A 461373-nucleotide genomic window follows, 5' to 3' on the forward strand; every position below is an offset into this window, starting at 1 on the left:
CATAATAAAGGCCACTTCTCCGGCGGCGAACAATTCCCCGATGGCAATGGAGGCAACCATGGCAATAGAAATCAAGAGAGCGGAAGAAATCCATCTTTGAACCACAAGGCGGGTCACGGCAAGGGATAACAGGGGAAACCCGCAGATCACCACCACAGCCCAGGCCGGATCGAGCGGGAATGTTATGCCCGTGCCAAGAGAGACCAGGCTTGCGGCCAGAAAAACGGCGGCAGTGATGGTCATGGGTATCCCGCTGAAAAGAGTATTTATTTTTTTGATCATGATCTCGCTTCCTTTGACGGCTATTTCAAAAATTTTTCAATGGCATTGTTGAGATCGTCAAGAACCTTCTTATCGTTGTTTTCCACAGCTTCAACCACACAGTGATCAATATGATCCTGCAGGATGACACGGCCAATGTTATTGACCGCAGAGCGGATGGCGGAAAGCTGGATCAGGATTTCACTGCAATCCCTGCCTTCCTCCACCATCTTTTTGACAGATTGCAGGTGTCCTGTGACGCGGGAAATGCGGTTGAGAACCTTTTTGGTCTGACGATGGCTGTGATGATGGGCATGGGCGCTGACGTCCATTGCGTGACCTCCTTTCTGTTTAAGCCTGTAAAACAAATTAACCATATCCCCCCGGGGGGGATATGGTTAATTTTATCATTGCTGAGGTCAACCGGTCAATCATCCCCGGCGGAGAGTGCTTGACCCGGGGCCTGACGAAGGAGCGGCTGTGAACTGTTTTGCACGGAGCTGTCCGTCAAAGGGCCCGTTTGGCTCTCTCCGTCAGGACATACCAGTAAATGGGGCGGTGGGAAGACGCCCGCCTGCCGCTGCATCCGGAGCAGCCCTTCTCAGGGGTTTGGCAGGTGCCGCCGCTCAGCTGAAGCCCTTCCTTGGCCAGATACCCCATCCGGGAAAGCTGATGCAGGGACATCTCCACCATAGCGGGAGAGAGCTGGAGCCGCTGCCCCAGCTGCTCCAATGTCAGCACTTCCCCCTTATGGATGGCGGTCAGGATATCCTGGAGCATGGTGATCCCTCCTTTAGAAAAACAGCTTGGAAATGTGATAAACAACGCCGGAGAGGAGTAAAGCCGCCAGCACATAGTACAGGGCAATTCTCGCCGTCCATTTCGCGCTGTGCGTTTCAGTTACCGTGGTCGCGATAGCCATAAAGCAGGGGATATTGAAATAAAAGGCAAACATGAACGCTAAAGCCTGAGGGGCGGTTGCCCCGAGCAGGATCGCGGCGCCAAAATCTCCGCCTTCGCCGCCGCCGAAAGAGAGCCCGAAGAGGTTCCCGGCTGCTCCGGCGCTGCCAAAGAGGGAGCCGATCACGCCGATCGCCGCTTCCTTGCCCATCGCGGAGGCCACAAAGGACATGAAAAGCTGCCAGTTCAGTCCGAAAATCATGGTAAATGGTTCAATCGCCGTTCCGATGCGGTAAATGATGCTGTTGGCAATAATGCCGTCCGGCGAATAGGACAGGAGCCAAAAGATGATTTGAATGGCGATCACCACTTTAAGGGCCTTCAGTAAAACATCTCTGCCCCGCATCAGGGTAAAGTGGGATAAGGAACGCCAGCTGGGCTTATGATAGGGAGGAAGCTCCATAATCAGCCCGTTTTGCTCCTTCTGTATATTCAGCGAACGGCCGAACAGCTTCGAGGTGACAAACAGGTGGAGGATGGAGGTCAGGAACAGGGCGGTAATGATCAGGTTGGCATGTCTGGGGAAAAACAGACTGCTCATTAATCCCAGAACCCCCCAGGTCGCGGCGCAGGGGACCACCCAGCTGGAAGCAATGGTTAAGGTCCGCTGCTTCCAGGAATCAATGACACGGGCGCCGGTGATACCGCCCATCGTGCAGCCGAAGCTGATCAGCATGGGCATGACCGACTTTCCCTGCATGCCCAGACGCTGCATCACATTGTCAAAGGCATAAGAAATGCGGGCCATGTATCCGACTTCCTCCAGCAGCCCGAAGACAAGAGCGTTACACATGATATAGAGGGCCATCATAATGGCGAAAATAAAGCCGTTGAGCACTGTTTCACAAAAGAACGTCGTAAATCCGGCCGGTATCCCGATCACCCCGAAGACATTTTCCACAAACCCCAGGATGGGGTCGATGCAATACCCGCTGAAAAGCCCCATCAGGACATAGCCGGCTTCTCTTGCGGCAATCAAGCCGCCCAGAATCACAGCCAAGGCGAGGATCTTACCGGCAATCGGGCTGGTGGCTAAATGTTCAAACCAGTTCAGCTTTAAATGATCCGATGGGGTGTAAGCCGATTCCACCACAAGACGGTTGATCCAGCGGAATTTACAATCGGCGGTGGTGAGCAGGCCATCCTGGACGCCGGCCAAGATCTGTTCAATAGAATGCCAGGCGGCGCTGTCCACAGCCTCCCTGACCATCTCCTTGATCCGGGCGTCATTCTCCAGCAGCTTTGCGGCAATCCAGCGGGGGGTCTGGACACCGAACCGGACACCGTCAAGCAGCCCTTCCAAGACTGAAAACGTATCGCCGAAGATCGCCTGATATTCTTTAAATAACGGCTCTGCCCGTAAGAAGCAGTGCTGAAACTCCGCGTTTTTCAGGAGAGCATAAAGGGGCTCCAGTCCCTGTTTTTTGGAAGCGACCACCGGAAAGACCGGAACGCCCAGCAGGGCGGAAAGCTTTGCCGAGTCAATACTTTTCCCTTGTTCCCTGGCCACATCCATCATGTTCAGGAGAACCGCCACCGGGCGGTCTATCCCGGCGTAATCGGCCAGGAGAAACAGGCTGCGCTCCAGCTGGGAAGCGTCGATCATGGCGACGACAATATCCAAATCGTCGCTGGCAATGTACTCCCGCGTAATGACCTCCTCATCCGAGTTTGCGGAAAGGCTGTACGTTCCGGGGAGATCGACCAGCTTGTATTTCTGTCCGTCTTGCAGCAGGGTGCCCTCTTTTTTCTCCACTGTTTTTCCGGGCCAGTTGCCCACATGCTGGCGGGAGCCGGTCAGGGCGTTGAACAACGTGGATTTACCGGTATTGGGCTGGCCGAGAAGCCCGATAGAGAGGGGGCGGTTGGCCGTTGCGACTGCTGTTGACATCAGCCATCCCCCTTTACCAGAAGCCTGTTCGCTTCATTTTTATTAATCGCTAAGACGGTGTCCCGTGAGTACACCAGGATGGGGGCAAACGGCTTGTTGCGAAGCACCTTGATGGTGCATCCGGGCGTAATGCCGACCGAAGTAATCCGGCTGATAAACCGGGTATCGCCGTCAATGCGCTGAACCTGACAAGAGGCGCCTTCCTCAATGGTATGTAATGGCTGCATGATATCTCCTCCTAAGTTTGATTAAACTAACTTTTTTCCGTTAAAATAAAGGCAAGGTTTTGTTTTGCCTGGATTAAAGTGTTTTTTCCGCCAGTTGCCGCATGGTGAAGGACGTCTTGAACCAAAGGTGTTTTTCGGCCTTGCCTGCAACATTGTTCAGAAGGGTCTTGAATAGTTATTTGTCCGGCCGTTGTCCTAAGTTTGATTAGGCTAACTTTTTTCGTGAACATGAGAGCAAGGTCTTGGTCTTGCCTGACTAAAGTGTTTTTTCGTCATGCTTATCGGCATGGTGGAGAACGTCTTGCATGTTTTTTGTCCGGTCATCGTCCTGAGTCTGGTTAAGGGAACTTTTTTGTTAAAATGAGGGCAATGGTTTTTTGCCTGGATTAAGATGTTTTTTCCGCCAGTTGCCGCATGATGAAGGATGTCTTGAACCAAAGGTGTTTTTCGGCCATGCCTGCAACAGGATTCAGAGCATCTTGAATGGTTATTTGTTTGGCCGTCGTTCCAGGTTTGATTAGGCTAACTTTTTTTTGTTAAAATAAGGGCAAGGTCTTGTCTTGCCTGACTAAAAGTGTTTTTCCATCATGCTTATCGGCAGGATGGAGAACGTCTTGGATTGTTATTTGCCGAGCATCGTCCTGAGTTTGCATGAAGAGAACTTCTTTTTGTTAAATAAGGGCAATGGTTTTGCCTGAATGAAAAGTGTTTTCGGCCATGCCTGCAACATAGTTCAGAGCGTCTTGAATGGGTTATTTGTTGGTCGTCGTCCCAGGTTTGATTAGACTAACTTTTTTCGTTAAAATAAGGGCAAGGTCTTGTCTTGCCTGACTAAAGTGTTTTTCCGTCATGCTTATCGGCAGGATGGAGAACGTCTTGGATTGTTATTTGCCGAATCAACGTCCTGGGTTTGCATGAAAAACTTCTTTTTGTTAAATGAGGGCAATGGTTTGTTTTGCTTGAATTAAAAGTGTTTTTCCACCATGCTTCTGGCGTGGTTCAGAAAATCTTGAATTGCTTTGGCCTCGTCGTCGTTTAAAGACTGTAAAAAAGCATACAGTTTAGAGTCGTGCTGGTTATGATATTCCTCGTGTGCTTCATAGGCAGCCTCACCCTTCGAGGTGAGAAACAGCTGGTGTTTAGAGGCGTTTTCAGGATCGGGCTGTTTGCGCACACACTCTTTTTCCTCCAGCTTCAACAGTGTTTTATGCACAACTCCGCGGGTAATCCCAAAATGATGGGCAATCCCGGAACTGCTGATTCCGGGGTGATCTCCAATGACTTTAATCATGTGAATTTCACCGCGGTAAAAATCAATTCCATCAGAGTTTACATGGAGAACACTCATTTTGCCGTTGGCGATTCGCTCAACGAGAGCCATAAAAGTCCGCATGGTTTGTTTTGTGTTAGAATTCATTCTGTGACCACCCTTTGAGTATAATCAGCCGGCCGCCGGAAAGTTTCCGAACTGAGCAGGTGTCCCGCAGCGCGGATCAGTCAAGCTCAAATGAGGAGTGGCGAAGAGGCCATGGTCTCTGTATTCAGGCTTTCTTCCAATGTTAAATCACCGCCTTTTTCATGATTGATGTTTGACCGTAGTAGTGTATGCCTAGCATACACCAGGAGGAATAACTTGTCAATGATGACTTTTTCGCCCAGTGTCAGATTCCCAGAGCAAAAGAGCACAAAGGCGGCGATCCCCCTGTGCCGGGAGAAGCGTTAGCAAAAGCAGCACAACCAGCATTTCGTTCCAATTGCTTTAAAGCGGGCTTGAGTATGGAGGGAAATAGATCTATAATAAGAAATGGCAGTCGTTCGGCTTTGCTGGATGTGAGGTCCGGCTCAGCCGGAGGGAGAACGTGCCTAAAAACGTGGGGATGTAGCTCAGCTGGGAGAGCGCTTGCTTCGCATGTAAGAGGTCGAGGGTTCGAGCCCCTTCATCTCCACCATAGTTTTTTGTCGAAAGAAGTCGACTGTTGTTGCAGTTGGCTTTTTTTATATTTTTGCATATAGAATTGATAATTATCATCACGTGTTGTGCAAAAGTCCTGGTAATCTTTGCCGTTGCGATATATGATATTTACAAGAATTTCCCTTTGAAAGGAGTGATGCAGGTGAATGCTAAAACAAACAGAACTGAACCCACACCGGACTTTGATACCATGAGGGATATTATAAGCAACTATATTCAAACAGAGGAATCAATTGTTAGTCAATTGCATTTTAGACACAAGCATGGGAGTATCATCGGTGGTTTTCGTGAAGAAATATGGAAACAGCTTTTTGAACAAATTGTTCCTAAAAAATTTATTATTGAGCAGTCGGTATTCATTATTGATGCTCAGGGACAGGTCTCGAATGAGGTGGATCTTGCCATATTTGACGAAATCTATACCCCTTATATATTCCGTAATGGCAGATTGAAGTTTATCCCTATTGAAGCGGTTGCCGCCGTCGTTGAATGCAAAAGTACATCCAGAGGTATTGATGATCTGAAAAAATGGTGCGATAGCATCGCCAAACTTCAGACATCCCGTGATGCTGTCGCCAGAATGCATGGTTATATCGCCACCAGCAACTTAGAACAACCTTCCACCCAAACGGGCACAAGGCCTATGCGAATTTCCTGCCATCTGGCGGGTGACAGTGAAAACATAGATGCCTTATTTGATTTTGTATTACAGGCTAAAGAAAATAAGCCGCAAATCGTTATTAAGGTGAATTCTAAAAATAAAACGCTCAAAGATTGGTTTAATGGGCTGAATCATAACGCCCCGGATGTCGAGGAGCGCTATAAAAACGTAGGAAAGGGTTTTCAGGACGAGGATGGCGAAAAAACTAAGAAGAATAATTATTCTTTAGATGATTATCGCGTATTTGCAGCGGAAGGGCGGGAAGTATCCTTGCTATCCTTTAATTTGCAATTTAATCAGCTTTTGATGCTTATCAACAATCCTATGTTGTTTCCGCACAAGGCTTATGCCGCTATGTTTAACAGAGTATATAATTCAGAGGATAGCCCGGCATTGGAGGGTGACAATAAATGAAGAAAAGCATTCTGCATTGCACAGTAATCAGTCCAATGTTCAGCTATGGAAACCAAAAAGTGGAATTGCGGCCCTCTGAACTAAAAGGGCTTATGCGCTATATATACAGGATTGCCAATCATCAAAGCCGCACTGAATTGTTGTATGAAGCGGAAGGGAAACGCTTTGGCGATGCTGAAAAATACGCTTCACCTGTTCGCATGCAAATGAAAATGCTGGATGAAAAACAGGTGCGGCAATCTCTCATGCTGCACAAAGAAGCTCCTGACCGAAATCCGAGAATGTTAAATTTTTCGGCAGGAACTACCTTTGAGATTATCATCAGAACGCTAAGCGGAACAGATATTGAGGGTATAACACATGAATGCTATAAAGACCATGTGATTCTATCCCTCGTTCTGGGAGGTTTGGGGAAGCGCACCCGCCGGGGCAGAGGCTGTGTGACAATTGCAGAACTGAATAAAAATAATCAGCAACTGCTTTTCTGGGTTACTGAACAGCTGAATACGATCAATGAAAAAAATTCTTCCGGTGGCACTCCTCCATATAAAAATGAAAAGGGCGAAATTGTTGTGGCAGCCGATCTTACCAAGCTTCAACGCCCGATTATAGAAAAAATTAAACTGGGAAAAGAGATTAAAGATATCCATGTGTTCTTGCAATCAGTGGACCAAGCTTCCCATAACATCAAACGATATCCGCCTCAATGTGTTCAAAATAGGAAATACGCAACAGGGTTTGCCTTTGGTGGACGTTTTGCTTCTTCTGTTATTGTCAGTGTTACCCAAACCAGCGACGGTATCTTTCCGATCTATACTTACGTGAAGGCTATTTATAACGGCGTAGCATTGGATAGTGCTTACGAAGAACGAAATGAATTCATAGATCTTGTTGAGGAGGGAGCGCATTGAGCACTTCATTGTTTATTTTTACAATTGGACCGGTAAAGTCATTTATTGAACAATCACGTAAGACGAGAGACTTGTATGCAGCAAGCTACTTGCTGTCCTCCTTAATGTCCGGAGCAATTCAAGAATTAAGCAAACAAGAGAATGTTGAGATCATTTTTCCAAGCGTGCCAGAAGACAATAACATCCCCAACCGCCTTGTTGCGATTGCAAGCGGATATGGCAAACCAGATCAGGAACGGTTGGGAGTCTCTCTTGAACGATATGTCAAAAACGAGTTTATAAATATCTGCAATCGTATATTCAACAATGTAGGAATAACGCCAAACCAATGGGCCAGAGAGCAACTCGAACGGTATTTAGAGATTTACTGGGGTTTTGAAGAATATGAGCAATATAAAACCGGTTACCTGCAAATGGTAAGGCGCATCAACAATATAAAAAGGTTGCGCATATTTTCTCAAACCAACGAACCATACGGTCGAAAATGCACGCTCTATCCAGAATCGAATATTGTTTTTGCCAAGAAGGCAAACGGAAGGTTCCCTTCTTATGTGGCTTCAGAACACGTAGTTGATATCACCAATATCCCAAAATGCGAGTACGCGATAAAACCGACAGAGGGATTGTCGGCGGTTGCCTTTGTTAAACGAATGCTCAATACTTTAGGCAACGAGAAAGAAAGCGATGCGGGGGTTTTAACCTTATATCAGTCCAATATTTCATCGGTTGCCTATATGCTTTTAAGAAACAGATTACTGGGCACAGCCTATGAAGCAGACCTAAAACAACTGGAAGATGAAGCATCGGAAACGATCTTTGATCTCCAGAACCACCAAAGTCTCTCCGAAGAGGAGTATAGCAAGGACAGCATTGCCGCGGCCCAAGCGCTATATGAAAAAATAAATAAGGACAAGATCCTGATAAGCCCCTATTACGCGCTTGTAAAGTTTGACGGGGATGGCATGGGAAGCTTGTATCAGTCGTATGCGGACAGGATCACCCACAAAGAGCTAAGCAAAAGTATCAGCCGCTTTGCCACAAGTGTGCGGGCAATTATCACAAAGTACAATGGCATATGTATTTATGCGGGTGGCGAGGATTTTCTGGGGTTTCTTCCGTTGGACGGTCTGTTTGTCGCTCTTTTTGAGCTACATAAAGAGTTCCCCAATCAGGTGAAGGCGCCGCTTGGACATCCCCAACCCCTAACATTTTCAGCCGGTATTGCCATCGCTCATATTATGCAGCCCCTAAGCGAGGTTATGGCTAAAACCAGCGAATTAGAAGCTTTAGCCAAGGGAATTGACGCTGATAAAGATGCCTTTGCTATCACTTTAATGAAACGAAGCGGAGAAAATGTAACCATTAAAAATAAATTTGGAGGGAATTGCCAGAATCTGAAAATCCTATATACTACGCTGCTTGATTTGCAGCAAAATCAGTTTTCCAAAGCATTTATTCAAAATCTTACAGGAACACTCGTCCGTATCCAGAGCATGAAAGATGATAAGAAACACCAAATGGTTCGAGTGCTTATTAAACAAGCTTTAAAACAATCCAACTCGACTTTGGACTGTGACAAACAAACGGCAGACTTTTATACGCTATATCAAAAATTCAACTCCAACATTTCACAATTTATATCCGTTCTACAGACGGTTAGCTTTTTATCCCGGGAGGTGAGTCCATGTTCTATGCCATTGATGCGGTAGACACCTTGTTTTTTCGTTCATCATCACCCTTTGACGCCGGAGTTAACCATGCGCCACACAGCTTCTTGCCCCCTTTACCTTCGGTATATGCAGGCGCATTGCGCTCCGTTGCGTTACCAACAAATGAAGCAGACCCCTTGAAGAACAGGAAAACACTATCGCGCCAAATGAAAATAGGGTTTAACGGGTTAATGGTGAACAATAACTTTTGTTTTCCAAGACCGCTGGACACCATGGTTACCGAAAATAACAATCTGGATCTTTTAAGCTTATCCCCATCGTCTGCCGGCAGCTACCCGTTACCATTTTACCTTTCAAGCAATAGAAACAGTTTGCAGAAGGAAATTGAACCCCAGGGTGGAGGCTGCCTATATGAAACAGATTTGCGGGCATATCTGGCGGGAGCAAGCAAAGACCTGATTTGTCATCCTCTTGCGGATCATTATCATGAGGAAGAACATATCGGAATACAAATTGATAAAAATACGGGTGCTGCACAGGATAAAAAAATGTATCACATTAAAATGACACGACCCGTTGATAAACAAAACAACAAATGCAGTCTTGTCGTTGAAGCGGAGGGCGTTTCTCTTCCGGAACAGGCTGCCCTAAAAATAGGCGGGGAATCTAAAGTGGCCCATCTTCATAGATTAGATAAAAGCATCTCCCTGGCTCCTGTCGCCGAAGAAGCAAAGGTTTTTAAGCTTTATTTGGCAACTCCCGCTATTTTTACAAAGGGTTGGCTGCCTTGGTGGATTGATGAAGGAACAAATATAGGGTCTTTTGCCTATAAAAAAAGACGAATCCGGGTAAAGCTTATCTGTGCGGCTGTCGGCAGATATATTCCTGCCGGCGGTTTTGGGCTTGATCCTGAGAATGGCCAAGCAAAACCACGGGAAATGCGCTACGCGATTCCCGCTGGAAGCGTGTATTTTTTTCAAATTCTTGAAGGAACCTTTGAAGACGCTAACAAGCTTTTCCACCAGAAATGCCTAAGCGATTATCGTGAAAACAAGGGCTTTGTTTACGATAACTGGGATAGAATGCGTTATTGTGACCGTGGATTTGGCTATTGCTTGGTTGGAAGGATCGGAAAAGAACAAGGAGGGGAAGTCATATGTACAAAATAACGAAGGCCATGTTTTTAAGTGTTTTAACACCCTTGCACGCCGGTGGAGGAACTGAACTGAGCATGATTGATCAGCCAATTCAGAGGGAAGTACACACGGGTTTTCCTAAAATAGAGGCCTCAAGCCTGAAAGGCAGTATACGCAGCGCTGCAGAAAATGGTGCCAACCAGGACATATCTGAAGATAGCATAACGCAAATCTTTGGCGCTGACGACAAAGACAATATTGTTGCATCGGCTGTTGCGTTTTCAGATGCGCGCTTATTGTTCTTCCCCGTTCGTTCGGCAAAAGGAGTATTTGCCTTCGTGACCTGTCCCATGGTTTTACAACGTTTTTTTAACGATATGAAGCTTGTAGGAATTGGTGACTGCGGCTGGGACTTGAATCTTGACAAAACTCCTTGGGTTATAGAAGGATCCAGCTTGCTGTTTAAGGATGTGTCGGGATCTGATACTGTTATGCTGGAAGAATTCTTATATAATGTCTTGGTTGAAAAAGGCAAAGAGGTTCCCTTTGCCACTTTTATTGATAAACTATTGCCCTGTTTACCGGAAAACGAACTTACCAACGACATGCTAAAAAGCAATGCCATATTGGTACCCAATGAGGACTTTGCAGATTTTGTGAAGCTTTCTACCGAGGTTATTACCCGGATTAAAATCAATAATAAATCGGGAATCGTAGAGCCTGGAGCTTTGTTTAATGAAGAGTATTTGCCTACAGAAAGCATCCTTTACAGCCTGATATTTGTAGCAGATTCCCGTCGGCCGCAAAATGAAAATACGGCGCTTGAGAAATCAAGGAAAGAAGCAGCCCAAATTGCCGGAGAGCTGGAAAAGTGTATTCCCTCCATCTTCCAGATAGGCGCCAACATGACATTGGGAAAAGGCTTTGTAGCTTGCAAGATCGTTTCCGGAGGTGAAGCGCATGCCTAATGAAATTGAAAACGGCAGGGCGTCTTTTGCCTATGAAAGAGTGTTGGCAGTATCAACGGAGAAATCGGAGAAATATGCCAAGGATTATCGCGCTCTGGTTCGCTCCTTTCCTGTGATGATTCAAACCAATGGATTCGGAGCCTCTGTGGCATTTTTATTTTCTAAGAAAAAAAACAACCAGCATGAAGCTGTCTATAATGACATCTCCAAATGGTTAAAGGAGCAGAAGCTTATTGATAATGAGTTGATGGAGGCTATTACCAAACAAACCAGAAATGGTTATAGAAGGATGACCAACGAAACAATGGCTCTGTTGATTTGGATGAAACGATTTGCAGAGGGGATGATTGAAGGTGAATCAAGCGAAAAACAATCATGTTAAATCTGAACCAACATATAACCTGCCTAATGATACTGCTGAGGCAGTTAAGTTACTAGGCAGAATTGATAACTTGTATTTACTATTAAACCGGTTGTCCTGTCACAAATGCACCAAAACCGGAATCTCTATTGAGCCTCATGGCTATCCTAACTCTCTTTGCAGGATAAATGCGCCCTGTCCGCAGGCCATGGATAAGCGGATGAAACGGCTTGCTGAATCACTGCCGCGAAAAATTGAATTTGAATACAAACCTATTGACAAGCTTATGATTGGGATTGGCCCGCTTTCTCCATACAGCCATATTTCGCTGATGTCCCTTCATCATGTTTATGGTATCCCCTACATCCCAGGCAGTGCATTAAAGGGAATCATTCGCAACTGCTGGATACAGGAAAAGTATGATGGAAAGGAGATTATTGCCTTAGAAGATCATATGTTTCAATACTTTTTTGGTGTTCGAGCTAATGAAAATGAGGTTGCAGCTCAAGGCAAGCTAGTCTTTTTCGATGCTTTTCCTATAGATTCCTACACGATCAGTCTTGATGTACAAACGCCACACTTCAAGACTTATTATGAGAATAAAGGGGAACGGTATCCAACAGATGATCAGAATCCTGTCCCTCTGTACTTTCCTGCAGTTACAAATACTGCCTTTAGGATTACGATAGGAATAGCTGATCCTGAAGTATCTAATCAACAGATCGATATGATAAAACGAATGATTTCCACTGCTTTAAGCGATTACGGGGTTGGCGCTAAAACTGCAATTGGTTATGGTATCGGCGAAGTGAAAGCAATCGGTTCGTGTTAAGAACTATTTTCCCGTTTCGAGCCATTCCAGATATTGCTGCATTCATCGAAACAAGTCGACTACGGTGGGTCTCTTTCGTTCTATTAGGTAAAAATAGACATGAAGGACGTTGTCAAAACGAAGATTTGCAAGGGAAGTGCGTACAGCAAGAGGCGTATCATATTTAGTAAAGACGAACTCAATTTCATCATGCGCAGAAGGTATTCAGGCTCATCTTACCCGGAAGATGCAAAAGATAAGAAAGAATATGCCTTCTACAAAGCAAACGGGGTTGAAGAAGCTGGGGTCAATCGGCTGCTCTATAAATATGTAGGGCGCTAATTTCAATGTATATATTTTTCGGACAATTTATTTTTTACAAACGCTTTAAAATTTATTGTCTAAGCAATAACCGTCTGGCTTAGGTTGCTACATTTCGGATCGAAGTGCCAATAAGTTTTCCCTTTTGAGAAGGCGCAGTGACCCTCTCAAGTCCCCTTATCTCTGTCATAATTTTTGTCGAAAAAAGTCGATTACCGTTAATTGCAGTTAGCCTTTTTACATCTATTTACATTATTTTAGCTAATTATTCGTTGGGAATCTTATCCATTCGCTATATAATATATATGGAAAAGAGGTGTTTGAAATGCTTGTAAGCTCAACAGAGATTCAAAATAACTTCGGGAAGTATCTAGATTTGGCTTCCAATCAGGAAATAGTCGTCACCCGAAACGGGCTTCCGATTGCCCGCCTTGTTGGGGTGAATGATTCTATATCGTTCCTCTCCGACCGTTTAGTCGGCCTTGTACCGTCCGATGTGGACGAAGAAACGGTACGGAATGAAAGGCTGACGCGTCAATGAAACTGCTGCTCGACACAAATATTGTTGTAGACATTATTTCACGGCGCGCCGGATACGAAGATTCGCTGAATATTTTGAGATACTGCGAAGTAAAAAGGCCGAGGGCTTTGTTTCAACAGCCACAGTTCTGGACGTGATGTACATTTTGCGTAAGCACGTCAGTCCGGAAGAGGTGAAAGAAGCGGTTCGGATTTTTTTTGCCATTGTGGATGTGGTGGATGTGAAGAAGAGCGACATAGTCGACGCCTTCGATAGTGGAATGACAGATTACGAAGATGCGGTGCAGGCGCTGTGTGCCAAGCGAAATAGAGCGGATTATATCATTACACGCAACGTCAGTGATTTTAGCAAGTCGTTTGTTCCGGCAATCCTGCCGTGTGATGTTTTAATGCTGCTGAAACAAGACTGACGTATAAGGCATCTTTTTGACCTAACTTCTCACTGCTGGAGCAAATGTTGCTCCGGCCAAAATCCCTGATCGTTGCGATCAGGGATTTTTCATGCCTGTTGGAGGCGTTTCCTTAGAAAATAAAGTCAATTATTAGGTTTCATGCAACTTCTTTTAATGAACTCGCAGGCATGAGGCGACAACATAAAATCCTCAACTTTTCGCTGTGCCTTGTTTCCGATGGCAACAAATGATTCGGTTTTTATAAAATGCTCTATTATGGATACTTCCTCAGCCAAGCATGCTACTTGGGCTTTTGCAATTACACGTTGAAAATTCCTCCACTCTTTATAGTTCAAATCTTTTTGTAATTGCCTTGCGCTTACATATTTGGCATCATCCATGCACATTTTATCACCTCCTCTCTAAATCACGTTGTATTCTTTCTCATATGTTAAAGCGTGCATAACTTTTTGGTCAATGAATTGCATAATTCATTGAAAAATAAAAAAAGCTATGTTATGCTTATATTGCATAAGTACACCCCGTGCGGGTGCGTGGATTTGTCATTCAGCACAAACCCTGGCCGATTGTCGCACCCCGAGTAGGTGCGTGGATTGAAACAATGATTTATGTAATTGTGAATCCCTGAAAAGATAGGCATCTTTTGTATCATTTCAGGGCTTTTCATTTTTATGAGTGGCATCCTACAGATATTGCGCTTCGTTTTTGCAAGGCGGGGGTATGTTTTCATCCACACCAAGTGGCATCTTTTTCTACCTAACTTCTCATAATTTTAGGTCAAAAAAGATACCATACGGTCGAAACCGCATGGTATCAGCATTTTCGGGATAATGCCCCCGATTTTTTATACTTCAAAATCGGAGATTTCAACCCTCGTAAGCAACTGAATAGGAGTTTTCCATAAAATGAACAGGCGTATTTTCCAAAAGAAAGTACGCCTGTTTTTTTATGCCCTTTTTTAGGACTCAACCAAAATATTGGAGGAACCAACATGTTAAAAGTATACATAACCAGAGGTAACCAGGAGCAAGGAGTCTGTCCATGTGCTGAATTCAGGAAGGGGGTTCATGGTGAACCATGAAGGCGAACCTCTCACTCTAAAAAATTTTATCGGCAGAGAAAGAACAATAATTTTTTTAATTTGGCTTAAAATATCGTGTTTTCTATTGCTCCATAGATCGGACGTTTGGACTTATTTGTTTTTTATAAAATTTTCAAATAAATGTGTTGCAAAAAGTTATTTATCTTGTCTTTATATAATGAAAAGCAATATTTTGGAAAATGATACTTGTATTTAAAATGGCTTAAAAGAAAGTGTAATATCTTAGAAATTTAATAACTGAAAGAGGGTAAATTAGCAAAATCAGTTGATAAAAGCTCTTGACAACTTCACATAGCTAAAAATAAGTAAGACCATAGGAAAGGAGTCGGTGTATCTAAAAGAGTTTTAGGTTGTCTTAAAAATTAACAGAAAATGAAACTTGATTTCCAAGTATTTAGATGGCTTTCGCCATTTAAATTAAGACGCTATCAGATCATTCATACAGCTAAGTACCATTGATCTGATAGCGTTGGCCCCTACACAAATTATAGGTTGCTTTATACTACATCTACTGGAGATAGTTTGTGAAGGGAGATTATAAAAAAGGAGGCGTAAAAAATGAATAATCTCTATCGCAATTTGAGTGGATAGAATTTTAGTCGAAACAGTTTGGCAGGTCATAGTTATTTTAGCTTAAGATTTACACTGATCAAGTAACAATCAATGGCAAATGAAAAATATTATAGGAGTGAATTAAATGAAAAAGTTCAGAAAAGCTTTTTTACTGGTCTTAACGTTATGCATGGTATTAAGTTTAATGCCAGCAAGTGTTTTTGCTGAAAGCAATACCCCATATAAGTATAGTATAACTCCAGATTCCAAAGATTGGGCCAAACATAAATCTTATGAATTAGTTCAGCTTACGGATATTCCGGAAAATATTGTAAAAAACATGGATACAGCAGCTCTCGTTTCAGCCGTTATGGATTATCCATTTCTCGGTGATATCTATGCCTTTGACAGCGATGAAATTGGAATACAGGTTATAAGTGAAAGATTCTCAGGTTTAAAAGAACTTCTCGGCAGGAGAGATGCTGGTGATGGTTTATATGAAGAATATATGACCATGAAACAGGAAGTAACAGGCTTGAAAGATGCCAAGAGTGTTAACTTTAAAACCATAATGAAAGATAGAATTATTGGAACATTGCTTTCTCAGCCTGTCATTTTCGAAAAATTGAATAAAGAACAGGTTAATTCAATCATCGAAACATCAAACACCATTTCTAAAAAAATAGATGTCACACCAATTTACGCTAATAAGAAATCTCTTTTTGCTGAGGCTGCAAGAGCAGCTTACCCTACTGCTTATGTATATACCCCTAATTTTAGCGCCGTACAAGTCTTGATAAGAGGGGAACAGCTGACCTCTGCACAGAAAGCTGCTGCTGATAGCTATATGGCTTCCGCATACCCTGGTGCAACAAGACTTAGAAGTGCTACCACTAAATATAATTGCCATTCTTATGCATGGTACAGTACATTCGCTTCAAACCCTTACTGGATGAATAGTCCTGCAGCATATATGTCAGATGGAAGCTATACTAAAGTAGGTTTTACGCCTACCGCAGCAGGGCAGGTAATGTATTATCCAGTAACTGGAGGACATTCAGCCATTGTGTACACATCTAGCTCCAATATTTGGAACGTAGTATTAACCTCAAAATGGGGAGAGTACGGTTTGTATAGACACAATTATGGTACTGATCCGTATGGTAATGGAGCATTAAATATAACTTGCTGGAGACGTTGATAGTCACTTAAATCCGTGAGTTAGAAGCATGGAAATAATAGGCAGCCTAGGCAGTTCTCGATTATGTGAATGATGATGACTGCGAAACTACAAGGTCTGTCACAAATTTTGCATCGCTTTTCGCGACTCGGAGAACAACGTCTTAATTGGCCATCCTGTGGATCTGTGGTCGAGATTCAAGCGTTTTCCACAAATCCACAGGCTTTATCTTTGCTTTTCAAAAAATGTTTTGACCTTGTCATAGGCAGCAGCGGAGTCCAGTGGCGAACGGCCATGCTGATACGCTGGTATTTGGTGGTTGTATTGATTTGATAGTTCGATTTCAGATATAAAGTCACATGGAAGATCTGAACTTTGTTGGTTTTTTCTTGACAAAGAAGGTTGGTTGTGATAAACCTTAATTAAGGTCTATCACAACCAACCTTCGGAGGTGTATTATGGATAATCTGAATTTATTTGACGCCGAATATAAATTTATGTGTATTGTTTGGGAGTGTGAGCCGGTAAACTCGACTGAGCTTACAAGGCTGTGTTTAAACAAGCTCGGTTGGAAGAAATCCACTACATACACAATGATTCGCAAGCTCTCAGAACGTAATGTTGTAAAAAATGAAAAGGCAACGGTTACCGCTTTAATAAAACGTGAACAGGTACAGAAATATGAAAGCGAAACGCTTTTGGAAAAGGCATTTGATAATTCATTACCATTTTTTTTAACTGCTTTTTTGAAGGATAAACAACTTAACAAAGAAGAAGCCGCCGAGTTGCAGAAGATGATAGAGGAAGCGACAAAATGATGGTATTCATATCAGGTTTTTTCGATACGATTTTTGAGATGAGTGCAATAGCCAGTATTGTGGCGTTAATCGTTATGGTTGTTCGTCTCGCCCTGAAAAAGGCACCAAAGGTCTTTTCGCTTATGTTGTGGCTTGTTGTTTTCTTTCGGCTGCTCTGCCCCTTTACTATACAGAGCAGTTACGGACTTTCTAAGCTGCTTCCAAACAGTATCAAGCAAAATGTTGACGCCCGGATACCTGTCACGATGCCGGTATTGCCGGTGGGAACAGAAGAACATGGGAATATCACCCACGTGCTGTCGAACAGTGTTCCTCATACTATTTTGATCACTTCCCAAGATTTGTTTTTTACGCTCTTGGACACCTTGCGTTATATGTGGCTCTTCGGTTTTATCGCAGTGGTTTTATACGGTTTCATTTCATATATGCTTTTGAAACGGAGGATGCGAATAGCAACAAAAGTTGATGGCAATATCTACGAGACAGACCGTATAAAAACGCCGTTTATATTGGGTTTCTTACGTCCAAAAATCTATATCCCGGCAGGACTTGCAGGCAGCGAGCTAGCGTATATCCTCAAACACGAGCAAACGCATATCAAGCGATATGACTATTTGTTGAAGCCAATCGCATTTTTTGCTGTTGCCCTGCACTGGTTCAACCCGGTTGCATGGATTTCTTATATCCTCATGTCACACGATATGGAACTATCTGCCGACGAGAGTGTAATGAAACAGGCAGGGGAGGAGGATATACGCAAAGCGTATTCAACCTCGCTGGTACGCCTGTCGTCCGTACAAAGCGGTTTGTTTCCGCTTGCATTTGGCGAAATAGGTGTGAAATCAAGGGTTAAGAACATTCTAAATTACAAAAAACCGACATTTTGGGTGAGTATCGTATCCCTGATTGCTGTGATAGGAATTGGAGGATTTCTCATGACAAACGATGAAGCAAAAGATATTAATGATAGCCTTGCTTGGGCTAATAATCTTTCTGTTAACGATGTGCAGTCTATTGAAATGGTTATATCGCCATCCGAGAGGGAGAATTATTACAAAGAATTTTCATCCGAGGAATTTGGCCCAATCATAAAAATCATAAACGCAAGTAAGGGACAAAAAGTTAACGCACCCGATGAACTTGGAAGCACCACAACGCTGTACATCATCACAAAAGAGGGAACTGTTCATACCTATCAAAATCTGAGGAACGCTTATCTTGTCATTGATAATGTATATTTAAGTGCAAATAGTTCATGGCTTGCAAGCAGTTTTAAAGATTTGAAAGGAGATGCTTCACTTCCCGATGGTTTTTTTGAGCGTGTTACCGGCATTACCACCACATATAGTTTAATGAAATTAGGTAAAAATGGCGAGGTGTTAAGTTCGCTTACCCCATTGGATGGTACATACAGGCGGCTTGCGGAAGATACCGTATTCAGTTCCATGACAAAGTCTACCATTTATCCTGCACAGAATATAGATTCCTTCGATGCGTACTATATGCTGCGAGTAATCTATAGTAGCAACAATTCAAATACGACGCATGACTATTATCTTTTTACAATGAATGGTGACGCTTATATGCAAAATGGAAAAAACGGGTTTAATACAAAAGTAGACACAGAATTGTATAATCGTATTGACACGCTTCTAAAGTCCTTTAATTAGCCCTTGATGCCAGCAATTTCAGAGGTGGGTGGTAGACGCAATACTCCTGAAACTCCTGTGGCACACAAAGACCGATTCTAATGAGGGAAAGCCCGTGCAGACGCATATCCGCTTCCCGGAACGCAGTCGGCGGCATGAGCAGTTCCCCGCAATCGTAGGGGGATAAAGTTGTAGTCATGGTCAAGTTCATTTGTAAGGTAAAAGTCAATGTCATCAAGGGCGGGCAAAACGCCCTTGACTTGCTTCAAGGCGTGTCGCCCCTATTCCGGCCAGCGCTTTGCGCTGTTCTTCGTTGCGGGTGTTGACAAAAGTCGGAATATCCATCCCTAACTGTGGCCTAAAACTTGAAGAGCTTCCGTCTGTAATGCAAGCATGATAAACGGTGTGGCCGGTATTGACGTGATTGACGATACCTCCCGCCCATTAAAAGTGTTTCATCGTCCTGATGCGTTTCGATAAATAATACTGTTGCCATTTTACAAATCAATCCTCCTTTTCTTTTTCGAAGCTTAGCTTCCTGGTTTGTCAATGTTGCAACTGTTCGGGCTTTATTACGGTGCTTCTTAAGAAAAGAAAGACGAAAAAAAGGGCGTTCTTAAGGTCTGAATGTACTCGCTAAACCAGGATTACTGAACCAGACATAAGAAAGGGCAAGAATTATGGTTGACTTTCCATTAATTCTTGCCCTTTGGTTTTTAGGAATACGAATGAGGCAAAAAAACAAATGCTTAAGGTTTATAAATCGGGCGATTCCTTCTTTAATAACGGTAAATCAGCATTCTGATGCCAAGAATGGGGGAATTAATACGGATACTTTTTGAATCATCTTAAAATAATATTTGCTGTGTTAGGAGGTTTGATTCTTTGTTATACGCATTGTTTGCCTTTATAGCCATCTATTATTTAACCGCACTGCTTCTGGCTATCCACGAAAAAAAGTAACAAGTAAGATCGGGTACAGAGGTATTAGTAAAAAAGCGTTGATATTGCTCCTGGTCGCTTTGGGAAATATTATTGTTCGGTACATTATCGGTTTAGGAAGTTCGGTCAGAACAATGTGATTATGTTGTATCTCTCTTATATTTTATCTCTCTAATGAAGGAATTAGCATCCTTGAAAACGTTGCGAAAATGGGGGTGCCTCTTCCCCAAAAGCTGAGAGACATTCTTGCGCAGGCTTGCAAGATGGATATAAAGTAAAAAAATATTATGGAAAGGTTAGCAGTGCAATTATGTCAAAAAAGTGGAGACTGTCGTTTTATTAAAATAACATAAAGAACAGTTTTGTTTACAACAATTTAAAAAAATTATTGCGAAATTCCATCGAAGTTGCCTTCTACAAATGATACAGTGATTTTTTGTATCAACGACTAAGCGCCTTTGCGAGAGGTAGTACTGGCAGTAATGGAAATAAGAATAAAATATATCTTTCTGTAAAGAGGCTTGAAAAGTATGTTACCATGATTATCAAAGGAGTGATTCAATGATAATGATGATAATTGAGGAATTGGAAAACGATGACGATAAGATTTTTATCGTTAATTTATATCGGGACTATTATGGACTTGTCCGCAAGACCGTTTACAATATCATAAATGATCGGTGATGTATCCTTGGAAGAACTGCATTAATTCGCTTTTTTGTTCTTCGATAATCTGTTTATTTGCTATGAATTGGAATAAAAAAGTGGAGAATAGCTAATCATTTAGGCTATCATAAAACGTTACATATTATAGTGGACTTTCGCGAAGGATTACTCTGAGCATAATTTCATAATTAACAGGGGAGGGGGTACGTAATGCGCAGATACAACAGAAAAATTCAATCAGTTTTTTTATATGCTATTTTAATTTTTTATATAATTTTATTTTTATCAATAGTAGTTTTTAAGTATGTTTCACCATTTGAATTGTTTAATGAAAATAGGACGGTATATAGAAGTATTAACATCTTGCCTTTTCAGTCTATAAAAAACTATTTGATAGGGACAGTTGACGTTTCACATACAGTTGCCTTTAACAATATATTCGGGAATATTGTGTTGTTTATCCCTTTAGGTATTTATTTACTATTGTTCAAGAAAAATAAGAAGGTGTTCGCAAGTTTTGTTTCTGTTTTCGTTATTAGTTTATCTATCGAAATTGTACAGTATATTTTTGGTATTGGAGCAACCGATATAGACGATATACTGCTCAATTGTGTAGGTGGAATCGTCGGAATTTTAAGCTATAAACTTTTAACTGTCTTTATAAAAGAGCACAGTAAAATCCGAACCGTAATTATGATATGTAGTTCGATTATAGGAATCCCATTATTTGTTATAACATCACTTTTGCTAATGAATCGTTGACTATGCCTCATAGAAAAAAGGCGTGGAGCGGGGGGCAATTAGTTATCCCGCTCCACGCCTTTATAGCTCCACCACCGACGTAAGCTGCTTGAGAACGCCAGATACCCGGTCCCACAATTCCGCATAATCTTTTTGCAGAGCCGCCGCAACCTTGGACGGGTACACGCCATAGGTATTTCATGAATGGCAACTCGATTGAGATTATTTGCACATCACCTTTGTAGAGAAACAAGCTCCCATACAGTTGAAATAAATGATTGTTAGCACCTTATAATACACAGTTTTTATCTATTAGGAAGCTTCATGCCGGGAATAAGAGCGTATCGCAAGAATAAAGAATAAGAAAATCTCTATCCCTGCCGCCACCGGGATAATGTATGGTGTCCAGACGCTGATCGGCCCAAGAGGTAAAAAGTTAAATTCGGTCAGTTCAAAGAAAAAGCTGTTTCTAAGCCCAACTCCCCCCGACGGCAAGCACAGCCTGATCCAATTTTCAATATTGGCGCCGCTTCCGGCGAAAGACAGAATTGTAGGCAACAAACAGCTTCCAATGGCAAGCCCCAACACGGTAATCGGATTTTTGAATTTAGTTGAGAGAAACAGCGTAAAGCATACCGTCGCAAGGAAAGTAAGCAGGCCGGAAAAGACAACCAGCGTATTGGCTTCTCCTACGGTAAACGGAACAAAGGAAATTGCGGAAAACGCCACTTGCAGCGTTGTTTTCAGGCTATCCCAACCGAACGCGGCATATGAAATCAAGATAAACGCAGTTACACAGACCGCAAAAATCGCGGTAGTAAGCAGAATGGCAGACAACAGCTTTACAACCGCCAAACGCCGCCGCCCATGCTTTGTGCAACGCAAAATATCATCCGCGCCGCTTTGGTAGTCAGCAGAAAAGATTGGTGCGGCAATGACTGTGCATAGCATAACCAACAGGAAAATGCACATGGTCAGATACTCCGATGTGTCACTGTCCCCAACGCCATACACATAATAGAACGGCGCTTTTACTTTCTCGTTCATGGTAAGAGCCTGTTCGACAGCATCGGGAGAATCTTTATATTCGTATGATATATAGTCCGTAAGGCGCTCCGTGCGTTGCTCATAAAAATTGGCCGCTTCTTCCGGTGAAATCTCATACAGTGGTACAGGGATGCCCGTGGACTTATCCACATACACCTCACGGATGCTATTCAATATCGCATTGATTGGCGCTAATTTTTGATAGTATATGTCTTTTGGTATATCCTCCATCTTTGCTCCGTAGGTTTCGTATACCTCATGGTAGGTTTCAAAAGCGGCGCGTATTCGTTCCGGCGTAAGCTCTCCCTCAATGGGTTTCAGCATTTCCTGATTGGCCTGTATTGCTTCTCTGCCGGACAGCCTTACTTCCGTACCGCTTTCATCAAGGTTCCAATGGCGCGCAAAGGAGATAACCAAAAGGGCCATTACAACCGACAGCAGCAGCGCCCCCGCCGCCAGTATCCATGTAGAGCGGGTTTTTGCCACACGTTTCAATTCTAAAGCAATCATGCGGTTCATACTGCATCCTCCTTTACGGCTTCCTCACCACGGAACAGCCACAGATATAAGTCCTCAAGGCGCGGGGCGGCGTTTTGTGAATCCGGCAAACTCGGACTTTCCGAAACATACCGTACTGATACGCTCCCGCCTTCTTCATTGCGGACGGTAACAACCCGGACGGTACGCTCGTAATGATGAAGCTGTTCCGCTGGAATCGTGCTTTGCCATACCTTGCCGTCCATCGTTTTCACAAGCTCGTCTGTGGTGCCGACCGCAATAATTTGTCCGTCCTTCATAATGGCGTTGCGGTTTGCGATATACTCAACATCAGAAACAATATGAGTAGAAATCAAGACAATACGCTGTTGTGCAAACTCCGATAATATATTTCGGAAGCGTATGCGCTCACCGGGGTCAAGGCCGCTTGTAGGTTCGTCCAGAATCAAAATATCCGGGTCGTTCAAAAGCGCCTGGGCAATCCCTACTCTGCGTTGCATCCCGCCTGACAGTTTGCGGATGTGTTTGTTCCGAACATCCGTAAGGGTTAGCCTGTGAAGCAGCTCGTCTATTTTTTGATTGGTTTCCTTTTGGGGCAGTCCTTTCAGCGAAGCCATATATTGCAGATAGTCCGCTACCGTAAATTCCGGGTAAAATCCAAAGTTCTGCGGCAGATAGCCAAAAACATCCCGATAGGCTTCGCCCAATGCCTTAATTTCAATACCGTCGTACTGGACTTTGCCGGAAGTAGGCGTTAATATACCGGCCACCATGCGCATCAAGGTTGTTTTCCCTGCGCCGTTTGCACCGAGAAGCCCCCATACGCCGGGGGTAAGCGTCAGGCTTACATTGTTTACGGCGGTTTTATCCTTGTACCGTTTGGTAAGTTTTTGAATCGTAAGCTCCATGTGTATTCTCCTTTTCGTGTTTTTATATCCCGTTTGGGGATAGGTCGAGGGAGGCCGCCTTATCTAACAGGCGGTAAATCCCTATTATGAGAAGCACCACGCATAACGCGCATAACGCTCCCCAAACTCCAACGGATGCCTGTTCGTAAACCACCGGGGCAGTTTTATACAACACAAACAGTAGCGCGGTTAAGGAGAAGCAAAAGGCTGTGCAGATAAAACCTTGCTGTCCGCTATGTGCGTAAGCTTGAATAAACAAGCAACCGCAACAGGCAATCAAATAGGGAAGCAACAGGTATAAGGCGATGCTTCCTGTGCCAAGTTCCGCTTTTGTATTTGCAAGAAGAAAAGAAACCGTAAGCAACGGCACATTGCCAATACCGATAATGAAAATCCGGGCCAGCAATAGTTTGGGAATTGAAATCCGTGCCGCCATTTCTGTTTCAAGCATTCTATACCGCGCCGAACGCCCGATAAAAGGGATGCTGGTCATGGCGATAAAGACCGCAAAACATCCGAGCAATACTGGCAAATGGCGTGGAGCGAAATTAGAAACAGCCCCTATATCCGAAAGGCCAAACAGCCAGAATGCACACAGTAACATAAACCCCTGCAATAGCCAAACCGGAGCGCCGACAAACCGCACCTGTCGTAACAGGAAGGCCGGATGCCTGATACGCTCCCGATTCCTGCGGTTTTGGTATGCAATGCGGGCCTCCCGCATTGTTTGTACCAAATGTTCCTCCGATATTTGTATGGCGGGCCGGTCTTTCAGCGCGGCCTGTAATTCTAAACGCAGTTTTTTGTTCAACTATCTTTCCTCCTTACCAAAATCTCTTTCAATTCTTTTAAGTGCGCTCCGCAACCGGGATTGTACTGTGCGCATTGGTACACCGATGATCTCCGCGATTTCCCTGACTTTCAAGTCGTGTACGAAGCGTAACAGAACAACTTCCCGTTGTTCGTCGGGTAAGCCGCGCAGCAGCCACAAAAAATTTGCATCCGATTCAATCTGTTCCAAGTGGCTGTCGTATTCCTGCAAATCATCCGGCAACTGTTCCATAGTCTTTTTTCGGCTATAATCAATGCACACATTGGCGGCGATTTTGTAAAGGTACGCCCTAAATTGGCCGCGATGGACATACGCATCAAGGTGTCGGATGGCTTTCAAAAAAGTATCCTGTGTTGCATCCTCGGCCGTCTGCCTGTTTGGTGTATGCCATAAGCAATAGCGAAGAATGTCTGGATAATAAAAGACAACAAGTTTATCCAGACTGGCGCTATCACCATCTCTAATTTTTTGTAGCAACTCATCTTCATGTATCAAGGTTAATCCTCCGGAAGATTCCCTCAAAATATAGAACGTTCTATAGCATCTAAAATGATTGAGGCCATCAAATTTTTTAATTTGCCCTCATAATATAACGTTTGATGATGCCCAAAATAATCAACTTTTTAAACTTATGCAATATGTAATATATATTTCAAAAACATTATAAAAACTTGTATTTGTCAGCTTGATAGTTGAACAGTTGTTGATAACGGCTTGATAATTGTAATAACTTTTCATGAGGGCCCTAACTTTTCATCGAAGCCCACGAAATAAGTGAATATAAGGGGATCAAAGCCTTGAGGCACAAGTATTTTGTGCATCTCAAGGCTTTTTGCATTCTTAAACAACTTTTCTGTAAGTCTTGTTCCTCTTCTATATTATTTGAGTGATGAAATAGGTTGTATTTATCCTATTTTGCATATAATATAAAAAGTAGGAGGTGCTCTGAATGAACATTAACACAAATAGCCTGGTATCCATTACCGAGGCCAACCAGAATTTCTCCAAGGTGACCCGCCTGGTTGATGAGAATGGTGTAGCAGTTATTTTGAAAAATAATGTGCCGCGTTATATTATTACCGAATTCAGCCAATTCCAGGCCGAGCAGGTAACGGATAACGAAGATGTGAAAAGCGTCGCCAGCCGACTGATTACCAAGCACCGCGCCGCATTCGAGGAACTGGCCAAATGAAACGGTTGAGTGTCCCGCATATTGTGCTGATGCACAGTGCTTTATACGAGGAGAAACAAATTGTGAAAAAGTTATTATTCCTAATTATTATAGCGCTTTTTTCATTATCATTAGGTGCTTGCGCAAACAAGACGGAAAATAATGGACCGCTGTCCAAAGAAGGAATTGCACCTTATGAATTAACCGAGAAGGAAACGTATTTATTGGATTCTTTTGGCTTGAGAAACGAATCTCAAATTATAGAGTTTAGTGCACCTGACGAAGCAATTACTCTAAGTGTAAATGTTTATTGTCTTGGTGACGATGGCAAATGGAACAATACCGATGGAGGGGCAATTTCAATAGGCAAGGAGAGAGAGCCTGTTGAAAATTTAAAGGGCATTTTTACAATGGCGCTAAGAGAAGATTATGTGATTGATTTTATTATCAATAGCAGTGGCAAAGCTTCATACAAAACAAAGAAAATTACATTGGAAACCGAAGCTATAGCATCAGTTAAGGCTTTTTTAGAAGAGTTTCAAGTAATCGAGCTTAATAAAGAAATTCCAGTCGCGCTTATGGTATATGACAGCGGTACGACTATGAGAAGTTATTCCGTGCAAGACTATTTTGAACCGGCGAAGTTTGAGGATATGGATTTAGTTCAAGCCTTGACATTAACTTTTTCCGACAAACAAATTTAGCTTCCTAAAAATGTACGTAAAAATGAAGCAGGAGGACTTGAACCCTCGTGGAAGTGCCCTTTGTTTTTATTATTTTTATGATAGATTAATCGCAGATTATTAATTCTTAGGGGGAGAAATGAAAATACGGGATGAATATACCTGCCCTTTGGAGCTGACACATGACATAACAAAGGGTAAATGGAAGCCTATTATTTTATGGCAGCTTGGAAAAGGAAAAAGTTCATTATCACAGCTTGAGCGTGACATAAAAGGAATTAATCAGAAAATGCTTTTGGAACAGCTAAAGGAATTGCTTGATTACGGAATGATTGCCAAGCAGTCTTTTGAGGGATACCCCTTAAAAGTAGAATATTCCTTAACCGGACGAGGCCAGAAACTGCTTGAAGCTGTTACAATTATGCAGGGCGTAGGAATCGAGCTCATGAAAGAAAACGGTATGGAGGATGTTCTAAAAAAGAATGGCTTTCTCGGTTAATCAATACCCACAAAAAAGTGGGTAATTTATTTATGCGCTTTCACATATTACAATTTACACGAATAGGTAATTTCTTAGGGGGAATGTAATATGTTGAAAAATGCAGCACAAACAATTGGAGATTTGATTGATAAACAGAACGTTTCATTTATAAGTTCTATAGATGTTGAGGGGTTTCCTTATACAAAAGCCATGCTGTCCCCAAGAAAACGTGAAGGGATTAAAACTTTCTACTTTACAACCAATACTTCTTCAATGCGTGTGGCTCAATATCGTGAAAACCCTAAAGCATGTATTTATTTTTGCGACAAACGATTTTTTCGGGGGGCTATGCTGAAAGGCTTTATGGAAGTGCTGGAAGACATCGAAAGTAAAGAAATGATTTGGCAGGAGGGCGATACAATGTATTACCACAAAGGAGCTACCGATCCCGATTATTGTGTTTTGAAATTTACCGCTCAATCAGGCCGATATTATTCGAACTTTCATTCCGAGGACTTTATTATTGAATAGTATGTAGATTAAGCATATATGGAATGAAAGACGATGGCATCTTTTTTTACCTAAATTCTCATTAGTAACCTTAACATTTAATTCGATACTAATTCCTTCAACTGGATTATTGTTAAAAATATAAGCAAAATCAATGGATGTCTGAACTACCTGCTTTCTCTCTTCATCGTTAGCGGAGAAAAGCAGGTTTTTGTGTTTTTCAATCTCTTTTAAAAACAATTCATTAACTTTTTCTGTTTTCTTAATAACTTCAGCTCTTATAAGTTTTTCTCGAGGTTGTCAACTTTTAACTCAGCTTTTTTAAAATCTGCACATGGTGACTCGGATGCTGGTATTACCCCTACCAAGAAATGAGCTTTTCAACTTTTAGCGGTTAGGGAGGGAAAATATGTAATGCCTGTAACATTTAATAAAGAAACTGCGTCTTATATTTTGAAAAGAGGTGAAAGGTGAATCTCATGAATAGCGACGAGCAATTAGAGTTTTGGATACAGCAGTATGCGGAACGCTTAACATATTTGGCATACACATATGTTCGTGATCAGACACTATCACAGGATGTTGTTCAAGAGGCATTCATAAATGCATATCGGTCAATACGGCGTTTAAGGAACCCTAATAATCCTCTTTCTTGGCTTATGAAAATAGTAATTAACGAGTGTCATAACGTATCAAGGAAAAAGGGTTGGCGGCAAGTTACATTTGAAAATTTTCCTCAACAACAAACTCCGAGTGCAGAGGATGAATATTTTCAGAATTCTCGGCATCAAGAAGTACACCTGGCAATTTTATCCCTTCCTGAAACCTATAGAACTCCGATTGTCCTGTTTTATTTCGAGGAACGCTCAGTGCAAGAAATCGCAGATATACTAAACCTTAATTCTGGTGCAGTAAGAACGAGATTAGTTCGTGGTCGAAATAAACTATATGAGGAATTAAAAAAAAAGGGTGAGCAAAATGAATTTGGAGGATCTTATTCGGGAGACAAAGCCACTATACATTTCCGTTAATCAAGAGGAAATGACAAAAAACGTTTTTAAAGCAATTAGAAATCAAACGCAATGTACCAGAAAATATAAAAGTTCGTGGCTCAAAAGATGCGGTGTAGTCGCAAGCATCACAGTTTTGGCGATGGGAGGCACCTTTGCATCCGGCTTTGTCTCCCCCGCTATAGCAAGTATGCTATCTCAAATACCACTTATCAACACGGCATATAACCTGCTAGAGAACCCAGCATTATCACCAAAAGGAGTAAGACAAGCTGTTACACAAGGTTTTGATATCAAAGTGAACCAAGTTAGTTCCAATAATGGAATTACCTTAACAATTAACAATGCGTATTGTGCTCCTAATGAGTTCGCTTTTGACATGGTTGCATCTTTCAGCTCGAACGTTACAGAAAGCCCTATAATTCGCACAAGTGATATGCAGATATCGATTAATGGAACACGTAAACTTTATAACCTTGATGGAGGTACGTTTGAGCCGACAGCGGATGGCAAGTACGCGGGGATAGTACACTTCGATGCCCATAATATGCAACCATATTCTTTGCTGCCGAATCAGTTCAACCTTGAAGTTTCTATTACTAAAATTGGCAATATAACAGGACAATGGAATTTCATAGTTCCATTGTCCTCAAAAGATGTAAAAAACGCAACAAAAGTATTTGAACCGATGATAACTAAGACCTTTAATAGCATCACTTTCACTGTACAAAAAGTAATGGTAGCGCCCAGTGAAATCGAGATTGACTGTGAACTAAAACAACCACTTACAATTATCGATGCAAGCACACCTCATTTGAAGCAACTTGCGGCTTATGATCAAGCGGGCAATAGACTTTCTGGTGGCATTGTAACCATTTCGAAGGCACAGAGAAATGGAAACAGCAATATCATCAAGATTACGGCCAAATATACACCGCCCACTGAACCACTTAGCAATTTAACTGTTAAAGCAGATGGCGGACTAAACGGACTGTCTATCCCTTTCGCAATGCAATATTCTCAATAGTAGATGAAGTGTTTATACAAATGAAAAGAAGATACGGAGGATACAGCAAGAATTTTTATGATTGTTTACTATGCCTAAAATTATTCCGATTGGAGATTTGAAAAAGACAAGTGAAATCTCTCAAATGTGCAAAGAGACAGCAGAGCCGATATATTACCAAGAACGGCTATGGCGATATGGTTATCATGAGTGTAGAGATGTATGAAAAAAAATTATCCATGCTGGATGTGTATAACAAATTGATGTATCTTATGCAAAATAATCACGAGGCTATCATCGGCAAAGAAGTTTTGAGGAAGTTATATTCGGTGCAGGTTGCCGATGCCGCATATCGCTGTATGTATTCACACGTTGAATTTCTTGCACGGGTCAGTGTTTCGGCAGTGGAGAGACTTTATTCGGAATTGGATGAATCCCTTGCATTTCTTGCGGGCAGCCCAAAAAGCTGTCCGATTTACATACCCTAAAATACCAAATGTGGTTTATGTTTATGACATTCAAGACTGCCGTCAAGATACCGACAAGAGTCTTATTTAGTTGCGAAGGGAGGTTTGCTGTTCTCCCGTCATGGAATGACTTTTCTCCTTTTATTGAAGCTTGCAAATTTAGGTATTAAAAATAGTGGGTCAACTCAACAAACAGGAATTTGTATCCTTGTGTTATCCCCAGAACCTAATCTGCAAACTTAGATTTGTTCCATTGGCATTCTGGGGTATAGAACAACTCATTGTTCTGCCTCCTCGTCTTCAGTATCGATGCAAAAAGGATGACCGGAAGGGTCCAGCATGGTTCTGGATGTGCTGAAAAACTGTTGGCTAGCTTCTGTCGCACCACATTCAAGCGCGTGTTTAACACCTTCTTCAAGGTTGTTCATGCATAGATCAAGATGAAGCATTTGCCCTTGTTTACCTGGTTGCCACGGCCAAACAGGAGGTTCATAGCCTTCTACCTCTTGGAAAGCAATCACTGAGCCTGTAGGAGAGGTAATGGCGGACCATCCATTTTCCTGCGGATGGGTCCACTCCCACCCCAAAAGCTTGCTATAAAAATCAGCCATTATTCCTGCGTCAGCACAGTCAATGACAATGTTTATCATGTTGATTTTAGGGCGATTGTCTCTTTCTCTGCTCATGAATAACCTTCCTCTCATAAATCAGGTTAAAACACTTAGGCTAGTTAATTCCTGCTCGTGCGTTATATGAAGAATAGGATATGGCTAACAAACTTAAACCACACTATGAGGTTGTTTCGTTATTATTATGCCATAAATCAACGTAAACGAAACCGGGAGAAACTCGTCGGCATCCTCAGAACCAACCTGTCGGCGACCTTGTCCGAAAAAACGGCAACTCCGGACCAGGCAGATAGAGGACGCAACACTGGTCATATGGGACTGGGCATCGTCACGCTTGATCTGGAGTCCTTCGGCGAACATTGGGGCACCTTCTTTTTAACGCCAAAGGGGCGGCATCGAACAGGGTGGAGAAAACATAAAGCCTGAGCAATCCAAGTACCGGTCAACCGTGTATATCCCTTGCGATTACTGGTACACCGTTTCTGTCGAGCGGGATCACCATGTGAATTTCGACCATGTACCGGAGAAAGTGGCGGCTCTCCTGGATTACTGCTATTCGGATCAACCGGGAATGAAGAATGACCTCCAGCAGAACGGTCCGGATTTGGGTTAACGCCGGACCGTTTATCATGAGTAATCTTCCGTATAGCATCTCTCCTTTAAGATGTAGGTGTTTAGACGGACAAGATAATGGCATCTATATTTGGAATGCCTTTTTTTGATATTATAAAGCACATAGTCTAAAAACTCTATCCGCCGTTATTTCCTATGCTCAATGCTTTACTTTCCGGAGAGATACCGAAAGGAATAAAAAAAGGCTTGACTGTAAACAAACTTCACACCTTATCATTGGCAGTGAAGGGAGGCATTTATATTATGACGATTAAAGAATTGGAAGAAAAATCCGGAATCACAAGGGCCAATATACGTTTTTATGAGAAAGAAGGTCTCTTAAATCCTGATAGAGGCAAAAACAGCTATCGTGAGTATAGTTCGGAAGACTTAAAAGCCCTGAACCGCATCATTATCCTGCGTAAATTAGATATCCCGGTAGCGGAGATCAAAGAGATTTTTGAAGGAGCGGTTTCTCTGGAAGAAGCCGTTAAAAAACAGAGAGACGTATTGAGCAGGAAAATTGAATCCCTGCAGGGAGCTCTCGATATCTGTGAGCAGATAACAAAAGAACACGTTGATATCCAAGGGTTTGATGAGTCTCGCTATCTGGAGATGATTGAGCAAAAAGAAAAACAGGGACGGTTCTTTAAGGATATCGCCAAGGACTACCTATCATTTGAGTTGCTTATTTTCGGGAATATGTGGAAATATGTTTTTTTTCATAATTTTAACGGGGCCAAGGAAAGATATGGCATCAAATTTGCGCTTATCATTGTCCTGATTATGTGTGCGGTACGTGGTATTGCCAAACAGTTTATATGGCATTCAGGCACTTTCCTGGAAGGCTTTTTATATCCGTTTGTCCTTTTTGCCATTGGCTCGGCGATACTGCTGCCGATTTATATTTTAAGTAAAACGCATCCTAAGATAGCTTCTATTTTAGAGAAAACGCTTCTAACGATTTGTATTACTATTCTGGCTGCAGTCTTTGTTCTGTTGATTGTTCTGATTCTGAATTTCTGGTTACACTTTCTGTTTTAAGTGAACACATATCGTTTTATTCTTCTTTTCGAATGCCTACAGTAAATTGGACAATTGTTTTTGGACAGTCCATTTACTGTGGGCATTTTTTATCCCTACAGGCAGCTGGAAAAGTCACATTCTGAAATCAATCAAAATAGAGTACAGATGTTCTTCTGAGCAGTTCCTTGATCAGCTTTCGCATACTCTCTGGTTCCAGACAGACACAATGATCGCAGTATCCGATAAGCAAGCGTGCCGTAGCTTCTTCTACCGGCAGCCGGGTTGTAACGATATAATGCCTGTCGCCATCAGGTACAAGACTTTCATCGCCAAAGAAAGCAATCATATCCTCCCATATCTCATCATCAACGCGGAGCCGAACCACTTCCTTAACGTCATTAGGAAAACCGTGGTGATCGAATTGTTCCATAGGTATATTATGCAGCTCATAAGCTTCTTCAAGCAACTGTACATGCTTCATGCGTATCAGCTTAAAAGTGCGGTATTCCTGATGAATACGGCAATAGCCTTGAAGATACCAGTTCATATCTTTTAGAAGCAGGCGGCATGGTTCTACTTCACGGGTACTTTCAATTCTTTTTCTTGTGATATATTGAAATCGAATAACCCGCTGTGTATCCAGCGCAATTCGTACCGTGTCCAATATCTGCGGAAGGACGCCCTTTCCATACCACGGAGACAAATCTATCTTAATCTGATTTGCCTTCATTTCTATTTGTTTATATTCTTCTTGGGGAATCATTCCGCGCACTTTTGCTAAAGTATTGACCAGCTTATCACCGGGAAAACTGCTCTTTATGTGTCCAAGTCCGATGAGAAGCGTTGTAATATCGGAAGCAGAAAACAGTCGCTTTTCCATCTTGTAGGAATCCATAATGCCCACTCCGCCGCCGGGGCCGGTAGAGGACACGATGGGTATTCCTGCTTTGCCGATGGCTTCAATATCCCGGTAGATTGTGCGTAGGGATACCTCGAACATATCCGCCAGCTCGGAAGCTCCAATAACATCCCGCTCCATGAGCACCATAATAATTGCAACAAGTCTATCTATTTTCATATCAAACCCTCAAGCTATTTTTAGTTTAGTATACCGCAAATTACTGCCATATAGCTGTCAGTTATCTTGAGTATAATGAAAATATCATAAAGCAAAGGAGTATTCATGAATGACAAATATCAATCCTCACCTATTATTTATCAATGCGTGTGTGAACAGAGAAACATCCCGCATAAACCGTTTAGCCGGAGAGTTGATAAATCTGCTTAAAGAAAAAGCGGGATATTCTGTAACAGAGCTGGTTTTAGAGAAAGAGAATATCCAGGCACTCAATTCTGAAACCTGGGAAAACGGTTGGCTCTTTCCCACAATGGCGAATTCACGGACGAGATGTTCAAATACGCGCATCAAATATCAGAAGCAAATTGTATTGTAATCGCCGCTCCATATTGGGATATGACTTTCCCGTCGATGTTAAAGAATGATATCGAAGCAACCAGCGTGGTCGGCATTGCATCGCGGCTGAAGGTCTTGATGCCAGACCAAATGAAGTGGAAACTATTTTGCAAGAAGCCATTGAGGATTTACCAAATAAGATATAGTTTTTGCAGCCACAACCTAAAAAGTTTTTGATTATGCCCCAAAATTACTGACATATAGCTGACAGTAATCGTGGGGTATAATTGTATCAAAACAAAGGAGAGTTCAATGATGACAAATATTTATCCCGATCTGTATCAGTTTACCGATGTGCTGGAGCCGATCAAGCTTTCCATGCACCAATATTTATTAAACACGGAGGAGCCTGTTCTTATCCAAACCGGCGCTGTGCCGCAGGCACAAGCTACCCTGCCCATGCTCAAGGAGCTGCTGGGTGATCGCCCGCTTAAATACATTCTCATTTCACACTTTGAATCGGATGAGTGCGGCGGTCTATCATTGGTTTTGAAGGAATACCCGAACGCCGTTGCTGTTTGTTCAGAGGTCACGGCGCGGCAGCTTTGGGGATTTGGCATCGCACAGAAGGTTGAAATAAAAAAACCGGGCGATACATTGAGCGGAAAGGATTTTGAATTTGAGGTAATCGCTTATCCCTCCGCTGAAATGCATCTGTGGGAAGGCGTTCTGTTCATGGAAAAGAAACGTGGCATCTTTTTCAGTAGCGACCTGATGTTCAGCATGGGCGAAACTCACGGGCAGGTTATGGAAACCACTTGGGAAGATGCGCTGAAGGCCAGCGGAGCAGAGCAAATTCCCGTTCCTTACGTACAAAAAAAGCTGATTGACGATTTAAATACTCTCAGCCCCGCCTTTGTCGCATCCGGCCACGGTGCATGTTTGAAGATAGTATAATAAGGATGAAATCAAGTGAAAGGCGGCATTTTCTGCTGCCTTTCACTGCTTTGGGAGAGAAAGTAAAAAACGCCGTACACTTCGATCCCATAATATGCAACCATATTTTTTGCTGCTGAATCAGTTCAACCTTAAGTTGCCGGGGAAAAATGACATGCTAATCATAAGATTGCAGACAAGAAAACTAAGCCCCAGTTCACCTGTCATATTGTCTCTATCCTTGTGTAACCCTCACATAACAAATAATGAGCGCCATGGTACCATTTGACCCTACCAAAGGGATATCCCGAAAGGCATAACCTCAGCTTCTGCATCGGGATGCTGTTGCGGATATGTAAAACCACTTTCTTCCTCGTATTCTATTTGTGTTTATGGCAAAATAAAAGTGTAACATTCCGGAAGTAAAAAAATATGGCAGAAATATGGGCGTACGCCCATTGCCAATAAAAAACACTGCCAGCCCGCACCTTCTTTCATTCCTATTTGTGCGGACGCGTAGCGGCAGAATGGAGATTTTTATGCAGATCAACCGGTTTTTTGAGCTTATATATATACTTTTGGAAAAGCATACCGTAACCGCTGTGGAGTTTGCCGAGCGTTTTGAGGTGTCGGTGAGAACCATATATCGTGATGTGGAAATGCTTTCTCGGGCAGGTGTGCCTATTTACATGAGGAAGGGCAGAGGTGGCGGCATATCCCTTTTGCCGGGCTTTGTCCTAAATAAAACATTCCTCACCGAGGAAGAAAAAAGCGAAATTCTCTCCTCTATGCGGGCGTTCGACGCAGTAAGTCTGGCCAATAACAAAACGGCGCTTGACAAGCTTAGCAGTATGCTGGGCGGACAAAACACGGACTGGATTGAAGTTGATTTTTCTTCTTGGGGCTATTTTGAAAATGAGGCGAAGTATTTTTCCATGCTGAAAACCGCAATTATCGAAAAATACGTTGTCACCTTCCTTTACGCAAGCGGAAAGGCTGAAAAACTGCCTCGTGAGGTTATGCCGCTGAAAATGGCGTTCAAAGGGGCGGCGTGGTATCTTTACGGTTTTTGCACCATGCGCAAGGATTACCGCTTTTTTAAACTGAGAAGAATCACCGAGCTTTTTGTAACCCAGAAACGATTTGAGATGAAAGCTCCCGTCAAGGTGCTGGAGAATCAAAAATTCGATAGCACGTTTTTCATAAAGACAAAGATGCTGATTTCAAAAGAGATGGCATTTCGGGTTTATGATGAAATGAGTCATTATGAATTAACTGAAACCGGCGATTTTATATGTGAGCTCTATTTGCCAGATATCAGTACGGCTTGTACTTATGCAGCTTCCTTCGGCGAGCACTGTACGATCCTTTCTCCTGACGAGGCCATTTCCAAGTTGAAACGCAGATTGGAAAATTCCTTAAATCATTATTTATAATATGACATTCTGTTGTCATATTGTTTCGTTTATACTGTGGTTATACTCAAAAAATGAAAAGAGGTAATCATAATGAATTATGAAATCGTTACATTGAAAGAGAAAATCGTAGTAGGTACCGGAGCAAGAACAGGGAATAATGACCCCGACTGCGTAAAAATCATCGGTGGCTTATGGCAAAAGTTTATGGGCGATGGCATTTGGGAATCCATAAAGAACAAAGCGAATGCTTATTGTATCGGGCTTTATTCGGATTACGATGAAACTTCCTATGACGTTACCGTCGGCTGTGAGGTTATGGAAAACGGCAACCCCGAGTTGACCGAAAAACGAATTGTCGCCGGACAATATGCTGTGTTCAGTGTTAAAGGCGATGTTGTAAAAGACGTGGCGGACGCATGGGAGAAAATCTGGGCTATGCCTTTAGACAGAAGCTTTTCCGGCGATTTTGAAGAATATCTGAGCAACAATAACGGCGTTGCGGACATTAAAATTTACATTGCGCTAAAATAAGGAGTTAATACAGTTGGACGGCTACAGCGGGAACAATCAAGAAAAAATCCATTTCGTGGAAGGCCGCCTGATTTGACGGAAAATCACGAGGTCCTGCCAAAGAATGCGATAGACTGGGACGGTTATCAGGTTTTCTGGAAAGAGTGGACCCGGAGGAGAAAGGAGGCAGACCAATGAAAATAGGGGATTTGGAAACGGAGTTGGAAAAGCATTTGCTGGAGCCTGCTTTTACAAATTATCCCGGGCATGTGAAAGAAGCAAGAAATCCGGTTCGAGACTGCCTTGATTAGGCAGCTTCATAGCAGGAAAAGATGGAACACAGAGCCCCCCCTCACTTCAGAGGTGGGTACCCGAACAAAAGCTGGATGATGTATATGAGATTGAAGATATCGGCTGGTGCAATGGCAGGTTTGAGGTGATTTTAATTCCGGATAATTTAGAGCATGAAGCGAGATGCGGGAGCTGCTCTCCATGTGCAAGACAGCGTCCTTCTTCTTTTATTTTGCTTGGCACTTGATTTCTCCTGGAGAGAAACCGTAATATTTGCGAAAGGTTTCTATAAAATGGCTCAGATGGACATATCCCGCCTCCACGGCAGCCTCAGACACACTGAGACCCAAATTGCGCAGACAGAACAAGGCTCGCTTCATGCGGCAGGAGATAACAAATTCGTAAACGGTGGTGCCATACAGTTGCTTATATCCTTCGGTCAGTTTGCGCATATTCACACAGTACTTTCGCGATAGCTCTTTTAATGTCGGTGGATCGATATAATTATTTTCAATCTCTGTGTGTATGTTTCTCAGCGAAAGAATATCCTCTTTCCGCATATGAAGCGCGCGAGCTTGGTGATCCGTTTTTTGTTCGGCAATAAAATCAAGCGCGAGAGAAAACAATTCCATTGATTTCGCCTGCAGAAATATCTGTTTTGAGGCTCCGTTCATTTCAACGCTTTTCATCTCGGATAATGCGGGCCAGAATCTTTCCGCCTCATGATCGGGAATATAAGCAAAGACGTCCGCATACTTGTAGGGGAAAAATGCTCTTATATCCAGAAAATTATATAACCAGGACCGTTCCAGATAAATATTGAGCGCATAGTGGTAGCCGGGGACGATACAATATTCCAGTTTTTGATTCAGGGATTTGTCCTCAAATAAAAACATCAACCGGCATCGTATGCTCTTTAATCGTCGCCAATGCTCATCCTCAAAAAAGACCGTCAGCTCGATTCCTTCGTAATGAGGAATAAAGCGGATCACAAAAGGTTCTTTTGCAATGAGCTTTTGAAAAGCTGTCTCAAATCCGGGCGTGAATATCAAGCGCTCTATTTCATAGTTGAGTAAGGACGTTTCACCGGAATATAAAAAGCCTGATTGTGTGATTTTTTTTTGCCCACCGGTTATGGACAGCAAGTATTCGTAGAACTCTGTCGAGTTGTGGATGATGTGATAATCTTTCATGGCCCCTCCAAAAAAGATCATATTGGGATATAAAACAGTAAACTTTCGGATAGAAAAACAGAGCATCCAATCTGTATACTTAGCATAGTTAGATTTTTCTAACTATACCTATTATAATACGGGAGAGGGTTTATATGAAGGCACTGAATAAAAAAGATCTGATCAACATCGGGATATTTAACGCGGTGGCGGTTGCATTATATTTTGCGATCGGCGTAGCGACATCGGGGGTTCCCGTGCTGCATGTTTTCGGGGTCACGCCGATTGCGGCACTCATCAGCGGGGCCATTTATCTGCTTATGGTAATGAAGGTTAAGAAAAAAGGCGTATTTCTGATATCGGGTATCGTACAGGGGATCGTGTTTTCACTTATGTTGGGCCTGTACGCATCTATTGTGATCATCCCTCTGCTCGGATTTATTGCAGATATGATCTGCGGGAACTTCAGCGCGAAGAAACTGTTGGTCACAGCTTATGGGATTTTTATGGTTGGCATTTATTATGGTCAGATTTTTTTCATGCTGTTTTTCACAAAGCTCTACTTATCGTTTTACAGTGGGAATATGCTGGCGCATAAACAGGCTGCAGCCGACAGGATCACGGGACCGATCGTTTTGCTCTTAACCCTTATCATCCTTGCGGCCAGCGCCATTGGCGGAGCCCTCGGCTGCCGGATACTGAAAAAACACTTTGTCAAGGCGGGTATTGTATCGTGATACGGCTCAAAGACATTCGGTTCCGTTTCGAGGGGGAATCCCAATATGTTCTCAACGGCTTGAATTTAGAAATCAAAAAAGGCGAATGCCTTGTTCTTGCAGGGAAAAGCGGAAGCGGGAAAACGACTGTCACGAGGATTATAAACGGCCTGATTCCCGATTTTTATTACGGAGAGCTTTCGGGAGAGGTTTGGATAGACGGGAAAAGGATGCGGGGCCAAGAGCTGTGGAATCAGCCGATTTGCGGCTGCGTGTTTCAAGATCCCCGATCGCAGTTTTTTACGACGAATACGACCAGCGAAGTGGCTTTCGCCATGGAAAATTTCGGTTTTCACAGGAATGTAATCCGCGATAATCTGGAGGCAGCGTTTACTGATTTGAATATGGAATCCTTAAAGGAGAGGAGCCTATTCAGCCTTTCCAGCGGAGAAAAACAGAAGATCACGGTGGCCTCCGCCTATTCCCTTCATCCCCGGATTTTGGTGTTGGACGAGCCCGGCGCCAACCTGGACTGCGCGACCACGCTGGAACTTGCCAGGATCTTGCGGGAAATGAAGCGAAAAGGGATCACGATTATCGTATCGGAACATCGGCTGCATTATCTCAAGGATGTTGCGGACCGGATTGTGGTTCTGGAGCGGGGAACGATATCGGCGGAGATCTCCGCCAATATGTTTTTATCCATTCCAGCAGGATTCTTGAGTTCGTTAGGCCTACGGGATATCGTGCTGAGGCCTGATAAACAGCAGCCGTTGTCAAATCAGGAGCCGGCCTCGGATGAGAGTCTCCATGTGGGAGCTTCGGAATTAAAGCTCGACGGAGTTTATTTTTTCTATCGTAAAAATCAGCATGTTATAGGAGGGCTTTCTTTCCTTGCGCATAGCGGTGAAATCATTGGCATCACCGGAACAAACGGAACGGGCAAAACAACTCTGATCAAGCTGATATCGGGCATGCTGCCGATCAGGGCAGGCCGGCTGCTGTTGAATGGAAAACTTCAGAACCGAAAAGATTGCTCACGAAACAGCCATGTTGTGCTGCAGGATGTCGACTATCAACTCTATACAGAAAGCGTGGAGGACGACATCGGTTTAGGCTGGGATGATAAAAATAAAAGTCAAAAGATTGAGGACATTTTGGAGGCTTTGGGCTTGACTGAACTCCGAGCGCGCCATCCAGGCTCATTGTCGGGCGGGCAAAAACAAAGGACAGTTATCGCTTCGGCTCTCGTAAAAAATAAGAAGATCCTGATACTGGATGAACCCACAAGTGGACTGGATTATGAAAACATGCGCAGAGTCAGCCGGGCCATTCAAAAGAAAGCCGTCGCCGGCGCCATCATACTGGTTGTCTCTCATGACTACGAATTTTTACTGAATATCTGTTCGCGTTTTATTAAGCTGGAAAACGGCTGTATCGTCAGAGATGAAAAAGTCATAAACGGCCAGGAACTTTACCAGTGCATGTATGGAAATGGAAATGCCCTGAAAAAGCAGGTGTCAAAACAACCCGGCCGAGAGCCTCTTCACCCTCTGACAAAGCTCTTTGCCGTTGCCGCAATAGGGATTTCCGCCTTTATATTTCAGTCATGGCTATCCCTTTTACTTCCTCTCATGGTATTTACGTTTATCCTGGCCTCCATGAAGGAATACCGCGTTGGATTCGGCATGTTGGCGGCTTTTACCCTGTTTTCCACTCTTAACATTTCTTTGACCGGTCTTTTCGACGTGCAGGCAACCTGGGGAACTCTTTTTGAGATGATCTACAGAATGATACTGCTGGTGACAGGTGCGGCCGTTTTTTACAAATCCACCGAAATAACCGATCTCATCAAGACGTTGTCCGTTTTACCCGAGGAAGTTGTTCTCCCTTTGGCCGTCACACTGCGTTTTATTCCCACCATACAAATGGAAATGGGGTCTATTCGGGATTGCCTCAACGCAAAAGGTTTGAGGTATGGGATAATCAGCTGGGTTGCTTCACCCTTGCAGCAGTTGGAATACCAGCTTGTTCCTCTTTTGATGCGCTGCTCGACCATAGCGGACGAGCTTTCAGCGTCCTGTATGACAAGAGGAATAAACTCCGGAATAAAGAAAACCTCCTACAAGTCCATGCGGCTGAGGATTTCGGATTTTGTCATGCTTGCCGCAACCGTTCTTCTGCTTACAGCAATGGCATGGATCAATCATTTTGTCACCTGGCCTTTATAAGATTCAATCAATATCCCCTGAATTCATGGCATCAGAATTTTTGAACTGTCTTTTTATAAGGAACTGTTGGAATAGCAGTAAAATTATCTTCCTTATCCCTGGGTTGCTGCTGTTTCAGCAACAAACTTTTGTCATATCGGTTTGGATATTGATGAAGAAAGAAACCGAATTGTCGTTTATAGTGTGCTTGATAGTATCGGTAAAGGAGGAGCTCTGGTTGGCATTCAAAATTTAAACTTAATGTTTGGATTTGATGAAAAAGCAGGATTAGATTTCTATGGAATTCATCCATACTAAACCTTATTACTGAGCTCAATGCAGAACTCAATACAAAACTAAATACAGAGCTAAATACGGCATCTTTTATTGCCTAACTTCTCAAAAAGTGTCTTAAAACCCGCTTTTCATGCGGGTTTGCGTTGAGTAGGTAATTCTTACCACTGCAAATTATATTCCGGTGTCCATAAGAAAAAGCAGGTTGGACTTAGGAGCATATCCATAGGGACATTTTGTGAACCGTGGGTATTGGTTGAGGCAGACAGCAGATTAAGCTGTCTGCCTTTGCCGTTGTTCGGCTACGGTCAATCATACGATCAAGCTGTCTGCGCTAGCGTGAGTTTGTCTGCTTCTTTTATTGAAAAAAGATTGGTGGACCAATACGTCTAAAAGCGTGACAAGCTCGTAAAAGATTTGAAAACTTGGGTGCTGACCGCTGTTTTCAATGGACACGATATACCGAGAGGCAATGTGCATTTAGTTTGCTAACTGGTTCCTTGATATTCCTTTTGCTCTCATGTTGCTTTTATGGCTTGACCGGTTTTGTGCAATATATAGTTTGCATTTAGTAATGTATAGTGTATAATTTAATCATCAAGAAGGAAGGAGTACTTCCGTGAAAAACAAGAAACTCAAAATTGCCAGAATTGAATGTGATATGAGCCAGGAGGATTTGGCTAATATTGTTGGGGTCACACGGCAAACTATTGGTTTGATAGAATCCGGGAATTATAATCCAACATTGAAACTTTGCATTGCGATATGTAAAGCTCTTCATAAAAATCTAAACGACTTATTTTGGGAGGAACCATAATGAAAATCAAAAAAATCAAAGATGAACGTGTCTTACAATTAAACAACAAGATTCAAAGTGAAGCCTATTTTGTAGTGCTATTCCTTGCGGCTGCTTCTGTTTTTATTAAATGCTATGTGATGGATATGTCTTTCTCACAGTATGCCGTTGAACTCGGTATTATTATTTTATCAACAGCTTACATTGCAGTAAGGAGCATGGTGGTCGGATACAATTTTATGAATACGTCTAAAGGTGGAAAGGCATTAATAGTATCGGCTGTTTTAGCTTTAAGCCTTGCGATAAGCATTATAAATGGAATAAGAAATTATTCCCTATACGGTGATAAGTACACTGGAGTATTCGACGGACTTTTTATTGCAGTGTTCGTGATTACTTTTATTTCTGTAGCTGTTTTTATCTCCGTTGTATTTGCTCTTCTATATTGGTTCAATAGGAAAGGACAGCAAAGGATTGAGAAAAAACTAAATGAAGAAGATGAACAGGATTGATTGTTTTAACCAATCACGTTTCCTTCGTTACAGAAAAGAAGGGACTGGAGGGGTGATATGCAAAATGAAAAATGGATTTTAAGTATTATTATAATGGCAATATTGAGCGTTAGCCTGCTTGCAGGGTGTGAAAATAAAACAGCCGCAGTATCAGCCGATTTATCTGTCTTACAAACAGACATCAGCACCTTGACTGTATCTGAAAATGTGCAGGTTGTGGGACTTGGAGAAGCAAGCCACGGCACAAAAGAATATCAACAAATGAAAGCAGAAGTATTCAAGGCATTAGTCGCAAACAATGGCTGTCGAACATTCATTATTGAAGGCGACTTTGGCGGAGCATTAAAGGTAGACGCTTATATTCATGGAGCAGAGGGAACCGCTAAAGATGTTGTTGGAGAAATTGGTTTTAATATTTATCACACACATGAAATGGCTAATTTGGTGGATTGGATGCGTTCCTATAATAAAGACGCTCCCGAGGGAAAAGACTTGCATTTTTATGGAATGGATATACAGCGATACGATAACAACAAGGAATACCTGTTTTCCGTATTAGATGTGGCTGCACCGGCGCTAAGTAAAAAATATAAGTCCCTTTCACAATTAACTGATGAAACAAGGTTGACATTAAGCGCAGATGTTTTGTATAAGTCTAAAACAGATGTTTTAGGATTGTTGAAAGAAATGGATGCTTCTAAAGCAGATATTGCAGCCATTTCTGGGCAAACCGCCTTTGATTTTGCAAGGGAAAGCGCAAATACAATCTATGAATGTAGCGAAATACTGTTAAGCAATAATTCCGATTATAACTCCTTGCGGGATAAATATATGTCTGAAAAAGTAAACTGGTTTTTACAGCACCGCGATGATAGTGTACTTTTTATTAATGGCCATAACGGCCATATTGGGAAAACCTCAACTTCCGGCTACACTTGCTTGGGAGAATTACTGACTAAAGACATAGGAAAAAGCTACTTTGCGATTGGGACAGACGCAGAAGATACAGAATTTAATTCACAAGATAATAATGGGAATTTTAGTGTTATGGAAGTTAAAAATCGAAATGAATTAAATAGTCTACTCTACAATGTTGAGAGAAATTTTTACTATATTGACTTCTCAAAAGTGATTGATGATGAAAATTGGCAAAAACTTTTGGACGGACAACAAAAGATTACGACGTTAAACGTAGGAATTTCCGGTTGGCAAAAACTTTTGAAATCCTTTTATACAACAACCATTGTTCCAAATGATACATTTGATGGAATGATTGTTTTCAAAAAGGTTTCTCCGACAACACTTTGCGGATAAAATAATGATCTCGTCGTACCAGGGGCTGTTGCAATTTTTGTTTGTGAGATAATGCGATGTGACGACAAAGAGGAGCGGTTAAATTAATGAAATCTGTAATATCTTGCTTATACTCCAGGCTAATCAATGAATTTATTTAATACGGCCCCTAAACGGTTAAGTCCTTCAACTATTTTTTCCTCGGACATATTAGAAAAATTGATCCGAAATGTATTTTCTTTTCCTCCATTTGGGAAAAATGAACCGCCGGGAACAAAGGCCACATTCTGTTCCAGGCATTTCTCAAGGACATCACGAGAATTTATATGAGCGGGCAATTCCACCCAAGCGAAAAGGCCCCCCTGTGGCCTTGTAAATGAAACTCCGGTTGGAAACACCTCTTCCATGGTTTGAACTGATAAATCCCGCCTTTTTCTGTAAATCGTGCGAATTTTATTAATATGCGCATCAATATCATAAAGCTCAAGATATTTGGAAATCTCCATTTGTGCAATGGTATTACATTGCAAATCGGTTCCTTGTTTTACGAGCACATATTGACGAATTATCTTTTTATCACCTGCGATCCACCCGATACGGTATCCAGGACAAAATATTTTAGAAAACGTACCTGTACAAAGAATATTTCCGGCTATATCGAAAGATTTTACCGACGGTAAGGTCTTTCCTTCAAATCGAAGCTCTCCATAAGGATTGTCCTCAACGACGGCAACGCCAAAACGTGCTGAAATATCAGCTAACTCTTTGCGGCGTTCAAGGCTCCACGTTCTGCCCGTGGGATTTTGAAAATCAGGTATGATATAAAGCAGTTTGGCATTTTCACATTTTTCAAGTTGGGTTACGAGTTCGGAAATAATCATGCCTTCGTCATCTGTAGGAATTTCTATGAATGAACAGCCGTAAGCTCTAAATGCGGTGATAGCAGCCAAATAAGTGGGACTTTCGCAAAATACCACATCGCCTTCATCAAGGAACACTTTTCCAGATAAATCAAGTGCTTGTTGCGATCCATGCGTAACGAGAATGTTATCACAATCAAAAGATGTTCCTAATCTACTGTTCATACGATGGGCAATCCACTCGCGCAATGGCCTAAACCCTTCCGTCGTTGAATATTGTAAGGCCCTTTGCCCGTCCCTGTCCAAAACCATTTTATTAACCCGCTTGATTTCTTCAACAGGAAACAGCTCAGGCGCAGGTAAGCCCCCTGCAAATGAAATGACTTCCGATTTCTCCGTTATCTTCAGGATTTCTCTTATTTCAGAAGCCTTTATATCAGACATTCTTCTCGCCATTTGAAAATCCATAAATTTGCCTCCACTAGCATCCATATTTATGTTATGTATCATATGGCTAATATGGCTATTGACCATTATATAACTATATTAAGTTAACATAGCATAAAACACATTGAATATCAACAACATGTCGTGAGTGTTCCTATAACACCCCGGGGAGCTCGGAATATTGCTTCTGCATTTTTATGATAGGATTAATCGGATTATTGTTATGGTTGGCCTCTTTCGTTTTATATGGTAAACATGACAATGACGTGGAAATCTTTCCTCTATTTGTGTATGATAGTTCTAACAATCCAAATGAACAGGAGTATAATAATGCCACACGACAAACACTGCGGCTGCGGCCACGACCATGAGCACCTCCGCGGAGACGAGGCCCATGCCGCACCGATTGAGGTAACGGAAAAACAAAAGGAATTTCTCCATCAGCTCGGACATAGCCATTATCTGCCCGTGGCCCGGTTTACTGTAAAAGATAGCCGGGAGGAGGCTTTTGTCTCCACCGCCCTCGCGCCGGTTTTCCTGCGCTCGGCGGACGACGACATGAAAGCGGTCAAAGAGGCGGGCGTCTTCCTGCAAATGCTGGAAGACTTGGGCCTTGTCACCCTGGATTATGACATTCCTCTGGACGGATATGGTTATGAGGAGTACAAGGAAAGCTCGCTCTACGAGTATTTCTGCGCTACGGTGGCGGAAGGGTCCTCCCGGCCCAACTTTTTGGGCAATACCCCGGTGCTGGAGCTGGGCAGCATAGCCCTGACCGGGGCGGGGGAGAAGATTGCCGCCGCTCACTGCGGCCATAAGCACCATCACCACGGGCAGAGAGATTGAAAGGGCGCTTCGTTGTCAAGCCCTTTTCTACTTTATTCCATGGATCTTTCTATATTCCCTTGGCCCCATTCCATAGGCCTTTTTAAATAATCGGGCCAAATGTTTAAGGTTATTGAACCATTTGCAATTCCCGAAGGTGCCGTGAAGGCAAAGAAAGATCACTGTGCTTTCTCCTGCGGAGCGCCGGGACGAGCACCAAAGAAAGCGTTGAGACAGTTTATGGCATATCAGCTGATCTTAATGCGGCTTTATTCAGCTCGGGAAGCTCGATGATTCTGTCGCAGACTTTTTGCGCCAGCGCCATATTATGGGTGACGACAATCATGCCTAAATGGTTTGCCGAGGCGACACGCAGAACAAGCTGCCAGATCTGGGCCTGGGTAATGACATCGAGCATCGTGCTGATCTCGTCGCAGATTAAACATTTCGTCTCCTTGCTGAGCACTCTCGCGATACAAAAACGCTGCAGCTCCCCGCCGGACAATTCCGCCGGCCAGCGTGACATCCAGCCGTCCTCAATGCCCATCAGCGTTAAAAGCTCTGGGTCAGGCTGCCATCCCTCGGTCAATACTTTGGACATTTTCCACCTGGGGTCAACAGAGAGCTCCGGATGCTGAAAGATCACCTGGACAGGGCTGTATCCCCTTTTAGGCAAGGGACTTCCGTCCCACAGCACTGTTCCCGCGCTGGGCTGGAGATAGCCGGCGAGGATTTTCGCGAGCGTGCTCTTTCCGTAACCGGACGGTCCGACCAGTGCCAGCCTTTCTCCGGTCTTTACGGTTAAATCAACATCCTTTAAGATCCATTTTGAACTGCCGGCATAGTTAAAGCAGATTTTTCTCGCTTCAAGCTGCATGAACTCATCTGACCTCCCCTCCTATTCGTTGCCGCTGTTCGGATTGAGGAGCTTTTTCAGGTTGTCTCCTATCACGTCGAACAGGATCACCGCAATGAGCAGCATAAGCCCCGGGAAAAGGGCGAGCCACCATTTGCCGGTAGAGATATGTTTCATGGCCTCAGATAAAATGACGCCGATCGCGGGGGATTCCGCAGGCAGTCCGAAGCCTAAAAAGGTGATGGCCGCCTCGTGCATAATCGCGTGCGGAAATAAGAGCACAAGACCGACCAGATAAACGGGAAGCACATGGGGAACGATATGCTCGCGCGCGACCTGCAGCCTTGATCTGCCGAGCTTGTAGGCGGCCTGGATATACTGACTGGAACGCAGCTGCAAAACCTCGGCGCGCACGAGCCGCGTCAACTCCGGCCAATGGGTCAGGGCGACCCCGATCATAACACCCTTGGCGCCCCGTCCCAGCATAAAGGAGATCAGGATCAGCAGAACAAGATGGGGCAAGCCAATACAGCAGTCCACAAGCCAAGAAACAAATTTGTCAAATTTACCGCCGAGCAGCGCGGAGGCAATGCCGAGGATCAGACCGATCACAGAACTGACCGCAGAGGCGATCAGACCGATGACAAGGCTTGTTGACAAGCCCTTGATAGAGCGGTAAAACATATCACGGCCCATGAAATCGGTTCCGAATAGGTGTTCCGTGCCGGGCGCGATGAATTTGTCGGCATAGCGCACAGCATACAGTTCCGGAGGCATGAACAGTCCCCAGAAAAACACAACGGTGAGGTATGTGCCGGCCAATCCGGCCAGGATCAGCAATTTTGTTTTGGTGTTCAGCGCGGGACGGGAAACTCTCGGCGCAGCCAGGGCAAGGAGCTTATTAAACATATTCGCCGCCCTCCTTTATTCTGGGGTCAACCACGCCATAAAGGAGGTTGGCGATTAAGTTGCCGGAAAAGACGAACAGGGCGCTGAACAGCGCGATACCTAGAAGCAGGGGAACATCGCCGTTTAAGGCGGCGGCTGTTGTGGCAGTGCCTATGCCTGGATAGGAAAACACGGTCTCGGCCAGCGCCATACCGCCGAACAGCTCGCTGAAGGAGGCAAACTGCAAGGTGATCGCAGGCAGGGCGATGTTTTTTATTACATGACGGGTTACAAGCTGGCGCGTATTTTCCCCTCGTGCTTTGGCGAATAGGATAAAGTCGCTGTTCATGATTTCAATGAGCTTTTGACGGGTATAGAGTGTAATCTTGCTGATACTGACAATCGTCAGCGTGAATGCGGGCAGTACGAGGTGATATACCCGGTCGCCCAGCGTTACCTGGGAGGCCAGCTTACCCATAGGGGCGGCCATTCCGATCGGAAACCAGCCGAGTGAAACCGAAAAACAGCTCAAGATCAAAAGTCCCAGCCAAAACGAGGGGGCCGACTGCAGCCCCAGACAGAACACCTTTACCGCTCGATCAAAAACGCTGTCTCGTTTAAGGCCAGCCGCAATGCCGGCGATAAATCCGACAATGCCGGAAAGTGTCCAGGCAATCGTCATCAGTACCACCGAGTAAAAAAACCTGTCCTGGATCACGTCGATCACAGGCCGCTTATAAGTGATGGAAGTCCCGAAATCTCCCTGAAGCAGGTTTTTGAACCAGGTCAGGTATCTCTCGGGCAGAGGGTCGCTGAGGCCCCAGTGCTGTGTGATGGCCTCCTTTGCGGCCTGAGAGAGGGTAGACTCCGTGCCGACGTACGAGACAAGCGGGTCGATGGGAGAGTTGGTGATCAGAATGAACGAGATCATGCTCACGGCAAAAAGCAGCATAAGCATCCGTCCCAATATCCCGGCAATATGTTTTGTTCTTATCATGTTCATATTCCTCTCAAAAAACGCTTACCTTGCGTCTGTTCGGCTGAGGAGCCGGCGGGTTGACCCGCCGGCTCCTCAGATGTTTTACTTCAGTGTCCAGTCTTTCATATTGCAGATGATTGGCGAGCCGTGCCCGTGCGGATGAGCGATTTGCGTGCCGAGCGAAACGTCAAGGGAATCGCTGACAAAATAGCAGTGCTCGATATTCACAAGATAGAGATACGGATAATCGGCGTTTGCGGTCGCCTGCGCCTGTTTCCAGGCCGCGATCGCCCCGGCCTGGCTATTGGCGGACAGCGCTTTGGCCATGGACGCGTCCGCGGTGCTGTTGTGATACCCGACGACATTGTTGTAGCCGTTCAGGAAGCTGGAGGAATGAAACAGTGAATAGATTACCGTCGGATTATATTGCCCCCAGCCCCAAACGATGCCGTTTGTATATTGCAGTGTCCCGACCTCATCCCAGGTGGCGGTTTTCACGTCTATTTTAACGCCGAACTTCGCGGCGTCCTCAGCGACAGCCGAGGCGAGCAGAAAACGGTCATTATCGGAACCGGGCGCGTAGACCGTAAACTGGCAGGGAACACCGTTCTTTTCGCGAACGCCGTTGCCGTCAGTGTCCACCCAGCCGGCACTCTCCAGAACTTTTGCCGCTTCGTCCTTCCGGTTGTCGGTATAGGTCTCCTGATTCGCCCAGACCAGATTGCCGGTAAAGCCGTTAGCCGGCTTGCCGACACCGTTAAAGGCGTCCTGGATAATAGCCTTGCGGTCAATGCCGATGGCCAGAGCCTTGCGGACATTGATGTCTGAGGTAACCGCGTTGCCGACAGTTACGTCAGCGCCCTCGGCGTTTTTGACGACCCGCTTGGAACCCACAGGCAGGCTCACCATTCTGATGTCCATCGTCTCAAAAGGCTGAATATGCATGCCGCTTACGGTTTCGGAAGCATAGTTGGCGCCGACCATGACAATGTCCAGCTGACCGGATTTCGCCGCGGCAAGAGCCGCTTCGGCATCCATGTATACCAGAGTGACCTTTTTGATGGACGGAGGACCCTCATAGTAATGTTCATTAGGTTCGACGATAATCTGCTGGTTGGCGTCGTACTGTACGACCTTCCACGGACCGGTGCCGACCGGCTTCTGATCGAACGCCGCCGAGTCATAGCCGTCACTGGGAACAATGCCCAGAGTGGCAACAGTATCAAGGAACGGTGAATACGGCTCGCTGAGCGTAAACACAACCGTGGAATCGTCCGTTTTTTTCGCCGAGGCAAGCTTGGTCAGGTCGACATTGGCGTTATTGGCTTGATTGGCTTTTACGGTATCAAAGGTGAAAACAACGTCGTCAGCGTTAAATTCGGAGCCGTCGCTGAATTTAACGCCATCTCTCAGCTTGAAGGTATAAACAAGCGCGTCGTCGCTGACTGTCCATTGTGTCGCCATATCGCCCTCATATTCCGAATCGCTGTTGACGCGGAGCAGCGCGCTATTGGTGAAGGCATACCCATAACTCATGCCGCCCTTGATGGGATCGAGGCTTTCATCGAAGATGGTTGTTCCGACCGAGACGACAATTCCGTCTTTGTTTCCCCCGCCTGAAGCCGCCGGTCCCTGTCCGGCGCAGCCCCCGACGAAGACAAAGGCGAAAAGCAGCAGCCAGGTGATCATTCTCTTTTTCATTTTATCCTCCCTTATCCTCCTTTTGGTGTGCTTTTGATGTTTTCCGTTCCGATATTCCGGTTTCAGCATGTCCCGGTCAAAAAGCCCGGTTGTTCCAGTTTTCTGACCGGGAGGGAAAAACAGACAATGAATTCGGAATATCGTCAAAATTTTACCAAAAATTTGATGACCACCGCAATCCTCCTAAGGGGGATCGCGGTATCAGTCTCTCTCGCCCAAAGAGTCAGTCAAGACCTCTTCAATTGCTTGATCATCATTTTTAACATAGAGGATAAGTTCATTGCCTTGCCTTTGTTAAAATATCAGATAAAATAGATCATGAACAATCATCTCATGATTGTAAGTAAAAGTTAGGAATAGATTATGGGTAAACGTGATGATTTTAGCAATAAAGTAAAAAAGATACTTGCCCAAAGATGTGCTTATCAATGCAGCAATCCTTCTTGTGAAAAGGTTACAGTAGGCGCGCATAGTCAAAATGATAAAGCTGTTTCCATTGGGCGGGCATGCCATATTGAAGCTGCCTCAGAAGGAGGACCTCGTTACAATAAAAATATGTCGCCCGAAGAAAGGAAATCAATTTCAAATGCCATCTGGCTTTGTGCTTCGTGTGCTGACAGAATAGATAAGGATGAAATAAGATATCCTGTCAAACTCTTGCATGAATGGAAATCTGATGCGGAAAAAATGATTAATCCTGACAATCACAAGAGAGCAGCAGGAAATAATATTAGGATTGTATCGATCGCCAATACAGCAGGAGGTGTAGGAAAATCATTTGTAAGTGCTGCAATTAGCGTTGCAATTTCTAAGGTTAAGAGTAAAAAAGTTCTAAGTGTAAGTGCATCTCAATCTAATCATTCTATTGAATTTTTGGGTTTAGAAGAAGAAAATAAAAAGGCAGCTCAATATAAACTAAAGGATTGTGCAGTAAAACTTAAAACTTACAATTTGCCTTCTCATCAGAATATAAATGTTGTCTTTTTAAGTGAATTGGAAGAGATTGCTTTACACCAATCAATATCTTTTGGAAGAACAGATTTAAAAAAATTGCTTCATTCTACAGCTAAAGAAAATGAGTATGAATATATAGTTTGCGACTGTGGCAGGGGCTTGGATACTAATATTCAAAGGGAAATTTTGCTTTGCAGTACAGATGTTATAATTCCGGTAGGACAGCATAATCATGCATTTCATGGTATGGGCTTGATATGTGACCTATTAAAAAATAGCGAAGCTTGCGAGAATATTTGGACTTTGTACTCTATGGGATTTCTTACTGCAAATCAGAAGATTAATGTGGGAATGCGCCGAAGATTTCTTGAGAAACAAGAAGTATTCAAAAAATTTAATCTTGAAATAAATGAAATAAAAACAGTCGTCCCTAAAAATAGTTATATAGATAAACTACTATGGGAAAAAGAAGATATTTTTAATTGTAATAAACTAAAAGATATCTTCTTTGCTTATGAAGAAGTTGTGAAAGAATGTTTTTGTAATTAATATTATTCTTGGGGAAGAATTGTTAAGATACCAGTTCGGGCAGATGAAAAGAGAAAAAAGATATGGTTTCGATGCAAGACGGCAGGAAATATCTATTGGATTTTTTCTCCGTAATGAGTAACCGTCCAATTGGTCAGATCAAGAGGTGAAATACATGAAAAAAGTACTATATCTACTATTGTTCATTCTTATTAATTTAACTGCCTGCTCAAGTACAGCTGTATTAGATGAAGACAAAATTATAGATGATCAACAAAAATATCAAGAGCTGCTTAAAGACCAAGCTCCGTTCATTAAAGATATAACATTCAAAACTATGGATGGTAAGACAATTGAAGAAGAAGCAAATTGGTATACCCTTGATCGACAAGTAAAAGTTATGATGACGTTAACTGGCAATTGCACGAGTGTCGAACTGTTTAAAGTACCAACTGGATCAGAGACTTATAAACAACAACAATTGATTGAAGAAATTCTGGTTAACCAGGAGGTTGTTGAATTTGTTTGGACTGTCCCCAATGATATTCATGATCATTTTTTTATAATAGCCTATAATAAAGATGTTGGAAGGAAATCGGGTCTTTATAATATCGTTTCGCAAAATTACTGAGCAAAAAAGAGGATATGAGCAATAGATTACAAATTCCAATTTTGCGATAATTTCAGCATCTGAATTTTTAAATCTCGTTAAGTTAGCCAGTGGAGTATTACCAATTAATTCTCTTAAATCTTTTGCGATTCACATAAATATATTCCTTTTCTCAAAGTATTGACAGCGATATTATGTCAGAATATAATTGTGTTAATCAAAGCATACTAAAACGATAGGGATTATAAAGAATTGAGAATCATTCCATATCGGAATAATTAAAAGATCTATTTTTGCAAAAGATCTAGAATAAAAGCTTTTGATGTTTACATTTTAAAAAAATATGGATACTAATGCTGCTTACTGGCTAAAAAAATTAGAGGCGAGCCTTATTGTACTCAATAAAGCTCGCTTCTTTTTGTCAATTTGACCTTCAATAGTGCTTGGTTGTAAGGAAACAAATATATGTTTATGAGGTGAATGAATATGGGTAAGATTACTGCAAGAGTATCCCGTTATGAAGGAATTGCTGACTGGTACGATGGAGTAATGAATGATCCCGGTAAGCGTGGAGGGCTGAAAAACCGTTCTCACGATCTACTTGAGGAATTGCTTGGAAAGGGTGAGGGGCTGGCACTTGACATAGGATGCGGTACCGGTATCGTAGCCGAACGCGTCAGAAATCTTGGTTATAGTCCTGTTGGGGTTGATCTTTCAGCAGATCAGCTTAAGATTGCATCAGGTAGGCTGCCGGTCGCTCAAGCCGATGTTACAAATCTACCGATAGCATCAAATTCAATCCCTGTAGTTTATACCACTTTTACAACTACTGAGTATGACGATTTGCAGGGTGTAATAAATGAGATTTACCGTGTACTCAAACCTGGTGGCAGATATGTGGAAATCGGAACACATCCGTGCTTTAACGGCGGGTATGCGGAGATACAAGCTGATGGCTCGGTTATACAACATCCCGGATATCGGTCCAGTCACTACCTGCAGCCATCACATTTCAACAGTCCGATTAGGGGGAGGGTAGGTGCTTGGAACCGGCCATTGGAAGATATCCTGAACACGATTTTGAATGCTGGATTCAGACTGGATAGAGTTGCCGAAGGCGGTGAAAAAGATCTGCCGGACATACTTGGAATTGTTGCAGTAAAAGATAAAGGAGAAAATTAGGAATGGGAGAAGGGGAACAAATTACAAAAAGTGTATCATGGCCGAATGCAGAAGTCATTGAAGATCTTAGGAAATTGCGCAGCAGCGTTCCACTTACCCACTGCATCACAAATGTAGTAGTGACAAACTTTACTGCGAATGTAGTTCTTGCAGTTGGGGCCTCACCGGCAATGGTATTGGCAGCTGAGGAGACAGCTGATTTTGCCCGGGTTGCGCAGGGTCTGTTGATCAATGTAGGCACGGTTACAAGAGTGGATGCTGAGGCTATGATTAATGCTGCTTCCGCCGCATATGAAGCCAAAACTCCATGGGTATTGGATCCGGTAGCAGTTGGAGCATTGGAATACAGAACAAATATAATTGAAGAACTTTTGAAATTCAAACCTTCTGTAATACGTGGGAATGCCTCTGAAATTCTTGCTACGTCAGGAGCCAAAGGAAATGCAAAGGGAGCGGATTCTACTGCGTCTTCTATTGAAGCACTACCTGCTGCTAAGAAACTGGCAGAGGAAACAGGTGCGGTTGTAGCGATCAGCGGAGAGATAGATTATATTACAGATGGGAAAATTGTCATCAGTGTTCCTGGCGGACATGAGATAATGACAAAGGTTACCGGAACAGGTTGCTCGCTGGGAGCGGTAATTGCAGCGTTTCTCCCGGTAACTAAGACCCCGCTTAGTGCTGCTACTGCGGCTTCGGTTATATATGCTGCAGCAGGTGAACGGGCAGCTAAGGAAGCTTTAGGTACAGGAAGCTTTACCGTTGCGTTTCTCGATCAGCTTTCAACGATTGGAATCAAATATTAAAGGATAAAAATGTATCGGGAGGTGAGAAATAATGGCAGTTAATGCTTTGCTACTGAACATACTTGTGGACCCAGTGGATAAAGGAGAATTATTGTGGAAAGAGGGACAGGATTATCTGTACAACCCACGTACCCGGCAGGCATACCCAATCCAAAACGGCATACCTGAACTATTGGCAGATAAAGCAAAGAAGTTGGATGTTTAGAAGGATAGAAAATTTTATTTGAAGGATAAAATAATGGGACAAAATAAAGAAAAAGTGAACTTGAAAATTTCTTCTACAATACTTTCACCGTCACCAGCTATACTGGTTTCATGCAAAGGAACTGAGGCGCCTTATGATAAGGACAATATCATTTCCATCGCTATGACGAGCACATTGAGTACAGTTCCTCCGTTGTTATGCATCTCTTTAAAGAGTGTACGATTTTCTTATTCGCAGATAAAACAATCAGGGGAGTACGTGATAAACATGGTTGGCAGAGATCTATGCTTTGCAACGGACTGGTGTGGAGTAAAATCAGGAAGAGATTATGACAAATTTAAGGAATGCAATCTTACGCCTGTACCCATTAAGAACCTTTCAATTGCTCATGCAATTGCGGAAGCACCGATATCAATAGGCTGCAAATTGGTAAATGTAGCTAAGGCAGGAAGCTATGAGGTTTTCATAGGTGAGGTGGTTTCAGTTGAAGCGGATTCTGATATCCTCGATGAAAACGGTAAAGCGGATTTTAAAAAATTTGGCCTGATATCATACAACGATGGAGATTATTATGAACTCGGAGAGCATCTGGGATTCTTAGGATACTCGATAGCTTCCCCAGAAGTGCTCAAAAAGAAGAGCAAAAAATAGTAATCTGATTAACAAATAAATGAAAGAAAACAAATAGTATTTTAACTTAAAGGAGATTAAAAAAAATGATTTATTCAAGAACTTATAAAATTATTGTAATCGCACTTTTGGCATCGCTAGGGTATGTACTGTCTACATTCATAAAATTTCCAATAAATTCATCTTTGCACTTGTCGGCGAGGTCATTGGGACTGGTGTAATCAGTGCAATTATTTCCGTTCCTGTCATGAAAGCTTTTTATGGACTTGCACCTGAAACTCCGTTTTACTTCTATATCCCGTTTTTTACCCCATCATCCGCTATGGGTGGAACTTTAGGTGTTCTGCTTCTGATTGCGCTTAAGAAAGCAAAAGTTCTCAATAAAATAAAAGCGTGGGACAATAAAAAAGAAAAAAGTGACAGCTTGTCAAGCTAAGATAGAATACTTGAAGCAACATCGACACAAGGCTGTAAAGTATATTAGGTTTGTGGGTGGTAGGCATGGATAATATTATTCGGATTGAAAACCTTGTATTTGAGTACATAGGCGAAGAAGAAAATAACTTGAGAGCCATTGACAATGTCAGCATTGATATCAAAAAAGGGGAATTTGTGGCGATACTTGGGCAGAATGGGTCAGGCAAATCGACTATAGCAAGAAACATGAACGCATTGCTTCTGCCCAGCGGCGGTAAGGTATATGTAAAAGGGCTTGACATTACAAACCGGAGTAAGCTGTGGGAGATCAGACAAGCTGCCGGAATGGTGTTTCAAGACCCGACCAGCCAATTGGTGTCCACGTGTGTGGAGGATGATGTTGCTTTTGGCCCTGAAAATCTCGGCATCAAGCCGTCGGAAATCAGGGAAAGAGTCAATGAAGCACTTAAGTTAGTCAATATGGAAAATCATAAAAAAAGGGCTCCGCAGTTATTATCCGGCGGTCAGAAGCAAAAGGTGGCAATAGCAGGTGTTATTGCCATGAAACCGGATTGCATTATTTTTGATGAGTCCACAGCTATGTTGGATCCTCAGGGAAAAAAAGATGTTATGAATATTATAACAAAGCTGAATAAAGAAGAAGGGATCACTGTGGTTTTAATCACTCATTTCATGGATGAAGCTGTCTTGGCAGATAGATTGATTATTATGGATAGAGGGACTGTTCAGCTTGATGGGACGCCTAAGGATATATTTACCCAGGTGGACAAAGTAAAGGAATTTGGACTGGAGATTCCTTTGGCAGCAGAACTGACACAGCGATTGCACAAGAGAGGGGTCAATATACCGGCAGATATTATTAGTATTGATGAGATGGTGAATTTTTTATGTCAATAAAAGTTGAAAATTTATCGCATGTATATGCTGAGGGAACTCCAAATGAGACAGTGGCATTGGATTGTGTAAGTTTTGAAATATCTGATAATGAATTTGTTGGTATTATTGGGCATACCGGATCAAGTAAATCTACACTCATTCAGCATATTAACGGTTTGCTGAAGCCTAAATCCGGGAGAATTGTAATAAACGATATTGATATTTTCGACAAGGGCGTAGTTATTAACGACATAAGGCGAAAAATAGGTTTAGTATTCCAATTTCCGGAGTATCAACTATTTGCGGATACTGTTTATCATGACATAGCCTTTGGCCCTCAAAACCTGGGGCTTTCGGAAGCGGAAACAGAAAATAGAGTGAAGGAAGCCATTTCGCTTGTAGCCCTTGATTATGAAGAGATTAAAGACCGATCACCATTTGAATTAAGCGGGGGACAGAAGAGGAAGGTGGCAATTGCCGGTGTCATAGCAATGAAGCCGGAAATTCTTATCCTTGATGAACCAACAGCAGGTCTTGATCCCAAAGCACATAAAGAAATACTTCAAATGCTTAAACAAGTTCATGTCGCAGAGAAGAATATAACCATTTTGGTTTCGCACAATATGGGGGATGTGGCCGAGTTTGCTGATAAAATCATTGTGATGGATAAAGGAAAGGTTGCATTGACAGGCTCACCAAGCGAAGTTTACCAGGAAGCTGACCTGATTGAGAGTATAGGTCTGGGGCTTCCGCCCGCGATGGTTCTATTAAGGAAATTAAAGAAAAGAGGAAAAAACGTCAATACAAGTGCTATGACAGTAGATGATGTGGAAAAAGAGTTATTCCAATTGTTAAGGAGTAATTAAAATGCAGAATATTACTTTAGGGCAATACTATCCAACGGATTCCTTTATTCATGAGTTGGATCCAAGAACAAAAATTATATCTATCTTGATGTATATTGCAGGGTTGTTTTTTATAAACAGCTTTAGCGGTTATATTACAGCTGTGGCATTTCTCATTCTTATTATATTAGCTTCTAAAATCCCTGTGAAATCTATTATTGATGGGTTTAAGCCACTTGTGCTGGTGATTGTTCTAACTTTAGGCAGCAATATATTCATGACGAATGGAAGCATAGTTCTCTTTCAAATCGGGTTTATCAAAGTAACACAAGAAGGAATAGTGCGTACTCTTTTCGTTGGCATCAGATTACTCCTGCTAATTATAGGGTCAATAATGTTGACTTTGACAACAAAGCCAATAAAACTAACGGACGGATTGGAAAAACTGCTAAGCCCATTGAAAAAAGTAGGCCTTCGCACTCATGAAATAGCCTTGCTATTTAACCTTGCAATAGCCTTTATACCGACCTTTGCTGAAGAAATAGATAAAATATCCAAAGCGCAAATAGCCAGAGGCGCTAATTTCTCCAGTGGAAATTTATATACAAGAGCAAAAAACTTACTTCCATTATTAATTCCTTTGTTTGTAGGTACGTTTAGAAGGGCCAGTGAGCTTGCCATGGCAATGGAGGCCAGATGCTATAGCGGCGGTAATAATCGTACCAAAATGGCTGAGTTGAAATTGGAGTCAAAAGATTTTATTGCTTCCTTGTTGGCTGCTTCTTTCCTTACCTTGGTAATTTTGCAGTCCAGAGGAATACTTTTCTGATTGGAACATAAAGCCGACAGATTGAGAAGATAAGGGTTAAGGACACTCTGAAAGAAGAAGAAGGACATTACCCTTGTGATATGCTGTGTTGCGCATTTATTTAATGGTGCGTATTAGTTTGATTATATGAACTAAAACCCCGCCTTATCGCATAAGGTTGAAGGCATTTTGCAGTAAGGTGTGCAAAAATTGAAGTAATGTTTAAAAATTATGGAAATATATTCAAAATAACCGTGCATTAATTAAAAATTTGCACATAATTAGCCGGAAAACTGGTTTTTGATCTAAGATATTAGCACAATACTTGAAATTTTGCACACCTCACAGTATGATTCTTATGCGGAAAAGTATTTCAGTTATTTTTCGGCTGCTGTCTTTTGGAATATTCCATATATTGAAGCCATGCTTGCAGTTTCGCAATATTTTACATGAAATTCATAAAATTTATGAAATCCATAAAATCCATAAAACCGAAAGACTTCACTCCTTGACGATTTTGGGCTTGTTCACATAAGATTTTGCCGTTGTTGGGGTGAAGTCTTTCTTTTTTTCGAATAGCTTCCGAAAGGAAGTATCGTATTCCTATTAATTTTTTTCATATATTTTGCGAAAAATTGCTTTTTTCTTCGTTAGATAGATTGTAAAAGCTTTTACAAGGCAAAAGAAAAGGGGAAAACGATGAAGACCGATAAGGAAAATTATATAGAGCGGTTAAAAAACAGCAAAGAAGACGCCCTGGAATTCATCATGGACGAATACTTTCCTTTGGTCAAGGGCATTGTCAACCGGATTCTGCTTCCCGTCGGCAGCCGGGAGCTGGCGGAGGAATGCATCAGCGATGTCTTTCTTGCCGTCTGGTATAACGCGAAAAAATTTCAAGGGGAGAGCGAGGAAGACTTTCGCCGGTGGCTCTGCGCAGTCGCCAAATACAGGGCGGTAGACTTTTACCGCCGGGAAAAAAAGTGCATGGAAATTCCCTCCTCCGATCAGGAGAAGACTGGCCTGTTTCTGCCGGAAAAATCGGCGGAGGAACAAGTTCTTTTGAAAGAAAGTGCCAGAGAGGTGGAAAAGATGCTGAATCTTTTTTCTCCCACCGACCGCGATATCTTCATTATGAAATTTTTCTGGGGTATGCCCTCGGAAGAAATATCCCAAAAGTTAGGACTTACCAAGTCCGCTGTGGATAATCGTATTTACAGGAGCAAAAAACAACTGGTGCAAGGCGTCATGAGCTTCGGAGAAGGAGGCAATTAAAAATGAAGGATACAAAGGATATCTACGAGTTCTTTAACGACATGGATATTGATCTGAACGATTTTAAAGAGGCGGAAGTCGATGAACTGGAAAAAGCGAGGGTAAAACAGATGGTCAGGGAGAGAGTGGCCAAAAGCACCGGAGAATCCGGCAGCTCAGGCGGCGGGAAAAAAAGAAAAAAAAGGACATTTGTGGCTGCTGCGGCCGCAATCGCGGTTATGTCCGTGGGGCTCTGCGGCTTCGGGCTGGCCTTTCCCGCTTATGCCAAGGAAGTTCCCATTGTCGGCGATATTTTCCGGTTTCTGGACGGGGGGCGGACGGGCGTTTATGATTTGTATACCGCAAGCGCCCTGAATCTGGACATGGTAAAGGCGGATAACGGCATCGAGGTGACGCTGAATCAGGGTGTCTATGACGGAAGAACCCTATCCCTGACGTATACCATAAAAACGGAAAAAGATTTCGGAGAAATCCCGTATTTAGACAGTGACATCAATGTCGGCTTCTTCACTCAGGGAGTTGGGGGGAGCGAGCAGCTGAAAAAGGTTGGTCCCGGTCTTTATGTGGGGCAGAGCAACTATACATTCTTCAGCGAAAAGGAACAGGAAGACAGGGATTCCATTTCCTTCCGCTGGCGTGTTTCCGGCATAACCGGGAGAGATGAAAATGCCGGGATGGATCAAAATGAGACCACGCCCTGCAAGCTGAGTTACAGTGCAACCCTGAAGGCACTGGATAATGAAGCGGTGGACATTGCGGAAAACCAGGACAGGGCGCAGAATGTAACGATCAGCTTAAAGCGCCTCTCCGTCACCCCAATCAATACAATTCTATATTATACGGAGGAAACTCCCGGCTATGAAGCTTCCGGCAACCTGGTCCTGGATGCCGGGCAGGTGGACTGGGAAATCAAGGACGATTTAGGCAACGTCTATACGTATCAGGAAAATGGTGGACACGGAAAGATCAAGGGAGAAGTGTTTCAGGTGGAAAATGTCCTTACCCTTAACCGGTTGGATCCCAAGGCCAAAATCCTGTTTATCACACCGACTTTGAAACTGGTTCAGCCCCAGGGCGGCGGGGTGGCAATTGATGAAAATGGAAAGGAGACAGCGCTTCCATATGAAAGTCTGCCGGAAGGAACCGCGGCCGGGGAGTGGCCGATGAAGCAGATTGCCGTCGACATCAGCGCTGTAAAATAAGAATATTGTAAAAGAGGAGCGTTATCAATCCAACTGCGGATAATGAGTACAAAAACCAAAGGGGATAGGGATCTTTTATTACCGAACATCTCAAAATTTTAGATAAGAAAGGCGTCATGGGGAAAAACCGCATCGCATGGGCCTTTCACCGTGTAAAAAAGGCCAGGATTTTTATGATATCCTGGTCCTTTTTTATACCACTGGATTTCCGAGCAAGACAAGGAAGGGCAGATCGTCCAGGAAGGAAGATTCCACGGAGGGATTGCTCCATGTGGTTATAGATTGGTCAAGAAAGACCGACTGGAGAAAAACGCGAACTCTATGATCTGGAGATTAATGAAGAAGCGATCGTTGTCAAGAAAATCTTCATTATAACATGAACAACACTCATCTTATTTTCCTGATGGTTAACCAATGCTCAATTGTTAAATTACCCGGCGCATGATATATTCTAAGGGAAGAAAGCCAGTGGGAGGAAACGATTATGCGAGTGGGTAACGTCATTAGAAAATACCGCAAAGATAAAAATCTAACGCAAGAGGAAATGGCAAAACGCCTTGGGGTGACCGCTCCCGCGGTGAACAAATGGGAAAATGGCTATTCCCTGCCGGATATTTCCTTACTATCGCCTATCGCCAGATTGCTGAATATTTCCATAGATACGTTGTTGTCCCATGAAAAAGAGCTTTCCGATGCGGAAGCCAACCGGTTGGTGGAGGAAGCAAATAAAAAACTAAAAACAGAACCTTTGGACGAGGTATTTCAATGGATAAAACAATGTCTCGTCGAGTATCCAAACTGCAACTATTTGATTCTTTGGATGGCCCGGATATTTGACAGTCACCGGCAAATGACGGGACTTCCTGATGGAGAAAAATATGACGCCTACATCTTGGACTGCTATAAGCGCGCGCTGGAAAGTGACGATCAAGGGATGAGGAACGCTGCTGCCGAATCACTGTACTATTTCTACATGAACAGAGAGCAATACGAGCAGGCAGGGCAGTGTCTCACCTGTTTTTCTCAAGAAAATCCAGAGCGTAAGCGAAGACAAGCTATGATTTACAGCAAGACCGGGAGGCAGGAAGATGCATACAAAATGTTTGAAGAGCTGCTCTATGCCGGGTACCAGAATCTGAATATGACCTTGCGCGACATCTACATGCTGGCGATGAAAGAGAATGAACGAAATAAAGCTCATATGCTGGTTGATAAAATACAGAAATTGGCCCGCCTTTTTGAATTTGGCGAGTATCATGAGATTTCCCCGGCACTTGAATTGGCGGTACTGGAAAAAAACGAGGCGGAAACCCTGTACATTATGGAGCGGATGCTTGCCAACCTCGAGAGTATATGTGCTTTTACCAAATCATCTCTTTATTCGCATATGGAGTTTAAAGTGATAGACGCGGAATATCTTATAGAAGTCCGAGAAGACCTGATGAAAGGATTTCGGGATGAAGAAACTTATGCGTATCTGAAGGGAAACCAACAATGGAGAGATTTGGTGGGATGATGAAAGAAATAAGTCGATTGCGAATCTAGCCCGCTTCCTTTGTGTGGTAAAATAATTGTATCCAACATAGAGGAGGGATTGAAATGGATTCTGCTTATCCAGCTGCTTTACTTGAGATGGGAACATCCCTTGCGGCATTGGCCGTTAAAGGGACGGCGTCAGCGGTAAATACAAAAATTAAAACGATTAAAGACGAAAAAAATATTGAGAAAGTACGATCCACCTACGATGAAATTATTAATGAGCTGATTTCTGAGAGAGAAGAAGCTGTCAGGATTGCTCAGGTCTATAAAGTTGAATTGGATAGAATTCAAATTAGTGATGAAGATATCAAGCATCTCCATAATACTGTTGAACGTATTTTGGAAATCTTAAAGATAATGAACTCTACTGCGCCTATTGAGACCTTTGAACAACTGAAAGAGCTTATTAGTGTAGATACTTTGAAAGCGATACAATTGCTAGGGTTTAATTACAAAGCTGCGATCGGTGAGCCGTTGACTGAACTTTGTGCAAGTGCAATTTTAGCTAAAACAAAATCAACCTCTAACCCAAGCAAAAAACGATGAGGAAGTACCTTCCCTCTGAAGCATTAGGCTATGCCAAGGGAGGTTACCAATATGAGAAGCAGCCGGTTAGGTTACGCATGAGGAGATGGTATTGTTACTCAACGGTCAAACGCCCTTGATTCAATTCCGGCATTGACAAGACGATTTCCGCGGTGCTATACTGGGCTCAAATTGAATATCGGATACAGGTCATGGAAGTTGGGTGTGAATCCCACGCAAGGCCGTTGCTGTAATTCGCCAATGCATTTGGCATAAGTCACTGGAAGAGATTCCGGGAAGGCGCCAAGGGCTGCGTTTTTGAAGGGAACGCGGGCGATAAGTCAGAATACTTGCCTGTTTCCTACTGCGCTTTTTCGCGCGGTGCATATAGCCCTGCGGACTACCGGGGTCATAAATGCGAAGAGGACATGTCTGCCCTTTTATGGACAGAGGCATGTCGCGGTTTCGTACATAAACTTACGTCTGCAAGATGAGTGCAGACGTTTTTTTCTTGTCTCGGTTTTGTTTTTGCCGGTGAGAATGTCGGTTGAATTTTCTCATCAGCGATAAAAGCATAAACAACAAAAAGGGAGAATGGAAAAGGGAGAATGGAAAATGAACAAACACGCTAAAAAAATCTCAACTCTGCTGCTTACCCTGTCCCTATGCCTGCTGACGGCAGCGGGTTGCTCAAAGGCGGCCAGTCCGTCCGGGACAAGCTCCGCGGCCAATTCCTCAAAACCGGTTCTGCTGGTTGTCAGCTTCGGCACCAGCTACAATGACAACCGAGATTTGTCTATAGGCGGGATCGAAAAGGCGCTGCAGACGGCGTATCCGGACTATGAAGTCCGGCGTGCCTTCACGAGCCAGATCATTATCGATAAGCTCAAGGAGCGCGACAAAATCGAAATTGACAATGTGAAACAAGCGATGGACCGTCTGGTGGCCGACGGCGTGAAAAAGGTCGTCATCCAGCCTACCCATGTCATGAGCGGTTTTGAGTACGATGACGTCATCGCCGAAGTCAATACCTATCAGGATAAGTTCGACAGCTTCAAGCTTGGTAAATCACTGCTGAGCACCGACGATGATTACAAGGAGCTTGTTTCGGTCCTCACTGCGGAAACAAAAGCCTATGATGTTGATGGAACGGCCGTCGTGTTCATGGGCCACGGCACCGAGCATCAGGCCAATGCCACCTACGGGAAGGTTCAGCAGTTCCTGACTGATGCCGGTCAAGACAACTACTTCGTGGGGACAGTTGAGGCGGAGCCCGCTTTGGAAGACGTGATTGCCCTTGTGAAAGCTTCCGGGGCCAAAAAGGTAGTGCTGGAGCCGCTCATGATCGTAGCGGGCGACCACGCCAACAATGATATGGCCGGCGACGAAGAAGGTTCCTGGAAGACCGAATTCGAGAAGGCGGGCTTTGAGGTCGAATGCGTCATCAAGGGCCTGGGCCAGTTTACGGGTATTCAGAATCTGATCGTCAAACATGCGGGCGAAACGATAGCCCAGTAATGAAAGAAAATATGACTTCCGGCCGGTTTTTCAGCCGGCCGGAAGAGTCGTTTCATACCTTTGGGATCCCACGGCGACAAGACTTGATCTCAGGAGAATGATAAAATGAAGAAAGCCTTGATCTATCTGCTTACAGCCGTACTTGCCTGTATCCTGTCCATAGGCTGCGGCACGAATGCTCCGCCTGACGCAAACGGGACTCCTCCGCCAGCCACAAGCGGGGAACAGACCCCCGCCCAGAGCGAAAAACCGAAGCCTGTCTATGGGAACCAGATCAAGGACGGAGCCTACAAGATCGAAGTTTCGTCCAGCTCCTCGATGTTTCGCATTATCGACGCACAGCTGACAGTGGCGGGCGGAGAAATGTCCGCCGTCCTGACCCTAAGCGGAGACGGCTATGAGAAGCTGTATATGGGCACCGGCGAGGAAGCGCTTAAAGATACCGGCGACAACTGCATCTATTTTCGGGAGAACGCGGAGGGAAAGTATACGTATAAAGTGCCTGTGGCGGCGCTCGATCAGGACATTCCCTGCGCCGCGTGGAGCATCCGAAAGAAAACCTGGTACGACAGGGTTCTGGTGTTCCAGTCGTCGCTTATCCCTAAAGACGCAATGACAGCGGAATAAAGCCAGAATACAGGAGCAGCGCCAGCGGGTTCGCGGCTCCTGTTTCCCCTTGTTGGGGTGAGGATAGATTTATGAAAAAGTACTATTTTTTGATCGTACTGTTGCTGATTGCGGCACTGCCGGTTCAGGCAAGGGCCGCTCAGCTGCCTGCGGATGGGCAGTACATGATAGAGGTGACGCTGGTGGGCGGCACAGGCAGAGCGGCAGTGGAGTCTCCCGCAAAGCTGACGGTCGCAGGCGGAGCGGCGATAGCCGCCGTCGTTTGGAGCAGCCCCTATTATGAGGAGATGCAGGTAGACGGGATCACCTATCATCCTGTCCATGCCGGGGGGAATTCCACGTTCGAAATTCCCGTTGAATTTGACGAGGATATGAAGGTCAAAGCCCAGACCGTCGCGATGAGCGTGCCGCACGAAATCGACTATACCCTCCGTTTCGATGCGGCCACGCTAAAGCCGTCCGGCCGCAACCGGTTCCCCCTTACTCTGCCTGGGGCCGGAGTCGTGGCTGCGATTCTGATCATCGTATTGGCGGGTGTCTTTGGGAATAAAAAACGCCGCAGAGAAAACAGGAATCAATAAAAATGAAACGATATCTCGTTCTGATGCTTAGCGTAATCATGCTGCTCTCTATACTGCCCGGTTGTGCCGGCAGCCCGGTTAACACCGTCGTGAACAACGGCCTTGGCAACGACTGGCGGATTGAGAGCAGCATGCCGCTGAAGTACGCGAAAAATTTCAGTGTGGATTACTATCACGGCGGTTATGCCTTAATCTCCATATCGGACGGCAGCCGCTATCTGGTCGTTCCCCAAGGCGGCGAGGTTCCGGCCGGCATAGATGCCGGGATCACGGTGCTCAGACAACCGATCAAAAAGATCTATCTCGTCGCAACTTCGGCGATGTGCCTGTTTGACGCGCTGGATGCCCTGGACAGCCTCCGGCTGTCCGGAACAGAGGCTAAGGACTGGTCGATCGGCAAGGCAAGAGCGGCCATGGAGGCCGGTGATATTCTCTATGCAGGAAAATACAACGCCCCGGATTACGAGCTGATCATGGCCAGCGGCTGCGGCTTAGCCATTGAGTCCACCATGATAAACCACAATCCGGAAGTGAAAGAAAAATTGGAAGATGTGGGGATACCGGTGCTGGTGGACCAGTCCAGTTACGAAGCACATCCCCTGGCCCGTACCGAGTGGATCAAGCTGTACGCGGCGCTTATGGGCAAAGAAGACAGGGCGGAGAAGCTTTTTGATGAACAGATCGCTTATCTGAACGAGGCCGCGAGCAAAGAAAACACCGGCAAAACGGTGGCGTTTTTCTATATCAGCTCCTCGGGTCGCGCTGTTGCAAGAAAATCGGGAGATTATGTGACAAAAATGATCGAGCTTGCCGGCGGCAATTACATCTTTAAGAATCTGGGTGATCCGGATAAGGCCACGAGCACGGTGACACTGGAGATGGAGAAGTTTTACGCGACGGCCAAAGACGCCGATTATATCATCTACAACAGTACCATCGGCGGCGAGATTTCCTCAATGGATGAGCTGTTAAGCAAAAACAGCCTGCTTCGTGACTTCAAAGCTGTGCAAAACGGCAATGTCTGGTGCACGGACAAGAATCTTTTTCAGGAGACGACCCAGCTCGGACTGATGATTTCCGATATCAGCCGGATGCTTGTCCAGGACGACGGGAGCCTGACGAAGCTGAATTTCATGTACAAGCTTAAAGAAGATGACCATGGTCACACACAGTGAGGAAATTAGATGGGAATGCGAGACGAAGCGGCAAAGAGGCATTTGAGATACTGCGTAACACTGGCGATGCTCCTGATTCTCTTTGTTATCCTGGTTTTATTGAATATCGGCTTGGGCAGTGTGACGATACGGATTGGGGACATCGGCAGAATACTGCTGGGGCAGGGCGGAAACGGAACAGAGCATGACATCATCTGGAAGATTCGTCTGCCCCGTACGCTGGCCGGTATCATCCTCGGCGGCGCTCTGGCGCTGTCCGGTTTTTTGCTGCAAACGTATTTTAACAATCCCATTGCCGGACCCTATGTGCTGGGAATTTCCTCCGGCGCCAAGCTGGTGGTGGCCATTGTGATGGTTACGGCCCTTATCCGGCACTGCGCGGTCAGCTCGGCGGCTTTGATCGCCGCGGCTTTTGTCGGGGCGATGATTGCCATGGGCTTTGTCCTGCTGGTGGCGAGAGCGGTGCAGAGCTCGGCCATGCTGATCGTCAGCGGCGTGATGATTGGTTATATCTGCTCGGCAATCACCGACTTCATCATCACCTTTGCCGACGACGCCAGCATCGTCAACCTGCATAACTGGTCCAACGGCAGCTTCTCAGGCACCGCCTGGGAGGATGTGCGTGCCATGGCAGTAGTGGTGCTGATTGATTCTGTCCTTGTTTTTCTTCTGTCCAAGCCGATCGGCGCCTATCAGCTCGGGGAAAGCTATGCCCAGAATATGGGTGTGAATATTAAATTGTTCCGCGTTATGCTGGTGCTGCTCTCCAGCGTGCTGTGCGCCTGTGTCACCGCTTTTGCCGGTCCGATCTCCTTCGTGGGGATCGCCGTTCCGCATCTGGTCAAAGCGCTTTTGCGGACCGCAAAGCCGCTCCTTGTTATCCCCGCCTGTTTTTTGGGAGGGGCGATTTTCTGCCTGGGCTGTGATTTAATCGCGCGGACCGCTTTTGCGCCTTTGGAGCTCAGCATAAGCTCCGTAACCGCAGTATTCGGGGCGCCTGTCGTCATCGGGATTATGTTAAGGAAGAAAGAGCGTGGCTGATATGGAATATTTTTTCCGCACGAGCCGTCTGGCGGTCGGCTATAACGGCAAGCCTCTGATCAAGGACATCGAGATTCGGCTCCAAAAGGGGCAGATCCTGACCCTGATCGGACCGAACGGCTCAGGCAAATCGACAATTCTGAAGAGCATAACCAAGCACCTGCAAAGCATTTACGGAACGGTTTATATCGATACCCGCTCCATCGAGGAAATGAGCAGTAAAGAGCTGTCCTATCAGGTGTCCGTCGTCCTGACGGAAAGGCTCCGAACCGAGCTCATGACCTGCGAGGACGTCGTCGCGACTGGGCGCTACCCCTACACAGGGATGCTCGGCATACTTTCCCGGCAGGATAAGCTTCAGGTCCGCAAGGCGATGGAACTCGTGAACGCATGGGAACTGAAAGAAAGAGATTTCAGGCAAATCAGCGACGGACAGAGGCAGAGAATCCTGCTCGCGCGGGCCCTTTGCCAGGAGCCGCAGATCATCGTTCTGGACGAGCCAACCTCCTTTTTAGACGTCCGCTATAAGCTGGAGCTGTTAAACATTCTGAGGACGATGGCCGAAGAACGCGGGATCACCGTCATTATGTCGCTCCACGAGCTTGAAATGGCGCAGAAAGTATCGGATTTGGTGGTATGCGTCAAAGGGGAAACCATTACGCACTTCGGAAGCCCGCAGGAAATATTCCAGAAAGAGCTGATCGGCGAGCTGTACGAATTGACCAACGGAAGCTATAATCCCCTCTTCGGGAGCTTTGAGATGGAGCGGCCCAAGGGAGAGGCCGGGGTCTTCGTGATCGCCGGCGGCGGAACAGGCGCCGCCCAGTACCGGACACTGCAAAAAAAGAGGATACCGTTTGTCACCGGTATCCTGCACGAAAATGACATCGACTATCAAATCGCCTCCGATTTGGCGGGGGAAGTGTTTTTTGAAAAGGGTTTCGAGAACATCGGGGAGGCCGTCTATCAAAGTGCGCTTCAGCGGCTCCGGTCTTGTGACACGGTCATCAACTGCTTGAAAAGCTACGGTGAAACCAATGGAAGAAATAAAGACCTGTACGCGGCAGCCCTGTCTCTGGGACTGAACATTGCGGACAACGCGGACGCCCTGTAACCAAACGGGAAGGACAATGCCTTTCTTCCGGCAACGATGCCTTACCTCATCTGCTCCATGCATTAAATTTTCCTGATATTTTTTGTGTTCTTGATCTATTCTGATCTGTTTGCCAGCACCCTATCTCGGTATTTGAATTCGGGTCTGCTTCCCTATACACTCTGCTCATTTCGGTACTAAGCGGTGGCTTTGAACGATGTAAAATTCAAATCCACCGCTTTTCTCTATGGAAAAATATTTTTGTCTAATCGGGCTATTTATAGCTGAATGGGCTTGCCCTGCCAATAGGTATGATTTAGTCTAGGAATAAATAAAGGAGATAGAGCCTGTTTTTTAAAACATGTAGTTAGATTTATCTAACAATGTGTCAGGAGGAGTTATGGTGACAAATAGTCAACCATCAACTTTTTCCCGACAGTGTACAGGGCGAATGCCAAATGTTGCGTCTGCTTGCTGAAAATGGGCATATTGTGATCGCCGTGACCCATGACAGTGAGTTGCTGGAGTGCTGCACCGACAAGATTTTGCGATCGGAGGGGAATGCCTGATGACGAAAGATATGATCAATATGGGAAGCAATGTCGAAGTGATTACCGGAAGCGACAATACGGCCGTGATGCAAGCAAGAAGCGCCAGCGGCATGGGAACCATGACTTTAAACGAAGTCTTGCCCGGGATACAAATCATCAATAGCGACTTTCATATGCGCGAAATTAAATCGGAATTTGTTTCAAAAGCAGAAGTCTTTTGCGTAGACCACTGTCGAGAGGGGAGAATCGAGCAGGAAATCAAGCCGGGGGTTTTCCGGTATGCAGAGGCAGGGGACCTGCGTATTGACAACCGCACACGGCACAACACGGATTTTTATTTTCCCTTGTCCCATTATCATGGAATCAGTGTCGGTTTTGAGCCTGCCGCTGCCGACGCAAGTCTCCGGAAACTGTTTGCAGATTTCCCCGTGTCGATCACGCGGCTGCGTCAAAAATTCTGTTCTGTCAGTGACTGCTTCTTTATCCGGGGTGAAGCAGATATTGAGCATATTTTTTCCGAGCTGTACAATGTGCCACAAAATGTAAAAAGACACTATTTGATCATAAAAATTTTGGAGCTGCTGCTCTATCTGGGGGGTCTGGAGACAGAGAACGGCAGTGCTCAGCGCCCTTATTTCTATAAGTCGCAAACTGAGAAAGTTAAAGCGATCCATGTGCTGCTGTCCGAGGATTTGCGGCTCCGCTATACTCTTGACGAGTTGACACAGCGCTTTAATATGCCGCTGACAAGAATGAAAAACTGCTTTAAAGCGGTTTATGGAAAGTCGATTTATTCCCATCTTCGTTCCTTGCGCATGAACAGGGCGGCAACGCTGCTCCGCACCACAACGATGAGCATTTCGAAGATAGCGGGGGAAGTTGGCTATGACAGTCCGAGCAAATTTTCATCGGCGTTCAAAGATGAGATGCACATTCTTCCCCTCGAATATCGAAACACAAGGGAAGACGACGATTGGGAAAGCAAGATAAAGGGGTGATCTGTTATGGAAGATAAAAAGCTAAAAAGCAATTGGTTCTCCTGCCTTATGGGCTATGCCGAAGGCAGTAAGGGAAAGCTATGGGCCTCGGTGGTTCTATCCGTGGTCAGTATTGTGTCGGGTATTGTCCCGTACTATTGTGTTTATAAAATGATTGAAGAATTTATTGCAGGTACAGCGGGTATGAAACTTCTGTTCGTTTGGTCTTTGGCCGCGCTGGCGGCCTACGCGGTCAAGGTGCTGTTTTTTGGCCTGTCTACGGCCTTTTCGCACAATGCGGCGTACAATATTTTGGAACAGCTGAGGCTGCGTGTGACTGATCGGTTTATGCATGCGCCGCTGGGAGATGTAACACAGCATTCCATTGGCGAAATTAAAAATGTAATTGTAGATAAAATTGAAAATATTGAACCCCCGCTGGCCCACATGGTTCCGGAGGGAGCGGGTCATGTCGTGTTGCCGGTTGTCAGCTTAATCGTTCTTGCCGTCATCGACTGGCGCGTCGCGCTGGCCTCCCTTATCACTCTGCCGCTATCGTTTATCTGCATGGCGCTGACCTTTAAAATCAGCGGCAAAAATTTTGTAAAGTACAACGAATCCAACGCAGCGATGAGCAGCGCCATTGTGGAATATATCGAGGGCATAGAGGTCATCAAAGCGTTCGGCAGAGAGGGCACCTCCTACGAGAAGTTCTCCAAGGCAATTACAGACTACCGCCAGTTTGTGATAAGGTGGCTTTCGTCCACCTGGGTCACCATGAAGCTTGCCTTTGCGCTGTTTCCGTCAACGCTTCTGGGAACGCTCCCGGTGGGACTTCTGCTCTGCTACAGCGGCGCGATTACGCCCGCAGAGACGGCGCTTTGTGTGATGATGTCTATGTCCATGGTGGGATCTCTGGCAAAGCTGGAGGTGTTCAGTGAGGGCATCCGTGAAATGCAGTATACTGTGGAAAATTTGCAGCAATTTCTTACCATGCCGGAGTTAACCGAACCTGTACAGGCGGCGCAGCTAAACGGTCATGACATTCAATTAACCAGTGTTCATTTTTCCTATACAGGGGAACAAAAGGATGAGGTGCTGCACGGGATTGATCTCATCCTGCCGCAGGGCAGCTTTACCGCGCTGGTTGGCCCATCTGGCGGAGGAAAATCCACTGTGGCCAAATTGATCGCCCGATTCTGGGACGTGACGGGCGGAAAGATTGAAATCGGCGGCGTAGATGTGAGAAGCATGACACTAAAACAACTTGCCGATACCGTCAGTTTTGTTGCTCAGGATAATTTTCTGTTCCGCTGCTCGCTGCTGGAAAACATCCGTCTCGGCAATCCAGAGGCGAGCGACAAAGAGGTTTACGCGGCGGCAAAAGCAGCCCAATGCGATGAATTCATCTCAAAGCTTGAAAACGGCTATAATACTCCTGCCGGTGAGGCTGGCAAACGTCTTTCCGGCGGCGAAAAGCAGCGCATCACCATCGCCAGAATGATTCTCAAAAACGCGCCTGTAGTGATTCTGGATGAGGCCACCGCTTTTACAGACCCCGAAAATGAGAATAAAATACAGCGCAGCATCGCGGCACTGGCCAAAGGAAAGACGCTGCTTGTAATTGCCCACAGGCTATCGACTATCAAAAACGCCGACAACATTGTTCTGCTGAAAAACGGACGAATCGAGGCGCAGGGAAAGCAAGCCGAGCTTTTACGGTCTTCTGCGCTCTATGCCGATATGTGGAAAGCGCATATCGGCGCCAAAGCGTGGGCAGTATCCGTTTCCGGTAAGGAGGTGTCCGCTGATGTTTAAGACCATAAGGCGTATCATTGATTGGTGCGGAGAATTTAAAGGCAAGCTGTATACCGGTTTTGTTTTTTCCTTTTTCTCCACATGGTTTGCAGCGTTTCCCATTATGGTGGCGGCCTATACGATCGGCAGGCTGATTGATGCTGCCAGAGCCGTTGAAGAATTTGACAGCAGTCTGATCTGGCAGAGCTTTTTGCTGATCGCGGTCCTTGTCCTTCTGCGCTTTTTGTTCGATTATTTAAGAGCCCGATTTCAGGAAGCCATCAGCTATGAGCTGGTTGCCCGAGACAGGCTCGCCATCGGCAACATTTTAAAGCGCGTTTCTCTGGGCTATTTTCAAAAGGTCAATACGGGAGAAATCTTGAATTCGATCACCACCGGACTTCATACGCTGGAGAATATGGGTATCCGGATGATTGACAATTTTGTGAGCGGTTACTTAAATTTCCTGTGCATCCTGATCTTCATCACGGTATTCAATCCGCTAGTGTCGTTGATTACGGTCGCGGGCGTGAGCGTGTCGCTGCTGTTTTTAGTGCTGATATCCAGGTACAGCAGAAAGAATGCCCCGGTTACCATGGCGGCAAACCGGGATTTGACGAACGCTACGATCGAATATGCGCGGGGTCTGCCGGTCGTCAAATCCTTCGGGCAGGACGGGACTGCGGCGGCTGCCATGAAAAAAGCCTGCGCTGACAGCAAAGGTATCCACCTAAAAATAGAATGGGGATTTATTCCTGCCAACTGCATGCATCTGCTTGCCCTCAAAATTGCTTCCGTAGGACTGGTGCTTGCAAGCTGCTATCTGGGGCTGAAGGGAGAAATGACCCTGCCGGTTGTGCTGGTGTTTTGCTTTTTTTCGTTTGGGATTTTTGCTGGGATTGAACCGATCAGCGATAGCGCGCACATTCTGGGTGTGATTGACGACGCAATGAATCAGCTTGACCGGATGAAATCAGAAGAGTACATAGACGAAAGCGGTAAGGATATTGTGCTTTCCCATCATGACATCTCCTTTGAGGATGTTTCTTTTGGATATGACGCAAGAGAAGTGCTCAGCCATGTGAGTTTCACTATTCCTGAGAGGACAACAGCTGCTATTGTAGGGCCATCGGGAAGCGGAAAGACGACGATCTGTAATTTGATTGCGCGCTTCTATGATGTGAACAGCGGCTCCATAAAAATCGGGGGACATGACGTCAGAGACTTCACTTGTGACAGCCTTCTGTCCAATATCTCAATGGTTTTCCAGAATGTCTATCTGTTCAACGATACGATACGCAACAATATCTGCTTTGGCAATCCATATGCTACGGAGCAGGAAATGATAGAGGCTGCAAAGAAGGCCTGCTGCCATAATTTCATTACGGCCCTGCCGGGGGGCTATGATACGGTAATTGGCGAAGGCGGCGGTACTTTGTCCGGCGGAGAAAAGCAGCGGATTTCAATTGCAAGAGCCATCTTGAAGAACGCGCCCATCATTATTCTGGATGAAGCCACCGCCTCGATCGATCCAGAAAACGAACACCTGATCCAGGCGGCGATTTCTGAGCTGACAAGGGGAAAAACGATCATTACCATTGCCCATCGGTTGGCTACCATTGAGAATGCCAATCAGATCTTAGTGGTGAACAATGGAATGATTGCCGAGAAAGGAACGCATCATGAGCTGCTGAAAAAAGGCAGCGTATATAAGAGGTTTGTGGATATCCGCGAGGCTGCTGAAGGCTGGGTCATGTAGTGCTAAAAGGTCTTAAAAGATACTAAACCGGCTTTTTAACAGACCGCTGGTGCATAGCTTTTTGCCTTTGTTCGAAAGAAGAATGTCCGTTTGTCAACGTTTTTCAGGCTTCGTCATCCGATTTTTTGGTTAAAGCGGTCAAGTCAGGTTCTAATTTAGCTGGACGCCTATAAAGCCGTGAGGCGCGCCTATTTCCGGGCAGTTCTTATGATCGGAATTTTTCTTGAAACCGGTGAGCTAGATAAAGATACCGGGGCGGGGGGGAGCCACTATTCCGGATAGGGAGCCAAGCTGCGGTTATATCCCAAAACAAGCGTCTTGACTTTTAAAAAACTTAAAAGAAACATAAAGTTTAGTCAGATCCTGCGGAGGACTGATTTTTTTATGCAGAAAAGGTAACCCTTCAAACAATGATTCCTGCCAGTTAGGCATAGTTAATAGGAAATATACGGGATATCGTACGATAAAACAGGTGTTTGTCAGGTATCCAAAACAATTTGTTTTTAAAGCGTTCTTTTTTTGACAAAATGTGGATTTTTGTTGTCAAATTTAGTATGATTATGAAAAATAACCTTTTTCTTGCTTAACTGGATCTTTATCTATATTTATATAGAATTTACATAAAAGATAAAGATAATGCCCATTTTTTCACAAATTTTTTAATAAGAATAGGAGGTTGTCTCATGATTGCCGGAACGATCGACATCAATGGTATGGAGTACAAGTGGATGGAGTGCTCCCGGAGCTTGAACCGGGGCATTTTGTTTAATCCGGATTCACACCAGTACATGTTCAGACCCAACCCTCACCAGGAGGATTCCAAATACTACAACAAGCACCAGGAAGACTGGTATGCGGAGGCAGTGGCTGCCCTGGCGGCGCAGATCGCCATTGGGGGCTGGATTGCTGCCCATCATATCGTGGTCAACGGTGTGGATTACACGGCTAACCTGTTTTAAAGTGAGCGGTGCAACGGACAGGAGGAATGAAATGCCCGGAGAGAAAAAGCGTCTTCCCAAACGAACCCCCAAAGAGATGAGGATTTCCGACCGCCGTCCGGCAGAACCGGCCCCTAATCCGCCTCCCCGTCCTGCGGCAGGGGATTGCCCGCGAAAGGAACCGGAACAATGAGGCGTCCGCAAGTGCCGCGCCGCCTGCTGATCGGCCTGGCCGGCTGCCTGGCCTGCGCTTTGCTGCTGGCGGTGCTTGCCGGCAGCGTGACCATCGAACAGGGAAGGAAAACCCGGTCCGGACCGGAGCCTGTCTCCGGACAGAGCCAGAGTCAAAATCAGGACCAAAGCCGGAATCAGGACCAGAGCCAGAATCAAAATCAAAACCAGAATCAAAACCAGAATCAAAACAAAGATCAAAGCCGAAGCCAGGGCCAAAGTCAGGGCCAAAGTCAGGGCCAAAGTCAGGGCCAAGGTCAAGGCGCGGCTGCCCCTGAACCGGAGGAGCGTTCCCGGTATGCGGCCCTGTTCGGCGAACCTGAACCGCAAGAGCGGAAGCCTTACACCATTCTGGTCTGCATGAACGGCAGCAACCTGGAATCGGACTGGCAGATGGCCACCAATGATCTGATCGAGATGTGCGAGAGCGGCTTTGACGGCGAGGCCGTCAACCTGATCGTGCTGACGGGGGGGACCCGCACCTGGAACAATCCGGTGATCTCGGCGGAAAAGACAATGGTTTATACGGTTACCCCGGAGGACATCGTCGAGCTGCGCGATTTGGGAAATGTCAGCATTACGGACGGCGGGCTGCTTACAGCCTTTATCGACTACGGGGTCGCCGCTTTCCCGGCCGAGCGCTATGGCTTTCTGTTCTGGGACCACGGCGGCGGTCCGATGGGGGGATATGGTTACGACGAAAAATTTGACGGCAGAAGCATGTCTCTGGTGGATCTGGAGACGGGCCTGCAAAACTCCGTCATGGCCGGCACACCCTTTGAATTCATTGGATTTGACTGCTGCCTGATGGGCAATCTGGAGATCGCCTGTATGCTGGCGCCCTATGCCCGTTACATGATTGCCTCGGAGGACCTCGAGCCGGGAAACGGCTGGGATTACAGCTTTCTGGCCAGCCTGTCCGAGCGGCCGGAGATGTCGGGCGCGGAGCTGGGCCGCTTGATTGTCGACGGCTATATCGCCTACTATGACGCCGGCGGCAGCCGGCAGCCCCAGACCCTGTCCGTTATCGATCTTTCCCTGGTTGGAGAGCTTTCCGAGCGGACCCAGGATCTGCTGGAAAGGGCTGAAGCATCAATCCTGGCCGGGGATTTTGCCACTTTTGCCGGGGCCCGGCGGAGCGCCCGCACCTTCGGCAAAACGGGGGAGACCAGCAGCTACGACCTGGTGGACCTTAAACACCTGGCGCTCAACCTGCGGGAAACATTTCCCGGACAGGCCGCGGCCCTCGTACGGGCGGTGGAGGAGGCGGTTGTTTATAACCGGGTCGGCCCGGGCATGGAGGATTCCTACGGACTGTCCACCTATATCCCCTATGACCGCAAGGATGTGGCGAGCGGCTACCTGGATCTGTACCGGCAGTTTCATATTATGCCGCGGACAGAGCGGTTTCTCGGCGCTTATACCAGCAGATTGACCGGTGAGCCGGCCGACCGGCCTTTCCGCGGTCTTCTGCCTGAGGCGGCCGGGGGAGACATTTCTATTCGGCTGGCCGCCGACGCCCGGGAGGAAGTGGCAGATATCTACTTTACCGTCTGGCGGCAGCTGGAGGAGGGCAGTGACTACTTTGTCCGGCTGGGAGTGGAGAACGATGTGACCATCGACGGGGACGGCACTGTCACCACCGGTTTTGACGGCTACTGGGCTACCCTGGGCGGCAGGACGGCCTGCCTCTACGAGCTGGCCCGCACCGAGACGACGGTTTGGTATTCCACGCCCGCCCTGCTCAACGGGGAGGAAGTGGACATCTTGCTGCTGTTCGACGAGGACCACCCCGACGGCCTGGTACTGGGCGCAGCCCCCGCGGGTCCGGAGGGCTCCGGGCTTTCCCCCAGGAACCTGCTGCCCATCGGGCCGGGGGACGAGTTGGCGCTGAGATACCAGGTCCAGCTCTTTCCGAAGGAAGGGCAGGAGCCGGCAGCCGGTGCCGTGGCGAGCAAGTGGATCACCGGCGAGAGCTTCCCGGCCGGGGAGGATTTGGCCTTTGCTCTGGAACCGGTGGGCAATGAGCTTTATCTTTATGGCTTCTGGATTGTGGACATTTACAATAACAGTTATTATACCGACTTTATTGAGATCAGGTACTAAGTGACAGCCCTGCGCACGGCAGGGTGGCAGGCAAATAGAAAGGAGCAATGATATGACAAAGAAAAATTCGACCGATGCGGAGATCAGGCGGGAAAATCCCGGAGAAGGAGCGGCTTCCTCTCCGGCGGCTGAGAAACTGTTGGGAAAAGATCCAAGGGCGGAGGTGCCGGTAACGGCGGGCGCTCAGGTGCCGGCCGCGCAGGGAGGCCAGCTTACGGCCCCGGGAGAGGTGAAGAGTCCTTCCTTCGCCATGGCGGCTGATCTGACCCTGCTCAATACCGATCTGACCGCTGTGATTGAGCATAAGGAACTGCCCGATGGCAAGGTGAGCACGTCCATCCTGGTCATCCCCACCGACGAGCCCAAAGGCGGCATGACGCTGATGGAACTGGTGGAGGAGATTAATGGTATTATCCAGAGCTTCACCAAATCAGCCAGTGCCGTCAATACCGATGACATCAAGGAGAGCCTGAAGAGCTTCAAGCTGATTAACCTGGAGGACATCCGGCTGGAGCTGCGGCAGGTTTTCCTCTATTATAAGAAGATTTCGGAGAAGGAAAGCCCAAACCCCAATCCAAATCCGAACCCCAATCCCAATCCCAATCCCAATCCCAATCCCAATCCCAATCCGAACCCGAATCCAAACCCCAGCCCCACCCCCACCCCAGCCGTGACTGAATTGGAATATGCGATCAATTTTGTGATTCAGAATAAGGTCGATCCGGCCGAGGATTTGAAAATCTTCAAATTTAAGTCTCTGTCGGCAGCTATTTGGAATACTTCCCGGCCCAAGATCCTCCAGCGCATGTCTCTGGGCAGCATTGAGGATTTGCTGAAATGAGTGAGAACGGGCAAGGCGACGGTCTGCGGCCCGCCAGCTTTGCCCTCCGGACAGAGATGGAGATTGCCGGGCAGCCTTTTGAGGCCATGCTGGCCAAGGTGAATGGGGGCGTCGTCCTGCGGGCTGTCTGGCGCAACGAGCGGCAGTCCCCCTTCGGGCTGGCCCAGCTGATGGGGCACTTTGCCGCCCGGCTGCCGGCCTTCTTTGCCTGGGAAATCGTGATCGAGAGCTGTGGGCTGACCTTTTATTCCGCGGATCACAGGGCCGACTTCAAGCTGGCGGTCAAAGACTACGGAGATCTTTCCCTGAACACCCGTCTGGAGGGGGAAAACCGGGCTTACGAGCTGGCCTTCCGCTTGCGGGACCTGCGCTTCCGGCTGGCGGATCTCCCTGTCATCGGCAAGCTGGTGGAGCCGGGGGACGGCCTCTCTCTTCGCAGCTTCGGGGTCAGCTATACCCCCGGCCGGAGCCTGACCCTGTTTCTGGACGGAGGGGTGGTCCTCGGCGGCAGCCGGACTGACCTGCCCCTGCGCTACGAGAAGGAGCTGAGCCCGGCCCCGCTCCCTATCCGGGCCGGACAAACCGGCGGAGGGATTGCGGCGGCAACGGAGGAGGGGCTGGACGCGCCCCTGACCGAGGTCAAATGGTTCAATGTCCAAAAGTCCTTTAAAGGGCTGACCATTCTGCGTATCGGCTTTGTCATGGAGGACTCCAAGCTCAAGCTGTGCCTCGACGCTCGTTTCACCCTGTCCGTTCTGGACCTGGAATTGTATGAGATGTACGTCACGCTCTCCCTGGCGGGGGACTGGACGCTCGGTTTCGGCATTAGCGGACTGATGGTCACGGTGGACAAACCTCCCGTCAGCATCGGCGGCGGCCTGTACAAGGCCCCTCATGAAACACTGTACAACGGCAAGCTGGTCCTGAAGTTCGGCAAGTTCGCCCTGACTGCCCTGGGCTCTTACGGCGAGCTGGAGAACGGTACGGCTTCCTTTTTTCTTTACCTGCTGCTGGGTTACCCGCTGGGCGGGCCTCCCTGCTTTTTTGTGACGGGTCTGGCCCTGGGCTTCGGTGTCAACCGCCGGTTCCGGCTGCCCCGGCTGGAGGAGGTTCCCTCCTTCCCGCTGGTGGCGGCGGCCATGAACCGGCCGGGCAACGGGCTGACCCCCGCCACCAAACCCGCCGCGGCCCTGAGCGTGCTCAGCGACTGGATTTCACCCTCCCAGGGGGATTATTTCGTCACAGCCGGGGTGCGGTTTGAATCCTTCGGCATGGCGGAGAGCTTCCTGCTGGCCACGGTGGAATTCGGCAGCCGAGTGCGGGTCTCCCTGCTGGGCCTTTCCACGGTCTCAATGCCCCCTCAGGTGCAGGCCGGCAAGAGTCCCATTGCCTATGCTGAACTGGCCCTACGGGCTACGATTTCCCCTGACGAGGGCATATTCGAAGTTGTAGGCGCACTGACCGGCGAATCCTATATCCTGGACCGGAACTGCCGCCTATCGGGCGGCTTTGCCTTTTGCCTATGGACCAAGGGCGATCATAAAGGTGATTTTCTGATTACACTGGGCGGCTGCCACCACCCATTGTTCGTCAACACTCACTATCCGGTGATGGATAAGGTGGGGGTGAACTGGACCATCGTCAAAGGGCTGACCCTGGTGGCCGATGCCTATTTCGCCCTGACCCCCAACTGCATGATGGCTGGTGCCCGCTTGGAGCTCGCTTACACCGACGGCAGCTTTCGGGCCTGGGTACGGGCTTCGATGGAGCTGCTGTTGCAGTGGAAGCCCTTTTTCTACGATATTGCGGTATCGGTATCCATCGGAGTCTCCTTTATCCTGATTTTTAAGCGGGTCAAGCTGGAGATCGGCGCCGATCTCCATTTGTGGGGCCCTGATTTTTCCGGCAAGGTGACCATTCACCTGCATATATTCGATGTGACCATCCACTTCGGCAAGCCGCGGGAGCTCCCGCAAGCCCTGGACTGGTCCGGCTTTTACCGCGATTTCCTGTCCGCTGAAGACGGAAAAAACCGGGCCCTGCGGGCTTCCCAGGGCGCCCAGCTTTGCAGCGTGTACATTTCGGACGGACTGCTGCGAGAGGTGGAGACCGAGCGGCTGTATGTCATCAATCCCTACCGCCTGCGGCTGACCACTCATTCCAAGATGCCCAGCACCCGCATTCAGCGCCCGGACGGCGGCCTGATCGCCGCCTGCGGCAAGCCGTTGGGCATCGTGCCGATGGGGAAGACGGCGCTGACCGCGGAACAGACCGTCGCCGTCAGCCGGTTAAAAGGCGGCCAATGGGTCGATGTGAGCGGCTGTTTTGGCTTTCAGGAAGAACTGGATAACCTGTCTCCGGCCCTGTGGGGGACCAAGGCGCCCGGGGTTAATGAGCCGCTGATCGACCATGTGCTGGTCGGTGTTCAAATCACCCCTTGTCCGGTGGCGGAAGCTTTCCTTCTGCCGGCCGCAGACAGGTGGTATGCGCTGGAAGAATTGCTCCGCCCCGAAGACTGTTCGGGCAAGGAGACCTCCTGGCGCCAGACGGCAGCGCCGGCCGGGACTGATTACCGAAACCGGAAACCGCTGGCCGCCCTGCGGGACACGCTGGCTTGCAATGAAAGGCGGGAAGCGGTACTGGCGGAGCTGGAGCGGCGGTTCCATCCCTTGGCCTCTCCCTGTTTCAAGGGCCTGGGCAGGATGCCGGAGGCCTATCTCAATGCTGAACCCACGCTCCGGACTACCGGGGCGGGGATGCTTAAATCCGGAAGGAGGAGTTGAAATGCCGGAATCACTACGCTTGGCGCCCAGTTCTCAGCCTGCTCTGACCGAGGGGCGGTATCGTGTCACCGTCACCCAGACGGCCAGCATCGATTGTACCATTGCCCCCGCCTCGCTGGAGTTCTGGGTTTCCACCGAACAGCTGCGCCTTGGCCCGGACGAGGTCTACTCCACCTATCCGCCTGCCATGAGTGCCGGCCTGTTTGGGGACTGTCTGCCCCATATTATCCTGAAGCGTAAAACCCTGCCCTGGGAGCGCAAGCTGGCCGGACTGCCTGAAGACGCTCCCTGGATGGCGCTGCTGGTTTTCTCGGAGGAGGAAGGGGTTGGTTCCCGCAGCCTTTCTTACCGGGAAGCGGCGGCGGGGCGCGATGGCTTGTATATTCCCCGGCTCCAGCGGAACTGGGCCGACGGGGACGAGGCCTGTGTGGCCATCGACATTCCCCGGCAGCTGTTCGCCGAGGTTCTTCCCCTGGCCGGGGAGCTGCCGCTGCTGGCCCATTCCCGTCAGGTCAGTCTGGATAACAAGGTTACCGACGCCACCGTGCAGGAGGGATGGTTCTCCTGTGTCGTGGCCAACCGCTATCCCGACCAGCCGAAGGAGCAGGCCGGCGAGTACAAAAAGCACAGCGCGCACCTGGTCTCCCTGGAGGGGTTTGAGGACTACCTGACAGGCGACCGGAGCACCCACCCGCTCAATGCCTGTGATACTGTCCGGATGTTTTCCCTGGCCAGTTGGTCGTTTTCCGTGCAGAAGGAGCCTTTTGATTTTGCGGCCCTGGCCGGGAAGTTGCGGGCCGCCCCGTTCGGGGCGGAGGCCGGGGAGGGCTGGGAGAAGATTGCCTCACTGGTCGATCTGGGCTACTGCCCGGTGGAGCACCAGTTCCGGGAGGGCAGCGTCTCGGTCTCCTGGTACCGTTCCCCTTTGCTGCCGCAAAAAAGCGCGGAGGAGAAACTTCCCCTTTGCCGCTTTGCCGATCAACTCCTGCGCTACGACCCGGAAACCGGCATGTTCGACATCAGCCTGAGCGCCGCCTGGCAACTGGGCCGGCTACTCTGCCTCCAGAAAAAGGACTTGCCCGGCCAGATTATGCGCTGGCGCCAGCGCAACCGGGAACTGGCCATCCGGCGGAGCAATGGCCAGGCCCTCAGCGGACAACTGCCGGCAAAAGGAGCGGCCGCCGCGTTGCGCGCCTACAGCGAGGAGACGGTACGGCAGCGTTGTAATGAAGAGTGGGCCGGTCTGCTGGCCAGCCTGACCGCGGCCATCGGACTGGACGAATAAAGAGAGCAATACTTCCGGCCCATCTGTGGGCTGGAAAGGAGGAATACAGTGACAAACAGCTGGTACCGCGCGCAAGAGGGCGGCGCGAGCTTTTTCGCCTTTTCCCCGGACCCGGCGCCCGGCCGGGACGGCGGCCCGGCGGACGACGGATTCAGCCAGATGCACCGGGAAATGGCGGCTATGGCCCTTTTATACGATATTCCGTTCTCCTACCTGGTTCCGGCCGAGGGAATGCTGGAACCGGAGGAGGTGCGTTTCTTTCACTTAGACCCCAATTGGATCCGTGCCCTGCTGGACGGCGCGTTCAGCATCGGGCGGAACGTGGGGGTGGATACCGCCAATGACAGCGCCTATCTGGAGGGGGTGTACGACAAGGCGATGGCCGCCGGCCTAAGTGTCCGGCTCCGGCTCCAGGGCAAACCGGACCTCCCGGTCCTCAAGGCCGTGAGGCTGGCCAAGAGCAGCCCCTGCACCGGCTTCCTCCTCCGTTCGGAACTGGTCTCCGGCTGGCGGGGATTGGAGTTTAACGCTTACGGAGACAGGGAGGGTACAGACCCCCTTCCGGCGCTGCGCCTGGAAACCCTGTCTGATGAGGTGCTGATCGGCCTGTATCAGGGAGTGATCGCCCGGCTGGACATTCAACAGCCCCCGGAAGGCTTCCACTTTGGATTTAACAGCACCGACGGCAAGCTGAGCAAACGGCTGCGCAGCCTGAGCACCGGCGCCCTGGATGACGGGCGGGCGGAGATTCCCATCCGCCGGCGGGGCAACCGGGTTGTCGATTTTGCCGACATCGCGGCGGCGATCGGAAAGGAGCTGGGCATGGCGCCCGGGGAGACGGTCACTTCCGCTCACCTGGCGCTCCAGATGATCCAGAATCCCCACAGAATTGTAATACGAATAGGAGAAGGAGATGAACAGAGTTGAAGATTACCGTGAGCGAGCGTACCCTGATTCAGGAGGCCCTGACCAACGGCGGCTCCGTCCAATTGGACTTTTCCCGGGACATCCACTACCGTTTTTTCATGGACAAGGCGGGTGGCGAAGAGGTTTTCCGGCGAAGCTGTCCGGCCATGTATAAGAATATCCAGAACCAGCGGCGGACCCGGCAGGTCCGGCAGGAAGAAGACCTCTCCAGGGCCATCGGCAAAAAACCGGCTGTCACCCCCGGCGCCCGCAAGCTGCAGAGCGGCCAACAAGACACGGTTTTCATCATGCCGCCTCACGCACTGTCCGGAGCCGCCTCCGCGGAAATGGATGTTTTCTCCACCCTGGTGGGCGAGTTCCAGCAGAACAAGACCAAGATTCTTGCCCAATCCTACATAGTGGACAGTGATACCGGGGAGATGACAGGCATCGAAGCGAAGGACTACCTGGAGACCAACCAGTTCGTCAAACCCCTGTCTGTGCGGCTCCGGAAGGCGACGGTCAGCAATCTGGTCAGTGTGGGCGTCGTGACGGTACCCCAGATGATGCGGGGTGAGCCTACCCTGACAACCGAGTACACCGCGTCCCAGAATGCTGTCTGTATCACTGATGCGGACATCATCAAGGATTTTCGGGTAGTGGACCCCAGAAAGAAGCTCCAGACCCATCCCGAGACAATCCGGGTTTCCTACAACCGCAACCAGCAGGTTCCGGATGCCGACTACAGCATCCCCAATATGCCGGACGCCAATCAGACCATCTCTCTCAAGCTGCCGGTGCAGCTGGTAGTGGAGGTCAAGGAGGGCTACCGCATCAAGGGGATTGCCCGCAAGGAAGGCTGGAAGCTCTTTTTCAAAACCCCGCTGGGCGGGATGCTACGCCATATGGCCACGTATAAAGACCTGGAGGAGTATGAGGCGGAGTTTACGGACGACACCGGCAAGAAGATTAAGGTCAAAGGGATCTATGTATCCGAGGACGGGCGGAGGATCGTGATCACCATGCCTCTGGACTGGAGCAACCGCTTTGATTTTTCCACCCTGACCAATAAAGTCAGCGTCGATTTGGACATTTACGGCGACTACTACATCAGCATCGACGGTGGGGATTTGGGCGTGTTCGCCCAGCCGGTGAACTTCGCCAGCTATCAGGACACGAAAGAATCGGCCGCCACCAAAAAGGTGCCCAAGCTCTACTTCCAGTGGGGCTGCCTCGCCGCCGGCACCCTGATTACCCTGGCGGACGGGGGAAGCCGGCCCATCGAGGAGCTGCGCATCGGTGACCGGGTTCTCTGCGCCGGCGGGGGCGGGCGGATGATCCGCAATATTACGGTGGGTATGGAGGAACAGATCCTGAAGCTGACGACCCGCGGCGGCCGGCACCTCCTTTTGACCGGGATGCACACCGTGTTTACCGCCGAGCGGGGCCCGATCCCCGCCGAGCACCTGGAGGCGGGCAGCACCGTTTACACCGCCGAGGGTGAGGACACGGTGGCCGCTGTGGAGCGGCTTCCTTACAATGGCAGGGTCTACAACCTGGAGTTTGAGACGGAAACCTGGCTCCTGGCCGGCGGTATCAAGGTCGGCGATTACGCCCTCCAGCAGACCGTCCGCCTGGAGCGGCCGCTCGAACCGGCGGAGGATCACGCCGAAATCCGGGCGATGGCCGCTGAGCTGAAAGCGCTCTTAGGCACGGTGACACAGGCGAAGGGGAGGGAAGAGAAATGAACGCATGCTTTCACTACTTCGCGGTCAAATACATGGCCGTCCGGGCGGGCTTCAGCCCGGAGGACAGCCAAATCATCGCCGAATACAGCCAGTTCCTGGATGATTGCACCCGGGAGATTGAGGTGCGGGTGGACGAGAGTGCCCTTCCGCAGGATATCATGGAGCGGGAGCTCTTTACCTATACGGACAATCACTGCTGTATCTACATTCCCAAAACGGCGGCTCTCCGCCGGGAAGAGGTAGCAACAGAGGAGGAGTGGCTGGAGGATATTCTGGCCGACAGCACCTGGAAGTATGCCTTGCTCCCGTTTCACTACCTGCCGCCGGTGCCGCTGACAGACGCCGCCATCGAGGCCGCCGATCCCCGCAATGATAATCTTTTGACTGAGGATATCCGGGACCCGGAGGGCCACGCCGTTTTCGGCGGTCTGCTGGCCGGCACGGTCGAAGCCGTTCACGCGGCAGGGAAACCTTCTCCCGGAAAACCCTCTCCTGCCGAGCCTCTGATCCGGGCCGGCGTGCTCTGCCATATTTTGGCCGACAGCTTTTCTCATTACCTGTTCAGCGGCCTCAAGCATGTCACCAATGAGGTAAAGCTCATGGAGATCCGGGACTGCCAAAATCAGGCCGACCTGACCAAGCGCTACGATCCCCGGGTCCTGAGCAGCAGGCCGGCGGTCGGGTGCCTGCAGGCGGGCAGCGCCATGGATGATAACGGGATCATGGGCGGCCTGATCCGGCAGACCCGTTTCGGCTATACCTTCAACAACCGGGAGAAGACCGAGGACGCCGCCGAGCGGATTCTGCGCTTTTTCTTCCGCTGCCGGAATGTCCCGGTGGACCCGGCGAACGAGACCCTGATCAAGAACACGGTGGCCGCTATCCGGGAACTGACGGATTCTTCCCCGGTCGCTTTTACCCCGGAAGGGATAAAAGCTCTGGCCCGGAAGTGGACGGACAGGACCGGCCTTGCCTACGATTATGACCGGGACCGGGTGCGGGAGCGCCTCATGAAGAGTGACGCGGACGGGCGGCTGGAGGAACTCTGTCGTTTCAACATTGTGGTGGATGACGTCCAGCGGGCCGTGCTGGCGGACTATTGAGGAGGGATTTTGATGATCAGCAAAAAGAAACCGGGTTCCGGCGGTCCCAAGAGCACCGGGCCGTCCTGCCGGGCGCAGGGGATTCGCTACGAGGGGGAGACTGCTTACTACAGGCTGCTGGTACAGTACCCGGAGGAGCAGGATTTCCTGCGGCTGGCCTGCACGTTCAGCGATGAGGACGGGCAAATTCTGGCCCACGTGTCCGATTCCTTCGAGAATCTAGCCGCCATTGAGGCGGAGCTGCCCTTTCCCATTCCCGAAAACGGGGAGCCGGTCAATATAAATGTGGAGATTGTCAATTCACAAAAGCAATTTCTGTCCCATTCCGACAGCATCACCTGCAAAAGCTCCCGGGACCTTTGCCTGGTTCGGCTCCAGGCCCGGCCCGGCGCAAGCGGGGAAAACGATGTGTACGTTAACCAGGCCGGTGAAACGGTGCTGGACATTTTACTGGCAGTGGAGGCCGAGGTCAGTCTGCTGCCCGGCTGCAAGCTGCGGGAGATCACCGGCTATGAGCTGCTGCTGACCCATGAGAGGCTTGACTACGCCATTCGCTACTGCACCCCGGCCAAACGGCACAAGGTCACGGCGGCGGACCGCAAGGCCTCCGTTTCCTTTCCCTCAGTCTGGAAGAATCAGATTCCGGTGGGGCTGCTGGGGGGCCGTGAAGGGACATTTACCCTCCAGTTCCGCTTCTCCGCGGTGGTGGAGATTACGGCAGCCGACAAGGGGGAGAGCGGCTACCGCAATCTCCGGTGGGACAGCCGGCAGCCGGCCCTGAGCGAGCCGCTGGCTGCCGTGACTCTGGGTTGGGAAGACGACAGATGACCGGAAAACGAGATAGCCTGTATGTGCCCATTGTAGTCCGGGCCCTGGCGGTCGGGGCCCTGGAGGCGGAACGGCGGTTCTGCGCCCAGACTTTGGACTACGCCAAGCTGGCCGCCAATCCCACCGGCAGCCTGGTGCCCGCCGATATCCTCTCCACCCAGAGGAGCATGGAAAAAGGGGTGCACCTGCACTGGCTGCTGCCCAATACCCTCAGTCACGGCGTCAAGGAAGCGGGAACGGATGAAATGACCTTTCCCCGCATCCCCAACCGCTGGCAGGTATTCCGCTTATGGCTGGGACAAGACGGCGCGGTGCGGCTCCGGCACTTTACGGTGGAATCGGATGCCCTCCAGTCCCGGAGCACAAAAGCTAATGGTAATGCGGGCAGCCCCAGCATTCCCTGGGACGGGCCGGACAAGCAAAAGTACCGCTACCTGGGACGCTCTTATTCGGCTGAGGAGACTCCTCCCGCGGCGGCGGAATATCTGGACAAGTTGACGGCGGTAGAGGCCGGCAATCCTTATCTGACGGCGCTCTACCAGGATTGCCGGAATGTGCTGGGATTCTATGACGACCTGACCGATGAAACCGGCGCGGTGCTTCCGGCGGCCGGGCTGACCTATGTGGTTTGCGGGAGCTACTCCCGGGAGGATCCGCTGACCCGGGTGGAGAGCCGGGACATTCTGACCGCGGAATGGGGCTGGAGCGCGCCGGCGGATTTTGCGCCGGGCAGCGGCATGCTTTGCTATGGCATGGTGGATCGTGTGCCCTGGAAGGGTCCGGACACCTGTTACCCGCACGCGGTGCCGGAAAATATGCCCCGGATCGCCATCGGCAACAATACCGCAGAGGCCCTCTCGGCCCTGCTGGCCACCCTCACCCCCAAAAAGAGCCAGGCCGAACGGATGATGCAGCACTTGCTGACGCGCAACCATGAGCTGATCCACGAACCCAACGGCATTCTCAAGAGTGAAAACGCTCTGATGAAAGGCCGCTTCGGGGAATGGAGCGCTGTGGAAGCCATCCGCCTGAAGCCGGCAAGCCGGGAGGCCGTCCCGCCGCCCGAAGCGGAAGAGCTTGCCGCCCGCATTAATCAGACCCTGGAGCAGATGAACGATGCCTACGGTCAGTTGGCGACCCTGCGCCAGCTGGTGTATGACGAGTGGTACCGCTATACCCAGGCTGCCTATGCCCCCCGGGTCACTCCCCGCACCCTGGATATTATGGACAGGTGCCGGGAACGGATCGATGAGCTGGCCCCGCTGCTGGAGCGGCAAAAGGAACGGTATCAGACCGCGGCGGCGGAAAAAAAGCAGGCCCTGGAACGCTTAAGCGTCCTGGTGGGGAAGGAGTTCACGGTACTGGAGCAAAACGGCCAGCGCTTCTGGGAAGCCAACACGCCGCTGCTGCTTTTCTCCGGTATCGGCATGGACACCGCCCGGGATGAAGATGATGCCCGCTTTGGCGACGGCCTGCTGCTCTGCCGCTGTGCCGGCGACCTGGCGGCGGTTCTTGCGCCCTCCGCCGGGGAAGAGTCCTTGACTCTCACGGCCGGGGAGGGACCCTTGATTCCTGTACGAGGAGAGGATGTGCTTTCCCTGCCCCAATACCTGGAAGAGGGGCTTCGCCCGGTCTTGTGGGAGGCTGTACTGCTCAGCCAAGCCCTGGCCCCGGCAGTGGAGAAGAGGTTGCGGGAGAAAAACCCCCAGGCTGACCCCAATCGGCTGGTCGAGGCTGCCGAACGCGCCCGGCGGGAACTGCAAAGCGGAGCCTGCCGTTGCCATACGGCGCCATGGAACCCGCTGTACATGGCCTGGCAAGCCGTCTTTTATCCTGACCGGGCGGTGGAGCAGGCCGCGCCCAGTCTTCAGAACTGGCGGGTGGAGAACAACGACTTCGTTTATGAAGGAGAAGAGATCGGCAATGAAGACGGCCAGGTGTTCCGCGGCGTTGACCTCCTGACTCCCCATGCCTCCCGCCTGACCCAGGCGGCGGCCGAGGACGCCCTGGGCAGCCGCCCGGTCAAAATCGAGGCTGTGTCTCAACTGCTCTCCGGCCTTCACGACCAGTTCCTGATGATCAGGCCCGGCCTGGTGCTCCCGGTGCGGGACGAGGTCAAGGACCCGGAGCTGGCAGGACGGGTCCGGCGGCTGCTGGAGGAGAACAGCCCTGTGCGGGGGCATATGCTTCCGGCTTTCGACGGCTATTACGCGCCGCTGCGGGCCGGTTGCCTGGTTTTTCCCCTTATCCATATCATCGATTCCTTTGGACAGGTCAAGGTGCTGGATACCCCTAACCTGATCGTTTCGGAATACCTGCGCCGCGGCCTGGCCCCGGTGCAAAAGGAGGTCCTGCTGCCTCCCCGCATTCTCCAGCCTGCCCGCCTCCGTTTAGAATGGGATCAGGAGCCGGACCGGCCCTATCTCTGCGGCTGGCTGCTCCCCAACCTGATCGAGGGCACGCTGGCGGTCTATGACAGCGGGGGAGAGATGCTGGGCAGCCTGGTGCGGATCGATCTGGAGGGAGCCGGTGTAATCTGGCGCCAACCGCCCCGGGAAGGCGGCCGCCGGGACGACCCGCCGGCAGGGATCCATCCGGATTTATCCCGGTTTCTGCTGGAGATTCTTACGGCCTGGCGGGAAAACGGCCTGGACCTGCTGACACCGCTGCTCAATGTGATCGACAATGCCATGTGGACGATCAATCCCTTGGACGCCGGCCAGTTCGGCGGGCTGGGCGCTTTCCTGCACCGGCCTCTGGCCCTGGTGCGCGCGGCCCTGTGCTTCGAACTGGCGGAGGCCCAGCGGGCGCCCAAGTACCCGGAAGAAGCGCCGCGGGAGATTCCCTCCCTGGCCCGGGGCCGCTTCCCGGTACGGATCGGCCAGCGGGAAAACCACAATGACGGTGTGGTCGGCTTTTTTGCGCAGGAGGATTACACCCGGCTTCACCTGTCCGCGGGTTACAATACGGCCCTGCCTCCCTATTTTTCGGCGCAGAACTCCGTGGCCCTGCCTGTGGCCTATCCGGCGGAGTGGTCTCATCTCACTTTGCTGATGGACCCGGTGGGGGAGGCGAGCCTTGTCAGCGGACTGCTGCCGGTCAAGACCAAAAAAGTGGGACGGGAGCTGGTGGACGAAGCCCTGCGCAGGATGCAGTACAGCTTTTTCCTTGCTCCGGCCCTGACAGCGCTGGATGCTCCGGCCTTACCCCATCCGTCCGTCGAGGACGCCGATTGGAGCTTCACCGGATTCTCACCGGCAAGCGGGCTATTGGAGGAGCTGACGAAGCTGGGCCTGACGACCGGTGAGGCGGTCTTTCCTCGGCCCCGGCTTTGGGCCCGGGAGGGCTGGCTGAATCTGAGAAAGGCGGTGCGCAATGAGCAATGAATTTTTGTGTTTTCTGGATAAGGACGACCTTCAGGTCAACGAAGGAGCGGCGGTAGCATTGCACAACGGTGTTGCCGAGCGGGTGATCTTTTATCTCATGCTGTCCGATGATGAGAGCAGGGCTACCCTGCAAAATCCCGACCGTCTGACCGGGCAGCAGGCCATGGAGATCCTGCGGGAGCATGGAGAGAGCAGGCTTGCCGGGACCACCTACCTGATGGTGATCCTTCCCTGCGGCGAGGCCGCTGACTCTTTTATCGACTGCCGCAGTGTCCGGGGCATTCACTTTGAGGCCGACGGCTGGACACCCTCCGAGTGGACGGATTTGGGCACCGGGGACTACGCGGTGCTGCTGACCAACCCGGAGGTGCGGGTAGATGTGGGCTATGCGGACAGCTTTCGTTTTTGCATGGACAACATCGTGTCCCAGGCCCCGCCCGGCATTACCAACTTTTCAGTCAAACTGCTCAACACCGGCGAGGGGGAAGACCTGATCCGGACCTTTGAGCTGTCCAAACGTCCGGCGGCGCTTGCCATTGCCGACTTTTCACCGGACCGCCACGGAGTCGCCCAAAGCGAAAGGGTGACCTTTACCTGGAAGGCCGCCGCCCACCGGGAGGGGATCATCTCCCCCGGCGCTTTCAGGGTCGGGCAGGGGGCCGCCGCCTTCGAGCACGCTGTCGAACGGTCGACCGAGTACCGGCTTCAGGTGCAAAACGCCGCCGCCAGTCTGTCCAGAAGGGCGCCGGTTTATCTGGTCCCCCTGGCGGTCAGCCGCTTTGAATACGACCCTCAAGGGGAGCTGGTGCGCTGGTGCTGCCGCTGTGCCCGCACGGTAGCCTATAACGGCGCCGAGACGGAAGCGCGGGGAGAAGCCGCCTTGGAGCCCGGACAGCAGCAGGTGAAGCTGCTCTGCCGGGGCCACCTGCTGGACATCGAAGAGACGCTCTATCTGCCTGCCGATTACCGGAAGGACGGATACCTGCGCAAGACGGTGCTTCAGTTCCCTTACTATGCCGTGCTGCGGCTGCGCTGGCGGCTGGCGGAAGGGGTTTCCGTGCGCCTGAGCATGGGCCTGTTGGGAGATTTGATCTCCGAGAGGCAGGAGGGCGAATTTGAATACGCCGCCGCCAAAATGCCCCAGCTGACGGCCGAGCTGCAGGGTCCGGGCCAAAAAGCCTGGAGGACGATTTTACAGAAAGAAGGGGTGCTTCATTTATAGGAAAGTACAAATCGGTCCGCTGTTTGTAGAGGCCGGCGGGAACAGCACCGTCTATCTGAGCCGGCGCCTCACCGGCACCGGTAATCCGCCGCTGACTTCCGCTGCCGGTAATCCGTTGCCGGCACCTGCTGCAGGTAAGCAGCCGCCGGTGTCCGCCGCCGGCAAAGCCGGGGAAGGGGCGGCGGTCTGCCTTCACTGTGATGTGGAAGATTGTTCTCTGCGGGCCGCCGCCTTCTCCGCCGAGGAAGTTCTGCGGGAGGCCGGGGAAGGCCCCAGCATCGCCAACCGGATCTTCCTGACTGTCACCAACACCTCTGAAACGATGTTTGCCCAGGAGCTGCGCTTGTTTCTCAACCCCTATGAGGATTGGGGAGAGGCCCTGGCGGTTTCCGTTTCCGGGCTGTGGCAGGCCGAACCGTGCCTTGACCCCGCCGGCGGCCAAACCCAGTGGCGCGTTTGGCCCAGGAACAAGCGTTATGCCTGCGGACCGGGCGAATCCTTCGCGATCCTGATCGACAACATCATCTGCAGGGGAGACCGGGAAAAAATGGTCTGTCTGGGCCTTCGCCTGGAGGAAGAGGGCCGGATGGGCTATATTCCGGTATTTCAGAAGTACCACCGGGTGCTGGCCAAGCGGTTTGTCTGCGACCGGAATACCGCCGGCGTGCTGGACCGGGTCACCTTCGACTGGGAGGTGCTGGGCAACTGCAGTCATACTTATTTCCTGCCCGGGCACGGCGCTCTCGGCGCTTGGCGGGTTCGGGCCAAGGATAAGCTGGAGCAGGATATTTATGAAAGCACGGATTACGCGCTGCTGATGCGGCGGGAAGAGATCACGGCCTATGCCAAGTCCCCGGTCACGGTGCTGGAGCCTGCTATCCTCAGCTTCGAGCCGGAGCAGAAGAGCGTGCGCTACGGGACGACGGTGGATCTGCTTTTTGTGCTGGAAAACACCTACCACGGCTACATTGACGGGGGAATCGGCCGTGTGGAGGCCACCGCCGCCTGGCAGGACGGGCGCTGCGCGATCACAGGCCGCTGCCCTGTCACGCCCCGGCGCAAGGTAAACACCTACCGCCTTTCCATACTGGGGCCGAACGGCATTTACGAAAAGACAGCCACCATTACGATTGAACGTTATCTTACCGAGGTGTCCCTCAGCTTTACCCGGATTTATGAGAATAACAATGAGGATAAGAAGAACCGCTACCGCTACGACCTGGCCTGGGAGATCGCCAACTGCCGGGAGATCCGGCTGACCACCTCCGACGGCGTGGAACGGAGCGACGGCAAGCAGCAGGGGCGGCTATCCTTCTGGACTGAGCAGGACGGCAAGCTGACCCTGCAGGTCGAATTGAAGGGGGATGACGGCCAGGAGAAGTGTTACCAAAAGCAGTGCAACTAGGGTTGGCAGGTGTTGAAACGGCCCCACACAAAAGGTAGGTGATCAAAAAATATATTAGTTCGCTTAATGTTTTAACCAAGACAATACATTCAAAAGAAGAATTTATAGTTTTTATAAATTCTTCTTTTGAATGTAGGATTAAAGCGTCCTTTTGCAACGATTTTTTCCCGCCTAACGAATATATAAACGACAGGAATGAAAGGGGAGGCGCGGAATTGGAACGGGATCAGAAATGGATACAGGAGATTCTGCGCCGGGGTTCTCAACAGGCAGCCGATCAGCTTGTCCGCTCTTACTATGATGAGATTTACATTTTTATTTACCGTCAGGTCGGAAACCGGGAGGATGCCCGGGATCTGACCCAGGACAGCTTTATCGCGGCCCTGCGCTCACTGCCGTCCTACGATGAGAAGAAGGCGGGCTTTCGCACCTGGCTTTATCGCCTTGCGACTTACAAAGTGATCGATGCCAAGCGCAAACGCAAACCGGTTGCTGTTCCCCTGGATGAGGACAAAATCTTTCCTGCCGAAGATTTTGTGACGAAGATCATGGATAAAGCCCTGTTGCAGCAAATCGAAGAATATGTGCGGGCATTGGACCCGACTCTGCAGGAGGTTTTCCGCCTGCGCTTATACGGCGATTACAGTTTTCCGGAGATTGCTTCGGCAACCGCCGAGCCGGAAGCGAAAATTAAGGCCCGGTATTATCGCTTGCTGCACCATCTGAGAAAGGAGTTCAACAACGATGCGCAGATTTGAAGAAATTAATCTTCCCACAGAGGAAGAAAAAAATCACAGCATTCAAACAATCCTGGCCAATGGGATGCCGGAACCGCAGCGCCTTTTTGAGGTCCTTTCCAAGCTCTGGCGTTCTGTCGGATTCCGGGGATTATTTTTTGGGGTGGCAGATTGCGCGTTTCTCGGTATCCTGATCGGGGGATTGCTTTGGGCAGGCCTGTTTTCTTTATGGGTAAACAATAAAAGTTCCCTGTATGTGCTGTTGTTTCTGGCCTCTCCGCTCCTCTATGCCCTGTTGCACATTTTGACCATTTGGAAAGAAATCATGACCGGGACATACGAGCAGAAGATGGCCTGCCGCTATTCTTCCAAACAGATTACTTCCCTGCGAATGCTGGCGTTCGGCGGCAGCTCGGCTGTTTTGTCCGTGCTGGTCAGCACCCTTATCTGGCTGATTCTGACCAAAGATCTTTCCATCCTGCGCCTGATGGGCGTCTCTTTCGCCTCTCTGTTCCTCTTTGCGGCGGTACAGTTACTGACTGAGTGGAAACGGAGTACGGCAAAATCATATTTCCTGACGCCCGTCCTTTGGGTTATCCTGAGCGGCTCACTTCTATTGATTGGCAGGCCGGCGGAACAGATCTTCCTGAATACGCCCACAGCTGTTTTCTGGCTGGTGACGGCCGGGTCCGGCGCAGTTTATGGACGAACACTCAAACACTACTATTTTAGCCGTTGGGAAGGAGCGCTTACACATGTTGTCTGTTGAACACGTGACAAAACGATATGGGAAATTTACAGCTCTGGAAGACATCAGCCTCACCTTTGAAAACGGTGTCTATGGACTGCTGGCGCCCAACGGAGCGGGCAAAACTACGCTGATTAAGATGCTGACCACTCTGCTTTTCCCAACGGAAGGGAAAATCCTGTGGAAAGGCCGGGATATCCTGGAGATGGACGGAGATTATCGCGGATTGCTGGGTTATCTGCCGCAGGAGTTCGGCTACTACAAAAATTATTCGCCTCGAAAATTCCTCCGCTATATGGCGGTCCTGCAAGGCGTCGAGCGTAAAACAGCGGAAGAACGAATCGATGAATTGTTGGAACTGGTATCCCTGTCCGAAGTAAAAGATAAAAAAATGAAACAATTCTCCGGCGGCATGATCCAGCGTGTCGGTATTGCCCAAGCCATGCTGAATGATCCGAAGCTGCTGATTCTGGACGAGCCCACCGCCGGGCTTGACCCCAAAGAGCGGGTACGCTTTCGCAATCTTATCCACAACTTATCTCATGATCGTATCGTGATTCTGTCCACCCACATTGTTTCCGATATCGAGACCATTGCCAGTCAAATCGTCATGATCCGCGACCACAGACTGTATTGCTGTGACACTCCGGCCCATATCTGCGCGCTGCTTCGGGGAAAGATCTTTGAGCTGCCGGAAGGGAGCGTGCCGGCGGAAGATCAGCTTTTACTGAGCGAGCGGCAGAGCGAGAGCGGTACATGTCTGCGGATCGCCGCCGAAACGCCGCCTGCCGGTGCGGTGAAAGCAGACCCCAATCTGGAGGATACATTTCTCTATATCTACCGGGACGACCGGGTATGAGACGGAAATTGATTGTCTGGGAACTGCGCAAGCTCTGCTCCCTGCCCATGCTCCCGGTCTTTCTGATTTTGTGCCTGGCGTTTAATGTTCTGCTGATTACCGGCAGCCGGTACGGCGAGGACTATGTGCGCTATGTGGAAGAGGTAACGGAGCGCATTGGCGGGCAGATGGGCGCGGATTTCGACGCGGCCCTGGCGGACTTACCCCAGTCGGAATACCGGGAGGAACTCATCTCTCAGACCGCCGGGGCAACGGATATTTTCGAGGACTATGATGCCGCGCAAATCAGCAGGCTGTACTTGGATATATATCATCTCAGCGGTATCCCGGCCGCTGCCGTGGAATGGAAATGTCAAAAGCTGCAGGGCAGCATCGACATTTTAGCGGGACAGGACGCCTCACTCAGCCTGAGCGCGGCGGGAATGACCAAACGACCACTGATGGACAGCCTGTTTAAAACGGCCTGCCACGCAGTTATTTTGGAGGGAATGTTGCTCGCTGTTTTAATGGCATTGTATTCCTGCGGCTGTGAAAAACTCAGCCGGACGGCCTTTTCCGTCTACAGCACCCGGACTGGCCGCAAGGTCCAATATGCCAAAGCCGCCGCCAGCGCCCTGGCTGCGCTCCTGACATATCTCTTTCTCGCGTCGGCGACGGTCGCCGTGTTCACCTTGCTGTGGAAGCCGGGAGCGATCTGGAATGCAAGCATATCCAGCCAGTTCAATTACTATGTCGTTGTCGCCTACAAACTGCCGTTCATCACATGGCTACCGTTCTCGGTGTGGGGCTATCTGATCGCAACGCTGGTCCTGGGTGCGGCTGTGGTGCTGATTTTTCACGGTCTTGGTTTTGTCGCAGGGCTGCTGACCGGTGACGCCTACAAGGGATTTCTGGCGTTTTTATCTTTCGCCGTGCTTAATCAGGCGGCGATGATGTTTTCCGAGAACGCCGGGCTCTGGCTGCTTTATCAGTCAGCCCAGTGGCTGCCGTTCAATTTATGGTGGTTCCAGCCCATCTGGTTTACAGAAATGGGCATGGGGGCGGTTTTACCCTGGCAGGAATGCTGGACGGCAGTTTTCTGCGCTCTGGCCATGCTTGTTTTGTGCACTCTGACAGGCAGGCACTTTCAAAAAAAGGATGTGCTTTAAGATGATCAAGGAAGAACTAAAAAAAATCTGGAGTCCGGGGATATTGATCATACTACTCTTTCTGGGCTTTGTGTTCAATTATATGTTTATGGATTTCTACATTACCTACTTTCCCAACGGCTCCTACGCCGAGGGAGCTTTCCAAACCGCGAAGGAATGGATACGAGACTATGGAACCTCACTGGAGCCGGAGGAGGAAGCGGAAATTGTCAAGGTGAGACTCCCGGAATTGAAAGCGGAGGCGGACCGCTTTGTGGCGCAAAATGAACTCTGCCGGCGGTATGGATTGACTGCCTATGCGGACTTTGAAGCGTTTTATCAGGAAAACGTCCTGGAAGTGCAGGGAAACCTGACCAAAGAACAGCAAACACGCTATGCGGATGCCCATATTATCCTGAATTACCTTCAGGGAGAAGAGGCAAACAACATTGAGGGGCGTCTTCGGGCTGTACAGGATCAGACTGAACGTTATGAACAATGGCAATCCAATGGGTTTGCTTCGTTTTCCCGTGCTTATGATGCGACAACGGAACGGGAATACAGCTACGCCCAAACCGCCTTCTTTGATGCAGATGCGGCATGGCGCAATATTCTGCCGCGCGAGGTGCCTATTGCGACCTCCACCTATTTGGCTTTGTTGCTGGTGTGGATGGTACTGTCCGACTGTCTGCTGCTCTCTCCGCTGCTGGTACGGGATCGCATGCGGGGGATGCGGGCGCTCCAATGGAGTTCCAGACGGGGAAGGGGAATTTTAAAGACCCAGTTTGCCGCCGTAATGCTGTCGGCGTTCCTCCTGACAACACTGAACTTTCTCATTTTCGGCGGACTGTTTGCCAGGAATGGGACTAGCGTATTTGCCGCCTGCCGGATGTTCTCCTTTATGGATACCATGCTCCCTTGGGTGAATTGGACCTACGGAACCTGGTGCATGGTCCTGGTTATCTTGTGTTATCTGGCCAGTCTGGGTATTGCGGCGCTGGCATTTTTCTTCTCCCGGTACAGTGCGAATTATGTGGCAATGCTCCTGAAAATCATTCCGTTGTTTGTGGCTGCCGCAATCCTTTGCTACCATTTGGTTCTCTACGCGTTCCATGCGGGAAACCCTATTTTCGGAATTACCGAAATTACCGGGACGGAAGCGCTCTTGACAGGATTGATTTTTCTGCTCGGGCTGGTACTTTGCTTGGCCGCCTGTGCCCGGCAAAAAAGGCAGGATCTTTTGACGGAGTAAGGTTGTTGAAAAGGAATGAAATATCATTTACCAATCTTTTAGCCAAAGCTATCTGATCTGGAAAAAATACGGAACCGTGCAGAGCGCGGTTCTTGTTTTGCATAGAACATACGGGGCCGGGGCTTGTTGAAGATAAAGCCTCAGCCCTTTTGCATCCAGGACAGAAATAAAAAATAAGGAATAAAAAAAGCTCCTTGCTTTAATTTTTTTCAACAATCCATTGTAACGAAATCAGGAATAAGCGGATAGATAAAGTGAAGGAGGTGACAAGGAAGAATGAACCTCGACGAGGCTCACCAAAATTATGCTCAATTGGTCTATAAATTTTTGCTTACTCTGTGTCATGACAGGGATCTTGCGGAAGAGCTGACCCAGGAAACGTTTTATCAAGCCGTAAAATCATCCGCGCGTTTTGATGGTTCATGCAAAGTTTCTACCTGGCTTTGTCAAATTGCAAAGCATTTATGGTATCAGGAGAGAGAAAGAAGTAAACGGCATCACGCATCCGCCCTCGATGAAAATCTTGTTTCCAGTCAGCTATCCATGGAAGAAAAACTTTTTCTCAACACGGAGAAGATGCAAATCTTCAAGGAGGTACATATTCTTGACCCGATTGCCAAAGAGGTGTTTCTGCTAAGAATAACAGGCGCTTTTTCTTTCAGGGAAATCGGGGAGCTGTTCCAAAAAAAAGAAAACTGGGCAAGAGTGACCTTTTACCGGGCAAAGCAGAAAATTAAAGACCGGGGGTCTGCAGCAAAACGAAAAATTGCGGCAGACCTTCTTATTGAGAAAAGGACATTTCCCTTTCCTTGATCTAAATTGTCATGTCAGATCTTTGGATATTAGGTATAATGTATTCAAGTGGGAATTTATTGGCATTAAGATGAAAGGGAGGAGATCAGATATGCTGAAACACAAAAACAGACTGCTTGTTTTGGGGATTATCTTTATTGCTTGCAATTTAAGAACGTCATTAACTTCCGTAGGACCGCTGATCAATGACATCCGGACTGACCTTGGTATTTCCAATAGTTTAGCCGGATTTCTTACCACACTGCCATTACTTATTTTTGCGGGACTTTCACCGCTTTCATCTAAAATAGGGAATAAAATAGGTGAGGAGCGTACCATTTTCTTTGGGTTTATTGTATTAATAATTGGGATCCTGTTACGTTCTTTCGGGGGAATTACGGCCTTGTTTGCCGGTACTGTTCTCATTGGTGCGGGGATTGTGACGGGCAATGTGCTTATACCAAGCATGATCAAGCGCAAATTTCCACAAAAAATAGGTCTGTTAACCAGTATCTTTTCTACTGCCATGTCGCTTATGGCTGGGATTGCATCCGGAGTAAGCGTACCTCTTGCCATGAAATTAGGCTTAGGGTGGAGGAATTCCTTGCTGATCTGGGGCTTGCTTGTGGTAATCGCGATTTTCTTTTGGATTCCTCAATTGAAAAATGGCGAAAAACCTGATCCTGCCATCAAAGCGGCTACAGATGGTTCAGACGCAAAATCCGTATGGAGATCTCCATTGGCCTGGAAAATTGCTTTGTTTATGGGACTGCAATCTCTTCTTTTTTACAGTTTAATTGCCTGGCTTCCCGATATTCTCTCCAGCCGGGGTCTTAGCATGGAAACTGGCGGTTGGTTGCTGTCTGTCTTCCAGATCGTTGCAATCCCGACTTCCTTTATCGCGCCAATTGTGGCCGACCGGCGGGAAGACCAGCGCGGCATCGCGGTAGCATCGGGCTTGGTTTATTTTGCGGGAATGCTTGGCTTTTTGCTCAGTGAAAATATGGCATCGTTAACCGGATCAGTTATCCTGATGGCAATTGGCGGCGGGGCGTGCGTCAGCCTGGCATTTACCTTTATCGGATTGCGCAGCGCCAGCAATAAGCAAGCTGCCGAACTGTCCGGAATGGCACAATCAGTCGGGTATCTATTAGCGGCGGCCGGGCCTCTGTTCATCGGTGTTTTATCTGATTATTCAAAAGAATGGACGTCTTCCATTGTCTTTTTATTGGTTGTAATTTTGCTGCTCCTGTATTTTGGCTTTTGCTCAGGGCAGAATAAGCATATTAATGAAGAAAAAACAGCCTCAAGTTGACCCGCTAAAGTGGATATTTCCTTGAAGGATTTGGAAAAAGGCAAAGTGGTCTGCCTAGCGGGAATACATATAAAATACTTACGCGTTTTCTGAGTATGATGCCTAGAAAGAGCTACTATAAATTTATTTGCAACTTCAGCCGGAAAAACTTTGGAGATAAGGAGAAATAATATCGATCTTTAATTTTATCCCTTGCTATGCTAAGATACATAACAAGGAGTTGTTTTCAATGGATAAACTCGATTTAATCCTGGAAAAATTAGAATCTCTCGAACGCATTGAAGCAGATATTCGGGGCTTAAAAAATAATAACAGATCAATAAATGACAAACTAGATGTCCTGTCAGAAAAAGTGCAACAAACCTGGATAGCCGTAAAGGAAGTTCAGGAGGAATTAACAGATAACAGCTTAAAAATCAAAATGATTGATAACAAAGTAAAGGCTTTATAATTTAAAGTCTTTTTTCTTTTCGGCATAAGCAAAGGATAAAATTAGGGATAGAGGAGTATGAACATATGAATCAGCAGGGGAAGGTATTTGAGATATTAAACGCTTTAGGGATTGAATATCAGGTTATAAATCATCCGGCTGTTTTTACTGTTGAAGATGGAACTGGATTTCTTTTGAAGCTTTAAAAAGCTTTATCGAACATAATGGCAATAGGATTCACTTTGTTACCATTTAATGCTTTAATAGAAATTTTCATGATGGAACTTATAATTGCGCATTTTAAGCATGTCAACATATTTTGGCTTAGCTATATGAAAATGGGAATTTATGGGATAAAATGAATTGCTGTGGCCGAGTAGTTTCGCCAGGGGAAGGTTAGCGAGTTGAAGCCAATTTCGACCCATAGCGGCGGGGATGTTCGCCGTAAAATAAAGGAGGACTTATAGATGAGCAGAAAATTAGTCGCGTATTTTTCAGCAAGCGGTGTCACAGGCAATGTGGCAAAGACTCTGGCAGAGGCGGCAGATGCCGACCTGCATGAAATCAAGCCGGAGGTGCCGTACACAAAAGCCGACTTAGACTGGCAGGATAAAAAATCCCGTAGTACGATTGAGATGAACGACAAATCCTTTCGCCCGCCGATTGCCGATAAAAATGCAAATGTCGCGGCCTATGACGTTGTGTTCGTTGGTTTCCCGATTTGGTGGTATGTCGCACCAACCATAGTCAATACCTTTCTTGAGGGCTATAATTTTGCAGGGAAGACTGTCATACTATTTGCGACATCCGGTAGCAGCGGTTTTGGGAAGACCCTGGAAAACCTGAAAGGCAGCGTTCCCATTTCGACCGTCATCAAGGAAGGCAAAATCCTTAACGGACGGCGGACAAAAGAAGAGTTGACGGTTTGGGTTAATAGCCTTGAGCTGTAAATATCCGGAGGTATATGGTTCCGGAAATATATCCTGCCGCCAAGGGGATACCAGCTTCAGACGGCATCTTTTGTACCGCTTTAATTTAAGGAGATAGTTGCATGGATGTTTTTGGGAAATACCTGTCGGATATCGATAACCCGCAGCATCGCGACCGTATTGGAGAGGTCTTGAATTGGGTGACTGCGAAGTATCCGAATTTATCGCCAAAAATCGGATGGAATCAACCGATGTTTACCGACCACGGCACATTTATTATCGGATTCAGCGCAGCCCGTAAGCATTTTGCCGTCGCCCCTGAAACTGCCGGCATCACTCGTTTTTCTGACGAAATCATAGAGGCGGGATATGATCACACCAAAGGTCTCATACGTATTCCGTGGGATAGCCCGGTCGATTATCCTTTACTCGAAAAGATAATAGAGTTCAATATCCAGGACAAGGCGGACTGCGAAACCTTTTGGCGAAAATAAGGCAATTATAGCGGTCTTTAAGGTATGAGAGAAGGTGGGCTTCATTATATATTTAAGCAGCTTTTCGTTTTCAGAGGAGACAGTAAGAAATCCGAATATTTATCCCTATCATGTGTTTGCCGATAAGGCGGAAAAATTATTGTTCTTCAGACCAATTACAATTTTGTATGGCAATAATGCATCCGGAAAATCCACGGTGCTAAATATTATGGCGGCTAAGTTGCAAATTGAAGGACGAGAGTGCGCTACCGGATATGAAAATTATTTTGCAAAGTTTGTGGGCGAATGCAGTTATACCTTGGGTGAGGATGAAAAAGGCAGGCAGCTTTACAGCATTCCTCAGATAAGCAGGTATATCAAAAGCGAGGATATTTTATATGAAATAAAGAAAATACAACAGGAACAGGTTCTGCGAGAGGGATATATATATGAACACATCAGGCGGGGAATGAGTAAGGAACAAATAGAGCAGTTAAAGAACTCCCGTGAAATGAGAAAACGGATAGAAATTTTAAAATTTGCCCAAACAAAGTATTCAAATGGAGAAACGACTTTGCAATTGCTGGATGATTATATGGAGCCGGACTCACTTTATTTGCTGGATGAGCCGGAGGTATCCTTGTCCCCGGCAAACCAAACCTTGTTAGCAGAGAAGATTAATGAAATGGCAAGGCTTTTGGGGTGCCAATTTGTTATTTCTACGCATTCGCCGTTTATGCTGGGAACATTAGATGCGAAGATCTATAATCTGGATTCAAGGGAATTACAGGTTGTAAAATGGACGGAAGTTGAGAACGTGAGATATTTTTACGACTTTTTTAAGAAGCATAAGAAAGCCTTTGAGTAAGAAGTGAATCAGCGGAATAATAACAAGGAGTGTGGGTGAAATGTGGAAATGTCCGAAATGTGGCCGTGAATTCAAAAACACAGAACAAGATCACTTTTGTGGAAAACCGAACAGCATTGATGAATATATTGCCGCGCAATCGGAAAGTGTACGGCCTCTATTACAAAGTATCCGCGAAACTATCCACGCAGCTGCACCGGAAGCTACGGAGAAGATCTCGTGGCAGATGCCGACATTCTGGCAGGACGAAAATCTCATCCACTTTGCAGCATTCAAAAAACACATTGGGATTTATCCCGGCGGCGAAGCTACGGCTGAGTTTGCGGAGCGGCTCGCAGGCTATAGGACTTCCAAAGGAGCGATCCAACTGCCGCTTGGCAAGCCAATCGATGATGAACTCATCGCCGACATTGTGGCGTGGAGAATAAGGCGGAAAGCGAAAGGGAGTGAAATCACATGACAAACGAGCGTGTATATAAGATGGCGTTTTCGACCGTCTACCCGATGCTTGTTCAAAAGGCGGAGCGCAAAGGGCGCACCAAATCCGAGGTTGATGCCGTGATTTGCTGGCTGACTGGGTATGACGATTCTGGTTTGCAAGCACAAATTGTGAAGAATACAGATTACGAAACGTTCTTCAATGAAGCCCCTCAGATAAATCCGAATGCTGTCAAAATTTCAGGCGTGATTTGCGGACACCGCGTTGAGGAAATCAAAGACCCACTCATGCAGAAAATCAGGTGGCTTGATAAACTGGTGGACGAATTGGCAAAAGGCAAATCGATAGAAAAGGTTCTGGGCAAATGAGGCGGGTCAGCCACTATAGGCAGCGGTTATATTGAAATCATGACAGTGTCATGATAAAGTAGGTTAAGAAAGAGGGAGTGTATTGATGTCGGTAATTCTGTAAGGACTTAGTTAATGGCCTGAAATGAGCAGTTGTTCTGCTCTTGTTTGTGTTGTCAGAAACTGCCTTGCAGATTGAACGAACATCCATTATTGATAATGGTGTGATTTGTAGCGCAGTAGCATACTGTGCTTTTTTGTTTCTTTCTATAAGGTGATAATTAGAAAGGAAGGAATACCATGTATCCATTTACAAACCGGTTTATTTCTAACGATAAAAATGCTGAGTTCCTCAAAGCCGCTATGATGGGGCCAAACGCCATGCGCGTAGCGGAGGAATTAGCGTCACACCTGAACATCAAGAAGAATATGCGAATACTTGACCTCGGCTGCGGGTGCGGTCTTTCCACCCTTTTGTTCGTGAAAAAATATGGTGTGTCCGTTTTCGCCGCCGATCTTTGGATTTCGCCAACTGAAAACTATGAGCGTTTCCAATCTGGCGGGATTGATGATAAGGCCGTTCCGATTTTCCTGGACGCGACCAAAGAGCTGCCTTTCGCAAACGGATATTTTGACTTGTTGTTCACCGTGGACGCTTACCATTATTTCGGTGATACGCCGGAAATGCTCCCGTCGCTCGTTCCTTTTGTAAAAAGGGGCGGCTGTATCGCTGTGGCGATTCCCGGCTTAAAGTACGAATTTGGGAAAAACATTCCCGGTGAAATGCAGCCGTTTTGGAACAGCGAGATGGAAAGAACCTTGCACTCTCTTGATTGGTGGAAAGATTTGTGGAAGAGGACAGCGGGCATTGAAGTGGTGGACAGTCGTGAAATGGCCTGTTGCGGACAGGCTTGGGAAGAATGGCTGACCGGCTACCATCCCGTCGTCGCGGATGATATTAAAATGATGGAGGCTGAGGGCGGAAAGTATTTTAATCTCGTTCAGTTGATTGCTAAAGTCATTTGACTATACTTAATTGAATATAACTGATTCCTGAAAATTTGCGGGAGGATTTATATTTATTTCCAATTATCCAAAACTCCGTCTAGCGCTGACCCTTGGGTATCTACCGGGCTGTGATAAGTAAAGATAGAACGCTTGTTAGACCCGTCTGGATTTATTAAAGGCTAGATATGGCAATGATCCGATAAACCGCCAATTGACAAATAAATTATTTGACATTGGCGGTTTATCTTCCTGTTTGCAAATTATCAATTGTGAAAACAGTCACTTTGACGTATATTATAATTGAAATAATCTAATAATTGATATTACTTTAACGTTAAGGCTCTTTAACGGACCGGTTGGAAGGGATGAACACTGGTGGCTGCAACATTAAAAAACTTATGCAAATATGCCAGGGAAAACTATGGAATGAATCTGATCTGCGGGGAAAGCAATATGAACAATTTGGTCAATTGGGTTCATATGCTGGAAGACCCGGAGACAGCCGGTTTTCTTCATGGCCAGGAGCTTATTTTTTCCACAGGAATCGGACATCGCAATACGGAATGGCTGTTGGAATTTGCTAAAGGACTGGTGGAACATCAGGCCAGCGGCTTGGTTTTGAATATTGGCCCGTATATCGAATCAGTACCTGAAGATCTGATTCGCTTTTGCCGGGAAGTTCGTTTCCCACTATTTACCATACCGTGGAAGACCAGAATTGTTGACATCACAAACGATTTCTGCCGTAAAATTATAAAATCTGAAGAAAATGAAGTTACGGTCGCCAGCGCGTTTCGCAATGCCATCTTTTTTCCGGAGCAGGGAGCCGAATACCGCCCTGTATTAGAACGCAGGGAATTCGATTTGGAGACGGATTTTTGTGTTCTGGCCATCTCAATCCGGGGCATTTCCAATGAAGATTATCCGGAATATGATAAAATAGTGAGACTGAAGTTTACGCGGATATTCGTTAACCATAGCGACAGGTTCAATATTTTCAGGCAGGATAAAAATTTAATCGCTGTCTTGCAAAATTTTGACCCTGATTTTATCGAAAAAGCAGTGGATACGCTGCACGAAGAGCTGAAATACGGCTATCCTGACTGTAAAATTAACATCGGAATCAGCTTTAACGGACAAGGGATTACCTCTCTGGCCAGAAATTACAAAAGAGCGACAGCACTGGCGCGGATCGCTGAAAAACAGGATAAGGTCAAGCTTTCATACCAAAATATCGGATTATATCAGTTGCTGATCGAAGTTGAAGATCCGAAAGCATTGAGAAAATTTTACGAAGATACCCTTGGGAAACTGGAATCCTACGATCTGAAATATAAGACCGATTATGTGGCCACCTTAAAGAACTATCTGGACAATAACGCAAGTGTGCAAGAGGTGGCCAAAGAAACCTTCGTCCATCGCAACACCATTAATTATAAGATCAAAAAAATAAAAGAACTGCTCCAGTCTGAGCTGAATTATCAAGACGGTCTGAAGCTTCTTTTGGCTTATTATGTCAGGGAATTGTTATGATGTGCATAAGCACAACAGATTTTGTGCTGAAATCTGTTGAATCGAAAAGTAAAAATGATAAGATAAAACCATTCTAAGTGAAAAACGAAGGCAAAGGGGCCTGTTCTAAGAACAGGTCCCTTTGTTTGATCTAATGAGGTGAAAGAAAAAGTGGAACTTGAACTCACAACAGCGAAGGAAATCGTGGAGACATCCCAAAAATATAATTTGCATGCCTGGACCGTTCAAGGGTCGTCAAAACCCTTAACCATGATCGGCGGGGAGGGCATTTACTTCTGGGATGGCGAAGGGAAACGCTACTATGATATGTCTTCCCAGCTTGTCAATCTGAATATCGGGTACGGGAACAGCAAGGTCATCAAAGCCATTCAGGAACAGGCGGAAAGACTTGCCTATTCTTCCCCCTCTTTTGCCATTGACGTCAGGTCCCAGTTAGCAAAAATGGTTGTCGAGCTGGCGCCGGACAATATGGGCAAAGTGTTTTTCACCCTGGGCGGTTCGGACGCCAATGAGAACGCGATCAAGATTGCCAAGATGGTCACCGGGAGATATAAAATCTTTTCCCGCTATCTTTCTTATCATGGCTCATCTTACGGAGCGGCGAACCTGACGGGAGAACCGAGACGGTATACTTGCGAACCGGGGATTCCGGGATTTATTAAGTTCTTTGATCCCTATGTCTATCGCTCCCCGGTTCCTTTCGCCGATGAAGAAGCTGCCAGTCACTATTATTTGCAACAGCTCAGAGACCAGGTGATTTATGAAGGCCGGGATGCCGTGGCCGCGATTGTGGTGGAAACCATCACCGGCAGTAACGGAGTGATTATTCCCCCCAAAGGATATCTAAACGGAATTCGCCGGATCTGTGATGAATTCGGAATCATGATGGTATGCGACGAAGTGATGACCGGATGGGGCAGGACCGGAGAATGGTTCGCGATCAATAATTTTGATGTTAAGCCGGACATCATTACCTTTGCCAAAGGGATTACCTGTGGATATGCGCCCATCGGGGGCGTGATTGTGAGCAAAGAAATCGCCTCCTATTTTGATGACCGGTTCTTAAACTGCGGTCTGACCTATTCGGCGCATCCGCTTGGCTGTGCCGCCGGCATAGCGACCATCGAGTACTATCAAGAGACAGGTCTGATTGCCCAGGCCAAAGAACGCGGCGTCCTGTTAGGCCGTATTCTGGAAGACCTGAAAGAAAAGCATGCCTGTGTGGGCGATGTGCGTTATATTGGCTTGTTCTCAGCAATCGAGCTGGTCAAGAATAAAGAAAGCAAAGAGCCCCTAGTGGAGTTTGATCATGATCCGGACAAGGTCATGAGTAAAATCATCGGGACGCTTTGTGCCAGGGGTTTCTTCACCTATTCGCACGAAAATACAATCATGGTGGCGCCGCCGCTTATTATCACGGAGCAAGAGCTGGAAAGCGCCATGGCGATTATGGATGACGTCTTGGGTGAAGTGGATAAATCCTTATAGAAATCGGTTACGTACTCTGCTTGGACGGAAATGGGGAGGAAAAATGATCAGCAACTACTATATGCCGACCAAAGTCCTGATGGGATCTGATTGTGTTGTCAGGAATTCCGGGCTCTTGAGACAGCTCGGCAGGAAAGCGCTGCTTGTCACCGGCAGGCAATCAGCCAAACAAAACGGTTCGGAAAAGGATATGAAAGAAGCTTTGGGTTCAGCAGGAATAGAGTATGCAGTATTTGACCGGGTCATGAGCAATCCCACCATTGCCTGTGTTTATGAAGGGGCGGCTTTGGCCCGGGAGAACAAGGTAGATTTCATTATCGGGATTGGGGGAGGTTCTCCCATGGATGCGGCAAAAGCGATCGCCCTGCTCGCGGCTCAGGATATTGAGGAGCAAGACTTATTTAGCGGAAATTATCCAAACAAAGTTCTTCCGATGGCCTTTGTGCCGACCACTGCCGGCACAGGCTCGGAAGTCACCCCGTATTCCATCCTGACCAATGATCAGGCCCAAACCAAGACCAGTATTGCCTCGGAATTCTTATTTCCCAGGATGGCCTTTTTGGATGCCAGGTATACCCAGTCTCTTTCTGCGGTGACCACAATAAACACTGCGCTGGACGCCTTGTCCCATGCGGTGGAGGGAATGTTATCCGTGAAAGCCTCAAGGATATCCGACGCCCTGGCGATCAACAGCATTCGGATGATCATGGAGTGTATGCCGGCCCTGCGGGAGAGCTTCAAAGCGGGAGATCCCGGCAAAGTTGATTTAAGGCAAAGGGAAATTCTGCTTCAGGCCTCCCTCATCGCCGGTATGGTCATCGCCCAAACAGGAACTACTGTGGTCCATGCCATGGGCTATTCCCTGACCTATTTTCATGATATTGATCATGGCAGAGCCAATGGCTTGCTCTTAGCGGAATACCTCAAATTGGTGGAACAGGAAAACCCGGAATTGGCCGGCAGGATATTGACAGGAATGAATTTTTCCACAGCGGAGGAGTTTAAAGCGTTGACAGATGAGCTTTTGGGGCATAAAGAAGCGCTGACGGAAAAAGAAATCATGGAATACAGCCGGAAAACCCTGAAAACGAAAAATATGGACAATTGCCTGGTAAAACCGGATCAGGAGGAAATCGAACAGATCTATGTCAGCTCCTTTCAATCATAAAATTCTGGTAAAAAATAAAATTTCGCTAAAAAATAAATTCTGGGGAGGCAGCAATGGAAACGATACAAGAAACAATAACCAAATTGGCGGAAGAATTAAAACCGGCGCTTGTGGATTTTTGTCAGAGACTGATTCGGGTTCCGGCGCTCTCCGGAGCGGAAAAAGGGGTTGCGGACCTCTATCTGGCCGAAATGGAGAAATTGGGATATGACCGGTATTTCCGGGACAAGTGGGGAAATGTAATCGGAATCATCGAGGGAACGGAGCCGGGACCGGCCATTATGTATAACGCCCATCTGGATCACGTTGACACAGGGGATTACAGTGAATGGGGCGGCTATGATCCGTACGGGGCGGAAATTGACGTGAATGAAATGGAAAATCAGGACCGGGACGGCTATGAGCAGGCTGAAGTCATTCATGGCAGAGCGGCGGCCGATGTGAAGGGCGGAGGCGCCTGTCAGATTTATTCCGGAAAAATCATGATCGAACTTCGGAAATTGGGCTATCCCATAAAAGGGAGATATATTTTTACCGGTGTTGTTTTGGAGGAACCGGCTGAACAGCTGGGCATGATCAAACTCATCGAGGATACGTTCCCGGAAGAGGGGATTGACTATGACGGGGTTGTTTCCTGTGAAGCAACGTCTCTGAAGCTCTACCTGGGGCACCGGGGAAGAGTGGAGCTGCAAGTAACGGTTTCCGGCACAACTTCTCACGGCAGCGCGCCCTGGCTGGGGGTTAACGCCGTGAACAAAGCCACCAAATTGATTGACAGGGTCGAGGAATCTATCGCCGCCCAGCGCCGGACAGATGAGCATTTGGGAAATTCCAGCATTGCTTTGACCATTATTAACTGTACACCCGGTTCCATGTGTATCGTCCCCGACAGGTGCCACATTACGTATGACCGCCGCTTTGTGCCCGGGGAAACCTTTAAGGGCTGTGTTGAGGAGATTCAGAAGATTATTGACGGTCTGACAGAAGAGGACCCTGAGTTCAGGGCAGCCGTAGAGATCGCCACCGTACCGCGAACCACCTATACCGGGCTGACGGTTGCTGTGCCGAACGTCAAGCAGGCCTGGAAGATCAGTCCCGAGCACCCGTTTGCCAAAGCGGCGGCCGCTGGGCTCAGCTCGATAGGACAGCCGGTAAAATACGGCTATTGGGATTTCGGCACTGACCTCTCCGTCATCTGCGGCCGGGAGAAAAAACCGGCAATCGGTTATTCGCCCATGCAGGAATTTTATTGCCACAGGCCCGTGGATAAAGTCAGAATCGACTATATGGTGAAAGCCCTGGCGGGAAATGTGGCCATTTATCAAGAACTGACAGCCTTAGAACAAAAGGATTTCATTCTTTAACATAGAGTATTTGGAAGAAAGGTGGGAAAGAAAATGAACGGATCAGAGCAGAACCTGATTGAGGCGCTGAAAGAGATTGCGGATGAACTTTATCCCAACATGATATTTTTCGCCCAGAAACTGGTTCAGACCCCAAGTATCAGCGGCACGGAGGGGAAGCTGGCCGACTTGGATATCGCTGAAATGCAAAAGCTCGGCTATGATGAAGTTTTTCGGGACGCCCAGGGAAACATCGTCGGTGTCGTCAACGGGACGGAACCGGGACCGACAATTATGTATAATTCTCACATGGATCATGTGAGCCCCGGAGATCCGGCCAATTGGCTGGGCTATGACCCCTATGGGGGAGAAATTGATGTCTGTGCGGTGGATACCCGGGACAAAAAGCCCGATCAGGCGGAATGTATTCACGGACGGGGAGCCTCGGATGTCAAGTGCGGGGAAGCGGTGCAAATTTATACGGGAGGTCTGCTTTTGAAACTGCGGGAGAAAGGATTCCCCCTGAAAGGCAGGTTCCTGTTTACCGGGGTTGTGCAGGAGGAGCCGGCCGAAATGGTAGGAATGCTGCATTTGCTTGACCAGACATTTCCCGCCAAAGGACTGACGTATGATGCCATGGTTTCCTCAGAAGCCACTTCTTTAAAAATTTACTGCGGACACCGGGGCCGCGTGGAAATGCTGATCACGGTTTACGGCCGGACATCACACGGCAGTGCCCCCTGGCTGGGCGTTAATGCCATTTATAAAGCGCTGCCGCTCATCACCAGAATCAAAGACGAACTTTATCCGTCTCTGCCAAGTGATCCTGAGCTGGGACAGGCTTCCGTTTCCCTTAATATTATTGAATGTTCCCCCGGCGCATTATCGATTGTCCCGGACAGATGTATGCTTTCTCTGGACCGGAGGACCTTGCCCGGTGAAACAGCCGCTTCGGCCATTGCCCAGATTCAGAAGATCATTGATGATTTAGCGGCCCAGGATCCGGAGTTCAGAGCTGATGTTGCGGTTAAAAGTGCCGTCGAAACATCTTATACAGGATTATCTTATGAGGCGGCCAAAGATATGGATCCCTGGAAAATCAGCCCGGATCATGGATTTGTACAGGCTGCGGCGGCGGCACTGGAAGCCCTTGGCCAGAAGGTGGAATACGGGTACTGGGATTTTGGAACGGACGCCAGCAAAACCTGCGGGATCGACAGAAAACCGACAATCGGCTATTCTCCCATGCAGGAACAATATGCCCACACCCCTTATGATAAATGCCGCACGGATTTTATGAAAACCGCGTTGGAAGGCAATGCGGCAATTTATCTGAACGCAACCCTTCAGGGGCCTGAAACCTACAAAAAAGTTGAGTGGAAATAGCGCAGGCCCGGGACAAGGAAAATTTGTCACAGAATTTATCTTCGGAATCAGGTTAGGAGGTTGGAAGATGGACTTGATCATCAAAAACGGCACAATTATTTCTCCTACTGAAACATATAAGGCGGATATCGCTGTTCGAGACGGAAAAATTTTGGCGATCGGCTCAGAATTTCCGGAAGCAGGCGCCAAAATAGTAGATGCCGCGGGCAAGCTTGTGCTGCCCGGAGCAATCGATGTGCATACGCATTTGGCCATGCCGTTTGGCGGAACGGTATCTGCGGACAGTTATTTTTCAGGAACAAGGGCGGCAGCCTGCGGCGGTGTGACAACTGTTTTTGACTATCCGGTACAAAGAAAAGGAAACACAATTTTAGGACTGATCAACGAAAAAAAAGAGATCTGTGCCCAAGAAGCCTGTGTCGACTACGCCTTTCATTGCTGTATTACTGATTTAAATGACGGCGCGATCTTGGAAGAAATGCAGAAAGCGGTTGAGGAAGGGATTACAAGTTTTAAATGTTTCTTTGTGTATAAAAAAGAAGGCATGATGGTCGATGACGGAACCTTTGCCAAACTGCTTTTGCGTGCCAAAGAAATCGGAGCGATGATCAATATTCATGCGGAAAATCCTGATCTGATCGATCTGAAGATCGCGCAATTCAAAAAAGAGGGAAAGACCTCACCCTGGTATCATTATTTAAGCCGCCCGGAATTTGTGGAAGCCGAGGGAGACAAAAGGGCCATTCATTGGGCCAAGAATCTGGAAGCCCCTCTTTATCTTGTGCACATGGCGGATAAAGAAGGCCTGGAAGCCGCTATCACAGCCAAAACGGATGGATACGACATCTATGTGGAAACCTGTCCGCAATATTTGGAATTTACCAGTGAAGTTTATAAACGGGAAGACGGCCGGAATTTTGTCTGTTCCCCGCCCATGAAAGGGCAGGAAAGTCAGGACGCCTTATGGAAGGCGGTGAAGACAGGCGGGATCGACACGATCGCTACGGATCACTGTCCGTTCCAAAGCGCTGAAAAGGATTGGGGCAAAGATGATTTTACGAAAATCCCCAATGGCTGTGCCGGTATTGAGAACATGTATCCTTACATGCTGGCGGCCGCCAATGAAGGGAAGATCAGTTTTAACAGAGCAGTTGAGCTATGTTCCGCCAATCCGGCCCGGATATTCGGCTGTCAGGAAAAGGGCTCGCTAACAGTGGGCAAAGACGCGGATATCGTGATCTATGATCCGGAAAAAGACTTCACGGTTTCAGTGGCAACAATGCACTCTGACTATGATCATACCATTTGGGAAGGCAAACAATTTCACGGTTATCCTGTGATGACGTTTTCTCGCGGCAGGTTGGTCTACGAAGAGGGAAAATTTGTTGGAGAAGCCGGCTGGGGGAATTTTGTCAAAAGAGCGGGCAGAGGGAAGTGAGGTTGATCACCTTTGCGGGAAACAATACGAAATCAATTTTCGGCCAAAAGTGAAGCGGATAGTTGTTTACTCTGCTATACGGCACCATGTACAGCAAACTGTCCGCACGGGCTGGATGCGGCAAAGCTGATTCGTTCCCTGCGTTTTAAACATATTCCTGGAGGAGCTGATTGGCCAAAGTGCGGTGATGTTTGCGGCCCATGCGAGTCCCAAGACTGTACGGAAGCCTGTCTGAGAGGAAAGATGGATCGTCCGGTCAGAATACCTGAGCTCATCGAATATGTCAGGAATTTGGGTCAGAGTAAATTCAGATTACCGGGTAAAATAAATTTGGGAATTGAATTTTGCGGGATACCATGTGAGAATCCGTTTTTCTTATCTTCTTCAGTGGTTGCCAGTAATTATACAATGGTAGCGAAAGCATTTGAGATGGGATGGGCAGGGGCGGTTTTTAAGACAATCGGAACCTTCGTTCCGCAAGAAGTTTCACCAAGATTTTCCAGCATTGGCAAAGAAGGAAACTCTTTCAGCGGTTTCAAAAACATTGAGCAAATATCGGATCACACGTTAGAAGAAAATTTGGAGTTTATGTCCCGACTCAAAAGGGATTTCCCGCATAAAGTGGTTGTCGCCTCCATTTTGGGTCAGGATGAAGAGGAGTGGACATTCCTGGCTCGAAAAGTCACTGAGGCTGGAGTGGACATCATTGAATGCAATTTTTCCTGTCCCCATATGACGGGAGAAGGGTTAGGGTCAGATGTGGGTCAAAGCCCTGAATTGGTCGCTTTGTATACAGCGGCAACCAGAAAAGGAACAGACTTGCCAATCCTGGCCAAAATGACCCCGAACATCGGGAATATGGAGATTCCCGCTATCGCGGCCATGGAGAACGGAGCGACAGGAATCGCGGCGATTAATACCATAAAAAGCATTATGAATATCAATCTCGATGACTTTGTCTCGGAGCCGCGGGTAGACGGCAAATCCTGCGTCGGAGGGTATTCCGGCAAAACAGTCAAACCAATTGCCTTGCGTTTTATTCATGATATGAAAAAACATCCCAAATTGAAAGAATGTCCGATCAGCGGTATGGGCGGGATTGAAACCTGGAGGGATGCGGCTGAATTCATCGCGATGGGCTGTGCCAACGTGCAAATAACAACTTCAGTCATGCAATACGGTTACCGAATAATTGAAGATTTCATTGACGGATTGACAGCATTTTTATCGGAAAAAGGATACCACTCGCTCCAGGAAATAATCGGACTGGCTTTACCGAATGTTGTGCAGGCGGATCAATTAAACCGGAACTCCATCTCCTATCCGAAATTTGATTTCCATAAATGTCTTGGCTGCGGAAGGTGTTATCTATCCTGTTATGACGGCGGTCATCAAGCTTTGGAAATCGCCGAAGAAAACGGAAGACCGAAACTTATGCCCAAAAAATGTGTCGGATGTCAGCTTTGTACCTTTGTATGTCCGGCCGGAGCAATTTCTTCCAGTACAAGAGTGAACGCTTAAGTCTGTTTAAATAAGCCTGTTTGAAAAGTCTGTTAAAAATTCTGTTAAAAGTCTGTTTAAAATAGAACTGCAAGGAAGCAGGGGATAAATTTTCACTCACATTATGGGTAAGAATTTTATCACCCTTTTTTGTTGAGGAGGCCTGTTATGAATGCGCCAGAAATTCAAATTAAAAATGTAAGCATGATCTATCCGGTCAAAAACGGAGAAGAGGTCATTGCCCTCAATGATGTCAGTCTAGACATTCAGGAAGGAGAATTCATTTCTTTGCTTGGACCTTCGGGCTGCGGAAAAACGACATTGTTAAGGATTATTGCCGATTTGCTTCATCCGACAGCCGGCAGTGTATCAATCAGAGGTCAATCGCCCAGAGACATCAGATTGCAGCAAAAATACGGAATCGTCTTTCAAAGCCCGGTTCTTTATGATTGGAGAACGGTCAGGAGAAATATTTGCATGCCGATGGAGATTATGGGGATTCCCAGAAAAGAGCGCACAGCCAGGATCAATCAAATGCTGGACCTCGTCGGACTGCAGGATTTCGGTTATAAATACCCATTTGAACTGAGCGGGGGAATGCAGCAGAGAGTAGGAATATGCAGGGCCTTGGCGCTTAATCCGGAGTTTTTGTTAATGGACGAGCCATTTTCAGCTTTGGATGAGTTTACCCGTGAAAAACTCAATGAAGATTTGCTCGGTATTTGGAGTAAAACCAGAAAGACGGTCATTTTCGTCACCCATAACATTGTGGAATCAGTATTTTTATCGGATCGGGTTGTCGTTCTTTCTCCGCACCCCGGCAGGCTCTCCGCCATAGTCAATATTGATTTGCCGCGTCCCCGGGAAAACTCAATCCGGGAAACCCCTGAATTTTTTAAATATGTGGCCGAGATCAGAAGAAGCTTTGAGGGGGTGTGAAGGTGAACAAAAAGGAAAAAAGACAGGTGGGAATTGTTTGGATCATCGGGATAGCTGTTTTTTGGGAATTGTTATCTTTTCTTCTTGAACACGCTTTTCATGACAGTATGGCTTCCGCGAAGCTGCCCTATCTGCATACAATTGTGTCTACCTGGTTTGAAAATTGGGATATGCTGCTTGTTGCCGGGGCGGTGACATTCTCCCGGGCCGCAATCGGGTTTGCGTTAGGGGCGGCGGTGGGGATTATTCTGGCCGTGATCATGAGCTTGTCCAAGACAGCGGAGAGAATTGCTTTTCCGTACCTGATTATTTCTCAGATGATACCGGTTTTGGGATTGGCTCCGATTATTTTCAATATTGTCAGAGACATGGACCTGTCCAGAATCATGATCGCGGCCTATATCACCTTTTTCCCGGTTTCTGTAAATATGCTCAGCGGACTGAAAAGTGTCGAGCAGGAGAAAAAAGATTTGCTGTTCTCTATTGCCGCCAATAAATTTAAAATTTACGCGAAGCTAATGTTCCCATTCTCCCTGTCCTTTTTGTTTACAGGGTTAAAAATTGCCGCGCCAATGTCCGTTACTGCCTCAATACTGGTAGATATGTTAGGTTCTAAAAGTGGGATCGGCGTGAAGATGCTGTATTCTCTGTACTCCAACTCGACAGATATTTTCTGGGCTTCCGTGATGACAAGCGCTCTTATGGGAATCATCAGTTTTTATCTGGTTGTTCTTGCCGAAAGAATTTTACTGCCGTGGCAAACCATGAAGCCAAGGGAGGAGGGGGTTTAACCATGAAAATTGATTGGAAAAATTTATTATGGCCGGCCGCTTTCGGAATCATCTTTATCCTGGCCTGGCAACTGGGACTATTCCATAAAGTTTTAAATTTAAAGCCTTTTCAATTGCCGATTCCGTCGGAGATTGTTTCTACCCTTTGGAAGAACCTGCCGAAAGCGTTAAGTGACTGCGGAGTAACGATTTCCGGGGCAATTGTCGGGATGGTTTTGGGTTCGTTGATTGGGTTTATGATCGCGGCGATTGCAACATTTTTTCCGAAATGGGGCTATGGCGGAATGATATTAATCACCGCATTCAATGCAGTTCCGATTGTCGCCCTTTCCCCCATCATGAACTTGTGGTTTTCAACCGGGATGGGACAAAAAATCGGTGTTGTGACAGTGGTCTGTATGGCGGCAATGGCCATAAACGCTTATGGCGGCTTAAACAACTTAAAGCCTTTTTCCTTGGATTTGATGCACTCCGTAGCTGCGGACAAATGGACGATATTTAAAAAACTGCGTTTGCCAAATTCTCTTCCGTATCTTTTTACAGCGGCAAAAATCAATATCGCGGCATCGATTATTGCGGCAATCATCAGTGAGTATTTTGCGGCTTCGACTTCGGGATTGGGATTTGGGATTAAAGATAACCTGCGGAAAGCGGAGATGGCCATGGGATGGTCTTATATTGTTGTGGCTTCCCTGGCGGGCGTGATCCTTTACTGTATTATTCTGCTGGTCGAACGTGATGCTATAAAATGGCACGCTTCACAAAAATAAATATTTTATTTAGGAGTTGACGATTTATGGGGAAAAGAAAAGTTTTGACAGGTCTCTTGGTTGTGCTTCTGTTAGCAGTCTTGGTTATCTCAGGATGTAGTTCCAGCCCCCAGGCAAGTTCAGATCAAGGAGCCCAGGCTTCGGGGAAACTTGACAAAATGACCCTTCAGCTTAAATGGCTGCCTCAATCACAATTCATGGGGTACTATGTCGCTCAGGCCAAAGGATATTACAAGGAACAAGGAATTGACTTGCAGATTCTTCCCGGCGGAAGCGATATTATCCCGGAACAGCAGGTATACAATGGGGTGGCTGATGTAGGGGTAACATGGGTTTCCAGCTTAATGAAATATCAGTCTCAGGGATGGGATCTTGTTCATGTCGGACAAATATTCCAGAAAAGCGCTCTGCTGCTGGTATCTAAAACCTCAAAAGGAATTAATTCGCCCGCGGATCTGAAAGGGAAAAAAGTTGGTTCCTGGTTTGGGGGAAATGAATACGAAATTTATGCTTTATTAGAAGCAAACGGACTGAACAAGGAGAAAGATCTCAAGCTGGTACAGCAGGATTACACCATGAACCAGCTGCTGAATGATCAGCTGGATGCCGCTTCAGCAATGACCTATAACGAATACGGACTACTTCTGGAAGCGGGAATGAAAGAGAGCGATCTTCATGTGATTGATATGAACGATGCCAAGGTTGCCATGCTCGAGGATTGCCTTTTTGTAAAATCGGATTGGATAGCAAAGAATGCCGATCTTTATCAACGCTTCCTCAAAGCTTCGATCAAAGGATGGCAGGATGCTTGCGCAGACCCCGCGGTAGCCGGTAAAACAGTTTATGACGCAGACAAGAGCGTTTCTCTGGACCATCAGGTATACATGGCCAAAGAAGTGGCGAAGCTTGTTGAACCACAGGGATTTGATCCGGCTAAAATTGGCTATACAGATATGAATGCCATAAAGCAAACCGGTGATCTGGCACACAAATACGGATTGTTAACGAAGCCTGCGGTAATCTCAGAAGATACCTTTGCCAGTAAATATTGGCAGCAGGCAACAGGAAAATAGATCCAAACATATACTGGACAATCGTAAATTTACTCCGCGGCCTGCCTCTTTTAATGAGGCAGGCCTCTTTTGCTTTGGCCAAAGAGGAAAGGAAGCAAAATGTGCCGGGAATAGATCCCGGTCTTTTTTGATGGAGAATTGTAAAAACTGACCTGGGAAAAATAAGACAAAATATGATGATGAGCTGTTGAAGAAAGCGAGAAAATAGTAATTGATATCGAATGATATCTGAAAAACAAGAATAAAAGAGAGAATTGAAATAATAACGCGAAATAAAAAAATGGACAACAATATCCATGTATTATAATATAAATTTGTAATTCTCTACTACTACTTATATTGGTTCTAATATTTTATAATTAGATTTTGCTTTTCGGTTCGTTATCTACCCAATATGGAATGTAATAATATATGTAGTTGGCGCCATATTAATCTAACCAATTTGGAATTTAACATGAGAAATATAAAGACGGGAGGTGAATGCTATGCGGATTAAAGTGGAATTGGAGACGAAAGAAGAGACATTGCCCCTGAATTATAGGGAGAAGTTTCTGTCTTATTTGAAAAAAATTTTTGAGGACCATAACCGAGACATTTATCAGGCACTTTATAGCTCTGGGGCCAATTATAAACCCCTGTGTTCAGCCATTTATTTCCGGCCAGAAGTAGAAATTGTAAAAACAGGCATAACCTTAAAAAGCAAGCGCTTCGTTGCTACCTTTACCACGCGGGATGTGATGATGGGGGTGCATTTAATCAATGCCTTACTGTCCAGGCGCAACCACTGGGCCCCTTTAGCCGACACCGGAAACCAGCTTAAAATCACAGCAGTGACCAAGGTCCGGGAACATGAGATGACTGACACGGCGGCTTTTCGGATTCTTTCGCCCGTCGTGGTGCGGGATCATGACCAGAAAGAGGGCAGGGATTGGTATTTAACCTTTGAAGATAAGCTGTTTGAAGCGGTCTGGAAGCGCAATTTAAAGTCTGAACTGCGAACTGTTTTGGGACGGGATGCGGGCCACGATGTAGATGGACTGAACATCAAACCGATCCAGCTCAGGAAAACGGTAGTGCTCTGTTATTCAATTTATTTACCCTGTACCATTGGAACATTTGCGTTGGAGGGAGAGCCTTACTTACTGGATTATCTCTACAAATCGGGGCTGGGAAGCAAGCGTTCTTTAGGCTTTGGCTGCCTGGATATCTTGTAGAAAGGAGGGAGGAAGATGGAAGAGGAGATTTTACGCCTCAGACTGGGAGACTGGCAGTGGAACGGGGCAGTGATTGGGTTTATCCGCATTGTCGGCAGGGAAAACGTTCTCTTTGAAAATGAATCTATAAAATTTTCATCCAAACTTCTGGAAAACTTCGAGGAAAAGTATTTTGCTTATTTCATCAAGGCCTATGAGAAAACTTTATCATGGTATAAAATCGTCAGCTTTAAAGAATGGCTGGAAGCCCAGGAGGACGATGAGTTTGGGACATTTGTCCTTAAGGATCTTAACGCTTTGAATGAACAGATCAAAACCGTGAAAAGCCTGATCAAGAGCAACAGCTATAAAGCAGCCTATGAACTGATGGCACTGGGTGAAGATATCCTGGTTTGGGAAAAGGAATTGGTCTCCATCAAAGAACCGAAAAGCGAACAGGCTTTTGCGGCGGACAAGCCTGAATTGATCGCTAAGGTCAGGGAAACCTTCTCTACATTAAGGAAAATCATCTCTTATTGTGAAAGTCCGGAAGGGAAACGGTACATTCGGGCTAAGAACATTATTTACACCGTGATTAAGAATGCCTGGAACGGGGTCAGTTTCCTGAATCCCCAGACAAAAGAAAAAGATGTTTATTTGGATTACAAAGCGCATTTTGTGGATGGAGCCATCGCTTACCTCAAGCAGAATAAAGATAAATTCAAATATCACTGTTTTATTTGCGATGAGCCGATCAAGGATATGAGCCTTGACCTGAGCTTTATGAACGCCACCGGATTTGATGTAGCCAGAAAATCCTCTCATGTGTGGGATTTTCAAAACGATATTGCGGTCTGCCCCTTGTGCAAATTGATTTATTCCTGTTTGCCCGCCGGATTCACCTATGTTTACGACCGGGGGATCTATATCAATATCAATACGAGTGTGGAAGACGCTTATGAAGTTAACTACAAAATCCATCACGAGGTTCTCCGAAAGGAAGGAAATTTACGCTCCATTTATCCGGTTCTGATCGGAGCCCTGCACGAACAGGAGAATGCAGGTGCTAGCTATGAACTGGCCGATATCCAGGTGGTTCGTTATGAACGGGAGGCTTACCGGTTCAATATTTTGTCCCGCAAAATGCTGCAGCTTATTTTTGATTCAAAGGACAGGCTGGACAGTCTCATCAATACATCGTTTGCGGAAAATAAACTAACCGTCCGCATCTATGATGAAGCGATTTCCCGGATTTTTAACAATCAGAACTTATTTACCCTGATTCACCGCATGCTTTATGATCTGCTGTCCGATCCGTCCAAATGCCGCTTTAACGGAGCGCATATCACCCATTTATTAAGAATCAATCAACGGATTTACCAAACGTTAGGAGGGATGAAAATGGGGTGTGAAGATAAGGACAACGCCCTGGTCCGGGAGGCCAGAACAGCTGGAGAACAGTTAAAAAGGTACTATTATGGGAAAAATGCTCAGCATAAACTGCCGGGTATTTGCTATCGCTTACTTAATGCGCTAAAAACGTCCAATCAGGAAATGTTTTTGGATGTAACGTTGAATTGTTATCTTTATGTAGGTTTTCCAGTTCAGAGGGTACATACCGACTCGCTGGGACAGGAAAAGGATTTCAGCACTGTGGGATATGCTTTTGTTGCCGCCTTGATCGATAATAGCAAGAGCGAAGACAAAGGCAGCAGTCCGGTTGGGGAAATGGAGGAGGAGAAAAAATGAAAAGCAAAGGATTGACATTAACTATTATATTTCAAGCGGAGAGCGCCAATTATGGCGAAAGTGTGGGCAATGTGGCCGCTCTGAAAAAGATTTCCCGGGACCGGGGAGATCAGTACACGTATATATCCCGACAAGCGCTGCGCTACAATATTGCCGAACAGCTGGGAGAGGATTTGGCGCCGGTAAAGGCAGAGGGCAGCGGAGAAAAAAAGGTGATTCAATTTAGCGAAGAAGCTACCATTGAGCATTATCCGGAAATCGACTTTTTCGGTTATTTAAAGACAGAGAAGGGGACAGGAGGCAAGAAACGCAGTGCCAAAGTGCGGCTTTCTCATGCGATATCACTGGAACCTTTTCATGGTGACCTCGACTTCCTGACCAATAAAGGTCAGGCGGATAAGATTAAAGAGAATATGAATATCGCCCAGGCGGAAATTCATCGCTCCTATTACCGCTATACCGTCACAGCCGACCTGGATCAGATCGGTGAGGATGAGGTATATGACATCAGCCTGCCAGGTGCGGAAAGGGCGCGGCGGGTTAAAAAACTGCTGGACACGCTGGCCTTTTTGTATAGGGATATCCGCGGCCGCAGGGAAGATCTGAAACCGTTGTTTGCCATTGGCGGAGTTTATGATATCAAAAATCCCGTCTTTCAGAATGTGGTCGATGTGAAAAATAATACTGTCAATATCGCGGAGATTGAAGGGGTTCTTTACGACAATATCAAGGAGGACACCTATTGCGGCGTGGTGGAGAATAGTTTCGTCAATACCGGCGCCCTGAAAGAAACCCTTGGCGCTTCGTCCATGCCCGCGTTTTTCACCAAACTGAAGGAAAAGGTGGATCAGTACTATGAAGGCCGTTAGAGTCCGCCTGCACCAGGATATGGTGAATTACAAGAAGCCCACCAGCTTCCAGCTGAAAGAAACCTATCCTCTGCCTCCTCATTCTACGGTGATCGGGATGGTGCACAGTTTATGCGGCTATACCGAGTATCAGCCCATGCAGGTCAGTGTTCAGGGCAAGTATTTTTCCAGGGTCAATGATCTCTACACCCGCTATGAATTTAAAAATGCCATGAAATATGAAGCGGCCAGGCATCAATTGCAAGCGGGAGAGTACGGGATCAATCAGGGGGTAGCGACCGCGGAGCTGCTGGTGGATGTGGAGCTTTTGCTCCACATCATGCCTGAGGATCAGGAGAAAGTTGAGGAAATCCATCAAGCGCTTAAGAACCCCAAAGAATACCCTTCCTTGGGCCGGCGGGAAGATCTGGCCACATTTGAGGAGGTAAAGGTCGTCGAGTTAAGCCTGACCGAACTGGAGGAGCCAGTTGACGCCCCCGATGATTACTATGCCTATATTCCGCTGAGTCTTCTGGAGGACGAAAGCGTCCAACTGCTCCATCATAACCGGGTCATGGGAGATCGTCAGCCGGGAACCCGCTACAGGCTGACCAAGGATTATGAATTGGTTGATTATGGGACAAAAAAAGCGCCCAAACGATTCAGGCGCTGGAATAAGGTGGACGTTATTTACGGCGTGCCCACTGCGCTGATTGAAGGAAAAGTGACGCTGGATGAGGATGGGCTTGTCGCCTATCTGGTTTAAAGAAAGGTCTGACTTCAAAGTAAACGGGCCTGGCTTTAGGTTATACAGGTCTGATTAATACTGAGCAGGCTGATTAAGGTAAGCAGAGGTGAGCTTTATGGATGAGAAGAAAAGACGAAAAGGGATAGATGAATCAGCCTTGGCCAAATCTCAACCGAAAGAGGATATTCAAACCCATACGGACGGTTTGCTGTGCAACTTGAACATTCTCAAAGAGCTTTATCCCAATCTGTTCGCAGATTGGGATAAATTATATGAATTGCTGCGACTGGCCTGCCTTTATCACGATATGGGCAAATTGTATCCCCGGTTCCAATATTGCATTGCCCGCCGGATTCCTTATGATGGTATCCCCCATGGGCTCTTGAGCTTGGCATTTATCGACTGGAAACGGCTCAGGCAGGAAAAGGGATTGAATAACGATGATTTAAAACTGCTCTATCAAGCGGTGGCTTATCATCATGACCGGAAAATGCCGATGGGCAATAAGGAAATTGAGGCGGAGTTTCCTAAACTCAGAGAGGGGTGGGAACGCTTTGAATATTCGGAATTGCCCTGGAAAGGTGAGATCCAAAAAGTAATCAATCAACGCTATTTTGGAGTCGGTAAGCGGATCGGCAAAAGAGATCAAGATTTGTTCCCTCGCTTTATCAAGTTGGAAGGCTTGTTGATCCGCCTGGATTATGCTGCTAGTGCTCATGTGAAAGTAGAGCATCCCAATGATTTTTTGGCGCAAGATATGGAAGGCTTAATAGAGCGTTGGAGAAAGAACGGTATTGGAACCAAATGGAACGATTTGCAGCTTTATATGAGTCAGAACCGGGATAAAAATGTAATAGCCATCGCCCAGACCGGGATGGGAAAAACCGAGGCAGGTCTGCTGTGGCTGGGCAATGCCAAGGGGTTCTTTACCCTGCCCCTGAAAAGTGCGATTAATGCCATCTACCAGCGGATCATTGACGAAATCGTCATGGAAAAAAAGGACGAACGGGTAGGCCTCCTGCATTCCGACACTTACACCCAGTATTTGCAGCTTAAAGAAGAAAGCGCAAAGGGCAAAGAAACAAAGGAGGAAGAGGAAGATATCCCTGCAGATCTTTATTATGCCAGGACCCGACAATTATCTTTGCCCCTAACTGTTTGTACTCTGGATCAGCTGTTTGATTTTGTTTTCCTCTATTGGGGGTTTGAGCGGAAGCTGGCGACTCTGGCCTATGCCAAAATTATTATTGATGAAGTTCAGATGTATTCCCCTGAACTGATGGCCTATTTGATTTTAGGGCTGCGCTATATCACCGGAATGGGGGGCAGGTTTGCTATTCTCACAGCGACTCTGCCGGCCTTTTTCATCGATCTTCTGCGAGAGGAGAAGATACCTTTTGCGCCTCGCCGCACCTTTACCGATGGCAGAATCCGGCATAGCCTGAAGGTGATTGCGAAAGCGATCAGCGGGGAAGATATCGTGGAGCTGAGCAGGCAATATCCGGGCAAAAAGATCCTGGTGATTTGCAATACGGTGAAGAGTGCAGTCAATCTGTACCGCCAGCTTCGGTGGGATCAGGATTTGCAGGAGGTTAAACTGGTTGATGTCAATGGGAAGGAGGGCGATCCGTCAGAGGATAGAGATGGGGAGCGGGAAGCTTCCGGGGTGAACTTGCTCCACAGCTGCTTTATCAAACGGGACCGGAGAGAAAAGGAACGGCTGATCTTAAAAATGGGTGAAAAAGACAGTAACCAGAGCGGGATCTGGATAGCCACGCAAATTGTCGAGGCTTCTCTGGACATCGATTTTGATCTGCTGTTCACCGAGCTGTCCGACCTGAACGGTCTTTTTCAGCGGATGGGCCGGTGCTACCGCAAGCGGGAACTGAAAGGCACTCCGTACAATTGCTTTGTATTTACGGGAGGAAGCAAGCCGTGCAGCGGGGTGGGAGTCTTTATTGATCAAGAGATCCACCGCCTTTCTCAAGCGGCTTTGGCAGAAACGGATGGGATCTTGAGAGAAGCGCAGAAGGTGGAGATGATTGAAAAATTGTATACGAAGGAAAACCTGCCGGAGTATTATGAGCACATTAAAAAAGATTTAGCTTATGCTGACTGTTGGTCTGTGGGAGAGATTAAGGCCAGTAAGGCCAAAGAGAAGTTCAGGGACATTGATAATGTGGCCGTGATTCCCCGTCAGGTGTACGAAACTTATCGGCAGGAGATTGCACAGGCTCAGTCAATTCTCCAGATGGATTATTCCGGCATGACGGAAGAGCAGATCAGGGAGTTAAAGGAATCGAAAGCTAAGGCACGCAATGCGATCATGGACTTTACGGTGGATATTTCCCGTTCTTGGTATCAAGATATTGAAACGGATCAGATCTTGGAGCTTAATCGGTATGAACGAGTTCCCATTGTGAAAGGCGATTATAACAGTCAAGTGGGGATGATTCGTCCGGCCCTGAAAAAGAATGCCGAATTTACAGATTTTTCATCACGGAGTTTTTAGCCGGAAAATTTGCCGCCTTTGTGAAGCCGTCCGGCGAAAGGAGGGGAAATGGCCTTGCACATTACCGGAACGATGTTTTATTACTATTTTGTCTGCCGACGGAAGCTATGGTGCTTTAGCCAGCACATTACTCTGGAAAATGAGAGCGAGCGGGTTTTATTGGGGAAGATTCTTGATGATATGGCTTATGGCCGGGAGCACAAGCACATTATGATTGATGAAACCGTGAATGTGGATTTTATCAAAGACTGGAAGATCCTGCACGAAATTAAAAAGAGCAAAAGCATTGAAGAAGCGTCCATCTGGCAGGTTAAGTATTACCTTTATTTTCTGAACCAGCGGGGTATCAAGATCGAGAAAGGTATTCTGGATTATCCCAAGATCAAGGAACGGGAGGAAATCAGGCTGGAACCGGGGGATGAGGAGAAAATCAAGAGAATTCTGCAGGATATTGAGGAGATTGTGTCCCAGGAAAAAATGCCCCCGCCGGTCAACGCAAAAATCTGTAAGAGTTGTGCTTATTATGAGTACTGTTATGTGTAGGGAGGATGGATATGGCGGAAAGTTTTTATCTTTTTTCCAACGGGGAATTGCAGCGTAAGGATAATGTTTTGCGCATGGTGGCGCCGGACGGACGCTTCAAGGATATTAAAGTGGAAATGACCAGAGATATTTACCTGTTCGGAGAGGTCAGCCTGAATACCAAATGCCTGAACTATGCGGGACAATTGTCTATCCCGATTCACATCTTTAATTATTACGGGTTTTATACCGGGAGCTTCTATCCTAAGGAAGAAAATGTATCGGGCAAGTTATTGATTGGTCAGGTACAGCATTATACGGACCCGCGGCAGCGGTTGGAAATTGCCAGGGCTTTCATTGAGGCGGCCAGCTATAATATGCTGCGCAATCTGCGCTATTATAATGAGCGCAGCCGGGACTTGGAAGCTTGTATGGCAGAGATCAGGGGGTTAAGAAAAGGAATTGAAACGGCCAAGGATATTCAGGAACTGATGGGAGTGGAAGGAAGCATCAGGAAGGCTTATTATGGCAGCTGGAAAGAAATCATTAACCAGGAGATTGACTTTGAAAAGAGAGTCAAACGCCCGCCGGACAATATGATCAATGCCCTGATTTCTTTTGTAAATTCCCTGGTCTATGTGACCTGTCTGACCGAGATCTATAAAACGCAGCTCCATCCGGCGGTGAGCTATCTCCATAGCGCGGGAGAGCGGCGGTTTTCCCTTTGTCTGGATATTGCCGAAGTCTTCAAACCTCTGATCGCTGACCGCTTGATTTTTTCCATGCTGAATAAGAAAATGCTAACGGAAAAGGATTTTGAGCGGGAGTCCAATTTTTGCTATTTGAAAGAGGCCGGGCGCAAGCGTTTATTGGAGCAATATGATGAAGATCTGAATCGGACGATCCGGCATAAAGGGCTGAATAAGAATGTATCTTACCGCTATCTTATCCGGCTTGAGTGTTATAAGCTGATCAAGCATTTGATGGGGGACAAGCAATATGAAGGTTTTATGATCTGGTGGTGAAAGGCAATGTATATTATACTGGTTTATGATATTGAAATGGATGAAGGCGGAGCCAGGGCTTCCAGACGGATTTTCAAAACCTGCAAGAAGTATTTGACTCATGTACAGAAATCGGTATTTGAAGGAGACATTACTCCCGCTCTGCTGAAAAAGCTTCAGGCGGAGCTAAGCGCTTATATTAGAGAGGACCGGGACTCCGTATTGGTTTTTAAAAGCAGAGAGGAGCGATGGCTGCAAAAAGAATTTTGGGGCAAAGAGGATGATAAAACCTCTAATTTTTTCTAGGGTTTTGGATAATGAGGTTTTCTGTCGACCGGGGATAGTGTAATTTTTCCCGGAGAACGACAAAGCATTGATATGCCTGGAAAATGTGTATGATGACAGCAGACTTATCTGGGAAAATAGGTGTTGATTTTGGGTGCCACCGTATAGATCGACAGAAATTGAAGGTGGAGGCCTTGATATAGGCCGGTTTCAGGAAGGAAGCTTGTAATTTAACCAGAATGGAATGTAAAGAATAGCAAACTTACAGGTATTATTCTCTCGGCCGACCTTGTAATTTAACCAGAATGGAATGTAAAGTCTTTATGTTCACATTACACTGAAGAGTCCGTCTTGCTTGTAATTTAACCAGAATGGAATGTAAAGTCAGCATAAATAACTAAATTATCCACGTTATCCTCCTTGTAATTTAACCAGAATGGAATGTAAAGGCCTCCACATTGTACGCCTCCCCTACCTCCGAGGCCCTTGTAATTTAACCAGAATGGAATGTAAAGGAGCCAGCATTGGGCCGCTTGTAATGCCGCCCGTGGCCCTTGTAATTTAACCAGAATGGAATGTAAAGATCAACATCCTTGATAGAATCAATGACCAAGAAACTCCTTGTAATTTAACCAGAATGGAATGTAAAGTTGATTGTCAATGTCGATACGGTATATATCCATACAGCTTGTAATTTAACCAGAATGGAATGTAAAGTTGATTGTCAATGTCGATACGGTATATATCCATACAGCTTGTAATTTAACCAGAATGGAATGTAAAGTTGATTGTCAATGTCGATACGGTATATATCCATACAGCTTGTAATTTAACCAGAATGGAATGTAAAGTGGTTTCAAAGTACGAGAATAATATTCATACTCCCAACTTGTAATTTAACCAGAATGGAATGTAAAGGATTTTGATTTCATTATAGCATCGTTCCGTATAAAACTTGTAATTTAACCAGAATGGAATGTAAAGGGCCTGTCCCCGGAGATTGAAATTGATGTCGATGACACCTTGTAATTTAACCAGAATGGAATGTAAAGACTACTACTGAAGAAGCCTTAGCCATCTTTCCGGATTCTTGTAATTTAACCAGAATGGAATGTAAAGTAAATTATGGCCGCGCCGTCAACCTTGAAATAGTATGACTTGTAATTTAACCAGAATGGAATGTAAAGTTCGCTGTTATCTATTCGCTTGCCGCGAAAAAGTCTTGTAATTTAACCAGAATGGAATGTAAAGCCTGCTGAAGCTTATAGGCCATGATATATGACCAGCTTGTAATTTAACCAGAATGGAATGTAAATTTTCTAACTCCAACGCCTGCTCATTGCCCTCGGCATCCTTGTAATTTAACCAGAATGGAATGTAAATCGATCACATCAAGCACGGACTGACAGGTCTTATACCCTTGTAATTTAACCAGAATGGAATGTAAATTAAGTTACTTATTGATAGTCAGTCTGAAATGGCAAGCTTGTAATTTAACCAGAATGGAATGTAAATAGGTGATCAGCATCAAGGGTGATCAGGCTGCGGGTACTTGTAATTTAACCAGAATGGAATGTAAACGCAAATGTGAAATACTGTGTCCTTGATATCGACTGGCTTGTAATTTAACCAGAATGGAATGTAAACGGACGATACCGCTTAAACGAGATAACCCAGACCCAGCTTGTAATTTAGCCAGAATGGAATGTAAACTCCTATGGCTTCCTGTAATTGCCCTTCCAATTCTTTCTTGTAATTTAGCCAGAATGGAATGTAAACTTGATCACGTTGTCTTCAGAGATATTTACAAACTGCCTTGTAATTTAGCCAGAATGGAATGTAAACGCTGCTGGGGGATACCTGATAATGACCGATACCCCGTTTTACAGACACCCTAAACACCAAGTACAATAAAAATAAGAGGTGTTTGAAAATGGCCAAAAACTTTGATCAAGCGTATAAGCTGGAAATCTGTAAAAGAGTGGTAGAAAACAGAGAATCAGTGACGGCAGTTGCTCGTGAAGTAGGTATTTATGAAAACACTGTATACGGATGGGTAGCCAGATACCGTCAGAACAGCAGCAAGCCCTTTGTCGGCAGCGGACATGTCAAAGCAGAAGATGAGGAATTAAAGCGACTTGCAAAAGAAAACAAAGAACTTAGAGAAGAAATAGAAATATTAAAAAAGGCGGCAGCTTACTTCGCGAAAAACCAGAAATAGAGAAATATAAGTTTATCAAAGCTGAATCCGCAAAGTATAAAATAGCGAAGCTGTGCAGAATACTTCATGTTTCTAGAAGCACATATTATGTATGGGATAAACCACCTGAAAGCAAAAGAAGCATACGCAGGAAAGAACTGATCGAAGCAGTAAAGCAAAATTTTTATGAAAACAAAATGATTCCAGGTTCATTAAAAATCGCAGAAAATCTAAGTAAACCCGAAGCACCGGTGAACCGGAAACTTGTAGCCAAAATCATGAAAGAAAATGGCTTGAAGTCAAAAGTAGTCAAGAAATATAAGGCGACAACCAATTCCAATCATAAACTTCCAGTTGCAGAAAACATACTGAACAGAGAATTTACTGCGGAAAAACCCAATCAGAAATGGGTAAGCGACATAACCTATGTACCGACAGATGAAGGCTGGTTATATGTTGCAGGAATTCTCGATCTGTTTTAGGTGTCTAATGGTTTGGGACAAGGTCATTTAGCCATAGTGGAATGTAAACATCCGCCAGCGTCAGATCATCAAAAGAGACATTCCGCCTTGTAATTTAGCCATAGTGGAATGTAAACCAAAGTAAGGCATGGCCTGACAGGCTTCTTCATCTCTTGTAATTTAACCAGAATGGAATGTAAACACGATACCGATTATGGCAGTGAAATTGATACGTTGCGCCTTGTAATTTAGCCAGAGTTGGATGTAAAGACTTTCCAGAAGATGATGATCATTCCGGCTAAAAAAGAACCTTGTCCGTCAAAGTAGAACAGTCAGTGGTTTGCAAGGAGCGTGATGCCGGTGGCGTCGCTCTTTCCTTTGCTTGAGCAAACATAAAATCGCTCTCCTTGGAAACCAAAGAGCTAAACTCAGGGAGTTTGTGGGCAAAGTCCTCTTCACTGTCTTTGATTAAACACTAGACCTGGGGAAAGATCAGCTCGATACCAAAACCTTGACCGGATATCGATATTGGCTCAATCTTGACCTCGACGGATAAGGCTTCGGCATATTTTTTGACGAGATACAGGCCCATCCCTGTTGCATTCTGCCGCTCCGGACAGCTGCCGGTAAATCCCTTATCAAAAAGGAAGGGCAGATCTTCAGGTGGAACACCCTTGCCGTTATCCCGGACGGCAAGATGGATTTTACCGTCGTCCGCAGTGTCCGGCCAGCTGACGACACGGACAACACCATTGTCAGGCGCCGAGTACTTGAAGGCATTGCTGAAAAGCTGGGAGAGCATGAAGGCCAGGACCTTCTTGTCGCTTACAACCTGTAAAGGCTTAAGGTTCAGTTGCACGTCAATGTTCTTTTCACCCGATATCGCGCGAAAATTTTCAAGACATTCCTGAACACAGTCGCTTAAACTCATTTTCGCGAATTGATCGTCCGCGTGGTCAGCCTGAAGCCGGGCATAATATAAGATCCGTTCAACATCGCTGTTGACCGTGCAGCGGACGTGCTCCATCCGATGATAAACATACGATGACATTTCTTCCCTGTGGTTGGCCAAAATCAATGTTGCAAGAGACAGAGGGGTCTTGATTTGGTGGGTCCAGGCCTCGATGAATTCCTGATAGCTTTGCAATTCAAGCTGTTTATCTGATAGAGCTTGGGACTGCTCTCTGAGCCGGGCCGACGCCATCCGGATCATGGGGTGCCAGGAAGCATCTAGTATTGCGAATAAACGTTGTTCCGTTTCTTCATCCGGACTGCTCAGAAAAGATTGCAGCACCTCCATCTGGTTTTTTTGTCTGATTCGATCAAGCCAATACCCCGCAAGAACAATAACGGCGGTAAAAAGCAAGATGATGACAATAAGGCCTCCAAAGGTGTCCGGGCCGGCCAGCCAGACCAAAAAGATAAAAAAAAGGTCAGTGAAAAGCAACAGGTTAAGCCATTGTTTTTCGGCTTTCAAGCTCATATCCCGCCGTTTCATGATTTTCTTACCTCCAGACGGTAACCTTGTCCCCGCTCAGTTTGAATCATCTCTCTGAGACCTATGGCAGCCAAGCTCTTTCTCAGGCGGGTGACATTTACTTGAAGAATGTTTTCGTCAACATAGGCCTCGCCGCCCCAAAGCTCAACAAGCAGTCTCTGTTTGGAAACCACGTCCGGGTACTGTTCCAGCAAAACCCGCAGAAATTTTCCTTCCGTATCGGACAAGACCACATGCGCATTTTGCCAAATCACCTTATAGGTATCAAGGTCCAGGACAAGGCCTCCCGCCTGTACCAAGTTTCGCACCTTTCCGTATGTTTGAAGCAATCGCTCCGCCCGAGCGATCAGACGGTCAGAGTGGCATGGCTTTGTCAGAAAATCATCCGCGCCAAGCTCCAGGGCGTATAATTCATCTGACAGGGTATCGCGCGCTGTGAGCACCAGGATCGGAAAAGATGCTCGCGCTTTCAGCCTTTTGCACAATTCAAATCCTGAGCTGCCCGGAAGGTTTAAGTCTAACAGGGCTAAGTCGGGATTGCTGTCCAGAATTTCTTCTTCAGGCGCGTCGAAAGAAGAGATGCTCAATACCGAGTATCCCTTCTTGATGAAGGTATGGACAAGCTCTTCCCGCAAGTAAATGTCATCTTCGATGACCATGATTCTAGGCAAAGGCATCACCCCCCGTCTGTTACCCGCAATGCTTGGATCTCTCGCTTGCTGGTTTGTTCAACAATGCTGATATAAATGAATTCGATCACCACAAACAGGCTGAAGGCGGTCCCCGCAAGCAATACCACCTTGGCAAAGGGTGTTTCCGCCGGTAATTTCAGAAAACTGGTGAACATAGACCAGATTGCAAAGACGGAATTGAGCACTGCGATACCAAGTGCCAAAGCAAAAAACAGTTGGATTTGCTCTTTGGCCGATTTGCACAGATCCTTTATCCCGGCTCCAAACATAAGCAAAGTAAGGTAACGGCGTTGATTTGCCCGCTGCTGCATCAGATACTTTAATCCGATCACTGTGTTGGCAATAACCATGAATAAAATACCGAGATAGATTGTCAGGTAACTGGCAGCCACGGTATAAAAAAGATTTCTGCCGATGCCGCTGATATAGCTTTCGTATTCCAGGCCTGTTCCCGCAAGGTGCTGTTCCATCAATTGAATTGCCTGCATCAAGCCCTTTTCTTCGATGACCTTTGGGCTCAGCACAACATTCCAGCAGAAAACCTCGCTGCGGTCAGAAGCCCAGTTCCGGTAGTTTTCATCGGAAACGATTAAGCCGCTGTAGAGCGTGATTGCGCGGTCCGCGACCACATTATCCTGATAAATGCCGGGCAATAGCTCGTATTTCCGGCCGTCAACTTCAATGTAAGCGCCGGACTTCAGGGCACTGTCGAGGACGCCGATAAATTCGCTGCTATCCGGAATGGAAGTGTACAGCGCCGCTTGATCCTTTTCCAGCCGAAGCGGTTTCTTGCCAATCGCCTGCAAGAGATCATTGTAGCTCGATTCCGAGATGAGATTCGGGGCTGAGCGGTCAGAAAAATTCTTCATGATATTGTTCCTTAGGTCCGTTGCGGGCAGTTTTGCCAGTGCGGCCTGAAGCCCGTCCCAGGAGAACTCGTGGGCATTTGGCTTGCTTTGGAGGACTGCTCCGGTTTGATCGTAGATGTTTGTCTCCATCGAACTCAGAAACATGGGGTAGTACACAGAAATCATCGGCTTGCTTGCTTCCGAATCCAAAACCGCGCGCACTTCCTGTTCGCTTCCTCTAATGGAAAAATCCGCTGTTCTGGTCTCCGCCGACCCGCGGCCGGAAGCAACGCCGATCCCAAAAGACAGGCATGCTAACGCCAACAATAAAAGCAAGGACGAAACGGCCAGCGCCTTGTACTGGTGAAGCACATTCTCCTGAATCTGCCGGCTTGTAAAGGTAAACAAACCAGAGCGCATCGGACTTTTCCGCCGGATATGATGACCGATAAATACACCCAGACCGCGATACAGCAAAAAGGTGCCGCTCCCGCCGAGGATGAAAATCAGGGCCACAATTTGGGGATCGAAGCTTTTCAGCAGCCTGATTCCAGCCACATAGGCCAGAATCAGAAATATCAGACCAAAGACAAAGCAGAGTCCGCCTTTTTTCCCGGATAAAGATACTTGCTTTTGGGCGCAATCTGATCGGAGCAGCTCCAGCGGCTGTTTGCGGCTGAATTCAAGGCTCAGGAACAGCATGGCGATCAGCTGTACGGCAATAAACCCGGCAATTGTCCCCAGGACGGCCGGGATTGAGAAAGAAATTTTATGCCCGATGATCCCCAGCCCGACCAGCTTTGCTGTCGTTAGGCTGATCCCCTCCGTAAGAAGCAAGGCAAGCGGCAAGCCGAGTAAAATGGATACGAGGCTGTTCCAAACGGCTTCGCTCATCAGCATGGCAAAAAGTTTGCTTCGTTTCATCCCAAGCATCAGACAGAGCCCAAATTCTTTTTTGCGATTGTCCATCTGATAGCGGTAGGAAAAGTAAACCAGAAAGAAAACGAAGAAAAGAGAAATCAGATAGATAACCGGAATCAAGAGCATAAGTTTGTGCACAGCGTCGCTTTCCATCGTTTTCAAAAAACGCATGACATCCTGGTCGCCCAAAGACAATAGGGTATAAAACGCGATAATGGCAACGATAAGGGAGCCAAAGAATAATCCGTTGTTTTTTCGATTTTTGGCCGCGTTGCGACGAATCTGCTCAAAGAACATTTGCGCTGCCACCTCCCAGTTGGGCCATGACTGTCACGATACGCCCGTAAAAGCGGTCCGGGGTTTCCGTTTCAATATTTTTCCTGAGCTCGTGGAACAGCCGCCCGTCTTGAATGAAAAGGATGCGTGAGCAATAACTTGCGGCCAGCGCATTGTGCGTGACCAATAAAATTGTTTTCTGTTGGTCCTTATTGATGGCAGAAAGCTTATCCATGAGTATCTTAGAGTTTTTGCTGTCAAGGGCACCTGTCGGCTCATCAGCCAGCACAATGCTCGGCTTGGAGATCAGGGCCCTGGCAGCGGCCACACGCTGCTTCTGCCCGCCGGACATTTGTGCAGGAAACTTATCCAGTACGCCCTTAATGTCCAGGCGGTCTGCCAATTCCTGAAGCTCCGGTTCAGCCTGCCTGCCGGTCACATGATGTAAGGACAGGGGGAGAATAATATTCTCTCTCGCTGTTAAATTATCCAGAAGCTCAAATTCCTGAAACAGGTAGCCAATCTCTCTGCCGCGATAGTCAGCCAGCTGGGTTCCTTTGAAGGAAGAGATATCGCTGCTTTGGAGCAGGATTTTGCCTGAGGTCGGTTTGATCATTGTGGCAATGCAGTTGAGCAGCGTCGTTTTCCCCGAGCCGCTGGCCCCCATAATCCCAAGGAATTCGCCCTCAAGGACGTCAAAGCTGATTCCTTTGAGCGCTTCTGTCACATTGTCACCCTTACCATAGCTTTTCGTGATCTGTTCAACTCGTAATATTCGCTTTGGATTCATTTTCTCCCCCCTGACTTTCTTGATTTTCATTATAGCAAGCGTCACGGCAGATAAACACTTACAGTTGCTGTCAGGTATGGCCCTTCTGGGCCAGAGAGGCCGCGAAGGCAGGCGTAAAGGCTCCGCGTCTGGTATACTTGAATTGCTGAAAAACATCATCCGCCGGAAAAACCGCGGCCGGGAAAACCCTTTGCGGAATATCCAAACAGGCAGGCGGACGCCGGCTGGGCGAAGAAGGGGGGAACGCCATGCATGACAAGGAGGTTAAGGGGATTCTCTCCGCCAAAAACGGCATGAACCTCTACCGGGGCTGTACCCACGGCTGCATTTACTGCGATTCCCGCAGCAGATGTTACCAGATGGATCATGACTTTGAGGATGTGGAAATCAAGCGTAACGCGCCGGAGCTGCTGGAAGCTGCCCTGCGCCGCAAGCGCCGCCGCTGTATGATCACAACCGGTTCCATGTGCGACCCTTATTTGCCGCTTGAAAAAAAGGAGAAGCTGACCCGCTGCTGTCTGGAGCTCATCGACAGCTACGGCTTCGGCTTTTCGGTCATCACCAAATCCCATCTGGTTTTGCGGGATCTGGATCTGCTCAAACGCATCAACAGGAAAACCAAATGCGTGGTGCAAATGACACTGACGACCGTTGACGAAGACCTCTGCCGTGTTCTGGAGCCGAAGGTCTGCACCACGGCAAAGCGGGCCGAAGTGCTGAATATCCTGCGGGACGAAGGTATCCCTACGGTGGTGTGGCTCTCGCCCATCCTGCCCTTTATCAATGATACCGAGGCAAATCTGCGGGGAATTTTGAACCGCTGTTTTGAGGCAAAGGTCAAGGGCGTGATCTGCTTCGGCATGGGCGTGACTCTGCGGGAGGGCGATCGGGAGTATTTTTACAAAAAGCTGGACGAGCATTTTCCCGGCATGAAACAGCGGTATATCGAAACGTTCGGCAACCGCTATTCCTGCGACAGCCCCAACCAGACGAACTTAATGAAAATTTTCCGTGAGCAGTGCCAAAGGCAGGGGGTGCTGCATTCGCCCGATGCTGTGTTCACATACCTGAACGAGTTTGAAGACAAGCAATCTGGTGAACAGATGACGCTGTTCTGAAGAAGAGCGGAGAGGGCAGACGAGCCCTGGCTGGGGCTGTATTCATTGAATAGGCCAAAGAATAACCAGAGGCTCTTTCTTTTGTCAGCGGAAAGTTTAATTCTGCTGGCTTTTTTTTCATATTGACGGTGCAAGGCATTTTAATCTATAATGATTTTGCACAATTTAATTTTCCTAAATTTATAAGGAGGCTTTGTAATGTCTGTTTATGATTACGAATACACATCAATTGAGAATCGCCCGGTGCAAATGTCCGAGTATCAGGGACAAGTAGTGCTCATTGTCAACACAGCCAGCAAATGCGGCTTCACCCCGCAGTACAAGGGGCTTGAAGAGCTTTACCGGCGTTACAGGGATCAGGGCTTTACGGTCATCGGCTTTCCCTGCAACCAGTTTATGGAGCAAGAAAAAGGAAGCAATGAGCAAATCTCCGAGTTTTGTTCGGTGCGCTACGGTGTGACCTTCCCTTTGTCGCAAAAGGTGGATGTACGCGGGGAAACCGCCATACCGCTCTATCAATATTTGACCTCCCAAAAAGGCTTTGAAGGGCTGGGCAAGGGGATCAAGGCCAAGGCGCTGGAGCTTACGCTCAAGGCCAGATACAAGGACGGTTTTGCGGACGAGCAAATCAAATGGAACTTTACCAAATTTCTGATTGACCGGAACGGAAAGGTGGTTTCCCGTTACGAGCCGATTGTCGAACCCAAGGACATTGCCTCCGACATTGAAAAATTACTGTAAAAGGAAGGCATCTCATGGATAACCAAATACTCAAGCTCGAAAATCAGCTTTGCTTTCCGCTTTACGCCGCGGCCAAAGAGGTGGTAAACCGCTATAAGCCTTTTCTGGATGAAATAGAGCTCACCTATACACAGTACATCGCCATGATGGTGCTCTGGGAATACAAAAGCATCGGGGTGAAGGAGCTGGGCCGTCGCCTGTATCTTGATTCAGGCACACTGACCCCGCTGTTGAAAAGGCTTGAAGGCAAAGGCCTGGTCCGGCGCGAACGGTCCAGAGAGGATGAGCGGGCGGTCAAGATCACCATCACTGAAGCGGGGGAAAAGCTTCAGGAAAAAGCAAGCGGCATTCCCCAGCAAATGAGAAAGTGCCTGCCGCTGTCCGAGGAGGAGGCCGGAATGCTCTACACCCTTTTATATCAGCTGCTGGAGGGGAGCCATCGCGAAGGCCAGGCATAAGAGGGCGGCCGCAGATCAGGACTGGCCGGCGGAATCGACGAGGGAGGATGGCGAGGCGTGTCAAGGGGTTTTTTCTGTTCGGCTCTTCCCAGGCATCCAGAATTCCCGGTAGTTTTTTGATGTCCGCCTTCTGATCGATAATCTTCTAAACCTTCATGTCCGTTTTATCAATCCATCCCAATAAACTGCTCAAAATTTCAACTTTTGCGGTATAAATGGAGGTAAAATACACATTTTCAGGCCTCTTCTCTTTGAAAAACGCTATTTTTTCGAAAAATATACCACAAAAGTTGCAAAATTGAGCAATCGTTGAATAAAGCAGAGCGTGCGCCGATATCTGGAAATACCGCAGGTATCCACGCGTTAGGGCATACATTTTTGCCGTTTCTCGAAAGAAGAATGCCTATTGATCAAGGCTTTTCAGGTTTCATCATCCAATCTTTTTCTTAAAGCGGTCAAGTCAGGAGATAATCCTGTATGTAAAAATCAATAATGATCTTCTCACGACTTAAGCTCTTCAAGAGCTTTTTCTACATCATCATGTTGAACAGAAGGGTCGCGGGCAATGCGTTCTGCTTCCAACAAAGCCGTAATTGTTTCTGCGTTGGGTGTGTTAATGGTAATGTCAAAAGGAATACACCCTTTACGAACAGCCTGACGAAGAAAGATATTAAACGCTGTCGTCATATTAAGACCAAGCTGAGAAAACAAGATATCGGCTTGTGTTTTTAAGTCTCTGTCAATACGAAAGCTGACATTGGATGTTTTGTTAAGACCTTCAGGTGGGACAGCAAGTCTATTTAAGGACCTTGCATCAGCCGTGTCACAGCTCATCGTTTCAAACCCTGCCGCTTTGTGGTAAAATTATTCGGAAATCCGCTTTGATAAAGGAGTACATATGGAAAATGTGGTCAGGATACTGGCACGAGAATTCAATAAAAGTGAAGAACATGTTCAAAATGTCATAGACCTCATCGATCAGGGGAATACCATTCCATTTATTGCCCGCTACCGCAAGGAAATGCACGGAACAATGGATGACACCGTGCTGCGCAACCTGACGGACAGACTCAACTATCTGCGAAACCTCGCGGCACGCCGCGAAGAGGTCAAAAAGGCGATTGAAGTCCAGGAAAAACTCACGGGGGAACTTGCGGCCCAAATCGACACCGCGCAGACCCTCGCGGAGGTGGAGGATATCTACCGCCCATATAAGCAGAAGCGTCGTACCCGGGCCACCGCCGCCAGGGAAAAAGGACTTGAGCCGCTTGCGACGAGGCTGTTGGAGCAGAACAAGGATCTGCCCGATATCAGGGAGCTGGCCGCGGAGTATATCGATCCGGAAAAGGGCGTGGAAAGCCTTGACGCCGCGCTCGCGGGCGCGGCGGACATCATCGCGGAGACAGCGGCGGACAGCCCACAGATCAGGGGCCGCCTGCGGGAGCTGATGATGAACAAGGGATATCTCCACGCGGCTGCGGAAAAAGACGAGGACTCGGTATACAGCCTTTACTATACGTTTCGTCAGCCGCTTTCACGGCTGCAGGGGCATCAGATATTGGCGATAAACCGCGGCGAAAAAGAAGGGTACCTGAAAGTCTCGGCGGAGATCGACAGGGAATGGGCCCTGGAGTTTGTGTGGAAGGCACTTGTCAAGCCCGGGTCGAGCGCGTCGGATTTTGTTCGGTGCGCCGCGGAGGACGGATATGACCGTCTGCTCTTTCCGTCCATAAAACGGGAGGTGCGCGGTATCCTGACAGATACTGCAGCAGAGGGCGCGATACATAATTTCGCGCTCAATTTAAAACCACTGTTCATGCAGCCGCCTGTAAAAGGACATGTGACAATGGGACTCGATCCCGGGTACCGTAACGGATGCAAGGTCGCCGTGGTGGACGGGACGGGCAAGGTTCTGGATACTGCCGTAGTGTATCCAACTTATGGGGAGCGCCAGAAAACAGAAGCAATCGAGGCCCTGGAAAGGCTGATCAGGAAACACGGAGTAGAGCATATCGCCATCGGAAACGGCACAGCCTCCCGGGAGACGGAGCAGATGACCTGCGAGCTCATCTCCCGCACGCCGGGCGTAAGCTACATGATCGTCAACGAGGCGGGGGCCTCGGTATATTCCGCGTCCAAGCTTGCCGCTGAGGAATTTCCCCAGTACGATGTCAACCTGCGCTCGGCCGTATCTATTGCCCGCAGGATGCAGGACCCGCTGGCGGAGCTGGTAAAGATTGATCCCAAGGCCATCGGCGTCGGGCAGTATCAGCACGATATGCCGCAGAAAAGACTGGACGACACGCTTACCGGTGTGGTGGAGGACTGCGTCAACGCCGTAGGCGTCGATGTGAACACCGCCTCTCCTTCTCTGCTTCAGCGGGTTTCGGGGCTGAACGGCACGAGTGCGAAAAACATTGTTGTCTACCGCGAGGAAAACGGCACCTTCATTTCGCGCAGACAGCTTTTGAAGGTGCCAAAGCTCGGCCCGAAGGCTTACGAGCAATGCGCGGGCTTTTTGCGCATACCGGAGAGCAAATCCGTGCTGGATAATACGGGAGTCCACCCTGAAAGCTATCCCGCGGCGGAAAAGCTGCTTGCGCTGTGTGGATATAAGCTCAATGATGTGGCGGGCGGACAGATTTCCGAACTTCCGGAGCGGGTGAAAGGCTATGGCGAAGCCAAGGCCGCCGAGGAATGCGCGGTCGGCGTCCCGACACTCAGAGATATCGTCAAAGAGCTGGTGAAGCCCGGACGCGACCCGCGCGACGAGCTTCCCGCGCCGCTGCTGCGTACGGACGTCATCGAGATGAAGGATCTGACGCCCGGCATGATGCTGACCGGCACGGTGCGCAATGTCATTGATTTCGGAGTATTTGTCGATATCGGCGTGCATCAGGACGGTCTTGTTCACATCTCGGAGATGGCGGACAAATTCATCCGCCATCCCTCGGAAATGGTAGCTGTGGGGGATCTGGTAAAAGTCGTCGTACTGGCTGTGGAGACGAAGAAGAAGCGTATATCCCTCTCAATGAAGCAGGCACAACAGTAAACGTTTCAGCAGACCCTCAATGAGAAGAAGAATGATAAAACCAAATACCATTCATCCCGTTAGGCTTGACGCCAAGGATAAAAAATACCGAACGCTCAGATCAGACCTGAGAATTCGGTACTTTTTTATGGAATATAAGATTGAATGTCTGATGTGTTATCTGCTTTTTCGCGTGAGCCTGAAAAGCGCAAGCGAATAAAAGACCAGAGCGGTGGCGGCCAGAACCAGCACGCTTCCCCACCACGGGAAGACATTGCCCCCGTAGGTGAAGACAACGCCCATCTCTTCCCTGAAGGCATTGGCCGCCGAAGAAGGCGCGCCTGCAAAGGATTCCCGCAGGGGCACGTCCATCATCAGCTGCCGGAATAACACGCCCGAGTGGGATACGGGGAAAAGCCGAATGACGGTCTGGATCGGGTCCGGGAATATGCCGATCGGGATATACGTTCCCGTCAAAAATCCGATCAGCGTACCGATGATCGTACTTGCTGTGCCGAAGGCGTTCATACTGCTTAAAAAAGAGACGAGCAGGCAGACCATCGAGCTTGAGGAAAGCACGGAAAGGAGAATGACGCCGATCAGCCTGAGCGCAGCCGGTAAATCGAGCAGCCGCCCGCCGTAGGCCACGATATAGAGTTCAGCAAACACCAAAGCAACCAGAGTCAGAATGACGCCGATGACAAAGGAGCTGGCGATATAACCGGCGGTCAGGGAACGCCGGCTTAAGGGGGAGGCGTTAAAATCCTTGATCACCTTCTTTGCCTTGTCATCGACCATGGTGCCGAACGCGCCGAGGGCAGCCGTGATCGAGGATACCGCGAGGACACCCGCCATGATCCAGCTGTCAATGAGGAAGCGCGCCCCTTTTATCTCACCCAGGTCTGAGATAACGAGATCTCCTAAAAACAGTACATACAGCCCGATGATGATGAGGACTCCGAGCAGTGAAAAAAACACGCTTGTCTTATCCCGGAAAAAAACGTTCAGGTTGCGCACAAGCAGGTGGCTCATTCTCTGATCTCCTTTCCGGTAATGGCGATAAACACATCGTCCATCGTGCCGCTCTGCACCTCGATGTGGGTCAGATATTCCTGGCATCTGGCCAGGATAGCCACTGAATCCACTGTGCTTTTCAGCTTGAGCGTAAACTGGATGCCGGAGGCGGTATAATCGACACCCAGCCCGTCCAGCACAGCTTTCAAGCCGTCCGCGTCCGGAGCGGTCATCCGCAGGGTGTCGGAAGTGTAGCGATGCCGCAGCTCGTCCGGCGTACCTTGGGCGACAAGCAGCCCGTGATCAATAATGACTACATAATCGGCACGTGCGGCCTCCTCCATGTAATGCGTGGTCATCAACACGGTCATCTTGTTCTCGGACTGCAGGGTACGGATAGTCTGCCAGATATTTCCCCTCGTCTGGGGGTCAAGTCCTGTCGTCGGCTCGTCGAGAAACAGGATTTTCGGCGCGTTGACCAGTGCTCTGGCAATATCCGCTCTCCGCCGCTGCCCGCCGGAAAGACTGCCGTACCGGCGATCGATGAAATCCGTCACCCCGGCTGATTGTGCGGCCTGTCCGACCTTTTCCCTTAACACGGCCCGCGGTATTTTGTAAAAGCTGCCGCGCGTCATAAGATTTTCCCGCACCGTGAGCAGGGGGTCTAACAGATGATCCTGAAACACGACGCCGATTGAGGAGCGGATCCTGGAATCAGCGCCGCCAAGCACGTGGCCGTTGATCACCACCCTGCCGCTGTCCGCTTTCAGCAGTGTACATAAAATGTCAATTGTCGTGGATTTGCCGGCGCCGTTCGGACCCAAAAAGGCAAATAACTGGCCCTGCTCCACATCAAAATCAATGCCCCTGACAGCCCTGATCTCCCCGTAAGATTTCGTGAGCCCGGATACCTCGATCATTTTGCTCATTTGAGCATCACCCTTTTGCCTTTATTTTCAAAAAAAAGCCGATACACCTGGTGCAGGATATCAGCCTTGCTTTTCGTTTTGAATGAGATCAGCTTCGGGGAAGGGTTTCCTTCAATATCTGCTCTTGATATACTCTTTTATCTGTTCAATTGGCCCTGGACCAATGCCGGTGCATAGCCAGCTGGTCGACGAATGCTGTGCAGAACGGCTGAAGCGTGGAACCGCCGTTGACCACCACCACTCCCTGAAAAATCTGCGGCGCGGCCTGCGCATCCCTAAGATCAGGCAGGAAAGCCGCCGCGTCCGTGGCTTGAAGCAATTCCGCTCCTTCGTCCGATGCCCCTATTGTTTTGGCATGATGGAGGGCTTCATTGATGAAGCTGCGCGCGTTGTGGTTTTGTTTTAACACATTGACATGATCGCTGCCGCCCGGAACATACACCGCGTCGTAAAGCAGAGCGCCCGATGTGGTCAGGTCCTTGTCCGGTTTAAGCGGGGTGCCGTCTTTACCGGAAATCTCACTCAAGCTGCTGCTCACCGTTTCCCCGACCGCTCCGGCCGCTTTAAGCTCAGCCAGCATATTCCGGACAGATACCGTGCAGAAGCCGCTTTCCAAAAGGATCGCCACCTTTCTGGTTCTGGCCGTTTTTATGGTGTTTTCCTGACTCAGTGCAGGTGAGGATGCCTGTGTGCTCTTCGGCACGGCCTGTGCGGGCGGCTTGGCGCCGATCCCCGCCGCGATTTGGACCGCCAGCTCGGGCGCAACACTGGCAAACATATCCACGACCCGCTGTTTGAGATTGACGTCTTTGACGCTGCCCACTTCAAAGTGAAAGGCGTCCACAATATGCTCCTTTTCAGCCGCGGACATGCTGTTCCAGAACAGCGTGGCCTGACTGAAGTGATCGCGGAAGCTCTCACTGCGGGCGCGGACCGCATGCCCGTCGATCCGCTGGGCGTAATGCGCAAAGCCCCCTTCTTCCTCGGGAACGGGGGACGGGGAATTCTGCGCCAGCGAATTCGGAAAATAGCTGACCGGTCCCGGATGGATGGCCATGCGGTGCATACCGTCGCGCTGATTGTTGTGCACGGGCGCTACCGGCCGGTTGATGGGAATTTCGCGGAAGTTCGGCCCGCCCAAACGGGTGAGCTGGGTGTCTTCATAAGAGAACAAACGCCCCTGTAACAGCGGATCATTGCTGAAGTCAATTCCGGGTACAATATTGGCGGGGCAAAAAGCGACCTGCTCCGTCTCTGCAAAGAAATTATCCACATTTTTGTTCAGCGTCATTTTCCCGATGATTTTCACCGGTATCAATTCTTCCGGCCATAGCTTGGTGGGATCAAGAAGATCAAAATCAAAATCGAATTCCTGATCTTCTTCAATCATCTGTACGCCGAATTCATACTCGGGATAATTGCCCTGCTCAATCGCGTCCCAAATATCCCGGCGGTGGTAATCGGGATCTTTCCCCGAGAGCTTTTGCGCTTCATCCCTCATCAGGGAATGGACGCCAAGCAGCGGCTTCCAATGAAATTTGACAAACCGGGCTTTATCCTGGGCATTGATCAACCGGAACGTATTGACGCCAAAGCCTTCCATCATACGAAAGCTTTTGGGAATAGCCCGGTCAGACATGGCCCACATGACCATGTGCGCCGTTTCCGGCGCATTCACGACAAAGTCCCAGAACGTGTCATGCGCGGTGGTGGCCTGGGGAATTTCGTTGTTCGGCTCCGGCTTCACCGCATGAATCAAATCGGGAAATTTTATGGCGTCCTGGATAAAGAAAATCGGAATATTATTGCCGACGATATCATAGTTTCCGCTCTCTGTATAAAATTTCGTGGCGAAGCCGCGAACATCGCGCACGGTGTCTGCCGACCCGCGTGAGCCGACAACGGTTGAGAAACGCACGAATACCGGGGTTTTTGAGCCCGGAACCTGCAGGAAATCCGCCTTGGTATACTCTGACATCGACTCATACAGCTCGAAATACCCATGAGCGCCGAACCCCCGGGCATGGACGACGCGCTCGGGGATCCGCTCGTGATCAAAGTGCGTGATCTTCTCACGGAAATGGAAATCCTCCAGCAGGGTCGGTCCGCGTTCGCCCGCTTTTAAGGAATCGTCAGTGCTGGTGAGTTTAAGCGCGTTATCCGTGGTGAGGGCCTGACCGTCGTCATCCGAACGGTACGCTTCCATTTGCTTCATTTTTTTCTGGTCGTTCTCCTGAAAAGTGTCTGAAAATGACATGTTATTACTCCCTTAATCAATGATATCCATAGTATTCCAAGCTGCGCTTATCCTATTCAATTCGGGAGGAATTGGATGCTCATGACCCGGCTCTTTCATCATACTTCATGTTTTCGTCAGCTTTTCAGCGCGGTCCCAAGAACAGCAGGGCAATTTGAGCGGTCCTTTTTAGCTGCTGCTCTTTTGATTTTTGTAACACAAGGGAAATCAGTTCTTGAACATTGCTCCTTTAAACAGGTTTTATCAGGATCTGCAAAAAATGACAGCGGCAGCAGCACTCATCAGAGAACCTGAAAGATTAATGGATGAATAAACGGCTGCTCCATGATAAAATATAGAAATATTCAATGAAAGTTTCCGGTTATCCGTGTCAAAGGGAAAGCGCCGTTTAATGGAGTGAAGACATGATCAGTATCACGAAGCTGTTATTCGATACCGAGTATTTCGGGGATTCCCTGCGCTATAGCCGGGACAGCAAGAATGCCAGGCATGGGACGACCGAAGGGTCCGGCCCGGTCGTGGTTTGGAATTCGACCCGGACGTGCAATTTGCACTGCGTGCATTGTTATATGGATTCCGATGCGGAAAACGACGAGAATGAGCTCTCCACGGAAGAAGCGAAAAAGCTGATCTCCGATCTGGCGGAGTTTAAGGTGCCGGTGCTGCTTTTTTCCGGGGGAGAACCCCTGATCCGCCCTGATTTTTTTGAGCTGGCCGCCTATGCCGCCGCCCAGGGGATCAGGCCCACCCTGTCCACCAACGGCACCCTGATTACCGCGGAAGCGGCCCGGAAGATCAAACAGATCGGGGTCGGATATGTAGGGATTTCCCTGGACGGCCTGCGGGAAGTCAACGACAAGTTCCGGGGGAAAGAAGGGGCCTTCGCGGCCGCCATGGAAGGGATTCAAAACTGCGTGGCCGCCGGGCAGCGGGTCGGCCTGCGCTTTACCATCAACCGGAATAATGTTCAGGAGCTGGACCGGATTTTCGATTTCATCGAAGCGGAGAAAATCGACCGGGCCTGTTTTTATCATTTGGTCTATTCCGGGCGGGGCCGGGGAATGGTGACGGACGATATCTCCCCGCAGGAATCCAGACAGGCGATGGATACCATTATCCGCAGGACAAGGGACTTTCAGCAAAGGGGCCTGAACAAGGAAATCCTGACGGTGGACAATCACAGTGACGGTGTCTACCTCTACCTGTCAGCGTTGAAAGAAAATCCGGAGCGGGCCGAGAGGATCAAAACCCTGATCGGACGAAGCGGCGGGAACCGTTCCGGGATCGCGTTCGGTGAGGTTGATCCTTATGGAGAGGTCCACCCGGATCAATTTACCCGCCATATTTCCTTGGGCAATGTGCGGGAGAAAAAGTTCGGGGAGATCTGGACGGATATGAGCCGGCCGCTCCTGGCCGCCCTGAAGGACCGCAAGCCTTTTTTGAAGGGGCGTTGTGCCCGCTGCCGTTTTCTGAGCCTCTGCAACGGAAATTTCAGAGCCCGGGCCGAAGCGGTGACCGGGGATTTTTGGGCCTCCGATCCCGCCTGTTACCTGACGGATGAAGAGGTCCTTCCAAACAGCGGCGCGGGGGAGGAAAATCTGATGGAGAAAGCAGGACTTGAACCATGATCGTATCCTGGAATACAACCAATGCCTGTAATATGTATTGCGACCACTGTTACCGGGACTCCGGCGTCCGGCAGGAAGAGGAATTAAGCACGGCCGAAGCCGAGACAATGCTGGAGCAGATCGCCCGGGCCGGGTTTAAAATTATGATTTTCAGCGGAGGGGAACCCTTGATGCGGCCGGATATCGTCGATTTGGCCGCCTATGCCAGAGAGCTGGGCCTGCGTCCGGTTTTCGGCACCAACGGGACTTTGCTCACGGCGGAGCTTGCCCAAAAGCTCAAAGGGGCCGGTGCTATGGGGATGGGCATTTCCCTCGATTCTTTGGACCGGGCAAAGCATGATCAATTTCGCCGTTATCCGGGAGCCTGGGAAGAGGCTGTCCGGGGGATGCGGAATTGCCGGCAGGCCGGGCTGCCATTTCAAATCCATACCACAGTCATGGACTGGAATTCAGGGGAGCTGGAGGCACTGACCGATTTTGCCGGAAAAGAAGGGGCCGTCGCGCATCATATTTTCTTCCTGGTCCCGGCCGGACGGGCCGTGTCCCTGGAAGAGGAAGCGCTGAAAGCGGAGAATTATGAGGATGTTCTGACCCGGATCATGAAAAAGCAGCAGACCGTGGACATCGAGCTGAAGCCGACCTGTGCCCCCCAGTTTACCCGGATCGCCAAACAGTTGGGGGTGGCGACCCGCTTCAGCCGCGGTTGTCTGGCCGGAACATCGTATTGCATCATCAGTCCCCAGGGACAAGTGCAGCCTTGCGCTTATCTCAATATCCCCTTGGGCGATGTGCGGACAACTCCTTTTGATGAGATCTGGCGCAGCCACCCCGTGTTTGAGGAGCTGCGCACTCTGGCCTATAAAGGCGGCTGCGGGGCCTGTCTTTATCAGAAAATCTGCGGCGGCTGCCGGGCCCGGGCCGCCTATTACCATGAAGGGGACTTTATGGCCGAGGAGCCCTGGTGCCTTTATCAGGGGCGCAGAGGGGGACAGTGATGGATGCGGTTGATCGGGCGATCCTCAATATGATTCAGGAGTCCTTCCCGGCGGATTCCCGCCCCTACCGGACGATCGGAAGCAAAACCGGCCTGAGCGAAGGGGCGGCCTTCCAAAGGATCGAACAGTTAAAACACAGGGAAATGATTCGCCGCCTCGGCGGAATCTTTGATTCCGCGAAGCTGGGCTATGTCAGCACACTTTGCGCGGCCAGGGCGCCGGAGGATAAGATCCCGGCTTTGGCGGAGCTGATGGGCGGCATCACCGAAATTACGCACAGTTACCTGCGCCGGCACCATTACAACTTATGGTTTACGATCATCGCCTGTTCCCGCCAGAGACTGGAGCAAATCTTGAATGAAATCAAAGCGGTCCTGGGCAGTGAGGAAACGTACAGCCTCCCGGCCCAAAGAGTATTTAAAGTCAAGGTTTGTTTAAATTTCCCGGGCGGGGAGCAGACAGGGGAGAGCCGGGCCGCTAGCATCCCCTTTACTGCCGCCGCTCCGGATAGAGAGACGGGAGAGGCTCCGTTTTCCGGCCTGAGTGTCAGCGAAGAGGAGAAAGCCTTGATCAGACTGCTGCAGGGCAATCTGCCCAGTACGCCGACCCCTTTTGCCGAGCTGGCCAAAGCCTTGAACAGCACGGAAGAAGAAGTCCTGGCCCAGGTGGATTCTTTCCGGCGCCGGGGCATCTTGCGGCGGCTGGCGGCGGTGCTCTATCATCAAAAAGCGGGGTTCACCTCCAATATCATGGGAGTCTGGCGCGTACCGGAGGTGCTGGTGCCTGAGACAGGGCGCAGGATGGCTGCTTCCCCGCAGGTCAGTCACTGCTACCAGCGTCCCTGTCTGCCTGAGCTTCCCTATAATCTCTATACCATGATTCACGGTCATTCCGATCAAGAGTGCCGGGAGATGATGGCCGCCCTGGCGGAGGAGACCGGAATCAGAGATTATGCTCTGCTCTTCAGCCAGACCGAGCTCAAGAAGAGCAGCATGCGTTATTTCCTGGAAGAAAGGGAGGGCGGCACCAAGTCAATTATTTATGAGAATGCAATGGAAGATAAAGATGTCAAGGGTAAAGGAACACCCGTTTATCTTAAAACAGTAAGAAATAAAGAAACCAATAAAATTGAAAAATTGGTTGAAATGTCCGGGGATGAGGCATGGGAGAAAATAAACAGTACTGATGATAGGATTATTCAGATGGTACGAACTCCATGGGATAAAAATTAGTATTTCAATATGTGACAATTGACCGTCACGACAAGCCATTCAACCTTTCACACTCGCTTCACGGAACGGGAGGATGAAAAGCTGGAGGCTTTTTTTATTTGCCCCGTTTGGGCCGTTCCGGCCGGAAGGAAGAATAACGAAAACCGTTAAGCAAAAATATGGTATAATCGGATCAATCAAGAGAATATATTTTGGGAACAGCCGCAACCGGAATGAAAAAAATCACAAAATTTTATATCAGCAGGCCAGGCCCAAGCGGTACCTGCTGACGGCTTTCCGTATTCTCCGGACGGTACGCAAAAAATTAAACGGGGTGAACATATTGGTGAGAACGAGAAGCAAACGCATTTTGCTCACGCTGGTCTTAGTGCTGGCAGGGATCATGGCGGGGACGGCAGCCGCCTTCTATTTCGGCTTTTTGGGCTTTGGTTCCGTGGATATGAACAGCCGGGTCAGCTTCCTGCTGATCGGGACGGATAAAAGACCGGGGGATCATTCATACAATGCGGACTCGATCATCGTGGCCAGCTTTGATCCCCGGACCAAGCTCGTTTCCCTGCTCTCGATTCCGAGGGATACCCGGGTGGCCCTGTCCGGCGGGAAAGACTACTGTAAAATCAATGCCCTCCCGTCCTTAAAGGGAATCCCGGAGCTGGAAAAACAGGTGACGGCCCTCACCGGCATTAAGCTGAACGGTTATGTCCTGACCAATTTCCAGGGATTCAAGGAGATCATCGACACCTTGGGCGGGATTACGATCGATGTGGAGAAAAACATGTACTATGAGACCGGGGACGAAGAGGACGGCTATATTAACCTGAAAGCCGGGGTCCAGAAATTAAACGGGACCAAGGCCCTTCAGTATGCCCGCTTCCGTCATGACGATACCGCTGATATCGGGCGGACCGCCAGACAGCAGAAAGTGCTGACGGCGGTAGCGAAAAAAGCGCTGGAACCCGTGAATATCCTCAAAATGCCCGCCCTTATCCCGCAATTCATGAAAGCGGTGGAGACGGACCTGGCGCTCAAAGACCTGACCACACTTGCCGGAGCGGCAAATTCCTTCAGTGATGCCAAGATCGTAAGTCAGACCTTGCCCGGCAATGCCATTATGCTGGACGGATTAAGCTATTGGGAGGTCAACAAGACCAAAGCGAGAGAAGTGGCCCAAAATCTCCTGCTGGGCCAAACAACCAGTGAGATCTGGGACAGCTCAGTGATGGACTCCCTTGACGCAGAGACAAAAGCCCGCCTTGATTCTCCCAAAACCGAAACCGTGATCGAAATGCCGGAGATTTCGGGAGTGACCATACCCAAAGAAGGGGAAGAACCCGTCAAAACCATCCAGACCGAGCAGTATTCCGGGACGGTTGTCTGGTCCCCGGATGACCAGGTCTTTGTGGCGGGACAGAAATATCAGGCGACCATTACCCTGGAGCCCAAAGCGGGCTATACCTTAAAAGGAATTAGGGCCAACTTCTTTACCGTACCGGGGGCGACCGCCGCCAATGCGGCGGGATCAGGGGTCATTACAGCCCAGTTCCCGGCGGTGCGGACCGAGCCAGAGACCGCGCCGGAAGAAGAACCGGAGGAAACGGCACCGGCGGGAACAGCACCGGCAGAAAACACGGCGACAGTGGTCAGCAGGGCGGACATCGCCGGGGTTATCCCGCCCAAAGCCGGGGCGGAGCCGGTGACCATGATCACCCCGACAGAGCAGTATAGCGGATCAGTGATCTGGGCCCCGGCCGACAAGCCCTTTGAGCAGGGCCGGCAATATACAGCGGTCATTATCCTGGTGCCCAAAGCAGGATATACCATGGAAGGCATCGGCCAGAATTTTTTCACGGTAGCGGGCGCCGCGGCGACCAATGACCCCGGCTCAGGGATCATCAAAGCGGCCTTTCCGGCCACAGAGTAAAAATAAGCGAAACAGGGGGCGAGCTTGGCCCCCTGTTTTTCTGTCTCTGATCTCTTCTCCTTTTTATCAAGCTGGATAGCGGTTTAACTGTCCCAAATTCGACACCGGTGTCGAATTTGGGACAAGCTATTCGGAGGAGATCGCCCGGGCGGGATCGGCCGAGTTTTCAAAAAACCAGTAAATTATTGTCGAAACAATTGGAATATAATGAACGAGGTGGTAAAATCAAGAGGACACTCGTTGAAAAACGGCCGATTTTCTGTCTGACCGCCAAGAAACCGGGAGAATAGGGGAAAGAAACACCTTGCGGGCCGATTCGGCCCGGGGATGATTGAGGATAATCATGAGTTTACAACCTTTTCATGTGATGACGGGGCCGGATCAAGTAAGTTGAGAGGAAAAGAAAGTGTCTCAACCTCTGTTTGATGAGAACAAGGACCGTGCGCCTGTCTGCTTCAGGGTCTTCTGTTTCCATTTTTCCTTGGGGAATGTATTGGTGGGAGAACGCTTTTTGCCAAGCCATGTGCCTCTCGATTTTTTCATCTGCAGGCGGATGGCTTGTTTCTGTGTGTTTATCCAGGTGGCGGTTTTAGACGGGTTCCCCGGGGATTAAGATGAGCTTGATGAGAGGTGATCTGCTGTAAATGCACAAGATGCGCAGCTTTATTCGTAATACGTTTTCCGCAGAAAACAGTGAGAAATTCCGGCAGGAAAAATTCAGGCACAATCATTTATGCATATTCGCGCTGTCTGTCTATCTGACATTTGAACAGCTGTATTACGGCTTTTGCATATCGGAACCGGGAAGCCTGAGGCAGAAAATCTTTATCGGCACGGCAGGTCTCATGCTGGCCTATACGGCAATCAGCGCCCTGATTCACGCCAAAAAGACCGGGCAATTAACCCGGGGCCATAAAATATATGAACTGAGCTTTGGCCTGAGCGGTTTTGCCATCGCGATCGCCAGGTCCCTGATCTTACAAAACCATACATTTGCCTTGCCTTCCATCTATATTGCGGTGATTTACGGTTTTGCGGTATTTTTTTATTTGTCGCCGCTGGTCAGCTTCGGAATATACTTCATTACCTGTGCCTCGGTGCTCATCCTGCTGCCGCTGTTTCACCCCGAGATCGTCCTCATCACTTATGTCCAGGACATTGTGACCAATAACTTCATTGCCTGGATCGCCTCAGTCATCAGCTACCGGAGATATGTCAGAGAGTACAGGTGCCAGCAGACCATATCCGATAAGAACGAGGAGCTGCAGGCCAAGACGGCCAATATCCAGAAGACAAACCAGACCCTGCAATACATGTCCAACATCGATGACCTGACCAATATTTACAATCGCAGAAAGCTGAACGAATTTCTGGAGCTGGAATATGAGCGGTGCCGGGCGGCGGGGAAAAACATCTCTTTAATCTTGATTGATGTGGATTTCTTCAAAGCGATCAATGACACTTACGGACATTCCGCGGGCGATAAGGTGCTTGAACAGTTCGGAAAATTGCTCAAACAAAACGTCAGCCTCAACAATATCGTGGGAAGGTGGGGCGGTGAAGAATTTTTAATGATCTGCCCGGAAACCAATCTTGAGGAAGCGGTCTGCCTGGCGGAAAAAATAAGGAGAATGGTCCAAAACGACGACTTTAAACTGGAAAATCAGGTCACATGCAGTCTCGGAGTGGCGACAAATCAGAATATCGATACCATAACCAATTTGATTATCCGGGCGGACAGGGGACTTTACCGGGCGAAAGCCCTGGGAAGAAACAGAGTTGAAGAGGGATAAAGCGATCAAGCAAAAAAAAGAAAGGTGAAGACCGCTGGAATAACAGGCAAAACAAGGCCTGGGAGGGAAAAATCAGACGTGAGGAATGATTAAAAGGAATGGTTAAGATGAAAAAATATTTGATCTGGTTCGTTGCCGCTGCCGTACTCTTGCTTGGTGGCTGCAATGCCCCGGCCGAAACGGCCCCGGAAAACAAAACAAGCGCAACGACTGAAACCAAAACAGTCCCGACAACGGAAAATAAAGTTGTAACCACTGGAATCGGCAGCTTGTCAAGCTATACCAGCGAAAAGGGGCTAATTGTTCAAATGCCTGAAAAATGGCAGAACAAAGAAATAAGAGCGGAAGAAAACCAGAATTGCCTGCGGTTGATTTTTTCCGGAATAAATCATAAAGATGAAATCATGATGACGATCGGAGCATTGACGCAGGCCAAATACCAGGACCTGAAAAACAGGCCGGAGGATGATCCGGAGAAAATCAGAGAAGAAGATGTTCTGGGCGAAAATGAGAAATATGTATTTTATCTTATTCCAAAGTTGGATATTGGCTATACAATGGAAGAAATCAACGAGCATCAGCAGACGATCGTTGAGATATTTTTAGATCACACCGAGCTTAGAACGTTGATTAAGATCATCCCCGCAAAGGAAAACGAGCGGGAACCTTACTGAAAAACCTTGACTTGCTGGATTGGTTTTAAACGATCTTTTTCCAATATCGATAGAGCCCAGCCGTCTGCTCCGTCCTCATAACGGTATGTGAGTAAGACAATATTTCCGTCTTCATTGTAAACCGCATTCCCGGTATGACCATCGGTCAATATGCTGTTAAGCAGCTCCTGATCCACCTCTTTGACTTCTTTGAACTCCTCTAGTTCTTTTTTATTGGCTTTGTGCAATTCGTTTTTTTGCAGATGATAGACATATGCAGAATGATCAATATCACTTTCGTTTCCAAAAGCAAGCTCGTTACGATTCGATTTCACGCTCGTATAGTCGCTGCCCTGCATTTTATTCAGGCCCAAAGACAGGTTATCAATGGTGTGGAGAATAGCCTGCTGATCAAAATCGTAAATCAAGATACCGTTAAAATTTAAGATCACTGCATATTGATCATAGGCATAAACCAATCTTGGACCGGTCGCTCCAATCGGCTGGTTTTTTATTTTTTCAATGACTTGATCATCTTGATTCAAAAAATTTTCCAATTCGGAGTTTTTACCGGCGGTTTGCTCATTTGCACAGCTGACCAGCAGAAAAAGGGCGAATACCAGAACGAGAAGAAAGGCCGTTTTTTTTCGCATAATTCAAGTCTCCTTATACGAACAAAATAGGGGTTATTCCAAAAGCCTGTGATCTCTTGATTCAGTCAGAGCTTTCGGATGCCCTATAATTTAGTATACTGAAAATACCGGCTGAACGCCAGTATTGCGGAGCGGAATTGCCGGGCACAGCGATCCGGTTTTACCCTGGCTCACCTGTGTCCGACAATTCAGGCCGGGGTCAATCAGCTGTGGCATTCATGCTCATGGGCATGACAGGAATCACCGGAATCAAGCAAAGATCCGGCAAGCCAGCGAAGAGCCACTTCCTTAACATTTCCTGAACACCCCCGCACCACCTCAATACCTGAAGCATGCAGCACATTAACGGCGCCTTGCCCCATATTTCCGGCGAGCAAGACTTTGACATCCATTTCTGACAGTGTTTTAGCGATATTTGATTTGCATCCGCAGCCCGCGGGAGAGGCAATGGTCTGCTCATCAAGTATTGCTTTGCGATTGGGGTCAACAGTGAAAATGGTATAGTACTCACAGTGACCAAAATGGTCGTCAATGGAATTTTGACGAGACGGCAGGGCGATTTTCATGTTGAACATTCCTCCATTTTTTTCAGTGCCGGCAATTGAGTTATTGACATATGCCATTTATAACCCTATTATAATCCATAAAGAGCATATGTCAATAACTGAAATGATTCGGCCGCGAGCTGAGCAGGATGACAGGGGCATAATTGAGGAGCGAGAATGATGATCATTAAAACATTGGTGGAAAATACAGCGGTCTCGGATCAATTCGAAGCTGAGCACGGGTTAAGTCTTTATATCGAGACCAATCAGCATAAGATCTTATTTGATTTAGGCGCCAGCAGCGTATTCATCAAAAATGCCCGCAAAATGAAGATTGATCTTGCCGGTGTTGATCTCGCTGTGATCTCTCATGGACATTACGATCACGGCGGCGGACTGCGGGAGTTTTTGCGCATCAATGAGCGGGCTCAAATTTATTTAAAGACAAAAGCGTTTCAACAGCACTGCGGCCGTAAAGCTGACGGGGGAATTGAAGATATCGGTTTGGATGACAGCTTGCTGCCCAATGCGCGTCTGACCCTGGTTGAAAATGATTTGAACATAGGCAGCGAGCTTGAGCTCTTCGGCAATGTCAACGGCCGGAAATTCATGTCCTCACTAAACACGGACATGCTGATGAGGGAGGGCCGGGAGCTTGTCCCGGATAATTTCGCCCATGAGCAAAACCTGCTCATCAAGGAAGAAGGAAAGACCCTGCTCATAGCCGGATGTGCTCATACAGGAATGGTCAACATATTAGAGCACCTTTTTACGCAAAAACAAATCATACCCAGCCATATCATAGGAGGATTTCATTTATACAGCAGGGCGAAAAAGCAAGCGGAGGAAGCGAAGACTGTTGAAGAGATAGGGAAATACCTGCACCAGACCGGTTTAAGATTTTATACCTGTCATTGCACCGGCCGGGATTCTTTTCAAATCCTGAAAACAATCATGGGAGATCATATTCAGTACTTGGCAGCCGGAAGCCAAATCGAAATCTAAAGAAGATCCAAATTGATGAACAGCAGGATTCAGCTCATTTGGTTATTGGCATTTGACAATAACTGAATGAGGGGTATAATTTTTTTAAGAGATAAAAAAGGGAAGGGGGGATTAGCGGCCGGCAATACTTGTCCCGGGCAGGACCCAACAATTTCAGATAGGAGAACTGGAAATGAAAAAGACAGTGACCGATTTCAAAGGATGTTTAAAGCCGGTGCCGGATATTTTGGTATCCTGCAGAAACAAAGAGGGGAAGAATAACGCTTTGGCAGTAGCGTGTGCTTGCAATTGCAGTATGAATCCGCCAATGATTATGGCAGGGATTGTTCCCGGCAGGTATTCCTATGAATTCGTCAAAGAAACCGGAGTATTTGTTGTCAATCTTGTGACGGAGGAGTTAAGAACACAATATGCCTATCTTGGCAGCCACAGCGGCCGGGACGAAGACAAACTGGCAAAACTGGGAATGAAAATCGGGGAAGGGGTAAAAATCAATGCCCCTATTTTATTGGATTGCCCTGTCAGTATCGAATGTACGGTAGTGGATTCCATAAAAACGGGAACTCACGAAATGTTTGTCGGGAAAGTAGAATATATTCATGCCAAAGAAGAATTCATCTTAGAGAATGGGTCTGTTGATTATGCAAAGATCAACTTGCTGAAATTTCGTTAATCGTTGAGATAAAGCGGATGAAACCCCGCGTGACCGGGAAAGCTCAAGCCTTTGGCAAAGAAAAAGGAAAAAGGGGGTTTGCAGCATGAGCAAAGAAACAAAGAGTCTGAGTTGTTCAGAGTGCGGAGTGGTCAATTGCTACAGGATGGAAAAAAAATTCCCGGAGTTCTGTCTGACAACAAATACCGATCATAAGCTGATCCAGGAAACGAAAGAGCTCTATCAAAAAGATGAGTTTGTTTCGAAGTTGGCCCATGCAGCGGCAGAGATCGAAGGGACCTACTTTGGCAAGATTACGCGGGTGGAAGAGATCGTGCTGTTTGCCAAAAGAATTGGAGCAAAGAAGATTGGCATCGCCACTTGTGTAGGCTTAATGAATGAAGCGAAAATATTTGCCAGAATACTGCAGGCAAAAGGGCTGGAGAGCTATTGCGTGATCTGTAAAGTAAGCGCGACCGACAAAACAGAAATTGGGATAGACAAAAATCTCAAAATAAAAAAAGACTGTCATGAATCCTTATGTAATCCGGTCCTGCAGGCAAAGCTGCTGAATCAAGAAAATACGGATTTAAACGTGATCGTGGGGCTATGTGTCGGTCATGATTCCATCTTCATGAAATATTCAGAAGCCCCCGTAACAACCCTGATCACAAAGGACAGGGTATTGGCCCATAATCCTGCCGGAGCATTGTACACCACCGGATTTTACTATACCAGACTGCTGGAGACCGATAAGGACGAATAACCTGCTTTAACTTCAATGATGCCCTGGCAAAACAAATAGGCTTGAAGTAAGAAAGCCACGAAGTCATGGCGGCCCTCAGTAAAACAGTATTTGATTGAGAGTGTGGCGTAGCATAAAAGCTACGCCATTTCTTGTCTAAAGAAAAACACCTGCTAAGCAGGTGGTAGGTATCTACGCATACTATTAAACATTTTTTCATAAAAAATCCTTCTTTCTGCTGATGAATTTTAGATTGTGGCATCCTCATTACTGGAGCTGGTGAATTAGTTTTTGGGTTATTTGTTGAAATGCAGCCAATTCTTCTTTGTTCAAATCCCCAAGTATTTTAGCGGATTCATCAGCATGTGCTTTAATAGCTTTCTTAACGACACTTTTCCCCTTATCAGATATAGTGGCAATAATACTACGTCCATCATCTGGTGCGGGAGTGCTTATAATAAATTCACTTTTTAAAAGCAAGTTTATTCGGTGGGTCATTGTTCCAGAAGCTACACCGGTGCGTTTTAACAATTCCTTTGGTGATAAGCCGCTTTCTCCTGCTTGGTATAAGATTACCAACATATCATAACTCCAAGGCTCTAACTCAAAAGTTGCAAGTAGCTCTTTTCTTTTTTTCAGAATTAAGGTAGACATATGAGAGATGTTGAAAAGCAAATGTATATTTACTACCTCGTCATTGTTTACAATAGTATTCCAAACGGAAGATTGGTTGTTTTTATCCTTGCCCATTTTTTATTCTCCTTTTGCATAACAGGTAATCCATTGATCTATTCGTGGGGTCAACCAGTTTATAAATTTAAAGTTGCTGCCAATGATAATTAGAAGTATTGGAGAGCATAATAGCACTATATTCCATTGGAGCAATTCAAGGCGGATGAAGGAATATATCACCCATGTGTATATAGGTAAGGTTAGTATACTTGTAATCAGCGAAGGGCAGTAACGCCGATAAATGAAAAGCTCCAATATATGGCCCAAAAGATGAAAAGAATAAATACAGTAGAAAACCCAAATAAAAGAATATCCTTTCCAAAGTATAGCAGCAATCGAAAAAACAGAAACCATAATAAATTCCTCAGCAATTAGTGCTGCAATTGTAGAGGAATTTGTATTTTTATAGCTCACAAAATAATGATTTTTCAAATGGTTATCTGTTTCTTTTCGTTTTAACCACGGCTTAATGAAAATAATTTCTTCAAACTCATGAAACATAAATGCGGCGAGTGCAACCATTATCATAAATGTAAAATCCAAGTTATACTCCTTTCCAAAATTAGTTATGTGTCACTACCGCCAAACAAGTAAAATTATAGATTGAATTAAAATCAACCATGAACCAGACTTGGGGGCAAAGACCGTAGCTAAAATTCCTAACAACAAAAAACCAATACAGAATAGCAGTGGTAATTGCAAATTCATAACCCGAATGAGCCAATCCACCAAAACCCCAAGCAACAACAAAGCCAATCCAGAAATCTCAAACCAGAAGAAAAGGTTAACATCATTGGGTATAGAAGCTGCATTATCATCTTTAATACTGGAAGATATGAGTTTAAATAAGAGAGGTCTATAATATAGTAGCCCGATAAAAAAATGCAATATGCTTGTTCCCATAATCGCTATTCCCGTATATGAATAAAGATATTTCATGACATCCCTCCTTGAAACAATCTCGATATCAAGATAAATGTACCGTATATTTCTTCATGCGTCAAGAGCAAGTGTGGAAACAGCTTGATGAAATGTTTATTATGCTATAATAATGGCAAATCCTATTTATAGATTGAGGGGTAAAAACATGCCAAGGCCGGTAAAATGGAGAAAAGTAGAATATATCCCGAATAACACTTATTTTGTTCCTTGCCCGAAGGGAAGCTGCAGAGAGTATTCTGATGTGAATGAGGTGCAAATCAAAATCGAAGAATTGGAAGCAATGCGCTTGAAAGATATAGAAGAGTTGTCTCAGGAGGAATGTGCCGAAAAAATGGAGGTTTCCAGACAGACGTTTCAGAATATCATTGATGAAGCCAGAAAGAAGGTTGTTTTCGCTCTGGTAGAAGGAAAGGCGATTTCCATCGGCGGCGGTCGCTACACAAAAAAAATATGCAGACTGAAATGTCTGAACTGCGGGAAAGAATTTGAGGCGTCTTTTGAGGAGGACCAGCAAAAATGCATAAATTGCGGTTCAGCTGAGCTCAGTTGTTTCAAAAAGGTCAATGGTCATAAGCATTGCCCCAAACAGTCCGGTGAATACCCTGCTTCGGAAAAAAGGCTGGGGAACAGTCAGCTTGAATGACTGAATGGGGCCGCTCTGGTTCACGATCTGAAGAAAACCCACTTTACAATGAGCAGATCAAAGTAAAGCGGGTTTTCCAGATCCGATAAGCAACGATCACCGGCTAATCCTGATAACCGGATAATTGTTGATGTGCGGAGTGAAGCGAATTGATCGCTTGTTGAATTTTGTTTTTGTTGTCTAGCTTTTCGGCAGAATTCAGCGCCTGTTGTAATGTATTTACGCAGCTTTGAACTGAAGCCATACTCTGGTCAACGTATTGTTTGGCTTTTGGCATATGGGCACCTCCTTTCATCAGGAAAGTATTTCTGAAATAGCATCTGCACAAATTTAGATAAATATTCAGAACCAAAACCAAATGCGGTTCAAAACGCAGTATAATATAATCATAAAGGGTATATGTCAACAACTTTCTTGTCTAAGAGGTGAAAAAATATGCCAAGACCGACAAAGGGCAGAAAGGTCTGCTGCCTGCCCGGAAGTAATCTTTTCGGCCCCCTCAAGCCCGGGCTTACCCAACCGGATATTTTAGTCATGTCTGTGGATGAGTATGAAACGATCAGGCTGATTGACCTGCAGGGATTTACGCAGGAACAATGTGCCAATCAAATGCAGATTGCCCGGACAACAGCCCAGCGGATTTATAATAAGGCCCGAGAAAAGCTTGCCCAATCATTGGTGAACGGTAAGCTTCTGAAGATAGAGGGCGGTGATTATAAGCTGTGTAACGGGCAGGAAAACACATGCGCCTGCGGAGGCTGCCGCAGACACCGGTGCAGCAGTGCTTTTGCGGATGACGGCAGCTGCCGGGACAGGGAATGATATCCCGGAAGGTTTGTCCGAAACGGCAAAGGGTCTGCTGCTTGCTGCTCAAAATCAATGGGGTTTAAAAGGAGAGGTGATTCCGTGTTTATTACAGATGAAATGATTGACAGGCTGATCAAAGAAGATGTGCCATACTTTGATCTGACCACGTATGTATTGGATATCGGGAGGAGAAAGGGAAAGATCAGATATACTTCAAGACAAAGCGCTGTAATCAGCGGCACCGAAATCGTGGGAAGGGTGTTTGCCAAATTGGGAATAGACGCGGTAAACCTTCTTCCTTCCGGCACAAGAGTTGAAGCCGGGGATGTTCTGGCAGAGGGAGACGGCAATACGGAAAGCCTGCACATGGCATGGAAGGTAGGCATGAACATCTTAGAGTATTGCTCTGGAATCGCAACGAGGACAAGCAAGCTGGTACAGGCGGTAAAGAAAATCGATCCCAAAATAGAAATTGTGACAACCCGTAAAATATTTCCCGGAACTAAGGAACTTTCCATCAAAGCGGCCTTAGATGGAGGAGCCTTGCCTCATAGACTGGGATTATCTGAAACCATACTGGTTTTCAAGCAGCATGCTGTATTTTTGGGAGGGATAAAGGGATTTTTAAGTCAATTAGAAGAGATCAAGCTTAAAGCCCGTGAAAAGAAAATAACGGTTGAGGTGGAGTGCAGGGAGGATGCAATAGAGTTATGCAAGGCCGGCATAGATGCTCTTCAGTTTGACAAGGTTCCGCCGGAAGAACTGAAGGAGATCATTGCGGATATCAGAAAAATTAATCCGGGCATCACATTGATCGCGACGGGGGGAATCAATGCCGATAATATCGAAAAGTATGCTTCAGCCGGTATTGATACGGTGAATACGTCATGGGTTTATTATGGAAAGCCCGTTGATCTTGGCGCCGAGATTACAGGAACAGACGCAAACGGGCAGTGATTGTGGATTCACTGTTTTTAAAAGCTTAAGGCCGCCTCTTCGCACGGCGTATTCTTTTTGAGGAACGGAATGTCTTTTATCTATTTCAAGCTGGTTGTCCGGAGAAGGAGAAGCGAATGGAATCTTTCTTGATGATCTTGATCATGCTGGCCGCAATCGGGCTTTCCAATATGATTAATCATATTGTGCCATTTATACCTGTACCGCTGATCCAGATTGCTCTTGGCGTTTTGATCGCGGCCGTTCCGGGAGGACTCCATATTCCATTGGAGCCGGAGCTGTTTTTTGTCCTGTTTATTGCCCCGATCCTTTTTAATGACGGGAAAAACGTGTCGAGAAAAACCCTGTGGAATTTACGCAAGCAGATTTTGTTGCTTGCTTTGGGCCTTGTTTTTCTAACGGTACTGGTGATCGGCTTTCTGACCCATTGGCTGATTCCTTCCATCCCCTTGTCGGCAGCCTTTGCCCTGGCCGCCATCTTATCGCCGACTGATATTGTGGCGGTCAGCGCCATGTCAAGCAGGGTCAGGATTCCGAAAAGCATCATGCATCTTCTTGAAGGGGAAGGGCTGATGAATGATGCCTCCGGTCTTGTCGCCTTTAATTTTGCCATTGCCGCCACCGTAACCGGAGCTTTTTCTTTAGGGGACGCAAGTCTGAGCTTTTTGAAAATTGCCGTCGGCGGTTTCGCGGGCGGCGCAGTGCTGGCCTTCCTCATCATCCGGCTGAGGCTTTTTATCCGCCGCCTGGGGATGGAAGACGTGACCTTTCACATGCTCATTCAAATCCTCACCCCGTTTGTCGTCTTTTTACTGATTGAACATATTCATTTATCGGGAATTTTAGCGGTGGTGGCAGCCGGGATTGTGCATGCAATGGAGCGTGACTACGAAGAATCGCCGACGATTAATTTGCAGGTTGTGTCCAGAAGCACTTGGATCGTTCTGCTGTATGTGTTAAATGGTTTGGTCTTTGTCCTGCTGGGGTCGCAAATCCCGGATATTCTCAATGAAATCTTCAATGCCCCCACTTTCAATAATGCGGAAGAGATCGCTTATACCCTGGTCATTTCCCTGGCCCTTTTTGCCCTCCGCTTTATTTGGCTGCATCTTTTGGAGTGGAGCCGCTGGAAGCTGAAAAAGCCGGATGCGGTCAAGCCCGGGCTCAGAAGGACTGCGATCGCCGCAATATCAGGTGTCAGGGGAGCGGTAACCTTAGCGGGAGCGTTTTCCATCCCCTTTGTGCTGGCTGATGGCAGCCTCTTTCCGCAGCGTTCCTTAATGATATTTATTGCCGCGGGCGTGATTTTAGTGACGCTCATAACGGCGAGCATCGTTTTGCCGCTGATCACCAAGTCAGAAAATAATGAGGTGAAAAACAACAGAGAAAAGATGGAGAAGAGGGCGCTGATCCGAACCTATGAAGCGGCCGTCCGCGCCATGCGGGGAGCGCTGGATGAAGACAAGCGGGAAGCGGCCCTGAAGATCATGTCAACCTACAATCATACCCTTCAGCAGCTGAAATCTGAAGAAAATGGAACGAACGCTCTCACTGTCAAAAAAATGGAGGCGGAAATCCGGATGAAGGCGCTGGAAGCGGAGTCTCAATGTATTGCTAAACTGACGGAAGAAAAACGCATCGATAAGGAAACCGCATTGCTGGCCCAGGCGCGTATTCGCCGGAGGGAGGTTGCCGTAACCAATCGGTCCAGATTCAGAATCTTGATGATTTGGACGTTAGTGAAGAGGATCTTATATCAAAGCAGTCAGATCTTGATCTCCCAAAATCATCAATTGCGCAGAAAAGAACGGGAAAAAAGAATAAAGCTGTACCGGCTGAGAAAAGACTTGGGGGAAGCGGCCATTCGAGCGGTAAAAAAGGGCTTGACGCCGGAGAACCGGGAAATTTCTTATCTGATCATCGGGGAATATATTGAACTGATGACCAAGATCAAGTCCGGAAGAAGCGAGAACTATTCCCGGGCCTTGGCCAGGATGGAACGAGAGCTGAAGGAAAAGGCTTTCCAAGCGGAACGGGACGAGATTCAGAAGCTATATGAGAATGGGAAAGTGACCAGAGATGTGACCCAAAAAATCCGCCGGCAAATCAATATCCGGGAAGCCTATTCCCTGGAGGAAGAGAAATTTTGACTGTATTGTCGAAAAAACCGGCTGGCAGTTTATTCTGTCAACCCACTTGCCGTTTCTGCTTGCTCTGCAAGGAGCAAAAAGATATGAGCTCGATGCGGATGATGGGGATGGATCAGCGGATTTTAATCTCGAAATATCTCTGAATATTTCGGAATAGCTCTAAACACCTCGAAATGGCTCGGAACAGAGAGAAAATATTGCACCTTTTTAGGTGATCCTTTATACTATGATTAGGCGATTGTTTTAATGGTTAAGAGGTGATCCGATGTCAAATTCTTCCTTGAAGAATCCGTCATCCCGAACAAATTCATCAGAGATACAAAGAAAAACCGTGGCAAAAGGTTCATGCTGTTCCTTGGCTCCTCATCCGAGCATAAAGGAGAAAGTGGCAATCCCTGTGACCAAGATAGCCAGATACAACAGCAAGGTCCCGGCAACCATAAGGAAGCGGGCAAAGTAAAATGGCGGCAAAGAGGGATGACACTTACCGGCTGAGGCCAACGGAAAAAACATGTGATGTAATGCTGCGTCCTCATTATCGGGTTGATTATGCGCGGGTGATTCATGCACCCGCTTTTCGTCGCCTGCAAAACAAAACCCAGCTTTTCCCCGGAGGCGAAAGTGACTTTTTTCGCAACCGGCTGACGCATTCCCTTGAGGTGGCGCAAATTGCCAAATCTATCGCAATAATGCTGAAGGGAAAACATCTGGACACCGATATCGAGCCGGATGTCTGTGAGATCGCCGGCCTGCTGCATGATATAGGACACCCCCCGTTCGGCCATAACGGTGAGGCGGCATTGGATGAATGTATGAGGGAAAAATCCGGCGGTTTTGAAGGAAACGCCCAGACCTTGAGAATCATCACCCGTCTGGAGAAAAAGGAACCGCCTCTTTCTAGAGCGGGTAAAGATGATAAAGACAGCCGGGTCGGATTAAACCTGACGGCAAGAGTGATTGCTTCAGTTTTAAAATATGACACAGAAATACCACTGCAAAGAAATTCGACAGATTCCGTGGTAAAAGGATATTATCAGTCGGAAGCTGATGTGATAAAAAAAATAAAAAGTAAATTGCTCGGTCTGCCCAACAGCAGAATTGCGGGCGCGCTAAAGGGAACGGCGTTTAAAACGATCGAGTGCGGCATTATGGATCTGGCTGACGACATCGCTTACTCGACATACGATATTGAGGATGCCTTTAAAGCGGGCTTTCTTAACCCCTACGAAATCATGTCGGCCAATGAACGTGTCATGGAAAATATTTCCGCCAAGCTTTTAAGATCCGGTATTCGTCTGACCGCGAAAGAGTGCCGGGAGCTGATTATCGGCTTCTTTGCCGAGGTGTGGAAAAGCAGTGTCGCCGATATTAAAGCGGCCAAGAAGAGCTCTTCCGATGTCGATATCGTCAAAGCGCTGCTGGAAGCCTACAAGTTATCGAAGGTAGTCGCATCGGACGGATATTTCCGGACCGCCTTTACCTCCAACATGATCCAGTTTTTTATTGACGGTCTCGAATTTATTCCCAATAAAAGCTTTCCGATACTGTCACAAATCCGCTTTAAAGACGATGTCGGCAAAATCGTTGAGATCCTTAAGCACACGACATATGAGACACAAATTGAGAGCGCCCGGCTCAAGGTCGCCGAGAATCGCGGGAAAGATATTGTGATGGGCATCTTTAACAAACTGAATACCGACAGCGGGCATCGCCTGCTGCCGGAGGACTTTCAGGATTTTTTTGAGCAGCAAACGACCCTTGAACGAAAGAGCCGTGTTGTCTGTGATTTTGTCGCGGGAATGACGGATAGATATGCCATGGAGTTTTACGGGAGACTTCATTCGGAAAGTCCCCGCTCGATATTTGTACCGTTATAATCAGAGCAAAAAGCCTTGACAGAAAGACCATGTATCCTATAATGATAGATATCGTTACCGTGTATTCACCTTTGGCAGATTTTCAATTTTGACTGACTGGAAAAACTGGAAGTTGATTTGTCGAGCGTAATCGGCAGATTGGCTTTTTCTTTTATTCCAGCAGGTGGGGGAAACCAGCGGGATCTGACGGAAAAAATACAGGGTCAGATCAAGGAAGATGTAAGTAAAAATTATGGATAAAAGAAAAAGAAAGATCACCCTCGCGGTGATGCTGGCAATGTTTCTGGGAGCGGTGGAAGGGACTGTCGTCATTACGGCGGTGCCGACAATTACCAGGGATCTGGAGGGCTTTGATCTGATCAGCTGGGTGTTTTCCATCTACCTGCTGACCTCGGCGATTTCGACGCCGGTTTACGGAAAGCTGTCCGATTTATACGGGAGAAAAAATACGCTTTCCTGGGGAATCCTGATTTTCCTGATCGGGAGCTCACTGTGCGGAATGGCCCAAAGCATGTACCAGCTCATCGGCTTCCGGGCCTTGCAGGGTATGGGGGCCGGAGCCATATTTACGGTGGGCTATACAATCGTCGGGGATGTTTTTCAGTTGTCCGAAAGGGCCAGGATCCAGGGCTGGCTTAGCTCAGTATGGGGGGTTGCCAGTCTGATAGGCCCTTTCCTGGGCGGCTTTATCATTGATTCTCTTTCCTGGCATTGGATTTTCTTGATCAACATCCCCTTTGGCCTATTGGCCATAATGCTTCTTCAGGCCAACCTCGGGGAAAACCTGGAAAGGAAGAAGCATAAGATTGATTACGCGGGGGCCCTGGTCCTGTCCGCGGCGATCATTGCCCTGCTGCTGTCACCGTACATGGTGGGCTTACTGGGGGCCGGTCTTGTTTTGCTGATTGTTTTTTATTTGATTGAAAAGAAAGCGGCGGAGCCTGTTTTCCCGTTTGAAATATTCACCAGAACCAATATCCTGGCCAATAGCATCTGTTTTATGACCGCTGCTGTTTTAATCGGGGTGGAAGTGTACCTTGCCATATACATCCAAAATGTTTTAGGCTTCGGGGCCACCGTATCCGGTCTGACCCTGGCCCCGATGTCGGTAGCCTGGATCTTGTCTTCGTTTCTTTTGTCCAGGGCCATTCCCCAATTCGGGGAACGGGCGGTTACGGGAATAGCTGCTCTGGTCCTGCTCCTCAGCTGTGGGCTTTTACTGACCTTGGGAGAGGGGTCTTTGCTGGTGTGGGTGATGCTTTTTGTGTTTATCATGGGCTTTGGCTTTGGCGGTATTTTCACTACCCTGACCATCGTGGTCCAGGCTTCTGTGGATTTTACGAAAAGGGGCGCGGCCACCGCGGCCAACTCCCTTTTGCGTACCATCGGCCAAACCATCGGCATCAGCATTTTCGGCAGCTTGTTCAACCTGGGTATTGTCCGCTACTTTGTTAGCCGGGGCATCTCAGGCGTGGACCCCGGCAGCCTGTACTCCCGCCAGGGGATAAATACGGCCTTCTCTCCCGAGCAGATACACTCCTCTATAAACGGCGCCCTTCACTGGGTATTTATTGTTCTGCTCACGCTTTCTTTAGCGTGCACACTTCTTTCCCTCACTCTTCCCAGCGGATTAAAGAAAACTGAGGAAGCTTAAGCGCAAACGCTTCTTTATCTTGACACCGTTGTCCTGGTAATCTATTCTAGTGGTATGATAGGCGGGTGTGAGGTGAAGAATCATGTCCAAAATATTTTTATCTTTTACCACGTCCGATGCCGGTGTTGTGTCCTTTTATGAACAGGCGCTCATCGCAGCGGGTCATGAAGTTTTTCGGTTCGATCATGGAGGCTTGCGGGCCGGGGATCCCTCCGACCAGATTATTGCCCGGAGGATCAGAGAGTATGACTATATTTTTGTTTTCTTATCTGAGGCATACATCAGCAAGCCCTATACGATTAAAGAGTTGAATCAGACCGTTTACGAAGAAAATGAACTCGGCAAAATAAAAATGATCATGATCAGGATTGATCTTAAGGACAGTCATTTTCCGCGTATTCTTAACCGCGGACCTTTTGCGATGAAAAATCGTTTCTATTTCAATGCCGCCGAGGGAGAAGCGGATGCAAAGAAACTTGAAGAATTGTTGATGCAAATTGACAAACCGGGTACCCTTCTGGAAAAGTCGCAGTGTTATTGTTTGAGAATTCCTAAGGACGGCTTGAAAATCTTTCATTTCGGGGAAAAATACAACGAATGGGAGCTCAACATCCCCGATTTACTGTTCTTTGAAGGGATAGGCATTTATTTTCTTTTTAATATCGACCAAAAAGGCCTGGAATTTAAAAACTATATCCAATTCACAGAAACTGAATATGATGTGAACAATGTAACGAAAATCTTAAGGGATGAAAATCTTAAAGTTGATGGCTCCAACGTAGAACTGATCCCGCACGGCGGTCATATAAGAAATGTTTTTTTCCTTGATCAGACCTATGCGCAAAGGAAAAACGGGAAATTCACGAACAATGTATGGTAGCCAGGAAAGAGAGGCTCCGGCGACTAAACAGAATACCTGTTTTGATGACTTCAACGACAGGAACGGATGCAAATCTGTTCCTGTTTTTTTATTTGCAAGTTTTACCATTGATCTTTGAGCCCAATTAATCATATGATAGACGCAAACATATGTTCGAACGCGAGGGTGAAGATATGGGAAAACAGAGGATCATGCATATTGATGCCAATTCAGCTTACCTGTCCTGGGAGGCGGTCAGACGGTTGCAATCCGGTGATCCGCTGGATCTCAGAACCGTCCCGGCTGTAGTCGGCGGGGATCAAGAGTCCCGGCACGGCATTGTCCTGGCAAAATCGATTCCGGCCAAGGCCTATAATATCCGGACCGGAGAGACACTCTATTCCGCCAGGTCCAAATGCCCGGAACTGATTGTCGCGCCGCCGGATTATCGCCTTTATCTGCAGTGCAGCAAAGCTCTGGGGGACCTGCTCCGGGAATATTCGCCTGTGGTGGAGCAGTATTCCATAGATGAATACTTCCTGGACTATTCGGAGTCCCAAAAGATTTTCGGAGATCCGCTGCAGGCAGCGGACAGGATGAAAGACCGCATTCGGGAAGAATTCGGCTTTACGGTGAATATCGGCGTATCCGTAAACAAGCTTTTGGCCAAGATGGGTTCCGAGCTTCAAAAACCGGATAAAGTGCATTCGCTCTTCCCGGAAGAGATTCCGGGAAAAATGTGGCCGCTGCCGGTGGAAGAATTGTTTTTCGTAGGCCGGGCGACAGCGAAGAAACTGCGGGACCGCGGGATATCTACCATCGGGGAATTGGCCAAGGCAGACTCCGGCTGGCTGCAGCGCTTGTTGAAATCCCACGGACTGCTCATCTGGAATTATGCCAACGGGAGAGATGGATCCCCGGTGCGAAGGAACCGGCATCCGGTCATCAAGAGTATAGGCAACTCCACAACGACAGCCTTTGATATAGAAGACCGGCAGACAGCGCACCTGGTCTTGTTATCTCTCGCGGAAACGGTTGCCGCCAGGCTTCGGGCTTCCGGATATCTGGCCGGGCTGGCAGCGGTCTCTTTCCGGACGGATGAATTTTTCGGTTATGGACGGCAGCGGAAAATCGATCAGCTCACTGCTGAAACAAATCAAATCCATCAAGCCGCCTGTAGGATCTTCGACGAGCTGTGGCGGGGAGAACCCGTCCGGCAGATCGGGTTGAGCGCCGGCCGGCTTCAGCCAAGTGAGGCTGGGCAGCCGGCTCTGTTTGAAGAGGAAAATCCGCGGAAGGTCGACCGGGTTGTGGACGCTATCCGGGAAAAATTCGGGGCCGGTGCAATCGGCCGGGCATCGTTTTTATACAGCGGTGTTGGATCAATGATCGGCGGAACAGGGGACATTTCCGAATATCCGATGATGTCCGGCCAGCTGTAGAGGAAACCAAAATGAAAGTAATCGCTGAAAATGTGGAAATGGTCGCCTGGTTTGACCATGCCGGCACCCCCCGCCCGGTTCGCTTCCGCCACCGGGGGACCGTGGTAAGAGTAGAAAACATTCAGGAAATCAGGGATGAACGGCTGGCCGGGCAAAGGATAAAGCTCTATCGATGTCAAAGTATTATAAATGAAGAATTAAAAGTCTATGAATTAAAGTATGAGCTGGATAGCTGCAAGTGGTATCTCTGGAAAGGATAAGCTGACGCTAGGGATGATGAGTGTTCGTTCCATAGGAATAACGATTTGCTATAATACAGAAGATATCATTAATGCGGTTATTTCTTTTAGTGTCCGAAGTTTTTGAAAATGTCCGGAAGTATACAGATAATGGGAAGAAACAGCATTGGATGACAAAAAGAACTAACCAAAAGAACAGAGTGCAGGAGGTCATATTTATGAAAGAAATTTTTAATCGCAGGAGTATCCGGAAGTTTAAAGATCAGGCAGTGGAGCCTGAAAAAATTGATAAGCTGCTTCGCGCCGCGATGCAGGCGCCTTCAGCAGCTAATCAGCAGCCTTGGGAGTTCATCGTGGTACAGAATAAGGAAAAACTGGGGCAAATCGCTCAAGTCTCCCCTTATGCAAAACCTGCTGCGGCATCCGCGGTAACGTTTGTGCTGCTTGCCAGGGACAATGAACTGAGAGTGCCGACAGGATGGGAACAGGACATGGGCGCAGCGGCGGAGAACATGCTGCTGGAAGCTGTTCATTTGGGGCTCGGCGGTGTGTGGCTTGGCATTGCCACTTCTGACGAAGCGGCAGAAAATGTGCGGCGCTTGTTTTCGCTTCCCGATCACATCAGGCCGTTTGCCTTGATTTCTATAGGTTATCCCGACGGACAGAAAAATGAGTTCGTCGACCGGTATCAGGCAGAGCGGGTACATGACGAAAACTGGCAATAAAGCCGAAAAGGAGAGCTGTCATGATAAACTCTGACCTGACAAAAGGAGAAACAGCAAAAATGGGCATTGACTTTCCTGTTGAAAACACAGTCAGAAGGCGCCGCAGTGTCAGGACCTATGATGAGCGCGGTCTCTCCAAAAGCGAGAAAGGACAAATCGACGCGTATATTACCGGTTTGTCCAATCCGTTTTCTGTAGATGTCTCTTTTCGCCTCCTGGAAACGTCCACTGCAGTCAACGGAGAAAAACTGGGCACCTATGGAGTGATCAAAGGCGCCAGGGATTTTATCGGCGCATCGGTGGCGGACGGTGAATTGGCTCTGGAAGCGTTGGGCTATTCCTTTGAGCGGCTGGTTCTGTATGCGACATTCCTCGGGCTCGGTACCTGCTGGCTCGGCGGAACCTTTAATCGCAGCGGTTTCGCGGCAGCTATGGGTCTCAGCGAGGGGGAACTTTTCCCCTGCATTTCTCCGGTCGGACATCCCAAAGGTAAAAAGAGAGCGATGGAATCCTTCATCAGATGGATGGGACAGGCAGATCAGAGAAAAGAATGGCACGAACTGTTTTTCAGGCAGGGGTTCTCACAGCCTTTGACACAGGCCGAGGCCGGGGAATTCGCTTACCCGCTTGAAATGGTGCGGTTAGCCCCTTCCGCCGTCAACAAGCAGCCCTGGCGAATTGTACAAGATCACGGCGCCTATCATTTTTATGCGGCAAGAACGCTGAAAAGCGATAAGGTGAAGATTGATCTGCAAAGGGTTGATTTAGGCATTGCAGCATGCCATTTCCATATGGCAGCCTTGGAAAAGGGCTTGCCGGGGAAGTTCCAAAAGCTTGTAAAGCCAGAGATACAAAGTCCGGAGCAGATGCAGTACATTTTTTCCTGGATTGTGCGTTAACGTCTTGATCTGATCTATTTTGAATTAGAGCGATAAGGGTACCTGGAGGCACGCGGATCAAGTCCCGGCAATCCCCAGGAAGGCTCTTGACAAAAAACAAAAAAGACAGTAACATTTGGTTCACGAAAACATATTTGAGAGAGAAAAAATAGAATATGGCTGTATGCTTGCGCTTCGTGCAAATGAGGCAAGCGCCGTCAAGAAAGCTTGATATTGACTGAAAAAATCAGAGATGTCAGCCGGGCAGATTAAAACTGCCGGTTGAGATCTCTTTTTTGTTTTAGGAGAGAGGGGAAAGCGAGATGAGCTATGGTTTTGATACCTTGAAGGTTCAGGCGGGCTACCGCCCTGAACAGCATAATTACGCCGTTTCCGTACCGATTTATCAGACAGCCGCTTTTGCCCTGGGAGACAGCTATCGTGCCGACCGCTTATTCTCCTTTATGGAGAGTGATCCGATCTACACCAGGCTTTCCAATCCGACCGCCGATGTTTTGGAACAGCGCCTTTGCGCCCTGCACGGGGCGGGCGGAGGGATTGCCCTGGCTTCCGGGATGGCGGCGGTTTCTTACACCTTGCTGAACGCGGCGGGCAAAGGCGGCCGGATCTTAACGACCGCCAGGCTCTACGGCGGCACGGTGGATTGCTTTGGACATTTGTTTCCCGATCTGGGAGTGGAGATTGATCTGGTGGAAAACCCCGATGACCCCGGGGAGTTCCAAAGGAAGCTGACGGCGGAGACCAGAGCGATTTTTGTGGAAAGCCTGACCAATCCTTTTGCCGCCATCCCCAACCTGCAAGCACTCGCCGATATCGCTCACGAGCACGGAATTTTGCTGATCGTGGACAACACCCTGGCCACCCCCTATTTATGCAATCCCTTTGAGCACGGGGCGGATGTGGTGGTCTACTCGGCGACAAAGGGGCTCTCCGGGCATGGGAACGTGATTGCGGGAGTGGTGCTGGAAAGCGGTAAATTCGACTATGGCAACGGACATTATCCCCATTTTGCACAACCGCTCTGGTTTTTGCGCGACGGGGACGATCAAGAGCAAAGCATCCTCCGGGTGTTTCCAGACATCCCGTTTACAGGACGCCTGCGGGCCATTCACCTCAACTATCTGGGCGCGGCCCTGAGCCCTTTTGATGCCTACCTGGTCCTGCTCGGACTGGAAACACTTTCCGAACGGGTGCAGAAGCAGGTGGCCAACACCAGGGCTGTTTTGGCCTATCTGGAAAACAACAGGCATGTGGCCTGGGTTCGTTACCCGTATGCCCAGGGGAGCCCTTACCGGGAGCTGGCCGACCGCTATTTCCCCAAAGGGGCGGGCGCTGTTTTATCCTTCGGCTTTAAGGGCACGGAAGAGCAGAAGAGGCAGTTTCTGGCGGCAACCAAGATTTTCGGCTATCAGGCCAATATCGGAGATGCCCGTTCCCTGATCATCAATCCCGCCCAGACCACCCATGTCGAGCTGACCCCGGCCCAACGGGAGCTTGTGGGGTTAAGCCTTGACACCATCCGGCTGTCCCTGGGCCTGGAAAACGCCTCAGACCTGATCGGGGATCTGGAGCAGGCTTTCCAGACGGTGTTCGGAGGATAACCGGAGATGAATAAACGCAAAAATGGATTTGCCGTGCGCTGGGCCGAGGCCGAGGACGCCGGAGTGATTTGGGAATTGATTCACCGGCTGGCGGCTTTGGAAAAAATGGAGGACCAGGTTACGGCAACTGTTGAAGATATCCGTATTTCTCTTTTTGAAAAAAAGCAGGCGGAGGTCATCATCGGCGAGGCAGCAGGGGAACCCGCCGCTTTCGCCTTGTTTTTCCATCATTATTCCACATTTCTGGGCCACGCCAATTTATATTTGGAAGACTTGTTTGTGAGAGAAGAATACCGCGGCCGGGGTCTGGGGCGGGCCCTGCTGAGCCGCCTGGCCGAGATCGCCCTGGAGCGCGGTTGCGGCCGCCTCGACTGGCTTTGTCTGGACTGGAACGCTCCGGCCATTTCCTTTTATCAGAGGCTGGGGGCCCGGGTCCTTGACGACCGGCGGGTTTGGCGGATCAGCGGCGACCGGCTGACCGCCCTGGCCGGATCAAAATCAGTATAAATGAGGAGAAGAAGATGAGCGAAATTAATTTACAAATTCCGGCAGTACCGATCAGGGAGACACGCCTGGGTTCGATTACGGGCTTTCAGGGCAGTGCGGCGGAACTGGTCAAGTCCTCGCGCTGCGGCTTGAGGGACAGAGACCGGTCCTTTTCCCAGTGCCTGGGCTGCTCCACTTCCCAGGCCGCCTGCATGGTGATTCTGGTGCAGGACTCGGCAGTCATCAGTCACGGGCCGGTGGGCTGCTCTTCCTGCTTTCATGAGTTTGCCTTTACCTACCGGGTCAATTCCCCCCTGCGCGGGGTGGACCGGCCCGGACAGCGCAAGATTTTTTCCACCAATCTGCAGGAAACCGATACGGTGTTCGGCGGCAATCAGAAGCTGGCGGACGGCATCCGGGAGGTATACGAGCGCACCCGCCCCCATGTAATCTTTGTGCTGAACACTTGCGCCGCCGGCATCATCGGGGACGATGTGGAGAGCGTGTGCGACGAAGCGGAGGAAGAGCTGGGGATTCCGGTGGTGGCCATCTACTGTGAAGGGTTCCGTTCCAAGGTCTGGACAACGGGATTTGACGCCAGTTATCACGGGATTGCCCGCAAGCTGATCAAACCGGCCCGGGAAAAACGCAGCGATGTCATCAATGTGATCAATTTCTGGGGATCGGATGTCTTCGGGGAGTGGTTCGCCGCTTTCGGCGCAAGACCGAATTATATCACCCCTTATTCTACGGTGGAAAGCCTGGCCCGCTCCTCGGAAGCCGCGGCCACCGTGCAGGCCTGCCCTACTCTTGGCTCCTATCTGGGTGCGGCCCTGGAACAGGAATTCGCCGTCCCGGAAGTGAAGGCGGCCCCCCCTTACGGGATCGCCCAGACCGACCGCTGGTTCAGGGAGCTGGGCAAGGTCCTGCATAAAGAGCGGGAAGCGGAGGAATTGATCAAAGCGAAAAAAGCGGAGTTCCTGCCCCAAATTGAGGCCCTCCGCAGCCGCCTGGCAGGAAAAACCGCTTATGTCACAGGCGGGGCGGCGCACGGGCACGCCCTCCTTTCCGTGCTCGGGGAGCTGGGAGTGCAAGCGAAGGGCGCTTCCATCTTCCATCACGACCCCCTTTATGATAACGGCAGTGAGGAAAGCGATCTTTTGGCGCAGCGCGTCCGGGATTATGGTGATGTGCCCAATTTCAATGTCTGCAACAAGCAGGAGTTCGAGCTGGTCAACACCCTCAGCCGCCTGCGTCCGGATGTCCTGCTGGCGCGGCACGGCGGCATGACCTTATGGGGCGCCAAGCTGGGAATTCCCTCCCTCCTGATCGGCGACGAGCACTACAGCATGGGCTATGAGGGGATCGTGCGTTACGGTGAGCGAATCCTGGAAACCCTGGAGAATGACGAGTTTGTGCAAAACCTCGCCAGGCATGCCATCAATCCCTATACCAAGTGGTGGCTGAGTCAGGACCCGTATACCTTTTTGACAGGCGGTGAGGAGAGATGAGCATCACGGGGATCATCGAACAGGAGCGTTATACCTGCGCCATCGGCGCTCTGCAAAGTGTGGTGGCGATTCCCCGGGCCGTGCCGATTTTGCATTCCGGTCCGGGCTGCGGCAACATGATTCAGGGATTTTTCGAACGCTCGACCGGATATGCCGGCGGCAGCACCTCACCGTGCAGCAATTTCAGCGAGCAGGAGGTTGTCTTTGGCGGCATTGAGCGCCTGCGGGAGATCATCGCCAATACCTACAAGGTCCTGGACACGGATCTGCAGGTAGTGTTGACCGGCTGTACAGCCGGTATTGTGGGCGATGACGTGGAATCTCTGGCAGGGGAGTTCCGGGCTGAGGGCAAACCGATTGTGGCGGTGGAAACCGCCGGTTTTAAATGCAATAACTTCGCAGCGCACAGCCTGGTGGTGAACGCGATCATTGACCAGTATGTCAGCCTTTTTGAACAGAAAAACCCCGGACGCAGCGAACAAAACACAGTCAATTTGTTTGCTTCCCTCCCTTATCAGGACCCTTTCTGGAAGGGGAACCTCGGCGAATACAAGCGGCTGCTGGAGGGGATCGGCTTAAAGGTCCAGGTGCTGTTCGGCCCGCAAGCGGACGGGGTGGCCGAATGGCAGCGGATCCCCCGCGCCAATTTCAATATTCTGGTTTCTCCCTGGTACGGACTGGAGATTGCCGGGCATCTGGAAGAGCGTTACGGCCAGCCCTACACTCATTTTCCCCATATTCCCATCGGGGCCAATGAGAGCGAACGCTTTTTGCGCCAGGTTCTGGCCTTTGCCGGAGAGCAGGGGGCAAACCTTGACCAAGAGGCTGCGGAGAAATTTATCCGCCGGGAACGGGAAGCTTACTATGAGGAGATCGACAATCTGGCGACCTTCCTGCTGGAGTTCCGCTACGGGCTGCCCAACCACGTCCATATCCTGCACGATGCGGGCTATGTGCTCGGGCTCAGCAAATTCCTGCTGCATGAGGTCGGCATCGTGCCCAAAGAGCAGTTCGTGGTGGACAATACACCCGAGGAATACCAGGCCCAAATCGAAGCGGAGCTGAAAAGCACCTCGGCGAAACGGAGCATCCCGCTCTATTTCGAGCCGGATGCCGGCAGGGCCCAGGATCTCATCCGTTCGCTCCGGCACAGCGGGCGGGGCCTGATCATCGGCAGCGGCTGGGACAAGGAGCTGGCCCGGGAAAAGGATTACGATTTTCTTTCCGCGGCGGTGCCCACCCCTTACCGCCTGGTGCTGACCACGAATTACGCCGGCTTCAGCGGCGGGCTGCGGGTGATTGAGGATATCTACGACACCGTGCTGGCCACATACCGGTAAGCTTGCCGCATGCCGGTATGCGGAAGAGGGAGAATTTTCACGTGCCAAGCTTCCGGAGCCGGAGAGACCACGCAACAAAACAAACAGAGAGAGGAGAATGATTATGGCAAAAGAAGAGCCCGTCTCAGCCTACCACTTTGATACCCAAAAGGTGCGGGCAGGATATGACCCCAGTGAACACAATTATGCCGTATCGCCGCCCATTTACCAGACCGCGGCCTATGATTTCCGGGATGTGGAAAACGCCAAAAATCTGTTCAGCTTCAGTGAGCTTGGTTTTCTGTACACCCGTGTCGGTAATCCCACCGTCACCGTTTTAGAGGAGCGCGTACGGATTTTGGACGGGGCATCCGGGGCGGTGGGGCTGGCTTCCGGCATGGCGGCCATCAGCTATACTCTGCTCAACCTGGCCGAGGGCGGCGGCAGGATCCTGACCTCCCCCTACCTGTACGGGGGCAGTGTCGACAGCTTCAAGAAAATCTACCCCAAGTTCGGAATTCATTTCGACAGCGCCCAAAATATCCAAAAACCGGAGGCCCTGGCCGCTGAGATCAGGCCGGACACCAAGGCAATCTTCATCGAAAGCATCGGCAATCCCAATACCGTTTTGCTGGATGTGGACGCCATCGCCAGGGTCGCTCATGAGCACGGGATCCCGCTGGTCGTGGACAACACGGTGGCCACACCCTATCTGTACAACCCCATCGCCCACGGGGCGGACATTGTGATTTACTCCGCCACCAAGGGCCTGAACGGGCACGGCAATCTGATCGGGGGTCTGGTTCTGGAAAGCGGGAAATTCAATTTTTTGACGGACAAATTTCCTCAGTTTGCGGAGAAATACTATACCCTGCGCGATCCGAACGGTGTTCACCGGAGTTATCCGGAGGTGTTTCCCAACGCGCCCTTTACTTTCCGCATCCGCTTGAATTATCTCAACTACTTCGGGGCGGCGCTTTCTCCTTTTGACGCCTATCTGGCGCTGATCGGGCTGGAAACCCTTTCCGAGCGCCTGGACAAACAGGTGCGCAATGCCCTGGCCCTGGCCGAATATTTATCCGCTCATCCGGCAGTGGAATGGGTCCGCTATCCGGGGCTGAAAGACAGCCCTTACCACGCGCTCTGCCAGCGGGATTTTCCCAGAGGGGCGGGCGGACTCCTGTCCTTCGGCTTCAAGGGCACAGACGTACAGCGGGAAAAGTTTCTCGATGCCGTCAGCCTGATCCATTACCATGTCAACATCGGCGACGCGCGCACCTTGATCGTCAATTCGCCCCAGACCACTCACGGTGAACTGGAAAGTCATGAAAAAACGGTGGCGGACATCCCGGAAAACCTGATCCGGATATCGGCGGGGCTGGAAGATCCGGCCGATCTGATCACCGACCTGGAACAGGCTTTTCAAAAGGCATTATCCTGATTTGTTTCAAAAGGTATGAATCCAGTTTTCAAAGGTATGATTCCGGTTTCTAAAGGCATGATTTTGATTTATTTTTGAGGAGGAGAATTCATCATGAAAAAAATCATCAGAAATATCGGCACGGCGGCATTGATTCTTGCCCTGGCCGTCGGCTCAACGGCCTGCGGCACCAAAGACGGTACCGATCCTGCTTCTTCCGGAGCGGGCCAGACCCAGTATAAATACGGCAAAATCGATATCCCCGGCAAAGACGGCGCTCTCTGCGCGGCCCCCATCTATATCGCTTATGAAAAAGGCTTCTTCGCTGAAGAAGGCTTTGATGTCAATCTGATTTCCGCGGACAGCGAAACAAGGAAGGTCGGTCTGAACAACGGGACCATTCCTCTGGTCAACGGCGACTTCCAGTTCTTCCCTTCCATTGAGGAAGGCGTGAAGGTTAAGGTGGTGGACGGCCTGCACAACGGCTGCATCAAGATCGTCGTACCCGAAGGATCGCCCATCAAGACTGTCGCCGACCTCAAAGGCAAGAAAATCGGTGTTGACGAAATCGGCGGCACCCCCTTCCAGGTGGCCAGTGTTTGGCTGGAAAACGCCGGCATCGTGGCCAAGGACAACAAGGACGTGACCTTTGTACCCTATACTGACGGCAACCTGGAAATCGAAGCTGCCGAAAAAGGCGAGATCGACGCTGCGGCCATCTGGGACCCGTTTGGTTCCCTGGCGGTTAAGAATAAGAACTTTTCCGTGATTTTCGATCTTTCTACCGATCCCCTTTTCGCGGGCAAGTACTGCTGCTTCCTCTATGCATCTGAAAAAGTGCTCAATGAAAAGCCCGATGAGGTTGCGGCCCTCCTGCGCGCGGTCAACAAGGCTCAGGAATGGATTCACGATAACCCCGCCGACGCGGTTTCCATCATCTCCGATAAGAAATATTCCAATATCACCGACAAAGCACTGGCCGAAGAGCTGGTGAAGAGCTATGCTTATCCGTCCCATCAGGATCATCAGCAAGGCAATGTACACGTCAAGGAAGATGTCCTCTATTTCGTGAAAGAGCTCCAGAAGATCGGTTACCTGAAAACAGACAATCCTGAGCAATTCGCCAGTCAGGTTTATCAAGAGATCAAAAAGTAAAGGTTCCGGCTTTGAGGAGGAACAAGCATGCCTAAGGTTTCAACAGCATTCTCCGGCGATGTGGGGACCCCGGTTAACCGGGGTCCCCACCCTAAAGAAAAAGTATCGAACCAAAAATACCTGTATTGGTCGCTCCTTACTCTGGCCGGTTTTGCCGCGGCGGCAATCATCAGCCTGACCGTTCCCAATACTCAGGATGTCCGTGATACCGCTTACCGCTTTGCCCTGCTTGGCCTGATTGTGCTCTATACGGGTGTGGCTGTCTATTCGTTTTTCGACCCGGCCAGACGCTTGAAATTGATCAAGCGCGCTCCTTTCCGCTTGGCGATGGGCATTGTTTTGCTGGCCTGGGATTTACTGAGCACCAAGCTCGACATTCTCCCTATGCCGTTTTTTCCCGGACCTTCGAAAGTAGCGGGAGTTGTGCTGGAAGAATACGCGTTCTTGCTCAGCAATACCGGTTATTCCCTGCGCTTGTTTCTCTGCGGGTTTTTGGCCGGTATCGTTTTGGGTGTCGGAACCGGGATTCTGATCGGCTGGTTTTCCAGGGTTCATTATTGGGTCTTCCCAGCCTTGAAAATCACCGGTGTTGTGCCGGCGGTGGCCTGGATGCCGTTTGCCCTGACCATTTTTCCCACCTCTTTTATGGCCGGAGTATTCATCATCGCCATTAGCGCCTGGTTTCCGGTGGCCTATATGACGTCCCAGGGGATTGCCAATACGCATAAGGTTTATTTTGAGGTGGCGAAAACCCTGGGCGCCAAGCAGAGCTACCTGCTGTTTCGCGTGGCGCTGCCTAACGCCGTGCCGCAGATTTTTACGGGGATCTCCACGGCCAACGGTCTGGCCTTTACCACCCTGGTCATCTCGGAAATGATGGGCGCGAAGGGCGGTCTTGGCTATTATATCAACTGGGCGAAAGCCTGGTCGTCTTATTACAAGGTCTATGCCGCGATTATCGTCATGGCGGTCCTCTTCTCTCTGATCATGAAGCTGATTGCCTTGATTCAGAGCCGTCTTTTGATCTGGCAAAGGGGGTTGGTAAAATGAGCCTGGAAAATCTGATCGAAATTGCCGCGGTCAGCCGCACCTATCTGGACGCCAATGAGAACACCGTTGAAGCCCTGAAGGGGATCAGTCTCTCCATCAAAAAAGGAGAATTTTTGTCGATTATCGGTCCCTCCGGCTGCGGGAAAACGACCCTTTTGCGCCTGATCGCAGGGCTTGATGCCCCGGAAAGCGGTAAAATCACTCTGGAGGGGGAGACCATCACCGCTCCCGATCCCCATCGCGGCTATGTGTTTCAGCAGGGCAGCCTGTTTCCCTGGCTGACGGTGGAAAAAAATATTGCCGCAGGGCTGAAAGCCCGGGGGGTTTATCAAAAAGAAAAGGGAGAAGTCGCCAAATATCTGGCCCTGATCGGCCTGGAAGGATTTGAAAAAGCTTATCCCCACCAGATCTCGGGCGGGATGGCCCAGCGGGTGGCCATTGCCCGGTCTCTCATCAACCGGCCTGCCGCTCTGCTGCTTGATGAACCGATGGGCGCGCTGGATTCCTTTACCCGGGCCGATTTGCAGGATAAGCTGCTGGAACTTTGGCAGAGAGATCAGACGACAATGATTCTCGTGACCCACGATGTGGACGAAGCAGTCTATTTAAGCGACCGGATCGTCATCATGACCCCACGGCCCGGCACAATCAGCGAAATCCTGGACATCCGGCTGCCTCGTCCCCGCCACAGAAACGGGGCGGAATTTACGGCCCTGCGCAGCAGTATTCTGGAAAAGCTCCATCTGGCCAGCGCCGGCCTCCAGCCGGAATACGCCATATAAAACGAATACTGCCTGCCGGAAAAAGGCAAACAGAAAACAATCAAACAGAGCAAAAACCGGGAAAAACATTTTTTGCCCGGTTTTTGCTCTGTTTATATTACACTTTTTTGAAAATCATTTGAAAAGCAAAATAGATCAATAATAATCCAACAATCAAGTTTAACATTTGTATTATACTGTTAGAAAGAAAATGTTTGGTCAAGCTTCCTCCTAAAGCGATTAGGGTTAAAAATAGAACTGAGGACAGGAATATCCCTAAACCAAAAAAATAAATAGCCTTCCGTTTCATGTTTTCTTCTATAACTTTAGTTGAAAATACACCTGCGAGAAAAATTATTGTCAGCGGATTTGAAACGGTTAAAAGAATTGCCTGGAAGAACACAACACTTGAATTCAAATGATTTTCCAGACCCAAATTTGGTAAAAAGCTGACATTGAATTGACTGAAAACTATGCTCAATCCAAAAATAAACAAGATAACAGTACTGAATATTTTTAAAGCAATTTTTATTTTTTTTCTTTCTATTAATGAAGAGATACCAAGAATAGCAGCAAGGATGTAGAGGCCATCAATGATCACCACACCTGCTACTGCCGTTTCTGCGATGTAAAATCCTTTTGATGATGCTGTTTGAAAGATAAAGATACAGACAGGACCGATTGCGAATTGGAGCAACAGTCCAAATTTCAAACCTTTAAAAACCATTCTGCACCTCTTAAGCATCCGGTTCTCCTAAAAAATAAAGAGACCCTAAAAAGTTGGGCCTCCAGATAACTGGTTGGCAAAACAAAAATTCGTTAAGTTATGCTGACATGATTTAATTTGTATAGTATTTATGCTAATGAAATAAGGTTAAATTGTCAATTCATTATTGGATAAAAGCTTTACTGTTTTGCTCATGTCAAAAGTGGAGGGGATACATCAAATCGAAATGAATATCCGGGTCTGCTTAACATTAACGGTTATGGTATAATAGAAAATAATGGTTAAAAGGAGGGATGCGTGTGGATCAATACAGCCGGGCTGTCCAATTGTGGCAGTCGTATCAAATAGCTTCGGCTGCCGAGCTGGACAAATATCTTGACAGCTTTCGCATCCTGTTCGCGTTCCATTCCGGAAAGATCGAAAACGAGGAAGTTACTTATCACGATACAAGAGAAATATTTGAAAATGGTAAGGTTGCCAATTACACCGGTAGTCCCCGTACGATATTTGAACAACAAAATCAAAAGCTGTGCTATGAGTTCTTGAAAGAGAAAATCGTGAATCAGGAACCGCTGAGCATCGGGCAGATAAGAGAAATCCATAAGATTCTTACCAGCGGGACCTATGATGAACGAAGGTATATTGAGAACGAAGAACGTCCGGGCGAATTTAAGAAACACGATTACGTAACCGGCGTTCATGAGGTGGGTTCTGCCGCCGAAGATGTGGAGCAGGATCTGACAGAGCTGGTCGCAGAAATGAATTCGTATGATGGCGGGGACACGTTGAAAGCCGCCGCCTATCTTCATGCCCGGTTTGAGTATATTCATCCTTTCGCAGACGGCAATGGCAGAGTGGGCAGGACTCTCGTGAACTATTTCCTCATGACCCATGACCATCCGCCCCTTATTGTCTACGACGAGGATAAGCGGCTATATTATGAGTGTCTGCAAAAGTATGATGAAGCCGAGGAACTACATTCCTTGTATGAATTTCTGAGATATGAAACAGAAAAAACCTGGAAAAAGGCACTGTCACTTACCGAAGGCTTGAAGCAGGAGCGAAAGGGCTTGACGGATTTCACCCAACGTATGTGACAAAAAACAATAAGGGATGTGATAACTTAATTATTTTGAGCTGCCTGCAGATGGAACATTTGTTATTTTTCTCATTTTGGCAGAATAAATCTGATCTGATAATCAATAGTACGGAGATAAGAGAATTAAGACGGCTCAAAGCACAGTAAGCTAACAACTGGTTCGACAGCAGTCAGGATGGTTCCGGTTTAGCCGTCCGGATACGCCTGAATAAAAAGCTGCGAAATAAAATTAACTTGCAAGTTTAAAATCAATTCCAGATAGTTATATTTTGTGTGATAATACAGGAAAAAATTAAAATACAGGAAAATAGAGGGACATGCTTCTTGGGAGAGTTAAAAAATTTATGGCATTTATTATCGTATTGAGCATGGTATGATACTTCGGCCCAAGTAGTTGACAAATGGACAGTAAAACCGGGACACCCGTAATTTTAGTCAGCGGGGGAAATTATGCGGATGCCTTGGTCATCAGCAGTGCAGCAGCAAAGCAATATCCCATACTTTTATTTTCCCCAAATGGCCTAAAAGAAAAGATCAGAACAAAGCTTGCAGCTATTAAACCGGTAAAAGTATATATTATCGGCGGAGAGGGAGCAATCAGACTAAAGGTTAAGGAACAGGCCGCCCAAATCACAGGGCTGGAAGTGTCTATGCGGCGAAGCACAATGCCCCAATAATTTTGGTGAGTGACAAATTGTCCGATCAAGTTGTTAATTATCTGGTTACCATCAAGTTAAATGAAGCAACTATTTTTGGGGGAGGATCGGCTGTTAGTAGAGGGATTGAACAGCAACTTGAACGGTAGACAAGAAATAGGAAACGCTTGAGTTAAAACTAAGCTGTTTTCCTGCCTGCCAATTTGCCCTATTCCAGCAATACCAAGTGCATTGATTTTTGTCAAAGCTCATATTGCTTACCGGAGTAGGATAACGATCATAACCTTGTACCTTTGTACCAACTAAATCGGCCCATCCTGACATTCTTGATCTCTCCTTTAAATCATTTTAACTTGCATATCTCATTATTAAAGAGAAAAAGATATTCAAATTGTGAAGCCTGCTCAAATAAAAATGTAATGTGTTTATAATGGTTTTTGAAAATTGCCGCCGGATGGACAGGCCGAGTTGAACTCTGCCTGTCCATTTATTTTATGAGCCTGCTTGTCCGGGGGTGATGAGGGCGCACCACTTTACATAACAGAGGTCCCGCAACTTAGAATAGATGAATGTAATAAGACGCTGTGGGACTCTTCGGAACGTTATATAAAATCATGCGCAGGGCCGCCGCGTCCTGCGGCGGAAATACTAAAGTAATTTAAGAATTTGAGATATCCAGGAATTGAAAGTAAAGGAGGAGGGATTCCTTTCAACAATCCCGTTCATTGAGGCATGATCATGTCAGAAAAACTGAATCCGGTCGTATTAATACATGAGAAGCTTCTCAAGGAATCATTGAAGACGGAGGGGACATGGAGATAAATGGGACCAATTATGTGCTTCAAATGAAGAAGAAAAACAAAAAAGCCCTGAAATTTGTCATGGACAGCTATGGTAATCTCATCTACGGCATTGTGCGCAATGTACTGAACACAGGCAATGATGAACAACAAAACATTGAAGAATGTATCAATGATGTCTTTTTATCAGTCTGGAGCAATATTGAAAGCTTTGATGAGACCAAGGGCAATTTTAAGAGCTGGATTGCGGCTATCTCAAAATATAAGGCGATTGATTATAAAAAGAAACTCGGCAAGCAATATTTTCTGGAACAGTTTGCTGAAAATGAACTCTATGACGAACTTACGACAGAAAGTATTATTATCGCGAAGGAAAACAGGAGGGAGCTTTTTGCTGCGCTCCATGAAATGAATGATCAGGACAGGGAGATCTTTATACGGCGTTACTTTCTTTCGGAAGGGATAGAAAACATAGCCCAAACATTTTCTGTAGACCGCAATGTCGTGGATCAAAGACTTTCCAGGGGCCGGAAGTTTTTAAAGGAAAAGCTGGCCTCGAAAGGAGAAATTTGTAATGGATAATCAGCGTTTTGGTTTGGAAGAACAAGATATCTATAAGCTCTTTAATGAAGTCCGGTTTGATCAAAGTGAATTTGAGCAAATGGAAACTGAAATACCGGAAATCTTAAAGAAAAAGATCAAGAGAAATCTGAATAAAGAAATCAGACAAAGAAGTTATCTGAAGCTCGCCCAAAAAGGCTCAATCACTGCGGCAGTATTGCTGGCCGGGGTAATTGTGGCCGGGACCGTGTCCCCGGTTTTGGCCGGGAATATTCCGCTGATAAATTCCATATCCCAGATGCTGAATGATAAATTCGGAGGCCGGGGAGAATATGCCGCCTATTCCCAGTTGGTCGATAAAAGCGTGACAGACAGCGGGGTAACGGTGACCATCAATGAAGCTCTGGCAGACGATTCGAAACTGATCATCGGTTATACCATCAAAAGCAGCAGCAAAATTAAAAATTTGGAAGTCGTAGGATTACCGAGGTTTTTGCGGGTTAATGGCAGTACTGTCGGGGGAGGAAGGGGAACAGGTCAGTATCTTGATGATACCACATTTGTCGGCAGTGATCAGATATCCTATCATTCGTCGTCATCCGCCGATCAGGTGAAGGTTGATTTGAATATTGACGAGATCATGGGCATCAAAGGGAAATGGGATTTTGCTTTTACAGTCTCAAAGGCTGAACTGGCAAAAAACAGTACCGTTTTTGCGCCCAATCAGCAGGTGGATTTGCCGGACTGTATCGTGAAGGTAGATAAGGTCGTTTTTTCGCCGATCGAGAGCACAATTCAATTTAGCGGGAATGACAAGAATAGCGAAAAAATCGAGGAAAATGAAGCGATGAATTCACATTATAGTTGGATTGTTTTTGATGATCAGGAAAAAGAGCTTATCGCTAAAGGGGGCAGTTGGGGAGGAAACGCCAACTTGCCCTCGGGCAGGGACTTCAAAGGGGAAGCGCAATTTGAAAAAGTAAAATCTATACCCAAATATCTGACAGTCATCCCGTGTAAAGTGACGCCTACCGGCGGTGGCTATGTAAGTACAGATCAAAATGGTCGGGAGGTCACCGGCACCGTGAAAACAAAAGATCCCGGAGAAAGCATAAAGACGATAAAAGGAAATTACCCGCTTGAGCTTTCTCAGGGAAAGATGGGCAGGCTGATCATCAAGGATCTAAAAACCGAAAACGGCGAAACTGTTGTCCGCTACACTGCTGAAGGCAAAGCTCCTTACTATCAGGGAAGCAGCCTCCAGATAAAAGACTCTGCCGGTGAGTACGTGACGCCAAAAAGCTACGAGATCAGAAGGGATGAGGAACATCCCAATGATTTCACCATGGTATTCCCGGCCCTCGATTTAAACAAAGAGTTTAGCCTGTCTACAACCCGGTTTGAACATATTGAGTTCATGGAGGATCTGAAATTTAAAGTCGAGCTCAATCAGTAACCGGATTGCTATCTAAAAAGCAATCATCAAGGTTGAGGCCAATACAATCAGTGTAAAAGAAGAAAGGAGGGCTCTGTATTGATCGGAAAGATCCCAGTAGTAATCTGGAAGGTGCCGAACGAAGGCGATTAATAACATTTATATACTGATTTTGCTAACTATAAGCTGCCTACTTTGGCAGCTTTAAAAATATCTTTGAGAGTAGGATATTTTTAATTAGTTAATCGTTTTATAAACAGGAGGTGAAATTTAAAGTTGTCCAATAATTCATTAGACCATCGTCAATTTCTTTCACAATATTATTTGTGTTTGTTTTCTTCCAAAAATTTTCTAATTTTTTTGACCTCATCAAAGATTCTAAATACCTTATAGTAGATAATCAGCATGATGATGATTGAAACTAAAATCATTATCTCCATGATTTTCCTCCTGATCCACTTTGGTTATTGACACCAGTAAGCTCTTATTTCACCCGGAATGTCCGGGGCGCGTACTTATAGACCAGAATCAGGGCGCCCACGATATAAATCAAGGTTGAGGCCAGTACAATCAGGGTGAAAGAAGAGGGGGGACTCTGGATTTTCGTACAGAAAAAACAGAGCAGATAAACGCCGTAATTGATGACCCGATAAAAGGGATTCTTCATTCCCAGTTCCGTGGTATAGGGTTGAAACACATAGTAAAGAAATAAATGATGAACGGAAAAGAAAAGCGCAAGAAAGAAAATGGAGAGAACAAAGGAGAGCATGTCCCAAAAAGACCAGGGTAATTTAAAGATGATTAATGCCAGGCTCACAACAGCGGCAGAAATGGCCGCCGCGACAATGAAATTCAAGCCGGCAATCCGGAAAAGACGGGCTCTGAAATTGGACAATACGGCCTTGCGGCTGCGATAAAAGGAATAGTGCAACAGGCTGAGATCACAATTATAAAACATGGCTTTGCAAACCCGTTCCCCAATGGAGGCAAAATACATCATAAAGATGAAGACAGGCAATATTTTGCCCAGATCGGAAAGCGGACGTATAAAGTGAGGGATAAAGAAAGACACGGCAATGATCGTAAAAAATAACACGGCAATCACAGCCAGACGCAATAATATGGGTTTGACCAGGAGCCTTTTGTGCCGTGCAAAAAAAATTGCGTTTAGATAAGCAAAGCCTGTCTTGCTCTCATATTTTTTTGATTGCAAATCTAAAGCGGAGAACTCTTTTTCCCGCACAGCCACATCGGAGAATCTGGCCTGCCTGAGCATCTGTTCCGTAGTCACTGCAAACTTTGACGGGTTTATGGTATTTGCCCCGATTTGCTCATAGTGCCGGAAAGAGAGGATGGAGTACAGGCAAAAAACGATCAGTCCGAGCAGGAAGAAGAGAAACAGCGGATGGAATAAAAGCGGAATAAAGGCAAAGGGCCGGTGCAGGAAAACAGGAACATAGACGGACACCAGGCAGAGGACAGCGACGGTAAGCACATGAGGAGCTTTGGTATTGAGCATAATCCCGGTCCGCTTATAGAATAACAGGAAATAGACTTCCCCGGTGAGGTTGGCTGCCGCCAGGAAGATTGCCGGCAGGAAGCCTTGAGACAATGAGCCGCCCATGATTTTTGTCGAGATAAGCACGAGAGGCAGAAAATAAAGAAAATCAACCAGAGCCCGGCAGAGCACCGTTGACACGATATAGCTCCTGGCATCCATACGCATGAGGCGAAGGAAGATGAACCGGTTCAGGTCCGCGCTGAAAATGGATGAAGTCAAAAATGAACCGGTAAAATTCAGCATAAAGAAGATATGGAGATAGCTGTTAAACCGCAAAACGGGATCCTTTTCCATAAAGATCACCGGAAGGAGCACCAACAGGCCCAGGAAAAGGGCCTTTGCCAGAAATCCGGATAAGACCTTTGATCCGCCCGCAATGACGGCCACAACCTTTTTTAAGGCGACCTTTTCATAGACGATGTCCGGCAAGATCCTGCCGATTAGCGGGAGGCGTTTAAAATAGTAGATAAACCGGTTGGCGTTGATTGAGGCCATAATATTGAAGATGTTTTTCTGAGTCTCTATCATCATGCCGGTCTTTCATCCTTCAGTATATGGATCATTTTTTCCTCGAATTGCGGGTCGCGAGTCAGAGCGTGATCCACCTGCTCAAGCTTTCCGTCATTGACCAGGACGATTTCATCACAGAGGTCCGTGGCAAGCTGCAAAATATGCGTGGAAAAAAGAATGATATGGTTCTGCCGGATTTCCCGCAGCATTTTTTTGATTTCAAGCGCGACCACAACATCCAGAGATGTCAGCGGTTCATCGAGCAGAATCACCGGCGGCTTTACAATGATAAAACAAAGCATTTGCAGCTTGTTCTTCATGCCGTGTGAATACCCTTTGATCAGGCGGTGCCTGTCGTCAGGTCCGATCTGCACCAGTTGGAAATAATCCTCAATAGTCCGGTCCGACTGGATCTGCTCCCTGTTGATGTCTATGTAGAATTTTAAAAACTCATAGCCTGTCAGAAATTCCGGCAGGATCGGGGTAGCTAGGACATATCCGACATCTTTCGGGCTGAGGGTGGATTGCCGGTCATTTTGTCTAAGGACGGCTTGACCCGCATCCGTTTTTATTTCACCGCTTAGACAGTTGAAGAGGGTAGTTTTGCCCGCGCCGTTGCGCCCGAGAAGCCCATAAATTTTCCCCTGTTGAAAAGTGAAATCCACATTTTTCAACACTTGTTTGTTGTCAAAGGACTTTTGGATATCTTTCAGCTCCAGTTGCATAAGGTAACCTCTTTCATTACAACAACGTTTTTCGGTGTTAATTAGTACGGTCGGCACAGCGCAAAGATCACCGGGCGGATCTCCCAGTAATTCTTTAAACTAAGGTTGCCGATCCGGATGATCTGAATAGATTTATGTTTAATTTTACCATAAAGCATTTGAAAGTAAATTGTTATTTCCGTCTTTTCCATTCCTATGGTCATGTTGCTATTGACACCTGTATTCTATTGGGGTAGAATACAGGTGTCGACCTTCTATTGCAATAGAATACAAAGGAGTGCTCAAATGAACAGCAAACTGATCAAACTGTTTGATTCGGAATTGAAAGTTATGGATATTCTGTGGAACGAAGGTGATACGACTGCCAAGAGGATTGCCGAAATCTTGAAGGAGCAGGTCGGATGGAGCAAGACCACGACCTATACGGTGATTAAAAAATGCATAGATAAGGGAGCGCTGGAGCGGCGAGAACCCAATTTCATCTGTCATTCCCTGATCACGAAAGCCGAGGCACAAGACTTGGAAACGACAGAACTGATCAACAAAATGTATGACGGGGCAGCCGACCAGCTTGTTGCTTCTATTTTAGGGCGAAAAAATTTATCGACCGAAGAAATCCTCAAATTAAAACAACTGGTCAATGATCTGAGCAAGTTTTAAACCAGATTGGGAACGGAGATTGGGTTTCAGTTTACAATGACGGGCACGGTCGGGAGACCATAACCTGTATCACGGCTTCAGCCAGGGAAATTGGTTATCTTCTAAATGTCTCAGAGGACCCGGACGGTATTACCATAACGATGAAGTGAATACATATGCTCGCCGTAGTTTTAGGGGACCCTCAACCGGTGTATAGCTTGGAAGAATTACGAAGATCAGCCTTCAATAGGCTGATTTTTCCACTTGTTCATATCGATTCAAAAGACTGTTTCTTCGTCTGAGAAATTATATGAATATTGGTATCAGTTAAAAGGGTGTATTTAACGAATTTTATTAAGGTACATCGAAATTAGATCTCTATCGGAAAGTAATATCAAACAGGAAGAGGATATTCTAAATCTTGAATAGTGTATACACGATATATCTAAATAAAAATTTACTATTTTTTTGCCGATGCCTATTAAGCAACATTTATTTTTCTCGCGTATCCATAAAACGACAAAATTATCTCATTATCTATTGTATAATCAATCCATGTGATGAAATTCACCTAAAAAATAGAAACCCCTAAATCAGTTGCTTCTTGGCGGAAGTGATTTAGGGGCCGACAAGGGGCTGTAGCAAAACAAAAAATTGCTACAGCCCCATTGACCATATGTTAAGTATTTTTCAGAGGATGGTCGCAAGATCATGCTCTTTTTTAGTGAGGATAAGAAGATGTTAATTTATTTAGCTTTAATTGAAACGGAGGAAGAAAAACGCAAGTTTGAACGTCTCTACCTCGAATATAAGCAGACAATGTATTATGCCGCTTATCGTATTTTGAAAAATGTACATAATTCCGAGGATGCAGTTCATCAAGCCTTTTTGCGTGTAATTTCTAATTTAGATAAAATAAATGAGGCTGACTGTCACAAAACACAGGCATTCCTCGTTGTTATTACGGAACATATTGCAATAGACATCTATCGCAAACAGAAACGGGAAAACACACTTTCCTATGATGAATTGGAGATTTATATAGCAGATATGTCCTCTCAGTCCAATGAAGATACCAATGATGTAATCAATGCCATTGCAAAGCTATCGGTTAATTACTCTACTGTTTTGAGACTCAAGTTTTCGCAAGGCTATACCGATACAGAAATTGCACAAATACTTGATATTACTGAAGAAAATGTACGTCAGCGTATATCTCGTGCCAAGAAAAAGCTATCTCAACTATTAGAGAAAGAGGGTGAATCTGAATGAGTAAAATAATAGATGATGAAGCTCTCTATGCAAATATGCCCCACGCAGAACGGCTGATGCTGAACCAGATTCCATCTGAAAACGAACTGGATCATCAGTTTTCTCGCAGATTTAAGAGAAAGATGAAAGTTCTGCTCAAATACGAACGTAGGACACCTACCATGCGTAAATTTATGCGGCAAATGAAAACCGCTGCCGCTATGCTGCTCATTGTTCTAACGCTAAATTTTGGAACAGTGATGAGTGTAGAAGCCTATCGTATCCGCTTCTTTGAGTTTGTGGTAGACATATGGGAAGAATTTACTTCCATAGTAACCCAAAGTGACCACAATGCAGACAAGGATACGCTTATTCCTGTTTCACCGTCTTATGTTCCAGAGGGATATAGCGTTCTTGAAGAAATCCAAGAAAAATATGAAAATATCATAATATATACCAATAAGAATGGAACCGAAATTTATTACTCACAAGAGTTGCTAACCCAAGGAGAAGTTATTCTTGATTCCGAAAATACAGAGATAGAAAAAGTTCTTATAGACTCGCAAGAAATATACTTGATTTCAGATAAGGGGGTTACACAGCTTTACTGGCATGATAATAACAGCTCATACTCCCTGATTGGTAGACTTGCAGAAACAGAACTCATTAAAATGGCAGAGAGCATAATAAAATAATCTTCAAAGGTAAAAAATATTTTTTCATCAAGTGTCACAAATCCCCTCTTTCTTTCGTTAGGAATGTACCAAACAAAGAAAGGGGGGATTTTATGAGAAAGTGTATTGTAACATTGCTTCTTTGCTGTTCAATGATTTGTGTCGGTAATGTGCAGGCTTTTGCAGCAGAGCCAATCAACACTGTGACCAATGTTGGGACTTTTGAGATTTTACCACAAATGGACTACATCGTGCAGGCAAAAGGAAACCTGTACATCAACTCATCAGGAGTTGCAACAGTCACCAGTTCTGTTTATGGCTACCAAGGCACGACTACTCGTGTTGAGATCAGTGCAAAACTTCAACAGTACAATGGTGGCAAATGGGTTACTCTAAAGACTTACACTGCTTCAAGCGACTCGCATAGGACAAGCCTAAGTGAATCTTATAAAATAAGCAAAGGCTATTCTTATCGTATGCAAGCAACCATTAAGGCTTACAGTGGCAGCAAATCCGAAACACAAACCGTGACCAGCAGCGAAGCACAATACTAAATCACAAATCAACAATTACAAACCATCATTTGATTATGAAAGGAGCACAAATCCATGAAAAAGTTACTATCTATTATTCTTTCACTTACTTTAGTTTTTGCTATGTCCGCTACTGCTTTCGCAGCAGGCCCAGCTGACAAATTTAATTCAAGCAACCCTGAACTCCAAGCAGTGTTAGAAAAAATTGATCCTCAATATATTGAGGATTACAATGCCCTTACTTTTGAGCAAAAGGATATCAAGCTCCGTGAACTGTCACAAACCTATACCACCCCCGGCACAGTATTAAGCGAAGCTGACTCTGCCTTTATCCTTCTAAACCGATACGAAAAGGAAAAAATGCCACAACCGATGGCCGGTTCTTCCTCTAAATGGTACGATGTCTATAAAACCCAATATAAAGTTAAAGTAAATCTATACGGAACGATGAGACAGGACATTGCATTTATTGCCGGAAGCAGCAGATTTGGCGGCACTGCAACCTTATCGGTTCAGTCTGGCAGCGTAAAGAGAGTTGACCTTGAAATATTCCATTCTGCATACGGCTTAATCGGCACTTCTGCACCATTTGTAGGAGTCTTGTATAACGGAAGCGTGTCTATGACCAAATCGGGAAATAACGCAACCACCAAGATGGACAAAGAAAAAGACTACGGTTCTATTTTGCCTGTCTACACCACAATGTACTCGTCCGCAACAGTAAACACCAGTACTGGTGATGAATTTACTATTACAAGCGATACTTGGACATCTTTTCACTAAATTCCCAACTGGATTACGTAAGAAATAAGTAAGCAGGGCCGGTCAAGTCTTTGTAACTTGACCGGCCCTGTCTGCCTACTCCTTACGAGAAGATTTCATTATAAACCTTACCAATGCGGCTATTCCTACAAAAAGAGCCGCAAGAAGAAGTATATATAAAATCGTGTTAATTGGCATAATTAAACCTCCATCATATCAAGATATTTGTTCTCGAATAACCTACTAAACCATCGATACCTCCTTTCCATTCCCACTGCCTTAACAACGAATAATCCTCTTCATTTGTGACACTTTAAAAAAATATTTTCAGACGAGTGTCATAAATCCTCTCTTTCTTTCGTTAGGAATTCCTACTTATTTTTACTGTGACATAATCAAAAGGGTTCCCCATACATAGAAAGAATGAGGAACCCCTACAATACATGAGTACAGCACCATATCAACAAGGAGGGACAGCGTACTACTTTTTCGGCTTCCACACAGGTCTTGCCTGTCCTTAATCGGCTCGTAGCCTGCTGCTCATGTCATTGCCCTATTATTGTACAGATTCAATCTTTACCGGAAAAAGAACTTCTCCATCCTTGGCATCCTGCAATCTCTGTATGCACTCTCTGCATACACATTCCCTCCCGATTTGAACGAGCGCTACTGCGGATTGACAAAAGTGGCAACCCATAACTAGTACTATGTAACAATTAAATCTTGTATAAAACTAACTTTGGTATTATGATATCCTTAACTTGGGGAAAGGAGAGGATATTTTATGCCTAAGATAAAGTATGTTATTGAACTCGACTCAAAAGAGCGCAACGTACTTACTAAAATCATAAAAACTGGTACTTCTCCTGCTAAAGTCATTATGCGAGCTAATGTTTTGCTGACATCAGATGTTTCTTCTGGAAATAAGCCCCTAACAGTTGCAGAAACAGCGGAACGGTTCAACACAACACAAACAACAGTTCAAAATGTCAGGACAGCGTATGCTCAATTCGGATTGGAAGGAGCCCTTTATAGAAAAAAACGTGAAGTTCCACCTGTACAACCGAAAGTTGACGGAAATCTTGAAGCCAATATCATATCCATTTGCTGCAGCGAACCACCCAAAGGGTATGAGCGTTGGACGTTGCGGCTGATCGCAGATAAATGTATAGAACTTGGTTATATTGATTCCATTTCCCATATGACCGTTAAGAGGACTCTAAAAAAAACCAACTTAAGCCTCACCTGAAAAAATGCTGGTGTATCCCTCCCAAACACAATGCCGCGTTTGTTGCCGCGATGGAAGATGTCCTTGAAGTATATCGGCGGCCTTATGATAAGAATTATCCTGTTGTGTGCATGGACGAAAAACCATTACAGCTTCTTGCTGATGCACGTCGCAAAATCAAATTGGAACCAGGAAAGCCCGAGCGTGTTGACAATGAATACGTCAGAAAGGGAACTTGCAGTATTTTTCTTTTTACCGAACCACTAAGCGGATGGCGCTATACCGATACAAATGAACAACGAACAAAAGTCGATTGGGCGCAACATATTAAGTGGTTGCTGAATGAACAGTATTCTGATGCTGAGAAAGTGGTTCTGGTAATGGATAATCTTAACACTCATAATATCTCGTCGTTATATGAAGCCTTTCAGCCAGAGGAAGCAATGTTCCTGACAAAGCGATTGGAGATACATCATACACCCAAACACGGGAGTTGGCTCAACATCGCAGAAATAGAATTGTCTGCACTTGGTCGTCAGTGTCTTGGGACCCGGCGTATTGATAATTTACAGGATCTGAACAATGAGCTTAAAGCATGGTATGTTGAACGTAATTGCAAACAAAAAAGCGTTGACTGGCAATTTACATGTGATGATGCTCGGATAAAGCTAAAACGTTTGTATCCCGTGATTAAATAGAACTTTTAGATGTTACATAGTACTAGGTATAATATTTTATGCAAGTTGTTTATATGCTCGAATGAAGAGTAGTAATATATGACTCCCCTTTTGGCAAGGATTCTATAATGAAAATATGAATCCTTGCCGGATAAAAATGAGGAATTGAAGTGGTGGGCATAATAAAGGATGATTCAAAAATACTCATTTCGATAATATTTATTTCAATAAACAGTATGGTTACTGGTATTGTTTTTTCTATACTTGCCAATCCAAGCTTAAGCTTGGTGTTTGGTATTTGGAGTCTTTTGCCATACGTGCTGTTTGCCATAATTTCATGTAAATATGAGATTTTTTTCAGAACACATACATTTGAAAATAAAAAATATAAAGTACTATTTCTTTTTAGCTTGGTTTTTGCAATCATTCAGAATATTGTCCCTTATAACACTCTGATACAATCCTTGCCAATAAAATATTTATTTTCGCTTGGTATCCAGATTTTAATTATGATAATTTGGCTACGTCTATGGAGACTGATATTGAGAAAAACCACGTTTATTCGGGAGCCTAGAATAAAAACCCAGACTTCTATTTTGGACGAGATGCAAAATAATTATAAGGATTTAACTGAAGACGGCAAGCAAAGGAGCAGAGATATAATTATGGCGATGGCGTGGAGCGGCTTTGGGATACTGATTATTGTAAGCCTATACATCATTGTTCCAATTATATTATCCAGCGGTCATTTTGATCAAAAACTGACGCTTGGCATCTCATTAAGCTTATTTCTATTGTTTATTTACGCTAACACACGAAAAAATTTACTTTTCCACATGGCTATGTAAATGGTAAACTAAAGTACAGAGTTTTAAGCCAATAGAACTACAGACTTTCTCGCCACAAAGTACACAGTTTTTCGCCAACAACTACACAGTTTTCAGCCAGCTGATACAATGGAAACAGGCTGAGGATGGAGGCTGTGAGAAATGAAGGGATATTCTGTGTATAGTAAAATACAGCAACTCAAAGAACAAGGATTCCGAAAAGATGCCGTGGCAAAAAGCCTTGGCCTTAACTGGAGAACGGTGGACCGCTATTGGAAGATGACCGTAGATGAGTATGAAACCAACACAGCCAGCGTGAGCAAGGTCAGACTGCTGGACGATTACCAGGACACCATCGTCTGCTGGCTGCGGGATTATCCCACACTGAGTGCGGCTCAGGTTTGTGATTGGTTAAAAGAACACTACAAAGCGACCTTTAGCGAACGCACGGTCTCCCGATATGTGAAAGACCTGCGCAACACGTATGATCTCCGCAAAGCCCCCAATCCACGAGACTATGCAGCCGTTCCGGAATTGCCCATGGGGCAGCAGCTGCAAGTGGATTTTGGCGAGAAGTGGTTGAAAAACGTAGGCAGTGGCCGCACCAAGGTCTATACAGCCGCCTTTGTTCTGGCCCACTCCCGTTTTAAATATGCCGAGCTGCAGAGTCGCCCCTACACCGCTACCGATTTAGTGCGAGCCTGCCACCACTGCTTTCGGTATATGGGGGGAATCCCGCAAGAACTGGTCTTAGACCAGGACAGTATCGTTTGTGTGGCAGAAAATGCTGGCGATATCATCCATACCTATGAGTTTGAAAAACTCCGGCAGGAATGCAAACTGAGCATTTATATGTGCCGTGGCGCCGACCCGGAAAGCAAAGGCAAGATAGAAAGCACCGTAAAATATGTGAAGGGCAATTTCCTGGAAAACCGACTCTACGTGGATGATGATATCCTAAACAGCAGCTGCCTGGATTGGCTGGAACGTACCGCCAATGCCAAAATCCACGGAACAACCAAGCGCGTTCCTGCGGAAGTCTTTGCCGAAGAACGGGAACACCTGCGTCCACTGGTCGAGTGCGCAGAAACTCATGGCGCCACCCTTTGCAGAACGGTCCGCAAGGACAATACCATTCTTTATGACAGCAACCGATATTCCGTTCCGCTTGGCACTTACAACAGGCAGAAAGAGGTTTGCATTGTGCCTAAGGACGGCGTGTTATTCATCCAGACGGTTTTTGGAGAGCCAATCTGCGAGCACCGCCTTTCCAGCGGGCGCGGTCTGCTTATCCAAAGTACAAGCCACCAACGCGATAGGACCAGTTCCCTGGATCAGATGCAAGCTGCACTAGGCGTGCTTCTGCTTGGCAAGGCGGATGATTTCCTCCAGGAGATCCGTACCGAGAAATCCCGGTATGCCAGAGACTAGTTTAAACTGATCCACACACTCTGCGACCAGTATGGTATTGAGGCTGTCCTGGAAGCGGCTGATTTTTGTCATGACAGCAAACTCTACAGTGCCAACTACATAAAAGGCTATCTGGAGCACAGGGTCCCTAAACAGCCCGAACCGCCAGCGCTGCTCCTTCCGGTGAGCAGTGCAAAATACCATGTGACAACGCAAAAGCGCTCCCTTAGCGTCTATGCCAAGGCGGGAGGTGCTAAATGATGCGCCCCATTGACCGGGTAAGTGGACTGCTTTCCGACTTGCGCATGAACCCCATAGATTTTGAAGCACTTTTTGCTGGGAAGAACACCTTGACCCCCGTGGAAAGCGTAGAGCTGTTTTTGCAGGAACAGCAACGGCTTCGGATACAAAAGCAAAATCTGTTGCGCTGCCGCAGAGCCAACTTACCGGCTGAGAAAACCATGGATTCGTTTGACTTTGGATTCCAGCGCAGTGTTTCCAAGGAGCAGATGCTGCGACTGAGCGATATGACTTGGGTTGAGCAAGCGTACAACGTTTGTTTTCTGGGGCCTCCCGGCGTTGGAAAAACACATCTTGCTCTGTCCCTGGCTGTGAAGGGGCCGGACTTGGGCTATGCGGTGGCCTTTGAAACCTTAGACAACCTGATGAAGATTCTCAAGACGGCCGAAATCTCCGGGGCCAGCAAACGGCGGCTCAAATATCTAAGCAAGGCTGCGCTGGTAATTGTTGATGAAGTGGGTTTTATGCCGCTCTCGCCAGCAGAGGCCAATCTGTTCTTTAGCTTTGTATCTTCCATGGCCGAGCGCACTTCGCTGATTATTACATCCAACAAAGGGTTTGACGAGTGGGCCGAGTTCCTTGGCGATGCGACCATTACAACCGCTATCCTAGACCGTCTGATTCACCGCTGCGAGATCCTCAACATGACGGGCAACAGTTACCGCTTAGAGCACCGCAAAAGCATTACCTGAAAAACTCTGCACTTTGTGGCGAAAAACTCTGTATTTTGCTTGACTGCTTACAGGCTACTACTGTTAAGTATGATGTTACAGAAGTCATTTCTGTTTTTGCAGGCTTATGTATTACTTTCTATTATGCTGCATTTATCCGCAACTCTCCGGGAACGATTAATTTTCTTATTCTTATCTTAAGTTGCTTGATGTTATACCCTTTGATATATAAGCACCAAAGAATTGCAAGTCAATACAACAAAATGAGAAACGACAACAAAAAATAACAACAGCGGAAGCCTCAGAACTTTATTGGCTATATCTTACGATTACACATGATCATTCTGATACTCCTTATCTAGAATAGCACTGGAGTGGACACGACGCTCATGATCTGGGTATTTGTATTGCTGGGAACCAATGGCTTGGTTTGGAGACTTTGAGTGGAAAGCCTGGAAGCAGAATTTAATAAATAGCTTATAACGGAGGAAGTTTACTTTGAATGATGCATAAAAATTACAGGTCCATTACAGCAAACATTGAAATTAACCAATGTTCCGACAAAAGAACTTTTACCCGAAGATTATGAGATGCTTTTTAAAACGGTTGAGCTTATGGATAATTATCTCAAATCCAAAGGCACGCAGCCTGTAGGTCCGCTCATTCAATACACACATCCTTAAGATTTGACGAAGCAGGACAGTCGAATATAACCATGAAACTCATGCGGCAAGCCAATCATCATATTCATAAAGTGGAAGAACCGTATTCTTTGGAATCCATCATATGGGTTCCGGATTGCCTTTATGTCAGATTCACCGCAGAAGAAGAAAAGTTAAAGTTCAACATATTCGTTTCGGTCCAAAGGCCCACTTTTTTGTTCGGAAATAACGGTTTGTCAACAAAGATTGACTATTTTCCTGCGGATATTCATTAAGCAACATTTCTTTTGCTCATCTCTCCATAGAACGACAAATTTATCTCATTGCTTAGCGTATAATGAATCTGGGAGAGAATAAGACACGATTAGCATGAAAAAAACACTATATTAAAATATATTTTTAAACCATAAATGGTATTAATCTCTTTTGGAAAAATCGAACTTGAGTGCCCGTTTTATTGGGTAATATAACATTTCATCTACTCCTTAATACAAATTGGAGAGATCTCGCTTGTCATGGCAGAATCACCCTGGTGAACTCAGACAAACCAAGAAGGGATAGGCGGAATATGGATTACTTCTCGCTAGAGAACGGGCTTCAATTTCAGATATTGCTTCCTTGCTCTTTTCTCTTTTTTAAAATTCTAGATTTTCAATATTCTTATTATAAGAATAGGTATAAGAAAAAAATCATTATTGCCGGAATATTTATTTCAGCAGTATCCTTACCGATCCTATTCTTACTGAATTTTGAACCTTATTTTATTTTTATCTGGTGTTTATTATTTTTTGTGGTGCCCTCTGCAATGAGCTTCTTTGTAAGGCTTTCGGGTGAAACAGAAGAATACCATGAGATAGATTCTTTCTCGTATAAAATTTTCGGACTATCGTGTTTTAGCGGCTTGTTTATTATGATATTACCCTATTTGAGTATTTTTGAACGATTGGGTGGTGAACCAAACGATTACAGAATAGCATGGATTTCCAGAACAATTTATTTTGCTTTGGGACTAAGCTTAATTTTGTTAAACAAAGTTATGGAACATCATATCTGGCACAAGTAGTTCAGTTCTCCGGGCTTCTGTGCTTTTTCCCGAGCGCTTTCGATAATTAACCGTGGGAGGTTTCGTGTCATTGCTGTTTCTAATATCCAATATCTTATATGAGACATGTCTTTATTTATGTGTCTATGCCTTTTATATCAATTATAATAAATTGCCTTTATTTTTTCTTGTTTTATTTATGTTTGCCTGTATGATCGTTTCCGGTTTTCCGAATTCCTATTATCGAATGGGATACAAGCTCAACATTAGAAGAATCGATATGGATGCCATATTCAAGCTGGCGCAACTATTCCTGATCTTTGTTGGGATGTCTTACATAGGAACGGAGAAAATTTTCATTACGATTTGTTTATTATTAATAATCATGATGATCAACCTGGTCAACAGAATAGAGATCTATCGCGCAATCAAAAAGGAGCAGATAACATTTTATGCACTGATTAATAAAATGAATAATCAATCAGACAGAGACACCGAAAAGGGTAAGCTGCTGGGGTTAGCCTGGAAACTATTGATTCCATTGATCGGTTTTTCATTCTTTGAAGAAAGCATTCTGATTGTAAAGTTAGCAGCATGGGTGTTAATCGGCATGATCGAAGGAATGATCCTAAACAAACTATATCAGAGACTCATTGTTTTGAATCCGGATATAAAGAAAGAATTCCTCCGGACATTGATCAAGTCGATTGTTTTTTTCTCATTACTAATTATTATCAGCATCTTAAGCCCCCGGAATCTCATTTCCTATGTTTTTATGGCTTTATGCACCACCCAATTTGTAGATTTAATCCACAGACAGTGAAGCCCGATAGTCGGATGAAATGAAAGCTTGGAAGCAGAATTTAATAAATAGAGGATCAAGAGCGATTAATGGCATTGCTTATTGATTCACATTCAAGTGTTTTATGAGTCAGGAAGTCCCGCCAAAGAATGTACGTTAAGGGAATGAGCGCGTCAGATTGAGGGTTTTTTTAGCGTCTGAATATATGGAAAATGATTCCTGGGGAAACGTGAATTTAAAGGAGAGGTGTCACATGCACAAATTGTTCTATCCGTTGCTTTGTTTGACCCTGACGGCGGCTTTGCTGGCGGGCTGTTCCGCGGTACCCGTTCAATCCGGCTCCAATGCCGGCAGTCTAAACTCAAGTTTTGACCGAAATAAAATCAGCACTGACCTCGTTGCGGCAAATACGCGCTTTGCTTTCACAATGTTCAAGCAGCTGAATCAGGAAGACGGAGAGCAAAATATCCTGATATCGCCGCTGAGCATATCGACCGCCCTAGCCATGACCTACCAGGGGGCCGCCGGCTCCACGAAAGAGGCCATGGCCAAAGCCCTGGGCTATACAGGCCTGGAGGACATAACAGTGAATCACTCTTACCAAAACCTGATTCCGTATTTAAATGGATTGGACGACAAGGTCAAATTGAATGTCGGCAATTCCGTTTGGGTGAGAGAAGGGGAAGAGATCAAGCCGGATTTTCTCACGGTGAACAGGGATATTTTCTATGCTCCCACGATTTCGCTTGATTTCAGCAAGGATGAGGCCGCCGCTCAAATCAACCAGTGGATAGCAGAAGCGACCGATCAGAAAATCACCAAAATGGTAGATTCCCCAATAGAATCCGATGTTGTCATGTACCTGATCAATGCCATCTATTTCAAGGGGGATTGGGCCGAGCAATTTGAGCCGGAGAAGACAGTTCAAACCAAATTCGCGGCTGGCGACGGCAAGACAGATGAAGTCAGGATGATGAGCAGGACCGGGAAAGTTGAATATGGGGAGGGAGAAAATTTTCAGGCTGTCCGCCTGCCGTACGGAGGCGGCAAAGCGGCTATGTACTGTATTCTGCCCAAAGAAGGACTGGCGATCAATGATTTTGTCCTGAGTCTGGATGCCGGGCGCTGGCAGGCAATCAAAGACAGTCTGGCAGAGCGGGATGAGCTTCTGGTGCAACTGCCCCGTTTCAAACTGGAATATGGAATTAAAAATTTGAACGAAAGCCTGGCTGCTCTTGGAATGGGGGAAGCTTTTACCGCTCAGGCTGATTTTTCCAGGATGGGCAATCAGATTTATATCAGCAGAGTCCTGCACAAGGCGATCATAGAGGTGAATGAAGAGGGCAGTGAAGTAGCGGCGGCAACTGGGGTAGAAGTGCAGAAGATCTCAGCCCAGACCCTGGCCTTTATTGCCAACCGGCCATTCCTGTTCGTCATTGCCGATGATCAGACAGGAACGGTTCTCTTTATGGGCAAGCTGTCCGAGGTCCGTCAATAACACATTTACAGCCGATGAAATAAAAACGACAACTCATGCCGGAAGGGTTATTATCGAAAGAAAAGGAGGTGCCTAAAAAAAGACACCTCCTTGTGATTGCGAAGCCGGCTTATGACATCCTCGAAAAATGATCCACCGCTTTGGCAAAGTCCAGAATGGTTTTCTCCACATCTCCATGCTCGATGCCTTCTCTGACACAATGCTTGATATGTCCTTCCAAAATGATCTGCCCGACTTTATGCAGAGCGCTTTTGGCCGCGTGGACCTGGATCAGCACATCCTCACAAGGGACATCCTGATCGATCATTTTGTCGATGGCCTTGATCTGTCCCATGATTTTGTTGATTCTTCTATGCAGATTTTCTCCATCCATACATTGGCGCATAGACTCTGTTCACGCTCCTTCTGCAGAATACCCGCAGGGGTATGGAAAGTATACCACCATTTAAAAAGAAGGTCAAGCAAGGTAAGCACTTGACAAGGTATACCTATAGGGGTATCATGAACCCATACCCCTATAGGTATAAGGAGGATGGAGCAAGTGCTTGAATTATGGAAAGAAGAAGAAAAACGAAACATTTTATTTCTGGCGGTCTCGCTGGTTTCTATTGTCGTCAGCTTCTTTAATATCGGGAATTTACCCGTAGACGCCGCCTGGGCGGCTATTTTACTGTGCGGCCTACCGATCATTAAAGGGGCTGTTGTCGGCCTGGTTACCGAGTTTGATATCAAAGCGGATGTCCTGGTATCCATTGCCTTAATTGCCTCGGTGATCATTGGAGAAACCTTTGCCGCCGGGGAAATCGCCTTTATTATGGCAATCGGCGCCTATCTGGAAGAACGCACCGTGGCAAAGGCCCGCGCCGGCATTGAGAAACTGGTGCATCTTACCCCCACGACAGCCAGGGTGATCAGAAACGGGGAGGAAGTCATCGTTCCCGCTGAGCAGGTTAAAGTGGGGGATATCCTGCGCGTACTCCCGGGGGAAACCATTGCCGTGGACGGTGTCATCATTGATGGTCAGACCTCCGTCAATCAGGCGGTGATGACCGGGGAGTCCCTGCCCGTGGATAAGAGTGCCGGAGATGAGGTTTCCAGCGGTACGGTCAATCAGTTCGGCTCTTTTGATTTGAAGGCCACAAAAGTAGGAGAGGACAGCTCCCTGCAACGAATGATCCGGCTGGTACAGTCCGCTGATGCTGGTAAGGCCAAGATCGTCGGGATCGCGGACAGATGGGCCACCTGGATTGTCGCCGCCGCCCTGGCTTCCGCTGCCGCTACCTGGTTTATTACGGGCGAAATCATCCGCGCTGTGACCATATTGGTTGTCTTCTGTCCCTGTGCTTTGGTCCTGGCCACACCGACAGCCATCATGGCCGGTATCGGCAATGCCACCAAGTTTGGCATCCTGATCCGGGAGGGGGACGCGCTGGAAAGACTGGCTAAGGTCAAGCGCCTTGCCTTTGACAAAACAGGTACCCTTACCTATGGAAGACCAGATGTCGAGGCCGTGGAGAGCTTTGATTCCGCTCTGACGGATGAAGCACTGCTGGGCCTGGCAGCTTCTGCCGAGCTTCGTTCCGAGCATCCGCTGGGGAAAGCCATTGTTGCTCATTACAAAACGGTTTCCGGTTTGTCCTTGCAGGAAGCCCGGGATTTTCAGATGATCGCCGGGCGCGGTGTTTCCGCGGTTGTAGGGGGCCGTTCCATCCTGGCCGGTAATACCGAAATGCTGCGTGAAAACTCTGTTTCCCTGCCTCACACCATGATGGATAAAGCAGATGCTTACAGAAATGAAGGCTGTGCGATGATCTTTATCTCTGTGGACGGCCAGGCTGCCGGTTTCATCGCTTTGGCGGATACCTTGCGGCCCGATGCTGTGAATATGCTCAAAAACATTGAAAAAACCGGAGTGAAAAGCGTATTGCTGACCGGCGACAACGGCCAGGCCGCTGCTCATATGGCTAAGAGCGCGGGAATCAATGAACTGCACAGCGATTGTCTGCCCGAGCATAAAATGGCAGTCATTGAACAGTACCAGAGCCGCGGTGATCTGGTCGCCATGGTGGGGGACGGGGTAAATGACGCCCCTGCCCTGAAAAAGGCCCATGTCGGTATTGCGATGGGGGGGATCGGCAGTGATATTGCGGTGGACGCCGCCGACATTGCCCTTGTCGGCGATGAGATCAAGAGTATTCCCCACCTGCTGGCTTTGGCCAGAAGAACAATGAACATCATCAAGCTGAATATGGCCCTTTCCCTGGCCCTCAACTTTGTGGCCATCGTTCTGGCAATGGCGGGCCTGCTCGGTCCTGTTGCCGGGGCCCTGGTCCATAACGCCGGCTCGGTGGCGGTGATTATCAATTCATCCCTCTTATTAAGATGGAAAGAGCATGAAAAATAAATAAACAGGGGTTTAAAACGGGCTTAGGCCAAGATTTAACGAGAAAAAGGAAGATAACAGACATGATATGGTAATCATCCGGAGCTTATCGGCCAGGTCTGATTTGACATTCCCCGAGGCATTATAGTAAATTGACAGACATAATGATATATGGGGGTGGTAAATTAAATGGACGATAATCCTGGGGATAGACGAAGTTGCATGGTATTGTGGTGCAGATTATTAAAAACAAGCAATCGGCTAAAACCGTTCTTTTACAGAAGGCCTTGACAATCCCGGAAAAGGGGATTGTTGTGCCTTCTTTTATCTTTTAGAGATACAGACTTGGAGGATGAAAAATTTGTTTACCGATATTTTGTTTTTAGTGGTGCTCATTGTGCTCAATGCCTTCTTTGCCGCTTCGGAAATCGCTTTGATCTCTTTAAACGATAATAAAATAAAGATCATGGCCGAGGAAGGAGACAAAAAGGCCGGACTGTTAAGAAACCTCTTGAGCGAACCGAGCCGTTTTTTGGCCACGATTCAAATCGGGATAACGTTTGCCGGTTTTCTGGCCAGTGCTTTTGCTTCGGAAACCTTTGCCGATCCTTTGGTCAGGTTTTTGGTGGCGGCAGGCATCCGGATTCCTGAAGCCTGGCTGAAAACAGGGGCAGTGTTTGCAATTACGATTATTTTATCTTACTTTACCCTGGTCCTGGGAGAGCTTGTCCCCAAACGAATTGCCATGCAGAAGGCTGAGGCGATTTCCCGCTTTGTGGCCAATCCGCTGCGCTTCTTGTCCATCATCGCCCTGCCTTTTGTCAGGCTGCTCACAGTCTCCACTAACTTTTTCGTCAGGCTGTGCGGGATTGATCCCCATGCCCAGGACGAGGAAGTGACGGAAGAAGAGATCCGGATGATGGTAGATGTGGGAGAAGAAAAAGGGACGATTCAGGAAACGGAAAAAGTGATGATTAACAACATTTTTGAGTTCAATAACAAGACAGTTGAGGAAGTAATGACCCACCGGACGGAGATCGCGGCCCTTCCGGTCGAGGCAAGTCTGCAGGATGTGGTGGCTTTCCTGAAAGAAGAAAAATATTCGCGGATACCGGTTTATGAAGATACGATTGACAACATCACCGGTGTGATGCATTCCAAATATCTGATTCAATATTTAGCCCGGGAAAAGGACCAGGAAAAATTTAGCCTGGCGGATTTTATCAGACAGCCTTATTTCGTGCCCGCTTCCAAAAGGACTGATGAGCTGTTCCGGGAGCTCCAGCAAAACAAAACGCATTTGGCCGTGATCATCGACGAATATGGCGGAACGGCTGGAATCGTCACTTTAGAAGATTTGATCGAAGAAATCGTCGGCAACATCTTTGATGAAGATGATGAGATAGAAAAGGATATCGAAAAACTGGACGAAACAACCTTCCTTATTAATGGCACAACAGACCTGGATAAGGTAGAGGATTACCTCGGGGTTGAACTGCCGACTGCGGAGTATGAGACATTAAGCGGGTTTGTTATCGGCAAGCTGGGAAGAATACCGGAAAAAGAGGATAATTCGATGGTGGAATTTAACGATCTGTTGTTTAAGGTTGAAAAAGTGGATGAAAAAAGAGTCTCCCAGGTCAAGGTCTGCAAGGTTTAGAAATATTTCAGGCCCTGGCCGAAAGGTGCAAAAACGAGTCCCCTTTAACCATCATGAACGAGACAGTTGTTGGCGGTGTAACTGTGATCGATGTCCACCTTCAAATGATAGACTGTGCCCTGAAAGCTTCTCAGTTCATCAATGGCCTGAACGGACTGCCATAAATACCCGTCTTCAAGAAAACCGGAATCAGAATTGAGGATCAGTTCCAGGCTGGAATTGATCTGATAAAAAGCCTTTTGCAGAAAGCTCGGCTGATTAACCTGGATCAGATCGTAAGCTTTGTTGTAGGCCTTGGCATAAATCAGGCCAAGCTGGTATAAAAGGCTGATATTTTCACTGATAAAGCTTTGCTGATCCTGTTGATTGCTGAAAAAGCCTTTTAAAAAAGTTTTTAACAAAGCGGGGGACAGGTTAAAAATGAAGGCCGGAATGACTTTTTTACTCCCTTTGCCGCAGGCAAAGGCCAGCTGTTTCAGTCTCTGGTTGTCTGTGCTCAGGTGATGACATTCCGCATCTTTGTAGATATGCCAGGCGGTTAAATCAACATTTTGACGGAAGTTTTCAAACTGAGGATGGAGAACATGGAAAAACAGCCTGCTGCCTTTGATTTGGCTCTTGTCACTGATGATCGTGCCATTTCCGGTATACCGCCCCAATAACCAGACTTCTTCCGGAGAAAGGGCCAGCGGGTTTTGGTCGTCCTGATTGACCGGCATGGCCAGAAAATCGCCCGGAGTGAGATCGCGGACCATTTTCCATTGAACCTTTGTTTCTCCTTTCCTTCCGGTCAAATACCGGTGTTGTTTCGTGACATAAGTCTCCGGGCTGCCGGCGGCTTTTAAGCGGCAAAGCCCTGTAATCTGGTGTTCCGATTGGGCAAGCACCTGCTGGAAACAATGCTTGTGTGTCCATACCCGGTTATTGGCCGTGACATCTTCGATTGGGATCAGACCCTGACTCGTATAGATCAGGGTCCCTTTGAAAAAAGAAGAGAATTCCTGCGCTGAACTCATGAAAGCTCATCTCCAATCTGGTTCTCTGGAAAGCTGTACTGTATGGAACGGAACTTTTGCTGTTATAAATTCGGGGCTGTTATAGATTTTTCCTACATCAGTCCATGGATTGCAGACTATGGTTCAAATTCAATGAGGCTTGAACATTGATTTACTTATGAAATATATGTGAAAAAACGACGATTATGTCCAAATAAGACGATTATTTTGCGAGGGCGATTGTTGAGATGAATCGGATTTCTCCCGGTTGGCAGAAATAAATGCCTTGAAGAAAAAACTTTACAAAAATTTAACGAAAAAAGCGATTTAAAATTCTTGTTTTTCGGATATAATTGATAAGGTGTGTGTTTAAACAAAGTTCATCATTAAGGAATTTTTATTCTGGAAAGTTAAGCGGGAGGTTCTCAATGTTTCAAAAGGATTTGAAAAGATTATCAACTGAAATCAAACAAATTTTGCTTCACGAGGTGCACTGTTCCGGGGAGGAAAGCAAGTTCCCCGCCATAAAAAAAGAGGTTCTGACAATCCTGAACGCATTGTTCGGGGAAACTTCGAGGGAATTCAGGGTGGTTCAATTGACATCGTCCCCGGCGACAGTCGGTAAAGTCTTAAAGCATATCGCAAACAGAGATCATCTGACCAGGGATTGTTTAGTCATCAATCACTGAATGAGGAAACGGCAGGCCGGTGCGAACACTGGTCTGCCGTTAAAAATGTACAGGGCCGGATCAATCAAAAGTTGATGACCTTCGGCTCCGCTGTAAAGGAAAAAATCGTCGCGGTGGCGTCTTTTAAATAAAAAACTTGCGTATTGCCGTCATCAGCCTTGTATCTATTCTGAAGAGAGGGGTAGGCGTCCAGCATATGCTGCCTGGCCTCTATTCTGTCGTCTTCAACGGCCACGGCTTCGACCCGGATCCACCTGTCTTCGACCATGCTGCTGATTTCGATTTTCGGATTTGCCTTGATCTGCTTGGATACATTCTTGACCTTGCCGGTCTGAATATAGAGCTTATTTTCAAAAACAGCGACCGTACCGAAAGGACGGACCCTGGGCTGGTCTTGGTCAACCGTTGCCAGGTAATAAGTCCCGGACTTTTTCAGAAACTCGTAAACTTCCTGCATCAATCGTTCCTCCGTTTCAGGCAAAGATGAACCTATTATTCTTTTCCTTCTTATTCAATCACAGGATAAGCATTAATTCAAGTGCAATGCTTTCATGTGATAAAAGAGGCCATTACAGATCAGACAGCAGCTCCAGACTCGCCCCCTCCACGATGGCGCTGTCCGTCGCAGTGTCCGCCATCTGGATACGTACGCGGTCGCCTGTGTTCACCAGCACGACATTTTTGCTCTCGGCCGCCGAGACCGCATAATAAGAGGCATTCCCGTCAAGCAGCAGGTAATAGACACTGGTGCCGTCGATGACCGCTACGCGGATGTCCCGCACGGCGCCTTCTATCCCTTTCGTTACATTCGGCACCTCATCGACCAGCCCGTTCTGGTTGAGCAGACGGATATATTCCAGTTCGCACTCGGCCACTGTCGAGCCGGTCGCTACGATATTGTACATCTGGACGTTAACCATCGCGTACATCTTGACCAGCTGTGCGTTATCCTTGAGGGCCATGAAATAGGTCGGATGTTCGGCGATGTTCAGCAGCAACGGGAAGGTGGCGCTGTATTGCAAGTGCTGGACCACGCCCTGCGCGGAATCCATCGCGGAGAACTCCTCCGCTCCGGCACAGGGGTAATACCGCGCTTCCTTGGTGCGCTGGTTGCAAAGAATGAAGCCGATATTGCTCTCATCGCCTGTGACCGAGGTGATCCCGGTGTAGACATACACATCGTCATCCTGGGCAATATAGTTGTAGCCTTCTGTCGTAACAGTCACGCCCTTCTGCCCGAAGAGGGAGTTAATGAAGCCGCCGGAATACTGGCCGTGATAATCGTACTGCATGATGATCAGCTCGGCTGAGTAGACCTGATCGACCCATTTTGGCACGTCTTCATAATAGGTGCACTCTCCGGTCACCGCGTCCACAATGACGGCGCCATTGACATCGAGCCCGCCGAACGGCAAGATTGTTTTCTCGATCTTAGGGCAAATCCAATAGGGATGCCCATTGTCGTCAATTTCGAAGTGCGGGGTATCAAACATATAGGTCGGGTAGTTAAAGCGCAAATGGCGGTAAAGGTTGCGGGAGAAGTGTTCGGCGTTGGTATATTTGATTCCCTCCTCTATCCGCATCAATTCGACATTCTGGCTCACCATGTCGATAAGGAGGTAGGCGGGGATACCATGAGCGCGGTTGCCGAACCACTTGAAAAGGTCGCCGTAGGCAAGGGTGGCGACCCGGACCGGCTGATTCTTGTAGTTCATTTGGGTGTAGTCGTTGACTACCGTAAACTGGCTGACCAGGTCGGAAAGCTCTCCGAGCTTGCGGTCGCCGAGACGCTGGGCAGAGGTTTTATCCAGCATGGGGATCTGGTTGTAGGAGATTTCCTTAACATCCGCCGCGAAGTCGCCTTCCGCAACCGGCAGGATCTTGGAATAGGTGTCGGCGCGCAGGATAACACTGGAGAAGATATTGCCGACCAGGACCGCCGCCACCAGGCCGACACAGATGAAGGCGGGGATGGTACAATACTTTTTTAACACCCACCAGATCGATCTGACATCGGTTAGCTGTTCTGCCATACCTTTGGCTAAAACCGACACAAAACAGAAGAGGAGGAGGCAGACAACCAGAAAAAAGTAAAAACCAGGGTTTTGCAAGTTGACGGCGGGCAGGGCGACGTAAAAGTAGACTGCCGCGAAGACCAAGGTGACGAGCAGTGCGGTTATATGAGCCGGCAGTCTCTTGCGTGAAGTTTTCGTCACCTTCGAGTTACGTCCAAACATAGGAATACCTCCAATACTTTATGATCAGGGAAACCGCCTTTTACGAATGACATCTCTCTGAGCAGGGAAGGATGGAGCAAAGTCCTTGGGCCGCTTTGCACAGCAAATGAAGCCTACTGGTTTTGTGTTCGACATAACGTCAAGTTATTCCTGCCTTTTCCAAGCAGTATTCTTGATCAAGTGAATCAAATGTCAAGAAACAGATGTTCTTTTGAACATTTGATCATTCCCGGGGTTCGGACCAAAGCCTGTCGGCCACGGGCGCCCACTTTTCAGCAGCCGCCGCTGTTTTGGCGGTCAGCTCTGTAACCGTTTCACTGTCCTCAAACTGGGTGGAATGCGCCCCGGAGCGATCAACCATCTCACGGAGAATCTCCGGATTGTCCAGCATTGGGCAGGGGCGCAGGTGATTGTCGTTGAACGGCTGGTGCCTGCGGTATTCCATGAACAGTGGTGAGCGCAGGGCGTCGATCAGATCAACATCTTTGATATTCACATTGGAATAGTGGATGAAGGCACAGGGCTCCACATCACCGTTGGCGTTGATGTGCAGATACTTCCTGCCGCCGGCGATACAGCCGTCGACATGTTCGCCGTCATTCCAGAAATCAAGGACAAAGCAGGGCTTGGCGGCGCGGAATTTTCTGGTTTGATGATACATATATTCACGCTGCTCCGGGGTCGCGAGGAGCTCCGGTACGGCGTCCTTTCCGATCGGAATATAAGTGAAGTACCAGCCGAATTTGCAGCCTTTTTCGATCATCAGGTCGATGTATTCTTCACTGCCGACAGTTGCGGTGTTTTTGCTGTGGTAGCAGGTGGAGAAACCAAAGAGAATGCCATGCTTTTGCAGGATATCCATGGCCTCCATCACCTTCAGATAGGTGCCCTTCCCGCGGCGCATATCGGTCTCTTCCTCATTGCCCTCCACACTGAGGGCGAAGGCGAAATTCCCTATCCGCTCAACCTCCGAGGCAAATTCTTCGTCGATCAGCGTACCGTTGGTGAAAGAAAGGAACATGCAGTCTTCGTTCTCCTCCGCCAGGCGGAGAATATCCTTTTTGCGGACGGTCGGCTCTCCGCCGGACAGGATATACATATAAATCCCGAGCGGTTTGCCCTGCCGGACAATTTTCTCCATTACGGAATAATCCAGGGAAAGTCCGCGCCCATATTCCGCGGCCCAGCAGCCGGTGCATTTCAGGTTGCAGGCGGCGGTGGGATCAAAGAGGATTGCCCACGGCACGTTGCACTGATATTTCTTCTTATTCTTTTCAATAATGGAATCGCCGACAATGCCGGCATTGACCATAAAGTTAATTAAAAATTTCTTTTGCGTGGTCAAATTTAATTCATGAAAAAAACGCTGCATGAGCCGGTTAATGTTGTTCTCCGGGTCATGAGCAGCCTCCCTGAGTAATTTGGCCGCCGCTTTGAAGTCCTTTTTCACGATGAACCGGTCAGCCAGGTCCAGCAGATCCGGCAGATTTTTCATAGGATCATGCGCTAAATAGTGAAATACCTCCGCCATAATGGCGGCACTGATCAATTGCTTTGTAGATTTCATGATCAATACACCTCAAGTTTTCAAGTATGGCCTTAATTGGTACAACCAATTGGTAATACCAATTAAAAGTATAGACCAACTAGAGCACCCGGTCAATAGGGCTGATAAACAAAAAAAACCGTGACTTCTATCACGGTTTTATCAGCTTCAGCCGTTTGAAACACCATAAGGGCAATAAAGACAGCAACAAGACAAATTACCCGTTTGCCAGGGAATGATGATTGTTCAAGCCGCTATCCAGGATATCGTAGTGAGTGTTCACAGATTCAATACCTAAGCTCAGATTTTTATGGAACAAACTCTCATAAATTTGCCGGCGCGACTCCATCAGCAAATGTTTCTGATCCTCCAACCCCTGGTCGAGGAGATGCTCAAGCACTTCCATCACTTCTTCACAAGTGGCTGATAAGGCCTGCATGAGATTGACCATCAATTCATTTCCCGAAGCCGCGATGATCGCATCGTGGAATTTTTTATCAGAGACAGTCTCGGCGTTTGCCTGGGAATGCTCCATCTCGGTCAGGATTTTCCCGATTGTCGTCAGTTCATCATCCGTGATCCGCTTCATCGCCAGGATCAGAGACTGCAGCTCTATGCTGCGGCGCAGCTGATTGATTTCAAGATAGCTGACCTGCTTCATCAGGACCATCATCGAGAGGGAGGTCGTAAAGCTCTTCTCAAAATTTCCGGTAAGATAATTTCCCGATCCCTGCCGGCTTTCAATAATCCCCATGTTTTCCATGGTTCTCAATGCTTCCCGGATGGAATTCCGGCTTAAACCTAAGATCTCCGACAATTCACGTTCCGTCGGCAGCTTGTTCCCCATCCGCAATTGCTCACAAATAAGCTGCTGGCGAATGTACTGGATAACCTTCAGATAGGATCTTCCGCTATCAAACATTTGCATCACCCATATTCATTGGTATTACCAATTGAACAGTATATACTGGTTGCTTGAAGAGGTCAAGCGATTCTTTTGATCTGATGATTTCTTTAAAAAAATTTTCGGCAGGCCGGTTAGAGGTGTCTAATCAGCCTGTTTTTTCCGGTCAAGGCAAAAGAGCGGGCAGGCGTTTTGGGGATTAGCCCGGCTTAACGAAATCGCCGTTCATCCGTTGAAATAGCCCGGTTGACAGTCTCTGACAGGTATGATATTGTGCAGATGAAGAAAAAAATTACGCGTTTTTAGACGCGCTAAGTTAGAATAGGCTAACATTTTTGAGCGGGGAGAAAACTCTTCATGAAAACATCCGACAGCAAGCAGCTGAAGCCCGTCACTGTGCCAAGAAGGCTTCTGCCTTTGGTGGGGAAGGCCAAAAAGTATATTGCCCTTACCGTGCTATTCCGCTGGCTGGAGCTTGTGGGCAGCGTGGGGGCCGTCACGGCCCTGGCTTTTTTGCTGCAGCACGGATGGGAGCAAACTCTTTTTGCCGGCCTTCTGTTTCCCTGGCTCACGCTTTTTGCCGGGGCGGTTCTTCTGCGTTTTCTTTGCGTCTGGCTGGGTACGGAATTTTCCCAGCGGGCGGCGGTGCAAGTAAAGAAAACACTGCGCTCCCGGATTTACGCCAAGCTCTTAAAAACGGGCCTGTCTTACCGGGAAAAAACCTCGACCGCCGCCCTCCTGCAGATGGCGGTGGATGGGGTGGAGCAGCTGCAGGTTTATCTGGGCGGCTATGTGCCGCAGTTTTGTCACAGCCTGCTGGCACCGGTCACCTTATTTTTCCTGCTGGCGTTTCTCAACCTCAAAGTAGCTCTGCTGCTGCTCCTGGGCGTGCCTTTGATCCCGCTGGCCATGTTCGGCGTGCAAAAAGGGGCCCGGAGACTGATGCGGGCGTACTGGGGGACATATACCGACCTGGGGCAAGGCTTTCTGGAAAGTCTGCAGGGCCTGACGACACTGAAAATCTATGGGGCGGATCAAGCCAGGCACGACCAAATGAATGCCGCCGCCGAGGGTTTTCGCCGGATTACCATGAAAGTGCTGAGGATGCAGCTGGCTTCCGTTACGCTCATGGACCTGATCGCTTATGGCTGGACCGCCCTCGGCATCATTGTCGCTCTGACGGAAGTGGCCAAAGGCAGGATGCCCCTATGGAGCGGCATTTGTGTGATCCTGCTTTCCTCAGAATTTTTCCTGCCGCTGCGCCTGCTTGGTTCCTTTTTTCACAGTTCTATGAACGGGATCGCGGCGGCCGAAAAGATGTTTGCGCTGCTGGATCTGGCCGAACCGGCGGAAAAAGCCGGAGAGCTTGACCGTTTCGACATCCGCCTGGCCGCCTGTGGTTTCAGCTATGTGAAGGGCCGGGAGACCCTGCGGAAGATTTCCCTGGAAATCCCGGCCGGGAGCTTTGCCGCCATTGTCGGGGAATCGGGTTCGGGGAAAAGCACTCTGGCGGGAATCCTGGCCGGAGTACACCGGAACTATACCGGCTCCATACGGATCGGCGGCCGGGAATTTGACGGCATCAGCCCGGAAAGCCTCAGGCGCCGGATCGTCCTGGTAGAGCACAATGCTCATATTTTCAAGGGCACGGTAGCGGATAACCTCCGCATGGGTCGTCCGGAGGCTTCACTCCAGGAAATGGCGGCGGTCCTGAAAAGAGTCCGGCTGTACGATTTTGTCATGGCCCAGGGCGGGCTGGCGATGCCGCTCCGGGAACAGGGAGCAAACCTGTCCGGCGGCCAGCGTCAGCGCCTGGCTTTGGCCAGAGCTTTACTGCACGGGGGCGATATCTATATTTTAGACGAGGCGACATCCAATATGGATGCCGAGAGCGAGGAAAGCGTACTGCGGGTGATCGAGACCATGGCGGGGGAAAAGACGGTCATCCTGATTACCCACCGGATGGCTGCCGCCGCAAGAGCTGAGCGGATCTTCGTCCTCCGGGACGGTGTGCTGACGGGGCAGGGCGGGCACACTACCCTGTACAGGCAGAATGCCTATTACGCTGGGCTTTACGACGGCCAGCAGGGCATCGAGAATTTTGCGGAAGCAAGGGAGGTATTCGTATGAGCCGGAGCAGGATAAACGTCTTAGCCGGGCTGACGGTCCGGATCGGTCCGTTGCTGCCGGTGCTGGTGCTGACGGTTATCCTGGGTGTGCTGGGTTTTTTAAGCGCTATTTTTTTGATTATTTTTGCGGCTATGGCTTTGCTTGAGGTCAGCGGGACGGCAACGGGATACAGCCTGACCATATTGCTGGCCGCCCTGGCCTTCTGTGCCTCAATGCGGGGACTGCTGCGCTACGGCGAGCAGCTGGCCGGTCATTATCTGGCCTTCAGGCTCCTGGCTGTTCTCCGGGACAAGGTGTTTTCCGCGCTCAGGCGGCTGGCGCCGGCCAAGCTGGAAAAAAGGGATACGGGAGATCTGATCGCCGTGATCACCGGAGATATCGAATTACTGGAGGTATTTTACGCCCATACCGTCGGTCCCGTGGCCATTGCTTTTCTCACTTCAGCCCTGATGGTTTGTTTTATCGCTTCGCTGAGTCCTGATCTGGCTTTACTGGCGGCTCTCGCTTACCTTACCGTCGGTGTTTTGCTTCCTGCCGTCAACTCCCGTAAGGGCCGGGACCTGGGGGCCGGCTGCCGCGCAGGTCTGGGCGCGGCCAACGGCTACTTTCTGGAAAATCTTATGGGCCTGGGGGAAATTATCCGCTATGATTGCGGAGCGGCCAGAGAAAAAACCATGGCGGCAATGACTGCCGAACTGGACGCCGGGCAGGCGCGTCTGAAACGCCGGGAAGGTCTGACCGGAGCGGCGACCTCCGCGGCAATCCTGCTTTTTTCGGGAGCTGTGCTGGGGCTGGGACTGCAGCTGATGCTGGCCGGCCGTTTGGAGTTTTCTCAGGTCCTGCTGGCTACGGTGGCGATGATCAGTTCCTTTGGCCCGGTAGTGGCTTTAAGCAGCTTGTCCACCGGTCTTTTGCCGACCATGGCGGCGGGGGAAAGGGTCCTGGACTTATTGGCGGAAGTGCCGGAAACCCCCGAGGTGCAAACGGGCAGGGAAGTGCGCGTTTTTACCGGCGCCCGCTGTGAGGAGGTCAGCTTTGCCTATGCCGGGGAGGAGATTTTAAGCCGGTTCAGTCTTCCTATTGCGGAAAACAGAATTACCGGAATCTGCGGTGCCAGCGGCTCCGGCAAGTCGACCCTCTTAAAGCTGCTGATGCGCTTTTGGGATACCGGCGCGGGCCGGATCACGATATCCGGGGAGGATATCCGGCGGATCAACACGGAGAACCTGCGCCGTCTGGAAGGCTATGTCACCCAGGAGACCTTTTTGTTTGAGGCCACGCTGGAGGACAATATCCGGCTGGCCAAGCCCGGGGCTTCCGCCTCCGAGGTAGAAGAGGCGGCGGAAAAAGCCGGTATTCATGAGTTTATCCGTTCCCTGCCCAGGGGCTATCAGACCCGGGTCGGGGAATTGGGGGAGGGGCTTTCCGGCGGGGAACGCCAGCGAATTGCCCTGGCCCGGGCCTTTCTGCACGGCGCGCCGTTTCTGCTCCTGGATGAACCGACCAGTAATCTGGACAGCTTCAACGAGGCCCTGATCCTGAAATCCTTACGGGAAGCTGCCGGGGACAAAACGGTGGTTCTGGTATCCCACCGGGTGTCCACCCTGCGGATTGCCGACCGCACCTATGCCATGGAGAACGGTCGGCTCTCTTGAACAAAATTGGGCTGGAAGCGGAGGTTTTAAGATTCCCGGCGCCGAATAAATATCAATCTGAAAAAATGAAGAAAGGAGAAAGCGATATGATTGCCTTTCGGAAGTACACCGTGCGCGATATTCTTTTCCTCGCGGTACTGGCCGCGGTACTGCTCCTTGTCGGTATGCTGACCATGCCGCTGGTGATGGCTGTCGACCTTTTCGGCTTGCGCAACCTGGCGTCGGCCCCCCTGTACGGATTTTTCTGCGCGATCGGTCTGCTGCGTGTTCCCAAGCCGGGAGCGCTGACTCTGGTCGCTTTATTTCTCGGCACCGTGCTGCTCATGATGTCGCCCCTGATGACGCTGAACCACATCATCGGCGCTCTGCTGGCCGAAGGGATTACCCTGCTCATCTTTCGCGGCTACCGGACGAAGACAAGCATCCTGACGGTTTGCGGCCTCTTCATCCCGCTGACCCTGCCCCTCTCTCTGGTGTTTAATCTGGCAATCAACGGCAAGAGTTTTGCTGAGATCATTACCTACCCGCTTTACAGCGTGCTTCTTTCCCTGGGTACGGTCGCCCTCAGCTTCCTCGGGGCCTGGCTCGGTCTCAGGCTCGGGCGGGAACTGGAAAAAGCCGGAGTGCTGAAATCCTGAAATGGAACACTGGCAAGTAAAAAGACCTCTTTATCCGTTGAGCTGCCTGGCTGCCTCTCTGGTCATCCTGTTCGGAGGGCTCATCCTCTCCAAAGAGCCCCTGTTTGCGCTTTATCTGACGGCCCTCTGCCTGTTGTACCTGCCGTTCGGTTACGGTGGGGTGCTGGCGCGGGTGCTGCCGCTGGTGGTTTTGCTGGGTGCGCTGACCGGGGGCCTGACCGGGTTGGTCAACACTTCGGTTTTAAGCGGTCTGCTGACTGCGGGACGCATCGTGCTGCTGGGCCTTTCCGCCCTGACCTTGCTCGCGCTCCCGCCCATTCAGCTTACCCGCTGCCTGACCCAGCTGCATGTGCCGCGAATCCTGACGCTCGGCATGCTGGTTACGGTCCGTTTTGTGCCCGTGCTGCTGCTGGAGAGCCGCCGGGTTCTGGAAGCCATGCGTACCCGCGGCGTCTCGGCTGTCGCTTTCCGTCCCGCCGCTTTCTACCGGGCCTTTTTTATCCCGCTGCTGATGCGGATCATCAACATTGCCGACATCCTTTCCCTTTCCCTGGAAACACGGGGATTTGATCTGAACGACAAAAAAGCCACAGTCTGGCGGCCGGTGTGCTTTACGGTGCGCGACGCACTGTTCCCGGTTGCAGTGACGGCCCTGACCCTGGCCGCGTTTATCGTTCACCGCTATTTCGGCGGCTGGCCGGGATCGGCGATCTAGAGAATGACGCCGGCGAAAATGCCGGAGAAAGGAGGAGCTTCTTCCTTATGCCTATAGCTTTGGCAATACGCGATTATTCTTTCCGTTACCGGCATGCGCCGGATTGGATTTTGCAGAAGGTATCCCTGCAGCTTGCTTACGGTGAATTCATGGTTCTCTCCGGACACTCGGGCGGGGGCAAATCCACATTACTGGCCAGTATCAACGGCGCGGTCCCGCATCTTTGCCCGGGTGAACAGCAGGGAGACATTCTGGTCGACGGCCATTCCGTGCGGGACCTTTCCATGAGCCGGATTGCCCGCCTGGTCGGCAGTGTTCTCCAGGATGCCGACGCCCAGATTATTCATGCCACGGTAGAGGATGAGATCGCCTTCGGCTGCGAGAACCTCTGCCTGGAGTCCGAAGAGATCGGGCTGCGGGTCGCCAGGGCCTGCCGGATGATGCAGCTTGAACCGCAATGGCCCACCCGGACGCTTTCCGGCGGGCAGAAGCAGCGGCTGATCATTGCTTCCGTGCTGGCCATGGGCCAGCGCATCATTGCTCTGGATGAGCCGCTGGCCAATCTGGACCGGGAAGGTTCGGGCATTTTGCTCCGCTGCCTGCGCCAGCTGGCCGATGCAGGCTATGCCGTGCTTTTGATCGAGCATCGTCTCGATGTGGTGCTTCCCTACGCAGATACAGTGGCCTGGCTGGAAGACGGCAGGATCACGGCGCCGGCCGCTAAGGCGGAAATTCTGCGTAAGAACACCGCACTGCTGCAAGGGCCTGACAGCCCGCCGCCTGACGGCGAGATCTGCCTGGAGGCCCGCGGCTTGTGCTACGGGGCCGGCGGCCGTCAGATCCTGCGCGGCGTGGATCTGAGCGTGCGCCGGGGCGAACGGGTCGTCATCCTCGGCGAAAATGGCTGCGGCAAAACCACCTTGCTGCGCCTGTTGGCCGGACTGATCCGCCCGACAGCGGGCCAGATCCGGCAGACGGTCGAACCCCGGCGGCGAAACCGGCCCTCGGCCGCCTGGTTCCAAAAGGTTGGCTACATCTGCCAGAACCCCAATTACCAGCTTTTCATGCCGACAGTCGCCGCTGAAATCGCTTATCCGTCCAGAAACGGGGCCGAAGTGGACCGTTTTCTGGAGCTGTACGAGCTGGCCGCTTTGGCCGGCAGCCATCCCCAGTCCCTCTCCGAAGGACAAAAACGGCGGATCAGCATTGCGGCGGTAACCGCCGGCCTGCCCGAGGTTCTTCTGCTGGACGAGCCGACGGTCGGCCAGGATTACGGCGCGCTTTCCCGGCTGGTGCAGACGCTTAACCGGCTCCAACAGGAGAAGGGCAGCACGATGATCACCGTGACCCACGATTTCCGCTGCGCCGCCGCTCTCGCCGACACCGTTATCCGGATGCATGACGGACGGATCGAAAAAACCGGGGGAAGGGAACTTGCCGCCGCCTATTTTGCCTGGCCGGAAAACAGCGGACGGCAGATTGTCGGCTTGGTCTAAATATCTCCTCCCATACCGGGAGGACAGCGTATAAAGGGTGGTGAGGTGAAAATGGATTTTACACCGAAACAGCTGCAATACCTGTTTTACCTGGACCTTTACAAAAACAGCGGCCGGCTGATATCTGATCTGGCCGGGCAGCTGAACGTATCGAAAGCCGCGGTATCCCAGATGCTGAATGTTTATGAAACCAACGGCCTGATCCGGCACAGTCCGGACGGCCTGATTCTGGGAGACAAAGCGGAGCCGGTTATCGCGGAATTAAAAGAGAAATACCGCAGGATCTTCCCCTTTTTTCAAGGGCTGCCGGGGTTGACGGAGGAGACGGCGGGAGAAGGGGCGCTCCGGTATATCTGTTGGATGCCGGAGGAGAGTGTGGAGGGGCTGGTGCAGGCCCTGAAAGCAAAAGAAGAATTCAACCGGATCCGCTGGGATGTGGCGGACAGGACAACGGACAGGCCGTTCCCTTTTGCCGATGGCCGATATCCCGTTTTGTTCGATGTCTACAGGGCGGAAAGCAATGAGATTTCCATGGGCGACAAGGGTTTTGCCAAACCGGCCATCATTACCGTTAAGGCCGGCAGAGGCACGATCACGCTGACCCGCAGGGAGATCCGCTACCAAAGCCGGACAGGAAAACGCTTCCGCGGCAAGCTGACTCGTTTAAGCTGCCTGTACGGCGATAACTTCGTACCGCTCAGACCTAAAAACAACGAATACACCATCCCTCTCCACTATATCCGCAAGCTGAGCCGGACGCCGGACGGTACCCTCTGCGGAACCCTCAGGATCAAGGCTGAGACCGGCAGCTGCGGTGTCAGTATGCCCGTAAGCGAAGCGGATATTTTATTCCGGTTTTCATCCTGAAAAATTTTTTTCATGGAAGGTTTAGTTAAGTTAAGCAATCTTAACCGATTTTTTCTATAAAAAAATTATAATGATAAGGTGGAAACGGGGAAAAACAATACATATTAAGAAAAATTTTTCTGTTTGCCGAAAAATATCCATAATTTGAAAATAATTGGATAAAGTGATATACTTTGTTTATAGTCGGGAGTTAAGATTTCTGAAGAATTCAAAGAAGATTTTTTTAATCTTTGAGTTAGAATAATCTAACAAATTCTTCCGATTCTTGAGTCTGGCTCCGGAGCTGAATAGCACGATTAAAAGGCTATGCCCGTAACAAGTCGGAACCAGGGTGGTGTACAACGGTCTGGTTGGGCAAAGTTGGGGTGGTTCTCTCAGACTGAAACTGAAAAGTGTTTTCTAAAAAGAAAGGAGAAATGTATGATGGAAATTACATTAAGGAAACCCGTTATCAAAAAACTTGCGGTTCTTGCCGCGCTGGTAATCCTTTCCCTGTTGGCATTCAGCCTGAATGCCGTGGCCGTTACGACAGATCAAAATATTGATGTCACGTTTCTTAAAGCAGATGGCTCAGGGACTTCCATGGCGGATGCGGCTGTAAATGGCGATGCTTCTTATAGCATTAATGACCAAACGCTGACGATCCCATTAAAGCCAATTCAGGTAGGACCGATAACAGGATATGTCACAGGGATAACCGTTCAGCTGGCCGGTGGACCAGTAACTGTTTCAACAGCGCAGACTGCGCCCTATACGGCTACTACAGTTTCAATCCCGATACCGTCGGGCGAGGTTCAAGATCAAGCGCAATTTGATGTAACCTTCGATATTTATATGTCTACTGGTAGTCACGGTACAGCAGATGCCATCATGAATTTTGACTTTGTTAATTAGCGTTCGATATTTAACAAACTAACTGGAACGGATGCAAGCAGTCGCTGACCCAAGCGGCGGCTTGCATTCGTTCCGGTTAAATATCTTACGAAGTAGCGACCGTTGAATTAGCGGCCGTATAAGTTGATTGGTCGTAGTAAGCCGTCTCTCCAAATCGGGATGTGAACATGTTCAGACCTCTCTCAGTCGGTTGAATATTTTCCGAAAAATGGCCTGTGCGTTTTTTAGGTCTTCAGCATCCGGATGGGATTCTGCGGCCCGGTAAAGCGCCAGGTTTTCTTCTGTTAAAGCGTGGCGGTGGCCGGAAGGGAGGGTGCGAAAAAATTCAATCATGTCTTCAGAGACCTTACCCTGGCAGAAGAATTCGCCGACCAGTTCGTTGCCCTCAAACAGGCTGCGGGTATACTGAAAGCACTTCGCGGCGTGATCGGATTCCGGAGAAGCGCCCAGGGTATAAAAAAACGCGGTTTTCTTATTCTTCAGCTTTTGGATGTATTCCGCAGCCTTATGCACCGGCTTTCCCTTGTCAATCCAGAAACCGATGATGACCGCATCGAACTCCTGGGGGTCAGGCGCTTCGGCCAAATCACAATAGACGAGATGCTTGCCGGCAACCGCTTTGATGGCCTCGGCTACTTTGCGGGTATTCCCCGTTTTACTGGTGTACGTTAACAAAATTTTCATACTTGTCGTCCTTTCCGCGATTTAAAAATCAAACAAGATCAGAAAAGCTTTTTTGATTATTTGCACGATAGCATAGCCGTTTGAGGCTGTCAATAAGCCTGTTTCAGCGGAAATTTCAGTATTTTGGTTAGCATGGATTAACTGGGAATGTATTTGGGGGCAGGAACACTTACTAATATGAAAGTAATATAGTTATAGTTGACTAACAAGGTTGTGAAAAAAATTTCTGTTTTTTCTCTTGAAAAAAAACCTTTTGTTTAAATAAAAATTTATTTAATTTTTTTTTGAGGACGAGTTAAGCTTCCTTAACCAAATTTTCACAGGCAGCGGAATTGAAAACATGGAGATAAAAGGTATTATAGGATTTTATTACCTGGAAGAAAAAGAAAATGGTGCGATTTGCCAAAAAAAGACCACGGTTTCAGGCCGATTGACAAGGAAAAAACCCTTTGCTATAGTGAAAACATAGCCAAGCATCAAGAGGTTGGAAGCATGTTTGCTAAAGCTATTTAGTATAGCAAAAAAGTTAGATTTTTCTAACAAAATCGCTTTTAAACTTCCGAGTATACTGCTCCGGAGCGGGAAGATGTGCAGGCTTTAGATTCACTCTCAATGTTTATAGAGGAAGGCAAAAATAGGTTTGACCTTCCGAACGACCAGGTTTGGCTTTCAGCTAACCGTGAAAAAGAAAGGAGTAAGAATAATGACTACAACAAGCTCTTTGAGGAAAGTTATCATAATGGTAATGTGTGTCGCTATGATGCTTTGCGTTATGGCGTCCACCGCGTCGGCTGTCACTACCGACCAGGACATTGATGTAAAGTTTTATAAGACTTCAGACCCCACTCAATTCTCAATGGCAAATGGAATAGTTGCTGGTACGGCTTTCTATGACATCGGTACCCAAGAATTAACTATACCGCTTCAGGTGCTCGCGTATGCACCTGGCGCTCCTTATGACCCTACCGTCTACTACGGCTACATTGATGAGATAAAGGTTGATACGGACAACAACCTTCTTAATGGCTATGAAGTGATTGTAGCCCCTGCCTCCACGCCATATCCGAGCGGCGGAACCATTGCAATTCCGCTTGCTTCATCCCTCGTAACAAACGGTGCAACCTTTACGGTAAGCTTCGGAATTGATTTGTACGACGATGCTGACGGTACAGATCCGGCTGCTATATCGCATATCAACAATACCGCGATTATGAAGTTTGACTTTGTATAGGTATCCGCAGAGGTGTCTGTAGGCATTTAATCTTTATACGGTCGAGAGAACAATACTGGGGAAGCCGCAAACCAACGGCTTGTCTCAGTATTGTTCTTTTAATATGAGTAATACCACCCAAAGTTTGTTTTCATTATCTGCCAAATGGCATAGCAGGGAACAAAACTTTTAGAAAAAATTTACTGGCCAAAAATGTTCATAACAAAATTCAAAAATTTTTTTCAAAGGTAAGTTAAGTTCGCTTAACTGCTGTCTTAAAAAGCGATCGGGTAAGCGGTAGGACAAAAAGTTCTGGGAGAGAGAAGAGGAAAAAAACTTTCTTTCTTATCGGACAAACATCCCGCTTTGCCGGAAAAATGCCGGGATTTCTAGAGGATTGACAGCTTAAAAGCCCTTTGTTATATTGGAAATCACAGTTAAGGCATTGAGAGGTTGAAAACGTTTTGGGCGCAAATGCTTTTTTTTACAGCATAAAGTTAGATTGATCTAACAAATTGGAGCGGCTGTTTTCTCCTTCCGCTTTACTGTTCCGGAGCAGAAGCGGCATGATTCTTTATCAAATGCCAGGTTCTCTGAACTACTAAACTGTCCTGCAGTTAGTGCAGGCAAACCTGTTTATGTTTTGCCCCTTGTGGATGTGCTAAAACATAAACGATTTATTAATTTTTTAGGGGGAAAGGAGAGAGTTTTAGGGATGAACAAAAAATTCATCAGCATTCTGCTAAGTGTCCTGATGGTACTGTCACTGTTTCCTGTGCCGATGTTGGCTGGAGACGGGGAAGACGTCGAAATCACTGGTTTTGCACCAATAGAAATAGATGGCGGCACGACCGGTTCGGCAGCTTATGAGAATGTCGAAGCAGTGATTGAGTATCTGAATACGGCTTATGCCAGTGTACAGGCTGACACAGCATCGGATACGGTAGCTGTACCGGTAAGCGGCTGGACGGAAACGGACAGCTACGATCCAAACACGGTCGGCAGCTACACCTTCACGGCGACCCTGGGAGAGATCCCTGTGGGTTATGCCAACACCGGAGGATACACCGCTGCGGCAGAAGTGAAGATTGAGGCCGGAGAAAGCGGTGACATCGAAATCACGGGCTTTGCACCAATAACAGTAGCGGGTGGCACGACCGGTTCGGCAGCCTATGAGAATGCCCAAGCGGTGATTGAGTATCTGAATACGGCTTATGCCAGTGTACAGGCTGACACAGCATCGGATACGGTAGCTGTACCGGTAAGCGGCTGGACGGAAACGGACAGCTATGATCCAAACACCGTTGGTAGCTACACCTTCACGGCAACCCTGGGAGAGATCCCTGCGGGTTATGCCAACACCGGAGGATACACCGCTGCGGCAGAAGTGAAGATTGAGGCCGGAGAAAGCGGTGACATCGAAATCACGGGCTTTGCACCAATAACAGTAGCGGGTGGCACGACCGGTTCGGCAGCTTATGAGAATGCCGAAGCGGTGATTGAGTATCTGAATACGGCTTATGCCAGTGTACAGGCTGACACAGCATCGGATACGGTAGCTGTACCGGTAAGCGGCTGGACGGAAACGGACAGCTACGATCCAAACACTGTCGGTAGCTACACCTTCACGGCAACCCTGGGAGAGATCCCTGCGGGTTATGCCAACACCGGAGGATACACCGCTGCGGCAGAAGTGAAGATTGAGGCCGGAGAAAGCGGTGACATCGAAATCACGGGCTTTGCACCAATAACAGTAGCGGGTGGCACGACCGGTTCGGCAGCTTATGAGAATGCCGAAGCGGTGATTGAGTATCTGAATACGGCTTATGCCAGTGTACAGGCTGACACAGCATCGGATACGGTAGCTGTACCGGTAAGCGGCTGGACGGAAACGGACAGCTACGATCCAAACACTGTCGGTAGCTACACCTTCACGGCAACCCTGGGAGAGATCCCTGCGGGTTATGCCAACACCGGAGGATACACCACTGCGGCAGAAGTGAAGATTGAGGCCGGAGAAAGCGGTGACATCGAAATTACTGGCTTTGCACCAATAACAGTAAATGCCGGCTTGGCGGGTGCGGCGAGCTACCCGGATGCCGCGGCGGTGATCACCCATCTTAACGAGAATTATTGCAGCGTGACCGCCCTCACGACAGGGAATACGGCAGGGGTTTCCGTCCCAGTGACCGGATGGGAGGGGGATGATTCCGCTCCCTATAACCCGGAGGTTGCCGGCAGCTATAGCTTCAGGGCCCAGCTGGGGGATATCCCTGCCGGCTATGCGCTGGGAGAAGGAGTTACCGCAACAGTGGAGGTAACGGTGACGAACGTGACCGCCATCACGGTAAATAGAAGTAACTCAACGGTCAGCCCATCTATTCCGGTAACTTTTACCGCTGTGGTGAGCGGTATCGGAGAGTATAACAGTACAGTAGAATGGAGTATTGTAGAACCGGTGGTCGAAGGCACCACCATTTCCGAAGGGGGTGTGCTCAGTATCGCTTCCGGCGAAACCGCCGGCACGCTGACAGTGAAAGCAACATCTCAGGCTGATCGCAATCAATATGCTACGGCGAGCGTATCGGTCATAACGGTTTCTTCGATTTCCCTATCGCCGGCCAGCTCTACGGTGGCTCCGGGCGGGAAAGTTACGTTGACTCCTTCAATGTCGGGTAATAATATTTCCACCACGCGAAAAGTAACTTGGAGCATTGACGGGAATTCTTCATCAAATACAAAACTCAGTGCATCCGGCAGTCAGATGCTCAGCACAAAGCCGACACTGACCATAGGATCCGATGAGACGGCAACTGCTATTACAGTGACAATTACATCTGACAACGATAAGTCAAAAAGCGCTTCCGCCACGATAACGATCAAGCCTGTTCCTGACGAAACGCTCAATAAGGCCATTGCGGCAATCCTTCATCAAAACGAAGGATATCAAGTGACTCTCAGCGATCTTCAAGGTCTTACTACTCTCGATTTGTCTGATAGAGAAATTACGGACATTTCGGCGTTGGCGAACGCTACAAACCTTGAAAATCTGAACTTAAGCGGAAACCCTATTATCGAATCCACCTATTCGGCGCTTGGCAGTTTGACAAAGGTTAAGGAATTGAATCTCAGTAATTGCATGAACCGCGGGATGAGAGGCCTTATGCCCAGTGGTTTGCTAACTGCTCTAAAAAAAATGAGCGCTCTGGAAATATTGGATATTTCACAGAACAATTTAATGAGGGGAATATCATCTGGTAATACGCTGGGCAGCTTGAAATCACTGGACATATCAGATAACGCCATTTACGCATTAAAATTAGCCGGCAACAGTTGTGTAGCAGGCAAGGAATACATGCCAAACTTGGAGCAGTTAGATATTTCCGGAAATTATCTGGATATATCCGACAGCGAAGTATCCGCCGAAATACAGTCTTTGGCAAATTCGGGCGTAACTGTTACGTATGAGTCCCAGAAGGACCTTTCCGCGCTGTACGCTATTTCACTTATAAACTACGGCGGAAAAGCGGTTTATTTTGATAATACGACAAAAACCGCAGATTTAGGCAGTGTCGTGGCCGGGAAGTCGGATATAAAACTTGTCAGCTTTGCCGGGGCGTCCACGGTCAGCATCGCGGGAGAAAGCTATTCCGCCGACGTGATCGCCACTTCTCCGGAGATCGCCGTTGATTTTGAAGAAGGCAATAACATCTTCCAAATCACAAGCACACACGCCAACGGAGATACCTCAACCTACACCGTGCACTACACCGGCGAAGGCCTGCCGTCAAACGAGGCAGGGATAAAGGATGCAAATCTATATATCGCGCTATGCGGCCTGCTGGGCAAGGAACCGACGGAGACCATCACAATTGCCCAACTGAACGGTCTGTATGTGAACGGGGGCTGGCTTGACCTGAGCGGTTTGGCTATTGCCGACGCTTCCGGCCTTCAATATGTCACAAGAACGAAGACCTTGAGTTTGGACAATAATCAGCTTGCGGATTTGCCGGACTTAAGCGGGCTAACCGCACTGGATAGTTTAAGCTTAAATAACAACCAGTTTACGGAGATTCCCGTTACCCTAAACGAGATCCCGACGCTAACCGTATTGTATCTGAATGACAATAGGCTGACAGCACTCAACGGCCGCCTTGACAAGCTGACGGCACTAAAGACCTTATACCTAGATGGAAACCGGATCACCGATTTTACCGATCTGGTATCCAGCAACAGCGGCTTGGGCTCACTGAGCGCCCTTCACCTCCAGAAAAACGGCCTGGCGGCTTTGCCTGGGGACTTAAGCCGGCTCAGCAGCCTGACCGCCCTTTACATTGGGGGCAATCTTTTTACAGAGATTCCGGCAGGCGTGTTCACCTTGTCCGCTTTGGAAACATTGGATTTTTCCACTTGCAAGGTAACGGAGCTTCCGGCGGGTTTGGCCAGTCTTAACAACCTGAAAGCTATTCATGCCGATTATAACGCCATCAGCGTCATTGATACGGCTCTGAGCGGGATGACTTCATTGTTGAGCATTGACCTTACCGCCAACGGCCTCACCGTTATTCCCGATAATGTGCTCTCCATCAAGTCGCTGACAGGCCTTAGCCTCGACAGCAATTCGCTCAAAACAATCCCGGGGAACCTCGCCAATCTGGAAAACCTTCAAGGAATTTCGCTGGACGGCTGCTTGCTTACCGAGATTCCCGCCGTGCTGTTGGAAATGAGTAAACTTTCTAGCATTTCGCTTTCCAACAACAGCATTGAAAATATGGATGTGGACTGGAGCCGGCTGACAAACCTGAGACAGCTCTATCTGGACTATAACCGGTTGGGAAATGTCGCTTCGGACCTCAGCAAAACGGCCTTGAACAGTCTTTCCCTTGACTATAACTTGATCACCGCTCTCTCTGTAGAGCAGGTAAATAACCTGCCCGATACCCTCCAGGGATCAAGCATGAGTCTCAAGTACAATTTCATCAAATGGAACGAGGCAGTGGAAGAGGCGCTGATAAGTAAAGACCCAAGATATGCCTCCACAATAAATCTGGCTAAGGCCTATGTTATGTATTTCGCGGCTTTGAAAGAAATCGGCTTGGAGGGGCAGGACAACGTGCAGGTTGCCACCAGCCCCACGACCCGGAACAGTTTGACTGTAATGGTTTCAGAGGGAACCGGGAGCATTAAGCTTACGCCGCAGGCTGTTTTTGCGGACACGGTCATTACCTGCAACGGTGCAAATTACCATAGCGGGGAGGAAATATCGTTCTCCGGCCTGACCCCCGGCAAAAATAGCGTAGTCCTTCAAACATCGAACGAATACGACAATTCTGCCGTTGTTTATCATATCACAGTCTTTGTAGCCGGCGGAGACATGGGGGCGGAGTTTCCAACCAGCGGGCACGAATATGAAGTTCAGCTAAAAATTCTTCAAAAGGCCTCGAATTCCGGGTCCATGGCCGCCGCCTACGTTGATAAAACCGGAACCATCGAAGTAACGCAGGACGGGGAGATCTATCTGTATTTCACAACCTATGTTCCGGAATGGTTATCTGACGTAAAGTATAAATCAGCAGAAAGTACAGCCGCTTATATCGATACGGAAATCGTGGAATCCACATCGTCATCGTTGCGGCATAAAATCCCCATATCCAACATCACCGACTTTGTTTATATTACCGGCTACGTGGTTCCAATGGGCTACGCTCCCGAATTCCGCTTGGTGTTTGATCCGGATACCCTTGTCGATCTCACTACCGGTACGGGAGTGGAAATCTATAACCCTGACAAGGATGCCAAAGTCACCATTACAGATGTGGATGGCGTGGTTACCGTTGGGGCCGGCAACTTGTCTGACCTATTGCAGACAGACAACGCGGCCCTGCAGATAGGCAGCGATATCACAGTAAGCTTCCCTGTCGGATATCTGCGCTCCATTCTGGATAGCAACGGTGGATCGGAAATCAAGCTGGAGCAAACCACCGCAAAAACGGACAACATCGTCACCAGTGACGGAGAGTCGATTGTGACTGCCATGGACCTGAGCCTTCTTGTTGGAGAAGGCAAATACACAAACGAGTTTGGCGGAACAGTTAAAGTTACCGTTACTTTAACTAATGAGCAGGTTTCTCAGCTTCAAGACAGCGCTTCCAGAAAGATTTGCTATTACAATGAAAGCACGCAAGAGCTGGAACTGCTTACAAGCAACTTCGATTGGGAAACCAAGACGGCTTCCTTCTATACTACACATTTAAGCACCTTTGTGATAGTCGCCACGTCAACAGCCTCCGACGGTAACGGGGATACCATAGCCGACGGGACCTACACCATAGACGCCGATGCCATGCATGAGACCCAGGAAAACACCTACTCCATGACGAACCAGTTCATCACCGAACCAACGACCTTAACCGTAGAAGATGGCCAACTCACGGCCACCATGGTTTGGCACAGGACAGAACTGATCACGATGAATATGGTAAAGGGCCTGTGGTACAAAGACAGCCAGGGAGAAATGATCCCTGTGCCTGGAGTACCTTCGGAAGACACGGAAACATTGACCGTGACCATACCTATAGAAAGCCTAACCGAGCCTACGCTCTTCCAAGTTTATGCGCCTCAAGGCATGGGTGAAAGCAGGCCCTACTTTAAACTGGTCTTCAATACCGACACTTTGGTCAAAATAGAGGACCAGCTGGACCCTGACCATCTGCCCAACGGGGCCTACACCATAGATGCCGATGCCATGCATGAGACCCAGGAAAACACCTACTCCATGACTAACCAGTTCATCACCGAACCAACGACCTTAACAGTAGAAGACGGCCAACTCACGGCCACCATGGTTTGGCACAGGACAGAACTGATCACGATGAATATGGTAAAGGGCCTGTGGTACAAAGACAGCCAGGGAGAAATGATCCCTGTGTCCGGAGTACCTTCGGAAGATACGGAAACACTGACCGTGACCATACCGATAGAAAGCCTAACCGAGCCTACGCTCTTCCAAGTTTACGCACCGCAGGGCATGGGTGAAAGCAAGCCCTACTTCAAACTGGTCTTCAACCTGGATACCCTGAGCAGGGTGACGGGGGAAGATGATATTGAAATAACGTCATTTGAGGCCATATCCATTGATGCCGGTGCTGCCCCTTCGGTAGCTTATGGGGACGCTGCGGCGGTCATCACCCATCTCAATACCAATTACGCCAGCGTAACCGCAAACGATGGTGCGGTTTCCGTTCCGGTGGCCGAGTGGACAGATACGGACAGCTATAACCCGTCTGTCGCCGGCAGTTATACCTTTACAGCGGTTTTAGGCGCAATTCCCGAAGGCTATGCCAATACGTCAGGGATTGCCGCCACGGCGGAGGTTGTGGTGAAAACCCCGGCCGAAGTGCCGGTAAGCATTCCCGACGCCAACCTGAAGGCCGCCATTAAGGCAGCCCTGGAAAAACCCGGCGATCATATCATCACCATGGGGGAGATGGAAAGCCTGACCTCTTTGGATGCGTCTGACCGGGAAATCAAGGACCTGACTGGCCTGTGGACTGCCGTCAACCTGGAAACGCTGAATCTGAGCGGCAACCCGCTGGGAGCGGACGTGAAAGGGACACCCGCCTACGATAACATCTTCAGCGGTCTGGAAAACCTTGCGAAACTTGAATATCTGGGCATAAGCCACTGCGCACTGGGTGTAGGGGGAAGCGCCAACATCCCCTCCTCACTGCAGAATTCCGTCGTTGACCTGAGAAATCTGGTTACCTATGATCTTTCCAACAACCAGATAGACGGCTACTATATGATAACGCAGTCTCTCCCCAAATTGCGGAATCTTGACCTTTCTGAAAACAACCTTTGCGAACTTACTATTGTTTCCACAGGTTACCTTCCCGTCATTGAACACATTAACTTAAACGGGAACTATATCTATCTTGCCGAAGGGCAGGAGGGCTATGAGAGTCTGGTTGAGATCGGCCTGGATAAAATTGATGCCGGCGATATGAAAAATCTGGCTATGCTGAAGTCTCTTCGCGTGGCTAAGACTGGCGGGACAGTCACCTCTAATTATTGGGAATATACGGCCGGTGAAGAAGCGGAAGAAATTGACGCCGGCCAAATTTTTGGCGGCTCCATTACCTTTGCCTGCATGAGTTATGCTGGAGCTGATTCCGTGAAGGTGACGGTAAACGGAGAGGCCTATACCGCTCAGAATTTCACGTATGGGATCTTTGCCGTCCCCATCACCGTATCCGGCTTACCGGCCGGAGAAAATACTATCTCCATCCATGCGGCACATATGAACGGTACGGATACTTTTGATTACACGCTGAAGTTCACGGTGGCCGCCGTCCCCAGCCTTGAAGGATCGGCCGGTATTCAGGATGCCGTCCTGCAAAAAATAGTCTGCGATAGGCTGGGAAAAGATTACACCACTTATGTCGTTACCAAGGGCGATATGGCCTCATTGACGGGAACCATAAGTTCCACCGCATTTACAAATCTTGAGGGATTGCAGTATGCTACGGGGCTTACATCTTTGACTCTGGGTGGCACATTTGTAAGCTATCCCGATCTGAGTGGCATAACCGGCCTTACAAGTCTGGCCCTGAGAGGCTCCATGGCGGCGACCCCTCCCAGCCTGAGCAGTCTGACCGAACTCAAAACCTTAACTGTTGCGACGACGCCTTTTACAGCGTTTCCCAGTTTGGAAGGGCTGACCAAACTCACAACATTAACCATTCAAAACAATACAAAACTTGCAGGCTCGCTTCCGAACCTCGCGAACTGCCAAGCCCTGACCAAGCTTACCATTACCAGTACCCCCGGTCTTACCGTTCCGCAGGCAATTACCGAGGTGCCTCTGACAAATCTGCAGATGGATTACAATAATCTGACATCGATCCCGGATTATATCGGACAGATAGAAACACTGACAACTCTAAACTTGAGTTCCAACAGCCTGACGGAACTTCCTGATTTAAGCGGCTTAACTTTACTGACAGGGCTAACTTTAACGACAAATCGCTTTACCGATATTCCTTCAACAGTAGCGCAACTGACTTCGCTGAAAAACCTTAATCTGGGCAAAAATCCGATCTCCCTTGTTCAGACCGATCTCAATGGCCTGCAGGCGCTGACAAGTTTAGATCTCTCAGGATGCGGACTGACGGAATTCCCAGGGGATATTCCGAAACTGGCAAATCTGACCACGCTTTACTTGCAAAACAATAAGCTGACTGCTCTGGAAGGTTCTATGACGGGCTTGTCCAAGCTTGCCACTTTGCGCATCGATAACAACAGGTTTGACACTTTACCGATGGAGATCAAAGCACTTGGGGCGCTAAGCACTTTCTACGCCTCCGGAAACTACCTGACAGAGATAGAAGATGAGAATTTCTTTGCCGGTTTTCCGAAGCTGACGACTGTCCAACTGGGGAACTATATCAAATGCACCTACGCCAGTTCCACTTATACTCCGCTTGCTGGTTCCTCAGCGGCGAAAGCGCTTGCCAAGCTGAAGGAAATCCGTCCGACAGCTAACGTAACGTTTTCCATGGATACCGTTACGAGTCGTACAAGCAGCGATAGCGATACCATTTACGCCGGGTTGAAAGCGCTTACAACAAGTGCGGGTACGCCTGAAGGACACTTTGATTACTACGAATGCTCGGAAGCGGAACGGCTGCGCCGGGAGTTGGCGATTTATGTTCCAAAGGACACCTCCAGCATTACCGTTACCGCCACCGGCATTTATGCGGACACTGCAATCAAAGTCGGAAATGAAACGATAACGAGCGGTACGCCCTTCGCCGTGGACGGACTGGTCAACGGTCCCAACATCGTCCGTATTGATACGCATAATCCGGCCGGTGATGATACGGTCAGTTATAACCTGACAATTTATGTTGGTTCTTACACGGAAGATGAGGAATTCCCGCAGGAAGGGAAACAGTATCAGATCCAGGCGGCAACCTATAAGGAAAGGGAACAAACCCTTTCCATGGCTAATCAATATATAGAAAAAACAGTTTCCTTCACTTACCACGACGGGCAATATGAGGTGCTCGTTACAACCAACAGGAACGATTATTTCCAGAATTTCAGATACCGGAATGCAGAGGGAGAGTTGGTTGACGCCGAGATAGTCGCCACGGGCACGCCAACCGCTTTATCTGCCACCTACAGGGCGTATGTGGATTCACTTGAGGATGATTTGTATATCGAATCGTATGTTATCCCCATGGGCTATGCGCCGGTTTTCCGACTGGTGTTTAATATGGATACCATCGTCGATATCACCCAGGGCGAAGACGATCCCGGCCAACCTTTGGACCCTGACCATCTGCCCAACGGGACCTACACCATAGACGCCGACGCCATGCATGAGACCCAGGAAAACACCTACTCCATGACCAACCAGTTCATCACCGAACCAACGACCTTAACCGTTGAAGACGGCCAAATTACGGCTACCATGGTCTGGCACAGGACAGAACTGATCACGATGAATATGGTAAAGGGCCTGTGGTACAAAGACAGCGAGGGAGAAATGATCCCTGTGCCCGGAGTACCTTCGGAAGACACGGAAACATTGACCGTGACCATACCTATAGAAAGCTTAACCGAGCCTACGATCTTCCAGGTTTACGCACCGCAAGGCATGGGTGAAAGCAGGCCCTACTTTAAACTGGTCTTCAACCTGGATACCCTGAGCAAGGCGGGAGACCCTGACCCTGACAAGATACCGGTGAAAGAAATCTCCGCCGATCAGGACACGGTGACCATCGGCCGGAACGATATTCAAGGCTATACCGACCGGACGCAGAATATTGGCCTGAATTTCGGGGATGCTTCCATCACCATTCCGCTGCAATACCTGGATTCCTATTTGGCTGGAGATCCCAGCGGAACAGGCAGCCTGCAGCTGCAAAAATCTGAAGCGGCAGAGAATGAGAAGCAAGGGGTGATCAGCATCCTGACGGGTAACGACACCCTGGTGGGAGCTATTGAGCTGAATCTGAGCCTGATTTCCGGCGCAAACGCACAGCCTGTCACCGATTTGGGCGGCCGGATCAAGGTCACTCTCTCCCTTACGGAGGCGCAGGTTGCCCAACTGGACGCGGCCGACAGCATGAAGCTTTGCTATTACAACCCGGCCACAGGATTACTTGAGAACATGGGAGCCACCTTTGACCTGGAAAAGAAAACCGTAACTTTCTACACCGACCACTTCAGCACGTATGCGATCGTCAGCACAACATCCGGTAGTGGAGGTGATGGAAACGGAGGCGATGGAGGAGGCGGAAGCGGCGGTACCGGCGGTACTGGCTCCGGAATGACCAAAGGGAGCTACACCATTTCGGTTTCGGCCTTAAAAGAAGATGATAACAGCACTTCCATGGCCAACCAGTTCATCAAGGAGCGGGCAGGCTTGAGCGTATCAGGAGACGGCAGCATCGCTGTGACTATGGTCTGGTATGGAACGACCAGCAGCCCCCAAGCCAGTGACGGAATCCACATGACCTCCGTGAAAAAGCTGCAATACAAAAACAGCGGCGGCGAATGGAAGGATGTAAAAACAACACTGGACACAGCAAACGATACGCTCACCATTAAATTTACGGTGGACACAATCAGCCAGCCTGTATATATGAGAGTGAAGGCCAAGGAGATGGGACCGGATTATAAGGTGTTCAGATTGGTATTTAATCAGAGTTCTTTGAAAGAAGGCAGGCTGGTGTCAGAAAGCAATCTTGACTCTTATACCATCAAGGCTGAAGCTTCCGATGGCGGAGAGATCAGTCCCAGCGGCAATGTCAAAGTGAAAAAGGATGCCAGCCAAACGTTCACCATTACTCCCAACAAGGGCTATAAGGTCAAGAATGTACTTGTGGACAGCAAATCGGTGGGCACGGTAAGCACCTATACCTTTAAGAACGTGACGACAGGCCACACCATCAGCGCGACCTTTGAAAAGAGCGACGGCACGAGCTTCACGGACGAGACCGCCACTGTTTTTACCAGTAAGGACGGCGTGCAAGTGAGCATTCCCGGCAGCGCCCTCAGCGGCCTGCCCACTCCGGTGGAAATTACGATTGTCGCAGGAACCGTGAAAACTTCCCCTCAGACCGAGAAAACCGCTCTTGTTTTAGATCCCGCGAAATACCAGCGCCAATTCGGCATTGAGGGAATGGCCGAGGGAAGCATCGAATTCAAGGCCCCGGTGACCATTACTTTCCCCATTTCCCTGACTGATCTTCCGGAAGGGACCACCACCGCGCAGCTGGCAGTTTATTGGTGGAACCCTTCGAAAAACGATTGGATCAAAATAGGCGGGGTGTTCGACCCGCAAAACAATAGCATTTCCGTTCCGGTTTATCATTTTTCCACCTACGCCGTCATGGCCGACACCAGCACCACCCCGGATCGGCTGGCGGGAGGAGATCGCTTTGCCACAGCCGTCGCTATCGCGGAACAAGGCTGGAAAACGGGAGCGGATACTGTTGTACTGGCCAATGCTTACTCCTTCGCGGATGCGCTGGCGGCAGGCCCCCTGGCTTACAAACTGAATGCCCCGGTTCTGCTGAGTGAGGCCAGGACTCTTCCCGCTGTTACCGCGGCGGGAATCCAGAAGCTGGCGCCTAAAAAGATCATCCTCATCGGAGGGACGGGAGTCCTGTCCCAGTCCATTCAAGACTCCCTGAGCGCAACGTATGGTCAAGAGAATGTCGTCCGGTACGGGGGAGCGGACCGCTACGCTACGGCGGCGGCCCTGGCTTCAGCCCTGGGGACGACGGGCCGGGCGGTCATCGCCAACGGTGAAGACGGACATTATCCGGACGCCCTGGCCATTTCCAGCTATGCTTCTTATCTCGGCGTGCCCATTCTCTTCACGGCGACCAACGCTCTGCCTGCTGTGACCGAACAAACCCTGACCGAACAAAAAGTCAGCGCAAGCATTGTGGTCGGCGGAGAGGGTGCCGTACCGGCCGGAATTTACCAGCAGCTGCCGGGAGCGACCCGTTATGGCGGAGCGGACCGTTACGCCACGGCGGCGGCGATTGCGGAAGGGCTCGACCTGAACCTGAACCAGGTATTCATCGCCACCGGCTTGAATTTCTCCGATGCCCTGGTCGCGGGCAACCTGGCGGCACGTTCCTTCTCCCCGCTGCTGCTGGTGGATAAGGATTTACCGCAGACAGTCGAGGGTTTCCTGGCGGACAATAAAGAGGCCATCTCCGAAACGATCGTTGTCGGCGGGGAAAAAGCGGTCAGCCCGGGGCAGGAGAGTGCGATTAAAAATGTGATCAAAAACAATCTGCCCCTTCCGGATGCCGGGACCTCAGAGTCTGATCTGAAAGACGGGAAATATACTGTGGAAGCCACGGCGCTGAAGGAAAAAGCAGACGAGCTGTCCATGACCGACCAGTTCCTGACGGAAAAAGCCACGCTCACCGTCAGCGGCGGAGTGATCTCAGCCAGCATGACCTGGCACGGAACGGAGTTCGTCACCATGGATATGCTCAAGGAGCTGAAATATCAGAAGATGGACGGCAGCCTTGTGGATGTGAACCGGGTTCTCGACGCGGCCAACAACACGCTGACCATCAATTTTGAGATTGCCGACCTGAAAGAACCTACAATCATGCAGGTTTATGTGCCGGCAGGAATGGGCGAGAGCCGTCCGAAATTCAGGCTGGTCCTGGAGCTTGACACCCTGGCGGCAAGCTGACGACCCAGAGCAGAAGACAGTCCAAAGCGGCAGATGGAGAGGATACATCCTCCCCATCTGCCCGCCGCGTCATAAAACGTTATGCGGGGGAGAGATAAATGTTTGCGCAAAGATTGAAGAGCCACCATGAATTGCATAACATCAAGAAAGACTTCACCATCAGCAGGATGGATGTAAACGAATATATCAAAAGTATTCCCGGGGTTTCCCGGGAGGCAGTGATCTATATCCATATCCCTTACTGCCGTAAAATTTGCAGTTTTTGCAATATGATGAGAAGGCTTGGGTCCCCCGGGGATGATTATGCCCGGCTGATCATCCGGGAGATCAGGAGTTATGGAGAGTTGGATTATATCCGGCAGTTGACCTTTCAAGCGGTGTATTTCGGCGGGGGAACCCCCACTACCTTGAGCAGCCGGGCGATTCAGGAGATTCTGGCTGCTCTGAGGGAGAGCTTCCGTTTGGCGGACGACGCGGAAATCACCCTGGAGTCTACCGTTTCCGAACTGACGGAGGAGAAAATCAACGTTTTGCATGAAGGGGGCGTGAACAGGATCAGTGTCGGCATCCAGACCTTTAACGACCGGGGCCGGCAGCTGCTGGGGAGGAATGGGAGCGGGAAAGAAGCCTATCAAAAGCTTCTGCTCCTGAAGTCTCTGGGGTTTGAAAATGTGAATATCGACATCATTTATCACTATCCCCACCAGACAAGAGAAGAACTGGATGAGGATTTAAACAAAGTATTTTCTCTCGGTTTGGCCAGCTTTTCCTTTTACTCTCTGATTATGCATCCGGATTCCGCCCTGCAAATCAGCTCCCCAAGCGAAAACGACACGGACAGGGCCTTATTTGACCGCTTATATGCCAGATCCATAGACCAGGGATTTGCTATTCTAGAACTGACCAAGCTGAGCCGGCATGATCGCTATCGCTATATTACGGCGAGGCATGACGGGGCGGACACCTTGGCCCTGGGAGCGGGGGCGGGGGGAACCTTGGGGGATATGATCTATATGAATCCCATTTCCCTGGAAAACTATCAAAATTATGTGGAGAGCGGGTCCGACAGGAAACGAGTGGGTGTGGTGACAAAGAATCAATATCGAACGGTTGCCAGGCTGATCGGCGCGATGCAGCGGGGCAGGATTCCCCGCCATGAGTATGCGGATCTGTTGGGCGGGCGGGGCCAGAGGCTTACGGAGCGGCTTTTGGCAGAAGGATATGCCACAGAAACGGAGGATGGCTGCCGTCTGACGCCAAAGGGAATTTACTGGGGCAACAATATCTGTGACACCATGTTAAAGAACCTGGAAATATAAAAGAAATCAAAGGGGCGGGGGAAAAATGAACACACGAAAATTATTGTGCAGTATGGTTGCGCTGCTGATCTTGATGTCAGGCAGTATGGCCACCTGTGCTTTCGCTTTGGCGGCAGGGGGCTATGCTGTTGCCAATACCACATACTATATCAATCCCGATACCGGGGTGGCGGATGACGGAGGGGATACCTCCATCGGGGAGGGGATGTGCCGGAATTCGGTGTATGCCGACAGCTTTTACGAGTTAAAGGATGGCCGCCATTATCTGACCATTCGCCTCAAATTGATATCGTTTATCAGTAACATTGCCTTCCAGGTCCAGCAGGTCAAAGGGGACGGTGAGTCCTACCGGAACGTCAGCTATACGGTGACGGGGGAGAATAAAGAGGAGAACACCAGAGATTTCCGGCTGGAGCTGCCGGCAGCCGATGCCTTGATCAGGCCGTCATTTTTCGTGGCTCCCATGAACCGTGATGTGACGTTTTTTATGCGGATTAACCAGGACACGGCCCGAAAGGATGACGGTTCTTTCGCGGCCTTTAACAACAGCAAGGCTGGAGAGTCCCCGGAACCGGCCTCCAACACCGGCGGGAACCCGAAGACTTTGCCGGCAAAACCGGTGGGTGGAGAAACACCGGCTAACGGAGGAACAACGGCAGCCGGAAATGAGGTCCCGGCAGCTGCTCCGGCGGGCGGAAACGAGCAGGCTTCCGTAACCGGTCAGGGGGCTCCGGGCCAGAAAACGGAAGAAGTGACCGGGATTGCGGAATTTCCTGCCGGAAAGGAAACCGGGGCGGAAGACAACGCGGCAGGAGACAATCCGAAGGAAAGCAGTCTGCTGGGGAGCGGCACCGCCGCTGCCGGGACGGCTGTGATCATCCTTTGTCTGGCGGGCGGGGGTTTTTGGGTCCGGAAGAAAAAGCGGCTGTAATTTCCAGCGTGTGGAGAAAGTAGGGACAAAATGAAGACGAAGATGGATATGAAGATCAAGACAAAAATCAATCTAAAGAGAGATCAAATCATAACGGTTATCCTGAGCCTGATTCTGGCGGCGAGCTTAACAGCAGGGTGCGCCGTGTCGGGGGCCTCTAAGGCGAAAGCGGAAGGCGGCGCGCGCATCGTTTCAACCTCAGTATCGGTTTGTGAAATTACGGACCGTCTGGATCTGGATCTGGTCGGGATTCCCACCAGTGCCTACACCTTGCCTGAACGCTACCGGGAGGTCACCAAGGTAGGGATGCCCATGACGCCCGATCTGGAGATTCTCAGTTCCCTGAAGCCCACGGATGTCATCAGCCCCAACTCCCTGCAGTACGATTTAAAGCCCAAATATGAAAGCATTGGGGTGGCGTGCACCTTCATCAATCTCATGAGTCTGGAAGGGATGCTCAAAAGCATTGAGCAGCTGGGCGGAAAATACGACCGGGTGGCGGAGGCCTCGCAAGTCAAGCAGGAATATGAAACGTTTATGGCCGGGTACAACAGCCGGATCGCCGGCAAAACCAAGCCGAGAGTCCTGCTCCTGATGGGCCTTCCGGGCGCTTATATGGTGGCTACGGAAAAATCCTATGTAGGGGATTTGGTGAAACTGGCCGGCGGAGAAAATGTTTTCGCGGGAGACCAGGCCTTTTTGAACCTGAACACGGAAGCCATAGCCCAGACAAATCCGGATATCATTCTGAGGGCCGCTCACGGGCTGCCGGAGGAAGTGAAGGAAAGCTTCGCCAAAGAATTCAGGACAAACGACATCTGGCAGCATTTCCGGGCGGTCCAAAACGGCAAGGTCTATGACCTGGACTATAATCTTTTCGGCATGAGCGCCAGCTTGGATTACCAGGAAGCTCTGCAGGCGCTTCAAACTATGCTTTATGGGAACTGACGGTCATGGATAAGAAAAAAAATATCAGTTTTCTGGTACTGGGCGTACTGCTTCTGGGGCTCTTCTTTCTTTCCGTGAACACGGGAAGCATCCGGCTTTCACCGGCAGAACTGTTCAGAGGGATTTTTCTGGAATACGATGAAAAGGTGACGATTGTTTGGGATCTCCGGTTTCCGCGGATCATCATCGCCATGCTGGCCGGGGCCGCCATGGCGGTTTCGGGAGCGTTGTTTCAGGCCGTGATGAAAAATCCCCTGGCTGATCCCGGCATTATCGGCATCTCCTCCGGGGCCGGCTTCACCGCCCTGATCATCACGATGTTTTTTCCTTCCCTGTTTTTTCTGGGGCCGGTTTTTGCCTTTGCAGGGGGATTAGCCTCTTTTTTCCTGATTTACAGCCTGGCCTGGCGGTCGGATTTGAATCCGCTTCGCCTGATCCTGGTGGGGGTGGCGGTCAATGCGGTCTTCAGCGGACTGATCCAGTCTCTGGAGTACTTAAGCGCCGGCAGCCAGACGACGGCGGCGGCCATCGTCAATGCCAATATCACCATGAAAACCTGGGAGGATGTGACGCTTCTCAGCGCCTATGTCGTGTTCGGCCTGCTGGCGTCCCTTTTCGTCCCCCGGCAGTGCAACCTGCTTTTGCTGGAAGACAAGACAGTGCGCAATCTGGGTGTAAATATCGGGCGGCTCAGACTAGGCGTATCTCTGGTCGCCGTTCTGCTGGCCAGCATAACCACCGCCGTGACCGGTGTGCTCGGTTTTGTGGGGCTGATTGGCCCCCATCTGGCGCGCTTATTCGTCGGTTCGGATCACCGGGCCCTGATCCCCTTTTCTATCCTGATGGGCGGTTTTATCGTCCTGCTGGCCGATACCATCGGGCGCACGCTTCTTTATCCCTATGAGATACCGGCCTCGATTGTCATGATGGTCGTGGGGGGGCCCTTCTTCATCTTCTTGCTGCTAAGGAGTGGAAACTATCATGGAAATTAATCAATTATCCTTTGCTTACGGGAAACAGGCGGTGTTGAACGCCGTTTCCGCCCGCATAGAAAAAGGCCGGGTGACGGCCATCCTGGGTCCCAACGGCTGCGGCAAAACCACCCTGTTTCAATTGATGACCAAAAATCTCCGGCCGGCCGGCGGAAGTATCCGCCTGAACGGAAAAGATATCCGGGACATTCCGGTAAAGGAGTTTGCCAGGCAGGTGGCGATTGTGCATCAGGACAACGTTGCCCCGCCGGATGTACCGGTCAAGGTTCTGGTGGCTTACGGCAGGACGCCTTATACCACTTTTTACAAACAGCGCAGCCGGGAGGATCAGGAGATGATCGAATGGGCCATGGAGATGACTCAGGTGTATGCCTACAGGGATCAGCCCATTTCCTCCCTGTCGGGCGGGCAGCGCCAGCGGGTCTGGCTGGCCATGGCCCTAGCGCAGAAAACAGGCTTCCTGCTCCTGGATGAGCCGACCACCTATCTGGATATCCGCTATCAGATTGAGATGCTGGAGCTGATCCGGAGACTCAACCGGGAACTGGGCATGACCATTGTCATGGTGGTGCATGACATCAACCAGGCGGCGCACTACAGCGACGAGATCATCGGCATGCAGGGCGGGAAGATTATCGCGGCGGGGAATACCGCCAAGGTGATCAACAGCGATACGTTATATGAGATCTTTCAGGTGCGGCTGGATATTCTGGAAACAGAGCAGTCCAAGTTTGTGCTGACAGTGAAAAACGGCGAACGGGAAGGAGTGGAAAAAATATGATAACCTTGGGGCAGGCGCGTTATCTGCTGGCGATGGACCAGATGCCGGGCAGGGAACGTACAGTGACCAAAATCGCGCAGGAACTGGGAGTGAAAAAGCCCAGTGTGACAAACATGCTGAACGGACTCGAGGAAAGGGGGCTGGTGAAAAAAGAACGGGGGCTGATCCTGACGGCGCAGGGCAGGGCGGCAGCGGAAGAAATCCGGACCAAGCAGTCCGTGATCACATCCTATCTGACCGGGGAATTGGGGCTTGCACCGGCGGAAGCCGACAATGACGCCTTGGTGATGATGTTTGAAACGTCGGAGAAATTCGTGGCCGGTTTAATCCGGAAAATAGAAACAGATGCCGCGCGGGCCAGACTGGGTGAATTGGTGGGAAGTGCTTATTTAAGCAATTTTCAGGGAATCATGGCAGACGGGGTTTACGCGATGCCCTTTCAGCTCCTGAAAAAAAACGACAGCCGGCTTTCCATGGGAGACAAGGGATTAAGGCATCCGGCCAAGCTGGTGGTAATCGGCGGGTACGGCCTGATCAGCCTGAGCGCGCTGCCGATAACCCATAAAAGCCTGCCGGGCCACACCCTAAAGGGGAGGCTGGCCAGGCTGTCCTATTGGAACGGGGAAAAGTATGTAGAAGCCTGGGGAGAAGAGGGGAGCTATTCCTTCCCGGTTATGGATATGCACTGGCGCTATGACCAGGAAAAAAGCCTGGATTTTGGGGTGCTGCCGCTCAAGGTGCAAGCCAGCGTCGGTTTGGTCCATATGCCGGAAAGCCTGGCCGACCTGGCCATATACCCCGAAACCGATCAGGCCGGCACCGGGAAAGTCAGAGTGTCCTAGGGTCCTCTATTTTTTATAGGTGCGCATAAATTCCTGCATGGCTTGAATGGACTCGTTGCTGATCACATGTTCGATGGCGCAGGCGTCCATATCGGCTGTATTCACATCCAATTTCAGAATTTCCGTAAAGAACTGCTGAATGGTACGATGCTTGTTGGAAGTAAGCATGGCCAGTTCTTTTCCAGCGGGGGTCAGGAAGATTTCCCCGTATTTTTCATTGGTGATGAGTCCTTTGGTGGAGAGTGTGGACATGGCGCTGTTGGTACTGGCTTTGGTCACGCCCAAACGCTCGGCGATATCGGACACCCTCACGCCGGCTCCTTCGTCTGAAAGTTCGTATACCGCTTCCAGGTAGTTTTCCATGGTAAATGTCAGTTTTCCCAATTCCTTCCCTCCTTGTGGCCAGCACACATTTTTTTGCTTAATAATGATATTATATCCATTCTATAGATAAAAAATAAAGGGAGAAGTGTTGGCGGCAGACAAAGTTCTCCCGCGGCAACACAAATACACCCGGCTTGATCAAACCGGGTGTATTTGTGTTGTCCGTCAGGCTCCGGCCAGTCCCAGCAGCTCATCCAGGCTTTTCTTGCCGAAAGAGAGCTGATCATCGTTTACGACAATGGCCGGCACACTCATGATGGAATATTTGTTTTTAAAACCGGGGAAACGCGCCACATCGATCATTTCCGCCTCAATCAGCGGATTTTTCAGCGCCATCAGCTGGGACAGGGACACGACATCCGGGCAGAGCGTGCAGGAAAGGGACACCCCGATCTTGAGGTTGACCTTCTCTTTCACCGCCAGGATTTTCTTCAGGGTATCTTCGCCGACCGCCTGTCCGGGGCCGGCAGCGTTATACAAGGCAAGGATGAAGGAATTGATTTCGTGTCCGCCGGGTATTCCGTGAAACTGCACGCCGGCGTACGTCCCGTCCGGTCCCAGAACGGCGACGGAGGGGAAGAGGGTGACGTTTACTTCTTTTTCTTTTGCCGGGTTTTCTCCTTTGGTCAGGAACTCGACCCGCACCTTGTCCGTCAGCGCGGAGAACTCAGACAGGAATGTCCGCAGCTCCCCGCTGAAATCACTGCTTTCGTCCAGAAAAGCCAGCAGTCCGATCCGGTTTTCCAATCGTTCCAGGATGGGAATCAACTGCTCCTTGAGGGCGTCGTCGAAAAAAGAGACGCCGGGCTGTGCGGCGGGGAAGTTCTCTGGCTCGGCCAGGCCAAGCCGTTCTTTTTTCTGCGCAATATATTTTTCGGCATGGGTCGCCGCGACCGCGCCGTCTGAGACGGCGGTGACGAGCTGGCGAAGCTCCTTGGGACGAATGTCGCCCGCCGCATATATGCCGTCCACATTGGTACGCATGTTTTCGTCGGTCAGAATATAGCCCCGCTCGTCGAGCCGGAGCTGCTGGGCGTATTCGGCGCTCTGCGGGATGTAGCCGACAAATACGAACACACCGAAAGTCCGTTCGCTCCCGGACACATCGTACCGCCACTTTTCGCCGGTCCGGTTGTCGGCGAACTCAGCGTATCGCAGGACCGTGTCACCGCCGACCTCCAGAAGCTCGGTGTGAAATTTCACTTCGATTTTGGGGTGGGCCAGCACCCGGTCGGAAATGGTTTTGGGGCAGGTGAAGGAGTCGCCGCGGGCGATAATGGTCACTTTCCCGGCATAGCGGGTCAGGAAAATCGCCTCCTCTGCCGCGGCAAAGCCCGCTCCGATCACAAAAACGTCCAAACCGGTGAAGAATTCGCCGTCGCAGGTGGCGCAGTAGCCGATACCGCGCCCTTTGAATTCCTCCTCTCCCGCAAAGCCCAGCTTTCTGGGAACAGATCCGGTCGCGACGATCACGGCCAGTGCTTCATACTCTCCCTCGATGGTCCGGATTTTCTTGATATCCTGTGTAAAATCCACCGCCTCGACCACCGCCTGCAGAAACTTCACTCCGAACTTTTCCGCCTGCCGGCGCATGGTCTGACTGAGCTCCTCCCCGGAAATATGCAGGATGCCCGGATAATTCTCTACTTCGGAGGTGATCTTAATCTGCCCCCCGCTCCGGTCCCGGTCAATGACGAGGGTTTTGAGCCTGGCCCGCCCGGCGTAGATGCCGGCTGCCATTCCCGCGCTGCCGGAACCGATGATCACCAGATCGTACAGTTCTTTCATACGCCTTACAGCTTTCCGACCAGATCCAGGCTGGGCCTGAGCGTTTCCGCCCCGGGCCGCCACTTGGCCGGGCAAACCTGATCACCGTGCTCGGCGACAAACTGTGCCGCCTGCACCTTGCGCAGCAGCTCGGACGCCTCGCGCCCGATATTGTTGGCGTTGACCTCATAAGACACGATTTTGGCTTCGGGGTTGATCACAAAGCTGCCGCGCAGGGCCAGGCCTTCATCCTCGATATAGACCTCAAAGTCCTTCGCCAGCTTCGCAGTGGGATCGGCCAGCATGGGATAGCGGATTTTTTTGATGGTGTCGGAAGTGTCATGCCAGGCCTTGTGTACAAAATGAGTGTCGGTGGACACCGAATAGACCTCAGCGCCAATTTTCTGAAACTGCTCGTACTGATCGGCCAGATCGCCCAGTTCAGTCGGGCATACAAAGGTAAAGTCGGCCGGATAAAAGACGAAAACCGACCATTTGCCCAGAAGATCTGCCTTGGTGACCTCCCGGAAATCTCCCTCTACGAAGGCCTGTACTTTGAAATCGTTGATTTCCTTTCCAATAAGTGACATTCCGTTTCCTCCCTTAATAAAAATAATTTTATTGTGACCGGCAAAAATGCCGGAGACTATTTTTATAATGGTTTTTAATTAATAATGATTATAATCATAGAATATATTTTCAAAAATGTCAATATTTTTTATGTAATTTTATGCAGTCTCTGATTGGATAGATTACTGTGTCTTTCAATGGTTTTTCCTTTTGCTTGCCGGATAAAAAACCTTCAGGGAATAAAGTTAGAGTTTTCTAACTAAATTTTAGCATTTCTTCACATCCTTCGCAATAGGGGACTTTTTCATAAACAGGGCAGACGAAGTTCACCAAAATGTATTTTTTGTAAATAAAGCATAGCATAAATATTTGCGGAGATCAGATCATTTTGCGGTATTCAAGAGGACTCCGGCCCGTAATTTCTTTAAAGGCGGCCGCAAATTTGCTTTGGTTCTCATAGCCGACCCGGAAAGCAATCTCAGAAACGCTGCCGTTTGTCCGTCTCAGCATAACGGCCGCGCATTTTATCCTGTAGTTCTTCATATAGGCCGCGACGGATGTCCCATAGACTCCTTTGAAGCACACTTTTAAAGCGGTCCGGCTGATGCCGTGTTCTTGCGATAGTTCTTCAATCGTGTGGCGCTGTCTAAGATCGCCGGTGATTTGTTTTTGGATACGCTTAATGAGTTCAACCTGCCGCCGGGGGTAGTACTTTTGCGCTTCGTTTTCCTGAACGTTGTCCCTCGCCCCAAAAAGCAGGAGCAGCTCCATGACCTTTAGCTCCAGATAAGCCTTCCGTACGGGTTCGGGTGCCTGGTACAAGTCCAAGAAGACGCGCGCCACCCGCTCTTCGGCCCGCCTGATGCAGATAGGATCAGGAAGCAGCCGGTTTTGGATCTGGTAAATATTAATGGATGTCTCTTGAAGCAAGGGGGGCATCTTCTGCGTAAACAGGTCCGGATCTACATAAAGCGAAATACCCTGGTAATTTTCCATGGGAAAGGCTCTGACACCGGGGTAGGCATTGAGCAGGCCCGCAAAAAAGTCGCCTTGTCCCATGTATACATAAAGCCCGTTCTGAAAGGCGCATTCCAGCCGGCCCTCACGACAGTAGCTGATTTCCATCATCTTCCCGAAGGTTTTCCCCCGGGAATGGGCCTCGATGATACCGGAAAAATCTGTGGTGTTAAATTCGTCGTAGACCAGATCCAATCCGGTGAATACCCGGTAAACGCTCCTGATTCCATAGCCGTCCGGGCACCTCATCTGATAGACCGTATGATAGCCTTCGTCTTCTTGCTTGATGACATTTCCCATTTTGTTCCATGGGAGCTGTTCCCGGGAGATATTATCCGCCATCAAACCGGAGCCTCCTTATCGTCAGTATTTGAGCACCGTCATTATTTTCGCCCGGCCGCACTTGCTTTTCAATACCCTTAGAAGATCAGCAGTCCCACATGATAAGCCAGAAAGGCCATGAGCAGCGCCATACCAAGATAGTAACCAGCGATGCGCAGCGTCCACTTCAGGGAGTGGGTTTCCTGGTAGGTGGCGGCCAGAGCCATCAGGCAGGGGATATTGAAGGTAAAGGCAAAGATAAAGGCCAGGGCTTCGGCTTTTGAAATGCTGGACAGGAGCACGCTGCTGAGATTGGGGGCGACCGCGCCCTGTCCGATCGCAGAGCTGAATACACCGCTGCCGGTGGCGAACAAGGTGCTGAGGACACCGAGCGCCGCTTCTTTGCCCATGGCCGAAGCCAGGAAGGCCATGAACAGCTGCCATTTAAGGCCGAAAAGAGCCGTAACCGGTTCGATAAAGGTTCCGACGGCATAAATAATGCTGCCCGAAACATCCCCGTCCGGCGTATAGGAGAGAAGCCAGAATAAGACTGCAACAAGAATGACAATCTTCAAAGCGCGGACCAGGACATCGCCCATGCGGTTGAGAACAAAGCGGAACAGGTTTTTCCACCTTGGCTTATGATAGGGCGGGAGTTCCATAATGAGGCCGCTCCGGTCCGATTCTTGTAATAGGGATCTGCCGAATATTCTGGAAGTGATCCCCATATGCAGCAGGGCGGTCAGGAACAAGGAGACCACCACCAGCGGAGCCCAGACGCCGAAAAACGTCCCGCTCATCAAACCGACAACGCCCCATGTACCGGCGCAGGGAACTACCCAGGCCAGGGAAATGGCGAGCACCCTTTGCCCCCAGGAATCGATGACCCTGGCTCCGGCCGCTCCGCCGATGGTGCAGCCAAAACTGACCAAAAACGGCATCACGGCTTTCCCATGCAAGCCCAAACGCGACATCGTGTGATCAAAGACATAGGAGATACGGGCCATATAGCCTATTTCCTCCAAAAAACCGAAAACCAGGCTGATCCCAAACACGAAACCTGCCATGGCAATGACAAAGCCGATCGCAGTGATGACCGCATCGCCGAGCAGGGAAATGATGATTGGCGGCACGCCGAGGGTTCCCAAACCGCCGGCAACAGGCGGCACTAGGATTCCAGGCAGCATGGAGCCGAACGCCATAAATGGCGCTGCGGGCAGGAAAGAGAGAACCAAACCCAGCAGGATCATTGCGATAGACAGCGGCTTGCCCCAGGTTTTGCTGGTGGCGATCCGGTCGAAACGACCCAGCTTTTGTTTGTCGCTTGGCGCTGCGGAAACACTTCCCTTAAGCAGGTCGTCGATCCAGCGGAATTTGCAATCGCCGGTAAGCAGGCTGCCGTTTTCCACTCTGTTCACCAGGGAGTCGAGCTTGGCCATGGCAGCAGCATCCAGGGAGGATTGGACAATTTGCCGGGCTGAAGCATCCCGCTCCAGCAGTTTGACAGCCAGCCAGGAGGCGGAATACGCACCGATGCCGCCGGCCGGCAATAAGTCCAGCACTTGCCGGTAGGGATTGCCGATTACGGTGGCATACAGGTTTGAGAGACTGGTTTCAGCTAAGAGAGCAGGGGTCTCCCCGCCATCCACCAGGGTTTGAAAGAAGCCGGCGTAGTTTTTGGTATCAACCGCGCTCAGCGGAACCACCGGGATGCCAAGCTTTCTGGAAATGACCGCGCTGTCGATGGTTTTGCCCTGCTTTGCGGCTACATCCATCATGTTTAAAAGCAGCACTGCCGGGGTCCTGATGCCCGCATAATCGGCCAGCATAAACAAGGTGCGTTCCAGCTGGGAGGCATCAGCCAGGATATACACCCGGTCTGCCTTGCCGCCGGCGATATATTCCCGGGTGACGATTTCTTCGTCGGAATGGGCGGACAGGCTGTAGGTGCCGGGCAGGTCCACCACCGTATATTTCCTGCCGGCATGGTTAAAATGCCCTTCCTTTTGTTCCACGGTTTTGCCTGGCCAGTTGCCGACATGCTGGCGTGATCCGGTAAGGCCGTTAAACAGCGTCGACTTGCCCGAGTTCGGCTGTCCCAGCAGGGCAATGGTCATACTGCTCACGTGGTATCACCTCCAGCATAATTTTTTCGCATTCCCTGCGGTTGACGGCGATCATGGTATCCCTAGCGTAGACGAGCAGAGGACGCCGATTTTGATTCTGAATGACTTCGATCACGCTGCCGATAATCAAACCGATGGAAGTAATACGGCTTAAAAACCGGGCGTCGCCTTGGATGGCAACAATCCTGCCCGTTTCTCCGGCCCTTGTCTCGTTTAACTTCTGCACGATCATCCCTCCTTTCTGAGTTTCGGATAAGTTAGAACTTTCTATAGTTAGAAAGTTCTAACTTATATTTGGATTATACGCTCCCGATCGCTCTTTGTCCGCTCTGAAATGTCGGGTTTGGCTCCAAATGGACGCGACATCTTGGATCACCAATTTTATCTATCCGAAGGAGAGGCAGGAAGATCCGTTTTCTTAAACGCTTCGTATTCGGTGTTTATTTCCGGATTGCGGGCAAAGAACGCCAGCAGGGTCTTTATTCCCGTTACGGTGGAGGTGCTGAGGGAATGCTCGATCAGTTCCGCTTCCTCCAGCGGGCTGGTGTTGCCGATAAGCCGTAAAAACTCCTCTGTAGTGTCATGGCGCGCCAGAAGATAGGCCCCCGCTTCCTGGCCCTTGCCTGTCAGACAGATACTGTCATAGGGGTCGTATTCTAAATAGCCCCGGTTAACAAGCTTAAGAATCATCTTGGATGTCGAAGACGGTTTGACGTGCAGCAGTTCAGAGAGCTTGCCCACCCGGGCATAACCGTCCTCGCTGCATAACCGGTACACCATCTCAAGGTAGTCTTCCAGCGCCGGCGTCAGCCCGTCTTCCCGCCGGTTGGCAAGCTGATAGCCGCGAACGGTCCGAAATCCCAGGTTTGGAGTCTCTTTCATAAAACCAATCCCTTTGCGAAAAATTTTTATCTTTACATTTATATATGTAACACTTTCCCTTATGCGTCATAGATTAGTTAAAGGAAACGCTGTTTCCCGCCCCTAACAAAAAGAGAGGCGAGAAACAACTCATTACATAGGGAGGTAGCTTATGAATTGGAAACCAAAAGGCTTACTTGGAATCATGCTGGCCCTGCTGCTTATACTGGGGGGCTGTGCCCAGCCTGGGTCTAAGACCGGTCCGGCGGAAAACAGGCTGAATGTTGTGGCGACGACAACCATGCTGGCGGACTTATCCGGTGTGATCGGGGGAGAGCATGTCGCGGTCAGCGGCCTGATGGGACCAGGAATCGACCCCCATCTGTATCAGGCCGGTGCGGGTGATGTGACGTTGATGCAGCAGGCCGATGTAGTGGTGTATAACGGGCTGCATCTGGAAGGAAAGATGGGCGAGATATTTGAGTCCCTCTCCGGTCAGGGACACGCGGTCATCTGCCTGGAGGCGGGACTGGACGAAGCAAAGCTTCTCCGGTGGGATGGCGGCGGCTCGGTGTATGACCCGCATATCTGGTTTAATGTGTCCCTTTGGCAAGAGGCAGCCAGGATCGTAGCGGAAGGATTTTCCCAGGCCGATCCCGGTAATACCCCCGCGTACCAAGCCAACCTGGCAAACTATCTCCGGGAGCTTGAGGCACTGGATGCTTATATCCGCGCGCGGGCTGCTGAGCTGCCGGCAGAACAGCGAGTGCTGGTCACGGCGCATGACGCCTTCAATTACTTCGGCAACGCCTATGGCTTTGAAGTCCGGGGGCTTCAAGGCATCAGTACGGACGCCGAGGCCGGTACCGCCGACGTAAGCGCCCTGGCGGATTTTATTGCGGAGCGGAAGATTAAAGCAATCTTTGTGGAATCCTCGGTGCCGCCCAAAACCATCCAGGCCCTCCAGGCCGCGGTCAGGGCCAAGGGCTTTGACGTCGCCATCGGGGGCGAGTTGTATTCCGATTCTCTGGGCGGAGAAAATTCAGGAGCGCAGACCTATATTCTGACAGTCCGGGCCAATATTGACGCCATCGTGGAGGCTTTGCAGTAAACGGAGGGATGGAGAGAGTGGAAAGAGAAAGAGAAGATTATGCGGTGGAATTGCAAGACCTCACGGTTGCCTACGACGCCAAACCGGTTTTATGGGACATTGATCTGAAAATTCCCCAGGGAAAGCTGATGGCGGTGGTCGGGCCCAACGGCGCAGGCAAGACCACCTTGATCAAAGCAATGCTGGGGCTGCTCAGACCAGTTTCCGGAGCTGTTCGCTTTTTGAATGGAAATGACAACGGCGGCGATCTGCGCTCCCTGAAAAACCGCATTGGCTACGTTCCTCAAAGCGGCAGCGTAGACTGGGATTTCCCGGCAACCGTGCAGGACGTCGTACTGATGGGCTGCTATGGAAAGCTCGGCTGGATCAGGCGGCCCCGTAAGGCGGATTTGGCGCTGGCGCGGCAAACCCTGCAAAAGGTCGGCATGGCGGAATACGCCTCCCGTCAGATCAGCCAGCTTTCCGGCGGGCAGCAGCAGCGGGTGTTTTTGGCCCGGGCCCTGGTGCAGGAGGCGGAGGTCTATTTCATGGACGAACCGTTTAAAGGGGTGGATGCCCAGACGGAAAAAGCCATCGTGCTGCTCTTAAAGGAACTGAAAGAGCAGGGCAAAACCGTCGTAGTGGTCCACCACGACCTGCAGACCGTCGCCAACTATTTTGATTGGGTGACACTGATCAACTTGCGGGTGGTCGCCAGCGGACCGGTCGAAGAGGTTTTTCATGAGGAAAACGTGCAAAAAACTTACCGGAGCACCGGTAAGCTGTTAAGGAGCACAGTGTGAAATGAAAGCCTTGATTTTTCTGCTTAACGACTATACCTTTCAGACAGTCGCGCTGGGCTCGGCCCTGTTAGGGCTCATCAGCGGCGTGCTGGGAAGCTTTGCTGTGCTGCGCAGGCAAAGCTTGCTGGGCGACGGAGTTTCCCATTCCGCCTTGCCCGGAGTGGTCCTGGCTTTTATCCTGCTGGGCAGCAAAAACACGGAAATCCTGTTGTTGGGCGCCCTGGCCTCCGGACTCCTGGCCACACTTTTAATCGTCGGCATTGTCCGGTACACGCGGATCAAGTTCGACAGCGCCCTGGCGCTGGTGATGTCCGTATTTTTCGGGCTGGGCCTGGTGCTTCTGAGCTATGTGCAAAAGATCCCCAACGCCAACCAGGCGGGACTCAAGCGTTTTATCTTCGGCCAGGCATCCACGCTGCTGCAGGGTGATATCATCCTGATGGCGGTTTGCGGAACGGTCCTGCTCGCTCTTGTCGTCCTGTTCTGGAAGGAATTCAAGCTCTTTACCTTTGACGGTGACTTTGCCCAAAGCCTCGGCTTTTCGCCGCAAAGGCTGAACCTGCTGCTGTCGTTTATGATCGTCCTGGCCATCATCATCGGGCTGCAAACGGTGGGTGTTATTCTGATGAGCGCCATGCTGATCGCGCCGGCCGTTGCCGCGCGCCAGTGGACCAATAAGCTGTGGAAGATGGTCCTGCTGGCCGCCGTTTTCGGCGCAGTGTCGGGCGTGGCGGGAACCACGGCCAGCTCCCTGGCCCCCAAGCTGCCCACCGGGCCGGCGATTGTGGTGTGTGTCAGCACGATCGTTGTGATCAGCGTTTTATTTGCCCCGGGAAGGGGCGTCCTGCACAGACTGTATCGGCACAGAAAAAACAAACTTTTATTGCGGATGGAAGGAGGCGCGTTCCATGTCCCCACACCTTGAAATACAGCTCATTGCCGTGATCGTGGCAACGGCTTGCGCGCTCCCCGGTGTGTTTCTGGTGCTGCGCGGGATGTCTATGATGTCCGACTCCATTACCCATACCATCCTGCTCGGCATCGTGCTGGCGTTTTTTATGACACATGACCTGTCCTCACCCTTACTGATCATCGGCGCGGCTTTGATGGGCGTCGCCACCGTTTGGCTGACCGAAATGCTGAGCCGCACCCGGCTTTTGGCAGAGGACGCCGCCATTGGCGTCGTGTTCCCGCTGCTGTTTTCCATCGCGATTATTCTGATCACGCGCTACGCAGGCTCTGTACACTTGGATACCGACTCTGTGCTTCTGGGCGAGCTGGCCTTCGCGCCGTTTGACCGGATGATTGTGGGGGGAGTGGATATCGGTGCCAAAGCCCTTTACATGACGGGCGCTCTGCTGCTCATCAACCTGGCGGCGATTAGCCTGTTCTTTAAGGAGCTGAAGGTGGCGACCTTTGATCCGCTGCTGGCGGCCGTTCTGGGCTTTGCCCCGGCCTTGGTGCATTACGGCCTGATGACGCTGGTTTCGCTTACCGCGGTCGGCGCGTTCCAGGCAGTCGGCTCTATCCTGGTGGTGGCGTTCATGATCGGCCCGCCGGTCACGGCATATTTGCTGACCGACGATTTGAAACGGATGCTCATGCTCAGCGGACTGATCGGCGCCGCCAACGGGGTATTCGGTTACCAGGCAGCCGCTTTCCTGGACGTATCCATCGCCGGCTGCATGGCAGTGGTGACCGGAATCGTCTTCCTGCTGGCGTTCGTCTTTGCCCCGCGCCGCGGACTCGCCAGCTCCCTGCTCGGACGCCGCCGCCGGAAAATAGAATTTGCCAAAATGACACTCCTTCTTTACCTCTGCAACCAGGAGGCCGGCGCAGAGGAAATGAGGAAAGAAAGAATTGACGCGATCCTGGCGCAGTTGCATTGGAGCGAAGGGTTTACCAGGAAAATCATGGTGATTTTGCAAAAAGAAGATTGCCTGGATTTTACAGGGGATGCCGTTAAACTGACTGCCGGCGGGTACTCAGCTTGCAAGAAAAGTTACGAAGCGGGATGAGATTGGTTCTCATTTCTCATTGACAACGGTCAGGATTTTCCGTATCATTATCTCGAAAAATGAAATGAAAAAATAATGATGACGATAAGAGCACACCTTCCGAAAGGATGGGCCGCAAAGTCACGGGTCTAAAGCGATTTGCCAGGATTGCCGGACTGCCGAAACATGGATGAGAGTGAAATGAGCATCTATGCTTCAAAAAGATGCTTGTTTTTTTATTTTTGAAAACATTTCTTCAAATCATCTTTATTTTCATTGCGGGAAGGGGAAAATCTTGTGCGACACTTGAGAAAGCTTTTGAGGACCGCTTTATTCACACTTATGTTAATATTGTTCATGGCAGAGCCGGCCTTTACCTATGCCGCCGGCAATGAATGCCGTTTGGCCGGTCAGGACCGCTACGCGACGGCAGCCGCAATAGCCCGGGAGGGTTGGACACAATCCGACTATGCCCTTTTGGTGAGCGGAGAAAATTTTCCCGATGCTTTGGTTGCGGCGCCCTTAGCAAAACAATATGGGGCGCCGATACTCCTGTCCCAGAAGAAATGCCTGCCTGAAGTGACAAAACAAACATTGAACGATTTAAAGATAAAAAATGTCATCCTGATCGGCGGCCAGGGGGTGCTGTCCGCTCAGCTTCAGGATGAGCTGCAGGATATGGAGATCCGTTCAAGCCGGCTGGCCGGTGAAGACAGATATGAAACAGCCATCGTTGTGGCAGACCAACTTACCGATATTTCGGAGGTCGTGATCGCAACGGGGGAAGATTTTGCCGATGCTCTCTCAATTTCCTCTATTGCCGCCGCTAAACATATGCCGGTTATTCTGGTGCCGAAAAATAACATCGGGAGTGCCACCCAGACCTTTATCCGAAAAAACAAGATCAGGAAAACTTATGTTGTCGGCAGCCCGGATTTGATCAGCGACCGGGTAGCGGAGCAGTTTGCCAAACCGGAACGGGTAACCGGAGCCACGAAATACGACCGGAATATCAATATCATCAAAAGATTTCAAGCCGGGATCAGCGAAGATAATGTGTTTTTAGCAACTGGAAATAACTATGCCGACGCTTTGGCGGGAGCCGGTTATGCCGCAAAAATCAATGCTCCCATTGTCTTAGTCAGCGGCAATATGAGCAGATCGACGAAAAGTTATCTGTCATCAAATCTATCCGATAAAAATGTCTACATTCTGGGCGGGGAAGGAGCGGTCAGTGCATCGATCTTTCATACAGCCGGCAGCCGGGGAGACCAAAGCAATTCCAGACGGGAAACGACAACAGATCTCCTGCGGGAGCTTGGGTCTAATGAAGCAAAGTACGCTCTGGTCTTTGGCTCAACAGACAATAAAATGTATCAAAGCGCCGCTGAAGCGCAAGAGAATATGGTTGAGATCAGGGTCGATGTATGGCAGATAAACACCGAAGGGGAGAAATCTCCCGCAAAGTGTACATTGACTGTCAATAAAGCGATAGCGGATATGATCAGCTCGGTATTTGAGGAAATATTTGAAGGCGGGGAGAAATTCCCCATATACAGTGCCGAGGGATATGTTTGGCGCGGTGATGATACTTCGGAGCATAATTGGGGTTTGGCTGTTGATCTCAATCCGAACGAGAATGCTATGATCAACAGCAGCGGGGAGGTTGTAGCCGGCTCCTTTTGGGATCCCCAAAAGAGTCCCTATTCCATCCCGGAGGATGGCGATGTGGTCAAAGCATTTCAAAAATACGGCTTTGCCTGGGGCGGTAACGCCTGGAAGTCGTCAAATGATTATATGCATTTTTCTTATTTGGGGAAATAAAAACGGATTCGGGCGAGAAGGGCGAGATAGGCCTTCTCCATCAGATCAAGGAAAACAGATCAAAGGGTCCCGTACAGCAGATGAAAAGAAAAGATCTGGCTGTCCCGCAATTTATTTGATAAAATTGGACTAAAAACCGGCTTGATTTGATGGGAGCGACTATGGAAACTTCTGCCCTGTTATTAATTGCCTCACTCGGGGCTATTTCTGTTTTGCTGATGCTGTACGCCTACATCTTTACGTTTGACCACAGGCTTTTTCTCGGCCTGTGGTTTATTGGCTGGGCCGTCATTGCCTTGAATTATAGTCTGGATGCTTTTTTCCCTGACTTGCTGAGACAAAACCGCCTGATTTTAGGTCTTAGTCTGAGCTCGTATTTCTGGGCAAATCTTTTGATCTCCTGGGGCACGTTTATCTTCCTGAAAATCAAAGCCGGAATGTCGCTGCTGCTCACTGCGGGAATGGTTTGGCTGTTCTTTTTTATCTTTCTTTTCGCAAACCGGAGCGGGTCTGCTTTGCAGATGATTCAATATACCTGTTTTGCGGTGTATGTCCTATCCTCCTGGGTGGGCATAGCCATGATCAGATCCGCCGGCAGGTACGGAAATCTCGCTCTGTTTTTAGGGCTGTTAAACATCGCCTGGGTGAGCAATACGGTTTTTTCTTCCTGCATTTTAAAAATACCCCAGATGGCCCCCTATATTGTTTCCCAAATCATCTTAATTTTGAACGCCATCGGACTGATTCAGCTTTTTTTAAAAGAACAAAAGGATGAGATTAAGCAGGGGCTGGACCACATCACTTACCTTACTTCCTATGATGAGCTAACAGGATTGCATAATAAGGCTTATTTCGATAAGAAAATACTGGAGATGGGCAAAAACAATGACTGCCTGCCCATTTCTCTGCTTGTTGGCGATATGAACGGGTTGAAATTCGTCAATGATGTGCTTGGTCATCAAGAAGGAGATAACTGGCTGAAAAGGATGGCCCTCATTATCCGGCAATCCTGCCGGAAAAATGATATTACGGCAAGATGGGGCGGTGATGAGTTCGCGATGATCCTGCCGAACACGGATAAAGAGACGGCTTTTCATATCGGACAACGGATCAGGACAGCGTGCAAAAGCAATCAGGAGACCGATATTCTGCTGAGTATATCCCTGGGTGTGGCGACCAAGACCGACAGGGAAACAGATTTACTGGAAGTGTTAAAACAAGCTGAAGAATTCATGTATGAAATGAAACTGATCGAAGGGAAGAAGGCCAAGTGGGCCATTGCGGAAATCCTGGGTAAACTGTTGCAGAAAAAAGATTATGAAACCAAAGGACATCTTGAAAGAATGGAGTCGCTTGCCAAAGAGTTCGCCCAAACTCTGAATTTTTCCAGGGAAAACCTGAATCAGCTTTTGCAGGCCGCAAAGCTACATGACATCGGTAAAATCGCTATTCCCGGGGATATTGTTCTAAAAAAATCCCAACTCAATGAAGCAGAATGGTCCGCGATAAAAAGACATGTCGAAATCGGTTATCGAATTGCTCACGCCTCCGGAGAATTTGCCCATCTGGCCGATATTATTTTATATCACCATGAATGGTGGAACGGCCAGGGTTATCCCCAGGGACTGAAGGAAGAAGAGATTCCTTTTTTGGCCCGGATCATATCCATTTTGGACGCCTTTGATGTCATGACCAACCGGCAGCCTTATAAACCGGCCAAAACGGTAAATGAGGCTTTGGATGAGCTCTGTCTCAAAGCGGGAACCCAGTTTGACCCTGTTTTAGTCCCGATCTTTGTGCAGATGATGACCGCAAAGGGACTTGGTTAAAACGGGCCCTGTGATTTCCGGCTGTTAAGAATTGCTCTGCCGAGCGCTTCCAGTTCGTTTATTCTGGACTCTCCGAGCATGTCGCGTATATATTGATAACCTTTATCCATGTTTGGTTTACGGGTAGTCATATTGTGGGAATCTGATCCTAACAGGCTGGCGCAGTTTTGCGTTAAGTATGTTAAGGCCGTTTTTCGCGTCCGCCTGGAAATCAAGAAATCAGCGTTTAGCTGCATAAGCACTCCATTGCGCAATAATACTGGGAAGGCCTTGACATTTTCTGTTGCGATATACCGCTCCATATGGGCGATAATCGGATTGATTCTCCTGCTTAAGGCAAGATTGCAGACTTCCGTGAGTATACGGCCAGACCATGTTTCAAAGGGCATTTCCAGTAAGAGGTGCCTTGTTCCGGCAATGCAGAGACGTTCAATCTCTCTATTGACGCTGATTCCGGAGAAATAGGCTGTTTCTGCTCCCAGGATGATTTGAGGGAGTCCGGATTCATTGTGGCAGGCCTTTTCCAGCAGCTCATGAGCATAACGTCTCCTGAGCAAAAAGCTGTGAACCGTCTCCTTACACAGATAAAAGTGCGGGGTGGCGATTATGGTGTCGACACCCTGTCCGGCAGATAACCGGAGCATCTGCAGAGATTCCTCTGTATCCCGGCTTCCGTCATCCATGCAGGGTAAGATGTGTGAATGATAATCGATCATATGTCAGCGCTCCTAAAAACCAATGATCGGATCTTTTACTGGCTGGCAGCCCGATCTTCTATCTGTAATATTTAGAATAACGGCTGGAGGTGCTCTTTGTTTTGATGCCATTGAGCAGAAAACCTAAAATGTTCCCGCCGACAAAGGTCAAATGATTGACAGCATTGATTACACTCCCTTTTTCAGATAAGCCTGCTCTGACAACAAAAAGAATTCCGGTCAGCCATTTGGATAAAATGACAGCATCGGTAACCAAATTGATGGGCGGGCTGTCTAAGAAAATATAGTCATATTTTTTTGCCAATTGCTCCAACAATAATCGCATCTGATCGGAAGCCAGCAGTTCTGAGGGGTTGGGGGGGATGTCTCCCGATAAAATCACATCGGCCGTTGAGTTACTCATAGTATGGATGACCTCGTCCGGTGAGCTGAGACTCACCAGCACGTTACTGAGTCCTGGTGATGCCGGCATACTGAGCAGGCTGGATATCCGGGGCCGTCGTAGATCACAATCGATGATGAGTACCCGTGCTTTTGTTTCCGCAAAGGCAAGAGCGAGATTAATACAGGTGATGCTTTTTCCCTCCTCAGCCTCTGCGCTGGTAATCCCGATGATTTTGCATTGGCCGGACGGAAGACAGAAGGTGATGTTTGTCCGCAATGCTTTATATTCTTCTATGGTGGAAAAGGCAGAGTCGGAGTTCAGAATATTCAGCTTGTCGCGGACAATGTCTGGTGTTTTGTTCCGACCTTTATTCAGCAGACGTTTGATTCCTCTCATATCTGCACTCCTTCCTGATGAGACAATTCATAGTTGTAGCTGGCGTAGCCGTGTTTTGAGACATGCTCAAAGTCTGTGATAGAGCCTAATACGGGGAGCTTGAACATCCTTTCTAAATCCGATTCTGTCTCAATACGTCTATCCAGCAGCTCGGTGAGAAGAATCCCGGAGATGGACAAGACAAGTCCAAGCATCAGGCCGATCAGTGTATGGAGGGCCAGGGAAGGCGACGCTTTTTCTGTGGGAGCTTTGGCCATATCCACGACTTTCACGGAACTGCCTTGAACAATTTCCCCAATATAATTCGGGACAATGCCTGCAATTGTATTGGCGATCTGCGCCGCCTCGTCAGGATTGGCCGCTGTTACGGATACGGCAAAAACTTCGGTATCATAGATGGTATTTGTGCTGACCATTTCCCTGATTTTCTTGGTCTGTTCATTGGAAGGCGGCAATCCAAGCGTAGTGATCACTTTTTCCAATACGGTATCGCTTTGAATGATCGTCATATAGGTTTTAATCAGAGACTGAGATGCCTTCATATCGCTGTCTGTGATTTGAACGGCAAGCTCAGTGGAATTGTTCACATATAATTTAATACTTGCCGTATACAAAGGCGTCATAAAATAGTAAGTAATCCCTAATGCTATGGCTCCGGATAAGCCTGTGCCCAAGATAATAATCCAGGCCTTTTTCCACAGAACATTCAATGTTTTCCATAGATCAAACTCTCTATATAGTTGTGTCGGCATAGATAGAATCCTCCTATTGGGGTTTTCTGCTTCAGATGAAGAAATATTGTGTTTTCATAAGCCAGGATGTACAATATGCTCATAAATCCAAAATTTGTAAAAGGAGTCTGGTATGGTTTATATTTTTGCTTTGATCAGCATTGCCGTGGTTGTCGTTTGTTATTGCTGCCTGGCTATCTCAACTCGTCACGACAGGGAGGAGGATCGGGAACAGGCGGAAAGATTATGGGAATGGAAATGTACGCATAAGAAATAATTCAGTACAATCCCGGAACATTTTTGGGATCAAGAGCATGCGTCATGATATCCATTGGGATTTCCGAGCTGCCAGCGCCAGGAATCCAAGCACATATCTGCAAGGCTGCGGGTTGTTTTCCACTTTAATTCCCGTTCAGCCTTACCGGCATCTGCATAGCAGACGGCAATATCTCCGGGACGCCTGCTTACAACCTGGCAAGGAATAGGAACGCCTGAGACCTGTTCAAAGCATCGGACAACTTCCAAAACACTGTATCCCTTTCCGGTTCCCAGATTGTAAATTTCCAGGCCCGGGTTTTGCCGGACGGCTTCCAGGGCTTTTACATGTCCTACAGCCAGATCCGAAACATGGATATAATCACGTATCCCTGTTCCATCTCTGGTATGATAATCATTCCCGTAAATCAGCAGTTTTTCCAGCCTTCTGACAGCTACTTGAGCGATATAGGGCACCAGATTTCCGGGAATACCCACCGGACTTTCCCCGATCAGGCCGCTGATATGGGCGCCGATCGGGTTGAAATAGCGGAGCAGGATGACGTTCCATTCAGGATCTGCTTTTTGGATATCGGCCAGGATCTCCTCCTGCATGGATTTGGTTCGCCCGTAAGGGTTGACAATTTTGCCTTTTGGGCAGTCTTCCGTGATGGGAACAAAGGCCGGCTTTCCATATACTGTTGCCGAAGAAGAAAAAATCATGTTTTTTGTGCGGTACTTTCTCATCACATCGATCAGTGCCAATGTCCCGTTTATATTGTTGTCGTAATATTCCCAGGGAGCTGTGACAGATTGGCCTACTGCTTTGAATCCCGCAAAATGAATGCAGCATTCAAATTTTTCTTTACGAAATATCTCTTCCATGGCTGATCTGTCCCGGATATCCGCCTTGTAGAAGGGGACGCGTTTCCCTGTGATTTTTTCCACACGCCGGAGGGCTTCCGGAAAGGAATTTGAAAAATTATCCACAACCACCACAGAATAGCCTGCGTTTTGGAGCTCGACCACAGTGTGGCTTCCAATATATCCTGCTCCGCCTGTTATTAATATTGACATATTTTCCATCCTCTTTATCTTTTCTGGTCACCTCTGAAGGGGGCTTTGCTCAATACTGCATGATTCGTTTTAGAGCAAACTTGCTTTTGCATTTGATGCGGTAAAAGCGGCCAAAATATTTCCGGCACGCATAGTGAAAGCCGTTCCGGGTATAATTGTTCCAAAACACAAAGCGCAGAGACGGTTCCGGGCAGGGCGATTCCAGCCGGGGCTGCATAATTTCGGCGATGGCGGATTCGTACAATTGCAACGAGGGAGAAACGGCTGCCAACAGACTTGCACCTTTGTCTGTGTTTGTCAGCACGGTAGATATCCCGTTGGGAAGATCAAGCTGTTGTGCGGACAGATCAACATGTCCGCAATCGGCGATTGTGATATCGGAAACGCGGGGGAGGCAGGCATACGGGCAGCTGTAACAAGACGGCCTCATGATGATTCCGGCGTAGAACAATGGATTATATTGATTCCAGGTTTGGTCTAAAGAAACCGACAATCCTTTTTCCAGGTGACAAAGCTCATTTGAAGAAAGATAACCGCTTGTTTTTGGCCGGAACTGATAATTTGTAATGATGGAATGATATCTTTTTTCCAGATCTCTGATAAAATCCGCCCAGATTACCGGACTGGACACGCCGTGACAGACCAGGTCGCAGAAAATTACACTTGAAAGGGAAAGGCTTGTCTTCGTCAATCTGTTTTTTACAGCCGCATTCTGGCAGGGTGTTCCGGTAAAAAGCACGAGCTTTCCCACGGACAGATCATCTCTTATCTGTTCATAGATGCCGGCCATATTGCTTTGTACATACTTGGAACCTTTGAAAAAATCCCGCTGGGCGGCTGTCAATGCCCTTTGATGTTCAACGGTCATCCTCTTGCCAAAGCCTGCGCCGTAGACGGCTCCGCCGAATCTTAAAATGTGATCGGAGAGTGCTGTAAATACCCCGCCCGATGTACTTGTCAGACAAACCTCAGAGCTGATATGTCGGGCAATATACGCTTTGGGTTTTCTTGCCCCTTTCGGGGCGATCGGCTGAATAAACGGGCAAACGTGCGCACAATCCTGACAATTGACGCATTTGGACGAGTCGATGCTGGGATATAAAAAGCCCTCCTCGTCAGCCTTCATTTCAATAGCCGCCCCGGAGCAGACATCCTTGCAGGCCCCGCAGCCACAGCAGTGTGCTTTATTTTGAAGAAATACTGCCATATGTCGTTCCCTCTTTCTTAAAAAAAGATTGGATCCGCTTGAAAAGATATTTTAATTGCCTTGGTTCAAAAACCAGCACGTTCAGGAAAGCGAGAATAAGGGCATGGATGCCGACAAGAAGTGCCCGCATGATCCATTGGATGATGTTATCGGCAGACCAGGGAAACAGCAGGTAAGGAAGTACGGTGATCGCACATACGATGAAGGCGCGTAGTATTCTCCCGCAGGATTCTTGCAAGGGGAGAGCGGTAATGTGTTTTGTGACAAAAAGTAAAAGCGCCCATGTGCGATAAAGATCGGAAAGGATTGAGGCGGCGACAATTCCATGTAAGCCGAAGGGAAAGGCGAGAATGATTCCGCCTCCTGTGATAATCAGAGCGGCGGCAGTGCTTTGTGTTCTGGTTTCTTTGTATTTCCCCGCCGCAATGACCAATACGCTCTGAGGGGCTTTCATACAATAGCAAAAACCGCTGAGGACAAACAAGAAAGCAATTGAAGGGATTTCATATGTCACATCCGTAATATTTCTGGTATACAACCTGATAAATGGCAGGATCATGACCAGCGTTACGGAATAAGCCGCACTCAGCAGAAAATAATAGATCACTTCAAATTCCCTGATCAAAGAGTTCAGTTTGTCTGTCTCTTTTCGGGCGATGACATCACCGAAACCGGCTGACAGCCCGTTGGTGAAGATGCCCATGATACCGTTTATGCCGCCAATCACCAGATAATAGACGGTATAAACGCTGACTGATTTCAGACCGAGAATAACTGTGGTAAGAATGATCGGCATACCTGACTGCACAGCGGCCAAGAGCTGTTGATAAAAAACATCCCACCGTTGTTTGAGCGCCCCGGTGTTCGGCTTTGCGTTAAAATTTAAATATCGATAGTGTTTCCGGCAGTACAACATAAGCAGCAAAGTGCGCACAGAGATCGAGAATAGGGCCAGGAAACGAACCATAACGATATTCAGCCCGCCGGATGCTGTGAGACAGACAATGAGGGCATATAAAGCAAGATGAATTACATTGGAACAGGAAATGACATAAGTGCGCTGATCGGCAGTCAATATCGACCTGTATTTGGCAAGGGTAAAGAATTCAAGGGCTCCGTTTGTCCCTAAAATCAGGGTGAGCAGAAAAATTTCGGTTTGAGTAAGATGTTGAGCATAGACCAACACAGGGTATAAGAAAGCAAGTAAAAGGACGAAGATACAAAAAAAATAGCCTGTTTGGATGTAAAACCTTTTTGCTCCCGCAACAATTCCGCTGATTTCGTCAGTTTGTCCCTGGGCAAGCGGCTTATATAAAGAAAAGACCACAGCCCCGCTCAATCCGGCCTCTAGTAAGCTGAAATAGGAAATGAACTGGGTTAGGGAAGAGATCAGTCCGTTTACTTCGGAACCGTAATGGACCAACAGAACGTGAGGAATAATAAATCCGACGGCTAGTGTTACACTCTGAAGGACGGCCGCTCCAATTGTATTTTTAATGAATTTTTCCGTTCTGCTCATATCCATTCCTTGATCATGTTTCGGAGATAACGGACAGCGCTTTGCCGGTCCTGATTAAGAATAGAGTCCACTTGACGGTAATCAATCTCCGTAAAGCTGTTTTCTCCCAATGCGGAGTTTCTGTTTTCCAGATGAAAGTGTTCCACAATATTTTTCAGCCTGGAATTGGTATCCGAAGAATACTCAAAGAAAAAATTTTTCTTGAGGTTAATGGAAAAAGCAATTCCGTGGAAGGAATTTGTTACGACAGATTGAGCATTGATGAACAGGGAAAGCCATTCTCTCGGCGTCGCATCACAAAAGAACTCAGTGTTGCTTTTGAACCGGTTTAAAAAATTCCCCCCGATGCGAACCAGCCTGCAGCCGGTTTTGGCAGACAATCTCCGGGCAAACCGATAGAGGGCTTCGGAATCCTTCACAGTGTAGTACAGGAGATAACGCTCATCGCCAAAAACTGGGGGTGCCGCTTCACCTGCCCACTCTTCGCCGGTCAGCAACAGCGTAGGATCGGGAACAATAGGGGGAACGATTCCCGTAAGACTTTTCACAAGGGCTTGTCCGGCCTGCTCCCGGACACAGAGGTGGCGGAACCGTTTGAGCAGCTCTCCGATCTTTTCCTGCTCTGTCGCAGAGGGGAAAGATTCCAGGCCAAAGCTGGGGGCGTAGGAAGCTTTTTTCTGATCATCCGTACAAAAGTCCAAAAAATAGCTGTAATCATGATTGGTTATCTCGGTATTCCATACCTGATCGCTGCCGCAGATCAACAGATCATACCGGGCTTGCAGGGGACTGAGGCCGGAAGGATGGGTGAGGCAACGCTTTGGATAAAACCGCATGGTTCTTTCAAAATCGGAAAAGCCTCGGTATCCTTTGTGATGGATGATTTTTCTGACCAGCGGCTGGAGCAGGCTTGTTATCGGCTTTTTCGAGGTGTTTTCGGCATGTCTTTCCCAGCGCATATGATCATTGTGATAATTGATTACCTCAACATCTCCGCCCAGTCTTTCAAGGGAGCGGTACAAGGCGAACAGCTGAAGGGAAGCGCCAAAGCTTGAAGAATGGGGAAATGAAAGAATACCAATGTTCATTTTGAGATCATCTCCTTTCTGTCGGGGGAAAATTGGGGTTGAGGCCTTTGGCTTGTGGCAGCTGCCTATTCAAGATCATCCAGCAAAAGATGAGGTAAAAGGGTAAGTAGTAGTCAAACAGCTCGTTAAGGAAGAAGCTGATCATGATCAGCAGTACAACCGGGAAATAGTTAAAAAATACTCTCTTGCTTGTCCTTTGCCGGATAAAAAGAGCAAAGGACACCGGTATCAAATACAGGATCGCTCCGATCAGGCCAAGATGGTAGACGATTTCAAGATAAAAATTGTGGACTGCCCTGCCGTTTATCATGTTATTGTTGGCACCTACGCCAAAACACAAAGTGAACGGACGCTGCTTCAAAAAATCGATGTACCATAGCCACAGCGCGGAGCGGCCTGTTGTCGCGTCCTCTGTTTGAAAGCGCCTGATCATGATGTTGATCAGCTCAATCCGTTCCTGAAGGATGGCAAGTATAACGGCTGAGAGGACGATAGCAATACCAATGATGACCAATAAACGTCTTTTCTTTGATCCCGCTTTCAACAAAGTAAAGGCAGAGACAAAAACCAGCAGGGAGTAGAACAGCGTAAACGATTTGCTGTAAGTAAGAAAGCCAAATCCTGATAATATGATAAAAAGCAACCAGTATTCAATTCCTAGCTCTTTCTTAAGATAGAGAACAGTGAGGGCGGCAAGACAGATCATAATTCCCGCCGAATAGTAATTTGGATCGGAAACCAAACCGGTGAACCTGGAATAAAGCACTCCGTCGATATACAGAGAATCAGCTTGAGAAAGGTAATAATTGATTTTGGGCAGTGAAGCTTTGAAAAGCCCCATAGTCGAAGAAGTGATCAGGCCAAGGGAGAATAGAAGGGTCATCTTTTTGAGGTAATCCGGGCCGGCGCGTTCTGTAAACAGCAAAAACAGCAGAAGGAAGGCGCAGAGCTTGACTATGGTCAGAAAATCACCTGAAAATTGCACAAGCAGATACGCAAGGAGGATGAGCACAGAAAACAGTGTTGTACATCTGATTGTCTTCCTTTTCAAAGCAAGCACAGCGACAAGAATAAAAAGCAAAATGGTATACAGTGAGGTTGGAAAGCCACCAATTTTATAAATGGCGGCAAATGGCAATAGAAAAGCCATTTGGCTGAACATGTCTCGTTCTGTAAGGAACAAAAGCATACAGACATGGATGACAAATGCCGACAGCGCAAAGACCGGGCTGAACAGGCCGCCAAGCAGGAGAGCAGCTGATGCCAGGCTAAGCCCAAAACATGATAAAAGGCTTAAACCTTGCCGGTCAGCCGAGAGTCCATCATATTCATACGGATATTTCCTCAATACAATACTGCTCATTTGATTAACTCCATATTTGGTAAAAAATAGTAATTGATCAGTCGATGAGCCGATAAAACTCATTTAACGCCGAGGAATTGTCGTACCGGCGCGTGAAAAGCTGCCGCTTTTTGACCGCTGTTAAGCTCTCTCTGTTTTCAAAAACCCCTTTGAGGCCCTTTATAAGTCCTCCTGTGCTGTTCTCGCAGACAAAGCCTGTTCCGCTGCCGGCAACCATTTCCACCGCGGAAACTGTAGCTGTTGTCAATATCGGCAGCCCAAGGAGTTGAGCTTCTCCGAATACCATGGGAGCCGCTTCATGAAAGGACGGGACCAAAAGCAAATCCGCATTTGTCATATAGCGATAGGGATTACTTTGATTTCCGTACATTTGCACATATCCTTCTAAGCCGAGTACCCGGATCTGAGCTTTCAGCTTATTCTCGAAAGAACGCGTACCTCCGCCGACAATATGCCAAAGAAAAGAGTGTCCATCATTTTTTAAGACGGATAAGGCTTCCAAGGCCCGAAAATGTCCTTTTTCTTCACTGAGTCTGGCTACGGTCACGATATTGAGGATATCCTTGCGGTAAGCGAGCGGCTCATTTCCAGCCAGGGTCAGGATTTTTTTCTGATTATGGCAATTCCTGACGACAGTGGTCTTCCCGGCCAGTCCCGGTTCCGCCGAAAGGAAGATATCCTTTACACTTTGGGAAACAACGGCGATACGGTCAAACCTCTTATAAATGTGATGATTATGGCGGTTATTTAACCCGTAGGCGACATAATCACAATGAATAAAAGCTGCCTTTTGTTTTGACAGGACATTATGCAAAACAAATTCGTTGCACCCGCCATAGAGGCTGTTGGGCGGTGCTGACTGAGTGCAGGATATCGCCCAATCGTAGCCTGAATATTTGCGGTTGGAGGCAAAGATCAGCTTATAAGGGAGGGTATCGCCACATACTTTTGTGAGCCCGCCGAGAAGATACCTTGTCAGCCAGAGATGAACTCCTTTTTCCCAAGACTCTTTTTGAGAGATGGCAATAAGATCAGCCAGAGAATTTGCCGCCATGAGATTCACAGATAAAGGCAGGTCCTCGATGTCATTGGCATCCGGATGGAAGAGGAGCAAATCGACGCTGATTTTTTTGTCTTTATCCAGTTCCTGCAACAGATTGCAAAGAGAGGTGGCGATACCGCCCGCCCGCAGAGTTGTCATCACAAACAAAAGTCTTTTTTGCATTCGCCGGCTCCTGATTGATCATCCTCATGATCAGTTAAATAATTTGATGAAGAAATTCATTAAACCGCTGAAATACGACAGCATTGGAAAAGTGTTTCTCGAAAATCTCATAAGAATATCTGTTAAACGGGGGAGAGTCTACGGCAAGCCAGGAACGGATAGCAGAAATAAAAGCGCTGTTGTTTTTGCAGAGCCCCCCGATTTTATTGAAATCACCGGAGATTCCTTCAAACGCTTCCGGTGTTGCAAAAACAGCTTTCCCGTATTTTAACGCTTCCACTGTTTTTGTTTTCATCCCTGAGCCGGAATAGATCGGGCAGATCACTGCCTTGGCGTCGATATAAGCCTGCTCAATATTCTCCAAAAAACCTTTTAATACAACCTTGGGATTAGAGGTGACTTGCCGGTTTTTGGCAAGCGCTTCACAGCAGTCGCCAGCTACCCAAAGTGTAATATTAAGGTAAGGGAGGGCATGCAGGATGAAACTTGTGATTCCTTCCACATTTGCAAAAAAATTTCCGCCGACAAAGAGAAAATAACCTTTTTGGCCGGCTGACTGGATTTTCCGGATATCGGCACTGGGATAACTGGTCGGCAGACAGCAGTCAGCTTTCCGACCGTACAATTGCTGAAGATCGCGGCTGTCTCTTTCATTTAAGGTAATGATGCAATCCGCATATTTCGTACAAATTCTTTCATTATGTTTGATATACAGATACATAAAATAGTCTCTCATCAGCAGGGAGCTCAGATATTTTTGGCGGTAAAATACAGTCTCAACATTATGGTAAAAAACAACCGTTTTTATTTTTTTGCCGCACACGGACTTAACATAATCTCCGTAAATAGACCCGTTAAAAAATGCGGCATCGTAATTTAAATGCAGTAACTGGTTCAGCTGAGCGGCGGCTTGGGGTGTATGCCCGTAACTTTGCCTGAAGGCCATGTTCATCATCCGCTTGACTGTATTGGGTTTTTTTAAGAATAGGTAATCAATGTTTTCCTGCCGCATAGAATGCTGAACCATACTCAGAACCCGCCGCGCACCATATTCGCCGCCGTCAGCGGGCTGATTGCCGCCGCTGGCGCCTCTACCGACAAATAACAGCTTTTTTTTGCCCTTTGCCATGAATAAACCTCCCATCCTGTTGGCTGCCGATTATGTATCTGAGGATATTTGCCCGGCTCATCTGTCAGCCCGCTACACTTTGGATGATCCTAACCCATTTTTCCGAGAGGACCTTCCAGGAATATTTGTTTTCTACCAACTGTTGTCCGTTTTGGCCGATTTTTTCTCTTAGAGCCGGATCATGGTACAGCGTCAGGATTTTTTCCAGATAATCTTCCGGCCGCTCTGCCAGCAGAAAGTCCCGTCCGGCTATTCCCTCCAAACCTTCGGCGGCAATTGAGGAGATGACTGTCGGGGTTCCCACAAGCATGCTTTCCAAAACCTTATTCTGCATACCGGCCCCGCTGCGAATGGGGGCGACCATGGCGATGCACCGGCTGATCAGTTCAAAGGGATTTTCCACAAACCCGGTGATGATGATCCCTTCAGTCTTCGCCAGCTCACAGACTTTTTTGGTCGGTTCGATCCCGATAATGTAAAAAATCAGTTCAGGAATTCTCAATTTGAGCCTGGGGAATACTTTTCGGCAGAACCATAAAACCGCGTCTTCATTAGGCTGATAAGACATTTTCCCTAAAAAACAAATTTTATTCTGGTCTTTCAGGTAATTGCTTTTGCGAACGGCAATATCATCCCGTACGGCAACAGGGACGATCGTTATCTTGTCAGGACCTGCTCCCAATTGTTCCAAATAAGCCTTGTCTACCGGAGAAATAATAATATTTCGGTCAAAATGATTGACAATATCTCGTTCATAAGCTTTCAGCCGTTTGTGCTCCGTACGGTAAATGATTCTTTTTATCCCGTTGGAATGGTGAATCGTGTTTTGATAGGTATAAGAGATTGCATCATGCATATCCAGGATTTTCTTGATTCCCTGGAGCGGTTTGGCATATTCGGCTGCCCTTACATGATTTGCAATGACCACGTCGTAATCCTGACTCAAGACTGACAGCCTGGCTGAAAAAAGCCTGTTTTGATATAAACCAACCTGAAATGGACGCCTGTGGTTAAACAAGCATTTTAACAGGTTGCAAATGACCTCGGTTTTGCGCAGGGGGATCGTTTCAACATAATCGAAAACGTCTTTAAGCTCCTGGTCATAGCTCTTTTCCTGAGAGGTAAGCTGAAGCAGGCCGACGGAATGTCCGGCGCTTTTCAGATGCTTGGCGGTATTGAATATGCGAATTCGGAATCCGGCGGTCAGGGGATAAGGAATCCTTGTTGATAATATGAGAATATTGATTTTCGATCACCTCGCACCATGATGGTTGAATACAATAACGACAGTTTTTAAAATTAATTGAATATCCAGGACTAAGGACTGGTTTTTCATATACTCGACATCCAGCAGAATCTTTTCTTCCGGCAGCAAGTCATAGCCGCCGTTGACCTGAGCCAGGCCTGTAAGTCCAGGCTTGACCATCAGTCTTTGATGGAAGCCATGAATGTAAGTTTCAAATTGATCATAAAAAATTTTGCGCTCGGGACGAGGCCCGACCAGACTCATATGGCCGGTCAGGATGTTAAGCAACTGAGGCAGCTCGTCCAGCCTGGTTTTGCGGATCAGCCGTCCGACCCGCGTCAGCCTGTCGTCTTCTTTGGAAGCCCAGCGCGGTCCGTCCGCTTCGGCATCAATCCGCATGGAGCGGAATTTAAAAAGCCGGAATGGTTTTCCGTTTAATCCCAGGCGCTCCTGAGTAAACAGGGCCGGGCCTTCTGAATCAAGCTTAATCCATACCCCAATGAGCAGCATGGGAAAAAATAAGATCAGGAGTCCGTTCAGGCTGACCGCCAGATCAAGCAAGCGTTTTAGAGAGCGGTAGACAAATCCGTTTTTTAGAGAGCAAAGCTGCTCGATCATAATAATGTCATCATTACTTAGATTTGTTTTTCCCGGCTCATGGGCGGTGTGAATGGCCGCCGCATTGTCAATCATTTTTTTTAAAGCAGTTGCTTCAATCATCCTTGAAGACACCTTCCTTTAACTCCTTGCCGGTTAATACTTACTACACCCAAAAAAACAGTCCTCAAGCATCAGGCACCAGCAATGATAAATGGGAAGGTGCAGCTCCTGAATCCGATATGTCACCGTCTCCGGCACCCGCACCGTGACATCAGCTATTTGAGACAGCATGCTGGGGCGGTCACCGGTCAGCCCGATGATTTTCATGTTTTTTGCTTTTGCCGCTACGGCTGCGTACAAAAGGTTTTGAGAATTCCCGGACGTAGAAATCGCCAGAAAAACATCCGGTTTTTGCCCGTAAACGTGTACCTGCTGGGCATAACAGAGCAGACCGTCAACATCATTGGCATATGCGGTGTTCAGAGCCGGATGGTTTTGGAGAGCGATAGCGGGAAGTCCGTCTTGAAGCTTGACGGCCAATTCGTTTCCCCTGGTCGCATCGATGGCGATCATGGAGTCAATCAGTCTCTTGCTCAGCTTGCGTGGAAGTTCGAAGCTTTTCATCAGCTCGCCCACGATGTGTTCGGCATCGGCCGCACTGCCGCCGTTTCCTGCGATGAGCAGCTTGCCCCCGTTTTTATAGCAGGCTTCCATAAAAAAATAGGCCCGGAGGATATCTTCGCCGATAGGCGAGAGTGCGGGATATCGTTTAAGTAATTCAATATGTCGCCGCAGTTGAGATCCTATACTGCTCATAGACATCAAGACCCATCCTTTCTCATCTGTCCAAAATGGTACAAATACAGTCATAAAGGGTCGGAAAGCTTTTGGCGTTTAGAGGTGGCTCCTCCCCGATGAAGCATACCTGGCAGCCCGCGCTGAGTCCCGCCTGTATATCACTTTCGCTATCCCCGATCATCCAGGAGCGGGACAGATCGATATTGAATTTTTGGGCCGCTTTTCGCAGCATTCCCGGCTTTGGTTTCCGACAATCACAATGGATTTTCAGCTCCGGACGTTCTCCGGCAAAGCCTTTGCGGGGGTGATGAGGGCAGTAATAAAGCGCGTCGATATAGGCGCCCTGGCGGCCAAGCAGGGTTTCCATCTTATGATGAATCTCCTGTAATCCTTCCGGAGAAAGTTCACCCCTGGCAATGACCGGCTGGTTAGTCACGACAATGGCCAGGTAGCCGCTGTCATTAATCTTTCTGATGGCATCAGCCACATTGTCCATCAAGGCAAAATCTTCAATACTGGTCAGAAAACCGACATGCTTATTGATGATCCCATCCCTGTCTAAAAAGACTGCCCGCTGTCTGTTCGAGAGATTTTTTTCTCCGACGATTCCTGTCCTGACGGCGGAGCTTACGGAGCTGAGACGTTCCGGGGTTCCCATGTCTTTAACATATTCCGGGGAATCATAGGCGTACAGCCTGCCGGTTGCGATCAGGGGCTGCAAAATATCCCGGTCCAGGTCCCTCTTCTGCAGAGTGGCAAAGGCAGACAAAATCTCAGGGGAAAGGATATGTAAGCCCGCATTCACGCGGTTGGGGCAATACATGCGGACATCCTCGCTGTGGAGCCATCTTTTTACGCGGCTTTCCTGATCCGTCACAATAATGCCGCTGTCATAAGGATGGCTGTTCGGGTGTGTAAACAGCGTTGCCAATCCTTTCTTATCCCTGTGAAACTGATAAAAGCGGTTGATATCAATATCAAAGATGATATCCCCGTTCAGCAGCAGGAAATCCTCTTTGCATTTATCCCGGAGCCAGTACAGAGCGCCTGCCGTACCCAAAGGCTCTTCCTCCGCCACATAGGAAAGATGAACGCCGAAAGGCTTTCCGGTTGCCGGAGAGCGTTTATCCCCATTGCCGAAGTAAGTCTGAATCGTATGGGACAAATAACCGACGGTCACTGTAATATCCGTAAACCCTTGTTTGTGCAGGCACTCAATCTGATGTTCCAGGACCGGTTTACCCAAAACCGGTATCATGGGTTTGGGTATCCTTGAATGGACGGCGGAAATTCGTGTGCCTCTGCCACCGGCTGTGATGACAACCTTCATATCTGATCCCATCCTATCCTACGAGTAATTCAACAGGCTCATAGTTTTCCGGCATATAATGAATGATCCGTGTTCCTTGATTTTCAAAGCGAAAGGGAACATAGAGCAAGCTCTTTAACGCTTCCTGAACAGCTTTTTTCCTGCCAGGTTCCACATAAAACAAGAAGAAGCCTCCGCCTCCCGCACCGAGCAGTTTTCCGCCTACTGCCCCGGCTTTTATTGCGGCATTGTAAAGCTCGTCAATGGAATCTGTCGAAATCTTACTGGTGAGATTTCTTTTGATTTTCCAGGTATGATCCAAGAGCTCTCCGAAGTCTTTTAAATCTCCGTATTGAGAGGTGAGAATCTTTTCGGCCTCCTTTACAAGGGACAGGATTTCCAGCAGCTGTCTTTTTTTGTCGGTGATCGCCTGTTTTGTTGACACTTGAATATCGCAGGAGAATCTTGAAAAACCGGTAAAGAACAGCAACAAATTGTCATTTAACTGCCGTTTCCTTTCAGGGAGCATAATGAGGGGATTTACCGTGTAGCCATCGGCACTGAAATCGATTCGGTTAAACCCTCCAAAGGCGGCGGCAATCTGGTCCTGCTCGCCCCCGGCCTCCTTGCACAGCACCCGTTCCAGGTAGATCGCATCACTGGCCAATTTCCCCTTATCAGCATATTGGCCCTTTAAGGCAAAAAATGCGTTCAGCAGACCGACGGCAAAAGAGCTGCTTGTACCAAGGCCGGAGCGTGCCGGGAGATCGGCCTCATAAGTCAGCCTCAGCTCATGCAGATCTAAATATTTCATTGCTTCGCGTATGGCCGGATGACGGATCTCATCTGTTGAGGTCACACGCTCGGTAATGGAATAAGACAATTCTGTGGAATAGGCAAAGAATCTTGGCAAATGGCGAACCGTAACATAGCAGTATTTATCAAAGGTGGTTGAGATGACCGAACCTTTGTGCTCCCGATAAAATTCGGGGAAATCTGTTCCGCCTCCAAAAAAGGACATTCTTAGCGGGGTCTGTGTAATAATCATCGCTTCATCTCCTATAAATTACTTGAACAAAGAAAAAAATGAATGTACTATAATTAGGATTATTTTTCGGCCGGAAACGACCCTGCGGAGATATTTTGATGTATCTTCGGAAAATCCGATCGGGCTTGGCATCGCTGTTATAGGCTTATTGCGGGAACAAGCTGGAGCACAGCAGGATAAAAGCGCCCTTCTTGCCGGTAATAAAGATCAAAAATCTGAGCAAGCTCCCTAAATATGTACTCTTGAATAAATGTCTGCGCTACGTTCTCCTGGCAATATTCTGTCAATCTTCTTGAACCGCCGGCTGTTGTGGAAAATAAATCCTGATAGCCCTGTTCCGTTTTTTCTTGAATAATAAACATTCCGATCCAATGAAAGAGAGGGGAGACGCGGTAAATAAAACGAAATCCTGCCGATGGCGGATAAACTCCATAAAGAACCCTTGTAACGCAATCCGTGGAAAATTCCGTGCACCAGGGGAAGACACGGTTTTCCAGAAGCTCGCTCAGCACAGACAAAAGCTCCTGCTTCTTTGCCGGTTTCATAACAGGATCTGCCTTCCCGAAAGAAACTTCATCATAAAATGCTTGCTTTTCTGACAAGGGATCGCTCAGAGGAATCTCAAGGTGGTGCATAAAATCCCTTCCTTTTGGAACAATTCTTTTAGAGGATGTTCTGAGGACCTATATTGTCGCTGTTTTATTTAAACCGCGACAGGACAGGGGCAAACATCGTTGTTCAGGCCCATGCCAGGGTAGTGTCTATTTTTTATGACAGCTGATAATCCACGCTACATCGCGCTTATCCACTGCTTTTCATAAAAAGAATTCATTTTATCTATGGCAATAATCTTTTGTTCCATCAGGGAATGGGCATAGGTATTCAGCGTGACAGTCACACTGGAATGTCCCAATAACTCGCTGAGCGTTTTAATGTCCACACTCATTTCCAGAGCCCTGGTTGCAAAAGTATGTCGTATGGCATGGAATTTCCGGGGCGTAATCTTCGCTTTATCCAACAGCCTTTTATAGACCCTCTGATAAGTTCTTGGGTCTGTAGGGCCTTTTTTATTGGAAAAAATATAGGAATCCTCTTTCGATTGAGAGCTTTCTAAAGATCGCATCTTTTGAATCAAAAAATTGGGTATGGGGATTTTACGCATAGAACTGCGGCTTTTCGGAGTAGTAATTGAAAGTTGAGTTTTTCCGTGTTGGGTATTCTTTTTTTTGATTCGGGACACGGTTCCATTAATGAGAAGAGTTTTGGCATCCAGATCAACATCCTTCCAGCTTAAAGCGCATAGTTCACCCAGCCGGATCCCGGTGTAAAAACACAATAAAATGCCCACAGACCTGATATCATTGTCCCTCATGATTTCAGCTTCAATCAAACGTTGTTCTTTCATGGAAAAAACTGCTACCGGCACGCTTTTGGACTTGGGCAGATGAAAAGCCTCCATGATGGATCTGTAATTTTCAGCATTCTTGAAAATTTTTTTCAGGGCAGTTTTAAAAATCGACAGCACTTTTCTTTTATAGGTCTCCGACAAATGCTGATTGCGGCTGATATAGCTGATAAAATATTTGATATGCCCTTCAGAAATCGCTCCTCCTCCAATCTCCAGCGAATCAAAAAACGGAATGACATAGGTTGCCATGCAATAATAATAGCTGTCGTATGTTGTGGGCTTAACACGTTCGCGAACATCATCATTGAGCCATTTTTTCAATAGACAGGATAAAGGATGACGACTATTCGGGGACGTTTCAGGGAGACTCAGAAAAGCTTTCATTAGCTTCTCCTTTTTATTTTGCACTTCATCGTAACTTTGTCCGTATAAATACCGATGTTTGCCGTCCGGCTTCAATACACGGCAGACCCAGCGGCCATCCTTACGTTCATAAATGTTTTCTCCGAATTTACTCACTTTATTTTGCACCTCAGCTATTTAATTTAGGATAGTTCGTGGGCCAGAATACAAGATCCGACAAAAATTATCATAAATAATAGTTTAACTTGCAATCTATACCATTTTTTCTTATAATATAAAAAAAGCTGTCGCGGTTTAAATAAAACCGCGACAGCTTTCGACATCGAGAAGAGAAATAAAACAACAACCGGAATGAACAGGTTGTTGTTTTATTTCTCTTCTTTTATTTCCGTCAATACTCTGCGGGAGAGATCAACGGATGCTGCTGTCAGAATTCGTTTGAAATGAAGTGAAGCAGGGCTTGGCCCTATTCGACGACACGCATAGCCCTCATGGCATTGAGAATGGCAATGATCGCCACACCCACATCCCCGAATACGGCTTCCCACATGGTGGCAATTCCTAAAGCGCCCAGGACAAGGATGACGGCCTTTACTCCCAAGGCAAAAAGAATATTCTGCCACACTATGCCGCGGGTTTTGTGCGCAATCCGGATTGCGGAAACAAGCTTTGAGGGTTCATCCGTCATCAGCACGACATCGGCTGCCTCAATGGCCGCATCGGAGCCGAGCCCTCCCATCGCGATGCCGATATCTGAACGGGCAAGCACGGGGGCATCGTTGACGCCGTCGCCGACGAAGACCAGTTTCCCCTTGGCTGGTTTCTCCTTTTCCAGGTTTTCCAGCTGTTCAACCTTTTGATGGGGCAGAAGGTCGGCGTAAACCGCGTCAAGTCCGATTTCACCGGCGATTTTCTCGCCGACGGTTTTGCTGTCCCCTGTCAGCATGACAAGGCTTCTCACTCCGATGGAGCGCAAATCCTTGATTGCCTGCTTACTGTCCGGTTTAATTTCGTCAGAGATGACAATGGTTCCGGCAAAGACTCCGTCAACGGCAAGATAGACAACGGTGCCCGAGGTGTCCTCCTTTTGACAGGGAATATTCTCGGCATCCAGAAGTTTGCTGTTTCCGGCCAGTACCGTCTTTCCGTCCACCTTGACCCGGATACCGAGCCCGGATAGTTCCTCATGCTCCGAGAGCTTCCGGGTGTCAATTTCCTGACCGTAAGCCTTTTGAATGGAAAGGGCAATGGGGTGGTTGGAATAACCTTCGGCGTGGGCGGCATAGAAGAGCAGATCATCCTGTGACCAGCCGCCTGCGGCTGTAATTTGGGCAACGTTAAACACGCCTTTTGTCAAAGTGCCTGTTTTATCAAAGACAACCGTATCCACATTATTCAGGGCCTCCAGATAATTGCTTCCCTTAATCAAAATGCCGTTTTTCGAGGCGCCGCCGATGCCGCCGAAAAAGCTGAGAGGAATCGAAATGACCAAGGCGCAGGGACAAGATACAACTAAAAAGACCAGGGCGCGGTTAATCCAATCCGCGAATGTTGCTTCGGCAATAAGCAAAGGCGGAATTACGGCCAGGGCGAGAGCGGCAAAGACCACAAAGGGGGTATAGTATCTGGCGAATTTTGTGATAAAGTTCTCCGTAGGAGCCTTCTTGCTGCTGGCATTTTGCACCAGATCCAAAATTTTAGAAATGGTGGATTCGCCAAATTCCTTGGATACCTCAATCGTCAGCAAGCCATTTTTGTTGATTGAGCCGGACAGAACCTCGCTTCCGGGTTCCACATCTCTGGGGAGGGATTCCCCGGTCAGGGCCGAAAGATCCAAAGCCGATCTGCCGTCCAGGACTCTGCCGTCAAGAGGAACCTTTTCTCCGGGCTTGACAATAATGACATCTCCGATCCCGACTTCTTCCGGTGTGACCTTACGCAATTCATTACCGATTTGCAGATTGGCAAAATCCGGGCGGATGTCCATAAGGGAAGAAATCGACTTGCGGGAGCGGTTGACGGCAAGCTGCTGAAAAGCCTCGCCAATCTGATAAAAGAGCATGACGGCAACACCTTCGGGATATTCGCCGATGGCAAAGGCGCCTATCGTAGCCACGCTCATCAGGAAGTTTTCATCAAAAACCTGACCCTTGGAAATGTTTTTCAATGCCCTGTATATGACTTCGCCGCCGATCAGGAGATAACTGAGAAAAAATAAAATGAATTCTGCCGGCGTCCCGAAATCGAACAGCATACCGGCGGCAAAGATTGCCGCACCGGTGCCCAGCCCAATACGGTAGGCCCATTTCTTCCAGAAGCGGGATGCTTCCTGGTCATTTTTTTTATTCGTATAGGAAATTTGGATGTCCGGTTCGATCTCCAGGGCGATTTGAGAGGCCTGCCGGATGATACCGGGTAAATCCTTTTGATTCAAAGCTTCGATGGTGAGCTTTTGAGAAACAAAATCAAGGACTGCCGTTTTTACTCCGTCTATCAGGTTAACCTGCTTCTCAATCTTCTGTGCACAGTCGGCACAGCACAGACCAAACAGATAGATTACCTTTTTGCCCGGCTGTAAAGTCTCCTTTTCATTCATCATGATATCAGGATCGTGCAGTTTTACGATGGAGTCCGCTTGGGCCACAAGGCTGTTGACCTTTTCCCCGTCCGCAATTTCCATCGTGAAGGTTTTGGAGACAAAATCGACGGTAGCGGAGGAGACTCCTTCCAGATTGCCGACTTCTTGCTCAATCTTTGCGGCGCAATTTCCGCAGCAAAGCCCTTCTAAAATAAATTCTTTTCTGATTATTGCTGTATCCATGTGGAAATACCGCCTTTCTGTTTCTCTTTTTAAAGGATTGGCTGCCGGAAGTCAGTTGAACGGTTGTCTTGTTATTCAACTGATGGAATAAAAAAAATCCTTTGTTAACACAATGTTCTAAAGGACTGCCGGTCAGTCTTCTAAAACATGAATCAGACCCTGATCAAAAATATTTTTCACATGCTCATCGGCCAAAGAGTAGTAAACAACTTTCCCGTCCTTACGATTTTTCACAAGCTTGGACTGTCTCAGCACTCTGAGCTGGTGGGAGATGGACGACTTGGTCATCCCCAGAAGTACAGCGATGTCGCAGACACACATTTCAGCGCGAAACAAAGCACAAAGAATCTTCACCCGTGTGGAATCGCCGAATACTTTAAACAAATCTGCCAGGTCGATCAGATTGTTTTCGTCAGGCATATGCTCCCGAACCTCACTGACGACAGCCTGATGAATGGTATTGCAGTCACAGCGATCCATACGGTCCATATCTGTAGTATATGCACACATGATTTCCTCCGCTCTCGATGGTTGAGTAATTGTTCAACTATTATTATAGGCAATATTTTATCATTGTCAAGATCAGCTGCCTTAGCCAATTGCTTAGTCAGAAAACAATTGGCTAAGGCAGAAAAATACAAAAGGAATGAAGAATCAATGCCTTGTCCCACATTTCGATTTATGTAGCACTTGTGGCCAATCTATTGATTTTTTTTCATACGGAAGATACGATGAACCCATAAAGTTAGACATATCTAACTAAAAGGGGGATGTTTATGGAGAAAATTCAAAAAGCTATTAGGAGGGAAGGTCTTTCAGCGCTGCTTATGGCGCTGATCATAGCGTTTGGCCTGAGCTTGATGAGCCCGGTCAGCGTTTCAGCCACCGACTTTGGCGACAAGAAGGTTGAGGAGCCGGAGCGGATACTGACAATTGTTTTTGATCCGCAAGGCGGAGAATTTGAGGAGGGCGGAGCTGTGACCGCCAGGGAAGTTACGCTTCCTGCCTCGTATCTCGATGAAGAATCCGACCGTTATTACGCTTCAGCCGAAGATCTTCCGGCCCTGAACGATCGTTCCGGTTACACCTTTACAGGCTGGTACCTTGATGGGGACAAGCTGGAGGAAGGCGACCGCATTTTTGATGAGGTCACATTTGAAGCGCAGTGGAACGAGCTCAGCACGGAAGAAGCTTTCGCAGGGAACAGTCCTGCGAATAAATTTGGCGATGACAAAGATTTTACCCAGCCGGGAGAGGAAGTCATCCTTCTTTTTGATCCGAAAGGCGGTGTGTTTGAAGACGGCACGATAGAGAGCAAGGAAATTACGGCTGAAGCCAGTGATCAAGATGGCGACTATTATTACTACACAGTCCGGGCTGAGGATTTTCCAAATCTGCAAAACCGTCCCGGTTGCATTTTCGAAGGCTGGTACATGGCTGAGCAGAAGTTGGAGGTCGGTGACCGCGTTTATTTAGCGCTTCTTCAATTTGATGCCAAATGGAAAGGGAAGAACGAGGCGTCTGTCGATGAAGACGTGAAAGAGTTTTTTAGCGGGACACTTCCGGATATCAGGTTTGGCGGGGCAGAGGGTGAAGCACCCGGATTATCCGTGAAGGCCTTGGCTGCCGGCGATAAAAAAAGCGCGGAGACCCTGACCGCGGACGCCGCCGCCTTAAAGATTACGACAGCGGACATCAGTTCGGCAGTCCAGTTGGATATTGCACTGGAAATGGGAACAGTCGGCACGCATGGGGTGACCATTACCATGCCGGTTCCGGAGGCGCTGGCCGGTGCCGAAGAGATTGCCGCGATCCATTATGGAAAAACGAAAGAGGCCATGATCTGCGAGTTGTCAGGAGATACCCTGAGCTTCACTTTGGAATCCTTCAGCCCGGTGGTCCTGCTGGCCGGTGAAGCGCCGAAGGTTGCAACCGTTTATATTAAAAATGTCAAAGGCGGAGCGATTTTGGCCTTTGATGCCTCCAGAGGTCAGAAAATACTGCCGGTTGGCGAAAATGTCCGGATAGACATTGGCGCCACGCTGTATACGTACCCTTATCCGATGGAAGACGGACAGGGGACAATCCGGTACCTTTCCACGAAAGCGGAAACAATGGCAGGCCGACTCATTTTTGAGGATACGGGGATGTCACAGCAAATTACAATTATGCAGGATACAATCATCTCGGCAGCCTTTGAGCGGGTTGCCGCAAGCGATGCTTCGGTAGCCGTCAATCCGGCAAAGGCCTATTTTCCTGCAGCCAAAGGAGGGGCAAGCACTTCAATCAGTACGACGCTGACCGCCTCCCGGAACGGGAGCATCCTCAGCGGTGCTGCTTTTAGAAAATCCGCGGATCAAGGCGGGTCAAGCTTTGACTTCAGTGTGACGGAAAGCGGGGAGCTGAGCAGTGAAGGGAATATTGCTTTGGGAGGCTATACCGTCTATGTCGATGTCACTTACGGCGGGCAAGCTTATGAAGGGCTTCCGGTGGCGATAACCTCCGGCTCCCGGGTAAATGTTGAATTGTACATTGCGGATAACGTGAGGAGCGGCGATCTCCTCAATATGCTGGCCAAATCTTACTATGCAAAGGAAAGCACGCTCGCAGACGTTCTGAAGAACGGCTACGGAGTTTTCCCGATCTATAATTACGACAACTTTGCCGGCATATATACAGCCGCCGGGAAAAAGGTCTCCGATGACGATGACGTAGTATCCTTGGATAAAAACTATTATTTTCTTAGACACACAAATGATGAAGGAAAGATGTACAGTCTGAAGGTTGAGGCGCTTGCCGGCGGCAGTTCAGGCGGCAGCGGCTCAGGAGGGGGTTCAGTCATAACTGACGGCAGCGGAGGAGTACCGGACTCCTCTATCACGGAAAAAGCGGATAAAATGGAAGTCAGCGTGACCGGCGGCTCCGGCAAAATGTCTTCTTCTCAACTCCGGAACCTGATCAGCAAAAATAAGGATAAGCCGGTTGTCATTTCCGGAACAAACTATACCATCACCTTTGCCCAAGGCACCATGCAGATCTCTGCCGGCCAGACCGGCATCGACTTCGGAGTCAGAATCAGTCCCGAGACAGATAACAGCAGTCTGCAAGGCCTGGCCGGGGACAGTCTGGCCCTGGTCCTGAATTTCAACCACAGCGGGGCCTTGCCGGGTGAAGCCTCCATTACCATCAAAGCAGGCAGCAAGTATGCGGGCCAGACCCTTCATTATTATTACTGCAATCAAAGCACCGGCCAGCTGGAGTACCGGCAGAGCGCTGTTGTGGACACCAATGGCTTTGTCACCGTCACGCAGAATCGCTGCTCCGACTATGTCTTTCTGACGGAAAAACAGACCGGCAGTCCGGGCAGAACTTATGGGGAGAACCGTTATGATACGGCTTTGGAAATCGCCAGGACCTATTTTACCAAGGGAGCGGATACCGTCGTTCTCGTCCGGGGAGACATTTCTGCCGACGCCCTGCCGGCGGTGCCCTTGGCCAAAAAACACAATGCCCCTCTGTTGCTTACTCCTCCCGCCAGCCTGCCGGATAACGTCTTAGCTCAGATTAAAGCTTTGGGCGCCGAAAAGGTAATCATTGTCGGCGGTCCCGGGGCCATAAAGCCCGCGGTGGCAGAAAGGCTTGAAAGTGAGGGAGTTACCGTTGAGCGGATTTACGGAGCCAACCAGTACGAAACCGCCTATGAGATTGCCAAAGTGGTCGGCAATGCCACCGGTCAAGCCGCTCTGGTCAATGGAAGCCGTAAACAAACCGCCTTCGCTGATGCGTTATCTATTGCCGCTTGGGCCGGATATCAAGGTGTGCCGATCCTTTATGCGGGTGAAAATTCCGGGACACTGCCTGAAGCCACCAACCGGGCTTTCAAGGAACTGGGCATCAGTCAAACCCTCCTGATCGGCGGGCCGGGCGTCCTGCCCCAAGCGTTGGAGGCCCTGGTCCCGAAGGCGCAGCGCTATGCCGGAACCGACCGTTACGACACCAATGCCCGGGTCTTGAAAGAGCTTCAGCCCAATGCCAAAACCCTCTATGTTGTCAGCGGAGCTGATTTCGCCGATGCCCTGGCCGGTGCGGCCGTAGCCGCCCAAAATAACGGCTGGCTGCTCCTGACCGGTACCCAGGGGGGAACGAACGGCCTGACGGCAACACAGCAAAGCCTGCTGCAGGCGGCCAAAGGAACTGTGCAGGAAATGCAGGTTTTCGGCGGTGCGGCGGCGGTGCCTCAGGCTACACTGGAAGCGGTTAAGGCTTCGCTTGGACTGTAAACGTTCCGAAATACCTCCGGGTGAATGAAGGAATAATGAACCGGAGCCGGTCAGCCATAAACGACCGGCTCCACAATGATAATGGGCGGGACCATCAATAACCGGCAACTGTTCCTGAATATTTCCCTGATGCCGGTTCCAGTGAATGATAGATCTCCGTAATATATTCGAGGATGATCTGTCCCATTTCTTCAGGCGTCTCGCGGGGTTCTTCAGATATCCACCGGTTCAGCACGTGCCAAAGACCGCCGAAGCCGTAGAAAAAATGGTAGCGGGTTTTATGGTCTAAGTTAACGCCGGTCATATAGGGTTTTACTTTGAGGGATACATGTTCATAAATAAGTTGATCCATTCTGTCCGCAAAAAAATAGATCATATTGTTTTGTTTCAAAAGCTTGAGAAAATCGATGTGGTCATGCCATAGCTGAAAATAGGAGACAGTGACAGCCTGAAAAGACAGTTCACTCTTATTAAGAATTTTTTTGGCAAAATCCTCAATCACCACTCGGCAATGCAAAGACAGGACTTCTTCTTTTGATTTGAAATAACGGTAAAAGGTTCTTCGGTCTAAATCTGCTTTTTTCGAAAGCTCTTTGACTTGAATCTCGTTAAAGGGTTTTTTCTGCATCAGGGCAAGCAGGGCATTAATAAACCATTGCTGAGCCTGATTGGGTTTGAAATCTTCTGCTTTGTCCATAAAAAAGACTCCTTTATGTCCCATGTTTTAAAATATGCAGCATTTTATTCGGAGTATTGATTTCTTTCTGCTGTCAAGTGTATCGTAAATAAAGGAAAGTCACAAGTGAGACATTGAAGTTTTAGTATCGACGTTTCTGAAGGCTGACCGATAGATTAAACTGTCGGTCTCTTTTTATTGATCGGACTAATTTCATTAAAAAACCTGCTATACTATGCTTAGAATGTACCTATCCGGGACCAAAGCGCTGAACATTCGAGGAGGGATACTCATGAAAAGGGTATGGTATGATGATTATCCGATCGGAGTAATTGGAATAGCCGAAGATAGCGGCTCCATCTCTCATCTGTTTTTCGGGAGAGATAAAGGTCCGGCTGGCTTTGAGGTTGGGGCAACACCGCTCATTGAAAAAGCGGTGCTGCAGCTCAGAGAGTATTTTGACGGCAAACGGACGGAATTTGACCTGCCGTTATGTTTGCAGGGTACGGAGTTTCAACAATCCGTATGGAAAGCTTTGCAAACCATAGCTGCCGCTGAAACCCGCAGCTATAAAGAGATTGCCGTCCAGATCGGAAACCCGAAAGCAGTACGCGCCGTTGGGATGGCGAATAACCGCAATCCCATATCTATCATTGTTCCCTGTCACCGTGTCGTGGGGGCTGACGGCAGTCTGACCGGCTATGGAGGCGGCCTTCCCGTGAAAAAATATTTACTGGATTTGGAGAAGCGTTATTATGCCTGATCCCCAATATTTTCAATACGGAGAGAAGGAAATTGCCTACCTGAGATCCCGTGACCCTTTGCTTGGGGTCGCGATAGATGAAATTGGGCAGATTGAGCGGGTGGTTATCCCTGATCTGTTTATGGCTTTGGTCAACACCATTGTCGGCCAGCAAATATCAACAAAGGCTCAAGCCACAATCTGGGCCAGGATGCGGGAACAATTCGTTCCGCTGACCCCGGAAATCATAGGGACGGCAACGGCAGAAGAATTGCGGACTTGCGGAATATCTCTCCGCAAGGCGTCTTATATCAAGGAAATCGCCGGTTCGGTCTTAAACGGCAGTTTGGATTTGGCGCATTTGCAAACCCTGCCGGATGATGAAGTTTGTTTGTACCTTAGTCAGATCAAAGGAATCGGTGTTTGGACCGCCGAAATGCTGATGACTTTTTCCATGCAGCGTCCGGATGTGATGAGTGCGGGTGATCTGGCAATTCTCCGGGGCTTGCGGATGCTGTATCATCACCGGAAAATTACGCCCAAACTTTTTGCCAGGTACAAACGCCGATATTCGCCTTATGCCACGGTAGCAAGCTTATATCTTTGGGCAATAGCCGGCGGTGCCTGTCCGGGACTGATCGACCACGCTCCAAAATCAGATGTGCGCAAAAAGGCAGACGCCAAAAAACAGCAAACCGAAAAAAGTTAATTCCTCATCTTTATAAATGTCAAAAGCATACCGGATCCGCTGGGAAAACGATCAGTCTGCAGGTCCGGTTTTGCTCAACGATTGAACAACGTTGCCAGCTATAGATAGGTTATATAATCGTCTATATGTTCATGTGTAAAGAAGGAAAAACATCCTGGGCTGGAAGCAGGAATAATTAGGGGTTGATAGAAATAAAACACGTGCCTAACATCCTGACAGGATCCCGAATCATTTTTTCTCTCGGTCTGCTGTTTGTGAACCCATTATCCGCTGAATTTTTTATCCTCTATCTTTTATGTGGGACAACCGATGTTTTGGATGGTTATCTGGCCAGAAGAACCGGCATTGCTAGTTCGTTCGGCGCAACATTTGACAGTATTGCCGATTTCATTTTTTTCGGTATAGTACTCATTGTTTTTATTCCGCTAATTCAATGTCCATGGTGGGTTTTATTATGGATAGGCCTTATCGTGTCGGTGCGTTTCACCACCTTAGGAGTGGGTTATGCAAAATATCAAGAGATCTCTTTTCTGCACACATACGCAAACAAGGCAACGGGGGCGGCGCTGTTTTTCTTTCCTTTTATTGATCAGCTATTTGGCCTGAAGGTGACGGCGCTATTGGTATGCGGGGCAGCAACCTTTTCAGCGCTTGAAGAACTGGTTATCACTTTGACCTCAAAAGAACTGAAAAAAGACACACGGAGCTTTTTCGTCAAATGATGTGTTGGACTTTCGGCCAACAAATTCAGTTTTTTCATAATCTGCTTTTTTTCTTGTGTTGTCAGCGTTTTGAAGTGCTTTTGGAAACGTTGCGTAAAAGTGAATTGATAGACCATCAGTTTTCCTCTAGTTTTGCAAATAGTGCCTCCACATTATCAAAGACAGGCTGTTTGCCGGAGGCTATTTTTGCTTTTGCTATTTCGATTTCTTTCCGAAGCTCGTCGAGATATTTTTTTGGATATACAACTACCGGCATAAGATAAATCACGCCGTCTTTTTCGTAAATTTCCAATTTGTCGCCTTCGGAAAGTCCCAGCCGTTCAACAAGTTCTTTCGGTATCGTAATCTGTGATTTGGCCCGCAGCTCAGACAACATCATGATCATCTCCAATTTATCGTGAGAAATTCTTACTTTCTTACCACAAGTATATGCTGTTTTATTAAAAAGATCAACAGAACAAATAGCTGGGTTAACGGGATAAGGTATAGTCATGCTATGAAATGATGAGAATCAGTCTGGAATCTAATACATCGTGTCCGGATCAGCAGATAATGATATTGACTTTCATTATCGGCCATGGTATCATCAAATCACAGTATTCCTGCAGGGTTGACGTGTTCCGGACGTCATTTATCCGGAAGCATCGAGCCAAGGAATTTGGATTTTTAGAATCATGATTAATATTACGGAAAATAATAAGAAAAATTATTTCAATGATCTATTGAATTTTGGAGATGGTTATGATGTCATTAGCGAAAGGGAACTTAAATACGACTTATACTGTAAATTCTGTAAAAACCGATCAGGAAGATATCCGTAAATTTTTATTTACGCTGGGGTGTTATCCCGGCGAAAAAGTAACGATTATTTCTAAGCTGGCCTCTAACTATATTATTAACATAAAAGATGCAAGGTATAGTATAGACGAGGATTTAGCAAAAGTCATTATGATATAAGCCATCAGTCAAGTGTAGGCTGCTGTATTTTGAAGCAAAAGGATGGCTTTGGGCAAAAGTGCAAAATTTGGACAAGTATTTTTTGCCCGAAAAGTTAGATCGATCTAATTTCAAGTTAGATATTATTTTCTTAAAAAGAAGGAGGAAACCATGAGAATCGCTTTAGCAGGAAATCCCAATAGCGGAAAAACAACATTGTTTAACGCTATTACAGGGAAAATCGAGCATGTGGGAAACTGGCCCGGAGTTACCGTAGAGAAAAAGGAAGGTGATATCAAGCAAAACCTCAACCCAAGAAATGAAAATTTGGTTGTTGTGGATTTGCCGGGGGCTTACTCCATGTCGCCATTCACCAGTGAAGAGGCGATAACCAAGGATTTTGTTCAAAATGAAAAGCCGGACGTGATCATCAATATTGTGGATGCAACCAATTTGAGCAGAAGCTTGTTCTTTACCACGCAATTATTGGAGTTGGGGATACCGGTTGTTGTTGCCCTCAACAAAAGTGATCTGACGGAAAGAAAGGGTACGATCATCAATATCCCGGCATTGAGTGACGCCTTGAAATGCCCGGTTATTCAAACCATAGCGACAAAATCTGATCATAATGGTTTGCCCGAGCTGATCAGTGCGGTCATCGCCGTTGGCAAATCCGATAAGAAGCAAATTGCCCCTCATATCGGGAATGCGGCAAAAGCTTCCAGCAAAGAAGAATTCGAAAAAGCGGATAAAAAACGCTATGCTTTTGTTAACGAAATTGTTGCGGAAGTCGAGAGAAGAAAGGTAAGCTCGGACAAGCAAACCCTGCAGGATAAGGTTGACAGGATCGTTGCCAATAAATGGCTGGGGATTCCGATTTTTGCGATCATTATCTACCTGGTCTTTTCGATCTCCCAGTCCTGGGTTGGACCATGGTTTGCGGATACCTTTGTCGGGTGGATCGACTTGTTGTATGAGGGAGTAGCTTCACTTCTGGGTGAAAACGTAAACCCGGTTCTTGGCACCTTGCTGCTTGACGGGATTATCGGCGGTGTCGGTGCGGTCATCGGGTTCTTACCGCTGATTATGGTTCTGTTTTTCTGTCTGGCCCTGTTGGAAGACTGTGGTTATATGGCCAGGGTCGCTGTAATTATGGACAGGTTCTTTAGAAAGGTCGGATTATCCGGCAGATCCATTATCCCGATGATTGTCAGTACAGGTTGCGGCATACCCGGCGTAATGGCGACAAGAACGATCAAGAACGAAAGACAAAGACGTACTACTGCCATGTTGACGACATTTATGCCTTGCGGAGCTAAGCTCCCCATCATTGCACTTTTTGCCGGCGTTTTTTTCGGCGACAACAGTTGGGTTGGAACTTCAATGTATTTTCTCGGAATTATAGTGATTATTCTCGGTGCGCTGATTATCAGACAAATTACCGGCGATTTTTCCAGATCCTATTTTATCATGGAGCTTCCTGAATACAGGTTCCCAAGTTTGAAGAGAGCGGCCTTATCCATGTTAATGAGAGCCAAAGCGTTTATCATTAAAGCAGGTACCATTATCCTGGTGTGTAACGCGGCAGTCCAAATCTTGCAAACATTCAACTGGCAGTTTGAGGTTGTGGCAGAGGATGCGGCGGGGACAAGTATCCTGGCAGGCATTGCAACACCTCTGGCCCTAGTGTTTATCCCTCTCGGCTTTGGTTTGTGGCAGTTTGCGGCAGCGGCTGTAACGGGCTTTATCGCCAAAGAAAATGTAGTCGGAACCTTAGCCGTATGCTTTGGAATCACGAACTTTATCGACACAGAGGAATTGACCTTGGTCGGGAGCAGTGCCGATGTCAGTTCAGTATTCGGAATCACTGCCGTAGCCGCGCTCTCCTATCTGGTGTTTAATCTTTTTACACCACCGTGCTTTGCGGCGATCGGGGCCATGAACTCCGAACTGGAATCGAAAAAGTGGCTCGGGGGGGCTGTTGCTTTCCAACTAAGTATGGGCTATGTCCTGGCTTTCTTCGTCTATCAGATAGGGACCTTGGCAACGACCGGCGCGTTGGGGCAAGGGTTTGTCGGTGGACTGATTGCTGTGGCAGTAATCATAGGAACCGTTGTTTACCTGATGAGGAAAGGCAGTAGGAACGCCCAAATATCTGTTGAAAGGCAGGCGGTACAATTATGAACACAGGAGATTTTGGTGTGATTGCCGTAATCGCTGTAATCCTCGTGCTTGCCGTCACTAAAATTGTCAGGGATAAGAAGAAAGGGATAAAATGCCCTGGGTGCGGTGAATGCGAATGCTCCTCTCACAAGTCAGATAAATAATCATTCACATTAATTATGAAGACCTTCTTCAATCTATTTAAAGTATTGAAGAAGGTTTTTTTTGTGCAAAATATTGGGACTGGCAGCATCATGGTGTTACAGACAATCGTGTTAAGCAATTCAGATGGTGGAGGATAAAAAAATATCTTCCAAATGTATCCAAATAACCCTGATCGTGCATATAGTGTACTATTAGGAGGTGATTTATAACATGACTTGTGGATGTGTTAAACCAATTGTTTGCCCCCCGCAGTATGTAGTCCGTGATCACTATGCCCAGCAGGTAGTCCCGGTTATCCATCCGGTAGTAACAGTGAACCGCCAAAATATTGTCAATGTTCCCCAACATTTTATTCAGCCTTACACGACCAATGTTGCTGGAACGGAATCATTTTATCCCGGCTATTCCGGTTATGCCGGTGGTGGAGCGAGTCTTTTTGGACGCAGGTTCTTATAGTATTCCAATTAAGAAAAGCACTGATCAAGACAAACCTCCTGTAACGATAAACAACAGGAGGTTTGGTCTAATATTCAGGCAATATCTTCGGCAAACTGGCTGTAATACAAAGTGGCGTAATCACCTTTTTTTTCCAGAAGCTGTTCGTGCCTGCCGCTTTCTACAATATGCCCCTTACTCATGACCAGAATCAAATCCGCATTTTTAATCGTAGAAAGCCGGTGGGCAATCACAAAGCTGGTCCGTCCGGCGGTCAGCCTTGCAAAGGCGTGTTGAATCCGCACTTCCGTATACGTATCGATATTGCTGGTGGCTTCGTCCAGAATCAGCATCGGAGGATTGGCCAGCATGACACGGGCAATTGTCAGCAGCTGTTTTTGTCCCTGGGAAAGACTGTCGCCATCCGCAGTAATCAAGGTGTCGTAACCTTTTTCAAGCTTGCGGATAAACCCGTCGGCATCCGCGTCCTTGGCCGCTTGGATGATTTCCTCAAGGGAGGCATCCGGTTTAGCGTAAGCAATATTGTCCCGGATGCTGCCGTTAAACAGCCATGTTTCCTGCAGGACCATACCGAACTGGCCGCGCAGGTTTTCTCGGGTTAAGGTTCGGATGTCAACACCGTCAATCAGGATGGCTCCTTTGTCTACGTCGTAAAAGCGCATCAAAAGATTGACGATGGTTGTTTTACCCGCCCCTGTCTGTCCCACAAGCGCTACCCTGCTGCCTGGGGGGATATCCAGATCAAAGTGCTCGATCAGGCTTTGCTGAGGCTCATAGGAAAAAGAAACGTTCTGAAACCGTACATAACCGCTGCATTTTTTCAGTTCAACGGCATTTTCCTGTTCAGGTGTTTCCGGAGCAAGATCAAGGATATGAAATATGCGTTGCGCGGAAGCCGTCGCGGCTTGTATTTGGGTGAGCACATTGGTCATATCATTAAAAGGTTTGGCAAAGATCGTAGCATAGATCAGAAAACTGGAAATGTCGCCCACTGTAATATGCCCGTAAATGGCACTTACAGCCCCAATCACGCCGATCACGGCGTAAGCGATGTTGTTGACAATGCGGGTGGACGGGTTGGAGAGCGAGGAAATAAATTGGGCTTTGACTCCCGTTTCATAAAGGCGGCGGTTGATTTGTTCAAACTGCTCCAGAGCGCGGGACTCATAAGAAAAAGCTTTGACAATTTTGTGTCCTTCGATCATTTCTTCTGCATAGCCGTTAAGCTGACCCAGGTGTTTGGCCTGCTCCCTAAAAAGCTGCTGAGATTTTGTGGTGATAAAGTGGGCAGCAAAAAAGGAAGCCGGTGCGGAGAGGACAACCACCAGGGTCATACCGGGGTTCAGATACAGCATGAACAAAACCGCGCCGACAATGGTGGCAATTCCCTGGAGTAAAGCCATACCCCCCTGCAGCAGACCATCAGAGACGATGTCCACATCATTGATAAACCGGCTGGCGGTATCTCCGTGCGGGTTTTGGTCATAAAATCCGAGCGGTAAAACGACGAGCTTGTCAAACAAAGCTTTGCGAAGCCGGTTCACGGTGTAATAGGCAATGCGGTTGCTCAAAAAGCTCAGCAGCCAGAGGAAGAAATTGCTGCTCAGATAGATAAGCGCCAGCAAAATAAGGGCACGGGTTACATTGGCGAAATTCACCATATGAGCCGCAGCCATATTGTCAATGGCCTGTCCGATGACAAGAGGGGCCAAAAGGACGCAGACAGCACTGATCACAGCGCTGAGGATGGAGAACGCCAGCAGATAGCGGCATTTTCCGATATCTCGAAGAAGTCTGGCCAGGAGATATTTCATTGTTGAGCCTCCTCTCCGGAAAGCTGGGAAAGGCAAATTTCCCGGTAGGTTTCACAGCTTTCGAATAATGCTTCATGGGTGCCGGTCCCCGCCAGTTTTCCGTCTTCAAAAACAAGGATACGATCTGCGCTTCGAACAACACCGACGCGCTGGGAGACCAAGAGGACTGTTTGAACACGGCTGTTGGCCCGGATTGCTTGACGCAGACGTGCATCGGTCAGGAAATCCAGTGCGCTGGAAGCATCATCAAGGATCAAGATTTCCGGGTTGGAGACAAGGGCGCGGGCGATCGTCAGACGCTGGCGCTGCCCCCCGGACAGATTACTGCCCCCTCGCCGGACAGGGGAATCATAACCCAGCGGCAGATTACTGATGAATTCCTCGGACTGAGCTGTGACGGCAGCGGCTCTGACCTCATCCATACCGGCGTCTGCATTTCCCCAACGGATATTTTCCGCTATCGTCCCGGAAAAAAGCAGGGCTTGCTGGTGTACGATACCGATTTTTCGGCGCAGTTCTGGCAGGGGATACTGGGTTACGGGTATGCCGTTCACCAGAATGCTGCCTGAAGTCACGTCATAAAAACGGGGGATCAGATTGACGAAGGTTGATTTTCCGGAACCGGTTCCGCCGATGATGCCGATGGTTTCGCCCTGATGAATGGCCATGCTGATATGCTCAAGTGCGTGGTCACCAGTTTGATGATAACCGAAAGAGACATCCCGGAACTCAAGGACAGGAGCGTTTGCCTCCGGCAGCGCTTCCGGGAATGCAGGGCTCAGACCCGGCGGCGTGTCCAAAATTTCATTGATTCTGGCGGCGGAAGCCATGGACTTTGTCAGCAGGATGACCAGATTGGACAACACCAGGAGCGCAATCAAAATTTGATTGACATAGTTGATTAAAGCAATAATCTGTCCCTGGGACAGCCGGCCGCTATCAATATGCAGACCGCCGGTCCAAAGAATCAGTAAAATCATGAGATTGACGACCAGCGAAGTCAGCGGGTTGAAAAAAGAGGATAACCAGCCGATGGCAAAGCCGTTGTTCATCAAGTCGTTATTAGCTTTGCCGAAACGGGCGGTTTCTTCTTCCGTTTTGGAAAAAGCCCGGATAACGCGTACTCCCGCAAGGTTCTCACGTAAAATTGCTCCAAGCCGGTCCAGCTTTTTCTGATAGCTGCGATAAAGCGGAGCGCTGTTTTTCGTCAGATAAAAGATAATCAGGGCTAAAACCGGAGTTGCGGCCAGCAGGATCAAAGCCAGCTTAACGTCCAGAAAAAAAGACATCAGGATTGAACCGAGACAAATAAACGGGGCCCGGGAGACAAGACGAATCATCATGGCAACCCACTGCTGGAGTTGATTGATGTCATTGGTCACTCGGTTGGTCAGAGTAGGTGCGCCGAATTGCTCAATTTGGGTATAAGAAAAAGACAGAATACGCTGAAATACCGTGTTGCGCAAAACTGTTCCGAAGCCCTGGGAGGCCTGAGCCGCAAAGCGCTGGCAAATGAGCGCGCTTCCATAGCCGCAGAAGGCCATGAGCACCATCAGCCCGCCCATGCTCAACACATAACCAAAGTCGCCCTGGGATATGCCTCTATTGATAATCAGAGCCATAATCGTCGGCAGAAGCAGTTCAAAGATGACCTCAAGGAATTTGAATATCGGCCCCAGAATACATTCTTTTTTATATTCCTTCAGGTAGGCAGCCAACCTGAACAAGTTTGATCACCTCTTGTTTTTTTGCTTTATTATAGAGACCTTTTTGCCATATTGAAAATACTTTTTTTAGCTATAATCCATATAAAAAATGTATGTCGTATTTGGACTACCCGGCTGAAGAAGGTATAATCAATTTAGGTCAAATATGCTTAGTGATAAAGGATAGGGTAAGAAATGAAATGATACGAAACACGTTTAGGATCAGGGGAGAGAGCAGGTGAAAGAATGGATTTAAAGCAGTTAAAATATTTTCTGGCCATTGCGGAGGAACAGCAGATTACGGCAGCAGCCAAAAAGCTGCATATTGCCCAGCCGCCGCTCAGTTATCAGCTTAACTTGCTGGAGCAGGAGCTCGGAGTGAAACTGGTCAAACGCGGACCGCGGAATGTGGAATTGACCGATGCGGGAAAGCTGCTGCGCAAACGGGCGGAGCAAATACTGGACCTGGCGTCTTCTGCCAAACATGAGGTTGAGAACTATGGAAAAGGTCTCTGCGGTGTATTGGCGGTGGGAACAATTTCATCCTCCGGAGGGGTCGTTCCTAATCAGTACATGCTGGAATTTACCAAGTATTATCCTGAGGTTCGATTTGAAATTTACGAGGGGAATACCTTTACCGTGATTGAAATGCTGGAAAAGGGGATCGTTGATTTGGGAATTGTGCGTACTCCCTTTCAGCAAAAGATGTTCGATTGCCGTTACGCACCGCTTGAGCCAATGGTGGCGGTGATGACGGAGAGCCGCCTTTGTGGACAAAGTGAGCACAATATTGAGCTTGAGGAATTGGCGAATCAGCCCCTGATTATCTACCGGCGGTTTGACGCCCTGATTCAGGCAGTATTTGCCGAGTTAGGCCTGGAGCCTTTTATCTGCTGTAAAAATGATGATGCGAGAACCACCCTTTTATGGGCGCAGGCCAATTTCGGGATTGGCATTGTACCCAAATCCGCTTTGCTCACCATAGGTCCCAGTCAATTAATCTGTAAAGAGATTTTGCATGATAAAATGAAAACACGTATTGCGGCAATCTGGATGAAAAACAGGTACCTTTCCCCGCTGGCCCAGAGATTCGTTGAATTGTTCGGGGGATAAGTGATAAAAAAAGATTCGCCTAATGTCCAAAAAAATCGACATTGTTTTTTATTGCAAGAAGAGGGAAATAGTGCTAGCATATAATATATAGATTAATCATTGTCGGGAAAACGTCTTAAGGTTTGTTTATACAGTTTTAAAAAAGCATAAAAGAAAACAATCATCGCAAATGCCTGTATAATCGCTTAAATATACTGATTATACGAAACGCAGAACCCTAAGATAGCTTCTGGGAGAGTAATTCCCAGAGGCTATCTTTCTACAAATTATTGGCTATCCACAATTAATGAGTTCATTAATCCGGTCATTATAGTCATATCAATTGATAATCATAATCATAATCAATCATTGAATCATACAGCACAGCTGTGGATTAGGATAAGATTCGTTCTGAAACAGATACCGGGAAAAAAAGTAAAGGAGAGCTGATTATGGAAGGGAATGAAAAAAAAGAAGAAAAGTTCAAAATGAGTATGGACAAAGCGTTTTACGACAATATCATCCAAAATATTTTTGCTGATCCCTGTGAAGTGAAATATTGGGACGGGGAAGTCAGGCGGTATGGTAAAGGGGAGACCAAATTCAGGATTGATTTTCATGAGGCCATTGCCAAATCAGATTTTCTCAGTGATCCTTCTTTAGCCTTTGGTGAAGGATATATGCAGAAAAAGATTGACGTTGACGGGGCCCTGCAAGGAGTAATTGAATCTATTTTCAATAATCAGGACAGTTTTCTCAATGAAAAAAAGCCCTATCTCAAATTGGCCAGGATGATCTCCAACAATATCCGTAAAAGTAAAGAGGATGTTCAATATCACTATGATATCGGCAATGACTTTTATCAATTATGGCTGGATGAAACCATGACCTATTCCTGCGCTTATTTTCAATCTCCTCACGACAGTCTGGCCCAGGCTCAAAAGAACAAAGTTGATCATATCCTGCGCAAACTCAATTTACAGGCTGGCCAGACTTTGCTTGATATAGGCTGTGGCTGGGGGGAACTCATCCTTACCGCCGCCAGGACTTACGGGGTCAAGGCGATGGGGGTGACCCTCAGTAAAGAACAATATGCCCGGGTGCTGGAGAGAATTGAAGAAGAAAAAATGGGTGATCTGGTAGAGGTCCGGCTGATAGACTTCAGGGAATTAAAAGGCAGAACTTTTGACCGGATAGTCAGTATAGGGATGATCGAGCATGTGGGAAAAGTCAATCTCAGCGGCTATTTTACCGCGGTAAAAGCATTTTTGAATGAAGGGGGAGTATCCCTCTTGCACTGTATTACAGGTTATGATGGAGCAGGGACAAACAATTGGATCAATAAATATATTTTCCCGGGTGGGTATATCCCGGCAGTAGATGAACTCGTCGCGTTATTGGTTGCGAATAAATTCTATCTGGTCGATATGGAGAGCCTGCGGGAGCATTATACCAAGACCTTGGAACACTGGTCCCGGAATTTTGAACAGGCCTTGCCGGTCATCAGAGAAACAAAGGATGAAACCTTTATCCGGATGTGGCGTCTTTATTTGAACTCTTGTGCCGCTTCTTTTCATTGCGGTAATATTGATCTTCATCAATTTCTGTTTACCAAAGGGGTGAAGAATGATTTGCCTTTAACCCGGAGATATATGTACGAATAAATTAAAAAATGATTGACACGAATAGAGATCTATATTACGATAATGCCAATAGGAATACTGTAGTATATTGCTTGGTGATTAATCACAGAGAGTAGAATTTTTAGCAGTAAATATTTTCGGTGTTATTTAAAACGAACTGAAGTAACTATCCTTGTATAGTTATTCGTTATCTAACCAGACAACTGGAGGTTAAGGAAGCTCTTTAGAGGGGTTGCTTAACCTTTTTTTATTCCCTTAACAGGCGGGTGGCAGAAAGCAAGATGAAGGGAGCGTGATCAAAATAGCACGGGTTGCCGAAAAGCACAGATCTCAAATCAGTGAAGTAAAGATCGTCAATAAACTGCAATATATATCTCTTCCGCTTCTTATCCTAGTGGTTTGGAAAGTGTTGTCTGATCTGCAGGTGATCAATCCGGTGGCGCTGCCTTCCCCGGAAAAGGTTGCCGAATCCTTTTATACAATGATTCTCAACGGGCAGCTGGCCAAACATGTGGGGATCAGCATCCTGCGGGTCCTCGAAGGATATTCGCTTGCCGTTGTACTGGGTATTGTGCTCGGAGTGGCAATCGGGCTTTCAAGATCGTTAAACCGGATAACAGACTTTACAATCCAGCTTTTAAGGCCGATTCCGCCAATTGCCTGGATCCCTTTGGCGATTATTTGGTTTGGAGTGGAAGAAGAGTCAAAAATATTTCTGATTTTTTTAGGCGGATTCTTCCCGATTCTTTTAAACGTCACAGACGGCATCCGGCAGACAGAACAAAAACTGGTGGAAGTGTCCAAAGTATTGGAAGCTTCATTGTGGAGATTCATTTTCAGGCTTGTCATTCCGGGAGCATTACCCTCGATCATGACAGGACTGAGGATCGGAATAGGTTCCGCCTGGCTGTGTGTTGTAGCGGCTGAACTGATCGCGGCGGACAGGGGAATCGGTTACATGATCATGGATGCCAGGCAGCTTTTACAGACCGATCTGGTTATTGTCGGAATGATCACCATAGGCTTGATCGGCAAAATCATGGACACGCTGCTGAAACAGCTGGAATTTGTGTTGATCAGATGGAAAGTAAACTATCAGGGTGATTAAAGGGGGAGGTAAAATGTCCGTCCTTCCGGAAAAAAGTGAATATTTGACCATTGAGGATTTAAATAAAAGTTTTATGGTCAATCAGAATACAGTACCGGTATTGGAAAAGATCAATCTACAAATAAAGCAGGGTGAATTTGTAAGTATTGTGGGAAGCAGCGGTTGCGGCAAAAGCACTCTGTTAAGGGTCTTGGCCGGTCTGGAAACAGAATATGAGGGAAGTGTCGTCCTGAAAAACGAGAAGATTTTACAACCGGGACTTGAGCGGGGAATTGTTTTCCAGGAACACCGGCTGTTCCCCTGGCTGACGGTGAAGAATAATATCGCTTATGCCCTGAAAAACATTTCCAAGGAAGAGAAAGAACAGATTATAGAAGAACATATAAAAATGACGGGACTGAAGGGTTTTGAAGATGCCTACCCCGGGCAGCTGTCGGGGGGAATGGCCCAGCGGACAAGTTTGGCGAGAGCACTGGTCAACAGACCGGAGGTGTTGCTTCTGGACGAACCCTTTGGGGCCTTAGACGCCTTCACCAAAATACAGATGCAGCATGAAATCATGCGGATACGTGAAAAAGAGAAAGCGACCATGATTCTGGTGACGCACGATATTGATGAAGCGATTTTCCTGGGGGACAGGGTGGTCGTGATGTCTTCAAGACCCGGTACCGTTAGAAAAATATTCCCCGTGGGGCTGGGCCGCAACAGGGACCGGAGCAATCCCGACTTTATCAATATCCGCCGGGCGATCTATCAAGAATTCTTTGAACAGAAAGAGCAGCTATTGGATTATGTGATATAAAGGTATGTTTTAAATAAAGGTGATTTGCATGAAACATCCCGGTCAGATGGTTTCCGCGGAGCAGTTAATTGAACGGCAGATAGCAAGACTGATTAAAGAGAATATTGGTAAAGGACCGGTGTCCACAGAGGTTAAAATTACCGAAGATCTTGTTGTCTGCTGTTTTGAAGGGTACCTGACCAAAGCCGAAGAATTGATCATCGGCTCGGGTTATTCCGAGAAGATCATTGAATATCGAAGCAGATATGTCACCCAGTGCATCTCGGAGATAGAAACGATTTTAAAGGAGATCTTAAACAGAAAAATCAAAAGCTTTTTTCCCAGCTGGATACCGGAAAAAAATCTGGCTTGCTGGACAATCTTTTTGGATTAGATGCTTGATGAAAGCAAGATCCTTGTTTGGTTAAACCGTTATTCGTCTTGACAAAGAACAGGTAACTGCCATGGTAGTTACCTGTTTTTATATCATCCCGAAATGAGGAAAAGGAGGATTTTTATGAGTGGGGGAACGGAATTGGTTCAAGGAAAGGAATTAAGCTATCAGGAGGTGGTTGAAAAATATCCTGAGATACCCAGGCTGATCATTTTAAAGATTGATGTCCAGCGCCGGGGAGTTCATTATACGGAGAAGGCTTTAAACAATATTGATGAATCGCTGCACCAGCTTAGGAGTCCTTATATTTTCGGCGCACGGGACTCCAAGCTTACTCCGGTACCGGAATCTCTTTTGCTGAGAGACGGGACGTCCATCATCGTAGACCCGACTCCCGCCGAGCAAAATCCTTATATTGTAGATTTTGTGGAGGGTAGATTTGTTTTGGTGGACAAGGAAGAAGTGCTTGAAGAAGTTGATTTATGGCAGAAACCAAAGTTTTATGACAAAAAGACCAGCTCGGGGATTGCCATGAGCCATATTATCAGTGCCAGACCCCAGCGCCTGAACATCTTCCAGTCAGGATTCTGCCATTTTTGGGCCAATGATAAAGGGTGCCGCTATTGCGATATCGTCAGCCATTTCAAACAGCAAAGGAGCGAACTGGGGATTCCGTCCAAACTGACGCCGCAGGATGTATCCGAAGCAATCAAGGAGGCGTTAAAAGAAGAAGGACGGTTTACAGGAATCTGTCTGACATCGGGGTCCGACACCAGAGGGGAGGAGGCTTTCGATCAAGAGGTGGATTTCTATCTGGAAATCCTGCAGGCGATCGGAGAAAACTTTGCGACCAAGAAGTTTCCCAGTCAGCTGATCGCCACCGCTTTCAATGAAAAACAGCTGGCCAGGCTGTATGAAGAGACGGGGCTGATGAGTTATACCTCCGATCTGGAAGTATTAAATGAACAGTTATTCAACTGGATCTGCCCGGGCAAGGCCGAATGGATCGGCTACCAGGAATGGAAAAACCGTTTGATCAGAGCGGTTGACATTTTTGGCCGCGGTTTTGTCAGCACTGGGATTGTCGGAGGGGTGGAAACGGCAAAACCCTATGGATTTACAGATGAAAACGAAGCTTTGAAATCCACGCTGGAGGAAGCGGAATACCTGGCCAGTAAAGGCGTAAATACAGTATATATCGTATGGGTTCCCAAACCCGGCTCTTCTTTTAAAGGTCAGAAGAATCCTTCTTTGGATTATTTTGTCGGCCTGGCCAAAGGACTGCATGAATTGAGGATAAAATACAGCCTGCCGATTGATTATGATGATTACCGGCGCTGCGGCAACCATCCCGATACCGATCTGTCAAGGTTATTGTGATCAGCCAAATTAGTAAAAGTCGTTGTGATGAAACGAAATGACTAAAGTATTTGCTAATTGTAGAAATGAAAGGAAGTAAAGGAGGTGATACTGATGTCAATCCAACTGGAAGACAGTGTGGCCGGTTTACTGAACGACAAGGATACGCTGAAGGTACTGGCGACCACCGATCAAAACGGGGTGCCCCATGCAGTGGTAAAACAGAGTCTCCGCTTGGGAGAAGACGGCAATATCGTCTATCTGGAACTGCTGGAATCATCTCAAACCTATAAAAACCTGATCGGAAGTATCTGGTTCAACCGGAAAGTGGCGGTGATCTTAAAGGGAAAAGACGGGCGAAGCTATCAAATTAAAGGAAGCCCGGTCAAGGCAATCGTGGCGGGAAAGATTTTTGAGGAAAATTATAGCGCGGTCCGGGAGCGCTTAGGGGATGTGGATCTGGCCGCGGTTTGGATCATTCAGCCCGAAGAAGTAATCAATGAAACATTTTCCGTACGTCAGGGATACGAAGAAGCCAACCGTCCCTTTTTCAAACATTTGGACAGGCTGGCCAAAAAAGATTCTGAAAAGCAGGAAAGGACATGATCAAATGAAAAAGAGAACAGGAATCATTTCAGCACTGTTGCTTACAATCGGAGTATTGATGACAGGCTGCGGGAACCAAACTTCGGAGACAGCGGGTGAAGCCGCTAAAACGGCCGGTGTTTCCGTAAAGGAAATCAGGATTGCCACTCAGCCCATCCCCCAATATGCCCCGATCTTTGTCGCCAAGAAAAAGGGATGGCTGGAAGAAGAACTGAAAAAAGCCGGGGTTACGGCCAAATGGAGTTCTTTTGAATCCGGGCCGCCGATGAATGAATCATTTGCTTCCGGCGGTCAGGATATCGGGCTGCTCGGTGATACGGCGGCAATCATACCGAGGGCTGCCGGTCAGGACACCCGCATTATCGGGATCGCCTCTTCCAGCCCCCAGGCATTGGCCATACTTGTGCGGAAAGATTCCCCGATAACCTCCCCCAAGGATCTGAAAGGGAAGAAGGTTTCCGTCGTCAAGGGTTCCTATGCCCATCATCTTTTGAGCCTGGTCCTCAAAAATAATGGACTGACCACCGATGACATCAAATTCATTAATATGACCCAGGGAGATACCGCGACCGCTTTGACCACGGGTGATATTGACGCGGGAACGGTATGGGAGCCTGTCATTACAAAATTATTGGATAACGGGACAGCGAGGGTTTTGGCAGACGGTACGGGGATAAAGAACGGTCTCCTGGTCAGCGTTGCGACGAACAAATTCGCTGCGCAAAACCCGGAGCTGATCAAAATATATCTCAAGGCTTATCAGCGCGGCGCCGAATATATTCAGGCAAACCTGAAAGAAGCCTCGCAATTGATCGCGGAGGATGTCAAATTATCGCCGGAGCAGCTGGAAAAAGTGCTGGCTAAATTTGACTTCAATCCGGCCATAAAACCTGAGGATATCGCGGAACTAAAAAAGAGCGAAGAGTTCATGAAAAGCGCGGCCTTGATTAACAATGATGTGGATATTGATACTTTTGTTGATACGACCTATTCCAAAGCGGCAGGGATTCAGTAAACAGAGGCAGCCTGGGAAGGGCAGAAAGGGGTGTACAAATGCGGGTTCTATTGATTAATCCTGCTTTCTTCGATCAGTCGGAGTTTAAAAACAGGTACAGTGATTATCTGAATTGGGTGAAGGGCGGAAATTTGTATATTGCCCCCTTTGAACCGCCGCTGGGGTTGGCCTATCTTACCTCATACCTGAAGAAGCAGGGAAAACAGGTTGAACTGATTGATATGCAAGGCTTGATGATGGACAGCAATGAGCTGGTGAAGAGGATGGAACAAGGGAACCCCGGCCTCATCGGGATTACCGCCATGACCACAACCTTTCCGGTGGCTTTGAGGGTGGCGAAATTAGCCAAACAGGTGTGTCCCGAAGCGAAAATCCTTTTGGGAGGCGTTCATCCAACCCTTGACCCGCAAGGGGTACTGGAGCAGGAGTGTGTGGATTTTGTAATCCGCGGGGAAGGCGAACTGGCCTTAAACGGTCTGGTCGAGGCCCTGCAAGGGCGGGGATCCTTTGAAGAAATCGACGGATTATGTTACCGTGAGGGGCAGCAGACCGTGATCAAGGATAAAACAATGATTGAGGATGGCAACATGATCCCGATGCCGGATTATGACGCCTTTCCGGTCGAACAATATATCAGGCACAACCAGCTCCTGAGGGGAATCCGCGGGATTTCCATGTTGATTTCACGGGGCTGCCCTTTTCCTTGTACCTTTTGCGCGGTTCACCAGACCATGGGCAAAAAGTGGAGAATCAAGGCTCCGGAACTGTTGGTTGAGGAAATCATCGCAACCAGAGACAGATATCAACTGGAGGGGATCTGGTTTAAAGACAGTATTTTTAATATGAACCCGGTTTGGACCAGGGAATTCTGCAAGCTGCTGATCGAAAAGAAAGCGGGGATTTCCTGGCAGGCCAATACCCGGATCGATTTAATCAAGGAAGATGAGCTGAAGCTGATGCGGGAGGCCGGTTTAACGCAAATAGATTTTGGGATCGAAAGCGGTTCCCGACGCAGTCTGGCAAGACTGAAGAAAAATATAACCATAGAGCAGATCAAGGAGAACATTAATCTTGCCCGCCAATATGTCAAGGTCTTCGGCTTCTTTATGATCGGAATACCCGGTGAGGAAGAAAGCGATGTCCTGGAAACCTTCGAACTGGCCAAGGACCTGGAGCTGGACAGAAGCACCTGGAGCATCTACAGTCCCTTGCCGGGTTCAACCTTATATGACGAATTAATTGCCGAGGGGAAAATTGAGCCCTATAAGCTGGATTTTGAACAAATTCATTTTACAAAAGCTTACGAAGGGATCAGCAATATTCAGCCCGAAAGATTGCAGGAATTATACAAGGAGATCAATGATTATTTCTATCAAAAAAATCAAACGACAGAGATTGATTAATAGATAACTTAGGAGAAGGGGATTTGATGATGCTTAAAAAATTATTTACCTCAGAATCAGTGACCGAAGGACATCCGGATAAAATCTGCGATCAGATTTCCGACGCCGTTCTGGATGCGGTACTGGCGAAAGACCCGAACGGCAGGGTAGCCTGCGAGGTTTCGGTGACGACCGGATTGGTACTGGTCGCCGGAGAAATCACCACAAATACCTATGTCGATATTTCCAGAATTGCCAGAGAGACCATACGTAAAATCGGCTATGACAGGGCCAAATATGGGTTTGATGCCGATACTTGCGCAATCATTACTTCCTTAGACGAGCAGTCTCCCGATATTGCCCGGGGCGTTGATCAGGCCCTGGAGTCCCGAACAGGTGAGCTGCAGGAGGAGGAAATAGAAGCAACCGGGGCGGGGGATCAGGGAATGATGTTTGGCTTTGCCTGCGATGAGACCCCGGAATTATTGCCCCTGCCGATTTCCCTGGCCCATAAATTGGTCCGAAAGCTTGCTGAAGTCAGAAAAGACGGGACGCTAAAATATCTCAGGCCTGACGGGAAATCTCAGGTTACGGTAGAATATGATGGCGATAAGCCGGTAAGGATCGATACCATTGTGATCTCTACCCAGCATAGTCCTGAGGTGGATCATGACACCATCGAAAAAGATATCATTGCCCAGGTGATCAAACCTGTTATTCCGATAGAGCTGATTGACACCAAAACGAAATTTCTGATTAATCCGACAGGCCGTTTCGTTGTCGGCGGCCCGCATGGGGATGCGGGAGTAACGGGACGTAAAATTATTGTGGATACCTATGGCGGGTATTCCCGGCATGGCGGCGGCGCGTTTTCCGGGAAAGATCCGACAAAGGTTGACCGCTCAGGCGCCTATGCGGCGAGATATGTGGCGAAAAATATTGTCGCAGCCGGTCTGGCCCGTAAAGTGGAAGTGCAGCTTGCTTATGCAATCGGAGTGGCCAGGCCTGTTTCCATACTGGTCGATACCTTTGGCACCGCAACGGTTCCGGAAGAAAAAATTCAGGAGCTGGTAAACAAAAATTTTGATTTGCGGCCTGCCGGGATCATAAAAAGCCTGAATTTGAGAAGGCCGATTTATGGACAAACCGCGGCTTACGGGCATTTCGGAAGAACAGACCTCGATCTTCCCTGGGAAAAAACCGATAAGGCGGAATCATTAAAAAATCAAAGCGCCGGTTTTCAGCAGGAATAACAGGGCGATAGTCAAAAATTTTTTACAGCAAAACGGATAAAGTCTCTTCTCATGATGATTCTCACCAAAGTATTTATCTTGATTGCCGGAACTCTTTAATCTTTATTATTGTCTTAAAGTTTAGCTGCATTATCGATATCTGTCTGAAATGATTCGGTTTCAACCAGGATGGTGTAGAGAAAGAGACAGCGGACAAAAGATAATGGGGTTCCGGTAGTCAAAATAGTTCATCACCTCGCAAAACATATTATGATTCGGAAATAATACATAAAACAGAAAGAACAGATCAGGAGAGCTTGTTTGGGGCAAGCTTCAGTTTTAACCGGTGGACCTTTTTCGGTAAACGGGCGAAGCAGTGCGACACGGAGTTAACGTTGACGTTAACGTTTATGAGTGGTATGATGTTATTTATCGTATTTTGATGGGAGGATACCCGTGGACAGGTTGAAAATAGACCAGGTGGCCTTACAAAGCGGGCTGACAAAACGAACAATCAGGTATTACGAAGAGATAGGGCTATTACCCCCGCCTCAACGCAGCGGGGGAGGGATCAGGTATTATACTGAGGAACATATTACATTGCTGAAAAAAATAAAGTATGCCAAAGATGCCCTGGGATTTTCCCTGCAAGAGCTGCAGCATTTCATCTCATTCAGCAATATCATCGAATCTCAAAAAGCAGGCTATAAACAGTTATCTGAACGGACCGAACAAAAGGAAAAACTAATCGAGATTATTAATACGCTAAATGAAGAGATAAACCTGATTGAACAAAGAATCCTGAAAATTGAACATTTTCGCCATGATTTGATAGAGATGAAAGAACGGGCCCAAGCCCATGTTGAACGAATAGAGCGGGAGGAGAAGCAGGAAGGAAAATAAGGGTGGAATTGATTTCAAATTTCCGGGGTAAGTAACGAAGAGATAAAATGATTAAAGAGGAAGAAAAGGAACGTGTCATGCAAAATTCAAGATATAAATGGATCGCCTTATCCAATACATCATTAGGTGTTTTTATGGCTACTCTGAATGGAAATATTGTTTTAATTTCCCTGCCCGCTATTTTCAGGGGGATTGAAATCAATCCAATGGCTCCCGGGAGTACGGTGTACTTACTCTGGCTTCTGATGGGTTACACAGTGGTGACGGCAACCCTTTTGGTTTCTTTTGGCCGGATCTCCGATATTTTTGGACGCGCTCGGCTGTATAACTTGGGTTTTGCTATCTTTACCGCGGCTTCCATATTGCTGGTTTTTACCCCCGGAAAAGGAAATACGGGGGCGGCCGAATTGGTGGTCTTGCGGCTGCTGCAAGGTGTCGGCGCCGGATTTTTGTTTTCCAACAGTACGGCGATTCTTACAGACGCTTTTCCGCCCCACCAGAGAGGAACCGCCATGGGACTGAATCAAATCCTGGGGATCGGGGGTTCTCTGGTGGGATTAGTTGCTGGAGGCCTTTTAGCTGATATTCATTGGCGGCTGGTCTTTTTGATTACTGTTCCGGTGGGTTTGGCCGGTACGGTTTGGGCTTATCTTAAACTGCGGGATACAGGGACAGTATCGCAACGACAGAAAATAGACTGGCTGGGCAATGGAACATTTGCTGTTGGCCTGACGATTCTTCTGTTGGCTCTGACCTACGGGATCATGCCCTACGGTCAGGAAAAAATGGGCTGGGGCAATCCGCTGGTGATTTCCGGTATCATGATCGGAATCATCCTGATCATTGCCTTTATCTATATTGAACTGCATACTGAAACCCCTATGTTCCGTTTGGAATTGTTTAAGATCAGAGCTTTCGCGGCAGGGAACCTGAGTCTGTTTCTGTCCTCCATTGCACGCGGCGGGCTGCAATTTATGCTGATCATCTGGTTACAGGGGATTTGGCTGCCGCTCCATGGTTACAGCTTTGAACAGACACCTTTATGGGCGGGAATTTATATGCTTCCGATGATGCTGGGCTTCTTTATCATTGGTCCGATAAGCGGTTTTTTGTCTGACCGTTATGGTGCCCGCGGCTTCGCTACAACAGGTATGCTGATATCGGCATTAGCCTTTATCCTTTTGACTCTTTTGCCTGCAAATTTCAACTATCTCCCCTTTGTCATCATCCTGCTCCTTGCCGGTGTGGGGATGGGAATGTTCGCCGCCCCCAATACAACTGCTATTATGAATACTGTTCCCCCGGAACACCGGGGAGCTTCCTCCGGAATGCGGGCTACTCTGCAAAACACAGGATCTGCTTTAAGTATGACATTATATTTTAGTATTTTGATCATCGGTTTGGCTCACCATCTGCCTGCTGCGATGTACCAGGGACTGATCAACGCGGGGGTGCCCGCCGCAGCCGCTGCGCAAGTGGCCAACCTGCCGCCGACCGGAGCTTTATTTGCTGCTTTCTTAGGATATAATCCTATGGCTCAGCTTCTTCCGGCTGCGGTTCTGAACCAATTGCCCCAGGCCAGTCAGCAGCTGGTTCTGGGCAAGCTGTTTTTTCCGGAATTGATTGCGCCTGCGGTGATGTCCAGTTTGCACATTGCCTTTTACATTTCAACGGCATTATCCCTTATCGCAGCAGTCGCATCATTTTTACGGGGCAAGAAAGGATTAGCGGTTGAGTAGGAATCAAGAATAAAAAAGAAAAATCGTAATATGATAAAGTGACAATAGTTGATTGGAGTAAAGCAATGAAAATGCGAATACTTATTCTTCCTAGAAGACCTTTATTGATTTTTCTATCGTTTATTCTTTTATCTCTGTTTGCCGGGTCCGCCCTGTTGATCAATCGCAGTCAGGATTTGACTGCGGGCAACCTGAGTAATGATTCTGATGAGGCTGTTAACGCCGGTAAAGGGAAACCGAAGATTGCTGTCATCATTGACGACTTTGGCGAAGCCAGGGACGGGGTCAATGAGATCATGAAGATCAAAAAACATTTGACATTTGCTGTGATGCCTTTTTTGACTTACACCACAAGTGATGCGACTGAAGCGCATAAACGGGGATATGAAGTGATCGTACATATGCCGATGCAATCTCAGACAGTCGATAATATAAACTGGCTTGGCCGAAGGCCGATTATGCTGAAAACAAGCAATGACGAGATTAAAAAGATTGCCAAAGAATCCATTGATTCGGTACCTCATGCTGTAGGGGTAAACATCCATATGGGATCACTGGCCAGTCAAAATGAAAGAGTGATATCCAACGTCATGGAAGTCGTTAAAGCGAGAAATCTTTACTTTGTAGACAGCAGAACCACACCAAATACTGTTTGTAAGGCTGTAGCCAAACGTTTTGGGGTCAAATTCTTACAAAGAAATATTTTCTTGGAACATTCCTCAAAAACGAAGGGTTATATAGAAGGTCAGTTGGTTGAGGCAGGAGAACTAGCCTTGAAAGAAGGCTATGCGGTTGTTATCGGACACGTTGGGGCAGAAGGAGGAGCAATTACGGCTCAAGTGCTGGAAGAGATGATACCAAAATTGGAAAGCAAGGGGATTGAATTTGTTTACGCTTCCGAGCTTTTAAAATAACACCGGCAATTTAAAAATAGAAAACAAGATGAGGATAAAGTCAATCATCAGAAGACAATTAAAGGGTACTGAAAAAGGTATCCTTTTTTCACGTTCAATAGAGTAAGAATAAATAAAGCCTGGCATTCCGGACAAGATATGAGGAAAGAAGCCTTGGAGTCTTAAAGGAGATCAAAATGAACAAAGCTATTCTGGAACAATTTAACCAGTATTTGAACAAGCGGGAGGATGATGAGTACTTGTTCATGAAGATTGCTTTTCAGGCCGCACCAACTCTGGTCAATATCAAGCCTTCTTCATTAATTGCCTTGAGCAATCATTCTCGAGACATATTGAATATTTGGGAAGAGCAAAAAGACAGGATTTGCAGCAGGCTGAATGTCTATTATTTTGAGCTGCTCAAATCTGAAAACCATATCAGTATTCTTTTCTATCAGAGAAATAAAATCGTACAGACGCTGGAGAAAACGGAAAATAAGGATTTTTTGAAAAACATGGGATATTGTATAGGGAATTTAGAAGATATTCTGCAACGGTTAAAAAAGAGGTTTCAGGAAAAGTTCCCGCACGAAATCGGAATATTTTTGGGGTACCCATTAGAAGATGTAAAAGGTTTTATTGAATATCAAGGGACAAGTTTTCTGTTATGCGGGTACTGGAAAGTTTATCATAATCCGGAACAAGCGCTTAAAGTGTTCCGCAAATATGATCTGGCCAGAATGAGGTATCTCTTGGAATTGATGACGCAATAGATCAGTATTTTGTCAAATGACTGCCAAAGAAAAAATGAACAGTTAAGCCTCAAATAAAATATATTATTGAACAGAGATTATTTTAATGAGGTAAACCAATGACAACAGTTAGTTTATGTATGATCGTGAAGAATGAAGAGGATACTCTGGCCAGATGTCTGAATTCTGTAAAAGAGATTGTAGATGAGATCATTATTGTCGATACCGGTTCAACGGATCAAACAAAAGAAATTGCCAAAGAATTCAGTGAAAAAATTTACGATTTCCAGTGGATCGAGGATTTTTCAGCCGCCAGAAATTATTCCTTTTCCAAAGCAACAATGGACTATATTTTTTGGCTTGATGCCGATGATGTAATTTTACCTGAGGACGGAAAAAAGCTGAAAGAACTCAAAGACAGCCTTGACCCCGCAGTGGATATTGTGATGATGAAATATAACACGGGTTTTGATGCTCAGGGAAACGTAACATTCAGCTATTACCGGGAAAGATTATCCAAGAGATCAGGCAATTACAAATGGTACGAACCGGTGCACGAATATCTGCTCTACGGAGGAAAGATCATCAGTGTTGAGATCTGTGTAACACATCAAAAAATACATCCCGCTCAACCGGGCAGAAATATTGCAATCTATGAAAAAATAATTGCGGAAGGCCGGGAATTAACGCCCCGGGGGCTTTACTATTTTTCCCGGGAATTAAAAGACCATGGCAGATTTCAGGATGCCATAAAATATTTTACCGATTTCCTGAATTCTGAAAAGGGTTGGGTTGAAGATAATATTTGTGCTTGCGGGGAACTTGCCAAATGTTACAAAGCGATAGGGGACAATAATAATGAGCTTCCGGCATTACTCAAAAGCTTTGAATATGCCGCACCCAGGGCTGAAACTTGCTGCCAGATCGGTTATTTTTTTAAAAATAAAAAGAATTATGAGGTAGCCGTCTTTTGGTTTGAACTGGCTACAAATCTAAAGAAACCTAAAAACAGCTGGGGATTTGTCCGGGAAGATTACTGGGGGTATATCCCTTGGATAGAATTGTGCTACTGTCATTACCAGCTGGGCCATACTGAAGAGGCAAGGGGTTATAATGACAAAGCCGCGGAATATAAGCCTGATGACCCCAGTGTTTTATATAACCAGAATTTCTTTAACAGCTTAAAAGAATCCTAGCAGAGATAAACAGCATACAACTCCAATTGCATGCTGTTTATCATTTTATCCTTGTGCTTAAATCAACAGTTAAAAAGGCGGTACGTGTTTAACAACATCGGGTAAATGGAAATGGCCGAGGAAACGGTGGTTTTTCACGTTCTAACTCTTCAATCTCATCTAAAATACGAAATAACAACCAAATAATAACTGCTAATTCTATCGTGATAATCGGAAAGAATATTGAAACGATTAAACACATGTTCAGACCCCCTCTGGCATTCTTTGTCTTTTCCGGTTCTGTATTAAATTATGTGACTTGTCCGGATTTTGTGAATAAGCTGTCTGAATTTTTCTTGGAAGGCAAAAGGCGTCCTTTCTATAAAAAAAGCGCGTAATTATATTCCAGCCAGGGAAGGATGTCGTCGATTCCGTCAAGAAGAGCGTCTGCCCAAAGGTGGACTTCGCTGCTTTCTCCTTTATGAGGGTGGCCGACAATAATCGTACGTTTGCCTAAGCCTATTCCCAGGGCCCAATCGGCGGTAGCATCTATTCCACATGGCAGCAAAAGGATAATTAGATCCGCTTGGGCAATGGCCTCACGGTTTTCATCCACAGCCGCCTTCCACTCAGGACGGTTCAGATATTCACGATAATTATGCCGCTCGGGATTAAATTTTTCAGGAAACATTTCAGGCGGAGCTTCATAACTTTTCCGGCAGTCCGGGTCAGTAAAGTCAAAAACCTCATGCTCATGTGCCCGCAGAGTTTGAGCCAGCTCCCGTACAATGACACGTTTTTTCCAGGAGGCACTGATATAAATGTTCATTAATCCACCCCTAGTTTGATCTGCTGATATAGTGTTCAAAATTTTCACTTGCCCAGACCATATTATATTTATGCTCGACAATGGAGACGGGATCACTAATTGAAGCACAATAGGCAGTCCTGTTTCCTTCCGAAAGTTCCTTGAACGTTTCAAGGTATTTCCATTTGAATTTACTGGCAAAGGAATCGTTGACATTAGATTTTTTGCTAAGCATATAGCATGTCTGATCGCTTTTATTTAAGGTGCAGATTTCTTGTCCCTGACACTGGGCACAGCCGATCGACTGGGTCATATCAATCTCTACTGTCGTGACAAACCCGGCCTTAAAAGAAGTGTAGTGGGTTACCCTGGGGGAAAGCTCGGCATCCCCATACCCGTTTTCTTCACTCCAATAGCCTATTTCTGTAAACAGTTCCGGTCTGAGGACTTGCAGGCTTCCGGGAATGAAGTCCATTATTCCGTCGATCTGGGCATCTCTCAGCTCCAGATAGGCGGCATTCCCACTTATCTTAGGGATGATGGGCGGCATGTGTCTCGGATAAGGGTTGTCTCTTGTTACCCCTAAAAGACCAACATCAGGAAAAGCCTCAAAGACCTCCATAAAGCGTGATATCCAGTTTTTTGTTTTAATATAAACATCACTGTCTATCGCAATAAAGTACTGATCAGGTCTTCTTTTGGCTAAATTAAAGTTGGCGGCATAAATTGGTCCGAGATTTAACTTGAACTGGGTTTTAGACTTGATTCTTTTATCCTGCAGGCTATTGATATAATCCCAGGTGTTGTCTTTGGAATTGCAATCGATAATATGCATCTCAAAGTCTTCGTCGGAATCAAGAATATTGTTTAAATTTTTTATGGTCAAGCCAAGACGGTTGAAGGTGATATAACTAATAAACGGAGGAGGATATGAAGCAGATCCGGTTTTTTGTTCATCCGGTATGAGGCCGCTTAATCCATATATTTTTAGAATTTCTTTAACGGCAGAGTCTATTTCTTTCATCTTTTTATCTCAATCCTTTTGCTTTATGATCAAATCTTATTTTGGTTTTACTTTTCGAATAATTGTGCAGATTTTCTTGACATCAGATTCACACATTCTCCCATGGAGAGGTAAAGCCAAAATGGAATTGGCCGTTTTGTTGGCGATAGGGAGTTTTGTTTCAGAGGCAGACGGCAGATCTTTATAACATTGAAAGTTACTGCAAAGTGGATAGAAATATTTGCGTGAAATAACATTGTATTGCAAAAGCTTTTCATGAAGCTCATCACGGGTAAGTCCGAATTGATGTTGATCAATTTTAACAGCGAAATACGGGTAGTTGTGGCGAATTCCTTCGATATCCTGATAAACCTGAAGCCCTGAAAGATCATGAAGCAGTTGACGGTACAAATCAGTTAAATATTTTCTTTGTTCAATTTCGGCCTGCACTTTTTTTAGCAAAAGCAAGCCTACTGAAGCCTGAATCTCGTTTAATTTGCCGTTGGTGCCCGGTTCTTTCACGGTAGAATCATTGTTTATCCCAAAATTTCTCAGACTGTCTAGCCTTTCTTTTAAATAAGGATTATTGCAGGCTAAAGCGCCTCCTTCAATCGTGTGATAAATCTTGGTGGCATGGAAGCTGAACATCGAAATATCTCCATAAGATGCGATCGGTTTATCCTTTATTTTTACGCCGAAGGCATGAGCGGCATCGTACAAAACCTTGAGACCGTATTTATCGGCAATCTGTTGGATTTTTTCCACATTGCACGGGGTACCGAATACATGCACGGGCAAGATCCCGGTGGTTTTCTCCGTAATCAGGGATTCAATCAAATCCGGGTCAAGATTTAAAGAGTCTTCCTGGATATCGCAAAAAACAGGCTTGAGATTGCTCCAGGTTAAGGCATGAACTGTGGCGGCAAACGTAAATGGAGTAGTGATGACTTCTCCGGATAAACGTAAAGCCCGGCAGGCAACCTGTAAAGCAATTGTGCCGTTGCAGAAGACCGAAAGACAGTCGGTACCGAGAAAGTCGGCAAGCTGATTTTCCAATTCCATGACCATTTTTCCATTATTGCTGAGTTGATTGCTCTCAAAAACTGATTTCATGATCCGGGACAATTCATCCCATTCAGGCATTAATGGTTGGGTAATATAGAAAGGGTTTGGAAAACCTTCAATGTGATCCATTTTATACACCTCATATAAAAAAACGATAAGAATGGCTAATATCGATTGGAGTTTAGGCGCAAATGGCGCCGCGGAAAAAATGATCTTGCTGAATGTTTAAGTTAGTCCAATCTTCACGATTTATTATATGGAAATAGTTGTCCATCGTGACAAACCTTTAGGCCATTTTTTGCCAATTATTTATTTTCTTATTCACAAGATACAAACCTGCAAAATACTATGTAAAAAGGACAACTCAGGAGTTCTTAATTTTAATCATAGGAGACTTTTAGAGGATGAAAGCATTAATTTTAAGCGGAGGTACAGGCACCAGACTGAGGCCGTTAACCTACTCCAATGCCAAACAGCTCTTGCCTCTGGCCAATAAACCCATCATCTTTCATATCATTGAAAAGATCAAAAAATCAGGAATAAACGATATTGGGATCGTTGTAGGAGACACTCAGGAAAAAGTAAAAAATACAGTTGGAAACGGTGAGAGATGGGATGTAAAGATCACTTATATTTATCAGGCTCATTCTCTGGGGCTTGCCCATGCTGTTCAGACCGCGGCAGAATTCATTGGGGACAGTGATTTTATGATGATCCTGGGTGACAATATGTTTAATATGGATTTGGGCAAGTTAATAGAAAATTTTTATTCTAATCAGGCAAGCAGCACGATTTTACTTCATAAAGTCAATAATCCTGGGGAATTTGGGGTTGCCGTTGTAGATGATAAAGGCTGTATTATTGGGCTTGCGGAAAAACCAAAGGAGTTCATCAGTGATTTAATCATAACGGGGATCTATCTCTTTGGTCCCAGCATTTTTCCGGCCATTGAAAAAATCACACCTTCGGGCAGGGGAGAGCTGGAAATAACTGATGCGATTCAAAAACAATTGGAGATGGGTGGCCGGGTGACTTACGAGCTCATCCAAGGATGGTGGAAAGATACGGGAAAATTGGAGGATATCCTGGAGGCCAACAGGCTGGTGCTTGATGAGATCGAAAACAAATATTGTTTTATTTCCGACTGTGCTTCGTCAATTTCCGGGAAAGTAAAAGCAAGCGACAATGTAGTGGTAAAAGACAGCATTATTCATGGTCCTGTTCATATCGACGAAGATGTATTGATCATTAATAGCTGTATAGGACCATATACCTCTATCGGCAAAGGTTCAATCATAAAAGAATGTGAAATAGACAATAGTATTGTTCTGGAAAATACCCATTTGGAAAGTGTGAGTAAAAGAATAACAAGCAGTCTAATCGGAAAAAACGTTTCGATAAAAAGAAAAACGAACAGACCTTTTTCGAACTCCTTCTTTGTAGGAGATGACAGTGAAATCAGTCTATAGATTTTTATAAAATTCAGTATTTGATTAAGGAGAGACAAAAGTGAACGTGATTTTAGTGACAGGAGGAGCCGGTTTTATCGGAAGCAATTATATCAGGCTTTTTTTGCAGACGAATAAAGACGATAAAGTGATCAACTATGATAAGCTGACTTATGCCGGTAATATTGAGAATATTCAAGATTTGGACAGCAATCCGAGGTACTGTTTTGTTAAAGGAGATATCTGTGATGAAAAGCACTTCACCAAAATCATCAAAGAATATGATCCGGATTATGTCATAAATTTTGCTGCCGAATCGCATGTGGATCGGAGTATTGATGATCCTTCAATATTTGGGGATACGAATATCATGGGGACATTAAATATCCTTCAATGTCTCAAGAATTTTTGGAAAAAAAGTAATGATCAAAATAAAAAGTTTTTGCAGATTTCTACAGATGAAGTATATGGAAGTTTGGAAAATGACGATGATTCTTTTACGGAAAGCTCTCTCTTGATGCCCAATAGTCCATATTCGGCCTCGAAAGCGGGAGCCGATTTAATGGTCAGAGCATTTGTAAAAACTTATGGATTTCCTGCAATGATTACACGGTGCAGCAATAATTACGGTCCATTTCAAAATGCTGAAAAGTTTATCCCTTCATGTATCATTAAAGCATTAAAAGATGAAGCCATTACGATATACGGAGATGGAACAAATATCAGGGAATGGATTCACGTCAATGATCATTGTGCGGCAATCACTAAAGTATTGTTAAAAGGAAAGCTTGGAGAAGTCTATAATATCGGGAGCGGAGATGAGGTTTCAAATATCGAAATGGCCAGGCTGATTTTAAAACATCTGGGGAAGGAAACAGGCAGAATAGAGAAAATTACGGACAGACCTGGTCATGACAGGCGGTACGCTTTAGACAGCAAGAAAATAGCCGGGGAACTCGACTGGAAATGCAGCTACCAATTGGAAAAAGGAATAAAAGAGACGATAAGCTGGTATCAAAATAACCGGGCTTGGTGGGATAAATAACTGCCGGAATTTAAAAAGTGTTCAAAAATTGCGTAAACCTCCGAATCGAAAGAGAAATATAGATTCCGGAGGTTTCTTTTACGGCTGCAAAATCTCCTGTCCTAGCGATCGCTGTGACAGGAGATTTCATTTGATAGGATTTAAGTGTAGGGTAGCGTTGTGTTTGATTGAGATACTTTGTTACCAATACTTATATCTGTGATCGATAGGATTGATAGGATCGATAGGGAAGACAGGATCGATATTGAGATCACTATCGATATCAATATCAAGATCAATATCGGTATCCTTGTTAGACTCTGTTTTGGCAGAATATATTTTGCATACTGCGTAAACAGCGCCAATAGATAATATTCCCCCAATAATGGCCAATGATTTTTTAATGATTTTAAGTTTTTTGGACATGATTAATTTCACCTCTTTTTATGAAAGATTACTCCTTACTGCGCCGACTGTTTTTTGCAAACAGCAGAAAGTCAGAAAGTCAAGGTATTTTTCGATTTAACCAGTCAGGACACTCAAGGCTTGTGAATAAGAAAGGATCTTAAATACCAATTATTGCTAGTAATACAGGATATGTACAAGGATATAAAAGGTGACAAGTTCCTTTGTGAGCAATACGGGAGATTGTAACACTGGACAACTTTATCCATATTATGCTAATAGATGGGCCAAACGAAAAGGCAATTGCTCAATAGACAGATCTGGAAAAATATAAATCAATTTGAAAGGATAATCACATTATGCCGGTACCAATGGTAAGCTATATTACTTGGAACAGAATGGGTTTGAATATTAGAAATCTCAATGCTTTATTGAGAACTGCGGATGATTTTGAACTCTGCATTATAGACAATAACTCAAAGGATGATACATGGGATTATGTTATGAGCTTAACTGATCCCCGGATAAAATTAAGAGAAAAGCTTGCTGAAAACGCAGGACCAATTTACGCAGTGAATTATGTCCTGGCAAAAAGGCATCCTGAACAATATTTTATTGCTTTAGACAGTGATATCTATATCAAGACACCTGATTGGATAACCAGATTTTTGAAAGTCTTTGACACGTTTCCGGAGGCAGGCCTTCTGGGGTTGCCTCGTGCTAATCCGTATCCTTATTATTTGCCGGAAATCATCAGGAAGGAAAAAGACGGTGTCTGTTTTTCTCAACTGAAAAATGGAAAGGTTGGAGTGATGCTGGATTTTGTACCGGGACATTGCCAATGTTTAAGACCAGAATTGATTAAAGAAATAGGCTACTGGTGCGAGGAATGCGCTTTTGGAGATGCTGAATTATCTATAAGAGTAAACCAATACAGCTCATTTAAAGCCGGATTTGCGCACAATATTGAGATAGATCAGACGCAGTATCTTCCTTGTATGCAATGTGAAGGCCAGCATCTATGTAAGCTTGATCAAGTCAATGACACATGTTTTCAGCTAAGGAATGAAAAATATAAAAATGAATCCTTTGCCGCACTTTTTTGGTGGAAATATCTTGAATATTTTAATGAACTTGCCCAGGGAAAAAGAACTTCTTATTGCGCTTCGGTTCATGACCCGGAATCGATGATCGATCATCTTTATCATAAAGCGTGGGCCCAGGAAAATTTTGATTTTTATTTAAATCATGCTAATTAAAACAGTGGGGTTTTGCATATTTATATTAAAGATTGAGAGAAAGGGAATGGACCATTTTATGAAAGATTTAATTATCTACGGATCAGGAGGATTAGCCAAGGAGATTGTTCAGTTAATCAAGGATATCAACTCCGTTCATGAGGAGTGGAGAATCCTTGGCTATATTGACGATACCAGACCTGGTTATGAAAAACTGATTTGTGGATATCGAATACTCGGTTCGTCGGAGATATTAAAAGACTTTACTTCAAAGACCAATATTGTGATCGCAATTGGTGATCCCAGGACGAAAAAGAGTATATATGAAAAAATTAAGGAATATCAGCTTAGTTTTCCCACGCTGGTGCATCCAAAAGCTAAAGTAGCCGATGGTGCAGCATTGGGTGAAGGGGCCATCTTAGGATTAGATACGGTAGTGTCGGTCGATGTCAATATCGGTAAATTTGTTTTGCTGAACATGCGCGCGGTGATCGGACACGATGTAAAGATTGGGGATTTTTCATCCTGCCTGGTCAATTGTGTAGTCGCGGGGAATGTCATTATTGAGCAAAGTGTGTTGATTGGGTCAAATGCGGTGATTATGGAAAAAATAAATATTGGAGAAGAAGTCAAAATCGGTATGGGAACGGTTATTTATTTTGATGTTCCGGATAAACACGTCGTGATGAATAAGCCGTTAAAGCCGATATATCTTGGATGATGATCTTCCGCATGTCTGAGAGCGGAACAGAAATAAAATCTTTAATAAAAAAATAACCACGAATTGCCTGAGTCAAATTGTGGTTATTTCTGTAGGGGCTGGTATTGAGCTGTATTTTCAAGAGAGTTTTTTCATCAGGGTGGTGTAAATGTCACCGAGGTTTTTGAATGAAGTGGCTTCATCCATAGTAAATTCAACTTCATAGATATCTTCCAATTCGCTGATGACCACCCAATGCATCAGGGAGTCCCAGCCAGGTGTCACATCTGCCGTAGAGTTTTCATTAAGAGTCTTGGGGTCAACCTTTAGTGTATGGGCAACAATGGTTATAAATTTATTGTCCACCTTACTTTCCTCCGCTTTCTATCTGTATTTCCACATAATCGAAACTTTTTAAGGTGAATGGCTCCGACATCAAATAAACCGTTTTAGAACCTTCTTGACTGAGCTTCTGAAAGCCGGCCGAAGGGTAAAAGTGTTTATTGGCTTCATTTTTGGGAGTTTCAATATAATAGGCAAAGACCTTTTTTATCCCTTTTGACTGAAGAATAGCGAGGATTGAAGATAAAAAACAGTACTCAATATTTCGGCTGAGAACGCGGCAGCTGAGCAAGAACGTATCAATCTGGGCAATATCTCCGGATAGCTTGATGAGGCAAACCCCGACAATTCCATTGTCCCCAAATTTGTCCGTAACCGAGGCACAGAACACCATGTGGTCCGCAGAGACCGACATGCTCTTGACGTGATCCTGAGGATACCGGTGTGTTGTCATATTAAATTGATTTGTTTTGCCGATCAGTTGAGCAATTCTGGGAAGGTTAAACTGGTTTGCTGTTTCTAGGATAAGCTTAGACTGTAAGCTTGCTAAAAAATCTTCTTTGGAATGAAACAGGTGCTCTTCTTCATCCCGTCTTTTATTGGCGAGATACATTTCATTTCTTTTCCGATCGTCCTCGGTGAGATTTAAAACTTCAAAGTCGGCGAGCTTTCTCAAAGTATCGACATATTTACTGGTATCCTTGGGGACATTGACGACTTTTACTTGAGGAAGCAATTTTGTGATCAGTTCCCGTTCTACAGGATTATCATCAAAAAACACCAGACTGTCTAAACCAATATTTAACTCTCTGGCAATTTCAAGCATATTTTCACTCTTATCTTTCCAGTTGATCTTCATGACTGCAAAGAAATTTTTCTTTAAAAGCATATGGGGATGATCCTCAATGATTTCCATGGCATCTTTTAAATTATTCTTGCTGTTAATCGCCAGAATGACCCCTTTTTCATACAGGTTGATCAGCTCCTGCTGAAAATCATAGAAGCTTCTGCCCGCGCCGGAGATATCAAGAGTTATTCCGGAGAGCCCATCTTCCCCGGCAATTCCACCCCAGAGAGTATTGTCGAGGTCCAGAACCAGACATTTCCTGTTTTTATTCTTTATTGGCAAAACATATCTTAAATACTCCCTGGCAAGAACCCTGGCAAAGGGAATTGAAACCGGACTCATGGTCAAATAATACATTCTTTCATCTTTTGCGCGATCATAGCCATACTGGCTGCAAAGACCATGGTAGTCAAAAATATATAGTCTTTCCCGGTCCCGGGCCCATTCTTCAAGCTTGGAATTCAATATGGAGATCATATCCTTTAAGCCTGGTTTGGCTTTATTGTCCAAGATGCCTAAAGGGCTATAATAAGGGACCGGGAAATTGTTGAAAATAATGGTTGCCTTGCTGTTGGTTAAGACAGTCTCAAGCGTCGTCTTCAGCGATTCGAATGTTTCTTGAATAACAGAAGTCTTCAGCTCTTCACTGCTTTTCAAAACAGGAGAACGGTACCATTCTTCGAAAAGAAGTCTTCCCTCTAAGCAGAAGAAAATAATCTCCGGATTAAAGCGATATAAATTGCTGTTTGGATCGGATATTTCAGCATTGTACTGGTTATAAGGCATGTTCAGTATTTCCGAAGCCAGTTGGTTATTGGAGTACTCCTCTTTCATAGCAATTGCGATATATTCAGTAGTGCAGTTACTGAGTAAAGCAATATGAAGTGTTTGTCGCATTAGAATGTTTCCCCTCCATTAACAGGAATATTGATTCCATTTAAAAAATCAGCTTGATCAGATATTAAGAATTCCAGAATATCTGCGGCATCGTCTGTTGAGGCCATTCGGCCCATCGGATGGTTAGCACTGTAAACTTCAAGGTACTTTCGAGGCAGGTATTTAGACAGGTCCGTGGCCATTAGTCCGGGAGAAATCATATTCACGGTAATCCCGTATGGAATGAGTTCCACGGCCAGGGCTTTGGAAAGCCCCATGAGAGCATATTTGGCAGTGATATAATGAGCGATTTTTTTCGGCGGAAGATTAAAGACATAGGAGGATAATATATTGATGATCTTACCTGAATGACGATCTCTCATTAACGGGGAAGTTTCCCTGGAAAAAAAATAAGCGCCCATGACATGGATATCCAGCAGGCTTTTAAAATGATCGGAATCGGAGTTTAAAAAGTCGGTCGGAGTAAAAGCCGGACAAGCATTATTGATTAAAACGTCTATTTTGCCGAATGTAGAAGATATTTTCCTGACGGTATCTTGCACTTCATCACCATTTTGCTGGTTGCATTGAAGAGAGAAGGCACCGGTTTCCCGGGCCAGCTGCAGAGCAGCGTCCTGAGAATTGAGATAGGTAAAGCAAATCATATGCTCCTTATTCAGCGCCAGTCTTTCTACAACTTTTTTGCCAAGACCCCGGCTGCCTCCGGTAATTAAAAATACTTTCTTTTCCATTCCTTTGCCTTCTTTTCGTTATTTCAAATTCACTTTGATGATTCCCCGTATAACCGTCTGGTCCCTTTGATTTTTTATCCTGTATTTGACTGTAAGGATACAGAGGTTCAGAGCGCCGCCATATTGCTTGTCGGTGATTTTCCCGCTCACTTTTACGGTATCTCCGACCCTTACCGGTAATAGATAGTCGGCAGTCTGGCTGATGATGATTGATCCGTTACCCGGAAGATACATCCCGATCAAAGTGGATAAGAAAGAAAGGGAAAGCATACCATGGGCGATGGGACTTTCTAAATTGATTTTCTCACAGTACTCCTTGTCAATATGGACAGGATTGAAATCTCCTGTAAGCCGGGCAAAATCATTAACCATTGTTTGGGTAATTGTTTTTTTCAGTTCATAGCTTTGACCGACAGAGATATCCTTTTCTCGTATAATCTTATACACGATAAATGACCCCTTTTTTAAATGCCTGTAATCAGCAAAAAAATAAAATACTTATGCCATATTGTATTAAAGTAAGGGTAAAGTTGTAACAAAAATCCTGCTATTTTTTGGCAAGCGATTTTTGTATAAAAAAAACAGATCTGTTTTTCCTTGAAGTACCGGCCGGGAAAAACAAATCTGTTTTGATCCGTATCCTCTAGTCAGGGCGAAGAATGAAATAATCTTTTAATTTCCTTGGTCCGCCCAATATTTCTCTGCCGATAAACATTGTCCCATCCTCTCTGGTTTTGACTTTCCATTTGACCAGTGTAATAAAACCATCGGCAATTTCAATTCCGGTTATTGAGCTGGGATGAACGCAGCTTCCATCATTAAAATATGGGGGTTCACCGACTTCGGGAAACATCGGCCGGTGAGTATGGCCGGCAATCAGCATGTGCTTCTCTCGCTTGACCCACTCAGTAATGCTTTTTTCGATAGACTCTTTCTTTTTATAGTTTTTAGCTGTGCTTGTCGGGTCATTAAAACCAAATAATTCAATATCTCTCCATAAATACCTGACGAGAAACCTTCTTAATTTCCACAGTTTATAATCCAGGAAGCTTGCTTGATGGCCATGAATCAAAAGAATTTTTTGACCTGTGATTTCATGCCGTAAAATTAAGCCCTCATAAACGTTGATATTTTCGAACAAAGGAACCTGTTTTTTTTCTTGTTCATCATAATAGTGGTATAGCTTATTTCGTACGAATCGTTCTCTGCTTTTGACCATATCATGGTTGCCGAAGATGAAATAAAGTCTTTCTTTCTTGAAAAATTTCGCAAGAAGTAAAAAGACATCTTTGTGCACGAGCAAGATATCGGAGAATTTCTTATTCTCCCAAAGTTCGTCGCCATCCCCAATCTCAATATAACTATAGTTTTCTTTGTAGTAATGGGTCAAAGCAGCAAAATATAGATTTTGGTTTTTGGAAAAACCATCAGCCCAGCTTCCATCCCCCCTATGCACATCACTCATGATAATGATCCTGGAGGAATCGTTAAAAGGAATTTCTTTTGCTGATTCAAAGACTTTGGAAATGCGTTCTAAGGTACCCATACAGACCCCTCGCCATTACTAAAATTTTTATTCACTTGCAAGATTCCTCAAAAAAAGGTGGCAGAAAAATTCCCCCACCTTAAATACATGCATTTTCCTTGCCTTTCATCTCATGAAGATTTGTCCTGAATGATCAGGATCATCTGCTAGATCAGAAAGAACGTTTCAAAACATTGTTCTTTAAAAGAATCTATGCGGTTGTGGCTGTGGTGTACCTAACGGAGGTTTTTCGTGATGTTCGATTTCCTCAAGATTATGCAGGATGTGGATGAGCAGCCAAATAATAATTGCTAGTTCAATGGCGATAATAGGAAGGAATAATGAGACAACGATAAGCATTTTTTATCCCCCTTTCTACGGAATATTGTCCTTTTTTTAGTATAAATTATGTTTCTTGTCCTGAATTGGTGAATAAGCTGGTTCGTCTAAAATCAGTGATCAGATCATTGTGAGTAGGAGATAGAGATGAACAACAGAGAAAAAGAATTATTGGAAAAATATAGATAAAATTGTAACTAAGGACAACTATTTCCATATAATAAACAGTAAGTTGGACGAACTAGACTATTTGAGGGGATGATGATGATGATACCGCCATTATTAAGTTATGTGACATTTAACCGCCTGGGCCTGACCATAAGCAGCTTATCCAGTATTCTCAATACTTCTGATGATTTTGAAATGCATATCATAGATAATAATTCTACTGACGACACCTGGGACTATATTCTAAGTTTGAATGACAGTCGAATCAAATCAAAAACGAAAAATCCTATAAATGTTGGACAAATTCATGCAATGAACATTAACCTTGCCAGGAGAAAAGAAGATCAATATTTTATAACGATTGACAATGATATTATGATCAACACAAAAGACTGGATAAGCCGGTTTATGCAGGTGTTTGATGCCTTTCCCGATCTTGGTATGCTCGGAGTTCAAACCATTCCTGACAATTCTCCAGATGTCACGCCGGTGTCCCAAAACGGCCAAACCTACCTGGCGTTAAATAAAGTCCCTGAACAACAGCCGAGAAAGTCATTTATTCCCGGCAGCTGTCTGTGTTTAAAACCGGAATTGATTGAGAAAGTCGGTTATTGGAGTGAGGAAAACTGCTTTGGCGATATAGAATTATCCTTCCGAGTGAACAATTTTACTTCTTTTAAGGCAGGTTTTATCACCGATGTTGAACTCAGCATTTTACAAAATGTTGATTGTGCGGGATGTCAGTATAAAGATAGCTGCAAACTGAACAAGGCAGGGGGAAAAACATGCTTTTCCGAGTATAAAAATCTGAATGATATTTTCAGAGATAAGTTCTGGTGGAAATTTAAAGAAACTGTTACAGATATGCAAAGTGGAGCACGCCCGATCTATTGTGCTTCTTTACTCGGTTATAAGATTAATTCTGACCAGATATTTAACTTTAACTGGGCGACAGAGAACATCCAATTTTATATCAACAATGCCAATTAGTTTCTCAGGACCGGATATCAACAATCAGAAATCACCTTATTTGGGTTTGTTCAACCATTGGATTGTTTTTTCTACAGAAATATTTCTAGGCAACAATGTATTAATTTACGAAGTCATTCATCTGAGCAATTAACTAAGATGAGGTAAATCGCATGAAAGATCTAATTATCTTTGGCGCAGGTAACTTTGGCAGAGAAGTCGTCCAGCTTGTCAAGGACATTAATACAGATAAGTCTCAATGGAACCTTCTCGGCTATATTGATGAGACAGTCGAAAAGCAAGGGGCCATGATTAATCATTGTATGGTCCTCGGCAATCTGGACTGGCTAAAAAAAAATATCAGACCAGATCTTTGGATGGTATGTGCAGTAGCGAATTGTAAGAACAAGTATAGTATTCTCAACAAGCTTTCCGGCATGAAAGTAAAATTTGCCAACCTCATCCATCCAAATGTCAAGTTAAGTCATTTCGTTCACTTGGGTATCGGTAATATTATCTGTTGGAATACTTTTTTATCAATTGATACACAGATCGGCAACCATATCATTCTTAGCCCTGGTTGTGCAATTGGGCATGATAGTGTAATTGAAGACTATTCCACATTATACTGGAATGTAAATCTTTCAGGAAATGTAAGGATTGGAGAAGGCTGCGAGATCGGTACAAAAGCCGTGGTTCTTCCGAAGAAAGCAGTAGGCAAATGGAGTGTAGTTGGCGCAGGATCAGTTGTGACTAAAAATGTTCCGGAGAACAGTATTGTTGTTGGCGTCCCGGCAAGACCGATTATTTTTAACGAACAGGATTATTGAATAAATGTTGAACGAAAAAGAAAAGGATTGGTGTGTTGAATATGAAGACACTAAACGATACGATTAAAGAAATTTTAGACATTTATGGATTGGGTCACTTAATGACTGAGATCCCGGCACCGGAACCAGCACCGATTCCGGTGCCTCAACCTCAACCTGAGCCGGTATTGGAACAGGCGCAGGCAGCGGTGCCTGTTCCACAGCCCCAACCGGAACCGGCCTTAGAACAGGTACCAGCGCCAGATCCGCAGCCGACGCCCGCAGCAAATCCTTCTCCTCCTCCGTTTATCAGTTATGTCACATTTAATCGTCTTGGTTTGACCATAAAAAATTTAAATAATATTCTTGATTCCAACGAAGACTTTGAGATGCATATTATTGATTGCAACTCTAAAGACAATACCTGGGATTATATCAATAGTCTGCAAGATGAAAGAATTCAATCAAAAACGCGGTTTGATTTAAACCGTGGACCAATTTATGTTTTAAATTACAACTTGGCAAAGAGAAAACCTAATCAGTATTTTATTACGATAGACAGTGATGTGTATATTAAAACAAAAAACTGGATATCACGTTTTATAGAGGTCTTTGAGGCTTTTCCGAACGTAGGTCTTTTGGGATTGACGAGGGATAATCCTTATCCGAGACACATGCCCCCCATTATCCCCAGAGTAAATGGAAATGCGGCTTATTTGGAGCTCAGAGATGCCCAGATCGGCGGAATAATGGACTTTGTTCCCGGAAGCTTGCAAGTCCTCAGACCGGAACTGATCACGGAAATAGGCTATTGGAGTGAAGAGAACGGGTATGGAGATGCCGAGCTTTCCCCTAGGATAACCCATTACACTTCTTTCAAAGCCGGGTTTATCACAACAGTGGAAATTGATATGACCCAGTCAATCGGTTGTGATGAATGTCAGGGACAAGAGATTTGTGCACTCAATAAAAGTATAAAAACCTGTTATATGTTAAGTAAACAAGCCAATATGAATGATTCTTTCGTCGGTAATTTTAAATGGAAATACCTTGAAACGTTCAAGGAAATGGCGGAGGGGGGCAGGAGTGCGTATTGCGCTTCAATTAATGACCCTGCCTCAATTGTCGGGCATAAATATAATCATGAATGGGCAAACGAAAACTTTGGATATTATATCAGCAGGTCAAATTAGGGGCATTGATAAAAGCTTTGTGCCTAATGAAAATGAGGATCATAACCAGATTCATTCTGGCAATGATCTTTTTTATTACCAGGCTTGTAACCGTTAATAAGGTTGTACCATATCTTAATACAAGGATACTTTTAAATTCAAATAAAAATAATGGTTAAGAAAGAGGAAATTGCGATGTCTATTAAGGTAAAAGAGTACCGAGTTAGAGATATTATCTCTAAACATCAGGTAACACCGGGCAGCAATGAACAATCAAAAGTTTTGCCTCAGGTTATGAACAATGATGAATTGACTAAAGCAGTAGAAATTGCCGGTTATTCTTATGATACGACTCAAGATATATTCTATTCTGCAATGGATGCCTGGCAAAGGAAATTTGGATACTGCCATCTATATGATGAAGCGGCAGCAGTAATGGGAATGATTGTAGATTGTGAACCGGTCTATTTCCAGTATGGAGGGAAAAAATGGCTCATTGAATTTTGGAAAGGCCAGTATGACTTAGTAACCGGTTGTGAAGTCGGGGTTTATATAGAAGCATTTAATCTAAAAATTCCCGGTGTTTTTAACGGGACCTTTTATGATTGCGCAGGCGACGACGATCTGTTGCAAATCTCATATTGTTGTAAAAAGAAAGGCCGTATTCTTTTTACAAGGGAAGGAAAACACTGGTGGCTGACAGGTTTTAAATTAGGGGAGTTTTCAGAGCCTTCCGAATTGATGATGGATATCAGCATCACGCTGAAGGATAAAATAATGTGTAAAGCCTTCGTGGCAGGGTTGAAAAAGACCGGATATTCAGATAAAGAATTTTTTGTAAACGGAAATACGGTAAGATTAATATTCCATCGTCCACGTACCCCTCAGCCGATAACCAGAACACGATCAACAGATCGACTGATACAAACTAAAAATGAATATTTATGTAATCTCTATCAGGAGATAACAGGAGCTTACGACGATATGCAGGATAAAATGAAAGCAATAGAAGAAAAAGCGCCTGAAATTTACGATCTGATCATGAATATGGGGAAAGGAGAAAAGTTTTATACTCAGCATAGAACGATTGTTCATTTAAATAAAGCAAAACAGTTGTATGAAAGCCACGAAACTGTTTTAGGCGTGATGATTGTGATCGGAGTATTTGGGACAGGATTGTTTATTTCAGCTCAATTGTTATCCAAAATCAGTGAAGACAGCAAAAAAATAAGAGAGGGCCATCCTTGTCCTGAGTTGAAAGACACACATGAACGAAAGAAAATAAAAGGGAGAGTCAGAGCAAGCTGTTATGAAAGCAGGGAATAACCCTGCTTTCATTTGTTGTCTAAAGAAAACTGCCTACAGTTTACTTTGTCGACAGTCTGTTGTGACTGTGGCCACAGTCACATTGCTTGCCGTTTAGCGCACTATTGAAAGTGACGGAAGGGTTGTCATTCCTCCGTTTCTCTGGCTCCTTTGGCTTCGTTTATCCCTTTTGCGGTAGCTGCCACAATGATTAGATCTGTATCATATAACTTGTCAAGCTTCCTATCGAGCTGGCGACGGAGCGTCGTTTTTCTGTATCTTTATTTTGGAAAAAGAATTGGTCTACCGATATATCAAAAAGGGTGACAAGTTCATAAAAAACTTGAAAGCTAGGATGCTGTCCTTTGTTTTCAAGTGACATAATGTAACGGGGCGCAAGGTCTACTAGGTGCGCCAGCCGTTCACGGGTCCATCCTCTATTTTCACGTGCTTTTTTAATGGCTTGTCCGAAAGGCTTAAAATCGTATTTATCTTTATTGTGCATTATGATCACCCTATATCATTTTATAAGCCACCTCACAAAAGCTAAACAATATGTATAGGAATCATTTGAGCGCCTTCATCAGTCAAATTTGGAAGTATAATATTCCAAACAACAGACAAAAGATCTTTAGGCCTTGAAACAAAATCGTTCTGACGAAATGTTTCTTGTGTCCAAAAAACAATAATTGACAAAACGGCAAATGCTAAATCATCATAAACACCTTCATAAGGTTCCGCTTTCATCCAGCCTTTGCTTATAAAATTTTGGAAAAGATCTCTAATCAAATTATAGAACTCTTTCTTAACTTCTAATTGTATTTTTTCAATCTCAGGATACTTTCTTGGAAGATCAATTATATTGTTGAAATAAAAGAAGTATTTCCGTTGGTGCTCTACATTGGCCTTTAAAAGGTTATTAATTTTATCAAATGATATATCCTCTAATGAAAATTGCCTGCTTTGATGATCTTTACATTGCTGCTGTATAATTGCATAGATAATGTCATCTTTTTTTTTAAAATGATACGTTAGATTTCCTGGGCTTATATTTAAAGAGCTGGAAATATCTCTCATTTTTACAGATTCGTAACCATAGGTATTAAAAAGTTCAAGTGCCTTATTGAGAATTCTCTCTTTTAAATTACCACTCATTGATCTTACCTTCCTCATAACGATTCTTTAAATTTCATGAGCATATTGACATCATAATAACCCGGCTATATAATTAGTACATATGTACTAATTATATAGCCGGATTCCTATTATGTAAAGGATTTATATAAAAAATGTTAGAACAGGAGTATGAATATGTACGGAGATATTGTTGAAATCGCTCAAAACACTTTGCTCATTGAAGGGAAAAGGCCTTCTACGATTATGAAGGAACCGGACATCGCAAATTCGGTCGTTTATAAAGCGGATGATGTTTTATACCTTTTAGATACTGGAGCTACACCTTTTTTCAGAGAGAGAATACTTAAGGCAATAGACAGCCTTAAGCCTTTCCAAAAGATAATCCTTTTCAATAGTCATTCCCACCCCGATCATGTTGGAAATAATTCTATTATCAACGAAATCAAAGTTGATAAAAAGGAACATTATATCTCACAGGCGGGCATTATCGGGCTTGATACAGAAAAGGACTTTTATAGAAAATTTAAAAATATTGAAAAGTATTATGATTATTTGGATGGACCAACAAATTTTCCAGCTACATTGTTGAGGTTTTCTAAAATAATAAGAATACTGGGGGAAGATATTCCTCTGGATATCCTTTTGAAAAACACCCTTTTAAAATTTATGCCACTTGAACCCTCCAAAGATACTGCATTGCCCCTTGAGAAAATAAATCCTATTAAATTATTAATAGGAAACACAGACTGGACTGGATGGAACTTTGAAGATCATGTATATGTGATGGAAGCGCGAGGCCATTCCCCGGATGAAGTTGTTTTTTATTTACCTAAAGTAAAAGTTTTGTTCTTGGCAGATGAAACTTTTGAATTCTTTAATTGCTGGCCCGATTCAAGCTCCCTAAAAGTGAAAGATGTCATTCATAAAAGCATTAAGTTGTTCCAAAACAAAGAAGCTGAAATATTGATATCCGGCCATACGCATGTCATGTTAAAAGGAAACGATGCAGTTAAATTTCTCAATTCATTGCTTAAAGACTATGAAGAATTCACGAAACAGGTATTACAAATAATAAAAAACTTCCCAAAGGGTATCACTGTAAATAAAATTTATAAAGAATTAAAGAATACGGATACTAACTCAGCGATAAAGAAATACTTAAGCATTGAATTTCCTAAAATGCCACCTTTTTTAAAAACAGTCATTACATCTGTTTTACTTGAAGAAGGTTTTAGAGTTAAAGGCAGGATGAGAAAGAAAAAATTCATTCCATAAAGAGGTTTTTGAATTTATTGGCTATGAATAATTGTCTCAGATAAAATCACTATCTCTATTGGAGGACGATATTTTGGTTTTACAACATTACTGGATTTACTTTTGGGACGTAAAAGACCGTAGTTTAGGCGGTTATAATCATTCGCATAGAAAATAACCCATACTAAATGGCGGTTTTGAAATAAGTGTATTCAAGCCGCCGTTTTTCTTTTCAAAAACTGGATAACGGATGGCATATTAAATTCATCTTTTTTAAGGACACGGCGGCAGAAAGAGGCTACCACCGTGTTTAGTTGCATTCGATTCGAGGCCATTCTGCTTTTCAAAAAAAGCCTTTATGTTTTATGGGACTGCTCCGGTTATGAGCGTCATATATTAGGAAAACCAACAAACTGTTGAAATGGTGGGCTATACCACCTGCAAATGTGAGTTGACTTCAATGTACTCGATATGCGGATAGTGGTTCTTCAGTTATCAGCCTTAATGGGAGCGAACAAGCGAATTATGTTTATCTTTCTGCGATTGGTTCGAGACTTTCAATAGACAAAAGTGGATACGCAACTTGTTCGGGCTACTTAGTTTTGATTTTAAAATTATAAGTCTTCCCTAACTATTACGCTCCAGCGTTCAAATGGCAGTGGCTGGTCTGACGTCAAATCTTGGTCACAGTCTTTTGCGAACAAGAGTTCGCATAGTATGCAAAAAGGATATTATGTATCTTTCGGATACAGTTATCGCGTGTTGACCTCAACAAAATTAGGTCAGCTTTACGTTATGGGCGAGTATTCCACCGACAGCCACCATTTTCAACGTGATGGGATACGATGTTGCGGTAAAGGACGATATGATCAGCACAGCTTTAGCCGCCTTACCCGCAATAAAACGCGATATTATCCTGCTTGAGACGCCGTTCAGGCGAGGACTGGAGGCAGCGGAAGATCACTGCCTCTTATCGGCGACCGAATTAAACTTAAAACGGATGATCAAGTGCTTGGGATGACCTCCCGGGCGCTGTGTTTTATGGGAGAGAAACCACATTTGTACAGACATGGCCTTTTTTATTTCACCATCCGATAATCTTTTGGGGGTTTGTCAACAGTTCCAATTTAGCCCGAAGTGAGGGGGGTGCGCCCTTTGTTGCGTAATGTCGCTATCGCTCCATTTCCTTAAGCGGGTGGTTGTGATTAAACAACAGTGGAAAGAGGTCCGCTATTTTTTTATATATAAAGGTACAAACTGTCTGAAATTGAATACAATACAGCAAATGATTGTGATATTTTGTAAAAAAAACAAAAAGAAGGGAGCGATACCATGGCTACGGAGACTTTATTATCTACAGGCACGACCTTTGTGTCCAGTGCCTTAGCAGATGTAAATCTGTCTGCAAGCGCTATTATTATAGTGGGTACTGATCCGATATTTGCTGATTCGATTAGTTTCCTGAAATTTGCAATACCATTATTACCTGTAGAATCAGTTGAAAGTGCTGAATTAAGGTTGTTTGTTTTTTCCAAAACCGGAGTTGTACCCAGCCCGGTTGTGGTCAACAGGGTTACTTCAGATTTCGATACTGCCAGTGTCACGTACAATACAAAACCGCCGTATGTTGCAACAGCTTCAATGGTGAATGTTTCTCCAAGTGATATTTTTCAATATGTTGAGATTGACGTAACAGAACTGGTAAATCAATGGCTGAATGGAACTTTTGAAAATGATGGCATTGCCTTAATAAATAATGACGGAATAACTGACGTTGAATTTGGCGGAAAAGAGATCGGAACTGCATATGAACCCCAGTTAGTTCTCACTTATTCAATAGGAGCAACGGGAGTAACCGGTCCCACAGGGGCTACCGGAGTAACCGGACCTACAGGAGGAACCGGTGAAACCGGACCCACAGGAGGAACCGGTGAAACCGGGCCGACAGGAGCAACCGGTGAAACAGGCCCTACAGGAGTAACTGGTGAAACCGGGTCCACAGGAGCAACTGGTGAAACTGGACCTACAGGAGTGACAGGCGAAACTGGACCCACAGGAGCAACTGGCGAAACCGGACCCACAGGAGTGACTGGCGAAACCGGACCAACAGGAGTGACCGGTGAAACCGGAGCTACGGGAGTAACGGGCGAAGCTGGCCCCACAGGAGAAACTGGCGAAACCGGACCTACAGGAGTGACAGGCGAAACCGGACCCACAGGGGCAACTGGAGAAACAGGCCCAACAGGAGTGACTGGCGAAACCGGACCTACAGGAGTGACTGGTGAAACCGGACCTACAGGAGTGACTGGTGAAACTGGATCTACGGGAGCGACTGGTGAAACCGGACCTACAGGAGTGACTGGTGAAACTGGACCCACAGGAGCGACTGGCGAAACCGGACCCACAGGAGTAACTGGTGAAACTGGACCTACGGGAGTAACGGGCGAAACTGGACCTACGGGAGTAACTGGTGAAACTGGACCTACGGGAGTAACTGGTGAAACTGGACCTACAGGAGCGACTGGTGAAACTGGACCAACAGGAGTAACTGGTGAAACCGGACCTACGGGAGTAACTGGTGAAACCGGACCTACAGGAGTTACTGGTGAAACTGGACCTACGGGAGCAACTGGCGAAACCGGACCCACAGGAGTAACTGGTGAAACTGGACCTACGGGAGTAACGGGCGAAGCCGGACCCACAGGAGTGACCGGTGAAACTGGACCTACGGGAGCAACTGGCGAAACCGGACCCACAGGAGTAACTGGCGAAACAGGCCCTACGGGAGTAACTGGTGAAGCTGGCCCCACAGGAGTAACTGGCGAAACCGGACCTACAGGAGTGACTGGCGAAACCGGACCCACAGGAGTAACTGGTGAAACTGGACCTACAGGAGCGACTGGTGAAACTGGACCCACAGGAGCGACTGGTGAAACCGGCCCTACGGGAGTAACAGGCGAAGCTGGACCTACGGGAGTGACTGGTGAAACTGGACCTACGGGAGCGACTGGTGAAACTGGGTCCACAGGAGCAACTGGTGAAACTGGACCTACAGGAGTGACTGGTGAAACCGGGTCCACAGGGGCAACTGGTGAAACCGGACCAACAGGAGTGACAGGTGAAACAGGCCCAACAGGAGTAACTGGTGAAACCGGCCCGACAGGAGCGACCGGAGAAACCGGTCCAACTGGAGAAACTGGCGAAACAGGAGCAACAGGAGCAGGATTGCAGAGTTTTGGCAATGTATACGAGCTGGCAACTGTAACTGATTCTACAGTTATAGGAGGGGCAGATGTTCCTTTCAGCAATAATGGACCATTGAGTGGAGTAACTCACACTGCGGGATCTACAACAATCACTGTTCCAAATACAGGCAACTATGCAATTGAATACACCGTCAGCTTAACAGCCGGTATAGGTTCGGCAATCGCAATCGCTGTTAATGGCACTGTCAATCCGTCAACAAATATATCAGCGTTGGTAGGTGTTGGAGAGTTGTCCGGTGTAACAATTCTATCTTTGACAGCAGGTGATTCGCTAACCCTAAGAAACAATTCCGGGACTGCCTTCACCATGAATGAAGACCCGGAAGTAGGTGCTCAAATGAATATTTTTCAATTAGACTAACTTTCAAAAATCTAAGAGTTGTAGCACGACGGCGATCGTTGTGCTACAACTCTTATCAAAGGAAACCATCTGATAAGACAGAAAGTGGTTGACAATCATATGGAAATATTTTATATTGATAACGTCGTTAGCTAACTATGTTATCATCTTTGTATAGGAGGATATTTCATGCCCAAAGATTTTGACAAGACGCATGTGTGCATTTTGGAAAGCGCCAAGAAAGAGTTTTTGGGAAAAGGGTTCGCGAACGCTAATTTGCGGGAGATATCGAAAAATGCAGGGGTCACAACCGGCGGGCTTTATCGTCACTTTGCCGATAAAGAAGCCTTGTTTGCCGCCCTTGTGGACCCGGTTCTTGAGGAGTTTTACAGGCAGGCCGATATGTTTAAGGACAGGGACTACGATCTCATGGAACAGGGACGTCTGGATACGATGTGGGAAAGCGGTGCTGATCTGGACCTGCTTCTTGAAATGATTTATCAGTATTTTGATGGATTCAAGCTGCTGATTTGCTGCTCGGAGGGCACCGCGTACGCCGGCTTTATCCACGATTTTGTTATGATGGAGCAGAGGGAAACTCTGGCCTTTTTGGAAGCGGCTCGCCTCCGGGGTGTTCCCGTAAGAGATATTCTTCCGGAGGAGCTTCATCTTCTGCTCAGTGCCTACGCTTCAGCGATCTTCGAGGTGGTTGTTCACGATTTCACCCACGAGGCCGCGCAGCATTACCTGAAAACGCTGCAAGCTTTCTTCTATCCCGGTTGGAGGGCCGTTTTGGGACTTTGATCCGCGGCTTTTCTTTTCACATAAAAGTTAGGACTTTCTAACTATGATGGAGGTGTATCGATGAAAGAGAAAAAAGAAAACCCAATTAAAGTCCTGTTCGGATTTGCGGGAGAGGCCAGGGGAAAAATGCCGCTTTCCGTGATTCTGGCCATCATCGGAGAACTGTTCGGCATGGCTCCCTTCTTTGCTGTGGCGCTTTTAGCCAACCAGGTCTATACCGGTGAGGCCACCATACAGGGAGCGGCACTGATTGCGGGAGCAGCCGCCCTGTGCATGATATTACGCACTTATCTGACATTGAAATCCTCCCTGCGCAGCCACGGTATATCCTTTACCATCCTGAAAAATATCCGCTGCGCCATTGCGGACAAAATGCGCCGGGTTCCCATGGGGGTCATGCTGGAAACACCCTCCGGAACCTTTAAAACGTTGATGGTGGACAATGTGGGCCGTCTGGAGGATATCATCGCTCATATTGTTCCGGAGCTTCCGTCAGCCGTGGCCGCGCCATTTGCCAGCATCCTGCTTGTCTTTGCGCTGGATTGGAGGATGGGACTGGCTTCCCTGATCACCATCCCCCTCAGCCTGATTTTTATGGTAGGCATGATGCAAGGTTATTCCAAAAAGATGGCCACTTATCTTCAGTCCGGAAACGAAATGAATGCCGCCCTGGTCGAGTATATAGGAGGCATTCAGGTCATCAAGGCGTTTGGACAGACCGGTAGGAGCTTCGGCCGCTTTTCCGACTCGGTTCACTTTTTCCATGATTCTACCTTGGCGTGGTGGCGGCAGAGCTGGTTCTGGATGGCAGGCTTCAAAGCGGTTTTGCCATCCACTCTGCTTGGTACGCTGCCCATCGGCGGGTGGCTGTACATGAATGGCACGCTGAGTCTGCCCCTTCTTCTGGCTTGCATTATTATTCCGGTCGGATTCATGCCCCAGCTGATGAAGCTGGGCTTTGGTCTGGAGCAGTTTGCTTATATGGCGGCGAATCTGAACCCCATCCGGTCATTTCTGGCAAACCCCGAACAGCATCGCCCAAATATGATGGTTACGCTGGGGAAACGTGACTTTACCTTTGATCATGTTGGTTTTTCTTATGATGGCAAAAAAACGGTGCTGCACGATGTTTCCTTTATGGCGAGACCAGGGGAAGTGACTGCTATCGTAGGGCCCTCGGGTTCCGGAAAATCCACGATTGCCAAGCTGATGGCAGGCTTTTGGGACGCGACATCCGGCAGCGTCCAATACGGCGGCCATGAGATAAAGGATATTCCTTTTCAACAGTTGATGAGTGAAATCAGCTACGTTGCTCAGGATAATTTCCTGTTTGACAAATCTATTCGGGAAAATATTCGCATGGGCAATCCCATGGCTTCCGACGCAGAGGTGGAAGCAGCGGCGAGCGCGGCCAACTGCCACGATTTTATCATTGCTTTGGAAAATGGCTATGACACGTTGGCGGGCGACGCGGGCGACCTGCTTTCCGGGGGAGAACGGCAGCGTATTACCATCGCCCGCGCCATGCTTAAGCCCGCATCCGTGGTCATTCTGGATGAGGCGACAGCCTACGCAGATCCGGAGAACGAGGCGGAAATCCAACAGGCGATCAACCGGCTGGTGACGGGAAAGACGCTAATCGTCGTAGCGCACCGGTTGTCCACAATTCGCAACGCAAATCAAATTCTGGTGATCGACAAGGGACAACTGATCGCCAGCGGAACCCATGACAGGCTGCGGGAAGCCTGCCCGCTCTATGAAACCATGTGGCAGCAGTATATAGGAGCGGCCGATATTGCGGAAAAGGAGGAATTGTAACATGCTGAGGATGATTGGACGGATTTTAGAAATTGCGGGAGACAGCAAGCCGCGCATTATTCTGGGTATTGTGTTCAATTTTTTCAAAACTGTTTCCATGGCCATGATGCTGCTGGCCGTTTTTCTGGTGTTCGAGCATCTGGAGGCGCTGACACCTGACGTTATCTATCAGGCTTTGTGGATTATCATTGTCAGCGTATGCGGGCGCTTCCTGTTCCAGTGGCTGATGGATATTTCCATGAGCGCCAAGGGTTTTGATATGTTCCGGGATTACCGGCTGGCCGTCGGTGAAAAGCTTAAAGGCGCACCGATGGGCTACTTTTCCGAACAACGTCTGGGAACCATTCAATCCATCCTGACCTCAACCGTTGTGGAACTGGAGCAGTATTCCATGATGGCGATTATGGACATTACCGGCGGCGTATCCATGGCTGTTGTCATCATTGTCATGATGGCATTCTACAGCCTGCCGATTGCCCTGCTGAGTCTGGCCGGGCTTATCATCGGCTTGTTTGTGCTTCATGTCATCCAAAAACGTGCTGCGATTCACACCGTAAAAGTGCAGGCGGCGCAGGAAAATCTGGTCACCGAATCGCTGGAGTATATTCGCGGGATTGCGGTTCTCCGGGCGTTTTTGCAGGACAGGGGCGGTGAAGGTGCCGTTTACCGGGCTTTTGAAGATCGGAGGCAGGCCGCCTATGATCAGGAGCATGCCGCCGCGGGTGTGATGAAGCTGTATAGTTTGGTTTTTAAACTCACGAGCTGTGCTCTGCTGTTCTTGGCGACCGCGCTGTATCTGACCGGTGCGTTCCCGCTTTCCTACTGCCTCATGTTTCTGGTGTCCGCTTTTCTGGTCTATGCGGAGCTGGAGGTCATGGGTGATGGGGCCTACCTTGCGCGTAAGGTCAACAATGAGCTTGACCGGCTGGAAACCGTCACCGATATTCCCTCGCTGGACCGTACAGCACGCGAGCTCAGAGCGGTTTCCTCTGACATTGAGATGAAAGAGGTGTCCTTTGCCTATGACAGCAGGACGGTTATCGACCACGTTTCCCTGAAAGTCCCGCAAGGCACTTCCTGCGCCATTGTTGGTCCCTCCGGCAGCGGTAAAACCACTTTGTGCAACCTGATCGCCCGGTTTTGGGATGTTCAGGAGGGAGAGGTGCTGGTGGGCGGGCAAAACGTAAAGGACTGCACTGCCGACAGCCTGCTTTCCCAGATCAGTATGGTGTTCCAGAATGTGTACCTGTTCCACGATACTGTAGAAAACAACATCAGGTTCGGAAATCCGGACGCTTCCCATGAGCAGGTTGTGGAAGCGGCGAAACGCGCCTGCTGTCACGAATTCATCACGGCACTGCCAGAAGGTTATGATACCATCGTCGGTGAGGGCGGCTCCACATTGTCCGGAGGAGAACGCCAGCGGATATCCATCGCCCGCGCGATCCTGAAAAACGCTCCCATTGTAATTTTGGATGAGGCGACCTCCAGCGTTGACCCCGAAAACGAGCACGTCCTGCTTACGGCTATCTATGAGCTGACAAGGGGCAAAACGCTGATTGCCATTGCGCACCGCCTGTCCACCGTACGCAAGGCCGATCAGATCCTGGTGGTGGACAAAGGGAAGATCGTTCAGAAAGGAACACATGCCCAGCTGGTTCAGGAGGACGGCATTTACCGGAAATTCCTCAGATTGCGTTCCGAGTCTATTGGCTGGCAGCTATGAGGCAAGCGCAAAAGGAAGTTTTAAGGGAAGCAGAAGAGAGCAGACCGGCAGTGAAACCTGCCGGTCTGCTTTATGGAACCAAGTGAGCAGAATAGATGGCGCTAATTTGGCATAATCAATACAGAAATTTTTTAGGTTTGACGAGCGAGAAAAGCTGTGCAGGAAAGAATGTGATATAATAAATATATTTGAGTAGGATAACTGTCCAATGGCGGCTTAACTGAAGAATCAATTAGAGTGTCCGCTCTACATGTGGAGGAGCAAAAATGGAAAAGCTTACTTTTACAATGGAAAATTACCTTGAGGCAATTTATGAGTTATCTCTGGATGGAGCCGGTGCCCGAGTATCTGATATCGCAGAACGATTGGGCGTAACTAAGGCCAGTACCAACAGTGCGATGTCTACTCTTTCGGAGAAAGGTCTCATTAGCAATGAAAAATATAAAGAGGTATTTCTGACGCCTGAAGGGCTCAAGCTTGCGAAGCTTACGGCGAACAAACACCATGTAATTCAACAGTTTTTGTTACACGTATTAAATCTTGATCCTGTCGTTGCCGATGAGGATGCCTGTGCGATAGAGCATGTAATTAGTAATGATACTGTTTCCGCTATGGAAGAGTATATGAGAGACATCCATAACAATAAGTAAGCATTTTATCTGACTCCAAAAAGGATGAGCTTATTTTATTTTTCTAACTTAATTCTAAGATTCTTATAGTATAATTTCCTCATCCTTATTTCCCCCTTTTGCCCGGAGCATCAGTCAGTGCTTCGGGTTTTTGTTGTAATGAATCGGATTAAGAGGGTGCTCAGTTCATTTAAAGACATGAACATAGCAAAATTGTGCGGAGGAGCATAAAAATATTTTTGGAATAAAGAAAGACTGTTATAATAAGAAGAAATCTAACTGAAGGAGGGAATATGATGAACCGTTTACTGAAAGTCATCACCGATTCAGTTCAAGGACTGATCAAGGCTGTTAGGCGTTTCCCCCTGGCTGTTATCTGTCTGATCAGCGCTACTGTCATTACCTGCTATATGATTTCACTACATACTGATCCAAGCCTTTTTATCCAGAAGCTCTTTTTTACTTTGGGATTTGGTACTTTTCTGAGTGTGGCCGTTCAGTTTTGCTGTGAGCGTTTTTCTGGGCTGAAGAAAATACGGCTTTTTGTTTATTTGATTGGGGCACTGTTCATCTTTGGCTATTATCTGATCATTGCTCCTTCACCGGGGATTTATTATGCAGTAACGGCCCGAACGATTGTTGCCGTATTTGCCATGTTTTGCATCTATATCTGGGTCCCGTCATATCGGGGCAAGGCAGGTTTGAACAGTATTGCTGAATTTAACAGCATCGCCCTGACTCATTTTAAAGCGGCTGTTACCTCAATCTTATTTTCGGCAGTTTTATCTGCGGGTACCGTCAGCATCATTGCGGCGGTTGATTCACTGCTGTTTAAGGTCAATGAAGATTCTTATGCTTATACGATGGCTGTCATCTGGATCTCCTTTGCCACCATCTACTATCTTTCACGGCTGCCCCGTTTTCATTCCGAAGAGGAAGAGGATAAGGCCTTTACTCTGCAGGCAGCCACATATCCCAAAGTCCTGAAAATCCTGATTTCTTATATTGTTATTCCTTTAATTGCGGCTTATAGTTTGGTGCTGATTGCCTATTTTGTCAAAATGCTTGTCACTTCCGTATGGCCGTCGGGCCAGCTGGGGCCGATGATCCTCGCCTACTCCGTTGTCGGTTTAATGGTCGTTGTTTTAGCCAGCCATTTAGAAGATAAGTTTGCAAGCGCCTACCGCAGAATATTCCCTAAAGTATTGATTTTGATGGTCATTATGCAGTTGATCTCAGCCTATATCCGCTTAGATGCCTACGGGGTGACCGAGGGGCGCTATTACCTGATTCTTTTCGGAATTTACTCATTAATTTGCGGGATAATACTCAGCTTCAGAGCGGTTACTAAAAATTATATGATCGCTTTACTGGGAGCGGGTTTGGCGATTATTTCGGTCATTCCGCCCGGGGATGCATTCACTGTTTCCCGTAATTCGCAAATGAACCGTTTGGAACAGATGCTGATCGCTGATGAAGTACTGGTTAACGGCAAAATCGTGCCGAAAGCCGATGCTTCTCTGAAGCTGCGCCAGGAAACCACCAATATCCTTAATTATTTGGAAAGGCGCAACTACCTGCAGTATTTGACCTGGCTGCCTGAGGAGATGAAAACCTCCGGTTCCCGGCCTTCCGGCAATCTTACTCAAGAGAAAATGAAGGCTGTTTTTGGTTTTGAACCTGCTTATGAAGGTGCCGGCGCAACTTCCGACCATTTTTATGCCGCCTTGAATATGCAGAAACCGTTAAGCGTAAGTGGTTATGACGTGATGGTAGCCCTTAGCAACTACCGCGGGATGTCAATGGGGAAAAATGGTGAAGAATTCGAACGAACAGTAAAGATCAGGAACAAAGACTATATCATTTTAGCTGAACGGTTGACTCCGCAGGAGGTTCGGGTTTCGGTCCAAGATCCGGTCGGAATGGAAGTGATCGGGACCAATGTCTATGAGTTTGCCACTTCCTTGTCCGGGGCCAGAAACGAGCCTAAAGAAATGCTTGAGCCGGAAGTGATGAGTATTCACGCGGAGAATAATCGTTATAAGCTTAAAGTCATTTTCCAGAATATCAACATCACTTTTGGTACCGAGTCCGATGCGGGTGCAGATTATGATTTAATCGTCCTTTTCGGGGTAAGTGGTGAACAGGATTAACAATACGTGATAATATTTTTTCACAGGAATCAGAAGGATCAACAAGACACCCAAGCCGGTCAGATAGCTTGGGTGTTTTGTTTCATAAAATCCAAATAAATTGTACAAAATAACATCGGGTTTGATAAAAGTATTTTCCACATTTTATAGATCAGGGGGATCGTTGATGAACAGAGAAGAAAAAGAAAAAAATTTCGAAAAACCGCCTCAATCCTATTGGCTGGCATCTACCGGTCGTACTGATTATTCTGTTCTAAATGAGGATATACAAGTTGATATTGCCATTATCGGCGGCGGCATGACCGGGATTTCCTGTGCTTATATGCTGAATCAGGAGGGCGCGAAAACAGCAATCGTTGAGGCTGACCGTATTCTGCAAGGGACAACGGGGCACACGACTGCCAAGATCACATCACAGCACGGTCTCATCTATAATAAAATCAAAACTCAGATGAGTGAGGAATTTGCTCAACAATATGCGGACGCCAATCAGTCTGCGATTAGGATAATAGAAAAAATCGTTCAGGATAAGCACATTGAGTGCGATTTTGTTCCTGAACCGGCATATATCTATACCCTGCGGGACGAGTATGTCAGTCAGATCAATGAAGAGTCAATGGTGGCATCCTCTTTGGGTATTGAAGCCGTTTACTTAGAAGAAATCCCCCTGTTTCCCATAAAGGCTGCGCTGCGTTTTGAACACCAGGCCAGGTTTCATCCACGGAAGTTTTTGCTGACTCTGGCCGAAGAATATGTCAATACTGGCGGTAAGATATTTGAACAAAGCAGGGTTATTGATATAGAAGAGGAAGGACCCTATCGGATCATCACAGATTCAGGAAATAAAATTACGGCTGACAAACTGATTATTGCGTCCCATTACCCCTGCTATCATAAGCCGGGATTTTATTTCGCTAGAATTTCTCAGGAGAGATCCTATGTGGTCGCGGTTAAGGCAAAGGAAAAATATCCGGGAGGCATGTATATAGCGGCAGAGGATTTTGGACACTCCCTGCGCAGCCAAATGTCTGAGCATGGTGAATTGATCCTGGTTGGCGGCGAGGGACACAAGACAGGGCAGGGTGAAAATACAACCCAAAACTACCAAGCACTGATCGACTTTTCTAACCGGATGTATACAGTGGAAGATATTCCATACCGGTGGTCGGCTCAAGACTGTATGACTTTGGACAGTGTCCCTTACGTGGGGCCCCTGACAGAGAAAACTCCTGAGATGTATGTCGCAACCGGTTATGGGAAATGGGGAATGACAAACAGCATAGCTTCTTCCATGATTTTAAGAGATCTGATCATTAAGGGGAGAAGTGCCTGGCAGGATGTCTACAGTCCCTCACGGCATCAGCTGCTTGCTTCAGCCAAGAATTTTGTTGTTGAAAACTTTAATGTCGCCTGCCAATTGGTAAAAGGAAAAACAGAAATAAAAGGAGAAACAGAGATGTCGCTCCAAAACGCCGAAATCAAACCGGGCGAAGGGAAAATTGTCCAGGCGGAGGGACAAAGAGCGGGTGCATACAGAGATGAACAAGGTATACTGCATGTTGTGGACACGACATGTACGCATATGGGCTGTGAATTAAACTGGAATTCCGCGGAAAGATCATGGGATTGTCCCTGCCATGGTTCACGGTTTTCTGATGAAGGAGAGGTTATTGAAGGACCGGCGCTTCACCCTTTAACTCAAGGTGAAAAGATCAATCTGGTAAAAAGGCTTCTGCAGGATCATTTTTAAAGTAAAAAATTCGTCGGACTTTTTACTATTGAGAAATCCAATGTTAAATTTTCAATGATGAAGGGATTCGTATTGACAAAACAAGGCTGCTGCGAATAAAATGAAACAAACTATTTTTTTCACTGCATATATTCCAGGTTAAACTGAGCAGGCGATGGACTTTAAAAGTTCGTGGGGCCGGGCCGGAAACGGCAGCAGATGATAAATATCTGTGGGACAGTAAAATGTTCAACAGATGTTTTTTTTGGCCCTATTCCAAGGAAACCATCTGAAAGTAACAAAATAAGCAAGGGGAGGGGTTACTCATGGTTTGGGACAGAAAGGTCAGAATTGCGCTGTTGTCGGTTGCTTCCAACACAATATTAATTATATTAAAAGTGACCGCAGGAATGTTAAGCGGTTCCGTAAGTATCATTTCAGAGGCCATCCATTCAGGAATGGACCTGGTGGCCTCATGTATTGCCTTTTTTTCTGTCAGACATTCGGCAAAACCGGCGGATAAGGAACATCCATATGGTCATGGCAAAATAGAAAATATCTCCGGTATTGCCGAGGGGCTCCTGATTTTTGTCGCCGCCGGTATGATTATTCTGGAAGCCATCAAGAAAATCCATACCCCTATGGAAATCGAACAGGCCTATGTGGGCATTGCTGTAATGGTTGGCGCGGGAATCGTCAATCTTTTGGTATCTGGGAAGCTGTGCAGGGTTGCCCGGGAAGAAGACTCGATGGCTCTGGAAGCCGACGCCCTTCATTTGAGAACAGATGTTTACACATCTTTGGGGGTAGCGGTCGGTTTGGTTCTGATGAAGGTTACCGGGCTGTTCATACTCGATCCGATTGTGGCAATCCTGGTGGCCCTGTTCATTCTAAAAAAAGCGTGGAGTCTTTGTAAAAGTGCCTGTGACTACTTACTGGATACCAAACTGACTGATCCGGAGGAAGCTGAGATAGACAAGATTTTAGGTAAGTATCATGATAAATTCAGAGATTATCATAAGCTTAAGACCAGAAAATCAGGGAACATGAAGCATATTGATTTTCATATTACAGTTGACCCTCACGTGACTGTGGCAGAAATCCATGAAGTGATTGGCTGTCTGAAAAAGGATATGGCTGAGGAATTCAAGTATACTCGGGTAAATGTCCATGTGGACCCTTACAGGGAAGAGCAATCAGAATGACCTCCGTCCATTTTATGTGCTTTTCGATCCAACAGAAGCCTGATAGAATAAACATAGATCAAGGTATCTGTGGCGATCTTCGGACAAAAGGCCAATGCTTTTTCAAGGAGGTAAAATGAGAAACAAACTGTTATTACTTACGCTGGTTTTATGTTTGGCTTTTTTCATAACCGGTTGTATGCAGGAAAAGAGTGAGGGACCGCTGCAAAGTGAAGACACGGTCGTGCCTGGAGCTTCTGCTGAGACGGACGCGCTGATCTATACAAATGCCCAATATGGTTTTACCTTTGCCCTCCCCAAAACCTGGACAGGTTATTCCATCCTAATGAACAAGTGGGAAGGTGTGGCTGTGGCGGGCACGCAAAGCGGCAAGATCGTGGAAACCGGTCCGATCATCAATATCAGACATCCTCAATGGACTGCGCAAAACCCCAGACAGGACATACCGGTCATGGTATTCACTCCGGCGCAATGGAACTCTTTGCAGAAAGTCGAATTCAGTGTGGGTGCGGCCCCCATTCCCCCAAGCGAGCTGGGGCGGAATTCTCAATTTGTGTTTGCCCTTCCCGCCCGTTACAATTATGCCTTCCCTGAAGGCTTTGAAGAAGTGGAGGACATTCTGCAGCATCACCCGTTAAAGCCGATTTGAGAGAATTTGTTTTCACCGATTTTCCCATTCGATTAAGTTTGGATTTTCTTCAAGTATGGATTCATACTGGTGGCGATTCCCGTAAAGGCCTTCGGGATCCAAAACTTTGTATCGTTCGTATTTTAGTTTTCTGTCGGCGGCGGTTGCCCAGCCGTAATGCTTGACCCGCAATTCCGACACGGCATTTGGCAGAATAAAGATATTGACAGGAAACCTCCCGCAATGGAGCGGCGTTTCTTTCCAATTGTAGATGAAGTCAGGCTGGTATCTCAGCAGAAACGGCCGGTAATAGTTATGGGCATTCCAGAATTGATCTTCCCGGTAATGATTTTGATCCCACATATCGTAAAGTCTGAAAGAATATAAATCGATGTCTTCCTGATTGATGAGCCTTCTCACTTCCGCATAAAAACGGTCCTCAAACATTTCGTCGGCGTCAATGTTTAAAATCCAATCAGGGTTTGTCTGGATTGTTTCATGCCATTGTCTTTTTCTTAATTCCACTTCCTGTTTAAACAGCGATTGGGGATTATGAATGAGGTGAAGCGGGATATTGGGCAGCATTTTACGGCAGAGTTCAACAGTATCGTCAGTACTGGCATCATCAATGATGACTGCTTCATCAATTATCCCGTCGAGTTTGGCGAGGATTTCTTTAAGGTACCTTTGCCCTTCATTTTTTACGATCATCGAAAGTGTCAGCTTATTTTCCTGGCCCTTATATTGCCGAATAAGGGGCGGTTGACAACGGTTTACATAGTCAGAGACGCCATCCAAATCCTTTTCCCGATAAATATGGTAAGCCGGATAATGGGTATCAACAAAAAGGTCCAATCCCAGGACAACTGCCCGGATACAAAAGAATCTGTCCTCTCCCCATATGGTCAGGTTTTTTATGGGCTTGAAATTTACCCCTTTTCGTAAAGCTTCTTTATTGATCAGTGTGCAGGCCCCCAGACCTCCCACTTCATAAACTCCCGGCATCTTTAATTGATTGAGGAAACGGTTTGTTCTCAGAACTGTCTCCTCTGAGGAAAGGCTCTCTCCATAATTCAAAGGAGCCAGGCCATATTTATCATAGAGCCAGACATTGGGATAGTAACCTTCTCCAATACGCCACTGGGTCCAGAATATTTCTGAGATGATCATTTTTCCTCTGCTTTTTAAATGTTCAATGAGGTAGGGATGAATGACCAGGTCGGAATCGATGAAAAACAGATAGTCGTATTTTTCTGCTAAAGCATAGTCAATGATTCTGTTTTTAAATTCCGCTACTTTCAGAAGGAGATGATTGGTCCAGTTGTGAGTATGGTCATTACAGCAATACTGGGATTCTTTTTCTCCTTCAAAGATGATGACGTTGTCCCGCTCATCCCGGAACTGTTGAAGAAGCTCACTTGAATGCTGATCAATATTGTCATCGACAAATACAAAATCTATCGTGACAGTATCCTGAACAAGCCTTTTCAGGGAATCAAGGAAGGCCATCAATATTTGAGGCTTCTGGTAGATAGGGCTGCCTAAAAGTACTCTTTGTTTATTCAAATTCATCTCACCTTGAGTATCAAAATACAGTGTATCTATTGGATTATATGAAAAGAAGGTGAAAAGAGCCCCTGCTTTTTTGAAATATTTTAGTGAGAGACGGCTGATGGTTGTATCTGCCAACAGATAGTGTTAAATTAGAAATTACAAATCTTCGTAATTGAAGAGTAAAGGCTAATGCTGGGAAAAGGGATGAAATGAAAATGAAGCACTCAGAGCTAAAGCAGCAGCTTTATTTTATTGTTCTGCAGGCGATCATAGCTATTTCCGCTCTGTCGATTCTGGGAAATTTTATTATCGCGTTACCCTTGAATATTAATCTGAAGTGGGTTTTTCTGTTTTTTGCCGCATTGATCAATCTTCTTTTGGAGAAACAGAAGGGCTCTTCAGTTCTTTTGAGATTTTTGCTTTGCTTTTTTGTTATCAGTATCTTTATTCCCCTCGGTTTTATTGATTCCGGAGGAAATAGAAGTGAGAGTACGGCGTATATCTTTTTTGCCCTGATCGTGGTTACTTATTTATTTGACCGCTATTATCGGTATATCTTGATTGGAACGATCATCACAGTATTTATAGGAATACGGACCTACGGGCATTTTTACCCCGAAAAAATCCCTGTCTATGATGTGAACAGCAGTTTGATCGACTGCTTAATTCAGGTGCCGACTATTTTGATTCTTTGTTTTTTAGTGATCAAGCGTTTTGTCGATGCCTATGATCTTGTCAATCAGAAGCTTTACAGGTATGCCCATTATGATGAGCTGACCGGGCTTTTAAACAGGAGAAATTTTAATGATATTCTGCAAAAAAAATTTGATTCCGGCCACGACAATGGTTATTTAATCATGATGGACATCGATAATTTTAAAATCATCAATGACAAAAAAGGCCACATTGTCGGGGATGATGTACTGAAATATTTGAGTGATCTCTTGAACAAGCATTTTTTCAATGGGAAGAACATGATCAGCCGTTGGGGCGGGGATGAATTTGTCATTATCTATTTTGGCCATATGGAGGAGCTGGAACGTATTCTGGAAGAGGTAAAGAGGATGTTCAAAAGCTATGTTGATCAGATTGAGCCATTATCTATCGTGGATATTAGTGTAGGTGTTGCGGCCCTGGAGGGCTGCAAAACATCTGCGGACATTTTTGCGAAGTCCGATCAGATCATGTATGAACAGAAAACCGCCAAAAAGAAAGCCCATTCAAATGCCTTCATCAAGGTCCCGGAGAAAGAAGAGGGTTTTCAATTTCAAGAAATTTAGTGACAGATGTGGATAGGGACACTGGCGACAACGATGTCCTTTTTGAATAACAGGGCGGTCTTAACGATAAAACCTGTTTGATTGTGCAAAAAATACTGCCACCATTTTTTTGTGACAAACTCCGGAATCAGAACGGTAATGAGTTTGTCTTTCCCGATTTTAGCTTCTTCGGCTTCGATGTACTCGAGAAGGGGAGACAAAATAGCCCTGTAAGGGGAGGGCAAAACAATCAGGGGAATATCCGGTTCATATTCCTGCCATTTCACTTTAAGCTTTTCAACCTTATCTTCATCTATAGCAACGTGGACAGCGAAGATATCAGGAGATAAGGTTTTGGCGTAATTTACCGTATGGGCGACAATTTTGGTCAAGCTGGCGACAGGGATAATGATCCGCTGGCTGGTCGGATTGCCCAGTGGTTCACCGTGATAAGCCAGTTCCTTGGCAATTTCCCGGTAATGACGGTTAATCTTTACAAAAAAAAGAACAAAAATCGGAATAAGAATAAGAACAAGCCAGGCCCCGCTGGTGAATTTTGTAGCGGCAATAACGACTAAAACCGTTCCTGTGACCACCATTCCTATGCCATTGATAAGGGCATAAGAAATCCAGCCGAAAGGCTTTTCTTTCACCCAACGGAACACCATGCCGGCTTGGGAAAGAGTAAAGGAGAGAAAGACTCCTACTGCATAGAGCGGAATTAATGCATGTACTTTTCCCTTAAAGAGAATAATCAATACAGATGCGAGGGCAGCCAGGACAATTATTCCGTTGGAGTAAACCAGACGATCCCCGCGGGCAGCCATCCTTCTGGGTAAGAACCCATCCTGTCCCAAGATTGAGGTTAAGAGCGGAAACCCGGCAAAGCTTGTATTGGCGGCCAGAAATAAAATAACGGCAGTGCTGACCTGAACAAGATAGTAGAGGAGGTTCCGGTCAAAAACGATTGCCGCAATTTTCGAAACAATCGTTTCTTCAGGGCTGGGGACAATATGGTATAGGTTGGCCAGCACGGTAATCCCGCCAAATAAAAAAACAATCAGACAGGCCATAACAATTAAAGTGGCAGAAGCATTTTTGGACTCCGGACTCCGGAAAGCCGGGACCCCGTTGCTGATGGCTTCCACTCCGGTCAAGGCCGTACACCCTGCGGAAAAGGCTCTTAATAAGAAAAACAGGGTAATCCCGCCTGAAAAAACAGGAGAAAGACCGGGCTCCGCCGGCAAGGGGGCCCCATAGAAGTAATATTTAACCAAACCGGTTCCAAGCAGAAGAAAGATGCCGGCAATGAAAAGATAGACGGGGAGGGTAAGAATAGTTGCCGATTCGGTAACTCCTCTCAGGTTTAACAAGGTTAGGGCCCAAATAAACAGCAAAGCAATGAAAACTTGATGTCCATGAACAGCAGGGAAGGCTGAGGTGACAGCGGCGACTCCGGCTGCCGTGCTGACCGCGACCGTAAGGACATAATCAATGATCAGAGCAGACCCGGCAACAAGTCCGGGAATTGTCCCCAGATTTTCCTTGGCCACAATATAGGCCCCTCCTCCGGAAGGGTAAGAAGAAATCGTCTGTCGATAAGAGAGGACAAGGATAACCAAAAGAGCGATAATGGCTCCGGAAATCGGAAGGGAATAAGACAAAGCAGATGTGCCGGCAAGAACCAGCACCAGCAGGATTTCTTCTGTGGCATAAGCAACCGAAGATAAGGCATCGGAAGAGAAAACGGCCAAAGCTTGCTTTTTAGTTAAACGCTCGTGTTTTAACTGGGCGGTAAGCATTGGCTCACCGACGAAAAGACGTTTGAAATAGCGCAGCACGATAGAACACCTCTGATTTATAAATGGATTTTTATCAATAGATTCAAACAAAAAAAACCCCGAAGGGGTTGAAAAAAGGCCATAAAAAATCTAAGGAATGTTCACTTTTTTTCCTCCTTCAACGCTTACGAGGTTAGCTGACGGATTCGGGTCGAATGGATTAACCCTACACACATGGTGATTCACCCCGGCTTAAATTAAGCAATTGGTTCCCCCGCTCAAAGATTCAGCGTTTCATATGATTTCATCTTTAATTATACCAATATTAGACCGATCATCTAAAAAAGTATAGGATCAAATTTTGGCAGATTATCGTTTAATTACTGGAAAGAAACTAATCTCTATCAGCTAATGATTCCGCAATCATTAAGGCTGATTATTTCTCATCATTGCTCGTTCTTACATCTAAATGGTATTTTTTCAGGAGTATTGACTCTGGATGGAAGAGAACATAGGTGTTTGAGAGAACAATAACTTTTACAAAATATTAACGAAATTTTTATATTTGTAAAGTATAATAAATCTAAAGAAGATACCTCAAAAAGAGCTCTGAAAATTTCCCCGTGGAGGAAAACAAATGCAAAGCATTTTGCGTATGATTGGAATAGGCGATATTAATATGTTTATCTATTTAAACCACAAAATTAACTGCAAATTCCTGGATAAGATTATGCCGCTCGTGACTTTGATGGGGGGAGCTTACTTTACCATATTTGTTGTAGCTTTGCTTGGGATTTTCGGTGATGAAGAATTAAAGGCGGTTACATTCAAAGGAGCAACTTCTTTATTTGTGAGTTTTTTCATTGGGTTTATGATCAAAAAAATGCTTGGCAGGCCAAGGCCGTATAAGGTAATTGCATGTACAAATATCGGTGACAAAGTCTGGAAAGATCACTCCTTTCCTTCCGGACATACCACCGCTGCCTTTTCACTTGCCGTAAGCTACTCTCTATATTATTCGGAGCTGGAATTTCCGTTGATCTTATGTGCGGCGCTTGTAGGGATTTCGCGAATTTATCTCGGGCAGCACTATCCTACGGATATTTTGGCCGGAGCTTTGTTAGGTACGACGACTTCCCTGCTGATTTTCCTGTGATGATCTTAAATTGTTGATCAAATCAAATCAAGGCTGTTTAAAAAGCGGGATAGTATGATACGATGATTAAGGAATCCGAATAGTAAACAGTGAACACAGGAATTAAACATAAGGGAGAGAACTATGCTAAGTTTTTCAGCGCTTGTTTCATTTATTGGAGCATCTATTCTGCTGACAATTGCACCCGGCCCTGATAATCTGTTTGTAGTTGCCCAAAGTGTATCCCATGGACGTAAAGCAGGAATCGCAACAGCACTGGGTTTGTGTTCGGGGATCACTGTCCATACTATGGCTGCGGCATTGGGCATCTCAGCGATTTTATACCAATCTGATCTGGCTTTCCGGCTGATGAAATATATCGGGGCTTTGTATCTGATATACTTGGCATGCCAGGCAATTAAAGAAAGAAATGTTATGGCGATTGAAGATAAGGTGGAAAAACAGACAGGTTTTTCGCTCTATCGCAGAGGCATTTTCATGAATGTCCTAAACCCTAAGGTTGCTTTGTTTTTTCTGGCGTTCCTTCCTCAGTTTGTTCAACCGCAGAATGGCAATATTCCCGGGCAATTTGTTTTATTAGGCCTGATATTTATGCTGCAGGCGGTAATCATCATGACAGGTATTGCCGTATGTTCGGGGAGCTTTGGCCGAAAGTTCTTGAATCAACCCCGGGTCGCCGGCTGCATCAACCTGCTGAAGGCAAGTATTTTTGCGGTGATCGGCATTCGCCTGGCCTTGGCAGAAAGATAGGATTAAATATCGGGGGAAATTCAAATAATTAAGAAGAAAGATACTGGCGAAAGTTCAGGAGGCCCTAAAATGAAGGAGGCAGTGCTGTACCAAAAGATAGATGAGAATAAGGTGAAATGTGCAGTATGCAATCAGCGCTGTATGATTGCCGATGGTCAAAGGGGAATTTGCGGGGTCCGGGAAAACAATAAAGGAATACTTTGGGCCTTGAATGATGGTAAAACCATAGCGGTAAATATCGACCCTATTGAGAAAAAACCTCTTTTTCATTTTCTGCCCGGCACCAAGACCTATTCGTTCGCCGCAGCAGGCTGCAATTTTCGCTGTTCCTGGTGCCAGAACTGGGAGATCGCCCAAAGTCCCAAACCGCATAAATTGGTTCAGGGACTGGATATTTTGCCGGAGGAACATGTTAAGCGGGCTCTTGCCCATCATTGTCTTTCTGTTTCCTATACTTATTCTGAACCGACTATTTATGTGGAATATGCTCTGGAAACCATGAAACTGGCCAGAGATAATGGTTTAAAAAATATTTGGGTAACAAATGGATATCTGTCTATGGAAACCATGCAGTTGGTTACACCTTTTCTCGATGCGGCCAATGTTGATTTTAAAGGACCGGACGACAGTGTTTATGAAAAATACTGTGGCGGTAAAGCAGGATATGTTATGGAAAGCCTGAAATATCTTTATCTTGCAGGTGTCCATATTGAAATAACAACTTTGCTGGTTCCGGGTGTAAATGATCAGGCCGGCCAAATCGAAAATATCGCCCGGTTTATTGCGGCAGAGCTGAGTCCTGAAGTGCCCTGGCATATCAGCAGGTTTTTTCCGGCCTGGAAAATGACCGATACCCCTGTTACTCCATTGGAAACAATGAACATGGCAAAAGAAACAGGCCGGAAAAACGGGCTGAAAAATGTTTATTTGGGTAATGTTTAAATGAGCGGGAGCTGTTTCTTAGAATCTTGCAACAAAGAGAAGGGGAAAGAGGATGAACCTGAAAGACTATTGTTTTTTCGGAAATAAACCTTTTGTCATTGAGCAATTTGATCCGGCCCAGACCGGGAAGTTCCAGCTTAAGAATGAAGTAGAAGAATTACACCATACGAACTTGCTTAAGATGCAGGAATTGCAGGACAGGCTTTATGCAGAAAATAAGGAAGCACTGTTGATTATTTTTCAGGGTATGGATGCGTCAGGTAAGGACAGTGCTGTTAAGCATGTCATGGGCGGGGTGAACCCCCAGGGAATAAATGTTCATAATTTTAAAAAGCCTTCGTCCGAAGAGCTTGACCATGACTATATGTGGAGGTCTATGCGGGTGATTCCCGAGAGAGGGAAAATAGGAGTATTCAACCGTTCCTATTATGAGGATGTATTAGTTGGCAAAGTGCACAAATTATATCAGGAGTCTTATCTGCCTGACAGGTGTAAGACAGATAAAATATTTGAGCAGCGTTATCAGCAGATCAAAAATTATGAAAGATACCTGTACGAAAACGGGATAAGAGTCATAAAGTTTTTTCTTCATATTTCCAAGGAAGAGCAGAAGAAACGTTTCCTGGAACGAATAGAGGATGATCAGAAAAACTGGAAATTCTCCGATTCTGATATGATTGAGCGTGATTACTGGGAAGAATACCAAAGGGCCTATCATGATGCGATCAATGCCACGGCAACAAGGATTGCTCCATGGTATGTCGTGCCTTCCGATAAAAAGTGGTTTGGACACTTCATCATTTCAGAAACGATCATTGATACGCTCGAAAAGATCAATCCTCAATATCCGGCAGTCACCAGGGAAAGGAAAGAAAGGCTTCTGGAATTCCGAAGCAAGCTTTTGCGGGAAGAAGAACAGAGCAGTTTTTGAAAATTCCCTTTTTCATTTATGATTTTCCTCTTTCAAATGATATAATAAAGAAGATCTTAGGCTTATCGAAGATGAAGCAAAAGGGAAAAACAGGAGGGTTAATGATGAAGAAGTGGTTAATTGCGGCAGGTATTGTTGTAGTTTTGGTTATGCTGCTTGTTTCCGGGTATAATAATCTTGTAAAAATGTCGGAAAGTGTTGACGGCAGTTGGGCTCAGGTTGAAAATCAGCTGCAGCGCCGGCTTGATCTGATTCCTAATTTGGTCGAAACAGTCAAGGGATATGCCGCTCAGGAGCAGGAAGTCTTTGGTCAGGTTTCCGATGCCCGGGCCAAACTGGCGGGAACGGTACAGGGAAATGCTACGGCAAGTGAGACAGCACAGGCTGATCAGGCCTTAACAAGCGCGGTCGGAAGATTATTGGCAATAGCTGAGAACTATCCTCAGTTAAAATCGGACGCCAACTTCCGTGCCCTTCAGGATGAGCTTGCCGGGACAGAAAACCGTATTGCTACAGTCAGGATGGATTATAATAATGCGGTTCAGGCTTATAATGCAAAAATAAAAACTTTCCCTACCCTGATTTATGCCAACATTTTTGGTTTTGACGAAAGAGATTATTTTAAAGCTGATGAAGGTGCAGCCAATGTTCCGAACGTTGATTTTTCGAAATAGGTAGAGAATGAAGGGAATGGGACTACATGAAGAGAATATCCCTTCTTGCCTTGTCTGTACTGTTTTCTATTCTGATTGTTTCGTCTTCAGGGCTGGCGGCAATATCCATTCCCCAGCCCGGCAGTCAGTTTTATGTTTTGGATCAGGCCAATGTTCTTGATCAGAGCACGGAACAAACGATTATCCAGACATCTGCCGCCTTGCAGCAGAAAACGAAAGCGCAGGTCGTCGTGCTCACCGTCAGCAGTCTGAATGGGGCTTCTCTGGAAGATTATGCATTGGCGGTCTTAAGGGGATGGGGCATCGGGGACCAGAAGCTGAATAACGGTCTGTTGATTCTTGTGTCTCCACAGGATAAATTGTCAAGGATAGAAGTGGGTTATGGACTGGAAGGGGCTTTGCCTGATGCGAAGACCGGACAAATCCAGGACAATTATATGATTCCCTATTTTAAAAACAATGACTATAACCAGGGAATCTTAAATGGGTACAGCGCAGTCCTGCAGGAGGTCGCCAAGGAATATCAGGTTGCGATCGATATTCAGGACCCGCAGGCTCTGCCTGTTTCTACTACAGATGAAAATGCCGGTCAAATGCCTCTTTGGGCGATCATTCTGATCCTTATTCTGCTTATTCCGCTTTTCTACCTGGATCACCGTTATCTGAACGGGTTTATCTTTGGAATGATCCTGGGAATGCTGTTCCGAAGAGGCGGCGGAGGCGGCTTCGGCGGAGGTGGTGGATTTGGCGGAGGCGGCGGGTCCGGGGGCGGCGGAGGCAGCTCCAGAGGCTGGTAGGCAGGGCCAAGAAGGAAATACACGAGTAAAGAAGAACTATATTAGTAAAATGATATGGTTCTTTTTTCATTGAACTATGGTGATAAGGGGGCTTTGATGATGACTCATGAAGAGAGAATGCAAAGGATTAACGAGTTATACAGGAAATCTCAGGCTGAAGGCCTGACAGAAGAGGAAAAGCTGGAACAGCAGCAGCTTCGCCAGGAATATTTGGGCGTATTCCGGGAAAATTTCCGGAAACAATTGGAATCGATAGAAATTGTTGATGTTGACGGTGAAGGCAGGATTATCCACACAGGGCATTCGGACTGTGGATGTTCTGCTTGCACAAGTAAACGGCTGGTCAGGAAAAAAGACGGCAATAACCGGAGCTGACCTTTCCTTATACTGTATACTTGCTTAATCTTGTTAAATCGGAATCTTATCTATAGTATAATATTCCTGACGCTGATGTTGGCTGCTGGAGGAGAAGCTTTTATTGATACATATCTTTAAGGAGGAAAAAATGGCAAAGATTCAAATGAATGTTCCGCTCGTAGAGATGGATGGAGATGAGATGACCAGAATCATCTGGAAGTCTATTAAAGAAATCCTGCTGGTGCCCTATATTGACCTGAAAACAGAGTATTTTGACCTGGGGCTGCCCAAAAGGGATGAAACCGATGATCAAATTACAGTTGATGCGGCCCTGGCCACGAAAAAATATGGCGTGGCAGTCAAATGCGCAACCATAACTCCCAATGGGCAGAGAATGAAGGAGTATGACCTTAAGCAGATGTGGAAAAGTCCCAATGGAACAATCAGGGCTATTTTAGACGGCACTGTATTTCGTTCTCCCATCATTGTCAACGGAATCCACCCTTTAGTATCCAATTGGAAAAGACCAATTACGATCGCCAGGCATGCCTACGGGGATATTTACAGAAATGTCGAGTACCGGGTGGAAGAAGCGGGAAAAGCAGAACTTGTGTTCACCAATCAAAAAGGGGAAGAATCCCGCCAAACCATCTTTGAGTTTAAGGACAAAGGTGTTCTGATGGGAATGCATAATTTAGACCAGTCGATTGCCAGCTTTGCCCGCGCTTGTTTTAATTATGCTTTGGACATCAAACAGGATCTTTGGTTTTCCACCAAAGACACCATTTCGAAACAATATGATCACACATTTAAGGATATTTTCCAGGAGATTTTCGAGAAGGAGTACCAGGATAAATTTAAAGCGGCCAATATTGAATATTTCTATACCCTGATTGATGATGCCGTTGCCCGCATAATGCGGTCGGAAGGCGGTTATTTATGGGCTTGCAAGAACTACGACGGAGATGTCATGTCCGATATGGTGGCGACAGCTTTTGGCAGCCTGGCTATGATGACTTCCGTTTTGGTTTCTCCGGAAGGCAATTACGAATTTGAAGCAGCCCACGGTACGGTTACACAGCATTATTACAGGCACTTAAAAGGGGAAGAAACATCCACCAATTCGATGGCTACGATTTTTGCCTGGACAGGGGCTTTAAGAAAACGCGGAGAACTGGACGGGCTGGCAGACCTGGTTTTATTTGCCGATAAGCTGGAAAGTGCTTCTCTGAAGACGATTGAAGCCGGCCTGATGACAAAAGACCTTTCTTTGATTTCTGAGCTTCCGAACAAAAAAACGGTCAATACTGAACAATTTTTAATTGAAGTCAGAAAGACCTTTGACAGCATAAAATAAGAAGGATATTTCTTCATAGAGTTTTAAACACAAGGCTTGTCTGCTATGATGCGAATGCTTTTTAGCAGACAGGAGCCAGAGCGTAACCGGCCGGGAGGCCGGTTATTGTTTATTTTTGAAATGTAGTTTTTGCATTTTTTATTGGAAAAAGAAGGGAAGGGGTTTTGGAAGTCGAATAATATACCAGAGAAGAGAAATGAAGAGAATTCTGTAAAGAGAAAAGAGGGGATTGAAAGAATGAAAAAAGCAGAACTGAGACCAGTTTGTCTGGTGCTCACCTTGGTGATGTCATTATTGCTGTTTCCAAATACTGTTGTGGCGGCTGTTCCGTCAGCACCAGAGAAGCTTAAAGCGACTACGGTCAGTTCCAGTCAGATAAAACTAGAATGGGATCCTGTCGATGACGCAACCGGCTACTATGTTTATATGGCGACATCATTAGACGGTTCTTATAAAAAACAAGCCACAGTAACGACAACATCCTATAAAAATAAAACAAAAGAATTGGCTCCATCCACTGCCTATTACTTTAAAATTAAGGCATACAACAGCAGCGGATCAAGCGAGTATTCCAGGGAAACGTCAGCGAAAACGGCAGCGCCGACGGAAGAACCGGGGACGCCGGGTGATTTTTCAGCAGCGGCTACCGGTCCCGCTGAAATCGAGCTCACCTGGGATGCCGCCAGGGATGCGACAGAATATTACATTTACCGGTCGACATCTTCAGATAGCTCCTATACTCAAATCGCAAAAGTGAAAGAAACGTATTATACAAATTCCGGTCTGATCGCAGACAGGACCTATTATTACAAAATCAGGGCATATAATAAAATTGGTCTGGGCAACTTCTCCAGGATGGACAGTGCGACGACCTTTGAGGAAGCGAGTACGCTTGACGCCCCTTCAGAGCTCACGGCAACCGCGCAAGGTTCGGGTAAAATATACCTGACCTGGGATTCGGTTTTAGATGCCGCGTCATATTATGTTTACAGATCCACTTCATACAATGGCACCTATACCAAAATAGGTACGGCCACGACAGAGTCTTATTCGGATACCGGTCTTATGGATAAGACGACCTATTATTATAAAGTGAGAGCTCATCACAGTGAAGAGACAAGTGAGGAGTCTTCCGTGGCCTATGTGACGACGGGGACAGCCGGTTCCATATCAGGAAGCACAGTGCGTTTAGCCGGTCAAAACAGATATGGGACTTCGGCGGCGGTCGCTAAATCCGGATGGTCGTCCTCTTATTATGCAGTGGTCGTCAGTGGGGAAGATTTCCCCGATGCTTTGTGCAGCGCTCCTCTCGCCCAAACCTACAATGCTCCTGTTTTATTGACCTCAAAGTACAAATTGGACGACCAAACCAAAAATCAATTGTCCGGGCTTCAGGTTAAACAGGTATTTATTGTCGGGGGAACCGGAGTGATCGCTTCCAACGTGGAACTGGCAATTAAAGGGATGGGGATTGCCGTTGTCAGGATCGCCGGGAATGACCGTTATGAGACATCTGTTCTGGTGGCCAGGGCTCTTCTCAGTCAGACGGATAAGGCGGTGATTACCAACGGGGACAATTTTTCTGACGCTTTGTCGATTTCTTCGATCGCGGCCATCAAAGGGTATCCTATCCTCCTCACGGCCAGAGATTATACTCCGCCTGCTCTAAAACAATACTTAAAGGACAATATTAGCAGTACCTATGTTATCGGGGGTTCCGCGGCGGTAAGCAATACCGTTTACAATTCGCTTCCTGCACCGGCCCGGATCAGCGGAACCGACAGGTATGAAACCAACTTGAATATCCTGAAAACCTTTGACAGTGATTTTGATTTTGCAACCTGCTACCTTTCTACCGGTGTCAATTATCCGGATGCCTTGTCAGGTTCGGCTTTGGCGGCCAAAAATAAAGCTCCGATTATCCTGACAAAAAATTCCCTGAACCAGTCCGCCAAAAGTTATTTAGAAGGGAAAAACATTGAAAAAATCGTAGGCTTGGGCGGGAGCGGAGTGATTTCGGACAATTTTCTCAAAAGCCTGGCCAGTATGGTATCAAGCTCTCCTGAAACTCCCGCTGCCCCTGACCGTGTTGTCCCCTCTGTCCCCGCCAATTTCACCGTAAAGGCTTCCAGTTCCAGTGAAATAGACTTGGACTGGGATTCAGTCAGTCATGCTGTGGCCTACGATGTTTACAGAGCAAAGTCATCAAGCGGGAATTATTCCAAGATTGGGACAGTAACCTCTTCCAGTTACACGGACCACGGTTTAAAAGAGGATACCACTTATTATTACAAGGTTCAGGCCCGCAACAGTTACGGGACAAGCGCATATTCCGCCAAAGACCACGCAACAACCAAAATCGTGCTCGATGCTCCTGATGATCTGGAAGCAACCGCTGTGGACTCAGATGAGATAGAGCTGACCTGGGATGAAGTAAGCGGAGCCACAGCATATTATGTTTATCGGTCCGTAGCGGGGGGAGCTTATACCAAGATCGCGACGGTAAGAACTGAATATTATTCCAATACCGGCCTTTCCTCGGGGAAAACCTATTCCTATCGGGTGAGAGCTTACAGGGGCGGCGAGCTAAGCTCCTATTCTTCAACTGTTTCCGCCACCACAGACTGAGACTGGGGTGGGGGACAAAAGGACTGATCTTCCTAAAAAGACAGCGGGGTAAGGCGTAATGTGCCTAACCCCGCTGCTTTTGCTTCTTTCTGTGATTGGTCGGATGGCTTTGAGGTTTTTTATTCTCTGCAGCCTTTCTTCTTGGTCTGATCAGGCATTTTGGCCCAAAACCGATCAGGTCGGATCTGCCGGCTTGAAACAAGGCTGAATAAACCAAATGATAATTTTTGGGATCCCGATATTGCAAAAGGGCCCTTTGCATCGCTTTTTCAGTCTTTTTTTTAGGGATATAGACTGTTTCTTCCGTCAGAGGATCAATTCCGGTATAGTACATGGTGGTGGACAGGGTTCCGGGTGTGGGGTAAAAATCCTGGACTTGTTCGGGCTGATAATGAATATCTCTTAAGTATTCCGCCAGTTCTATGGCTGTCGCTAAGGTGCTTCCGGGATGGCTGGACATAAAGTAAGGAACGAGAAACTGATTTTTCCCTAAGGTTTCATTCAAGTGCATATACGTTTTCCTGAACTGGTCAAATGTTTTTCCCGCGGGCTTTCTCATGTACTTTAATACTTCCGCGGAAACGTGCTCCGGCGCTACCTTAAGCTGGCCGCTGATATGATGCTTCACCAGCTCTTTAAGAAATTTGCCGTTCTTCTCCGCCATAATGTAATCATACCTTAAGCCTGAACGGACAAAGACTTTTTTGACTTTGGACAGATTTCTTAATTGCTGTAAAAGGTTTAAATAGTCGGAGTGGTCAACATCAAGGTTTTTACAGAGGGAAGGAGATAAACAATTTTTGCTTTGACAAACCCCTTCTGAAAGCTGTTTTCGACAGGCGGGCTGCCGGAAATTGGCCGTGGGTCCTCCGACATCATGGATATACCCTTTGAAATCTTCCAGGCTTGTCATCTTCACCGCTTCATTGATAATAGATTGGGAACTCCTGCTCTGAACGATTCTGCCCTGATGAAAAGCGATTGAACAAAAGGCGCAATTGCCGAAACACCCTCTTGAGCTGACAATACTGAATCTGACCTCTTCCAGGGCCGGGACTCCCCCTTGTTTTTCGTAGATGGGATGACTGTTTCTGGTGTAAGGCAGGGAATAGACCTGATCCAATTCTGACCGGTTAAGAGGGATCTGAGGCCTGTTTTGAACGAGGTATTTGTTGGCGTGCCGCTGAACAAGGACTTTGCCTTTAAGCGGATCCTGCTCCCGGTACTGAAGCTTAAACGCTTCCGCATAGGCTTCTTTTTCATCCGAGACTTTTTTAAAAGACGGGATTTCCCGATATTGACCAAGGGAAGCCAGGTCTTTTTCTTCAACAATAAAGCAGGTCCCTGAAACATGGCGGATATATTGAACCTCATAGCCGTCATTTAAGCAGCGGGCGATTTCAACGATTTGTTTTTCCCCCATCCCATAGACCAGTAAGTCAGCGCCGCTGTCAATCAGGATAGACCTGCGGACGGTATCATTCCAATAATCATAATGGGCAAATCTTCTTAAACTTGCTTCTACTCCGCCGATGATCACAGGGATATTTTTGTAGGCTTCCCGAATTCTGTTGCAATAGACGATTGTCGCCCGGTCAGGTCGTAATCCCGTTTTTCCGCCCGGGGAATAATAATCTTTTTCTCTCGGTTTCTTATTGACTGTATAATGATTGACCAGAGAATCCATATTCCCGGCGGTGACCAAAAAACCCAGTCTCGGCTGACCCAGCCGCCTGAAGTCATGGGCGCTTTTCCAGTCCGGCTGGGCGATGATGCCCACTTTGAAGCCTTCATTTTCCAATACCCTGGAAATTACTGCCGTGCAGAAACTATGGTGATCAACATAGGCATCGCCACTGACTAAAATAAAATCAGGCTGATTCCAGCCTCTGGCGGTCATCTCTTCGATACTGACAGGTAAAAATGGATTGTCGATCATCGTCACTTTCTCAAACCTGACCTTCTTTACGAATAAATTAAGGAATAAATCAAGCGACTATCTTAAGATAATCGCTTTCAAGCCCCAAAATACCCAAAATATTTTGCTTACATTATACCGACTGGAGAGGATAAAGTAAAGCTGAGATTCCAGATTTTTTCAATTAAAAGCAATCAAGATAGAATGTAAATCAGCACAAAAAATGTGTATAATGGTGTATATATATTTTTAAGATTGAGTTCATCGCAGTCCCAACTTGTTAAAAATTACTCAAATTTAAATATTTGTTAATCATGGAGGATTTTTTGTTTTTTCAGAGAATAAGATAAAACATTATTTAGCTATTTTTGCTGAAAAAGTAAGTTATAACTATGATTTGGTAATGTTTTGTAATGAAAAAATAGATGAAATTTCTATGAACTAAATAATAAAGGGTGAAAACATGGACAAAAGAAACAGGTTTGCCTATGCCAATATCGTACAGCTCCCCATTGATATCTTTTTTTTAATTTTGACTTACAGTCTATCCTACATGATCGCTTTGAATTTTAGCTCGCTTCGAAGTCTCTATGATTATTTGTGGATTTTAATTATATTTGTTCCGTTATGGATTGCGGCAATGAATTTTCGGGGCATGTATAACAATACGACTTTTTTCTATCTTGACCGGATATTCCGCAATGTTTTTTGGGCTACTTTTTTTGCGGGATTGCTTGTTCTCTCTCTCTTTTTCTTTATCAAGGAGACAAATACGAGCCGGCTGTTTATCAGTATATTTTTAACGCTGTGCCTGGTGATGATGTTTCTGGAACGCTGGGCGTTCAGGCTGATCAGCCGCTATTGGAATCCGTCGATGGATAAGAATAGAATTATTTTAGTATGCTCGGATGAAACTTATCATGTGTTTACCCATTACCTGCAAAAAACAAATATCCATTACAATATCATTGGGATTATCCCGATCGGAGAGCAGTCTATCGGGGAGGAATTGTGCCTGGGGCAGCTGGATAATCTGGAAAATATCCTGAAAGAACAAGTTGTCGATCAGGTAATTTTTGCTTTTCCCAAAGGCTATACCGGTGAAATAGAGAAGCATATGAACTTGTGTCTGCAAATGGGTCTGACCGTCCAGAATGTGATGAATTATAACCCTGGCTTAGCCCGTGTCTATGTTTCCATGCTCGGACCGATCCCGATGCTGACCTATCACACGGTCTCGCTTAACCCTCTCCGCAAGGTAATGAAACGGACCATCGATATTACCGGGGCCCTGGTCGGCATTATCCTGACTTTAATTTGTGCCGTTTTTATTGTGCCGGCTATTAAGCTTGATTCCCCCGGGCCGATCCTGTTCAAACAAAAAAGAGTCGGCCGGTATGGGCGGATTTTTAATTGTTATAAATTCAGGACCATGTGTATCGATGCCGAGGAAAAAAAGAAAAAACTTGAAGCATTAAATGAATACAAAGACGGTACGTTTTTTAAGATTAAAGACGATCCCAGAATTACCAAGATTGGAGATTTTTTGCGCAAGACCAGTCTGGATGAGCTGCCCCAGTTTTTCAATGTGCTAAAAGGAGAGATGAGCCTGGTAGGAACCCGCCCGCCAACCCTGGATGAGGTGGCCAATTATGATATTGAACACTGGCGCCGGATCAGTATTAAGCCGGGTATTACGGGTTTCTGGCAGATCAATGGGCGAAGCAGCATTAAGGATTTTGACCAGATCGTCGCCCTGGATACCCAGTACATTGACAAGTGGTCAATCTGGCTGGATATTTCTATTCTTTATAAGACGGTATGGCTGGTCGTGAAGAAGGAATCGGCGTACTGAAGGATCATGCAATGAAATCCGTTATAGGCACCAAAGCAACGGAATTGTCATGTTGGATACCCAGTAATATCTAGTAGGATGATATCATTAATTGGCTGGAGGATAGTATATGAATGAAAATGAAATATCTCAAACTTTTTTATCGCAAACCTATCAAGATGCCTGGAGTGATTACATCTATTCAGTAAGCACTGAAAAAGCGGATAGTTGGGATTGGATTATTATTACTGCATCTAATGACCGTCAGGCCGAAGCTTACCAAATAGAAATTGATAAGAGAAAGATTGAAGGAAGCCTGCCTTTAAAAACAAAATTCGCAATAATAGCCGATCCTGAAGGTAAGCGAGTCGGTTCCGGCGGAGCGACCTTGAATGCATTAAAATACATAAACGAAAAGAAGCAAGGGAACCAGAACATTAAAGAGATGAAAATTGCTATTTTACATTCAGGGGGGGATAGTAAACGTGTCCCGCAGTATTCAGCCTGCGGCAAATTGTTTTCTCCTGTCCCAAGGCTTCTGCCTAATGGTAAGCGTTCAGCAATTTTCGATGAGCTGATCATATCTTTATCGGGTATTCCGGGACGGATGAATAGCGGTCTCTTAGTAATTCCGGGAGATACGGTCATTGTTTTTAATCCGCTTCAGTTAGATTTAAAATCGGCAGACTCTGCTGCATTATCCATTAAGACGAGTGTAACAGAAGGAAAAGACCACGGAGTATTTATTAATGGCGAAAATAATCTTGTATCTGAGTTTCTCCATAAACAGCCTGAGTCTGTATTAAAGGCAAAAGGAGCAGTAAATGGAGAAAATCAAGTTGATGTTGATACAGGGTTCATCTGGTTCGGTGGTAATATCATGCAAGAGTTGTTGAACCTTATAAGTACTGATGGGAAAATTGACGAAGAAAAATGCAATAGATTTATCAATGATACGGTTAGTTTGAATTTTTATGCGGATTTTGTTTTTCCTCTGGCCCAAAATTGTACTTTGGAAGAGTATCAGAGAGAAGCACCGGAGGGTGCTTTTTCGATGGAATTGACCGATTGCAGGAATGATATCTGGAAGTGCTTATATGGCTTTTCTATGAAACTGGTTAGGATGACTCCAGCGCGTTATATTCATTTCGGAACCACAAATGAACTTTTTGATTTAATGGTTAAAGATATCATAAAGTATCATTACTTAGGATGGGATAAAATAGTTCTTTGTAATCTTGAAGATAAACATAAAGGATCAGTTAGTAATTGTTTGATTATGCCAAAAGCGAAAATTAACAGCCAAAGTTATTTAGAGGACAGTATTATTGGGGCTGAAGTGACAATTGGCAAAAATTCAATTATTTCAGGTATAGAATTAATAGATGAAAAAGTTCCTGACGAAGTTGTGCTCCATTGTCTTCAATTAAAAGACGGAAAATATGTTTGCAGGATTTATGGAATCAATGATAATCCAAAGAGTTCAGCAGATGGACGTTTTCTAAACACGACATTGCGCAAAATCTTGGACAAATATAGGCTGAAGAATCTTGATGTCTGGGATGAAACTCCGCCATCCTTATGGAATGCAAAATTGTATCCTATATGTGGAACAATGGCTGAAGCAATTCAATATGCCTTTTTAATCTATAGGATATCCGCTGAAACTGCAAGAGATTATGAAGTCATAGAATGGATAAAAACGGATCGTACAAGTTTAAAATCCAGTTTCAATTCAGCGGATACAAAAGCAACATTAGAATGGCGGAAGCAAATTGAGATTGCAATCCGCGTTTATAAATGTATTTTTTTACTGGAGCAAAACGAAGAAATGGCTGAAGCACTTCTAGTTCTGGACAAAGGAGAGAATCTTGAAAAAGAGGCTTTGGCATTATTAGAAAAGTCTAGAAATTCCTCATACCAGCTAAAAATGCGTATTTATTTGGCATTATCCGCCCTATGTAATGAGAGCAGGACAAATTTACTTGGACTTAAGGCAGAAGAATATGAGGATAAAGCATACCAGGCGATTAGAGATAGTGTTATTGGTGCTGCTATGGATAAGCATCCGTTTGATCCAAGTAAGGCTACTTTTATAACGGATAAAGTTGAAGTTGAATTGCCTATACGAGTGAATTTCTGCGGCAGTCCTTCAGATGCAGCGCCGTATTGTCTTGAACATGGGGGCACAATGCTTGATGCCGCCCTGTTGTTGAAAGGAAAGAACCCGATTCGTGTTATTGTTAAAAGATTGTCTGAAAAAGTTGTCACCTTTGAAAGCATAGATTTGAAAATAAGTAGAACATATACTGATATTGATGAAATCAGAAATAACGGTAATCCATTTGATACGTTTGCTCTTCATAAAGCCGTTTTAGTGGCAACAGGACTTATTCCTTTGGATAGTGAAAAATTCTCTTTGTTAAATATTTTGGATAGAATTGGCGGAGGGTTATGTTTATCGACATCTGCAGAAGTGCCAATAGGTTCTGGTCTTGGTACAAGTAGTATTGTTGCTGCAGCTTGTGTAAAAGCAGTCAACCAAATCCTTAATCAAGATATCAGTGATGATTGTATTTATGCGCAAGTCTTTGCTGCTGAGCAACTGATGTCAACAGGTGGCGGTTGGCAGGATCAAGTTGGCGGCCTGACCAGAGGTATTAAGTTGATCAGGTCAAAACCTGGCATATACCAAAGCATTAAAGTCGATTACTTACACTTGGAGCCAAATATATTGCAGGAATTGCAGGATAGATTTGTATTGATCTTTTCTGGACAGAGAAGATTAGCACGTAATGTTCTGCGTGAAGAATTAAACCAATGCATAAGAAATGATAGGGTTGCTATGGCATCTTTAGAAAGAATACGGCATATTTGCGTTTTGATGAAATATGAGTTGGAACGTGGAGATGTGACAGCTTTTGCCAAATATATTTCGGAACAGTTTGAGTTAGTTAAGAAGCTGGATAAGGGTGCTTCTAATACCTGTATTGAGTTTATTTTTGATGTCTGTGCTGACTTGTTAGATGGTAAAAGCATTTGTGGAGCTGGCGGCGGCGGATTCTTACAAGTCATATTGAAAAAAGGTGTTTCAAAATCACAACTTGAAGCAAGGCTGAAGTCCGTTTTTCAAGATTGTGGTGTTGAAGTTTGGGATAGTACCTTTGTTATTGATGTTAAGGATGGAAAATAACATGAGTAAGATAGAAATAGCAAAACGTGTATTTGATGCTGAAATTAGTGCATTGCAAAAGATAGCTGACAATCTGGATGAAACTTTTGATAGAATATTGGACTTGATTCTTAACTGTCAGGGAAAAATTATTATTATTGGCATGGGGAAAAGTGGGCATGTTGGAGGAAAAATTGCAGCTACAATGTCCAGTCTTGGAGTTCCAACAATATTTGTTCATCCTGGTGAGGCTATGCATGGCGATTTAGGTATGATACAGAAGCAGGATGTGGTAATAGCAATTAGTTATAGCGGTGAGAGTGATGAAATAATAAAAATACTGCCTAATATCAGGATAATCGGTGCTCCTATTATTGGCATAACGAACAACGGTAATTCAACATTGGCTCATAATAGTGCCATTGTTCAAGTATTTGAAAACCTTAAAGAAGCTTGTCAGCTGGGGTTGGCACCTACTGCGAGTACTACAGTTGCTATGGTCTATGGGGATGCTCTGGCGATTGCAGCATCTGAGACGATCAATTTTGGTAAACAGGATTTTGCCTTGTATCATCCGGCAGGGTCATTAGGAAAAAAGTTAACCATTCGAGTTTCTGACCTTATGAAGCACCTTATGGAATCAGATACGGTTAATGAAGGCTCCTTATTGAAACAGGCAATAATTGCTTTTAGCAGAACGGGAGCAGATGTAGTGGCCGTTGTTGATAAAACAAAGAAATTAATCGGGATTATTACCAATGGGGAGATAGAACGTGCTATTAATATGGGATCCGATATATATAAAACAACAATATTTGATATGGTTAATAGATTTCCCGTGTATATAAACTCGGAGGAAATGGCTGTTGATGCCCTAAAGATTATGATGGAGAAAAACATTCATTCTATACCTGTAGTTAAAGAAGAGAGAATTGTCGGCATTATTAGTAAACAATCTATATTAGATATAGGCATATATGTTTAAGAAAGGTAAGTAGTATTGATGGATTATCGTGTTTTAGCACTAGACTTGGATGGCACTTTGACAAATTCGAAAAAGATAATTACTGAAAAAACGAAAACCGCCGTCGAGAAAGCAATAGAAAAAGGAGTCTCTATTGTTTTAGCTTCAGGAAGGCCTGTCCTTGGAATCCGAAAATTGGCAGATGAGCTTGGATTGTCGGAATTGGGAGGATATATTCTGGCTTATAACGGAGGACACATTATAGATTGTAAAACGAAAAAAGATATCGTTAGACAAACTGTTCCTAAGGAATATTTTCATGAAATCTGTGAATGTGCCCGTATTTTTGGGGTCAGCGCTTTGACCTACGATACTCATGGCGTGGTTACTGAATGTGCTGATGCTTCATATGTGATCAAAGAAGCTTACAATAATACAATTCCTATCCGTCAGGTAGAAAGTTTAGAAAGTTTTGTCGATTATGATGTCACTAAATTCATGATCGTAGGCGAAGCCAATGAGTTGAAAGCAGCATTAAAATATCTGCAAGATAAATTTGAAAAAAAACTGAGTGTTTTTCTTTCTGAGCCGTATTTTATGGAAATAGGTCCACTTGGTGTCGAAAAAGCATCAGCACTGGCTAAATTGTTAGAGCATTTGGAAACAGATAGGGAGCATCTCATGGCTTGCGGCGACGGACTGAATGATATACCAATGCTCAAATATGCAGGGTTTGCAGTTGCTATGGAAAACGCATATCCAGAAACGAAAGCAGTTGCGGATTTCATTACATTTTCAAATGAAGAAGACGGAGTTGCCTATGCAATTAATAGATTTATTTTAGGGTTAGAAGAATAAATGTGAGGTTAATATGTTAAGAGGAATATCACCATTAATATCACCTGAATTACTAAAAATATTATGCGAGATGGGTCATGGAGATGATATCCTTATTGCTGATGCCAATTTTCCGGCGGCAAGCATGGGGAGAATCGTGCTCCAGTGTCCGGGTATTGATGCGTGTAGCCTTTTGGCTGCAATATTAAAGCTGTTTCCCCTAGACCATTTAGTTGATGCTCCGATGAGGCTGATGGCGGTGGAAGAAGGAGATCAATATCTTGGAATACCTGAAATATGGAACAGGTTTCAAAAAGTGGCTGAGACATATCAGTATGGAGTAAAGATGCTGCAAATAGAACGTCAAGAATTCTATCGTCAAAGCAGACAGGCTTATGCAATCATTCAAACCGGAGAAAAAGCGTTATACGGGAATTTGTTACTCAAAAAAGGTGTAATCAGAGAATAAAAGACTGTTACAATTGTGTCTTGGATGTAATATAATTGAAGGAAAAGGAAGTAAAATGGATAATAAAGTATTAAAAAGGAAAATGCTAATCTATGCCCATTATTATTATCCGGATGTGGCCTCAACATCTCAGATGCTGACCGAATTGGCGGAAGGCATGGCTGGCATATTTGAAATAACAGTAATCTGTGTAGTGCCAAGCTATACTGGAAAAATATTGCCGGAATACAAGACAAAAAGATTTTATCACGAGAAAATTAATGACATCAATGTCGTTCAAATAAAAGTTCCGGAATTTTCAAAAGAAAGTAAAGTAAGCAGAATCAAAAATATTCTTGCTTATTTCTTCTTTGCGATTGTAGCAACATTTAAGGTGGGGAAACAGGATTATATTTTCACTTTATCTCAGCCTCCCATACTGGGTGGGTTGCTCGGAGTGATCGGGAAATGGATTAAACATGCTAAGCTGATCTATAATATCCAGGATTATAATCCTGAACAAACGATCGCAGTAAGATACAGTGAAAATAAAGCCGTCTTAAGTTTAATGATGTGGCTGGATAAGTTTTCCTGCAGAAGAACGGATAAAGTTATTGTTGTCGGCAGGGATATGTTGGAAACTTTGGTTAAGAGATTTTCCGGGAAAAAGGTGCCAAAAGCTTGCTGTATTAACAGTTGGGTAGATGAAACGGAGATTTATCCTTTGGATGATAAGCATCCCAAAATAATTAAGTTTAAAGAGGAGCATGGGCTTTCCGATAAATACGTTATCATGTATTCCGGTAATATCGGCTTGTATTATGATCTGGAAAAAATTTTTGAAATAGTAAAAGAATTTAAGAACGAACCCAATGTCGTTTTTGCTTTTGTAGGACAAGGTTCAATCAAGGAAAAACTTATTTCGTATAAAGAAAAAAATCAACTGGATAATGTCATTTTTATTCCGTATCAAGCAAAGAAAGATCTGATTTATAGTTTAAACGCAGCGGATATTCACTGGGTTATTAATGCAAAAGGTATTAAGGGGGTTTCCATGCCCAGTAAGCTTTATGGAGTAATGGCTGCGGGAAAACCGGCAATTGGTGTTTTAGAAGAGGGCACTGAGGGAAGAATACTGATCAAAGAATCCGGATGCGGGATACTGGCCGAGCCTGGCAAATATGAGGAAATCAAAGCATTGATAAGACAGTCCATAGATGAAAAGGACAGTATAAGAGCTATGGGGCCGAAAGGCAGGGATTATTATATGAAATATCTGGTTAAAGATGTTTCGATCGAAAAGTATATCAATGAAATATGGAATATCTAATTTTAGAATTATCCTACATATTATATAAGATGGAGAATATATGATGTCAGATGTAACAGCGATAATTCTTACTATGAATGAGAGTAAGAATATAGGAGATTGTATAAAATCAATTCAAAATTTTGTTTCCCGTATTGTTGTAATTGACAGCGGGAGCAGTGACAATACGGTTGAGATAGCGAAAAGTCTCGGCGCTGATGTTTATTTTCATGAGTTTGAAAATTATGCTAAACAGTTTAATTGGGGGCTGGACAATACTAATATAGCTACAAAATGGGCGCTTAGATTGGATGCTGATGAAAGGTTCACACATGAGTTGTCTGAAGAAGCCAAACAAGCTATTGCAGAGCATAATGATGATGATGTGAATGGATTTGTTTTACGGCTTAGAGTATTCTTTTTAGGAAGATGGATGAGACATGGTTCTGTTTATCCGTTTAGAAAGCTGATGTTGTTTAAATTTGGAATTGGACGAATAGAGCAAAGAAATATGGATGAGCAAACGACATTGAGTTGTGGAAAGTCTATCGAATTAAATAATGATGCACTGCATTTTGATTTTAAAAATCTTAATTACTGGATAAATAAACATAATTGGTATGCAACAAGAGAAATGCAGGACTATTTAGAAATGAAAATAAATAAAAACATACAGCAGATATCCGACGAGCATATTAAAAATCGCAGGCGGCAAAAATTGATTTATTATAAGTTTCCAATATTTATACGACCATTATTTTATTTTATTTATATTTATTTTATAAAATTGGGATTTTTAGACGGGAAAGAAGGTCTGATTTATCATTTCCTAAGAATATTTTGGTATAGGTTTTTAGTCGATGCTAAAATATATGAACATGAAAAGATAGGTGGGGAAATTGAGCGGACAGGGGCTTTACGTTCTTAGAAATATTAATAAAATATATTAATCGCCTGAAAATTTGGAGGTAGAATGAGAAAGAAAGGGTTAGTTTTTGCTGAATTTCCTTCACCATATAGAGTGAAGGTTATGGAAGAACTTGCAAAAGAATATAATTTGACTGTTTTTTTTAATAGTGAAAATGAAGAAAGGAATCCAAACTATGTAATAAAAAATTCTACAATTAATTATTATTTACTTGACAATAATAATGGAAAAAAAGAATTTATAAAATGTTGTAAAAAATTGAACTATTTTGATTTTGTTTTAAATTATAATATTGGGATATTTAATGGCGTACGGATAATGTGGGCATGTATTGTAAATAATGTTCCTTGTTTTGTAAATAGTGACGGACAGTTTATTAATAACAAGAATATATTAAAATCTTTAATCAAAAAATTTCTTATAAGTAGGGCTGCTTTATGTTTTGGCTCAGGCGAGTCTTCTAAAAGATACTTTTTGACTTATGGGGCGAAAGAAGAAAATATCAGATGCCATCATTTTACTTCACTAGAAGATGAGGACATTTTGAAGGGAATTTTATCTGAAGATGAAAAAATAAATTTAAAAAAACAAATGAATTTAATTAATAAAAAAATAGTTCTAACTGTGGGAAGATTTATACCTAGTAAAGGATTTGATGTTTTACTTGAAGCTTGGAAACATGTAAAAAGAGACTATCAGCTTCTGATAATTGGGGGAGGAAGTCTGGAACAAAGCTATATGGACTATATTAATGAGAATAAATTGGAGAATATAAAAATAATAGATTATAAACCCAAGAAGGATCTTTTTAATTATTACAAAGCTTCAGATTTATTTGTTTTGCCCACCAGATGGGATGTTTGGGGACTTGTAATTAATGAAGCAATGGCTTGTGGACTGCCTATAGTAACCACCAATATGTGTATAGCTGGGCTAGAGTTAATTGAGAATGGAGTGAATGGGTACATTATTCCGGTTGATGATCAGGAGGCTTTAGCAAATAAAATAAATATGATACTGCAAAATGGTGAGCTTGCCAAAGCGATGTCAATTAATAATGTGAATAAAATTCAAGGGTATACGATGGCAAATATGGGTAAGAAAAACATTAAAGATATCAATGATTATTTTTTGATTAATAAAGGATGATCGAATATGGTGTATATGGAAAATTTTTTATCGATTGTAATTATTACATGCAATCGGAAAAAGGAATTAGAGAAGACACTAAAATCTTGTATGTCTTTTGCAGATATGAATTGTGAAATTATTATTGTTGACAACAATTCAAATGACGGAACAAAGGAAATGGTAGAACAATTTGAAACTCCTAAGCATGTGATTATCCGGCCTTTTTTTATGCACGAGAATTTAGGGGTAGCTGGTGCTAGAAATTACGGTTTTAAGATGGCAAATAGCAAAGTCGTTTATTTTATTGATGATGATGCCTATTTTGATGAAGATAGTAAGAAATTGAGTTATGCTTATTATTATTTGCTTAATAATCACAATGTTTTTGCCATTGCAACGGAAATCAATGACCTCAAAAAAAAATGCATGCTTAAAGAACGAAGTGAGAAAGGAAACGTTCAAAAAGTATTTTCATTTATTGGAGCCAGTCATTTCATTAGAAAGGACTATGTTAAAACAAAAGATTTGTATCCTGAAAAATTATTTTATGGTTCGGAGGAGAGATACGCCTGCTTATGCGCCTATAAGGACGGTCTTGATATTGCTTATTGTGAAGAAATTAAGGTGATTCACGATCCTAGTACTTTCACTAGAGCAAGTAATTATGAAAATATCCGAAATATATATATAAATACATTCATTGTTAAAAGACTTACCTTACCAAAAAGCTTATTGCCCATTTCAACAATAATGTTTTATCTACGCTTGGTTAGATTTTGCAATTGGCGTATTGATAGGTACTTCGAATGTTATAAACTATATAAAGAAAGATATATCGACAACAAATACGGGACATATAGGTTGCCTTTTAAATCTGCATTACAGTTGATGAAAAGATTTGGGATTAAGATGGTTTTATAAATGTAGTAAAATTATGCAACCAATTGCCCTAGGGGAGATTAGAATGGAATTATCTTTATTCAGCAGTGTTTTTTTGTATGTTTCGATCGTAATTTTATCCAGTCTCCTAATACGTCTGGCCGAAAAAGAAGGGATATTCCAAAAATTATTCGTTTTTCTGGCTTTTCTAGTCGTAGCCTTGCCATCTGCCTTCAGATATGAAGTTGGTTTAGACTATACTACCTATACCACTATCTACGATATTATAGTCGGTGCTGGCAGCATTACGGACAGTGTACGTTTTTTTAATATAGAATATTCTTTTAGAGTATTATCTTTCATTTCCCATGATTTGCTAGATTCACCACAAATGATATTTTCTTTTTATGCAGTATTTACTAATTTGTTTATGGTTTTAGGAATTTATTTTTACCGTAAACAGACTCGCATGAGTACGATGATGTTTATGTATACCACTTTGTACTATTTATTGTCAATGAATATTGCCAGACAAATGCTTGCTGTCTCGATTATTTTCTTTGCCAGTAAATACATTTTAAAGAAGTCATTTATTAAATATCTAATTTTTGTTTTGCTTGCTGCTTGTTTTCATAAATCGTCAATCGTTGCCATAGTATTATATTTTATTTCAATAAAAACTGGTATAAGTAACAAGGTTGTAACTGTTTTTAAATACGTATTTCCTATTATAATTATTTTTTTTATGCATCAATTTCTCAACTTATTTGCTTCCGTAAGTTTTTTTCAAAAATATTTGATCAACTATCATGTAACATCTCAGCTAACGATAGGATTAGGCATTGTATTACAATTAGGTTTATGTTTGATATTTTATATTGTTTATAAAAAGAATTTATTAGGATCTTCTAAAGCAACTCAATATTTTATTGTCCAAACAATGATTTTTGGAACGATATTATTTTTGCTTCAATACAGAATTGATAATTTTGGTGGAAGAATGGGTCTATACTTTAACATATTTTCCATTGTGGCGCTATCACTTCTGGCAAACTCTGCCGATAGAAAAAAAACAGGATTGAAGTATGATTTTCAATTGATTCCTTATATGTATGCACTTTTGCTATTTATAATGGATTTAATCAACGATTCCCAAGGATGTTTGCCATATACGTTTTGGACAGGGTTTAATTAGCTTGTTATTTAATATTCTCAAGTGTATAGGAGAATAAATTGGAAGAAAATGATTTAGCGATAAAAGCTGGCGACGCTGCAAAATGGTCTACGATTACGGAAATCGCGGCAAAACTAATAATACCAATAACCAATATGATTCTGGCAAGGTTTTTAGCTCCAGAAGCATTCGGTGTTGTTACCACAATCACAATGATCATCAGTTTTGCCGGATTATTTTCGGATGCTGGTTTTCAAAGTTATTTGATTCAGCGTGAGTTTAAAGATGAAGAAGAAAGAAAAAAGAGTACAAATGTCGCATTTATAACCAACCTAACGATTGCGTTTGCTCTATGGGGTCTAATCGCATTATTTCGTGATCAAATTGCTCGTTCCGCTGGTAATCCTGATTTGGGCTTGGTTGTTGCGATCGCCTGCGTTCAAATACCTTTAACTTCTTTCTCAAGTATACAGACAGCATTATTTCGAAGAGAGTTTAATTTTAAATCATTATTTTTGGCTAGAATCGTTTCATCGGTAATCCCGCTTATTATCACAGTCCCTTTGGCTATGATTGGATTTCAGTATTGGTCTTTGATTATTGGTTCAACTTGTGGAATACTCGCAAACGCCATAATGTTAACAGTTAAATCCAAATGGAGACCAGAGTTATACTACAATTTTGCTTTATTAAGAGAAATGTTTTCTTTCAGTGTTTGGTCACTAATGGAAGCTATCTCAATTTGGTTTACATTATGGATTGATGCATTAATCATTGGAAACAGCTTCAGTGCATATTATCTAGGACTTTACAAAAATTCCCTTAATATGGTTAATTCATTCATGAGTCTCGTAACGGCTTCGATAATTCCTATCCTTTTCTCTGTATTATCACGTTTGCAGAACGACGATACTGAATTTCAAGCAATGTATTATAAGACTCAAAGATTTATATCTTACTTGGTTTTGCCTTTGGGATTCGGAATATTTCTTTACAGTGACTTAGTGACGAATATTATGTTTGGCAGTCAATGGATTGAGGCAAGCAATATTATCGGTATTTGGGCTTTTGTTGCAGCCTTCGGAATCATATTTTCAAATTTTAATGGTGAGGTATATAGGTCTAAAGGAAAACCACGTCTTTCTTTCATTTATCAGATAATACATTTGACGTTTCTTATCCCTACCTGCTTAATAAGTATGAAGTTTGGATTTTGGTCTCTAGTATACGCCAGATCACTGATAAGATTTCAGGGAACAATTGTAGGTTTTATATTTATGCGTGCTTTTATGGGGTTTTCCCTAAAGGACATGTTGAGTAATGTTGCAAAGCCTCTTTGCAGTACATTGCTGATGAGCTTAATTGCAATCGGGTTGAAGCAAATTTCCTCAGCAGTTATTTGGAGCTTTATTTCAATTCTAATATGCGCATTTATGTATGTAAGCTTCATCATTTTAATTGACCGAGGTCAAATTTCGGAAATAATAAAGTTATTTAGGGATAAAACCAAAAGATAGCCTCTATTTTTATTACTCTAAAGGTACTTTGATTAAAGGAGCACTAAAACGATGAAAATCGGGATTATGTCAATGCAACGGATTAAGAATTATGGTTCATTTCTACAAGCATTCGGGTTAAAAATGACTCTCGAAAATTTAGGACATGAAGTAATATTTGTAGATTATAAGATTGAAAAACCAATTGTTTCATATAAAGAGAAAGGTATTATTTATAGAATTGTCAGAAAAGCATATCGCATAATAAATAAGATTATATTAAGGAAGGAAACATTGTCCAGTCTTTTCGATAAAAAATATTTTTCTATGCTTGGTCTAAGCAAGCATAGAATATATAGGACAAAAGTTGATGTCTTAGTAATAGGTAGCGATGAGGTATTCAATTGTTTACAGACAAATCCTGATGTAGGGTATTCGAAGGAACTGTTTGGCAAAGATAATAACGCAGGAAAAGTAATAAGTTATGCAGCTAGTTTTGGACATACAACCATAAAGGGACTCGGAAAATATGGAATAGACTCAGAAATCAGTCAAATGCTTACTTCATTTTCCAGAATTTCTGTGAGAGATAATAATTCTTATGAGATAGTCAAAAATCTTACAGGTAAACCGCCTGTCATAAATGTGGATCCAGTTATGATTTCTGATTTTGATAAATTGATTCCACCACAGCTCAGTTTGGACAATTACATATTGATTTATGCTTACGGAGACAGGATTAGCTCGGAAGTTGAGATAAACGCTATCAAGCGATTCGCTGAGAAATATAATAAAAAAACAGTTTCCATTGGGACACATCAGAAATGGACGGATTTAAAGCTAGAAGCTGATCCGTTTGAACTATTAGCTTATGTAAAAGGTGCTGACTATATAATAACCGATACATTTCACGGGACAATCTATTCAATAAAATATAACATACCATTTATAACGATTATTCGAGAAAGCAATAAGCAAAAGCTTAGTGATTTATTACAAAGATTTTCGGTTGATGACAGAGAACTTAAGGATATCAACGAGCTAGAGAACATTTTGCTGAATCCAATAAACTTTGATAAAGTTAATGATATTATTGGTTTGGAGACAGAAAAGTCAAAGAAATATCTAAAAGAAAATATCTGAATTTTGAAGATAATTAAAGATTGGGGATTTTAAGATTGTGAGAAAAATTGAAAGCAAGGGATTTTATGATTTTATATAATGATAAAAAAGAGTGTTCTGGTTGTGCCGCTTGCCTGAACATTTGTGCGAAGCAAGCTATTACAATGCAGCCAGATGAGGATGGTTTTATATATCCGACAGTCAATGATAACTTATGTATAGAATGCGGACACTGTAGAACAGTTTGTGCTTTTCAAATTGGGGTGGTAACCGCTGATGTTCCGCTTGCTACATATGTTGCTATCAATAAGAATCAATCTGTTCTTGCAGCCAGCTCATCAGGAGGGGCATTTGCGGCACTTGCTTCAATAATATTTGAGCAGAACGGTGTTGTTTTTGGATGTACCTATAATAGTGATATGGAGCCAATGCATATCGGTATCGACAACTTAACTGATATGAAGAAGCTTCAAGGTTCTAAATATGTGCAAAGCAATATCAATCATACCTATCTCGAAGCAAAAAAGTATCTAGAACTGGGAAATAGGGTTTTATTTACTGGTGCTCCCTGTCAAATAGCTGGATTGAAATCATATTTACGGACGGATTATGAGAATCTCATCACCGCTGATATAATTTGCCATGGCGTTCCAAGCGCAGAGTTCTTCAAAGGTTATATTAAACATCTGGAGGCTAAGCTGAAGGGTAAAGTTATAGACTTCAGGTTCAGAGATAAAGAAAAAGGCTGGGGTCTAATGGGGAAGATTATTTATATAAAAAACGGAGTAGTACTAGAACAATTGATACCACCAATCACGTCCTATTACTATAGCTGTTTTTTGAAAGGGGAGATCTATCGCGAGAGCTGCTACGATTGTAAGTATGCTGGTGGAGGTAGACAGGGAGATTTCACTATGGGTGACTATTGGGGCATAGAAAAAAGCCATCCTGAAATCGACATAAAAAACGGTATATCCGTCTTATTGGTGAATAGTGCAAAGGGGATAAAGTTAATTGAAAAACTCGAAAAACATTTAACCTTAGTGCATTCTACGTTTGAGCAAGCCCGGGTGCATAATGAACAATTAAGACAGCCAACCAAGAGGAGCGAAAAAAGGGCAGCAATACTTAAAATTTGGCGAGAGGGTGGATATCAAGCCATTGCTGATCGGTATTATAGGTTAAATAGAAGGAAAATGATATCATACAGGATTAAGAAGTTGATACCGCCGCGAGTTAAGGAGCTAGTAAAACTGATCATGATAAAAGAGAGCTTGGATAAACGATAGACTTAAGAGTAAAGGCCGCGTATGGGGCGCAGCAAAGGTACAAAATCCTTATAAATGTATCTGAAGGAGAGAACCTCAAAATGGTTAGTAACGTGTTAGAACTTAATCTTGACAAGATAAGTGTAATCATACCTATCTATAATGTCCAATGTTTTCTGAGAAGGTGTATTGAATCTGTCATTAACCAAACATATCAAAACCTTGAAATTATCTTAGTTGATGATGGTTCTATAGACAATTGTCCATTTATCTGCGATGAGTATGCATGCTTGGATAATAGAATTAAGGTTATTCATAAGAAGCACGGTGGGGTGTCAGATGCAAGAAACGTTGGGATTGAAAGTTCATCAGGAGATTATATTGGGTTCGTTGATAGTGACGATTGGATTGAGAATGATATGTATGAAATATTGCACGCCAAAGCTGTTTCACTTAACACTGATATTACTATTTGCGGATATCATATTGTTCAAAAAAACAAACAACATTTTTCGTATTTCATTAAGGAAGATACCGTAGTATCAGGCACAGAGGGATCAGAAATATTATTGAATGACACAATGATCAAAAACTATCCTTGGAATAAATTGTATAAAAAAGAATTGTTTAACCACATACGATATCCGGTAGGGATGAACTACGAAGACATTGCTACAACATTTAAATTGTTTGCTTTATCTAAAAGAATTGCCATTATTCCTGATTATCTTTATTATTATATACTCCGTGATGAAGGTATTTCCCAACAAAAAACTTTTCATAATCTCTATGATTTATATAAAGCATATGAATACCGGTTGAATGACCTGGTAAAGATCTTACCTGAATATAAATTATTTATGTTCGAATTGACAGTTTCTACCTCTCTGCTTGTTTACAATTTGAGTTTAAAAGAAAAATTGTCGATAGCTGATCAAGAAAAAATACCAATATTGATTTCTTCTTTAAAAGAATACAGTAAGATGCCTGAGGTAAAGGCGTTAAAAAAGCTTGATAGAATAAGATTGAATATAATTACAAAATTTAAAATACTATATAAATTGTTGTATTTTATTTACACTGTTCTCAGTCCAAAAATAGCGAAGCATCCTTCGCTGAGATGTCGGCTTCTTTCTCTATTTGGATATTTAAATTACAATAAGAAATATCAAAGAGACATTATTCAGAAAAAGGCGATCTACTTATTTGGGACACCAGAACATAATAATATAGGGGATCATGCCATTGCTATTGCAACAAAAAAATATTTGAAGAATATACTGCCGGATCATAAAATAATTGAAATTCCAGAAAATAAGTTGCTTATTTATTTGCCAGGTATTAAAAAGAACATTAAAAAAAACGATTATATTGTTTACAGTGGGGGAGGAAATATTGGCAATCAATACCAATATATTGAAAATATCAGACGGGTAGTCATCAAAGCGTTTCCCAAAAATAAAATTATGCTCTTCCCGCAAACCATTTTTTTCACCGATGATTATAGCGGGAGAAAGGCATTCAAACAGAGTAAAAGAATATACAGTAAGCATCCTAATCTTATAATTGTGGCACGTGAACAATATTCACATAAAATCTTGAAAAAATACTTTACAAATAATAAAATCTTAATTGCTCCAGATATGGCCATGTATATAGAACAAACGAAAGAGGGTAAATGTGTTCGTGAGGGCGCGGTAATATGTTTAAGAAATGATAGCGAAAGTATTTTAAAGTCTAAAGACCGTAATTATATTAAAGAATGCCTGGATAAATACTACCACAAGGTAACAGAAACAGACACTTGCTCCTATCGAAATATTATTAACGAAAATGAACGAGTTTTGGAATTAAAAGCAAAGTTATTTCAATTTAAACAGGCAGAAATGGTAGTAACCGATCGTTTGCATGGTATGATATTTTCGGCCTTTACAGGTACTCCCTGTATCGTAATAAATAATTATAACTATAAGATATGTGGAACGTATCACTGGTTAAGGCATTTAAATTATATAAAATTTCTTAATGATCTAAGTAATATAGAAAAAAGCATTGATCAGTTAATTGCGTTGGACGATAATATAGAATACAATAATGAATTTACAAAACAATATTACGCCAAAATGACAGAAGAACTGACAAAAAGATAATTAATTGATTGAACTTTTTGGAGAAGGTATGAATACAATCCAAATAAAACTTCTTAATTTAATAAATTCCGCAGTAAATGGTCAAAAGATTAAATCCGATTTGTTTCATAACGTAAATCAGAGTGAGCTATTGAATTTAGCAATGGAACAGAAAGTTTCGGCCTATTTATATACACTAGTCGGAAAAAAATTTGATGTTGGACTATTGGATGAGAAGATAAAAGAAGAATGGAAGAAATCTACAGTGATGATCGCAGTTCAGCAATTATCTATGTTTGCACAGATAAACAATATCATAGGATTGTTTAAAGCGAAAGGAACACCTGCAATTGCACTAAAAGGTATTGTTCTTAAACAGCTTTATCCGCAGCCCGAGCTTCGAAGTATGTGTGATCTTGATCTATTAGTTAAAATAGAAGATATCCCAAAAGCAATTGAACTGATGAAGAGCTTTGGTTATCAAATCCCCCCAGGTTTTGATGTGAATGATCCTGGACATATGCATATTGAAATGTATAAATTAGGGTATATTACTGTAGAACTTCATAAAACGCTTTGGAATCCACGTTATATGAAAAAAAGAAATAACCCGTTTCCATTAGAACGTATTTGGGACAATGTTCGCGTTATAGAGATCGGAGGCATACAATTAACAGCTTTATCACTTGAGGATGAGTATATAAATATGGTAATACACTTAGCTACTCATCTTATTTATTCTGGATGTAATCTCAGGCAACTTTGTGATTTTGTTTTGTTTTTTAATACCTATTATGATAATCTGGATTTTCATTACATTGATTCTACTATAACGTCAATAGAGCTTTTCAAGTTTTATCAATATCTTCTTCTTACTTGTCATTTATTTTTTGGATTAGAAATATCCTTAAACAGCAATTTAGATGATAATTTGCCCGAAATGCTCATGAATGATATTTTTACTAGTATGAACAAGACAACCGATACGGAAAGTTGGTTAAAACTTACCGGGCGTTATCCTTTTTACCGCAATAATCAATTGTTTTTTCCTTTTGTTTTTATGATAGAAATAGGGAGGCAATGGATTAAATATAGAAAAAATTTATTACGTAGTATATATTGCGCCAAAGAATCTTTTAAAAAATTTAATGCAAGAGCCAAATTGCTAAAAAATATTGGGCTACATGTAAAAATCAATAAAAAGTTCAAATAAACAAATAGGTTAATCAGGTACAATCAATGTCGCCTAATTAACCTATTTCGATATTATTGAATCGATACCTCAGTTTGTTATCTCAGAAGCTATTGTAAATCCGGTTCCTGTCTTGTCTATCGAATCAGGGATCAAAGCGTCTAATACCTCAAGACGGAACATGCCTTTCCATGGAGCAAATACGCCGAAGCCCGCATTGAATTCCCAATAAGTCCATGAAATGTTTCGTTCTTCTGCTGTTTCGCGTACAAAATCTGTCCATATGGCTCTATCATCGGAAGGGGCTAAGTTATAAACACCGAATTCGTCCAATATAACCGGCCTATTGTTAGTTACAGCCCAATCCGCAACTAAATCAAATAGATCAGAAATCGCATACTTTTCTTTAACGGTCCCTGACCACGGGACTCCTTTTTGGCTCTTCAAACTGTCGAAAATCCAATCAGTTCCTTGGTGGGTAAATGCTATAGGCTCATAGAAGTGTATGGAAACAATAAGATGGCGGTCGTTTTCAGGAAGCTCAAGCATATTGACACTTCGAACTCCGCTCCAGCGGGTATGCGGTACAATTAGGTTTCTTGTTGGATTTGTTTCCCTGATTATGGACAAGGACTTCTGAAGGATTGAATTTAACTTCTCTGATCCAATATACCAGTCAGGTTCGTCTAATATTTGAAAATATAAATTATCGGAATACTGGCTGTAACGGTTGGATAGCTGTGTCCAAAAAGCAAAATAACGTTCCTCGTCTAATTTTTTGTTTGTTCCTTCAGTCAAAATTGGATAGTTATGGAGATCTAGAATAACATTTAAGTCCTTAGCCAGTGCTTGTGCAATGGCTAAATCAACTAACTCCAAATAGTCTTCGTTGATCGTATAGGGTGCCGTCTCCAAAGATTGATCGTTCAGTTTTATGGGTAAACGGATATGATCGAAACCGCTGTTTCTTATTAGATCCAAATTTGATTGATTTAAGGTATTATTACCTTCTTTTAAAGTGCTGAGAGAAGTTGTATAGCTCACACCCTTACGTAGTCCTGGTACGGTTGGGCATGTCTTAACCTCATCCGATTTAATCCTAATAGCGTCGATCCAGAGAGAACCAGATTGTCCATGTTCTGTTTCCAGATCAAAACCATAGCTGGAAAATGGAGCATTGCCCTCTGGATCAACCCGATAAGATAAATTAAACCATTTTCCTCTGACTAACCCTTCATCATTATGAAACCAAGACTCATCTCGATTTCCCTCAGAATCAATTGAATAAAAATATATGCGATTCAGATTCGAGCTTTTGGGGATAAATATCCAGTATTCTATACGATCTCCAGGATTTATAGTTTCTGGCTCAGGGCCGGTAATGACATATTTGGTTGAGCCGGAATATTCAATCCTAAGAGATTGTTTCCCTTCATAAGCTTTAGCTGTGTCAGTCTGTAGTGTACAGCTTCCGACATTCTCCTGAAGAATAGCGCTTCCACTCCATCCATCAGTCTGCCCGGATTCGAACGAATAAGAGAAAGCTGTTAAACTAAAAACGTTTTGAGGATAAACACTTAATGAAAGGGCAGCGATCAATATAAAAACCGTTAACTTTTGAAAAAATCTTTTCATTTTTGAAACCTCCATCTTTGGTAGCTGGCTGCCATGTTACAGGCCCTTTAGCTTTGCGTCGCTGCTTTTCAGCAGGTTTGCCATTGTCAGTATTGAGCTTCAAAGAGAAAACAAAAAAAACTAACTTTGGTAGCTGGCTGCCATGTTACAGGCCCTTTAGCTTTGCGTCGCTGCTTTTCAGCAGGTTTGCCATTGTCAATAATAGTTTTAAACAAAAATACGCTTTCCTATTACAAAAATAGCATATTATTCTCATATAGTAAAGACTTTCCTAGGATAATTTCATAAAAATATAAAAAATGAGTCAATTTGGGGATTCATAGCTTTTTTAGCCCGAATATCTTGTTTTTGGCGAATTATTATTCCATTAGTAATGGTTCCTGTTCTTTTATTTGTAAGCAGTCAAGCAAAATACAGAGTTTTTCGCCACAAAGTGCAGAGTTTTTCAGGTAATGCTTTTGCGGTGCTCTAAGCGGTAACTGTTGCCCGTCATGTTGAGGATCTCGCAGCGGTGAATCAGACGGTCTAGGATAGCGGTTGTAATGGTCGCATCGCCAAGGAACTCGGCCCACTCGTCAAACCCTTTGTTGGATGTAATAATCAGCGAAGTGCGCTCGGCCATGGAAGATACAAAGCTAAAGAACAGATTGGCCTCTGCTGGCGAGAGCGGCATAAAACCCACTTCATCAACAATTACCAGCGCAGCCTTGCTTAGATATTTGAGCCGCCGTTTGCTGGCCCCGGAGATTTCGGCCGTCTTGAGAATCTTCATCAGGTTGTCTAAGGTTTCAAAGGCCACCGCATAGCCCAAGTCCAGCCCCTTCACAGCCAGGGACAGAGCAAGATGTGTTTTTCCAACGCCGGGAGGCCCCAGAAAACAAACGTTGTACGCTTGCTCAACCCAAGTCATATCGCTCAGTCGCAGCATCTGCTCCTTGGAAACACTGCGCTGGAATCCAAAGTCAAACGAATCCATGGTTTTCTCAGCCGGTAAGTTGGCTCTGCGGCAGCGCAACAGATTTTGCTTTTGTATCCGAAGCCGTTGCTGTTCCTGCAAAAACAGCTCTACGCTTTCCACGGGGGTCAAGGTGTTCTTCCCAGCAAAAAGTGCTTCAAAATCTATGGGGTTCATGCGCAAGTCGGAAAGCAGTCCACTTACCCGGTCAATGGGGCGCATTATTTAGCACCTCCCGCCTTGGCATAGACGCTAAGGGAGCGCTTTTGCGTTGTCACATGGTATTTTGCACTGCTCACCGGAAGGAGCAGCGCTGGCGGTTCGGGCTGTTTAGGGACCCTGTGCTCCAGATAGCCTTTTATGTAGTTGGCACTGTAGAGTTTGCTGTCATGACAAAAATCAGCCGCTTCCAGGACAGCCTCAATACCATACTGGTCGCAGAGTGTGTGGATCAGTTTAAACTGGTCTCTGGCATACCGGGATTTCTCGGTACGGATCTCCTGGAGGAAATCATCCGCCTTGCCAAGCAGAAGCACGCCTAGTGCAGCTTGCATCTGATCCAGGGAACTGGTCCTATCGCGTTGGTGGCTTGTACTTTGGATAAGCAGACCTCTCCCGCTGGAAAGGCGGTGCTCGCAGATTGGCTCTCCAAAAACCGTCTGGATGAATAACATGCCGTCCTTAGGCACAATGCAAACCTCTTTCTGCCTGTTGTAAGTGCCAAGCGGAACGGAATATCGGTTGCTGTCATAAAGAATGGTATTGTCCTTGCGGACCGTTCTGCAAAGGGTGGCGCCATGAGTTTCTGCGCACTCGACCAGTGGACGCAGGTGTTCCCGTTCTTCGGCAAAGACTTCCGCAGGAACGCGCTTGGTTGTTCCGTGGATTTTGGCATTGGCGGTACGTTCCAGCCAATCCAGGCAGCTGCTGTTTAGGATATCATCATCCACGTAGAGTCGGTTTTCCAGGAAATTGCCCTTCACATATTTTACGGTGCTTTCTATCTTGCCTTTGCTTTCCGGGTCGGCGCCACGGCACATATAAATGCTCAGTTTGCATTCCTGCCGGAGTTTTTCAAACTCATAGGTATGGATGATATCGCCAGCATTTTCTGCCACACAAACGATACTGTCCTGGTCTAAGACCAGTTCTTGCGGGATTCCCCCCATATACCGAAAGCAGTGGTGGCAGGCTCGCACTAAATCGGTAGCGGCGTAGGGGCGACTCTGCAGCTCGGCATATTTAAAACGGGAGTGGGCCAGAACAAAGGCGGCTGTATAGACCTTGGTGCGGCCACTGCCTACGTTTTTCAACCACTTCTCGCCAAAATCCACTTGCAGCTGCTGCCCCATGGGCAATTCCGGAACGGCTGCATAGTCTCGTGGATTGGGGGCTTTGCGGAGATCATACGTGTTGCGCAGGTCTTTCACATATCGGGAGACCGTGCGTTCGCTAAAGGTCGCTTTGTAGTGTTCTTTTAACCAATCACAAACCTGAGCCGCACTCAGTGTGGGATAATCCCGCAGCCAGCAGACGATGGTGTCCTGGTAATCGTCCAGCAGTCTGACCTTGCACACGCTGGCTGTGTTGGTTTCATACTCATCTACGGTCATCTTCCAATAGCGGTCCACCGTTCTCCAGTTAAGGCCAAGGCTTTTTGCCACGGCATCTTTTCGGAATCCTTGTTCTTTGAGTTGCTGTATTTTACTATACACAGAATATCCCTTCATTTCTCACAGCCTCCATCCTCAGCCTGTCTCCATTGTATCAGCTGGCTGAAAACTGTGTAGTTGTTGGCGAAAAACTGTGTACTTTGTGGCGAGAAAGTCTGTAGTTCTATTGGCTTAAAACTCTGTACTTTAGTTTACCATTTACATTTTATTTCTTCTTGCCAAAATTTTGTACTAAAAATTGACGTTTTTGGCATTTCCTTTTGCTCCATATTTATAGTGTATTATATGGCTATTTTGCTCAGAAAAGTTTAAATTATTCAATTAAAGAAGTATAGTAAAATTATGTTTATTCTTATATAATTATACACAAGTTATATCTTTGATAGACAGTAGTGTGTAATGTTTGGATATGACTCGAGAAAAACACTATTTTATTGAAAGGAAAAAAACGAGATGGAGATCAGACGATTGTTATATTCGATAATTCATAAGTGGTGGTTAATTTTATTTTTTGTTATAATAAGCGGGGGAATAGGATATTATTTGAATATATTTTCAAACCAGCCGATGTACGGAGCTGACACCACACTTTTTGTTTTGAACCGGGAAAAAGTGGAGGCTGGACAAGCTTTGAGTTCTCAGGATTTGGTATTTGGTCAAGAATTGGTTAAACAGTATTCGGAAATTTTTTATAGCAGGTCTGTTATTTCAGAAACATCAAATAAACTTGCTGAGTACAATATTTCACCAGAGATGCTTGCTTCAATGGTTACTATATCCAGTCAAAAAGATTCAAACATATTGACAGTTCATGCAGTTTCCTTTGATCCTGAAGTTGCTGCGATAACTGCAAATGCTATGGCGGAAGAATTTACAGCAATGATACGTGACCTTACGAAAAGTGATTATATTAGCATTTTGGATCAAGCACAGGTTGCACAATATCCGATGCCAAATAATGGTGTTCAAAAAACCTTTATTTGGCTTATGGCCGGGTTGGTTATTGCTTGCGGTATTATCTATATCATTGAATACCTTAATACAACCGTACGTTCAGCAGAAGAGATCGAAAGTCAATTGAGTCTGCGTGTAATTGGAATTATTCCGGAACACGATATCCGCTGAAGGAGGAAAGAAATATGCAATTGAAAACTTTCAATGTGTATGATAATGAGAATAAAGCTGTTCAAGATGCTTATGATATGCTCACGGCAAAAATACACATTAACAATAGTCTTAAAAAACAAAAATCGTTTGTTTTGATAAGCTGCAGACCGGAAGAGGGGAAAACTTCGCTGGCCATCAGTCTTTCCATTTCAATGGCTCATTCGGGCTGGAAGGTACTTCTTGTTGATGCAGATATGCGTAAACCACCTGCGGCCAAGAGGCTGAATCAAGAATTTCAATTGGGTTTGTCCGATTACCTGACAGGAAAAATAGAATTCAGCGAGGCGCTTAGCGAAACGAATATTACAAATCTCACTTATCTGTCTTGTGGTTTGGAGCAAAGCAATCCGGTTGAATTATTATGTTCTTCTCGTTTTCAGGAACTGATAGAACAAGCGCAAAGCGATTATGACTTTGTGCTTTTTGACACTCCGGCTCTTGAAAGTGTCGTCGATGGAGCTATCGTCGCTTCGAAGGTTGATGCGTCTTTAATGGTGGTAGAAATGGGCTCGACAAAAATGAAAAGTGTAACTCGTGCCAAAGAACAGCTGGAAAGTATAAATGCGGTTATTTTAGGTGTGGTATTAAATAAAGTGAAAAAACATGATTATAAAAGATATTATGGTTCCTACAATTATTTTTTAAACACCAAGCGATCTTTCATAAAACGCCGTAAGAAAAAGTATGTGCCATTAGATAGTGGGACAACGGAGCATGTATTAAAAGCTTAATCGCGGCTGGGAAAATTCAATTATGAGTCAGTCGTGCCGAGGATTCATGAAGTCGCCTTATTATCGGCTGAGGCGACCTCGTTTTTTTATTGAGGTAACGATGGGAAAACTAATAAAAAGGAATTTCTTAAATAAGAGAATGATTTTGATTGTTGTTTTATTTTCCTTATTGATTTCACTGGTTGTTGTCTCATGGGAATTAAGTGCTGAAAATGGAGAACAGTCCAATCAAGTCAGTCAGCAAATTGCTGAGAAAGTAGAAAATTGCCTGGGAAAGCATTTTCCAATAGATCCAAGCGATACTTTTTGGAGAGTAACCTTTAATCTGGTATTACGCAAAGCTGCTCATTTTGTAGAATATTTTGCTATTGGCACAGTGATGTGCGCGATGTTGAATGTCATAAGCCGGAAAGTTTTTCCGGCTGCTTCAATATCGGTTTTGCTTTGCCTGATGATGGCCCTTACGGATGAGTACCACCAAATGTTTACAATGCGCAAACCGAGGTTATTCGATGTATATATTGATGCAACGGGAGCATTGGCGGGTGTACTAATTGTCAGCATCTTTTTTGGGGTATTCAATTATATCAGTCATTTAAAAAACCGCATAAAAGAGTATGAGGAAAAAGAGATCTGAGCGGGGTGCCAATAGGTAAAAATAATGGTCCTTCTAAATAATTATTTGGGAAAGCAGGCAGAACCACAAAAAGTTGGAAAAGCGCGGTGAAAATCATGAGTGTAATATGGGGACTCTACCAAAAAAAAGGCAATGGAATTGAAAAAGAAAAGTATGCGAAAATGATTGCGCCGTTAACATCCATACAGTTTGACCGGCTGGATGCTTTTAATTGTAAGGATGTTTATTTTGGATGCGGGCACCAGTATATTACCCCTGAGTCGGTGTATGAGATTCTTCCCCGCAGTGAAGAGAAAACAGGGCTTTGTATTACAGCTGATGCCATTATTGATAATCGCCGGGAGTTATTTGAGACACTTGCCGTTGATAAGGAGTTGCAGGAGATAATAACTGACAGTGAACTGATTCTTCTTGCCTATCGGAAATGGGGACAAGACTGCCCCAAGTATTTAGTGGGAGACTTTGCCTTTGTCATAAAGGATGATCATAAAAACGAGATTTTTTGTGCCAGAGACCACGTGGGAAAACGAACGCTGTATTATGATGACTCGGAAAATGTCTTTGCCTTTTCCACCCTGATGAAGCCCTTGCTTGCCAGACAAGACCATATGGCGTTAAATGAGAGGTGGATCGCTGACTTTCTCGCCATAGAAACGACTATACACGAAACTGAATGCGGCGAAACGGTCTATCAGGGAATCAATCAACTGCCGCCGGCATTTTGGATGCGCGTCGGAAACGGTGGCACTGTAAAAAAGCAATATTGGGATCCGCTGAGGGAAGTAAAACCGTTGATTCTCAAAACAGATGAGGAATATGAGGAGGCCTTTAGAAAAGTATTTGATGAGGCTGTAGCCTGCCGGTTGCGCAGTACCGGCGAGGTCGGGATCAAAATGAGCGGTGGTATTGACTCCGGATCAATCGGTTGTATCGCGGCGGCACAGCTAGCAAAAAAAAATAAAAAGCTGTATTCTTTCAGTTCCATTCCGATGGAAGGATTTAAAGAACAGCCTAAGAAAAACCATATCGTTGACGAGAGTGAGAACATTCAGGCGATCATTGATTTTGCGGGGAATATTGAAGGAGAGCTGCTGCGGAGCGAGGGGAAGCATGCGCTGACAGATGCGGATAAAGTTGTGGACATGTTGGAGCAGCCGTATAAAATCTTTCGCAATATGTACTGGCAGCTCCATGTGACGGAACGGGCCGCTCAAAAAGGCTGCAAGGTGCTTTTATCCGGTTCATACGGAAATTTTACGATTTCTTATGGGGATTTTAATACGAATACCAAAACCTTGTTTAAAAAGGGGAAACTCATTACCCTGTATAAGGAAATTTCTGTTTTAAGCAAATCAGCCGGAGTCTCTGCCAGAACAATTGCTAAAGGAGTATTTACTTATATAGTGCCATATCAATTAAAAGATTTTCTAAGGTTACTGCGTTTAAGGGAATGGGACCGATTTTCTCTAACGGTTGTAAACCCTCAACTGATAAAAAAATGGAATGTAGAAAGCCGATTTAAGCTTCTGGGCTTAAATCCGCGTACTTATCGCACCGATGACTATGAAGCATTTAAAAAACAGAGAGTAAACTGGATATTTTTTTCACATGTTGGGGCGGTGGAAGTTAAACAAGCCGTCTATTCTGGTGTTATTCTTCGGGATCCTTCAAGAGATAAACGTCTGATTGAATTTTGTCTGAGTTTACCTGCCGAACAGTTTGTTAGAAACGGCGAAGACAGGTTTTTGATACGGCGGGCAATGAAGGGGAGAATGCCGGATAAAATATTGTTTGGGCACGCTATTGGCGTGCAATGCGCGGATTGGCTCCAGAGAATAAAGCCCTATTGGGAAAAGATCTTCACTGAGCTTGATCATATCGTAAAAGACCAGACAATAAATAATTATATCGATATAGAGAAGGTCAACAGAGAGCTGATTTTGGCAAGAGAGAATGAGGCACATATTAATGGGGATTCCGTCAATAAATTATTAACGACCATTGTATTTTCCAGATTTATTTCCTGGTATACAAAATATTCCCCAAACAATTAAGTTTGGGGAATAAAGATCAAGAACTAAAATGATAAATAGCACCTAAAGTCATTAGGAGAAAGAATAGTAAGTATGACCGTTATAAGGGAAGCTGTCATCAATATTACCATTAGGTTCGGTGCCAAGCATTGTTTTGTCAAGACTTAAAGATGTAATGGTTGGATTATTCCATTCTTTTTTCATTATTTCCTCTCCTTTCCTTTTATATAAATTAAAAAATTATGTCAATATTCAGGCTAAACGTTGATCTTAAAGCATATCTTACATTAAAATTTACATGAATTCAAGTCCCAAATTAGTTAAAATTTATCAGAAAGAGATTTTAGAGATCGTTAATCCTTTGCAAAATCAAATCCGTCAGCTCATCCACTGTAAATAAGGCGCGGGGTCTGGTCATCCGAAATACAGGGATATGATCGACGACAGCAGCGCACTGGGAAAAATGGTTTGCTCCAATCCCCAAATCATTGACGGCTTCGATTCGATAAGTATTGCTCATGAGGGCAATGAGTCCGAGATGTTTATTGAGCCTGGAGGACACTACCGATCCGGTGTCGCCGGGTATCAATTCAAAGATAGCGGAAAGGTCCGCAGGTTCATTCCAAAATCCGTTATTGGCGGGCAGAAAGTATTTGTCTCTTTCTCCCTCAATACGAACGAGATGATCGGCATTTTTCTCGAGAAAATACTCTGCGCTGTCTTTCCAGAGCTTTTGCTGGGGATACCCGGGCAGTACCCGGATAGCTCCGTTCTGATCAATCGTCAAAGGGGCTATATCATCGGTATGGAGAGGGTACCCCAGTTTCCTGAATGCGGATAATAAGGTGGATTTGCCTGCTCCTGAGGCACCTGTGATGATGACGCTCTTTCCATTAAAAATAAACGCGCTGCCATGAATCGGCAGCAATCCTCGTTGCAAGAGAAGTATCCCAAAAGCGGTGCCCAACAGGTAGGGTTTAAAAGCGGAAGAACCGGAAGCGCCTAAAGGTTCAACGATGATTTTGTTCCCATTGGAGACCTTGAATTTTCCGACATTTGGCGCTAGAAATGAAAAATTTGTTTCGAAAGTACTTTTTTTATCCGACAGAGTTGGCTGCCGGGGGGCATCGGAAACGAGCCCCTTTTCAATCATAACATCCGCCGATGAATCATCACCGGACAAAAGCTCATTGAAAGCAACTTCGGAAGCGATCTGTAAGCCAAAAGCAGTGTATTTGTACATTAGTATAAATACCTCTGAAATTAAATTTGGACAACGGTAACATATTTGCTTATTTTATATTATAATTGTATTTCAATTAGTTTCAACAGGTAAAAAAAATATTTTAAAATTTTAGTAAATATGGTATATTTTTATATAATATTCCTCGTTAAACTGGATATTTCGCCATTTTTGTAAGTAAAAGGAATGAGACTATTTGGTTTTTAAGCGCAGGTGGATGAAATTTTCTCATCTTTCTATGAAAGAAAAACTGCTGCTGGCAGGTTCGTTCTTGCTATTGGGTGCTGTGCGTTTAACCATCTTGGTCATTCCCTTTAGGTATATTGTCCCTGTTATCGGAAAGAAAATGGCAGAGTCCGCCCAAACGATGGACCGGAGGACCTATAGGAAAGCGGCAAAAATCGGCTGGGCGATAGACACGATGAGCCGGTATACGCCATGGGAAAGTAAATGCCTGGTACAAGCTGTGACAGCTCTGCTGTTTCTGAGGATCTTTGGGATACCCTATACCCTTTATTTGGGGTTGGATCGGGATGAAGCCAATCAATTGGTTGCTCATGCCTGGCTGCGCTGCGGTGAGCTCATTGTAACAGGAAATGCGGGAAAGGAGCGGTTCCGGGTGGTGTCGCAGTTTGCGCGCAATCAGTGAAAGGCTCGTTCGTTTGATCGTTGCAAAGGCTGAAGGAAATAAGTGAAGAAGGGAATGATTGAGATGTCTTCGAAATCTGAGAGAATTGGCCTGGATTCTTGTGTTGGAAGACCCAAAGAGCTGCCAACGGCGGAAGTTGGCGGGGAAGTTGTGATGATGAGTTTGGATAAAGGAAAATATTTTGCCCTGGATTCTGTAGGGAGCCGTATTTGGGAGCTGATGGAGAAGCCGCAAACGGTCAAAGAGATTATTCAATGCTTACTGGAGGAATATGAAGTTGATGAGCAGACCTGCAGAAATAATGTGCTCGAATTTCTCAACAAGCTGGATGAAGAAGGGCTCATGGAACTGATTGAAGACAGATAATCGGAATCGGTCACATAATAAGAATCGAAGACATTTCCTGAAGTATCCGGAAGCAAAAAATCCTCTGAAAGCATCCTGGGAGGATAATTGGAGCAGAATGATTAATGAAAGTAAAAGCTGAATTCTCAAAGCTGATCAATTTTATTAACTGGATTAAACCGGATATCAGGCCGTTTTTGCCCAGACTTGTCGTCATATTACTTCTTGGGGTGGCCGGATCTCTTTGCGGAGTAGGTATAGCGATTGCGTCCAAGAATGTGATCGATTACGCCGTGGCCGGAGAACTGGGTAAGGCAGGGATTGCCATCGGGATATTTGGCGGGATTATTGTGATGAGCGTCCTAATCAATATTGGCGAAGCCCTCCTAGAGGTCAGGGTGTCCGAAGCCTTTTCCAATGTCATGCGCCAGCGGTTTTTTAAACGGCTGCTGGAAACGGAATGGCTGCCGCTTTCAGGCTACCATAGCGGAGACCTTTTAACACGACTGACCAGTGATGTGGGCAATATCACAAATTTTTTTGTTCGTGTTTTTCCGGGTATTCTTAGTCTGGGGGTACAGTTGGCGGCTTCTTTTGCCACTTTGCTGTATTATGAGCCGAGACTGGCTATTATTGCTTTTATTATGGGGCCCTCTACCGTACTCTTCAGCCGGTTATGGGGGCACAGGCTGAAGGTTCTGAATCTCAAGGTCCAGGAATCGGAGAGCCGCTACCGTTCTCATATTCAGGAAGCGCTTCAAAATTTTATTGTCATTAAAATTTTTGGCTTAGAAGAGCATAATCGTGATACCTTGCAGGGGCTGCATCAAGACCGGATGGACTGGATCCTGAAAAGGAACCGGACAACGTTGTCAGCAGACATGATCATCTCACTGGGTTTTTGGGCCGGATATTTTGTGGCTTTTAGCTGGGGGATAATCAGACTTTATCAAAAAGCAATTTCTTTCGGGACCTTAACAGCCTTTATCACGTTGGTCCAGCAGATCCAAGTCCCCTTTGTCGGCTTGGCGAGAACCTTCCCCCAGATCATTGCGATGCTGGCTTCCACCGAACGCTTAATGGAACTGGAAAAGATGCAGCTGGAAAAGAGGGAAGGAAAGATCGGGCAACCGGAAGGGGTAGGCATCAGCTTCCGGCAGGTGAGCTTTGTCTACACGGAGGAGAAGGACAACCTTGTGCTGGATAAGGTTACGGCAGATATTGCTCCCGGAGAGCTGGTGGCACTGGTTGGTTCTTCTGGCGTGGGGAAGACGACGCTGATCAGACTTTTACTGGCTTTGGTCAGACCTTTGGAAGGGGAAGTTTTTTATACGGATGGACTGGGCAAACAGTATGAGGTCACGGCTGCCACCAGGGCTTGGGTAACCTATGTCCCCCAGGGAAATACGCTGTTCAGCGGGACCATCGCGGACAACCTGCGCAGCGGGAGGCTGGAGGCGACACCTGATGAGATGGAAGAGGCCAGCAGAGCTGCCTGCGCCTGGGAGTTTATTCGGGAACTTCCGAATGGGCTTGATACGGTTATCGGTGAGCAAGGACACGGACTATCCGAGGGACAGGCGCAAAGAATCGCGATTGCCAGGGCTTTCTTAAAAAGAGCGCCGGTGATGATTCTGGATGAAGCAACATCTGCTTTGGATATGGGAACGGAAATGGAAATCCTGAGGGCCATAAAAGACTTAAGCGGCAATTGTACCTGTTTGTTGATTACACACCGGCAGACTGCTTTAAAGATGTGTTCACGGGTACTGGAAATACAAAGGGGAAAATTAATAGAAAAGAACAAGACCGAGCAAGAAAATCATCTCAGCAATTAAAAAATAAAAAAACTAAATATTCTGTCAATAACTATTGACAGAATATTTAAACTGGTGTATGATAAAACCATCTTCAGAAAAGGTCAGCGACCTGAGTAAGAAGACTACCTCAAAAATCATCAGAAGCAGAGCCAGTAATGACCTGTTGAAGCAAAATGTTTGGATTTTTGCACCGAATAGTCTAGATACTGAAAGGCCGTAAGGTCAGCTAAGGTTATATTTGTTTACTGGGTCCAGCCGGAAACAGGAAGGCAGAGTTACCTTTCAAGTCAGTAATCGGTTATTCGCAAAAGAAGAAGATTTAGATAAACAGGAATTACCGGCAAAGCGAAAGACCTGGATTTTCTGAAAATAACCGCAAGGTTAAGATCAGGAGTTAGGCAATACTGATGAGCTGTAAAAGGGATAGAAATATCAAGCTTACAGCAGAGAGGTAAAATTGAAAGGAGGCCGTACTTGATTGAAGTACACCTCAGGAAATGGATAGACAGATTCTGAAAGGAATCGGAAGTCTATCCATTTCATTTTTGCGGAGATATACGAATTGGACGAATGGTTATATAATAAAGATAGTTAAGGACAGGAGAAACGCATGAGGAGTTAAACAGGTGAATTTATCTTTTTATTTGATTGGATTATTATTTTTGGCTATTTATTTACTTTTCAGCTTCTATGTCGGTTTAAGGAGCTTTCAGACATGCAAGGCGTTCTTTCCCGGGATGAAGGCAATGATTTTTTGGCCGATCTATATCGTCATTGCTTTCGCTTACCTGATTAATAGGGCAGAGGGATTTGAGAACGGGATCCTGGAGATTATCGGCTCATACTGGATTGCCGCTTTTCTCTATTTGTTCATCTTTTATGTCATGTTTGACCTGGTTGGCATGGCCATTTCTGCCTGGCATGCTTTTCGCCCGGCAAAAAAACGATTATCTGTATGGGCTCTTTACTGGAAAACCAGGAAACCTTATTCCCTGGTGATGATCCTTACCGCCGTCATCCTCTTCGCTGGGACATGGGCAGCCAGGAGCCCTGTTCTTTCAAAGTACGATCTTCAGATTGCCAAAAAGGTCCCGGGAGTTCAGCAGCTCAAGCTTGTTTTTATTTCCGATCTCCATATAGAAGAATCAGCCAATACGGCCTATATGGAAACCGCTGCCGATACAATTTCAGCCTTGCAGCCTGATCTTATTTTGCTCGGAGGAGATATTCTGGAAAGGACTCTTTCACCGGGCAATGAGAAAAAATTAGATGCCGTCCTCAGCAGGCTGAAGGCAAAACAGGGGATTTATGCCGTTTTGGGAAACCATGAGTATTATGGGGGACAGGAAGAGCAAATCACCGCCCATCTGCAAGAGCAAGGGGTAAAGGTTTTGAGAGATCAGCTTGATGAAATTCTCAACGCACAAATCTATATTGCCGGGCGTAGTGATTACAGCGGAGGGCAGACAAAAACATCAGAGAGAAAACCGCTTGCAGAGATGCTGAAGGGGACCGACCCTTCAAAACCTCTTATTTTATTGGATCATCAGCCTCAGACCGTCGCAATTCAGGAGGCCAAAGACGCGGGGGTGGACTTGATGTTATCCGGTCATACTCATGGAGGACAGCTGTTTCCCGTACAATGGATCACTAAAGCGATTTATATTGTTGATCGGGGATTATGGCAGGACGGCAACTTAAACCTGATTGTTTCGACAGGCTTGGGTCTATGGGGGACACCTGTCCGGACTTCTTCCAGATCGGAGATTGTGGAGGTTAATGTTTGGTTCCCTCAATAAGATCCCAAAATCGCTCCGGGCTTTTTTTCATGGATATTATTTAACTAATCTAAAATTAAGTTATAATAGAAATGAAATAAACTTTAAACAAGGTGGTGTCAGAATTTGAAAAAAGTGATTTTATTTATCCTCATATTAATTCCGTTTGTCTTTTTATCCGGATGTACGGCGAATAAGGCAAATAACGCCGGTGACGATCAGAGCGGCAATCAAAACCAAAACCCGCCTGCTCAGCAATTATCAGTAAAAGATTATTTTCCGATCATAGAAAATACCAGATATGTTTATGAGGGCCAGGGAAACGAGTATGCATCTTACACAGTGAATACTGACTATACATCTGAAACCAAAGTTCAGCAAAGAATTAATAATGGCGGTACGATTACGGCAAAAGTTTTGGAACTGAAAGACGGCAAGCTCACCAAATTGTTGGCCAGGGGAGAGGCGTATTACCGGGAAAATCTTTTGGAAGCCAAAGAAAATGATAAAGAAATTTTATTAATGGAACCCTTAGTCCAAGGAACAACATGGAATCTTACAAATTCAAGAGTAAGGACAATTACCAATGTTGAGGCTGACGTCACGACACCATCAGGAACATATAAGGCTATTGAAGTGACAACCACCAGTTCAAATGACAAAACACTGGATTATTATGTGAAAGACGTTGGACTGGTTAAATCAGTTACTGTTTTTGATCAGGATGAAATAAGCTCATCTCTAAGCAAAATAGAAAAAGATGTTTCGTTCGTTCAAAAAGTCAGTTTTTTCTATCCCGGTGTTAATGATGGCAAAATCTATTATCAAGAAAAAGAGTTAAGCTTCAAAACAAATGAGATGACCAGACCGGCGCTTGAAAAGGCTTATAAAGAAGTTCCGAACAGTAATGTTGGTAAGGTATTCTCGGCAAATACGAAGATTAATAGCTTATATTTAAATTCGGATGGTATGGTTTACCTTGACCTGAATGAGGCCTTTTTAAAGGAAATGAACGCAGGATCGGGATATGAATCAATGATCCTCCAGAGCGTTGCCGATACCTTCGGAAAGTATTACAATGCGCAGAAAGTCATCCTGACCATAGACGGAAAACTTTATGAATCAGGACATCTGCGGTTTGAAAGAGGGCAGTCTTTGGAGGTTAACGATGAGAATGCCGTCCAGGTAAAATGAGACATGGAAGCTTTGAAGATTTTCATTTTAAGCAGTAAACAAAGGGACATCTGATGACGTCCCCTTTGTTTTGTTTTTCCGGGTGTCGATCTGTAAAAACGGGTTTAAAATTGTCGGTTTTGTTTAGGAGGAAACATCATGTTCCATAATCTCAGTGAAAATGAGGTAATCCGTCATTTTGGTTCTACGCCGGAAGGATTAACAGATGAGGAAGCCGGCCAACGGATAAAACAATATGGTAAAAATGAGATTCCGGAAGGAAAGAAGAAAACCCTGGCCGGAATGTTCCTGGAGCAATTCAAAAGCATTATGATCCTGATCCTCCTGATTGCCGCTGTAATTTCCGGTCTTATGCATGAGCTTACAGATACTTATATTATTCTGGTGGTGATCGTTCTCAATGCGGTTTTGGGAGTAATTCAGGAGAGTAAGGCTGAAAAGGCGCTTGAGGCACTTCAAAAAATGTCTTCCCCCTTTGTAAAAGTGAAGCGGAATGGCAAAGTCAGAGAGGTCAAAACCGAAGAAATCGTGCCCGGAGATATGGTGATCATTGAAGCGGGAGATTATGTTCCCGCCGACCTGCGTCTTATGGAGACGGCAAGCCTGAAGGTTGAGGAGGCTGCACTTACGGGAGAGTCCCTGCCTGTGGAAAAACAAACAGCAAAGCTGGAAGAGCAGGATCTGATCCTGGGAGACCGGATTAACATGGCTTATTCGGGGAGCAGTGTAACCTATGGCAGAGGAAATGGAATCGTCACGGCCACCGGAATAAATACTGAAGTAGGAAAGATCGCCCAGCATTTGGCCAGAGAAGATACCCAAAGCACTCCATTGCAGAAAAAGCTGGAGGAAATGAGCAAATATCTGAGTGTTGGTATAATCACGGTTTCCATTGTCATATTTTTTGCGGGTATTCTTCAGGGGAGAGAATACTTTGAAATGTTTTTGACTGCTGTCAGTCTGGCGGTTGCGGCGATTCCGGAAGGTCTGCCTGCTGTGGTCACGATTGTGCTGGCTATCGGAGTACAGAAGATGGCCCGTCGCAATGCGATTATCCGCAAGTTATCGGCAGTTGAAACTTTGGGTGGGACTGAAATCATCTGCTCGGATAAAACCGGCACCCTTACTCAAAATCAGATGACCGTTAAGAAGGTATTTGTCGGCGGCAAATTGCTTGGCGGAACAGAAATTCGGGTGGAAGAGATGGATGTCCGGTTAATGATCGAGACCATGGTCTTATGCAATGATACCAAGATTTCTACAACTGATCAGAAGATTTCTCTCGTAGGTGATCCCACGGAAAAGGCTTTGGTTTCTTTCGCAGAAGAGAAGGGCTTATCTAAAGAAAAGATAGAGCAAATATTGCCCAGGGTGGCCGAAATACCTTTTGATTCAGAGAGAAAGCTGATGACGGTGATCAATAGGCATGACGGCAGATACAGGATGATGACGAAAGGCGCGCCCGATGTTCTTCTGGAAAGGTGCACAAAAGTATTCGACCGGCAAAATCCCAGAGAGTTGACGGCTGAAGATGGGGCGAGAATCATTCAAGCCAATAAAGAAATGGCTTCTAAAGCATTGCGGGTTCTGGCAGTCGCCTATAAGGATATTGATCAGATTGAGGACCCGCTCGTACCGGAAAATATTGAAGGTGAACTTGTCTTTATTGGACTCGTTGGGATGATTGACCCGTTAAGGCCTGAAGCTCTGGAGGCGGTAAAAACTTGTGCTCAGGCCGGTATCAGGCCAATCATGATCACAGGGGATCATAAAGATACGGCAGCGGCTATTGCCAAAGAGCTGGGAATGATCAAAGATGATCATGAGGTAATTACAGGTAGCCAGCTCAATAAAATGAGTGACGAAGAATTCCAGAAACAGGTAAACCAATATTCTGTATATGCCAGAGTGTCCCCGGAGCATAAGGTTAAGATTGTTGAAGCCTGGCAAAAACAAGGAAAAGTTGTGGCAATGACAGGTGACGGAGTCAATGATGCCCCGGCTCTAAAAGCTTCGGATATTGGGATTGGGATGGGGATCACCGGCACTGATGTGTCAAAAGGGGTATCCAATATGATTCTGGCGGATGATAACTTTGCGACGATTGTCATCGCAGTTGAGGAAGGCAGGAAAATTTACAGCAATATCCGCAAATCCATTCAGTTCTTATTATCTTCCAACCTGGGGGAGGTTTTCACTCTTTTTGTGGCGACCATGCTGAACTGGACGATTTTACAGCCCATTCATATTCTATGGGTCAATCTGGTAACAGATACGCTCCCCGCCCTGGCTTTAGGAGTTGAACAGGCCGAAGAAGATATTATGAAAAACAGACCGCGCAAGTCGACAAGCAGTTTCTTTTCCGAAGGTGTCGGGGTAAGCATTTTTTATCAGGGGATTTGTAAGGGCTTAATCACATTACTCATCTTTTATCTGGGATCTGTCTTCTATACCCAGGAAATTGCCATGACGATGGCCTTTGCGACTCTGGGCCTGATTCAGCTGGCCCATTCCCTCAATGTCAGATCCAACAGCAAATCAATTTTCAGAATAGGTTTATTGTCCAACCGCTACCTGATCGCGGCAATCGTTTTTTCTGCTGTAATCCAATTATTCGTGATTGTTGTTCCTTATTTTCATTCTATTTTCAAAGTGAGTTCATTAAACGCTGAGCAATGGCTGATGGTATTGCTTGCCTCGGCGGCGATTATTCCGGTGGTGGAGATTGGGAAGATGATTGCCCGGAGAAAGCCCAAACAATGATGTGAAAACAGGGAGGACTGAACATCATGAATTTATTTATGCAGCAGGCTTACAGGGAAGCAAAAACAGGAATGACAGCCGGAGAAGGAGGGCCTTTTGGCGCGGTCGTCGTTAGGGAAGGAAAAGTAATAGCGAGTGCACATAATATCGTTTTATTAACACAGGATTCCACTGCTCATGCCGAAATCGTGGCGATCAGAAAAGCTGAACGCCTTTTGGGAACACACGATCTTTCAGGTTGTGAATTATACACGACAAGCTACCCTTGTCCGATGTGTCTGGGAGCCATCATGTGGGCCAGGATTTCTAAAGTTTATTACGGGTGTACTCCGGAACAGGTTTCCAAAATCGGGTTTGATGATAAAGTCTTTTATGAAGCCATAGAAGACCCCAATGCCAGCGGTCTGATATCCCTGGAACATTCGGACAGCGGGGAATGTCTAAAGCTTTTGGCTGACTGGATCAAAAAAGAGGACCGTAAATTATATTAGGATCAGGAAAAACGGAAGATTTCGATTCAATCTGAAAGGATAAAATTACAGGTATTATGACGAGTATTGCTATTATTCTTGCCGTTATGTTCATCGGTGTGATCTTGATGATGATTGCATATGCAAGTGCTTACAGCAAAACGGAAAGGAAAAGCGGAAAGTTTAAGCGGGTCATTCTGAATATTTGCCGGAGTGCCAGCGAAAGAAAAAAAATAGAAGATGCCCTGAGGGAAAATGAGCGTTTGTTGCAGGAATGCCAGAAAGTGGCCAATATTGGCAGCTATGTTTATGACTTGACGACGATGATCTGGAGCAGCAGTACAGAACTGGAGAAAATATTTGGTATTGATCAGGAGTATCCTCATACTTTTGAAGGATGGATTGAGATCATTCATCCGGACTGGCGTGAAAAAATGAGGAAATATTATCACACAGTGATAGAAGAAAAGCTGCGCTTCGATGACGAGTATAGAATACTGCGCGTAAAAGACCGGCAAGAACGATGGGTACATGGCTTAGGTGAACTGGAATTTGATGAGCAGGGAAACCCGGTCCGTTTATTTGGTACGATTCAGGATATTACCAAGCGGAAGGACACGGAAAATGAAATTTTGCATTTGAGTTATCGTGATGTATTAACAGGCTTATATAACAGAAGATTTTATGAAGAAGAAATCAGAAGACTCAATACAGAGAGAAACCTCCCGATTTCAATCATCATGGCTGATGTGAACAGTTTGAAATTCTTCAATGACGCGTTTGGGCACCAGACAGGGGATGAGCTTCTGCAAAAAGCCGCCCTGGCAATCAAAAGCGCCTGCCGTGCTGATGATATCGTGGCCCGCTGGGGAGGGGATGAATTTGTCGTCCTTTTACCCAGAACGGATAAAGAAGCGGTGAAGGGGATTGTAAAAAGAATTAAAGAGTTCTACTCTAATCAATCCGTAAATGATTTGAGTATCAGTATTTCAGTTGGGTGGAGTACAAAGAACTCTATGGATGAAGATATTGTAAAAGTGATCAATCACGCCGAAGACTTTATGTATAAACATAAAATAGTGGAGAATGAAGGCAAGAGGGGAAATACGATAACAACGATTATCCGTACCCTTCATGAAAAAAATCCCAAAGAAGAAGAACATGCAAAGAGGGTAAGCGAAATAAGTGAGAAAATAGGAACAGCTTTAGAATTGTCTGAAATGGAAGTAAGTGAACTAAAGGTTGTCGGGCTTATCCATGATATCGGTAAAATTGCCATTGAGGAAGGGATTCTAAATAAGCCCGGAGTATTAACCGATCAGGAAATGGAAGAAATCCGCCGTCATCCGGATATTGGATTCCGAATTTTAAGTTCATCCCATGAAATGCTGGAGTTGGCCGATTGTATCCTGTCCCATCATGAAAGGTGGGATGGAAAAGGCTATCCCAGAGGGCTGGAGGGGGAGGAAATACCAAGAACGGCCAGAATCATTGCTCTGGCTGACAGTTATGATGCGATGCTCAGTGAACGTCCGTACAGAAAAACATTGAGTGAAGAAACGATGATCAAAGAAATACACAAGAAGGCAGGCACACAGTTTGATCCGGAAATTGCCAGATTGTTTGTAGAAAAAGTATTGAATAAAGCATGGCCATAAGCTTTTGATCAATTACCCATTGATCAATGGGAGAAACAATGCTATAATTTTGGTTAAACTATTTAATATGTAATCATCAAAAGTGATGATAGGGAAAAGTAAACGGTATGATTTTTTCAGGGAGGAAGCGTCATAGACTGAAAGCGCTTCTAAACGATCGGCTGTTGAAAGTTCACCCTTGAACTGCCGGGCTGAAACCTTTTGGTAAGTAGGCTGGGACGGAGACTTCCACCGTTACAGGGAAGGGGGTATAAGGAATATGATGTTCCCGTACCTGCTGAAAGAGGAGTCTGAGGACTCAATTAGGGTGGTACCGCGAAAAACACTTTTCGTCCCTTCAGGGATGAAAGGTTTTTTTATTTTGTACCGCTTGGTCAATCAAGAAATGAGGGTACTGCGGAAGGAGAAAAGATCATGAGTATGAGGTTTATAAAAAGAATTCCCGGGGCGGCGGAAATCATTAAGCAAATTCCTCTGCCCGGCCACATTAAAGAGATCAAGAAAGAAAAGGACCATCAGATCAAGAAAATTTTTGAAAACAAGGATGACCGGTTCCTTCTGATCATAGGCCCCTGCTCGGCCGACAATGAGGATTCGGTGTGCGAGTATATCAGCAGGCTGGCTAAAATACAGGAAAAGGTTCAGGACAGGATTTTCATCATTCCCAGGATTTACACCAATAAGCCCCGGACGACCGGTGAGGGGTATAAAGGAATGGTCCATCAGCCTGATCCAAGTAAAGAGCCGGATTTGTGCGAGGGCATCAAAGCGATACGCAGGATGCATATCCGTTCTCTGTCTGAATTCCATATGCCGGCGGCAGATGAAATGCTTTACCCCGAGAACTATTCCTACCTTTCCGATGTTCTGGGATATATTGCGGTGGGGGCCCGTTCGGTAGAAAACCAGCAGCACAGGCTGACCGTCAGTGGTGTTGAGATGCCGGTCGGCATGAAAAACCCGACCGGCGGGGATTTGACGGTGATGTTAAATTCGATTAAAGCTGCTCAAAGCAGTCATGCTTTTCTGTACAACGGCTGGCAGGTAGAAACCACCGGCAATACCCTTGCGCACGCCATATTAAGAGGTGCGGTCGATTCTTACGGCAGGAATATCCCGAATTATCATTATGAGGATCTGATCTTTACCGCCTCTGAATATGAAAAACACCAGCTGGCTCATCCCAGTATTATTGTGGATACCAATCATGCCAATTCCATGAAATGCTATTATGAGCAGCCGAGAATCGCGCGTGAAATATTAATGAGCCGGAAATACGACACTGCTCTGAAAAAGATGATCAAAGGTCTGATGATCGAGAGCTATCTTGTAGAAGGCAGACAGGAAATAGGTGAAAATATTTACGGAAAATCAATTACGGATGCTTGCCTGGGCTGGGAAAGCACGGAAAGATTGATCTGTTATATCGCCGAAAATGTTTAAGAATTTTTGGAAGAGATCATTGTCCTCTCTCTCCTGATATTGATGTTGGCAGATAAACTGATTTTTCGTTTTTCAACTTGACGCCAGGGTGAGGGGATATGTATATATTCTTGACACTTGGCAGGATAATATAGTAGATTTAATTGATAAGTCGGATTGTAAAGGGTTGGAAGAAATTCTGGAGGAAACATCATTTGTTTAGCCAAATTGTCATCTTATTCGTACTCATAGTATTGAATGCTTTTTTTGCGGCATCGGAAATCGCCCTGATCTCCCTGAACGACAACAAAATAAGGCTGTTGGCCGAAGAAGGGGACAAGAAGGCCCGCCAGCTGCAGCGATTATTGAGTGAACCGAGTAAGTTTCTGGCAACCATTCAAATCGGGATAACTTTAGCTGGCTTTTTAGCCAGTGCGTTTGCGGCGGAAAGCTTTTCCGGTAAGCTGGTTGATCTGATAAAAATTTTTCACTTGCCTGTCTCTGATATCCTCTTGAAAAATATTTCCCTGGTCTTGATTACGGTTATACTCTCCTATTTTACGCTTGTTTTGGGAGAGCTGGTTCCCAAAAGGCTGGCGATGAAAAAAGCCGAGCCGATTGCATTGTTTGTCGTGAGGCCATTATTGATTTTGTCTGCGGCTACATCGCCATTTATTGCTTTTTTAACGATGTCAACAAATTCTTTTGTCCGGTTGTTTGGTGTTGACCCTAATGAGGAGGAGGATCAGGTCACAGAAGAAGAAATCCGGATGATGGTTGATGTCGGTGAAGAGAAGGGTGCGATCGACGAGAGCGAAAGGCTGATGATCAATAATGTTTTTGAATTTAATAATAAGACTGCGGAAGATATTATGACTCATCGTACGGACATTTTCGCACTGCCCGTTGACGCCGATCTCAAAACAGTGATTCACTTTATCAATACAGAAAAGTTCTCCAGAATCCCGATATATCAGGATGATATCGACCATATCGTCGGAGTGCTTCACTCCAAGGATATTCTTCATTGCTTGCTGGAGGATTGTGATAAGGAGAAATTTGAGTTAAAAAAAATTATCCGCCAGCCTTATTTTGTGCCCATTTCCAAAAGGACCGATGAACTGTTTAAAGAACTGCAACGAAAGAAGGTCCATCTGGCCATCATTATTGATGAATATGGCGGTACCGCGGGAATTGTGACATTAGAAGATTTGATCGAAGAAATTGTCGGAAATATCTTTGATGAATACGATGAGGAAATCAAGGATTTTGAAAAGCTGGATGAAGACACTTGTCTGATCAACGGCACAACCAGTCTCGATGCAGTCAGTGACTATCTGGATACCGAGCTTCCGGTAGAGGAGTATGACACCTTAAGCGGCTTTGTGATCGGGCAGCTGGACCGAATTCCCGGAGAAGACGAGAGACCGGCGGTTGAATACAATGGATTTCTTTTTGAGGTAGAAGAGGTTGAAGAAAAAAGGGTGGCAATGGTCAAGGTATCTAAAATCCACCTTTCTGTATGATCATACAAAAAGGTGGATGATTGTTCCTGACAGATCGTCATTCCGGAAGAGTATAGATGAATAAAAAGGAAGTGCTTTCAGTTCGGCTGAACACACTTCCTTTCCTCATTTCACCAGGCAACAACAGTGTCGGATGTCGTCTGGGGATCAGGGTCTTTGACGATCAGAACCGCACATTCCGCCCCAACCAATACCTTTTGAGAAACGCTTCCGAGAATCGCTCCTTTAAACGGACCGTTGCCGCGGCTTCCCATAACAATTAAATCGTATTGATGATCTATGGATTCCCTGATAATCATCTGCGCGGGATTTCCGGAGGAGGTTTTCTCCGTGATACGGACATTGCTTTCATCTGCCTCTTTTCTCACGTCATGAATGATGCTTCGGCTTATTTTCTCTAATTGTTCATCTGTTAGAGAGAGACCAAACATGATATCTCCTCTTGCAGAATATTCAGGGGAAGAACAAACCTGAAGGATGGTTAGTTCTGCGTGGGAAAGTCTTGCGAGATCAAGTGCTTTTAAGTAGGCCAGTTTGGAGAATTTGGAATCATCCACAGGAACAAGAATTTTTTTAAACACAGATATTCCCCCTTTTGTTGTTTGTACAAATCCAAATCTTACATCTATCATATAATAAAATGCCAGAGCAAGCTATATTTTTCCTGAAATTTCTGAAAATTCTTTTTATACATGAAGATCAAGATCACGAATTTTGTTTTGCATTGGCAAGAAAGTGTTTTATAATGTTAATGATTGCTATTGAGAAAGGACAAGAGGAATATGGGTGTTCAGATATTAACGGACAGCACAAGCTACTTGCCAAAAGACATCATTGAGGAATTGGGGATTAATGTCGCTTCGCTTAATATTTCATTTGATGGGGAAAGCAGACGTGAAATAGATATCGATAATCAAACATTTTATCAGACAATGTCTGAACGGGGAATCCCTAAGTCATCACAGCCTTCAGCCGGCGAATTATATCACATGATGTTTTCTGCGATTGAAAAAGGAGACAGTCTTTGCTGCATATTTTTATCTTCAGAAATGAGCGGAACCTTTACCGCGGCATATACAGTTAAAGAAATGATTTTAAGGGAAAAAAAAGATGCCGAAATCGAAATCATTGATTCCAAATCCAATTCCATGCAATTGGGATTTGCGGTGATCACAGCGGCCAGGGCGGCAAAAGCGGGCAAAACGTTGAGTGAAGTGAAAGAAGCGGTTCTTCAAAACATCAAAAGAAGCCGGTTTTTGTTTATTCCGGACAGTTTGGAATACCTGAAAAAAGGCGGAAGAATCGGTAATGCAAGTGCATTGATCGGAAATTTGTTTAAAATCATTCCCATACTTACTGTGGAAAGCGGCAAAACAACGACCTTTATGAAAGTCAGAACGAAAAAAAACGCCGTCCAGGCCATGCTGGAAAAAATGATGGAGGATATCGCTAAATTTGGACTTGGAGAAGTTATTGTCCACCATATTAATTGTTGGGATGAAGCAAAAGAAATCGTCCAGGTGATTGAGCGTAGATTGAAAGTAATGGCCAAAATCATCAGCATCGGGCCAGTCATCGGCCTTCATGTCGGCCCGGGTTCAATCGGAATTGTTTATTATACCAATCAGGATATGAGGGAATGATGTACAGATGAATAAAATCATTAAGTTTTTTGAGAAAGATCAATTTGCTGCGATGTGCGGCATAAAGCTGATTGAGGCAAGGCCAGGCTATGCTCTGGCGCGGGTCAATATTTCAGAAGACCATCTGAATGCCGTCCGTATTGTTCAGGGAGGATTAATCTTTACGCTCGCTGATCTGGCTTTTGCCGCTGCGATAAATTCTTATGGGCAAGTCGCCGTTTCGATCAGCTCCAATATTTCTTATTTTAAATCGGCAAGGGGCGGTGAGCTTTTGGCGGAGGCAAAAGAAGTTTCCGTCAACCAAAAGCTTGCCAATTATGATATCGAAATATTCGATGAGAATAAAGAATTGATTGCCAAATTCAATGGCACAGCTTATATCAAAAAAGAACAGATAGATTTTGAGAAATAAATAGAGTTGAAAAGAGTGACGGTTGGATGAATGCGTTATTAATCGGCCCCGGAGCAGTGGGGCTTGGTATTGCTGCGTCTCTGCTTGATTCAGGATGGAAGCTGGATATCCTTGCGGCAGGGAAAACCAAAGAAAGCCTTGATACTTTTGGAATAATCCGTAGAGGGCTCTTTAAAGAAATAACAGTTCCGGCGGCAGAAGTAAAGACTTTCAGCACTCTCGATGAAATTCAGAATCAATATGATTTTGTTTTAGTTTGCACCAAGACGACAGCGTCTTTGGATGTTGCCGCTGAGTTAAGTCAAAATAAGCATAAATTAAAGAGACAGGGGAAAATTGTACTTTTCCAGAACGGATTTGGAAATGATGAAGTGTTTTTAGAAACCTTCTCAAAAGACCGGATTTATTCGGCCCGGATTATTACCGGGTTCAGCAGGCCGGAGCGATACATCAGCGAAGTGACGGTCCATGCCGCTCCGATACTGATCGGGAGTTTATATGGTGAAGATCTGGAGTGTATGATCCCTCTTGTAGAAGCCATTAATAGCGGAGGATTGCCTTGTGCCATAACCGAAGAGATAGAAAAAGCTTTATGGGCCAAGATGCTTTATAATTGTACGCTGAATCCCTTAAGTGCGGTATTGAACGCAAATTATGGAGAGCTTGCTGAAGATCGTCATACGATTGAAATTATGGATGGATTGATTGAGGAGATATTTCAGGTTATGAGGATCTCCGGATACAGTTCTTATTGGGATGACCCTGAAGCGTATAAAAAAGAATTTTATGAACAGCTGATTCCGCCCACATGTGATCATCGGTCTTCCACTTTGCAGGATATAGAAAAAAAGATAAAGACTGAAATTGACAGCCTGACCGGAGTGATCGTGAAGTTGGGAAATCAACATCATATTCCCGTTCCTTTGAACCAAATGCTGTTTCATCTAATTAAGGCAAAAGAAAACGCTGCTGTCAGATAAAGTTTCCAGTGAATTCCCAGATCATTGCTATACAATTGGTAACTTACTTTCCAAAAAGTGCTTACTTGTTTATCAAAATTAAAGGGATTATAGTATATAGGACAGAAATCATCCTGTAAACAGGAAACAAGGATCAGGAGGTTTTAGATATGAAGTTTAATTATAATATGCCAACTAAAATTTTGTTTGGCCCCGGAAAGCTGAATAGCTTGAAAAAAGAGAAGCTTCCCGGGAAAAAAGCATTAATCGTCATCTCGGCAGGGAATTCCATGAAAAGCAACGGATACTTGGACAGGGTCATCGAAATTCTCAATTCCAAGGGAATCAAAGCTGTAATCTTTGATCAAATCCTCCCCAATCCCGTAAAAGCTCATGTCATGGAAGGAGCAAAGATCGCTGTTCGGGAAGAATGTGATTTTGTGATTGGTCTTGGCGGCGGGAGCAGCATCGATTCGGCAAAGAGCATTGCGGTAATGGCAAAGAATCCTGGTGACTACTGGGATTACATCAGCGGAGGAACAGGAAAAGGAAAGCCTGTTGAAAACGGAGCGCTGCCGGTAGTGGCCATTACAACTACCGCCGGTACCGGAACAGAAGCTGACCCATGGACTGTAATTACAAAAGAAGACACGAAGGAAAAAATTGGTTTTGGAAATGCGGATACTTTCCCGGTATTATCTGTAGTTGACCCTGAGCTAATGCTGACCGTACCGAAGAAGCTTACCGCTTATCAGGGATTTGACGCGTTTTTTCATGCGACGGAAGGTTATATTGCCAAAATAGCAAATCCGTTCAGTGATCTCTATGCGTTAAAGAGTATCGAGCTTATTGCCCGGTACCTGCCGCGAGCGGTTAAAGACGGCAACGATCTTGAAGCACGGACACAGGTTGCTTTGGCCAACACTCTTTCAGGCTTTGTCGAGTCTACTTCCAGCTGTACATCCGAACATTCCATGGAACATGCTTTAAGTGCCTATTACCCTGATCTTCCGCATGGAGCAGGACTGATCATGTTGTCTGAGGCGTATTATACGTTCTTTGCCTCCAAAGTTCCTGAACGGTTTATTTCTATGGCTGAAGCAATGGGAGTGAATGTTGATCTTCTTCCTGAAAACGAGCGGCCAATGGCTTTTGTTCAGGCCCTGGTCAAACTTCAGCAAGATTGTGAAGTTGACGGGCTGAAAATGTCCGATTATGGGATAAAAAGGGAGGAAATAACCTTGCTGGCCGATCATGCCAGAGAGACAATGGGCGGGCTGTTTACTGTTGATCCATACAGCCTGTCGCTGGAAGAGACAACGGAAATCATGAAAAACGCTTATAAATAGTTTCCGAATGAAAAAGAGGAGAAAATGTTGAGCAAACCGGATAAAGAAGAATTTGCTTTGAATAGGCCCCTTATCCTATTAATGGCTGCCGCTGCCGGAATAGCGGTAGCCAATTTATATTATATTCAGCCCCTTCTTTCTGAAATCGCCGAATATTTCAAGGTATCCCAAGCAACCGCAGGCATGGCGGCAACTCTTACTCAGGTAGGCTATGCTCTGGGTCTTTTTTGCTTTGTGCCCCTGGGAGATATCAAAGAACGCCGTTCAACAATCGTTCTGTTTCTCGTGTTGACCTCAGCTTCATTATTATTGATGGCGCTCTCAACAAATATGAGCATGGTGTTGGTCTCTTCCCTGGGAATAGGTTTTTTTACCATTATCCCTCAGTTGATTATTCCCTTTGCCGCTCATCTGGCTAATCCCGAAGAAAGGGGGAGAATACTGGGAACCGTTTTGAGCGGAGTTCTCATCGGTATTCTTCTTTCAAGAACATTCAGCGGGATCATCGGTTCGGCCTTTGGCTGGAGAATAGTTTACTTGGCGGCAGCGGGGATGATTCTGCTTCTTGCTGTTTTGACGCGAAAATTCCTGCCGCGAAGTCTGCCCGCTTCAAAGATCCCTTATTGGAGTCTTATCCGTTCTTTAAAAGGCTTAATGAAAAGTGAACCTGTTTTGAAAGAGGCGGCAGTGAATGGAGCCCTGATGTTTGGAGCATTCAGCGCTTTTTGGACATCGCTGGTCTTTCTTTTGGAAACCCCTGTTTATCATTTGGGAACACAGGAAGCGGGAATGTTTGGACTGGTTGGGGTTGTCGGAGCCCTGGCCGCCCCTTTGGTCGGAAGAATCTCCGACCAACGCAGCCCCAGATTTACAGTGGGCATTTCAGTTATTCTTTCTTTCCTCTCCTTTATCTGTTTTATTCTGATCGGAGAAAAACTGATCGGGCTGATTATCGGTATTCTCCTTTTAGACCTGGGGACACAAGGAGGACAGGTTTCCAACCAGGCAAGGATTCAGGCTTTGAGGGGAGAGATCAGGAACCGGCTGAACACGGTGTTTATGGTTTCTTATTTTACGGGAGGGTCATTAGGTTCGTTTTTAAGTACGCTTGCCTGGAAGCAATTTGGCTGGACGGGGGTTTGTTCAGTCGGATTGATTTTTCAATTACTGGCAGTTTTGTTCCATTATGTGATCTTTAAACCAGAGCAAAACATCTGCGGTGAAAAATGCCGGGAATGACTGGCTGAGGGAAGAAAATTCAGGAAACTTTCAGCTTGAATTCAAGCAGGTTTCAGTGAACATTAAGGAAATATTCAGGAAGGTATTTTATAGTAATAATGAAGTGTTTCCAAAAATAAGAAAGATAAACATGGAGGATGCAGAAGTTGAAGAAGAAAATGCTTACTGTAATGGGAACTTTGTTATTGCTGATCGCCCTGATCGTCACCGGATGTTCACGCGGAGCTGCCGACGACGCCGCTGCGGATGACGCCGCTGCCGGCAAGCAGGAAAATGCCGGAAATCATGACAGGCAGCCTGGCGACGGGCAGAATAGCATGCAAGCTTTGATGCCTGATATTGCCAAGGCCTTGAATATGGAACAGACGGAACTGGAAACCCAGCTGCAGTCAGGCAAGAAACTCGCGGATATTGCCGGTGAAAAAAATGTTGCGGTAGACAGTCTGATTGCACAGATCAAGTCATTGTTGGATGCTGATATTGATCAAGCGGTCCAGGAGGAAAAAATCACCTCGGACCAGGCGAGCAAACAAAAGGAACAAACTACGCAGAGAGCCACTGATATGGTAAATGGCAAGACCCCCGAGCCTGGATCAGGCGGAGGTCCGAAAGACGGAGAGAGACCGGACGGTCAACAGGGGAACCCTCCGGATGCGCCAGACGCCTCAACAAAATAGATACTTAAAGGATCGCTTGATTAACGTCATCAAGCGATCCTTATGATTTACATATTGAAAAAAACAAAAGGTCTATTCAACAAATTCCGGCAAACTTTCAGGGAATTTTCAGGAAACGTAAAGGTCTGATTCAGAAAATGATTTTATAGTATAAACTGTATTCCTGCAATATCCAGATAGAAAAAGCGAATATACTCGGAAGTGGAAGGAGAGCAATAGGTGAAATTTAATTTGAAAAATCCCGCCGGTTTCCTAAAAAACGGCTCAAAAACAGCAGGCGCCTTTTTGCACAGCAAGCTCAATACAAGGAAAAAGAAAATCATTGCGGGTTTACTGGCCTCAGTCCTGATTATTGGGGGAAGCTATAGTGTTTACCATGCCTTTGCCAAAAAAACTCCCGCGGCCACGGCAGTGACAAATATCGTGAAAAAGGGCAGTATTGTCAAGTCAATTGATGCCACTGGGACAGTAAATTATCCGAATGCCGTAAAACTGGGGTTTGAACAAAGTGGAAGCGGCTCCTTGCAGATCACAGAATTGAATGTGAAACAAGGAGATAAGGTCAGTCAGGGACAAGTGTTGGCCAAGATAGACGACACGACACTTGAGCAGACCCTTTCCCAAAAGGAATTGAATCTTGCTTCGGCCCAGGCCAAATATCAGGAGGCGTTGGAAGGTTCAAATTCAACCATATTATCGACGTTGGCCAGTGCCATGACGAAATTAAATGAGGCCCAGGAGTCTTTAAATACGGCGAAGCGGGAGGCAGACCCCGCCTATTTGACCAACCAGGTTTTCCTGGCCAAACAGAAAGTTGAAGCGGCGAGTGAGGCGTTGACCAAAGCCCAGCAGTCCGGTGTAACGACCAATGTGCCATCCGCTCAGGCCTCATTAGATGAGGCGGAAAAAGCGTTAAAAACCGCTCAGGACGCCCAAAACGGGGAAGCGGGGAAGGTCCTGGAATCGGCCGAGAATGCTTACGAAGCGGCGAAAACCAATCTCGAAGCGGCCCAGGCTCAGGCCAAGAGATATTCAACCAGTGATTCGCCTACCCTTCTGGCGGCCATGGCTTCACTGGCCCAGGCTCAGGCAGATCTCTCGGAGGCTCAGGACAATTATGCCAATGCTTCCATTGTCGCGCCTATGGATGGCGTCATTGTCACAGTCTCAGTGGAAAACTATGAGACGGTTTCATCTTCGGACAGTATCATTACAATGGTTGCGGCGACAGATGTTTTTGACATCGAGACGACTGTCGATCAGTCGGATATTACGAAAATCGAGGTTGGACAAAAAGCGGTCGTCACTCTTGATACTCTGGCGGATACAGAAATAAGCGCCACGGTATCACAGGTTGATCTGGAAGGGACAATTACCTCAGGGGTTACCAGCTTTAGTGTAAAGGTGACGATAGACGAACCAAGCTCCGTTTTGCGGTCGGGAATGAATGCCGATGTCAGCATTATCCTGGCGCAGTCTCAGGATGTCCTGACCATACCCAGTGAAGCGCTTGTCGAAAGAGATAATCGTTCTTATGTCCGGGTTCCCAAAAACGAAAATGCCATGGATATTACCCAGGCCGATGTCAACCTGGTTGAGGTAGAAACAGGGCTTGATAATGATACCGATGTCGAAATCAAAAGCGGATTGACAGAGGGTCAGAAGATCATTGTAAGCTTTAAGGCTGTGGAATCTTCCCCGGCGGACTCTTCATCATCCGGCGGCAGCGGAAACAATTCTAACAGCGGTTTTGGCCAGCGCTCATCGGGAGGCGCTATGGGCGGTATGACCGGAGGTCCGAGCGGTGGTCCTCCTCCCGGAAACTGATGAAGGAGGAAAAATGATTACACTTAAGGGAATCAAAAAGATTTATGCAAACGGGGAGATCCAGGTCGCAGCCTTAAGAGGAGTTGACCTGCAGGTTGATGAGGGAGAGTTTGTGGCGATAATGGGCCCTTCCGGTTCTGGAAAATCGACGATGATGAATATTCTCGGCTGTTTAGACAGACCGACGGAGGGGAGTTATGTCCTGGATGGAATAGATGTCTCCCGGGCTTCCAGTGATGAGCTGTCCGTTGTCCGCAATACGAAGATCGGCTTTGTCTTTCAGGGCTTTAACCTGCTTGCGCGGACGACGGCGGTCGAAAATGTTGAGCTGCCAATGTTATATGCCGGAGTTCCGGCAAAGGAAAGACGGGAGCGGGCCTTGGCGGCTTTAGAATCAGTCGGGCTGGGAGCACGTGTTTATCACCGCCCCAAGGAATTATCCGGGGGGCAGCAGCAAAGGGTGGCCGTTGCCAGGGCTTTGGTGAATAGACCGGCAATTATTCTGGCCGATGAACCGACAGGAAACTTAGATACAAAATCCAGTATCGAGGTAATGGCGATTTTTCAAAGGCTTCACCAGAATGGAAATACCATCGCTTTGGTCACCCATGAGCCGGATATCGCCGAACATACCAAAAGAAAAATTTTCTTCAGGGACGGGGCGGTGGAAAGTGACGAGAAAATAGAAATTCAGAGAATCGCTGATCCTTCAAAGTTCCAGGAAGGGGCATAAGAAATGAACTTTTGGGAATCTGTAAAAATATCCCTTCGGGCCTTGATTTCCAATAAACTGCGTTCAATACTGACGATGCTTGGAATTATCATTGGTGTAGGCGCGGTGATCGCTATGGTCGGTATCGGCAATGGGGCGACATCAGATATTACTTCGAGTATCCAAGGATTGGGCGCGAATTTATTGACTGTTTCACCGGGGCAATCAAGCTCAAATGGGGTCAGAAGCGCGGCCGGGAGTATGAATTCTTTAAAAATGAGCGATGCGGAAGAAATTGCAGCCTTGGGTGATTCCATTAAGGCGGTTGCCCCGACAAATAACAAATCAGGGGTACAGGTCGTTTTGGGCGCGGAAAATACCAATACCACAATTACCGGAGCGACCGAGACGTATACCGAGGTTCGCAACCTGGAAATCAGTACAGGGAGATTCATTACTGCGGAGGATGTTCAGGACTATGCGAAGGTAGCGGTAGTCGGGCCGTCAGTGGTAAGCTCACTTTTGGGAAGCGAAGACGCCGACATCGTGGGCCAGAAGATTAAGATCAATAACATTCCTTTTAAGGTTGTGGGGGTGACAGTCAGTCAGGGTTCTTCGGGAATGAACAGCAGTGATGATATGATCTTTATTCCGATTACGACCAATGCCAGCCGTCTGGTGGGCAATAAGTACCTGCGGACTATTTACGTAGCGGCAGCGTCCGAAGAAATGATGGATCAGGCCGAAGCGGAGATTATCGCCGTTTTGGAAAAAGCCCACGGTATTGATACCGGGGCGGGTGAAAGTGATGATTTTACGGTGCAAAACCAGGAAACGATTTTGGAAACCGTGCAAAGTGTCTCCAAGACCATGTCTATGCTTCTGGGAGGAATAGCCGGAATCTCCCTGTTGGTCGGCGGGATTGGGATCATGAATATTATGCTGGTCTCAGTGACGGAAAGAACAAGGGAGATCGGAATCCGTAAAGCAATCGGTGCCAAGGAAAAAGACATTATGCTTCAGTTTCTGACGGAAGCTGTTGTTCTTTGCCTTCTGGGCGGAATGATCGGCATAGGGTTCGGCTATGCCGCCTCCGCACTTGTTTCCAAGTTTTTGAGCATGGGATCGAGTATTTCTGTTTCTTCCATCATCATTGCCTTTTGTTTTTCGGCCTTGATCGGCGTTGTTTTTGGGGTCGTGCCGGCCAGAAAAGCGGCAAAAATGGATCCGATTGATGCTTTGAGATTTGAATAAGAAGGAGAAAGACAATGAAAAAAAAGACAATATTTGTATTGTTCATGACTATGCTTTTGGTCATCGCCACGGTGATTCCTCAAACTGCTTTTGCTTCTGAAGAGCTGGATGATATAGAATTTTTGACTTCATCAGATTATCGGCTGACAACAGGGGTCAGCACAACAATTAACTTTAAGCTCTATGATGATAATGGAGATCTGTTCACAGGAAGTGTTACCGCAATCCTGTACGATTCAGACGGAAAAGGCACATCTTACATGCCATCCGGAAGCTCCGGCTATTATTCGATCAACAATGTGACAGTAGATGTTGCCGGTGATTACGATTTGGTGGTAGAAAGTTCGGATGGGGATAAGGTTACCGTCCCGATTGAAGTGGCTGATCCGGGCATTGATATTACAGGCTCATTGATCATCAACGACGCAAATCCTTCTCACAAAATTACAATAGAGCTGGGGGATGCGCATGGAGAGGCCATTCGCAGACAGTCTGTGACGATTGACGGAACCTCGGTTGGAGCGGGAACTCTGAGTCTGACCACAGATTATCTTGGGAAGGCGAGCTTTTCCATGACTCCGACGATGTTTGGCAATGCCGATATCCTTCTGGAAGGGCATATTATTGGGACGATTCCGGTCGTTAAAGCTTACACGGAAGGAGAGCGGATCGGGGAAAACGGAAAGGGAAGTGCGGGCCTGTCAGTCGCCGTAGCTGAAGAGGGATGGGAAAGTTCAAGTATTGTCATCTTAACCCGGGATGATATTTTAGCAGATGCAATGGCCGCTGTCCCACTGTCGAAAAAGTTGGACGCGCCGATATTAATGACGTCCTCAAGCTCGTTGGATTCAGAGGTTCTCTCCAAGATTCAGGAGCTTGGGGCCAGTCAGGTATTTATTATTGGCGGAGCAGAGGCCATATCCAAAGAGATAGAAGCCAGTCTCAGTTCTTCAGGGCTAACCATCTCCCGTCTAAGTGGAAAAAATCGATATGATACAGCCGCACAAATCGCGGCCCAGATCGGCAGCGCGGATGTTGTGTATATGACCTATGGTCATGGTGAGGCCGATGCAATGGCGATAAGCTCATTCGCCGCCGCACAGGGGTCCCCAATTCTCTTGACAGATCAAGATACCATTCCGGGTGAAACCCTGGCGGCGTTGAAAACAGTCTCTCCCCACAAGATTATTCTTATCGGTGGAACGGGAATAATCAGCCCAAATATTGAAAAGCAGCTTGCGGGCAATTATACGGTGGAACGATGGGGCGGTACAGACAGGTATAATACGGAGCAGATCATTCTGGAAAACCTGCTCGATAAGCAGTCCGCGCGGCCGGTATACTTTGCTTCAGCATTGGTTGCTTCCAGTGATGTTTCAGGAGGCAAACCATTTGGAGACGCCTTGCTGGCGTCCGCGTTAGCAGCAAAGAATAACGGGTTTGTCATCGTTGTTCCGCAAAACACGCTTCCTTCATCAATCCAGTATTTCCTGTCCTATAATAAGGGTTATCTGACCAAAGGAACGGTCGTAGGAAGCACCTCCGCAATCAGCCGGGGCCTGCAGGAACAGTTGTCTGCCTTAATAGAGCATTAAAACAGACAACCCCTTTATCGATTCAACTTTTCTGATTGAACAAGAAAAAGAGCTTGCTCAGAAGTCTGAAATGATCTGAAAAAGCTCTTTTTTATCAAAGGAGAGAACGTGTTGAAAAATAAACCGCGTGAAGGGACCATCCTCATCCTGCTGCTTTGTATGGGATTGTGCCTGCGGATCGCCGCCGCCGTCTCCATCGAAGGATTTAGCTCGGATATCCATCTGTTCAGAAATTGGGCGGGAACTGCGGCGGACAATTTGGGACAATTTTATTTCAAATCTTCCAGTGATTATCCGCCGCTTTATATTTATGTCCTCTTTCTGATCGGAAAACTGCTCAGCTTTCCGGCAATTAGTCCCTATACGGTTTTGATCATAAAACTGCCCGCTATTCTGGCTGATCTGGCTACCGCGCTGTTCATCTTCAAGGTCGCTTCGAAGTATCACAGCCGGAAAACGGGGATACTGCTGGCGGCGTATTATCTGTTCAATCCGGCAGTATGGATTAATTCCAGTCTCTGGGGACAGGTGGATTCGTTTTTCACTCTGCTTATTGTTGCCGCGGTATACCTGCTGACGGAAAAGAAACTCGGATTTTCGGCGGTTTTCTTTACGGCGGCAGTTTTGATGAAGCCTCAGGGAATCATTTTTCTCCCCGTGCTTTTTTTTGAATTGGTGCGGACAAAAAAGATGGGGGATATCCTGAAAGCAATGGTCTCCGCCATCATTACCGCTCTCATCATTATCCTCCCGTTTTCCTTAAACAGGGGTTTGACCTGGATTTATCAGTTATTTGCGGGGACTGTCGCCGAATACCCCTATGCTTCGGTCAATGCGTTTAATCTGTACGGCTTGCTGGGCGCAAATTATGTCAATGATGCAAAGACATTACTGCTCTTTAGTTATCATAGATGGGGCCTGATCTTGATTGTCCTGACCACATTATTTTCCTGGTTAGTATATATTAAGGGAAACAGCAGGAGATTTGCTTTTGCCGCCGCAATGCTGCAAATCATGGGTGTTTTCACTTTAGCCACAAGAATGCATGAACGCTATTTGTTTCCGGCAATTGCCCTGGCCGTTTTTGCTTGGATTTACCTCAAAGATAAAAGGCTGTTTTTTCTTGCCGGCGGGGTCAGCGTGACAAGCTTTTTCAATACATTTTTTATTCTCTTTCATACAAGCAGGATCATGGACTCAAGCGGATATGGCTTTTGGCTCCGGATCATTTCTCTGCTCAATGTTCTTCTCCTGATTTGGGCGGCGAAAACGGTATTTGATTTGGCCCTGAACAGGAAAAGCGATGACAATATGTTTTGAAAACAGGGTGATTCAATGGGGAAAACCATCCGGATTCTTACGGTGCCAGGCCCAGGCGCTCTCAATGATCTGATCTAAAGAGCTGTATCCGGGAGACCAGTTAAACGTGGTTCTTATCTTATCGGCCTCAGCCACCAATTGGGCAGGGTCGCCGGGACGTCGCGGACACTCCAGGACGGGGATGTTCCGGCCTGTAATTTTACGGGAGGTTTCAATCACTTCCCTGACACTGTGGCCGGATCCTGTTCCTACGTTAAAAACACCGCTGCCGACACCTTTCTCCAAAGCCGCTAAGGCCAGAATATGGGCTTTGGCCAGATCAAGCACATGGATATAATCCCTGATACAGGTCCCATCCGGAGTGGGGTAATCTGTCCCGAAAATACTGATCTGTTCCTGGCGTCCTAAAGCTGTTCGGAGAATCAGGGGAATCAGATGAGTTTCCGGAGTATGGTGTTCACCGAGCGAGCCATCAAACAGGGCCCCGGCGGCATTGAAATAGCGAAGAGAGATCCATTCCAGCCCATAGGCTTTTTCCAGCCAGGGGAAGGATTGCTCAATCATCCGTTTGGAGGCGCCATAAGGATTGACAGGGATTGTCGCGGCAGCTTCGGGAATAGGCACCTGTTCTGGAATACCGTAGGCTGCCGCGGTTGAGGAAAAAATCACCCGTTTCACGCCCGCGCTGAGCAGGGCACTGATAAAGAGATTTGTTTTGGCAGTATTCTCGTGAAAATACAGGTCGGGTTTTTGCATAGATTCACCAACCAGGCTGCGGGCGGCAAAATGGATCACAGCATCGATCCCCAGATCTTGGACAATATTGCGGACCAGAAGCCCGTCCGCAATATCCCCTTTAAAGAAAGGCACTTCGGGAAGAGCCGAGGATAAATGGCCCGTGACCAGACTATCAAGGATGACAGGCCGGTATCCTTCTTCCAACAATAACCTGACGGTATGACTGCCGATATACCCGGCGCCCCCGGATACGAGAATCGTTCTCATTTTTTCACATCCTTCGTTTTTTCCGGCAGAACAGGTCCTGAATGATAATCAGGATTGCCGGTAAAAGATATCATTAGTATAAAAGTGATTTCTGAGCGTGCATTGATTGTCTGCTGAAAAAAAGCTGAAGATTTTCGGCATGACGGAAAAACGCTCAGATTTATTTCAGTGATTATTCAGAACGAATTCAGTATAATATGAAATAATAGAAAAAAGAAAGAAAAAATTTGATTTTTTCTTTCTTTCCTTGAATCTTGAAGGAGGCTCTCAAATGCAAAAATTAAAAGGGATAAAAGTATTGTTGATCGATGATGAGCCGAATATTTTGCAGTTTTTGGAGATGGGCCTGTTAAACGAGGGGTTTGATGTCATGACAGCTCAGGATGGGATGTCGGCAATGACGATTGTCAAACAGTTTCAGCCGCATATTGCGATCCTGGATGTCATGATGCCGGGGATGGATGGGTTTGAAGTATGCAAAATGCTGAAAAAAACGGAGAATACCGCGATTATCATGCTCACGGCAAAGGATGAAGTGGACGATAAGGTGAAAGGGCTTACTCTGGGAGCGGATGATTATATGGCCAAACCATTTAGTTTTGAGGAGTTGTTGGCCAGAATCCACGCAAGAGTGCGCAACCAGTTTCCCAATCTTCTGGGGGAAGTCGTCATCGGGCCTTTCCGCATTGATGACAGGCGGAAAGAAATCTTTTATCATCAGGTTGTCCTGGAGCTTTCTCCGACTGAGTACGAGCTGCTTCGTTTTATGGTTCTCAATCAAGGACTTGTGTTAAGCAAAACCAAGATTTTAGACAAGGTCTGGGGATATGACTTTGTCGGAGATGAAAACATTGTTGAAGTCTATATCCGGTCCTTGCGGGATAAATTGAATGATAAGGAACATAAATTGATCCGAACCCTGCGCGGTTCAGGGTACAGGGTAGATCTGCCATGAGGATGCCCAAGCCTTTTCAGCGCTTTTTTATTATAAAGTCACTTCGGTTTCAGCTCTTATCCCGCTCCTTGCTCTTAATGGCAATTTTGATGGCGATTATCGGAGTTTTTCAATACGTCATCATGAGCGAGTTTATCTATCAGAATAAAGCAGTCAGTATTCAGGAGCAAATGAAAGCCATTTCCCCGGGAGTATGGGATAATCTGATCCTCAACGCAAAGGATTCCGGCCAAATTATTGGCGACAATAAAAACAATAATTTTCCGATGAAGCCGGACCGGCTGCCTTATTTTATGACCCCCGATTCCACGGTCGCGTTTGTTGATGCCGAGGGGAACTATTATGTCATTTCCAATTCTACAGCAGATGGCAGGACCCCGCCTCAACTGGATTTGACAACTTATGAAAATAGTTCTCAGTTTAAGTACGGGAGAGCATATCAGATTGTAAACGGCGGAACGAATTCGGAAGAGTTGGTTGTTTTGCACCCGGTTTTTGAGAGAGGGCAAAGAATTGGCACAGTTCAGGTCAGTATGGGGACAGCGCCCTTGAAGGAAATCCTTTATCATATATTAATTGCCTTTTTATCTCTGTCCCTGCTCGCTCTCATCGCTGGAATACTGGCTTTTATCCCTGTTCTGAGAAAAACCCTGGTCCCTTTGTCCAAGATGGCGGAAACCGTGGAACAGATCAACTCCGGAAACCTGGCTGAACGGTTTCCGGTCGAACAAGGTCAGATTGAGATCGACCAATTAGCCGGTTCCTTCAACAGAATGCTGGAAAGGCTGGAACTGTCTTTTAAAGCAGAGCAGGAGGCCAAAGAGCAGATGCGGAGATTTGTTGCCGATGCTTCCCATGAGCTGAGAACTCCGTTGACTTCTATCCATGGATTTTTAGAAGTGCTTTTAAGGGGGGCGGTCAACCAGCCGGATAAATTGGAAAAATCCCTCAAAAGCATGCTTACGGAATCTGAGCGCATGAAGAAACTCATTCAGGATCTTCTCCAGCTGGCCAAGCTGGACCGCACACCCCAGATCGAGCTTAAAGAAGGCAGGTTAGATAATCTGATCAAAGAGATGGAGCCGCAGTTGAAAATGCTGGCCGGACTGAGAAAAGTCACGATTAATCTTGGATCTGCGTTGAGATGCAGGTTTGATGAGGACAAAATCAAACAGGTGATTCTAAATCTTTTTCAAAATGCTGTTCAGCATACGGAAGCAGAAGAGGGCCGGATTGAGCTCAGTCTCAAGGATACTGCCAATGGAGTTGAGATAGAAGTGAAAGACAATGGTCCCGGGATCGCGGCAAAGCATCTTCCTTATCTTTTTGACCGGTTCTACAGGTGTGATTCTTCCCGGACCCGTAAACACGGTGGCTCAGGATTGGGCTTATCCATCACAAGATCGATTGTTGAATTGCACGGCGGAACAATCAAAGTGGCTACGGTTGAAGGGAAAGGAACGGCTTTTCAAGTAGGGCTCCCCCTCAATAAACACTCTCAATAAACACTGTTCCTCAACCCAAACAGTCAATTTCAGATATGGCTTTACTTGTTCTCTATATCAGGTAAAGCTATTTTTTTGTCTTCTTTTTCAGCGAATTTTCAGGAAATCCTAAATAAACTTTCAGGTAAGTTTAAGGAGTCATTCAGAATGACTGGTTATATTAATGATTGTAAAGGATAAAACGGATTGCTGATTCCTGTCTTTTAGTTAGGGCGAGAAGGAGGAAGGGAATGGAAGAAAATATTCGCTATTCAGTCATCATTCCTGTTTATAACGAAGAAGCCGTGATCAAAGAAACCTATCTGAGATTGGTCAAGGTCATGGAATACACCGGTGAAAAATATGAACTGATTTTCGTAAATGACGGAAGCCGTGATCAAACAGCGGCTCTGATCAAAGGCTTCCGGAATGGGAATGACAGGGTGAAGCTGATCGATTTCTCGCGCAATTTCGGTCATCAGGTCGCGATTACCGCCGGCATGGATTATGCATCAGGTGCGGCCGTAGTGGTGATTGATGCCGATCTTCAGGACCCTCCGGAGCTGATTGTCAACATGATCGCCAAATGGAAGGAAGGCTATGATGTTGTCTATGCCCAAAGAAGCAAACGTAAAGGGGAAACCATTCTCAAAAAACAGACCGCTCATTTTTTCTACCGCGTCCTGCGGGTGTTGACGGAAATAGATATCCCTGTGGATACCGGTGATTTCCGCTTGCTTGACCGTAAAGTCTGTGAAGAACTGAAACGAATCCCGGAAAAAAACCGTTTTATGCGCGGTCTGGTCAGTTGGATCGGATTCAAACAGGCGGCAATAGAATACGAGAGAGATGAACGGCCGGCAGGGGAGACAAAATATTCGTTAAAAAAAATGATCAAACTAAGTATAGATGGAATGACCTCTTTCTCCTTAAAACCCATAAAACTTGCTTCCTATGCCGGTGCTGTTCTGATCGCGGCCGGCCTGGTCTGTTGTGTTGTTTTTCTGACGCTGAAAGGGAATACCTTTTCAGCCCCAGGATGGAAACTGGTGATTATCCTCCAGCTGTTTTTGAGCGGGATGCTCCTGACCATGATGGGAATTATGGGAGAATATATCGGTCGCATTTATGATGAGGTCCGGCATCGTCCGCTCTATATTGTCAGTGAGTGCTATGGACTGAAAAAAAGAGAGGAGGAGTGAAAGATATGCCGGCTAAGATTCAACATTACGCGAAATTCCTCAAGTACTGCCTGGTAGGGGGCGTGAATACAGCGGTTGATCTGATTCTTTTCTTTCTGCTCTCTCTGATCGGGGCTCCTTTGCTCATTGCGCAATGCGTAGGGTATTCAGGCGGTTTCTTCAATAGCTTTATATTGAATCGAAAATGGACCTTTCAGACATATGGTCCGTCAGGAAGGCAATTCATCCGGTTTATCGGACTCAACCTGTTTACTCTAGCCTTGACTTACGGGGCAATTGTCGGGCTCCATGACCAGCTGCAATGGCCGCTTATGATCAGTAAAATCATTTCAACTGTTTTATGTACGGGGATCAATTACACCGGCAGCCGTTTATGGGTGTTTTCTGATCCGGCGGCAAGCATATAAATCATGATGAAGAAAAGAAGGGCTGGGAAAATGAAAATATTGTTCATTAAGAATGAAATGGGAAGTCGGAAAAAAATATTCGCTGTGTTGAGAAAAGAAGGGTACACGGTTGAGGCTGCCTATGATGAAGAGTCAGGCTTCAGTAAAGCGGCAGCCGGTGATTTTGATGTTATTGTTTTATATTTGCACAGTCCGAATGAAGACAGGGTTGCTTTTATCAGGGACCTCCGTGACCTGGGAATTTCCACTCCATTAATTGTTTTAGGTGATGATGGTCATTCAGGAGACAAGGTGGCCGTCTTAGATGCCGGTGCGGATGATTGTCTGGTTACCCCCTTGGATATGGATGAATTTATGGCCAGATTAAGGGTACTCTCAAGAAGAAGAAATCAAGCCATAATCGAAAATAAACTTGAAGCGGCAGGACTGGTTTTAGACCCTTTAAAATGTGTGGTCATGAAAAAAAATCAGACGATCAAATTAAGTTTAAAAGAAACCTTGCTGCTTGAAATCTTAATGCGCAATACCGGGAAAGTGGTGACCAGAGAACAGCTCTTTGATCGTGTCTGGGGTTATTGTTCTAAAAATGAGCTTTCCAATGTTGATTTATACGTGTATTATTTGAGAAAGAAATTGAGCAAAACATCGATCGGGACTGTACGTGGGATTGGGTATTTCTTTGAACAGAATCTTGATGCCGTATAAACAGAGAAAGGATAAGTCATCAAAAAAGTTTGATCAGGCCTGGAGAAGGATAATGAAAGCAAAATATCGAATATAATGGGAAAAGAAGAAAGCAAAGGATGAAGATCATGAGTGAGATTTTGTTGGAATCCGGAACAGGCGAAGTCGAAATACTCGAATTTATAATCAGCGGCAGATTTTATGCGATTAATGTCATTAAGGTGAAAGAAGTTTTAGATATCCAATCGATGAAAATAACGAAGATTCCCCTTGCCAATCCCGCCATAGCGGGTTTGATTCTCAACAGGGGTGAAGTGGTCACTTTAATCGATTTGAAATATGTTTTAGACCAGGAGAAAACAGAAAACTGGACAAAAGTCATCATCTGTGAATTTAATCAGCTAAAGGTTGCTTTTACAATCGATGATATTACCAGCGTGCACCGAATAAAATGGGAACAAATCTTAAAACCGGAAACCTTATCGGCTGATTCTCTGGTCACCGGGAATATTATTTTGGGTGATAAGCTGGTTCTTTTCCTGGATTTTGAAAAAATCGTAACAGATATTTCCCCGAATACCGGAATAAATGAACATAGAATAGCCAATATTCAGACCAAAGACAGATCGGAGATCAAAATCCTTTTAGCGGACGATTCCCCGCTGATCAGAGCCTTGTTAAGGGATACTCTGACGAAGACCGGTTTTCAACATCTGAACATCTTTGACGACGGAAAACAGCTGCTGGATCATTTGTTGAATTTATTCGAGACGAAAGGAGAAAACTTTATTGAGGATGTTCAACTGGTGATTACAGATATTGAGATGCCGACAATGGATGGGCATACTTTGACCAGGAGAATTAAAGAGCATTCCAGCCTGAACAAGCTGCCGGTGATTATTTTCTCCTCTCTGATTACCGATGATTTAAAACACAAGGGGGTCTCAGTCGGGGCGGACGCCCAGCTGAGTAAGCCGGAGATCGGAGAGTTAATCAATACTGTCGATCAATTACTTCTGAAAAACTGAGATAATCAATACCAGGAAGAGGAACCTTTCTTTTTCCACGATTTAAGGAGAACAAAAATGGGCATGAAGTTTATCAAGAAGATACCTGCCGCAGACGAGATCAAGGAACAAATGCCTTTGCCGGAGCATATCCGGGAAATTAAAGCGCAAAGAGACCAGGACCTGAGAAAAATCTTCTGCAATGAAGACGACCGGTTTATTTTGATCGTTGGCCCTTGTTCGGCCGATCATGAAGATTCCGTATGTGAATACATAGAAAAGCTGGCTCAAGTACAGGATCGCGTCAAAGATAACATTTTCGTCATTCCCAGGATCTATACCAATAAGCCCCGCACAACAGGAGAAGGGTATAAGGGTATGGCTCATCAGCCCGATCCGAGTAAAGAACCTGATTTATATGAGGGCATAAAGGCGATCAGAAGACTGCATATTAAGGCCTTAAGTGAATTCTATATGCCGGCCGCTGATGAAATGCTTTATCCGGAAAACTATACGTATTTGTCCGATGTCATCGGATACAATGCGATTGGGGCCCGCTCCGTCGAAAATCAGCAGCACAGACTGGCTGTAAGCGGAGTCAGTACGCCGGTAGGGATGAAAAATCCGACAAGCGGAGATCTGTCCGTCATGCTGAATTCCATAGTGGCGGCCCAGCAAGGGCATAGTTTCATTTATAACGGCTGGGAGGTTGCCACAACGGGTAATCCTTTCGCCCACGCCATTTTAAGGGGTGCCGTAGACTCGTATGGCAGGAATATTCCCAATTATCATTATGAGGATTTGATCAATATCTCTTCCGAATACGAAAAGCGTCAGCTCTTCAATCCGGCCATCATTGTTGATACAAATCACGCCAATTCAATGAAGCTTTATTATGAACAGCCCAGAATCGCGAGGGAAATCCTAATGAGCAGGAGGTATGACAGCCTTCTGAAAAAAATGATTAAAGGGTTAATGATTGAGAGTTATCTTGTTGAGGGCAGGCAAGGTATTGAGGAAAATGTTTATGGCAAGTCCATCACTGATGCTTGTCTTGGCTGGGAAAGTACCGAGAAGCTGATCTATTTTATCGCTGAAAATATCTAAAGGAAACCTTGAGAAAAACCTCTGGGAGAGTAATCCTTCAGAGGTTTTTCTGATCTAAAGATCTTCGCAAGGGAATAATTTAAAATAATATAAAACAAAGAATAATTATAAATAATTATTTAATGGAAAGAATTTTAGTGATATTGCTTGATAATGGCGTTAAACCGGGTTTGAACAGCAGCAGGGAATATCTTAATATAGTAGTGTTAATGAAATACATATGGAGGGAACAAAATGAAAAAATTTATCTGTTCAGTATGTGGTTATATCCATGAAGGAGATCAGGCCCCTGAACAATGTCCGCTCTGCAATGCCTCGTCCGACAAATTTTCTGTCTCTGAGGAAGGCGCCAAACAATGGGCTGATGAGCATAAGCTTGGTGTGGCAAAAGACGCTGATCCTGAAATATTGGAAGGATTGAGAGCGCATTTTAACGGAGAATGTACAGAAATCGGCATGTACTTGGCGATGAGCCGCCAGGCAGACAGAGAAGGATATCCGGAGGTTGCTGAAGCTTATAAGAGAATTGCCTATGAAGAAGCGGAGCATGCAGCCAAATTTGCAGAGCTGCTGGGAGAAGTCGTTTTTGATACAAGAAAGAACCTGGAATTGCGGGTTGAAGCAGAATTCGGAGCTTGTCAGGGCAAAAAGGATATCGCGGTAAGAGCAAAACAGCTCAATTATGATGCGATCCATGATACCGTCCATGAGATGTGTAAAGATGAGGCACGCCATGGCAGGGCATTTAAAGGGCTTTTAGAAAGATATTTTGTTTAAACATGAACATCCAGATTTTTGGACTGAAAAAATGCTTTGACACGCAGAAGACAGAAAGATACTTTAAAGAGAGAAAGATTCAATACCAATTTATTGACTTGAAACAAAAAGGATTGAGTAAGGGCGAACTGGAGAGTGTCCGGAAAAATATCGAGCTGAAAGACCTCATTAATCCGAAAGCTAAAGGATATGCCGGATCAAATATTGAGCAGATCAGAAGCGCGGCCGGCAAAGAGGAAATTCTATTAAATCATCCTGCTCTTTTCAAAACACCGATTGTCCGTAACGGCAAACTGGCTACGGTCGGATATCAAGCCGAGGTTTGGAAGGACTGGGAATAGCCCGGCGGTATTGTAGTCCTGTTCAATATTTTGCCGGGAATTCGTATAATAGACTGAATAAAAAGAAATATTGAGACAATTCTGAACATCGCTTTACTTTATCCCTTCCGTCATTTATAATAAAAATAACCCTGACAGACCCGAAGCCCGCAAGGAGAAACCCAAAGAATGTTTCAGGTTTGTATTGAGTCTGGTATTGATCGTTCCATGGGATACCGCTTTTGGTTAACGAAACAGGGGAGTAGTTTTCAAGTCAAAAGAGTGGAGGAAGGCTAACGTTTTTAGGATTATTCACGAAATGGTTTCCGTTATGGCTCAAATGGTCATAATCTCGGAAGAGGGAGGTTCTTTGGTAAGGGCTTTCGGGTCATCAGGGTGAGAATCAGGAAGAACGTAGAATATCAAAATGTCCCGCAGGAAAGGACAGGTCAATTCCGGTAAAACGGAGGCACCTGTCCTTTCCTCTTTTCATCAAAATGGTTTTCTGTGTGTTGACAGCAAATAAAAATATTCACATTTGATGATTTATCTGCTACAATGAGAAAAAAGATATATTAAAGCTGGGGGTGCCAATTCTGGCTGAGAGAGACTGGCTGTCTCAAACCCTTTGAACCTGACATGGCTAGGACCATCGTAGGGAAGCGTTCGCATTAAAAGAATGAGAATTTAGGCTTTATCCTTACGGATAAAGCCTTTAAATATTTTGGGAGGAAATGCAATGAATGAAGACAGACTCAAAATCGGCCAAACTGAGCTTCAGAGCAGATTATTCATCGGTTCAGGCAAATATTCCACAAATGCCTTAATCCCTGAAATTGTGGCGAGCTCAGGAGCCCAGGTCATTACCGTAGCAGTACGGCGCGTTGACTTGGATTCCAAAGAGGAAAACATGCTGAACTACATTCCTAAAGGATGTATTCTCATGCCCAATACTTCGGGCGCAAGAAATGCCGAAGAAGCGGTAAGAATTGCCAGGCTGGCCAGAGCAATGGGATGTGGGGACTGGATCAAGATCGAAGTGATCTCCGATACCAAATATCTGCTGCCTGATAATCAGGAAACGATTAAGGCTACAGAAGTGTTGGCTCAAGAGGGATTTGTCGTGCTTCCCTATATGTGCCCGGATCTGATGGCGGCCAAAAGGCTGCGCGATGCCGGAGCGGCCGCGGTTATGCCTCTCGGTGCTCCGATCGGCACGAATAAAGGACTTAAGACAAAGGAACTGGTGAGAATCCTGATTGAGGAAATTGATTTGCCGGTGATTGTCGACGCCGGAATCGGCAAGCCTTCCCAGGCAGCGGAAGCGATGGAGCTGGGGGCTGCCGCAGTTCTTGTCAATACGGCAATCGCTACAGCCGGAGATCCGGCAGGCATGGGGGAGGCTTTTGCTTTAGCGGTGCAGGCCGGAAGAAAAGCTTTTCTGGCGGGAACAGGCGCAGTGACGGAATATGCGGAGGCATCTTCCCCTCTGACCGGTTTTCTAAATTCATAAGGGAGACAGGTAAACATCATGAGCTTTTACGATGATTTGCAAGAATTGGATCAACAATCCCTGCACAAAAAAATCCTGACCGCGGATGAAGAAGCGGTTAACAGAGCGTTAAGCAAGGAAAACCTTTCTCTGGACGATTATGCGGCACTTCTTTCACCGGCGGCAGGAGGGTATTTGGAGCAAATGGCCAAAAAAGCCCAGGAGATCACATTCCGCCATTTCGGTAAGGTTGTCATCTTATTTGCCCCCATTTATCTGGCTAACTATTGTGTAAACCAATGTCTTTATTGCGGCTTTAATGTGCACAACCGGATTGGGCGCGGGAAATTAAATACTCTGGATGTGGCCAGAGAGTCCAAGACCGTGGCCGGAAGAGGGATTAAGAATATTCTTTTGCTGACGGGGGAGTCCAGACAGCATTCCGGAGTAGAATACATCAAAGAGTGTGTACAGGAAGCTCGAAAGTATTTTCCGTTTGTTTCCCTGGAAGTTTATCCTTTGGATGTTGAGGAATATCAGCAGCTGACAGAAAGCGGAGTGGATGGGCTGACGCTTTTCCAGGAGGCTTATGATGAGGATACCTATAAAATGATGCATCCCGGCGGTCCCAAAAGTAATTATCGTTACCGTCTGGAAGCTCCGGAGAGAGGCTGTCAGGGAGGAATAAGAAGTATGGGCATCGGGGCCCTGCTCGGGCTTCATCACTGGAGGACGGAAGCCTTTTTTACGGCTTTACATGCCAATTTCCTGATGAAAAATTATCCGGATGTTGAAGTCAGTGTGTCTCTTCCCCGGATGAGACCCCATACCGGAAGCTTCCAGGTTCCCAGCCCGGTCAACGATAAGGATTTTGTGCAGATCATGCTGGCCCTGAGACTGTTCCTGCCTAATGTGGGAATCACGATTTCTACCCGGGAAAGGCCGGAATTCAGAGATAATCTGATTGGGATAGGACTGACCAGGATGTCGGCGGGAGCGGTAACCGAGGTCGGAGGCTACAGCGAGAAAAAAGGCGACGGCCAGTTTGACGTTTCGGACAGCCGCAGTGTGGAAGAAATCAGACAGATGCTCTATCAAAAGGGCTTTCAGCCGGTATTCAAGGATTGGCAAAATATAAGTTAGGAGAGGAAAAGAGATGACAAGTCGGACAAGACCGGTTTTCCCTGATACGGATATTTACGGGATCACCGCAGAAGAGCATTCCCGGGGAAGAGATAATGTCGAAGTCGTCGCCAGAATGCTTGATGCCGGAATCAAGCTGTTTCAATACCGGGAAAAAGACAAATCCATGCTGGAAAAATATCGTCAATGCATCAAATTAAGGGAGATGACGGCTGAGCGAGGGGCCACATTGATCGTCAATGACCATATTGATCTGGCGATCAGTGTCGAAGCGGATGGAGTACATGTGGGACAGGATGATCTGCCTCTGCCCGCGGTCAGAAGGCTGGTAGGGGAAGGGATGTTGATCGGGCTTTCGACTCACTCTCCCCAACAGGCTCAAAAGGCTGTTCTGGACGGAGCGGATTATATCGGGGTCGGACCGCTTTTCCAAACCTTTACGAAAAAAGATGTCTGTCAGCCTGTTGGCCTGGAGTACTTGGAATACGCTGTGCAGAATATTCACATTCCAATGGTGGCCATAGGCGGGATTAAACTCCACAATCTTGCTCAGGTCAAAGCAAAAGGCGCAAAGTGCATCTCTCTGGTCACAGAGATCGTGGGGGCGGAAAATATCGAAGAGAGAGTAAACGCGATAAGAAATATTTTAAAAGGAGAATCATGATGACGTACAAAACACAGATGGAAGCAGCCAAAAAAGGCATTCTGACAGAACAAATGAAAAAAGTCGCAGCGAAAGAAGGCATGGATACGCCTAAGCTGATGGCGCTTATGGCGGAAGGAAGAATTGTCATTCCATCCAATATTCATCACCTTTCCTTGGATCACGAAGGGGTTGGTGAAGGGCTGAAAACCAAGATTAATGTGAATCTTGGGATATCCAGAGATTGCAGGGAATTTAAATTTGAAATTGAAAAGGCAGTCAAGGCGATTGAAATGGGAGCGGAAGCCATTATGGACCTAAGCTCTTATGGCAAAACAAGAGAATTCCGCCGTAAACTTGTCGGCATGTCCAAAGCAATGATCGGGACGGTTCCGATGTATGATGCGATCGGGCATTTGGAAAAAGACCTGGGGGAAATTAAGGCTGAGGAGCTGATTGATGTATTGCGGGTTCATGCCGAGGACGGTGTTGATTTTATGACCATTCATGCCGGTATCAACCGCAAGACGGCCGAAAGACTGAAGAAAAACGGCCGCCTGACAAACATTGTATCCCGCGGCGGTTCCCTGCTCTATGCCTGGATGGAACTGACCGGCAATGAAAATCCCTTCTACGAACACTATGACAAAGTTCTGGATATCCTCAGAGCATATGATGTCACCATCAGCCTTGGTGATGCCTGCAGGCCCGGAAGCATCAACGATTCTACCGATGCCTGCCAGGTCGAGGAGTTAATTACCCTTGGGGAACTGACCAAGGAAGCCTGGAAGAAGGATGTCCAGGTGATGGTGGAAGGTCCCGGGCACATGGCCATCAATGAGATTCAGGCGAATATGGTTCTGCAGAAAAGGCTCTGTCATCATGCGCCTTTCTATGTTTTGGGACCTATTGTCACGGATATTGCCCCCGGCTATGATCATATCACCAGTGCCATCGGGGGAGCGATCGCAGCCTCAAGCGGCGCTGATTTCCTTTGTTATGTAACACCTGCGGAACATCTCAGGCTTCCCGATCTTGAGGACATGAAAGAGGGAATCATCGCCGCCAAAATAGCCGCTCACGCCGCGGATATCGCCAAGGGTGTAAGCGGAGCCAGGGAACATGATTATCAGATGAGCACCGCCAGAAAAAATTTGGACTGGGAGGGGATGTTCAACTTGGCCCTCGACCAGGAGAAAGCACGCAGATATCGAGAATCCTCCCAACCCGAGCATGAAGATTCCTGCACGATGTGCGGCAAAATGTGCGCGGTCAGGACCATGAACAAGGTCATGAGCGGGGAAAAGCTGAGCTTGGATTAAAGTGCGCAAGAGTGGAAGAAAAGAGGTCAGTAAAAAATCAGATCGAGGCGGAGAGGACAAAGATGTTTACCGTTAATGGCAATAAAGTAAAAATTGAAGAGCACCTGACAATAAGCGGTTATCTTGCTTCTGCCGGTATTGATCCCAGCCTGGTTGTTGTTGAATATAATCATCAAATCCCTGACAGGCAGGAGTGGCCCAATATTCACATCCAAAATGGTGACAATCTGGAAATCGTAAAGTTTATTGGTGGAGGCTGAGCAATGGCTGCAGATTCTCTGGATCAGGATGTCTTAAGATATTCCAGACAGATCATTCTGGATGGCTTTGGCAAAGATGGGCAGGAAAAATTGAAAACGGCCCGGGTTCTGGTGATTGGAGCGGGGGGACTTGGTTCCCCGGCCCTGTACTACCTGGCAGCGGCAGGGGTGAGCAATATCGGAATTGTCGATTTCGATACAATCACATTATCTAATTTGAACCGGCAAATTCTTCATTTTACCGAAGACTTAGGCAAGAAGAAGACGGATTCCGCTGAAAAGAAGCTGTTAAATTTGAATCCTGGTCTCAATATTGAGAAATATCATGACAGGCTTAATATTGATAACATTGAAGAGGTCATCAGCAACTATGATGTGATCATTGACGCTACGGATAATTTTCCGGTCAGATATCTCATAAGCGACTGCTGCTATTTCAACGGAAAGCCGTTGATTGAAGGAGCGGCGGTCGGGTTCGACGGCATTTTGATGACAATCATTCCGGGGCAAACCCCCTGTTACCGCTGTCTTTACCCTGAGCCGCCCCAAAACGGTGTTATGCCGACCTGCAGTGACAGCGGCATATTGGGTATGGTGACCGGAGTGATCGGGTCGCTGCAGGCTTTGGAAGCGGTCAAGGTGATAACCGGAATGGGCCAAACCGTTTCCGGCAGATTACTTATCTTTGATGCCTTACGTTCAAGCTTCCGGGAAGTGAACTGGCCGAAGAGGGATCATTGTCCTTTATGCGGAGATGAGCCAAAGATCAGAGAACTGGTGGAATACGAAATAAAATGCAAAGTAAAATTGTAATCGTTGACACGCAATCACAAGCCTATATGTCTGCTGATTGCTTAGATGAATTTAGGATTAAGATCTCTTAATTATACGGAAAACGCAGGCTCTTCGGAGCCTGTAGTTTTTTTCCCGGCAAAAGAGTGTGCGAACAGAAGGTTTGGCTCGGATTTTCAAATGATAAGATTTAGTTTTATGGTGCCCTGCAGGAGGCAAAAAAATTTTTATTGATTACAGAGAGTATAATGTATATAATAAATATATACATTATTTTTGTGTGAAGAGGTGACCGCTCTGGACATTATTATCTCCAACCAAAGTGATATCCCAATTTACCAGCAAATTGTCACGCAGATGAAAAATCTGATGATGAACGGTGAGTTATCGGAGGGCGATCCGCTTCCTTCGATACGTACCCTGGCGACCGAGCTGCAAATCAGTTCCATTACGACGAAGCGTGCCTATGAGGAATTGGAACGTGAGGGCTATATCGTATCCCAGGTGGGGCGCGGTTCTTTTGTCAACGCCCAAAATAAAGAACTGATGCGGGAAAAACGGATGAAGATTGTAGAGGAAAAGCTGGCTGAAGCAGTAGCCGCTGCCAAAATGATCGAAATGTCACGGGATGATCTTCGGGAACTTTTAGATATTCTATTTGGGGAGGATATGAAATGAGTAACCTGATCGAGGTGAAAAATCTTAGAAAAAGCTGGCAGGATTTTGGGCTCCAAGACATCTCTTTTGCCCTGGCCCCTGGGTATATCATGGGCTTCGTCGGCCCTAACGGGGCGGGAAAGAGTACGACCATCAAATTGATGCTGAACCTCCTTCATAAACAAGGGGGGGACATCAAACTGTTTGGCCTTGATCATGTTAAAGACGAAATTGCGGTTAAACAGCAAATCGGTTTTGTTTTGGATGATACTTATTTTCAGGAGAATATGACCATCAAGCAGATTGAATGGCTGGTATCAGGTTTCTACCGGGAGTGGGACAGGGAAAAGTTTAATCAGTTTATGATCAAGTTTTCCCTGCCTAAACATAAAAAAATAAAAGAACTGTCCACGGGGATGAAAGCGAAATTGGCTATGTCCGTGGCCTTAAGCCATAACGCAAAACTGCTGATCCTGGACGAACCAACCTCAGGTCTCGATCCTGTGGTGCGCAGCGAAATCTTAGGCGAGCTTTCTCAAGTGGTGCAAGACCCGGCGCGCGGGGTTTTCTTTTCTACCCATATTACCTCTGACTTGGACAAGATCGCCGACTATGTCACCTTTATCCACAACGGAAGAATCGTCCTTGCCACAACAAAGGACGAAATCAATGAAAAGTACGCGATCGTCAAGGGAACAAAAAAGCAGCTTGCGGAAATCAAGAGTCTTTTGGTGCGCTATAAGGAATCCCAATTTGGCTTTGAGGGTTTGACAGGTGAAGCGGTTGTTTTGCGAAAACAAAGTCGGGGGCAGCTTGTTCTGGAAAAAGCAAAAATTGAGGACATTATGCTCTATTTCGAAAAGGGGGAAGCGGGATGTTGAGGCTTATTGTCAGGGATTTGTTCATGTACCAGAGAAACAACTTCTTTGTTCTGATCGGTTTTGCCCTCTTAAATACCTTTCTGCTGCGGCAAGGGGATAGTGGGGTGATGGGTTTCACGATTTGCCTGTTGGGGATGTCGTTGTTTGCCTTTACCATGACGGCCCAAACCACGTTATACTATGATGAACTGTCCAAATCGAACAGATTTTTCCGGGCAATGCCGATACCCCCGTCATCCATTGTGAGATCGAGATATGCATCCTGCTTTTTGTCCGCGGCAATGGGCATACTGGCGCTCTATATTGTTGCGGCCCTGGTGAACGTGGCTTCCCTATTCTATCCTTTCCTCTATAGAGAGGTGATCTTCAATATTGACCTATTAATATTGTGTCTTGCCGCCGTGCTCATCTTTTGCGCCGCCCTTCTTCCGCTCCTGTTTAAATTCGGCTATATGAAGTCAAAATATCCTCTTATGCTTTTGTTTATTGCTCTTGCTTCGTGTATGCCAATGGCCCTTTCCAGCGGGACCCAAACACAAAAAGAACTCCCTTTTCTTTCGTTCCTGCCGACAATCGGAACATCTGGCATAGTGTTTATCCTCGCGCTTTTGGCTCTATATGGCTCGATCAGGCTCTCTATGGCAATTTTTGCCCGAAAAGAGGTATGACCATGAAAGGTAAGCTTTGCACATTTGGGCTAATCTAGTGTATAATTTTTACAGAAAAGGGGTGTTTTTTTATGGAAGAACAGAAAATTGAAGAAACAAAAATATCTTTGCTGAAAAAGTTTGGCAAAGTCCTGACCTCGCCGAGGGAAGCCTTTCAGGTCATTACACAGGACCCCAAGATCTTGTGGCCGGGACTGATCATAATCGTGATAAATTTAATCGCAACCCTGATCATTCTGCCGGAGAGTGTGGCTTATACAGAACAGATCATGATTGCGCAGGGAATCGGTCCTGAGCAGATAGCCATGTATACGAAGGTTCTGGCGCCAATCGCTGTTATCGGGGTAATCATTATCGTTCCTTTGCTTTGGGTAGTCAAAGCGGGTGTGCTTTTTCTTTACAACATGCTTTCTGTCGGAGAGGCCCGTTTTAAGCAGCTCATGGCCGTAGCGATCTTTGTTGAGATTCCGCTGATCATAAAAGCTGTAATCTCAAGCGGACTGATCAAAATCATGGGATATCAAGCGGGTTATCAGGTTAACGCCAGCTTAGCGTTATTATTCATGAATTTAGAAACGTCCAGCTTCCTGTACCGCCTGCTGCAGCAGATCGAACTGTTCAATATATGGGGCCTGGTCCTGCTGGTGATAGGGGGATCTGCGGCGATCAAAAAAAACGCGAAAGGCTTGGCTGTCTATTTGGGGATTTTTTGGATCATTCTTTCCCTTGTCGCGGCTTTGCTGAATAACACAACAGTATAATAAAATCATTAAGGAGTTTTCCAAATTGAATACGATGCTGAATCAGAAAATCTCGGATCTCGGTACCGGAAAAGAAATGAAAACATCTCGTTCTCTGAAGAAAAAAATATTGGTGATCGGCTTAATCCTTTTGGTTTTATTAATCGTCGGGTTGAATGTTTACCGGTTCTATTATAAGGATGTCATCCCGGTTGCGGTATCTCCGGTCAGTGAGAAAAACCTGGTGGAAAAGGTCCCGGCTTCGGGAAATGTTGTTGCTGCCGACCGGGAGATTGTCTATAGTCAAGCAAGCGGAACAGTAGAAAACATTCATGTCAAAATGGGTCAAAAGGTGACGGCCGGACAAGCCCTGCTGGACATTGATATCATTGATGCCGAGCAGAAGCTGGCGGAGGCCCGGGCCAAACTGGCAGCCGCAAACCTGGCTTTCAGCCAGGCGCGCTCAGGTGATCAGACAACCGCGCTGATTTCTGCGCGGTCTGCCCTGACTGAGGCTGAGAATACCTATAAGCAGGACAAAGATCATTTGGAACGGACCAGGATCTTAGTGGAGCAGGGGGCAGTGGCCCAGGTTGATCTGGATAAAGCTCAGGCGGACTTGAACAACAGTCAGGCCGCCTATGATCAGGCTCAGGCTAATTTCCGGCAGGCTGAACAGAATGCTCCCCTTCAACTGCAGTCACTGCAGGCAAATGTGGAGTCGGCCGGATTACAGCTTGAAGCCATAGAAAAACAGGTTGCGGGAAGAAATCTGCTCAGTCCCTGTGACGGCTATGTGCTGTCAATCGCAGTGAATACAGGTGATCAAATCGACGACAAAACACAACTGCTGACCATCGGGAATGTCGCCAAACTGAACATCGAGGCAGATATTCCGGAAAGCGGAGTCGGTAAAATTAAAAACGGACAAGCGGTCAGCATCAGTTGCAATGCTTTTCCGGAAGAAAAATTTCAGGGTAAGGTCACTCAAGTCGGCCTGGAGATGGTGACGAAAACCAAGAACAATCAGCAGGATACCTTCCTGCCTGTCATGGTTGAGGTTGAGGGTGATTCTCGCTTGCTGCCGGGATTTAAGACCGATCTGGAAATTGTTACGGCAGATATCCAGACTTTGGTCGTGCCCATTGAAGCACTGGTGGAAAAGAATGAAGGCAAGAGCCTTTTTGTACTTAAAGAAGGAATCGCTCATCTTACCGTAGTCAAAACAGGCATTAATGACGGGGTGACGGTCGAGATTCTTTCCGGAGTAAATAAAGATGAGCAAGTGATCCTGAATCCTTCGGCTAAGGTTCAAGACGGAAGTAAGGTTCGTGTGCAATGATCGAAATTCAGAACTTGTGTAAAACTTATCAGACCGGCAGCGTAAAGGTCAATGCCCTTAAAGATGTCAATTTGACTGTCGAGGATGGTCATTTTATTGCGGTAATGGGCCCTTCAGGATCGGGAAAATCCACATTCATGAATATTCTCGGTCTACTGGATCATCCGACGGACGGCAGTTATCTCCTGGATGAGGTTGATACCAGAAGTCTTGATGAATACCGGCTCGCAGCTGTGCGCAACAGAAAGATCGGTTTTGTGTTTCAAAACTTCAATCTTTTGCCCAGGCTAAGTGCCCAGCGCAATGTGGAATTGCCTTTGTTTTACGCCGGGGTTGCCGCTAATGAAAGAAGGGCCCTGGCCGCGGCCGCTTTGGAACGGGTGGGCTTGTTAAGTCATATTGACCACCGCCCCAATGAGCTGTCCGGAGGTCAAAGGCAGCGTGTAGCAATAGCGCGGGCTATTATTAACCATCCCAGTATCTTATTGGCCGATGAACCAACCGGTAACTTGGATAGTGCGTCAAGCTATGAGATTATGACTTTATTTCAGGAACTGCACCGTCAAGGCAGTACCATTATTTTGGTGACGCATGAGCCGGAGATTGCCCAGCACGCCGGCCGGATTGTTCATTTTCGGGACGGAAGTCTGGTCAAAAACGAAAAAGTGGAAAGCCCGCTGGATGCCCGGCAGCTTTTGGAACAATGGCTGCAGCAAGGAGGACGGGAATGAAATTCAAAGAAATGATTGCCGCGGCTTTGGAAGGAATCAGAGTAAATAAACTGCGTTCCGCCTTGACCATGCTGGGAATGATTATTGGCGTGATGTTTGTGATTATTATTATTACATTAGGGCAAAGCCTCAGCCGCAAAGTGACGGAAACAGTCGAGGGAATGGGGGCCAATTCTTTTTATTTGTACGGAACAACCAATGACAACGGTCAGCAGGGCAAGCTGAAACTGGAAGACTGTAAACTCCTTAAGGACTCCATTGATAGTATTGAAGCCGTAATCCCTTTAAAATATATGAACTTTCAAGCGGCCTTGGAAACAACCCGGAAGAAAGAAAACAGCTATCTGATGGGAACGACTCCGGAATATATGAAGGCCCAGCAAACCGGTCTCAGCCAGGGAAGGTTTTTCAGTGAAGCGGAAAACCAGGTGAGCCGCAAGGTTGTGGTTATCGACCAAAATATGGCGGACAGTCTGTTTGGCCCGGGCGCGGAAGCGGTAGGAAAAACCGTTCGGATCAACAGTACCCCCTTTCAGGTCTGCGGAGTGACCAAGCCGGAGAAGGGGCTGTTTGGGATGGGTGCATCCACGGTCCTGATTCCGATCAAGACTTTGCTGGAAATGAGCGATACGCAGGAAATCCAACAGGCCATAGTCCGGGTGACCAGCGGGGACCAGGTCAAGGCGGCGACTGTCCAAAGCCTCAGTGTCTTGGAAGTACGGCACGCTGTGAAAAACGGGTTTGAAGTCCGGACCAATGAACAGGAGTTAGCGCAGTTCAGTACAATGTTGACGGTCGTTACCTCTGTCTTTGGCGCTCTTGCCGGGATTGCTCTGCTCGTAGGGGGGATCGGTATTATGAATATTATGCTGGTTTCCATTACGGAACGTACACGTGAGATTGGGCTGCGCATGGCCATAGGTGCCCGGCGCAGTGACATTTTGATTCAATTTCTTGTGGAATCGGCTACGATTTCCGCCCTGGGGGGAATGATCGGCATGATTCTGGGGATTGGGATCGGAGCAATCATTTCCCTTTTATTCAATATGCCGGTGATTATCTCTTTGGGGACAATTCTGATTGCTTTGGGATTTTCTTCGGCTGTGGGTATTATTTTTGGCCTGTATCCGGCTAACAAAGCCGCTAAGCTTGACCCTATTGACGCCTTGAGGTATGAATAAGAGACGAGAATAGATTTAATCTAACAAAGATCACCACCGGCATTCCCTGCCGGTGGTGATCTTTGTTATTTTGGACTTTGCGGTGCTTTCTTGTAATAGCCTTTGGCAATTCTTTTCTGATCCTTCAACTCCTGATTTCTTATGCCTTGATCAGCGCCATCAGTTTTTGTGCTTTTATTTTTCCCCATATTCATCACCCTTTTTATTATTTTTTAACATTCGGGCTTTTATACAATCGTGAACCTTGTTGTATAGAGCGAGTAAATTTTTGCGACAATCCTTTTAAACATCAAACTGCAGTTGAATTTTGCGGGAATGATCATATATCGTTTTAACGCAATATATATTATAATATTGCCAGAATCGGAATAAAAATTGCAGGTGCATGTATACTGAGCTGCAAAAATGTGATTAATAGAGGTCAAAAAAAGTGGATGCTTACGAAAGAATGGTCATCAGGGAACTGAGTGTCTGGGAACGAAAGATGAAGAAGAGAAGACCCACACCGGGAGAAAGACTTTCCAAAGGTGTCCAGCGCAGGGTAAACAAGCTGATTCCTCAGAAATTCCACGAGATCATCGGAGCAGCGGTAATGAATATGGTAAAAGCTGTTCTCAACGGTTCGGAATATCTTTCCCTGCTGGAGGTTGATCCCGAAAAATCCTTACAGCAACGGGATCAGCTGGTTAAGGACAGGCTGGTTTTCTATAAGTCGGCCTCGGCGGCCAGCGGGGCAGGAACAGGGGGAGGCGGCATCTTTCTCGGCCTGGTCGATTTTCCGATACTTTTAAGCCTGAAAATGAAATTCATGTTTGATGCGGCATATCTTTACGGATTTGATGTGAAAAAGCTTGAGGAAAGGCTTTTTATTCTCTACCTCTTTCAGCTGGCTTTCTCCGGCAGGCACAAAAGACCGGATATATTTGAGAAGGTCTCCGACTGGGAAAGCTTTTCTTTCACACTTCCCGCTAAAATTGAAGATTTTGATTGGCTGACTTTTCAGCAGGAATATCGAGATTATATGGATCTGGCAAAATTTTTTCAAATCATCCCCGGTATTGGAATGGTTGTGGGGGCTGTGGCAAACTATAAATTGTTGGATCATTTGGGTGAAACTGTGATCAATGGTTACCGGATGCGGATATTAGGCAGGGATAGCCGCAAAAAAATAGAATAGTAGCAGTAGAATCTAATCCTGGAAAACAAGAATAACTTTTTTCCAATATCAATCTTAAGGAGTGTTCAATATGCCGCATATCAGCGTTAAATTATGGCCGGGGAAGACTGAGGAAGAAAAAATTGAGCTGACGGATAAGTTTGTAAGAGCAATGGAAGAAATCATGGGTGTTCCGGAAAGGAGCATTTCCGTTGCCATAGAAGAAGTCCCTAAAGAGCTTTGGACAGAACAAGTCTACAATACCGACATCATGGGAAAACCGGAGAATCTTTATAAGAAACCCGGATATACCCCCTCTGTCTAAAACGAGTTATTGGGGCAGGGAGGAAACGGTTGTCTTCCAACGGGCTTGAGTTCATGAAAAGGGACTGTGCTGAAACGGAAAGTTTCAACACAGTCCTGATTTTTAGGGCAAACATGATTAATGAGTCAAATAAAATCAATCAAGATAATTGTTATCTCATCAGAAAAGAAATCACCAAATAGCTTAAGGCACCGACAATAGAACAGGACGGTATGGTCAAGACCCAGGCAATAAGCATTTGTTGGGCCGTTCCCCAGCGGACAGCTTTAATTCTTTTGGCCATCCCGACCCCGATAATGGAGCCGGAAGCAACATGCGTGGTGCTTACAGGAAGGTGAAGGCCGGGCAGGGCTGTAGCCGACCAGATGATCAGGGAAGAGGAAAGATCTGCGGCGAAGCCGTTGATCGGCTCAAGCTTGAATATTTTATCTCCCATCGTCCGAATAATTCGCCAGCCTCCTCCCGCAGTGCCGGCGGCCATGGCAATCGCACACGCCAGTTTAACCCAGAACGGAACTTCGATACTGGGAAGCATTCCAGCAGCGAACAGGGAAAGGGTGATAATCCCCATGGATTTCTGAGCGTCATTGGAACCATGGTTAAAAGCCAGCAATCCGGCAGTAAAGAACTGCATTTTCTGAAAGGCAAAGTTTACTCTGGCGGGGGAAGAGTAGGCAAAAACCTTATATAAGACCGACATGATCAGAAAACCAAGCGCAATGCCACAGACCGGAGAGACTAATAACCCGATGATGATCTTGGAAATGCCGCCAAATTGGAGAGCGCCAAAACCGGCCTTACATGCTCCCGCACCGATTATTCCGCCGATTACGGCATGGGAAGAACTGCTTGGGATGCCGACATACCAGGTTAAAAGATTCCAAAGTATGGCGCTGATCAAGGCGGCAATCATCACTTCCGAAGTGACAACCGATGTAATGACAATATCTTTAGCAATTGTCTTGGCAACACCTGTACTGTACATGGCTCCGACAAAGTTTAAAATTGCCGTCATAATGATGGCCTTTTTTGGAGTTAAGGCTCTGGTCGATACTGAGGTGGCAATAGCATTGGCAGTGTCGTGAAACCCATTGATATAATCAAATACCAAGGCTAAGATAACAATAAAGCCAAGCAGGATAACCGAACTACTAAGCATATTTGAGCACTACTCCTTTAATGAAGTCTCCAATATCCTCGCAATAGTCAGCGGCGTTCTCTAAATGTTCCAGGATTTCTTTCCATTTAATGATTTCCAGAATATTTTTTTCTTCATCAAATAAGCGGCCGACTTCTTTACGGTATAGTTTGTCGGCATCGCTTTCCAGAACGCTCACTTTGGCCACATTCTCTAAAATATGCTGGCGGCCTGATCTGATATTCGGCAGGTAACTGAACGAGTCTTTAATGATTTTGGCACATTCATCAAGAACCTTGGTTAACTCAATGGCTCCCTGAGGTGGGGTGGAAGCTTTGTAGACAACCATTCGTTCAATCGCGCCCTGGATAAAATCAATCACATTGTCCAGAAAAGTTGCTAATTTATAGATGTCCTCTCTGTCTATGGGGGTGACCATCGTATGATTAAGCTTGTCAATAATTCTGGAAGTGACATCATCAGCCTGATGTTCAAGATCTGTAATTTTTGACATGCTTGTGGGAAGCTTATCGGGAGAAAAATCAGAGACAAGGTTTAACAGGCACCGGGTACTTTGGCATAACAGATCTGCAGTTTGGTTGAAAAGTTTAAAGAACTGGTCTTCCCGTGATTTTAGGCCAAACATTTTTTTCCTCCAATTTTGATGATAAATAAGAATGATCACACAATGCTTATTCTATCATGTTATTACATAACAGGTAAAAATAAAAATATTAAAACGATTTATTTATGATCAATATATACCGTTAAGACGAAAAAAATTAAGAATTATTTTGCCAGGATCCTTTTTATAGGCCTTAACAAAAAGAAATATTTCTGATAAGATTAAGGAGAATTTATAAGTTTTTTCGATGTTTAATGGAGTGAGAATGCTTAACGGCGCAAGTGAGGGAGGGATATTTTATGAGCGAGAATTTTAAAGTGACGTTTCCCGCAACACTGGTCTTGGCAGCTTTAATTATTTTTTCAATAATTGCAAGTTAGTCTGGTTTATTATTTACTTATGTTTATTTTAATTAAACGAAATCATGATTATTATTTTGCCTGGGCCCTGAGGGGCTCATTTTATTTATGGAAATAAATACTTTATGAAAACCATTCAATGATTGATTTTTTTATTGTGATCTGCAAGCGCATTGGTATATAATAATTAAGAATTGAATTTTACTTGGAGAAAGGACAGTTATGGAACATATTTCTCTAAAATATGATGAGTTTTTCTTAAGTATTGCTGAACCGATTATTGAACATGAAAAATATCAGCAGATGAAACAAATTCCTCACCATAATGGCACAGTTTTTGATCATTGCCTTGGAGTGGCCTATTATGCCTATAAAATCGCTTATAAACTGAATTTAGATACTGTATCGATTATCCGGGGCGCGCTGCTGCATGATTTTTATCTTTATAAATTTAAAAAGAGAGAAAAAAAGAATTTATTAGCGGAGAGTATCCGGCATTCACATCATCATCCTAAAGTTGCTTTAAAAAATGCCAAAACTCATTTTGAAATCAATGAGCTGGAAGAAGATATTATTAAAAACCATATGTTTCCCGTGGGTTTGCCGAAGAGCAGGGAAGCTTGGATTACAACGTTTGCCGATAAAACACTGGCACTTTTTGAATATAGTACGAGATTCTTTTTCTATATGCGCGTCAAATCAATCCGCTTCGCATACATCACAAATATTCTTGGGTAAAAAATCATTCCGCACGGTCAAAGGGCGGGATGATTTTCTATTGAAGCAGATTTATTGTAAATAGATAAAAATATGTTAAAATGAATTAGGTAAATTTCTATTTAATGAAATTTATAGTATCTTTAGGAGATATTGTTATCATGAAGGAATTATCTGATTTTAGCAAGGTCTTAAAAGAAAACGGCTACAAATTTACCAATCAGCGCAAGTATGTTTATGAAGTTTTAATGGAGAATGGCGGAAAGCATCTCAATAGTCAGGAGATTTATGAACTGGTTAAAAATAAATATCCTGATATTGGTGTCGCTACGGTTTACCGTACCCTGACGCTGCTGGAAGATATGGAGCTGATTGACGGTGTTGATTTCGAAGACGGCTTTCGCCGGTATGAGGTCATAAAGGGTGAAGAAGAGCACCGGCATCATCATTTGATCTGCCTGGAATGCGGTATAATTAAAGAAATGGAAGAGGACCTGCTTGAGAACATTGAGGATGAGATTTCTTGCAAAAATCATTTTAAAGTGATTGACCATAGGGTAAAATTTTATGGTTACTGTTCGGATTGCCTGGAAAAAAGACAAATCAGGGAACAATGAGTGTGGAATAAAATGAAGACAGAAGACAACAAAACAGCGGACAGTAAAACAAATGTGATCAGGATTCTCGAAGCTCAAAACATTGAGCATGAGGTTTTTACATATGAGGTATCAGACGGTCTTCTTGATGCGATCACAGTGGCGGGCAAGGTTGGATTTGATCCTGATCTGGTATTCAAGACTCTTGTCACCACAGGGAAAAATTCCGGGATCTATGTTTTTGTGATTCCGGGAAATTGTGAGTTGGATTTGAAAAAAGCCGCCCAGGCGGCTCGGGAAAAAAGCATTCAAATGCTCAAAGCCAAAGACCTTCTCTCCCTAACCGGTTATATTCACGGAGGATGTTCCCCAATCGGGATGAAAAAGAAGTTTTCCACATATATTGAAGAAGTTGCCTCCGGCTATGATGATATTCTGGTCAGCGCGGGAAAAATAGGAGTCCAGGTAAAAATAAAACCCGCTGATCTTATTGATTTAACGGGAGCCTGTTTTGCCAATCTGATTTAAAGGACCCCGTTCTCTTTTAAGCTACCAGGTTTAGTTTATCCCGGCTTTTATAACAACGGTGAAAAAAGCCGGGAAACGGATTCCTTAAATTGAATGAGCACAGAGCGTTTACGGTATTTTTCAAAAGTTAAGAGGGTGCAGTCCAGCATATCTTGCTCAAAAGCTTGTTGAAGCTTTTGAGCAATTTCTCTGTCGTATAAAAAAGCATTGACTTCAAAATTCAGTTTAAAGCTGCGAATATCAAAATTGGCCGTTCCGACAGAAGAAATGATGTCATCGACAACGATCGTTTTGGCGTGGAGAAAACCTTTTTCGTAAAGATAGGCTTTGACCCCGATTTTCACCAGATCACCGATAAACGAATAGGAGGCCCAATAGACGAAGGGATGGTCAGGTTTGTTGGGCATCATGATTCTGACATCGACCCCGGACAGTACGGCGATCTTCAATGCTTCCTGAATACTTTCATCTGGAATGAAGTAAGGGGTCTGGATATAGATATTCTTTTTGGCAGAGTTAATCATTTTGAGATAACCCTGCTTGATTTCTTCCTGGGGGGCTTCCGGTCCGCAAGATACGATCTGGATACCGGTTTGGCCTGTAACTGCAGGCTGCGGAAAATATTTCAGAGAATAAGTTAATTCCTCGGCAGAAGAAATTTTCCAGTCAAGCAGGAAACGAATCTGCATTTCATGCACAGCCGAACCTCTGACTAAGAGATGAGTATCCCGCCAGTAACCAATACTTTTCTTTAACCCCAGATATTCATTACCGACATTAAACCCTCCGATAAAACCGATTTGGCCGTCGATAATCACCAGCTTGCGGTGATTGCGGTAATTGATTTTCAGGTTGACCAGACTTAAGAAAGAAGGAAAAAATAAAGATACCTTGCCTCCTGCATTAATCAGAGGCTCAAAATCTTTTTCCAGCAGCTTGTTTCCCAGGGCGTCAATAATCAGTCTGACCTCAACTCCGGTTCTTGCTTTCTCAGTGAGGATATTGATTAGTTGCTCACCTAAACTGTCTCGTTTAACAATGAAATAGAGAATATGAACATGGCTTTTTGCTTCTTTGATCTGCCGAAAAAGCTCCTTGAATTTTTCGATACCGTCAGTAAGGATTTCCACTTGATTATTCTGGGAAAAATAGGCTTTGCTCTGGTTTTGATGAAGAAGGATGAGATCCTTGTAATTCGCCAGCTCAGGATTATTAAAAATCAATTTCCCCTCTTTGATATCCTCGATCTCCTTGCTTAGGTGGGAAAAATATCTTTTATATTCCGGAGATTGAAAAGCAAACATTTTTTTGCGCATGAAATTTTGGGAAAGAAGGAGATAAAAAAGAACTCCGATACCGGGAAGCAGGAAAAGGAACAAAATCCAGACCAGTGTAGAAGTCGGATTTTTTCGTTCCAGAAAGATAATTGTAAAGGCAATTAAGATATCTAAAATATACAAAAGTGTTAAAAAGTTAAAACTTAAAAATTGCAAAGTCATATTTACCTCAAATATTTAAATATGGCTATGGTTATTAATAATATTATAAAGGAGAAAATATGTTTATAAAATCTTTTTCAGGAAAAAATAATCCTAAAGTCATGAAGGGCAGCGAGTATGCGGATAAGACTGATGGTGAAAACAACCGGATTGCACAATAGATTTCGCTTTCAATGGGAAGCGGGAATCGTTAACTCTGCGATAAACTTGGATATTCCACTAGAACAGCTTAAAGAAGGGTATCTTGATTTAATCAGCAATATTATTCACGATACCGGAGAAACAAATTCATTTTCGGTTTCCCGGAAAACAAGCCGGTTCGCCAGAAAAATCAAAACCGGACGCTACAGGGCAATAAAAACAGCGGTAAAGAATTTGTGCCGATACAGTTTTATCCTAGGATGGTTATCTGATCAGATCAAAAGAATCCAGAAAAATTTTTACCGGCAGCTGAAGTTGGAAAGGCTGAATCTTAACCTGATTTTAGGAACCGGAGATGCCCAGCTTACAGCCTATGCCTATGGATTGGCCTGGCAGCTTATCGGACAGGCCGCCGCCAAAATGTACCGGACGGTTCGGGTTGCGACTGGAAAAAAGATTCAAATACAGGTTAACCCCGATTTCACCAAAGCGGCTTGGGACTGTACCTTTGATTGTATATTAAAAATGAAAATAAGCCATATTATCGTTATAGCCTATCATGCTCTGTTGCTCATGATAAGAAGCAGGAGGACAATAAAAACATGGATGAACACCCGATAGAAACACTAATGAAAACAGCGATGGAAAGTATCCAGAAAATGATAAATGTCAACACGGTTATTGGAGAACCGGTAGAAACCCAGCAGGGATCTGTGATTATTCCGATTTCCCGGGTCTCCTGCGGATTTGCGGCAGGAGGCAGCGAGTTTACATCCCTGGAAGAAAAGGAAGAAGTGTTAAAAAGTAAAGATCAAAATCAGGAAAAATTGCCTTTCGGCGGCGGAAGCGGAGCAGGAGTATCGGTTAAGCCGGTAGGATTTCTGGTCGTCAACTCTGAACAGATCAGAATGCTGCCTGTAGAAGGCAATGTCGTGATGGACAGAATCATCGATGAAATGCCGGAAATCATTGATAAATTTTCTCATGCCTTTGGCAAAAAGAGAGGACCCCGCGAAAGAGAATATGATTGTTAACGGAACCCGGAAAACGTAAAATCTGAGCCGGTCGATCGTCATGTGATTCTAATCCCTCCCTTCATATCATAAATTGAAGCGGAGGGATTTGCATGGTTAATGCCATTTGGCTTGTTATGCTTTTAAGCGGCATCATGGTCGCTGCCCTGACGGGAAATATTGAAAAGGTCACGGAGTCTGCTTTGCAAGCGGCTGAACTGGGAGTGGAAGTATCCATTCAGCTTATTGGAGTGATGGCTTTATGGCTTGGGCTTATGCACATTGCCGAGAAGTCCGGATTGGTCAGGATGCTGGCTAATTTGCTGGGACCGCTCGTTCGCAGGCTTTTTCCCACACTGAAACCAGATAGCCCGGCTTTGGGGGCGATCATCATGAACCTTTGCGCTAATATTCTCGGTCTGGGAAATGCGGCGACACCTTTCGGACTGAAAGCTATGGAGGAATTACAAAAAGAGAACCCGAAGAAGGATACTGCCAGCCAGCCGATGATTACCTTTCTGGCCCTCAACACCTCATGTATTACCTTAGTCCCCGCCACCATCATTGGGGTGCGGATCAAAGCTGGTTCAGCAAATCCAACTGAAATCATCGGCACAACAATTTTTGCTACAGGCTGTGCGATGACTTTGGGCATTTTAGCCGATCGCTTTTTTCGGAGCAGGGAAAAGGCATGAACATCATCAGTGAAATATCCCGCTGGGCCATACCATTTTTATTGTTTTTTATCCCCCTGTTTGCTTTCTGGCGGAAGGTCCCTGTCTATGAAACATTTGTGGAAGGGGCGGAGGACGGGTTCAAAACAGCGGTGAAAATCATTCCTTACCTGGTCGGTATTTTGGTATCGATCAGAGTATTCGTTGATTCCGGGGCTCTTGAGCTTCTGATCAAATGGTTTAAGCCCCTGTTTGCCCTTTTAGGTTTTAATCCTGAGCTCCTGAATATCCTCCCGCTGGCCATTATGCGTCCGTTGAGCGGATCAGGAGCTTTGGGCGTTGCCACTCAGCTGATTCATCAATATGGACCGGATTCCTTTATCGGCAGACTGGCCTCTACTTTGCAAGGAAGTACGGATACGACCTTTTTTGTATTGAGCATCTATTTCGGTTCCGTAGGGATCAAAAAATATGGATATGCCCTGAAGGTCGGCTTGCTTGCCGATTTTACAGGTTTAATCGCTTCAATCTGGATTGTATCTAAACTATTTGGCGGAGAATAAAGATAAAAAGGGTTGAATCAAAAACGAGGGTTTCTATTAATGCGTGAAGATCCTGTTTGTTGTACAATAAGAGATATGCAGGACAAGCTGGTTGACAGGATGGAAAATTCGGCATTATGTTAAAGGTGAGAAAGATCAAGTGAATGAAGAAAATCAAATACGGATGCGATTGCAAAAGGCTATCGCTTTATCAGGTCTGGCCTCCAGACGGCGCGCGGAAGAAATGATGACTGAAGGCCGGGTTAAAGTGAACGGTGTTGTGGTTACTGAGCTTGGCATGAAGGTTTGTGGTACGGATACGATTGAGGTTGACGGAAAAACTGTGCAGTCACTTGAGGTAAAGGGAAAAGAAAATAAGGTTTATTATATGTTGAACAAACCGGTTGGTGTCATCACCAGTCTCAGGGATCCGCAGGGCCGTAAAACAGTAAGGGATTTGCTGGGCGATGTGAAAGAACGCGTTTATCCTGTGGGCCGCCTGGATTATGATACTTCCGGTATTTTGCTTTTGACCAATGACGGTGATCTCGCGTATCGGCTTACCCATCCGAAATTTGGCGTATCGAAAATATACCGGGTGCAAACCGGGAGCCGGATACCGCCAAAGAGCATAGAACAGTTGGAAAAGGGCTTATTGCTGGAGGATGGCTGGACGGCCCCGGCAAAAGTACACCGACTGCCTCAAGGCCAAAATGATCATATCGTGGAAATCACCATTCATGAAGGAAGAAACCGGCAGATACGCAGAATGTTTGAGCGGATCGGCTATCCGGTCCAAAGATTGCACCGCAAAAGCTTTGGACCCCTGTTCACAGGAGAACTGGCCCCCGGCGGACACAGAAGGCTCAGTCAAAAGGAAATAAGGGCATTAAAGGCGGCTGTGGGGCTCTCCTCCGCGCAATAACAAAAAATAATCCCGCTGTCCTGGCGGAAGTGATTGCACATGGGTAATAAAGGATTAAAATGAAAGAGATAAAGATTGGGAATGAAGGTGACAAAAGTTGAAACTGAGGCCGGTAAAAACGCGCAGAATATATGAAGAAGTCGTTGAACAAATCAGAATGCTGGTATCTGAGGGTCATCTTAAGCCCGGCGACCGCCTTCCTTCGGAAAGAGATCTGGCCGAAAGGCTTCAGGTTAGCAGGGCATCGGTGCGGGAAGCTCTAAGTGCTCTGGAAATGATGGGTTTATTGGAAATCAGAAGTGGTGAAGGAACATATATTAAACAAGTGAATATTGATTCCGTGGTCGCGCCTCTGGCTTGGGGCGTCTCCATGGACAAGAATTCCGTGCTGGAATTGCTCGAAGTCAGAAAGATATTGGAAACCCGAGCGGCGGGGCTGGCGGCGGAACGAGCTGAAAACGAGGAACTGCGGGAAATCCGGGAAACGCTGGAAGAAATGCAGGACAACCTTGCGGCAGGCAAGCTGGGAGATGGGGCCGATCATATTTTTCATCATGCGGTAGCCAGGGCAACCAAAAATCATATTCTTGTCCAGTTGATGAATGCCATTTCAGAAACCATGTTTCAGGCGCTCAAGACATTCAGGCTAAAGCTGGATGAAGTTGAAGGATGGCAAGAAAGGCTTTATGAAGAACATGAAGGGATCTATCAGGCTATTTTGGCTAAAGATCAAGAAAAAGCGGCACTTTTGATGCTGGAGCATCTGGAAAGTGTAGAAGATGAATATCGAAATGGTTGAAGATGATCGGCTGATCCTGGTTTGCGTATACTGATCCTTTTCAGTTGCCGAAAGGCAACTTTTTTTTCGAAATTATTGAAATAATAGAAATTATTAATTTAAAATATTTCTATATATCTTAATTGAATTTTCAAGTAAAATATAAGTAACGAGATACAATGGGGTGAGCACAAATGGATGTTGATCTGAAACCGATAAGAACAAAAAAAATCTATGAAGAAATTGTTGAACAAATAAAAGAACTGATTACTGACGGGCAATTGAAACCGGGAGACAAACTCCCTTCGGAAAGAACCTTAGTCGAAAGTTTTCGGGTCAGCAGGGCTTCCATCAGAGAAGCTCTGAGCGCTCTGGAAATGATGGGCATGGTTGAAGTGAAGACCGGGGAAGGGACATTTATCAGACAGATTAAATCTGATTTGCTTGTGGCCCCATTGGTGTGGGCATTATCCATTGACAAGGGTTCGGTCATTGAATTATTGGAAGTCCGCAATATGCTTGAAGTGCAGATGGTAGGGTTTGCCGCGGAAAGAGCCACCATGGAGGAGATCGGGGAACTGGGGACAATTTTGAACAACATGGGCGGCGATCATGCCAAACCGGAAATCATGAGTGAGAGTGCTGATATTAATTTTCACTATAAAATAGCCCTGGCTTCCCACAACAATATTGTCATTCGGTTGATGGACACCATTATGGATAATGTGCATCAAATGATGAGAATAAGCAGAAGTAAATTGTATGAAGATCCTAAGACGGTGGGAATGATATACTCAGAGCATGTGAATATTTTCGAGGCGATCAAGTCTAAAGATGTGGTTAACGCTCAGAAGTGGATGCTCCGGCATCTGCAGACCGTGGAAAGGGAATTATTTCATTAGTAATCTTTCAGAGAAATCATTGATAGGGGTGAGAGAAATGGCTTTAAATGATTGTCAGATGATTTTCCATCCGGGCAACTGCCTGAATACGAAGAAGCCATACCCTAAACAGTGCAGGCAGTGTTTGCTGTATTGTCCCCATGAGGCGATTACCGAAGACATGCAGATAAAAAAAAGCAAATGTACTGAATGCGGGGTATGTATGTCAGTTTGCCCCAGTGACGGTTTTGTTGACAAGGAAATGGATAAACTGCGGGACTATATTTTTAATCGTGAAAAAGTCATCCTGAACTGTCCTCAGGCCCAGTCCAAGGGCCATGAAATCGCTTGTATCGGCATGCTTGATGAGGAGGCTTGGCTGACCTTAATGATTTTAGCTCAAGAAAAGGATGTGAGAATCCTAACCGGGGATTGCGGAAAATGTGATGACCGCCAGGCCTGTGTCGTTAGTGTGACCAGTCTCAAGAAGATTCATGCTCAATGGCCGGATCATCCTCAAATCAAGATCGAGATAGCCCCTGCCGGCAGCGGGGAGGGCGGTAAGCGGGAAATGCCGGAAGAAGTCCCTGAAAACGGGGAAGAAGCCGGGAGTGCGGCAGGCTGGAGAGAACAAGGCAAAGAGAAGGTCAAAGCCTTGATTCCTTCTATTGTCGGAGAGGAAACATACCTGATTCCGCGGACCAGGCAATGGCTGGCCCAGGCTTTAAAACAATATCCGGATTTCAGGATTCAATATGAAGCCGTCAAAGTAGACGACAAATGTACGAACTGTGGGGTATGTGTCAAAATTTGCCCCCAGGATGCTTTGCAGCTTGTGCAGAGAGAAGGAAGGATCAGGCTGATCTATCAGGCCGACAGGTGTGTTCATTGCAAGAGGTGTGTAGAGATCTGCGGTCCGGAGGCGATGACACTGGAACCGATCAGTTTCAGTCATAAGCTTTTGACAGGCAAGATTCTGCTCAGGGAATCGCTTCCCCGCTATTGCAGTAAATGCGGCAAACAAATTTTTCATAATATAGAACCGAGGCTCTGTATGCAATGCGCTGCCAAAAATCCTGAATTGAAAGGGATTCTTTATTAGAACGAAAAGGTGGTCCAATGACTAAGGAGTTAATCGTAATCGGCGGCGGGGCGGCGGGCATTATGGCAGCCGGCCGTGCCGCATCCGAAGGCACAGAGGTTATTCTGTGTGAGAAGATGTCAAGGCTCGGCAGTAAGATAGCGATTTCCGGAAAAGGAAGATGCAATATTACAAATGCCGGAGATATACGCAGTTTTATCGAAAATTTCCCCGGCAATGGGAAATTTCTTTTTGCTTCCTTCAAAGAGTTTGATAATGAGGCCCTGCGGAACTTCTTTGCCGAATTCGGAGTGGAGACAAAGGTTGAACGTGGCGGCCGGGTTTTTCCCGTTTCTGATCAGGCCGAGGCTGTCGTCCATGCTCTGGGGAAATACGCCGAACAAAGCGGAGTGAAGGTACGGTTAAGGACAAAGGTTGCCAAGATCCTTATTGAGAACAATACTGTAGTCGGAGTGGAAGTGGAGGAGAGCAGCGGCGGAAAAAAGAAAATCCCGGCCGGCGCCGTGATCGTATCTACCGGCGGAGCTTCTTTCCCCGGAACGGGTTCGACCGGAGATGGATATAAGATTGCGGCAGAGGCCGGTCATCATCTCATTGAGCCCCTGCCTTCTCTGGTGCCGATGCGTGTTTTGGAAGACTGGCCCAAGGAGCTTCAGGGCTTGGCTTTAAAGAATGTAGCTGTTTCCCTGTGGGCAGGAGATAAAAAGAAGGCTGAAGAGTTCGGGGAAATGCTTTTTACGCATTTTGGCGTTTCAGGGCCGATTATCCTCACCTTAAGCAGGTTTGCCGTCAAGGAGCTGCAGGCCGGTAAAAGAATTTCCCTCAGGTTGAATATGAAGCCTGCTCTACGTGAGGAGCAGCTTGATCTGAGGCTGCAGCGTGATTTTGCCAAATTCAGCAATAAGCAGTTAAAAAACGCTTTAAATGACCTTCTGCCTAAAAGTATGATCCCAGTCTTGATCAGGCTTTCACAAATTGACCAGGATAAACAGGTTCATCATATCAGCCGGAGTGAAAGAATGCGATTAGTCAAGCTCCTGCAGGACCTTAGAATGACCGTAACTGGTACATTGGGAATGGGAGCGGCAATCGTAACCAGCGGGGGTGTGGATGTCAAAGAAATTAATCCGGCCACGATGGAATCAAAGCTGGTCAAAGGACTGTTCTGGGCAGGGGAAGTCATCGATATTGACGGGATTACCGGAGGATACAATTTACAGGCGGCTTTCTCCACTGGTTTTAAGGCTGGAAAATCAGCGGCTCAATATCTGAAAACCAAGGTCTAATTGCCGGAGGTCTGCGCATAGGATGGTTATTGAGGTGATCTGTATGCGTCCGGATAAAAGACTGACCCGGGGGATAGCGCTCATTGCAGTACTGTTAGGACTCCTGCAGTTTAAGAATGCCCGTGATCCTCTGGAATTGTATTTCCAGCTGACCAAAGAGATTGAAGCTCCGGCGATGAGCATGGATGTTCCGGCATTTAACGCGCCGGCTCCTGAAAAAACTCCGATTGTTTTGGCCGTACAGCCATATGGCCTGGTCAGGATTTGGGAAGACGGAAAATATCTGGGGGAAATCGGGAAGGAAAAAACAACGTTCAGCGTGAGTGAGGGTAATCTCACTCTGGATGCCCGGGAATCGCAAACCGCAATTGTTGTTGAGGTGGAATGGAAAAGCAGTACGCAAAAGATAAATCTGGACAGAGAGATTAAAACCATAATTCTGAAATAAGCCGATTTTCTCAAAAATAGCAGCCGATTGATTCGAAAAGAGAAGCCAAAAAGAAAATAACGGAGAAAATACCTTACAAATCAGCAAAAAATCATTTACAATAGGTATAATAAAAAGTACAGCTTTAAAAAAATTAGTTGTACTTTTTTAATTGAGTAATATTTTTTCAGTTTGGGATGTGGTTGGAGGGAAGGAGTAATCAGAGAGACTCACGGGGAGGAAGGCGCGATAGCCGGTGTGACACGTGAGGCTCTAAGTCAAATCATGAATAAAGCTTCCGGTTTGAATATTGGCGGCAAATTGGGAATTGCCCATAAAGGGGAACATTTAAGTGTGGCTGTCTTTTTTGGAGTAGGATTGCTCCATTTGGATGAAGTCGCGGTTGGTTTAGGGCATAGAGTAGCCCCAAGAGACGAGGAGGGACAGAGATGAGAGGAATCAGAGGAGCAACAACTGTTGAAGAAAACACGTCTGCTGCAATCAGAGAGTCGGCCAGAGAATTGATTCAGAGCATCGTGACGGAGAATGAACTGGATGTTGAAGATATTGTAAGCATCATTTTTTCGGTAAGCCCGGAGTTGAATTCAGAGTTTCCGGCCGCGGGGATTCGGGAGCTTGATGGGGAATGGAGGTATGTTCCGTTTTTCTGCACAACGGAAATCCCGGTTCCCAACGGTATTGACAAGTGTATTCGTGTTTTGGTCCATGTCAATACCGGTAAGAGTTTAAAACAAATCAAACATATTTATTTAAAAAGGGCGGAGAAGCTCAGACCTGACTTGTTGGGAAGTAAACAGGATAATCCCTGATGCTTGATGGTCAGCAAATATGTAGAAAAAATTAGGTGAAGTAAAACTTCACCTATAAATTACTGGTCCAGCAATTATTAATGACTAATCCAGATCAAAAGAATTGGTGATATTGGACATGCCCCTGTCTTTCATTTTCATGAGCTTGTGTCTGATATCGCGGCCATATTTATTATAGGAGATTCCCAAAAAAAGTCCTCCAAGCATGGCACTAGTCACATATAACCAGTTATTGGACCTGCTTCTGTTCATGAATAACATGTTCATTCCTCCCGGCTTTTTATCTAAAATCATTTCAGACTACTTATATTATGGTATAAATCAAGCAAAAATAATCGAGGATAATTTTTCATGTGTAAAAACAGATGGTTTATTTGATCAGTTTACAAAGACGAATCTGTTTTTATCCAAAAATTAATCAAATTTTTTTAAAGTATAATGTTAAAGTGGGTGGAAAAAATAGCGATGAAATTAAACCGTAAAGTTTTAGGTATGGTATTACTGGGGATTGCCGCTGTTTTTGCAGGAATGATCCTGATTAATGGGATAATTTTTTCTTTTTTCACCCAAGGCAAAACAGGCTATTATCTTTCACTCTTTTTTTCCAATTCCTTATTTATCCTGCTTATTCTCGGTATAATGAGAAATCAAAATATTAATATTAATGATATTGGCTGGAGAAAAACAAAACTGGTTCCTGCTTTGAAAAATATCGTCTTGATGTGGTTTGCTACCTGGATCTGTTATTTCCTTTATTTGATCGTTTTAGCTCTCGCAGGTTTTACACCTCAGGAAAATGGTCTTTATGAAATGCTTGCCGATCCGACGGGGGTCAATTTAGTCATTAATCTGCTCGCTATTGTGGTCGTCGCGCCGCTTGTAGAAGAGACATTATTCAGAGGCCTGCTTTTTGGCAGTTTATTTCCCTATTTCGGAAAATGGGTCTCAATCGTTGTCAGTTCTGCGTTGTTTTCAGCACTTCATTTCGATCCCGTCGGGTTTTTCCCGCGGTTTGTACTGGGAATTTGTTTGGGTTATCTATATGTCAAAAATGATTCTCTGTTTCCCGCCATGGGTTTGCACGGACTAAATAACTTTGTGGCATTAATGCTGGTTTATTTAGTAAATTAAGTTTGATTTTGATGATTGTTGGAGCAAATTGGGCTGTGATATAATTAGCGGGATAAGGGGAGAATAAGAACCATGCAAATAGCGATAGATGGTCCTGCCGGTGCCGGTAAAAGTACAGTCGCCAAAATCGTTGCCGACAGATTGGGTATTCCTTATTTGGATACGGGCTCAATGTACAGAGCGATTGCTTATCAGGTTTTAAAGTCAGGGATTTCGGCTGAAAATGAAGAGGAAACAGTAAAAATCGCTTCTGCCGCGAATATTTCCCTTGACCATTTAAATAATCGAATCTATTGTGACGGGCAGGACGTGACCAATGAGATCAGAAGTGCGGAGGTCACTTCCGCCGTGTCCATCATTTCCGCGTATCCCGGAGTGAGAAAGCGTCTGGTTGAGCTTCAGCGCGAGGAAGCAGCCAAAGGCAATGTGGTCATGGACGGCAGAGATATTGGCACTGTTGTTTTACCGCAAGCCCCGGTCAAGATCTTTTTGACGGCTTCTTTGGCCGAAAGAGCAAAAAGAAGGTGGCATGAACTGCAAAAAGCCGGTAAGGCCGCCATTTATGAAACCATTTATTGCGATATAGAGAAAAGGGATGCCAATGATCGTTCGCGGGAGTATTCTCCGTTAAAGGTTGCCGAAGACGCGTTTGTTCTGGACACAACGGCAATGACTGTGCAAGAGGCGGCGGATTGTATTGTTGACATCATTAGGAGGCAGGGGAATTGAGTTTGTACAAGGTCGCCAGGGCGGTGCTGCGGGTACTGCTCCGGTTTAAAGGATATCAGGTCGAGGGCAGGGAAAATTTCCCGGAAAAAGGCCCGGTCATTATCGCGGCCAATCATTTAAGCCTTTGGGACCCGGTAGTGGTTGGTTGTGCCATAGATCGGACAGTATTTTATATGGCAAAAGAAGAATTATTTCAGGTGCCTTTTTTAGGGTGGCTTCTCACCAAATTGAAGTCTTTTCCGGTAAAAAGGGGACAAGGCGATATCGCGGCTATCCGCAGAGCCCTTGCGGTTTTAAAGGAAGGTCACGTTTTAGGTGTGTTTCCTGAAGGGAAAAGGTCCGTATCAGGAGAGATGCAGGAAGCGATGGCCGGTATCGCCTTAATTATGGAGAAGAGTAAAGCTCCGGTGGTTCCGGTTAAGGTTTGGGATGCGGGAAGAGAGGACGGGAAAAAAAGAGGATCTTTTAAAGTTGTGATCGGGAGACCGATTTATCCTGAGAAAATTATGATTCCGGAAAAAGAAGAAAACAGGAGAAATTGGCTGGCTAATCATATCATGACATTTGTTCAGGAGATGTGATATGCTATTGCTCTCACCAATAGCAGGATTTTTTTGTTTGCTTAGCGAATCTTAATGTTTAGGTTTTAAAGGAGGTCAGCATAATTGGAAATCATCCGGGCAGATAAAGCAGGTTTCTGTTTTGGGGTCAAAAGAGCCATTGAAATGGCCGCAAAGGCCTCGAAAAACGGAGATGCAGCATCACTCGGCCCGCTCATTCATAACCAGCAGGTGGTCGATTATCTTACCGGGCAAGGAATTCAAGTCATCGATTCTATTGAAGAGCTTCAGCCGGGTGCCCAGCTGATTATCAGGTCACACGGGATTGCGCCTGCAGGCTATGAGTCTGCAGCCCATAAAAATATTCCGCTAATCGACGCAACCTGCCCTTTTGTGCAGAAAGCCCAAAGATTAGCGGCAGAGGCATCGAAAAGCAATATGCTGATTGTGGTAGGGGACCGCAATCATCCTGAGGTTCAGGGAATACTCGGTTGGGCCGGGAGCCATTCCCGGGTAGTTGAAACCTTGGAAGAAGCCCAGCGCTTATCTTTCTTTTCCAAGCTTGCTGTTTTAGCCCAGACTACCCTGCCCAGGAGCACTTTTCTGGAGATTGTGGAGGAACTGAAGAGCCATACGGAGCAACTGATCATTTATGATACAATTTGCAACGCAACATCGGAACGTCAGGATTCGGCGGCAGAAGTTTCCGAAAGGGCGGATCTGATGATTGTCGTGGGTGGAAGGCACAGTTCAAACACACGGAAATTGGAATCCATTTGCGGCAAAAAATGCCCTACGCATTTAATTGAAACAGCAGACGAATTGCAACAAATCTGGTTTGCAGATGTCCGCAAGGCGGGCTTAACCGCCGGGGCGTCTACGCCGGATTGGATTATTGAGGAGGTTTATAAAAGAATGTCGGAAATACTTGAAAACAAAGACAATGAAGAAACCATGGAGAATTTTGAAGGCAGTCTCCCTGAATTATATAGAGGGGCATTGGTCAAAGGCACCGTTGTGAAGATGACTCATGATGAAGTTTACGTGGATATTTCATGGAAGTCCGAAGGGGTGATTCCGCAGGGAGAACTGTCCGCTGTCAGGGGGACCCGTCCGGAAGAAGTGGTCAAGCTTGGGGATGAAATCGAAGTCGTTGTCCTGAGACTGGAAAATGAAGATGGTCATCCGGTCCTGTCCAAGCGGAGGGCTAACGAAATTAAAGCCAGAGAAGTGCTGGCAAAAGCTGCGGAAACCAAAGAAGAGATTCAGGCGGTAGCTGTTGAAGTTGTCAAGGGGGGACTGCTTGTTGACCTTGGCATGCGCGGTTTTGTGCCCGCTTCCCAGATTCAGCCTGATTTTGTTGCTGATCTCAACCAGTTTGTCGGTCAGACGTTAAGACTCAGAATCATTGAATTTGATGAAGGGAAGAAAAAACTCGTTCTGTCCCAGAAGGCGATTCTGGCTGAGGAAAGAGAACAGGAAAAGGAAAAGCTCTTTGCGACCATCAAAGAAGGCGATGTTGTTCAGGGCGTCGTACGCAGATTGACGGACTTTGGGGCCTTTATTGATCTGGGCGGTGTCGATGGTCTCCTGCATGTTTCGGATATGGCTTTTTCCAGAGTCAGCAACCCTTCGGATATTGTCAATATCGGTGATGAAGTTGAGGTTCAAATCATTTCTGTTGATCAGTCCAAAGGAAGAATATCCCTGGGACTGAAGCAATTGAAAACAAATCCCTGGGACCAGGCCGGTACCAAATATCCCGTCGGCTCGACGGTTCAGGCTAAAGTCGTCCGGATCGCTGTTTTTGGAGCTTTTGTTCAACTGGAAGACGGGATAGACGCTCTGATCCATATTTCTCAGCTTGCCGACCGCCGTGTGGGTAAAGTCGATGAAGTTGTTAAAATCGGCGATGTCATTGAAGCCAAGATTATTGAATGTAAACCCGAAGAGAAAAGAATCAGTCTCAGTATACGGGAGCTTATTGCTGATAAACAGAATGCTGATGCTCAGGAAGATTTGGAAAATCAACCTGAAATCAAAGAGGTTACCATAGGTGAAGCCGTGTTATCCGCAGATGAAAACGAACAATAGTCTTAAATTTCGACTGATGCGGCTTCTTGCTTGGGCAAGAAGCCTTTGTGTGTAAGATGTTTTTCAGTGCTTTGATGACAGGAGGCAGTTATGGTCAGTTTTAAGAAACCAAACAAACCTGATTTCATTTTGCTTTTTACGGCATTAAGCATTTTAGCAATAGGGTTAATCATGGTTTTAAGTGCAAGTTCGGTGCTGGCCTTTAACAAAGAAGACAATTCCTATCACTATTTTTTTCTGCAGCTACGCTGGGCGTCACTGGGTATGATCGCTGCTGGAGCAGCTTTGGTCATCCCCTACAGGCACTTGAAAAAATTCGCGGGAGCGGGAGTGATCGTCAGTATATTTTTGTTAATTCTGGTTGAACTGACCGCTGACCCGGTAAAAGGATCGGCCCGCTGGCTTGAACTGGGGTTCTTTTCCGTGCAGCCCTCGGAAATCGCCAAATTAACTCTGATCATTTTTTTTGCCTATGTTCTGGCAAAATACCCTGTAAAAACAGCGAAGGACTTGATCATTCCGGGAAGCTTTATGCTGGTTGTTCTATTCCTTGTCTATAAGCAGCCTGATCTGGGCACGGCGATAGTGATTGCCGCTTCTTGCGGGGCAATGCTGCTGTTGACCGAACTGCCCACTCTTTATTTTGTTACGGTTATTCCGCCTGTTTCCATCATCATGTATATCCTGATCAGAACCACAGAATATCAATGGGAGCGTGTGATTGGCTGGCTTCATCCCTGGGAGAATGCGGGCAAGCTCGGATATCAGCTCGTACAGGCCCAAATTGCTTTTGGCTCGGGAGGCTTATTTGGGATTGGCATAGGCAGAAGTGTGCAAAAGTATGGCTTTCTTCCCGAAAACTATACCGATACAATCTTTGCCATGATCGGAGAAGAATTTGGTTTTTTCGGTACGGTTTTTGTCGTCGGCTTATTTATGCTGCTCATTGCCAGGGGCTATATCATTTCTAAAGAGTGTCCGGATAAGTTCGGAAGATTTTTAGGGTTCGGACTGACTACGGTACTGGCGATTCAGACTGTAGTTAATCTTTGTGTTGTCACGGGTTTGAGCCCGGTTACAGGGATTACGCTTCCTTTGATTTCCTATGGGGGCAGCTCACTGATCATCACGATGCTTGAGATCGGGATACTTTTGAATATCTCCTGCTACAGGGAGAACAAACAGGCAGTAAGGAACATCAATCCTAAAGGTAAATTTCGGCCCGGTGATTCTTTCAGCTCAAGGGGATGAATAGCATGAATAACTATCTGACTGTCTCCTCCGTCCGCAGTGGCAGTATTGCTTCAGAAATGGAGATTGAACCGGGTGACCGGATCCTTCATATTAATGGAAGCTTCATTGACGATATTCTGGATTTCCAATACCAAATTGCCGATGAACAATTTACCGTCTTTATTCAGAAGATAAATGGAGAGATATGGGAGCTTGACATCGAAAAAGAACCGGGAGAGGATTTGGGGATCGAGTTAGGGCAGGTCAGTGCTCAGGGGTTGAAAAGGTGCCGGAACAACTGTGTCTTTTGTTTTGTCAGGCAGATGCCCCAAGGTCTCCGCAAATCACTTTATGACAAGGATGACGATTACAGACTGTCCGTAACCCAGGGGTCTTATATTACTTTATCCAACCTGACAGAGAAGGATTTTCTCAGAATCCTCCGCCTGCATATCAGTCCTTTATATCTTTCCGTCCATGCCTGGAATCCTGCGGCAAGGAAAAAGCTGATGAAAAATTCCCGGGCCGCACTGCTTCCCGAACAAATCCAGCGCCTGGTTGAGGGGCGCATAACCTTGCATACCCAAATCGTTCTTGTTCCCGGTTATAATGACGGGGAGATATTATGGGATACGGTCAATCACCTGGCGGAGCTATATCCTTCAGTGCAGTCTGTCGGTGTGGTCCCGGTAGGGTTAACCAAATTCAGGGAAGGGCTTCCTCTTTTGCGGACTGTTACCCGGAAGGAGGCGGAGATGATTCTGGAAGAAGGCACAAAGCTCCAGGAGACCCTCAGACAGAGGACAGGCAAAAGCTTAGTTTATTTTTCGGATGAATTTTACGTTTTGGCCGGAAAAAAATTTCCGGACAGAAAACTCTATGATGATTTTCCTCAGATTGAAAACGGCATTGGGATGGCCAGTAAATTCCAAAGCGAATTAGCAAAATTATGGAGTCAAATTCCGCCTAAAATAGCTGGGAAAAGAATACATTTAATTACCGGAGTATCTGCGGCGTCTTTTTTTCGTTCGCTTGCTGCGGATTTGAGTTTTGTGCAAGGGCTTGAGCTCATTGTTCATGAAATCAAAAATGTTTTTTTCGGGGAAACGGTTACTGTTGCGGGACTTCTCACCGCAGGGGATATTGCCGGGCAGGTGGGCAATATAGAGGGTGAAGAATTTTTGGTTCCCCGGGTCATGCTCAAAGCCGACTGTCATCTGTTTTTGGATGATTATGATATCAAATGGCTAGAAAGGAAAATTAACGGAAAAGCTGTTATAGTAGAAAATAAAGGACTGTCTTTCTTGCAGGCAATATTCGGACGTGATTTTGGAGGTGCAGATAATGAGTAGACCGGTAGTAGCAATTGTTGGGCGACCTAATGTGGGAAAATCAACACTTTTTAATAGAGTTGTGGGCCGGATGATCGCGATTGTGGAAAATACTCCGGGGGTGACAAGGGACAGATTGTATTTTGAGGCTCAGTGGCTCAACCGCAATTTTACCCTGATCGATACAGGAGGAATTGAATTCAAGGACCAAAGCACACCGTTGTCTTCCTTGATGAAGCAGCAGGCAGAAATTGCCGTGGAAGAGGCGGATGTTGTGGTATTTGTTCTGGACGGCAAAACCAAGGCCACTGTGGAAGATGAGATGGTGGCCAAATTTCTGCGCAGCTCGGGGAAACCGGTGGTTTTGGTTGTCAACAAGGTTGAGAATTTTAAGAATTACGAAGTGGAATCCTATGAATATCTTGAGCTGGGTTTTGGGGAGCCAATCCCGGTTTCGGCGGCCCATGGGATGAATATCGGGGACATGCTGGACAAAGTAGTGGAGAACTTGCCCGAGGATGACAGTGAAGACGTTTCACCCGATGTGATTAAGATTGCCGTGATCGGCAGGCCGAACGTCGGCAAATCCTCGCTGGTCAATAAAATGGTGGGAGAGGAGCGGGTGATTGTCAGCGATATTGCCGGAACGACCCGTGATGCCATTGATACTCCTTTCCGGTTTGAAGACCGGGATTACGTATTAATCGATACCGCCGGGATCAGACGAAGAAAAAAAATTGCCGAGCTTACCGAGAATTACAGTGTCATCCGCTCTTTCAGGGCGATTGACAGGGCGGATGTCGTGCTGATGATGCTTGACGCCGTGGAAGGAGTAACCGACCAGGATAAACGGATAGCGGGATATGCTCATGAAGCGGGTAAAGCAATCATATTAGTGATCAATAAGTGGGATCTGATTGAGAAGGATGACAAAACCATCAACCGGTTTGAACGGGACATTAGAGAGGAACTGGCTTTTATGGCTTATGCCCCAACTCAGTTTATTTCGGCCAAGACCGGTCAAAGAGTGCATAAGATCATAGAGCTGGTAGATTTTGTGGCCGAGCAAAATTGCCACCGGATACTCACCAGCACCTTAAACAATGAGCTTCGGGAATGGCTTTATCTAAATCCTCCTCCAAGCGACAAGGGAAAACGCCTGAAGATCCTTTATGCTACGCAAAGGGAAGTCAAGCCCCCCACTTTTATTTTCTTTGTCAATGATCCGGAGCTGATGCATTTTTCTTATCAAAGGTATTTAGAAAATCAATTGCGGAAAACTTTTGGATTTGAGGGGTCTCCCATAAAAATGATCGTACGGAGAAATAAAGAGGAGAAAGAATGATGATGGTGCCTTATCTGGAGTATACAGTATTTTTAGCGGCATATCTGTCAGGCACAATTCCCTTTGCTTTTCTGATCGGCAAATACAAAAAAATCGATGTGCGCAACCACGGAAGCGGTAATATAGGAGCGACCAATGCGCTGAGAGTATTAGGCAAAAGGGCCGGAGCCACAGTAATGGTTTGTGATATCTTAAAAGGGACGCTGGCGGCCTATCTTTGCAGTTTGTTTTTTGGTCCATGGGGAGGGCTGACAGGGGGCTTATTAGCCATGGCGGGACATAGCTGGAACCCTTTTTTTGGCTTTAAGCCAAGCGGCAAGGGCGTTGCGACAGGCTGTGGAGCATTGATCATTCTTATGCCTGAGGTCATGCTGATCAGCGGGACAGTATTTTTTGTCGTGACAATGGTCAGCCGGATGGTATCCCTGGCTTCCATTCTGGGATCAGCCACAGCTTTGATCATGTCGATGGTCTTTCCTGAGCCTTTGCCGTTCAGACTGTTCACCCTGATTGGGGCAAGCCTGGTTTTTGTCAGACACCGGGCGAATATCAAGAGGATCATTGATGGGACGGAGTCTCGAATTGGCTGTAACAAAGAAAAGGAGTGAGCGAATGGTTAAAACGGCGGTTTACGGATCAGGGAGCTGGGGTACGGCAATTGCCAGTGTTTTAGCCGGTGCCGGTCATCATACATATCTCATCGGCAGGCATTCCGATGAAATCGAGTTAATGCGTAGAAAAAGAGAAAATGTGCATTATCTGCCGGGAGTCTTTTTACCTGATAATATTTTGCCGACGACGGATTTGACGAAGCTGGAGGCTGACGCAGTTTTCATCTGTGTTCCTTCTCATGCTGTGAGGGAAGGGGCCAGACGGATCAAGCCTTATCTGAAACAGGACTGTATTATCGTCAATACGGCCAAGGGCTTGGAAGAGGGGACTCATCTCAGGCTATCGGAAGTATTGGCCGAGGAGCTGCCTTTAATGCCGCTTGCTGTCCTCTCCGGGCCCAGCCATGCCGAGGAAGTGGGCCGAAATATGCCGACAGCCGTTGTTGTCTCAGCCAGTGATAAGCAAACTGCGGAACGTGTTCAGGACCTGATCATGACTCCGATGTTCAGAGTATATGTAAACTTAGATCTGGTCGGAGTAGAGCTCGGCGGAGCCTTAAAGAACATTATTGCTTTATGCTCCGGAGCGGCTGAAGGGATGAATACCAGGGATAATGCGAAAGCGGCTCTCATGACCAGAGGATTGGCTGAAATAACCAGACTTGGGGTAGCGCTCGGTGCGGATCCTTTGACCTTTTCAGGTCTCTCCGGTCTGGGAGACCTGATTGTGACCTGTACCAGTCAACACAGCCGTAACCTGAGGGCCGGAAGGGCATTGGGTGCGGGAAAGCCCCTTGATCAAGTGTTGAAGGAAGTAGGCATGGTGGTGGAAGGAGTCAGGACAACGAAATCCGCTTATGAGTTAAGCAGGAAAATCGGCATATCGATGCCCATCACAGAGCAGGCCTTCAAGGTCCTGTTTGAGGGAGCCAATCCTGATAAAGCCATTGCCAATTTGATGATGCGGGGAAAGAAGCATGAATATGAACCTCTGGTTTCATTTGAGAGTTAGCGCCGCGAGGCGCTTTTTTTTTATTAATTCCTAAATATTTTGGTCTAAATAATCTTTTTGAAAAATATAAATATATTGCTTGAAGTGCTAGTCCTGTTTAAGTTTTTACCATACATGTATCTCATCAAGGAGAGGTCCTTTGGAGGGCTGCACGCAAAAAGGGAGGGAAAGGCAATGCAAAATTATGACATCTTCAGCGACATTGCTGAAAGAACGGGGGGGGATATTTATTTCGGAGTAGTGGGTCCTGTCAGAACCGGAAAATCCACATTTATCAAAAGATTTATGGAGCTTTTGGTTTTGCCCAATATTGCCAATGTTTTTGAACGGGAAAGAGCAAGGGATGAACTTCCTCAAAGCGGAGCAGGCAAAAGGATCACGACGACAGAACCAAAATTTATTCCTTCGGAAGCAGTGGAAGTAATCATTAAAGATACGATCAAGATGAATGTACGTTTGGTCGATTGCGTAGGCTATGCGGTGGATGGGGCGATAGGCTATGAGGACGGAGAAGATGATCAGCCCAGAATGATCCATACTCCCTGGAGTGATGAGGCAATTCCATTTGAAGAAGCGGCTGAGCTCGGCACCAGAAAAGTGATCACTGATCATTCGACGTTAGGAATCGTGCTGACCACCGATGGATCTATTTCTGAAATACCCCGCGAAAGTTATGTGGAAGCAGAACAGAGAGTCGTCGCGGAGCTTCAGGAAATCGGCAAACCCTTTATCATTATTTTAAATACAACGAGGCCGTTTGCGGAAAATACGCTGGAACTCTGCCGTTCTCTCGGGGAAAATTATCAGGTGCCTGTTATTCCTGTGGACTGCATGGAAATAAACATCAGTGACATTACGCAGATTCTGGAAGAGATCCTTTATGAATTCCCTGTGGATGAAGTCAATATCGAGCTGCCCAAGTGGGTGGAAGAGCTGGAACACAGCAACAGAGTGAGGGTAAGCTTTGATGAATCCATCCAAAATGCGGTTTCCGAAATCAAACGAATCAGAGACATTGATCATGCCCTGGATATTTTAAATGAATCGTCTTATGCGAAAGAGGTCATTCTCAAACAAACCGACCTGGGAACAGGAAAAGCGGAAATTGAGATTTTTACCGACCCTGAGCTATATAAAGAAATTCTTGAAGAACTGACCGGGATCTCAATTGAAGGCGAACATACCATCATGAGAATGATCATGGACTACAGCAAAGCCAAGAAAGAGTGGGATAAACTGTCGAAGGCTTTTGAAGAGGTTCAGATAAACGGTTATGGCGTTGTTACCCCTCAGTTGGAGGAAATGTTCCTGGAAGAACCGGAGCTTGTGAAATCAGGGGGGCATTACGGGATTAAACTGAAAGCCAGCGCCCCGTCACTGCATATCCTGCGGGCGGATGTCACGACAGAAATCACACCGCTCATCGGTACGGAAAAACAAGCTGAAGAACTGGTGAAATATATTCTTGATGAATTTGAAGAGGATCCGAAAAAAGTGTGGAACTCTAATATTTTTGGCAAATCATTGCATGACCTGGTCAGGGAAGGGATACAAAACAAGCTTTATAAGGTTCCCGAGAACGTTCAGGTCAAACTTCAGGATACCTTGCAGCGGATCGTAAATGACGGGCATGGCGGACTGATTTGCATAATCATTTAATGAAAAAGAATAATCTTTAAATCAAAAAAATTCATTCATCATAAAAACGGAGATGTCTATCAGGCATCTCTTTTTTCTTTGAGCAGTTTGCTGTTGTCAATTTGCCGTGAGGAAGCTTATAATACAGATTAGGATCAGTTTTAAGAGGAGAAATCGCGTGTCGAACAAAAAAAAGGATTTTCTGCTTGTAAATAAGGATATTTTACCGGAAGCGATTCTGAAGACAGCTCAGGCCAAGGAGTTGCTGGCGAAATTTGATGTTCTGACGGTAAATGAGGCCTGTGAGCGGGTCGAGATGAGCAGAAGCGCATTTTATAAATATAAAGACGGTGTTTTTCCTTTCTATGAAGCGGGTAAAGGAAGGATCATCACCCTTGCCCTTATTCTGGTGGACAAGGCAGGTATCTTATCCAATGTTCTTAATGATATCGCTTCGGTCGGGGGTAATGTCCTGACGATTAATCAGGGTATTCCTTTGCAGGGGATTGCAAATGTTTCTATTGCCATTGAAACAGAAGCAATGGAAGAGAGCGTGGAAAGCCTGCTTTCTCATTTAAGCGAGCTGGATGGGGTGCGAAAAATAGAATTAATCTCAAAAAGCTGAGAGAAAGGGATGGGAGGCAATACCTCATGGAAACAGAACCCGATGGTCGGCATATGATAATCAATTATAGTTACTTAACCGGAAACAGTGATTCGACAATAATAAATAGTAATTTTACAGAGGCATTGGTCTCGGGAACAACAGACAGGTCTTTGCCATAGGAATAAACACCGCATACCCCTCTGTAAAAATTACGGAGGGATAATTATGGCTGTAAAGAAGCTCACTCACACTAAACAAGGCATGAAGCCGGTGCCGCCGCACTCAGAAGTCAAACAGATTGATTTCCAGGGCCTGAAATGGATCGATATTGTTAAGCCCACCAAAAGGCATATCAATATGCTGAAAGAACAGTTCGACTTTCATGAACTGCTTCTGGAAGACTGTATGACGGAACATCAGAGATCAAAGGTGGATGACTTTGATGAGTATTGTTTCATTGTTCTGCATTTTCCGAGATACCGAAAAGAAACAGTGACGATGGAAACTGAAGAAGTCGATATCTTTTTGGGACCGAATTACCTGATTACTCTGCATGAAGGGGAATTGAAGCCACTGGTCGGCTTTTTTCATCTCTGTTTTTCCCAGGAAAGGGCTAAAGCTGAGTATATGAGCAAAGGTTCAGCTCTGCTCCTTTACGAAGTAACCAAGCGTCTTTTCGATTATTGTTTTCCGATGCTTGATAAAATTGATATTCTGTTAAGCGATATCAACAGGGAGGTTTTTAAAAACAGTTCGAAAAGCATGCTGCAGACCATTGCCAGAACCAAGATGCAGATCATCAATTACCGGAGGGTAATCAAACCGTTGCGGCCTGTGATCCTCATGCTGGAGAAGGTCATCAAAAAATATTTACCGGAAGATATGGATATCTATTTTGACGACATCACGGACAAAATGGAAAAGATCTGGGATATGCTGGAGAACAGCAAGGAAGTGATTGAATCCATGGATGAAACCTTCAGCGCCCTGACTAATCAGAGGATCAATAATCTTCTCCGGACATTCACAATCCTGCAGGTCCTGACCCTGCCGATGATCGTGGTAGGCGGCCTGTTTTCCATGAATGTAGATGGTATTCCCCTGCATGAATATTCCAGCGCTTTCTGGATCGTTTTTGGGATGATTATGCTTCCGACCGGTGTTGGGGCGGGAATCAT

At 46.3% G+C, this 461373-nt stretch carries 421 protein-coding genes, 1 tRNA gene, 4 pseudogenes, 1 CRISPR repeat array, 7 riboswitches and 1 other annotated feature (2 of these 435 cut by a window edge); of the genes and pseudogenes, 322 read left to right on the forward strand and 104 right to left on the reverse strand.

Features of this window, described 5'->3' with window-relative positions; all coding sequences use genetic code 11:
• The 6 genes from SGLY_RS06325 to SGLY_RS06350 all read right to left on the reverse strand — a co-directional run.
• On the reverse strand, positions 1-282 hold the beginning of the coding sequence (locus SGLY_RS06325; RefSeq protein WP_013624444.1) for a heavy metal translocating P-type ATPase. It extends 1581 nt beyond the left edge of the window; only the first 282 of its 1863 coding nucleotides appear in the window; its start codon is at positions 280-282; the stop codon falls past the left edge of the window.
• Positions 283-302: 20 nt separating this feature from the next.
• The gene (locus SGLY_RS06330; protein WP_013624445.1) at positions 303-593 is read right to left on the reverse strand and encodes a metal-sensing transcriptional repressor; all 291 of its coding nucleotides are present in this window, start codon (positions 591-593) and stop codon (positions 303-305) included.
• 175 nt (positions 594-768) lie between these two features.
• Positions 769-1041: a helix-turn-helix domain-containing protein gene (locus tag SGLY_RS06335; protein ID WP_013624446.1), complete on the reverse strand. Its 273-nt coding sequence runs from the start codon at positions 1039-1041 to the stop codon at positions 769-771.
• A 13-nt stretch (positions 1042-1054) separates the two neighbouring features.
• Positions 1055-3112, reverse strand: a complete 2058-nt coding sequence (gene feoB, locus SGLY_RS06340; protein ID WP_013624447.1) for a ferrous iron transport protein B — start codon at positions 3110-3112, stop codon at positions 1055-1057.
• Positions 3112-3339: a FeoA family protein gene (locus SGLY_RS06345; RefSeq protein WP_013624448.1), complete on the reverse strand. Its 228-nt coding sequence runs from the start codon at positions 3337-3339 to the stop codon at positions 3112-3114. Before SGLY_RS06345 ends, feoB (SGLY_RS06340) begins: the two co-directional genes overlap by 1 nt.
• Positions 3340-4303: 964 nt before the next feature.
• Positions 4304-4756 (reverse strand): MarR family winged helix-turn-helix transcriptional regulator, encoded by a 453-nt coding sequence (locus tag SGLY_RS06350; protein ID WP_013624449.1) that lies wholly within the window; start codon positions 4754-4756, stop codon positions 4304-4306.
• Positions 4757-5212: 456 nt separating this feature from the next.
• Between SGLY_RS06350 and SGLY_RS06360 the strand changes: the two genes are divergently transcribed.
• The 10 genes from SGLY_RS06360 (at position 5213) to SGLY_RS06410 (ending at position 13514) form a co-directional block, all read left to right on the forward strand.
• Positions 5213-5288 (forward strand) — tRNA-Ala (locus SGLY_RS06360).
• A gap of 159 nt (positions 5289-5447) precedes the next feature.
• The gene (locus SGLY_RS06365; RefSeq protein WP_148228181.1) at positions 5448-6386 is read left to right on the forward strand and encodes a DUF6602 domain-containing protein; all 939 of its coding nucleotides are present in this window, start codon (positions 5448-5450) and stop codon (positions 6384-6386) included.
• Positions 6383-7297, forward strand: a complete 915-nt coding sequence (gene cmr1 / locus SGLY_RS06370; protein WP_013624451.1) for a type III-B CRISPR module RAMP protein Cmr1 — start codon at positions 6383-6385, stop codon at positions 7295-7297. The genes SGLY_RS06365 and cmr1 overlap by 4 nt, the downstream gene beginning before the upstream one ends.
• Positions 7294-9006, forward strand: a complete 1713-nt coding sequence (gene cas10 / locus SGLY_RS06375; protein WP_013624452.1) for a type III-B CRISPR-associated protein Cas10/Cmr2 — start codon at positions 7294-7296, stop codon at positions 9004-9006. The genes cmr1 and cas10 overlap by 4 nt, the downstream gene beginning before the upstream one ends.
• Entirely contained in the window at positions 8982-10136 is a 1155-nt protein-coding gene (locus SGLY_RS06380) for a type III-B CRISPR module-associated Cmr3 family protein (protein WP_013624453.1), read from the forward strand. Before cas10 ends, SGLY_RS06380 begins: the two co-directional genes overlap by 25 nt.
• Complete coding sequence (gene cmr4 / locus SGLY_RS06385; RefSeq protein ID WP_013624454.1) at positions 10124-11071, forward strand: type III-B CRISPR module RAMP protein Cmr4; 948 nt, start codon at positions 10124-10126, stop codon at positions 11069-11071. The genes SGLY_RS06380 and cmr4 overlap by 13 nt, the downstream gene beginning before the upstream one ends.
• The gene (gene cmr5 / locus SGLY_RS06390) at positions 11064-11453 is read left to right on the forward strand and encodes a type III-B CRISPR module-associated protein Cmr5 (RefSeq protein ID WP_013624455.1); all 390 of its coding nucleotides are present in this window, start codon (positions 11064-11066) and stop codon (positions 11451-11453) included. The genes cmr4 and cmr5 overlap by 8 nt, the downstream gene beginning before the upstream one ends.
• Positions 11425-12264 carry a type III-B CRISPR module RAMP protein Cmr6 gene (cmr6, locus tag SGLY_RS06395; protein WP_041444700.1) on the forward strand — a complete coding sequence of 280 codons (840 nt, stop codon included), beginning with the start codon at positions 11425-11427 and terminating at the stop codon, positions 12262-12264. Before cmr5 ends, cmr6 begins: the two co-directional genes overlap by 29 nt.
• Before the next feature lie 625 nt (positions 12265-12889).
• Positions 12890-13105, forward strand: coding sequence for a type II toxin-antitoxin system Phd/YefM family antitoxin (locus tag SGLY_RS06405; protein WP_013624458.1), 216 nt, complete (start codon positions 12890-12892; stop codon positions 13103-13105).
• Between the two features lie 82 nt (positions 13106-13187).
• Positions 13188-13514, forward strand: coding sequence for a type II toxin-antitoxin system VapC family toxin (locus SGLY_RS06410; RefSeq protein WP_282432427.1), 327 nt, complete (start codon positions 13188-13190; stop codon positions 13512-13514).
• Positions 13515-13639: 125 nt separating this feature from the next.
• Here SGLY_RS06410 and SGLY_RS06415 read toward each other — a convergent pair whose 3' ends face one another.
• Complete coding sequence (locus tag SGLY_RS06415) at positions 13640-13903, reverse strand: hypothetical protein (RefSeq protein WP_041444701.1); 264 nt, start codon at positions 13901-13903, stop codon at positions 13640-13642.
• Between the two features lie 1413 nt (positions 13904-15316).
• On the opposite strand from SGLY_RS06415, the gene SGLY_RS17060 reads away from it, so the two are divergent.
• The 3 genes from SGLY_RS17060 to SGLY_RS17065 all read left to right on the forward strand — a co-directional run bounded on the left by SGLY_RS17060 (position 15317) and on the right by SGLY_RS17065 (position 18839).
• Entirely contained in the window at positions 15317-16372 is a 1056-nt protein-coding gene (locus SGLY_RS17060) for a hypothetical protein (protein ID WP_013624459.1), read from the forward strand.
• A 437-nt stretch (positions 16373-16809) separates the two neighbouring features.
• A complete protein-coding gene (locus SGLY_RS06430; RefSeq protein WP_013624460.1) occupies positions 16810-17169 on the forward strand; it encodes a BlaI/MecI/CopY family transcriptional regulator in 360 nt (119 codons plus the stop codon).
• Positions 17166-18839 (forward strand): M56 family metallopeptidase, encoded by a 1674-nt coding sequence (locus tag SGLY_RS17065; protein ID WP_013624461.1) that lies wholly within the window; start codon positions 17166-17168, stop codon positions 18837-18839. Before SGLY_RS06430 ends, SGLY_RS17065 begins: the two co-directional genes overlap by 4 nt.
• Here the strand turns inward: SGLY_RS17065 and SGLY_RS17875 are convergent.
• The gene (locus tag SGLY_RS17875) at positions 18832-19056 is read right to left on the reverse strand and encodes a hypothetical protein (protein WP_169312016.1); all 225 of its coding nucleotides are present in this window, start codon (positions 19054-19056) and stop codon (positions 18832-18834) included. The genes SGLY_RS17065 and SGLY_RS17875 overlap by 8 nt on opposite strands.
• 763 nt (positions 19057-19819) lie before the next feature.
• Here SGLY_RS17875 and SGLY_RS17505 point away from each other — a divergent pair.
• The 3 genes and pseudogenes from SGLY_RS17505 (at position 19820) to SGLY_RS06440 (ending at position 21188) form a co-directional block, all read left to right on the forward strand.
• Positions 19820-20038 (forward strand): annotated as a pseudogene (locus SGLY_RS17505) (phage holin family protein).
• A 283-nt stretch (positions 20039-20321) separates the two neighbouring features.
• Complete coding sequence (locus SGLY_RS18515) at positions 20322-20444, forward strand: hypothetical protein (RefSeq protein WP_013624463.1); 123 nt, start codon at positions 20322-20324, stop codon at positions 20442-20444.
• Between the two features lie 192 nt (positions 20445-20636).
• The gene (locus SGLY_RS06440; protein ID WP_013624464.1) at positions 20637-21188 is read left to right on the forward strand and encodes a VanZ family protein; all 552 of its coding nucleotides are present in this window, start codon (positions 20637-20639) and stop codon (positions 21186-21188) included.
• Positions 21189-21479: 291 nt separating this feature from the next.
• Here SGLY_RS06440 and SGLY_RS06445 read toward each other — a convergent pair whose 3' ends face one another.
• Genes SGLY_RS06445 through SGLY_RS06460 form a run of 4 tightly spaced genes read right to left on the reverse strand, consistent with a single transcriptional unit; the run spans position 21480 to position 24947 of the window.
• Entirely contained in the window at positions 21480-22733 is a 1254-nt protein-coding gene (locus SGLY_RS06445; protein ID WP_013624465.1) for an ABC transporter permease, read from the reverse strand.
• Complete coding sequence (locus tag SGLY_RS06450) at positions 22730-23620, reverse strand: ABC transporter ATP-binding protein (protein WP_013624466.1); 891 nt, start codon at positions 23618-23620, stop codon at positions 22730-22732. The genes SGLY_RS06445 and SGLY_RS06450 overlap by 4 nt, the downstream gene beginning before the upstream one ends.
• Before the next feature lie 22 nt (positions 23621-23642).
• Positions 23643-24431 carry a hypothetical protein gene (locus SGLY_RS06455; RefSeq protein ID WP_013624467.1) on the reverse strand — a complete coding sequence of 263 codons (789 nt, stop codon included), beginning with the start codon at positions 24429-24431 and terminating at the stop codon, positions 23643-23645.
• Complete coding sequence (locus SGLY_RS06460) at positions 24432-24947, reverse strand: RNA polymerase sigma factor (protein ID WP_013624468.1); 516 nt, start codon at positions 24945-24947, stop codon at positions 24432-24434.
• Between the two features lie 454 nt (positions 24948-25401).
• Between SGLY_RS06460 and SGLY_RS06465 the strand changes: the two genes are divergently transcribed.
• From SGLY_RS06465 to SGLY_RS18635, 7 genes are all read left to right on the forward strand, one after another.
• On the forward strand, positions 25402-25644 hold the full coding sequence (locus SGLY_RS06465; protein WP_013624469.1) for a prevent-host-death protein: 243 nt from the start codon (positions 25402-25404) through the stop codon (positions 25642-25644).
• Between the two features lie 62 nt (positions 25645-25706).
• Positions 25707-26327, forward strand: coding sequence for a hypothetical protein (locus SGLY_RS06470; RefSeq protein WP_041445124.1), 621 nt, complete (start codon positions 25707-25709; stop codon positions 26325-26327).
• Positions 26328-26445: 118 nt separating this feature from the next.
• Entirely contained in the window at positions 26446-26805 is a 360-nt protein-coding gene (locus SGLY_RS06475; RefSeq protein WP_013624471.1) for a winged helix-turn-helix transcriptional regulator, read from the forward strand.
• Positions 26806-26895: 90 nt separating this feature from the next.
• Positions 26896-27318 (forward strand): pyridoxamine 5'-phosphate oxidase family protein, encoded by a 423-nt coding sequence (locus SGLY_RS06480; protein WP_013624472.1) that lies wholly within the window; start codon positions 26896-26898, stop codon positions 27316-27318.
• Positions 27319-27776: 458 nt separating this feature from the next.
• The gene (locus SGLY_RS06485) at positions 27777-28328 is read left to right on the forward strand and encodes an RNA polymerase sigma factor (protein WP_148228089.1); all 552 of its coding nucleotides are present in this window, start codon (positions 27777-27779) and stop codon (positions 28326-28328) included.
• Positions 28276-29334: a DUF4179 domain-containing protein gene (locus SGLY_RS06490; RefSeq protein ID WP_013624474.1), complete on the forward strand. Its 1059-nt coding sequence runs from the start codon at positions 28276-28278 to the stop codon at positions 29332-29334. Before SGLY_RS06485 ends, SGLY_RS06490 begins: the two co-directional genes overlap by 53 nt.
• Positions 29335-29444: 110 nt before the next feature.
• Positions 29445-29801, forward strand: a complete 357-nt coding sequence (locus tag SGLY_RS18635; protein ID WP_013624475.1) for a hypothetical protein — start codon at positions 29445-29447, stop codon at positions 29799-29801.
• A gap of 257 nt (positions 29802-30058) precedes the next feature.
• On the opposite strand, the gene SGLY_RS06500 is transcribed toward SGLY_RS18635, so the two are convergent.
• Positions 30059-30466, reverse strand: a complete 408-nt coding sequence (locus tag SGLY_RS06500; RefSeq protein WP_013624476.1) for a VOC family protein — start codon at positions 30464-30466, stop codon at positions 30059-30061.
• A gap of 93 nt (positions 30467-30559) precedes the next feature.
• Positions 30560-30769: a hypothetical protein gene (locus SGLY_RS18110; protein WP_013624477.1), complete on the reverse strand. Its 210-nt coding sequence runs from the start codon at positions 30767-30769 to the stop codon at positions 30560-30562.
• A 516-nt stretch (positions 30770-31285) separates the two neighbouring features.
• Here SGLY_RS18110 and SGLY_RS17070 point away from each other — a divergent pair.
• Positions 31286-32065: a MerR family transcriptional regulator gene (locus SGLY_RS17070; protein ID WP_013624479.1), complete on the forward strand. Its 780-nt coding sequence runs from the start codon at positions 31286-31288 to the stop codon at positions 32063-32065.
• A gap of 127 nt (positions 32066-32192) precedes the next feature.
• Here SGLY_RS17070 and SGLY_RS06520 read toward each other — a convergent pair whose 3' ends face one another.
• A complete protein-coding gene (locus SGLY_RS06520) occupies positions 32193-33125 on the reverse strand; it encodes a helix-turn-helix transcriptional regulator (RefSeq protein WP_013624480.1) in 933 nt (310 codons plus the stop codon).
• A gap of 109 nt (positions 33126-33234) precedes the next feature.
• Here SGLY_RS06520 and SGLY_RS06525 point away from each other — a divergent pair, with 109 nt between their 5' ends.
• From SGLY_RS06525 to SGLY_RS06540, 4 genes are all read left to right on the forward strand, one after another.
• Positions 33235-33501, forward strand: coding sequence for a hypothetical protein (locus SGLY_RS06525; RefSeq protein WP_013624481.1), 267 nt, complete (start codon positions 33235-33237; stop codon positions 33499-33501).
• A gap of 272 nt (positions 33502-33773) precedes the next feature.
• Entirely contained in the window at positions 33774-34418 is a 645-nt protein-coding gene (locus SGLY_RS06530) for an oxygen-binding di-iron domain-containing protein (RefSeq protein WP_013624482.1), read from the forward strand.
• A gap of 518 nt (positions 34419-34936) precedes the next feature.
• Positions 34937-35833 carry a helix-turn-helix transcriptional regulator gene (locus SGLY_RS06535; protein WP_013624483.1) on the forward strand — a complete coding sequence of 299 codons (897 nt, stop codon included), beginning with the start codon at positions 34937-34939 and terminating at the stop codon, positions 35831-35833.
• A gap of 72 nt (positions 35834-35905) precedes the next feature.
• Positions 35906-36346: a GyrI-like domain-containing protein gene (locus SGLY_RS06540; protein ID WP_013624484.1), complete on the forward strand. Its 441-nt coding sequence runs from the start codon at positions 35906-35908 to the stop codon at positions 36344-36346.
• A gap of 497 nt (positions 36347-36843) precedes the next feature.
• Here the strand turns inward: SGLY_RS06540 and SGLY_RS06545 are convergent, their stop codons facing one another.
• On the reverse strand, positions 36844-37809 hold the full coding sequence (locus SGLY_RS06545; protein WP_013624486.1) for a helix-turn-helix transcriptional regulator: 966 nt from the start codon (positions 37807-37809) through the stop codon (positions 36844-36846).
• Positions 37810-37943: 134 nt separating this feature from the next.
• Between SGLY_RS06545 and SGLY_RS06550 the strand changes: the two genes are divergently transcribed.
• The 6 genes from SGLY_RS06550 to SGLY_RS06575 all read left to right on the forward strand — a co-directional run bounded on the left by SGLY_RS06550 (position 37944) and on the right by SGLY_RS06575 (position 43630).
• Positions 37944-38525, forward strand: a complete 582-nt coding sequence (locus tag SGLY_RS06550) for an MptD family putative ECF transporter S component (RefSeq protein WP_013624487.1) — start codon at positions 37944-37946, stop codon at positions 38523-38525.
• Positions 38522-40735 carry an ATP-binding cassette domain-containing protein gene (locus SGLY_RS17075; RefSeq protein WP_013624488.1) on the forward strand — a complete coding sequence of 738 codons (2214 nt, stop codon included), beginning with the start codon at positions 38522-38524 and terminating at the stop codon, positions 40733-40735. Before SGLY_RS06550 ends, SGLY_RS17075 begins: the two co-directional genes overlap by 4 nt.
• A 141-nt stretch (positions 40736-40876) precedes the next feature.
• A complete protein-coding gene (locus SGLY_RS18115; RefSeq protein ID WP_169312017.1) occupies positions 40877-41032 on the forward strand; it encodes a hypothetical protein in 156 nt (51 codons plus the stop codon).
• A 595-nt stretch (positions 41033-41627) separates the two neighbouring features.
• Positions 41628-41825 (forward strand): helix-turn-helix transcriptional regulator, encoded by a 198-nt coding sequence (locus SGLY_RS06565; protein ID WP_013624489.1) that lies wholly within the window; start codon positions 41628-41630, stop codon positions 41823-41825.
• Positions 41825-42316, forward strand: a complete 492-nt coding sequence (locus SGLY_RS06570; RefSeq protein ID WP_013624490.1) for a DUF6773 family protein — start codon at positions 41825-41827, stop codon at positions 42314-42316. The genes SGLY_RS06565 and SGLY_RS06570 overlap by 1 nt, the downstream gene beginning before the upstream one ends.
• Before the next feature lie 57 nt (positions 42317-42373).
• Positions 42374-43630 carry an erythromycin esterase family protein gene (locus SGLY_RS06575; RefSeq protein ID WP_013624491.1) on the forward strand — a complete coding sequence of 419 codons (1257 nt, stop codon included), beginning with the start codon at positions 42374-42376 and terminating at the stop codon, positions 43628-43630.
• A gap of 119 nt (positions 43631-43749) precedes the next feature.
• Here the strand turns inward: SGLY_RS06575 and SGLY_RS06580 are convergent, their stop codons facing one another.
• Positions 43750-44937 carry an aminotransferase-like domain-containing protein gene (locus SGLY_RS06580; protein ID WP_013624492.1) on the reverse strand — a complete coding sequence of 396 codons (1188 nt, stop codon included), beginning with the start codon at positions 44935-44937 and terminating at the stop codon, positions 43750-43752.
• 309 nt (positions 44938-45246) lie between these two features.
• On the opposite strand from SGLY_RS06580, the gene SGLY_RS06585 reads away from it, so the two are divergent.
• On the forward strand, positions 45247-45762 hold the full coding sequence (locus SGLY_RS06585) for a hypothetical protein (protein ID WP_041444708.1): 516 nt from the start codon (positions 45247-45249) through the stop codon (positions 45760-45762).
• Positions 45763-45979: 217 nt separating this feature from the next.
• Here the strand turns inward: SGLY_RS06585 and SGLY_RS06590 are convergent, their stop codons facing one another.
• From SGLY_RS06590 to SGLY_RS06605, 4 genes are all read right to left on the reverse strand, one after another.
• Entirely contained in the window at positions 45980-46618 is a 639-nt protein-coding gene (locus SGLY_RS06590; RefSeq protein ID WP_013624494.1) for an ABC transporter ATP-binding protein, read from the reverse strand.
• 21 nt (positions 46619-46639) lie between these two features.
• Positions 46640-47506 carry an ABC transporter permease gene (locus SGLY_RS06595; RefSeq protein WP_013624495.1) on the reverse strand — a complete coding sequence of 289 codons (867 nt, stop codon included), beginning with the start codon at positions 47504-47506 and terminating at the stop codon, positions 46640-46642.
• Positions 47499-48482: an ABC transporter permease gene (locus tag SGLY_RS06600; protein ID WP_013624496.1), complete on the reverse strand. Its 984-nt coding sequence runs from the start codon at positions 48480-48482 to the stop codon at positions 47499-47501. The genes SGLY_RS06595 and SGLY_RS06600 overlap by 8 nt, the downstream gene beginning before the upstream one ends.
• Before the next feature lie 84 nt (positions 48483-48566).
• Entirely contained in the window at positions 48567-50312 is a 1746-nt protein-coding gene (locus SGLY_RS06605; RefSeq protein WP_242822988.1) for an ABC transporter substrate-binding protein, read from the reverse strand.
• A 216-nt stretch (positions 50313-50528) separates the two neighbouring features.
• On the opposite strand from SGLY_RS06605, the gene SGLY_RS17080 reads away from it, so the two are divergent.
• The 71 genes and pseudogenes from SGLY_RS17080 to SGLY_RS17895 form a co-directional block, all read left to right on the forward strand.
• Positions 50529-51668, forward strand: a complete 1140-nt coding sequence (locus SGLY_RS17080; RefSeq protein WP_013624499.1) for an AAA family ATPase — start codon at positions 50529-50531, stop codon at positions 51666-51668.
• Positions 51669-51822: 154 nt separating this feature from the next.
• On the forward strand, positions 51823-52278 hold the full coding sequence (locus SGLY_RS06620) for a hypothetical protein (RefSeq protein WP_013624500.1): 456 nt from the start codon (positions 51823-51825) through the stop codon (positions 52276-52278).
• A gap of 465 nt (positions 52279-52743) precedes the next feature.
• Entirely contained in the window at positions 52744-53439 is a 696-nt protein-coding gene (locus tag SGLY_RS06625; RefSeq protein ID WP_013624501.1) for a class I SAM-dependent methyltransferase, read from the forward strand.
• A 2-nt stretch (positions 53440-53441) separates the two neighbouring features.
• Entirely contained in the window at positions 53442-54245 is an 804-nt protein-coding gene (gene thiM / locus SGLY_RS06630) for a hydroxyethylthiazole kinase (RefSeq protein WP_013624502.1), read from the forward strand.
• Between the two features lie 31 nt (positions 54246-54276).
• A complete protein-coding gene (locus tag SGLY_RS17885; protein WP_013624503.1) occupies positions 54277-54450 on the forward strand; it encodes a Trm112 family protein in 174 nt (57 codons plus the stop codon).
• A gap of 33 nt (positions 54451-54483) precedes the next feature.
• Complete coding sequence (locus SGLY_RS06640) at positions 54484-55101, forward strand: flavin reductase family protein (protein ID WP_013624504.1); 618 nt, start codon at positions 54484-54486, stop codon at positions 55099-55101.
• 136 nt (positions 55102-55237) lie between these two features.
• Entirely contained in the window at positions 55238-55516 is a 279-nt protein-coding gene (locus SGLY_RS18640) for an energy coupling factor transporter S component ThiW (protein ID WP_427916611.1), read from the forward strand.
• A 65-nt stretch (positions 55517-55581) separates the two neighbouring features.
• Positions 55582-56415, forward strand: a complete 834-nt coding sequence (locus SGLY_RS06645) for an energy-coupling factor transporter ATPase (protein ID WP_013624505.1) — start codon at positions 55582-55584, stop codon at positions 56413-56415.
• Positions 56406-57260: an energy-coupling factor transporter ATPase gene (locus SGLY_RS06650; RefSeq protein ID WP_013624506.1), complete on the forward strand. Its 855-nt coding sequence runs from the start codon at positions 56406-56408 to the stop codon at positions 57258-57260. The genes SGLY_RS06645 and SGLY_RS06650 overlap by 10 nt, the downstream gene beginning before the upstream one ends.
• A 1-nt stretch (position 57261) precedes the next feature.
• Complete coding sequence (locus SGLY_RS06655) at positions 57262-58068, forward strand: energy-coupling factor transporter transmembrane component T family protein (RefSeq protein WP_013624507.1); 807 nt, start codon at positions 57262-57264, stop codon at positions 58066-58068.
• A 678-nt stretch (positions 58069-58746) separates the two neighbouring features.
• Positions 58747-59322 carry a sigma-70 family RNA polymerase sigma factor gene (locus SGLY_RS06660; RefSeq protein WP_013624508.1) on the forward strand — a complete coding sequence of 192 codons (576 nt, stop codon included), beginning with the start codon at positions 58747-58749 and terminating at the stop codon, positions 59320-59322.
• 2 nt (positions 59323-59324) lie between these two features.
• Entirely contained in the window at positions 59325-60524 is a 1200-nt protein-coding gene (locus SGLY_RS06665; RefSeq protein WP_013624509.1) for a DUF4179 domain-containing protein, read from the forward strand.
• A gap of 484 nt (positions 60525-61008) precedes the next feature.
• A complete protein-coding gene (locus SGLY_RS06670) occupies positions 61009-62040 on the forward strand; it encodes a helix-turn-helix domain-containing protein (RefSeq protein ID WP_013624510.1) in 1032 nt (343 codons plus the stop codon).
• Positions 62041-62123: 83 nt separating this feature from the next.
• Complete coding sequence (locus tag SGLY_RS06675; protein ID WP_013624511.1) at positions 62124-62609, forward strand: hypothetical protein; 486 nt, start codon at positions 62124-62126, stop codon at positions 62607-62609.
• A gap of 169 nt (positions 62610-62778) precedes the next feature.
• A riboswitch (cobalamin riboswitch) is annotated at positions 62779-62960 on the forward strand.
• 243 nt (positions 62961-63203) lie between these two features.
• On the forward strand, positions 63204-64106 hold the full coding sequence (locus SGLY_RS06680; RefSeq protein ID WP_013624512.1) for a sirohydrochlorin cobaltochelatase: 903 nt from the start codon (positions 63204-63206) through the stop codon (positions 64104-64106).
• A 105-nt stretch (positions 64107-64211) separates the two neighbouring features.
• Positions 64212-64733, forward strand: a complete 522-nt coding sequence (locus SGLY_RS06685) for a hypothetical protein (protein ID WP_013624513.1) — start codon at positions 64212-64214, stop codon at positions 64731-64733.
• 71 nt (positions 64734-64804) lie between these two features.
• Positions 64805-65314 carry a hypothetical protein gene (locus tag SGLY_RS06690; RefSeq protein WP_013624514.1) on the forward strand — a complete coding sequence of 170 codons (510 nt, stop codon included), beginning with the start codon at positions 64805-64807 and terminating at the stop codon, positions 65312-65314.
• Positions 65315-65316: 2 nt separating this feature from the next.
• Entirely contained in the window at positions 65317-66489 is a 1173-nt protein-coding gene (locus SGLY_RS06695; protein ID WP_013624515.1) for an ABC transporter substrate-binding protein, read from the forward strand.
• 9 nt (positions 66490-66498) lie between these two features.
• Positions 66499-67530, forward strand: coding sequence for a FecCD family ABC transporter permease (locus tag SGLY_RS06700; protein WP_013624516.1), 1032 nt, complete (start codon positions 66499-66501; stop codon positions 67528-67530).
• 1 nt (position 67531) lies between these two features.
• Complete coding sequence (locus SGLY_RS06705; RefSeq protein ID WP_013624517.1) at positions 67532-68644, forward strand: ABC transporter ATP-binding protein; 1113 nt, start codon at positions 67532-67534, stop codon at positions 68642-68644.
• A gap of 547 nt (positions 68645-69191) precedes the next feature.
• Entirely contained in the window at positions 69192-70172 is a 981-nt protein-coding gene (locus SGLY_RS06710; protein WP_013624518.1) for a helix-turn-helix domain-containing protein, read from the forward strand.
• 6 nt (positions 70173-70178) lie between these two features.
• Positions 70179-71969 (forward strand): ABC transporter ATP-binding protein, encoded by a 1791-nt coding sequence (locus tag SGLY_RS06715; protein ID WP_013624519.1) that lies wholly within the window; start codon positions 70179-70181, stop codon positions 71967-71969.
• Complete coding sequence (locus SGLY_RS06720) at positions 71962-73707, forward strand: ABC transporter ATP-binding protein (protein WP_013624520.1); 1746 nt, start codon at positions 71962-71964, stop codon at positions 73705-73707. The genes SGLY_RS06715 and SGLY_RS06720 overlap by 8 nt, the downstream gene beginning before the upstream one ends.
• A 683-nt stretch (positions 73708-74390) precedes the next feature.
• Positions 74391-74666 carry a hypothetical protein gene (locus tag SGLY_RS18120; RefSeq protein WP_013624521.1) on the forward strand — a complete coding sequence of 92 codons (276 nt, stop codon included), beginning with the start codon at positions 74391-74393 and terminating at the stop codon, positions 74664-74666.
• A 31-nt stretch (positions 74667-74697) separates the two neighbouring features.
• A complete protein-coding gene (locus tag SGLY_RS18125; protein ID WP_169311999.1) occupies positions 74698-74838 on the forward strand; it encodes a hypothetical protein in 141 nt (46 codons plus the stop codon).
• Positions 74835-76982: a clostripain-related cysteine peptidase gene (locus SGLY_RS06730; protein ID WP_013624522.1), complete on the forward strand. Its 2148-nt coding sequence runs from the start codon at positions 74835-74837 to the stop codon at positions 76980-76982. The genes SGLY_RS18125 and SGLY_RS06730 overlap by 4 nt, the downstream gene beginning before the upstream one ends.
• Positions 76983-77034: 52 nt before the next feature.
• A complete protein-coding gene (locus SGLY_RS18230) occupies positions 77035-77823 on the forward strand; it encodes a hypothetical protein (protein ID WP_013624523.1) in 789 nt (262 codons plus the stop codon).
• A complete protein-coding gene (locus SGLY_RS06740; RefSeq protein WP_013624524.1) occupies positions 77820-80606 on the forward strand; it encodes a DUF6603 domain-containing protein in 2787 nt (928 codons plus the stop codon). Before SGLY_RS18230 ends, SGLY_RS06740 begins: the two co-directional genes overlap by 4 nt.
• Before the next feature lies 1 nt (position 80607).
• Positions 80608-81891 (forward strand): hypothetical protein, encoded by a 1284-nt coding sequence (locus SGLY_RS17085; protein ID WP_013624525.1) that lies wholly within the window; start codon positions 80608-80610, stop codon positions 81889-81891.
• Positions 81892-82050: 159 nt separating this feature from the next.
• Positions 82051-82818: a hypothetical protein gene (locus SGLY_RS06755; RefSeq protein WP_148228094.1), complete on the forward strand. Its 768-nt coding sequence runs from the start codon at positions 82051-82053 to the stop codon at positions 82816-82818.
• Complete coding sequence (locus SGLY_RS06760; protein WP_013624527.1) at positions 82815-84545, forward strand: Hint domain-containing protein; 1731 nt, start codon at positions 82815-82817, stop codon at positions 84543-84545. Before SGLY_RS06755 ends, SGLY_RS06760 begins: the two co-directional genes overlap by 4 nt.
• Complete coding sequence (locus SGLY_RS06765; RefSeq protein ID WP_013624528.1) at positions 84542-85648, forward strand: DUF6765 family protein; 1107 nt, start codon at positions 84542-84544, stop codon at positions 85646-85648. The genes SGLY_RS06760 and SGLY_RS06765 overlap by 4 nt, the downstream gene beginning before the upstream one ends.
• A 12-nt stretch (positions 85649-85660) precedes the next feature.
• Positions 85661-86476: a hypothetical protein gene (locus SGLY_RS06770; RefSeq protein WP_013624529.1), complete on the forward strand. Its 816-nt coding sequence runs from the start codon at positions 85661-85663 to the stop codon at positions 86474-86476.
• A complete protein-coding gene (locus SGLY_RS06775) occupies positions 86473-89862 on the forward strand; it encodes a hypothetical protein (protein WP_013624530.1) in 3390 nt (1129 codons plus the stop codon). Before SGLY_RS06770 ends, SGLY_RS06775 begins: the two co-directional genes overlap by 4 nt.
• Positions 89852-91084: a hypothetical protein gene (locus tag SGLY_RS06780; protein WP_013624531.1), complete on the forward strand. Its 1233-nt coding sequence runs from the start codon at positions 89852-89854 to the stop codon at positions 91082-91084. Before SGLY_RS06775 ends, SGLY_RS06780 begins: the two co-directional genes overlap by 11 nt.
• Before the next feature lie 115 nt (positions 91085-91199).
• Positions 91200-92489 (forward strand): hypothetical protein, encoded by a 1290-nt coding sequence (locus SGLY_RS06785; protein WP_148228095.1) that lies wholly within the window; start codon positions 91200-91202, stop codon positions 92487-92489.
• 215 nt (positions 92490-92704) lie between these two features.
• Positions 92705-93247, forward strand: coding sequence for an RNA polymerase sigma factor (locus SGLY_RS06790; RefSeq protein ID WP_013624533.1), 543 nt, complete (start codon positions 92705-92707; stop codon positions 93245-93247).
• Positions 93234-93995 carry a hypothetical protein gene (locus tag SGLY_RS06795; RefSeq protein ID WP_013624534.1) on the forward strand — a complete coding sequence of 254 codons (762 nt, stop codon included), beginning with the start codon at positions 93234-93236 and terminating at the stop codon, positions 93993-93995. The genes SGLY_RS06790 and SGLY_RS06795 overlap by 14 nt, the downstream gene beginning before the upstream one ends.
• Positions 93982-94833: an ABC transporter ATP-binding protein gene (locus SGLY_RS06800; protein ID WP_013624535.1), complete on the forward strand. Its 852-nt coding sequence runs from the start codon at positions 93982-93984 to the stop codon at positions 94831-94833. Before SGLY_RS06795 ends, SGLY_RS06800 begins: the two co-directional genes overlap by 14 nt.
• Positions 94830-95981, forward strand: coding sequence for a hypothetical protein (locus SGLY_RS06805; protein WP_013624536.1), 1152 nt, complete (start codon positions 94830-94832; stop codon positions 95979-95981). The genes SGLY_RS06800 and SGLY_RS06805 overlap by 4 nt, the downstream gene beginning before the upstream one ends.
• 1 nt (position 95982) lies before the next feature.
• Positions 95983-97212: a hypothetical protein gene (locus SGLY_RS06810; RefSeq protein WP_013624537.1), complete on the forward strand. Its 1230-nt coding sequence runs from the start codon at positions 95983-95985 to the stop codon at positions 97210-97212.
• Positions 97213-97488: 276 nt separating this feature from the next.
• Positions 97489-98025: an RNA polymerase sigma factor gene (locus tag SGLY_RS06815; RefSeq protein ID WP_013624538.1), complete on the forward strand. Its 537-nt coding sequence runs from the start codon at positions 97489-97491 to the stop codon at positions 98023-98025.
• A gap of 91 nt (positions 98026-98116) precedes the next feature.
• Positions 98117-99319, forward strand: coding sequence for a CynX/NimT family MFS transporter (locus SGLY_RS06820; RefSeq protein ID WP_013624539.1), 1203 nt, complete (start codon positions 98117-98119; stop codon positions 99317-99319).
• Between the two features lie 229 nt (positions 99320-99548).
• Positions 99549-99770 carry a hypothetical protein gene (locus tag SGLY_RS06825; RefSeq protein WP_013624540.1) on the forward strand — a complete coding sequence of 74 codons (222 nt, stop codon included), beginning with the start codon at positions 99549-99551 and terminating at the stop codon, positions 99768-99770.
• A gap of 446 nt (positions 99771-100216) precedes the next feature.
• Entirely contained in the window at positions 100217-100699 is a 483-nt protein-coding gene (locus SGLY_RS06830) for a flavodoxin (protein ID WP_013624541.1), read from the forward strand.
• A 101-nt stretch (positions 100700-100800) separates the two neighbouring features.
• Entirely contained in the window at positions 100801-101172 is a 372-nt protein-coding gene (locus SGLY_RS06835; protein ID WP_013624542.1) for an iron chaperone, read from the forward strand.
• 208 nt (positions 101173-101380) lie between these two features.
• Entirely contained in the window at positions 101381-102019 is a 639-nt protein-coding gene (locus SGLY_RS06840; protein WP_242822989.1) for an AAA family ATPase, read from the forward strand.
• Positions 102020-102059: 40 nt separating this feature from the next.
• Positions 102060-102479 carry an iron chaperone gene (locus SGLY_RS06845; RefSeq protein WP_013624544.1) on the forward strand — a complete coding sequence of 140 codons (420 nt, stop codon included), beginning with the start codon at positions 102060-102062 and terminating at the stop codon, positions 102477-102479.
• Positions 102476-102826, forward strand: a complete 351-nt coding sequence (locus SGLY_RS06850; RefSeq protein WP_013624545.1) for a DUF2200 domain-containing protein — start codon at positions 102476-102478, stop codon at positions 102824-102826. Before SGLY_RS06845 ends, SGLY_RS06850 begins: the two co-directional genes overlap by 4 nt.
• A gap of 279 nt (positions 102827-103105) precedes the next feature.
• Positions 103106-103831 (forward strand): SAM-dependent methyltransferase, encoded by a 726-nt coding sequence (locus tag SGLY_RS06855; RefSeq protein ID WP_013624546.1) that lies wholly within the window; start codon positions 103106-103108, stop codon positions 103829-103831.
• Positions 103832-104188: 357 nt separating this feature from the next.
• Complete coding sequence (locus SGLY_RS06860) at positions 104189-105346, forward strand: PucR family transcriptional regulator (protein ID WP_013624547.1); 1158 nt, start codon at positions 104189-104191, stop codon at positions 105344-105346.
• 150 nt (positions 105347-105496) lie between these two features.
• Positions 105497-106834 (forward strand): aminotransferase class III-fold pyridoxal phosphate-dependent enzyme, encoded by a 1338-nt coding sequence (locus SGLY_RS06865; protein WP_013624548.1) that lies wholly within the window; start codon positions 105497-105499, stop codon positions 106832-106834.
• A 43-nt stretch (positions 106835-106877) separates the two neighbouring features.
• Positions 106878-108002 (forward strand): iron-containing alcohol dehydrogenase family protein, encoded by a 1125-nt coding sequence (locus SGLY_RS06870; RefSeq protein ID WP_013624549.1) that lies wholly within the window; start codon positions 106878-106880, stop codon positions 108000-108002.
• A 53-nt stretch (positions 108003-108055) separates the two neighbouring features.
• Positions 108056-109366: a M20/M25/M40 family metallo-hydrolase gene (locus SGLY_RS06875; RefSeq protein WP_013624550.1), complete on the forward strand. Its 1311-nt coding sequence runs from the start codon at positions 108056-108058 to the stop codon at positions 109364-109366.
• Between the two features lie 33 nt (positions 109367-109399).
• The gene (locus SGLY_RS06880) at positions 109400-110731 is read left to right on the forward strand and encodes a M20/M25/M40 family metallo-hydrolase (RefSeq protein WP_013624551.1); all 1332 of its coding nucleotides are present in this window, start codon (positions 109400-109402) and stop codon (positions 110729-110731) included.
• Between the two features lie 67 nt (positions 110732-110798).
• Positions 110799-112169 carry a dihydropyrimidinase gene (gene hydA / locus SGLY_RS06885; protein ID WP_013624552.1) on the forward strand — a complete coding sequence of 457 codons (1371 nt, stop codon included), beginning with the start codon at positions 110799-110801 and terminating at the stop codon, positions 112167-112169.
• A 12-nt stretch (positions 112170-112181) separates the two neighbouring features.
• Positions 112182-113690 carry an NAD-dependent dihydropyrimidine dehydrogenase subunit PreA gene (gene preA / locus SGLY_RS06890; protein WP_013624553.1) on the forward strand — a complete coding sequence of 503 codons (1509 nt, stop codon included), beginning with the start codon at positions 112182-112184 and terminating at the stop codon, positions 113688-113690.
• A 147-nt stretch (positions 113691-113837) separates the two neighbouring features.
• Positions 113838-114608 (forward strand): ABC transporter ATP-binding protein, encoded by a 771-nt coding sequence (locus SGLY_RS06895; RefSeq protein ID WP_013624554.1) that lies wholly within the window; start codon positions 113838-113840, stop codon positions 114606-114608.
• A gap of 2 nt (positions 114609-114610) precedes the next feature.
• Positions 114611-115399 (forward strand): ABC transporter permease, encoded by a 789-nt coding sequence (locus SGLY_RS06900; protein ID WP_013624555.1) that lies wholly within the window; start codon positions 114611-114613, stop codon positions 115397-115399.
• Between the two features lie 2 nt (positions 115400-115401).
• Positions 115402-116169, forward strand: coding sequence for an ABC transporter permease (locus SGLY_RS06905; protein WP_013624556.1), 768 nt, complete (start codon positions 115402-115404; stop codon positions 116167-116169).
• 26 nt (positions 116170-116195) lie between these two features.
• Positions 116196-117242, forward strand: coding sequence for an ABC transporter substrate-binding protein (locus SGLY_RS06910; RefSeq protein WP_013624557.1), 1047 nt, complete (start codon positions 116196-116198; stop codon positions 117240-117242).
• A gap of 485 nt (positions 117243-117727) precedes the next feature.
• A complete protein-coding gene (cas6, locus tag SGLY_RS06915; protein ID WP_013624558.1) occupies positions 117728-118456 on the forward strand; it encodes a CRISPR-associated endoribonuclease Cas6 in 729 nt (242 codons plus the stop codon).
• Between the two features lie 15 nt (positions 118457-118471).
• On the forward strand, positions 118472-120184 hold the full coding sequence (cas8a1, locus tag SGLY_RS06920; RefSeq protein ID WP_013624559.1) for a type I-B CRISPR-associated protein Cas8b1/Cst1: 1713 nt from the start codon (positions 118472-118474) through the stop codon (positions 120182-120184).
• Positions 120181-121053: a type I-B CRISPR-associated protein Cas7/Cst2/DevR gene (cas7i, locus tag SGLY_RS06925; protein ID WP_013624560.1), complete on the forward strand. Its 873-nt coding sequence runs from the start codon at positions 120181-120183 to the stop codon at positions 121051-121053. The genes cas8a1 and cas7i overlap by 4 nt, the downstream gene beginning before the upstream one ends.
• Positions 121040-121798, forward strand: a complete 759-nt coding sequence (gene cas5b / locus SGLY_RS06930; RefSeq protein WP_013624561.1) for a type I-B CRISPR-associated protein Cas5b — start codon at positions 121040-121042, stop codon at positions 121796-121798. Before cas7i ends, cas5b begins: the two co-directional genes overlap by 14 nt.
• A 97-nt stretch (positions 121799-121895) precedes the next feature.
• Positions 121896-124292 carry a CRISPR-associated helicase/endonuclease Cas3 gene (locus SGLY_RS06935; RefSeq protein ID WP_013624562.1) on the forward strand — a complete coding sequence of 799 codons (2397 nt, stop codon included), beginning with the start codon at positions 121896-121898 and terminating at the stop codon, positions 124290-124292.
• Between the two features lie 48 nt (positions 124293-124340).
• Positions 124341-124835 carry a CRISPR-associated protein Cas4 gene (gene cas4 / locus SGLY_RS06940; protein WP_013624563.1) on the forward strand — a complete coding sequence of 165 codons (495 nt, stop codon included), beginning with the start codon at positions 124341-124343 and terminating at the stop codon, positions 124833-124835.
• Between the two features lie 11 nt (positions 124836-124846).
• A complete protein-coding gene (gene cas1b / locus SGLY_RS06945) occupies positions 124847-125839 on the forward strand; it encodes a type I-B CRISPR-associated endonuclease Cas1b (protein WP_013624564.1) in 993 nt (330 codons plus the stop codon).
• A 6-nt stretch (positions 125840-125845) separates the two neighbouring features.
• Entirely contained in the window at positions 125846-126124 is a 279-nt protein-coding gene (cas2, locus tag SGLY_RS06950) for a CRISPR-associated endonuclease Cas2 (protein ID WP_013624565.1), read from the forward strand.
• 201 nt (positions 126125-126325) lie between these two features.
• Positions 126326-127949: a CRISPR direct-repeat array (repeat unit 30 nt; unit sequence CTTGTAATTTAACCAGAATGGAATGTAAAG).
• A gap of 87 nt (positions 127950-128036) precedes the next feature.
• Positions 128037-128324 carry a transposase gene (locus tag SGLY_RS06955; protein WP_013624566.1) on the forward strand — a complete coding sequence of 96 codons (288 nt, stop codon included), beginning with the start codon at positions 128037-128039 and terminating at the stop codon, positions 128322-128324.
• A pseudogene (locus tag SGLY_RS17895) lies at positions 128321-128782 on the forward strand (IS3 family transposase); the annotation flags it as partial. The gene SGLY_RS06955 and the pseudogene SGLY_RS17895, both read left to right, overlap by 4 nt.
• Positions 128783-129239: 457 nt before the next feature.
• Here SGLY_RS17895 and SGLY_RS06965 read toward each other — a convergent pair.
• The 4 genes from SGLY_RS06965 to SGLY_RS06980 are packed head-to-tail and all read right to left on the reverse strand — an operon-like array spanning position 129240 to position 133789.
• On the reverse strand, positions 129240-130262 hold the full coding sequence (locus SGLY_RS06965; protein WP_013624567.1) for a sensor histidine kinase: 1023 nt from the start codon (positions 130260-130262) through the stop codon (positions 129240-129242).
• On the reverse strand, positions 130259-130939 hold the full coding sequence (locus tag SGLY_RS06970) for a response regulator transcription factor (protein ID WP_013624568.1): 681 nt from the start codon (positions 130937-130939) through the stop codon (positions 130259-130261). The genes SGLY_RS06965 and SGLY_RS06970 overlap by 4 nt, the downstream gene beginning before the upstream one ends.
• Positions 130939-133020: an FtsX-like permease family protein gene (locus SGLY_RS06975; RefSeq protein WP_013624569.1), complete on the reverse strand. Its 2082-nt coding sequence runs from the start codon at positions 133018-133020 to the stop codon at positions 130939-130941. The genes SGLY_RS06970 and SGLY_RS06975 overlap by 1 nt, the downstream gene beginning before the upstream one ends.
• On the reverse strand, positions 133010-133789 hold the full coding sequence (locus SGLY_RS06980) for an ABC transporter ATP-binding protein (RefSeq protein WP_013624570.1): 780 nt from the start codon (positions 133787-133789) through the stop codon (positions 133010-133012). Before SGLY_RS06980 ends, SGLY_RS06975 begins: the two co-directional genes overlap by 11 nt.
• Positions 133790-134037: 248 nt before the next feature.
• On the opposite strand from SGLY_RS06980, the gene SGLY_RS06990 reads away from it, so the two are divergent.
• The 3 genes from SGLY_RS06990 to SGLY_RS07000 all read left to right on the forward strand — a co-directional run bounded on the left by SGLY_RS06990 (position 134038) and on the right by SGLY_RS07000 (position 136106).
• Complete coding sequence (locus SGLY_RS06990; RefSeq protein WP_013624571.1) at positions 134038-134907, forward strand: SPL family radical SAM protein; 870 nt, start codon at positions 134038-134040, stop codon at positions 134905-134907.
• A 198-nt stretch (positions 134908-135105) separates the two neighbouring features.
• On the forward strand, positions 135106-135648 hold the full coding sequence (locus SGLY_RS06995; RefSeq protein ID WP_013624572.1) for a glutathione peroxidase: 543 nt from the start codon (positions 135106-135108) through the stop codon (positions 135646-135648).
• A gap of 14 nt (positions 135649-135662) precedes the next feature.
• Positions 135663-136106, forward strand: a complete 444-nt coding sequence (locus SGLY_RS07000) for a MarR family winged helix-turn-helix transcriptional regulator (protein WP_013624573.1) — start codon at positions 135663-135665, stop codon at positions 136104-136106.
• Between the two features lie 501 nt (positions 136107-136607).
• On the opposite strand, the gene SGLY_RS07005 is transcribed toward SGLY_RS07000, so the two are convergent.
• Positions 136608-136940, reverse strand: coding sequence for a type II toxin-antitoxin system RelB/DinJ family antitoxin (locus SGLY_RS07005; RefSeq protein ID WP_013624575.1), 333 nt, complete (start codon positions 136938-136940; stop codon positions 136608-136610).
• Positions 136941-137004: 64 nt separating this feature from the next.
• On the opposite strand from SGLY_RS07005, the gene SGLY_RS07010 reads away from it, so the two are divergent.
• Positions 137005-139158: a Tex family protein gene (locus SGLY_RS07010; protein WP_013624576.1), complete on the forward strand. Its 2154-nt coding sequence runs from the start codon at positions 137005-137007 to the stop codon at positions 139156-139158.
• 156 nt (positions 139159-139314) lie between these two features.
• On the opposite strand, the gene SGLY_RS07015 is transcribed toward SGLY_RS07010, so the two are convergent.
• The 3 genes from SGLY_RS07015 to SGLY_RS07025 all read right to left on the reverse strand — a co-directional run bounded on the left by SGLY_RS07015 (position 139315) and on the right by SGLY_RS07025 (position 143337).
• Complete coding sequence (locus tag SGLY_RS07015) at positions 139315-140154, reverse strand: ABC transporter permease (RefSeq protein ID WP_242822990.1); 840 nt, start codon at positions 140152-140154, stop codon at positions 139315-139317.
• Between the two features lie 11 nt (positions 140155-140165).
• Positions 140166-141080: an ABC transporter ATP-binding protein gene (locus SGLY_RS07020; RefSeq protein WP_013624578.1), complete on the reverse strand. Its 915-nt coding sequence runs from the start codon at positions 141078-141080 to the stop codon at positions 140166-140168.
• Positions 141081-141225: 145 nt separating this feature from the next.
• A complete protein-coding gene (locus tag SGLY_RS07025) occupies positions 141226-143337 on the reverse strand; it encodes a catalase (RefSeq protein ID WP_013624579.1) in 2112 nt (703 codons plus the stop codon).
• A 404-nt stretch (positions 143338-143741) separates the two neighbouring features.
• Here SGLY_RS07025 and nirJ1 point away from each other — a divergent pair, with 404 nt between their 5' ends.
• The 6 genes from nirJ1 (at position 143742) to SGLY_RS07065 (ending at position 151580) form a co-directional block, all read left to right on the forward strand.
• Positions 143742-144965 (forward strand): putative heme d1 biosynthesis radical SAM protein NirJ1, encoded by a 1224-nt coding sequence (gene nirJ1 / locus SGLY_RS07035; protein WP_013624580.1) that lies wholly within the window; start codon positions 143742-143744, stop codon positions 144963-144965.
• A complete protein-coding gene (gene nirJ2 / locus SGLY_RS07040) occupies positions 144962-145960 on the forward strand; it encodes a putative heme d1 biosynthesis radical SAM protein NirJ2 (RefSeq protein ID WP_013624581.1) in 999 nt (332 codons plus the stop codon). The genes nirJ1 and nirJ2 overlap by 4 nt, the downstream gene beginning before the upstream one ends.
• Positions 145960-147192, forward strand: a complete 1233-nt coding sequence (gene ahbB / locus SGLY_RS07045) for a siroheme decarboxylase subunit beta (protein ID WP_013624582.1) — start codon at positions 145960-145962, stop codon at positions 147190-147192. Before nirJ2 ends, ahbB begins: the two co-directional genes overlap by 1 nt.
• Positions 147193-147265: 73 nt before the next feature.
• Entirely contained in the window at positions 147266-149113 is a 1848-nt protein-coding gene (locus SGLY_RS07050) for an LCP family protein (protein ID WP_013624583.1), read from the forward strand.
• Between the two features lie 644 nt (positions 149114-149757).
• On the forward strand, positions 149758-150906 hold the full coding sequence (locus SGLY_RS17090) for a GGDEF domain-containing protein (RefSeq protein WP_013624584.1): 1149 nt from the start codon (positions 149758-149760) through the stop codon (positions 150904-150906).
• A 107-nt stretch (positions 150907-151013) separates the two neighbouring features.
• Positions 151014-151580 carry a hypothetical protein gene (locus SGLY_RS07065; RefSeq protein ID WP_013624585.1) on the forward strand — a complete coding sequence of 189 codons (567 nt, stop codon included), beginning with the start codon at positions 151014-151016 and terminating at the stop codon, positions 151578-151580.
• On the opposite strand, the gene SGLY_RS07070 is transcribed toward SGLY_RS07065, so the two are convergent.
• Together SGLY_RS07070 and SGLY_RS07075 are read right to left on the reverse strand one after the other, a co-directional pair.
• Positions 151574-152212: a hypothetical protein gene (locus SGLY_RS07070; RefSeq protein WP_013624586.1), complete on the reverse strand. Its 639-nt coding sequence runs from the start codon at positions 152210-152212 to the stop codon at positions 151574-151576. The two genes, SGLY_RS07065 and SGLY_RS07070, sit on opposite strands and share 7 nt — an antisense overlap.
• Before the next feature lie 203 nt (positions 152213-152415).
• Complete coding sequence (locus SGLY_RS07075) at positions 152416-152778, reverse strand: NifB/NifX family molybdenum-iron cluster-binding protein (RefSeq protein WP_013624587.1); 363 nt, start codon at positions 152776-152778, stop codon at positions 152416-152418.
• A gap of 159 nt (positions 152779-152937) precedes the next feature.
• Between SGLY_RS07075 and SGLY_RS07080 the strand changes: the two genes are divergently transcribed.
• The 3 genes from SGLY_RS07080 to SGLY_RS07090 all read left to right on the forward strand — a co-directional run bounded on the left by SGLY_RS07080 (position 152938) and on the right by SGLY_RS07090 (position 155180).
• Positions 152938-153762: an MBL fold metallo-hydrolase gene (locus SGLY_RS07080; protein ID WP_041444724.1), complete on the forward strand. Its 825-nt coding sequence runs from the start codon at positions 152938-152940 to the stop codon at positions 153760-153762.
• A 172-nt stretch (positions 153763-153934) separates the two neighbouring features.
• Complete coding sequence (locus SGLY_RS07085) at positions 153935-154435, forward strand: flavin reductase family protein (RefSeq protein ID WP_013624589.1); 501 nt, start codon at positions 153935-153937, stop codon at positions 154433-154435.
• Positions 154436-154520: 85 nt separating this feature from the next.
• Entirely contained in the window at positions 154521-155180 is a 660-nt protein-coding gene (locus SGLY_RS07090) for a DUF1847 domain-containing protein (RefSeq protein WP_013624590.1), read from the forward strand.
• Positions 155181-155426: 246 nt separating this feature from the next.
• Here SGLY_RS07090 and SGLY_RS07095 read toward each other — a convergent pair whose 3' ends face one another.
• The 3 genes from SGLY_RS07095 to SGLY_RS07105 are packed head-to-tail and all read right to left on the reverse strand — an operon-like array spanning position 155427 to position 156830.
• Entirely contained in the window at positions 155427-155909 is a 483-nt protein-coding gene (locus tag SGLY_RS07095) for a MarR family winged helix-turn-helix transcriptional regulator (protein WP_013624591.1), read from the reverse strand.
• 3 nt (positions 155910-155912) lie between these two features.
• The gene (locus SGLY_RS07100; RefSeq protein WP_013624592.1) at positions 155913-156434 is read right to left on the reverse strand and encodes an HXXEE domain-containing protein; all 522 of its coding nucleotides are present in this window, start codon (positions 156432-156434) and stop codon (positions 155913-155915) included.
• A gap of 33 nt (positions 156435-156467) precedes the next feature.
• A complete protein-coding gene (locus SGLY_RS07105) occupies positions 156468-156830 on the reverse strand; it encodes a DUF6463 family protein (protein ID WP_013624593.1) in 363 nt (120 codons plus the stop codon).
• A gap of 148 nt (positions 156831-156978) precedes the next feature.
• Between SGLY_RS07105 and SGLY_RS07110 the strand changes: the two genes are divergently transcribed.
• Positions 156979-157476: a DUF134 domain-containing protein gene (locus SGLY_RS07110; protein ID WP_013624594.1), complete on the forward strand. Its 498-nt coding sequence runs from the start codon at positions 156979-156981 to the stop codon at positions 157474-157476.
• Positions 157477-157579: 103 nt separating this feature from the next.
• Here SGLY_RS07110 and SGLY_RS18130 read toward each other — a convergent pair whose 3' ends face one another.
• Positions 157580-157753: a hypothetical protein gene (locus SGLY_RS18130; RefSeq protein WP_013624595.1), complete on the reverse strand. Its 174-nt coding sequence runs from the start codon at positions 157751-157753 to the stop codon at positions 157580-157582.
• Positions 157754-157911: 158 nt separating this feature from the next.
• Here SGLY_RS18130 and SGLY_RS07115 point away from each other — a divergent pair, with 158 nt between their 5' ends.
• The 18 genes from SGLY_RS07115 to SGLY_RS07205 all read left to right on the forward strand — a co-directional run bounded on the left by SGLY_RS07115 (position 157912) and on the right by SGLY_RS07205 (position 178409).
• Positions 157912-158298: a DUF134 domain-containing protein gene (locus SGLY_RS07115; RefSeq protein WP_013624596.1), complete on the forward strand. Its 387-nt coding sequence runs from the start codon at positions 157912-157914 to the stop codon at positions 158296-158298.
• A gap of 84 nt (positions 158299-158382) precedes the next feature.
• The gene (gene modD, locus SGLY_RS07120) at positions 158383-159240 is read left to right on the forward strand and encodes a ModD protein (protein ID WP_013624597.1); all 858 of its coding nucleotides are present in this window, start codon (positions 158383-158385) and stop codon (positions 159238-159240) included.
• Positions 159241-159356: 116 nt separating this feature from the next.
• Positions 159357-161390: a Na+/H+ antiporter gene (locus SGLY_RS07125; RefSeq protein WP_013624598.1), complete on the forward strand. Its 2034-nt coding sequence runs from the start codon at positions 159357-159359 to the stop codon at positions 161388-161390.
• A gap of 461 nt (positions 161391-161851) precedes the next feature.
• A complete protein-coding gene (dgt, locus tag SGLY_RS07135) occupies positions 161852-163267 on the forward strand; it encodes a dGTP triphosphohydrolase (RefSeq protein WP_013624599.1) in 1416 nt (471 codons plus the stop codon).
• A 232-nt stretch (positions 163268-163499) separates the two neighbouring features.
• A complete protein-coding gene (locus SGLY_RS07140) occupies positions 163500-164921 on the forward strand; it encodes an MDR family MFS transporter (RefSeq protein ID WP_013624600.1) in 1422 nt (473 codons plus the stop codon).
• A gap of 82 nt (positions 164922-165003) precedes the next feature.
• The gene (locus SGLY_RS07145) at positions 165004-165801 is read left to right on the forward strand and encodes a toll/interleukin-1 receptor domain-containing protein (RefSeq protein ID WP_013624601.1); all 798 of its coding nucleotides are present in this window, start codon (positions 165004-165006) and stop codon (positions 165799-165801) included.
• Positions 165802-165974: 173 nt separating this feature from the next.
• Complete coding sequence (locus tag SGLY_RS07150) at positions 165975-167222, forward strand: DNA polymerase Y family protein (protein WP_013624602.1); 1248 nt, start codon at positions 165975-165977, stop codon at positions 167220-167222.
• A gap of 11 nt (positions 167223-167233) precedes the next feature.
• Positions 167234-167482 (forward strand): hypothetical protein, encoded by a 249-nt coding sequence (locus SGLY_RS07155; protein WP_013624603.1) that lies wholly within the window; start codon positions 167234-167236, stop codon positions 167480-167482.
• A 197-nt stretch (positions 167483-167679) separates the two neighbouring features.
• The gene (locus SGLY_RS07160; RefSeq protein WP_013624604.1) at positions 167680-168186 is read left to right on the forward strand and encodes a nitroreductase family protein; all 507 of its coding nucleotides are present in this window, start codon (positions 167680-167682) and stop codon (positions 168184-168186) included.
• Positions 168187-168206: 20 nt separating this feature from the next.
• Positions 168207-169085, forward strand: coding sequence for a nitroreductase family protein (locus SGLY_RS07165; RefSeq protein WP_013624605.1), 879 nt, complete (start codon positions 168207-168209; stop codon positions 169083-169085).
• 302 nt (positions 169086-169387) lie between these two features.
• A complete protein-coding gene (locus SGLY_RS07170) occupies positions 169388-170686 on the forward strand; it encodes an O-acetylhomoserine aminocarboxypropyltransferase/cysteine synthase family protein (RefSeq protein ID WP_013624606.1) in 1299 nt (432 codons plus the stop codon).
• A 6-nt stretch (positions 170687-170692) separates the two neighbouring features.
• Positions 170693-171193: a GNAT family N-acetyltransferase gene (locus SGLY_RS07175; protein ID WP_013624607.1), complete on the forward strand. Its 501-nt coding sequence runs from the start codon at positions 170693-170695 to the stop codon at positions 171191-171193.
• Positions 171194-171207: 14 nt separating this feature from the next.
• Entirely contained in the window at positions 171208-172683 is a 1476-nt protein-coding gene (locus tag SGLY_RS07180) for a nitrogenase component 1 (protein ID WP_013624608.1), read from the forward strand.
• Positions 172684-172685: 2 nt separating this feature from the next.
• A complete protein-coding gene (locus tag SGLY_RS07185) occupies positions 172686-174023 on the forward strand; it encodes a nitrogenase component 1 (RefSeq protein WP_486679400.1) in 1338 nt (445 codons plus the stop codon).
• A gap of 103 nt (positions 174024-174126) precedes the next feature.
• Positions 174127-175443, forward strand: coding sequence for an O-acetylhomoserine aminocarboxypropyltransferase/cysteine synthase family protein (locus SGLY_RS07190; protein WP_013624610.1), 1317 nt, complete (start codon positions 174127-174129; stop codon positions 175441-175443).
• 93 nt (positions 175444-175536) lie between these two features.
• On the forward strand, positions 175537-176577 hold the full coding sequence (locus SGLY_RS07195) for an ABC transporter substrate-binding protein (protein ID WP_013624611.1): 1041 nt from the start codon (positions 175537-175539) through the stop codon (positions 176575-176577).
• 27 nt (positions 176578-176604) lie between these two features.
• Complete coding sequence (locus tag SGLY_RS07200; protein ID WP_013624612.1) at positions 176605-177627, forward strand: ABC transporter permease; 1023 nt, start codon at positions 176605-176607, stop codon at positions 177625-177627.
• Positions 177624-178409 carry an ABC transporter ATP-binding protein gene (locus SGLY_RS07205; RefSeq protein WP_013624613.1) on the forward strand — a complete coding sequence of 262 codons (786 nt, stop codon included), beginning with the start codon at positions 177624-177626 and terminating at the stop codon, positions 178407-178409. The genes SGLY_RS07200 and SGLY_RS07205 overlap by 4 nt, the downstream gene beginning before the upstream one ends.
• A gap of 97 nt (positions 178410-178506) precedes the next feature.
• On the opposite strand, the gene SGLY_RS07210 is transcribed toward SGLY_RS07205, so the two are convergent.
• The gene (locus SGLY_RS07210; protein ID WP_041444730.1) at positions 178507-179115 is read right to left on the reverse strand and encodes a LysE family translocator; all 609 of its coding nucleotides are present in this window, start codon (positions 179113-179115) and stop codon (positions 178507-178509) included.
• Positions 179116-179414: 299 nt separating this feature from the next.
• Here SGLY_RS07210 and SGLY_RS07215 point away from each other — a divergent pair, with 299 nt between their 5' ends.
• From SGLY_RS07215 to SGLY_RS17540, 3 genes are all read left to right on the forward strand, one after another.
• On the forward strand, positions 179415-180212 hold the full coding sequence (locus SGLY_RS07215) for a Fic family protein (RefSeq protein WP_013624615.1): 798 nt from the start codon (positions 179415-179417) through the stop codon (positions 180210-180212).
• 403 nt (positions 180213-180615) lie between these two features.
• Positions 180616-180891 (forward strand): cell wall-binding repeat-containing protein, encoded by a 276-nt coding sequence (locus SGLY_RS07220; RefSeq protein WP_013624616.1) that lies wholly within the window; start codon positions 180616-180618, stop codon positions 180889-180891.
• A gap of 5 nt (positions 180892-180896) precedes the next feature.
• On the forward strand, positions 180897-181019 hold the full coding sequence (locus SGLY_RS17540) for a hypothetical protein (protein ID WP_242822992.1): 123 nt from the start codon (positions 180897-180899) through the stop codon (positions 181017-181019).
• Here SGLY_RS17540 and SGLY_RS17900 read toward each other — a convergent pair.
• Positions 180985-181194, reverse strand: coding sequence for a hypothetical protein (locus SGLY_RS17900; protein WP_013624617.1), 210 nt, complete (start codon positions 181192-181194; stop codon positions 180985-180987). The two genes, SGLY_RS17540 and SGLY_RS17900, sit on opposite strands and share 35 nt — an antisense overlap.
• Before the next feature lie 488 nt (positions 181195-181682).
• Between SGLY_RS17900 and SGLY_RS07230 the strand changes: the two genes are divergently transcribed.
• Together SGLY_RS07230 and SGLY_RS07235 are read left to right on the forward strand one after the other, a co-directional pair.
• Positions 181683-182252, forward strand: coding sequence for a sigma-70 family RNA polymerase sigma factor (locus tag SGLY_RS07230; RefSeq protein WP_013624618.1), 570 nt, complete (start codon positions 181683-181685; stop codon positions 182250-182252).
• Entirely contained in the window at positions 182245-183687 is a 1443-nt protein-coding gene (locus SGLY_RS07235; RefSeq protein ID WP_013624619.1) for a DUF4179 domain-containing protein, read from the forward strand. Before SGLY_RS07230 ends, SGLY_RS07235 begins: the two co-directional genes overlap by 8 nt.
• 463 nt (positions 183688-184150) lie before the next feature.
• Here SGLY_RS07235 and SGLY_RS07240 read toward each other — a convergent pair whose 3' ends face one another.
• Both SGLY_RS07240 and SGLY_RS07245 read right to left on the reverse strand, forming a co-directional pair.
• On the reverse strand, positions 184151-185758 hold the full coding sequence (locus tag SGLY_RS07240) for a hypothetical protein (RefSeq protein ID WP_013624621.1): 1608 nt from the start codon (positions 185756-185758) through the stop codon (positions 184151-184153).
• Complete coding sequence (locus SGLY_RS07245) at positions 185755-186462, reverse strand: ABC transporter ATP-binding protein (RefSeq protein ID WP_013624622.1); 708 nt, start codon at positions 186460-186462, stop codon at positions 185755-185757. Before SGLY_RS07245 ends, SGLY_RS07240 begins: the two co-directional genes overlap by 4 nt.
• Positions 186463-186747: 285 nt before the next feature.
• Between SGLY_RS07245 and SGLY_RS07250 the strand changes: the two genes are divergently transcribed.
• From SGLY_RS07250 to SGLY_RS07315, 12 genes are all read left to right on the forward strand, one after another.
• A complete protein-coding gene (locus SGLY_RS07250; protein ID WP_013624623.1) occupies positions 186748-187122 on the forward strand; it encodes a BlaI/MecI/CopY family transcriptional regulator in 375 nt (124 codons plus the stop codon).
• Positions 187123-187839: 717 nt separating this feature from the next.
• Positions 187840-188373 carry an RNA polymerase sigma factor gene (locus SGLY_RS07255; RefSeq protein ID WP_013624624.1) on the forward strand — a complete coding sequence of 178 codons (534 nt, stop codon included), beginning with the start codon at positions 187840-187842 and terminating at the stop codon, positions 188371-188373.
• On the forward strand, positions 188370-189047 hold the full coding sequence (locus SGLY_RS07260; RefSeq protein WP_013624625.1) for a DUF4367 domain-containing protein: 678 nt from the start codon (positions 188370-188372) through the stop codon (positions 189045-189047). Before SGLY_RS07255 ends, SGLY_RS07260 begins: the two co-directional genes overlap by 4 nt.
• 92 nt (positions 189048-189139) lie before the next feature.
• Positions 189140-189580: a hypothetical protein gene (locus tag SGLY_RS07265; protein ID WP_013624626.1), complete on the forward strand. Its 441-nt coding sequence runs from the start codon at positions 189140-189142 to the stop codon at positions 189578-189580.
• 54 nt (positions 189581-189634) lie between these two features.
• Positions 189635-190342 (forward strand): hypothetical protein, encoded by a 708-nt coding sequence (locus SGLY_RS07270; protein ID WP_013624627.1) that lies wholly within the window; start codon positions 189635-189637, stop codon positions 190340-190342.
• Positions 190343-191105: 763 nt separating this feature from the next.
• Positions 191106-191570: a helix-turn-helix domain-containing protein gene (locus SGLY_RS18255; RefSeq protein ID WP_013624628.1), complete on the forward strand. Its 465-nt coding sequence runs from the start codon at positions 191106-191108 to the stop codon at positions 191568-191570.
• A 14-nt stretch (positions 191571-191584) separates the two neighbouring features.
• Entirely contained in the window at positions 191585-192247 is a 663-nt protein-coding gene (locus tag SGLY_RS18260; protein WP_242823015.1) for an IS630 family transposase, read from the forward strand.
• A gap of 152 nt (positions 192248-192399) precedes the next feature.
• Positions 192400-193074, forward strand: coding sequence for a hypothetical protein (locus SGLY_RS07285; RefSeq protein ID WP_148228097.1), 675 nt, complete (start codon positions 192400-192402; stop codon positions 193072-193074).
• Positions 193075-193215: 141 nt separating this feature from the next.
• Complete coding sequence (gene istA, locus SGLY_RS07290) at positions 193216-194484, forward strand: IS21 family transposase (RefSeq protein WP_013624631.1); 1269 nt, start codon at positions 193216-193218, stop codon at positions 194482-194484.
• Positions 194485-194720: 236 nt separating this feature from the next.
• On the forward strand, positions 194721-195455 hold the full coding sequence (istB, locus tag SGLY_RS07295; protein ID WP_013624632.1) for an IS21-like element helper ATPase IstB: 735 nt from the start codon (positions 194721-194723) through the stop codon (positions 195453-195455).
• Positions 195456-197418: 1963 nt separating this feature from the next.
• Positions 197419-197961, forward strand: a complete 543-nt coding sequence (locus SGLY_RS07310) for a hypothetical protein (RefSeq protein ID WP_148228098.1) — start codon at positions 197419-197421, stop codon at positions 197959-197961.
• Positions 197962-198193: 232 nt separating this feature from the next.
• A complete protein-coding gene (locus SGLY_RS07315) occupies positions 198194-199438 on the forward strand; it encodes a serpin family protein (protein ID WP_013624635.1) in 1245 nt (414 codons plus the stop codon).
• 109 nt (positions 199439-199547) lie between these two features.
• Here SGLY_RS07315 and SGLY_RS07320 read toward each other — a convergent pair whose 3' ends face one another.
• On the reverse strand, positions 199548-199823 hold the full coding sequence (locus SGLY_RS07320; protein WP_013624636.1) for a metal-sensing transcriptional repressor: 276 nt from the start codon (positions 199821-199823) through the stop codon (positions 199548-199550).
• A gap of 147 nt (positions 199824-199970) precedes the next feature.
• Between SGLY_RS07320 and SGLY_RS07325 the strand changes: the two genes are divergently transcribed.
• Entirely contained in the window at positions 199971-201842 is a 1872-nt protein-coding gene (locus SGLY_RS07325; protein ID WP_041444732.1) for a heavy metal translocating P-type ATPase, read from the forward strand.
• 331 nt (positions 201843-202173) lie between these two features.
• A complete protein-coding gene (locus tag SGLY_RS07330; RefSeq protein ID WP_041444733.1) occupies positions 202174-203481 on the forward strand; it encodes a hemolysin family protein in 1308 nt (435 codons plus the stop codon).
• Between the two features lie 44 nt (positions 203482-203525).
• On the opposite strand, the gene SGLY_RS07335 is transcribed toward SGLY_RS07330, so the two are convergent.
• Entirely contained in the window at positions 203526-204497 is a 972-nt protein-coding gene (locus tag SGLY_RS07335) for a hypothetical protein (protein ID WP_013624639.1), read from the reverse strand.
• Between the two features lie 407 nt (positions 204498-204904).
• Between SGLY_RS07335 and SGLY_RS07340 the strand changes: the two genes are divergently transcribed.
• The gene (locus SGLY_RS07340; protein ID WP_013624640.1) at positions 204905-205165 is read left to right on the forward strand and encodes a hypothetical protein; all 261 of its coding nucleotides are present in this window, start codon (positions 204905-204907) and stop codon (positions 205163-205165) included.
• A gap of 64 nt (positions 205166-205229) precedes the next feature.
• Here SGLY_RS07340 and SGLY_RS07345 read toward each other — a convergent pair whose 3' ends face one another.
• The 4 genes from SGLY_RS07345 to SGLY_RS07360 form a co-directional block, all read right to left on the reverse strand.
• Positions 205230-205622 (reverse strand): pyridoxamine 5'-phosphate oxidase family protein, encoded by a 393-nt coding sequence (locus tag SGLY_RS07345; protein WP_013624641.1) that lies wholly within the window; start codon positions 205620-205622, stop codon positions 205230-205232.
• 112 nt (positions 205623-205734) lie between these two features.
• Entirely contained in the window at positions 205735-207402 is a 1668-nt protein-coding gene (locus tag SGLY_RS07350; protein WP_013624642.1) for a hypothetical protein, read from the reverse strand.
• A gap of 223 nt (positions 207403-207625) precedes the next feature.
• Positions 207626-208969: a radical SAM/SPASM domain-containing protein gene (locus SGLY_RS07355; protein ID WP_013624643.1), complete on the reverse strand. Its 1344-nt coding sequence runs from the start codon at positions 208967-208969 to the stop codon at positions 207626-207628.
• Positions 208970-209165: 196 nt separating this feature from the next.
• Positions 209166-209870, reverse strand: coding sequence for a FadR/GntR family transcriptional regulator (locus tag SGLY_RS07360; protein WP_013624644.1), 705 nt, complete (start codon positions 209868-209870; stop codon positions 209166-209168).
• Between the two features lie 339 nt (positions 209871-210209).
• Here SGLY_RS07360 and SGLY_RS07365 point away from each other — a divergent pair, with 339 nt between their 5' ends.
• The 7 genes from SGLY_RS07365 to SGLY_RS07395 all read left to right on the forward strand — a co-directional run bounded on the left by SGLY_RS07365 (position 210210) and on the right by SGLY_RS07395 (position 218247).
• Positions 210210-211982: an ABC transporter ATP-binding protein/permease gene (locus tag SGLY_RS07365; protein ID WP_013624645.1), complete on the forward strand. Its 1773-nt coding sequence runs from the start codon at positions 210210-210212 to the stop codon at positions 211980-211982.
• Complete coding sequence (locus SGLY_RS07370) at positions 211979-213637, forward strand: amino acid ABC transporter ATP-binding/permease protein (RefSeq protein ID WP_013624646.1); 1659 nt, start codon at positions 211979-211981, stop codon at positions 213635-213637. The genes SGLY_RS07365 and SGLY_RS07370 overlap by 4 nt, the downstream gene beginning before the upstream one ends.
• Entirely contained in the window at positions 213634-214275 is a 642-nt protein-coding gene (locus SGLY_RS07375) for a hypothetical protein (RefSeq protein WP_041444735.1), read from the forward strand. Before SGLY_RS07370 ends, SGLY_RS07375 begins: the two co-directional genes overlap by 4 nt.
• Position 214276: 1 nt before the next feature.
• Positions 214277-214990: an energy-coupling factor transporter transmembrane component T gene (locus tag SGLY_RS07380; RefSeq protein WP_013624648.1), complete on the forward strand. Its 714-nt coding sequence runs from the start codon at positions 214277-214279 to the stop codon at positions 214988-214990.
• A 47-nt stretch (positions 214991-215037) separates the two neighbouring features.
• Positions 215038-216486, forward strand: coding sequence for an ABC transporter ATP-binding protein (locus tag SGLY_RS07385; RefSeq protein ID WP_013624649.1), 1449 nt, complete (start codon positions 215038-215040; stop codon positions 216484-216486).
• A 51-nt stretch (positions 216487-216537) separates the two neighbouring features.
• On the forward strand, positions 216538-217353 hold the full coding sequence (locus SGLY_RS07390; protein WP_013624650.1) for a MarR family transcriptional regulator: 816 nt from the start codon (positions 216538-216540) through the stop codon (positions 217351-217353).
• 420 nt (positions 217354-217773) lie between these two features.
• Complete coding sequence (locus SGLY_RS07395; RefSeq protein ID WP_169312018.1) at positions 217774-218247, forward strand: hypothetical protein; 474 nt, start codon at positions 217774-217776, stop codon at positions 218245-218247.
• Between the two features lie 171 nt (positions 218248-218418).
• Here SGLY_RS07395 and SGLY_RS07400 read toward each other — a convergent pair whose 3' ends face one another.
• Positions 218419-218931 (reverse strand): flavodoxin family protein, encoded by a 513-nt coding sequence (locus tag SGLY_RS07400; protein WP_013624652.1) that lies wholly within the window; start codon positions 218929-218931, stop codon positions 218419-218421.
• 703 nt (positions 218932-219634) lie between these two features.
• Here SGLY_RS07400 and SGLY_RS07405 point away from each other — a divergent pair.
• The 8 genes from SGLY_RS07405 (at position 219635) to SGLY_RS17105 (ending at position 239689) form a co-directional block, all read left to right on the forward strand.
• Positions 219635-220162, forward strand: a complete 528-nt coding sequence (locus tag SGLY_RS07405; RefSeq protein ID WP_013624653.1) for a hypothetical protein — start codon at positions 219635-219637, stop codon at positions 220160-220162.
• Positions 220163-220856: 694 nt separating this feature from the next.
• The gene (locus tag SGLY_RS07410) at positions 220857-233876 is read left to right on the forward strand and encodes an NEAT domain-containing protein (RefSeq protein WP_013624654.1); all 13020 of its coding nucleotides are present in this window, start codon (positions 220857-220859) and stop codon (positions 233874-233876) included.
• 98 nt (positions 233877-233974) lie between these two features.
• Complete coding sequence (locus SGLY_RS07415) at positions 233975-235195, forward strand: coproporphyrinogen-III oxidase family protein (protein ID WP_013624655.1); 1221 nt, start codon at positions 233975-233977, stop codon at positions 235193-235195.
• A 25-nt stretch (positions 235196-235220) separates the two neighbouring features.
• The gene (locus tag SGLY_RS17100) at positions 235221-236126 is read left to right on the forward strand and encodes a heme-binding Shp domain-containing protein (protein ID WP_013624656.1); all 906 of its coding nucleotides are present in this window, start codon (positions 235221-235223) and stop codon (positions 236124-236126) included.
• 30 nt (positions 236127-236156) lie between these two features.
• Positions 236157-237074: a heme ABC transporter substrate-binding protein IsdE gene (gene isdE / locus SGLY_RS07425; RefSeq protein WP_013624657.1), complete on the forward strand. Its 918-nt coding sequence runs from the start codon at positions 236157-236159 to the stop codon at positions 237072-237074.
• A gap of 5 nt (positions 237075-237079) precedes the next feature.
• Positions 237080-238066, forward strand: a complete 987-nt coding sequence (locus SGLY_RS07430; RefSeq protein WP_013624658.1) for a FecCD family ABC transporter permease — start codon at positions 237080-237082, stop codon at positions 238064-238066.
• On the forward strand, positions 238056-238847 hold the full coding sequence (locus SGLY_RS07435) for an ABC transporter ATP-binding protein (protein ID WP_013624659.1): 792 nt from the start codon (positions 238056-238058) through the stop codon (positions 238845-238847). The genes SGLY_RS07430 and SGLY_RS07435 overlap by 11 nt, the downstream gene beginning before the upstream one ends.
• Positions 238844-239689 (forward strand): MarR family transcriptional regulator, encoded by an 846-nt coding sequence (locus tag SGLY_RS17105; RefSeq protein ID WP_013624660.1) that lies wholly within the window; start codon positions 238844-238846, stop codon positions 239687-239689. Before SGLY_RS07435 ends, SGLY_RS17105 begins: the two co-directional genes overlap by 4 nt.
• Positions 239690-239695: 6 nt before the next feature.
• On the opposite strand, the gene SGLY_RS07445 is transcribed toward SGLY_RS17105, so the two are convergent.
• The 7 genes from SGLY_RS07445 to SGLY_RS07475 form a co-directional block, all read right to left on the reverse strand.
• Entirely contained in the window at positions 239696-240073 is a 378-nt protein-coding gene (locus SGLY_RS07445; protein ID WP_013624661.1) for a metal-dependent transcriptional regulator, read from the reverse strand.
• A 165-nt stretch (positions 240074-240238) separates the two neighbouring features.
• A complete protein-coding gene (locus tag SGLY_RS07450; protein WP_013624662.1) occupies positions 240239-241861 on the reverse strand; it encodes an FAD-dependent oxidoreductase in 1623 nt (540 codons plus the stop codon).
• Positions 241862-241866: 5 nt separating this feature from the next.
• Positions 241867-242430: an alkyl hydroperoxide reductase subunit C gene (gene ahpC / locus SGLY_RS07455; RefSeq protein ID WP_013624663.1), complete on the reverse strand. Its 564-nt coding sequence runs from the start codon at positions 242428-242430 to the stop codon at positions 241867-241869.
• 358 nt (positions 242431-242788) lie between these two features.
• Positions 242789-243769: a helix-turn-helix domain-containing protein gene (locus SGLY_RS07460; RefSeq protein ID WP_013624664.1), complete on the reverse strand. Its 981-nt coding sequence runs from the start codon at positions 243767-243769 to the stop codon at positions 242789-242791.
• Positions 243770-243846: 77 nt separating this feature from the next.
• A complete protein-coding gene (gene feoB / locus SGLY_RS07465) occupies positions 243847-245865 on the reverse strand; it encodes a ferrous iron transport protein B (protein ID WP_041444737.1) in 2019 nt (672 codons plus the stop codon).
• Positions 245813-246106, reverse strand: coding sequence for a FeoA family protein (locus SGLY_RS07470; RefSeq protein ID WP_013624666.1), 294 nt, complete (start codon positions 246104-246106; stop codon positions 245813-245815). Before SGLY_RS07470 ends, feoB (SGLY_RS07465) begins: the two co-directional genes overlap by 53 nt.
• A gap of 149 nt (positions 246107-246255) precedes the next feature.
• Positions 246256-246756 carry a metal-dependent transcriptional regulator gene (locus SGLY_RS07475; protein ID WP_013624667.1) on the reverse strand — a complete coding sequence of 167 codons (501 nt, stop codon included), beginning with the start codon at positions 246754-246756 and terminating at the stop codon, positions 246256-246258.
• A 151-nt stretch (positions 246757-246907) separates the two neighbouring features.
• Here SGLY_RS07475 and SGLY_RS07480 point away from each other — a divergent pair, with 151 nt between their 5' ends.
• The 6 genes from SGLY_RS07480 to SGLY_RS07505 all read left to right on the forward strand — a co-directional run bounded on the left by SGLY_RS07480 (position 246908) and on the right by SGLY_RS07505 (position 254278).
• Positions 246908-247846 (forward strand): metal ABC transporter solute-binding protein, Zn/Mn family, encoded by a 939-nt coding sequence (locus SGLY_RS07480; protein WP_013624668.1) that lies wholly within the window; start codon positions 246908-246910, stop codon positions 247844-247846.
• A gap of 8 nt (positions 247847-247854) precedes the next feature.
• The gene (locus SGLY_RS07485) at positions 247855-248628 is read left to right on the forward strand and encodes a metal ABC transporter ATP-binding protein (protein ID WP_169312019.1); all 774 of its coding nucleotides are present in this window, start codon (positions 247855-247857) and stop codon (positions 248626-248628) included.
• A 1-nt stretch (position 248629) separates the two neighbouring features.
• Positions 248630-249553 carry a metal ABC transporter permease gene (locus tag SGLY_RS07490; protein WP_013624670.1) on the forward strand — a complete coding sequence of 308 codons (924 nt, stop codon included), beginning with the start codon at positions 248630-248632 and terminating at the stop codon, positions 249551-249553.
• The gene (locus SGLY_RS07495; RefSeq protein ID WP_013624671.1) at positions 249537-250646 is read left to right on the forward strand and encodes a metal ABC transporter permease; all 1110 of its coding nucleotides are present in this window, start codon (positions 249537-249539) and stop codon (positions 250644-250646) included. Before SGLY_RS07490 ends, SGLY_RS07495 begins: the two co-directional genes overlap by 17 nt.
• A 79-nt stretch (positions 250647-250725) precedes the next feature.
• A riboswitch (cyclic di-GMP riboswitch) is annotated at positions 250726-250809 on the forward strand.
• A gap of 113 nt (positions 250810-250922) precedes the next feature.
• On the forward strand, positions 250923-252449 hold the full coding sequence (locus tag SGLY_RS07500; RefSeq protein WP_013624672.1) for a cell wall-binding repeat-containing protein: 1527 nt from the start codon (positions 250923-250925) through the stop codon (positions 252447-252449).
• 161 nt (positions 252450-252610) lie between these two features.
• Complete coding sequence (locus SGLY_RS07505) at positions 252611-254278, forward strand: bifunctional diguanylate cyclase/phosphohydrolase (protein ID WP_013624673.1); 1668 nt, start codon at positions 252611-252613, stop codon at positions 254276-254278.
• On the opposite strand, the gene SGLY_RS07510 is transcribed toward SGLY_RS07505, so the two are convergent.
• From SGLY_RS07510 to SGLY_RS07520, 3 genes are read right to left on the reverse strand one after another with little or no spacing between them, the layout of a single operon-like run.
• Entirely contained in the window at positions 254275-254994 is a 720-nt protein-coding gene (locus tag SGLY_RS07510) for a CpsB/CapC family capsule biosynthesis tyrosine phosphatase (protein ID WP_013624674.1), read from the reverse strand. The two genes, SGLY_RS07505 and SGLY_RS07510, sit on opposite strands and share 4 nt — an antisense overlap.
• A gap of 58 nt (positions 254995-255052) precedes the next feature.
• Positions 255053-255775 (reverse strand): CpsD/CapB family tyrosine-protein kinase, encoded by a 723-nt coding sequence (locus SGLY_RS07515; RefSeq protein ID WP_013624675.1) that lies wholly within the window; start codon positions 255773-255775, stop codon positions 255053-255055.
• On the reverse strand, positions 255772-256527 hold the full coding sequence (locus SGLY_RS07520; protein WP_013624676.1) for a YveK family protein: 756 nt from the start codon (positions 256525-256527) through the stop codon (positions 255772-255774). The genes SGLY_RS07515 and SGLY_RS07520 overlap by 4 nt, the downstream gene beginning before the upstream one ends.
• 112 nt (positions 256528-256639) lie before the next feature.
• Between SGLY_RS07520 and SGLY_RS18135 the strand changes: the two genes are divergently transcribed.
• Positions 256640-256783, forward strand: a complete 144-nt coding sequence (locus SGLY_RS18135) for a hypothetical protein (protein ID WP_013624677.1) — start codon at positions 256640-256642, stop codon at positions 256781-256783.
• 29 nt (positions 256784-256812) lie between these two features.
• Here the strand turns inward: SGLY_RS18135 and galE (SGLY_RS07525) are convergent, their stop codons facing one another.
• The 16 genes from galE (SGLY_RS07525) to SGLY_RS07600 all read right to left on the reverse strand — a co-directional run bounded on the left by galE (SGLY_RS07525) (position 256813) and on the right by SGLY_RS07600 (position 275472).
• On the reverse strand, positions 256813-257838 hold the full coding sequence (gene galE, locus SGLY_RS07525) for a UDP-glucose 4-epimerase GalE (RefSeq protein ID WP_013624678.1): 1026 nt from the start codon (positions 257836-257838) through the stop codon (positions 256813-256815).
• A 49-nt stretch (positions 257839-257887) separates the two neighbouring features.
• Positions 257888-259045, reverse strand: a complete 1158-nt coding sequence (locus SGLY_RS07530) for a Coenzyme F420 hydrogenase/dehydrogenase, beta subunit C-terminal domain (RefSeq protein WP_013624679.1) — start codon at positions 259043-259045, stop codon at positions 257888-257890.
• Positions 259023-260564: a lipopolysaccharide biosynthesis protein gene (locus SGLY_RS07535; protein ID WP_013624680.1), complete on the reverse strand. Its 1542-nt coding sequence runs from the start codon at positions 260562-260564 to the stop codon at positions 259023-259025. The genes SGLY_RS07530 and SGLY_RS07535 overlap by 23 nt, the downstream gene beginning before the upstream one ends.
• A complete protein-coding gene (locus SGLY_RS07540; protein WP_013624681.1) occupies positions 260561-261652 on the reverse strand; it encodes a polysaccharide pyruvyl transferase family protein in 1092 nt (363 codons plus the stop codon). The genes SGLY_RS07535 and SGLY_RS07540 overlap by 4 nt, the downstream gene beginning before the upstream one ends.
• 7 nt (positions 261653-261659) lie before the next feature.
• Entirely contained in the window at positions 261660-263015 is a 1356-nt protein-coding gene (locus tag SGLY_RS07545) for an O-antigen ligase family protein (protein WP_013624682.1), read from the reverse strand.
• A gap of 37 nt (positions 263016-263052) precedes the next feature.
• The gene (locus tag SGLY_RS07550) at positions 263053-264240 is read right to left on the reverse strand and encodes a glycosyltransferase (RefSeq protein ID WP_013624683.1); all 1188 of its coding nucleotides are present in this window, start codon (positions 264238-264240) and stop codon (positions 263053-263055) included.
• A gap of 34 nt (positions 264241-264274) precedes the next feature.
• Positions 264275-265369 carry a glycosyltransferase gene (locus SGLY_RS07555; RefSeq protein WP_013624684.1) on the reverse strand — a complete coding sequence of 365 codons (1095 nt, stop codon included), beginning with the start codon at positions 265367-265369 and terminating at the stop codon, positions 264275-264277.
• Positions 265370-265433: 64 nt separating this feature from the next.
• Positions 265434-266615 (reverse strand): glycosyltransferase family 4 protein, encoded by a 1182-nt coding sequence (locus SGLY_RS07560; RefSeq protein ID WP_013624685.1) that lies wholly within the window; start codon positions 266613-266615, stop codon positions 265434-265436.
• A gap of 6 nt (positions 266616-266621) precedes the next feature.
• A complete protein-coding gene (locus SGLY_RS07565) occupies positions 266622-267335 on the reverse strand; it encodes a sugar transferase (RefSeq protein WP_207635584.1) in 714 nt (237 codons plus the stop codon).
• A 33-nt stretch (positions 267336-267368) separates the two neighbouring features.
• On the reverse strand, positions 267369-268037 hold the full coding sequence (locus SGLY_RS07570; RefSeq protein WP_013624687.1) for a D-sedoheptulose-7-phosphate isomerase: 669 nt from the start codon (positions 268035-268037) through the stop codon (positions 267369-267371).
• Between the two features lie 16 nt (positions 268038-268053).
• Positions 268054-269343: an HAD-IIIA family hydrolase gene (locus SGLY_RS07575; protein WP_013624688.1), complete on the reverse strand. Its 1290-nt coding sequence runs from the start codon at positions 269341-269343 to the stop codon at positions 268054-268056.
• Positions 269344-269356: 13 nt separating this feature from the next.
• A complete protein-coding gene (locus SGLY_RS07580) occupies positions 269357-270370 on the reverse strand; it encodes a GHMP family kinase ATP-binding protein (protein WP_013624689.1) in 1014 nt (337 codons plus the stop codon).
• A gap of 137 nt (positions 270371-270507) precedes the next feature.
• On the reverse strand, positions 270508-271005 hold the full coding sequence (locus SGLY_RS07585) for a hypothetical protein (protein ID WP_013624690.1): 498 nt from the start codon (positions 271003-271005) through the stop codon (positions 270508-270510).
• 155 nt (positions 271006-271160) lie between these two features.
• Positions 271161-272297, reverse strand: a complete 1137-nt coding sequence (locus SGLY_RS07590) for a tyrosine-type recombinase/integrase (RefSeq protein ID WP_013624691.1) — start codon at positions 272295-272297, stop codon at positions 271161-271163.
• Between the two features lie 310 nt (positions 272298-272607).
• A complete protein-coding gene (locus SGLY_RS07595) occupies positions 272608-274962 on the reverse strand; it encodes a heavy metal translocating P-type ATPase (RefSeq protein ID WP_013624692.1) in 2355 nt (784 codons plus the stop codon).
• 132 nt (positions 274963-275094) lie between these two features.
• Entirely contained in the window at positions 275095-275472 is a 378-nt protein-coding gene (locus tag SGLY_RS07600) for an ArsR/SmtB family transcription factor (protein ID WP_013624693.1), read from the reverse strand.
• Positions 275473-275738: 266 nt separating this feature from the next.
• On the opposite strand from SGLY_RS07600, the gene SGLY_RS17110 reads away from it, so the two are divergent.
• Positions 275739-279242: a cell wall-binding repeat-containing protein gene (locus SGLY_RS17110; protein ID WP_013624694.1), complete on the forward strand. Its 3504-nt coding sequence runs from the start codon at positions 275739-275741 to the stop codon at positions 279240-279242.
• 94 nt (positions 279243-279336) lie between these two features.
• On the opposite strand, the gene SGLY_RS07610 is transcribed toward SGLY_RS17110, so the two are convergent.
• Positions 279337-279939 carry a TetR/AcrR family transcriptional regulator gene (locus SGLY_RS07610; RefSeq protein WP_013624695.1) on the reverse strand — a complete coding sequence of 201 codons (603 nt, stop codon included), beginning with the start codon at positions 279937-279939 and terminating at the stop codon, positions 279337-279339.
• 271 nt (positions 279940-280210) lie between these two features.
• Between SGLY_RS07610 and SGLY_RS07615 the strand changes: the two genes are divergently transcribed.
• The 3 genes from SGLY_RS07615 (at position 280211) to SGLY_RS07625 (ending at position 282091) form a co-directional block, all read left to right on the forward strand.
• Entirely contained in the window at positions 280211-280681 is a 471-nt protein-coding gene (locus SGLY_RS07615) for a methylated-DNA--[protein]-cysteine S-methyltransferase (RefSeq protein WP_013624696.1), read from the forward strand.
• Positions 280674-281369: a DNA-3-methyladenine glycosylase family protein gene (locus SGLY_RS07620; protein WP_013624697.1), complete on the forward strand. Its 696-nt coding sequence runs from the start codon at positions 280674-280676 to the stop codon at positions 281367-281369. The genes SGLY_RS07615 and SGLY_RS07620 overlap by 8 nt, the downstream gene beginning before the upstream one ends.
• A gap of 182 nt (positions 281370-281551) precedes the next feature.
• A complete protein-coding gene (locus SGLY_RS07625; protein ID WP_013624698.1) occupies positions 281552-282091 on the forward strand; it encodes a CDP-alcohol phosphatidyltransferase family protein in 540 nt (179 codons plus the stop codon).
• Between the two features lie 115 nt (positions 282092-282206).
• Here SGLY_RS07625 and SGLY_RS07630 read toward each other — a convergent pair whose 3' ends face one another.
• Positions 282207-282476, reverse strand: coding sequence for an AbrB/MazE/SpoVT family DNA-binding domain-containing protein (locus SGLY_RS07630; protein ID WP_427916612.1), 270 nt, complete (start codon positions 282474-282476; stop codon positions 282207-282209).
• A gap of 356 nt (positions 282477-282832) precedes the next feature.
• Between SGLY_RS07630 and SGLY_RS07635 the strand changes: the two genes are divergently transcribed.
• The 4 genes from SGLY_RS07635 to SGLY_RS07645 all read left to right on the forward strand — a co-directional run bounded on the left by SGLY_RS07635 (position 282833) and on the right by SGLY_RS07645 (position 285811).
• Positions 282833-283048 (forward strand): FeoA family protein, encoded by a 216-nt coding sequence (locus SGLY_RS07635; protein ID WP_013624700.1) that lies wholly within the window; start codon positions 282833-282835, stop codon positions 283046-283048.
• Positions 283049-283198: 150 nt separating this feature from the next.
• A complete protein-coding gene (gene feoB, locus SGLY_RS07640; protein ID WP_013624701.1) occupies positions 283199-285211 on the forward strand; it encodes a ferrous iron transport protein B in 2013 nt (670 codons plus the stop codon).
• The gene (locus SGLY_RS17550) at positions 285208-285354 is read left to right on the forward strand and encodes a FeoB-associated Cys-rich membrane protein (protein WP_013624702.1); all 147 of its coding nucleotides are present in this window, start codon (positions 285208-285210) and stop codon (positions 285352-285354) included. The genes feoB (SGLY_RS07640) and SGLY_RS17550 overlap by 4 nt, the downstream gene beginning before the upstream one ends.
• A 211-nt stretch (positions 285355-285565) precedes the next feature.
• The gene (locus SGLY_RS07645; RefSeq protein ID WP_013624703.1) at positions 285566-285811 is read left to right on the forward strand and encodes a hypothetical protein; all 246 of its coding nucleotides are present in this window, start codon (positions 285566-285568) and stop codon (positions 285809-285811) included.
• Positions 285812-285885: 74 nt separating this feature from the next.
• Here the strand turns inward: SGLY_RS07645 and SGLY_RS07650 are convergent, their stop codons facing one another.
• Positions 285886-287625 carry an ABC transporter ATP-binding protein gene (locus tag SGLY_RS07650; RefSeq protein WP_013624704.1) on the reverse strand — a complete coding sequence of 580 codons (1740 nt, stop codon included), beginning with the start codon at positions 287623-287625 and terminating at the stop codon, positions 285886-285888.
• Positions 287622-289352 (reverse strand): ABC transporter ATP-binding protein, encoded by a 1731-nt coding sequence (locus tag SGLY_RS07655; protein WP_013624705.1) that lies wholly within the window; start codon positions 289350-289352, stop codon positions 287622-287624. The genes SGLY_RS07650 and SGLY_RS07655 overlap by 4 nt, the downstream gene beginning before the upstream one ends.
• Before the next feature lie 225 nt (positions 289353-289577).
• Between SGLY_RS07655 and SGLY_RS07660 the strand changes: the two genes are divergently transcribed.
• From SGLY_RS07660 to SGLY_RS07730, 15 genes are all read left to right on the forward strand, one after another.
• Positions 289578-290444: a LysR family transcriptional regulator gene (locus SGLY_RS07660; protein ID WP_013624706.1), complete on the forward strand. Its 867-nt coding sequence runs from the start codon at positions 289578-289580 to the stop codon at positions 290442-290444.
• 467 nt (positions 290445-290911) lie between these two features.
• Positions 290912-292087: an SAM-dependent methyltransferase gene (locus SGLY_RS07665; RefSeq protein ID WP_041445200.1), complete on the forward strand. Its 1176-nt coding sequence runs from the start codon at positions 290912-290914 to the stop codon at positions 292085-292087.
• Between the two features lie 271 nt (positions 292088-292358).
• Positions 292359-293174: an ABC transporter permease gene (locus tag SGLY_RS07670; RefSeq protein ID WP_013624708.1), complete on the forward strand. Its 816-nt coding sequence runs from the start codon at positions 292359-292361 to the stop codon at positions 293172-293174.
• A 13-nt stretch (positions 293175-293187) separates the two neighbouring features.
• A complete protein-coding gene (locus SGLY_RS07675; RefSeq protein WP_013624709.1) occupies positions 293188-293976 on the forward strand; it encodes an ABC transporter ATP-binding protein in 789 nt (262 codons plus the stop codon).
• Between the two features lie 28 nt (positions 293977-294004).
• Entirely contained in the window at positions 294005-294349 is a 345-nt protein-coding gene (locus SGLY_RS07680) for a Na-translocating system protein MpsC family protein (protein ID WP_013624710.1), read from the forward strand.
• Positions 294350-294472: 123 nt separating this feature from the next.
• Positions 294473-295729 (forward strand): radical SAM protein, encoded by a 1257-nt coding sequence (locus SGLY_RS07685; RefSeq protein ID WP_013624711.1) that lies wholly within the window; start codon positions 294473-294475, stop codon positions 295727-295729.
• Positions 295730-295822: 93 nt separating this feature from the next.
• Positions 295823-296314 carry a hypothetical protein gene (locus SGLY_RS07690; RefSeq protein WP_013624712.1) on the forward strand — a complete coding sequence of 164 codons (492 nt, stop codon included), beginning with the start codon at positions 295823-295825 and terminating at the stop codon, positions 296312-296314.
• 4 nt (positions 296315-296318) lie between these two features.
• Positions 296319-297329, forward strand: a complete 1011-nt coding sequence (locus SGLY_RS07695) for an aliphatic sulfonate ABC transporter substrate-binding protein (protein WP_013624713.1) — start codon at positions 296319-296321, stop codon at positions 297327-297329.
• Positions 297330-297367: 38 nt separating this feature from the next.
• Positions 297368-298732, forward strand: a complete 1365-nt coding sequence (locus SGLY_RS07700; RefSeq protein WP_013624714.1) for a B12-binding domain-containing radical SAM protein — start codon at positions 297368-297370, stop codon at positions 298730-298732.
• A 29-nt stretch (positions 298733-298761) separates the two neighbouring features.
• Positions 298762-299964, forward strand: a complete 1203-nt coding sequence (metK, locus tag SGLY_RS07705; protein ID WP_013624715.1) for a methionine adenosyltransferase — start codon at positions 298762-298764, stop codon at positions 299962-299964.
• A 435-nt stretch (positions 299965-300399) separates the two neighbouring features.
• Entirely contained in the window at positions 300400-300846 is a 447-nt protein-coding gene (locus SGLY_RS07710; protein WP_013624716.1) for a MerR family transcriptional regulator, read from the forward strand.
• Between the two features lie 47 nt (positions 300847-300893).
• Positions 300894-302585 (forward strand): MFS transporter, encoded by a 1692-nt coding sequence (locus SGLY_RS07715; RefSeq protein WP_013624717.1) that lies wholly within the window; start codon positions 300894-300896, stop codon positions 302583-302585.
• A gap of 65 nt (positions 302586-302650) precedes the next feature.
• Positions 302651-303499 (forward strand): divergent polysaccharide deacetylase family protein, encoded by an 849-nt coding sequence (locus tag SGLY_RS07720; RefSeq protein WP_013624718.1) that lies wholly within the window; start codon positions 302651-302653, stop codon positions 303497-303499.
• Positions 303500-303675: 176 nt separating this feature from the next.
• Entirely contained in the window at positions 303676-304251 is a 576-nt protein-coding gene (locus SGLY_RS07725; RefSeq protein WP_013624719.1) for a DUF3793 family protein, read from the forward strand.
• A 98-nt stretch (positions 304252-304349) separates the two neighbouring features.
• The gene (locus SGLY_RS07730) at positions 304350-305426 is read left to right on the forward strand and encodes a glycosyltransferase (RefSeq protein ID WP_013624720.1); all 1077 of its coding nucleotides are present in this window, start codon (positions 304350-304352) and stop codon (positions 305424-305426) included.
• Between the two features lie 358 nt (positions 305427-305784).
• Here the strand turns inward: SGLY_RS07730 and SGLY_RS07735 are convergent, their stop codons facing one another.
• From SGLY_RS07735 to SGLY_RS07745, 3 genes are read right to left on the reverse strand one after another with little or no spacing between them, the layout of a single operon-like run.
• Entirely contained in the window at positions 305785-306234 is a 450-nt protein-coding gene (locus tag SGLY_RS07735) for a hypothetical protein (RefSeq protein ID WP_013624721.1), read from the reverse strand.
• 10 nt (positions 306235-306244) lie between these two features.
• Positions 306245-307237 carry a glycosyltransferase gene (locus SGLY_RS07740; protein WP_013624722.1) on the reverse strand — a complete coding sequence of 331 codons (993 nt, stop codon included), beginning with the start codon at positions 307235-307237 and terminating at the stop codon, positions 306245-306247.
• 36 nt (positions 307238-307273) lie between these two features.
• The gene (locus SGLY_RS07745) at positions 307274-308410 is read right to left on the reverse strand and encodes a DegT/DnrJ/EryC1/StrS family aminotransferase (RefSeq protein WP_013624723.1); all 1137 of its coding nucleotides are present in this window, start codon (positions 308408-308410) and stop codon (positions 307274-307276) included.
• Positions 308411-308685: 275 nt separating this feature from the next.
• Here SGLY_RS07745 and SGLY_RS07750 point away from each other — a divergent pair, with 275 nt between their 5' ends.
• The gene (locus tag SGLY_RS07750; RefSeq protein WP_013624724.1) at positions 308686-309750 is read left to right on the forward strand and encodes a glucose-1-phosphate thymidylyltransferase; all 1065 of its coding nucleotides are present in this window, start codon (positions 308686-308688) and stop codon (positions 309748-309750) included.
• Between the two features lie 40 nt (positions 309751-309790).
• Positions 309791-310774, forward strand: coding sequence for a dTDP-glucose 4,6-dehydratase (gene rfbB, locus SGLY_RS07755; RefSeq protein ID WP_013624725.1), 984 nt, complete (start codon positions 309791-309793; stop codon positions 310772-310774).
• Positions 310775-310954: 180 nt separating this feature from the next.
• Here rfbB and SGLY_RS07760 read toward each other — a convergent pair whose 3' ends face one another.
• Complete coding sequence (locus SGLY_RS07760; RefSeq protein ID WP_013624726.1) at positions 310955-311179, reverse strand: hypothetical protein; 225 nt, start codon at positions 311177-311179, stop codon at positions 310955-310957.
• 338 nt (positions 311180-311517) lie between these two features.
• On the opposite strand from SGLY_RS07760, the gene SGLY_RS07765 reads away from it, so the two are divergent.
• Positions 311518-312417: a glycosyltransferase family 2 protein gene (locus SGLY_RS07765; protein ID WP_013624727.1), complete on the forward strand. Its 900-nt coding sequence runs from the start codon at positions 311518-311520 to the stop codon at positions 312415-312417.
• A 58-nt stretch (positions 312418-312475) separates the two neighbouring features.
• A complete protein-coding gene (locus tag SGLY_RS07770; protein ID WP_169312020.1) occupies positions 312476-313117 on the forward strand; it encodes a NeuD/PglB/VioB family sugar acetyltransferase in 642 nt (213 codons plus the stop codon).
• 117 nt (positions 313118-313234) lie between these two features.
• On the opposite strand, the gene SGLY_RS07775 is transcribed toward SGLY_RS07770, so the two are convergent.
• The 6 genes from SGLY_RS07775 to SGLY_RS18140 form a co-directional block, all read right to left on the reverse strand.
• On the reverse strand, positions 313235-313462 hold the full coding sequence (locus SGLY_RS07775) for an acyl carrier protein (protein ID WP_013624729.1): 228 nt from the start codon (positions 313460-313462) through the stop codon (positions 313235-313237).
• 1 nt (position 313463) lies between these two features.
• On the reverse strand, positions 313464-315182 hold the full coding sequence (locus SGLY_RS07780; RefSeq protein ID WP_013624730.1) for an HAD-IIIC family phosphatase: 1719 nt from the start codon (positions 315180-315182) through the stop codon (positions 313464-313466).
• Positions 315182-315913: an SDR family NAD(P)-dependent oxidoreductase gene (locus tag SGLY_RS07785; RefSeq protein WP_013624731.1), complete on the reverse strand. Its 732-nt coding sequence runs from the start codon at positions 315911-315913 to the stop codon at positions 315182-315184. Before SGLY_RS07785 ends, SGLY_RS07780 begins: the two co-directional genes overlap by 1 nt.
• Positions 315914-315931: 18 nt before the next feature.
• Positions 315932-316360 (reverse strand): MaoC family dehydratase, encoded by a 429-nt coding sequence (locus SGLY_RS07790; protein WP_013624732.1) that lies wholly within the window; start codon positions 316358-316360, stop codon positions 315932-315934.
• A 196-nt stretch (positions 316361-316556) separates the two neighbouring features.
• Positions 316557-317459 carry a metallophosphoesterase gene (locus SGLY_RS07795; protein WP_013624733.1) on the reverse strand — a complete coding sequence of 301 codons (903 nt, stop codon included), beginning with the start codon at positions 317457-317459 and terminating at the stop codon, positions 316557-316559.
• Positions 317460-317639: 180 nt separating this feature from the next.
• Positions 317640-317798 (reverse strand): hypothetical protein, encoded by a 159-nt coding sequence (locus tag SGLY_RS18140; RefSeq protein WP_013624734.1) that lies wholly within the window; start codon positions 317796-317798, stop codon positions 317640-317642.
• Positions 317799-318044: 246 nt separating this feature from the next.
• Between SGLY_RS18140 and SGLY_RS07800 the strand changes: the two genes are divergently transcribed.
• The 4 genes from SGLY_RS07800 (at position 318045) to SGLY_RS07815 (ending at position 322221) form a co-directional block, all read left to right on the forward strand.
• Positions 318045-318935, forward strand: a complete 891-nt coding sequence (locus tag SGLY_RS07800) for a glycosyltransferase (RefSeq protein ID WP_041444741.1) — start codon at positions 318045-318047, stop codon at positions 318933-318935.
• Positions 318936-319087: 152 nt separating this feature from the next.
• Complete coding sequence (locus tag SGLY_RS07805) at positions 319088-319744, forward strand: acetyltransferase (RefSeq protein ID WP_013624736.1); 657 nt, start codon at positions 319088-319090, stop codon at positions 319742-319744.
• A 32-nt stretch (positions 319745-319776) separates the two neighbouring features.
• Entirely contained in the window at positions 319777-320916 is a 1140-nt protein-coding gene (locus SGLY_RS07810) for a glycosyltransferase (RefSeq protein ID WP_013624737.1), read from the forward strand.
• Positions 320917-321090: 174 nt separating this feature from the next.
• The gene (locus SGLY_RS07815; protein ID WP_013624738.1) at positions 321091-322221 is read left to right on the forward strand and encodes a DUF4474 domain-containing protein; all 1131 of its coding nucleotides are present in this window, start codon (positions 321091-321093) and stop codon (positions 322219-322221) included.
• Positions 322222-322346: 125 nt separating this feature from the next.
• Here the strand turns inward: SGLY_RS07815 and SGLY_RS18555 are convergent.
• The 3 genes and pseudogenes from SGLY_RS18555 to SGLY_RS07825 form a co-directional block, all read right to left on the reverse strand.
• A pseudogene (locus SGLY_RS18555) lies at positions 322347-322424 on the reverse strand (hypothetical protein); the annotation flags it as partial.
• The gene (locus SGLY_RS07820; RefSeq protein ID WP_013624739.1) at positions 322412-322705 is read right to left on the reverse strand and encodes a helix-turn-helix transcriptional regulator; all 294 of its coding nucleotides are present in this window, start codon (positions 322703-322705) and stop codon (positions 322412-322414) included. The gene SGLY_RS07820 and the pseudogene SGLY_RS18555, both read right to left, overlap by 13 nt.
• Before the next feature lie 41 nt (positions 322706-322746).
• A complete protein-coding gene (locus SGLY_RS07825; RefSeq protein ID WP_013624740.1) occupies positions 322747-323355 on the reverse strand; it encodes a TetR/AcrR family transcriptional regulator in 609 nt (202 codons plus the stop codon).
• A gap of 156 nt (positions 323356-323511) precedes the next feature.
• Here SGLY_RS07825 and SGLY_RS07830 point away from each other — a divergent pair, with 156 nt between their 5' ends.
• From SGLY_RS07830 to SGLY_RS07880, 10 genes are all read left to right on the forward strand, one after another.
• Positions 323512-324612: an MBL fold metallo-hydrolase gene (locus tag SGLY_RS07830; RefSeq protein WP_013624741.1), complete on the forward strand. Its 1101-nt coding sequence runs from the start codon at positions 323512-323514 to the stop codon at positions 324610-324612.
• 1311 nt (positions 324613-325923) lie between these two features.
• On the forward strand, positions 325924-328218 hold the full coding sequence (locus SGLY_RS07840) for a DNRLRE domain-containing protein (RefSeq protein ID WP_013624742.1): 2295 nt from the start codon (positions 325924-325926) through the stop codon (positions 328216-328218).
• A gap of 168 nt (positions 328219-328386) precedes the next feature.
• On the forward strand, positions 328387-329001 hold the full coding sequence (locus SGLY_RS07845; RefSeq protein WP_013624743.1) for a TetR/AcrR family transcriptional regulator: 615 nt from the start codon (positions 328387-328389) through the stop codon (positions 328999-329001).
• A 60-nt stretch (positions 329002-329061) separates the two neighbouring features.
• Positions 329062-330819, forward strand: a complete 1758-nt coding sequence (locus tag SGLY_RS07850) for an ABC transporter ATP-binding protein (RefSeq protein WP_013624744.1) — start codon at positions 329062-329064, stop codon at positions 330817-330819.
• Position 330820: 1 nt separating this feature from the next.
• Positions 330821-332545, forward strand: a complete 1725-nt coding sequence (locus SGLY_RS07855) for an ABC transporter ATP-binding protein (protein ID WP_013624745.1) — start codon at positions 330821-330823, stop codon at positions 332543-332545.
• A gap of 266 nt (positions 332546-332811) precedes the next feature.
• Complete coding sequence (locus tag SGLY_RS07860; RefSeq protein WP_013624746.1) at positions 332812-333195, forward strand: metal-dependent transcriptional regulator; 384 nt, start codon at positions 332812-332814, stop codon at positions 333193-333195.
• 275 nt (positions 333196-333470) lie between these two features.
• Positions 333471-335327 carry a DUF4153 domain-containing protein gene (locus SGLY_RS07865; RefSeq protein ID WP_013624747.1) on the forward strand — a complete coding sequence of 619 codons (1857 nt, stop codon included), beginning with the start codon at positions 333471-333473 and terminating at the stop codon, positions 335325-335327.
• 166 nt (positions 335328-335493) lie between these two features.
• Positions 335494-337077 carry an FAD-dependent oxidoreductase gene (locus SGLY_RS07870; RefSeq protein ID WP_013624748.1) on the forward strand — a complete coding sequence of 528 codons (1584 nt, stop codon included), beginning with the start codon at positions 335494-335496 and terminating at the stop codon, positions 337075-337077.
• A gap of 133 nt (positions 337078-337210) precedes the next feature.
• Positions 337211-337299: riboswitch (NiCo riboswitch) on the forward strand.
• 83 nt (positions 337300-337382) lie between these two features.
• The gene (locus tag SGLY_RS07875; protein ID WP_013624749.1) at positions 337383-338261 is read left to right on the forward strand and encodes a cation diffusion facilitator family transporter; all 879 of its coding nucleotides are present in this window, start codon (positions 337383-337385) and stop codon (positions 338259-338261) included.
• Between the two features lie 115 nt (positions 338262-338376).
• Positions 338377-338910, forward strand: a complete 534-nt coding sequence (locus SGLY_RS07880) for a hypothetical protein (protein WP_013624750.1) — start codon at positions 338377-338379, stop codon at positions 338908-338910.
• Positions 338911-338922: 12 nt separating this feature from the next.
• Here SGLY_RS07880 and SGLY_RS07885 read toward each other — a convergent pair whose 3' ends face one another.
• Positions 338923-340461 (reverse strand): glycosyltransferase family 2 protein, encoded by a 1539-nt coding sequence (locus tag SGLY_RS07885; protein WP_013624751.1) that lies wholly within the window; start codon positions 340459-340461, stop codon positions 338923-338925.
• Between the two features lie 197 nt (positions 340462-340658).
• Here SGLY_RS07885 and SGLY_RS07890 point away from each other — a divergent pair, with 197 nt between their 5' ends.
• Positions 340659-341723: a GGDEF domain-containing protein gene (locus tag SGLY_RS07890; protein WP_013624752.1), complete on the forward strand. Its 1065-nt coding sequence runs from the start codon at positions 340659-340661 to the stop codon at positions 341721-341723.
• Here the strand turns inward: SGLY_RS07890 and SGLY_RS07895 are convergent.
• A complete protein-coding gene (locus tag SGLY_RS07895) occupies positions 341720-343543 on the reverse strand; it encodes an APC family permease (RefSeq protein ID WP_013624753.1) in 1824 nt (607 codons plus the stop codon). The genes SGLY_RS07890 and SGLY_RS07895 overlap by 4 nt on opposite strands.
• Positions 343544-343650: 107 nt before the next feature.
• Positions 343651-343785, reverse strand: a riboswitch (cyclic di-AMP (ydaO/yuaA leader).
• A gap of 335 nt (positions 343786-344120) precedes the next feature.
• Here SGLY_RS07895 and SGLY_RS07900 point away from each other — a divergent pair.
• The 9 genes from SGLY_RS07900 to SGLY_RS07940 all read left to right on the forward strand — a co-directional run bounded on the left by SGLY_RS07900 (position 344121) and on the right by SGLY_RS07940 (position 353075).
• Positions 344121-344639 carry a phosphatase PAP2 family protein gene (locus tag SGLY_RS07900; protein ID WP_013624754.1) on the forward strand — a complete coding sequence of 173 codons (519 nt, stop codon included), beginning with the start codon at positions 344121-344123 and terminating at the stop codon, positions 344637-344639.
• A gap of 123 nt (positions 344640-344762) precedes the next feature.
• Positions 344763-345389, forward strand: coding sequence for a LysE family translocator (locus SGLY_RS07905; protein WP_013624755.1), 627 nt, complete (start codon positions 344763-344765; stop codon positions 345387-345389).
• A 69-nt stretch (positions 345390-345458) separates the two neighbouring features.
• A complete protein-coding gene (gene amrS, locus SGLY_RS07910) occupies positions 345459-346331 on the forward strand; it encodes an AmmeMemoRadiSam system radical SAM enzyme (protein WP_013624756.1) in 873 nt (290 codons plus the stop codon).
• 52 nt (positions 346332-346383) lie between these two features.
• The gene (locus tag SGLY_RS07915) at positions 346384-347262 is read left to right on the forward strand and encodes a polyphosphate kinase 2 family protein (RefSeq protein WP_013624757.1); all 879 of its coding nucleotides are present in this window, start codon (positions 346384-346386) and stop codon (positions 347260-347262) included.
• Positions 347263-347366: 104 nt separating this feature from the next.
• A complete protein-coding gene (locus tag SGLY_RS07920) occupies positions 347367-347936 on the forward strand; it encodes a LemA family protein (RefSeq protein WP_013624758.1) in 570 nt (189 codons plus the stop codon).
• Positions 347937-347962: 26 nt separating this feature from the next.
• On the forward strand, positions 347963-348733 hold the full coding sequence (locus SGLY_RS07925; protein WP_013624759.1) for a TPM domain-containing protein: 771 nt from the start codon (positions 347963-347965) through the stop codon (positions 348731-348733).
• A 96-nt stretch (positions 348734-348829) separates the two neighbouring features.
• Complete coding sequence (locus SGLY_RS17555) at positions 348830-349108, forward strand: DUF896 domain-containing protein (protein WP_013624760.1); 279 nt, start codon at positions 348830-348832, stop codon at positions 349106-349108.
• Positions 349109-349238: 130 nt separating this feature from the next.
• Entirely contained in the window at positions 349239-350447 is a 1209-nt protein-coding gene (locus SGLY_RS07935; RefSeq protein WP_013624761.1) for an NADP-dependent isocitrate dehydrogenase, read from the forward strand.
• Between the two features lie 237 nt (positions 350448-350684).
• Positions 350685-353075, forward strand: a complete 2391-nt coding sequence (locus tag SGLY_RS07940) for a cell wall-binding repeat-containing protein (RefSeq protein ID WP_013624762.1) — start codon at positions 350685-350687, stop codon at positions 353073-353075.
• Between the two features lie 64 nt (positions 353076-353139).
• Here the strand turns inward: SGLY_RS07940 and SGLY_RS07945 are convergent, their stop codons facing one another.
• Positions 353140-355014: a YgiQ family radical SAM protein gene (locus SGLY_RS07945; RefSeq protein ID WP_013624763.1), complete on the reverse strand. Its 1875-nt coding sequence runs from the start codon at positions 355012-355014 to the stop codon at positions 353140-353142.
• 442 nt (positions 355015-355456) lie between these two features.
• On the opposite strand from SGLY_RS07945, the gene SGLY_RS07950 reads away from it, so the two are divergent.
• The 15 genes from SGLY_RS07950 to SGLY_RS08025 all read left to right on the forward strand — a co-directional run bounded on the left by SGLY_RS07950 (position 355457) and on the right by SGLY_RS08025 (position 374897).
• Positions 355457-356848 carry a sugar transferase gene (locus SGLY_RS07950; protein WP_013624764.1) on the forward strand — a complete coding sequence of 464 codons (1392 nt, stop codon included), beginning with the start codon at positions 355457-355459 and terminating at the stop codon, positions 356846-356848.
• 109 nt (positions 356849-356957) lie between these two features.
• Positions 356958-360020 carry a fucose pyrophosphorylase domain-containing protein gene (locus SGLY_RS07955; protein WP_013624765.1) on the forward strand — a complete coding sequence of 1021 codons (3063 nt, stop codon included), beginning with the start codon at positions 356958-356960 and terminating at the stop codon, positions 360018-360020.
• Position 360021: 1 nt separating this feature from the next.
• Positions 360022-360984, forward strand: coding sequence for a KpsF/GutQ family sugar-phosphate isomerase (locus SGLY_RS07960; RefSeq protein ID WP_013624766.1), 963 nt, complete (start codon positions 360022-360024; stop codon positions 360982-360984).
• Between the two features lie 18 nt (positions 360985-361002).
• Positions 361003-361821 (forward strand): Cof-type HAD-IIB family hydrolase, encoded by an 819-nt coding sequence (locus SGLY_RS07965; RefSeq protein ID WP_013624767.1) that lies wholly within the window; start codon positions 361003-361005, stop codon positions 361819-361821.
• Positions 361822-361834: 13 nt separating this feature from the next.
• Positions 361835-362269, forward strand: a complete 435-nt coding sequence (locus tag SGLY_RS07970; protein ID WP_013624768.1) for an RbsD/FucU family protein — start codon at positions 361835-361837, stop codon at positions 362267-362269.
• 55 nt (positions 362270-362324) lie between these two features.
• Positions 362325-363578, forward strand: a complete 1254-nt coding sequence (locus tag SGLY_RS07975) for a glycosyltransferase family 4 protein (protein ID WP_013624769.1) — start codon at positions 362325-362327, stop codon at positions 363576-363578.
• Positions 363579-363621: 43 nt separating this feature from the next.
• Positions 363622-364485 (forward strand): glycosyltransferase family 2 protein, encoded by an 864-nt coding sequence (locus tag SGLY_RS07980; protein WP_013624770.1) that lies wholly within the window; start codon positions 363622-363624, stop codon positions 364483-364485.
• 45 nt (positions 364486-364530) lie between these two features.
• Positions 364531-365634: a glycosyltransferase family 4 protein gene (locus SGLY_RS07985; protein ID WP_013624771.1), complete on the forward strand. Its 1104-nt coding sequence runs from the start codon at positions 364531-364533 to the stop codon at positions 365632-365634.
• Positions 365635-365640: 6 nt separating this feature from the next.
• Complete coding sequence (locus tag SGLY_RS07990) at positions 365641-366537, forward strand: glycosyltransferase family 2 protein (protein WP_013624772.1); 897 nt, start codon at positions 365641-365643, stop codon at positions 366535-366537.
• 43 nt (positions 366538-366580) lie between these two features.
• Positions 366581-367690 carry an EpsG family protein gene (locus SGLY_RS07995; RefSeq protein ID WP_013624773.1) on the forward strand — a complete coding sequence of 370 codons (1110 nt, stop codon included), beginning with the start codon at positions 366581-366583 and terminating at the stop codon, positions 367688-367690.
• Between the two features lie 38 nt (positions 367691-367728).
• Entirely contained in the window at positions 367729-369186 is a 1458-nt protein-coding gene (locus tag SGLY_RS08000; protein ID WP_013624774.1) for a lipopolysaccharide biosynthesis protein, read from the forward strand.
• A 51-nt stretch (positions 369187-369237) separates the two neighbouring features.
• The gene (locus SGLY_RS08005; RefSeq protein ID WP_013624775.1) at positions 369238-370308 is read left to right on the forward strand and encodes a polysaccharide pyruvyl transferase family protein; all 1071 of its coding nucleotides are present in this window, start codon (positions 369238-369240) and stop codon (positions 370306-370308) included.
• Positions 370309-370355: 47 nt separating this feature from the next.
• Entirely contained in the window at positions 370356-371576 is a 1221-nt protein-coding gene (locus SGLY_RS08010) for a Coenzyme F420 hydrogenase/dehydrogenase, beta subunit C-terminal domain (RefSeq protein ID WP_242822995.1), read from the forward strand.
• 80 nt (positions 371577-371656) lie between these two features.
• Positions 371657-373705, forward strand: a complete 2049-nt coding sequence (locus SGLY_RS17115; RefSeq protein WP_013624777.1) for a polysaccharide pyruvyl transferase family protein — start codon at positions 371657-371659, stop codon at positions 373703-373705.
• Positions 373706-373709: 4 nt separating this feature from the next.
• On the forward strand, positions 373710-374897 hold the full coding sequence (locus tag SGLY_RS08025; RefSeq protein WP_242822996.1) for a nucleotidyltransferase domain-containing protein: 1188 nt from the start codon (positions 373710-373712) through the stop codon (positions 374895-374897).
• A 69-nt stretch (positions 374898-374966) separates the two neighbouring features.
• On the opposite strand, the gene SGLY_RS08030 is transcribed toward SGLY_RS08025, so the two are convergent.
• The 3 genes from SGLY_RS08030 to istA (SGLY_RS08040) all read right to left on the reverse strand — a co-directional run bounded on the left by SGLY_RS08030 (position 374967) and on the right by istA (SGLY_RS08040) (position 379196).
• A complete protein-coding gene (locus SGLY_RS08030; protein ID WP_013624779.1) occupies positions 374967-376511 on the reverse strand; it encodes a glycoside hydrolase family 5 protein in 1545 nt (514 codons plus the stop codon).
• A gap of 16 nt (positions 376512-376527) precedes the next feature.
• Positions 376528-376603: riboswitch (cyclic di-GMP riboswitch) on the reverse strand.
• Between the two features lie 33 nt (positions 376604-376636).
• Positions 376637-376712, reverse strand: a riboswitch (cyclic di-GMP riboswitch).
• 244 nt (positions 376713-376956) lie between these two features.
• A complete protein-coding gene (istB, locus tag SGLY_RS08035) occupies positions 376957-377688 on the reverse strand; it encodes an IS21-like element helper ATPase IstB (RefSeq protein ID WP_013623335.1) in 732 nt (243 codons plus the stop codon).
• Positions 377688-379196: an IS21 family transposase gene (gene istA / locus SGLY_RS08040; RefSeq protein WP_013623336.1), complete on the reverse strand. Its 1509-nt coding sequence runs from the start codon at positions 379194-379196 to the stop codon at positions 377688-377690. The genes istB (SGLY_RS08035) and istA (SGLY_RS08040) overlap by 1 nt, the downstream gene beginning before the upstream one ends.
• A 396-nt stretch (positions 379197-379592) precedes the next feature.
• On the opposite strand from istA (SGLY_RS08040), the gene SGLY_RS08045 reads away from it, so the two are divergent.
• The 4 genes from SGLY_RS08045 (at position 379593) to SGLY_RS08060 (ending at position 383728) form a co-directional block, all read left to right on the forward strand.
• Positions 379593-380264, forward strand: a complete 672-nt coding sequence (locus tag SGLY_RS08045) for a YveK family protein (RefSeq protein ID WP_013624780.1) — start codon at positions 379593-379595, stop codon at positions 380262-380264.
• 14 nt (positions 380265-380278) lie between these two features.
• Positions 380279-381037, forward strand: a complete 759-nt coding sequence (locus SGLY_RS08050) for a CpsD/CapB family tyrosine-protein kinase (RefSeq protein ID WP_013624781.1) — start codon at positions 380279-380281, stop codon at positions 381035-381037.
• Between the two features lie 139 nt (positions 381038-381176).
• Positions 381177-381674, forward strand: a complete 498-nt coding sequence (locus SGLY_RS08055; RefSeq protein ID WP_242822997.1) for a VanZ family protein — start codon at positions 381177-381179, stop codon at positions 381672-381674.
• Between the two features lie 95 nt (positions 381675-381769).
• Positions 381770-383728, forward strand: a complete 1959-nt coding sequence (locus SGLY_RS08060) for an asparagine synthase-related protein (protein ID WP_148228104.1) — start codon at positions 381770-381772, stop codon at positions 383726-383728.
• A 51-nt stretch (positions 383729-383779) separates the two neighbouring features.
• Here SGLY_RS08060 and SGLY_RS18520 read toward each other — a convergent pair whose 3' ends face one another.
• Together SGLY_RS18520 and SGLY_RS08065 are read right to left on the reverse strand one after the other, a co-directional pair.
• On the reverse strand, positions 383780-383911 hold the full coding sequence (locus tag SGLY_RS18520; RefSeq protein WP_013624784.1) for a hypothetical protein: 132 nt from the start codon (positions 383909-383911) through the stop codon (positions 383780-383782).
• Positions 383912-384050: 139 nt separating this feature from the next.
• A complete protein-coding gene (locus SGLY_RS08065) occupies positions 384051-384950 on the reverse strand; it encodes an HPr kinase (RefSeq protein WP_013624785.1) in 900 nt (299 codons plus the stop codon).
• Between the two features lie 217 nt (positions 384951-385167).
• On the opposite strand from SGLY_RS08065, the gene SGLY_RS08070 reads away from it, so the two are divergent.
• The 10 genes from SGLY_RS08070 to SGLY_RS08115 all read left to right on the forward strand — a co-directional run bounded on the left by SGLY_RS08070 (position 385168) and on the right by SGLY_RS08115 (position 398575).
• Entirely contained in the window at positions 385168-385599 is a 432-nt protein-coding gene (locus SGLY_RS08070; protein ID WP_041445236.1) for a lasso peptide biosynthesis B2 protein, read from the forward strand.
• Between the two features lie 42 nt (positions 385600-385641).
• Positions 385642-385965, forward strand: coding sequence for a lasso peptide biosynthesis PqqD family chaperone (locus SGLY_RS08075; RefSeq protein ID WP_242822998.1), 324 nt, complete (start codon positions 385642-385644; stop codon positions 385963-385965).
• Positions 385966-386069: 104 nt separating this feature from the next.
• Positions 386070-387782 (forward strand): ABC transporter ATP-binding protein, encoded by a 1713-nt coding sequence (locus SGLY_RS08080; RefSeq protein ID WP_013624788.1) that lies wholly within the window; start codon positions 386070-386072, stop codon positions 387780-387782.
• 608 nt (positions 387783-388390) lie between these two features.
• On the forward strand, positions 388391-389563 hold the full coding sequence (locus SGLY_RS08085) for a metallophosphoesterase (protein WP_013624789.1): 1173 nt from the start codon (positions 388391-388393) through the stop codon (positions 389561-389563).
• A gap of 114 nt (positions 389564-389677) precedes the next feature.
• On the forward strand, positions 389678-390736 hold the full coding sequence (locus tag SGLY_RS08090) for a GerMN domain-containing protein (RefSeq protein WP_242823020.1): 1059 nt from the start codon (positions 389678-389680) through the stop codon (positions 390734-390736).
• A gap of 138 nt (positions 390737-390874) precedes the next feature.
• The gene (locus SGLY_RS08095; protein WP_013624791.1) at positions 390875-393499 is read left to right on the forward strand and encodes a calcium-translocating P-type ATPase, SERCA-type; all 2625 of its coding nucleotides are present in this window, start codon (positions 390875-390877) and stop codon (positions 393497-393499) included.
• A 26-nt stretch (positions 393500-393525) separates the two neighbouring features.
• Positions 393526-393990 (forward strand): nucleoside deaminase, encoded by a 465-nt coding sequence (locus tag SGLY_RS08100; RefSeq protein ID WP_013624792.1) that lies wholly within the window; start codon positions 393526-393528, stop codon positions 393988-393990.
• Between the two features lie 56 nt (positions 393991-394046).
• Positions 394047-395627, forward strand: coding sequence for a diguanylate cyclase (locus SGLY_RS08105; RefSeq protein ID WP_013624793.1), 1581 nt, complete (start codon positions 394047-394049; stop codon positions 395625-395627).
• A gap of 76 nt (positions 395628-395703) precedes the next feature.
• Positions 395704-395967, forward strand: a binding site (T-box leader).
• Positions 395968-396041: 74 nt separating this feature from the next.
• Positions 396042-397070: a 3-deoxy-7-phosphoheptulonate synthase gene (locus SGLY_RS08110; RefSeq protein ID WP_013624795.1), complete on the forward strand. Its 1029-nt coding sequence runs from the start codon at positions 396042-396044 to the stop codon at positions 397068-397070.
• 194 nt (positions 397071-397264) lie between these two features.
• Positions 397265-398575, forward strand: coding sequence for a hemolysin family protein (locus tag SGLY_RS08115; RefSeq protein ID WP_013624796.1), 1311 nt, complete (start codon positions 397265-397267; stop codon positions 398573-398575).
• A 110-nt stretch (positions 398576-398685) separates the two neighbouring features.
• On the opposite strand, the gene SGLY_RS08120 is transcribed toward SGLY_RS08115, so the two are convergent.
• Positions 398686-399156, reverse strand: coding sequence for a universal stress protein (locus tag SGLY_RS08120; RefSeq protein ID WP_013624797.1), 471 nt, complete (start codon positions 399154-399156; stop codon positions 398686-398688).
• 201 nt (positions 399157-399357) lie between these two features.
• On the opposite strand from SGLY_RS08120, the gene SGLY_RS08125 reads away from it, so the two are divergent.
• From SGLY_RS08125 to SGLY_RS08175, 11 genes are all read left to right on the forward strand, one after another.
• Positions 399358-400218: a DegV family protein gene (locus tag SGLY_RS08125; RefSeq protein ID WP_013624798.1), complete on the forward strand. Its 861-nt coding sequence runs from the start codon at positions 399358-399360 to the stop codon at positions 400216-400218.
• Between the two features lie 7 nt (positions 400219-400225).
• Positions 400226-400630 carry a PaaI family thioesterase gene (locus SGLY_RS08130; protein WP_013624799.1) on the forward strand — a complete coding sequence of 135 codons (405 nt, stop codon included), beginning with the start codon at positions 400226-400228 and terminating at the stop codon, positions 400628-400630.
• A gap of 26 nt (positions 400631-400656) precedes the next feature.
• The gene (locus SGLY_RS08135; protein WP_013624800.1) at positions 400657-401610 is read left to right on the forward strand and encodes a ketopantoate reductase family protein; all 954 of its coding nucleotides are present in this window, start codon (positions 400657-400659) and stop codon (positions 401608-401610) included.
• Positions 401611-401759: 149 nt separating this feature from the next.
• Positions 401760-402938: an iron-containing alcohol dehydrogenase gene (locus SGLY_RS08140; protein ID WP_013624801.1), complete on the forward strand. Its 1179-nt coding sequence runs from the start codon at positions 401760-401762 to the stop codon at positions 402936-402938.
• Positions 402939-402962: 24 nt separating this feature from the next.
• Positions 402963-404177, forward strand: coding sequence for an MFS transporter (locus SGLY_RS08145; protein ID WP_013624802.1), 1215 nt, complete (start codon positions 402963-402965; stop codon positions 404175-404177).
• A 146-nt stretch (positions 404178-404323) separates the two neighbouring features.
• Positions 404324-404854, forward strand: a complete 531-nt coding sequence (locus SGLY_RS08150) for a hypothetical protein (RefSeq protein ID WP_013624803.1) — start codon at positions 404324-404326, stop codon at positions 404852-404854.
• 219 nt (positions 404855-405073) lie between these two features.
• The gene (locus SGLY_RS08155; protein ID WP_013624804.1) at positions 405074-406681 is read left to right on the forward strand and encodes an efflux RND transporter periplasmic adaptor subunit; all 1608 of its coding nucleotides are present in this window, start codon (positions 405074-405076) and stop codon (positions 406679-406681) included.
• A 13-nt stretch (positions 406682-406694) separates the two neighbouring features.
• Positions 406695-407414 (forward strand): ABC transporter ATP-binding protein, encoded by a 720-nt coding sequence (locus tag SGLY_RS08160; RefSeq protein WP_013624805.1) that lies wholly within the window; start codon positions 406695-406697, stop codon positions 407412-407414.
• 3 nt (positions 407415-407417) lie between these two features.
• Positions 407418-408647 carry an ABC transporter permease gene (locus SGLY_RS08165; RefSeq protein WP_013624806.1) on the forward strand — a complete coding sequence of 410 codons (1230 nt, stop codon included), beginning with the start codon at positions 407418-407420 and terminating at the stop codon, positions 408645-408647.
• A 14-nt stretch (positions 408648-408661) separates the two neighbouring features.
• Complete coding sequence (locus tag SGLY_RS08170; protein WP_013624807.1) at positions 408662-410242, forward strand: cell wall-binding repeat-containing protein; 1581 nt, start codon at positions 408662-408664, stop codon at positions 410240-410242.
• Between the two features lie 108 nt (positions 410243-410350).
• Positions 410351-411562, forward strand: a complete 1212-nt coding sequence (locus SGLY_RS08175; protein ID WP_013624808.1) for a hypothetical protein — start codon at positions 410351-410353, stop codon at positions 411560-411562.
• Positions 411563-411574: 12 nt separating this feature from the next.
• Here the strand turns inward: SGLY_RS08175 and galE (SGLY_RS08180) are convergent, their stop codons facing one another.
• Positions 411575-412567 (reverse strand): UDP-glucose 4-epimerase GalE, encoded by a 993-nt coding sequence (gene galE, locus SGLY_RS08180; protein WP_013624809.1) that lies wholly within the window; start codon positions 412565-412567, stop codon positions 411575-411577.
• A 271-nt stretch (positions 412568-412838) separates the two neighbouring features.
• Between galE (SGLY_RS08180) and SGLY_RS08185 the strand changes: the two genes are divergently transcribed.
• From SGLY_RS08185 to SGLY_RS08290, 22 genes are all read left to right on the forward strand, one after another.
• Positions 412839-413522 carry a response regulator transcription factor gene (locus SGLY_RS08185; RefSeq protein ID WP_013624810.1) on the forward strand — a complete coding sequence of 228 codons (684 nt, stop codon included), beginning with the start codon at positions 412839-412841 and terminating at the stop codon, positions 413520-413522.
• On the forward strand, positions 413519-415027 hold the full coding sequence (locus tag SGLY_RS08190; protein WP_013624811.1) for a sensor histidine kinase: 1509 nt from the start codon (positions 413519-413521) through the stop codon (positions 415025-415027). Before SGLY_RS08185 ends, SGLY_RS08190 begins: the two co-directional genes overlap by 4 nt.
• Positions 415028-415257: 230 nt before the next feature.
• A complete protein-coding gene (locus SGLY_RS08195) occupies positions 415258-416208 on the forward strand; it encodes a glycosyltransferase family 2 protein (protein ID WP_013624812.1) in 951 nt (316 codons plus the stop codon).
• A gap of 5 nt (positions 416209-416213) precedes the next feature.
• Positions 416214-416615 (forward strand): GtrA family protein, encoded by a 402-nt coding sequence (locus tag SGLY_RS08200; protein ID WP_013624813.1) that lies wholly within the window; start codon positions 416214-416216, stop codon positions 416613-416615.
• 30 nt (positions 416616-416645) lie between these two features.
• Positions 416646-417320 (forward strand): response regulator transcription factor, encoded by a 675-nt coding sequence (locus tag SGLY_RS08205; protein WP_013624814.1) that lies wholly within the window; start codon positions 416646-416648, stop codon positions 417318-417320.
• Positions 417321-417427: 107 nt separating this feature from the next.
• Positions 417428-418327, forward strand: a complete 900-nt coding sequence (locus SGLY_RS08210; RefSeq protein ID WP_013624815.1) for a chemotaxis protein — start codon at positions 417428-417430, stop codon at positions 418325-418327.
• A gap of 57 nt (positions 418328-418384) precedes the next feature.
• On the forward strand, positions 418385-419413 hold the full coding sequence (locus SGLY_RS08215) for a 3-deoxy-7-phosphoheptulonate synthase (protein WP_013624816.1): 1029 nt from the start codon (positions 418385-418387) through the stop codon (positions 419411-419413).
• Positions 419414-419647: 234 nt separating this feature from the next.
• Positions 419648-420190: an NADH peroxidase gene (locus tag SGLY_RS08220; protein WP_013624817.1), complete on the forward strand. Its 543-nt coding sequence runs from the start codon at positions 419648-419650 to the stop codon at positions 420188-420190.
• Between the two features lie 2 nt (positions 420191-420192).
• Positions 420193-420531 carry an arsenate reductase family protein gene (locus tag SGLY_RS08225; RefSeq protein WP_013624818.1) on the forward strand — a complete coding sequence of 113 codons (339 nt, stop codon included), beginning with the start codon at positions 420193-420195 and terminating at the stop codon, positions 420529-420531.
• A 552-nt stretch (positions 420532-421083) separates the two neighbouring features.
• Positions 421084-421188, forward strand: a riboswitch (TPP riboswitch).
• Positions 421189-421249: 61 nt separating this feature from the next.
• A complete protein-coding gene (locus tag SGLY_RS08230) occupies positions 421250-422023 on the forward strand; it encodes a thiazole synthase (RefSeq protein WP_013624819.1) in 774 nt (257 codons plus the stop codon).
• 18 nt (positions 422024-422041) lie between these two features.
• Positions 422042-423145, forward strand: a complete 1104-nt coding sequence (thiH, locus tag SGLY_RS08235) for a 2-iminoacetate synthase ThiH (RefSeq protein WP_013624820.1) — start codon at positions 422042-422044, stop codon at positions 423143-423145.
• 13 nt (positions 423146-423158) lie between these two features.
• Complete coding sequence (thiE, locus tag SGLY_RS08240) at positions 423159-423809, forward strand: thiamine phosphate synthase (protein ID WP_013624821.1); 651 nt, start codon at positions 423159-423161, stop codon at positions 423807-423809.
• A complete protein-coding gene (gene thiC, locus SGLY_RS08245) occupies positions 423809-425110 on the forward strand; it encodes a phosphomethylpyrimidine synthase ThiC (RefSeq protein ID WP_013624822.1) in 1302 nt (433 codons plus the stop codon). The genes thiE and thiC overlap by 1 nt, the downstream gene beginning before the upstream one ends.
• Positions 425111-425172: 62 nt before the next feature.
• Positions 425173-425370, forward strand: coding sequence for a sulfur carrier protein ThiS (gene thiS, locus SGLY_RS08250; protein ID WP_013624823.1), 198 nt, complete (start codon positions 425173-425175; stop codon positions 425368-425370).
• 3 nt (positions 425371-425373) lie between these two features.
• Positions 425374-426183, forward strand: a complete 810-nt coding sequence (locus SGLY_RS08255) for a HesA/MoeB/ThiF family protein (protein WP_013624824.1) — start codon at positions 425374-425376, stop codon at positions 426181-426183.
• A gap of 267 nt (positions 426184-426450) precedes the next feature.
• The gene (locus SGLY_RS08260) at positions 426451-426840 is read left to right on the forward strand and encodes a GntR family transcriptional regulator (protein WP_013624825.1); all 390 of its coding nucleotides are present in this window, start codon (positions 426451-426453) and stop codon (positions 426838-426840) included.
• Entirely contained in the window at positions 426837-427700 is an 864-nt protein-coding gene (locus tag SGLY_RS08265) for an ABC transporter ATP-binding protein (RefSeq protein ID WP_013624826.1), read from the forward strand. Before SGLY_RS08260 ends, SGLY_RS08265 begins: the two co-directional genes overlap by 4 nt.
• On the forward strand, positions 427694-428368 hold the full coding sequence (locus SGLY_RS08270) for an ABC-2 transporter permease (RefSeq protein ID WP_013624827.1): 675 nt from the start codon (positions 427694-427696) through the stop codon (positions 428366-428368). Before SGLY_RS08265 ends, SGLY_RS08270 begins: the two co-directional genes overlap by 7 nt.
• A 71-nt stretch (positions 428369-428439) precedes the next feature.
• A complete protein-coding gene (locus tag SGLY_RS08275; RefSeq protein WP_013624828.1) occupies positions 428440-429129 on the forward strand; it encodes a YIP1 family protein in 690 nt (229 codons plus the stop codon).
• Positions 429130-429163: 34 nt separating this feature from the next.
• On the forward strand, positions 429164-430450 hold the full coding sequence (locus SGLY_RS08280; RefSeq protein ID WP_242823021.1) for an efflux RND transporter periplasmic adaptor subunit: 1287 nt from the start codon (positions 429164-429166) through the stop codon (positions 430448-430450).
• On the forward strand, positions 430447-431181 hold the full coding sequence (locus SGLY_RS08285; RefSeq protein ID WP_013624830.1) for an ABC transporter ATP-binding protein: 735 nt from the start codon (positions 430447-430449) through the stop codon (positions 431179-431181). The genes SGLY_RS08280 and SGLY_RS08285 overlap by 4 nt, the downstream gene beginning before the upstream one ends.
• A complete protein-coding gene (locus tag SGLY_RS08290) occupies positions 431178-432362 on the forward strand; it encodes an ABC transporter permease (protein ID WP_013624831.1) in 1185 nt (394 codons plus the stop codon). Before SGLY_RS08285 ends, SGLY_RS08290 begins: the two co-directional genes overlap by 4 nt.
• Positions 432363-432427: 65 nt before the next feature.
• Here the strand turns inward: SGLY_RS08290 and SGLY_RS18525 are convergent, their stop codons facing one another.
• Positions 432428-432550: a hypothetical protein gene (locus tag SGLY_RS18525; protein ID WP_013624832.1), complete on the reverse strand. Its 123-nt coding sequence runs from the start codon at positions 432548-432550 to the stop codon at positions 432428-432430.
• 242 nt (positions 432551-432792) lie between these two features.
• On the opposite strand from SGLY_RS18525, the gene SGLY_RS08295 reads away from it, so the two are divergent.
• Positions 432793-433539: an EcsC family protein gene (locus SGLY_RS08295; protein ID WP_013624833.1), complete on the forward strand. Its 747-nt coding sequence runs from the start codon at positions 432793-432795 to the stop codon at positions 433537-433539.
• A gap of 70 nt (positions 433540-433609) precedes the next feature.
• Positions 433610-433843 (forward strand): tautomerase family protein, encoded by a 234-nt coding sequence (locus SGLY_RS08300; protein WP_013624834.1) that lies wholly within the window; start codon positions 433610-433612, stop codon positions 433841-433843.
• A gap of 151 nt (positions 433844-433994) precedes the next feature.
• On the opposite strand, the gene SGLY_RS08305 is transcribed toward SGLY_RS08300, so the two are convergent.
• Positions 433995-435002: an inorganic phosphate transporter gene (locus tag SGLY_RS08305; RefSeq protein ID WP_013624836.1), complete on the reverse strand. Its 1008-nt coding sequence runs from the start codon at positions 435000-435002 to the stop codon at positions 433995-433997.
• On the reverse strand, positions 434995-435627 hold the full coding sequence (locus SGLY_RS08310) for a DUF47 domain-containing protein (protein ID WP_013624837.1): 633 nt from the start codon (positions 435625-435627) through the stop codon (positions 434995-434997). Before SGLY_RS08310 ends, SGLY_RS08305 begins: the two co-directional genes overlap by 8 nt.
• Before the next feature lie 560 nt (positions 435628-436187).
• Here SGLY_RS08310 and SGLY_RS08315 point away from each other — a divergent pair.
• From SGLY_RS08315 to ybaK, 3 genes are all read left to right on the forward strand, one after another.
• Positions 436188-436703, forward strand: a complete 516-nt coding sequence (locus SGLY_RS08315) for an HD domain-containing protein (protein WP_013624838.1) — start codon at positions 436188-436190, stop codon at positions 436701-436703.
• 140 nt (positions 436704-436843) lie between these two features.
• On the forward strand, positions 436844-437299 hold the full coding sequence (locus SGLY_RS08320; RefSeq protein ID WP_013624839.1) for a Fur family transcriptional regulator: 456 nt from the start codon (positions 436844-436846) through the stop codon (positions 437297-437299).
• Between the two features lie 12 nt (positions 437300-437311).
• Positions 437312-437806 (forward strand): Cys-tRNA(Pro) deacylase, encoded by a 495-nt coding sequence (gene ybaK, locus SGLY_RS08325; RefSeq protein WP_013624840.1) that lies wholly within the window; start codon positions 437312-437314, stop codon positions 437804-437806.
• Positions 437807-437853: 47 nt separating this feature from the next.
• Here the strand turns inward: ybaK and cls are convergent, their stop codons facing one another.
• Positions 437854-439305, reverse strand: a complete 1452-nt coding sequence (cls, locus tag SGLY_RS08330) for a cardiolipin synthase (protein WP_013624841.1) — start codon at positions 439303-439305, stop codon at positions 437854-437856.
• 117 nt (positions 439306-439422) lie between these two features.
• On the opposite strand from cls, the gene SGLY_RS08335 reads away from it, so the two are divergent.
• The 12 genes and pseudogenes from SGLY_RS08335 (at position 439423) to aroH (ending at position 447904) form a co-directional block, all read left to right on the forward strand.
• Positions 439423-440067: a DUF2953 domain-containing protein gene (locus SGLY_RS08335; protein ID WP_013624842.1), complete on the forward strand. Its 645-nt coding sequence runs from the start codon at positions 439423-439425 to the stop codon at positions 440065-440067.
• Positions 440049-440480, forward strand: coding sequence for a GerW family sporulation protein (ytfJ, locus tag SGLY_RS08340; RefSeq protein ID WP_013624843.1), 432 nt, complete (start codon positions 440049-440051; stop codon positions 440478-440480). The genes SGLY_RS08335 and ytfJ overlap by 19 nt, the downstream gene beginning before the upstream one ends.
• A 92-nt stretch (positions 440481-440572) precedes the next feature.
• The gene (locus SGLY_RS08345) at positions 440573-441154 is read left to right on the forward strand and encodes a nucleoside recognition domain-containing protein (protein ID WP_013624844.1); all 582 of its coding nucleotides are present in this window, start codon (positions 440573-440575) and stop codon (positions 441152-441154) included.
• Positions 441151-441696 (forward strand): spore maturation protein, encoded by a 546-nt coding sequence (locus tag SGLY_RS08350; RefSeq protein WP_013624845.1) that lies wholly within the window; start codon positions 441151-441153, stop codon positions 441694-441696. The genes SGLY_RS08345 and SGLY_RS08350 overlap by 4 nt, the downstream gene beginning before the upstream one ends.
• A gap of 163 nt (positions 441697-441859) precedes the next feature.
• Positions 441860-442600 carry a pseudouridine synthase gene (locus tag SGLY_RS08355; RefSeq protein WP_041445251.1) on the forward strand — a complete coding sequence of 247 codons (741 nt, stop codon included), beginning with the start codon at positions 441860-441862 and terminating at the stop codon, positions 442598-442600.
• Between the two features lie 97 nt (positions 442601-442697).
• Positions 442698-443399, forward strand: coding sequence for a FadR/GntR family transcriptional regulator (locus SGLY_RS08360; RefSeq protein WP_013624847.1), 702 nt, complete (start codon positions 442698-442700; stop codon positions 443397-443399).
• Positions 443400-443572: 173 nt separating this feature from the next.
• Positions 443573-444280 carry a FadR/GntR family transcriptional regulator gene (locus tag SGLY_RS08365; protein ID WP_013624848.1) on the forward strand — a complete coding sequence of 236 codons (708 nt, stop codon included), beginning with the start codon at positions 443573-443575 and terminating at the stop codon, positions 444278-444280.
• 37 nt (positions 444281-444317) lie between these two features.
• Positions 444318-445361 (forward strand): 4Fe-4S binding protein, encoded by a 1044-nt coding sequence (locus SGLY_RS08370; protein WP_013624849.1) that lies wholly within the window; start codon positions 444318-444320, stop codon positions 445359-445361.
• Positions 445362-445378: 17 nt separating this feature from the next.
• A complete protein-coding gene (locus SGLY_RS08375) occupies positions 445379-446647 on the forward strand; it encodes a BaiN/RdsA family NAD(P)/FAD-dependent oxidoreductase (RefSeq protein ID WP_013624850.1) in 1269 nt (422 codons plus the stop codon).
• A 22-nt stretch (positions 446648-446669) separates the two neighbouring features.
• Complete coding sequence (locus SGLY_RS17560) at positions 446670-447095, forward strand: hypothetical protein (protein ID WP_013624851.1); 426 nt, start codon at positions 446670-446672, stop codon at positions 447093-447095.
• A 186-nt stretch (positions 447096-447281) separates the two neighbouring features.
• Positions 447282-447527: pseudogene (locus SGLY_RS17565) on the forward strand (HutP family protein); the annotation flags it as partial.
• Entirely contained in the window at positions 447524-447904 is a 381-nt protein-coding gene (gene aroH, locus SGLY_RS08390; protein WP_013624852.1) for a chorismate mutase, read from the forward strand. The pseudogene SGLY_RS17565 and the gene aroH, both read left to right, overlap by 4 nt.
• Positions 447905-447988: 84 nt before the next feature.
• On the opposite strand, the gene SGLY_RS18145 is transcribed toward aroH, so the two are convergent.
• A complete protein-coding gene (locus tag SGLY_RS18145; protein ID WP_013624853.1) occupies positions 447989-448165 on the reverse strand; it encodes a hypothetical protein in 177 nt (58 codons plus the stop codon).
• Between the two features lie 204 nt (positions 448166-448369).
• Between SGLY_RS18145 and SGLY_RS08400 the strand changes: the two genes are divergently transcribed.
• From SGLY_RS08400 to SGLY_RS08455, 12 genes are all read left to right on the forward strand, one after another.
• Positions 448370-449035 carry a CPBP family intramembrane glutamic endopeptidase gene (locus SGLY_RS08400; RefSeq protein WP_013624854.1) on the forward strand — a complete coding sequence of 222 codons (666 nt, stop codon included), beginning with the start codon at positions 448370-448372 and terminating at the stop codon, positions 449033-449035.
• 72 nt (positions 449036-449107) lie between these two features.
• Positions 449108-449764, forward strand: coding sequence for a (d)CMP kinase (gene cmk / locus SGLY_RS08405; protein WP_013624855.1), 657 nt, complete (start codon positions 449108-449110; stop codon positions 449762-449764).
• Entirely contained in the window at positions 449761-450345 is a 585-nt protein-coding gene (locus SGLY_RS08410; RefSeq protein ID WP_013624856.1) for a lysophospholipid acyltransferase family protein, read from the forward strand. The genes cmk and SGLY_RS08410 overlap by 4 nt, the downstream gene beginning before the upstream one ends.
• A gap of 84 nt (positions 450346-450429) precedes the next feature.
• A complete protein-coding gene (locus tag SGLY_RS08415) occupies positions 450430-452418 on the forward strand; it encodes a bifunctional 4-hydroxy-3-methylbut-2-enyl diphosphate reductase/30S ribosomal protein S1 (protein ID WP_013624857.1) in 1989 nt (662 codons plus the stop codon).
• Between the two features lie 90 nt (positions 452419-452508).
• Positions 452509-453669 (forward strand): putative lipid II flippase FtsW, encoded by a 1161-nt coding sequence (gene ftsW / locus SGLY_RS08420; protein ID WP_013624858.1) that lies wholly within the window; start codon positions 452509-452511, stop codon positions 453667-453669.
• A 5-nt stretch (positions 453670-453674) separates the two neighbouring features.
• The gene (locus SGLY_RS08425; RefSeq protein WP_041444750.1) at positions 453675-455003 is read left to right on the forward strand and encodes a radical SAM protein; all 1329 of its coding nucleotides are present in this window, start codon (positions 453675-453677) and stop codon (positions 455001-455003) included.
• Positions 454996-456327 carry a ribosome biogenesis GTPase Der gene (der, locus tag SGLY_RS08430; protein ID WP_013624860.1) on the forward strand — a complete coding sequence of 444 codons (1332 nt, stop codon included), beginning with the start codon at positions 454996-454998 and terminating at the stop codon, positions 456325-456327. Before SGLY_RS08425 ends, der begins: the two co-directional genes overlap by 8 nt.
• Positions 456327-456935 carry a glycerol-3-phosphate 1-O-acyltransferase PlsY gene (plsY, locus tag SGLY_RS08435; RefSeq protein WP_013624861.1) on the forward strand — a complete coding sequence of 203 codons (609 nt, stop codon included), beginning with the start codon at positions 456327-456329 and terminating at the stop codon, positions 456933-456935. Before der ends, plsY begins: the two co-directional genes overlap by 1 nt.
• Positions 456936-456939: 4 nt before the next feature.
• Complete coding sequence (locus SGLY_RS08440) at positions 456940-457950, forward strand: NAD(P)H-dependent glycerol-3-phosphate dehydrogenase (RefSeq protein WP_013624862.1); 1011 nt, start codon at positions 456940-456942, stop codon at positions 457948-457950.
• Positions 457951-458124: 174 nt separating this feature from the next.
• Positions 458125-459609, forward strand: coding sequence for a stage IV sporulation protein A (gene spoIVA / locus SGLY_RS08445; RefSeq protein ID WP_013624863.1), 1485 nt, complete (start codon positions 458125-458127; stop codon positions 459607-459609).
• 157 nt (positions 459610-459766) lie between these two features.
• Positions 459767-460213 (forward strand): ACT domain-containing protein, encoded by a 447-nt coding sequence (locus SGLY_RS08450; protein ID WP_013624864.1) that lies wholly within the window; start codon positions 459767-459769, stop codon positions 460211-460213.
• A 207-nt stretch (positions 460214-460420) separates the two neighbouring features.
• A protein-coding gene (locus SGLY_RS08455; RefSeq protein WP_013624866.1) for a magnesium transporter CorA family protein crosses the window boundary here: on the forward strand, positions 460421-461373 show its 5' portion. It continues 28 nt past the right edge of the window; 953 of the gene's 981 nt are visible here — the first part of the coding sequence; it begins with the start codon at positions 460421-460423; its stop codon lies beyond the right edge, outside the window.

The sequence above is a fragment of the Syntrophobotulus glycolicus DSM 8271 genome (assembly GCF_000190635.1).
GTDB classification, from domain to species: domain Bacteria; phylum Bacillota; class Desulfitobacteriia; order Desulfitobacteriales; family Syntrophobotulaceae; genus Syntrophobotulus; species Syntrophobotulus glycolicus.

Bases quoted from the DNA above. Each gene is read 5' to 3' on its own strand.
- SGLY_RS06330 (WP_013624445.1), bottom strand. From the start codon at position 593: ATGGACGTCAGCGCCCATGCCCATCATCACAGCCATCGTCAGACCAAA.
- SGLY_RS06335 (WP_013624446.1), bottom strand. From the start codon at position 1,041: ATGCTCCAGGATATCCTGACCGCCATCCATAAGGGGGAAGTGCTGACA.
- feoB (WP_013624447.1), bottom strand. From the start codon at position 3,112: ATGTCAACAGCAGTCGCAACGGCCAACCGCCCCCTCTCTATCGGGCTT.
- SGLY_RS06345 (WP_013624448.1), bottom strand. From the start codon at position 3,339: ATGCAGCCATTACATACCATTGAGGAAGGCGCCTCTTGTCAGGTTCAG.
- SGLY_RS06350 (WP_013624449.1), bottom strand. From the start codon at position 4,756: ATGAATTCTAACACAAAACAAACCATGCGGACTTTTATGGCTCTCGTT.
- SGLY_RS06365 (WP_148228181.1), top strand. From the start codon at position 5,448: ATGCAGGTGAATGCTAAAACAAACAGAACTGAACCCACACCGGACTTT.
- cmr1 (WP_013624451.1), top strand. From the start codon at position 6,383: ATGAAGAAAAGCATTCTGCATTGCACAGTAATCAGTCCAATGTTCAGC.
- SGLY_RS06380 (WP_013624453.1), top strand. From the start codon at position 8,982: ATGTTCTATGCCATTGATGCGGTAGACACCTTGTTTTTTCGTTCATCA.
- cmr4 (WP_013624454.1), top strand. From the start codon at position 10,124: ATGTACAAAATAACGAAGGCCATGTTTTTAAGTGTTTTAACACCCTTG.
- cmr5 (WP_013624455.1), top strand. From the start codon at position 11,064: ATGCCTAATGAAATTGAAAACGGCAGGGCGTCTTTTGCCTATGAAAGA.
- SGLY_RS06405 (WP_013624458.1), top strand. From the start codon at position 12,890: ATGCTTGTAAGCTCAACAGAGATTCAAAATAACTTCGGGAAGTATCTA.
- SGLY_RS06415 (WP_041444701.1), bottom strand. From the start codon at position 13,903: ATGTGCATGGATGATGCCAAATATGTAAGCGCAAGGCAATTACAAAAA.
- SGLY_RS17060 (WP_013624459.1), top strand. From the start codon at position 15,317: ATGAAAAAGTTCAGAAAAGCTTTTTTACTGGTCTTAACGTTATGCATG.
- SGLY_RS06430 (WP_013624460.1), top strand. From the start codon at position 16,810: ATGGATAATCTGAATTTATTTGACGCCGAATATAAATTTATGTGTATT.
- SGLY_RS17065 (WP_013624461.1), top strand. From the start codon at position 17,166: ATGATGGTATTCATATCAGGTTTTTTCGATACGATTTTTGAGATGAGT.
- SGLY_RS18515 (WP_013624463.1), top strand. From the start codon at position 20,322: ATGATAATGATGATAATTGAGGAATTGGAAAACGATGACGATAAGATT.
- SGLY_RS06440 (WP_013624464.1), top strand. From the start codon at position 20,637: ATGCGCAGATACAACAGAAAAATTCAATCAGTTTTTTTATATGCTATT.
- SGLY_RS06445 (WP_013624465.1), bottom strand. From the start codon at position 22,733: ATGAACCGCATGATTGCTTTAGAATTGAAACGTGTGGCAAAAACCCGC.
- SGLY_RS06450 (WP_013624466.1), bottom strand. From the start codon at position 23,620: ATGGAGCTTACGATTCAAAAACTTACCAAACGGTACAAGGATAAAACC.
- SGLY_RS06465 (WP_013624469.1), top strand. From the start codon at position 25,402: ATGAACATTAACACAAATAGCCTGGTATCCATTACCGAGGCCAACCAG.
- SGLY_RS06475 (WP_013624471.1), top strand. From the start codon at position 26,446: ATGAAAATACGGGATGAATATACCTGCCCTTTGGAGCTGACACATGAC.
- SGLY_RS06480 (WP_013624472.1), top strand. From the start codon at position 26,896: ATGTTGAAAAATGCAGCACAAACAATTGGAGATTTGATTGATAAACAG.
- SGLY_RS06485 (WP_148228089.1), top strand. From the start codon at position 27,777: ATGAATAGCGACGAGCAATTAGAGTTTTGGATACAGCAGTATGCGGAA.
- SGLY_RS06490 (WP_013624474.1), top strand. From the start codon at position 28,276: ATGAATTTGGAGGATCTTATTCGGGAGACAAAGCCACTATACATTTCC.
- SGLY_RS06500 (WP_013624476.1), bottom strand. From the start codon at position 30,466: ATGAGCAGAGAAAGAGACAATCGCCCTAAAATCAACATGATAAACATT.
- SGLY_RS18110 (WP_013624477.1), bottom strand. From the start codon at position 30,769: ATGTTCGCCGAAGGACTCCAGATCAAGCGTGACGATGCCCAGTCCCAT.
- SGLY_RS17070 (WP_013624479.1), top strand. From the start codon at position 31,286: ATGACGATTAAAGAATTGGAAGAAAAATCCGGAATCACAAGGGCCAAT.
- SGLY_RS06520 (WP_013624480.1), bottom strand. From the start codon at position 33,125: ATGAAAATAGATAGACTTGTTGCAATTATTATGGTGCTCATGGAGCGG.
- SGLY_RS06525 (WP_013624481.1), top strand. From the start codon at position 33,235: ATGACAAATATCAATCCTCACCTATTATTTATCAATGCGTGTGTGAAC.
- SGLY_RS06530 (WP_013624482.1), top strand. From the start codon at position 33,774: ATGATGACAAATATTTATCCCGATCTGTATCAGTTTACCGATGTGCTG.
- SGLY_RS06535 (WP_013624483.1), top strand. From the start codon at position 34,937: ATGCAGATCAACCGGTTTTTTGAGCTTATATATATACTTTTGGAAAAG.
- SGLY_RS06540 (WP_013624484.1), top strand. From the start codon at position 35,906: ATGAATTATGAAATCGTTACATTGAAAGAGAAAATCGTAGTAGGTACC.
- SGLY_RS06545 (WP_013624486.1), bottom strand. From the start codon at position 37,809: ATGAAAGATTATCACATCATCCACAACTCGACAGAGTTCTACGAATAC.
- SGLY_RS06550 (WP_013624487.1), top strand. From the start codon at position 37,944: ATGAAGGCACTGAATAAAAAAGATCTGATCAACATCGGGATATTTAAC.
- SGLY_RS06570 (WP_013624490.1), top strand. From the start codon at position 41,825: ATGAAAATCAAAAAAATCAAAGATGAACGTGTCTTACAATTAAACAAC.
- SGLY_RS06575 (WP_013624491.1), top strand. From the start codon at position 42,374: ATGCAAAATGAAAAATGGATTTTAAGTATTATTATAATGGCAATATTG.
- SGLY_RS06580 (WP_013624492.1), bottom strand. From the start codon at position 44,937: ATGGATTTTCAAATGGCGAGAAGAATGTCTGATATAAAGGCTTCTGAA.
- SGLY_RS06585 (WP_041444708.1), top strand. From the start codon at position 45,247: ATGCCACACGACAAACACTGCGGCTGCGGCCACGACCATGAGCACCTC.
- SGLY_RS06590 (WP_013624494.1), bottom strand. From the start codon at position 46,618: ATGCAGCTTGAAGCGAGAAAAATCTGCTTTAACTATGCCGGCAGTTCA.
- SGLY_RS06595 (WP_013624495.1), bottom strand. From the start codon at position 47,506: ATGTTTAATAAGCTCCTTGCCCTGGCTGCGCCGAGAGTTTCCCGTCCC.
- SGLY_RS06600 (WP_013624496.1), bottom strand. From the start codon at position 48,482: ATGATAAGAACAAAACATATTGCCGGGATATTGGGACGGATGCTTATG.
- SGLY_RS17080 (WP_013624499.1), top strand. From the start codon at position 50,529: ATGGGTAAACGTGATGATTTTAGCAATAAAGTAAAAAAGATACTTGCC.
- SGLY_RS06620 (WP_013624500.1), top strand. From the start codon at position 51,823: ATGAAAAAAGTACTATATCTACTATTGTTCATTCTTATTAATTTAACT.
- SGLY_RS06625 (WP_013624501.1), top strand. From the start codon at position 52,744: ATGGGTAAGATTACTGCAAGAGTATCCCGTTATGAAGGAATTGCTGAC.
- thiM (WP_013624502.1), top strand. From the start codon at position 53,442: ATGGGAGAAGGGGAACAAATTACAAAAAGTGTATCATGGCCGAATGCA.
- SGLY_RS17885 (WP_013624503.1), top strand. From the start codon at position 54,277: ATGGCAGTTAATGCTTTGCTACTGAACATACTTGTGGACCCAGTGGAT.
- SGLY_RS06640 (WP_013624504.1), top strand. From the start codon at position 54,484: ATGGGACAAAATAAAGAAAAAGTGAACTTGAAAATTTCTTCTACAATA.
- SGLY_RS06645 (WP_013624505.1), top strand. From the start codon at position 55,582: ATGGATAATATTATTCGGATTGAAAACCTTGTATTTGAGTACATAGGC.
- SGLY_RS06650 (WP_013624506.1), top strand. From the start codon at position 56,406: ATGTCAATAAAAGTTGAAAATTTATCGCATGTATATGCTGAGGGAACT.
- SGLY_RS06655 (WP_013624507.1), top strand. From the start codon at position 57,262: ATGCAGAATATTACTTTAGGGCAATACTATCCAACGGATTCCTTTATT.
- SGLY_RS06660 (WP_013624508.1), top strand. From the start codon at position 58,747: ATGAAGACCGATAAGGAAAATTATATAGAGCGGTTAAAAAACAGCAAA.
- SGLY_RS06665 (WP_013624509.1), top strand. From the start codon at position 59,325: ATGAAGGATACAAAGGATATCTACGAGTTCTTTAACGACATGGATATT.
- SGLY_RS06670 (WP_013624510.1), top strand. From the start codon at position 61,009: ATGCGAGTGGGTAACGTCATTAGAAAATACCGCAAAGATAAAAATCTA.
- SGLY_RS06675 (WP_013624511.1), top strand. From the start codon at position 62,124: ATGGATTCTGCTTATCCAGCTGCTTTACTTGAGATGGGAACATCCCTT.
- SGLY_RS06680 (WP_013624512.1), top strand. From the start codon at position 63,204: ATGAACAAACACGCTAAAAAAATCTCAACTCTGCTGCTTACCCTGTCC.
- SGLY_RS06685 (WP_013624513.1), top strand. From the start codon at position 64,212: ATGAAGAAAGCCTTGATCTATCTGCTTACAGCCGTACTTGCCTGTATC.
- SGLY_RS06690 (WP_013624514.1), top strand. From the start codon at position 64,805: ATGAAAAAGTACTATTTTTTGATCGTACTGTTGCTGATTGCGGCACTG.
- SGLY_RS06695 (WP_013624515.1), top strand. From the start codon at position 65,317: ATGAAACGATATCTCGTTCTGATGCTTAGCGTAATCATGCTGCTCTCT.
- SGLY_RS06700 (WP_013624516.1), top strand. From the start codon at position 66,499: ATGGGAATGCGAGACGAAGCGGCAAAGAGGCATTTGAGATACTGCGTA.
- SGLY_RS06705 (WP_013624517.1), top strand. From the start codon at position 67,532: ATGGAATATTTTTTCCGCACGAGCCGTCTGGCGGTCGGCTATAACGGC.
- SGLY_RS06710 (WP_013624518.1), top strand. From the start codon at position 69,192: ATGACGAAAGATATGATCAATATGGGAAGCAATGTCGAAGTGATTACC.
- SGLY_RS06715 (WP_013624519.1), top strand. From the start codon at position 70,179: ATGGAAGATAAAAAGCTAAAAAGCAATTGGTTCTCCTGCCTTATGGGC.
- SGLY_RS06720 (WP_013624520.1), top strand. From the start codon at position 71,962: ATGTTTAAGACCATAAGGCGTATCATTGATTGGTGCGGAGAATTTAAA.
- SGLY_RS18120 (WP_013624521.1), top strand. From the start codon at position 74,391: ATGATTGCCGGAACGATCGACATCAATGGTATGGAGTACAAGTGGATG.
- SGLY_RS18125 (WP_169311999.1), top strand. From the start codon at position 74,698: ATGCCCGGAGAGAAAAAGCGTCTTCCCAAACGAACCCCCAAAGAGATG.
- SGLY_RS06730 (WP_013624522.1), top strand. From the start codon at position 74,835: ATGAGGCGTCCGCAAGTGCCGCGCCGCCTGCTGATCGGCCTGGCCGGC.
- SGLY_RS18230 (WP_013624523.1), top strand. From the start codon at position 77,035: ATGACAAAGAAAAATTCGACCGATGCGGAGATCAGGCGGGAAAATCCC.
- SGLY_RS06740 (WP_013624524.1), top strand. From the start codon at position 77,820: ATGAGTGAGAACGGGCAAGGCGACGGTCTGCGGCCCGCCAGCTTTGCC.
- SGLY_RS17085 (WP_013624525.1), top strand. From the start codon at position 80,608: ATGCCGGAATCACTACGCTTGGCGCCCAGTTCTCAGCCTGCTCTGACC.
- SGLY_RS06755 (WP_148228094.1), top strand. From the start codon at position 82,051: ATGCACCGGGAAATGGCGGCTATGGCCCTTTTATACGATATTCCGTTC.
- SGLY_RS06765 (WP_013624528.1), top strand. From the start codon at position 84,542: ATGAACGCATGCTTTCACTACTTCGCGGTCAAATACATGGCCGTCCGG.
- SGLY_RS06770 (WP_013624529.1), top strand. From the start codon at position 85,661: ATGATCAGCAAAAAGAAACCGGGTTCCGGCGGTCCCAAGAGCACCGGG.
- SGLY_RS06775 (WP_013624530.1), top strand. From the start codon at position 86,473: ATGACCGGAAAACGAGATAGCCTGTATGTGCCCATTGTAGTCCGGGCC.
- SGLY_RS06780 (WP_013624531.1), top strand. From the start codon at position 89,852: ATGAGCAATGAATTTTTGTGTTTTCTGGATAAGGACGACCTTCAGGTC.
- SGLY_RS06795 (WP_013624534.1), top strand. From the start codon at position 93,234: ATGCGCAGATTTGAAGAAATTAATCTTCCCACAGAGGAAGAAAAAAAT.
- SGLY_RS06800 (WP_013624535.1), top strand. From the start codon at position 93,982: ATGTTGTCTGTTGAACACGTGACAAAACGATATGGGAAATTTACAGCT.
- SGLY_RS06805 (WP_013624536.1), top strand. From the start codon at position 94,830: ATGAGACGGAAATTGATTGTCTGGGAACTGCGCAAGCTCTGCTCCCTG.
- SGLY_RS06810 (WP_013624537.1), top strand. From the start codon at position 95,983: ATGATCAAGGAAGAACTAAAAAAAATCTGGAGTCCGGGGATATTGATC.
- SGLY_RS06815 (WP_013624538.1), top strand. From the start codon at position 97,489: ATGAACCTCGACGAGGCTCACCAAAATTATGCTCAATTGGTCTATAAA.
- SGLY_RS06820 (WP_013624539.1), top strand. From the start codon at position 98,117: ATGCTGAAACACAAAAACAGACTGCTTGTTTTGGGGATTATCTTTATT.
- SGLY_RS06825 (WP_013624540.1), top strand. From the start codon at position 99,549: ATGGATAAACTCGATTTAATCCTGGAAAAATTAGAATCTCTCGAACGC.
- SGLY_RS06830 (WP_013624541.1), top strand. From the start codon at position 100,217: ATGAGCAGAAAATTAGTCGCGTATTTTTCAGCAAGCGGTGTCACAGGC.
- SGLY_RS06835 (WP_013624542.1), top strand. From the start codon at position 100,801: ATGGATGTTTTTGGGAAATACCTGTCGGATATCGATAACCCGCAGCAT.
- SGLY_RS06840 (WP_242822989.1), top strand. From the start codon at position 101,381: ATGGCGGCTAAGTTGCAAATTGAAGGACGAGAGTGCGCTACCGGATAT.
- SGLY_RS06845 (WP_013624544.1), top strand. From the start codon at position 102,060: ATGTGGAAATGTCCGAAATGTGGCCGTGAATTCAAAAACACAGAACAA.
- SGLY_RS06850 (WP_013624545.1), top strand. From the start codon at position 102,476: ATGACAAACGAGCGTGTATATAAGATGGCGTTTTCGACCGTCTACCCG.
- SGLY_RS06855 (WP_013624546.1), top strand. From the start codon at position 103,106: ATGTATCCATTTACAAACCGGTTTATTTCTAACGATAAAAATGCTGAG.
- SGLY_RS06870 (WP_013624549.1), top strand. From the start codon at position 106,878: ATGATCAGCAACTACTATATGCCGACCAAAGTCCTGATGGGATCTGAT.
- SGLY_RS06875 (WP_013624550.1), top strand. From the start codon at position 108,056: ATGGAAACGATACAAGAAACAATAACCAAATTGGCGGAAGAATTAAAA.
- SGLY_RS06880 (WP_013624551.1), top strand. From the start codon at position 109,400: ATGAACGGATCAGAGCAGAACCTGATTGAGGCGCTGAAAGAGATTGCG.
- hydA (WP_013624552.1), top strand. From the start codon at position 110,799: ATGGACTTGATCATCAAAAACGGCACAATTATTTCTCCTACTGAAACA.
- SGLY_RS06895 (WP_013624554.1), top strand. From the start codon at position 113,838: ATGAATGCGCCAGAAATTCAAATTAAAAATGTAAGCATGATCTATCCG.
- SGLY_RS06905 (WP_013624556.1), top strand. From the start codon at position 115,402: ATGAAAATTGATTGGAAAAATTTATTATGGCCGGCCGCTTTCGGAATC.
- SGLY_RS06910 (WP_013624557.1), top strand. From the start codon at position 116,196: ATGGGGAAAAGAAAAGTTTTGACAGGTCTCTTGGTTGTGCTTCTGTTA.
- cas6 (WP_013624558.1), top strand. From the start codon at position 117,728: ATGCGGATTAAAGTGGAATTGGAGACGAAAGAAGAGACATTGCCCCTG.
- cas8a1 (WP_013624559.1), top strand. From the start codon at position 118,472: ATGGAAGAGGAGATTTTACGCCTCAGACTGGGAGACTGGCAGTGGAAC.
- cas7i (WP_013624560.1), top strand. From the start codon at position 120,181: ATGAAAAGCAAAGGATTGACATTAACTATTATATTTCAAGCGGAGAGC.
- cas5b (WP_013624561.1), top strand. From the start codon at position 121,040: ATGAAGGCCGTTAGAGTCCGCCTGCACCAGGATATGGTGAATTACAAG.
- SGLY_RS06935 (WP_013624562.1), top strand. From the start codon at position 121,896: ATGGATGAGAAGAAAAGACGAAAAGGGATAGATGAATCAGCCTTGGCC.
- cas4 (WP_013624563.1), top strand. From the start codon at position 124,341: ATGGCCTTGCACATTACCGGAACGATGTTTTATTACTATTTTGTCTGC.
- cas1b (WP_013624564.1), top strand. From the start codon at position 124,847: ATGGCGGAAAGTTTTTATCTTTTTTCCAACGGGGAATTGCAGCGTAAG.
- cas2 (WP_013624565.1), top strand. From the start codon at position 125,846: ATGTATATTATACTGGTTTATGATATTGAAATGGATGAAGGCGGAGCC.
- SGLY_RS06955 (WP_013624566.1), top strand. From the start codon at position 128,037: ATGGCCAAAAACTTTGATCAAGCGTATAAGCTGGAAATCTGTAAAAGA.
- SGLY_RS06965 (WP_013624567.1), bottom strand. From the start codon at position 130,262: ATGAAACGGCGGGATATGAGCTTGAAAGCCGAAAAACAATGGCTTAAC.
- SGLY_RS06970 (WP_013624568.1), bottom strand. From the start codon at position 130,939: ATGCCTTTGCCTAGAATCATGGTCATCGAAGATGACATTTACTTGCGG.
- SGLY_RS06975 (WP_013624569.1), bottom strand. From the start codon at position 133,020: ATGTTCTTTGAGCAGATTCGTCGCAACGCGGCCAAAAATCGAAAAAAC.
- SGLY_RS06980 (WP_013624570.1), bottom strand. From the start codon at position 133,789: ATGAATCCAAAGCGAATATTACGAGTTGAACAGATCACGAAAAGCTAT.
- SGLY_RS06990 (WP_013624571.1), top strand. From the start codon at position 134,038: ATGCATGACAAGGAGGTTAAGGGGATTCTCTCCGCCAAAAACGGCATG.
- SGLY_RS06995 (WP_013624572.1), top strand. From the start codon at position 135,106: ATGTCTGTTTATGATTACGAATACACATCAATTGAGAATCGCCCGGTG.
- SGLY_RS07000 (WP_013624573.1), top strand. From the start codon at position 135,663: ATGGATAACCAAATACTCAAGCTCGAAAATCAGCTTTGCTTTCCGCTT.
- SGLY_RS07005 (WP_013624575.1), bottom strand. From the start codon at position 136,940: ATGAGCTGTGACACGGCTGATGCAAGGTCCTTAAATAGACTTGCTGTC.
- SGLY_RS07010 (WP_013624576.1), top strand. From the start codon at position 137,005: ATGGAAAATGTGGTCAGGATACTGGCACGAGAATTCAATAAAAGTGAA.
- SGLY_RS07020 (WP_013624578.1), bottom strand. From the start codon at position 141,080: ATGAGCAAAATGATCGAGGTATCCGGGCTCACGAAATCTTACGGGGAG.
- SGLY_RS07025 (WP_013624579.1), bottom strand. From the start codon at position 143,337: ATGTCATTTTCAGACACTTTTCAGGAGAACGACCAGAAAAAAATGAAG.
- nirJ1 (WP_013624580.1), top strand. From the start codon at position 143,742: ATGATCAGTATCACGAAGCTGTTATTCGATACCGAGTATTTCGGGGAT.
- nirJ2 (WP_013624581.1), top strand. From the start codon at position 144,962: ATGATCGTATCCTGGAATACAACCAATGCCTGTAATATGTATTGCGAC.
- ahbB (WP_013624582.1), top strand. From the start codon at position 145,960: ATGGATGCGGTTGATCGGGCGATCCTCAATATGATTCAGGAGTCCTTC.
- SGLY_RS07050 (WP_013624583.1), top strand. From the start codon at position 147,266: ATGAAAAGCTGGAGGCTTTTTTTATTTGCCCCGTTTGGGCCGTTCCGG.
- SGLY_RS17090 (WP_013624584.1), top strand. From the start codon at position 149,758: ATGCACAAGATGCGCAGCTTTATTCGTAATACGTTTTCCGCAGAAAAC.
- SGLY_RS07065 (WP_013624585.1), top strand. From the start codon at position 151,014: ATGAAAAAATATTTGATCTGGTTCGTTGCCGCTGCCGTACTCTTGCTT.
- SGLY_RS07070 (WP_013624586.1), bottom strand. From the start codon at position 152,212: ATGCGAAAAAAAACGGCCTTTCTTCTCGTTCTGGTATTCGCCCTTTTT.
- SGLY_RS07075 (WP_013624587.1), bottom strand. From the start codon at position 152,778: ATGAAAATCGCCCTGCCGTCTCGTCAAAATTCCATTGACGACCATTTT.
- SGLY_RS07080 (WP_041444724.1), top strand. From the start codon at position 152,938: ATGATCATTAAAACATTGGTGGAAAATACAGCGGTCTCGGATCAATTC.
- SGLY_RS07085 (WP_013624589.1), top strand. From the start codon at position 153,935: ATGAAAAAGACAGTGACCGATTTCAAAGGATGTTTAAAGCCGGTGCCG.
- SGLY_RS07090 (WP_013624590.1), top strand. From the start codon at position 154,521: ATGAGCAAAGAAACAAAGAGTCTGAGTTGTTCAGAGTGCGGAGTGGTC.
- SGLY_RS07095 (WP_013624591.1), bottom strand. From the start codon at position 155,909: ATGGGCAAGGATAAAAACAACCAATCTTCCGTTTGGAATACTATTGTA.
- SGLY_RS07105 (WP_013624593.1), bottom strand. From the start codon at position 156,830: ATGAAATATCTTTATTCATATACGGGAATAGCGATTATGGGAACAAGC.
- SGLY_RS07110 (WP_013624594.1), top strand. From the start codon at position 156,979: ATGCCAAGGCCGGTAAAATGGAGAAAAGTAGAATATATCCCGAATAAC.
- SGLY_RS18130 (WP_013624595.1), bottom strand. From the start codon at position 157,753: ATGCCAAAAGCCAAACAATACGTTGACCAGAGTATGGCTTCAGTTCAA.
- SGLY_RS07115 (WP_013624596.1), top strand. From the start codon at position 157,912: ATGCCAAGACCGACAAAGGGCAGAAAGGTCTGCTGCCTGCCCGGAAGT.
- SGLY_RS07125 (WP_013624598.1), top strand. From the start codon at position 159,357: ATGGAATCTTTCTTGATGATCTTGATCATGCTGGCCGCAATCGGGCTT.
- dgt (WP_013624599.1), top strand. From the start codon at position 161,852: ATGGCGGCAAAGAGGGATGACACTTACCGGCTGAGGCCAACGGAAAAA.
- SGLY_RS07140 (WP_013624600.1), top strand. From the start codon at position 163,500: ATGGATAAAAGAAAAAGAAAGATCACCCTCGCGGTGATGCTGGCAATG.
- SGLY_RS07145 (WP_013624601.1), top strand. From the start codon at position 165,004: ATGTCCAAAATATTTTTATCTTTTACCACGTCCGATGCCGGTGTTGTG.
- SGLY_RS07150 (WP_013624602.1), top strand. From the start codon at position 165,975: ATGGGAAAACAGAGGATCATGCATATTGATGCCAATTCAGCTTACCTG.
- SGLY_RS07155 (WP_013624603.1), top strand. From the start codon at position 167,234: ATGAAAGTAATCGCTGAAAATGTGGAAATGGTCGCCTGGTTTGACCAT.
- SGLY_RS07160 (WP_013624604.1), top strand. From the start codon at position 167,680: ATGAAAGAAATTTTTAATCGCAGGAGTATCCGGAAGTTTAAAGATCAG.
- SGLY_RS07165 (WP_013624605.1), top strand. From the start codon at position 168,207: ATGATAAACTCTGACCTGACAAAAGGAGAAACAGCAAAAATGGGCATT.
- SGLY_RS07170 (WP_013624606.1), top strand. From the start codon at position 169,388: ATGAGCTATGGTTTTGATACCTTGAAGGTTCAGGCGGGCTACCGCCCT.
- SGLY_RS07175 (WP_013624607.1), top strand. From the start codon at position 170,693: ATGAATAAACGCAAAAATGGATTTGCCGTGCGCTGGGCCGAGGCCGAG.
- SGLY_RS07180 (WP_013624608.1), top strand. From the start codon at position 171,208: ATGAGCGAAATTAATTTACAAATTCCGGCAGTACCGATCAGGGAGACA.
- SGLY_RS07190 (WP_013624610.1), top strand. From the start codon at position 174,127: ATGGCAAAAGAAGAGCCCGTCTCAGCCTACCACTTTGATACCCAAAAG.
- SGLY_RS07195 (WP_013624611.1), top strand. From the start codon at position 175,537: ATGAAAAAAATCATCAGAAATATCGGCACGGCGGCATTGATTCTTGCC.
- SGLY_RS07200 (WP_013624612.1), top strand. From the start codon at position 176,605: ATGCCTAAGGTTTCAACAGCATTCTCCGGCGATGTGGGGACCCCGGTT.
- SGLY_RS07205 (WP_013624613.1), top strand. From the start codon at position 177,624: ATGAGCCTGGAAAATCTGATCGAAATTGCCGCGGTCAGCCGCACCTAT.
- SGLY_RS07210 (WP_041444730.1), bottom strand. From the start codon at position 179,115: ATGGTTTTTAAAGGTTTGAAATTTGGACTGTTGCTCCAATTCGCAATC.
- SGLY_RS07220 (WP_013624616.1), top strand. From the start codon at position 180,616: ATGGACAGTAAAACCGGGACACCCGTAATTTTAGTCAGCGGGGGAAAT.
- SGLY_RS17900 (WP_013624617.1), bottom strand. From the start codon at position 181,194: ATGTCAGGATGGGCCGATTTAGTTGGTACAAAGGTACAAGGTTATGAT.
- SGLY_RS07230 (WP_013624618.1), top strand. From the start codon at position 181,683: ATGGAGATAAATGGGACCAATTATGTGCTTCAAATGAAGAAGAAAAAC.
- SGLY_RS07235 (WP_013624619.1), top strand. From the start codon at position 182,245: ATGGATAATCAGCGTTTTGGTTTGGAAGAACAAGATATCTATAAGCTC.
- SGLY_RS07240 (WP_013624621.1), bottom strand. From the start codon at position 185,758: ATGATGATAGAGACTCAGAAAAACATCTTCAATATTATGGCCTCAATC.
- SGLY_RS07245 (WP_013624622.1), bottom strand. From the start codon at position 186,462: ATGCAACTGGAGCTGAAAGATATCCAAAAGTCCTTTGACAACAAACAA.
- SGLY_RS07250 (WP_013624623.1), top strand. From the start codon at position 186,748: ATGAACAGCAAACTGATCAAACTGTTTGATTCGGAATTGAAAGTTATG.
- SGLY_RS07255 (WP_013624624.1), top strand. From the start codon at position 187,840: ATGTTAATTTATTTAGCTTTAATTGAAACGGAGGAAGAAAAACGCAAG.
- SGLY_RS07260 (WP_013624625.1), top strand. From the start codon at position 188,370: ATGAGTAAAATAATAGATGATGAAGCTCTCTATGCAAATATGCCCCAC.
- SGLY_RS07265 (WP_013624626.1), top strand. From the start codon at position 189,140: ATGAGAAAGTGTATTGTAACATTGCTTCTTTGCTGTTCAATGATTTGT.
- SGLY_RS07270 (WP_013624627.1), top strand. From the start codon at position 189,635: ATGAAAAAGTTACTATCTATTATTCTTTCACTTACTTTAGTTTTTGCT.
- SGLY_RS18255 (WP_013624628.1), top strand. From the start codon at position 191,106: ATGCCTAAGATAAAGTATGTTATTGAACTCGACTCAAAAGAGCGCAAC.
- istA (WP_013624631.1), top strand. From the start codon at position 193,216: ATGAAGGGATATTCTGTGTATAGTAAAATACAGCAACTCAAAGAACAA.
- istB (WP_013624632.1), top strand. From the start codon at position 194,721: ATGATGCGCCCCATTGACCGGGTAAGTGGACTGCTTTCCGACTTGCGC.
- SGLY_RS07310 (WP_148228098.1), top strand. From the start codon at position 197,419: ATGGATGCCATATTCAAGCTGGCGCAACTATTCCTGATCTTTGTTGGG.
- SGLY_RS07315 (WP_013624635.1), top strand. From the start codon at position 198,194: ATGCACAAATTGTTCTATCCGTTGCTTTGTTTGACCCTGACGGCGGCT.
- SGLY_RS07320 (WP_013624636.1), bottom strand. From the start codon at position 199,823: ATGCGCCAATGTATGGATGGAGAAAATCTGCATAGAAGAATCAACAAA.
- SGLY_RS07325 (WP_041444732.1), top strand. From the start codon at position 199,971: ATGGAGCAAGTGCTTGAATTATGGAAAGAAGAAGAAAAACGAAACATT.
- SGLY_RS07330 (WP_041444733.1), top strand. From the start codon at position 202,174: ATGAAAAATTTGTTTACCGATATTTTGTTTTTAGTGGTGCTCATTGTG.
- SGLY_RS07335 (WP_013624639.1), bottom strand. From the start codon at position 204,497: ATGAGTTCAGCGCAGGAATTCTCTTCTTTTTTCAAAGGGACCCTGATC.
- SGLY_RS07340 (WP_013624640.1), top strand. From the start codon at position 204,905: ATGTTTCAAAAGGATTTGAAAAGATTATCAACTGAAATCAAACAAATT.
- SGLY_RS07345 (WP_013624641.1), bottom strand. From the start codon at position 205,622: ATGCAGGAAGTTTACGAGTTTCTGAAAAAGTCCGGGACTTATTACCTG.
- SGLY_RS07350 (WP_013624642.1), bottom strand. From the start codon at position 207,402: ATGTTTGGACGTAACTCGAAGGTGACGAAAACTTCACGCAAGAGACTG.
- SGLY_RS07355 (WP_013624643.1), bottom strand. From the start codon at position 208,969: ATGAAATCTACAAAGCAATTGATCAGTGCCGCCATTATGGCGGAGGTA.
- SGLY_RS07360 (WP_013624644.1), bottom strand. From the start codon at position 209,870: ATGTTTGATAGCGGAAGATCCTATCTGAAGGTTATCCAGTACATTCGC.
- SGLY_RS07365 (WP_013624645.1), top strand. From the start codon at position 210,210: ATGAAAACATCCGACAGCAAGCAGCTGAAGCCCGTCACTGTGCCAAGA.
- SGLY_RS07370 (WP_013624646.1), top strand. From the start codon at position 211,979: ATGAGCCGGAGCAGGATAAACGTCTTAGCCGGGCTGACGGTCCGGATC.
- SGLY_RS07380 (WP_013624648.1), top strand. From the start codon at position 214,277: ATGGAACACTGGCAAGTAAAAAGACCTCTTTATCCGTTGAGCTGCCTG.
- SGLY_RS07385 (WP_013624649.1), top strand. From the start codon at position 215,038: ATGCCTATAGCTTTGGCAATACGCGATTATTCTTTCCGTTACCGGCAT.
- SGLY_RS07390 (WP_013624650.1), top strand. From the start codon at position 216,538: ATGGATTTTACACCGAAACAGCTGCAATACCTGTTTTACCTGGACCTT.
- SGLY_RS07395 (WP_169312018.1), top strand. From the start codon at position 217,774: ATGATGGAAATTACATTAAGGAAACCCGTTATCAAAAAACTTGCGGTT.
- SGLY_RS07400 (WP_013624652.1), bottom strand. From the start codon at position 218,931: ATGAAAATTTTGTTAACGTACACCAGTAAAACGGGGAATACCCGCAAA.
- SGLY_RS07405 (WP_013624653.1), top strand. From the start codon at position 219,635: ATGACTACAACAAGCTCTTTGAGGAAAGTTATCATAATGGTAATGTGT.
- SGLY_RS07410 (WP_013624654.1), top strand. From the start codon at position 220,857: ATGAACAAAAAATTCATCAGCATTCTGCTAAGTGTCCTGATGGTACTG.
- SGLY_RS07415 (WP_013624655.1), top strand. From the start codon at position 233,975: ATGTTTGCGCAAAGATTGAAGAGCCACCATGAATTGCATAACATCAAG.
- SGLY_RS17100 (WP_013624656.1), top strand. From the start codon at position 235,221: ATGAACACACGAAAATTATTGTGCAGTATGGTTGCGCTGCTGATCTTG.
- isdE (WP_013624657.1), top strand. From the start codon at position 236,157: ATGAAGACGAAGATGGATATGAAGATCAAGACAAAAATCAATCTAAAG.
- SGLY_RS07430 (WP_013624658.1), top strand. From the start codon at position 237,080: ATGGATAAGAAAAAAAATATCAGTTTTCTGGTACTGGGCGTACTGCTT.
- SGLY_RS07435 (WP_013624659.1), top strand. From the start codon at position 238,056: ATGGAAATTAATCAATTATCCTTTGCTTACGGGAAACAGGCGGTGTTG.
- SGLY_RS17105 (WP_013624660.1), top strand. From the start codon at position 238,844: ATGATAACCTTGGGGCAGGCGCGTTATCTGCTGGCGATGGACCAGATG.
- SGLY_RS07450 (WP_013624662.1), bottom strand. From the start codon at position 241,861: ATGAAAGAACTGTACGATCTGGTGATCATCGGTTCCGGCAGCGCGGGA.
- ahpC (WP_013624663.1), bottom strand. From the start codon at position 242,430: ATGTCACTTATTGGAAAGGAAATCAACGATTTCAAAGTACAGGCCTTC.
- SGLY_RS07460 (WP_013624664.1), bottom strand. From the start codon at position 243,769: ATGGCGGATAATATCTCCCGGGAACAGCTCCCATGGAACAAAATGGGA.
- feoB (WP_041444737.1), bottom strand. From the start codon at position 245,865: ATGACCATTGCCCTGCTGGGACAGCCGAACTCGGGCAAGTCGACGCTG.
- SGLY_RS07470 (WP_013624666.1), bottom strand. From the start codon at position 246,106: ATGATCGTGCAGAAGTTAAACGAGACAAGGGCCGGAGAAACGGGCAGG.
- SGLY_RS07475 (WP_013624667.1), bottom strand. From the start codon at position 246,756: ATGAAAGAGACTCCAAACCTGGGATTTCGGACCGTTCGCGGCTATCAG.
- SGLY_RS07480 (WP_013624668.1), top strand. From the start codon at position 246,908: ATGAATTGGAAACCAAAAGGCTTACTTGGAATCATGCTGGCCCTGCTG.
- SGLY_RS07485 (WP_169312019.1), top strand. From the start codon at position 247,855: ATGGAGAGAGTGGAAAGAGAAAGAGAAGATTATGCGGTGGAATTGCAA.
- SGLY_RS07490 (WP_013624670.1), top strand. From the start codon at position 248,630: ATGAAAGCCTTGATTTTTCTGCTTAACGACTATACCTTTCAGACAGTC.
- SGLY_RS07495 (WP_013624671.1), top strand. From the start codon at position 249,537: ATGTCCCCACACCTTGAAATACAGCTCATTGCCGTGATCGTGGCAACG.
- SGLY_RS07505 (WP_013624673.1), top strand. From the start codon at position 252,611: ATGGAAACTTCTGCCCTGTTATTAATTGCCTCACTCGGGGCTATTTCT.
- SGLY_RS07510 (WP_013624674.1), bottom strand. From the start codon at position 254,994: ATGATCGATTATCATTCACACATCTTACCCTGCATGGATGACGGAAGC.
- SGLY_RS07515 (WP_013624675.1), bottom strand. From the start codon at position 255,775: ATGAGAGGAATCAAACGTCTGCTGAATAAAGGTCGGAACAAAACACCA.
- SGLY_RS07520 (WP_013624676.1), bottom strand. From the start codon at position 256,527: ATGCCGACACAACTATATAGAGAGTTTGATCTATGGAAAACATTGAAT.
- SGLY_RS18135 (WP_013624677.1), top strand. From the start codon at position 256,640: ATGGTTTATATTTTTGCTTTGATCAGCATTGCCGTGGTTGTCGTTTGT.
- galE (WP_013624678.1), bottom strand. From the start codon at position 257,838: ATGTCAATATTAATAACAGGCGGAGCAGGATATATTGGAAGCCACACT.
- SGLY_RS07530 (WP_013624679.1), bottom strand. From the start codon at position 259,045: ATGGCAGTATTTCTTCAAAATAAAGCACACTGCTGTGGCTGCGGGGCC.
- SGLY_RS07535 (WP_013624680.1), bottom strand. From the start codon at position 260,564: ATGAGCAGAACGGAAAAATTCATTAAAAATACAATTGGAGCGGCCGTC.
- SGLY_RS07540 (WP_013624681.1), bottom strand. From the start codon at position 261,652: ATGAACATTGGTATTCTTTCATTTCCCCATTCTTCAAGCTTTGGCGCT.
- SGLY_RS07545 (WP_013624682.1), bottom strand. From the start codon at position 263,015: ATGAGCAGTATTGTATTGAGGAAATATCCGTATGAATATGATGGACTC.
- SGLY_RS07550 (WP_013624683.1), bottom strand. From the start codon at position 264,240: ATGCAAAAAAGACTTTTGTTTGTGATGACAACTCTGCGGGCGGGCGGT.
- SGLY_RS07555 (WP_013624684.1), bottom strand. From the start codon at position 265,369: ATGGCAAAGGGCAAAAAAAAGCTGTTATTTGTCGGTAGAGGCGCCAGC.
- SGLY_RS07565 (WP_207635584.1), bottom strand. From the start codon at position 267,335: ATGATTGAAGCAACTGCTTTAAAAAAAATGATTGACAATGCGGCGGCC.
- SGLY_RS07570 (WP_013624687.1), bottom strand. From the start codon at position 268,037: ATGTCTATGAGCAGTATAGGATCTCAACTGCGGCGACATATTGAATTA.
- SGLY_RS07575 (WP_013624688.1), bottom strand. From the start codon at position 269,343: ATGAAGGTTGTCATCACAGCCGGTGGCAGAGGCACACGAATTTCCGCC.
- SGLY_RS07580 (WP_013624689.1), bottom strand. From the start codon at position 270,370: ATGATTATTACACAGACCCCGCTAAGAATGTCCTTTTTTGGAGGCGGA.
- SGLY_RS07585 (WP_013624690.1), bottom strand. From the start codon at position 271,005: ATGCACCACCTTGAGATTCCTCTGAGCGATCCCTTGTCAGAAAAGCAA.
- SGLY_RS07595 (WP_013624692.1), bottom strand. From the start codon at position 274,962: ATGGATACAGCAATAATCAGAAAAGAATTTATTTTAGAAGGGCTTTGC.
- SGLY_RS07600 (WP_013624693.1), bottom strand. From the start codon at position 275,472: ATGTGTGCATATACTACAGATATGGACCGTATGGATCGCTGTGACTGC.
- SGLY_RS17110 (WP_013624694.1), top strand. From the start codon at position 275,739: ATGGAGAAAATTCAAAAAGCTATTAGGAGGGAAGGTCTTTCAGCGCTG.
- SGLY_RS07610 (WP_013624695.1), bottom strand. From the start codon at position 279,939: ATGGACAAAGCAGAAGATTTCAAACCCAATCAGGCTCAGCAATGGTTT.
- SGLY_RS07615 (WP_013624696.1), top strand. From the start codon at position 280,211: ATGAAAAGGGTATGGTATGATGATTATCCGATCGGAGTAATTGGAATA.
- SGLY_RS07620 (WP_013624697.1), top strand. From the start codon at position 280,674: ATGCCTGATCCCCAATATTTTCAATACGGAGAGAAGGAAATTGCCTAC.
- SGLY_RS07630 (WP_427916612.1), bottom strand. From the start codon at position 282,476: ATGATCATGATGTTGTCTGAGCTGCGGGCCAAATCACAGATTACGATA.
- SGLY_RS07635 (WP_013624700.1), top strand. From the start codon at position 282,833: ATGATGTCATTAGCGAAAGGGAACTTAAATACGACTTATACTGTAAAT.
- feoB (WP_013624701.1), top strand. From the start codon at position 283,199: ATGAGAATCGCTTTAGCAGGAAATCCCAATAGCGGAAAAACAACATTG.
- SGLY_RS17550 (WP_013624702.1), top strand. From the start codon at position 285,208: ATGAACACAGGAGATTTTGGTGTGATTGCCGTAATCGCTGTAATCCTC.
- SGLY_RS07645 (WP_013624703.1), top strand. From the start codon at position 285,566: ATGACTTGTGGATGTGTTAAACCAATTGTTTGCCCCCCGCAGTATGTA.
- SGLY_RS07650 (WP_013624704.1), bottom strand. From the start codon at position 287,625: ATGAAATATCTCCTGGCCAGACTTCTTCGAGATATCGGAAAATGCCGC.
- SGLY_RS07660 (WP_013624706.1), top strand. From the start codon at position 289,578: ATGGATTTAAAGCAGTTAAAATATTTTCTGGCCATTGCGGAGGAACAG.
- SGLY_RS07665 (WP_041445200.1), top strand. From the start codon at position 290,912: ATGAGTATGGACAAAGCGTTTTACGACAATATCATCCAAAATATTTTT.
- SGLY_RS07675 (WP_013624709.1), top strand. From the start codon at position 293,188: ATGTCCGTCCTTCCGGAAAAAAGTGAATATTTGACCATTGAGGATTTA.
- SGLY_RS07680 (WP_013624710.1), top strand. From the start codon at position 294,005: ATGAAACATCCCGGTCAGATGGTTTCCGCGGAGCAGTTAATTGAACGG.
- SGLY_RS07685 (WP_013624711.1), top strand. From the start codon at position 294,473: ATGAGTGGGGGAACGGAATTGGTTCAAGGAAAGGAATTAAGCTATCAG.
- SGLY_RS07690 (WP_013624712.1), top strand. From the start codon at position 295,823: ATGTCAATCCAACTGGAAGACAGTGTGGCCGGTTTACTGAACGACAAG.
- SGLY_RS07695 (WP_013624713.1), top strand. From the start codon at position 296,319: ATGAAAAAGAGAACAGGAATCATTTCAGCACTGTTGCTTACAATCGGA.
- SGLY_RS07700 (WP_013624714.1), top strand. From the start codon at position 297,368: ATGCGGGTTCTATTGATTAATCCTGCTTTCTTCGATCAGTCGGAGTTT.
- metK (WP_013624715.1), top strand. From the start codon at position 298,762: ATGCTTAAAAAATTATTTACCTCAGAATCAGTGACCGAAGGACATCCG.
- SGLY_RS07715 (WP_013624717.1), top strand. From the start codon at position 300,894: ATGATTAAAGAGGAAGAAAAGGAACGTGTCATGCAAAATTCAAGATAT.
- SGLY_RS07720 (WP_013624718.1), top strand. From the start codon at position 302,651: ATGAAAATGCGAATACTTATTCTTCCTAGAAGACCTTTATTGATTTTT.
- SGLY_RS07725 (WP_013624719.1), top strand. From the start codon at position 303,676: ATGAACAAAGCTATTCTGGAACAATTTAACCAGTATTTGAACAAGCGG.
- SGLY_RS07730 (WP_013624720.1), top strand. From the start codon at position 304,350: ATGACAACAGTTAGTTTATGTATGATCGTGAAGAATGAAGAGGATACT.
- SGLY_RS07735 (WP_013624721.1), bottom strand. From the start codon at position 306,234: ATGAACATTTATATCAGTGCCTCCTGGAAAAAACGTGTCATTGTACGG.
- SGLY_RS07740 (WP_013624722.1), bottom strand. From the start codon at position 307,237: ATGAAAGAAATAGACTCTGCCGTTAAAGAAATTCTAAAAATATATGGA.
- SGLY_RS07745 (WP_013624723.1), bottom strand. From the start codon at position 308,410: ATGGATCACATTGAAGGTTTTCCAAACCCTTTCTATATTACCCAACCA.
- SGLY_RS07750 (WP_013624724.1), top strand. From the start codon at position 308,686: ATGAAAGCATTAATTTTAAGCGGAGGTACAGGCACCAGACTGAGGCCG.
- SGLY_RS07760 (WP_013624726.1), bottom strand. From the start codon at position 311,179: ATGTCCAAAAAACTTAAAATCATTAAAAAATCATTGGCCATTATTGGG.
- SGLY_RS07765 (WP_013624727.1), top strand. From the start codon at position 311,518: ATGCCGGTACCAATGGTAAGCTATATTACTTGGAACAGAATGGGTTTG.
- SGLY_RS07770 (WP_169312020.1), top strand. From the start codon at position 312,476: ATGAAAGATTTAATTATCTACGGATCAGGAGGATTAGCCAAGGAGATT.
- SGLY_RS07780 (WP_013624730.1), bottom strand. From the start codon at position 315,182: ATGCGACAAACACTTCATATTGCTTTACTCAGTAACTGCACTACTGAA.
- SGLY_RS07785 (WP_013624731.1), bottom strand. From the start codon at position 315,913: ATGGAAAAGAAAGTATTTTTAATTACCGGAGGCAGCCGGGGTCTTGGC.
- SGLY_RS07795 (WP_013624733.1), bottom strand. From the start codon at position 317,459: ATGGGTACCTTAGAACGCATTTCCAAAGTCTTTGAATCAGCAAAAGAA.
- SGLY_RS18140 (WP_013624734.1), bottom strand. From the start codon at position 317,798: ATGCTTATCGTTGTCTCATTATTCCTTCCTATTATCGCCATTGAACTA.
- SGLY_RS07800 (WP_041444741.1), top strand. From the start codon at position 318,045: ATGATACCGCCATTATTAAGTTATGTGACATTTAACCGCCTGGGCCTG.
- SGLY_RS07805 (WP_013624736.1), top strand. From the start codon at position 319,088: ATGAAAGATCTAATTATCTTTGGCGCAGGTAACTTTGGCAGAGAAGTC.
- SGLY_RS07815 (WP_013624738.1), top strand. From the start codon at position 321,091: ATGTCTATTAAGGTAAAAGAGTACCGAGTTAGAGATATTATCTCTAAA.
- SGLY_RS07820 (WP_013624739.1), bottom strand. From the start codon at position 322,705: ATGCACAATAAAGATAAATACGATTTTAAGCCTTTCGGACAAGCCATT.
- SGLY_RS07825 (WP_013624740.1), bottom strand. From the start codon at position 323,355: ATGAGTGGTAATTTAAAAGAGAGAATTCTCAATAAGGCACTTGAACTT.
- SGLY_RS07830 (WP_013624741.1), top strand. From the start codon at position 323,512: ATGTACGGAGATATTGTTGAAATCGCTCAAAACACTTTGCTCATTGAA.
- SGLY_RS07840 (WP_013624742.1), top strand. From the start codon at position 325,924: ATGGCTACGGAGACTTTATTATCTACAGGCACGACCTTTGTGTCCAGT.
- SGLY_RS07845 (WP_013624743.1), top strand. From the start codon at position 328,387: ATGCCCAAAGATTTTGACAAGACGCATGTGTGCATTTTGGAAAGCGCC.
- SGLY_RS07850 (WP_013624744.1), top strand. From the start codon at position 329,062: ATGAAAGAGAAAAAAGAAAACCCAATTAAAGTCCTGTTCGGATTTGCG.
- SGLY_RS07855 (WP_013624745.1), top strand. From the start codon at position 330,821: ATGCTGAGGATGATTGGACGGATTTTAGAAATTGCGGGAGACAGCAAG.
- SGLY_RS07860 (WP_013624746.1), top strand. From the start codon at position 332,812: ATGGAAAAGCTTACTTTTACAATGGAAAATTACCTTGAGGCAATTTAT.
- SGLY_RS07865 (WP_013624747.1), top strand. From the start codon at position 333,471: ATGAACCGTTTACTGAAAGTCATCACCGATTCAGTTCAAGGACTGATC.
- SGLY_RS07870 (WP_013624748.1), top strand. From the start codon at position 335,494: ATGAACAGAGAAGAAAAAGAAAAAAATTTCGAAAAACCGCCTCAATCC.
- SGLY_RS07875 (WP_013624749.1), top strand. From the start codon at position 337,383: ATGGTTTGGGACAGAAAGGTCAGAATTGCGCTGTTGTCGGTTGCTTCC.
- SGLY_RS07880 (WP_013624750.1), top strand. From the start codon at position 338,377: ATGAGAAACAAACTGTTATTACTTACGCTGGTTTTATGTTTGGCTTTT.
- SGLY_RS07885 (WP_013624751.1), bottom strand. From the start codon at position 340,461: ATGAATTTGAATAAACAAAGAGTACTTTTAGGCAGCCCTATCTACCAG.
- SGLY_RS07890 (WP_013624752.1), top strand. From the start codon at position 340,659: ATGAAGCACTCAGAGCTAAAGCAGCAGCTTTATTTTATTGTTCTGCAG.
- SGLY_RS07900 (WP_013624754.1), top strand. From the start codon at position 344,121: ATGCAAAGCATTTTGCGTATGATTGGAATAGGCGATATTAATATGTTT.
- SGLY_RS07905 (WP_013624755.1), top strand. From the start codon at position 344,763: ATGCTAAGTTTTTCAGCGCTTGTTTCATTTATTGGAGCATCTATTCTG.
- amrS (WP_013624756.1), top strand. From the start codon at position 345,459: ATGAAGGAGGCAGTGCTGTACCAAAAGATAGATGAGAATAAGGTGAAA.
- SGLY_RS07915 (WP_013624757.1), top strand. From the start codon at position 346,384: ATGAACCTGAAAGACTATTGTTTTTTCGGAAATAAACCTTTTGTCATT.
- SGLY_RS07920 (WP_013624758.1), top strand. From the start codon at position 347,367: ATGAAGAAGTGGTTAATTGCGGCAGGTATTGTTGTAGTTTTGGTTATG.
- SGLY_RS07925 (WP_013624759.1), top strand. From the start codon at position 347,963: ATGAAGAGAATATCCCTTCTTGCCTTGTCTGTACTGTTTTCTATTCTG.
- SGLY_RS17555 (WP_013624760.1), top strand. From the start codon at position 348,830: ATGATGACTCATGAAGAGAGAATGCAAAGGATTAACGAGTTATACAGG.
- SGLY_RS07935 (WP_013624761.1), top strand. From the start codon at position 349,239: ATGGCAAAGATTCAAATGAATGTTCCGCTCGTAGAGATGGATGGAGAT.
- SGLY_RS07940 (WP_013624762.1), top strand. From the start codon at position 350,685: ATGAAAAAAGCAGAACTGAGACCAGTTTGTCTGGTGCTCACCTTGGTG.
- SGLY_RS07945 (WP_013624763.1), bottom strand. From the start codon at position 355,014: ATGATCGACAATCCATTTTTACCTGTCAGTATCGAAGAGATGACCGCC.
- SGLY_RS07950 (WP_013624764.1), top strand. From the start codon at position 355,457: ATGGACAAAAGAAACAGGTTTGCCTATGCCAATATCGTACAGCTCCCC.
- SGLY_RS07955 (WP_013624765.1), top strand. From the start codon at position 356,958: ATGAATGAAAATGAAATATCTCAAACTTTTTTATCGCAAACCTATCAA.
- SGLY_RS07960 (WP_013624766.1), top strand. From the start codon at position 360,022: ATGAGTAAGATAGAAATAGCAAAACGTGTATTTGATGCTGAAATTAGT.
- SGLY_RS07965 (WP_013624767.1), top strand. From the start codon at position 361,003: ATGGATTATCGTGTTTTAGCACTAGACTTGGATGGCACTTTGACAAAT.
- SGLY_RS07970 (WP_013624768.1), top strand. From the start codon at position 361,835: ATGTTAAGAGGAATATCACCATTAATATCACCTGAATTACTAAAAATA.
- SGLY_RS07975 (WP_013624769.1), top strand. From the start codon at position 362,325: ATGGATAATAAAGTATTAAAAAGGAAAATGCTAATCTATGCCCATTAT.
- SGLY_RS07980 (WP_013624770.1), top strand. From the start codon at position 363,622: ATGTCAGATGTAACAGCGATAATTCTTACTATGAATGAGAGTAAGAAT.
- SGLY_RS07985 (WP_013624771.1), top strand. From the start codon at position 364,531: ATGAGAAAGAAAGGGTTAGTTTTTGCTGAATTTCCTTCACCATATAGA.
- SGLY_RS07990 (WP_013624772.1), top strand. From the start codon at position 365,641: ATGGTGTATATGGAAAATTTTTTATCGATTGTAATTATTACATGCAAT.
- SGLY_RS07995 (WP_013624773.1), top strand. From the start codon at position 366,581: ATGGAATTATCTTTATTCAGCAGTGTTTTTTTGTATGTTTCGATCGTA.
- SGLY_RS08005 (WP_013624775.1), top strand. From the start codon at position 369,238: ATGAAAATCGGGATTATGTCAATGCAACGGATTAAGAATTATGGTTCA.
- SGLY_RS17115 (WP_013624777.1), top strand. From the start codon at position 371,657: ATGGTTAGTAACGTGTTAGAACTTAATCTTGACAAGATAAGTGTAATC.
- SGLY_RS08030 (WP_013624779.1), bottom strand. From the start codon at position 376,511: ATGAAAAGATTTTTTCAAAAGTTAACGGTTTTTATATTGATCGCTGCC.
- istB (WP_013623335.1), bottom strand. From the start codon at position 377,688: ATGCGCCCCATTGACCGGGTAAGTGGACTGCTTTCCGACTTGCGCATG.
- istA (WP_013623336.1), bottom strand. From the start codon at position 379,196: ATGAAGGGATATTCTGTGTATAGTAAAATACAGCAACTCAAAGAACAA.
- SGLY_RS08045 (WP_013624780.1), top strand. From the start codon at position 379,593: ATGGAGATCAGACGATTGTTATATTCGATAATTCATAAGTGGTGGTTA.
- SGLY_RS08050 (WP_013624781.1), top strand. From the start codon at position 380,279: ATGCAATTGAAAACTTTCAATGTGTATGATAATGAGAATAAAGCTGTT.
- SGLY_RS08055 (WP_242822997.1), top strand. From the start codon at position 381,177: ATGATTTTGATTGTTGTTTTATTTTCCTTATTGATTTCACTGGTTGTT.
- SGLY_RS08060 (WP_148228104.1), top strand. From the start codon at position 381,770: ATGAGTGTAATATGGGGACTCTACCAAAAAAAAGGCAATGGAATTGAA.
- SGLY_RS18520 (WP_013624784.1), bottom strand. From the start codon at position 383,911: ATGAAAAAAGAATGGAATAATCCAACCATTACATCTTTAAGTCTTGAC.
- SGLY_RS08065 (WP_013624785.1), bottom strand. From the start codon at position 384,950: ATGTACAAATACACTGCTTTTGGCTTACAGATCGCTTCCGAAGTTGCT.
- SGLY_RS08070 (WP_041445236.1), top strand. From the start codon at position 385,168: ATGAAATTTTCTCATCTTTCTATGAAAGAAAAACTGCTGCTGGCAGGT.
- SGLY_RS08080 (WP_013624788.1), top strand. From the start codon at position 386,070: ATGAAAGTAAAAGCTGAATTCTCAAAGCTGATCAATTTTATTAACTGG.
- SGLY_RS08095 (WP_013624791.1), top strand. From the start codon at position 390,875: ATGTTCCATAATCTCAGTGAAAATGAGGTAATCCGTCATTTTGGTTCT.
- SGLY_RS08100 (WP_013624792.1), top strand. From the start codon at position 393,526: ATGAATTTATTTATGCAGCAGGCTTACAGGGAAGCAAAAACAGGAATG.
- SGLY_RS08105 (WP_013624793.1), top strand. From the start codon at position 394,047: ATGACGAGTATTGCTATTATTCTTGCCGTTATGTTCATCGGTGTGATC.
- SGLY_RS08110 (WP_013624795.1), top strand. From the start codon at position 396,042: ATGAGTATGAGGTTTATAAAAAGAATTCCCGGGGCGGCGGAAATCATT.
- SGLY_RS08125 (WP_013624798.1), top strand. From the start codon at position 399,358: ATGGGTGTTCAGATATTAACGGACAGCACAAGCTACTTGCCAAAAGAC.
- SGLY_RS08130 (WP_013624799.1), top strand. From the start codon at position 400,226: ATGAATAAAATCATTAAGTTTTTTGAGAAAGATCAATTTGCTGCGATG.
- SGLY_RS08135 (WP_013624800.1), top strand. From the start codon at position 400,657: ATGAATGCGTTATTAATCGGCCCCGGAGCAGTGGGGCTTGGTATTGCT.
- SGLY_RS08140 (WP_013624801.1), top strand. From the start codon at position 401,760: ATGAAGTTTAATTATAATATGCCAACTAAAATTTTGTTTGGCCCCGGA.
- SGLY_RS08145 (WP_013624802.1), top strand. From the start codon at position 402,963: ATGTTGAGCAAACCGGATAAAGAAGAATTTGCTTTGAATAGGCCCCTT.
- SGLY_RS08160 (WP_013624805.1), top strand. From the start codon at position 406,695: ATGATTACACTTAAGGGAATCAAAAAGATTTATGCAAACGGGGAGATC.
- SGLY_RS08165 (WP_013624806.1), top strand. From the start codon at position 407,418: ATGAACTTTTGGGAATCTGTAAAAATATCCCTTCGGGCCTTGATTTCC.
- SGLY_RS08170 (WP_013624807.1), top strand. From the start codon at position 408,662: ATGAAAAAAAAGACAATATTTGTATTGTTCATGACTATGCTTTTGGTC.
- galE (WP_013624809.1), bottom strand. From the start codon at position 412,567: ATGAGAACGATTCTCGTATCCGGGGGCGCCGGGTATATCGGCAGTCAT.
- SGLY_RS08185 (WP_013624810.1), top strand. From the start codon at position 412,839: ATGCAAAAATTAAAAGGGATAAAAGTATTGTTGATCGATGATGAGCCG.
- SGLY_RS08190 (WP_013624811.1), top strand. From the start codon at position 413,519: ATGAGGATGCCCAAGCCTTTTCAGCGCTTTTTTATTATAAAGTCACTT.
- SGLY_RS08195 (WP_013624812.1), top strand. From the start codon at position 415,258: ATGGAAGAAAATATTCGCTATTCAGTCATCATTCCTGTTTATAACGAA.
- SGLY_RS08200 (WP_013624813.1), top strand. From the start codon at position 416,214: ATGCCGGCTAAGATTCAACATTACGCGAAATTCCTCAAGTACTGCCTG.
- SGLY_RS08205 (WP_013624814.1), top strand. From the start codon at position 416,646: ATGAAAATATTGTTCATTAAGAATGAAATGGGAAGTCGGAAAAAAATA.
- SGLY_RS08210 (WP_013624815.1), top strand. From the start codon at position 417,428: ATGAGTGAGATTTTGTTGGAATCCGGAACAGGCGAAGTCGAAATACTC.
- SGLY_RS08215 (WP_013624816.1), top strand. From the start codon at position 418,385: ATGGGCATGAAGTTTATCAAGAAGATACCTGCCGCAGACGAGATCAAG.
- SGLY_RS08220 (WP_013624817.1), top strand. From the start codon at position 419,648: ATGAAAAAATTTATCTGTTCAGTATGTGGTTATATCCATGAAGGAGAT.
- SGLY_RS08225 (WP_013624818.1), top strand. From the start codon at position 420,193: ATGAACATCCAGATTTTTGGACTGAAAAAATGCTTTGACACGCAGAAG.
- SGLY_RS08230 (WP_013624819.1), top strand. From the start codon at position 421,250: ATGAATGAAGACAGACTCAAAATCGGCCAAACTGAGCTTCAGAGCAGA.
- thiH (WP_013624820.1), top strand. From the start codon at position 422,042: ATGAGCTTTTACGATGATTTGCAAGAATTGGATCAACAATCCCTGCAC.
- thiE (WP_013624821.1), top strand. From the start codon at position 423,159: ATGACAAGTCGGACAAGACCGGTTTTCCCTGATACGGATATTTACGGG.
- thiC (WP_013624822.1), top strand. From the start codon at position 423,809: ATGACGTACAAAACACAGATGGAAGCAGCCAAAAAAGGCATTCTGACA.
- thiS (WP_013624823.1), top strand. From the start codon at position 425,173: ATGTTTACCGTTAATGGCAATAAAGTAAAAATTGAAGAGCACCTGACA.
- SGLY_RS08255 (WP_013624824.1), top strand. From the start codon at position 425,374: ATGGCTGCAGATTCTCTGGATCAGGATGTCTTAAGATATTCCAGACAG.
- SGLY_RS08265 (WP_013624826.1), top strand. From the start codon at position 426,837: ATGAGTAACCTGATCGAGGTGAAAAATCTTAGAAAAAGCTGGCAGGAT.
- SGLY_RS08270 (WP_013624827.1), top strand. From the start codon at position 427,694: ATGTTGAGGCTTATTGTCAGGGATTTGTTCATGTACCAGAGAAACAAC.
- SGLY_RS08275 (WP_013624828.1), top strand. From the start codon at position 428,440: ATGGAAGAACAGAAAATTGAAGAAACAAAAATATCTTTGCTGAAAAAG.
- SGLY_RS08280 (WP_242823021.1), top strand. From the start codon at position 429,164: ATGCTGAATCAGAAAATCTCGGATCTCGGTACCGGAAAAGAAATGAAA.
- SGLY_RS08285 (WP_013624830.1), top strand. From the start codon at position 430,447: ATGATCGAAATTCAGAACTTGTGTAAAACTTATCAGACCGGCAGCGTA.
- SGLY_RS08290 (WP_013624831.1), top strand. From the start codon at position 431,178: ATGAAATTCAAAGAAATGATTGCCGCGGCTTTGGAAGGAATCAGAGTA.
- SGLY_RS18525 (WP_013624832.1), bottom strand. From the start codon at position 432,550: ATGGGGAAAAATAAAAGCACAAAAACTGATGGCGCTGATCAAGGCATA.
- SGLY_RS08300 (WP_013624834.1), top strand. From the start codon at position 433,610: ATGCCGCATATCAGCGTTAAATTATGGCCGGGGAAGACTGAGGAAGAA.
- SGLY_RS08305 (WP_013624836.1), bottom strand. From the start codon at position 435,002: ATGCTTAGTAGTTCGGTTATCCTGCTTGGCTTTATTGTTATCTTAGCC.
- SGLY_RS08310 (WP_013624837.1), bottom strand. From the start codon at position 435,627: ATGTTTGGCCTAAAATCACGGGAAGACCAGTTCTTTAAACTTTTCAAC.
- SGLY_RS08315 (WP_013624838.1), top strand. From the start codon at position 436,188: ATGGAACATATTTCTCTAAAATATGATGAGTTTTTCTTAAGTATTGCT.
- SGLY_RS08320 (WP_013624839.1), top strand. From the start codon at position 436,844: ATGAAGGAATTATCTGATTTTAGCAAGGTCTTAAAAGAAAACGGCTAC.
- ybaK (WP_013624840.1), top strand. From the start codon at position 437,312: ATGAAGACAGAAGACAACAAAACAGCGGACAGTAAAACAAATGTGATC.
- cls (WP_013624841.1), bottom strand. From the start codon at position 439,305: ATGACTTTGCAATTTTTAAGTTTTAACTTTTTAACACTTTTGTATATT.
- SGLY_RS08335 (WP_013624842.1), top strand. From the start codon at position 439,423: ATGCGGATAAGACTGATGGTGAAAACAACCGGATTGCACAATAGATTT.
- ytfJ (WP_013624843.1), top strand. From the start codon at position 440,049: ATGGATGAACACCCGATAGAAACACTAATGAAAACAGCGATGGAAAGT.
- SGLY_RS08345 (WP_013624844.1), top strand. From the start codon at position 440,573: ATGGTTAATGCCATTTGGCTTGTTATGCTTTTAAGCGGCATCATGGTC.
- SGLY_RS08350 (WP_013624845.1), top strand. From the start codon at position 441,151: ATGAACATCATCAGTGAAATATCCCGCTGGGCCATACCATTTTTATTG.
- SGLY_RS08355 (WP_041445251.1), top strand. From the start codon at position 441,860: ATGCGATTGCAAAAGGCTATCGCTTTATCAGGTCTGGCCTCCAGACGG.
- SGLY_RS08365 (WP_013624848.1), top strand. From the start codon at position 443,573: ATGGATGTTGATCTGAAACCGATAAGAACAAAAAAAATCTATGAAGAA.
- SGLY_RS08370 (WP_013624849.1), top strand. From the start codon at position 444,318: ATGGCTTTAAATGATTGTCAGATGATTTTCCATCCGGGCAACTGCCTG.
- SGLY_RS08375 (WP_013624850.1), top strand. From the start codon at position 445,379: ATGACTAAGGAGTTAATCGTAATCGGCGGCGGGGCGGCGGGCATTATG.
- SGLY_RS17560 (WP_013624851.1), top strand. From the start codon at position 446,670: ATGGTTATTGAGGTGATCTGTATGCGTCCGGATAAAAGACTGACCCGG.
- aroH (WP_013624852.1), top strand. From the start codon at position 447,524: ATGAGAGGAATCAGAGGAGCAACAACTGTTGAAGAAAACACGTCTGCT.
- SGLY_RS18145 (WP_013624853.1), bottom strand. From the start codon at position 448,165: ATGTTATTCATGAACAGAAGCAGGTCCAATAACTGGTTATATGTGACT.
- SGLY_RS08400 (WP_013624854.1), top strand. From the start codon at position 448,370: ATGAAATTAAACCGTAAAGTTTTAGGTATGGTATTACTGGGGATTGCC.
- cmk (WP_013624855.1), top strand. From the start codon at position 449,108: ATGCAAATAGCGATAGATGGTCCTGCCGGTGCCGGTAAAAGTACAGTC.
- ftsW (WP_013624858.1), top strand. From the start codon at position 452,509: ATGGTCAGTTTTAAGAAACCAAACAAACCTGATTTCATTTTGCTTTTT.
- SGLY_RS08425 (WP_041444750.1), top strand. From the start codon at position 453,675: ATGAATAACTATCTGACTGTCTCCTCCGTCCGCAGTGGCAGTATTGCT.
- der (WP_013624860.1), top strand. From the start codon at position 454,996: ATGAGTAGACCGGTAGTAGCAATTGTTGGGCGACCTAATGTGGGAAAA.
- plsY (WP_013624861.1), top strand. From the start codon at position 456,327: ATGATGGTGCCTTATCTGGAGTATACAGTATTTTTAGCGGCATATCTG.
- SGLY_RS08440 (WP_013624862.1), top strand. From the start codon at position 456,940: ATGGTTAAAACGGCGGTTTACGGATCAGGGAGCTGGGGTACGGCAATT.
- spoIVA (WP_013624863.1), top strand. From the start codon at position 458,125: ATGCAAAATTATGACATCTTCAGCGACATTGCTGAAAGAACGGGGGGG.